At 51.2% G+C, this 461,373-nt stretch carries 416 protein-coding genes, 1 tRNA gene, 2 pseudogenes, 1 riboswitch and 2 other annotated features (1 of these 422 only partly in view); of the genes and pseudogenes, 99 read left to right on the top strand and 320 right to left on the bottom strand.

Annotated features, from left to right (window positions below; genetic code table 11):
• The 17 genes from AC4G46_RS14040 to AC4G46_RS13960 form a co-directional block, all read right to left on the bottom strand.
• On the bottom strand, positions 1-94 hold the 5' portion of the coding sequence (locus tag AC4G46_RS14040; protein ID WP_491128472.1) for a DUF3934 family protein. It extends 77 nt beyond the left edge of the window; only the first 94 of its 171 coding nucleotides appear in the window; the start codon lies at positions 92-94; its stop codon lies beyond the left edge, outside the window.
• Between the two features lie 127 nt (positions 95-221).
• Positions 222-1,307 (bottom strand): aspartate-semialdehyde dehydrogenase, encoded by a 1,086-nt coding sequence (gene asd, locus AC4G46_RS14035; RefSeq protein ID WP_491128471.1) that lies wholly within the window; start codon positions 1,305-1,307, stop codon positions 222-224.
• Positions 1,308-1,611: 304 nt separating this feature from the next.
• Complete coding sequence (locus AC4G46_RS14030) at positions 1,612-2,826, bottom strand: VWA domain-containing protein (RefSeq protein WP_491128470.1); 1,215 nt, start codon at positions 2,824-2,826, stop codon at positions 1,612-1,614.
• Positions 2,827-5,172, bottom strand: a complete 2,346-nt coding sequence (locus AC4G46_RS14025) for a DUF5682 family protein (RefSeq protein ID WP_491128469.1) — start codon at positions 5,170-5,172, stop codon at positions 2,827-2,829. It lies immediately after the preceding gene.
• Entirely contained in the window at positions 5,169-6,272 is a 1,104-nt protein-coding gene (locus AC4G46_RS14020) for an AAA family ATPase (RefSeq protein WP_491128468.1), read from the bottom strand. Before AC4G46_RS14020 ends, AC4G46_RS14025 begins: the two co-directional genes overlap by 4 nt.
• A gap of 251 nt (positions 6,273-6,523) precedes the next feature.
• Positions 6,524-7,729, bottom strand: coding sequence for an IS4 family transposase (locus tag AC4G46_RS14015; RefSeq protein ID WP_491125428.1), 1,206 nt, complete (start codon positions 7,727-7,729; stop codon positions 6,524-6,526).
• A gap of 416 nt (positions 7,730-8,145) precedes the next feature.
• On the bottom strand, positions 8,146-9,996 hold the full coding sequence (locus AC4G46_RS14010) for a HEAT repeat domain-containing protein (RefSeq protein ID WP_491128467.1): 1,851 nt from the start codon (positions 9,994-9,996) through the stop codon (positions 8,146-8,148).
• Positions 9,997-10,054: 58 nt separating this feature from the next.
• Positions 10,055-11,491 carry an SWIM zinc finger family protein gene (locus AC4G46_RS14005; protein WP_491128466.1) on the bottom strand — a complete coding sequence of 479 codons (1,437 nt, stop codon included), beginning with the start codon at positions 11,489-11,491 and terminating at the stop codon, positions 10,055-10,057.
• A 296-nt stretch (positions 11,492-11,787) separates the two neighbouring features.
• Positions 11,788-12,390, bottom strand: a complete 603-nt coding sequence (locus tag AC4G46_RS14000) for a response regulator (protein WP_491128465.1) — start codon at positions 12,388-12,390, stop codon at positions 11,788-11,790.
• Positions 12,387-13,526, bottom strand: coding sequence for a sensor histidine kinase (locus AC4G46_RS13995; RefSeq protein WP_491128874.1), 1,140 nt, complete (start codon positions 13,524-13,526; stop codon positions 12,387-12,389). The genes AC4G46_RS14000 and AC4G46_RS13995 overlap by 4 nt, the downstream gene beginning before the upstream one ends.
• Positions 13,527-13,656: 130 nt before the next feature.
• Positions 13,657-14,724: a Delta(5) desaturase DesA gene (gene desA, locus AC4G46_RS13990; protein ID WP_491128464.1), complete on the bottom strand. Its 1,068-nt coding sequence runs from the start codon at positions 14,722-14,724 to the stop codon at positions 13,657-13,659.
• Positions 14,725-14,979: 255 nt separating this feature from the next.
• Complete coding sequence (locus AC4G46_RS13985) at positions 14,980-16,584, bottom strand: response regulator (RefSeq protein ID WP_491128463.1); 1,605 nt, start codon at positions 16,582-16,584, stop codon at positions 14,980-14,982.
• Positions 16,585-16,602: 18 nt separating this feature from the next.
• Positions 16,603-17,949, bottom strand: a complete 1,347-nt coding sequence (locus AC4G46_RS13980) for an ABC transporter substrate-binding protein (RefSeq protein ID WP_491128462.1) — start codon at positions 17,947-17,949, stop codon at positions 16,603-16,605.
• Positions 17,950-17,984: 35 nt separating this feature from the next.
• Positions 17,985-19,709: a sensor histidine kinase gene (locus tag AC4G46_RS13975; protein WP_491128461.1), complete on the bottom strand. Its 1,725-nt coding sequence runs from the start codon at positions 19,707-19,709 to the stop codon at positions 17,985-17,987.
• Between the two features lie 148 nt (positions 19,710-19,857).
• On the bottom strand, positions 19,858-20,721 hold the full coding sequence (locus AC4G46_RS13970) for a carbohydrate ABC transporter permease (RefSeq protein WP_491128460.1): 864 nt from the start codon (positions 20,719-20,721) through the stop codon (positions 19,858-19,860).
• The gene (locus tag AC4G46_RS13965) at positions 20,718-21,671 is read right to left on the bottom strand and encodes a carbohydrate ABC transporter permease (protein ID WP_068727412.1); all 954 of its coding nucleotides are present in this window, start codon (positions 21,669-21,671) and stop codon (positions 20,718-20,720) included. The genes AC4G46_RS13970 and AC4G46_RS13965 overlap by 4 nt, the downstream gene beginning before the upstream one ends.
• A 118-nt stretch (positions 21,672-21,789) precedes the next feature.
• On the bottom strand, positions 21,790-23,148 hold the full coding sequence (locus tag AC4G46_RS13960; RefSeq protein ID WP_068727413.1) for an ABC transporter substrate-binding protein: 1,359 nt from the start codon (positions 23,146-23,148) through the stop codon (positions 21,790-21,792).
• A 198-nt stretch (positions 23,149-23,346) separates the two neighbouring features.
• On the opposite strand from AC4G46_RS13960, the gene AC4G46_RS13955 reads away from it, so the two are divergent.
• The 3 genes from AC4G46_RS13955 to AC4G46_RS13945 all read left to right on the top strand — a co-directional run bounded on the left by AC4G46_RS13955 (position 23,347) and on the right by AC4G46_RS13945 (position 24,877).
• Positions 23,347-23,559, top strand: coding sequence for a hypothetical protein (locus tag AC4G46_RS13955; protein WP_491128459.1), 213 nt, complete (start codon positions 23,347-23,349; stop codon positions 23,557-23,559).
• 3 nt (positions 23,560-23,562) lie between these two features.
• Complete coding sequence (locus AC4G46_RS13950; RefSeq protein WP_491128458.1) at positions 23,563-23,868, top strand: HNH endonuclease; 306 nt, start codon at positions 23,563-23,565, stop codon at positions 23,866-23,868.
• Between the two features lie 109 nt (positions 23,869-23,977).
• A complete protein-coding gene (locus AC4G46_RS13945) occupies positions 23,978-24,877 on the top strand; it encodes a manganese catalase family protein (RefSeq protein ID WP_491128457.1) in 900 nt (299 codons plus the stop codon).
• Positions 24,878-24,982: 105 nt separating this feature from the next.
• Here AC4G46_RS13945 and AC4G46_RS13940 read toward each other — a convergent pair whose 3' ends face one another.
• Both AC4G46_RS13940 and AC4G46_RS13935 read right to left on the bottom strand, forming a co-directional pair.
• On the bottom strand, positions 24,983-25,141 hold the full coding sequence (locus AC4G46_RS13940) for a hypothetical protein (RefSeq protein ID WP_491128456.1): 159 nt from the start codon (positions 25,139-25,141) through the stop codon (positions 24,983-24,985).
• A gap of 168 nt (positions 25,142-25,309) precedes the next feature.
• A complete protein-coding gene (locus AC4G46_RS13935; protein WP_491128455.1) occupies positions 25,310-26,308 on the bottom strand; it encodes an aldo/keto reductase in 999 nt (332 codons plus the stop codon).
• A gap of 126 nt (positions 26,309-26,434) precedes the next feature.
• Here AC4G46_RS13935 and AC4G46_RS13930 point away from each other — a divergent pair, with 126 nt between their 5' ends.
• The gene (locus AC4G46_RS13930; protein ID WP_491128454.1) at positions 26,435-27,106 is read left to right on the top strand and encodes a tetratricopeptide repeat protein; all 672 of its coding nucleotides are present in this window, start codon (positions 26,435-26,437) and stop codon (positions 27,104-27,106) included.
• Between the two features lie 91 nt (positions 27,107-27,197).
• On the opposite strand, the gene AC4G46_RS13925 is transcribed toward AC4G46_RS13930, so the two are convergent.
• The 8 genes from AC4G46_RS13925 to AC4G46_RS13890 form a co-directional block, all read right to left on the bottom strand.
• Positions 27,198-30,359 (bottom strand): MMPL family transporter, encoded by a 3,162-nt coding sequence (locus AC4G46_RS13925; RefSeq protein WP_491128453.1) that lies wholly within the window; start codon positions 30,357-30,359, stop codon positions 27,198-27,200.
• Positions 30,356-30,808 carry a MarR family winged helix-turn-helix transcriptional regulator gene (locus AC4G46_RS13920; protein ID WP_491128452.1) on the bottom strand — a complete coding sequence of 151 codons (453 nt, stop codon included), beginning with the start codon at positions 30,806-30,808 and terminating at the stop codon, positions 30,356-30,358. The genes AC4G46_RS13925 and AC4G46_RS13920 overlap by 4 nt, the downstream gene beginning before the upstream one ends.
• A gap of 316 nt (positions 30,809-31,124) precedes the next feature.
• Complete coding sequence (locus tag AC4G46_RS13915) at positions 31,125-31,565, bottom strand: GNAT family N-acetyltransferase (protein ID WP_491128451.1); 441 nt, start codon at positions 31,563-31,565, stop codon at positions 31,125-31,127.
• Positions 31,566-31,571: 6 nt separating this feature from the next.
• Complete coding sequence (locus AC4G46_RS13910) at positions 31,572-32,072, bottom strand: VanZ family protein (protein WP_491128450.1); 501 nt, start codon at positions 32,070-32,072, stop codon at positions 31,572-31,574.
• Complete coding sequence (gene rpiA / locus AC4G46_RS13905) at positions 32,056-32,742, bottom strand: ribose-5-phosphate isomerase RpiA (protein WP_491128449.1); 687 nt, start codon at positions 32,740-32,742, stop codon at positions 32,056-32,058. Before rpiA ends, AC4G46_RS13910 begins: the two co-directional genes overlap by 17 nt.
• Before the next feature lie 90 nt (positions 32,743-32,832).
• A complete protein-coding gene (locus AC4G46_RS13900; protein WP_491128448.1) occupies positions 32,833-33,309 on the bottom strand; it encodes a GNAT family N-acetyltransferase in 477 nt (158 codons plus the stop codon).
• 38 nt (positions 33,310-33,347) lie between these two features.
• Positions 33,348-33,881 (bottom strand): macro domain-containing protein, encoded by a 534-nt coding sequence (locus AC4G46_RS13895; protein ID WP_491128873.1) that lies wholly within the window; start codon positions 33,879-33,881, stop codon positions 33,348-33,350.
• A gap of 4 nt (positions 33,882-33,885) precedes the next feature.
• Positions 33,886-34,356: a hypothetical protein gene (locus tag AC4G46_RS13890; RefSeq protein WP_491128447.1), complete on the bottom strand. Its 471-nt coding sequence runs from the start codon at positions 34,354-34,356 to the stop codon at positions 33,886-33,888.
• 225 nt (positions 34,357-34,581) lie between these two features.
• Between AC4G46_RS13890 and fsa the strand changes: the two genes are divergently transcribed.
• The 3 genes from fsa (at position 34,582) to AC4G46_RS13875 (ending at position 37,025) form a co-directional block, all read left to right on the top strand.
• On the top strand, positions 34,582-35,235 hold the full coding sequence (gene fsa, locus AC4G46_RS13885; RefSeq protein ID WP_068727461.1) for a fructose-6-phosphate aldolase: 654 nt from the start codon (positions 34,582-34,584) through the stop codon (positions 35,233-35,235).
• Between the two features lie 128 nt (positions 35,236-35,363).
• On the top strand, positions 35,364-35,804 hold the full coding sequence (locus AC4G46_RS13880) for a MarR family winged helix-turn-helix transcriptional regulator (RefSeq protein ID WP_491128446.1): 441 nt from the start codon (positions 35,364-35,366) through the stop codon (positions 35,802-35,804).
• A 12-nt stretch (positions 35,805-35,816) separates the two neighbouring features.
• Entirely contained in the window at positions 35,817-37,025 is a 1,209-nt protein-coding gene (locus tag AC4G46_RS13875; RefSeq protein ID WP_491128445.1) for an MFS transporter, read from the top strand.
• A gap of 8 nt (positions 37,026-37,033) precedes the next feature.
• Here the strand turns inward: AC4G46_RS13875 and bcbE are convergent, their stop codons facing one another.
• The 3 genes from bcbE to AC4G46_RS13860 all read right to left on the bottom strand — a co-directional run bounded on the left by bcbE (position 37,034) and on the right by AC4G46_RS13860 (position 41,923).
• Positions 37,034-38,299, bottom strand: coding sequence for a bacillibactin exporter BcbE (gene bcbE / locus AC4G46_RS13870; protein ID WP_491128444.1), 1,266 nt, complete (start codon positions 38,297-38,299; stop codon positions 37,034-37,036).
• 192 nt (positions 38,300-38,491) lie between these two features.
• The gene (helD, locus tag AC4G46_RS13865) at positions 38,492-40,846 is read right to left on the bottom strand and encodes an RNA polymerase recycling motor HelD (protein ID WP_491128443.1); all 2,355 of its coding nucleotides are present in this window, start codon (positions 40,844-40,846) and stop codon (positions 38,492-38,494) included.
• A 45-nt stretch (positions 40,847-40,891) separates the two neighbouring features.
• Positions 40,892-41,923: an FUSC family protein gene (locus tag AC4G46_RS13860; RefSeq protein WP_491128442.1), complete on the bottom strand. Its 1,032-nt coding sequence runs from the start codon at positions 41,921-41,923 to the stop codon at positions 40,892-40,894.
• A gap of 345 nt (positions 41,924-42,268) precedes the next feature.
• Here AC4G46_RS13860 and AC4G46_RS13855 point away from each other — a divergent pair, with 345 nt between their 5' ends.
• The gene (locus AC4G46_RS13855) at positions 42,269-42,763 is read left to right on the top strand and encodes a hypothetical protein (RefSeq protein ID WP_491128441.1); all 495 of its coding nucleotides are present in this window, start codon (positions 42,269-42,271) and stop codon (positions 42,761-42,763) included.
• Between the two features lie 66 nt (positions 42,764-42,829).
• On the opposite strand, the gene AC4G46_RS13850 is transcribed toward AC4G46_RS13855, so the two are convergent.
• Positions 42,830-43,474 (bottom strand): phosphatase PAP2 family protein, encoded by a 645-nt coding sequence (locus AC4G46_RS13850; protein WP_491128440.1) that lies wholly within the window; start codon positions 43,472-43,474, stop codon positions 42,830-42,832.
• 110 nt (positions 43,475-43,584) lie between these two features.
• Here AC4G46_RS13850 and hfq point away from each other — a divergent pair, with 110 nt between their 5' ends.
• Positions 43,585-43,806 (top strand): RNA chaperone Hfq, encoded by a 222-nt coding sequence (gene hfq / locus AC4G46_RS13845; protein WP_039872699.1) that lies wholly within the window; start codon positions 43,585-43,587, stop codon positions 43,804-43,806.
• A gap of 171 nt (positions 43,807-43,977) precedes the next feature.
• On the opposite strand, the gene AC4G46_RS13840 is transcribed toward hfq, so the two are convergent.
• Complete coding sequence (locus AC4G46_RS13840) at positions 43,978-45,084, bottom strand: lactonase family protein (RefSeq protein WP_491128439.1); 1,107 nt, start codon at positions 45,082-45,084, stop codon at positions 43,978-43,980.
• A 226-nt stretch (positions 45,085-45,310) separates the two neighbouring features.
• Between AC4G46_RS13840 and AC4G46_RS13835 the strand changes: the two genes are divergently transcribed.
• Together AC4G46_RS13835 and AC4G46_RS13830 are read left to right on the top strand one after the other, a co-directional pair.
• Positions 45,311-45,646, top strand: coding sequence for a hypothetical protein (locus AC4G46_RS13835; protein WP_090716633.1), 336 nt, complete (start codon positions 45,311-45,313; stop codon positions 45,644-45,646).
• A gap of 226 nt (positions 45,647-45,872) precedes the next feature.
• Complete coding sequence (locus AC4G46_RS13830; protein ID WP_491128438.1) at positions 45,873-47,075, top strand: peptidylprolyl isomerase; 1,203 nt, start codon at positions 45,873-45,875, stop codon at positions 47,073-47,075.
• 83 nt (positions 47,076-47,158) lie between these two features.
• Here the strand turns inward: AC4G46_RS13830 and AC4G46_RS13825 are convergent, their stop codons facing one another.
• Positions 47,159-47,353, bottom strand: a complete 195-nt coding sequence (locus tag AC4G46_RS13825) for a DUF2188 domain-containing protein (protein ID WP_491128437.1) — start codon at positions 47,351-47,353, stop codon at positions 47,159-47,161.
• Between the two features lie 75 nt (positions 47,354-47,428).
• On the bottom strand, positions 47,429-48,028 hold the full coding sequence (locus AC4G46_RS13820; RefSeq protein ID WP_491128436.1) for a nitroreductase family protein: 600 nt from the start codon (positions 48,026-48,028) through the stop codon (positions 47,429-47,431).
• 383 nt (positions 48,029-48,411) lie between these two features.
• Here AC4G46_RS13820 and AC4G46_RS13815 point away from each other — a divergent pair, with 383 nt between their 5' ends.
• Both AC4G46_RS13815 and AC4G46_RS13810 read left to right on the top strand, forming a co-directional pair.
• Positions 48,412-49,731, top strand: coding sequence for a metallophosphoesterase (locus AC4G46_RS13815; protein WP_491128435.1), 1,320 nt, complete (start codon positions 48,412-48,414; stop codon positions 49,729-49,731).
• Between the two features lie 28 nt (positions 49,732-49,759).
• Positions 49,760-49,975 (top strand): helix-hairpin-helix domain-containing protein, encoded by a 216-nt coding sequence (locus AC4G46_RS13810; protein ID WP_491128434.1) that lies wholly within the window; start codon positions 49,760-49,762, stop codon positions 49,973-49,975.
• Between the two features lie 76 nt (positions 49,976-50,051).
• On the opposite strand, the gene AC4G46_RS13805 is transcribed toward AC4G46_RS13810, so the two are convergent.
• The 10 genes from AC4G46_RS13805 to AC4G46_RS13760 all read right to left on the bottom strand — a co-directional run bounded on the left by AC4G46_RS13805 (position 50,052) and on the right by AC4G46_RS13760 (position 61,707).
• Positions 50,052-51,566, bottom strand: coding sequence for a copper amine oxidase N-terminal domain-containing protein (locus AC4G46_RS13805; RefSeq protein ID WP_491128433.1), 1,515 nt, complete (start codon positions 51,564-51,566; stop codon positions 50,052-50,054).
• Between the two features lie 101 nt (positions 51,567-51,667).
• Positions 51,668-52,336, bottom strand: coding sequence for a TraX family protein (locus AC4G46_RS13800; protein ID WP_491128432.1), 669 nt, complete (start codon positions 52,334-52,336; stop codon positions 51,668-51,670).
• Positions 52,337-52,504: 168 nt separating this feature from the next.
• Positions 52,505-54,298 carry an LTA synthase family protein gene (locus AC4G46_RS13795; RefSeq protein ID WP_491128431.1) on the bottom strand — a complete coding sequence of 598 codons (1,794 nt, stop codon included), beginning with the start codon at positions 54,296-54,298 and terminating at the stop codon, positions 52,505-52,507.
• Between the two features lie 226 nt (positions 54,299-54,524).
• The gene (locus AC4G46_RS13790) at positions 54,525-55,514 is read right to left on the bottom strand and encodes an aldose 1-epimerase (protein WP_491128430.1); all 990 of its coding nucleotides are present in this window, start codon (positions 55,512-55,514) and stop codon (positions 54,525-54,527) included.
• Positions 55,515-55,598: 84 nt separating this feature from the next.
• On the bottom strand, positions 55,599-56,321 hold the full coding sequence (locus AC4G46_RS13785; protein WP_491128429.1) for an MgtC/SapB family protein: 723 nt from the start codon (positions 56,319-56,321) through the stop codon (positions 55,599-55,601).
• A gap of 215 nt (positions 56,322-56,536) precedes the next feature.
• Positions 56,537-57,328, bottom strand: coding sequence for an SDR family oxidoreductase (locus AC4G46_RS13780; protein ID WP_491128428.1), 792 nt, complete (start codon positions 57,326-57,328; stop codon positions 56,537-56,539).
• A 369-nt stretch (positions 57,329-57,697) separates the two neighbouring features.
• On the bottom strand, positions 57,698-58,582 hold the full coding sequence (locus tag AC4G46_RS13775; protein ID WP_491128427.1) for a GNAT family N-acetyltransferase: 885 nt from the start codon (positions 58,580-58,582) through the stop codon (positions 57,698-57,700).
• 278 nt (positions 58,583-58,860) lie between these two features.
• Positions 58,861-59,655: an ABC transporter ATP-binding protein gene (locus tag AC4G46_RS13770; RefSeq protein ID WP_491128426.1), complete on the bottom strand. Its 795-nt coding sequence runs from the start codon at positions 59,653-59,655 to the stop codon at positions 58,861-58,863.
• Positions 59,642-60,568: an ABC transporter permease gene (locus tag AC4G46_RS13765; protein ID WP_068727508.1), complete on the bottom strand. Its 927-nt coding sequence runs from the start codon at positions 60,566-60,568 to the stop codon at positions 59,642-59,644. Before AC4G46_RS13765 ends, AC4G46_RS13770 begins: the two co-directional genes overlap by 14 nt.
• Positions 60,569-60,636: 68 nt before the next feature.
• Positions 60,637-61,707, bottom strand: a complete 1,071-nt coding sequence (locus AC4G46_RS13760) for an ABC transporter substrate-binding protein (RefSeq protein ID WP_491128425.1) — start codon at positions 61,705-61,707, stop codon at positions 60,637-60,639.
• 332 nt (positions 61,708-62,039) lie between these two features.
• Between AC4G46_RS13760 and AC4G46_RS13755 the strand changes: the two genes are divergently transcribed.
• The 3 genes from AC4G46_RS13755 to AC4G46_RS13745 all read left to right on the top strand — a co-directional run bounded on the left by AC4G46_RS13755 (position 62,040) and on the right by AC4G46_RS13745 (position 64,610).
• Positions 62,040-62,975 carry a C40 family peptidase gene (locus AC4G46_RS13755; protein WP_491128424.1) on the top strand — a complete coding sequence of 312 codons (936 nt, stop codon included), beginning with the start codon at positions 62,040-62,042 and terminating at the stop codon, positions 62,973-62,975.
• Positions 62,976-63,283: 308 nt separating this feature from the next.
• A complete protein-coding gene (locus AC4G46_RS13750) occupies positions 63,284-63,637 on the top strand; it encodes a hypothetical protein (protein WP_491128423.1) in 354 nt (117 codons plus the stop codon).
• Positions 63,638-63,737: 100 nt separating this feature from the next.
• Positions 63,738-64,610, top strand: coding sequence for a YitT family protein (locus AC4G46_RS13745; RefSeq protein WP_491128422.1), 873 nt, complete (start codon positions 63,738-63,740; stop codon positions 64,608-64,610).
• Between the two features lie 99 nt (positions 64,611-64,709).
• On the opposite strand, the gene AC4G46_RS13740 is transcribed toward AC4G46_RS13745, so the two are convergent.
• From AC4G46_RS13740 to AC4G46_RS13725, 4 genes are all read right to left on the bottom strand, one after another.
• Entirely contained in the window at positions 64,710-64,997 is a 288-nt protein-coding gene (locus tag AC4G46_RS13740; protein ID WP_491128421.1) for a stage VI sporulation protein F, read from the bottom strand.
• A 66-nt stretch (positions 64,998-65,063) separates the two neighbouring features.
• A complete protein-coding gene (recG, locus tag AC4G46_RS13735; protein WP_491128420.1) occupies positions 65,064-67,121 on the bottom strand; it encodes an ATP-dependent DNA helicase RecG in 2,058 nt (685 codons plus the stop codon).
• A gap of 7 nt (positions 67,122-67,128) precedes the next feature.
• Positions 67,129-67,989, bottom strand: coding sequence for a DegV family protein (locus AC4G46_RS13730; RefSeq protein WP_491128419.1), 861 nt, complete (start codon positions 67,987-67,989; stop codon positions 67,129-67,131).
• 29 nt (positions 67,990-68,018) lie between these two features.
• Complete coding sequence (locus AC4G46_RS13725) at positions 68,019-69,791, bottom strand: DAK2 domain-containing protein (RefSeq protein WP_491128418.1); 1,773 nt, start codon at positions 69,789-69,791, stop codon at positions 68,019-68,021.
• 191 nt (positions 69,792-69,982) lie between these two features.
• Here AC4G46_RS13725 and rpmB point away from each other — a divergent pair, with 191 nt between their 5' ends.
• The gene (gene rpmB, locus AC4G46_RS13720; RefSeq protein WP_036686205.1) at positions 69,983-70,171 is read left to right on the top strand and encodes a 50S ribosomal protein L28; all 189 of its coding nucleotides are present in this window, start codon (positions 69,983-69,985) and stop codon (positions 70,169-70,171) included.
• Positions 70,172-70,277: 106 nt separating this feature from the next.
• Here the strand turns inward: rpmB and spoVM are convergent, their stop codons facing one another.
• From spoVM to AC4G46_RS13640, 16 genes are all read right to left on the bottom strand, one after another.
• Positions 70,278-70,358 (bottom strand): stage V sporulation protein SpoVM, encoded by an 81-nt coding sequence (spoVM, locus tag AC4G46_RS13715; protein ID WP_020431362.1) that lies wholly within the window; start codon positions 70,356-70,358, stop codon positions 70,278-70,280.
• A gap of 205 nt (positions 70,359-70,563) precedes the next feature.
• Complete coding sequence (gene rpe / locus AC4G46_RS13710) at positions 70,564-71,232, bottom strand: ribulose-phosphate 3-epimerase (RefSeq protein ID WP_491128417.1); 669 nt, start codon at positions 71,230-71,232, stop codon at positions 70,564-70,566.
• A 3-nt stretch (positions 71,233-71,235) separates the two neighbouring features.
• A complete protein-coding gene (gene rsgA, locus AC4G46_RS13705; protein ID WP_491128416.1) occupies positions 71,236-72,141 on the bottom strand; it encodes a ribosome small subunit-dependent GTPase A in 906 nt (301 codons plus the stop codon).
• Between the two features lie 117 nt (positions 72,142-72,258).
• Positions 72,259-74,481: a Stk1 family PASTA domain-containing Ser/Thr kinase gene (gene pknB, locus AC4G46_RS13700; protein WP_491128415.1), complete on the bottom strand. Its 2,223-nt coding sequence runs from the start codon at positions 74,479-74,481 to the stop codon at positions 72,259-72,261.
• Entirely contained in the window at positions 74,478-75,254 is a 777-nt protein-coding gene (locus AC4G46_RS13695) for a Stp1/IreP family PP2C-type Ser/Thr phosphatase (RefSeq protein ID WP_491128414.1), read from the bottom strand. The genes pknB and AC4G46_RS13695 overlap by 4 nt, the downstream gene beginning before the upstream one ends.
• 6 nt (positions 75,255-75,260) lie before the next feature.
• The gene (rlmN, locus tag AC4G46_RS13690) at positions 75,261-76,301 is read right to left on the bottom strand and encodes a dual-specificity RNA methyltransferase RlmN (RefSeq protein ID WP_221799460.1); all 1,041 of its coding nucleotides are present in this window, start codon (positions 76,299-76,301) and stop codon (positions 75,261-75,263) included.
• 165 nt (positions 76,302-76,466) lie between these two features.
• The gene (rsmB, locus tag AC4G46_RS13685; RefSeq protein ID WP_491128413.1) at positions 76,467-77,948 is read right to left on the bottom strand and encodes a 16S rRNA (cytosine(967)-C(5))-methyltransferase RsmB; all 1,482 of its coding nucleotides are present in this window, start codon (positions 77,946-77,948) and stop codon (positions 76,467-76,469) included.
• Positions 77,949-77,956: 8 nt separating this feature from the next.
• The gene (fmt, locus tag AC4G46_RS13680) at positions 77,957-78,895 is read right to left on the bottom strand and encodes a methionyl-tRNA formyltransferase (protein ID WP_491128412.1); all 939 of its coding nucleotides are present in this window, start codon (positions 78,893-78,895) and stop codon (positions 77,957-77,959) included.
• Between the two features lie 5 nt (positions 78,896-78,900).
• Entirely contained in the window at positions 78,901-79,386 is a 486-nt protein-coding gene (gene def, locus AC4G46_RS13675) for a peptide deformylase (protein ID WP_090716579.1), read from the bottom strand.
• A gap of 61 nt (positions 79,387-79,447) precedes the next feature.
• Positions 79,448-81,979, bottom strand: coding sequence for a primosomal protein N' (priA, locus tag AC4G46_RS13670; RefSeq protein ID WP_491128411.1), 2,532 nt, complete (start codon positions 81,977-81,979; stop codon positions 79,448-79,450).
• The gene (gene coaBC / locus AC4G46_RS13665) at positions 81,979-83,214 is read right to left on the bottom strand and encodes a bifunctional phosphopantothenoylcysteine decarboxylase/phosphopantothenate--cysteine ligase CoaBC (RefSeq protein ID WP_491128410.1); all 1,236 of its coding nucleotides are present in this window, start codon (positions 83,212-83,214) and stop codon (positions 81,979-81,981) included. Before coaBC ends, priA begins: the two co-directional genes overlap by 1 nt.
• Before the next feature lie 284 nt (positions 83,215-83,498).
• Positions 83,499-83,699 (bottom strand): DNA-directed RNA polymerase subunit omega, encoded by a 201-nt coding sequence (rpoZ, locus tag AC4G46_RS13660; RefSeq protein ID WP_068727534.1) that lies wholly within the window; start codon positions 83,697-83,699, stop codon positions 83,499-83,501.
• Positions 83,700-83,754: 55 nt separating this feature from the next.
• Positions 83,755-84,324, bottom strand: a complete 570-nt coding sequence (gene gmk / locus AC4G46_RS13655) for a guanylate kinase (RefSeq protein WP_068727536.1) — start codon at positions 84,322-84,324, stop codon at positions 83,755-83,757.
• A gap of 18 nt (positions 84,325-84,342) precedes the next feature.
• The gene (remA, locus tag AC4G46_RS13650; RefSeq protein WP_006209218.1) at positions 84,343-84,603 is read right to left on the bottom strand and encodes an extracellular matrix/biofilm regulator RemA; all 261 of its coding nucleotides are present in this window, start codon (positions 84,601-84,603) and stop codon (positions 84,343-84,345) included.
• Between the two features lie 50 nt (positions 84,604-84,653).
• Positions 84,654-85,550: a YicC/YloC family endoribonuclease gene (locus AC4G46_RS13645; protein WP_491128409.1), complete on the bottom strand. Its 897-nt coding sequence runs from the start codon at positions 85,548-85,550 to the stop codon at positions 84,654-84,656.
• Between the two features lie 38 nt (positions 85,551-85,588).
• A complete protein-coding gene (locus tag AC4G46_RS13640) occupies positions 85,589-87,463 on the bottom strand; it encodes a bifunctional homocysteine S-methyltransferase/methylenetetrahydrofolate reductase (protein ID WP_491128408.1) in 1,875 nt (624 codons plus the stop codon).
• Positions 87,464-87,633: 170 nt separating this feature from the next.
• Between AC4G46_RS13640 and AC4G46_RS13635 the strand changes: the two genes are divergently transcribed.
• Positions 87,634-87,891, top strand: a complete 258-nt coding sequence (locus tag AC4G46_RS13635; RefSeq protein WP_491128407.1) for a hypothetical protein — start codon at positions 87,634-87,636, stop codon at positions 87,889-87,891.
• On the opposite strand, the gene AC4G46_RS13630 is transcribed toward AC4G46_RS13635, so the two are convergent.
• The 5 genes from AC4G46_RS13630 to AC4G46_RS13610 form a co-directional block, all read right to left on the bottom strand.
• Positions 87,864-88,964, bottom strand: a complete 1,101-nt coding sequence (locus AC4G46_RS13630) for a GerAB/ArcD/ProY family transporter (RefSeq protein WP_491128406.1) — start codon at positions 88,962-88,964, stop codon at positions 87,864-87,866. The two genes, AC4G46_RS13635 and AC4G46_RS13630, sit on opposite strands and share 28 nt — an antisense overlap.
• 17 nt (positions 88,965-88,981) lie before the next feature.
• Positions 88,982-90,196 carry a Ger(x)C family spore germination protein gene (locus AC4G46_RS13625; protein ID WP_491128405.1) on the bottom strand — a complete coding sequence of 405 codons (1,215 nt, stop codon included), beginning with the start codon at positions 90,194-90,196 and terminating at the stop codon, positions 88,982-88,984.
• Positions 90,180-91,835, bottom strand: a complete 1,656-nt coding sequence (locus AC4G46_RS13620; RefSeq protein WP_491128404.1) for a spore germination protein — start codon at positions 91,833-91,835, stop codon at positions 90,180-90,182. The genes AC4G46_RS13625 and AC4G46_RS13620 overlap by 17 nt, the downstream gene beginning before the upstream one ends.
• Positions 91,836-92,002: 167 nt before the next feature.
• The gene (gene dapF / locus AC4G46_RS13615; protein ID WP_491128403.1) at positions 92,003-92,839 is read right to left on the bottom strand and encodes a diaminopimelate epimerase; all 837 of its coding nucleotides are present in this window, start codon (positions 92,837-92,839) and stop codon (positions 92,003-92,005) included.
• An 83-nt stretch (positions 92,840-92,922) separates the two neighbouring features.
• Positions 92,923-95,742, bottom strand: a complete 2,820-nt coding sequence (locus AC4G46_RS13610; RefSeq protein ID WP_491128402.1) for a calcium-translocating P-type ATPase, SERCA-type — start codon at positions 95,740-95,742, stop codon at positions 92,923-92,925.
• Positions 95,743-95,934: 192 nt separating this feature from the next.
• Between AC4G46_RS13610 and AC4G46_RS13605 the strand changes: the two genes are divergently transcribed.
• Positions 95,935-97,806 (top strand): Rqc2 family fibronectin-binding protein, encoded by a 1,872-nt coding sequence (locus AC4G46_RS13605; protein WP_491128401.1) that lies wholly within the window; start codon positions 95,935-95,937, stop codon positions 97,804-97,806.
• Positions 97,807-97,950: 144 nt separating this feature from the next.
• Here AC4G46_RS13605 and AC4G46_RS13600 read toward each other — a convergent pair whose 3' ends face one another.
• From AC4G46_RS13600 to AC4G46_RS13545, 12 genes are all read right to left on the bottom strand, one after another.
• A complete protein-coding gene (locus tag AC4G46_RS13600) occupies positions 97,951-98,856 on the bottom strand; it encodes a PHP domain-containing protein (protein WP_491128400.1) in 906 nt (301 codons plus the stop codon).
• Positions 98,837-99,451 carry a GNAT family N-acetyltransferase gene (locus tag AC4G46_RS13595; protein ID WP_491128399.1) on the bottom strand — a complete coding sequence of 205 codons (615 nt, stop codon included), beginning with the start codon at positions 99,449-99,451 and terminating at the stop codon, positions 98,837-98,839. The genes AC4G46_RS13600 and AC4G46_RS13595 overlap by 20 nt, the downstream gene beginning before the upstream one ends.
• Positions 99,452-99,502: 51 nt before the next feature.
• The gene (locus AC4G46_RS13590) at positions 99,503-100,402 is read right to left on the bottom strand and encodes a selenium metabolism-associated LysR family transcriptional regulator (RefSeq protein WP_491128398.1); all 900 of its coding nucleotides are present in this window, start codon (positions 100,400-100,402) and stop codon (positions 99,503-99,505) included.
• Positions 100,403-100,495: 93 nt separating this feature from the next.
• Positions 100,496-100,933, bottom strand: a complete 438-nt coding sequence (locus AC4G46_RS13585) for a hypothetical protein (protein ID WP_491128872.1) — start codon at positions 100,931-100,933, stop codon at positions 100,496-100,498.
• Between the two features lie 118 nt (positions 100,934-101,051).
• The gene (locus tag AC4G46_RS13580) at positions 101,052-102,020 is read right to left on the bottom strand and encodes a GGDEF domain-containing protein (protein ID WP_491128397.1); all 969 of its coding nucleotides are present in this window, start codon (positions 102,018-102,020) and stop codon (positions 101,052-101,054) included.
• Complete coding sequence (locus AC4G46_RS13575; RefSeq protein ID WP_491128396.1) at positions 102,001-102,948, bottom strand: EAL domain-containing protein; 948 nt, start codon at positions 102,946-102,948, stop codon at positions 102,001-102,003. The genes AC4G46_RS13580 and AC4G46_RS13575 overlap by 20 nt, the downstream gene beginning before the upstream one ends.
• A 158-nt stretch (positions 102,949-103,106) precedes the next feature.
• Entirely contained in the window at positions 103,107-103,370 is a 264-nt protein-coding gene (locus AC4G46_RS13570; RefSeq protein ID WP_039872590.1) for a YlbG family protein, read from the bottom strand.
• Positions 103,371-103,412: 42 nt separating this feature from the next.
• Positions 103,413-103,850, bottom strand: a complete 438-nt coding sequence (locus AC4G46_RS13565; RefSeq protein WP_491128395.1) for a YlbF/YmcA family competence regulator — start codon at positions 103,848-103,850, stop codon at positions 103,413-103,415.
• Between the two features lie 73 nt (positions 103,851-103,923).
• Positions 103,924-105,828, bottom strand: coding sequence for a helicase-associated domain-containing protein (locus tag AC4G46_RS13560; protein ID WP_491128394.1), 1,905 nt, complete (start codon positions 105,826-105,828; stop codon positions 103,924-103,926).
• Complete coding sequence (locus tag AC4G46_RS13555; RefSeq protein WP_491128393.1) at positions 105,825-107,522, bottom strand: DNA repair helicase XPB; 1,698 nt, start codon at positions 107,520-107,522, stop codon at positions 105,825-105,827. The genes AC4G46_RS13560 and AC4G46_RS13555 overlap by 4 nt, the downstream gene beginning before the upstream one ends.
• Positions 107,523-107,630: 108 nt before the next feature.
• Positions 107,631-108,062 (bottom strand): CBS domain-containing protein, encoded by a 432-nt coding sequence (locus AC4G46_RS13550; RefSeq protein WP_491128392.1) that lies wholly within the window; start codon positions 108,060-108,062, stop codon positions 107,631-107,633.
• A gap of 78 nt (positions 108,063-108,140) precedes the next feature.
• Positions 108,141-109,310 (bottom strand): M20 family metallopeptidase, encoded by a 1,170-nt coding sequence (locus AC4G46_RS13545; RefSeq protein ID WP_491128391.1) that lies wholly within the window; start codon positions 109,308-109,310, stop codon positions 108,141-108,143.
• 175 nt (positions 109,311-109,485) lie between these two features.
• Here AC4G46_RS13545 and AC4G46_RS13540 point away from each other — a divergent pair, with 175 nt between their 5' ends.
• Both AC4G46_RS13540 and ftsW read left to right on the top strand, forming a co-directional pair.
• Complete coding sequence (locus AC4G46_RS13540; RefSeq protein WP_090718872.1) at positions 109,486-109,833, top strand: YugN family protein; 348 nt, start codon at positions 109,486-109,488, stop codon at positions 109,831-109,833.
• Positions 109,830-111,077: a putative lipid II flippase FtsW gene (gene ftsW / locus AC4G46_RS13535; protein WP_491128390.1), complete on the top strand. Its 1,248-nt coding sequence runs from the start codon at positions 109,830-109,832 to the stop codon at positions 111,075-111,077. Before AC4G46_RS13540 ends, ftsW begins: the two co-directional genes overlap by 4 nt.
• Positions 111,078-111,156: 79 nt before the next feature.
• On the opposite strand, the gene AC4G46_RS13530 is transcribed toward ftsW, so the two are convergent.
• Positions 111,157-111,522: an Asp23/Gls24 family envelope stress response protein gene (locus AC4G46_RS13530; protein ID WP_019911482.1), complete on the bottom strand. Its 366-nt coding sequence runs from the start codon at positions 111,520-111,522 to the stop codon at positions 111,157-111,159.
• Between the two features lie 152 nt (positions 111,523-111,674).
• Here AC4G46_RS13530 and cax point away from each other — a divergent pair, with 152 nt between their 5' ends.
• A complete protein-coding gene (cax, locus tag AC4G46_RS13525) occupies positions 111,675-112,745 on the top strand; it encodes a calcium/proton exchanger (RefSeq protein ID WP_491128389.1) in 1,071 nt (356 codons plus the stop codon).
• A gap of 91 nt (positions 112,746-112,836) precedes the next feature.
• On the opposite strand, the gene AC4G46_RS13520 is transcribed toward cax, so the two are convergent.
• The 5 genes from AC4G46_RS13520 to AC4G46_RS13500 form a co-directional block, all read right to left on the bottom strand.
• Positions 112,837-113,139: an Fpa/YlaN family protein gene (locus AC4G46_RS13520; RefSeq protein WP_068727580.1), complete on the bottom strand. Its 303-nt coding sequence runs from the start codon at positions 113,137-113,139 to the stop codon at positions 112,837-112,839.
• 148 nt (positions 113,140-113,287) lie between these two features.
• A complete protein-coding gene (locus AC4G46_RS13515; protein ID WP_039872573.1) occupies positions 113,288-113,533 on the bottom strand; it encodes an HPr family phosphocarrier protein in 246 nt (81 codons plus the stop codon).
• Between the two features lie 114 nt (positions 113,534-113,647).
• The gene (locus AC4G46_RS13510) at positions 113,648-114,763 is read right to left on the bottom strand and encodes an aminopeptidase (RefSeq protein WP_068727582.1); all 1,116 of its coding nucleotides are present in this window, start codon (positions 114,761-114,763) and stop codon (positions 113,648-113,650) included.
• A gap of 94 nt (positions 114,764-114,857) precedes the next feature.
• Positions 114,858-115,685 (bottom strand): hypothetical protein, encoded by an 828-nt coding sequence (locus AC4G46_RS13505; RefSeq protein ID WP_491128388.1) that lies wholly within the window; start codon positions 115,683-115,685, stop codon positions 114,858-114,860.
• A gap of 176 nt (positions 115,686-115,861) precedes the next feature.
• On the bottom strand, positions 115,862-117,808 hold the full coding sequence (locus AC4G46_RS13500; RefSeq protein WP_491128387.1) for a sensor domain-containing diguanylate cyclase: 1,947 nt from the start codon (positions 117,806-117,808) through the stop codon (positions 115,862-115,864).
• A gap of 449 nt (positions 117,809-118,257) precedes the next feature.
• Here AC4G46_RS13500 and rpsD point away from each other — a divergent pair, with 449 nt between their 5' ends.
• Positions 118,258-118,857 (top strand): 30S ribosomal protein S4, encoded by a 600-nt coding sequence (gene rpsD / locus AC4G46_RS13495; protein ID WP_068727586.1) that lies wholly within the window; start codon positions 118,258-118,260, stop codon positions 118,855-118,857.
• 152 nt (positions 118,858-119,009) lie between these two features.
• Here the strand turns inward: rpsD and tyrS are convergent, their stop codons facing one another.
• A complete protein-coding gene (gene tyrS, locus AC4G46_RS13490) occupies positions 119,010-120,263 on the bottom strand; it encodes a tyrosine--tRNA ligase (protein WP_491128386.1) in 1,254 nt (417 codons plus the stop codon).
• Positions 120,264-120,321: 58 nt separating this feature from the next.
• Positions 120,322-120,577, bottom strand: a binding site (T-box leader).
• Between the two features lie 138 nt (positions 120,578-120,715).
• Here tyrS and AC4G46_RS13485 point away from each other — a divergent pair.
• Positions 120,716-123,649 (top strand): transglycosylase domain-containing protein, encoded by a 2,934-nt coding sequence (locus AC4G46_RS13485; RefSeq protein ID WP_491128385.1) that lies wholly within the window; start codon positions 120,716-120,718, stop codon positions 123,647-123,649.
• Positions 123,650-123,722: 73 nt separating this feature from the next.
• On the opposite strand, the gene acsA is transcribed toward AC4G46_RS13485, so the two are convergent.
• Positions 123,723-125,444 carry an acetate--CoA ligase gene (acsA, locus tag AC4G46_RS13480; protein ID WP_491128384.1) on the bottom strand — a complete coding sequence of 574 codons (1,722 nt, stop codon included), beginning with the start codon at positions 125,442-125,444 and terminating at the stop codon, positions 123,723-123,725.
• 160 nt (positions 125,445-125,604) lie between these two features.
• On the opposite strand from acsA, the gene AC4G46_RS13475 reads away from it, so the two are divergent.
• Positions 125,605-126,237 (top strand): GNAT family N-acetyltransferase, encoded by a 633-nt coding sequence (locus tag AC4G46_RS13475; RefSeq protein ID WP_491128383.1) that lies wholly within the window; start codon positions 125,605-125,607, stop codon positions 126,235-126,237.
• Positions 126,238-126,248: 11 nt separating this feature from the next.
• Here the strand turns inward: AC4G46_RS13475 and AC4G46_RS13470 are convergent, their stop codons facing one another.
• The 3 genes from AC4G46_RS13470 to AC4G46_RS13460 form a co-directional block, all read right to left on the bottom strand.
• Positions 126,249-126,950 (bottom strand): 5'-methylthioadenosine/adenosylhomocysteine nucleosidase, encoded by a 702-nt coding sequence (locus AC4G46_RS13470; RefSeq protein ID WP_491128382.1) that lies wholly within the window; start codon positions 126,948-126,950, stop codon positions 126,249-126,251.
• Between the two features lie 108 nt (positions 126,951-127,058).
• On the bottom strand, positions 127,059-128,069 hold the full coding sequence (gene ccpA, locus AC4G46_RS13465) for a catabolite control protein A (RefSeq protein WP_039872555.1): 1,011 nt from the start codon (positions 128,067-128,069) through the stop codon (positions 127,059-127,061).
• A 274-nt stretch (positions 128,070-128,343) separates the two neighbouring features.
• Positions 128,344-128,748, bottom strand: a complete 405-nt coding sequence (locus AC4G46_RS13460) for a hypothetical protein (protein ID WP_491128381.1) — start codon at positions 128,746-128,748, stop codon at positions 128,344-128,346.
• Positions 128,749-129,004: 256 nt separating this feature from the next.
• On the opposite strand from AC4G46_RS13460, the gene AC4G46_RS13455 reads away from it, so the two are divergent.
• Positions 129,005-129,529, top strand: a complete 525-nt coding sequence (locus tag AC4G46_RS13455; RefSeq protein ID WP_068727594.1) for a type 1 glutamine amidotransferase domain-containing protein — start codon at positions 129,005-129,007, stop codon at positions 129,527-129,529.
• 92 nt (positions 129,530-129,621) lie between these two features.
• Here AC4G46_RS13455 and AC4G46_RS13450 read toward each other — a convergent pair whose 3' ends face one another.
• The 8 genes from AC4G46_RS13450 to aroA form a co-directional block, all read right to left on the bottom strand.
• Complete coding sequence (locus tag AC4G46_RS13450) at positions 129,622-131,028, bottom strand: hypothetical protein (protein ID WP_491128380.1); 1,407 nt, start codon at positions 131,026-131,028, stop codon at positions 129,622-129,624.
• A complete protein-coding gene (locus AC4G46_RS13445; RefSeq protein ID WP_491128379.1) occupies positions 131,015-131,539 on the bottom strand; it encodes a sigma-70 family RNA polymerase sigma factor in 525 nt (174 codons plus the stop codon). The genes AC4G46_RS13450 and AC4G46_RS13445 overlap by 14 nt, the downstream gene beginning before the upstream one ends.
• Positions 131,540-131,729: 190 nt before the next feature.
• Positions 131,730-133,703, bottom strand: a complete 1,974-nt coding sequence (locus AC4G46_RS13440) for a sigma-70 family RNA polymerase sigma factor (protein WP_491128378.1) — start codon at positions 133,701-133,703, stop codon at positions 131,730-131,732.
• Between the two features lie 130 nt (positions 133,704-133,833).
• Positions 133,834-135,603, bottom strand: a complete 1,770-nt coding sequence (gene ptsP / locus AC4G46_RS13435) for a phosphoenolpyruvate--protein phosphotransferase (protein WP_491128377.1) — start codon at positions 135,601-135,603, stop codon at positions 133,834-133,836.
• Positions 135,600-137,483 (bottom strand): glucose PTS transporter subunit IIA, encoded by a 1,884-nt coding sequence (locus AC4G46_RS13430; protein WP_491128376.1) that lies wholly within the window; start codon positions 137,481-137,483, stop codon positions 135,600-135,602. The genes ptsP and AC4G46_RS13430 overlap by 4 nt, the downstream gene beginning before the upstream one ends.
• 476 nt (positions 137,484-137,959) lie before the next feature.
• Positions 137,960-138,628, bottom strand: coding sequence for a hypothetical protein (locus tag AC4G46_RS13425; protein WP_491128375.1), 669 nt, complete (start codon positions 138,626-138,628; stop codon positions 137,960-137,962).
• Between the two features lie 129 nt (positions 138,629-138,757).
• On the bottom strand, positions 138,758-139,192 hold the full coding sequence (locus AC4G46_RS13420; protein WP_068723572.1) for a CoA-binding protein: 435 nt from the start codon (positions 139,190-139,192) through the stop codon (positions 138,758-138,760).
• Positions 139,193-139,551: 359 nt separating this feature from the next.
• Positions 139,552-140,844 carry a 3-phosphoshikimate 1-carboxyvinyltransferase gene (aroA, locus tag AC4G46_RS13415; protein WP_491128374.1) on the bottom strand — a complete coding sequence of 431 codons (1,293 nt, stop codon included), beginning with the start codon at positions 140,842-140,844 and terminating at the stop codon, positions 139,552-139,554.
• A gap of 113 nt (positions 140,845-140,957) precedes the next feature.
• Between aroA and AC4G46_RS13410 the strand changes: the two genes are divergently transcribed.
• Complete coding sequence (locus AC4G46_RS13410) at positions 140,958-141,266, top strand: rhodanese-like domain-containing protein (protein WP_491128373.1); 309 nt, start codon at positions 140,958-140,960, stop codon at positions 141,264-141,266.
• A gap of 28 nt (positions 141,267-141,294) precedes the next feature.
• On the opposite strand, the gene AC4G46_RS13405 is transcribed toward AC4G46_RS13410, so the two are convergent.
• From AC4G46_RS13405 to AC4G46_RS13390, 4 genes are all read right to left on the bottom strand, one after another.
• Positions 141,295-141,840: a shikimate kinase gene (locus tag AC4G46_RS13405; protein WP_491128372.1), complete on the bottom strand. Its 546-nt coding sequence runs from the start codon at positions 141,838-141,840 to the stop codon at positions 141,295-141,297.
• A 180-nt stretch (positions 141,841-142,020) separates the two neighbouring features.
• Positions 142,021-143,433, bottom strand: coding sequence for an NADP-dependent phosphogluconate dehydrogenase (gnd, locus tag AC4G46_RS13400; protein ID WP_491128371.1), 1,413 nt, complete (start codon positions 143,431-143,433; stop codon positions 142,021-142,023).
• Between the two features lie 332 nt (positions 143,434-143,765).
• The gene (locus tag AC4G46_RS13395) at positions 143,766-144,362 is read right to left on the bottom strand and encodes a YkzI domain-containing protein (RefSeq protein ID WP_491128370.1); all 597 of its coding nucleotides are present in this window, start codon (positions 144,360-144,362) and stop codon (positions 143,766-143,768) included.
• Between the two features lie 306 nt (positions 144,363-144,668).
• A complete protein-coding gene (locus AC4G46_RS13390) occupies positions 144,669-145,955 on the bottom strand; it encodes an MFS transporter (RefSeq protein WP_491128369.1) in 1,287 nt (428 codons plus the stop codon).
• 93 nt (positions 145,956-146,048) lie between these two features.
• Between AC4G46_RS13390 and AC4G46_RS13385 the strand changes: the two genes are divergently transcribed.
• Positions 146,049-147,524: an aminotransferase class I/II-fold pyridoxal phosphate-dependent enzyme gene (locus AC4G46_RS13385; RefSeq protein ID WP_491128368.1), complete on the top strand. Its 1,476-nt coding sequence runs from the start codon at positions 146,049-146,051 to the stop codon at positions 147,522-147,524.
• Positions 147,525-147,632: 108 nt separating this feature from the next.
• Here the strand turns inward: AC4G46_RS13385 and AC4G46_RS13380 are convergent, their stop codons facing one another.
• Positions 147,633-147,956, bottom strand: a complete 324-nt coding sequence (locus tag AC4G46_RS13380) for a DUF1292 domain-containing protein (protein ID WP_039872519.1) — start codon at positions 147,954-147,956, stop codon at positions 147,633-147,635.
• A gap of 89 nt (positions 147,957-148,045) precedes the next feature.
• Positions 148,046-148,597 (bottom strand): copper amine oxidase, encoded by a 552-nt coding sequence (locus AC4G46_RS13375; RefSeq protein WP_491128367.1) that lies wholly within the window; start codon positions 148,595-148,597, stop codon positions 148,046-148,048.
• 163 nt (positions 148,598-148,760) lie between these two features.
• Between AC4G46_RS13375 and AC4G46_RS13370 the strand changes: the two genes are divergently transcribed.
• Complete coding sequence (locus tag AC4G46_RS13370) at positions 148,761-149,498, top strand: MBL fold metallo-hydrolase (RefSeq protein ID WP_491128366.1); 738 nt, start codon at positions 148,761-148,763, stop codon at positions 149,496-149,498.
• A 3-nt stretch (positions 149,499-149,501) separates the two neighbouring features.
• Here AC4G46_RS13370 and AC4G46_RS13365 read toward each other — a convergent pair whose 3' ends face one another.
• The 7 genes from AC4G46_RS13365 to AC4G46_RS13335 form a co-directional block, all read right to left on the bottom strand.
• Positions 149,502-150,608 (bottom strand): GerAB/ArcD/ProY family transporter, encoded by a 1,107-nt coding sequence (locus AC4G46_RS13365; protein WP_491128365.1) that lies wholly within the window; start codon positions 150,606-150,608, stop codon positions 149,502-149,504.
• Between the two features lie 22 nt (positions 150,609-150,630).
• The gene (locus AC4G46_RS13360; RefSeq protein WP_491128364.1) at positions 150,631-150,792 is read right to left on the bottom strand and encodes a hypothetical protein; all 162 of its coding nucleotides are present in this window, start codon (positions 150,790-150,792) and stop codon (positions 150,631-150,633) included.
• A gap of 50 nt (positions 150,793-150,842) precedes the next feature.
• Entirely contained in the window at positions 150,843-151,994 is a 1,152-nt protein-coding gene (locus AC4G46_RS13355; protein WP_491128363.1) for a Ger(x)C family spore germination protein, read from the bottom strand.
• The gene (locus AC4G46_RS13350) at positions 151,991-153,544 is read right to left on the bottom strand and encodes a spore germination protein (RefSeq protein WP_491128362.1); all 1,554 of its coding nucleotides are present in this window, start codon (positions 153,542-153,544) and stop codon (positions 151,991-151,993) included. The genes AC4G46_RS13355 and AC4G46_RS13350 overlap by 4 nt, the downstream gene beginning before the upstream one ends.
• 191 nt (positions 153,545-153,735) lie before the next feature.
• Entirely contained in the window at positions 153,736-153,972 is a 237-nt protein-coding gene (locus tag AC4G46_RS13345) for a DUF3892 domain-containing protein (protein WP_068723548.1), read from the bottom strand.
• Positions 153,973-154,086: 114 nt separating this feature from the next.
• Positions 154,087-154,530, bottom strand: coding sequence for a GNAT family N-acetyltransferase (locus AC4G46_RS13340; protein WP_491128361.1), 444 nt, complete (start codon positions 154,528-154,530; stop codon positions 154,087-154,089).
• A gap of 111 nt (positions 154,531-154,641) precedes the next feature.
• Positions 154,642-154,860: a hypothetical protein gene (locus AC4G46_RS13335; RefSeq protein ID WP_491128360.1), complete on the bottom strand. Its 219-nt coding sequence runs from the start codon at positions 154,858-154,860 to the stop codon at positions 154,642-154,644.
• A 118-nt stretch (positions 154,861-154,978) separates the two neighbouring features.
• Positions 154,979-155,244 (top strand) — a binding site (T-box leader).
• A 58-nt stretch (positions 155,245-155,302) separates the two neighbouring features.
• Between AC4G46_RS13335 and metG the strand changes: the two genes are divergently transcribed.
• A complete protein-coding gene (gene metG / locus AC4G46_RS13330; protein WP_491128359.1) occupies positions 155,303-156,970 on the top strand; it encodes a methionine--tRNA ligase in 1,668 nt (555 codons plus the stop codon).
• A 75-nt stretch (positions 156,971-157,045) separates the two neighbouring features.
• Here metG and AC4G46_RS13325 read toward each other — a convergent pair whose 3' ends face one another.
• On the bottom strand, positions 157,046-157,492 hold the full coding sequence (locus AC4G46_RS13325) for an NUDIX hydrolase (protein WP_491128358.1): 447 nt from the start codon (positions 157,490-157,492) through the stop codon (positions 157,046-157,048).
• A 138-nt stretch (positions 157,493-157,630) separates the two neighbouring features.
• The gene (locus AC4G46_RS13320) at positions 157,631-158,017 is read right to left on the bottom strand and encodes a cupin domain-containing protein (RefSeq protein WP_491128871.1); all 387 of its coding nucleotides are present in this window, start codon (positions 158,015-158,017) and stop codon (positions 157,631-157,633) included.
• An 83-nt stretch (positions 158,018-158,100) separates the two neighbouring features.
• On the opposite strand from AC4G46_RS13320, the gene AC4G46_RS13315 reads away from it, so the two are divergent.
• The 3 genes from AC4G46_RS13315 (at position 158,101) to AC4G46_RS13305 (ending at position 159,504) form a co-directional block, all read left to right on the top strand.
• A tRNA-Val gene (locus AC4G46_RS13315) sits at positions 158,101-158,172 on the top strand.
• A 156-nt stretch (positions 158,173-158,328) separates the two neighbouring features.
• Entirely contained in the window at positions 158,329-158,823 is a 495-nt protein-coding gene (locus AC4G46_RS13310) for a ferritin-like domain-containing protein (protein WP_491128357.1), read from the top strand.
• Positions 158,824-158,832: 9 nt separating this feature from the next.
• Positions 158,833-159,504, top strand: coding sequence for a DUF1796 family putative cysteine peptidase (locus tag AC4G46_RS13305; RefSeq protein WP_491128356.1), 672 nt, complete (start codon positions 158,833-158,835; stop codon positions 159,502-159,504).
• A gap of 118 nt (positions 159,505-159,622) precedes the next feature.
• Here the strand turns inward: AC4G46_RS13305 and AC4G46_RS13300 are convergent, their stop codons facing one another.
• A complete protein-coding gene (locus AC4G46_RS13300) occupies positions 159,623-160,372 on the bottom strand; it encodes a hypothetical protein (protein WP_491128355.1) in 750 nt (249 codons plus the stop codon).
• Between the two features lie 363 nt (positions 160,373-160,735).
• Here AC4G46_RS13300 and AC4G46_RS13295 point away from each other — a divergent pair, with 363 nt between their 5' ends.
• Together AC4G46_RS13295 and AC4G46_RS13290 are read left to right on the top strand one after the other, a co-directional pair.
• Complete coding sequence (locus AC4G46_RS13295) at positions 160,736-161,095, top strand: P-II family nitrogen regulator (RefSeq protein WP_491128354.1); 360 nt, start codon at positions 160,736-160,738, stop codon at positions 161,093-161,095.
• A 127-nt stretch (positions 161,096-161,222) separates the two neighbouring features.
• Positions 161,223-162,506 (top strand): ammonium transporter, encoded by a 1,284-nt coding sequence (locus tag AC4G46_RS13290; RefSeq protein WP_491128353.1) that lies wholly within the window; start codon positions 161,223-161,225, stop codon positions 162,504-162,506.
• Between the two features lie 133 nt (positions 162,507-162,639).
• On the opposite strand, the gene AC4G46_RS13285 is transcribed toward AC4G46_RS13290, so the two are convergent.
• The 8 genes from AC4G46_RS13285 to AC4G46_RS13250 form a co-directional block, all read right to left on the bottom strand.
• Positions 162,640-163,404, bottom strand: coding sequence for a LamB/YcsF family protein (locus AC4G46_RS13285; protein WP_491128352.1), 765 nt, complete (start codon positions 163,402-163,404; stop codon positions 162,640-162,642).
• A 35-nt stretch (positions 163,405-163,439) separates the two neighbouring features.
• Positions 163,440-164,507: a 5-oxoprolinase subunit C family protein gene (locus AC4G46_RS13280; RefSeq protein ID WP_491128351.1), complete on the bottom strand. Its 1,068-nt coding sequence runs from the start codon at positions 164,505-164,507 to the stop codon at positions 163,440-163,442.
• On the bottom strand, positions 164,504-165,289 hold the full coding sequence (gene pxpB / locus AC4G46_RS13275) for a 5-oxoprolinase subunit PxpB (RefSeq protein WP_491128350.1): 786 nt from the start codon (positions 165,287-165,289) through the stop codon (positions 164,504-164,506). The genes AC4G46_RS13280 and pxpB overlap by 4 nt, the downstream gene beginning before the upstream one ends.
• An 80-nt stretch (positions 165,290-165,369) precedes the next feature.
• Positions 165,370-166,974 (bottom strand): helix-turn-helix domain-containing protein, encoded by a 1,605-nt coding sequence (locus tag AC4G46_RS13270; RefSeq protein ID WP_491128349.1) that lies wholly within the window; start codon positions 166,972-166,974, stop codon positions 165,370-165,372.
• Between the two features lie 115 nt (positions 166,975-167,089).
• A complete protein-coding gene (locus AC4G46_RS13265; protein WP_491128348.1) occupies positions 167,090-168,121 on the bottom strand; it encodes an ABC transporter substrate-binding protein in 1,032 nt (343 codons plus the stop codon).
• A gap of 210 nt (positions 168,122-168,331) precedes the next feature.
• Positions 168,332-169,042 carry an ABC transporter permease gene (locus tag AC4G46_RS13260; protein WP_491128347.1) on the bottom strand — a complete coding sequence of 237 codons (711 nt, stop codon included), beginning with the start codon at positions 169,040-169,042 and terminating at the stop codon, positions 168,332-168,334.
• The gene (locus AC4G46_RS13255; RefSeq protein WP_491128870.1) at positions 169,039-169,887 is read right to left on the bottom strand and encodes an ABC transporter ATP-binding protein; all 849 of its coding nucleotides are present in this window, start codon (positions 169,885-169,887) and stop codon (positions 169,039-169,041) included. The genes AC4G46_RS13260 and AC4G46_RS13255 overlap by 4 nt, the downstream gene beginning before the upstream one ends.
• Positions 169,888-170,018: 131 nt before the next feature.
• The gene (locus tag AC4G46_RS13250) at positions 170,019-171,095 is read right to left on the bottom strand and encodes a LytTR family transcriptional regulator DNA-binding domain-containing protein (RefSeq protein ID WP_491128346.1); all 1,077 of its coding nucleotides are present in this window, start codon (positions 171,093-171,095) and stop codon (positions 170,019-170,021) included.
• A gap of 311 nt (positions 171,096-171,406) precedes the next feature.
• On the opposite strand from AC4G46_RS13250, the gene AC4G46_RS13245 reads away from it, so the two are divergent.
• Both AC4G46_RS13245 and AC4G46_RS13240 read left to right on the top strand, forming a co-directional pair.
• Positions 171,407-172,510, top strand: a complete 1,104-nt coding sequence (locus AC4G46_RS13245; protein WP_491128345.1) for a LacI family DNA-binding transcriptional regulator — start codon at positions 171,407-171,409, stop codon at positions 172,508-172,510.
• A gap of 105 nt (positions 172,511-172,615) precedes the next feature.
• The gene (locus tag AC4G46_RS13240) at positions 172,616-175,051 is read left to right on the top strand and encodes a glycoside hydrolase family 94 protein (protein ID WP_491128344.1); all 2,436 of its coding nucleotides are present in this window, start codon (positions 172,616-172,618) and stop codon (positions 175,049-175,051) included.
• A 346-nt stretch (positions 175,052-175,397) separates the two neighbouring features.
• On the opposite strand, the gene AC4G46_RS13235 is transcribed toward AC4G46_RS13240, so the two are convergent.
• Both AC4G46_RS13235 and AC4G46_RS13230 read right to left on the bottom strand, forming a co-directional pair.
• Positions 175,398-175,997 (bottom strand): hypothetical protein, encoded by a 600-nt coding sequence (locus AC4G46_RS13235; RefSeq protein WP_491128343.1) that lies wholly within the window; start codon positions 175,995-175,997, stop codon positions 175,398-175,400.
• A gap of 185 nt (positions 175,998-176,182) precedes the next feature.
• Complete coding sequence (locus AC4G46_RS13230) at positions 176,183-178,135, bottom strand: glycoside hydrolase family 127 protein (protein WP_491128342.1); 1,953 nt, start codon at positions 178,133-178,135, stop codon at positions 176,183-176,185.
• A gap of 127 nt (positions 178,136-178,262) precedes the next feature.
• Here AC4G46_RS13230 and AC4G46_RS13225 point away from each other — a divergent pair, with 127 nt between their 5' ends.
• Positions 178,263-179,135, top strand: a complete 873-nt coding sequence (locus AC4G46_RS13225; protein WP_491128341.1) for a helix-turn-helix transcriptional regulator — start codon at positions 178,263-178,265, stop codon at positions 179,133-179,135.
• A 75-nt stretch (positions 179,136-179,210) separates the two neighbouring features.
• Here the strand turns inward: AC4G46_RS13225 and AC4G46_RS13220 are convergent, their stop codons facing one another.
• Complete coding sequence (locus tag AC4G46_RS13220; protein WP_491128340.1) at positions 179,211-179,435, bottom strand: hypothetical protein; 225 nt, start codon at positions 179,433-179,435, stop codon at positions 179,211-179,213.
• Positions 179,436-179,615: 180 nt separating this feature from the next.
• On the opposite strand from AC4G46_RS13220, the gene AC4G46_RS13215 reads away from it, so the two are divergent.
• The 4 genes from AC4G46_RS13215 to AC4G46_RS13200 all read left to right on the top strand — a co-directional run bounded on the left by AC4G46_RS13215 (position 179,616) and on the right by AC4G46_RS13200 (position 182,200).
• On the top strand, positions 179,616-180,137 hold the full coding sequence (locus tag AC4G46_RS13215) for a DUF3231 family protein (protein ID WP_491128339.1): 522 nt from the start codon (positions 179,616-179,618) through the stop codon (positions 180,135-180,137).
• A 116-nt stretch (positions 180,138-180,253) separates the two neighbouring features.
• On the top strand, positions 180,254-180,835 hold the full coding sequence (locus AC4G46_RS13210) for a YitT family protein (RefSeq protein ID WP_491128338.1): 582 nt from the start codon (positions 180,254-180,256) through the stop codon (positions 180,833-180,835).
• A 144-nt stretch (positions 180,836-180,979) separates the two neighbouring features.
• Positions 180,980-181,747: a threonine/serine exporter family protein gene (locus tag AC4G46_RS13205; RefSeq protein WP_491128337.1), complete on the top strand. Its 768-nt coding sequence runs from the start codon at positions 180,980-180,982 to the stop codon at positions 181,745-181,747.
• A gap of 30 nt (positions 181,748-181,777) precedes the next feature.
• Positions 181,778-182,200: a threonine/serine exporter family protein gene (locus AC4G46_RS13200; protein ID WP_090717707.1), complete on the top strand. Its 423-nt coding sequence runs from the start codon at positions 181,778-181,780 to the stop codon at positions 182,198-182,200.
• Between the two features lie 97 nt (positions 182,201-182,297).
• On the opposite strand, the gene AC4G46_RS13195 is transcribed toward AC4G46_RS13200, so the two are convergent.
• The 13 genes from AC4G46_RS13195 to AC4G46_RS13135 form a co-directional block, all read right to left on the bottom strand.
• Positions 182,298-182,828: a GNAT family N-acetyltransferase gene (locus AC4G46_RS13195; protein ID WP_491128336.1), complete on the bottom strand. Its 531-nt coding sequence runs from the start codon at positions 182,826-182,828 to the stop codon at positions 182,298-182,300.
• 2 nt (positions 182,829-182,830) lie between these two features.
• The gene (locus tag AC4G46_RS13190; RefSeq protein WP_491128335.1) at positions 182,831-184,855 is read right to left on the bottom strand and encodes a Na+/H+ antiporter; all 2,025 of its coding nucleotides are present in this window, start codon (positions 184,853-184,855) and stop codon (positions 182,831-182,833) included.
• Between the two features lie 107 nt (positions 184,856-184,962).
• On the bottom strand, positions 184,963-185,598 hold the full coding sequence (locus AC4G46_RS13185; protein WP_491128334.1) for an NAD(P)-dependent oxidoreductase: 636 nt from the start codon (positions 185,596-185,598) through the stop codon (positions 184,963-184,965).
• Between the two features lie 14 nt (positions 185,599-185,612).
• Positions 185,613-186,476: a VOC family protein gene (locus tag AC4G46_RS13180; protein WP_491128333.1), complete on the bottom strand. Its 864-nt coding sequence runs from the start codon at positions 186,474-186,476 to the stop codon at positions 185,613-185,615.
• A gap of 163 nt (positions 186,477-186,639) precedes the next feature.
• Positions 186,640-187,026: a hypothetical protein gene (locus AC4G46_RS13175; RefSeq protein WP_491128332.1), complete on the bottom strand. Its 387-nt coding sequence runs from the start codon at positions 187,024-187,026 to the stop codon at positions 186,640-186,642.
• Positions 187,027-187,485: 459 nt separating this feature from the next.
• Positions 187,486-187,908, bottom strand: a complete 423-nt coding sequence (locus AC4G46_RS13170) for an Rrf2 family transcriptional regulator (RefSeq protein WP_491128331.1) — start codon at positions 187,906-187,908, stop codon at positions 187,486-187,488.
• Between the two features lie 61 nt (positions 187,909-187,969).
• Positions 187,970-188,767 (bottom strand): hypothetical protein, encoded by a 798-nt coding sequence (locus tag AC4G46_RS13165; protein ID WP_491128330.1) that lies wholly within the window; start codon positions 188,765-188,767, stop codon positions 187,970-187,972.
• Positions 188,768-188,784: 17 nt separating this feature from the next.
• Entirely contained in the window at positions 188,785-189,369 is a 585-nt protein-coding gene (locus tag AC4G46_RS13160; RefSeq protein ID WP_491128329.1) for a DJ-1/PfpI family protein, read from the bottom strand.
• 135 nt (positions 189,370-189,504) lie between these two features.
• Positions 189,505-190,251, bottom strand: a complete 747-nt coding sequence (gene map / locus AC4G46_RS13155) for a type I methionyl aminopeptidase (protein WP_491128328.1) — start codon at positions 190,249-190,251, stop codon at positions 189,505-189,507.
• A gap of 27 nt (positions 190,252-190,278) precedes the next feature.
• Positions 190,279-191,280, bottom strand: a complete 1,002-nt coding sequence (locus AC4G46_RS13150) for a YhfM domain-containing protein (protein WP_491128327.1) — start codon at positions 191,278-191,280, stop codon at positions 190,279-190,281.
• 158 nt (positions 191,281-191,438) lie between these two features.
• Positions 191,439-192,068 (bottom strand): SGNH/GDSL hydrolase family protein, encoded by a 630-nt coding sequence (locus AC4G46_RS13145; protein ID WP_491128326.1) that lies wholly within the window; start codon positions 192,066-192,068, stop codon positions 191,439-191,441.
• Between the two features lie 223 nt (positions 192,069-192,291).
• Positions 192,292-193,470 carry an NAD(P)/FAD-dependent oxidoreductase gene (locus AC4G46_RS13140; protein ID WP_491128325.1) on the bottom strand — a complete coding sequence of 393 codons (1,179 nt, stop codon included), beginning with the start codon at positions 193,468-193,470 and terminating at the stop codon, positions 192,292-192,294.
• Between the two features lie 44 nt (positions 193,471-193,514).
• Positions 193,515-193,958 (bottom strand): DUF1641 domain-containing protein, encoded by a 444-nt coding sequence (locus tag AC4G46_RS13135; protein WP_491128324.1) that lies wholly within the window; start codon positions 193,956-193,958, stop codon positions 193,515-193,517.
• A 322-nt stretch (positions 193,959-194,280) separates the two neighbouring features.
• Here AC4G46_RS13135 and AC4G46_RS13130 point away from each other — a divergent pair, with 322 nt between their 5' ends.
• On the top strand, positions 194,281-194,898 hold the full coding sequence (locus AC4G46_RS13130; RefSeq protein ID WP_491128323.1) for a nitroreductase family protein: 618 nt from the start codon (positions 194,281-194,283) through the stop codon (positions 194,896-194,898).
• 74 nt (positions 194,899-194,972) lie between these two features.
• Here AC4G46_RS13130 and AC4G46_RS13125 read toward each other — a convergent pair whose 3' ends face one another.
• Complete coding sequence (locus AC4G46_RS13125; RefSeq protein WP_491128322.1) at positions 194,973-195,818, bottom strand: LysR family transcriptional regulator; 846 nt, start codon at positions 195,816-195,818, stop codon at positions 194,973-194,975.
• A 124-nt stretch (positions 195,819-195,942) separates the two neighbouring features.
• Here AC4G46_RS13125 and AC4G46_RS13120 point away from each other — a divergent pair, with 124 nt between their 5' ends.
• Together AC4G46_RS13120 and AC4G46_RS13115 are read left to right on the top strand one after the other, a co-directional pair.
• The gene (locus AC4G46_RS13120) at positions 195,943-196,683 is read left to right on the top strand and encodes an SDR family NAD(P)-dependent oxidoreductase (RefSeq protein WP_491128321.1); all 741 of its coding nucleotides are present in this window, start codon (positions 195,943-195,945) and stop codon (positions 196,681-196,683) included.
• A gap of 57 nt (positions 196,684-196,740) precedes the next feature.
• On the top strand, positions 196,741-197,193 hold the full coding sequence (locus tag AC4G46_RS13115) for a DUF3888 domain-containing protein (RefSeq protein WP_491128320.1): 453 nt from the start codon (positions 196,741-196,743) through the stop codon (positions 197,191-197,193).
• 97 nt (positions 197,194-197,290) lie between these two features.
• On the opposite strand, the gene AC4G46_RS13110 is transcribed toward AC4G46_RS13115, so the two are convergent.
• A complete protein-coding gene (locus tag AC4G46_RS13110; protein WP_491128319.1) occupies positions 197,291-197,914 on the bottom strand; it encodes a DUF8426 domain-containing protein in 624 nt (207 codons plus the stop codon).
• A 1,226-nt stretch (positions 197,915-199,140) separates the two neighbouring features.
• Between AC4G46_RS13110 and AC4G46_RS13105 the strand changes: the two genes are divergently transcribed.
• Positions 199,141-199,389, top strand: coding sequence for a hypothetical protein (locus tag AC4G46_RS13105; RefSeq protein WP_491128318.1), 249 nt, complete (start codon positions 199,141-199,143; stop codon positions 199,387-199,389).
• A gap of 83 nt (positions 199,390-199,472) precedes the next feature.
• Here the strand turns inward: AC4G46_RS13105 and AC4G46_RS13100 are convergent, their stop codons facing one another.
• Positions 199,473-200,723, bottom strand: coding sequence for a purple acid phosphatase family protein (locus AC4G46_RS13100; RefSeq protein ID WP_491128317.1), 1,251 nt, complete (start codon positions 200,721-200,723; stop codon positions 199,473-199,475).
• Positions 200,724-200,946: 223 nt separating this feature from the next.
• Between AC4G46_RS13100 and AC4G46_RS13095 the strand changes: the two genes are divergently transcribed.
• From AC4G46_RS13095 to AC4G46_RS13085, 3 genes are read left to right on the top strand one after another with little or no spacing between them, the layout of a single operon-like run.
• Entirely contained in the window at positions 200,947-201,660 is a 714-nt protein-coding gene (locus AC4G46_RS13095) for a polyphosphate polymerase domain-containing protein (protein ID WP_491128316.1), read from the top strand.
• 2 nt (positions 201,661-201,662) lie between these two features.
• On the top strand, positions 201,663-202,400 hold the full coding sequence (locus AC4G46_RS13090; protein WP_491128315.1) for a DUF4956 domain-containing protein: 738 nt from the start codon (positions 201,663-201,665) through the stop codon (positions 202,398-202,400).
• Positions 202,401-202,417: 17 nt separating this feature from the next.
• A complete protein-coding gene (locus AC4G46_RS13085) occupies positions 202,418-204,205 on the top strand; it encodes a CotH kinase family protein (RefSeq protein ID WP_491128314.1) in 1,788 nt (595 codons plus the stop codon).
• Between the two features lie 306 nt (positions 204,206-204,511).
• Here the strand turns inward: AC4G46_RS13085 and AC4G46_RS13080 are convergent, their stop codons facing one another.
• Positions 204,512-204,901 (bottom strand): hypothetical protein, encoded by a 390-nt coding sequence (locus AC4G46_RS13080; RefSeq protein ID WP_491128313.1) that lies wholly within the window; start codon positions 204,899-204,901, stop codon positions 204,512-204,514.
• 147 nt (positions 204,902-205,048) lie between these two features.
• Here AC4G46_RS13080 and AC4G46_RS13075 point away from each other — a divergent pair, with 147 nt between their 5' ends.
• Positions 205,049-205,450: an HIT family protein gene (locus tag AC4G46_RS13075; RefSeq protein ID WP_491128312.1), complete on the top strand. Its 402-nt coding sequence runs from the start codon at positions 205,049-205,051 to the stop codon at positions 205,448-205,450.
• Positions 205,451-205,562: 112 nt separating this feature from the next.
• Here the strand turns inward: AC4G46_RS13075 and AC4G46_RS13070 are convergent, their stop codons facing one another.
• Positions 205,563-206,159 (bottom strand): DUF2441 domain-containing protein, encoded by a 597-nt coding sequence (locus AC4G46_RS13070; RefSeq protein ID WP_491128311.1) that lies wholly within the window; start codon positions 206,157-206,159, stop codon positions 205,563-205,565.
• Positions 206,160-206,771: 612 nt separating this feature from the next.
• On the opposite strand from AC4G46_RS13070, the gene AC4G46_RS13065 reads away from it, so the two are divergent.
• Positions 206,772-207,875, top strand: a complete 1,104-nt coding sequence (locus AC4G46_RS13065) for a PRK06851 family protein (RefSeq protein ID WP_491128310.1) — start codon at positions 206,772-206,774, stop codon at positions 207,873-207,875.
• A gap of 519 nt (positions 207,876-208,394) precedes the next feature.
• Here the strand turns inward: AC4G46_RS13065 and AC4G46_RS13060 are convergent.
• The 11 genes from AC4G46_RS13060 to AC4G46_RS13010 all read right to left on the bottom strand — a co-directional run bounded on the left by AC4G46_RS13060 (position 208,395) and on the right by AC4G46_RS13010 (position 214,522).
• Positions 208,395-208,760: a hypothetical protein gene (locus AC4G46_RS13060; RefSeq protein ID WP_491128309.1), complete on the bottom strand. Its 366-nt coding sequence runs from the start codon at positions 208,758-208,760 to the stop codon at positions 208,395-208,397.
• Positions 208,761-208,867: 107 nt separating this feature from the next.
• Positions 208,868-209,278 (bottom strand): hypothetical protein, encoded by a 411-nt coding sequence (locus tag AC4G46_RS13055; RefSeq protein WP_491128308.1) that lies wholly within the window; start codon positions 209,276-209,278, stop codon positions 208,868-208,870.
• Positions 209,279-209,326: 48 nt separating this feature from the next.
• Positions 209,327-209,476, bottom strand: a complete 150-nt coding sequence (locus tag AC4G46_RS13050; RefSeq protein ID WP_491128307.1) for a hypothetical protein — start codon at positions 209,474-209,476, stop codon at positions 209,327-209,329.
• A 32-nt stretch (positions 209,477-209,508) separates the two neighbouring features.
• Positions 209,509-209,667: a hypothetical protein gene (locus AC4G46_RS13045; protein ID WP_491128306.1), complete on the bottom strand. Its 159-nt coding sequence runs from the start codon at positions 209,665-209,667 to the stop codon at positions 209,509-209,511.
• A 288-nt stretch (positions 209,668-209,955) separates the two neighbouring features.
• Positions 209,956-210,171, bottom strand: a complete 216-nt coding sequence (locus AC4G46_RS13040; RefSeq protein ID WP_491128305.1) for a hypothetical protein — start codon at positions 210,169-210,171, stop codon at positions 209,956-209,958.
• A 29-nt stretch (positions 210,172-210,200) separates the two neighbouring features.
• A complete protein-coding gene (locus AC4G46_RS13035) occupies positions 210,201-210,626 on the bottom strand; it encodes a hypothetical protein (RefSeq protein ID WP_491128304.1) in 426 nt (141 codons plus the stop codon).
• 31 nt (positions 210,627-210,657) lie between these two features.
• On the bottom strand, positions 210,658-211,116 hold the full coding sequence (locus AC4G46_RS13030) for a hypothetical protein (protein ID WP_491128303.1): 459 nt from the start codon (positions 211,114-211,116) through the stop codon (positions 210,658-210,660).
• Positions 211,117-211,133: 17 nt separating this feature from the next.
• A complete protein-coding gene (locus tag AC4G46_RS13025) occupies positions 211,134-211,460 on the bottom strand; it encodes a hypothetical protein (protein ID WP_491128302.1) in 327 nt (108 codons plus the stop codon).
• Positions 211,461-212,279: 819 nt separating this feature from the next.
• Positions 212,280-212,936 carry a YcnI family copper-binding membrane protein gene (locus AC4G46_RS13020; protein WP_491128301.1) on the bottom strand — a complete coding sequence of 219 codons (657 nt, stop codon included), beginning with the start codon at positions 212,934-212,936 and terminating at the stop codon, positions 212,280-212,282.
• 43 nt (positions 212,937-212,979) lie between these two features.
• On the bottom strand, positions 212,980-213,645 hold the full coding sequence (locus AC4G46_RS13015; protein ID WP_491128300.1) for a response regulator: 666 nt from the start codon (positions 213,643-213,645) through the stop codon (positions 212,980-212,982).
• A complete protein-coding gene (locus AC4G46_RS13010; RefSeq protein ID WP_491128299.1) occupies positions 213,614-214,522 on the bottom strand; it encodes a sensor histidine kinase in 909 nt (302 codons plus the stop codon). Before AC4G46_RS13010 ends, AC4G46_RS13015 begins: the two co-directional genes overlap by 32 nt.
• Before the next feature lie 250 nt (positions 214,523-214,772).
• Between AC4G46_RS13010 and AC4G46_RS13005 the strand changes: the two genes are divergently transcribed.
• From AC4G46_RS13005 to AC4G46_RS12985, 5 genes are all read left to right on the top strand, one after another.
• A complete protein-coding gene (locus AC4G46_RS13005) occupies positions 214,773-215,468 on the top strand; it encodes a response regulator transcription factor (RefSeq protein ID WP_491128298.1) in 696 nt (231 codons plus the stop codon).
• Positions 215,461-216,555 carry a sensor histidine kinase gene (locus AC4G46_RS13000; RefSeq protein WP_491128297.1) on the top strand — a complete coding sequence of 365 codons (1,095 nt, stop codon included), beginning with the start codon at positions 215,461-215,463 and terminating at the stop codon, positions 216,553-216,555. Before AC4G46_RS13005 ends, AC4G46_RS13000 begins: the two co-directional genes overlap by 8 nt.
• Before the next feature lie 114 nt (positions 216,556-216,669).
• On the top strand, positions 216,670-217,533 hold the full coding sequence (locus AC4G46_RS12995; protein ID WP_491128296.1) for a M15 family metallopeptidase: 864 nt from the start codon (positions 216,670-216,672) through the stop codon (positions 217,531-217,533).
• Positions 217,534-217,582: 49 nt separating this feature from the next.
• Complete coding sequence (locus AC4G46_RS12990) at positions 217,583-218,140, top strand: VanZ family protein (protein WP_491128295.1); 558 nt, start codon at positions 217,583-217,585, stop codon at positions 218,138-218,140.
• 303 nt (positions 218,141-218,443) lie between these two features.
• Complete coding sequence (locus AC4G46_RS12985) at positions 218,444-218,770, top strand: hypothetical protein (RefSeq protein ID WP_491128294.1); 327 nt, start codon at positions 218,444-218,446, stop codon at positions 218,768-218,770.
• Here AC4G46_RS12985 and AC4G46_RS12980 read toward each other — a convergent pair.
• The 8 genes from AC4G46_RS12980 to AC4G46_RS12945 form a co-directional block, all read right to left on the bottom strand.
• Complete coding sequence (locus AC4G46_RS12980; protein ID WP_491128293.1) at positions 218,724-219,743, bottom strand: hypothetical protein; 1,020 nt, start codon at positions 219,741-219,743, stop codon at positions 218,724-218,726. The genes AC4G46_RS12985 and AC4G46_RS12980 overlap by 47 nt on opposite strands.
• Positions 219,744-219,763: 20 nt before the next feature.
• Positions 219,764-220,684 carry a cysteine synthase A gene (gene cysK, locus AC4G46_RS12975; RefSeq protein WP_491128292.1) on the bottom strand — a complete coding sequence of 307 codons (921 nt, stop codon included), beginning with the start codon at positions 220,682-220,684 and terminating at the stop codon, positions 219,764-219,766.
• 119 nt (positions 220,685-220,803) lie between these two features.
• Entirely contained in the window at positions 220,804-221,679 is an 876-nt protein-coding gene (locus AC4G46_RS12970) for a DMT family transporter (protein WP_491128291.1), read from the bottom strand.
• A 177-nt stretch (positions 221,680-221,856) separates the two neighbouring features.
• Positions 221,857-222,798 (bottom strand): AraC family transcriptional regulator, encoded by a 942-nt coding sequence (locus AC4G46_RS12965; RefSeq protein ID WP_491128290.1) that lies wholly within the window; start codon positions 222,796-222,798, stop codon positions 221,857-221,859.
• 129 nt (positions 222,799-222,927) lie between these two features.
• The gene (locus AC4G46_RS12960; protein ID WP_491128289.1) at positions 222,928-226,293 is read right to left on the bottom strand and encodes a CARDB domain-containing protein; all 3,366 of its coding nucleotides are present in this window, start codon (positions 226,291-226,293) and stop codon (positions 222,928-222,930) included.
• Between the two features lie 484 nt (positions 226,294-226,777).
• The gene (locus AC4G46_RS12955; RefSeq protein WP_491128288.1) at positions 226,778-228,475 is read right to left on the bottom strand and encodes a methyl-accepting chemotaxis protein; all 1,698 of its coding nucleotides are present in this window, start codon (positions 228,473-228,475) and stop codon (positions 226,778-226,780) included.
• A 282-nt stretch (positions 228,476-228,757) separates the two neighbouring features.
• The gene (locus tag AC4G46_RS12950; RefSeq protein ID WP_491128287.1) at positions 228,758-229,456 is read right to left on the bottom strand and encodes a Crp/Fnr family transcriptional regulator; all 699 of its coding nucleotides are present in this window, start codon (positions 229,454-229,456) and stop codon (positions 228,758-228,760) included.
• A 118-nt stretch (positions 229,457-229,574) separates the two neighbouring features.
• Entirely contained in the window at positions 229,575-231,086 is a 1,512-nt protein-coding gene (locus tag AC4G46_RS12945) for a DUF4153 domain-containing protein (protein WP_491128286.1), read from the bottom strand.
• 113 nt (positions 231,087-231,199) lie between these two features.
• Between AC4G46_RS12945 and AC4G46_RS12940 the strand changes: the two genes are divergently transcribed.
• A complete protein-coding gene (locus tag AC4G46_RS12940; protein WP_491128285.1) occupies positions 231,200-233,002 on the top strand; it encodes an ABC transporter substrate-binding protein in 1,803 nt (600 codons plus the stop codon).
• A gap of 68 nt (positions 233,003-233,070) precedes the next feature.
• Positions 233,071-233,529, top strand: a complete 459-nt coding sequence (locus AC4G46_RS12935) for a DIP1984 family protein (RefSeq protein WP_491128284.1) — start codon at positions 233,071-233,073, stop codon at positions 233,527-233,529.
• A gap of 593 nt (positions 233,530-234,122) precedes the next feature.
• Here AC4G46_RS12935 and AC4G46_RS12930 read toward each other — a convergent pair.
• Both AC4G46_RS12930 and AC4G46_RS12925 read right to left on the bottom strand, forming a co-directional pair.
• Positions 234,123-236,108, bottom strand: a complete 1,986-nt coding sequence (locus tag AC4G46_RS12930) for a CotH kinase family protein (protein WP_491128869.1) — start codon at positions 236,106-236,108, stop codon at positions 234,123-234,125.
• A 97-nt stretch (positions 236,109-236,205) separates the two neighbouring features.
• Positions 236,206-236,697 carry a DinB family protein gene (locus AC4G46_RS12925; protein WP_491128283.1) on the bottom strand — a complete coding sequence of 164 codons (492 nt, stop codon included), beginning with the start codon at positions 236,695-236,697 and terminating at the stop codon, positions 236,206-236,208.
• A 379-nt stretch (positions 236,698-237,076) separates the two neighbouring features.
• Here AC4G46_RS12925 and AC4G46_RS12920 point away from each other — a divergent pair, with 379 nt between their 5' ends.
• From AC4G46_RS12920 to AC4G46_RS12910, 3 genes are all read left to right on the top strand, one after another.
• The gene (locus tag AC4G46_RS12920; protein ID WP_491128282.1) at positions 237,077-237,892 is read left to right on the top strand and encodes an ABC transporter ATP-binding protein; all 816 of its coding nucleotides are present in this window, start codon (positions 237,077-237,079) and stop codon (positions 237,890-237,892) included.
• Between the two features lie 62 nt (positions 237,893-237,954).
• Positions 237,955-238,785, top strand: coding sequence for an ABC transporter permease (locus tag AC4G46_RS12915; RefSeq protein WP_491128281.1), 831 nt, complete (start codon positions 237,955-237,957; stop codon positions 238,783-238,785).
• A gap of 9 nt (positions 238,786-238,794) precedes the next feature.
• Positions 238,795-239,586, top strand: coding sequence for an ABC transporter permease (locus tag AC4G46_RS12910; protein WP_491128280.1), 792 nt, complete (start codon positions 238,795-238,797; stop codon positions 239,584-239,586).
• A gap of 37 nt (positions 239,587-239,623) precedes the next feature.
• Here AC4G46_RS12910 and AC4G46_RS12905 read toward each other — a convergent pair whose 3' ends face one another.
• The 5 genes from AC4G46_RS12905 to AC4G46_RS12885 all read right to left on the bottom strand — a co-directional run bounded on the left by AC4G46_RS12905 (position 239,624) and on the right by AC4G46_RS12885 (position 242,386).
• Complete coding sequence (locus tag AC4G46_RS12905) at positions 239,624-240,067, bottom strand: GNAT family N-acetyltransferase (RefSeq protein ID WP_491128279.1); 444 nt, start codon at positions 240,065-240,067, stop codon at positions 239,624-239,626.
• A gap of 33 nt (positions 240,068-240,100) precedes the next feature.
• Positions 240,101-240,646, bottom strand: coding sequence for a histidine phosphatase family protein (locus tag AC4G46_RS12900; RefSeq protein WP_491128278.1), 546 nt, complete (start codon positions 240,644-240,646; stop codon positions 240,101-240,103).
• Positions 240,643-241,107: a hypothetical protein gene (locus AC4G46_RS12895; protein ID WP_491128277.1), complete on the bottom strand. Its 465-nt coding sequence runs from the start codon at positions 241,105-241,107 to the stop codon at positions 240,643-240,645. Before AC4G46_RS12895 ends, AC4G46_RS12900 begins: the two co-directional genes overlap by 4 nt.
• A 4-nt stretch (positions 241,108-241,111) precedes the next feature.
• On the bottom strand, positions 241,112-241,657 hold the full coding sequence (locus AC4G46_RS12890; RefSeq protein WP_491128276.1) for an ATP-binding protein: 546 nt from the start codon (positions 241,655-241,657) through the stop codon (positions 241,112-241,114).
• 132 nt (positions 241,658-241,789) lie between these two features.
• Positions 241,790-242,386 (bottom strand): TetR/AcrR family transcriptional regulator, encoded by a 597-nt coding sequence (locus AC4G46_RS12885; protein WP_491128275.1) that lies wholly within the window; start codon positions 242,384-242,386, stop codon positions 241,790-241,792.
• A gap of 139 nt (positions 242,387-242,525) precedes the next feature.
• On the opposite strand from AC4G46_RS12885, the gene AC4G46_RS12880 reads away from it, so the two are divergent.
• A complete protein-coding gene (locus tag AC4G46_RS12880; protein WP_491128274.1) occupies positions 242,526-243,518 on the top strand; it encodes an acrylyl-CoA reductase family protein in 993 nt (330 codons plus the stop codon).
• 335 nt (positions 243,519-243,853) lie between these two features.
• Here AC4G46_RS12880 and AC4G46_RS12875 read toward each other — a convergent pair.
• From AC4G46_RS12875 to AC4G46_RS12845, 7 genes and pseudogenes are all read right to left on the bottom strand, one after another.
• Positions 243,854-244,381, bottom strand: a pseudogene (locus AC4G46_RS12875) (cupin domain-containing protein); the annotation flags it as partial.
• Positions 244,382-244,521: 140 nt separating this feature from the next.
• A complete protein-coding gene (locus AC4G46_RS12870) occupies positions 244,522-246,051 on the bottom strand; it encodes a sensor domain-containing diguanylate cyclase (protein ID WP_491128273.1) in 1,530 nt (509 codons plus the stop codon).
• Between the two features lie 241 nt (positions 246,052-246,292).
• Positions 246,293-246,841, bottom strand: coding sequence for a YfiT family bacillithiol transferase (locus AC4G46_RS12865; protein WP_491128272.1), 549 nt, complete (start codon positions 246,839-246,841; stop codon positions 246,293-246,295).
• A 34-nt stretch (positions 246,842-246,875) separates the two neighbouring features.
• On the bottom strand, positions 246,876-247,550 hold the full coding sequence (locus tag AC4G46_RS12860) for an HAD family hydrolase (protein ID WP_491128868.1): 675 nt from the start codon (positions 247,548-247,550) through the stop codon (positions 246,876-246,878).
• Complete coding sequence (locus tag AC4G46_RS12855) at positions 247,547-250,042, bottom strand: glycoside hydrolase family 9 protein (protein WP_491128271.1); 2,496 nt, start codon at positions 250,040-250,042, stop codon at positions 247,547-247,549. The genes AC4G46_RS12860 and AC4G46_RS12855 overlap by 4 nt, the downstream gene beginning before the upstream one ends.
• 263 nt (positions 250,043-250,305) lie before the next feature.
• Positions 250,306-251,043, bottom strand: coding sequence for a GTP pyrophosphokinase (locus AC4G46_RS12850; RefSeq protein ID WP_491128270.1), 738 nt, complete (start codon positions 251,041-251,043; stop codon positions 250,306-250,308).
• Between the two features lie 169 nt (positions 251,044-251,212).
• Complete coding sequence (locus tag AC4G46_RS12845; RefSeq protein ID WP_491128269.1) at positions 251,213-252,199, bottom strand: HD-GYP domain-containing protein; 987 nt, start codon at positions 252,197-252,199, stop codon at positions 251,213-251,215.
• A gap of 294 nt (positions 252,200-252,493) precedes the next feature.
• On the opposite strand from AC4G46_RS12845, the gene AC4G46_RS12840 reads away from it, so the two are divergent.
• Positions 252,494-252,799, top strand: coding sequence for a Dabb family protein (locus tag AC4G46_RS12840; protein WP_491128268.1), 306 nt, complete (start codon positions 252,494-252,496; stop codon positions 252,797-252,799).
• 30 nt (positions 252,800-252,829) lie between these two features.
• Here AC4G46_RS12840 and lepB read toward each other — a convergent pair whose 3' ends face one another.
• The 8 genes from lepB to AC4G46_RS12800 form a co-directional block, all read right to left on the bottom strand.
• Positions 252,830-253,327, bottom strand: coding sequence for a signal peptidase I (gene lepB, locus AC4G46_RS12835; protein ID WP_491128267.1), 498 nt, complete (start codon positions 253,325-253,327; stop codon positions 252,830-252,832).
• Positions 253,328-253,367: 40 nt separating this feature from the next.
• On the bottom strand, positions 253,368-253,769 hold the full coding sequence (locus tag AC4G46_RS12830) for a DUF4265 domain-containing protein (protein WP_491128266.1): 402 nt from the start codon (positions 253,767-253,769) through the stop codon (positions 253,368-253,370).
• A 124-nt stretch (positions 253,770-253,893) separates the two neighbouring features.
• Positions 253,894-254,652 (bottom strand): ABC transporter permease, encoded by a 759-nt coding sequence (locus AC4G46_RS12825; RefSeq protein ID WP_491128265.1) that lies wholly within the window; start codon positions 254,650-254,652, stop codon positions 253,894-253,896.
• Positions 254,649-255,398 (bottom strand): ABC transporter permease, encoded by a 750-nt coding sequence (locus AC4G46_RS12820; RefSeq protein WP_491128264.1) that lies wholly within the window; start codon positions 255,396-255,398, stop codon positions 254,649-254,651. The genes AC4G46_RS12825 and AC4G46_RS12820 overlap by 4 nt, the downstream gene beginning before the upstream one ends.
• Positions 255,395-256,099 (bottom strand): ABC transporter ATP-binding protein, encoded by a 705-nt coding sequence (locus AC4G46_RS12815; protein ID WP_491128867.1) that lies wholly within the window; start codon positions 256,097-256,099, stop codon positions 255,395-255,397. The genes AC4G46_RS12820 and AC4G46_RS12815 overlap by 4 nt, the downstream gene beginning before the upstream one ends.
• Before the next feature lie 56 nt (positions 256,100-256,155).
• A complete protein-coding gene (locus AC4G46_RS12810; protein ID WP_491128263.1) occupies positions 256,156-257,208 on the bottom strand; it encodes a HAMP domain-containing sensor histidine kinase in 1,053 nt (350 codons plus the stop codon).
• Positions 257,205-257,882 (bottom strand): response regulator transcription factor, encoded by a 678-nt coding sequence (locus tag AC4G46_RS12805; RefSeq protein ID WP_491128262.1) that lies wholly within the window; start codon positions 257,880-257,882, stop codon positions 257,205-257,207. The genes AC4G46_RS12810 and AC4G46_RS12805 overlap by 4 nt, the downstream gene beginning before the upstream one ends.
• Before the next feature lie 37 nt (positions 257,883-257,919).
• Positions 257,920-258,786, bottom strand: a complete 867-nt coding sequence (locus AC4G46_RS12800) for an SDR family oxidoreductase (RefSeq protein ID WP_491128261.1) — start codon at positions 258,784-258,786, stop codon at positions 257,920-257,922.
• 233 nt (positions 258,787-259,019) lie between these two features.
• Between AC4G46_RS12800 and AC4G46_RS12795 the strand changes: the two genes are divergently transcribed.
• Complete coding sequence (locus AC4G46_RS12795) at positions 259,020-259,802, top strand: hypothetical protein (protein ID WP_491128260.1); 783 nt, start codon at positions 259,020-259,022, stop codon at positions 259,800-259,802.
• A 31-nt stretch (positions 259,803-259,833) separates the two neighbouring features.
• On the opposite strand, the gene AC4G46_RS12790 is transcribed toward AC4G46_RS12795, so the two are convergent.
• The 7 genes from AC4G46_RS12790 to AC4G46_RS12760 all read right to left on the bottom strand — a co-directional run bounded on the left by AC4G46_RS12790 (position 259,834) and on the right by AC4G46_RS12760 (position 264,099).
• Positions 259,834-260,628, bottom strand: coding sequence for a lipid II flippase Amj family protein (locus AC4G46_RS12790; protein WP_491128866.1), 795 nt, complete (start codon positions 260,626-260,628; stop codon positions 259,834-259,836).
• Positions 260,629-260,633: 5 nt separating this feature from the next.
• Positions 260,634-261,077, bottom strand: a complete 444-nt coding sequence (locus AC4G46_RS12785) for a ribosomal maturation YjgA family protein (protein WP_491128259.1) — start codon at positions 261,075-261,077, stop codon at positions 260,634-260,636.
• 32 nt (positions 261,078-261,109) lie between these two features.
• Positions 261,110-261,586: an NUDIX domain-containing protein gene (locus tag AC4G46_RS12780; protein WP_491128258.1), complete on the bottom strand. Its 477-nt coding sequence runs from the start codon at positions 261,584-261,586 to the stop codon at positions 261,110-261,112.
• 179 nt (positions 261,587-261,765) lie between these two features.
• The gene (locus AC4G46_RS12775; RefSeq protein WP_491128257.1) at positions 261,766-262,338 is read right to left on the bottom strand and encodes a putative ABC transporter permease; all 573 of its coding nucleotides are present in this window, start codon (positions 262,336-262,338) and stop codon (positions 261,766-261,768) included.
• Between the two features lie 200 nt (positions 262,339-262,538).
• On the bottom strand, positions 262,539-262,724 hold the full coding sequence (locus tag AC4G46_RS12770) for a hypothetical protein (protein WP_068723399.1): 186 nt from the start codon (positions 262,722-262,724) through the stop codon (positions 262,539-262,541).
• 188 nt (positions 262,725-262,912) lie between these two features.
• A complete protein-coding gene (locus AC4G46_RS12765; RefSeq protein ID WP_491128256.1) occupies positions 262,913-263,086 on the bottom strand; it encodes a hypothetical protein in 174 nt (57 codons plus the stop codon).
• A 110-nt stretch (positions 263,087-263,196) separates the two neighbouring features.
• Positions 263,197-264,099, bottom strand: a complete 903-nt coding sequence (locus AC4G46_RS12760) for an ArsR/SmtB family transcription factor (protein ID WP_491128255.1) — start codon at positions 264,097-264,099, stop codon at positions 263,197-263,199.
• A gap of 146 nt (positions 264,100-264,245) precedes the next feature.
• On the opposite strand from AC4G46_RS12760, the gene arfA reads away from it, so the two are divergent.
• Positions 264,246-265,757, top strand: coding sequence for an arabinosylfuranosidase ArfA (gene arfA, locus AC4G46_RS12755; protein WP_491128254.1), 1,512 nt, complete (start codon positions 264,246-264,248; stop codon positions 265,755-265,757).
• Between the two features lie 13 nt (positions 265,758-265,770).
• On the opposite strand, the gene AC4G46_RS12750 is transcribed toward arfA, so the two are convergent.
• From AC4G46_RS12750 to AC4G46_RS12740, 3 genes are all read right to left on the bottom strand, one after another.
• Positions 265,771-266,460: an LrgB family protein gene (locus tag AC4G46_RS12750; RefSeq protein WP_221802911.1), complete on the bottom strand. Its 690-nt coding sequence runs from the start codon at positions 266,458-266,460 to the stop codon at positions 265,771-265,773.
• Positions 266,457-266,873: a CidA/LrgA family protein gene (locus AC4G46_RS12745; RefSeq protein WP_491128253.1), complete on the bottom strand. Its 417-nt coding sequence runs from the start codon at positions 266,871-266,873 to the stop codon at positions 266,457-266,459. The genes AC4G46_RS12750 and AC4G46_RS12745 overlap by 4 nt, the downstream gene beginning before the upstream one ends.
• 195 nt (positions 266,874-267,068) lie before the next feature.
• On the bottom strand, positions 267,069-267,752 hold the full coding sequence (locus AC4G46_RS12740; RefSeq protein ID WP_491128252.1) for an NAD(P)H-dependent oxidoreductase: 684 nt from the start codon (positions 267,750-267,752) through the stop codon (positions 267,069-267,071).
• Between the two features lie 148 nt (positions 267,753-267,900).
• On the opposite strand from AC4G46_RS12740, the gene AC4G46_RS12735 reads away from it, so the two are divergent.
• Positions 267,901-268,308 (top strand): winged helix-turn-helix transcriptional regulator, encoded by a 408-nt coding sequence (locus tag AC4G46_RS12735; RefSeq protein WP_491128251.1) that lies wholly within the window; start codon positions 267,901-267,903, stop codon positions 268,306-268,308.
• Here AC4G46_RS12735 and AC4G46_RS12730 read toward each other — a convergent pair.
• Positions 268,305-268,703 (bottom strand): YkvA family protein, encoded by a 399-nt coding sequence (locus AC4G46_RS12730; RefSeq protein WP_491128250.1) that lies wholly within the window; start codon positions 268,701-268,703, stop codon positions 268,305-268,307. The genes AC4G46_RS12735 and AC4G46_RS12730 overlap by 4 nt on opposite strands.
• A gap of 145 nt (positions 268,704-268,848) precedes the next feature.
• Between AC4G46_RS12730 and AC4G46_RS12725 the strand changes: the two genes are divergently transcribed.
• Positions 268,849-269,661, top strand: coding sequence for a sugar phosphate isomerase/epimerase family protein (locus AC4G46_RS12725; protein ID WP_491128249.1), 813 nt, complete (start codon positions 268,849-268,851; stop codon positions 269,659-269,661).
• A gap of 11 nt (positions 269,662-269,672) precedes the next feature.
• Here the strand turns inward: AC4G46_RS12725 and AC4G46_RS12720 are convergent, their stop codons facing one another.
• Positions 269,673-270,188, bottom strand: coding sequence for a DinB family protein (locus tag AC4G46_RS12720; RefSeq protein ID WP_491128248.1), 516 nt, complete (start codon positions 270,186-270,188; stop codon positions 269,673-269,675).
• A 186-nt stretch (positions 270,189-270,374) separates the two neighbouring features.
• On the opposite strand from AC4G46_RS12720, the gene AC4G46_RS12715 reads away from it, so the two are divergent.
• On the top strand, positions 270,375-271,358 hold the full coding sequence (locus AC4G46_RS12715) for a glycosyltransferase (protein ID WP_491128247.1): 984 nt from the start codon (positions 270,375-270,377) through the stop codon (positions 271,356-271,358).
• An 89-nt stretch (positions 271,359-271,447) separates the two neighbouring features.
• On the opposite strand, the gene AC4G46_RS12710 is transcribed toward AC4G46_RS12715, so the two are convergent.
• Positions 271,448-272,608: a tetratricopeptide repeat-containing glycosyltransferase family 2 protein gene (locus AC4G46_RS12710; protein ID WP_491128246.1), complete on the bottom strand. Its 1,161-nt coding sequence runs from the start codon at positions 272,606-272,608 to the stop codon at positions 271,448-271,450.
• 180 nt (positions 272,609-272,788) lie between these two features.
• Between AC4G46_RS12710 and AC4G46_RS12705 the strand changes: the two genes are divergently transcribed.
• The 3 genes from AC4G46_RS12705 (at position 272,789) to thiD (ending at position 275,702) form a co-directional block, all read left to right on the top strand.
• The gene (locus AC4G46_RS12705; RefSeq protein ID WP_491128245.1) at positions 272,789-273,328 is read left to right on the top strand and encodes an RNA polymerase sigma factor; all 540 of its coding nucleotides are present in this window, start codon (positions 272,789-272,791) and stop codon (positions 273,326-273,328) included.
• Positions 273,321-274,712, top strand: coding sequence for a DUF4850 domain-containing protein (locus AC4G46_RS12700; protein ID WP_491128244.1), 1,392 nt, complete (start codon positions 273,321-273,323; stop codon positions 274,710-274,712). Before AC4G46_RS12705 ends, AC4G46_RS12700 begins: the two co-directional genes overlap by 8 nt.
• A gap of 177 nt (positions 274,713-274,889) precedes the next feature.
• Positions 274,890-275,702, top strand: coding sequence for a bifunctional hydroxymethylpyrimidine kinase/phosphomethylpyrimidine kinase (gene thiD / locus AC4G46_RS12695; RefSeq protein WP_491128243.1), 813 nt, complete (start codon positions 274,890-274,892; stop codon positions 275,700-275,702).
• An 82-nt stretch (positions 275,703-275,784) separates the two neighbouring features.
• Here the strand turns inward: thiD and AC4G46_RS12690 are convergent, their stop codons facing one another.
• Positions 275,785-276,687 (bottom strand): hypothetical protein, encoded by a 903-nt coding sequence (locus tag AC4G46_RS12690; RefSeq protein ID WP_491128242.1) that lies wholly within the window; start codon positions 276,685-276,687, stop codon positions 275,785-275,787.
• Positions 276,688-276,998: 311 nt separating this feature from the next.
• Here AC4G46_RS12690 and AC4G46_RS12685 point away from each other — a divergent pair, with 311 nt between their 5' ends.
• The gene (locus AC4G46_RS12685; protein ID WP_090711524.1) at positions 276,999-277,232 is read left to right on the top strand and encodes a ferredoxin; all 234 of its coding nucleotides are present in this window, start codon (positions 276,999-277,001) and stop codon (positions 277,230-277,232) included.
• Between the two features lie 84 nt (positions 277,233-277,316).
• Here AC4G46_RS12685 and AC4G46_RS12680 read toward each other — a convergent pair whose 3' ends face one another.
• Genes AC4G46_RS12680 through AC4G46_RS12670 form a run of 3 tightly spaced genes read right to left on the bottom strand, consistent with a single transcriptional unit; the run spans position 277,317 to position 280,292 of the window.
• Positions 277,317-277,550, bottom strand: a complete 234-nt coding sequence (locus AC4G46_RS12680) for a hypothetical protein (RefSeq protein WP_491128241.1) — start codon at positions 277,548-277,550, stop codon at positions 277,317-277,319.
• A gap of 7 nt (positions 277,551-277,557) precedes the next feature.
• Positions 277,558-278,781: a Ger(x)C family spore germination protein gene (locus AC4G46_RS12675; protein ID WP_491128240.1), complete on the bottom strand. Its 1,224-nt coding sequence runs from the start codon at positions 278,779-278,781 to the stop codon at positions 277,558-277,560.
• Entirely contained in the window at positions 278,778-280,292 is a 1,515-nt protein-coding gene (locus AC4G46_RS12670) for a spore germination protein (protein ID WP_491128865.1), read from the bottom strand. Before AC4G46_RS12670 ends, AC4G46_RS12675 begins: the two co-directional genes overlap by 4 nt.
• Before the next feature lie 164 nt (positions 280,293-280,456).
• Here AC4G46_RS12670 and AC4G46_RS12665 point away from each other — a divergent pair, with 164 nt between their 5' ends.
• Together AC4G46_RS12665 and AC4G46_RS12660 are read left to right on the top strand one after the other, a co-directional pair.
• Positions 280,457-281,560 (top strand): GerAB/ArcD/ProY family transporter, encoded by a 1,104-nt coding sequence (locus AC4G46_RS12665; RefSeq protein ID WP_491128239.1) that lies wholly within the window; start codon positions 280,457-280,459, stop codon positions 281,558-281,560.
• A gap of 36 nt (positions 281,561-281,596) precedes the next feature.
• Entirely contained in the window at positions 281,597-282,376 is a 780-nt protein-coding gene (locus tag AC4G46_RS12660; RefSeq protein WP_491128238.1) for a helix-turn-helix transcriptional regulator, read from the top strand.
• On the opposite strand, the gene AC4G46_RS12655 is transcribed toward AC4G46_RS12660, so the two are convergent.
• Complete coding sequence (locus AC4G46_RS12655; RefSeq protein WP_491128237.1) at positions 282,342-285,197, bottom strand: glycosyl hydrolase 115 family protein; 2,856 nt, start codon at positions 285,195-285,197, stop codon at positions 282,342-282,344. The genes AC4G46_RS12660 and AC4G46_RS12655 overlap by 35 nt on opposite strands.
• A gap of 274 nt (positions 285,198-285,471) precedes the next feature.
• On the opposite strand from AC4G46_RS12655, the gene AC4G46_RS12650 reads away from it, so the two are divergent.
• Complete coding sequence (locus tag AC4G46_RS12650; protein ID WP_491128236.1) at positions 285,472-287,199, top strand: SGNH/GDSL hydrolase family protein; 1,728 nt, start codon at positions 285,472-285,474, stop codon at positions 287,197-287,199.
• Positions 287,200-287,293: 94 nt separating this feature from the next.
• On the opposite strand, the gene AC4G46_RS12645 is transcribed toward AC4G46_RS12650, so the two are convergent.
• Both AC4G46_RS12645 and AC4G46_RS12640 read right to left on the bottom strand, forming a co-directional pair.
• Positions 287,294-287,518 carry a hypothetical protein gene (locus tag AC4G46_RS12645; RefSeq protein WP_491128235.1) on the bottom strand — a complete coding sequence of 75 codons (225 nt, stop codon included), beginning with the start codon at positions 287,516-287,518 and terminating at the stop codon, positions 287,294-287,296.
• Between the two features lie 72 nt (positions 287,519-287,590).
• On the bottom strand, positions 287,591-288,178 hold the full coding sequence (locus AC4G46_RS12640; protein ID WP_491128234.1) for a TetR/AcrR family transcriptional regulator: 588 nt from the start codon (positions 288,176-288,178) through the stop codon (positions 287,591-287,593).
• Between the two features lie 179 nt (positions 288,179-288,357).
• Between AC4G46_RS12640 and AC4G46_RS12635 the strand changes: the two genes are divergently transcribed.
• Positions 288,358-288,909: a hypothetical protein gene (locus AC4G46_RS12635; protein ID WP_491128233.1), complete on the top strand. Its 552-nt coding sequence runs from the start codon at positions 288,358-288,360 to the stop codon at positions 288,907-288,909.
• 121 nt (positions 288,910-289,030) lie between these two features.
• On the opposite strand, the gene AC4G46_RS12630 is transcribed toward AC4G46_RS12635, so the two are convergent.
• On the bottom strand, positions 289,031-290,269 hold the full coding sequence (locus AC4G46_RS12630) for an RICIN domain-containing protein (protein WP_491128232.1): 1,239 nt from the start codon (positions 290,267-290,269) through the stop codon (positions 289,031-289,033).
• 303 nt (positions 290,270-290,572) lie between these two features.
• Between AC4G46_RS12630 and AC4G46_RS12625 the strand changes: the two genes are divergently transcribed.
• The 3 genes from AC4G46_RS12625 to AC4G46_RS12615 all read left to right on the top strand — a co-directional run bounded on the left by AC4G46_RS12625 (position 290,573) and on the right by AC4G46_RS12615 (position 293,625).
• Positions 290,573-291,424, top strand: coding sequence for a sugar phosphate isomerase/epimerase family protein (locus AC4G46_RS12625; RefSeq protein WP_491128231.1), 852 nt, complete (start codon positions 290,573-290,575; stop codon positions 291,422-291,424).
• An 82-nt stretch (positions 291,425-291,506) separates the two neighbouring features.
• A complete protein-coding gene (locus AC4G46_RS12620) occupies positions 291,507-292,217 on the top strand; it encodes a response regulator transcription factor (protein WP_491128864.1) in 711 nt (236 codons plus the stop codon).
• The gene (locus AC4G46_RS12615; protein ID WP_491128230.1) at positions 292,198-293,625 is read left to right on the top strand and encodes a sensor histidine kinase; all 1,428 of its coding nucleotides are present in this window, start codon (positions 292,198-292,200) and stop codon (positions 293,623-293,625) included. Before AC4G46_RS12620 ends, AC4G46_RS12615 begins: the two co-directional genes overlap by 20 nt.
• 88 nt (positions 293,626-293,713) lie before the next feature.
• Here AC4G46_RS12615 and AC4G46_RS12610 read toward each other — a convergent pair whose 3' ends face one another.
• From AC4G46_RS12610 to AC4G46_RS12600, 3 genes are all read right to left on the bottom strand, one after another.
• Positions 293,714-294,061, bottom strand: a complete 348-nt coding sequence (locus AC4G46_RS12610) for an Asp23/Gls24 family envelope stress response protein (protein WP_491128229.1) — start codon at positions 294,059-294,061, stop codon at positions 293,714-293,716.
• Between the two features lie 28 nt (positions 294,062-294,089).
• Complete coding sequence (locus tag AC4G46_RS12605) at positions 294,090-295,184, bottom strand: AI-2E family transporter (RefSeq protein ID WP_491128228.1); 1,095 nt, start codon at positions 295,182-295,184, stop codon at positions 294,090-294,092.
• Positions 295,185-295,328: 144 nt separating this feature from the next.
• On the bottom strand, positions 295,329-297,278 hold the full coding sequence (locus tag AC4G46_RS12600; protein WP_491128227.1) for an AraC family transcriptional regulator: 1,950 nt from the start codon (positions 297,276-297,278) through the stop codon (positions 295,329-295,331).
• 169 nt (positions 297,279-297,447) lie between these two features.
• On the opposite strand from AC4G46_RS12600, the gene AC4G46_RS12595 reads away from it, so the two are divergent.
• Positions 297,448-299,262 carry a sensor histidine kinase gene (locus tag AC4G46_RS12595; RefSeq protein WP_491128226.1) on the top strand — a complete coding sequence of 605 codons (1,815 nt, stop codon included), beginning with the start codon at positions 297,448-297,450 and terminating at the stop codon, positions 299,260-299,262.
• Positions 299,255-300,862: a response regulator transcription factor gene (locus AC4G46_RS12590; RefSeq protein ID WP_491128225.1), complete on the top strand. Its 1,608-nt coding sequence runs from the start codon at positions 299,255-299,257 to the stop codon at positions 300,860-300,862. The genes AC4G46_RS12595 and AC4G46_RS12590 overlap by 8 nt, the downstream gene beginning before the upstream one ends.
• A gap of 56 nt (positions 300,863-300,918) precedes the next feature.
• Here the strand turns inward: AC4G46_RS12590 and AC4G46_RS12585 are convergent, their stop codons facing one another.
• The 6 genes from AC4G46_RS12585 to AC4G46_RS12560 form a co-directional block, all read right to left on the bottom strand.
• Positions 300,919-301,725 (bottom strand): CPBP family intramembrane glutamic endopeptidase, encoded by an 807-nt coding sequence (locus AC4G46_RS12585; RefSeq protein WP_491128224.1) that lies wholly within the window; start codon positions 301,723-301,725, stop codon positions 300,919-300,921.
• An 803-nt stretch (positions 301,726-302,528) separates the two neighbouring features.
• Positions 302,529-304,181: a glycoside hydrolase family 43 protein gene (locus AC4G46_RS12580; protein WP_491128223.1), complete on the bottom strand. Its 1,653-nt coding sequence runs from the start codon at positions 304,179-304,181 to the stop codon at positions 302,529-302,531.
• Between the two features lie 25 nt (positions 304,182-304,206).
• Positions 304,207-306,210: a beta-galactosidase gene (locus AC4G46_RS12575; protein ID WP_491128222.1), complete on the bottom strand. Its 2,004-nt coding sequence runs from the start codon at positions 306,208-306,210 to the stop codon at positions 304,207-304,209.
• Between the two features lie 42 nt (positions 306,211-306,252).
• The gene (locus tag AC4G46_RS12570; protein WP_491128221.1) at positions 306,253-307,077 is read right to left on the bottom strand and encodes a carbohydrate ABC transporter permease; all 825 of its coding nucleotides are present in this window, start codon (positions 307,075-307,077) and stop codon (positions 306,253-306,255) included.
• Positions 307,078-307,089: 12 nt separating this feature from the next.
• Positions 307,090-307,980 (bottom strand): carbohydrate ABC transporter permease, encoded by an 891-nt coding sequence (locus AC4G46_RS12565; RefSeq protein ID WP_491128220.1) that lies wholly within the window; start codon positions 307,978-307,980, stop codon positions 307,090-307,092.
• Positions 307,981-308,086: 106 nt separating this feature from the next.
• Positions 308,087-309,433: an ABC transporter substrate-binding protein gene (locus tag AC4G46_RS12560; protein WP_491128219.1), complete on the bottom strand. Its 1,347-nt coding sequence runs from the start codon at positions 309,431-309,433 to the stop codon at positions 308,087-308,089.
• A gap of 314 nt (positions 309,434-309,747) precedes the next feature.
• Between AC4G46_RS12560 and AC4G46_RS12555 the strand changes: the two genes are divergently transcribed.
• Positions 309,748-310,281, top strand: coding sequence for a hypothetical protein (locus AC4G46_RS12555; protein WP_491128218.1), 534 nt, complete (start codon positions 309,748-309,750; stop codon positions 310,279-310,281).
• 127 nt (positions 310,282-310,408) lie between these two features.
• On the opposite strand, the gene rhaM is transcribed toward AC4G46_RS12555, so the two are convergent.
• On the bottom strand, positions 310,409-310,723 hold the full coding sequence (rhaM, locus tag AC4G46_RS12550) for an L-rhamnose mutarotase (RefSeq protein ID WP_491128217.1): 315 nt from the start codon (positions 310,721-310,723) through the stop codon (positions 310,409-310,411).
• 334 nt (positions 310,724-311,057) lie between these two features.
• Between rhaM and AC4G46_RS12545 the strand changes: the two genes are divergently transcribed.
• Both AC4G46_RS12545 and AC4G46_RS12540 read left to right on the top strand, forming a co-directional pair.
• The gene (locus AC4G46_RS12545) at positions 311,058-311,456 is read left to right on the top strand and encodes a cytidine deaminase (RefSeq protein ID WP_491128216.1); all 399 of its coding nucleotides are present in this window, start codon (positions 311,058-311,060) and stop codon (positions 311,454-311,456) included.
• Between the two features lie 111 nt (positions 311,457-311,567).
• Positions 311,568-312,368, top strand: a complete 801-nt coding sequence (locus AC4G46_RS12540) for a helix-turn-helix domain-containing protein (protein WP_491128215.1) — start codon at positions 311,568-311,570, stop codon at positions 312,366-312,368.
• On the opposite strand, the gene AC4G46_RS12535 is transcribed toward AC4G46_RS12540, so the two are convergent.
• The 4 genes from AC4G46_RS12535 to AC4G46_RS12520 form a co-directional block, all read right to left on the bottom strand.
• Positions 312,365-312,568, bottom strand: coding sequence for a hypothetical protein (locus AC4G46_RS12535; RefSeq protein WP_491128214.1), 204 nt, complete (start codon positions 312,566-312,568; stop codon positions 312,365-312,367). The genes AC4G46_RS12540 and AC4G46_RS12535 overlap by 4 nt on opposite strands.
• 7 nt (positions 312,569-312,575) lie before the next feature.
• Entirely contained in the window at positions 312,576-313,736 is a 1,161-nt protein-coding gene (locus AC4G46_RS12530) for a glycoside hydrolase family 27 protein (RefSeq protein ID WP_491128213.1), read from the bottom strand.
• Between the two features lie 143 nt (positions 313,737-313,879).
• The gene (locus AC4G46_RS12525) at positions 313,880-315,394 is read right to left on the bottom strand and encodes a glycoside hydrolase family 43 protein (RefSeq protein ID WP_491128212.1); all 1,515 of its coding nucleotides are present in this window, start codon (positions 315,392-315,394) and stop codon (positions 313,880-313,882) included.
• A 27-nt stretch (positions 315,395-315,421) separates the two neighbouring features.
• Positions 315,422-316,846, bottom strand: coding sequence for a glycoside hydrolase family 43 protein (locus AC4G46_RS12520; RefSeq protein ID WP_491128211.1), 1,425 nt, complete (start codon positions 316,844-316,846; stop codon positions 315,422-315,424).
• A gap of 280 nt (positions 316,847-317,126) precedes the next feature.
• Here AC4G46_RS12520 and AC4G46_RS12515 point away from each other — a divergent pair, with 280 nt between their 5' ends.
• Together AC4G46_RS12515 and AC4G46_RS12510 are read left to right on the top strand one after the other, a co-directional pair.
• Positions 317,127-318,272: a family 8 glycosyl hydrolase gene (locus tag AC4G46_RS12515; RefSeq protein ID WP_491128210.1), complete on the top strand. Its 1,146-nt coding sequence runs from the start codon at positions 317,127-317,129 to the stop codon at positions 318,270-318,272.
• Positions 318,273-318,314: 42 nt separating this feature from the next.
• Positions 318,315-319,079, top strand: a complete 765-nt coding sequence (locus tag AC4G46_RS12510) for a helix-turn-helix transcriptional regulator (RefSeq protein WP_491128209.1) — start codon at positions 318,315-318,317, stop codon at positions 319,077-319,079.
• Between the two features lie 82 nt (positions 319,080-319,161).
• Here AC4G46_RS12510 and hflC read toward each other — a convergent pair whose 3' ends face one another.
• The 8 genes from hflC to AC4G46_RS12470 form a co-directional block, all read right to left on the bottom strand.
• Positions 319,162-320,028 (bottom strand): protease modulator HflC, encoded by an 867-nt coding sequence (hflC, locus tag AC4G46_RS12505; protein ID WP_491128208.1) that lies wholly within the window; start codon positions 320,026-320,028, stop codon positions 319,162-319,164.
• Positions 320,025-321,047, bottom strand: a complete 1,023-nt coding sequence (hflK, locus tag AC4G46_RS12500; RefSeq protein WP_491128863.1) for an FtsH protease activity modulator HflK — start codon at positions 321,045-321,047, stop codon at positions 320,025-320,027. Before hflK ends, hflC begins: the two co-directional genes overlap by 4 nt.
• Positions 321,048-321,221: 174 nt before the next feature.
• Complete coding sequence (locus AC4G46_RS12495; RefSeq protein WP_491128207.1) at positions 321,222-322,181, bottom strand: acetylxylan esterase; 960 nt, start codon at positions 322,179-322,181, stop codon at positions 321,222-321,224.
• A gap of 23 nt (positions 322,182-322,204) precedes the next feature.
• Positions 322,205-323,227, bottom strand: coding sequence for a glycoside hydrolase family 130 protein (locus AC4G46_RS12490; RefSeq protein WP_491128206.1), 1,023 nt, complete (start codon positions 323,225-323,227; stop codon positions 322,205-322,207).
• Between the two features lie 41 nt (positions 323,228-323,268).
• Positions 323,269-324,102, bottom strand: a complete 834-nt coding sequence (locus AC4G46_RS12485; RefSeq protein ID WP_491128205.1) for a carbohydrate ABC transporter permease — start codon at positions 324,100-324,102, stop codon at positions 323,269-323,271.
• Between the two features lie 3 nt (positions 324,103-324,105).
• Positions 324,106-324,987 carry a carbohydrate ABC transporter permease gene (locus tag AC4G46_RS12480; RefSeq protein WP_491128204.1) on the bottom strand — a complete coding sequence of 294 codons (882 nt, stop codon included), beginning with the start codon at positions 324,985-324,987 and terminating at the stop codon, positions 324,106-324,108.
• A 147-nt stretch (positions 324,988-325,134) separates the two neighbouring features.
• Positions 325,135-326,505: an ABC transporter substrate-binding protein gene (locus tag AC4G46_RS12475; protein ID WP_491128203.1), complete on the bottom strand. Its 1,371-nt coding sequence runs from the start codon at positions 326,503-326,505 to the stop codon at positions 325,135-325,137.
• 311 nt (positions 326,506-326,816) lie between these two features.
• The gene (locus tag AC4G46_RS12470) at positions 326,817-327,584 is read right to left on the bottom strand and encodes a response regulator transcription factor (RefSeq protein ID WP_491128202.1); all 768 of its coding nucleotides are present in this window, start codon (positions 327,582-327,584) and stop codon (positions 326,817-326,819) included.
• A 261-nt stretch (positions 327,585-327,845) separates the two neighbouring features.
• On the opposite strand from AC4G46_RS12470, the gene AC4G46_RS12465 reads away from it, so the two are divergent.
• A complete protein-coding gene (locus AC4G46_RS12465; RefSeq protein ID WP_491128201.1) occupies positions 327,846-329,018 on the top strand; it encodes a glycoside hydrolase family 130 protein in 1,173 nt (390 codons plus the stop codon).
• Between the two features lie 106 nt (positions 329,019-329,124).
• Here the strand turns inward: AC4G46_RS12465 and AC4G46_RS12460 are convergent, their stop codons facing one another.
• From AC4G46_RS12460 to AC4G46_RS12330, 27 genes are all read right to left on the bottom strand, one after another.
• The gene (locus AC4G46_RS12460; RefSeq protein ID WP_491128200.1) at positions 329,125-330,429 is read right to left on the bottom strand and encodes an ABC transporter substrate-binding protein; all 1,305 of its coding nucleotides are present in this window, start codon (positions 330,427-330,429) and stop codon (positions 329,125-329,127) included.
• Complete coding sequence (locus AC4G46_RS12455; protein ID WP_491128199.1) at positions 330,426-332,276, bottom strand: sensor histidine kinase; 1,851 nt, start codon at positions 332,274-332,276, stop codon at positions 330,426-330,428. Before AC4G46_RS12455 ends, AC4G46_RS12460 begins: the two co-directional genes overlap by 4 nt.
• A gap of 379 nt (positions 332,277-332,655) precedes the next feature.
• Positions 332,656-334,719, bottom strand: a complete 2,064-nt coding sequence (locus tag AC4G46_RS12450) for a beta-galactosidase (RefSeq protein WP_491128198.1) — start codon at positions 334,717-334,719, stop codon at positions 332,656-332,658.
• Between the two features lie 299 nt (positions 334,720-335,018).
• Positions 335,019-336,329, bottom strand: a complete 1,311-nt coding sequence (locus AC4G46_RS12445; RefSeq protein WP_491128197.1) for an alkaline phosphatase family protein — start codon at positions 336,327-336,329, stop codon at positions 335,019-335,021.
• A gap of 1 nt (position 336,330) precedes the next feature.
• Positions 336,331-337,557: an MFS transporter gene (locus AC4G46_RS12440; RefSeq protein WP_491128196.1), complete on the bottom strand. Its 1,227-nt coding sequence runs from the start codon at positions 337,555-337,557 to the stop codon at positions 336,331-336,333.
• Between the two features lie 96 nt (positions 337,558-337,653).
• Positions 337,654-338,118 carry a DUF8821 family protein gene (locus tag AC4G46_RS12435; protein ID WP_491128862.1) on the bottom strand — a complete coding sequence of 155 codons (465 nt, stop codon included), beginning with the start codon at positions 338,116-338,118 and terminating at the stop codon, positions 337,654-337,656.
• Positions 338,119-338,579: 461 nt separating this feature from the next.
• Positions 338,580-339,308, bottom strand: coding sequence for a glutamine amidotransferase (locus AC4G46_RS12430; RefSeq protein ID WP_491128195.1), 729 nt, complete (start codon positions 339,306-339,308; stop codon positions 338,580-338,582).
• Positions 339,309-339,392: 84 nt separating this feature from the next.
• The gene (locus AC4G46_RS12425; protein WP_491128194.1) at positions 339,393-340,703 is read right to left on the bottom strand and encodes an ArgE/DapE family deacylase; all 1,311 of its coding nucleotides are present in this window, start codon (positions 340,701-340,703) and stop codon (positions 339,393-339,395) included.
• A gap of 20 nt (positions 340,704-340,723) precedes the next feature.
• The gene (locus AC4G46_RS12420) at positions 340,724-341,233 is read right to left on the bottom strand and encodes an ureidoglycolate lyase (RefSeq protein ID WP_491128193.1); all 510 of its coding nucleotides are present in this window, start codon (positions 341,231-341,233) and stop codon (positions 340,724-340,726) included.
• Between the two features lie 27 nt (positions 341,234-341,260).
• Positions 341,261-342,304, bottom strand: a complete 1,044-nt coding sequence (locus AC4G46_RS12415; RefSeq protein WP_491128192.1) for an autoinducer 2 ABC transporter substrate-binding protein — start codon at positions 342,302-342,304, stop codon at positions 341,261-341,263.
• Positions 342,305-342,309: 5 nt separating this feature from the next.
• Complete coding sequence (locus tag AC4G46_RS12410; protein WP_491128191.1) at positions 342,310-343,254, bottom strand: ABC transporter permease; 945 nt, start codon at positions 343,252-343,254, stop codon at positions 342,310-342,312.
• On the bottom strand, positions 343,251-344,213 hold the full coding sequence (locus AC4G46_RS12405) for an ABC transporter permease (RefSeq protein WP_491128190.1): 963 nt from the start codon (positions 344,211-344,213) through the stop codon (positions 343,251-343,253). Before AC4G46_RS12405 ends, AC4G46_RS12410 begins: the two co-directional genes overlap by 4 nt.
• A complete protein-coding gene (locus AC4G46_RS12400) occupies positions 344,210-345,721 on the bottom strand; it encodes a sugar ABC transporter ATP-binding protein (protein WP_491128189.1) in 1,512 nt (503 codons plus the stop codon). Before AC4G46_RS12400 ends, AC4G46_RS12405 begins: the two co-directional genes overlap by 4 nt.
• A 184-nt stretch (positions 345,722-345,905) precedes the next feature.
• Positions 345,906-346,823: a ribokinase gene (locus AC4G46_RS12395; RefSeq protein WP_491128188.1), complete on the bottom strand. Its 918-nt coding sequence runs from the start codon at positions 346,821-346,823 to the stop codon at positions 345,906-345,908.
• 18 nt (positions 346,824-346,841) lie between these two features.
• Entirely contained in the window at positions 346,842-347,855 is a 1,014-nt protein-coding gene (locus tag AC4G46_RS12390; protein WP_491128187.1) for a LacI family DNA-binding transcriptional regulator, read from the bottom strand.
• Positions 347,856-348,328: 473 nt separating this feature from the next.
• Complete coding sequence (locus AC4G46_RS12385) at positions 348,329-349,432, bottom strand: GerAB/ArcD/ProY family transporter (RefSeq protein ID WP_491128186.1); 1,104 nt, start codon at positions 349,430-349,432, stop codon at positions 348,329-348,331.
• Positions 349,433-350,692 carry a Ger(x)C family spore germination protein gene (locus AC4G46_RS12380; RefSeq protein ID WP_491128185.1) on the bottom strand — a complete coding sequence of 420 codons (1,260 nt, stop codon included), beginning with the start codon at positions 350,690-350,692 and terminating at the stop codon, positions 349,433-349,435.
• 24 nt (positions 350,693-350,716) lie between these two features.
• A complete protein-coding gene (locus AC4G46_RS12375) occupies positions 350,717-352,228 on the bottom strand; it encodes a spore germination protein (protein ID WP_491128184.1) in 1,512 nt (503 codons plus the stop codon).
• A 131-nt stretch (positions 352,229-352,359) separates the two neighbouring features.
• Complete coding sequence (gene flgB / locus AC4G46_RS12370) at positions 352,360-352,770, bottom strand: flagellar basal body rod protein FlgB (RefSeq protein WP_491128183.1); 411 nt, start codon at positions 352,768-352,770, stop codon at positions 352,360-352,362.
• Between the two features lie 2 nt (positions 352,771-352,772).
• A complete protein-coding gene (locus tag AC4G46_RS12365; RefSeq protein ID WP_491128182.1) occupies positions 352,773-354,176 on the bottom strand; it encodes a HAMP domain-containing sensor histidine kinase in 1,404 nt (467 codons plus the stop codon).
• Between the two features lie 19 nt (positions 354,177-354,195).
• Positions 354,196-354,879, bottom strand: a complete 684-nt coding sequence (locus AC4G46_RS12360; RefSeq protein ID WP_491128181.1) for a response regulator transcription factor — start codon at positions 354,877-354,879, stop codon at positions 354,196-354,198.
• 158 nt (positions 354,880-355,037) lie between these two features.
• Positions 355,038-355,856 carry a DUF2935 domain-containing protein gene (locus AC4G46_RS12355; protein WP_221802977.1) on the bottom strand — a complete coding sequence of 273 codons (819 nt, stop codon included), beginning with the start codon at positions 355,854-355,856 and terminating at the stop codon, positions 355,038-355,040.
• Positions 355,857-356,240: 384 nt separating this feature from the next.
• Complete coding sequence (locus AC4G46_RS12350; RefSeq protein ID WP_491128180.1) at positions 356,241-362,075, bottom strand: S-layer homology domain-containing protein; 5,835 nt, start codon at positions 362,073-362,075, stop codon at positions 356,241-356,243.
• A gap of 412 nt (positions 362,076-362,487) precedes the next feature.
• Positions 362,488-365,784 (bottom strand): chitinase N-terminal domain-containing protein, encoded by a 3,297-nt coding sequence (locus tag AC4G46_RS12345; RefSeq protein ID WP_491128179.1) that lies wholly within the window; start codon positions 365,782-365,784, stop codon positions 362,488-362,490.
• Between the two features lie 344 nt (positions 365,785-366,128).
• Positions 366,129-367,022, bottom strand: coding sequence for a prolipoprotein diacylglyceryl transferase (gene lgt / locus AC4G46_RS12340; RefSeq protein ID WP_491128178.1), 894 nt, complete (start codon positions 367,020-367,022; stop codon positions 366,129-366,131).
• A 39-nt stretch (positions 367,023-367,061) separates the two neighbouring features.
• Positions 367,062-367,595, bottom strand: coding sequence for a chromate transporter (locus AC4G46_RS12335; RefSeq protein WP_491128177.1), 534 nt, complete (start codon positions 367,593-367,595; stop codon positions 367,062-367,064).
• Between the two features lie 13 nt (positions 367,596-367,608).
• Positions 367,609-368,244 (bottom strand): chromate transporter, encoded by a 636-nt coding sequence (locus tag AC4G46_RS12330; RefSeq protein WP_491128176.1) that lies wholly within the window; start codon positions 368,242-368,244, stop codon positions 367,609-367,611.
• A gap of 281 nt (positions 368,245-368,525) precedes the next feature.
• On the opposite strand from AC4G46_RS12330, the gene AC4G46_RS12325 reads away from it, so the two are divergent.
• From AC4G46_RS12325 to AC4G46_RS12315, 3 genes are all read left to right on the top strand, one after another.
• On the top strand, positions 368,526-369,713 hold the full coding sequence (locus tag AC4G46_RS12325) for an ROK family transcriptional regulator (RefSeq protein WP_491128175.1): 1,188 nt from the start codon (positions 368,526-368,528) through the stop codon (positions 369,711-369,713).
• 112 nt (positions 369,714-369,825) lie between these two features.
• On the top strand, positions 369,826-370,140 hold the full coding sequence (locus tag AC4G46_RS12320) for an ArsR/SmtB family transcription factor (protein WP_090711404.1): 315 nt from the start codon (positions 369,826-369,828) through the stop codon (positions 370,138-370,140).
• Entirely contained in the window at positions 370,137-372,602 is a 2,466-nt protein-coding gene (locus AC4G46_RS12315; RefSeq protein ID WP_491128174.1) for an FAD-dependent oxidoreductase, read from the top strand. The genes AC4G46_RS12320 and AC4G46_RS12315 overlap by 4 nt, the downstream gene beginning before the upstream one ends.
• A gap of 63 nt (positions 372,603-372,665) precedes the next feature.
• Here the strand turns inward: AC4G46_RS12315 and AC4G46_RS12310 are convergent, their stop codons facing one another.
• The 8 genes from AC4G46_RS12310 to AC4G46_RS12275 all read right to left on the bottom strand — a co-directional run bounded on the left by AC4G46_RS12310 (position 372,666) and on the right by AC4G46_RS12275 (position 384,046).
• Complete coding sequence (locus tag AC4G46_RS12310) at positions 372,666-373,616, bottom strand: aldose epimerase family protein (RefSeq protein WP_491128173.1); 951 nt, start codon at positions 373,614-373,616, stop codon at positions 372,666-372,668.
• A gap of 9 nt (positions 373,617-373,625) precedes the next feature.
• Positions 373,626-375,233: an extracellular solute-binding protein gene (locus AC4G46_RS12305; protein WP_491128172.1), complete on the bottom strand. Its 1,608-nt coding sequence runs from the start codon at positions 375,231-375,233 to the stop codon at positions 373,626-373,628.
• Positions 375,234-375,299: 66 nt separating this feature from the next.
• Positions 375,300-376,196: a carbohydrate ABC transporter permease gene (locus AC4G46_RS12300; RefSeq protein ID WP_491128171.1), complete on the bottom strand. Its 897-nt coding sequence runs from the start codon at positions 376,194-376,196 to the stop codon at positions 375,300-375,302.
• 34 nt (positions 376,197-376,230) lie between these two features.
• A complete protein-coding gene (locus tag AC4G46_RS12295; protein ID WP_241781899.1) occupies positions 376,231-377,097 on the bottom strand; it encodes an ABC transporter permease in 867 nt (288 codons plus the stop codon).
• A gap of 299 nt (positions 377,098-377,396) precedes the next feature.
• Positions 377,397-378,914: a family 43 glycosylhydrolase gene (locus AC4G46_RS12290; protein WP_491128170.1), complete on the bottom strand. Its 1,518-nt coding sequence runs from the start codon at positions 378,912-378,914 to the stop codon at positions 377,397-377,399.
• Positions 378,915-379,017: 103 nt separating this feature from the next.
• Positions 379,018-380,598: an ABC transporter substrate-binding protein gene (locus tag AC4G46_RS12285; protein WP_491128169.1), complete on the bottom strand. Its 1,581-nt coding sequence runs from the start codon at positions 380,596-380,598 to the stop codon at positions 379,018-379,020.
• 41 nt (positions 380,599-380,639) lie between these two features.
• Entirely contained in the window at positions 380,640-382,445 is a 1,806-nt protein-coding gene (locus AC4G46_RS12280; RefSeq protein WP_491128168.1) for a sensor histidine kinase, read from the bottom strand.
• Positions 382,442-384,046 (bottom strand): response regulator, encoded by a 1,605-nt coding sequence (locus tag AC4G46_RS12275; RefSeq protein WP_491128167.1) that lies wholly within the window; start codon positions 384,044-384,046, stop codon positions 382,442-382,444. The genes AC4G46_RS12280 and AC4G46_RS12275 overlap by 4 nt, the downstream gene beginning before the upstream one ends.
• 362 nt (positions 384,047-384,408) lie before the next feature.
• Here AC4G46_RS12275 and AC4G46_RS12270 point away from each other — a divergent pair, with 362 nt between their 5' ends.
• Both AC4G46_RS12270 and AC4G46_RS12265 read left to right on the top strand, forming a co-directional pair.
• Positions 384,409-384,933 carry a hypothetical protein gene (locus tag AC4G46_RS12270; protein WP_491128166.1) on the top strand — a complete coding sequence of 175 codons (525 nt, stop codon included), beginning with the start codon at positions 384,409-384,411 and terminating at the stop codon, positions 384,931-384,933.
• Positions 384,930-385,346: a hypothetical protein gene (locus AC4G46_RS12265; protein WP_491128165.1), complete on the top strand. Its 417-nt coding sequence runs from the start codon at positions 384,930-384,932 to the stop codon at positions 385,344-385,346. Before AC4G46_RS12270 ends, AC4G46_RS12265 begins: the two co-directional genes overlap by 4 nt.
• Before the next feature lie 98 nt (positions 385,347-385,444).
• Here AC4G46_RS12265 and AC4G46_RS12260 read toward each other — a convergent pair whose 3' ends face one another.
• From AC4G46_RS12260 to AC4G46_RS12215, 10 genes are all read right to left on the bottom strand, one after another.
• A complete protein-coding gene (locus AC4G46_RS12260; protein ID WP_491128164.1) occupies positions 385,445-386,215 on the bottom strand; it encodes an ABC transporter permease in 771 nt (256 codons plus the stop codon).
• On the bottom strand, positions 386,215-386,973 hold the full coding sequence (locus AC4G46_RS12255; protein ID WP_491128163.1) for an ABC transporter ATP-binding protein: 759 nt from the start codon (positions 386,971-386,973) through the stop codon (positions 386,215-386,217). The genes AC4G46_RS12260 and AC4G46_RS12255 overlap by 1 nt, the downstream gene beginning before the upstream one ends.
• Positions 386,974-386,988: 15 nt before the next feature.
• Positions 386,989-387,339, bottom strand: a complete 351-nt coding sequence (locus AC4G46_RS12250) for a DUF1048 domain-containing protein (protein ID WP_491128162.1) — start codon at positions 387,337-387,339, stop codon at positions 386,989-386,991.
• 11 nt (positions 387,340-387,350) lie between these two features.
• On the bottom strand, positions 387,351-387,698 hold the full coding sequence (locus AC4G46_RS12245) for a DUF1048 domain-containing protein (protein ID WP_491128161.1): 348 nt from the start codon (positions 387,696-387,698) through the stop codon (positions 387,351-387,353).
• Complete coding sequence (locus tag AC4G46_RS12240) at positions 387,695-388,003, bottom strand: PadR family transcriptional regulator (RefSeq protein WP_491128861.1); 309 nt, start codon at positions 388,001-388,003, stop codon at positions 387,695-387,697. Before AC4G46_RS12240 ends, AC4G46_RS12245 begins: the two co-directional genes overlap by 4 nt.
• Before the next feature lie 213 nt (positions 388,004-388,216).
• Positions 388,217-388,396, bottom strand: a complete 180-nt coding sequence (locus AC4G46_RS12235) for a hypothetical protein (RefSeq protein WP_491128160.1) — start codon at positions 388,394-388,396, stop codon at positions 388,217-388,219.
• A gap of 91 nt (positions 388,397-388,487) precedes the next feature.
• Entirely contained in the window at positions 388,488-390,239 is a 1,752-nt protein-coding gene (atzF, locus tag AC4G46_RS12230; RefSeq protein ID WP_491128159.1) for an allophanate hydrolase, read from the bottom strand.
• Positions 390,236-393,877 carry an urea carboxylase gene (uca, locus tag AC4G46_RS12225; RefSeq protein ID WP_491128158.1) on the bottom strand — a complete coding sequence of 1,214 codons (3,642 nt, stop codon included), beginning with the start codon at positions 393,875-393,877 and terminating at the stop codon, positions 390,236-390,238. The genes atzF and uca overlap by 4 nt, the downstream gene beginning before the upstream one ends.
• Positions 393,870-394,544: an urea amidolyase associated protein UAAP2 gene (locus AC4G46_RS12220; RefSeq protein ID WP_491128157.1), complete on the bottom strand. Its 675-nt coding sequence runs from the start codon at positions 394,542-394,544 to the stop codon at positions 393,870-393,872. Before AC4G46_RS12220 ends, uca begins: the two co-directional genes overlap by 8 nt.
• Complete coding sequence (locus AC4G46_RS12215) at positions 394,544-395,260, bottom strand: urea amidolyase associated protein UAAP1 (protein ID WP_491128156.1); 717 nt, start codon at positions 395,258-395,260, stop codon at positions 394,544-394,546. The genes AC4G46_RS12220 and AC4G46_RS12215 overlap by 1 nt, the downstream gene beginning before the upstream one ends.
• 69 nt (positions 395,261-395,329) lie before the next feature.
• Positions 395,330-395,436: riboswitch (guanidine-I (ykkC/yxkD leader) on the bottom strand.
• A 239-nt stretch (positions 395,437-395,675) separates the two neighbouring features.
• Here AC4G46_RS12215 and AC4G46_RS12210 point away from each other — a divergent pair.
• Positions 395,676-397,004 (top strand): APC family permease, encoded by a 1,329-nt coding sequence (locus AC4G46_RS12210; RefSeq protein ID WP_491128155.1) that lies wholly within the window; start codon positions 395,676-395,678, stop codon positions 397,002-397,004.
• Between the two features lie 34 nt (positions 397,005-397,038).
• On the opposite strand, the gene AC4G46_RS12205 is transcribed toward AC4G46_RS12210, so the two are convergent.
• The 13 genes from AC4G46_RS12205 to AC4G46_RS12145 all read right to left on the bottom strand — a co-directional run bounded on the left by AC4G46_RS12205 (position 397,039) and on the right by AC4G46_RS12145 (position 418,176).
• Positions 397,039-398,886, bottom strand: a complete 1,848-nt coding sequence (locus AC4G46_RS12205; protein WP_491128860.1) for a DUF2264 domain-containing protein — start codon at positions 398,884-398,886, stop codon at positions 397,039-397,041.
• Positions 398,887-399,080: 194 nt separating this feature from the next.
• Entirely contained in the window at positions 399,081-402,644 is a 3,564-nt protein-coding gene (locus AC4G46_RS12200; RefSeq protein ID WP_491128154.1) for a glycosyl hydrolase 53 family protein, read from the bottom strand.
• Positions 402,645-402,780: 136 nt separating this feature from the next.
• Positions 402,781-404,361, bottom strand: coding sequence for an extracellular solute-binding protein (locus tag AC4G46_RS12195; RefSeq protein WP_491128859.1), 1,581 nt, complete (start codon positions 404,359-404,361; stop codon positions 402,781-402,783).
• Positions 404,362-404,433: 72 nt separating this feature from the next.
• Positions 404,434-405,360, bottom strand: a complete 927-nt coding sequence (locus AC4G46_RS12190; RefSeq protein ID WP_491128153.1) for a carbohydrate ABC transporter permease — start codon at positions 405,358-405,360, stop codon at positions 404,434-404,436.
• Positions 405,361-405,377: 17 nt separating this feature from the next.
• Positions 405,378-406,304 (bottom strand): ABC transporter permease, encoded by a 927-nt coding sequence (locus AC4G46_RS12185; RefSeq protein WP_068728120.1) that lies wholly within the window; start codon positions 406,302-406,304, stop codon positions 405,378-405,380.
• Between the two features lie 185 nt (positions 406,305-406,489).
• Positions 406,490-408,052, bottom strand: a complete 1,563-nt coding sequence (locus AC4G46_RS12180) for a response regulator (protein WP_491128152.1) — start codon at positions 408,050-408,052, stop codon at positions 406,490-406,492.
• A 43-nt stretch (positions 408,053-408,095) separates the two neighbouring features.
• The gene (locus AC4G46_RS12175) at positions 408,096-409,829 is read right to left on the bottom strand and encodes a sensor histidine kinase (protein WP_491128151.1); all 1,734 of its coding nucleotides are present in this window, start codon (positions 409,827-409,829) and stop codon (positions 408,096-408,098) included.
• Between the two features lie 28 nt (positions 409,830-409,857).
• On the bottom strand, positions 409,858-412,245 hold the full coding sequence (gene galA, locus AC4G46_RS12170) for a beta-galactosidase GalA (RefSeq protein WP_491128150.1): 2,388 nt from the start codon (positions 412,243-412,245) through the stop codon (positions 409,858-409,860).
• A 121-nt stretch (positions 412,246-412,366) separates the two neighbouring features.
• Positions 412,367-413,491: a GerAB/ArcD/ProY family transporter gene (locus AC4G46_RS12165; RefSeq protein ID WP_491128149.1), complete on the bottom strand. Its 1,125-nt coding sequence runs from the start codon at positions 413,489-413,491 to the stop codon at positions 412,367-412,369.
• A 12-nt stretch (positions 413,492-413,503) separates the two neighbouring features.
• Entirely contained in the window at positions 413,504-413,746 is a 243-nt protein-coding gene (locus tag AC4G46_RS12160) for a hypothetical protein (RefSeq protein ID WP_491128148.1), read from the bottom strand.
• On the bottom strand, positions 413,743-414,954 hold the full coding sequence (locus tag AC4G46_RS12155) for a Ger(x)C family spore germination protein (protein ID WP_491128147.1): 1,212 nt from the start codon (positions 414,952-414,954) through the stop codon (positions 413,743-413,745). Before AC4G46_RS12155 ends, AC4G46_RS12160 begins: the two co-directional genes overlap by 4 nt.
• Positions 414,948-416,492 carry a spore germination protein gene (locus AC4G46_RS12150; RefSeq protein WP_491128146.1) on the bottom strand — a complete coding sequence of 515 codons (1,545 nt, stop codon included), beginning with the start codon at positions 416,490-416,492 and terminating at the stop codon, positions 414,948-414,950. Before AC4G46_RS12150 ends, AC4G46_RS12155 begins: the two co-directional genes overlap by 7 nt.
• A gap of 148 nt (positions 416,493-416,640) precedes the next feature.
• Complete coding sequence (locus AC4G46_RS12145) at positions 416,641-418,176, bottom strand: glycoside hydrolase family 43 protein (RefSeq protein ID WP_491128145.1); 1,536 nt, start codon at positions 418,174-418,176, stop codon at positions 416,641-416,643.
• Between the two features lie 164 nt (positions 418,177-418,340).
• Here AC4G46_RS12145 and bglX point away from each other — a divergent pair, with 164 nt between their 5' ends.
• The gene (bglX, locus tag AC4G46_RS12140; protein ID WP_491128144.1) at positions 418,341-420,560 is read left to right on the top strand and encodes a beta-glucosidase BglX; all 2,220 of its coding nucleotides are present in this window, start codon (positions 418,341-418,343) and stop codon (positions 420,558-420,560) included.
• Between the two features lie 89 nt (positions 420,561-420,649).
• Entirely contained in the window at positions 420,650-421,675 is a 1,026-nt protein-coding gene (locus AC4G46_RS12135) for an AraC family transcriptional regulator (RefSeq protein ID WP_491128143.1), read from the top strand.
• Positions 421,676-421,724: 49 nt separating this feature from the next.
• Here the strand turns inward: AC4G46_RS12135 and AC4G46_RS12130 are convergent, their stop codons facing one another.
• From AC4G46_RS12130 to AC4G46_RS12095, 8 genes are all read right to left on the bottom strand, one after another.
• Complete coding sequence (locus tag AC4G46_RS12130; RefSeq protein WP_491128142.1) at positions 421,725-422,231, bottom strand: PTS sugar transporter subunit IIA; 507 nt, start codon at positions 422,229-422,231, stop codon at positions 421,725-421,727.
• Positions 422,232-422,255: 24 nt separating this feature from the next.
• The gene (locus AC4G46_RS12125; protein WP_491128141.1) at positions 422,256-422,681 is read right to left on the bottom strand and encodes a VOC family protein; all 426 of its coding nucleotides are present in this window, start codon (positions 422,679-422,681) and stop codon (positions 422,256-422,258) included.
• Positions 422,682-422,718: 37 nt separating this feature from the next.
• Positions 422,719-423,858 (bottom strand): Gfo/Idh/MocA family protein, encoded by a 1,140-nt coding sequence (locus AC4G46_RS12120; protein WP_491128140.1) that lies wholly within the window; start codon positions 423,856-423,858, stop codon positions 422,719-422,721.
• Positions 423,855-424,367: a heme-binding protein gene (locus AC4G46_RS12115; RefSeq protein WP_491128139.1), complete on the bottom strand. Its 513-nt coding sequence runs from the start codon at positions 424,365-424,367 to the stop codon at positions 423,855-423,857. Before AC4G46_RS12115 ends, AC4G46_RS12120 begins: the two co-directional genes overlap by 4 nt.
• A gap of 24 nt (positions 424,368-424,391) precedes the next feature.
• Positions 424,392-425,795, bottom strand: a complete 1,404-nt coding sequence (locus tag AC4G46_RS12110) for a PTS transporter subunit EIIC (RefSeq protein ID WP_491128138.1) — start codon at positions 425,793-425,795, stop codon at positions 424,392-424,394.
• Positions 425,796-426,090: 295 nt separating this feature from the next.
• Complete coding sequence (locus AC4G46_RS12105; RefSeq protein ID WP_491128137.1) at positions 426,091-427,473, bottom strand: MATE family efflux transporter; 1,383 nt, start codon at positions 427,471-427,473, stop codon at positions 426,091-426,093.
• Between the two features lie 13 nt (positions 427,474-427,486).
• Complete coding sequence (locus AC4G46_RS12100) at positions 427,487-428,281, bottom strand: HAD family hydrolase (RefSeq protein WP_491128136.1); 795 nt, start codon at positions 428,279-428,281, stop codon at positions 427,487-427,489.
• Between the two features lie 24 nt (positions 428,282-428,305).
• Positions 428,306-428,926, bottom strand: a complete 621-nt coding sequence (locus tag AC4G46_RS12095) for a DapH/DapD/GlmU-related protein (protein ID WP_491128135.1) — start codon at positions 428,924-428,926, stop codon at positions 428,306-428,308.
• 118 nt (positions 428,927-429,044) lie between these two features.
• Between AC4G46_RS12095 and AC4G46_RS12090 the strand changes: the two genes are divergently transcribed.
• Entirely contained in the window at positions 429,045-429,926 is an 882-nt protein-coding gene (locus AC4G46_RS12090) for an AraC family transcriptional regulator (RefSeq protein ID WP_491128134.1), read from the top strand.
• Positions 429,927-429,979: 53 nt separating this feature from the next.
• Here AC4G46_RS12090 and AC4G46_RS12085 read toward each other — a convergent pair whose 3' ends face one another.
• Together AC4G46_RS12085 and AC4G46_RS12080 are read right to left on the bottom strand one after the other, a co-directional pair.
• Positions 429,980-430,810, bottom strand: coding sequence for a polysaccharide deacetylase family protein (locus AC4G46_RS12085; RefSeq protein ID WP_491128133.1), 831 nt, complete (start codon positions 430,808-430,810; stop codon positions 429,980-429,982).
• 38 nt (positions 430,811-430,848) lie between these two features.
• Positions 430,849-431,223, bottom strand: a complete 375-nt coding sequence (locus AC4G46_RS12080; RefSeq protein WP_491128132.1) for a hypothetical protein — start codon at positions 431,221-431,223, stop codon at positions 430,849-430,851.
• Positions 431,224-431,382: 159 nt separating this feature from the next.
• On the opposite strand from AC4G46_RS12080, the gene AC4G46_RS12075 reads away from it, so the two are divergent.
• A complete protein-coding gene (locus AC4G46_RS12075) occupies positions 431,383-432,555 on the top strand; it encodes an alpha/beta hydrolase family protein (RefSeq protein WP_491128131.1) in 1,173 nt (390 codons plus the stop codon).
• A gap of 128 nt (positions 432,556-432,683) precedes the next feature.
• The gene (locus AC4G46_RS12070) at positions 432,684-433,118 is read left to right on the top strand and encodes a helix-turn-helix domain-containing protein (protein ID WP_491128130.1); all 435 of its coding nucleotides are present in this window, start codon (positions 432,684-432,686) and stop codon (positions 433,116-433,118) included.
• 108 nt (positions 433,119-433,226) lie between these two features.
• On the opposite strand, the gene AC4G46_RS12065 is transcribed toward AC4G46_RS12070, so the two are convergent.
• The 3 genes from AC4G46_RS12065 to AC4G46_RS12055 are packed head-to-tail and all read right to left on the bottom strand — an operon-like array spanning position 433,227 to position 434,892.
• Positions 433,227-433,601 (bottom strand): VOC family protein, encoded by a 375-nt coding sequence (locus AC4G46_RS12065; protein WP_491128129.1) that lies wholly within the window; start codon positions 433,599-433,601, stop codon positions 433,227-433,229.
• Positions 433,602-434,087: a VOC family protein gene (locus AC4G46_RS12060; protein ID WP_491128128.1), complete on the bottom strand. Its 486-nt coding sequence runs from the start codon at positions 434,085-434,087 to the stop codon at positions 433,602-433,604.
• 58 nt (positions 434,088-434,145) lie between these two features.
• Positions 434,146-434,892, bottom strand: coding sequence for a GNAT family N-acetyltransferase (locus AC4G46_RS12055; protein ID WP_491128858.1), 747 nt, complete (start codon positions 434,890-434,892; stop codon positions 434,146-434,148).
• A 331-nt stretch (positions 434,893-435,223) separates the two neighbouring features.
• Here AC4G46_RS12055 and AC4G46_RS12050 point away from each other — a divergent pair, with 331 nt between their 5' ends.
• A complete protein-coding gene (locus tag AC4G46_RS12050; RefSeq protein ID WP_491128127.1) occupies positions 435,224-435,958 on the top strand; it encodes a 4'-phosphopantetheinyl transferase family protein in 735 nt (244 codons plus the stop codon).
• Positions 435,959-436,320: 362 nt separating this feature from the next.
• On the opposite strand, the gene AC4G46_RS12045 is transcribed toward AC4G46_RS12050, so the two are convergent.
• The 20 genes and pseudogenes from AC4G46_RS12045 to AC4G46_RS11950 all read right to left on the bottom strand — a co-directional run.
• Positions 436,321-437,880, bottom strand: a complete 1,560-nt coding sequence (locus AC4G46_RS12045) for a glycoside hydrolase family 43 protein (RefSeq protein ID WP_491128126.1) — start codon at positions 437,878-437,880, stop codon at positions 436,321-436,323.
• Positions 437,881-437,901: 21 nt separating this feature from the next.
• Positions 437,902-438,792 carry a carbohydrate ABC transporter permease gene (locus AC4G46_RS12040; protein ID WP_236334732.1) on the bottom strand — a complete coding sequence of 297 codons (891 nt, stop codon included), beginning with the start codon at positions 438,790-438,792 and terminating at the stop codon, positions 437,902-437,904.
• Between the two features lie 22 nt (positions 438,793-438,814).
• On the bottom strand, positions 438,815-439,744 hold the full coding sequence (locus AC4G46_RS12035) for an ABC transporter permease (RefSeq protein WP_491128125.1): 930 nt from the start codon (positions 439,742-439,744) through the stop codon (positions 438,815-438,817).
• A gap of 86 nt (positions 439,745-439,830) precedes the next feature.
• The gene (locus tag AC4G46_RS12030) at positions 439,831-441,360 is read right to left on the bottom strand and encodes an ABC transporter substrate-binding protein (protein ID WP_491128124.1); all 1,530 of its coding nucleotides are present in this window, start codon (positions 441,358-441,360) and stop codon (positions 439,831-439,833) included.
• A 133-nt stretch (positions 441,361-441,493) separates the two neighbouring features.
• Positions 441,494-443,089, bottom strand: coding sequence for a response regulator transcription factor (locus AC4G46_RS12025; RefSeq protein ID WP_491128123.1), 1,596 nt, complete (start codon positions 443,087-443,089; stop codon positions 441,494-441,496).
• The gene (locus tag AC4G46_RS12020) at positions 443,083-444,870 is read right to left on the bottom strand and encodes a sensor histidine kinase (RefSeq protein ID WP_491128122.1); all 1,788 of its coding nucleotides are present in this window, start codon (positions 444,868-444,870) and stop codon (positions 443,083-443,085) included. The genes AC4G46_RS12025 and AC4G46_RS12020 overlap by 7 nt, the downstream gene beginning before the upstream one ends.
• Before the next feature lie 228 nt (positions 444,871-445,098).
• The gene (locus AC4G46_RS12015) at positions 445,099-445,305 is read right to left on the bottom strand and encodes a hypothetical protein (protein WP_491128121.1); all 207 of its coding nucleotides are present in this window, start codon (positions 445,303-445,305) and stop codon (positions 445,099-445,101) included.
• Positions 445,306-445,329: 24 nt separating this feature from the next.
• Entirely contained in the window at positions 445,330-446,229 is a 900-nt protein-coding gene (locus AC4G46_RS12010) for a diacylglycerol/lipid kinase family protein (RefSeq protein ID WP_491128120.1), read from the bottom strand.
• 197 nt (positions 446,230-446,426) lie between these two features.
• Complete coding sequence (locus AC4G46_RS12005) at positions 446,427-448,286, bottom strand: LTA synthase family protein (protein WP_491128119.1); 1,860 nt, start codon at positions 448,284-448,286, stop codon at positions 446,427-446,429.
• 13 nt (positions 448,287-448,299) lie between these two features.
• On the bottom strand, positions 448,300-450,519 hold the full coding sequence (locus tag AC4G46_RS12000) for an MMPL family transporter (protein WP_491128118.1): 2,220 nt from the start codon (positions 450,517-450,519) through the stop codon (positions 448,300-448,302).
• A 190-nt stretch (positions 450,520-450,709) separates the two neighbouring features.
• Positions 450,710-451,579: a DegV family protein gene (locus AC4G46_RS11995; RefSeq protein ID WP_491128117.1), complete on the bottom strand. Its 870-nt coding sequence runs from the start codon at positions 451,577-451,579 to the stop codon at positions 450,710-450,712.
• 109 nt (positions 451,580-451,688) lie between these two features.
• On the bottom strand, positions 451,689-453,335 hold the full coding sequence (locus AC4G46_RS11990) for an Mbeg1-like protein (protein ID WP_491128116.1): 1,647 nt from the start codon (positions 453,333-453,335) through the stop codon (positions 451,689-451,691).
• Positions 453,336-453,452: 117 nt separating this feature from the next.
• A complete protein-coding gene (locus tag AC4G46_RS11985) occupies positions 453,453-455,666 on the bottom strand; it encodes an MMPL family transporter (protein ID WP_491128115.1) in 2,214 nt (737 codons plus the stop codon).
• Positions 455,667-455,870: 204 nt separating this feature from the next.
• A complete protein-coding gene (locus AC4G46_RS11980) occupies positions 455,871-456,521 on the bottom strand; it encodes a response regulator (RefSeq protein WP_491128114.1) in 651 nt (216 codons plus the stop codon).
• Between the two features lie 2 nt (positions 456,522-456,523).
• Positions 456,524-457,714: a sensor histidine kinase gene (locus AC4G46_RS11975; protein ID WP_491128113.1), complete on the bottom strand. Its 1,191-nt coding sequence runs from the start codon at positions 457,712-457,714 to the stop codon at positions 456,524-456,526.
• 28 nt (positions 457,715-457,742) lie between these two features.
• Complete coding sequence (locus AC4G46_RS11970; protein ID WP_491128112.1) at positions 457,743-459,074, bottom strand: methyl-accepting chemotaxis protein; 1,332 nt, start codon at positions 459,072-459,074, stop codon at positions 457,743-457,745.
• Between the two features lie 104 nt (positions 459,075-459,178).
• Entirely contained in the window at positions 459,179-459,553 is a 375-nt protein-coding gene (locus tag AC4G46_RS11965; protein WP_491128111.1) for a hypothetical protein, read from the bottom strand.
• Between the two features lie 21 nt (positions 459,554-459,574).
• Positions 459,575-460,453 carry a HAMP domain-containing sensor histidine kinase gene (locus tag AC4G46_RS11960; protein WP_491128110.1) on the bottom strand — a complete coding sequence of 293 codons (879 nt, stop codon included), beginning with the start codon at positions 460,451-460,453 and terminating at the stop codon, positions 459,575-459,577.
• Positions 460,454-460,626: 173 nt separating this feature from the next.
• A complete protein-coding gene (locus AC4G46_RS11955; RefSeq protein WP_491128857.1) occupies positions 460,627-460,815 on the bottom strand; it encodes a helix-turn-helix domain-containing protein in 189 nt (62 codons plus the stop codon).
• A 204-nt stretch (positions 460,816-461,019) separates the two neighbouring features.
• Positions 461,020-461,181 (bottom strand): annotated as a pseudogene (locus AC4G46_RS11950) (response regulator); the annotation flags it as partial.
• Between the last annotated feature and the right edge of the window lie 192 nt (positions 461,182-461,373).

Below are 461,373 nucleotides of genomic sequence, written 5' to 3'. Positions count from 1 at the left end.
TTTTCGGTTTCACCGGCTTGGCTGTTTTATTCCAGCGGGTCCAGCCCTTGCTGCCGGTTCCTCTGCCTGTGCCGCCGCCTTTGCTTTTTGCCACAAAATCACTCCGTCTTTTGTTCAATTTCTTTGTAATCCAACCTATCTTACCATTATTAAGCATGGCCTGTCAGGTAAATAGACAAACAGCCTGCCGGACCAGGTCCGGCAGGCTGCACAAAACGATATTATTTCGGCTGGATATAGCCTTCTGCTTTTAGCAGTTCTGCGATCAGCACTGCTCCGCCGGCAGCGCCGCGTACAGTGTTATGGGAGAGGCTGACGAATTTGTAATCATACAGCGAATCTTCACGCAGTCTGCCTGCAGACACGCCCATTCCGTTCTCGATATCGCGGTCAAGCTTGGTCTGAGGACGGTTTTCCTCTTCGAAATAAGTGATGAACTGCTTAGGTGCGCTTGGCAGCTCCAGCTCCTGCGGACGTCCCTTGAAGCTGTTCCAGCGCTCCAGGATTTCTTCCTTGGAAGGCTTCTGTTCAAAGGAAGCAAATACCGCTGCTAGATGGCCATCGGCTACCGGCACACGGATACACTGGCTGGTAATGACAGGCTGTTCGCTTTTAACGATACCTTCTTCTGATACCTCGCCCCAGATCCGCAGCGGCTCCTGCTCGCTCTTCTCTTCTTCACCGCCGATGTACGGAATGACGTTATCGAGCATTTCCGGCCAGTCGGTAAAGGTTTTACCCGCTCCGGAAATAGCCTGATAAGTGGTCACTACAACCTTGGACGGCTTAAATTCCTTGAGGGCGTTCAGTGCCGGCATGTAGCTCTGGATCGAACAGTTCGGCTTAACCGCGATAAAGCCTGTTTCTGTACCCAGACGTTTGCGCTGCTGGGCGATAACCGCCAGATGCTCCGGATTGATCTCAGGAATAACCATCGGAACATCCGGTGTCCAGCGGTGTGCCGAGTTGTTGGAAATGACAGGTGTTCCTGTCTTGGCATAGGCTTCTTCCAGCGCCTTGATCTCTTCTTTTTTCATATCTACAGCACAGAAAATCAGATCGACATCTGCAGCCACTTCTTCTACGTTAGAGGCATCCTGAACCATAATGCCTTTTACTGCTTCAGGCATAGGTGTAGCCAGCTTCCATCTGCCTTTTACCGATTCCTCGTACGTTTTACCGGCCGAATTCCGGCTTGCAGCAATAACCGTTACCTGAAACCATGGATGATTTTCAAGGAGTGCAATAAAACGCTGACCCACCATACCGGTACCGCCAACGATACCCGCTCTTAATTTACTTGACATAAGGGATTCATTTCCTTTCAAGCAGCTCCTATTGTTAGGTGCTTTTTAATAACCGATTATATATGATATACGCAGCTTACACAATATGTGAACGAAAAGTAAGTACTGGTTAAATTCTCCCCCACTCAGCTAACGCTTGAAGTGGCGGATTCTTGCGAACAGCAGAGTAACCCCATCCGAAGAGCGCTCTAACAAGAAAATCCCTCGGATTCTTCAAATCTAAAAAAGACTCCGTCCTTGAGTTAAAGGAGCGGAGCCATTGAGTATATGCTTGAGCTTGAGCTTGATCTTATATTCAGCAGAATTACTGGGCACCCAGCCGTTTGGCCAGCTCCCCAAGATCCTGGCCCTTCAGCGCCCCTTCAACCAGTGCCGGCAGCAGTGCCGGGGTACAGGCAAAGCAAGGTGTTCCATCTCTGGACAGCTGTCTTGCAAGCCGTTCGTCATAAGAGGGCTTGCCGGCATCGGACAAGGCCAGCAGCGTCATTGTGCGCACCCCGGACTCCCTGAGCTCACGCATACGCCGTACCAGCGCAGCCTGGTTGCCGTTCTCATACAGGTCGGAGACGATGATAAACAGCGTTTTTTTGGGTTCCTCGATAAACTGCTCACAGTACTTCACGGATTTGTTAATGTCCGTACCGCCGCCGAGCTGAATGCCAAACAGCATATCAACCGGATCATTGGCACATTGTTCGGTCAGGTCTACCACCTCAGTATCGAATACAACCACACGGGTGTTCAAGGCCGGGATACTGGCAAAAATCGAGCCGATCACCGAAGCCCAGATAACTGAATCCGCCATCGAGCCGCTCTGGTCAATATCAACGATTACCGTCCATTCCTTGCTGCGGCGGGCCCGGTCAAAGTAATAGAAACGTTCAGGAATAATAATCCGCCGCTCCTGGTCGTAATGCTTAAGATTCCGCTGGATTGTCAGCTTCCAGTCCAGGCCGCTGAGCGACGGCAGAGGGGAATGCTGGCGCTTATTCAGCGCTCCGGTGACTGCCCGCCGGATGTCTGTCTCCAGCAGCTTGACGAGATCATCGACCAGCGCTTTGACGAGCATCCGTGCAGTCTCCTTCGTCTTCTCAGGGATTTTGCCCTTCAGCGAGAGCAGGGTTCCCACCAGCTGAATGTCAGGCTTGACCGCCGCCAGCAGTTCAGGCTCAAACAGTAGCTGCTTCCAGCCTTTGCGCTCCATGGCATCGCTCTGGATAATGGAAACTACATCTTCCGGAAAGAAGCTGCGCACGTCGCCCAGCCATTTGGACAGATTCAGGGAGCCGTGCCCGGAGGCTGAACCTCTGCCCTTGTTGCCGCTGGCCGCCGACCCCGAATTCCCGCCGGCGCCCGTCTCATCATAAATGGCAGCCAGGGCAGCATCCATTACCCGTTCTTCTTCCGTCAGCGACAGCTGTCCGCCTTCCCCGTAACCGGACAGCGCCGCATCCGCCTCCTGGCCGAGAATCAGCCTCCAGCGGGTAAGCGTGTGTTCCTCTATATGTTCATTTGTCATTTAAAAATCACCGAAGTCAAAATCATTCAGCTCATCCAGCATTTTGGCTTCCTCCTCCTTCAGCTCACCGGTCAGCACCTCTGCCGCCTGCTCGCTGTTCACACCCCACAGCTCGCCCAGCAGCTCGGAAATCATCGTCTTCTCGCGCGGGGAGAACGTACTGAACGCTCTGCGGAGAAAGACCAGTGCCCGCTTGAATTGGTCGTCATCCAGCGCATTGATGTAATCATTCAGCTGCTCCCACAGGCTCATCCGTGACAGCAGACCGTAATGGCCGCGCATCGACAGGCCTTCGAACCAGCCGGCGCCCAGGTCGGCCGGTATGCCCGGTGACAAGCGCCGCGACACTTCAGCCGCAAGCTCCCCGGCCGATACGCTGCCGCGCTCGAGCAGAATCGCGCAGGCATAGCCGGACAGGCGCGGATTGCGGTCATCGCGTTCCGCGAGCTGCTGCAGCTCCTGCAGCCATTGCCCGTCATCCAGCTTGTCGCCGTGCTCCAGCGAAATCCCGTTCAGTTCGTTCATGGCTGTCAGCATCGCGCCAGCGGCCTCGTCGTTGCAGCCGCTGGCATCGAGCAGGAACAGGCAGCCTCTGTTAAACAGCTCCTCCAGCAGCGGCAGAAGCGGTGCCGTGTCGACTTTGCGGATGTCCCCGAAGCTCAGGATGGTTGACAGCTCACGGGCTGCAGCCGCCATACCGACAACGTCCCGGCTGAGGGCAGCCAGATTCTGCAGCACCCGGGTACCTTCTTCCATCTGGGCCGTCATAGCACACTGGCAGGCAATCCGGATCAGCACGGAGGCTTCGGCAATCGAGCGGCATTCCTGCAGCTTCTCGCGCAGCACATAGGCTGCAGCCACTTCAATGGTCTCACCAAGCAATGTCGATTCAACTACCTGAATCTCCACCTCCGGTGACCACTGGATCACCCAATGCTCCGCCCAGGTCGCACTATCCTGGCCGCTGGGGCGGTTCTTGGCAAAGGCAATACCCAGCAGGCTCAGCCGGTGGAACAGGACTGAACGGTTCAGATCAAGAAAGGCAGCCTGTTCACTGGATACTCTGCGGTTCTCGCGGAGATCAAGCTGCAGGTCGCTGGCGACTGCCGTCTTATATTTCTCCAGCTTATATTGCTTCAGCAGCCGGTTCAAATCGTCCTGAATCGGGGTTTGGCTGACACCTTCAGGCAAATAGCCGATCGCCGTGCCAACATCCACCCGCGCCAGCGGTTCTGCTATGGCAGCCAGATCACCATGGCCTAGCAGTGTCTGGGCCGCATCGCGCAGGTCGCGCAGCGCCGGCCTGCTGCCGCCATGCAGGGCAGCCAGCGATTCCGCCAGCCTGACCGCTTCAATCACTTCAGCGGTAGAGCGGTAGGTTCCGCCGCTGCGCACATGTCCGGCCACCGCAGATAGATAACGGTGCGGCAGCTCTTCCGGCTTGCCGGCGGCCATAGCGTCCCACATCATTTCAAAGTAATGGGGAGCGGCGTTTCCGGCGCCATAACCGGACATGGTGGATAGCTTATAGTAAGAGTAAGGCATCAGCGTCAGCTTGGTACTGCGTGACGGGAGTGCGGCGAGCTCTTCATCACTCATAGGCGGCAGCGCTGCCGCCAGTGCAGAGGCATGATACGCCCCGCAGATGACTACAATTTTATCCGGCTTGTGCCCTGCAGCAACCGCCTGCTGAATCTGACGGCGCATATAGGCTTCACGCAGAGCATTGTAAGCATACTCGGAAGGCTGCTCTCTGAGCTCCTTCTCCTCTCCCAGCTCACGCATGTGCGCCGAAAAAGCATGAATCGCAGCCTGATACGCTCCGCTGCTGCCGTTATGCTCATAATTGCGTTCCCAATACATGTCATAATCATATTCGCCGGCAAGCTGGGCAATCCGGCTGTAAACAGATTCTTCATCCTGGACCTCTGCCTCCTCCGGCTCGCCTGCCTGGTCAGCGGAAGGCACAGCTTCCGGCCCGACTGCTCTGCTCCGGTTCATGGCGCCCTGTAGACCAAGGGTTACGGAAGACGGAAGATCAATAAAAGCGGCCTCCGCCTTATTCTTCCGCGCCCATTTCATCGCCTGATACTCCGGAGAGTAGACAGCGAACGGCCAGAGCACCGTACGGACAGGAACCTGATCGGTGAACGCCAGAATTGCCACCGGGGGCCTGGTTGCTCCCTCGGTCAGATGGCGGATTTCATCCGTTGCATCACTGGGCCCTTCGATCAGCACCGCTGTAGGCTTGTGCTCATCCAGAAAGTCCAGCAGATGCCTGGCCCCGCCGGGTGACAGATGGCGCACCCCGAAGATACGTACCCCAGCTTCAGCAGCCGCAGTCACTCGTTCATCTCCTTACAGGCCTGATACAGGCCGCGCCACTCCGTTCCTTTTTTCTTCATCACATTATCAAGATATTCTTTCCAGACCAGCTTATCCTTATCATCGTCCTTCACTATAGCCCCCTGCAGGCCGGCGGCCAGGTCACTGTCCGTCAGCTCACCGCTCCCGAAGCTTGCAGCGAGCGCCATACTGTTGGTCAGAAGAGAGATGGCCTCCGCGGTCGAAATCACTCCCGCCGGCGTCTTCACTTTCTCCTTCTTGTCCAGTGTCATCCCGCTGCGCAGCTCGCGGAATATCGTAACCACCTTGAGCAGCGCATCATCTGCCGGAACAGCAGCCTGCAGTTCGTAGGAACCTGCGATCTCGGCTACCCGCTTCTTCACAATCGACAGCTCTGTCTCGATATCCGACGGAGCCGGAAGCACAATAATGTTGAACCGCCGTTTGAGGGCTGCGGACATTTCATTGACCCCGCGGTCTCTCGTATTAGCTGTGGCAATAATCGAGAAGCCCTTGCGCGCGCTAGCCTCCTTGCCCAGCTCCGGCACGGAAATGGTCTTCTCCGAGAGGATGGAGATCAACGCATCCTGCACTTCGGAGGCGCAGCGCGAAATTTCCTCGAAACGGGCGATGCCGCCATCCTCCATGGCCCGCATAATCGGGCTTCTGACCAGCGCCTCCGGCGTCGGCCCGTTCGCCAGCAGCATCGCATAGTTCCAGGAGTAGCGCACCTGTTCCTCACTTGTCCCCGCTGTTCCCTGGACAACCAGTCCGGAGTTGCCGTATATCGCCGCCGCCAGATTCTCGGACAGCCACGATTTGGCTGTACCCGGCTCCCCGATCAGCAGCAGCGCCCGGTCCGTCACCAGCGTAGCGACAGCCATTTCAATCAGCCGTGTATTGCCGATATATTTAGGGGTAATAACCTTTTTGCCGGCCTTTCCTCCCGCGATAAAGGTCAGAACCGAACGCGGCGACATCTGCCAGCCGGCCGGGATTTTCCCTTTGTCCTCCTTAATCAGCGCATCAAGCTCCTCACGGTACAATACCTCCGCCGGCAGCCGCATGTAATCCTGAAGCTGCTCTTGTCCAGTTGACATGTACACCTCTCCTTTGTGTAATATCATGTATATTTCCTTGAAAGGCCGGCGATTTCTCAAGCCGTTCCTGCCCTTAGTGTGCTTCATCCAACTAAGTGGATAATCGCCACTAGACATGCATACAAACTTACATGAGAGCTAAATTAAACCGAAAGTAATAATTTTACAGTTAGTTTTATAGACTCAATGAAAAAAGAACAGTGGCGTCTTAAAACGTAGGTTAGTTACCAATAAATGGTATATTATGTTTGTTATCTGAGAATTATCTTTACCGTCGCTCGTTTCTCTTTCGTTTGTTCTGGAGTTTCTGCGGGCTTAGGGATCTTTTGCCGACCTTTAGAACGACGAGTCGGTTCACGATTCAGCGCTTCAATAAATACATCCCAGTCTTTCATGGCGTAATACCTCATCTTTCGCAGCATGCTCCATACACTTAGGGTGGACCGCACTTCTAAATGGATGAGCTGACAAAGTAGCGCCGTAATGATTCCGATGTAACATTGGACCCACACTGCGTGGGGGTGGTGATTGTGGAACGTTACGGTGGCCAGATGCTGCTTGATCCATTTAAAAAACAGCTCAATTTGCCAGCGACAGCGATAAATTTCACCAACGTCTTCGGCTGAAAGATCCTGACGATTTGTGATGACCTCGTAGATTTTTCCATGCTTATCTTGGAATTGTACAAGGCGAACGCAAAACGTTTGGCCCGATTTTTTATCCAGAATCTCAACGTCAGCGTCCCGAGTAATATTGCTGCTGCCCGAAATGGGATGTTCGGTCAGCACGGTGTACTTTGTTTTTGCACGGATCCGGGCTACAAAAAGCACCGTCCCTTCCGACCATTCTCTGAAGTTTCCGTAATGCACATAGCCACGGTCGAAAATGTAGGTGAATTCTCCAGGCACAACCAGATATTTGACCGCTTGTTGATCCGACACACCGATAGTGGAAAGGATAATCTCATCCGGAAAATGACACCCTGCTTCCAGCGAAAGCAGCCGCGTATGGATTTTGACACCCTTGGTCTTATTTTGATAAAACGCCCAATCGCCGAGTATTTTGGGTAGCGAAAGGCTCGTTGAATCGACGGGTGCTAACTTTCCAAGATGCTTGATGCCCTTGGCTTCCGCTTTTCGCAATTTTAATTCCTGAACAAGATCGGTAAACAACCACTCGAGATAAGCAAGAGGGATGGTGCCGAGCTTGCGGTTCAAGGTCGATTCGTGAATGGTCGTGAGTCCGGTAATGTCCTGAAGTTCTGCATTCGTTTCCAAATGGAGCACAATGTCGGAAAGAGTCCGCCTCTGCTGCAACTGAGCTTCTACAAAAAGGGTAATCGCGGACCCAACGGTAAGTTTTTTCGAATAATGATCTGCGAATGGACAACGAAAAGAATGTAACATTAAATGCTGTAAGTACTTGCGTAAAACTGAATTTTGCGATATGTTACCCATGGATTAGCTCCTTTTGTGGAGAGATGTGGGTAACCTGCCTACTCTCTCTACATTAGGGCTTTTTTCATTTTTCACCAGAGTAAACTCATCTTTTTTATCCATAATTAGCTAACTATTTCAAAAAAATTTATGTTAGGTTTGCCGCATGTCTAGTGGATAATCGCCACTTCGTTCTTCTCCGAATAATGCTTATTGAAATACTAGTTGGAAAAATGCCACTTAATTCCCCTTATATCAGCCCCGGAAGACTATTTGGGCCAAATTAGATGCCGTTTTTCCACTTAATGACTTCAAATATTGAAATTATCCGGAATTAAGTTGCGAAAATCCAACTAGGCATTGCACCCGTCCATCAACACCTAACGCATGATGCATAACGCCTGACTCCTAGCTCCTGACTCCCGCCATCCGCCAGCCTATTGCCGGCTTCGCAGGTGACTAACCAGGTACTCCAGCTGGGTTTTGCTCTCGTAGCGGTATTTAGGCAGGACCGCTTCAATCCGTTCAGCATAGCTGGCCGGGAAGCCCAGCATCAGCTCAAGCAGATAAAAGTGAAGCGAATACGGATTTTGAAATCTCTGCTCCGCCACCACAGAGAGCAGCAGCTCCTGCCGCTCCGCTTCAGGCAGCCCCGCACGTTCAAGTCCCTTAAACAAATTGGACACGAAGTCAAAGTCTTTGCGGTGTTTGCCTTCCCGGTTAAGCTTGGCAAGCAGATACTCCTGCACACCGGAATGACCGGGGCGGGCAAGAGCGGATACCAGCTCCGGGGCATCCCGGTCAATCGCCCAGTCCAGCCACCGCGGGTCCCATTCAGCCGCGATCCGTTCCGGAGACAGCATCTCCCACACGTACTGCTGGCGGCTTCCGGCATATTCCCAGGAGAGCTCGTAAGTCACTCTTTCCGCATTCAAGATCTGCTCCTCCAGCGTCTCCTGCAGCACACGGTTACGCGTGGCGGCATCTTTGGCCAGTCTTGCCTTCATTTTGTCGATCATCGATCCGCCGGCGAACTCCTCATAGAGCTCCTTGGCTGTGAGGAGCTGCTGCGCTGCGCGGAAGTAGTAGGACAAATAGCGGACGCTCTTCTTATCCAGCTCACGCAGCAGCTCAAGCCCCTGCTCCGATTGCGCAGTCTCTTCATACCGCGCCGCCCGGTCCAGCAGATGCAGCCAGCCCAGAGCGGCAAACCGGTCATACTCTTCAATAATAAAACGGAATATTTCATCGAGCTGCGGATTACGGATATCAGCAAGGGCTATCAGGTACAGCGAGATGACGCTCCAGAGCGCATCATTTTTTTTGCTGTCTTTATGATCAGCTTCAAGGGCCTCCCTCAGCTCTTCCATAAACTTCACGGACAGCCGTTCACCCAGCGGGGCAGACGGCCATTTTGCCAGCGCATAAGCCGCCAGCTCCCGGTCCTTCTTCCCGGCAAAAGCTTCAAACAGCCGCTCCAGCCCTTCTGCTGAGCCGCCTTCCGCTAGTGCCGTATATGCTGCTTCACGGATCGGCTTCTTCTTGTCCACAGTCCAATCCAGCAGTGCTTGAACATATTCCTGCTGACCGGCCAGGCAGAGAATAGCTGCCGCCCGCACATCATCGCTGCCGTTGCCGGCTGCCTTGAAGATCTCTTCAAGCAGCTCCGGACGGCCTACCGCTTTGATTACGTGCAGCTTGCGGACTTCACTTTTTCCGCCGGCTGGATTGAAATGCAGAGCCAGATAATCAGCTGCAGCCGGACCATAGGATGGCACGATTTTGTTCATGGCAAAGTCGGCAAGCTCCGCATAGGGATCGCCAAGTGCGCCGACGGCCAGCGGGAGCAGCCGCAGATCCTGGAACACGCCATCCTTGAACGCTTCGAGCACCGTCTCATATCTGCCGCTCCCTGTCGTTGTCAACGCCTGGCGGACGGCAGCAATCTTTCTGGAGGAAACCCCGGTTTCCAGTCCAAAAGCACTGCCCTGCAGCTGAGCGGGTTCGCCTCCGGATGGCGAGATGCTGCCCTGTGTATACAGCACCGATTCCAGCAGCAGGGTCAGGTCCTGCAGCTTCACTGCCGAACTCTGCCCTGCAGCAGCTTCTGTTGACATCAGTGCCGAAATCCCCTCACCAAGCCGCTTGAACACAGCCGCCCGTTCTCCCAGCTGCTCGAACTGCGGCAGCAGCCGTTTCAGGCGGAAATCATCCGCAGCCAGATCGCTGCCCGCAATATATAGTCTTCTGACCTCCTGATGAAGCTCTTGCAATAATGCTGTACTCATGCGCGTCCCCCTAACGAGATAGTATGCAAAATGGCTATTTATTCAGACTTGTATTTAGTTAGAGCAGCCTTGTAATCCCTTCAGCATGGATGATGCCAAGCGGCTGGGCAGCAAGTCTGCCCCGGTCCATGTCATGTTCAAACATGACCAGCAGGGTGCAATGTTCAAGGCAGACCGGCGGCAGAAACGGCAGCAGACCGGTTGTGCCCTGGGACAGGGCGGGAACATCCTCAAGCACAAGCTGTCCCCCTGTTTCATCTGAAAGGACATACTCTCCTTGATCGTTCATTCCGATACTTACCGCATGGAGCAGGAGCACCGGCTCCTTATCACTCAGCGGATTCTTCAGCTGGTTCTTCACTTTCTTGACCGCCTCCGCAATGGAGCGGTGGGCATGAGCATGAACCTGATCCAGGTCTGCAGGTGTGACTGTTCTTGCAGTCATCCCTTCATAGCGGACCCGAGGATTCATATCTCCCGGATATTTATACAGCAGCGGAACCTCAGCCACCTCGTAGAAGCTGTCTTCCTCACGCAGCAGCTTGGCTGCCTTGTACGGACGGTAATGCAATGTCTTATAAACGGCACCGGCCGATGTATCCAGCCAGTACCCCTGATCCACGAATTCCTGGCGGGCCTTGTCATCATAGCTGTAAAAAGCCAGCTGAAGCAGCTCCGCATTCTCCGCTGTCAGCCCGTATTCCTTCAGCTCTGACAGCTGCCAGGCATGGCCCAGCCATTCATCAATCGTTGATTCATGGTCAAGCGCCAGCTCGGGGTCCTCGCTTCTCGCAGTCAGATAGCTGCGGCCTTTCTTAATGAAGGCATGCAGCAGGGTCAGCTGCCGGACCGCATATGTATAGCCCTGTTCACGGTCCTCTCCTTTGCCGAGCAGCAGTGCAAACCGGCGCAGCTCAATCTGTGCACCGGACAGATAATAGTTTCCAAGCTGCTTAACATGCTCCTGCACGGTCTTAAGCGTCTTGGCGTCGATTGTCGACAAGCCGCCGCGGACCAGCGAGAGCACCAGCTTCTCCAGTAAATCCAGCCCTTCCAGCTGGGCGGTGATTTTTTTCTTAAGCGCAGATTTATTAACCTTCTTCGGCTTGGCCGGACTGCCTTCCGCAGCCTGCTTTACCTTGTTTTCTTCCCGTTTCTCCGCCTTCTCCCGTTTGGCTGCTATATCCTCCGGAACAGGTGCAGGCGTAAAAGCCTGCCCTTCCACATAGGCGTACAATAATCCAAGGGCATGCTTACAGGGAAACTGGCGGCTAGGGCAGGAGCAGCGGAACACCGGATTCTCCGGAGCAATGAAGTCTACAGAGCATTCGTACGGCGTTTTGCCGCTTCCCGCACATTGTCCGAACAGCAGCTCGCCGTTCTCGGTACGATGAAGCTGGATAAAGCTCTTTTTGCGCACCAGGCCCTGGCCATTCTTGATGGCGGCGGTGTTTGGTGCTAAGGAATCGACATAGGATGATGTAAGTTCAGGCAAAGCAGATACCTCCCGACTTGTAAGCTGAAATATGAGAACAGAACAGTATTGCACTAAATTGGCACATAACCTCAATTACCCACAACAGGCATATAAGATCACATGTTTGCATTTATCTTAACAAAAATAAACTGTGCTTCCAATCTAACAACCCCTGTAATGGTAAAATTGGGCAAAAGGAACTATACAAAACCCCCTCCTCCGGATTTTTGCCCAAAAAAATAGGACGGACCTCCAAGGTCCCTCCTTCTCAGCAGGCAGAGTGCCGCCACCGACATCTCTTGCTTAAGCCATAATTATTTAAACCAGCCCTTTTCCTTGAAGCGTGTTATCGCCTCAATCCGGTTGCCGACATCCAGCTTGTCCAGAATCACCGAAATATAGTTGCGGACGGTACCCGTTGTGATATAGAGCTGGCTGGCGATTTCCTTCGTATTTTTACCGTCGGCGATCAGGCCGAGCACTTCCTTCTCGCGCTGCGTCAGCGGATTGGCCTCACTGCTGTAGGCTTCATCCATCAGCTCTGGGGCATAAATCCGTCTGCCTGCCATCACGCTGCGGATGGAAAGAGCAAGCTCCTCGCTGGGGCTGTCCTTGAGCAGATAGGCGTCCACTCCGGCTTTGACGGCACGCTCAAAATAACCGGTCCGGGCGAACGTAGTCAGGATCATGATTTTACAGCCGGAGCCCTTCAGCGCTTCTGCCGCTTCGAGTCCGGTCATTGCCGGCATTTCAATGTCCATAATGCAGATGTCAGGCTTGTGCTGCCGCACCAGCCTTACCGCTTCTTCACCATTGCCTGCGCGGCCCACAACCTTCATGTCCTCCTCCAGATCAAGCAGTGAAGCCAGTGCGCCGAGCAGCATGCGCTGGTCTTCAGCTATCACGATATGAATCATCCTTCTTTCGCCTCCATTTCCAGTTGCCGGATTACTGTTGGTGCTTTAATGATAATGGTTGTTCCATTAATATGTTGTATTTCCATACATCCGTTGACGAACTCCAGGCGTTCCTTCATCCCCTGAATGCCATGGCCTTTATAATTCATATTAGCCGCGTCAAGCCCTTTGCCGTTATCAGATACTTTGATGACCAGTTCCGTCCGGGAGGGCTCAATCTGAATGGTGCACCGTGAGGCCCCGCTATGCTTGACTAGATTCGTCACCGCTTCTTTTATGCACATACTGAGCACATTTTCCGTAATTAATGAAGTATTTTCAAGCTTCGGGCTGCCCTCCAGCTCAAATTCAATCTCCGCCGCCTGCAAAAGCTGCCTGATCCGCACCAGCTCATCCTCCAGCCGGATCCCCCGCATCTGGGTAATCATCTCCCGGACCTCTTTAAGCGCGCTTCTTGCTGTCTGCCTGACATCGTTAATCTCCACGATCGCCTGCGCCGGATTTTTGTTGATCAGCTTGCCGGCCAGGTCACTCTTGAGCCCTATCAGGGACAGCTTTTGACCCAGTGTATCATGCAGATCCCGAGAAATCCGCTGCCGCTCTTCCATTATGACGAGTTCAGAGATCCGTTTGTTGGCATCCTCCAGCTGGCCCTGCAGCTTATCCTGATTATTGCGGTTGTAGGTTGTCGCCGGCAGCAGCACTACAGCAATGATACTGACCAGCACGAAGGGCAGCTGGGACAAGAACACCGGATTGCGCGTAATCAGCTCATAATTGATCGCCACAATTGTCGTCAGCAGATGAATCGTGTACATGGTGAAAAAGCCCGCCCGGCTCTGGATATTCCCGATAAAAAAGGCCAGAAACAGCGCGAAATACATATAACCGAACATGAGCGTCATTGTAATCGAGACCACAATCTGCACACTCGTCCAGAAGTAGACCAGCCAACCCCGGGACTTGAACGCAAGCACATAACAGGCAAAAAACAAAATAATCATCACAATACCGTACACCCAGCGGTCCACCGAGGATAAGCGGAAGATCGAGTAAAACGGAAGAATATAGAACACTACCCAGACGTAAGGGCTGAGACCTGTGCTTTTATGAAAAATATGATGCCACTTCTGCATATCCGCCATCCTTTTTGCCAGCAAGTTTGTACCCCCATTTTAGCATAATCCGCGGCAAAAAAGAGAAGAAGCGCACCCGCCACCAATCTGCGTGTCTGCTTCCCCTCCTGACTCCAGCTCCGGAAGCCTGTTATTTGGCCTGCAATCCGGGTTTCTGTATCTTCAGCCCTTCCACAGCAGGCAAAGGCTGACGCAAGCGGTCCTTGATTTCCTTAAAGCTGACAAACCCTTTATTCTCCTCATCCCACAGGCGGAACCGGAGCGCCTTCAGGCTTGTGCTGATGGTAATGGTCGTAGCTTTCTGCAGCGGCGGCGTGGCGTTGTGGGCCAGCTCCAGATTATAGTTGGGCACTTTGGGCGCCAGGTGATGCACATGATGAAAGCCGATGTTGCCGGTGATCCACTGCAGCAGCTTGGGCAGCTTGTAATACGAGCTTCCTTCTACGGCAGCCATAACGTAGCTCCACTCTTCTTCATGCTCAAAAAAAGTATCCTCAAACTGATGCTGCACATAGAACAGCCAGATGCCCAGGAAACCTGAGACGAATACGATCGGCAGCTGCACCAGCAAAAACGCCTGCCAGCCTACAAGCCAGATCATTCCCGCATATAGCGCAACAATCAGCGCATTCGTCAGATACGTATTCATCCGCTCCTGGCGTCTGGCGCTTTTTACGTTAAAGCGGTACTGGATCAGAAACACGGCAATCGGGCCTGCACCGAACATAACCAGCGGATTGCGGTAGATCCGGTACCAGAGGCGCTGCAGCGGTTTGGCGGCAATGTACTCATCCACAGTCATGATCCAGATGTCGCCGATGCCCCGTTTATCGAGGTTACTGCTGCCGGCGTGATGGATCGAATGACTTCTTTTCCACTGACGGTAAGGGACAAGGGTCAGCACACCGGTGATCGTTCCGAGAATATCATTCGCTTTACGGCTGCGGAAGAAGGAGCCATGGCAGCAGTCATGAAAAATGATAAAGGTGCGGATCACAAAACCAGCTGCCGGTATGGCAAACAGAAGTGTAAGCCAGTAAGATACGGACAGGCTGAAATAGGCAGCCGCCCATAGCAGGAACAGCGGGCCTAGTGTATTAATCATCTGCTTTATGCTTGTATTGCGGTCATTTTTCTCAAAAGGGGCCACGCTTTTCTTCAGGCTGGAGAGCTGGGATGACGTGCTGCTCTTGGACATCTGTAGGTTCCTCCTTGTATGTGTGCGCTCAAGTCTGCATTTATTTACCTAATTATAGTGAAGGAAGTGTCATGTCCGTAAGACATAAACATCAAGGAGCGGGTATGACATTTATCATATTGCGCGATACCGGCTTAATTGACGTTAAACTAAAAGAAGCCGCAGCTCCCGGATGGTTTACCCTCCAAGACAGCTGCGGCTGCAATAATTGCTCGCTATTCACATTATATTTTGCGCACTCTCCGATTACCTTCCTCAGCCTTCTCCCGTCAGCCTCATCATCTCTTCCCGGTATTCCGTCGGCGTCTTCCCTGTAGCCTTCTTGAACACCTGGGTAAAATATTTCGGATCCTGGTAGCCGACTAGCGGTGCCACCTGGTATACCTTGACACTGCTGTTCTGCAGAATATATTTCGCTTTCTCCATCCGGCAGTGGGTTACAAACTCGAGGAAGGTATAGCCAGATACCTGCTTGAACAGGGTGCAGAAGTGGCTGATGCTCAGGTCCGCCACCTCCGCTACTTCCTCAATGCTCAGATCCTTGTGGTAGTTGTCCTCAATGTATCTTTTGACTTTGTCGACCACGCTGCGGCCGTCATCACGCGCCGCCTGTCTGCTGCCTTCCTGCATCCAGTCCCGGAAATCCTGCTTGAGCACATTGATGACCGCCGTAAGTGTCCCCAGGCCTTGCAGCTTACCCATCAGGCCTTCCAGCGACCATTCCGCCTGCAGGCCCATCTGCTCGAACTGCCTGTACAGGACGACGACCAGTTCAATAATTACCCGCTGGGCCAGCTCCTTGGTCAGCGACTGAGCTTCAATGAAGCAGGCCATCTCATCGAACAGCAGCAGCATCCGCTCCAGATTCAGCGTACGTATGCTCTCGATCAGCGACAGCTCCAGCTCTTTGGGATACTGAACCTCGCGTTCCCCGGCTTCCGGTGTCTCCTCTTCGATGAATACACCGGCCTCACCGGAATAAAAGCGGCGGTACAGCGCTTTGGCAGCGAGCGGATAAACGGTGCTGAGCTGGTCAATGCCCTGTGTACTGCGGCTGATCCCTACCGAGCAGTGCAGCTTGGAGTAACGCTTGATATCCGCGACCAGCCGCTCGCCGAGCTCCTTCCTGACCGTGCCCAGACTTCCGGGGAACAGCAGCACCCATTCGCCGTTGTAGAACGGAAAAATCGATAAGGCGCCGTTCTCCAGTGACCATTCCTCCAGGATGTTGCGGATCGCAAACAGCCACAGATGCTTCTCCTCTGCGCTCCATTTGGCGGTAAGGGAGGCATAGTCGTCCAGCCTCACCACCGCCATAAAATACTCGCGCTCCAGTTCACTGTTCTCCATCCATTTCAAATGCTGCAGCGGCCGGGGATTGCCGAGCGTGAACTCGGCGAACATCCGCTCCCTCGCCAGCATGGACAGCATCTGTACCGAATGCATCAGCTGTTCATTCTCCTTCTGGCGGTCCAGCTTCGCCCGCGCCCGGGTAAGCATATCCGTCAGCTCGTCATGATCAATCGGCTTAAGCAGATAGTCAAAGGCGCCAAGCCGCAGGGCATCCCGGGCATATTCAAATTCCCCGTAGCCGCTGATAAATATAAACAATAGCTTCGGATTCTTCGGAAGCAGCTCCTTCATTAGAGCTATACCGTCAATTACCGGCATCCGGATGTCGCTGATCACGATCTGCGGTGAGGTTTCCTCGATCAGCCGCAGCGCGGCTTCCCCGTTGCGGGCTTCACCGGCAATCGTCAGGCCCAGCTCCTCCCAGGGAATAGCCACCTTTAAACTGCGCAGAATAATCGGCTCATCATCCACCAGAAGCACTTTGTATTGTTCTTGCCGTGCACCCACTTCCAGCACCTCCCAGATTTATTGTACAGCCGAGCTCTGTATAAGATTCCAGTATTGCTCCGACGCGGACTGCAGCTGCCGCAGAGCGTCCCCTGCCGACAATCCGCCGTCAATCATCTCCTCGATGACACTGAGGAAGGTCTTCTTCACTTCAGGCGACAGCAGGTTGTCATAAGGAACAAAGCTCTGGCGGTCCTTGGACATAATCTCCATCACCTGCGCGAACACAGGTCCGGTCTTCTCCGGATCAAAATCAATCCGCATAGAAGGGATTCTGAGCCCCTCGTACACAATCCGCGTCTGGATCTCCTTCGTATAGAAGGCTTTCATCAGCTCCAGCGCCGCTTCGCGCTTCGCCCCCGTCAGACTTGAGGACAAGCCGATGCCAATTGTATAACCTCCGGCTATGGAAGGCTCTGTTCCTTGGGCGAGCGACGGGAACGGGATGACTCCAACCTCATTCTCGAAGCCTTCCGGAGCCGTCTCACCGGTGAACAGGTTAATATCCCAGTTCCCGTTCAGATACATTGCGGCTTCGCCGCTGCTGAACATGCGGACCGCATTTTCAGGGGAAGTATCATTCGAGTCTGCGCTGAATGCCCCTTCGCCGATCCACTTTTCCAGATGACTGAACGCTTCCAGGTACGCCTTGTTCACGAACGCAGCGCCGTCTTTGCCTGTAACCAGCTTCTGAATCAGGTCCGGTCCGGCATAGCGGTCCATCAGATAATGGGCAAAAATACCGGCCGGCCAGCGGTCCTCATTGCCAAGCGCAAACGGGGTAATTCCCGCCTGCTTCAGCTGGCTGATTGCCTTGTCCAGCTCGCCGACCGTTTCCGGCGGCTTGATGCCGAGTTTTTTGAATAAGGTCTTGTTATAATACAGCGGCTCGGCATTCCCTTCGATCGGCAGCCCGTAAATATGCCGGTCAAAGGTCCACAGATGCAGGTCGCTGAACTGGTTGCCCAGCCCGTTATCCTGTACAAAGCCGGTCAGGTCCATCAGCCGGTTGGATCTTGCATAAGGCTCAATCTCTGCGCCGCCGAACAGCACGAACATGTCAGGCGGGGTGCCGGTAACCATTTCGCTTTTGAGCTTTTGCTCGCGGTGAATCGTTTGATCCAGCCCTTCAAAGTTGACCTTCACGTTCGGATGATCCATCTGATACTCCTGAACAACTTCCTCAAAGATGGCCAGCAGCGGCCGGTCATGCTCCTTCATCCAGAAATGGCGGAAGGTAAGTGTTATTTTCTCTGGAGAGTTATCTTCAATCGGCTCCTTATTGCCAAATGAAATAAATAATACCGCTCCGGCCATCAGTGCTATATAGAGCAGAATCCAGCCCCATTTGGTTAACCATCTCACCGCATTACTCCCCGCTTTCATCCCGTTTAGATGCTTCATGGCTTTATGGTCGGAATCCGGATACAGATCGTCGAACCGAATCCCGGGGAAGAACAGACCATAATGCCGTAAGGATGGCCAAACCGGATATTCAGACGCTCATGCACATTCCGCAGCCCGACACCGCTGTCCGCATATTTCTTGGGATTGCTGTGCTCTGTATCCCACAGGCTCATCAAAGTAGAGAGGTCAAAGCCGGGTCCGTTATCTTTTACGATAATAATGATATCCTTGCTGCTGCGCTGTGCGCTGATCGTAATCTCCCCGTGCTCTTCCATCTGTTCAATGGCGTGATAGAGGGCATTCTCTACAATCGGCTGGACAATCAGCTTCTGGGTCATCACCTGCCTGAGCGTATCCGGAAGGTCGATCCGGTAGCTGAATTTATCCTCGAACCGGAACTTCTGGATGTCCAGATAATGCCGGACATGCTCAAGCTCCATCTGCAGCGGGATCAGCTCCTGGTTCTGGCTGATACTGATGCGCAGCAGCTTGCCGAGTGAAACGACCATCTTGCTGATATCGCGGTTGCCCGCCAGCACGGCCATCGAGTTGATCGATTCCAGTGAATTATAGATAAAATGCGGATTGATCTGGGCCATCAGCGCCTGCATTTCCGCTTCCTTCTTGCGCCCCTGTTCGGTCTGCACCTGCTGAATCAGCTCACTGATCTGCGAGCTCATCCGGTTGAAGCCGTCGATCAGCAGATCGCTCTCATCATCTGACCGCAGCGGTGTGGTAATCGGCATAAAAATGCCCTGTTTAACCCGCTTCATCCCGTTGACCGCACTATTGATGCTGCGCACAAGCCTTCTGACGAAGTAGTGATCAAACAAAAAGGCGGACAATAGTGAAACCGTTCCCAGAATAATCGCCAGATTACGGATCGAATCAGACTCCGAGGAGATCAGATTCATCGGGGTAATCGCCGCAAGATACCAGTCTGAATTATGTGAAGGCAGGAAAGTAATCAGAGATTTCTCCCCCTGATAGTTGTCAATGTAATAGTCCTGGCTCTTGGTATAATCCGCCTGCAGAAAAGGAAACTCCGTCCGCTGTCCGATATGCTCTCCGGACTTGTTGAAGACGATATTGCCCTGCTTGTTGACCAGCAGGATATCCCCTTTCTTCAGGGTTGCCGCCTCCCAGAAAATCTGGTCCAGCAGATCCGGTTTAACATAAACAACCAGATAGCCGATATCCTCCAGAGAGTAATAGTCTTTAATAACTCTGGCCTGTACCAGCACCGGATTGCCCGCTGCCTCCGAGCCGTTCTCTCCCGGGCCGGACCAGACCGGGCGGCCTTCGGCCCCTTCCATAGCGCCATACCACACCTGCTTCCGCATATCGGCGAAGGACATCGGCGCATTGTACTGGTACAGCAGTCTGTCTTTGCCGTAAAGGCTGAAGGAGGTGATCATCGGGTGATTGATCAGCAGATTGTTGATCTCCTGCTTGCGGTCATAGGTCAGCACAAAATTCGGCTGCTTCAGCGACTGCTGGATGGCAGGCTGCGTAATGGCCGAATTCGTGATGGATGATATTTCGCTGAGTGCGAATTTTAGTTTACGGTCGGTCTCAAGTAATGAGATCCAGTAAAAGCTGCTCGATTTCTTCTCCATTGCATTTGAAAAGTTCACGTATGTCACAATTCCCATGACAATAACGGGAATGAATACGAGAAGAATAATAGCGAACAGAATTTTGCGTCTTAGCTTCATTGCCGTTACCTTCCCCCTGCTGTCTTCAGCCGGACTCAAGCCAAACGGATGCCGCCCTTGCCTGCAAGGACGGCACTGCCGCTTCTGCCTCCTCTACTATTCTTCACGTATGGTACAGTTTCCTGTTAACCGCTTTGGGTAAAGCGGATTAGCTCTTGATAGCGCCTGAGGTCAGACCGGCGATAACCCAGCGGCTGAACAGCAGGAATACAATCAGCAGCGGAAGTGTCGCCGTAAAGGTAGCGGACATAATCATGCCGTAGTCAAGACCGTCGCGGGTTGTGAAGAGCTGCTGAAGGGCTATCTGGATGGTGTAGTGCTCCTTGTTCTTCAGCACGACGAGCGGCCAGAAGAAGTCATTCCACACCGTCATGAAGTTGAGGATACCGAGTGTCGCCATAGCCGGTGTAATAACCGGCACCGCGATATTCCAGAAAATCCGGAAGTGGCCGCCTCCGTCGATCCGTCCCGCTTCAATCAGCTCGGTCGGCACGGCAGAGGTAATATACTGGCGCATCCAGAAGATCCCGAACGCATTGACCATCGCCGGCACAATCAGCGCCTTGTAGCTGTCAATCCAGTGCAGTTTAGCCATGATAACATAAGTCGGCAGCACGCCAAGCTGCTGCGGAACAATCAGGGTGGCGATAACAAATACGAACAGCGCGTTCTTGAACGGGAATTCATATTTGGCAAAAGCGTAACCGGCCAGTGTACAGAAAAAGACGACCGAAACGGTTACCATCGAGGATACGAACAGAGAATTGCCGAGCGCCTGGAAGAAATCCGCTTTTTCCAGTACACGCTTGAAATTGTCAAAGAACTGGTCGCCGACCGTCAAAAGCGGCGGTACATGGAATACGGCCCCCTTGTCATTGGTGCCGACCACGAACATCCAGTAGAACGGGAATACCGAGACCAGCGCCCCGAGAATAAGCAGGAAATAAAAGCCCAGCTTGCCGAAGAAGCCGAGATCATCCGGTTTTTTTCTGAACATACGCAGTGTACTCATGCTTTCTTGCCTCCAGTGTCTCCGCCTGTGCCTCTGGAAATCAGCATGTTAAGGATGGAGAAGAGAATAGTGACGATGAACAGCATAACCGCTGTTGCCGCCGCTGTACCGAAGAAGCCGTTACGGAAAGCTTCACTGTACAGATAAGTAACCATGGTTATCCCTTCCTGGCGGGTGGAGCCGGTTCCGGCCTGGCCAAGGAATACATAAGGCTCTGTGAACAGCTGCAGGGCGCCGATTGTCGACTGCAGGGATACAAAGATAATGAACGGCTTGAGCAGCGGCAGCGTAATCGAGAACAGCTGCTGTCTGCGGTTGGCGCCGTCAATGCGGGCGGATTCATACAGGTCCATCGGAATACTCTGGAGTCCCGACAGGAAGATAATGGCGTTGTAGCCCGTCCAGCGCCACATAACCATAGTGGAGATAGCGATTTTGACACCCCACCAGCCGGAGTTGAAGGCAACACTTTCAAGCCCGAGGCCGTTCAGCATCCAGTTGATCATCCCGTTATTTCCGAACAGGGTACTGAATACGAGCGTAACGGCCACAATGGACGTAATATTCGGCATGAAATAAAGAATACGGAACGTCTTTTTAAATTTGGTCATTCCCGAGTGCAGCAGTACGGCCAGCAGCAGCGCCAGCATAACCTGCGGGACAGTACCCATCAGGCCCATAATGAGCGTGTTGCTGAAGGAAATCCAGAAGGTCGGGTCACTGGTGACCAGATCATAGTTTTTGAAGCCGACGAATTTCATCGGATTGAGTGCATCCCATTTGAAGAAGGATAAATAGAAGGTAAAAAAGATCGGGTATAGTCCGAATATCGAGAACAGAATAAAGAACGGTGAGATAAAGGTATAGGCCGTAATCCGGCTCCGTCTTTGTTCAGTTAAAAAAGGGCGTTTGCTCTCGGCATGCGGACTCGTAATTACGGGTTCAGCCATGTCACACCTCCAGGATAATTAAGAAAACTCTTTTCCCGAAGAATCCGGATTCCCGGGAGCTGCCTGCTCTCTCAGGAATCCGGATGTCCGGTTCATATCAATCTTGACGATTTAGAGCCTAGCTGCGTTCTGCCAGAGTCTTCGCCTGTTTTACAGCTTCATCCCACTCTTTTGCAGGGTCGGCTTTCTTCTCGATTACGTTCTTGAGCGCATTCTTGAAGAAGGTATCGGTCTGGTCATGCAGCGGTCCGTAGTATACCGGTTTAACGCGGTTAGCCGCTTTACCGAATTCCACAGCAGTCTGCTGTCCGCCGAAGAAATCATCCTTGAAGTCAACGAATGCAGGATCTTCATACAATGCAGGGATTGAAGGCATCAGACCTTTGGTCTTGAAGGATTCCAGCTGATTGTCCTTGTTAACCATCCACTGGATGAAATCATAAGCTTCTTTCGGGTGTTTGCCTTCCTTAGGCAGGGTAATGAACGATCCGCCCCAGTTACCGGCACCTTCAGGCAGCTGGGCAATTTTCCATTTGCCGGCCGAATCCGGCGCATTGCTCTTGATGTTACCAGCCATCCAGGCAGGTCCCATGACTACGGCGAAGGATCCGTCGCTCATGCCTTGGCCCCACTCAGGCGACCACAGCAGGTAGTTGCTGATCCAGCCTTCCTGGATGCCTTTTACTGTGAAATCATAAGCTTTCTTGACCTGCGGATTAGTGTCGCCGATGAACTTCCCGTCAGCCTTGCTGAAGTAGATTTCATCTGCAGACTGGTCGCGCAGAGCGTTGTAGGTCAGGTCAGTCAAGTCGGAGAAGTACTTTCCGGTCTTGTCTTTGTATGCCTTGGCTACAGCAGCAAACTTGTCCCAGGTGTCGATTGCCGCGCTGAAGCCCTCAGGATCGCTAGGCAGTCCGGCTGCTTCAGCCAGGTCTGTGCGGTAGTAGACAACTGTCGGCCCGATATCTGTCGGAAGTCCCAGCTGGAAGCTGCCGTCGATCGAGGAAGCCTGCTTCCATTTCCAGTCCAGATAGTTAGCCTGAATGTCTTTGGCGCCAAGGTCGTTCAGGTTATAGAATTTGTCCTGGGCACTGATGAAACGTTCCATGAAACCGATTTCAAGTTGGAAAATATCAGGTGCGCCGGAGCCTGCGGACAGAGCGGTTGTCAGATTGTTGTGATGGGCAGTCTGGTCACCGGTATTCTGGATTTTAATAGTGACATTCGGATGCTCTTTGGTATACTCGTTCGCCAGCTCTTCGTAGTTGACGTTACCGAGTGTCCAGAAGGACAGCTCCACTTTTTCAGCCGGTTCTGATGTGGCTGCATCTGTAGCAGGTGCATTTGTACTTGCTGCGTTGTTACCTGCATTCTCTTTGCCCGCATTATTCTCTGCATTGTTACCCCCGCATGCTGCCAGTGATCCAACGAGCATAACGGACGCAAGTGCAAGCGCCAGGTTCTTTCCTGTTTTCATTCCTCTGTACCCCTCTCAAAGGTTTCTCTTACAAGACTTAGTGTACCGTAGGTGAACGCTTTTGCAGAGGAGGCAAACTTCCGATTTAGGGTTGAAATACTTACGATTCCGGGCAGCCCGGATTGGATTTATCACTCCACCGCAGGTATACTGGTTGTATTTCCAGTTCATATTCACAGCTAAAAGGAGAATGCTCTTATGCCTATCAACCGCCCGTTATATACCGACAGCGATCTTCATGAAGCGATTGACCGCAAGCTGCCGGTACGGGTCTTTGAAGATGATCATCTGGTGAACTCGGGGGCAACCATTGTCCGTTTCACCGATTCCGATGTCATCATCCAGTCGCGGGTTAGCGACTTAACGTATTACTCGCGCCGCACCTGCCAGTTCTTTGAAGTAAGGGGCTAAATCATGAAGGGACAGCCTTCCGGAACCTGCGAATTGTGCGGCCGTTCTCCCCTGGCAACCACTGTCCACCATCTGGTCCCGCGCGAAAAAGGCGGCGCCCTGCAGCCGACCGCGCTGCTGTGCAAAGCCTGCCACCGGCAGCTCCACGCACTCTATACGAATGATGACCTGGTGACGCTTGGGCTTACTACCCTTACAGCTCTGCAGCGGGATACTCAGATTGCTTCCTATTTAAAATGGATCGTCAAACAGGCTCCGGGATCAGAGCCCAGGCTCCGCAAGTCACAGCGTGTCCGCGGGAAGCGCTAAGCCAATTATCTGTTTCTTAATAAATGTGACTAGAGTACGTACGGCAGGGAGACACTATAGGTCGAGAAGCGGCTGCTCAGCCGAAACCAATCTATAGTGAGGTGCTGTAATGTTCAAACGATTTGACGAAATTGCTATCGAAATTCCTGAGGTAGAGCGTCCGGACCCTAATGCTGCCGCTGCCGTGCAGGAGCTGATGGGCGGGAAATTCGGAGAAATGTCTACCTTGAATAACTATCTGTTCCAGTCGTTTAACTTCCGCGGCAAAAAAAAGCTGAAGCCCTTCTATGATCTCGTTACCAGTATTACTGCGGAAGAGCTCGGACATGTGGAACTTGTTGCACACGCCGTGAACAAGTGCCAGTTCGGCTCTACGGAATATAAAGAGCCCGACCAGACTCCGCTTAATCCGTTCAAAGATATGCGTAACACCTATTTTGCGCTTGCCGGCGCCCAGTCTGCTCTGCCGGTTGATTCAATGGGCCGCCCCTGGAGCGGAGAATATGTATTTAACAGCGGTAATCTGATTTTGGATCTGCTGCACAATTTCTTTCTGGAATGCGGAGCCAGAGCTCATAAGATGAAGGTATACGAATTGACAGATCATCCGGCTGCGCGTGAGGTTGTCGGATATTTGCTGGTGCGCGGCGGCGTGCATGTGGTTGCTTACGCCAAAGCGCTGGAAATGGCTACAGGTGTCGATGTCAGCAAGCTCGTTCCTATTCCTTCTCTGAGCAACAAAGCATTCACAGAAACGCATAAGTATGAATCCAAGGGTCTCCACACGAAGCTCTACACCAACAGCGACAACGATTTTACGGCCATTAAACAAATCTGGAAAGGACCGCATCCCGAGGACGGGAAGCCGCTTGAGGTAGTGGAAGGTTCCCCGAAAGGATACCCGATAGCCGAAGCGCCGGAGGTTCCTGAAGAATTTGCCCCCGGCATTTCCGAGGAGGATTTCCTGGCCATCGCGGCGCGGCTGCAGCAGGCTGCCGGTATTCACTGATTACGGACTTACGCAAAAAAGCCGGATTCTGCTCTTATGCAGAAAGCCGGCTTTTTAATATTCAACAGCGGATTGACTGTGAAAAGTACACTACAATTCTCCACGTTACCGCTTCAACAGGTTCGAGCTATTGAGCTTCTCGTTAAGGATGTCCTGAAAACTCTGTGTTTTATCTTCGCTTCTGGCCTGCTTGTGCTCGGTGACCGGTTGAGGTCTAAAATATTGATGATTGTAAGCCATAAGATTATGTACTGCCATATTCATAATGGTTCAGCCTCCTTCCGAAATCTACACCCTTGCACGGATGCGAATAATCTTATCCTTAATTACCCATCTGCTTCCATTCTCAAACCCTTTTTTGCATATTTTTTGCATAAATAATAAAAAAAATAGCTTCAGGCCCAGAATCAGGCCTAAAGCTATTCATAAAAGCTATTTCAACGCTGCCCATGAAGCATCATCCAGCTGCTGCAGCTCACGGCTGTCCAGTCTGAATCCCATTGCTCCGATATTCTCCCGGGCATGGCGGACTTTGGACGCTCCGGGAATGGCGACAACTGTCTCGCCGTGGAAGTGAATCAGCCAATTCAAGGCAATCTGGCCTTGTGTAACCCCGTATTTCCCGGCAAGTGTCCTAAGCAGGTCAATCAGCGGCCTGCTGCGGGCAAGGCCCTTCTCACCCAGTCCGGACTGCATCCGTCTGATCAGAGACAGCTTGCTGATCTCGGCCGGATCGTTATGGAACCGTCCGGTCAGTACCCCCTGCTGCAGCGGGGAGTACGCAATAATGGAAATACCCAGCTCCTTCGCGGCAGCCATCGTCCCGCTCTGGTCAATACTCCGGTGAAGCAGGTTGTATTTGACCTGATTGGACACCAGCTTCAGCCCGTGCTGCTGCAGAAGCCCGTGTGCTTTGACCATCTGGCTGGCCGAGTAATTGCTGACTCCGACATGACGGATTTTTCCGGCTTTGACCAGCCCGGCCATCGCCTTCATCTCACTTGCAATCGACGACAGCGAAAACGGCTGATGAATCTGGTATAAATCAATCTGCCTTCCGCCCAGGCAGCGGATTCGTTCGTCAATGGTGGCTGATATGGATCCGGCCGTCCGGAACAGCGGCCACCATTTGGTTGCGATCAGCGGCTCCGCATGGCGGCTGCCCTCAAGCCTCAGCTGATCCAATACGGCTGCCAGCGCCTGCTCGGACTTGCCTCCCCCGTATATTTCAGCCGTATCCACCCAGTTCATGCCGCCTTCCAGACTGACACGGACAATCTCAAGGATATCGGCATCCTCTAGATTGCTCCAGTATTTGCCTACAATTCCGCTGCCCCGGCTGAACTGCCAGCAGCCCAGCCCAAGCGGTGACACGGACAGCTCAGATTGTCCCAGCGGACGTAAAGGAATTAAAGGTGTTTCTGTACTCATCGCTCATCCTTCTTTCCAAAAAATTTGGAGTTAGTAAAACTGAATAATATGGTATAATTACCCTGCTCTGCAGGTTAGATGTTAAGTGAACGCTGACCGGAGTTACAACTTATTCGGAGGGACTTCATGTTTAAAATTCTGGGCTTTTTGTTTCTTGCACAATTTTTAGGTAATCCCTTTCTGGCCTTAATTGTTCTGTTATTGATCCTGTATGTTCTGGACCGCCGGTATGTCGGCATCCTGCCAAGCATCGGCAAGCCCTTCCGCCGGAGCCGGCAGATGTCCAGACTGCGGACTACGATTTCCCTTAATCCCAACGATGTCTCCTCCAAATTCGAGCTGGCCCGCCTGCTGATTGAACGCAAGCGTTACAGCGCTGCCAAAGAGCTGCTTCTTAATATTGCAGACCGGTACGAGCAATCCGCCGAATATTGGGTCGAGCTTGGCTATGCGAATCTGAAGCTCGGAATGCTTCCGGAGGGCGAAGCCCAGATGCTGCAGGGGCTGGAGATTAACCGCCGGGCACAATATGGTCAGCCTTTTCTCCGCCTGGCTGAGATATTCCGGGGTGTTGACCAGGACAAAGCGCTGCACTATGTAAGCCAATTTCAGGAAATCCACACCTCTTCCAGCGAAGCTTATTATCTGGCCGGCTCCATGTACAAGGCTCTCGGCAGAAATGACGAGGCCAGACGAGCTTTTGAAGAGTCCATAGCGATTTACCGCTCGCTGCCTAAATATAAGAAACGTCAGGAACGCGGCTGGGCACTGCGCAGTTTTTTGGCAAAAATGCGCTAGGGCAGGCCAGTACATAAACCGATCAAAGCACCTCTGTGCAGGGCTGGGACTCCAGTGATGCACAGAGGTGTTTTTTGTCATGGCTAACTGTTTAAAGGTTCAGATCGTGCTTCGCAGGCTCTCCGCTGTCTTTGGCGCTGAACGGCCACCAGTTCGCCCGCCCGAACATCCGCACCATTACCGGAACGAAGAAAGGCAGGAAGATCAGCGCATACAGGGCAAGACCCGATAACACTACGGTGGCTATCTGCATCATCGACAGCACCCCGGATGGATACATGGAGGCAAAGGTTCCGCCCAGGATAACTACCGCCGACAAGATGACAGTCCCCATGTTGCGCATGGCATGCAGAATCGCTTCGCGCACATCCCAGGTTTTATTCTCATTAAAGCGGGCCATCAGGAAGATACTGTAGTCGACGCCAAGTGCAATCAGCATTACAAAGCTGAAGAATGGTGTAGTCCAGGTAATGCCTGAATAATCCAGCAGATGTACAAATATCGCCTCCGTAATGCCGAGTGCTGTAATATAAGTGACCAGCAGCGAGCCGATCAGGTACAGCGGCATAATCACCGAGCGCAGCAGCAGGACCAGGATAATGAATATACCTGCCAGCATCAGCACAACTGTCCGTGTATAGTCCCCGCCCGAGATCATCTGGAGATCGTTATACGTACTGGTAACACCGCTGATTGCCGTTTCGGCATTTTCCAGCTTGGTTCCTTTCACCGCACGGTCAACCGCGTCCTGAATATCGGGAATGCTGGCAATGGCTTCCGCACTATACGGATTCTCCGCAAAAACAACATCCAGGGTCATTAGCTTGCGGTCATCTGACAGATAGGTGCCGAAGACCTGCTGCATCGCTTCCGCTTCCAGCGCTTCTGAAGGTACAAAGAAGCCGCTCAGCTCATCCTCTTTTGCATCCTGAAGCTGCTGCAGATAATCCTGTGCCGAGCTGAGCCCGGCGGTGATTTGCTGCAGGCCGTCCGCACTGTCGCTGAGTCCGCCGGTCAGCTCGCCGATCTGTCCGGTCAGTTGCCCAAAGCCATCGGCCAGCTGCTGCTGTCCGCCCTGCAGCTGATCCAGTCCACTGCTGATTGACGGAATGTTACCGACAATCTGGCCCTGCCCTTCTGCAGCCTGGTTGAGGCCCGTCTGGAGCCGCCCGATACCTGCTGCCAGCTGTTCAAGCCCCTGCGCCAGGGCGGTCTGGCCGGCTGCAGCTTTGGCATATCCGGCGTTGGCTTCGTTCAGCCCCGTTGAGGCGCTGCCCAGCTGGCCGGCAATCTGTCCGAGTCCTGCCGCCAGCTGGGTTGTTCCCGTTCCGGTCTGAGATACGGTGCCTTTGATGGTCTGGTAATTCATATCCTGTAGGAGCTCAGGATGACTGCTCTCGAGTCCCGTAAAGGACGCATCCAGACCGGTGAGGGCAGAGGCTACACCTTCAAGATTGGTCTGCACATCGTTAAGCCCGCCGCTCAGTGCTGCCAGTCCGGAGCCGATCTGCTTATAGCCTGCCAGTAGCGCGTTGTTCGCATCTGCAAGCTGCTTCGCACTGGCTGCCGCCCGAGCGAGTCCGGCTTTGATTTCGCCCGCTCCGGCAGCACCGCTCCTGATTCCGTCCTCAATCTGCGTAAGTCCGGAACCCAGCGCTGCTATACCCTGCTTTAGCTCGGCTGTGCCTTCTGTGAGCTTTGCACTGCCGGCCGCCGCTTCCTGAAGCTTGGGCTCATTCGCACTCAGCTGCCTGCCTGCTTCGGCAAGTCCGGACTGAATCCGGTTCAGGCCGTCATTGCTCTGACTAAGACCGTCCGACAGTGTTGCCACCTGGACCGGAATCAGAAAATCATTGATTAGCTCTCCGGTTGGCCGCGACAGGCTGCGTACCGCCTTGACGCCGTCTACTTTCTCCAGCTCACGGCTGATTTTTTCGGCGAGTCCCAAATATTCCGGGGTATCCATCCGGTCATCATTTTTAATGACAATCCTGCCAGGCATCGATTCTCCGGGACCAAAGCTTTCGGAAATAATATTGAAACCCTTCACCGAAGCGTAATCCGGCCCGATTTCATCCATGCTGTTGAAGGAAAGCTTGCCGTCATAAGTCGCCAGGAACGGAACGACGACCGCCGCCACAATCAGAAGCGCCGCCCATGGCCGTTTCAGTGAAAAGGAGCCTGCCGCTCCCCAGATCCGGCTTTCATTGTGCTCCATACTGCCGCGTGACGGCCAGAACAGCTTCTTGCCCAGCACGGCCATAAAGAACGGGACCACCGTAACGAGGGCCAGCAGCATGACTGCGATCCCTACTGCTACAGCCACCGCAGAACGGTACAGCATAAACTTGGACAAGCCGATGGCTACGAACCCGACAAATACAGCCAGCCCGGAATAGAAGACAGTCCCGCCTGCCTTGCGGTAAGTAGATATAATGGCACTTTTTGTATCCTCCGCAGATGCCAGCTCCTCCTTGAAACGGCTGATCAGCAGGATACAGTAATCCGTTCCGATTCCGAACATCACGGCCACCATGAAGATTTGTGTAAAGGTTGACAGCGGAAAATCAAACTGGTCCACCAGGAAGGCTACAACCGACTGGGACACGATATAGCTAAGCCCTACGGTCAACAGCGGCACGAACGGTGCCACGAACGAACGGAACACGACGAACAGAATAAGCAGGATAAAGACTACGGTTATGTACTCGGATTTTTTGAGTCCGGCCTCCGAGCTGACGATCGTATCTTCTGTAATCAGCCCTTCACTGGTCAGGTAATGGTCTGCGGTTACATCCGCAAGCAGCTCATTTACCTTTTCCGGCAGCGCCTTTACCGTTTCATCCCCGCCTTTAACCGACAACGCAACCATAATGGTCTGCCCGTCCTTGGCAATCAGCGTATCTTCCAGCTCCGTCTGTGAAAATGGCTCTGTTATCGCATCAAGGCTCAGCGCCTCTTTGTCCGCTGCAAGCATCTGCACTCCTTGTCTGATGCTCTCCCTGTCTCCGGCGCTCAGCCCCTCCGGCTTATTAAATACCAGGGCAACCTGATGCAGAGTTCCACCCCCTTTGGCGGCAGCCACCTCCTTCATAATCTCGGCAGCTCTTGATGACGTATACCCGCCCGGAACCGAGATTTGCCCCTTCTCGCGGACCAGCTCAGACATTGACGGTGCTGTTAAAAACAGCACAACCGCAGCAGCAAGCCAAATCGCCATCACTGCCCATCTGGCTTTCAATATCGTCTTCACTCGTTTCTCCCTCCCGTCTCCTGCATTAAAAAGGCCAGCTTCTCAAACATGGTGATGAACTTCTCGATATCGTCCTCCTCAAAATGAAGCAAATACGGTGAGATTACATCCTTTACCTGCTTTTCCGCCAGCTGATAAACCTCTTCCCCCTGCTCAGTGAGCGACAAATAGACCAGGCGCCGGTCGTTTTCGTCACGGGTCCGCTCAATCATGCCTGCCTCGTCCAGCCGGTTAATGATGGCTGTAATCGAGCTCTTGCCCACGCAGACTGACTCCGCCAGATAGGTGGACGTACACTGCTCCTGTGCCTTAATCAGCCTCAGGATCAAAAACTGGTCGGTTGTTAAACCTTCGGCAATCCGCTCCTTGATCCGTGCACTGATCTGCCTGGTCACTATCAGATAAGCATCTACATACCGGGTTATCCAGCGCTCTGCTTCTTCATTCAAAACTTCGCCCTCCTTAATATCGGACAAATAGTTCATGTGTAGAACTGTTTTACACTAAAACTATATGGTTCGCTGCTCTAAAAGTCAATTACTATAAATGAAGGAAAATATATGATACATTTTAAGAATTAACCCTTTGGCTTGCACAGCAAGAAGAAACGGCTTTGCCGTCCTTTAAGGGACGGTATCCGTTTCTGCGAGAAATAGAAGGATTATTTATGACGTGCAACATATAAATTCTTATATTTCAAAAAAAGCCACCCGGCAACTTACGCCGGATAGCTTATCTTCAGATAACAACAGCTGCTTACAAGCTCTATTCGTCATCCTCATCTGCTTCAACTTCATACACACAACGGAACATTTCGATTCCCGCCGGATTCTCGCCCAGACTGTACACCATAAAGCCCAGGGCGCGGTAAAAGTTGGCGGCAACCTCATCCTCCGTTTCCGCCAGTACATAACGCGGACTCCGCAGGGTCATCAGCTCGAGAATCATACCGCGTGCATAGCCTTTGCCCCTGTTCTCAGGCAGCACCGCGATGTGGCGGATATCAAGTGAACCATCCTCCGTCTCTTCAAAGCCGACGAGGCCGAGCAGCAGCCCTTCCTCTTCCCAGCCGTTAAGCTGCAGGGCGGCATATTTGCCGTATTCGGCCGAAGCGCGCCAGAGCGCATCCGGTTCATCAATGACCGCATAGGCCAGCAGCTCATCTACTTCTGGTGTTCCTATACGCTGCTTCAGATCGATAAGCATAAATGTTCAAGCCTCCCTAAATGTTGATGTTATTCTCAGAAGTAATAATCCCGACCAGACGCCGATAAGGTTAAGCAGCAGGTCATCAACGTCAAAGCTGCCGACCCGCAGTATCATTTGCAGCGTTTCCAGAAGAAGAATACAGAGGATTGCCCACAGTGTCAGTATAAAAGGAGAGCGGAACCGCTCCAGAACCAGCGGCAGCAGCAGACCAAACGGAACAAATACAATGACATTGCCCGCCAGATTCACCAGCCTGCCGGTAAGGGAGACTCCGTTATCCAGATCGAAATACAGCTTCACCGTACGCAGCGGCTCCAGATTATATAACAGCGGCCCCTCTGTACGGACAGTCCTTCCAAACCCGAGAAACATCCAGTATAGCACAGCCCCGCTGTAAAGAAGCAGTACAAGTCCGGCAAAAAAACGTACAGCCGGCCGGGGACGCCTGCGGGAGGAAGAGCGGCGGCCCCGGCGGTCTACCCGCTTCCTAGAGATCGGTTTCACCTTCGATGATCTCGATGCTGCCGTCTTGCTTGCCGATAATTGCCATGCTGGCAATACCGATGAACAGCCCGTGATCCACTACGCCTGAAATGCCCTGGAGCTGTTCCGCCAGCTCAGGGGCTGAAGCAATCGCTCCAAAATGGCAATCGGCAATGTAGTTACCGTTGTCCGTCCGGTAGAGCTCATCCCCGCTGCGGCGCAGCTCCGGTCTGCAGCCGAGCTTCGCCAGCTTGGCTACCGTCCATTCCCAGGCAAACGGAACAATCTCCACAGGCAGCGGAAATTTACCGAGTGTGTCAACCGCTTTGCTCTCATCCGCCACTACGATCATCCGCGTGCTGCCCATCGCCACGATCTTCTCGCGCAGCAGGGCTCCTCCGCCGCCCTTGATCAGCTGAAGCTTGCTGTCCAATTCGTCCGCACCGTCAATGGTCAGATCCAGGCGGTCGATCTCGCTGAAGGCTACCAGCGGAATGCCCAATTCACGTGCCTGATCCTCCGAAGCCTGCGAAGTGGCCACAGCGGTAATGTTAAGGCCCTCCCGTACACGCTCGCCCAGCTTCCGGATGGCCCAATAAGCGGTTGAGCCTGTTCCCAGACCTACCTTCATCCCGTCCTGTACATATTCCACGGCTTTCTCCGCAGCCAGCTGCTTAACATTGACACTCATTTTAATACCCCCATATTTTCCTATATAATGGTCTAGGCTTGACGATATGATCCTGATGCTGGAATGGGTTCTGGATGCGCCATCCGGCATTCAGGACAATATTTTGCCGTAACAGATACTGTCCGGATCTCCAATATACTGGCCGAACAGGTCAATGGGCCGGTAGCCGTGCTTGACATAAAGCGCAATGGCTTCCGGCTGTTTAATTCCGGTCTCCAGCTTGATCTCCACGCATCCGGCGGCAGCAGCCTTTTCCTCCAGATCCACCAGCATTTTACCGGCAATGCCCATCTTGCGGCTGCCGGGATCCACATAGAAACGCTTCAACTCCATCACGCTGCTGTCCTTCTCCAGCGGCCGCAGTCCCCCGCAGCCGACCGGCTGCCCACCCAGATAGGCTACGACGAACGTCATCTCTTTAACCTTGGGGTCAGAGAAATCAACCACATAGATCATTTCATGCGGGTAGCGTGCCTTCAACTCCTCATCCAGACGTTCAATCAGATCCCTCAGATCCCTATTATCGGGCTGGACAGTAACAAATTTCAATTCAGTAACAGATGACATCTCCAGGGCTCCTCCGTCCTTCCGGTTAACCGGTCTCTTTAGATATAGCTTTTAAGCGTTTCCTCGTAGAGCCGGGCATTGTCCGGCTCAAAGCAGATAAATGTGATGGTTTCCAGCGGCAGCTTGTCCGGCCCAGTGCTTTTAACGTAATCAACAACGGTAGAAAGAGCCGTCTCACTGGCCAGTTTTTTCGGGAAATTGTAGATACCCGTGCTGATATTCGGAAAAGCAATACTGCGCGCTCCGCGGGCGCAGGCCAGGTCAAGGCTGCTGATATAGCATCTGGCCAGCGTCGCCTCCTCGCCTGCACCTCCGCCTTTCCAGATCGGTCCGACAGTATGTATGATCCCCAGGTTAGGCAGTCTGCCAGCGGTTGTAAATGCAGCCTCGCCCGGCATGACGCCGCCCTGCTTCTGGCGGATCACCGCACATTCGGCGGCAATCTGCGGGCCGCCGGCACGGTGGATCGCCCCGTCAACTCCGCCTCCGCCGTAAAGTCCGGAATTGGAGGCATTAACGATGATATCGCCTTTCCAGGCTGTGATATCTCCGGCACTCACCGATATAACCACATGATTAATGCGGGCTTGCATATCCGGCTTCCTCCCTCACCGTAGCTTCCAGGGTGATAATCAGCTCTTTTTCCCCTTTGCGCTCCGCTTTACCGGGAAAGGATAAGTGTTCAGTCAGAACACGCTGAATGGATGCAGCGCGGATATGTGTCTGCATCCATTGCCGGGCATCCTCAAGAGTCATTTCTCCGGTACCAGCCGGTACACGGCACAGAGCATAAGTAGTTCCCGTTTCTCCCTCGTGGAGCTGTTCCTCCGGTCCGGAGAGCACGGTATATTGAAATAAGGGTACCGCTTCCGGCCTTTCCTCATCCCCGTGAAATTGCTCAAAAAATACGGAATACATGAGTTTTCCGGTAGGGGCCGCAGCGCTTTCAGCCTCCTGCTGCCTGATCAGCCTGCTGTTCTGATAGGCGATCAGTCCGGCGGCAAGCAGCAGAAACAAGGCGGCACCGGCAATTGCCGTGATCATCATGCTCACCTGCCATTCGCGTTCTTTTATACAACACCGTTACTATATTATCATGGGAAATGATGCCGGGGAATGGCCCTAAGGGGTGTAATTCGGAATATAACAAAAAATCTATAAAGTTAAATTGAAATATTCATATTAACAGTTGAAACTTCGTGCAGCATGATACATAATGAGGTTGTACAAGCTGTTTGTCAATCCATAAGATATCAAGGAGGAATAGCTTCAATGAAATTTTTCTTGGATACCGGTAATATTGAAGAAATCAAACGGATTACCCGGCTCGGATTAGTGGATGGCGTGACGACAAATCCGTCGCTTATCGCCAAAGAAGGCAGATTGTTCAAAGATGTAATCAAAGAAATCGTTGAGATCGTACCCGGTCCTGTAAGCGCCGAGGTTATCGGCCTTACAACTGACGAAATGCTGAGCGAAGCGCTTGAAATTGCAGAATGGGCACCGAACGTAGTCATCAAGCTCCCGATGACTGAAGACGGCCTGGCTGCCTGCTACGAGTTGACCAAACGCGGCATCAAGACCAACGTTACCCTTATTTTCTCCGCCGCACAGGGCCTGATGGCCGCTAAGGCCGGCGCTACTTATATCAGCCCGTTTGTCGGCCGCCTGGATGATATCGGGGTTGACGGAATGAAGCTGATCAAAGATCTGAAGACAATCCTGACCAATTACGGACTGTCCTCCGAGATTATTGCAGCCAGCATCCGCAATATCGCCCATGTGGAAGAAGCGGCAATTGCCGGCGCGCATATCGCGACCATTCCCGGCTCCCTGCTCCCATCCCTGTGGAAGCATCCACTGACCGATAACGGAATTGACCGGTTCCTGAAAGACTGGGAATCGGTACCAAAGGAAGCAAAATAACAGATTCATTTCACAAGTGAAGTACCTCCCTGCGCGGGAGGTGCTTTTTTTTGCCGCTGCATTAGTTGACAGCATTAGTTGTCATAATTATAATTGTCATAACATCTATTTATGAAAGGACGATTCCTATGTCCGGTTCCCCCCAACAATTTCTGGGCTTTCTGCTTGGCTCAACCTACCGGAGAATATCCACCGCTTTCGCACGTGCGCTGAAGCCTTACGACATCACGCCTGAACAATGGTCTGTGCTGCTGATGATTGTGGACCGCAGCGGAATTAACCAGAAGGAGGTTGCAGCCGCAGCCGCCAAAGACCAGCCTACAACCGCAAGAATTGTTGAATTGCTGCTCAAGAAGGGCTTCATCACGAAATCGCTGAACCAGAGTGACCGCCGGGCTTTCCTGCTCTATCCGACTGCCGAGGGCAAGCAGCTGATCGAGAACACTGTCGCCCTCGAACGGCAGGTCATCAGCACAGCTGTAACAGGCCTGACAGATGTGGAGCTTGAACAGCTCCGAGGTATGCTGGAGCATATCTATCACAACACAGAGAATACACAACAAGAATAGGAGCAGAACATATTGAATCATTCATCAGAACGCTTATGGACCAAATCGTTTGTCACTCTTACCATCTGTAACCTGCTTCTGTTTATCGGCCTGCAGATGACCTTGTCGACTTTGCCTGTCTATGCCAAAGACAGCTTATCCGCTACATCAGTGCAGATCAGTCTGGTTACCAGTCTATTTGCACTTAGTGCTATTGCTTCCCGGCTCTTCGCCGGCAAAGCAATGGAAAAAGGCGGCCGCAATCTGCTGATCTTCCTTGGCGTGGCGATTTCCTTAACCGCCGTAGCCGGCTATTACTGGTCAGGGACTATTACGGTCCTGCTGCTGATGCGAATGCTGTTCGGCATCGGCTTCGGCATGGCCAGCACCGCATTCCCGACAATGGCCTCCGATGTCATTCCGATCCGCCGGATGGGTGAAGGCCTGGGCTATTTCGGCCTTTCCACCAGTCTGGCCATGTCAGCCGGACCGCTGATCGGACTCAGCCTGCTGCAGGGTCCAGGCTTCAGCTCTCTGCTGCTGTGCACAGGACTCGCCATTGCTATCATTCTGCCGCTGGGCTACCGCCTGACCCGAAGCCTGCCTGCTCATCACAAAGAGCCTGCGCCGGCTGCAATACCCGGCGGGCCTAAAGGCAATGTGTTCCGTAAGCTGCTGATCCCCGGCCTGCTGAATCTGCTGCTGTCGGTTTCCTATGGCGGACTGCTTGGTTTTCTTGCTCTGTACGGACAAGAGTCATATTTGGATCACATTGCTTACTTTTTCCTGTTTAACGCCGTGGCTATCGTCATTATCCGGCCTGTTTCCGGTAAAATCTATGACCGTTTCGGCCCGGCAGCCCTGCTGATTCCCGGCAGCCTGTTCATTATAGGCGGACTGCTGCTGCTCTCCTTCGCCTCCTCAACCGCTGCGCTGTTTCCGGCAGCACTCTGTTACGGCATCGGTTTCGGTTCCATGCAGCCTGCGCTGCAGACCTGGATGATCCAGTCCGTCGATCCCCGTCAGCGCGGGACAGCCAACGGGATGTTCCTGAACTCTCTGGATTTCGGAGTCGCTGTCGGCACCATGATTCTTGGCTCAGTTGCTCTATATAACTCCTATGCCGTGATGTACCGTTATTCAGCGCTGGCGCCATTGCTTTTGCTGGTCATCTACAGCGTAGTTCTCATCACAAAGCGGCGCAGCCGATCAGCTTCCAGCCCGGTTCAGGTAAGCCGGTAATTTGGCGGTTACCGTGCCCGCTGGCGGATTGCTCGCGGAAGCTGAAGCTGCCTTTCACCTCTTTGACCGCTTCCGGAGCTCTTTTTGCCGGGAGTAACAGCCAGCAGAGTAAGGAGACCTCCTAACGCACTGACTCCAGCCATCGTACCGAACAGCTGCCATTGCCCCCTTGGCATAAGCAGCGAGACAACCGGCGGCCCCAGGGCTACACCGATGAACCTCATGCTGCTGTACAAGGAGGTGATTGTTCCGCGGTTTTTCTGGTCAATGCCTTCGGTAATCAGGGCATCCAGACAAGGCAGTGCAATACCGATTCCCACCCCTCCCACACTAAGCAGCCCTACCAGCCAGTAGAGCCCTGAACCAAACCCTGTGATCATCATAGCCGCAGTTATCAGGAACATACCGCCGCAGCCGATCCATTTCATCCGCGGCTTATTCTGCCCGATGATTTTCCCGCTTCCGTAGGAGGCAAGACACAAGAGCGCAAGCGGAATGGCCAGTACGAGACCTTTAATGACCCCGTGAATCTTATATTTGTCCTCAAGCGTCTCCGATAAATAAAAAAGGACCCCGAAGGTTACAAACATACAAATACCGCCTATGGCAAAAATAGCATACAGCCACCGGCCGTGCTCCCGCAGGATAGCAACAATGCCTGACATAAAATCTTTAAGGCTCTGCTTATCAGCTTCCCGTTCCGGTTCCTTCACCAGAAACAGAACAAGCAAAAAAGAAATGATGCATAAAGCCGGAATGGAGATAAACGGAGCGTACCATAGCAGCAGCCCCAGATAAGCGCCGAGAATCGGACTAAGCACCTTGCCGAAGGTATTGGAGGTTTCAATCAGGCCGAGACTTTTGCTTACCACTTTTTCGTCTTTAAACATATCCCCAACAAAGGGCAGGACAATGGGAAAAGCACCTGCCGCACCGATCCCCTGCAGCACACGCCCCCCCAATATGATCCAGTATGCCGTTATTCCTCTGGTAAACAGGGCAGCAGCGATACATACAGCTCCGCCCGCAGCAGCAATAATCAGGCTTGGCATAATGATTTTTTTGCGCCCGAACCGGTCAGAGAGATAGCCGGCAACCGGAATCATCAGAATAGCCATCAAGCCATACAGTGTAATCAACAGGCTGACCTGAAAGGAACTGATATGTAACACGCGCGATATTTGCGGCAGTACCGGAAGGAGCATGGAGTTGCCAAGGGTCATAATAAGCGGAATGGAGGCTAACGCCATAAGATCCCATTTCTTATCCTTCATGGAGCGACCACCTTTACTGTCATTGACAATCCCCGTTAGTGTGCTTGGTTCTGTGCGCCTGTATGCATACAAAATTAACCCGTAGAGTGAGGCCCTCAAAAGTAGATGAGTGCAACAAAAAATGGCGCAGTACGGTCCCTTATAGGGCCATCCTGCGCCATTTTCCCCTTGTTCAGTTAGAGCTGCCGGCAATTACAGTAATCCCGCTTCCTCCGATCCTGCTGCTGCCGGATCGGGCAGAAACGAGCTGGGCCGGCCCAGGCTGTATATATGCAGCAGATGCATAGCCCGGGTACAGGCGGTATAGAACAGCTTGCGTTCATTTTCCCTGCCGTACTTTTCCTGTGAGCCATCATAAATAATTACAGCATCAAACTCTACACCTTTGGCCAGGTAGGCGGGAAGCACCAGTGTTCCCTTCTGGAAATTCGGGGTTTCCTTGGTTACCAGTCTGACCGGAAGGCTGTTTTGCAGCTTGGCATGCACTCCGGCACTCTCTTCCGCCGTTTTGCAGATAACAGCAACATAATGATAGCCTGCGGCATGCAGCTTCAGCACATCCTGCTCTACTGCAGCCAGCAGCTCGGGTTCACTGTTCACAACGGTAAGGGACGGAGTCTCCCCGCGCCGGTTGAAGGGGACAATCCGTTCTCCGCCGGGAATCATGGCCCGGGTAAATTCCACTATCTCATACGTGGAACGATAACTCCTGGTCAGGGAGATCACCTCAGTGTTCTCCTTGCCGTATATGCTGACCAGGCCCGACAAATCGCCAAGCACTTCACCCTGGGCATAAATGGCCTGGTTGAGGTCCCCCAGCACCGTCATTTTGGCCCGCGGAAAGAGCCGGCGCATAAATTCCAGCTGGAACGGGGAGTAATCCTGTACCTCATCAACAATAACGTGGCGGATGAGTGTATTGGTCCGGAACCCCTGGCTCAGCTCCTTCAGATACAGGAAGGGCGTTGCATCTTCATAGGCCAGCTCACCGGCGGTTATCGTATCCAGTGTAAGCCTGCAGATTTCATCCCAGTGCTCCGGCAGCCCTGCCCCGGAATTCATGCTGTCCATCAGCCTGCGGTCCGTAAACAGCCTGCTGTAGAGCCCTTTGACATCGACGAACCGGCCGCGCTTGGTCCAGCCGCGCAGCGGCTTCAGCTTCTGGCTGACGATATAGCGGGCCAGCATGCTTTTCTCGGTATCAAAATCATCAAAGCTCTCGTTGTGCCCGCCGCCCTTGCGCCGAGTCATCTGGTACGCACGCTGGTAGTCGCTCGTATCCAGCAGCTCCATCTGCTCCTCTACCCACGGGGCACTGCGCTCTTCTATGCTAAAAGCTGCAATTTGCTTGAGGAGCCAGCTTGTCATCAGATCGATCCGGTTCGCAAGCTTGATATTAGGATCGTAAGTGTAGAACTGCCGCTGCATCTCTTCCTTGCTGACGATAGCTTTTCCCTGAAACATCAATGGTTTGAACAGCATGCCCTCATGCTCAAGCAGATTGACATATCTGCGGATGGCATCAAGAAAAGCTACCGACGATTTATAGCCGATTCCGGCGCGGCGGATTTCTGCTGACGGATGATCCGGCGCGGCCAGCAGGCTCTCGGTCTGGCTGAACACATCTTCAAGCTGAAATTCCTGGCCGAGCCTGTGCTCCAGATACATCTGGAAGGTGGTCTGCTGCATGTTTTCTTCACCGAGCTCAGGAAGTACCGTAGATACGTAACTGTTGAACAGCGGATTCGGCGAGAACAGCAGCATCTGGTCTGCCTGCAGGACTGCGCGGTATTTATAGAGCAGATAAGCTACACGCTGGAGCGCTGCTGAGGTTTTGCCGCTGCCCGCCGCTCCCTGGACGACCAGCATCCGGCTCCGGTCATTACGGATAACCGCATTCTGTTCCTTCTGGATTGTAGCTACAATGCTTTTCATCCGGTCATCCGCGCTGTGGCTCAATACCTGCTGCAGCAATTCGTCGCCGATGGTCATCCCGGTGTCAAACATGACCTCAATCAAGCCGCTGTCGATCACGAACTGGCGTTTGAGCTCCATGGTTCCGCTGACCAGGCCTCCAGGCGTCTCATAGGCAGCAGGCCCGGGAGCTCCATCATAATAAAGGCTGGAAATAGGTGCACGCCAGTCGTAAATCAGAAAGGTGCCGTCGTCCTCCATTAATGAGCCGATTCCAAGGTAAATGCGCTCTGCCTCAGCGCCGGGCTGTTCTGAGAAATCAATCCGGCCGAAGTATGGTGATTGAACCAGTTTTCTATATTTCTTGAGCGCCTTGCTCGACTGCAGATGGTGACGCTCCCGTTCATTCAGGATTTGCGCCTGCTGCCTCAGGCTGGTCGAGGTCTCCCCCAGATCATCCGGGCTGCTGAAGTTTACTGTAACCTCTTCCCAGAAATCTTTGCGCATATCGACAACATCGGTACGGTGCAGGCCCAGCTCTTCTGAGAGACGGCGGATATGGGCGGTTAGCAGCCGTGTAATTCCTGTCACCCGTTCCTGTTCTTGTTTCCATTCTTGATCATGTTTCTCCACTGTATTTCATCCCCTTTAAAAGGTTGACGTTCAAGTCTGCTCCGGTTATTCCTTCTCATCACTGTTCACCCGGTTGATCTGATCCGCCAGCCGGTCAAGCCGGTCAAGCTGGTAACCATAATCATAGATCGCCGCCGCTACCACTGACAAGCGCAGCTGTCCCGATTTCTCGGGATTATAGCCCTGGATGGCCGCCTCCAGGAACCTGTCATTGTCTTCGGCAAGCGGCTCCGAATCATTGGAGCCCGGCTTCAGCTTGTCTTCGAACTTGAGCAGAATGTACTCATGATATTTGATCAGCTGTTCCAGGTGCCGGTCAAACAGCTCATCGGTCCGCTCGGTCCGCTCTGCCTGGAAATAATGGCGGTCAATCGCCTCCAGCACCTCAAAACCTTTTTGCAGGGTGTGCAGCAGGTTTTTATATACGACCATTTGCCGGGTCTGGCTGTATTTTGCCCTGCGCAGCTGTTTCTGTTCCTCCTCAAAAAGAGCATATTTATCGGCCAGCGCCTTGATCGAGCCTTCCAGCGCATTTTTTTCATCACGGAACACGCTTTCCTTCATCTCATGCGAGACTGCGGTCCGCAGCAGGAGTGACAGGCTGGTAAACACATTCTCAATCTGCTGGATGTACTGCTTGCGCGGCTTGGGCGGAAATACGCTGATATTTATAAGAAATGCAGAGACAATCCCGGTCAGTGTAAGTAGAAAGCGGGTCAGCGCGAACTCCCACTGCCCGGACGCCTCCATAACGGAAATTACAGTAACCAGAGTCAGGCCGATCGTATCGGCGCGGTTCATTTTCATACTGATCATAATAACCAGAATACATACAAGTCCTACTGCAATCGGTTCATTAGACAGGAGCATCCCGCCCAGCAGCGCAATCACCGCTCCCATGGTGCTCGTCTGGATCTGGTCCAGGAAATACCGCCATGAGCGGTAAATGGACGGCTGCATGGCAAATATTGCTGCAATGGCTGCGCCGACAGGAGAGGAAAACTGCAGGAGTACAGATAAATAAAGGGCAAGTGTAACTGCCATTCCTGTTTTTAATATGCGGGCGCCAAAAGCCAAATCCATCCCTCCTAAAGTTTTGCATAGCATATGCATCCAATGTAGTTCTTCGGCAAAACTTACTTCGGAAGCATACGCTTCGTTTTGCATAGCATATGCATCCAATGTAGTTCTTCGGCAAAACTTACTTCGGTAAAACTCGTTTTCGGAGCGTTCATCTAACTTTATTCACATCTGTTATGTATATCCTGTAAATCTTCCGTCAATCTCTATAGGGTACAAATGTAATTACCCATGAACCAAGCCGGCGAATTTTTAGACCGGCTTAAGCTAAGCTTCATGTTTCTTTCAGCTTACCGGTAATACTGTGTACGGCAGTACCATTCCATCCCAAGAGGTGAACGCATGAGCAACAAGATCAGAAGAATTGCAGCATTTACGGCAGCCATCATGCTCTGCCTGGCTCCGGCCGCTGCTTATGCCGAGACGGGCTCAGGCAGTACGCCTACACCGGCAGCAGACCATACCAGCCCGGACAAAGACCAGCCGTCACATCCGCACCACAGCAAGGGCCTGAAAACAGGCGGGCATTTTATCCTGGGTGAAACCGCAAGGCTTCTGGAAATGGACCGCCGGGAGCTTATGGACAGCCTGAGAAACGGACAAACCCTTTACAGTCTGGCCAAGGAAAAAAAGGGCTGGAGCGAGGACCAGTACATTCAGAAGCTGAGTGAAGCCGCCAGCCTCAAGCTGGATGAGTCCCTCAAGGAAGGCCAGCTGACCAAAGAAGAAGTCAAAAAGCTGAAAGCAGGGCTTCCGGCACTGCTGAAGCTTAGCATCTCTGCAGCCGCCAATCCGCATAAAGGTAATCCTGGAAAGCCGGCAGTACCGGCCCAATAAGCCGGGATACGGACACCATAACCTGTACAGGCTATGGTGTCCGTATTTTATTTATACATAAAGGCTTTATTTCCGCTTTCGGGTATTCTGATAAGCTTCAAAGCAGGCTACCGACAGCATCAGCCAGGCGCCGCTTGCCGCATAACCTCCGATTACATCGCTCGGATAATGGACACCCAGATAGATCCGGCTCCAGCCAATACCAAGGGTCATAAGGACGGTGAACATAATCAGTATAATCCGTTCTCTCTGCCTCCGCGTATGACGCCAGAGCAGATATGCCAAAGCCCCGTATAAGGAGAAGGCAGCCATGGAGTGTCCACTCGGAAAGCTGTAGCCAGCCTGTTCAATCAGACGGTGAATACTCGGGCGCTCCCGGTGAAACCACAGCTTGAGCCAGGTATTCAGCAGCTGGGAGCCTAAGCCCACCCAGAGGAACAGAACGAGCTCCATTCGGTGCTTCAGCACAAAAAAGAGCAGCGCCATGGTAACAAGTGAAATCATAACCGCCAGCTTCGAAGAGCCGACCAGTGACAGGCTTTTAGCCAAAGAGGTCAATCCTGGCGACTCCGCTGATTGTACGGCATGAATGATGGAATTGTCAAAATAAGCCGTCTTGTTCAGTGCCACAAGCAGGGCAATGACGGCAAAACCCAATGCAAACCATAAAGAGAACCGGAATCCTCTGGACCATCTGCGGTAATGAAACATAACAAACCCCTTGTCTGATACGTATTCTGTGAAGACATTGCCTGAGAACCGTCTTGCCGTGATATAATGGGACAGGAAGACAATTCATACAAAGATGGAGTGCTGCCAAAGTGGAAAGTCTAAAGCTGCAGGAGCGTTTGTTGAACCAGTGCATTTCAACAAAGGTCCCCGTAACGATTTTTACAACTAACGGAGTCAAAATGCAGGGACTCGTCACCTCTTATGACGCTTATACAATCACCCTGACAGGACAGGGCGACGGCAAACAGAACGTTTTGTTCAAATCAGCGGTCTCCACGGTTGTACCGCTCAAGCCAGTTTCGCTTAAATAGGCAAGTAGAAACGGCTTCGCCATCCTTAAAAAGGCGGCAACCGTTTCTGCGGGAAATATCAGACCTATATAGATCTGCAAGTTTATACTTTCTGATATTTTTAAAAGGAACACCGGAGCCAGCCCTTCCGGTGTTCCTTTTTTGGTCAATCAGCTATGAAGCCGGCCTTAATCAGGCAGGAAATAATGCCGGCTTGACACAAACCGGCTTGGACGTCTTCGCTTCGTTACCGGTAAAGGTCAACCGTCCGGTATCTGAATCGAGAGAGAATACAACCAGGTTATTGCCGTCACGGTTGGCTACAATCAGATATTTACCATCCGGTGTAACAGTGAAGTGGCGCGGGTGACCTCCATGTGTAGACACATGTTCAACCAGCGTAAGCTCCGCCGTTTCAGCATTCACTGCATAGACCACAATACTGTCATGACCGCGGTTCGAGCCATACAGGAAGCGTCCATCCGCCGAGAAGGCGATTTCGGCACAGCCGTTATTTTTATAGGAATAATCATCCGGCAGCGTAGGCACGGTAACCACTGTCTTCAAGGCTCCTGACTCACTGTCATACAGGAAAGAGGTAACCGTGCTGTTCAGCTCGTTAATGACATAGGCGGATTTGCCGTCCGGATGGAATACAAAATGACGCGGTCCCGCCCCTGCTTCCACCTTGACTTCACCCTGAACCTCCAGTGTGGCAGTATCCCGGTTGACCCGGTAAGTCCGGATCAGGTCCAGGCCGAGATCAGAGACAAACAGGAAACGCTCGTCCGGGCTGAAAACAGCCGAATGCGGATGCGGCTTCTCCTGGCCGGGCACTGTTCCTTTACCCGTATGTACGGCAGTGTCTGTCAGGCGCACCGGCGTTCCGTCAGCATCTGCACTCAGCAAGCCTACAAGGCCGCCATGATAGCTGCATACCACGATAAACTCGCCTGCGGCATCCCTGTTAATATGACAGGTTGTCGTCTGTCCTGCTTCAGAAGCAGGCATAGTGGCAATCCGGTTCAGCTCAGTCAGGCTGCCGGTCTGGGGATCAATAGCCAGGGTAACGACCTCGCCCTCCTTGATCCCGTCCTTGTTAAGCTTCTCGCCAATCGCATACAGCCGGTTCTTCGCAGTATCCACATTAACAAAGGTAGGATTGGCGATGCCCTGTACACTGTCCAGCAGCTTCAGCGTACCCCCGGCCTCCCCGTCAAACGCATACACCTGCACTCCGTTATCCTCAGCACTCGCATAGGAGCCGGCAAACAGCAATAGTCTGGAATTTTCTTTCATCTCGGTTTTCCTCCTCCATAAGTCCATCAAGGTGTTTTACATGCAGCCTGGCTCTCATTCGAACAACAGCCATCTTTATAATTTACAATTTTTCAGCGTCTATGACAAATGCAACGGAAAAAATGACAAAAAACATTTCAAAAATAAGACTTCTCAAAGAAATAAGAATATGCTATAATGAAAGCGCTAACACGCGTCGTTAAAATTGTAAAAAGGGGGAACACGAATGAGCAGCCTGCTGGAAGCCAGAAATGTATATGAGGACTTCGAGGTGGAAACAGACATTCTGTTCTTTAAGGTCGGGGACCATGATCTGGTCATTTTTCACGGCAGAAACTATAACATTAAAAAGAGAATGACTGCCGAGCAATTAAACCGTTTGTTGTCGAATTCCAGTTACTATCATGTTTACGGAGGCTGCTACGTGAATCTGAACAAGATCAGCGCGATTGAAGACGACTGCATCTATTTCGGAGAGAAGGGCCTTTACGCCAAAAATGTCCGTGTTCCCAGACGGAAACAGGAAAGCATACGCCATCTGCTGAAAGGGCTTACTTCTTAAGCAAGTATTTGAATGCAGAAACAGGCTGGACTTATGCAATCTTATGACTTCTGCCAATAAGCCGGAGCGCACGGGAATCCCCTGCCTCCGGTTTTTTCCTTTATCTTAATGAAATCTTAAAAAGCGTTTTTGCTTTTTTATACTTTCTTAAGGTTTGGAATCGGAATTTCTGGTAAAGTTGTAGAAAGACAGGCATCACCTATATCGAAGGGAGTCATTAATTATAATGGACAAAAAAGAATTTGAAACAAATGGGCAATTGAACAACAACGCAACACCCGAAGAGACTGACCCTTCCGCAAACACCAATGAAGCACCAGTGGAAGCCGAAACGGTTCCTGCAGCTGCAGAAGAAGCTGTTCCAGCAGCACAAGAACCGGTTCAACCAACTAATAATGCAGCAGCAGATGTAACACCTGAAGCTGTTCCTGTGATGAGCAAGGTTGGCGGCGGCAATACTCCTCCCTCCTCCCCTAAAGGCGGCAAGGGCTGGATGATCGCATCGATCGTTCTTGCAGCAGCACTGATTATAGTATTGATCAAACCGCCTTTCCAGAAAGATGACAGCAGCGTTGCAGTGGCTACCGTCAATGGTGCTGATATTACCAAAGCGCAGCTGTACGATAAGCTGGTTGAAGCTGGCGGCGAAACAACCCTGCAGAACCTGATTACAACTACACTTGTAGACCAGGAAGCCAAGAAAGCCAACATTACGGTTACCGATGAAGATATCAATGCGGAAATTGAAGACCTGAAAACCCAGTTCGGCGGTGAAGATGCACTGAATGCCGCACTGGCCCAGAGCTCCATGACCCTTGATGATCTGAAGGCGCAAATGCCGCTGCAGGTTGAAATCCGCAAGCTGCTTGAGCCTAAGGTTACCGTTACCGATGAAGACATTACCAAATACTTTAATGACAACAAAGCCACCTTTAACCAGGAGGAAGAAGTACAGGCTTCCCATATCCTCGTTGCTACCAAGGAAGAAGCCGATGCGATTGTCAAGCAGCTTAAAGAGGGCGCTGATTTCGCAACCCTGGCTCAAGAGAAATCCTCCGATACCGGTTCCAAGGAGAAAGGCGGAGATCTTGGCTTCTTTAAAAAGGGAGATATGGTTACAGAGTTCTCTGATGCTGCCTTTGCACTCAAAGTCGGTGAAACCAGCGGTGCTGTGAAGACGGATTACGGTTACCATGTCATCAAAGTAACGGACCGCAAAGATGCTCATGAATACACACTGGAAGAAAAGAAAGAAGAAATTAAAAAGACCCTGATTTCCCAGAAGGTGTCCGAGATGTCCTCCACCTGGCTGCAGGATCTGACTACAAATGCCAAGATTACCAACACACTGACGGATGAGCCGGAAGCCTCTGCATCACCGGAAGCATCTGCTGCACCGGAAGCTACAGAAGCACCTGCTGCTGAATAAGCTGACCTAATAACAAAAGGACCAGACGGTTAATTTAACCGCTGGTCCTTTTTTATGCTGCCCGGTTAGAGCAGACAGCGCTATTATGTGTTTTTCTTGCGGATCTGCTTGTCGTGATTCTCGCCCCACTCTTTGGCCTGGGCCGTGGCGATTGCGATGGCCCGCCCTTCGTCGTAACCGTCCTCCAGCAGCGCATTGGCGATTTCAATTGCCTTGTTGCGCACCGGTGCCATGAAATTCTTCAGGGAGTCCGGATAATCATCCTTGTTCCAAGGCATAACAAAAACCTCCTTATTCAGGTTATAGTACTACTTATCCCGAATAAGGAGGTTTCAAACAAGGATGGCCCCTGCTTATTTAATCACTTTTACACGGTCTTCAATCGGCTGGAATTCTTTCGGTCCCGGTGCGGTAACCGTTTTGCCGAACGGCAGCTGGGCAATCAGCTTCCATTCTGCAGGAATGCCGAAGGTTTCCTTCACTTCATCATCCATCAGCGGGTTGTAATGCTGGAGCGAAGCGCCAAGGCCGGCTTCAGCGAAGGCAGTCCATACTACAAACTGCAGAATACCCGAGGACTGGTTCGACCAAATCGGGAAATTGTCAGCATACAGCGCAAAATTCTCCTGCAGATTCTTCACAACCGCCTGATCCTCAAAGAACAGTACGGAGCCGTAGCCCGCTTTGAACGAAGCCAGCTTCTGGGCTGTGCCTTCGAATTGCTCGGTCGGTACAATTTTGCGGAGTGTTTCAGCAGTGATATCCCACAGCTTATCATGCTGTTCACCCAGCAGAACTACCGCTCTGGAGCTTTGGGAGTTAAATGAAGTCGGGCTATGTAATACGGCCGCTTCAACAATTTCCTTAATTTGATCATCCGAGATCGGGGATTCCTTGCTGATTGCATATACGGACCGTCTTGCTTCTACAGCTTCCAGAAAACTCTTAGACATAAGATAACTACCTCCACTTATTTTAGTAACTAACTTTTGTATATCTTAACACTTATATTCCGATAAAACAACACCTATTTCATATTTTTTTCCTGCTGCTGTGTTTGTATCCACCCTTATTCTCGCTGTAATCCGCTTGTTTATACGCTTTCCACTATTTTCTATAATCACGAGAGCGTGATTCGAAACACCTGCCTGCCCATGCCGATATACAAAACCGCTGTAAATGCGCTACAATGATTCAGCCATATTGCTGAAGGAAGGTCCTGACCATGATATTTTCCGCCAAAAGAAACGGTTTTCCGTTTAAAAAATCACCCTGGTTTGCTTGCACTATACTCCTTGCCGCAGTTTCTATCCTGCCGGGCTGCAAAGACACAAATTTGTCATCAGACGCTCCCGACGAAGGAGCCGTTGCTGCTGTCAGCCCCATGACCTCTACCCAGCCGGTGTCATTCTGGGTTGCAACAGATACCCATTATCTTAACAAGTCTCTGCAGGACGGCAGTCCGGCCTTCCAGAGCTATGTAAACGGCGGTGATGGCAAAATGCTTCCTTATAGCGATGAGCTTATGGAGGCGCTAGTCCATGATACAGAGCTGAAAAAGCCGCAATTTCTGATCCTGAGCGGCGATCTGACCAACAACGGTGAGGCGGAGAGCCATAAGGAGCTTGCCGCCAAGCTGAAGCGTATCGAGAAGCAGGGCACCTCTGTTTATGTCATCCCGGGTAATCATGATCTGTTCAACCCCTGGGCAAGATCTTTTAAGGGAGATAAACAGATTGTGACTGACCATATCACCAGCCAGGATTTCACGGAGCTGTATGCTGACTACGGATATAATGAAGCTATCTCAAGAGATACGGACAGCTTGAGCTACGTTGTGGAGGCTTCACCGGGCTTATGGCTGCTTATGATCGACAGCAGCCAATATGTAAACAACGAGAAATACGGATTCCCGCAGACGGACGGGCGGATTCTTCCGGCGACCTTATCCTGGATAAATGAATGTGTGAAGCTGGCTTCAGCGCAGCATGCTTCCATCGTAACAGTGATGCACCATAATCTGCTCAGTCACACTTCAATGCCCGTATCCGGCTTCAAGCTTAACAACAGTCAGGAGACATTGGCAGCCCTTCGTCAGGACGGCCTTAATCTCGTGTTATCCGGACATATTCACATGCAGGATATCCGCCGTGATCCTGCTGCAGACCAGACAGCAGCTGATTCAAATGCCCTTCCGGTGTACGATATTGCCACCAGTGCCTTTGCCGTCAACCCGCACCAGTATGGTGAGATGACCTTTGATCCCCGGTCCCGGGAGGTCACCTACCATACCGCTTCAGTTGACGTCGAGCAATGGGCGGCAGACAATGGGATTACAGATCCGAACCTGTTAAATTTCAAAGCATATGCCGAGCAGTCTTTTTCTGAAAGCTCCTATAACAAAGCGATGAAGAATCTGAAGGACAGCAGCTTCAGCGAAGCAGACAAGCAAGCTATGGCCAAGATGATGTCGGCGCTGAATGTTAAATATTTTGCCGGCACAGCCGGCACTGATACAGAAGCCATAGAAGCAATGCCGGGTTACCAGCTTTGGCTAAACCAGAGGGACGGCTTTATGTCCGGATACATCAGCAGCATGCTCAAGCCCAAGGAGCAAAGCAACATAACACTGGAAGTGACTCTGACCACGCAGTAGGCAGCAATGCTGCAGAAAGGAGCCTGCAATGACCACCCGAATGGTGCCACCTGCCGGTAGTGACCTACCCGGCAAGCTCTCCCAGCCTGCGCTGCGGGCACTGGACCATGCCGGCTTTACCCGGCTGGAACAGCTCGCCCGGGTCAAGGAAGCCGATCTCCTGAAGCTCCACGGCATGGGGCCGAAGGCGATCGTTATTCTCCGGCAGGCGCTTGCCGCAAAAGGACTTGCTTTTGCCGAATAATATGAATCCGAAGCAAAAAGCCGGAGTCCCGCTTAAGGGAACTCCGGCTTTTTATTAATACAAATACTTGCACTGGTTAAGGACGTTCGATCCAGATGTAGCCATCCTCATCCTTCTCAACCTTCGCATGCAGACCTTCGGCCAGCACACGGAGCGGAACATTGGCATCCCCGTATTCATCCACGAATACCGGAAGCGGCAGCTTCACAGTCTTCCCGCTCACAAGCGCCTGATCGGAACCGATTTTGAATACGACAGCATCCCCGTATACATCATCAGTTACAGTAATGGACTTGTTAGCGCCGTCCCAGGTCACTTCGGCATCCAGATCCTCGGCTACATAACGCAGCGGAACCCAGGTGGTCCCTCCGATCACTACCGGATAATAATAGTCGTCATCCGGGGCAATCATCAGTGTTTTGGATGTTATTTTCAGATCGTCCTTAAGCACATTGTATACAGTAGAGCCCGGCTCAAAATTACGCAGGGTTTCACCCGGAGTCAGCTCGGTGTTCGACAGATCCAGAGCACCGTCCTTGCTGATCAGGTCTGCGGTAACCGGCCCGTTCACATTCCAGGTCTGGCTCTGCGACTGAACCGAAATGCTCTTCAGCGGCAGGTCCTCACTGGCAGGCAGTGCAACGGTCAGATCAAGGTTCTGCTTCCGGATATGGAAGCCGCTGTCTACAAACAGATCCACCTGCAGCTTCGTATCCTTGCTCAGCACAGTAGCCAGTTCAGGTGTTGTCTCGTAAAGATTCTCTAGCTGCTTGTCATAGACAAGCAGGAGTGCATCCACAGCCAGTTTGGCAGCATCATGGGCTACAGTCACAACGCCTTCCTTATCCTCCAGCGGAATATCGCCGAATCCGAGCATATCCAGCTCGTCATCAGCTCCGGCTGCCGTCAGAATCGGATACAGGTAATCATAAAGACCGCCAATCAGGGCTGTAAAGCCTTCAGTATCCTTCGACACGGATTTGAGGAAGCTCTTCACCAGAGCAGGCAGCTCGTCGCCTGTAATTTCGGTATGTAGCTTCGTCAGGTTCAGCTGCTGGCCATACACAGTTTCGCTAACCGAAGTAGCGCTGATTGCAGCCGGATTTGGCAGATTCTTCACCACAAATTGTGTAACAAGCTTGGAAATATCCTGCAGCTTGCTCTCATCCAGCCCTTCTACACCAAGCGATTCATTGTAGCTCTCAAGCGGGAAATAGAACGGCTGCTTCGCTCCCTCTGCATTAAAGACCACCGCCTCCTGATCCATGGACAGGGTAAACGGTACAGTCGCCTGCTTGTAGGTTACAGATCCGGCTGCGGAAACATTACCGTTATCCTGCAGCTTTACATGAGCGATATTAACAGAGAAGGAATTGATAAGTTCAATCATTTCCAGATCCTCGGCACTGATTCCGTCAGCCGGAACAGCCTTCAAGGATAAGGTGGTGCTGGACTCCACTGATTTGACATCAAGATCCCCCAGCAGAGCCTTGTTAACGTCCAGCCCTCCGACTGTTTGGCAACCCGCCAGAATCAGCAGCATTGCCAGTACCGGCAGCAGCCATTTGGTGCCTTTCTTCATTCTCCTCATAGCATGACTCCTTTATCGGTTTTTTGTACATCTATCCATCAACTCATAAGAGGAAGGACTCGCAGTGAAAAGTGCTGTATACCTTGGTTAAAGGAGCTCTCCTAAAGCATAAACAGAGTTTTCCATTGAATATTTACCCAATCCTGGTAAAGGGTAATCTTGATTATGGCCAGTACCGCCAGGTGACCCGGATAAAAGGACCACCATACCCAGCGGGGCAGGCGTTTTTTCTCAAGAAAAGACCATGCAGCCGGAGATACCGCAACAAGAATGGTCGGTACGATACTGAACATCTGAACCAGCCAGCCGCTATAGAACAGATAGAAGCTGTTCAGCACAAAATGGGCCAGAATCAAATAATACGAACGTGCATAACGGAAGATCAGTACGAGGATCAGACCGTAGGCATTATAATCAAGCGGTAGAACATCCATGACATAAACAGCTATCAAAACAACCGGAATGCCCAGCCATAGCGACGGCAGCTTATCCAGTATGAGCAGCACAATAGCCGAGAGCAGCAGCGTAAAGACAACATTCCAGCCCCCGGGGTCAAGCGCCATATTGTAAGGAACCTGGGCAATAACCGCAATGAGCAGCAGCCTCATCAGATACCTTGGTCTCGATTTAGTATGTATATGCCCTTGCACCAGCGCGTAGCAGTAAATCGGAAAGGCGATTCTTCCAATGATTCTCCAGCCCATCTCATACGGGAAGAAGATGTAGCCTATGTGATCAATAAGCATAGTAAGCATTGCAATAATCTGCATTTCCGGCCTCCTGATTTAAGTTCTATGAGTGTTATTATCCAATGCTTTGCCGGACAGTGCAAGCCTGCCTACTATTTCCACAACCTGCAAGCGTTTTCCTTCTATTCAGAAGCTTCTATAAAAAGACAGCCGCCTGCGCATATGCGCAGGCGGCAATAACGGGCAGATTCAAAACAGCAGGCTTGCGGAGTAGCTCCCGCCCTCCAGCAAATCGTACTCGACCAGACGGTAATCCTCCAGAAGCTTCTGCTGCCGGGGAGTAAGTCCGCTAATCAGGCCGGTGCTGCCGAGCAGCACAGCTTTACTCAGCCCGGGAATCTCTGCCTGAACCTGTTCAAGCAGCTTATAATACGGGGGCAGGGACATTCCGGACAACCGGAAGACCTGCGGCCCCAGATAAGCCGGACTGAGCGTCCCAAGCGGGCCCGCTCCGATGTCGAAGTTAGCCAGGATCATCAGCTTTGTCTCATGCTTCAGCCGGGGCTCTCGATCCCAGCCTGCTGCCGTATAAATACCCGAGGACAGTGCCGGCAGATGGTCGCCCCAGAATACAGCAATGGTTGGCCGCTCTATTGTCAGCAGCTCCTGCTGCAGATAAGCCAGCGATTCGTCGGTAAGGCTGGTATTGTGCACATAGGTTTCGATTTCATCTTTATATTCAGCCTCCACCCCGCTGACGCTAATGGTATTAGGCCCGTTCAGCCCTTTGGTGAACGGAAAATGATTCTGCATCGTCACCAGATGGAGAAATAACGGGTCTGCTGCCGATTTAAACCGCCGGACGGCCTCCTGCACGGCAAACTTGTCGGAGATATACCCGTCAGGTGTAATACGGCCGCTGTCGCCCAGATCCTTTTCACTGGTGAACGAATCGAAGCCAAGCACCGGATATACCCGGTTGCGGTTATAGAAGGTTTCATCGAAGGGGTGCAGCGCCTCTGCCCTGTAGCCGCGCTCCTTCAGGATGCTGACGATGGACGGCAGGGAGGACATTTTGACAAGCCGCTGCTGGTATGGAATGGAGCCGTCTTTCAGGAAATACATGGACAGGCCGGTCAGCGCTTCAAATTCCACATTAGCCGTATTTCCGCCAAACTCAGGCGATAGCAGATAGCCGGAAGGCACTGTGGCTTCCGCCGTATGGATAAAGCTAAGCGGGTCTTGACTGAAAGCAAGCCCATCCAGCCGGGTCGGGTCAAAAAAGGCTTCATCCATCATGAACAGAATGTTGGGCTGCTCTCCTGCAGCAGGTACACTCCCGGTATCCGGCAGCTCACTGTACCTGGCAGCAATTTCTTCGATTGCCTGCCGGCTGTACCCTTCCGGCTGCTCCATCAGATTTTGCCGCATATTGCCTGTAAAGGCGTAGAGAAAGCCGTTCTGCGTATAGTTCACCTTCTGGTTCCAAAAGATATTCTGGTATTTCAGAGAGGAAGCAAGCGGACTCTGCCCGCTTACCATAGCGATAAATCCGGTCAGAAAGATAACTGATACAGCGCCCAGCGTTAATCTGAACGGCAGGCGCAGCATCACCTTCGGCAGCCTGCGCAGCAGGAAGACAAGCACAGCAACGAACAGCACTCCTGCGGCCAGCAGCAGCGGCGAGATCATGCCCTTCGTGATGGTCCGCATATCTGCGGCATTTTTGAGCAGCAGCAGATCCCAGGGAAACAGCGGCTCCCCGGTTGTTGACAGCTTTTTATAATTTATAGTTCCGGCCGCGGCACCGGCCAGCAGGATTATTCCCGGCCCGATATACATATTGGGCAGAAGGACTGATGCTGCCAGCAGAAGGAAAAAGAAAAACAGGCTGCCGGATATATATAACAGCGGATATTCACGGATCCAGCCGAATATACGCTGTAGTTCCAGACTGAATGAAGCTGCCTGCAGGCAAAAATTCAGCAGAAATCCGGCAAGCAGCAGGCCGGCTGCCAGCAGCCATGTCTGCCTTGGTAACATTGTGTGGCGCAAAACAATCACTCCTATCTATACTAAACGTGTAGTATACGCCACTTACCTTAAAACTGGATTAAATCCGGTTCATCCCCTAGTACCGTTGCTCCTATTCTTAACCTCCGCCGGCTAGAGGTATACTCTTTTAGACAACCAAAAAGGCGGGAGCAGCACATGGCTGCTTCCCGCCCTCTTTTAACCTTCCAAATATACACTGCATTAGCTGTCCATACTATTTTACATACAGACGGCCGGTCTCTTCCCAGAATTCTCCCGGCGCCAGACTGAACAGCCCGATCTGATCAGCCGGAAGATCAACCTTCGGTGCATTCACGAGGTTTATCTGCGGTTCAGGGCAGAAGAAGCCTTCGGTTGCCCCGTTGTTCCAGATCATCCACTGCTTGTACGATGTTCCTACATCATAAACCAGCGTTACACCAGACTTGCTGTCTGTGAGCTCCATGCGGTTGCGGCCATTCTGGGCCAGGGCGGTATAATGATTGTCCATAGGCGCATAGAACGGGTACAGCCCTTCATCACGCAGGGCAAGCTCGTCGACAGTCAGCTCCTGGAAGGCACCTGTCGGCAGCATGCGCTCGTTAAGCTCCCAGCGTTCGCCGATCGTCAGCTTCACCTTGTAATCCTGCGGTGTACTTCCGGGTGCAAACGGCGCATTAATGGCGGTATGGAAGGCCAGCAGACACGGCATCAGCTCTTCTCCGTCATTGTGCACCTGCAGGTGCTGGGACAATCCGCCTTCACCAAGCGTATAGCGCAGCTTAACGGTATATTTGAAGGGCAGGTATTGATAAGAAGGATGGTTCTCATCTACCTTGATAGCTACTGTAACAAAGCTCTCGCTTTTGCCGGCGCCAAATTCTTCAACTTCCCAGGCAGCCGTATGTAAAAAACCATGCAGATGGTTGCCGGTTGCCGTCTCGTTCACCGGAAGATGATAAGTCTTGCCGTTGAAAGGGAATTCTCCGTCCTCATAACGGTTTGGGGGAAAGAGCACCGGAATACCATGAATCCCCGGGCTTGCTTTGAATGCTTCCATCTCCTCCGCAGCCGGCTCATGCAGGAAACGGTAACCATTCTCGGTATCGCGGAAGCAGATCAGATTGCCCCCGATGTGCGGCAGGATCGCCGCCTCATAACGTCCGGCCTTTAGCCAGACCGCAGCTTCCCCTTCAAATTGTCCTTCATAAGCAGTAATCGACATTGTACATTCTTTCTCCCTTCCATAATCTCAAAATGACTCTCTTAGATAGATTAACACATCTGCGGAAGCGGTAACACGGCATTTTTACAATTGTTCGACTTCGACGCTCATGACATGTTCAATTTTTTTCACATCATAATAGATTTCTGTCGCATAATCATGATCAGGCGCAGACAAAACCATATCGATCAGCTGTCTGCCGTCATCCAGATCCTTGATTTTCATCCGCCGGATGGTCCGGCCCGGTTTACGGGATTTACGCTGTTCCGTCATAGGACGGCCCTCAATTTTCTGGATGACCTCAGTCAGCACGTAGTTGGGCTCCATAATGATTTTGACGGAGATTTCGTGCTTGTTAAGCACCTCAGGGCCGATTGCCTTGATCAGCAGCGGAACTGCGTTAACAGCGAACATAAGCAGCACTACCGCATACCCCGCCTCCAGATAAAAGCCTGCGCCTACTGCAATTCCGATCCCCGAGGCTGTCCAGATAAGCGCCGCTGAGGTCAGGCCCGAAATGGCATCTCCGCCCCTGCGCAAAATCACACCGGCTCCCAGGAAACCAATCCCGCTTACAATCTGTGCAGCCAGACGCATCGGGTCCATCGTAGGATGTTCTGCCCCGCCAAATTTGTCGTAGGCATGAATGGAGACAAGCGTCACAAGACAGCTTGCGATGCTGATGACCATGCTGGTCCGGATTCCCAGCGGTTTCTGCTTTAATTGCCGGTCGATGCCGATGAACAGCCCGAACAGCATGGCCACCAGCAGTTTTACAATTGATTCAGTGTGAAGATCAATACTCATGGCTCCTCCTCAAAAAACAGATAGATTCAGTATACCTTAAAACTGCAGCAAGCCTTATAACAAATTGATAAAAAAGAAGAAACGCATGCCGCTCTGCCGCATACCGCATTAACCCGTTAAAGGCAGCTGCAGCATTGCCGGTGATCGAATCCGTTTCTTCGGAAAGAGGAACTATTCTTTATAAGGTATGACGGTCAATGCCTGTATAGAATGGTCTAGCCATGCAGTAGCGATTCGGCACCATCACAAAAAATCTCTGTACCTGAAATATGATCGGAATCGCTCGAAGCAAGGAACAGCGCAAGCTTGGCCACCTGGTCCGGACGTCCCGGCCCTTCCTCCAGCGGCTGATCGCCCTCAGGGAATTCGACAGGAATCTGTACTTCCTTCAAATCCTCTGACGGATAGGTGTTATCATCAATATTAGTCGTGATGGCTCCGGGACAAATGGCATTGACTCTGATCTTGTATTGTGCCAGCTCAAGCGCTGCCATTTTCATAAATGCAACCTGGCCCGCCTTCGTCGTGCTGTAAGCCGAGAACCCGATATTGGAAAAGACACGGTTTCCGTTAATCGAACTGTTGATCAGAATACTGCCGCCCTTCTCCTTCAGATGCGGTATCGCATACTTTACGGTTGCGAACGTGCCGCGCAAATTGATATGAATGGTCTGATCCCAGTCCTCCATCTCCATCGTTTCAATCGGTGCCATAGCCCCGTTGATTCCGGCATTTGCGAACACAATATCCAGCCGGCCCCATGCGGCCGCCGCCTGATCCATCGCTTCTTTTACCTGCTGCGGCTGTTCAATATCACATTCGATTACAAGGGCCTCTCCGCCCGCTTCTTCTACCTGCCGTTTTACTTTTAAGGCATTATCAGGTGTACGGTCCAGCAAAATGACCTTGGCTCCGTTTCTGGCAAATTCCAGAACAGAAGCTTTACCGATACCTGAACCTCCGCCGGTTACAACGGCTACTTTACCTGCTAATTTTACCTCTGCCATGGTTATGTTCCCTCCTGTTGTTTTTCTTTCCCTAACCTTTACCTCGCATTCACGGAAATGAACCGGGTTCGCTGGATTTTGACTTATGCTATAAATCTGGATAACATTAGAAAGATCAGCAGCAGAATGTAAGCGTAGTCAATTATCTGTTCATGAAGAGGAGAATATAATGATGCTTACGCATAACAAAGACATTCGTGAGCAAATTTGCGAGGCCGTCTCAGGCCTGTCGGGTTGATTTTGTCGGCATTCCATGAGGAGCGCCATTTAGCCCAGCTTAAAGAAGTGCTCGCTGTTGTCTGAGTGAGGCTGTCAAAGAAATGGACCGCGCAGGATACAACCTGCAGCGGTCCGTTGGTGTCCTCGTATTCAGCTCAACCGGCTTAACGGGATCACATAATAATGCGACTCAGCCGTTATTTCAAAACCGGAATTCTCGTATAGCTTCAAGGCCAGGATGTTATCAGTAACTACGCTCAGCCGAACCATCAGTTCTGCCTGCTGTTTAAGAAGATCGACGACTGCAGATAACATTTGCCTGCCGATTCCTTTGCCCTGCTGCGCAGGCAAGACACAAAAATCATGGATAACGGCCAGCGAATGCCCCGGATAATGAATGCGGATCATTCCGGCTGGTTCATAGCCGGATTCAGCAATATAGGTTACCCGGTCCGGAGCTGCGGTATGTGCCAGGTAGCTGCGCGTCCATTCTTCAGAGTCACCAAAAGCCTGCGACAGGCAAGCTGCCATGAATTCCGAATCCTGCGCCTCTTCGCGGCGGATAACCAGATGATCTGCCTGAGGAGCTGACTCACTGGATGGAGGCATCTTCCTGCGGTTGAGCAGCATTGTATACTGGGCAGCTGCAAATACTGCACCTAACTCACGCGCGGCTAGAATCCCCGGCTCAGAGTCGGCGGAAACCCGAATCCGGCAGGTGGCCAGCCCCTGCTTGCGCATATCGCCCGCGGCTTGCTGCAGCAGTCTGCGGAAGATGTCCTGTCGCCGGAAGTCCGGATGAACCATCGCATTAAGATTTGCTTCTATGCCGTCTGAAGTATACCAGCTGAGAAATCCCGTTAGCCGGCCGCCGCTCAGGCTAAGATAGGCTTCATCACCACCGGTTTCCTTCAGGCTTTCTACGCCTACCCGCAGACTGGATCTGTCAGCGGTCTTGCACATTCGCTCCAGACTGCGGACCTGTTCAAGCTGGGTGTCACTGTAATCTGTCATTTTGTAAATATGATGCTGCATAAAGAACAACCTCATCCGAGAGGGAACTATGCAGTTTATGGACGATTAGGCATTATCCCTCTAATTTCTGTCCGGTATGTTAAAGCTTCCATTAGCACCGCCTCCTTCTAAATCATGCCGCTGGGCATTAATCCATTGTATTCCAATATCTGAAACAGTCAACACAGGTTACAAAACTTCATTTAGAACAAAAAGACTTGAGCCACAGTCAAAGGTCATTGCTTAACTGTGTTCAAGTCTTCATCTCCAAATTTCCGAGGATAATCTGTCTGTAATCTTTATCCCAGCATCATGCGGTCATCTGCCAGCTTGTGCCCGCTGATGGTTTCGAATTCACCCAGCAGGCGCTCAACGGTCAAATCCTTCTTGCGTGATTCGTCGATATCCAGAATGATTGAACCTTTGTCCATCATAATCAGCCGGTTACCGAGACGGATGGCCTGCTCCATGTTATGAGTGACCATCAGTGTCGTCAGGTTCATTTCCCGTACAATGGTTTCTGTGAGCTTCGTAATCAGATCAGCACGGGCAGGGTCAAGCGCTGCCGTATGCTCGTCCAGCAGCAGAATCTGCGGCTGTGTAAAGGTCGCCATTAGAAGGCTGAGCGCCTGCCGTTCACCGCCGGACAGCAGCCCTACCTTAGCCCGCAGGCGGTTCTCAAGACCTATGCCCAGACGGCTCAATTGTTCACGGAACACAGTACGTCTGGCCGCATTCACTCCGAAGGCCAGGCCGCGGCTCTGCCCGCGCTTATAGGCCATCGCGAGATTCTCTTCAATCGTCATATGCGGGGCTGTACCGGCCATCGGGTCCTGGAAGACCCGGCCGATCCAGCGGGCCCGCTGGAACTCCGGAAGATGGCTGATGGAGTTCCCTTCGATCCGCGCTTCTCCGAGATCCGGCTTCATCACACCGGAAATGATATTCATCAAGGTTGATTTGCCTGCACCGTTACTGCCGATGATGGTTACGAAATCACCAGCCTGCAGCTCCAGGTCTATTCCGAGCAGGGCAATCTTCTCATCCGGGGTGCCGGGATTGAACAGCTTGGAGACATTATCAAGCTTTAGCATTAGCTGCTCCCCCTTTCTTGCTGCGCAAAGCCTGCTCTGCAAGCTCTGCTGTGCGTTTGCGTGCGGTGCTCTTCGTCTTCAGATACCGCTGGATTGAAGGGAACAACAAGGCAATTATAACGATAATGGCGGTAATCAGCTTCAGATCCGAGGCTTCCAGCCATGGCACCCGGAGCGCAAGTGCTACAACGATACGGTATACAATCGAGCCGAGAACAGCAGCCAGCGTAGCCCGGAAGACGCTTCCGGCCCCAAAGATTGCTTCCCCGATAATAACCGAGGCAAGACCGATAACAATCATACCAATACCCATAGATGAATCGGCAAAAGTAGAATACTGGGCAATCAGTGCACCGGAGAGTGCAACCATGCCGTTCGACAGACTGATGCCGAGAATAGTCGTAGTATCTGTGTTAACACCGAAGCTGCGGATCATCCGCGCGTTGTCACCGGTTGCCCGCAGGGCAAGTCCCAGATCTGTCCGCAGGAACAGGTCCATCAGAATCTTGACCAGAATAACAACAAACGGCATAACGAGCAGCGGATTAATAGAGCTGAATAATGTGTCTTCACCCATCAGTGAGACGTTCGGTTTGCCCAGAATCCGCAGGTTGATTGAATAAAGCGCAATCATCATGAGAATCCCTGACAGCAGACCGTTGATCTTGCCCTTGGTGTGCAGCAGTCCCGTACACATCCCGGCCACCATACCGCCGCCAAGTGCACACAGAGTAGCGAGCCAGGGTGCAGAACCGTTCGTAATCATGACAGCAGCAATTGCCCCGCCGGTTGTAAAGCTTCCATCTACAGTCAGATCCGGGAAATCAAGAATCCGGAACGTAATATATACCCCTAGAGCCATAAACGCGTACAAGAGGCCCATTTCCAGAGCTCCGAGCATTGAATTATACATAGGTGACTTCCTCCTTCAAGCGGCAAGGGGCGTCCCGTCCGGAATCGCCCCATTATAATGTCTGGCTCTTATTGAATAATGTTGTTCGCCTGATCGGCCACTTCAGCCTTCATGGCATCTGTTACTTCAATTCCTTGGGCTGCTGCTGCCTTGAGGTTAAGAATCAGATCCAGCTTCTCCTGCATGGACACCTTCATATCACCAGGGCTTGTGCCGTTCTTCAGTACGTCTGCTGCCATTTCACCAACCTGGTAGCCATGGTCATAGTACTTGAAGCCAACTGTTGCAAAAGCACCCTTCTCAACGGTGTCACGGTCAGCGGAGAAGAACGGCAGCTTGTTGTCGTTTGCCGTCTGGATAATGGCATCCACACCGCTTACAACCGAGTTATCCAGTGTAATGTAGAATGCATCTACACGGCCAACCAGGGATTCTGCGGCCTGCTTCACTTCGGAGGTGTTTGTAATTGCCGCCTTCACCAGTTCGATGCCGTGCATGTCCAGCTCTTCTTTGGCAATACCAGCCATAACTACAGCGTTCGGTTCGCCTTCGTTGATGATCAGCCCGAGCTTCTTGACATCAGGGAACTGGGTAGCGATAAAATTCATCAGCCGTGTAATAGCCTCTGGATTAGTATCCGAAGCACCGGAGACGTTGCCGCCTGGATGCTCCAGATCGCTCACAATCTTGGCATCCAGCGGATCGGTTACAGCTGCGAACAGAATTGGTGTATCCTTCACATTCTGTACAAGCGCCTGGGCGGACGGCGTTGCAATCCCCAGAACAAGATCATTTTTGTCTCCGGCAATCTTCTGGGCAACTGAAAGGTTATTCGCCTGGTCCGCCTGGGCGTTCTGAAGGTCCACTGTCAGGTTCTCACCTTCTACAATTCCAGCGTCCTTCAATGCAGCCAGGAAGCCCTCGCGTGTTGCATCCAGTGACGGATGTTCTACATACTGTGAGATCGCAATTTTGTAAGATTTGGCATCAGCAGTACCCGCATTGGCTGGTGCCTCCGTTGCAGCCGTTGCATTGCCGCTATTCGTTGATCCCGTGTTAACCGCATTGTTGTTTCCGCAGCCTGCTGCAACCAGCATCAGGCACAGGCCCAGACCGGCCCAAAGTTTCGATTTTTTCATCAGATATCCCCTTTTCTGTTTACGGTATCAGCGCGTGTATCAAAGTGAGCGACTCAGCATTATCGCTTTCATCTTTAAAAGCATTAAAGCAATAGCTTACACGAATCTCCCATCAAATACAGCAAATCTATTAAACTTATATTATATGTAGGTTGTTTATACGTCAATCGTTAATCAGCAATCCAGATATTACAAAATGCGCACAATGTCGGCAGATTCCTACGAAATCTGCGTGCCATGCAGGAACAGGAAGCAAATCCATTAAGTTCACTCTTATAAAAGCCTCCGTTTTGCACAAACTGAAGCTACAGTTTGAAGATGGAGCGTGACATATGAAAAGGACAATATACAAAAAATCAGCAGCATCCGCACTTTTAATTGCACTTTCCCTTACAGGCAGTGCATGCGGGTATTATCAGAACGATCAGAAGCCCAAGGCTAACGCAATCACACCTTCCGGCGCTTTTGCCGGCAGCTATTACGAAAAAGCTTATGTTAAGGACGACCAGGGGAAATTCTGGATTCCGCTGAAACCTGCCGCCGCCGCCCTGGGATACCGGATGAAGGATGACACCTCCAGCGGGGGTTTCGCCAAAATCGGCTATACCGATGTAATGTATATGCTGAAGCCAAATTCTGCCCAGGTATTCTCACTTGGCGATAAAGTAACCTTGCCCGATGCCCCGATCCGCCGGGACGGCCAGATCTATATTACGCCGACTTCTTTATCAAAGCTGCTGCAGACTGAAGTTGGCTGGAATCCGACTACGGGCGAGATCAATATTGCCGCTCCGACCGACAAAGATGCCGGAATTATAAATGGCAAAGCATCTGGTCAGGGTACGACTAATACACTGCGGATTCAGAGTGCTTCTAATGTGGATACCGGTGAGCTAGTGGCCTATGCCAAAAAGTTTCTCGGCGTTCCATATGATTTCGGAGCCGGCTCCTATGAGGAGACCAAGAAATTTGACTGCTCCTCTTTTACGCGCCACGTATTTAGAAAATTCGGTGTGGAGCTGCCGCGTCTTGCGCGGGATCAGGATAATCAGGGCCGGCGGGTAAGCCGTGATGACCTTAAAGCCGGAGATCTGATTTTTTTCACTGTTCCAGGACGCTTTGAGAGCGATGCCGTTCCCGGCCATGTAGGCATTTATATCGGTGACGGAAAATTCATTCATACCTGGGGCGAACCCGGTGTACAGATCAGCGAGCTCGATACCGGCTATTGGCATAACGTTATTCTTCATATGCAGCGTGTGCTGTAGGCAGTATTTTATATGCAATGCACTAATGGCAAACCAGCGGATGGACCGTTTAATCGGAGCCACTGCTGGTTTTTTTATGCGGTTCCGAAAAATGGCAAGCCTGTAAATAATCCATCCCGGGTAAATTAAGCGCATCTTTGGCAAAAAATATATTTCAAATTCCCTTTTACTCTCATAATCACTTATTTACTGTTGCTACTTCGTTATTTCGGCACTTTCCGGGCTTTAAAACCCGTCAATCAATTGGTTCTGACATAGAACATATGGTATGCTTAAACTACAAGATACAGCAAGGAGGTGTTTCCAAAATGGCATATTTAGCAGCTAAACCGCTTACAGTCTGGCTCCGCGCAGCACTGGCTCCGCTTCTGCTTCTCATAACACTCACAGCCTCAGCCGGAGCGGTCAGCAATGCCGAGCCTGAGCAATATCCGCATATTGAACGTTATGAGCACAAAATGACACAGCCGGCCCGATTACATGGGCCTTTGCCGAAATCGGTGCCGATTATGCGTAATGCTCATCATGGAAACCCTCTGCCTGTCCCTCAGGACATGGGGCTGCCTGTCTGCTTCGTCCTGCTGTATCCGTTGTTCTACAACCGTTTGAAACAGCTTCTGCTCAGGCCGCTCAAATATACGTCGAATTATGTTAAATGCTAAAGATCATCCAACTGTCATACTGCCTTTATATACTAACCTTACTGCTCTGCCGCTTCGGCGGCATACAATACAGTTTCCCTGCCGAAGGAGGAACCCTTGGATGAATCAACCTTTAGGTCATGGACTTCCGGCCTCTGGCCGGACCAAGCTGATCCGTATCCTTTGTGTGATTTGCGGAGGCCTGCTGGCTGCAGTCGGACTTGAGCTGTTCCTAATGCCGCATAAGCTTGTGCTTGGCGGTATTGCCGGCTTGTCAGCGCTGCTGGCCCATCTTACTGAAATGCGGCTTGGCCTGTTCCTGTTTCTGTTCAATCTGCCGTTTATTCTATTGTCACGCAGGCAGATTAACCTGCGCTTTGCGCTCTATACCTTACTTGGCTTGTTTTGCCTGACAATCGGCTCATTGGCGCTGCACCATTTTCCCGCAGTGTCTGCTGATCCGTTAATTGCTGCTGTTGCCGGAGGACTCTGCCTTGGTCTCGGAATCGGTATCATGATCCGTTCAGGCGGACTTTCCGGGAATGCCAGGGAGCAGGGCTTTCTGTTAACTGACGGAGGCCCCGCCAAATCAGCCGAAGTGGTCATCATGCTGTTTAACTGCTGCATTCTGCTTGCCGGAGGCATGCTGTTCGGCTGGGATCAGGCGATGTACAGTATTATCGCCTATCTGCTCGCCTTTGAGGGTGTGCGCTTCTCCTTGCGCGGCCTGTCCCGCTCCAGGGCTGTCTGGATTACCAGCAGCCGCTGTGAGGACATCCGCAAGGCGCTCCAGCACTCGCTCAAGAGGGATGCCAAGCTGATCCGGCCCGGCAATCAGGATGGCCAGCCCGGCGTACTGTTCTGTCTGGCGAGCAAGCTTGAGGAAGATGCACTTACTTCCATTGTCCGTTCCTTTGACCAGAACAGCAAAATTACCGTGACCAGCAACCAGCCGGACAGCATTACAGATTGGGTGAGACGCAAAATCAGCTAAGTATCCAGCAAGCCGGCTATTATTTGACAAAAAGACGTTCCCGCAGCTCTTTGCGGAAACGTCTTTTTGTTGTTCTTGATACTCCGGCATTCTCCCGGCTCAGCGGAACATCCCCCACAGGCGGATAAGGTGAAAGGTATTATTCGGATCAATTTTCTGGGCGATGACGAACTTTACAATCTGCTCCTCATGCGCTCCGGTCAGCTTCTCGTTAAGTACTGCTGCAGCATTGCGCACAAGCCTGCGAACTACTGCAGTATCCTGCAGCTCCTGCTTGGAAATACCGTTAATCATGTTCTTAATCCGTTCCTTGACCGCCGGATTCTTCATCTTCAGCTTGATGCGCTCCACCAGCTGGGGACTGATTCCATATTGCTGATAACCCAAATGCAGCACCTCCCGTCATATCCAATCATTCACAGTATATGAGGGCTAACCGCCGCATGTGCCTATTTAATCAATGATTTCCCCCTGGAATATCTGCTCGGCCTGCAAATAGCTGCGCAGAGGCGCATAATCAGCCGAGGTCCAGAAGGTGGTGTCTTTGAGAAGCATAGCGGCATCATCACGCGCCTGCTCCAATACTTCGAAATCGGCGGTCATATCCGCCAGTCTGAATTCCGGCAGGCCGCTCTGCTTCGTTCCGAAGAAATCACCCGGCCCGCGCAGCTCCAGGTCGCGGCGGGAGACCTCGAATCCGTCATCGGTATCTGTCATGGCTGTCATCCGTTCCCGGCCGATTTCGGATTTCGGATCTGCCACCAGCACGCAATAGGAAGCATGCTGGCCGCGTCCGACCCGCCCGCGCAGCTGATGCAGCTGCGACAATCCAAACCGGTCAGCATCCATAATAATCATAAGCGTCGCATTAGGGACATCAACGCCAACCTCTACCACTGTAGTGGAGATGAGAAGCTGGATTTCGTTGCTGTAAAAAGCCCGCATCACTTCGTCCTTCTCCGCCGGAGTCATCCGGCCGTGCAGCAGGCCAACCCTGTAATCCGGAAAGGCCTGTGACATCTGGACATGAAGATCAATTGCATTCTGCACATCCAGCTTCTCCGACTCCTCGATCAGCGGACAGATCAGGTATGCCTGTCTGCCCTGATCCACTTCACGGTTCACCAGCTTCAGCACCCGCTCCATCAGATCATGCTTGACCCAGTAAGTAGTAATCGGCACACGCCCTTTGGGACGCTCTGACAATGTGGACACATCCATATCGCCGAACACGGTTATGGCAAGCGTGCGCGGTATGGGTGTTGCCGTCATTGTAAGCACATCAGGATTGTATCCTTTACGCCGGAGGATGCTTCGCTGGTTAACGCCAAACCGGTGCTGCTCGTCCGTCACAACCAAACCCAGCTCACGGAAGAACACATCCTCCTGGATCAATGCATGGGTACCCACGACAATATCAAGCATCCCTATCTGCAAGGAAGCCAGCAAATCCTTGCGCTTGCGTCCGCTGACACTGCCCGTCAGCAGTCCGACCGTAATGCCGAAGGGCTCAAACATCCTTGTGAGGGATCGCATATGCTGCTCTGCGAGTATCTCAGTCGGCACCATCAGCGCCCCTTGAAATCCCGATTTAACGGAAGCATACAGTGCAATGGCAGCCAGTACCGTTTTACCGGAGCCAACATCTCCCTGCAGCAGCCGGTTCATACAGGAAGCGGAGCGCATATCCTGCAGGATCTCCAGTTCTACATGCTTCTGGGCATCTGTCAGCTCAAACGGCAGGCTCCGCACGAACTGGCGAACAGTCGCATTGTCAACCGTATGCCGTACACCATCCATTCTGCCCTGATTCAGCACGCGGAACGCCTGGACCTTAAGCTGGAACAGGAACAGCTCCTCATAGACCATCCGGCGCCGTCCCTGCTGGCCTTCACGTGTATCCTCGGGCTGGTGAATCGTGGCAATAGCCTTTTTGCGCGGCATAAAATCATATTTACGCATGATAACCTGAGGCAGAATCTCCGGTATAAGCTCGCCGTACTGCTGCATTCCCTGATTGATCACCTTGCGCAGCCAAGTTTGGGTGATCTTGCCCCCTACCGAATAAACCGGCTGCAGTGTCCCGGTCTTGCCCTCACCACGGTCCGGGAATTCATAATTCGATACCGTGATCTGGCTGCGCTTCTGATCCCATTTGCCGGAGATGACAATCTCACGGCCTGCAGTCAGCTGTTCGCGGACATAAGGCTGATTAAACCAGGTTGCTGTGAACATCCAGGGCTCAGCCACCATTTTACAGCTGATCCGCGATTTCCCTCCGTACCGCTGCAATACCGGAATGCCGATCACTTTGGCAATCAGGGTTGCTTTATCGCCATGCTTGACCTCACTCAGCGACTTTGGCCGGTAATCCTCGTAGCGGAACGGATAATATTCCAACAGATCCTTAACTGTAAAGACGCCAAAGGCGTGAAGCTCACTTTGCTTTTGTGCGCTCACGCCATTTATTTGTTTAACTTCAATTTGATCAAGTGATAGCAGCTTATTCATCCCCTATTTACGCGGGCCAAATGAACACGGCTAGCGTTCCGTTGCCGACATGGCTGCCTACGACCGGACCAATGTTGGTCAGCACCTTCTCTTCCAGAGTGAAGTGCCCGGCCAGTTCATTCAGAAATTCTTCGCCGTAAGCCGGTTCCGCCGTATGACCCACGGCCACGTTGATTTTGTGTATACCCGGCAGATCGCTCTTGAACAGCTCGATCATCCGGGCTACCGCCTTTTTACGGCCCCTGACCTTTTCCACCGCATAGATAATCCCCTCATCGTCAATGGAAAGGATCGGCTTGATATTCAGCAGGGTGCCGAGAAAAGCAGACGCCTTCCCGATTCTGCCGCCTTTCTGCAAATATTCGAGCGTATCGACCAGAAAGTACAGCTTGCGGGACTGCCGCAGCTTCTCGACAGCCTCCAGTATTTCAGCCGGACCTTTGCCTTCTGCAGCCATCCGGCCTGCAGCTACTACCATGAACCCGAAGCCGTAGGAAGCGGACAGCGAATCCACTACTGTGATATGGTCCCCTTCCTCCTCAAGCATCGACTTGGCAAGCACTGCAGACTGATAGGTTCCGCTTAGCCCGGATGAAATATGAAAGGACAAAACCGGGCTGTCCGGATAGCGCTCCATGATGCTGCGGTACACATTCATGTACTCAACCGGTGAAGGCTGCGAGGTTGTCGGCAGCTGCTGTGAGCGGGGAAGACGCTCATAGAATTGCTCCGGTGTCATATCCAGATTATCCCGGAAAGCCTGTTCGCCAAACATTAGCGTTAGCGGCACGACCTCAATGCCGTATGCCTCCGCCAATGACGGCGGGATATCTGATGTGCTGTCTGTGACAATAACCGTACGATTCATGGATTTCCTCCCCAAACTATAATATCAACCTATGGCTCCACTGAGAAAAGATAGTAGTACAGCGGCTGTCCGCCTTCATGTACTTCCACTTCCACTTGCGGATAAGTTTCCTCCAGCCAGCTGACGAGCGATTCGGTAACATCATCATCAGCTTCAGCGCCGGTTAACACGGTGACAATTTCATCACCATTAATAAGCATTGTAGCAAGCAGCGCCTGGCTAGCCGCCAGCAATTCGTCGGATGCCGCTACAATCTTCGAATTGGAAATCCCGATGAATTGTCCGGATTTAATCTCCAGCTCTTCAATAACAGTATCCCGGACCGCATTGGTAACCTGTCCTGATTTCACTTGGGAAATGGCTTCCAGCATGCTTTCCGTATTGGTCTCAACGGCGTCATCTTCCTGGAAGGCAAACGCTGCGGCAATCCCTTGCGGAATACTCTTGCTTGGAATAACAGTAACCTCACGTTCGCCTTCAAGCAGGTCTTTGGCCTGCTGTGCTGCAAGGACGATATTAGAGTTATTCGGCAGAAGATATACATGCTTGGCAGAGATCGAGGAAATCGCATTGACAAAGTCTTCGGTGCTCGGATTCATCGTCTGCCCGCCGGCCAGCACGACATCGACGCCAAGACTTTTAAAAATCTCGGATATGCCGTCTCCGGATGATACAGCAATGAAGCCGTAAGGAGCGAGATCATCTGCCGGAGGAACCGCAGGTGCCTGCACCGTGCTGTGCTCCTTCGGAATCTCGGCGAACAGCTCAGGCATTGGCGCAATATCCATTCCGGCCGTCAGCAGGTCACGATGCTGCTCACGCATGTTCAGGATATGAATCTGTGTGATTTCCCCGTACAGAAGCGCGAGATTAAGCACATCACCCGGAGTCTTCGAATGCACATGAACCTTAATGGTTTCGTCATCGGAAATGACGATAATCGAGTCGCCATTGACTGATAACGCTTTCCGGAATTTATCTTCATCGAAATTTGCACCAGTACCGCCAAGCTGGCGGTTAATGAAAAACTCCATATCATATAAGAACTCAATATCTTCCGTATGAAGCTGGGATTGGGCAGAGGACTGCACAGATGAAGGTACATTTACCGGCTTGGTCAGCACAGGTGCCGCTGCGGCAGGTGCGGGAGCTTGTCCCTGAACGGTGTGCTGCACAGCCGTGCTTCCGCTGGTCAGATACTGATGGAATCCTTCATAAATGTAGACCAGACCCTGTCCGCCGGAATCCACTACTCCGACCTGCTTCAGAACAGGCAGCAGCTCCGGGGTATTAGCCAGCGCTTCTTTGGCTTTGGCCAGCACTTCCGTCATCAGCTCCGTAATATCGGTAGTACGGCGCGCAAAATAGACGGCATGTCTGGCTGCTTCTTTGGCAACGGTAAGAATGGTGCCTTCTACAGGCTTGACCACTGCTTTGTAGGCTGTATCCACACCGGTCTGCAGCGCTGCTGCGAACTGCTGCGTGTTCAGCTCATCATATTGGGCGGCGTAGCGTCCAAGACCTCTGAACAGCTGTGACAAAATAACGCCGGAGTTCCCCCGTGCGCCCATCAACAGGCCTTTGGAGAGTACTCCTGCACATTGACCGACCGAGGCGGTATTATTCTTTTTCAATTCGTTCGCACCTGCGGTCATCGTCAGATTCATATTTGTTCCTGTATCTCCATCCGGTACCGGAAATACATTCAAGGAATTGACGTGCTCTGCATGCTGCTGCAGCTTCTCCGCGCCGGCAAGTACCATTGCGGTAAAATCTGCTCCGTTTATAGAACGCTTACTCAATGAGAATTCCCCTTCCTAACTTCATGCCTAATCAATTCGATGATTAACTGGACATAATGCACTAATTTATATTGTACTATAAGAGCTAAAAGAAATAAATGTTTTTGAATTGGTTGACGAAGCAAATTTTGCTGTGATATTATATTTAAGTATTGTTTTATGCAGGTGTAAGTAACAAGGAGGTGTAATCTATGTCCCGCAAATGTGCAGTAACTGGCAAGAAGCCGAGCAGCGGTAACCACGTGTCTCACGCTAACAACCGCAACCGTCGTTCTTGGGGAGTTAACGTTCAGAAGGTCCGCATTCTTGTGAACGGCAAACCGAAACGCGTGTACGTCAGCACCCGTGCTTTGAAAGCCGGTAAAGTTGAGCGCGTTTAGTCTTGGAATTTTTCCAGGATCAAGCGATCTTTCATATGAATGAAGCAAAAAGCACCCTTTACATTCGTAAGGTGCTTTTTTTCATGTTTTCTGTTCTGTTATAAACTCAGCTCTTCTGAAACGTGTTCAAGATTGCTTTAACAAAACCTCCCAAAAATCTTGGCAGCTTAAACGTGTAAAATTTCATTATTAACCCTCCCATCAATTGTTGCCGTACGGTAGGAGACTACCCGGATTTCATATTACTCATATAACCCTGACGAGGTGCAGACCTCCCTTGAAGTACAAAAAAAGGCTACATGAGATTTCTGCTCATGTAACCATATTTATGCGGCCATAACTTGGCCTATAACCTTTATCGGTTAATCCCCTTAACGCTTACCTCAGTTGAACTATCGGACTGCAGCCTCTGCAGCCTCCCGGATGGCCTGTATGGCGGCTGCACGGTCAGGACGTCCAAATACGGCATTGCCGGCAACCAGCACATCTGCGCCTGCCTCAGCCACCAGTCCTGCTGTATCCTCTGCTATACCGCCGTCCACCTCGATCCGCAAATTATGGTGGTTGATTTCAGCAGCCCATTCACGGATCTGCCGGATTTTGCGCAGGGTATTCGGAATAAAAGCTTGTCCTCCAAAACCTGGATTTACTGTCATTACCAGTACCATATCCACATCCTCAAGAACTTCACGGACTGCCGAAGCCGGCGTTGCCGGGTTAATGGCTACACCTGCCATCAGGCCCAGCTCTTTGATCTGATGGATCACCCGGTGAAGATGAACACAGGCTTCTGCATGTACAGTTATAACGGAGGCGCCGGCAGCAGCAAAGTCCGCGATATAACGTTCAGGGTGTTCAATCATCAAATGAACATCGAGCGGCAAAGACGTATGTGCCTTTACTGCTTTGACAATCGGAGGGCCGAGTGTAATATTCGGCACAAAATGGCCGTCCATTACATCAACATGTATCCAGTCTCCGCCGCTAGTCTCTGCAACAGCAACCTCAGCACCGAGGGCAGCAAAATCAGCGGATAAAATGGATGGGGCTAGTAAGATCATAAGTTAGTACCTCCGTTTCTTGTCCTTCATCTCATTATAAAACAGCTTGTAATGCTCGTAGCGGCTGTCCGCAATTTCTCCGGCCTGCCAGGCCTCTATGACCTTGCAGCCTGGCTCATGCAGATGGCTGCAGCCGCGAAACTTGCAGCTCTCCGCATAGGAGGCGAACTCCCTGAAGCAGACAGACAGCTCCTCCACTCCCAGTTCCAGAAAATCCAGCTGGCTGAAGCCGGGAGTATCCGCCACGAACCCCCCGCTGCCGATATCGATCAGTTCGACATGACGGGTCGTATGGCGCCCGCGGCCCAGACGCATGCTGATTTCGCCTGTCTCCAGCTCAAGGCTGGGCACAAGCCGGTTCAGCAGCGTTGATTTGCCGACACCCGACTGTCCGGAGAACACACTGATGACCCCGGCCAGTCTCGTTCTCAGCTCCTCGCTGCCTGAGCCGTTAAGAGAACTTGTGACCAGTACCTCATAGCCGATTTTTTCATACAGCTCCTTCACCAGGGCCGTTGCCTGCCCGTCATCCTCTGCCAGATCCTGTTTGGTCAGAACAATCAGCGGCTCAAGGCCGGAGTGCTCGATATGTACCAGAAATTTATCCAGCAGGTTCAGGTTCATATCCGGCTCACGAACCGAGAATAGCAGCACCGCCAGTTTGACATTGGCAACCGGCGGCCGGATCAGCTCGGATTCCCGGGGCAGGATTTCGTCAACCATCCCCTCGCCGTTCTCGGTCAGAATATACATAATGCGGTCGCCTACGAGCGGTGAAGTCCCTTTTTTCTTCAGGATTCCCCGGCCCCTGCACTGAACAGCCTCTTCTTCTGTCACAATGTTTCCGTCATGCAGCGGCTTCACGTAATAATAGCCGCTCAGCGCTTTAATGATTATACCTTCAGGCATACATAATGAGCCTTCCTCTCCTGATTTTGCACAAATGACCCAAGCTTAGTTTCAACCCGGGTCACCCTGCTGCTCCAGCCGGCCCTGTTGTACAGGAATGACTGCAGCTTATCTCTGTTAATGGTTTTTACTCTTGTCTTTATTATTACCGTTCCCGTTGCCTTTACCATTCGAGGCTTGCTTGGCCTGGACCGCTTCATCTGTCAGAAATCCGGTCTGGTCAACCTCACCCGTATTCTCTCCTTCTCCGGAATCCGGCGGCAGAATCTCCGGCTCGATTGTCGGATCTGGCGGTGCCTGGGTCGGCGCAACGGTCGGCTCAGGTGTCTGTGTTGCAGGCGGCTCAGGCTGCTGGACCGTACCATTCTTCGCATCTGAATATCGGACTTCAAAGGCCTCGATATATTCACCGTCCTGATAAATGGAAACCGCCCCGTCCTTATTAGGTGCAAGGACCAGATTCACGGACAGTACCTGGGTCTTAGCAATTGTCCGTGTTCCCCATTCCTGCGGCTCACCGTTATTGCGGGCATCGGAATAGACAATCCGGATTTTGGTCTTTTTACCTTCACTGGATGGCGCCACTGGCACGTTGAATGTATAATTCAGCGCTTCCGGCGGGTATCCGGTACTTAAAGATACAGAGATCTTATCGCCCGGGGATACCAGATCCCCCTGCTCATAAGGCCACTGCTTGGTGATTTTTCCTTTTTCGATAGAATAACTGGTATCCTCGCTGACTTCATCCAGAACCAGTCCCATCTCTTCCAGAATGGCCTTGGCTTCCTTCTGTGTCTTGTTCGTCAAGTCAGGCATCGGCTTGCTCTCCTGGCCTTTGCTGACAAATATGACAAAAGAGGCTGTATCCGGATCATACTCACTACCTTCCGCCGGCTCAGAGCCTATAACCTGGCCTTCAGGGAAGTCTTCACTGAACCGAGGGTCCTGGCTGATCCGGCTTTGGTCCACACCATCCGCTACCAATGCTTTTACTGCATCCTCATAAGTTCCGCCGGTAAGCTTCGGCACATTCGAAGTTGGCTTGGCCGTACTAACCGTAAGAATAATGTGAGTGCCTTCCTTGACCACAGTGCCTTCCTTCTTATTCTGCTCCCAGACGACATTCTCGCCAAAGTTAGGATTGTAGAGCTGCACAACCGGATCTTCCACTATAAGCCCGATTTCATCAAGCATTGCGGTCGCCTCTTCAAGCGTATGGTTAGTTACGTTAGGCACGGTTACTTCTGCAACAACCAGCTGTGACCGCACATACCAGGCCACACTGCCCATTGCAATCAGCAGGAGCAGCGTTAAGCCGATCCATAATGCCGGCATACCCCATTTCCGCTTCCCTTTTGGCTGGGCCGGAATGTCCTCATCATCCTCAATCCGGCGCATCCGTTCCTCTCCGCCTCCGCTGCGGCTGCCCAGTGTATGCTGGATCGGCTTAATTGCCGGAATAATACGGGTCCGTTCTTCATCATCGTCATCATGAAATGATGCCTTGGCCTCACTGCGCCGTTCCGGAAGCAGGCAGGTCTCCAGATCATGGAGCATCTGCTTAGCTGACTGATAGCGCTCGTCCGGATTTTTGCGCATGGAACGAAGGATTACATTCTCAACGCTCTGCGGAATAAGCGGATTCAGCACGCGCGGCTCCTCAAATTCCTCCTGCAGATGCTTGAGCGCTACACTGATCGGACTTTCACCCAAAAAAGGCAGCACACCGGTTAACATCTGGTAGAGTACAATACCGAGTGAATACAGATCGGATTTCTCCCCGGTCGTTACCCCTTTGGCATGCTCCGGTGAAAAATAGTGAACTGAGCCGACTACCGAGCCTGTCTGCGTTATGGTGGTTGAAGTAACCGCACGGGCAATTCCGAAATCTGTTACTTTGACCCTCCCGTTACGGCCGATCAGAATATTATGAGGCTTGATATCCCGGTGGATGATCTGGTTCTGATGGGCATGATCCAGCGCATCGCAGATCTGTGAAGCGATCCTTATGGCTTCATCTACCTGAAGCGGTGCCCGTTCTTTGATAATCTCGTTCAGGTTCTTGCCTTCCACATATTCCATAACAATATAATGCACATCCTCTTCCTGACCTACATCGTAGATGCTGACCACGTTGGGATGCGACAAGGAGGCAGCAGACTGCGCCTCACGCCGGAAGCGGCGGATAAACTCCTCATCATGCACAAACTGGTTTCTCAGTACTTTTATGGCGACGTTCCGGTTAAGCAGGATGTCATGGGCTCTGTAGACAAGCGCCATGCCGCCTCCCCCGATCCGCTCGATGACTTGGTAACGGCCGCCCAATTCGTGACCGATCATCTGTTCCACTCCTTTATCTCGGGCACAGCGGCCTCTCCTTGATGTTCTAACATAGCGACGCTGATATTATCGCCGCCACCGGCAAGCAATGCCAGTTGAAGTAAGCGGTCCGCTCTTTCCTCTAAAGGGATCTCGTGGATACCCGCGACCTTGCCCAGATGTTCCTGGCTGACAAAATTGCTCAGGCCGTCACTGCACAGCAGCAGCAGCTCACCTGGAGCAAGGCTTACAGGAGCCAAATCCGCCTTTACCTCGGCATCCGTTCCCAATGCCCTGAGCAGCACATTGCGGCGCGGATGGCTGCCGAGTTCCTCCAGGCTGATCTGGCCGTTCTTGAACAGCTCATTGACCAGCGTATGATCCTCGGTTAACTGAATTGCGGCACTGTCTTTGATTAGATAAGCTCTGCTGTCCCCGATATGGCCGATATAACCTTCAGCCCCGTTAAGCAAAGCCGCAACGACAGTAGTCCCCATGTTATGGTACTTCTCATCACGGGATGACTCAATAAAGACCGTACGGTTGGCTTCAATGATTGCGGAAGACAATGCTTCACTGAGCTCTCCGCCCGCCTTTTCAGGCGGCAGATCATCCAGCGTGTTCCGCATGGTCTCCAGAGCTAGCTGGCTGGCTGTATCTCCGGCCAGATGTCCCCCCATCCCGTCGGCAATAATACCAAGGGTATAACCGTGGCGCGTGGCGCCTATCCAGACCGAATCCTCATTGACGGTGCGTACCCGTCCGACATCGCTGGCATGAACTGTTCTGATCAAATATCCTCACCCCAACTCCATATGTTTGGCGCGCAGCTGTCCGCATGCGGCCGCAATATCATGGCCCTGCTCACGGCGGATTGTCACGTTCACGCCATGGTCGGCCAGGATACGCTGAAATTCAAAAATATCATTGCGGGAAGTCCGCACGTACTTGCGCTCCGGCACATGGTTGACCGGAATCAGGTTGACGTGGCACAGCATCGTCTTGAGAACACCTGCCAGCTCCTTGGCATGCTCAGGCTGGTCATTAACCCCGCCGATCAGAGCGTATTCGAAGCTGATACGGCGGCCTGTCTTGGCCTGATAGTAACGCAGTGATTCAATTACATCGTCAAACGGGTAACGCCGGTTAACCGGCATCAGCTTGGAGCGCAGCGCATCATTAGGCGCATGGATAGAAATCGCAAGATTGATCTGGGTGTCTTCGTCGGCGAATTTGTAGATGTTCGGTACAATACCGCTTGTAGAGACGGTAATGTGCCGTTGTCCGATATTCAGCCCTTTTTCATGGATCATCAGCCGCAGGAATCTCATGGTAGCATCGTAGTTCTCGAACGGCTCGCCTGTACCCATGATTACAATACTGCTGACACGCTCACCCCGGGCATCCAGGATTTGCTGGGAGCGAACCACCTGTGCAACAATTTCACCGGCAGTCAGGTCCCGCTTCAGCCCGCCCAGCGTGGAGGCGCAGAATGTGCATCCGATCCGGCAGCCTACCTGAGTCGTAACACATACACTGTTACCGTAATTGTGTTTCATAATAACTGTTTCGATTGCATGATCATCATGCAGGCCAAACAGGAATTTCACTGTTCCGTCCTTGGACTCCAGCTTCGTAATTTCAGTCAGGGCGTTGATTCTGAACTGTTCATCCAGCTTTGCACGCAGCGCCTTGGACAGGTTGCTCATCGATTCAAAATCATTAACCCGCTTGACGTAGAGCCAGTCAAAGATCTGTCCCCCGCGGAAAGCCGGTTCTCCGTTGTCCTTTGCCCATTGCTGCAATTCTTCCAAAGTAAAATCATATATTAAAGGTTTCATTATTATTAGCACCTGTTCTTTCATCAAATTATATTCACAAGGATATGCGTATTATTTCTCATTCTTCCTATTTTAACACAAAATTCAGAGACGGTAAAAGAAAAGCCCGCCGCGCACCAGAATCTGCGGGCGGGACCTCTGTTAAAATTCAGCCATTCTGCTAACTTACAAGAGTCGCTGCAGACGGGCGATATAGAATCCGTCGCTGCCGAAATGCTGCGGCAGCAGCTGGATGCCGTCGCCGGCAGCAAGCGCCGTATCCTTGGTCCGCTCCCATACGGGCGAGCTGAAGCTTACCGGTACGAAGTCCGGGTTCTGCTTCAGAAAAGCGGCCACGATTGCACTGTTCTCCGCCTGCTCCGTTGTGCAGGTGCTGTAAACCAGCACCCCTCCGGGCTTCAGCAGTCTGGAGACGGACTGCAGCAGTTCTGCCTGCAGTCCGGAAATGCTGTCCACATCCTCCGGCTGCTTGCGCCATTTGAGATCCGGCTTGCGCCGGATTACCCCCAGCCCGGAGCACGGCGCATCCAGCAGTATCCGGTCGAACGACTCCGCCGGCAGCTCACCGGCAAGCTCAAGCGCATCTGCGCTGCCTGTCGTAATGCAGTCCAGCCCAAGGCGCGCTGCCTGATCGGAGATCAGCTTGGCCTTGTGGGTATGAAGATCGTTGGCATAGATATAGCCGTCGTCCTTCATCAGTTCGCCCATATGGGCACTTTTGCCGCCAGGGGCGGCGCAGCAGTCAAGAACTCTCATGCCGGGCTCCGGAGCGACAGCTTCCGCAACCAGCATGGAGCTTTCATCCTGGACGGACAGATAACCGTCCGAATACCAGGAGGTTAACGCCAGATTGCCGGCTCCCTTAACGACAATGCCGTAAGGGCTTAACCTCGAAGCAGCCGCATTTATTCCCGACTCCTGCATCTCTTCAAGCAGCTTGTCCCGGCTGATCATTGTCGTATTCACCCGGACGCTGACAGCCGGCGGTTCATTATTGGCGGCGCACATCGCTTCTGCAGTTCCGGCTCCATACTCAGCCGCCCAGCGTTCTACCATCCATAAAGGATGGGAGTAGAGGATGGAGATCCGCTCAGCTTCACTGAGGCCCTTCTTCAGTACCGGCAGCTCACCGGCGCGCAGCACGCTGCGCAATACTCCGTTAACCATCCCGGAGATGCCCTGATGACCGCGTTTCTTGGCTATATTAACCGCCTCATTGACGGCAGCATGCGGCGGAATACGGTCCAGATACATGATCTGATACAGGCTCAGCCGCAGCAGATTGCGTACCCAAGGCGTCAGCTTGGCGATCCCCTTGCTTACAAAATCCTCAAGCACGTAATCCAGTGTAATCAAGCGTGACAAAGTGCCATATACGAGCTCTGTAGCCAGCCCGGAATCCTCACGGCTAAGCCCGGATTTCTGCAGGCTGCTGTTCAGCAGCAGGTTACTGTAGGCACCCTCCTGCTCTACCCGGACCAGCACATCAAGCGCCACAGCGCGGGATGAAGCTGCCGGACGGGTTCCCCTGTCCGCACCCTTCCCGGCTGGTCCGCTTCCGCCTTGCACACGGCGGCCCTGCGGCTTGGCGGAATCGCCATTTCGTCCAGTCCGCTGTCCGCTGCCTCCCGCGCCGCTTCCATTCATGCCCGCGCTCAACCCAGCACCGTCCCGGGACTCATAGCCGCACCGCGGCTGAAGTCACCGGCGCTCATCGTTTTTTTGCCTGCCGGCTGCACAGAGGTCAGCAGCAGTGAACCGTCACCGGTGCTCACCTCTACACCGCGCTCATTGACTGCAAGTACTGTGCCTGGTGGTTTGGTAGCTGCAGACTGCTGGTCAGCAGGCTTAGAAGCCGCCCATACCTTGAAGGTTTCACCGTTCCAGAGGGTGAACGCCCCGGAGAACGGGACAAGCCCGCGGATCCGGTTGTAGATTTCACGTGAACCGACATTCCAGTCAATCCGCTCGTCCTCACGGCTCAGGTTAGGCGCATAGGTGGCTTCATTGTCATTCTGCTGCACTGCTTCAACACGGCCCGCTGCCAGCTTCGGCATCTCCGCCTTAAGCAAATCGCGTCCGGCCAGGCTCAAATGTTCAAATAGATCGCCTGCGGTATCCTCATCTCCAATCGGTACTTCGACACGGGAAATCATATCACCGGTATCCAGCCCCTCAGCCATATACATCAAAGTTACACCGGTTACTGTCTCCCCGTTGATGATGCAGCGCTGGATCGGCGCACCCCCGCGGTATTTCGGCAGCAATGAGCCATGGACATTAACGCAGCCGTTGCGTGGCAGATCAAGCACACTTTTAGGCAGAATCTGGCCGTAAGCGGCTGTAACAATCAGATCAGGAGCATAGGCTGCAAGCTCTGCCACCGCTTCCGGCCGGCGCAGCCGTTCCGGCTGCAGCACCGGAAGCCCGAGTGATAGGGCAGCCTCCTTGACCGGAGTAGGCATAAGCGTCTTCTTGCGGCCCTGCGGCCGGTCGGGCTGTGTAATTACAGCCACTACATCATAGCCTTCCTCCACAAGCATTTTCAGGGAAGGCACGGCAAAAGCCGGTGTGCCCATGAATACAATCTTCATTCCGATCACTCCCCGGACTCGCTGTGCTCAGCAGTGTACTCGTAGACCTTCTCGGCAATATCGGTAAACAAGACACCGTTGAGATGGTCAATTTCATGCTGGAATGCGCGGGCCAGAAGACCGCTGCCCGTAATGGTAACCTCATTGCCTTCACGGTCAAGACCGCGTACAGTTACCGTCTCTGCCCGGCGGACATCGCCGTTTAGTCCCGGAATGCTTAGGCAGCCTTCCGGTCCGAACTGTTCGCCTTCTGTACTTATGATCTCCGGATTGATCAGCTTGATCAGGCCGTGCTCCTCATCGGCATCTACAACGATCAGACGCTTCAGAATTCCTACTTGCGGCGCAGCGAGGCCAACCCCTTCCGCATCGTACATCGTATCCGCCATATCATCAAGAAGCTTCTGGACATTCGGGGTTACTTTGGTTACAGCTTTCGCTGTTTTGTGCAATACTTCATCCGGTTCTTTTACAATTAATCTGATTGCCATTACACGTACACCATCCTTGTTCTAACGTTCTATATTCTCTATATTGTATCATGCCATATAACTACATCAACATCTGCGGATCTACGTCGATACTGATCTGCAGATTGTTGTCTCGGACCGAATCTTCCAGCTCCTCGGCAATCTTGCGGGCCAGCCCGATGGCATCAATAGCCCCCCGCCATTTGATAATACACTGGAACCGGTATCTTCCTTTTAACTTCGGCAGCGGTGAAGCTACAGGTCCTAGCAGGTCAAGCGCATCTGCGGACAGCTTGTCCAGGCTGGCGAACCAGCGGAGCTGTCTTGCCCGTCCCTGCAGATTCAGCGCGTAATTCTCCGCCATTTTTAGCAGGAGCGGAAGCTGCTCGTGCGAGAGGGTGACGAGAATCAGCCGGCAGTACGGCGGGTAATGCAGGGCTCTGCGGTGCTTCAGCTCATCGCGGACGAAGGAGTAATAGTCGTGTCCGCTGGCATGCACGATCGAGTAATGCTCGGGCGTGTAGGACTGCACCACAACTTCCCCGGGAAGCTGATGTCTGCCCGCCCGGCCAGCCACTTGGGTAAGCAGCTGGAAGGTCTTCTCCCCTGCCCGGAAGTCCGGCAGATTCAGTGCTGAATCTGCGGTTATGACTCCGACAAGGGTTACATCCGGGAAATCCAGCCCCTTGGCTACCATCTGCGTGCCTAGCAGGACGTCGGCCTTTTTGTCGCGGAACTGGTTCAGCAGCTTCTCATGAGAGCCCTTCTCTGTTGTCGTATCCACATCCATCCGGATAACCCGGATTCCGGGGAAGAGCTTGCCCAGCTCTTCCTCCACACGCTGGGTTCCTGTCCCAAAGAAGCGGATATGCTCGCTGCCGCATTCCGGGCATACCTTTGGCGAGGGCTCTGCGTGACCGCAGTAATGACAGCGCAGATTGTCGCTGCGGCTGTGATAAGTCAGCGAAATATCGCATTCGGGGCAGGTGGCCACATAACCGCAGCTTCGGCACATGACAAAGGTGGAAAAACCTCTGCGGTTCAGGAGCAGTACTGTCTGCTCCCCTTTCTCCAGCCTGCTCTCCAGTGCAGCGTGAAGTCTGCGGCTGAACATCGAGCGGTTCCCTTCCTTCAGCTCCTCCCGCATATCCACCACATGTACCTTAGGCAATGCATTGCCAAGAGCACGGGTAGGCATTTCGAGCAGCACTGGCGAGAAGTGAATGTCACTCTGTGATCTGGCTGCATGATAGCTCTCCAGTGAAGGAGTGGCCGAGCCGAGAATAACCGCTGCCCCGCCCTGCTCTGCCCTGCGGACAGCCACATCGCGGGCATGGTATTTCGGATTCTCCTCCTGCTTATAAGAGGATTCATGCTCTTCATCCATAATAATCAGCCCCAGGTTGGCAAAAGGGGCGAATACCGCCGAACGGGCCCCGACAGCTACCATCGCTTTGCCTTCCCTGATCTTGCGCCATTCGTCATAGCGTTCACCGACAGACAGGCGGCTGTGCATTACAGCTACGCCGCTGCCGAACCGTCCTTTGAAACGTTCCACCATCTGCGGGGTAAGCGCAATTTCCGGCACAAGCACCACAGCCTGTCTGCCCTGATCCATGGCACGCTGTATACACTGAAGATAAATCTCCGTTTTTCCGCTGCCGGTTACCCCGTGCAGCAGAAAGACCTCATGCTGCTGTTCATCAACCGTCCGGGCTATCCGCGTGAAAACCTTCTGCTGCTCAGGTGTAAGCGGCAAAGGTGAGCTCGGCTTAAAGTCGCGGCCCCGGTAAGGATCGCGGTAGACTTCAATTTCACTGATTTCAATATAGCCCTTTTCCTCCAGTGCCTTGACCGTTCCCGCCGTAACCTGCAGAACGGCCAGCAGATCCTTCATCGGCATGGGCAGCATCTGCTCCATTTCAATCAGAAAGGACAGGACATCCTTCTGCCGGGCCGAACGGGCCGGGAAGGTGCTGAGCGATTCGCGGGCTGCCGCCAGCCCGATCGCCAGGTCAACAGCCTTCAATTTTTTCTTGCCCATTTTATCCTTGATGGACTGGCTCTCGGTAAGCACGCCCCGGCGCAGCATAAACTTGACCGTCTCTGCAGCTCCGGGAAAGCTGCGGGTCAGCTGTTTCATGGTCACTTCTCCGGATTTTCTGACGAAATCAATAATTGTCCGCTCCTCCAGATCCTCCTCCAGGAACAGCGGAAACAGTTCATCCGCCGGCTTATCCGCAGCTTCAGCCTCTTCACCCAGAGAGATCAGGCGCTCAGCCTTGCCTTTGAGCGCGGTGGGCAGCATTGCCTGCAGGGCAGAAATCCGCCTGCAGGCATAGCGCTGGCTCATCCAGTCCCCTAATTCAACCAGCTCCGGAGACAGCGGCGGGAGCAGGTCAAGGACCTCCTGGATCGGCTTAAGTCCGGAAGCCGTTCCGGTCTCCCCGGACTCCAGCGAAACGACGAATCCCTGTACAGTACGGTGTCCGAAGGGAACCGCTACACGGCTGCCGACTTCGATCCACAGCCGCAGAGCATCAGGAATAGAGTAATCGAACGGCCGGTCGGTGCTGCGCACAGGAACATCGACAATGACCTTCGCTATCTCCATTATCGTGTTACTCCGGATATCCGTTCAGCTGCAAGCGTCAGCAGACGGCGGGCGACCTCATCTTTCGAGCTGAGCGGAAGATCCAGCACCAGCCCGCCTGCATCGTAAATGGACACAATATTGGTGTCCGTACCGAATCCGGCGCCTTCCCTGGACACATCATTGGCAACGATCAGATCCAGATTTTTGCGGACCAGCTTATCCTTCGCATAATATTCGGCATTGCCTGTCTCGGCTGCAAAGCCGATCAGGAACTGGTTATCCTTCACCTTGCCCAAACTCTCCAGGATGTCGGTTGTTTTAACCAGCTCAAGCGTCAAGGTATCCCCGCCCTTTTTAATTTTGGCATCCGCACTGTGCTTCGGACGGTAGTCGGCTACAGCAGCAGCCTTAATGAGGATATCGCAGCTGTTCCAGCGGCTGACAACCTCATCCAGCATGGACTGTGCCGATTCCACCCGGACCAGGGTAATTTCAGGATCCTGCGGCGGAGCTTCGTCTGTCCGTGCGGCGATAAGGGTTACCTCTGCGCCCATGGCCCGCGCAGCACGGGCGATCGCAAAGCCCATTTTGCCTGAGGAATCATTGGAAATATAACGGACCGGATCAATGCGTTCAACAGTCCCGCCTGCGGTAACCATCACTTTTTTGCCGCTCAAAGGGCCTTTAAGTCTATCAGCCTGAATGTTGAAATATTGCTCGACCACACGGACAATCGACTCCGGCTCCTCCAGTCTGCCTTTGCCTACATAGCCGCAGGCCAGCAGCCCTTCCCCGGGTTCGATAAACTGCACGCCGCGTGAAGCCAGTGTATTCATATTGCTGATCACAGCCGGATGCTGGTACATATGCACATTCATTGCCGGCGCCACCATGACAGGTGCTGTAGTGGCAAGCAGCGTGGTGGACAGCATATCATCAGCCAGGCCGTGTGCCATCTTGGCAATAATATTGGCGGTTGCCGGTGCAATCAGCACCAGGTCGGCGGAACCGGCCAGATCAATATGAGAGATAGAAGCGGGGTCACGCTCCTGAAAGGTATCACTGTATACCCGCTGTTTGGAGAGCGACTGAAAAGTCAGCTCGGTAATAAACTGCTTGGCCGAAGCTGTCATAATCACATGAACCTCGGCCCCCTTCTGGGTCAGCTTGCTGGTCAAGGCTGCCGCCTTATAGGCAGCAATGCCCCCTGTAACGCCAAGGATAATGGTTTTGCCTGTTAAGCTGTTCAACATAATCCCCCCCTGTTTCAAGCCAGGATCAGGCTCCGATGAACCGGATCTGACATTCAATAGCCGGATGATAGCCTGAATCGGCCTATACCGGCAAGAAGAAACGGCTGCGCCGCCTTCGATCAAGGTTGGCACCCGTTTCTAAAAAAATAACAACCTTCCGGTTGTCAGGAACAGCCCGGGTACGGGCTACATATGACATTATACTACATCCTTCCTGGTAACCGGAGCAGAAACAGCTGTTATAGCGAAGCCGTTTCTGCTGCAGGTGTAGCAGGAAGAGAGATCTACTCTTCGCCGCGGGTTACAAGAATGCGGTCTTCATAGATTTCTTCCAGCGCAACGCCCACAAACTTGTGGGATTTCGGAGCTTTGACATCAGTCTTGCCGCCTTCACGGAGCAGTCTTGCCCGGCGGGCTGCAGCGACAACCAGCGAATACTTGCTGTCAACCTTGTTCATCATTTCATCAATAGACGGATATAGCACGTAAGACACCTCTTCATCATTTACTGTAAATATGGTTCAATCCTGGCAGCGCTTATTATCTTACTTTGCAGTGCTCGGCGATAATAATGCTCTCAATACGTTTGCAGGCGAGGTCGATCTCATCATTCACTACGGCGTAGTCATAGTGCCGGATCAGGCCAATCTCATCCTCGGCAACAGACATGCGGTGGCTGATTACATCAGGATGCTCCGTACCGCGTCCGCGGATGCGGTCCTTGAGCTCATCCATCGAAGGAGGCAGCAGGAACACAAAGATTCCTTCAGGAAACTTCTCCTTGACCTTCAGCGCACCCTGAACCTCGATCTCCAGAATGATATCTTTGCCGCTCTCCAGCGTCCGTTCCACAAAATCACGCGGAGTCCCGTAATAGTTCCCTACATATTCTGCATATTCCAGCAGCTGGTCTGCTTCAATCATTGCCGCAAACTCATCTCTGCTCTTGAAAAAATAATTGACTCCGTTCTCTTCGCCTTCCCGCGGATTGCGGGTGGTGGCAGAAACGGAATAGACAAGCTCAGGCATTTTGGGTCTTAGTGCTGTACACACTGTGCCTTTGCCAACGCCGGATGGTCCGGATAAAATAATCAGCAATCCTTTTGACATAGTACACTCCAATTGTTGTTATTCGTCGTTATCGTCATCTTTACTGGACAGACGGTGTGCCACTGTCTCCGGCTGAACTGCCGAGAGGATGACATGGTCGCTGTCCGTGATGATGACGGCCCGCGTCCGGCGGCCATAGGTTGCATCGATCAGCATATGCCGGTCTCTGGCTTCCTGGATGATACGCTTGATCGGTGCAGATTCCGGGCTGACAATGGAAATAATACGGTTGGCCGACACGATATTCCCAAAGCCGATGTTAATTAATTTGATTGCCATGTTCCGGTTGTTCCCCCCATAAGTTACATCATTGCTTGCCGAAAATCCTGTTACTCCATATTCGCCGCCTGCTCACGAATCTTCTCCAGCTCCGCCTTCATCTCGAGCGTGAGATTCACCAGATTCAGATGATTGCATTTCGACCCGATTGTATTCGTCTCCCTGTTCATCTCCTGGATGAGAAAGTCCAGCTTGCGTCCTGCCGGCTCATTTCCATCAAGCAGGGCCCTGCATTGTTCAAAATGACTGTACAGCCGGGTAAGCTCTTCATCAATGTTACAGCGGTCGGCAAAAATAGCAATTTCCATTCCGAATTTATGCTCTTCAAATGGGAACGTTCCGTCATTCAGTTCGCTCAGCCGCTGCCGCAGCTTATCGCGGTATTCACTTACAACTGCCGGGGCAAGGGTTGCCATCGCCGCATGCAGCTCTTCAAGATGGACAAGCCTGCGCGACAGGTCGGCCGTAAGATAGCTTCCTTCCCGGGCACGCATCTGAAGCAGTGACTCCAGGCTCTGCGTTAATCCCCGCTCAAGCATCTCGGACCATTCTTCAGGTGTACCGGCCGAGACAGCCGCCGGCCCCTCCTTCAGTTCCATAACACCGGGCATAGAGAGTATATCACGCAAAGTCAGCTCTCCCGCAAGTCCGAACTCCTTCTTCAGTGCATCTGCCGATTCCAGATAGGACTTAACCGCCTGACGGTTCAGCTCCTGCAAGGCAGCCGCCTCATCCGCGGTCTCCCTGTTAATGATAACATCTACCCGTCCCCGTCTGATATGGTTCTGCACTGTCTTGCGCAGCATATCCTCATAAACCGTCCAATCCCGGGGCATCCGCAGCACAACTTCGCAGTAACGGTTATTCACCGATTTGACTTCGAACGTAATCTTGTAACCGCCGAATTGCAGGGATGATTGACCGTATCCGGTCATGCTAAATGACAACGGAATCACATCCATTACACTATTGTAATTGATTCTTACTAGCGAAACAAGGGGGACAATTTACGCCCCTGCTTGGCCCAAATATACTCCAGCAGCTGTACGCTCATGTCGTAGAACATAAACGGGGTCATCAGGTATATCCCGTTAAAGTGTTCAGTGGCCGCATCCAGCAGCTCCTTGGCGATGGCGACACCCTCTGCCCGGCCGGCTTCGCCTTCCAGTCCCTGCATCCGTCTGCGCACCTCATCCGACAGCTGGATACCGGGCACCTCGTTATGCAGGTATTCGGCATTGCGGCCGCTTGCCAGCGGCATGATTCCAAGGAAGATCGGAATATCGAGATGTCTGGTCGCTGCCGCAATATTCGCAATCAGCTCCGGATCATAGACCGGCTGTGTCATAATATAATCGGCGCCGGAGGCGATTTTTTTCTCCAGCCGCTGCACCGCTTTGTCCAGATGCTTCACGTTCGGGTTAAACGCAGCCCCGATCACAAACTTGGCCTTCTGTTTGAGCGGCTTGCCCGAGAAGGCTATCCCGTCATTGAGCTGCTTGATCATCCGGATAATTTCGAATGAGGTCAAATCGTATATGGAGCTTGAGCCCGGCAGGTCCCCGAACCGCGCCGGATCTCCTGTAACAGCAAGTACATGGTCAATGCCCAGCGCATCAAAGCCCATCAGATGGGACTGGGTCCCGATCAGATTACGGTCCCGGCAGGCAACGTGCACCAGCGGCCTAAGCCCTGTCCGGGCCTGGACCAGCGAGCCGAGCGCCATGTTGCTCATCCGTGTTACGGCAAGGGAGTTGTCAGCCAGTGTCAGGGCATCTGCCCCTGCTCTGCGCAGCGCCTCCGCGCCTTTCATGAACTTCGTAATATCGAGATCACGCGGCGGGTCGAGCTCCACAATGACCGTATGGCGCTCCTTCACCAGATCCACCAGATTCGGCTCACGGCCGTTCCGGCCGCCATCCTCCTCCAGATGCTCATGCACAGTAATGCTGCCTGCACTCTGCTTCACGGCCGGCTCCGGCAGCGGCTGCGGGACATACCCGCGCAGCGCAGCCGAGATTTCAGCGATATGCTGCGGTGTTGTACCGCAGCAGCCGCCGATAATCCGGCTGCCCATATCCGCAAAGACAGGGGCCATCTGCCCGAAATAATCCGGCGTTGCACCGTAGCGGTACTGCCCGTCCACATAATCGGCAATCCCCGCATTCGGATAGACCGACACCGGCAGCGCAAGGCTTCCCTGCAGCGTTGTGAGGGCACGTTTGATGCCGATAGGCCCGGTCCGGCAATTGAAGCCGATAATGTCTGCCCCGTCCTGCTCCAGAATATGAAAAGCCTCCGGCAGCGTTAACCCGTCAAGCGTACGCGCCGTCTCATCCACCGCCAGCTGGCAGATGACCGGAAGGCTGCTTAGCTTGCGGACCGCCTTCAGCGCCAGGTGAAGCTCTTCTACGTCATAGAAGGTCTCCAGCATAATTCCGTCGGGCTGCTCTTCAAGCAGCGCAGCGAACTGCTGGGTATAGAAGCGTTTCAGCTCGGAAGCGGATAAATTTGCCCGTTTGCCGGCACGGATGGAGCCTACGGCGCCGACTACATACCCGGCTTCCCCCGCTGCCTTCCGCGCAATCCGCACACCGGCGCGGTTAATATCCTCCACCTTGCCCTCGAGGCCGAATTTGGCCAGCTTGTCGTAATTGGCGGAGTACGTGTTGCTCTCCAGGAGCATAGCCCCGGCTTCTATATAGCTGCGGTGTACATCTTCAATAACCTCAGGAGAGTTCAAATTTAATTCTTCATAGGAGATGCCGACAGGGAAGCCCTTCTGATATAAAAAGGTTCCCATCGCCCCGTCTCCGACCAACACGTTATTCTTCCATGCAGAGCGCAAATCCGGCTTCACCGCAAGAACCTCCCCTATACTGTCATTAGTTTCATACTAATGTAACATAAAACGGGATGGATGATAAGCATTCAGGAGCCCCAAATATGGACAGGCCGTGCGGAGGTTCTGCATGGCATTACAGAAAATGCCCATACTACTTTTATTAACCAGTAAAGGACTGTTCCGGGGTGAAAAGAAAAACGCGCAGATTGCTGCTCCGCAAGTATGCAGTGATCCTTATTTTATCAGCACTATCCCTTCTGTATTTGTATCTGCTGGATTGGCTGTTCGGCTATGGCTTGGGGAACATAAGTTACATCCTCAATTACCTGCTGTATTCCGCTTCGGAAAAGCTGGCCGCTGCCGTCATGCTGCTAGCGCTGATTGTGCCCGATATTATCTACTGGGTCCGGGGCACTCAGCCGGGACGGGGTTCCGAAAAGTAGCTGCGGACAGCCGTTATAATGATCAGAATAACTGGAATTACAATCATGAACACCGGGTAGACCGTGTACAGCAGCCTGCCGCCTTCATCCAGATGCTCAGTGAAGCTGCGGGCATCCAGCATTGAAGTAAACAGGATGATCAGCGTACAGGGATAGAGCATTCGCCGGTACGGGAGATTGAACAACTCTGAGATCCCAATCAGGGCGGCGCCGAAAAAGACCGACATTTTGAAAAAGACCCCGATGATCAGCACCATTACCACAAAGATATCCACCCGCTGGATAAAATCCGAAATCGAAATCTTGCTGATTGTCGGCATCAGCGGCAGCTGGGAACGCTTTACGATATCCGCCCCCAGCACCGAGATATTAAGCGCGATTGTGGCGCTGAGCAGCAGCGCGGAAACGAACATGGCGGCAGCAATGACCCACGGCCCTTTGCGGACATCGGACAGATAGGGCATGAGCATTGTAAAGACGATCATTTCACCGAACGGAAACATATAATTCTGATGCACCACGGAATTGATCACCGGCCATAAGCCGTCCTCCAGCACGGGCAGCAGATGCTGAAGATTAATGGAGCCTGACAGCATCAGCAGAACCATACTGAATAATCCGATCAATAAAACAATAGTGCTAAACACCAGCGAAGTCCGTGTAAGCACCTCCGTGCCCTTATGCAGCACATAGGAGCTCGACAGAATCATCAGCATGCTCAGAATGAACAGCGGTGTATTGTGCATCGTGGCCATAGCCAGCATCGTACTGCCGTCACGCAGGCCCCGGCCGGAAAGATTCAAGTACAAAATAATGTACAGCAGCGCAACAGGTGTCCCGGCTGTCTTGCCCAGAAGCTTGCGTGTGTAGCCTGTGAATGTGAGTTCCGGATGTTTTCTGTACAGATAGGCATACCCCCAAAACATCAGCAGGCCGGCCAGCGAGCCGACGAGAATCGAAAGCCAGGCATCTCTGCCGGCTGCCATGCCCAGATTGACGACCAGCGAAGTCCCCAGTTCAAACAGCAGTGTAATGCTGAAAAACTGGAGTAATCCAATTTTTACTTTTCCCATACTGTTCCTCCACCACTCTAAGGATTAACCTGAAATGAGTTGCTGCGCATATCGGTATGCCTGATGACTGCATCGGCCTCTATTCGGAATTCACAGGCCGCAAAGATGTCCTCCCAGTGATCCCTTACCTTTTTCCAGCCTTGCGGATTTTTGCGCTCCATTACCTGTCCGAACCCGATATAGTCACTTTTATACTTCTTGGCCGTTTCAATGGCTGCCCTGATTTTTGTAGCGGTATCCTCTGCCAGCTTGGGAGAAAGATTCTGAAGGATTTTAGGGGAAGTCAGATCCAGGCTGTTTGGACTTTCCTTGATTGAAGCCTGCTGGCTTATTTTCACAATAAAAACCGGGTGCTCCGGATCCGCTGCCTTAACCCTGACTTCAAGCTGGGACTGGTATACATTAAAAGCAAGATAGCCTGAGTCCGGATACCGGATAACTGCCGGGTAGCCTTTGATTTTATTGTGCAAAAGCGCTGTCCCCAGCGCAGTATCCCCCTTCAGCCAGCCCATCAGCCTGTCATCCTTGAAAGCCGCGAGCTCCGTTACTTTGATGACTGCATGCGGGGCAATGGTTTTCATATTGTCATTCGTATCCGCACCTTCACGGACACCGTCAATTATGACTCCATTAATGACCGGTCCCCCGCCTCTGAGCTGAATCCCCCTGATTACATCGTCAACTTCCATCCGGTAGTTGTAGCCAAACTGTTTAGAAGTGGTATCAAGCTTCTCTACGAGATCATTAGCCGGAATCTTGCTGAATACGGTCATAGTTGACATGATCTCACGGGCCTGCTGTCCTTTGGCAACGAAAATAAGGCTGGTTAATCGTGTGTCGCTTTCCCGCTCAAGCACATCCATCATATCCTTGATGCCCTCCTGAGCCACCTTCTCGGATATAACCAGTACGCGGACATGGCCGAGGGACAGAAAACGGGCAGTCTGACGGGAAGCGCTCGCCAGCGCCTCGAACATTGTATGCCCCTTGCCTGTATAGAGGGCGACCGGTGAAATGCCTCGCGCATTTTCTCCGGAAATTTCGTCGGCGACAATGACCTGGAAGGACAGGACATATTTTTCGGCCTCCCCCTCACCCCGGTCTATGGCGACACCGGACACGATTGCCCGCCGGTTAAGCTCGACGCTGTCCCAGCATCCCGCCAGCACAAGGGGAATAACCAGCTGGGCCGTAATGAGCAATACCAAAGAGAAGCTACTTTTCTTCTTCATCTCCCCCAACCTCCATGTCCTCCTGCCTGCCGGCAGCATCGTTATTGCGTATAAGCGGCGCCAGGGCAGCTTCATGCCCGGTTGTCACCCGTTTGTAATCCGGCATTTCCTTCCTGAGCTGCGCCGGTGATTTGCCGGGCTTCATGAGCCAAAGCGGCAGCCGGAGAAGGGTGTCCTTCTGCCCTTTTACAGACAACGGCACGAACGGCGATAAATAAGGAATACCGAATGAACGCAAGCTGTTCATATGCGCTACCAGCACGATCAGTCCGAGAGTAATGCCGTAGAAGCCGAACATCCCGCCAAGCAGCAGAAATCCGAAGCGGATGATCCGTCCGGCGATCGCCATGTTATAAGCCGGGATGGCAAAGCTCGCAATACCGGTCAGGGCAATAACGATAACCATAATGGGGGTTATAATGCCGGCCTCCACGACCGCTGAACCGAGAATCAGCGCCCCGACAACGGAAACAGTCTGTCCGATGACACGCGGCATCCGTACACCGGCTTCACGCAGGATTTCAAAAGCCCCCTCCATCAGCAGCGCTTCAACAAAGGCCGGGAACGGCACGGTTTCCCGCTGTGAGAGCAGATTAATAAGCAGGGTTGTAGGAATCATTTCATAATGATAGGTTGTTAAGGCAATATACACTGAGGGGCCGAGCAGCAATACTATAAAACTGACATACCGGACAATCCGCATAAGGATCGCAATGTCAAAGCGTTGCGAATAGTCTTCGGCGGACTGGAAAAACTGGGTGAACACTGCAGGCAGAATCAGCACAAACGGGGTTCCGTCAATAATGATGACCACCCTGCCTTCGAGCAGATTTCCTGCAGCTACATCGGGGCGTTCTGAATTATAAATAGTAGGGAAGGGGGTGAACGTTTTATCCTGGATCAGCTCTTCAATGAATCCCGATTCCAGCACTTCGTCTATCGCGATTTTGTTCAGCCGGCTCCGGACCTCCTCCACCAGATCCTTCCCTGCTATTTCCTTCATATAGAGCATAGCTACATGGGTCTGTGTTTCTGTGCCGACTCTCGTATATTCCAGCCGCAGCTTCGGTGATTTGATCCGCCGGCGGATCAGGGATATGTTGGTGGCCACAGATTCCACGAACCCGTCCTTTGGCCCGCGTACGACCATTTGGGAGGATGACTCCTCTACGGAGCGTGACTCCCCGCCCTTGGTATCACAGAGAACCGCACTCATACAGCCCTCGATAAGAACAGCCGTATCTCCCGACAACACCGCCAGCAGCAGATCATTCCAGCTATCCGTGATCTCGGCATCCCCCAGCTCCAGAATACCGTCAAGCAGCACAGCCTGAATCCGGGCAGGATCTGCTGTATCTTCCGGGAGCTTCTGCGGCTCCGCCAGGAGTGAGCCGATTACAAATTCATTGACGGCAGCCGGGTCCGCCAGCCCGCTGATATGGATTGCCGCCGCCAGGACACGGTGCTCTCCGCCGATCTGGAGTCTGCGCACTTTAAGATCCGGGCTCTCTCCAAGCTCGGTCCGGATATTACGGATCGTCTCGTCCAGATCTTCTGTTAATCCGGAAGTTCTGCCGCTTGTGCCCGTCAGACCGGCCGCCTCCGCCTGGCTGCCCATATTCGCCCGCCTGCTGCTCATCGGACTCCCCCCTTCTGATAATGGTTCCTATTATTCGCGGTTCCTTCTGCCATTATTCGGCTGGCCGATCCTGATGTAGCACAAAAAGGATGTCCGCAAGCCGCGTGGCTTACCGGACATCCTTTTATTGACTGCTGCAGTATAATGTGCGTGCTGATCCTGCCTGATTACACTTCTACAGAACCTGTATAGACCACCTGAGCCGGACCGGTCATATACACGTGATTATCCTGTTCATTCCATTCGATGAACAAATCTCCGCCTTTAAGGCTGATCACCGCACTGCGGTCTGTCAGGCCATTCAGGACAGAGGATACCAGTGTTGCACAGGCTCCAGTACCGCAGGCCAGGGTAGGACCAGCTCCGCGTTCCCAGACACGCATGTCCACATGTCCGCGGTCAAGCACCGTTGCAAATTCTACATTCACTTTTCTCGGGAAAAGCGGATGAACTTCAAGCTTCGGTCCCCAGGTTGCCAGGTCAAAGCTGACAGCATCATCCACGTAGATCACACAGTGGGGATTGCCCATTGAAACGGCGGTAAACTTGAATTCAGCACCATCCGTTTCAATCGGCTGATCCAGCACCGGCTCGGCATCGATAGCTACCGGAATCTGTGTGCCGGACAATACAGGCTCACCCATATCCACCGTTACGGTTTCAACCACACCATCCTTCACTTTCAGCGATACCTTCTGCTCGCCTGCGCCAATGGTTTCGATCACAATCTCCTCCGACTCCACCAGCCCGTGCTCATAGACATACTTGGAGACACAGCGGATAGCGTTGCCGCATTGCTCAGCTTCAGACCCGTCCGAGTTCATAATGCGCATCATATAGTCGCCGCGTTCGGACGGCAGAATGTATACAAGCCCGTCGGCACCGATTCCAAAGAACCGGTTGCACAGCTTCACTGCCAGCTCTGCAGCATTAGCCGGCAGCTCCTGCTCGCCGAATACGATAATAAAGTCATTGCCAAGACCGTGCATTTTTGTAAATTCCATTGAAAGGTCCACTCCTAAAAGGTTTGTTAGTATTCACATGTGAACCAAGCATACCTCAAGGAGCGGGGACAATGCTATTGATTTTATGCTGAAATTTTTGTACTTTTCATCACCGGACGGCCGCCGCTCTTGCTACGGTTCTTTTTGCCGCCCCATACGCTGCCTGCTCCCATCAGGAATGTCGGGATGCCTGCGCTTACGAATACAAGGCACCATTCCCGGAAGTTCAGCGGCACGGTCTTGAAGACCGGCTGCAGCACCGGCAGGTACATGACGAGCAGCATCAGCACCACGGACGACAGGACAGCCAGCACCAGCGCCTTATTCTGCAGCGGGTTGCGGTGGAATACAGAGCGCGAGCTGCGGCAGTCAAACACATGGATCAGCTGGGCCATGACCAGGGTTGCGAAGGCTACAGACTGTGCGCGGATCAGCTGCTCCGCACTGCCAGGAGCGGTACGCAGCGTCAGCCAGAAGGCGCCGAGTGTGCAGAGCCCGATCAGCAGGCCGCGGCTGATAATCTTCCAGCCCAGGCGGCGGGCAAAAATATTTTCCTTGGCTCCGCGCGGCTTGTGCTCCATAAGATCCTTCTCCGGCTGATCTACTCCAAGAGCCATCGCCGGCAAGCCGTCCGTTACAAGGTTAACCCACAGGATCTGGATTGGCACCAGAGGCAGCGGCAGACCGAGCATCATGGCAAAGAACATGGTGAGGATCTCGCCGACATTGGAGGCCAGCAGGTAACGGATAAATTTACGGATATTCTCGTAAATATTCCGCCCTTCCTCAATTGCAGCAACAATTGTTGAGAAATTATCATCGCCGAGTACCAGAGCCGAAGCTTCCTTCGTAACATCGGTGCCGGTAATGCCCATAGAAATGCCGATGTCCGCCGCTTTGATCGCGGGAGCGTCATTGACGCCGTCCCCGGTCATGGCAACCACATGGCCACGCCGCTGCAGCGATTTGACGATCCTTAGCTTATGTTCAGGGGATACACGGGCGTAAACGTTGATATTATCAGCTACTTTATCCAGCTCGTCATCATCCATCCGGCTGAGCTGGGTTCCGGTCAGCACGGTTCCGCCGCGCTGCAGGATGCCGAGTTGGTGGGCAATCGCTTCGGCAGTCGTGCCGTGATCACCGGTAATCATTACTGTCTTGATCCCTGCCCGGCGGGTTACACTGATCGCATCGCGCACTTCGCGCCGCGGTGGGTCGATCATGCCGGCCAGACCGGCAAAGACGAGCTGGCTTTCCGCTTCCTTCTCACTGCCGGCTGTCTCACCGGAGCGAAGATCCCGGTAGGCCATACCAAGCACCCGCAGTGCGCCGGAGGCCATCTCCTCGTTCGCTTCAAGCACCTTCTGCCGCAGCGTCGGCGTGCAAGGCACAACCGCACCTTCCCACAGCATATAAGTACAGCTGTTCAGCAGGACGTCCGGCGCCCCCTTGGTGCAGATCATCCGCCCGCCCGGATGGCTGACGACAACGGACATCAGCTTGCGTTCCGAATCAAACGGGAATTCCTGATCCCTGGTATAGGTTACTGCGAGTGACTGTGCTGTCAGGCCCATTTTGGCAGATAAAGCCACCAGAGCGCCTTCCGTCGGATCACCCTTCAGCTCCCATACCGGCTGGCTGCTAAGAGAATTATCCACAGCTTCGCCCTTTTCCTTACCTTTGCGTTTGCCGCGCAGCTCTGCCGGGAAGGTCTCTACAATTTCGGCATTGCTGCAGAGCGCCCCGATCTGCAGCATACGCCGCAGATTCTGGTCATTTTTCAGATCAACCGGCTTCCCCTTTTGCATAACCTGTCCGGCAGGGGCGTAGCCCTCTCCGGTTACCTCCAGAATCCGTCCGGCGTTCCAAACACGTGTCACTGTCATTTTATTCTGTGTCAGCGTGCCTGTCTTGTCAGAGCAGATCACCGAAGCACAGCCGAGTGTCTCCACAGAAGGCAGCTTGCGGACGATGGCCTTGCGTTTAATCATCCGCTGCACGCCCAGCGCCAGCGCAATCGTGACGATCGCCGGCAGCCCTTCGGGAATAGCAGCTACGGCAAGGCTCACGCCTGCAAGGAACATTGCTGCTGCCGGCTGCCCGTGCAGGATACCGGCAAGCACTACAACTATGGTGAGACCCAGTGAAACATAGATCAGAATTTTGCCCAGCTGCTCCAGACGGTGCTGCAGCGGAGTTTCCTGCGATTCGGTGTTTTGGATCAGATCGGCAATTTTCCCCATCTCTGTATCCATACCGGTGCGGACAACAACAGCCTTACCTGTACCGCGGGTAATCATCGTGCCCATAAAGCCGATATTTTTCTGGTCACCAAGCGGCAGCTCGGCAGCAGAAATGGCATCGGCATGCTTCGATACAGGCAGCGATTCGCCGGTCAGCGCCGATTCTTCCGCATACAGCGCACTGCATTCCAGCCACCGGACATCGGCCGGAACACGGTCGCCGCTCTCCAGCAGGACGATGTCACCGGGAACCAGCAATCTGGCCGGGATAAGCTCCTGCCTGCCCCCGCGCAGCACTTTGGCATTAGGAGCCGACAGCTGCTTCAGCGCCCGCAGCGAACGCTCGGCCCTGAATTCCTGCACAAAGCCAAGAATCCCGTTAAGCAGGATAATGGCGACAATCGTAATGGCATCGAGGTACTCGCCCAGCAGGCCGGATACCAGCGTTGCCCCCATCAGCACCAGCACCATAAAATCCTTGAACTGGTTAAGCAGCAGGGTCAGCGGCGAGATTTTTTTCCCCTCCGACAGTTCGTTGAACCCGCCCTCCTTGCGTCTTTCCTCAGCTGCCTCTGCGCTCAGGCCCGCTCCCGGCTGAACGCCGAACAGCTTCTGCAGCTCCTCTGCACCGAGCCGGTGCCAGCTTTTTTGTTCCATATCGTTTCTTTCCCTCCCGGTCGTTTCTTGACTTCCGGCGGCGCACAGCTTTTCCACCTGTTCATGACCAAGTGTATTCATGGTCGTCCCAAAATATCACTGCCCGTCTGCTTTCCCTTTTGCGCGAATGTGTTAAAGTATGGCATCATAGGGAGTAGCACTTAATCATTTTGCGACAGGAGAGCTTTTATCATGGCATTAGACGGTATTGTTACCAGAGCGATCGTGCACGAGCTTCAGGCCTTTATCGGTGCGCGCGTCGGCAAAATATATCAGCCCAGCACACACGATCTTATCTTCATCCTGCGCGGCGCGGGAGGCGGAGGCAAGCTGCTGCTGTCTGCGAACCCGACCTATCCCCGCCTGCACCTGAGCGAACGCAGCAGCGTCAATCCGGCGGAGGCGCCGATGTTCTGCATGCTGCTGCGCAAGCATTGTGAAGGCGGAACCATTGAGAGCATTGCCCAGGTCGGCATGGAGCGGATCATTCATATCAACATCCGGACCCGTGACGAGCTTGGCGATGTCTCGGCCAAACAGCTGATCATCGAGCTGATGGGCCGCCACAGCAACATCATTCTTACCGATCTTGCCAGCGGCACGATCATTGACGGCATCCATCATGTAACCCCGTCAATCAGCAGCTACCGGGTTGTAATGCCCGGGGCCGCTTACACCGAGCCGCCGCAGCAGCATAAGCTGAATCCGCTTGAGGTCGGCGAAGAGGCATTCATCAAGCTGATGGCAGACGCTGAGGAAGCAGCACTGCTGGCCGAAAGCGAAGAAAAGGCTGAGCCTGAGGACATGATCGAAGGCGATATTGCCGATCTGCTGCGGTCGCTGGAAGGACCGGTGCAGGACGGAAGCGGCGGACCTGCTCCTTCAGCTGACCCTGTGGGCTGGATCGTACATGCTTTCAGCGGGCTAAGCCCTCTGATCGCCGGAGAAATTCTGTACAGGGCAGGTAAGGATTATGTACCGCAGAATCCTGAGGCCCCTGGAAAGCTGTGGTCGGCATTTGAGTCCGTAATGACGCCCGTAAGAGAGTTCCGGTTCGCACCGGTTTCCGGCAATAATGCCAAGGGCAAGCCGGTCTTTTCCGCCATTGCCCTGACTTTACTGGGCGAAGAGGTACGGCACTACAGTACGATTAGCAGCTGCCTGGAGGAATATTACGGGGATAAGGCAGAACGTGACACAGTCAAGCAGAGGGTCGCCGACCTGATCCGCTTCCTCACCAACGAGCGGAGCAAGAATGTGAAAAAGCTGGCCAAGCTGCAAAAGGATTTAGAAGAAGCGGATGACGCGGACCAGTACCGGATCTGGGGAGAGCTGCTCTTTGCCTCCCTGCATGCCGTGTCCAAGGGCGACAAGGAAGCCCGGCTGGTGAACTATTACGATGAAAATCAGGCAGAAATCACGATTCCGCTTGATCCGCTGCTCACGCCGTCGGACAATGCGCAGCGTTATTTCAAGAAATACAACAAGTACAAAAACAGCCTGCTTGTGATTGAAGAACAGCAGGCCAAGACACATGAAGAGATCACCTACATGGAGACGCTGCTGCAGCAGCTTGCCCATGCCTCACTCAACGATATCGAGGAGATCCGCGAGGAGCTGGTCAGCCAGGGCTACCTGCGCGACCGCAGCAAAAAGGGTAAAAAGAAGAAGAAGGCTACCCGGCCGACCGTCCAGGTCTATACCTCTTCTGAGGGAGTAGATATTTATGTCGGCAAAAATAACCTGCAGAACGAATACGTCACAAACCGTCTAGCCTCGCCTAATGACACCTGGCTGCATACCAAGGACATTCCGGGTTCGCATGTCGTGATCCGCAGCGAGACATTCGGGGATGCCACCCTGGAAGAAGCAGCCCAGCTGGCTGCTTATTACAGCCAGGCCAAGCAGTCGAGCAGCGTTCCGGTTGACTGCACCCTGATCCGCCATGTCCGCAAGCCAAGCGGTGCGAAGCCTGGCTTCGTCATTTATGACCGTCAGAAGACGCTGTTTGTGACACCGGATGAAGCACGGATTAAAGGACTGCCGAATGCGCTGAAAAGCTGAGTCAGCATATATCAAAAAAGCCGTACCGCAGGAAGAGTAGACATTCCTGCGGTACGGCTTTTCTATTGGACGCTGCTCCGGTCAATAGAGCAGCTGAAAGTTTCATAGATCAGGAGGCACATCATAAGCGTCCGCCCGGTAAGGTTATCTGCGGATACCTGCAGCATCGCGAAGCTGCTTCAGAACTTCCGCCGGTACGCTTACACTGCCCAGATCGCCATGGAAAATGACACCCTGGCGCGCGCCGTGAAAGTCCGAGCCGCCGGTAACAAACAGCCCGTATTGCTCTGCCATCACCATATAACGTGCAGCATCTTCAGGACTGTGGTCCGAGTGGTACGCTTCGATGCCGCGCAGTCCGCTGCGGGCAATAATGCCCTGCACCAGCGCATCATCGCCGTAGATGCCGGGATGGGCAAGCACAGGCGTCCCGCCTGCTTCAATAATCCATTCACAGGCTTCCTCCGGTGTAATACGCGGAGGAGATACATAAGCTGCTGCACCCTCAGCAAGATATTTGTCAAAGGCATCACGCATGTCGGCAGCGGCCCCGAGCCGCACCAGCTCATCGGCAATATGCGGCCGTCCGACGCTCTCGTCCGGCTTCAAGGCACGGCCGAGATTGGCAACCACCTGCTCCAGTGTAATATCAATACCAAGTTCACGCAGCCTGGCCAGGATCGCTTCGTTCCGGGCAGACCGGGTATCCCGCTGGGCTGCCAGCCTGGAGAGAAACCGCTCCTGTTCAGTGTCTATATAATAGCCCAGAACATGTATCTCCTTGCCTTCAGCACGGGTGCTGATCTCTACTCCCGGCACAACAGTAATGCCGTATTTCCGGCCAGCCTCCAGTGCCTCTGCAACCCCGCTCACCGTATCATGGTCGGTAATGGCTACGGCTGACAGCCCTTTATCAAAGGCGATCCGCACATTCTCCGCCGGCGGCTGCATGCCGTCCGAAGCCTGCGTATGCGTATGCAGGTCCGCATATCCCTGCAGACCGGTCCGGCCGGTTTCTTTTAAGATAATATCATCCTGCTGATTGTCCATCTCTGCCACCCCGTTGTTCAAAAGTAGGTACGCTGTTCATGCTATCCCATTCCTCACGGAGAATTCCCATCTTGATTGCATCGAAATATTTGCCGCGGACAATCCGCGCTTTGCGGATCTGCCCCTCCAGTGCCATACCGCATTTGGCGGCCAGTCCCATCATCCTTACGTTGCCCGACCAGGTGGCGATGCCAAGGCGGACTGTATCAATCGAATTAAACAGATAACCCATCCACATTTTAAATGCCTCGGTTCCGTAGCCGCCTGACCAATAACGTGAATCAAAAATAGTAATCCCGATCTCAAGCCAGTCCGTTTCCTCCGATACCCAGTACCAGTTGACCATGCCTTTGAGCGTTCCGTCTATTTCGATTACCAGCCTAGACCGCGGCTTGTCGGTCCGAGTCACCGCCAGCACTCCACGGCAGCTCTCTGCAAATTCCTCAAAGCTCTCTTCTTCCAGCGGGTAATACGGACCGTTCCACTTCTGAAACTCCTGATCCTCAGCCTCATAGTAGTGATAGTAAATGGTCCGGAGATCCTCTTCAACCAGATCTCGCAAAATCACCCTGTTTCCCTGCAGCCGTACCCCCATATCCTATCCCCCGCTTTATCTGTCTTGTTCCACAAGCCGGGCCCTGCTCTCCTACCGGTCGTCCTTATGCTCACGCAGATAAGTCAGGAAGGTGACTGCCGGGATCGGCAGCAGCGTTGACTTCAGATGAATGGCATAGAACTGCCGCTTGAAGGAGGCATCCGTAATATCGACAACCTTGAGCAGCCCCAGCGCCACTTCATGCTTAACCGAGGACGTAGAGATAATCGTGATGCCCAGGCCGGCTTCTACTGCCGATTTTACCGCACCGGTACTGCCCAGCTCCATGACGATTCTCATGGCTCCAGGATCAAGCCCTTTGTCTAGCAGCTGCTCCTCCATCACAATACGGGTACCCGACCCCTGTTCCCGCAGGACAAACGGGTATTGCAGCGCATCCGCCAGAGTAACCTCCTCCTGATCGGCCAGCGGATGCCCCCACGGTACGATCAGCTTCAGCTCATCCCCCATCACCGGCTCCAGCATCATGGCCGGATGGGCTACCGGCGCTTCAACCAGCCCGAAGTCCAGCTGATGCTTATGGATCTCCTCGATAATCTGTGAAGTATTCATAACCTTCATGTTAATAGAGATATTCGGATAGTCTTTGCCGAACGGCCCAAGCAGGCGCGGCAGCACATATTCGCCGATGGTCAGGCTCGCCCCGAGCTGCAGCCGCCCCTCCAGCATATGCGTGAACGCCGACATGGCCTGATCCGCTTCGCGGATCAGCTGGATGCTCCGCCGTGCATACGGCAGGAGCACCTGTCCCGCTTCCGAGAGTACGATCTTCTTGCTGGAGCGGTCAAACAGCTTGGTGCCGAAATAATCCTCCAGCGACTGCACCTGCATCGTAACCGCAGGCTGTGTCATATGCAGCCGCTGGGCTGCTGCCGAGAAGCTCCCCTGCTCGGATACCGTATAAAAAATATGAAGCTGATGAAAATTCATGTATTCAGGACTCCTTCAATGCTGTATAGATCGATCTTTTTAAAAAAAGGCATGCGGTCCTCGGCCGCATGCCTTTTTGCGTACTGCTGCGCGCTATCTGCGTTTGCGGCGCTTCTTCATCAGCTTCATCCGGCGGGAATTCCGCAGACGCGAGAAGTAGCCCTGCAGATCACGCAGCTGCGGAGTCGCCGAGATCCGCCCCAGAAAGGAAACAATCACCATCACGTGCAGCGGCCGGCCGGACAGGCTGGTGACACCCTCCAGCTCCTTGAACTCTGCAATCACAACGGTATCCTCATCGATCAGATAGGCGTTGTATTTGCTCTGCAGATACGGCTTGATCCGGTTCTGCTTCAGGCATTGCCACAAAAAAGCAGCAGGCTCTGCACCGGCATCTCCTTCCCGGCTGACCCGGTCCGCATAGCGGCTCTGCGCGTGGCTTGTTATCACAATATCAGCGACCCTGTAGTCATTCAGCATGATGTGAAAAGGCTCATATGCCCCCCACCAGTCTATCCCTTTGCCATGCATCATCATCACTCTCCACCGGAAGGGTCTAGGGCATGCTCTTATTGTTGTCAATCTTACCGCATTGACGCAGCTTGTTCAAGCATGCCGCTCCGGTCAGGCCCGTATATCAGGCTTGTAGTCAGTGGCTCACTTTGCTCATTGCAAGGTCAGAATCATCCACATAGCTGCTGCCCTTGATCTTCTTGCATCTTTTTTTGAGCCGTGCCGCCTCCTCGGACAACGCCTCAATCGAAGCAAACTGGCGAAAACGGTTGGTTACAACCGCAACAGAGATCGAGACCAGCGGGATCTTTTCCATGCCGCCTGAACGGCCTTCAGTCAGAACATACTGCTGAGCCAGATGGCCCGGATGATAGAACTCTTTTATAACCTGCTCAAAATCCCTGATAATGGCCCTGCAGCAGTCCTCGAACTGGTAGTCGTTAATAAAAATAATAAAGTCATCCCCACCGATATGCCCCAGGAACCCTTCAAGCTGCAGGGCGCAATGCTTCAATATCTCCGCAGCAGCCTGGATCAGCCGGTCCCCTTCTTTGAATCCGTACGTATCGTTATAAGCCTTGAAATGATCAAGATCTATGTATAATACACTGAATTGCTCCTGCAGCAGCGACTTTACCATCCATTCATTAATGCTCAGATTGCCCGGCAGGCCGGTTAGCGGATTAAGAAAGCTGGCTGCCACCGCCTGAATCTCGGCAAAGTTCAGCAGCAGGTCGCGCACGCTCACCGCACCGAACAAACGCCCCTCATGGGTAACGAGCACATAGTCGTAGAGATTCTCCTCGCTTCTGTCCATCGCCAGCCGGCTGACCTCCGTAATCCGTGTCTTGTAGTCCACCACTAGCGGATTGCGGTCCATGACGAGCTCCACTGCCCTGCCCATATACAGCGTATAGCCATACAGCGTTCCGATCTGCTGATAAAAGCGGATACGCATAATCAGGGCTACGGCTTTCCCGTTTTCCGTAACGGAAACACCTTGCAGCCGGGGATTGCTTTTGAATATCTGATCCACAAATTCACATTTATGATGCGGGGAAATCTCCGGGATTTGCTCCGCAATTTCACCGATTTGAAGAAACATAGCCATAGACTCCCCTTCCAGCAGCTTTGATAGGCTCTACAGGACAGCTGCCCTGTACCGGAAGCTGCCCCGGCCTGCCCAGCGCATAACCTTGTCCGAATTCGATGCCAGCCCTCTGCAGATATACCAGCTCCTCCGCTGTTTCGATGCCTTCCGCAATGACTTTGGTGGCCGAACGGGCCGCATACTCCCGGATCAGCTCCAGCAGCTCCTGCTGTTCCCGGCAGCCGTGGATGCCCCGGATCAGCGACTTGTCCAGTTTAATGAATTCAGGCTTGAGGTATACCAGCGTTTTGAGGCTGTTGTAGCCTGAGCCTGCATCATCAACCGCTATGCGGAAGCCCTGCTCACGGTAATGGGACAGCACCTTTTCAAAGCCGACATAATCCTGTACAGCCTGCCGTTCAGTCAGTTCAAACACGACACGCTCCGGGGACAGCCCAAGCGACTGCAGCAGGGCCAGCGTCTCCCCGCTCTTATGACGGGTATCATTCAGCACCCCCGGATGGACATTGATGAAGACTAACGTGCCGCTGGCACGGTCCTCCAGAGGCAGCCGTTCCATGTATCTCAGCAGTGACATCCTCCGGCAGTTCTGCTCAAAGCGGAACATCTGGTCCGTCCGCCCGGCAAATTCATAGAAGTGCTCAGTGGTCGGAAAATAGGTGGAGGATGGAGGACGGTTTAGCACCTCATGCCCGACTGTACGACCGGTACGCAGCTGCAGAATCGGCTGAAAATACGTATCCAGACGTTCATTGTTCATGATATCCAGCAGGGCGGATAACTGGCCGAGCTCCCGCAGCTCTCCCTTAAGCCTGACATTTAAATGCTGAAGATACCTGGGAATAGATTTTATCTTGTGGGACAGCGCCCGCTCTTTGCTCATTTTGATCACCTGTTTGCCTGTCTTCGTGAATTTTATCACTCTTAGCACAAGCATATACGCAAAGTATTAAGCGGTGATTAAATATCTTGCCAAATATCGACAATAGCCCACTTTATTTCAGGCCTGTTTCAATTCAAAACAAAAAGCAGACGCTTAGAGCGCCTGCTTCCTGATAACAATCCGCCTATGAACTTATCCTACAAGCCGTAATAACGTGACTTGTCCTGTCCGTTGCTGGTATATTCCGTCTTCAGTTCATTGCGGTAGGATCTTTCGATCTTACGTACATATGAGAGTCTGCGGACGTTCTTCATCACTTCTTCCGCACGTTCTGCGTTCACATACATTACCGCATAATGCATCCTCCGGGAGACATAATGCAATGTTCCGTATTTCTCAAGGTTGCGTGCCGCCTTGACATCGCTGACCCATACGATATATCCTGTCCGTTCCGCAAACATAAGCTCATCCGCCCTTTCATTCTCTCCCCTGCATGGGGCAGCTTATCCGCAGGAGCATTTGCCTCCGCTGCCGCATCCGCCCTTTGGCGACGGATCATTGCTTGGCACCTTGATGCTATCCGATACCGAGAATGCGATCGCTTCCGACATTGAGTGTAAAATATCGTCCAGCGTCGCCTCCGCCTGCTTGAAGCGGACGACCTCCTCGAACAGCTCAAGCTCCTTCTCTACTGCTGTCACTTCGTCCTTGGCCATATGGTAATTCGGGTGAAAATGCCCGAAACGTTGCGTCTCCTCGAACAGCTCCTTCTTGCTCTGCAGCCGTCTGACCATGGCCTGGATTTCGGGATTGGCGCTTACGCGCCCCTTCCAGTATAAATAATCCGACACTTCAGCGGATTGATTAATCATATCGCCTAATTCATAGGCGTATGTCAGCACTTCGGCCATATCGACCGTATTCAATTCCGCTACGCTCATGAACGTCAACTCTTTTCTGTACAGATGTTCTACAGCAATGTGTAGACTTTCCTATCATAACATAACCAGTCACCTAAGCAGAAGAAGAATTTCTCAGCTCCTGCGGGAGCAGCAGCTTCATTTCCTTCCAGTCACCCGGCGCCAGCTCCGCTTCTTCGCACTGCCCGGTTCCGGCAGGCATCAGGCCGCCGGCCACCCTCCACGGATGCCCGCGGAGCTGCTCAGGGATGAAATCGCAGATTTCCCCGTCTATTGACAAACGGACCTTGATCCCCCACCGGAAAGCCTGCTCCATCACCTTTTGAGCCGTAGTCGTATGGTACTCTCTCCATTCCCTTACCCACATCTGCGGAATGCTGTCTTCCCCTGGAAGCAAGGGCGCTTCCGCCCCGTCTGATGCTGCCGGCACTGTCCGCAGTACGGCCCTGCTGCCGAGCAGGCCGGAAGTGCCTTCCGGTGAGGGGAGCACATAAGCCGGCCCGGCCCAGGCGGCGTCATCAGGCAGGCACATCGGCTGCGCCTCGTCCCCCTCCCCGGTTCCGCCGATTTGCCGCGGCGGCGCAAGGCCGGCTGCTGCCAGCTCCTTGCGCACCAGTTCCGCACAGCCCTGCTGCACAATGAAATGAAGCGGGCCGATCCGGGTCAGGCTATCCCCAAGCCGGGGATGCGCCGCAATGTCGGCAGCGTCCGCTTCATCCCGGCAGACAAGCAGAATGACCTGTGACCAGGCAGTCCGGCCGATGCTGCGCGACCACAGGGCCAGAGCCTGCCTGACCTGATCAGGCAGCCCGCCGCGGGCACGGGCGGCAAGCCAGCCGGCCGCCTCCTCAGGCGGCAGCCCCCGTTCGGCCGCTCTCTCCAGCCCTTCCCGGCTCAGCCGGAAGCTCCATATCCCGTCGTCCATATTCAGCAGCTCCGCACAGCCGGCGAGCCCCCAGCGCAGCCGGTAGGAGACATCCGGAAGAACCAATACCTCGAAATCCGGCTGGATGATAAAGCTCCCTTCAGCTGCTTCGCTAACGGATAAGGGATGAGCGGATTCGGCGTCCGCTCCGGAAGCCTGCAGCTTCACAGCGGGCAGCACCGGCTTGTGTCCGGTCCACCGGAAACAGGTTTCTCCGCTGCCCGTCATCCCCAGCTCACACCAGCCAAAGCCGGCCAGGCACTGCAGCCAGCTGAGACAGCCTTGCTGCAGCATCCCGGCTTCCTTGCCGGCAGCAAAGCCGGACTGGTACATGAAGTTCAGGATACCGCCAAGCATATACCAGCTGCCCGGCACAAAAGCAGGAGACGGCAAAAGATAGCGGAAATGCTGCAGGGCAGGCTCATCAGAAGCATAACGTTCCAGAATCACACTGTACAAAAGGCTTGTCATTTGTGATTCATCAAGGGCCAGCCAGCTTTGCAACATATCCTGCTCCAGCCTATAGGCTTTATCCCCGGCCCTCACCAGTCCGAGCGTTAACGCAAGATCCAGGAGCACCGTAACAGGAAGCGGCACCGGCTCAGAGGCCGGAGATTCCGGGAATACCCCCTGCAAATGCCTGTCCTGCACAGGCAGCAGGGCAGCCAGCCGGCCGGAATGCTTCTTGTGGATGCCGCCTTTGGCAGTCAGCGGAAGCCCCTCCTGGCCGATGAACACCAGCGTCCGGAACAGCTGCGCCGCCAGTCCCGCCTCAGCGGGCCACTCAACGGCTACCCCTTCACCGGTCATCGGCTCAAGCTTACAGGCGAAATACTCCTGCTGGACCGCCGCCAGCTGCCGAGGCGGAATCTGGAACAGCTGCTCGCCCCAGACCTTCTGGCGCAGCTCAACCAGCCCCGCCCGGCGCAGCTCCAGTATGGCCAGCTGCAGCTCTGCGCGGCAAAGCGTTTCAGGACGCAGCCGCTCGGCCTTCTCCGCTGCGAACGGCCTGTCTGCATAAGCGGCACATATCCTGCCCAGTACTTCCATGGCAGATGGGTTCAGCGTCATCATGACATTGCCTCCTCCGGTGCTCCGGCCGCTTTAACCACATATTCATATCCCTGCTCTATCAGGAACAGGCGGCGCCGCAGTGCAAATTCCTCTTCACGGCTGTCACCGGTAACCAGTGTATAGAAATAAGCCCTGTTCTCGCCCTGCTTGGGACGCAGAATCCGCCCCAGCCGCTGGGCCTCCTCCTGGCGGGAGCCATAGGCACCCGAGACCTCGATTGCAACCGAGGCATCGGGCAGATTAACAGCAAAGTTGGCTACCTTGGATACCACGAGCACCTTGAGCGTCCCCTCATTGAACGCTGCGTACAGCGCGTTGCGTTCGCGCTGCGGCGTTTTCCCGGTTATCAGCGGTGCATTCAGGCAGGCGGCCAGCTCATCAAGCTGATCCAGGTACTGGCCGATAACCAGCACCTTTGAGCCAGCATGGGCTGCAATGATCCGTGCAGCCGCCGCAGCCTTGGACGGATTGCCGGCCGCAAGCCGGAACTGCTCTTTGCTTCCGGCATAGAGATACCGGCTCCGCAGATCCGGATCCATCGGCACAACCAGCTCCACACATTCGACGGAAGCGATCCAGCCCTGCTTCTCCAGTGATCTCCAGGGCAGCTCATAGCAGCGCGGTCCGATCAGCGAGAAGACATCCCCCTCGCGGCCGTCCTCCCTGACCAGCGTTGCGGTCAGTCCCAGACGCCGCGTCGCCTGAATATCGGCGGTAGCCCGGAATACCGGAGCGGGAAGCAGATGGACCTCGTCATAGATAATCAGGCCCCAGTTCCGCTCATTGAACAGGTTCATATGGACAAAATTCTCTCCTTTGGAACGGCGGTGTGTCAGCATCTGATAGGTGGCCAGCGTGACAGGCCGTACTTCCCGGCGTTCACCGGTATACTCTCCGATCTCACTGCCCGTAAGGCTGGTCCGCTGCAGCAGCTCCTCACGCCACTGTTCAACCGAGGTTGTATTGGAAGTCAGGATCAGCGTCTCGCATTGCAGCTTTTCCATCACCGCCAGACCAACGACCGTCTTGCCCGCTCCGCAGGGCAGGACAACGACCCCGCTGCCGCCTGTTCCGTAAAACAGGCGGACCGCTTCCTCCTGATATACCCTGAGCCCGAAGGCAGCCTCCTCTCCAACTGCTGCCTTGGGTCCTTCCTGTTTCCAGGCAAGGCTCAGCTCCTGCCCTTCCCGGTAGCCGGCATAATCCAGCACCGGGTACCCCAGTCTTGTCAGCTCCTGCTTCAGCAGCCCGCGGCAGCCCGCCGGACATACGCATTCCAGCGCACCGCTTCTTTTCAGATGGAGCCCGTCCAGTCCTGAGCGGCCTTCCAGTTCATCCAGAAGCGCCCTGCTGTCGGCACGGAGCAGCACCAGCCGGCTGTCGCCTGCATGGGCATGCAGCGTAAGTCTCCCGTACCGCGTGATCAGCCTGCCGATTTCTTCCTCCAGCCCGGCCGGAATCCCCCATCGTGCCAGGTTCCGCAGACTGGCGATTATCTGCTCCGCCGTCCTTCCTCCGGCTGCAGCGTTCCATAAGGACAACGGGGTAATCCGGTAGGTGTGATAGGCCGGGAGGCTTTTTATAAGCTCCGCATAATCTGCAAGCTCTTTACCCGCGGCTTCGAATCCCGGATGTCCGCATTCCAGCAGCACCGTCTTGTCTTTGCGGGCAATACATGCCCCAGATCCGTTCATAGCATCGCCTCCTGTCTATTGTCACTGTAAGCTGTTCTGGGAACAGGCAGAACAGGAAAAAGCCCATCTCCGCACTGGTGCGGAGATGAGCTCCCCTTAATGCCCTCTTCAATGCAGCTGGCGCTGCGAAATTTCACTCAGCGCTTCTCCCGCTTCGTCGGCAAAGATTCGTTTTACAGCCAGATCGCCAAGCGATACCACACCGATCAGCTTGCCGCCGCGTGTTACCGGCAGGCGGCGGATTTGTTCCGCAGCCATCCGTTCAGCGGCCTCATCCACAGTAGCCGACTCCTCGATGGAGATCACCTTGCTGCTCATCACAGTCTCCACAGAGGAAGAACCCGGGTGCTTCTCCGCGTACCCTCTGAGAACCAGGTCCCGGTCCGTAATAACCCCGATGAGCTTTCCTCCTGCTTCCGAATCCACTACAGGAATAAATCCGGTATCGCAGTCTCTCATTTTGACGGCAACTTCATAGACATTGTCCAGCAGCGTAACCGCTGCAGGCTGCGATGTCATCACTTCCCGGACTGTTTTCACAAAAGAACCTCCTGTCTTCTCCGTAATATACGGAAGTAGGTTCCCCTTATTCAGGCGAATTATGCACTGTCGGAACAATTATTCATTCAGGCAGGAATCAGCAAGTGCCACCAGCAGTCTGGCACCGTGCAGCATCGCATCCTCATCAAAATCAAATTTGCTGTGATGATGCGGATATACGGCATTCTTGTCCGGATTCCCTGCGCCTACAAAGATGAAGCAGCCGGGAATCTCCTTGACATAATAAGCAAAGTCTTCAGCGGGCATGATTTTTTCCATTTGTATAACCTGCACTGTATCTCCAAGCGCTTCAGGAGCAACCCGGAAAAACCGGCTGAACTCCGCTTCATCGTTAACAAGCGGCGGATACCCCATCAGGTAATCCACCTTTGCTTCCGCCCCGTAGACCGCAGCAACTGCAGCCGCCATCTCTTCAATTCTGCTGCGGATCAAATATCTTGTCTCTTCATCAAAAGCCCGGACAGTCCCTGTTATCCGGCAGCGCTCCGCAATGATGTTCTGGGCTGTACCGCCCTGGATCGTTCCGATACTCAGGACAGCCGGCTGCAGCGGATCCACGCTGCGGCTGACAATGGTCTGCAGCTGGGTTACCAGCGCTGCTGCAGCTACAATGCTGTCTACCGTACGGTGGGGCATCCCGCCGTGTCCGCCTTTCCCGGTAATATCAATGAAGAATTCGTCCGCCGAGGCCATCAGCGGGCCCGGTGCACTGCCGACCGTTCCCAGCGGCAGCGGTGTCCACAGATGCAGCCCGTAGACGGCATCCGCTCCTTCGAGCACGCCTTCGGCGATCATGTCCTTTGCCCCGCCCGGACAGATTTCCTCCGCCGGCTGGAACAGGAAGCGCAGCTCACCCTTGAGCTCGTCCCGGCGGGCGCTGTAATAGGCCGCTGCTCCAAGCAGCATCGCCGTATGCCCGTCATGCCCGCAGGCATGCATAACGCCCGGGTTCTGCGAGGCGTATTCGCTTCCGCTCTCCTCTGTGATGTTGAGCGCGTCCATGTCAGCACGCAGCACCACCGTCTTGCCCGGGCTGCCTCCTTTGAGAATTCCGGTCAGTCCGTAACCGGCTTTGCTGCGCCTCACCTCTATGCCAAATGCGGCCAGCCTGTCCGCTACAAATGCCGATGTTTCCTTCTCCTCGTATGACGGCTCCGGATGACGGTGCAGATGACGGCGCCATTCCACCATGTCCGGAAGCAGCTGTTCAATCTCTCTTTTATCCATTAAGGTTCCATTCCCTTCTCCCAAGTGTTTATATTGTAGCAGAATCGCAAAAAACTGTGTATCTGCAGAGCCGGTCTGCCTTGCACAACCCCTGGAAACATACTATCATGAGGAAGAACATCTATAATATTGCTGCGAAATTATCATTATACTTCACAAGGGGGATATGTGCGCTATGATATTTGAGAACACTGGCCTCGTAGGACTGCAAAGCGACCTTCAGTATCTGGATGAAAGTGCGGCCAAAGCCGGATTTATCCGCTGGCAATGGGAATACTACAGGGCCACTTACGATTGCAAGATTGAGGATCACCAGAACGGCGGCGAATATTTCCTGCGGATCAACACACGCGCCGTCGAAGGCAAGCTGGAAAAGCCCGATGCCGTGCTTGCGATTGAAGCCGTTTACCTGGGCAAGGCCACCTTTCCCCATGGCCTGGAGTACGAATCCCCGGTTCCTCAGCCCGTACTGGATACTGCAGCACAGCGCATTCTTGAGCTGAAAGGACTGCTTGAAGCTTGAACACCATAAAAGGAAAAACCAAACAAAAAACCAGCCTGCCCAAAAGAGGCACACCCGATTTCCAGCTGCTCATCCTGACTCTGCTGCTTGTCGGCTTCGGACTCGTCATGGTGTTCAGCTCCAGCTCCAGCCTCACGCTGGCCAGTGAAAAGTTCGGAAACGATCCGCTGTACTTCCTTAAGAATCAGATCCAGTGGGTAGTGGTCGGCAGTGTTGTAATGTTTACTGTAATGAATATCCACTACAGCAAATTCAAGAAATGGTATGCCCCGATCTTTTTGCTTACGCTCATTCTGCTGCTGCTGGTAGCCTTCACTGAGCGCACCAACGGCGCCAAGAGCTGGTTCAACATCGGCGGCCTCGGCATCCAGCCCACGGAACTGGCCAAAATCTCCATTATTCTGTATCTGTCTGCGCTGATAACCAAAAAGGGCGAGCGGCTGCGGGATTTGCGCACAGGCTATATCCCGGTCATGATCATTGTCGGTATTGTCGCAGGTCTTATCATGATGCAGCCGGATTTGGGTTCCTGTCTTATCCTTGTGGCAACCAGCGGACTCGTCATTTACGCTGGCGGCGCCAGTATGAAGCATATTATCGCCTCGATTGCACTGCTCGTGCTCGGCGTGGGTATTGTCATGGGGGCCAAGACTGCCATAGACTCCTTGTCGCCGCAGACAGCCACCGTCGCAGCAGACAAAAATTACAAGATGGACCGCATCGAGGCCTTTCTTGATCCTTTCAAGGATCCGGAAGATGGGGGTTACAATATCCTCCAGTCCCTGACGGCACTGGGAGAAGGAGGTACAGGCGGCGCCGGCTTCGGACAGAGCATCCAGAAGCTGCACTACCTGCCTTATCCTTATACGGACTTTATTTTCGCCGTTATCGGCGAGGAGCTGGGCTTTATCGGCACGGCCATCTTCCTGCTAGTCTATCTGTACTTTATCTGGAGGGGAATCATGATTGCCCTCAGGTGCACCGATCCTTTTGGTACGCTGGTCGGTATCGGGGTCATGGGGCTGATCGCCATTCAGGCCTTTGTCAACATTGGCGGTGTAACCAAGACGATCCCGCTTACCGGGGTCACCCTTCCGTTCATCAGCTACGGCGGATCTTCCCTGGTCGTAACGATGTTCTGCATGGGCATTATGCTGAGCATTTCACGCGAAACCAACCGTCCGGCCAAAGAAGAGGTCACCAAATCGGTAACCACCGTCAGACAGGTACGCGCCAGCCGCTGAATCTGCCGGTTCATGCTTCATAAGATACAAAAAGGCAGTCCGGAAAACCAACTCCGGACTGCCTTTTTGTATTCCAGTCTTACGAGATTTCATCATTCTTAAAGGCTACGCCTTCTACTTTTACATTGACCTCAACAATGTGAAGCCCCGTCATGCTCTCAACCGCTTCACGCACATTCTGCTGCAGCATCCGGCAGACCTCATGAATCGGTGTTTCGTACAATACGATAATACGCAGATCCACTGCAGCTTCAAGCTGTCCGACTTCGACAGTGACGCCCTTCTGCACATTTTTGCCGCTGAGGCGCTTGGCCCAGCCTTCGGATAAGCCGCCTGACATGGCCGCTATCCCCGGAGTCTCCAATGCCGCAAGTCCGGCAATTTTTGAGACGACATCATTGGATATCCGTATGTTTCCCATTTCAAGTTGAAGTTGTTCCGCCATGCCATATCCCCCCTACACTCATTATCAATTATTGTAATTCGAAAACAGGCTAAAAAGCAAATGACTTCTGCAGCACCGTTTACACACTGGTTTAATTTGGGTATATTGAAATATGAATTTAACCTACATACAAAGATCGGGGAGTGTTTCACTTGAAAAAATGGATTTCTCCGGCGCTGCTGATAATCACTTTTATCCTAAGCGCAGTCGGACATTATGCGGACTGGGATCACACGCTGCAATTCGTGTTATCCGCAGTGGCGGTTGTTTTTGTAGCCGGCTTCCTCGGCCGGGCAACCGAAAGCGTAGCCCACTATGCCGGTCAACGGCTGGGGGGCTTTCTTAATGCCACCTTCGGTAATGCCGCAGAGCTGATCATCGCCTTCTTCCTGGTGAAGGAAGGGCTGTTTGACATGGTAAAGGCCAGTCTCACCGGCTCCATTATCGGCAACCTGCTGCTGGTGCTTGGCCTGAGCATTTTTGCCGGGGGGATGAAGTTCAAGGTTCAGAAATTCAACGTTACCCTAGCCGGGCTCAACGGCTCACTGATGATCGTGGCAGTCATCGCCCTTTTTGTACCCGCCATGTTCTTTAACACCCACTCTATTACCGAGCGCGATACAGATGTGCTGAGCCTGGTTGTTGCGGGCCTGCTGATTGCCGCTTATATGGCCTGGCTGATCTTCTCCATGATTACCCACAAGAAATATCTGGCCGATGTAACGGATGACAGCGCTGAGGAGCTGCCTAACGAGCATGCCCCTGCCTGGTCTAAGGGCAGGTCCATCCTGTATCTGATTCTGGCTACTGTAATGGTCGCTTTTGTCAGCGAATGGCTGGTAGGCACGCTGGAGACCCTGACCGAGCGCTTCGGCTTCAGTGAGCTGTTCGTCGGTGCGTTTCTCGTCGCTATTATCGGGAATGCGGCTGAGCACAGTGCGGCGATTATGCTGGCCATGAAGAACAAAATCGGTGCTGCAGTAGAGATTGCTGTCGGCAGCAGCCTGCAGATCGCCCTGTTCGTAGCGCCTGTCCTCATCTTCGCCAGCTACTTTTTGGGCAATACGATGGACATTGTCTTTACCATTATAGAGATTGTAGCCATCGCCGTCTCCGTGTTTATAGCCAAGTCTATTATTCAGGACGGTGCAACCAACTGGTATGAGGGGCTGCTGCTGCTGGCGGTCTATATGATTCTTGGAGTCTCCTTCTACCTCGTATAGGCCCATCTGCATTATTGCTGTAAAACAAAAAACGCACATGAGCGGCGACAAACCCTCATGTGCGTTTTTATGAACAGATGGAAGCTTCAGCCTAATTCCCGCGCTCTTCCGCCTTCTTGTTCAGCGCCTCGTACAGCACAGCCAGATTACGCTCCAGCTCACTAAGTACCTGCTTACCTGTATACTCAGGTACAAGCCCCGCCCTGACCGCAAAATCGACCTCTCTGGAGAAGCCGTACATCTGGGTATCCAGCACTTCCTCATAGAGAGGGCAGTAACGAGTCGCCAGATTCTCCATCTGCACTTCGATGAGCTTCTGAATTTTATCGGCATCTTCTTGTAGAAGAGTAATTGCTTTTAGATTAAGCTGTTCCTGCAAATCCGATGAAGTCATGCATTTTCCCCCCCATGTCCAAAAGTTACAGCTGTTACTGCTATTTAGTTTAATATTAGTCGAAATTGAGATTCAATACAAGAATTCAGTTTCACGACTGCAAAAAAACGCCCTGCCGCATAGGCAGGACGTCTTTAAGGCTGATAGATTACTCAGCAACAACAGTAAAATTCAGACCGTGCTTGGAGAAAACTTCGCTCATTGCTTTCTTTGCTTCTTCGGCATCAGTGCCGTGAACATGAAGTTCGTAGCTTTGACTGGAAACCAGAGTTGTAAACAACCCAAGGATACTCTTAACGTCAATGTACTTGTTGTCCGCCTGAAGGACGATTGATGAGTTGAACTGGCTTGCCGTTTGGGCAATATCCACGATTGCCGCATTGTTACTGGACATAGGAATCCCTCCGCAACTTGATTAGAAAAACTTAGTTCGCTTGTTCATTTGTAACCAATTCCATGATACCTTGAATCCGCTTACTCGCGCAAGGTGTTTTCTGTTGATTACATTTTATTTCAGGTTTTCAGGATTCAGACCATCAAGCTCCGGAATCACGAAAATTCCATCCTTGCGGATCAGCACATCATCAAAATAAATTTCTCCGCCGCCGTACTCGGGACGCTGGATCAGCACAAGATCCCAGTGAATGGAGGAGCGGTTGCCGTTGTCGGTCACATCATAGGCCTGCCCCGGAGTGAAGTGAAGGCTGCCGGCGATTTTCTCATCGAACAGAATGTCCTTCATCGGGTGCAGAATGTACGGATTGAAGCCGATTGCGAATTCACCGATATGGCGAGCGCCGTCGTCGGAATCAAGAATTTCGTTAAGCCGGGCAGTATCATTGCTGGTCGCTTCCACAATTTTTCCGTTCTCGAAGCGGAATTTCACATTTTCAAAAGTGATGCCGTTGTATAGCGTAGCCGCGTTATAGCTGATCGTTCCGTTAACGGAATCGCGGACAGGGGCGCTGTAGACTTCACCGTCAGGGATATTTTTCTGGCCGGAGCATTTCTCCGCACCGATTCCCTTGATCGAGAAGGTGAGCTCTGTTCCGGGACCTGTGATCCGCACCTTGTCTGTCTTCCGCATAAGCTCTGCAAGGGCATCCTGGGCTTTGTCCATCTTGGCATAATCCAGGTTGCATACTTCAAAGTAGAAGTCTTCAAAAGCTTCAGTGGTGGTGTTGGCCAGCTGAGCCATGCTCGCGTTAGGATAACGCAGAACTACCCATTTCGTATGCTTGACACGCTGCTCGCTATGTACCGGATGAGAATACAGGGAATTGTACAGCTTCATATTTTCTTCCGGCACATCAGCCAGATCGTTAACATTCTCACCGGCACGGATACCGATATAACAATCCATCTGCTTCATGCGGTTCAGGTCGATCTCAGCCCAGGTTTTGATCCCTTCCGGAGTTGCATATTTAAGCATGCTGCGCAGGACGGTGCGGTCAGTCAGCTGGACAAAGGCATGGCCTCCGGCTTTGCCGACCTCCTCCACAACAGCTTTGATCAAATCTCTTTCACTGCCGATCATCTCGACCAGCACATTTTCGCCAGGCTGCACGTCTACGGAATATCCCACAAGGTTTGCCGCCAGCTTTTGAATTCTTGGATCCTTCATCCTGCTCTCTTCCTTCCTCTTACATAAAAATGGCATACCGTTCTATTGTAGCACGCCCTCTACTCAGCGCAAGCCTTCTGTACCCGGTAACATTCTATTGATAGCCGTAAAAATCCACCTTGGTCACATACGCTTCCCCGGCTGCGGGTTCTGTCATCCCCGGATAACGGATGGTCCGCGTCCAGGTCAATCTCTTGGGCAGGCTGTGCCTGGTGTCCACCTTCATAAAATAGACGGAGGTCACTTCAGCTTCATCTATCCGCTGCTCAAGCTCCCTGGACTTCTGTGTCCAAAGCGTATTCATCGCTTCCCTGACCTCAGCAGGCTGCCCTGCAGCTTCAGCCTCTGACTCCGCCCGGATTGCCTGCATTTCCCGTTTTAGCTCCTTGGACAGCTGCCGCTTGGCTTCATCAGGACTTAACCTGATCCGCAGCACCCGGGTCCCTCCGGATGAACCGGATTCCTCAGTCACCTGCGTGTCCGGCTTGTGCAGCTCTTCCAGCTGCACAAGCGGGTTAAGTCCGGCAAGCCTGCCGGCTTTACCGGATTGCTGAGGCTGCCACTCCCCGTTCTTCTTCTCCTGCTTTGTATAGAAGGAGGGAGCGGACGCCTTGCCCCGGCCTACCTTTTTCACGCCTTGCACAGATGCCGCCCTGGTCTGCCCCGCCTCATCCGGAAGCAGAGAATACAGGCTGATCCGGGTATGGTCCTGCACTTTGCCTCCATAATACAGGGCAGACTCCGGTACAGGCTTCCCCGCTATCAGCAGAGCCGCCGAACCTTCAAACGTAACGGCATCCTTTCCGTCCATTCCGGCCAGAGCCAGATTCAACTCCTCCGCAGCCGGCTTGCCGCCGGGTACTGTGCAGCCGCTGAGCAGCAGCAGAACCAGAACCGCCGAGAGCCTTTGCTTATGAGACAAGACCGGTATTTTCATGGCACCCATGCCTTTCCTGATCGGTTATCTTTCTAGGTTCTCCTTCTATCACAGGCTTATGCACTATAAACCCAAAGCGGAGTTTAACATGGAGGCTTACTCTGGTACTTTGATGAATCCCTCTCTTACTGTCAAAAAAAAGAACCCTTTTGGCCGGCGGCCTAAGGATTCTTAAGAGTTACATCTGAATTTTTGCTGTCAATGACCACCTGGTTCCGCCCGTTATTCTTTGCCTCATAAAGCGCCATATCCGCCCTGTAAAAGAGTGATTCCACGCTTACCCGCTCATCCGTCCAGCTCCATTCAGCGATTCCGCAGGACACCGTGACCCGCGGCTCCGTCTCGCCCATCACCCGCTTGCGGATCCGTTCAGCCACGAACCGGGCCTGCTGGATGCCAAGCTGCGGCAAATAAACCGCGAGCTCCTCACCGCCCCACCTCGCTGCTATATCACCTTGCCGGATGGAAGATTTGACAATTTCACTGACCTGCTTCAGAATTTTGTCACCCTTCTGGTGACCGTATGTATCGTTCACCATCTTGAACTGGTCGATGTCCACTACAACCAGCGTTCCGCAGAAATCCTTTGTCTGCCGCTCCTTGATCTCCTCATCCAGGTAGTGACGGGCGTACAGGCCGGTCAGGCTGTCACGGTTCGCCAGATAGCGGACCTCAGCATGCAGACGGGCATTGCCGACAGCCAGTCCGATGTGGCCGGCCATCGCTTGCAGCAGACGGAAGCTGTCATAGGAGAAATAATGCGGCTCGCGGTGGGTCAGCATAATCGCGCCGCGGACCTCTCCGCCCACATTCAGCGGAGTTGCAATCACCGACTGCGAATCCGTTGCGGTCATAAGCCGGGAAGAAACACCTGCGGTAGTGCTGTATTCTGATAAAATAAGCGGCTCTCCCAGTGCATATACCTGCCCGCCCAGTCCCTTGCCTGTTTCGATAATCTCTCCGCGCAGCGGCGGAAAGTTGCAGGCAATCGCTTCAAGCCCGCCCTTCTCTTCATTAAGGTGCAGTATACAGCAGTAATCGGCGCCGAACATCTCCAGCAGCTCTTCAAAGGCGTATTGGAAAATATCCCCGAGACGCAGGCTCTGGTTCAGACGCTGGGTCAGCTCATTGCTCATGCGCAGCTCGCGGATCAGCTGGTTCGAGCGCTCATACAGCTTGGCGTTCTCGAAGGCTGTTCCTGCAGTATCGGCAATCATGGTCAGAAAACGGAGATCCACATCCGGGAAGGATGGCTTGTCCAGGATCATATGAAATACGCCGTATATCCCCTGCTTGCCGCCCAGCGGCAGGCCGATCTCTACAGAATTATTATCACGCCCGGCATGCAGAGCCACGCGCCCGTCCTTGAAGGCCTTGGCACAGACATCGTCCTTGCCCCAGCGCAGCGGCAGCGGTTTGACCTGCGGGTGGGTGCTGCGGTGATCCTGCGACATGAACAGCTCCAGCCGCGCCCCCGGATACATCGCAGAAATGCTGTCGATCACCTCGGTCAGCACGGCGTTAACGTCAATGTTGTCATGCATCCGCTGGACAATCTGGAACAGCAGGGAGCGGCGGCTGCTTTCCCGCTCGGCATGCTGGTGGACGCCTGCCAGATCAGAGACAAATACATGCTCGAACCTGCGGTAAAAGCAGGTCTGATAATGCATCGCCATCGCTTCCGCCGTATGCCGTCCGCCTATTTCGTATTGCTCAGCCGGCATTGCACAGCCAAGCAGGGCGAAGATTTCACCCTTACTTCTGGTAAACACAGGGATTACCAGCAGCTGCACCCCGGAACGGTCCGCCGGAATTTCTACGGCGAATGTAACCAGCTCCCGTGAGTCCAAGCTGCCGGCTGCGCCCTTTTCCCACTCTGTTCTCCAGAGCCCGCTCTGCGTACCCGTCCCGTCAGCCGCTTCAATCCATTTTCCTTTATAGTTAAGCACACACCAATCCCACTGCTTCGCAAACGGAGGCACATTCAGCCCCCGCCATTCTCTGAAACTCTCTGCAATCAATTGGCCTGCGTACGGGAAATCATAGGATACTATATCCGTCTCCCTCAGCCACGCGGCGGGATCACCTGGGTCTCCGCTTGATTGCATTGTGTCCTGCAACAGCATACGTGTATCTTTCTGAACGCATGCTTCCTGTTCCGACATAACTAGGATCCCCTTTACATCTCAAATTAAAATATATCCGATAACATCTAATTAACTATATTTTACTCCCTTTCTTCCTGTAATGCATTATATTTTCCTAAAACCCGGGATTTTTTTTAGGACCAAAGAACTAACGACAAAGATAGACAAAATCTTATAAAAGAAGAACTTGACTTTGCCTGTTGATTTCATATAATATTTATTGTTGAACAAGACTGATAAGAAGTCTTACTTGGGCGTAACGTTGTGTCACCCTCACGCATCCCGTTACTGCCAGGGCAGCGGCTGAACTTCCCCGGCAGAGTGAAACCAAATACACGCTTTCACGAAGACGGTTGCGGCACAAATAGGCCCTACCATGAAATTTCAATTATAAAGGAGTCTACTTTAATATGGCACGTTACACCGGACCTAAATTCAAACTCAGCCGCCGTCTGGGCATTTCCCTTAGCGGTACAGGCAAAGACCTGAAACGCCCTTTCCCTCCGGGTCAGCACGGCGCTAACCAACGCAGAAAAGTAAGTAACTACGGAATGCAGCTTTTGGAAAAACAAAAACTCCGTCACATGTACGGTTTGGGCGAGAAGCAATTCCGCACATTGTTCTCCAAAGCTCAGAAGCTTCAGGGTATCGCGGGCGAAAACTTCATGTTCCTGCTCGAAAGCCGTCTGGACAACCTCGTTTACCGTCTTGGCTTTGCTAACTCCCGTGCAGGCGCACGTCAGCTGGTAGCTCATGGCCACGTAACTGTAAACGGCAAAAAGGTTGACATCGCTTCTTACCGTGTAAGCGTGGGCGATGTAATCGGTCTTCGCGAAAGAAGCCGTTCCATGAAGTCCATCAAGGAAGCTCTGGAAAACCGCAATCACCTTCCAGCTTACCTGGAATATGCTGATGCAGCATTCGAAGGCAAATATGTTCGTTTGCCGGAACGCGCTGAGCTGTCCCAGGATATCGATGAAAAGCAAATCGTCGAGTTCTACAACCGTTAAGATTGGTTCGATCAAAGCCTCCGGTTCTCCGGAGGCTTTTTTTGAAATATAAGAATTTATATGTTTTACGCTATCAATCATCCTTATCTTTCTCGCAGAAACGGGTACCGCCTTCTCTGAAGGACGGCATAGCCGTTTCTACTTGTTGTCTTTTACATCAGATTCAGCCTGGCGAACTTGCGCTTCCCTACCTGAATAATATCTCCATCCTGCAAACTGACCTCTACAGCCTGCTCCTCCAGCTTGACTCCGTTCAGCTTCACTGCCCCCTGCCGGATGCTGCGTCTGGCCTCACTATTCGTCTCTGCAAAACCTAGCAGTGTCAGCAGCTTAACCAGCTTGAGACTACCTTTCTCCAGCTCTGCGGCGGCAAGGCTGTAAGTCTCTATCTCCTCCGGCAGCGCACGCTGCTGAAAGACCGTAACAAAATGCTGCTGCGCAGACTCTGCCGCCTCTGCCCCGTGATACATCCGGACCAGCGTATGGGCCAGACGCATCTTCACATCCCGCGGATGGGCAGCTCCTGAATCCAGGCTTCGCTCCAGCGCCGCCAGCTCCTCATTACTGAGATCGGTTGCCATTTCAAAGTATCTCAGCATCAGCTCATCCGGCACAGACATTGTTTTACCGTACATTTCATCCGGTGCTTCATCAATGCCTATGTAGTTGCCCAAGCTCTTGCTCATCTTCCTGACCCCGTCGAGCCCTTCAAGCAGCGGCATGAGCACAACAGCCTGCGGCTCCGCCCCGTATTCCTTTTGCAGGGTACGGCCCATAAGGATATTGAACTTCTGGTCTGTGCCGCCAATCTCGATATCCGTCCTGTTCGCCACCGAATCCATTCCCTGCATAAGGGGGTAGAAGAACTCATGCAGACTGATCGCCTGACCGGCCTGGAACCGCTTGGTGAAATCATCCCTTTCCATCATGCGCGCCACCGTAACTTTTGCAGCCAGATTGACAACCTCCGCAAAGTCCATGGGACTTAGCCAATCCGAATTGAGAAGCAGCCTGGTTTTACCGGGATCAAGAATTTTGAAAATCTGCTGCCTGTATGTAGCCGCATTACGCTGCACTTCCTCCCTGCTGAGCTGTTTACGTGTCTCCGATTTGCCCGTAGGGTCCCCGATCATTCCGGTAAAATCCCCGATAATCAGCTGCACCTGATGACCGGACTGCTGAAACTGGCGCAGCTTGTGCAGAACAACGGTATGCCCGATATGAATATCGGGTGCCGACGGATCAAGCCCCAGCTTAATGTTAAGCGGCACACCTGTCCCCACTGACTTCACCAGCTTGCTTTTCAGTTCCTCCACCGGCACAATTTCCGCTGCACCGCGAACGGCCGTTTCCAGCTGGCGCTCCACCTCCCTCTGCTGCGCAGGGGTCAAATCTTCCCATTTCATACCATGCCCTCCTTCAAATTGTCTCATTTGAGTGCAAAAAGAGCCGTCTGCTCATCCCCAAAGGGACGAGCAGACGGCTCGCGGTACCACCCTAATTAAAGATCCCCGTCATGCAGAGGCAGCAGCAGATCCTTCACTTCATTATCATAACGGGTATGCCCCGGTTCCGGACTACTGGCAGGCCTCCTGTGCACCTGTGTTCCTCCCGACAGCTCCAGACTGTAATTCAAAGGGGCCCGCTGCCGGTTCGCACCATCCACCGGCTCTCTGAAACACATGGCTTGCCTTCTACTGATGTCCTTCAACGCTTTTGTCCGTATCCAATTGAGTAATTTTATACCATGACAGGATTCTAAAAGTCAACAGTGCCTTAAACTTACTTTCCGGCAGAAGCGCATTCAAAACCGGCAAATTGTGCTATAATAGTTCCGTTAAAAGGAGGATTATCGTCGATGGTTGAGGAGAAAAAGAAGAAGACCGCAAAACAGCGTCCCCCGCGCAGATCCTGGCTCCGCAGGTTCGGTTCAGTCGTAAAATGGATGTTTATACTCGGCATCCTGGGCCTTCTGTTTGCCGGCGGTGCCGTGGCAGGCTATGTCACTTCCATTGTGAAGGACGACCCTGTCCGCTCCGAGGAATTGATTCAGCAGCAAGTCAGCCAGAACGCCATCACCGGCTTTGCTTATTTCCGGGACGGCCAGCCGATTGGCCAGCTCCGTACCGAAGAAGACCGCAGGCTTATTGAATTTAATGATATTCCGCAGCTGGTGATCGATGCCGTTCTCGCCATTGAGGACAACAATTTCTACGAGCATGTAGGAATTGATTTCAGCAGCACCCTGCGTGCCGTCAAGCAGAAGCTGCTTAACGAGTCTGTCCAGACCGGGGGCAGCACCCTGACCCAGCAGCTGGCCAGACGTGTATTTCTTAACCTTGACCGCACAGAAGACCGTAAGGTCAAGGAAATTTTGCTGTCACTGCGCCTGGAGCGTTTTTTGTCCAAACAAGAAATCCTTACAGCCTACCTTAACAAGGTTCCCTTCGGAAACGGCTCCAACGGCTATAATGTTTACGGTATCAAGGCAGCAGCCAAAGGAATATTCGGGCTGGATGATCTCGACAAGCTCAATGTCGCTCAAGCCGCTTACCTGGCCGGGCTTCCCCAGCTTCCCTCCAAGTATTCCGCCTTCAACGGTATAGGTGAATTCAACGAGACGGCCTTCGGCCGGGCCATGGAACGCCAGAAGCTGGTGCTGCGCCGAATGCTTGAAGAGAACAAAATCACGACATCACAGTACAATGAAGCGCTGCAGTTTGATATCAAGGCTGCTCTGGCTCCGCATACGAAGAAAGCTTATGCCACCTTCCCTTACCTGATGCTGGAAACTGAGCGCAAGGCAGCAGAAATTCTGCTCTCTCTCAATGAAGACAAGAATGTTACAGAGAGCACGGAGGGTGCTGAAGGTTCAACAGCCTCCGGCAACGACACTGTCCTGCTTGAGGAAGCCCGTCAGCAGCTGATGACCGGCGGTTACCGTGTATACACCACAATTGACAAAAAAGTATACAGCGCCATGCACAGCATTTCGGAAGACAGTGATAATTTTACGAAGGACAGTGAAACAAGAGGCAAGGAACAAACGGCCGGTATGCTGATCGACAATAAGACCGGGGCGATCCTTGGAATGATCGAGGGCCGTGATTTTAATATTGAACAGATGAACTATGCCACACAGATGATCCGTCAGCCGGGTTCAACCATGAAGCCGATCGCAGCCTACCTGCCTGCGCTCGACAGCGGTCTGATCCAGCCGGCCAGCATCCTGGACGATGCCCCGATTATCCTGAAGGACGGCACCAAGGGCTTTCATATTCCAAAGAATGCCAACAACCGCTATCAGGGGCTTGTTACAGCCCGCTACGCGCTTAACAAATCGCTCAATCTGCCGGCTCTGAAGCTGTTTAACGACAAGGTCGGCATTGAAGAATCCTGGGCTTTCACGAAGAAGCTGGGGATAACCACGATTCAGGACAATGATTATCATGCCCAGACCGGGGTTATCGGCGGTCTCCGCTACGGGGTATCCGTTGAGGAATTAACCAACGCCTATTCTTCAATCGGCAACAAAGGCGCTTTTAATGATGCCTACATGATTGAGAAGATCGTTGATTCCCAGGGCAAAATCATTTACCAGCATAAAGTGAATCCGGAGCAGGTATTCTCCGAGCAGACCGCTTATCTGATGACAGACATGCTGCGGACAGTCATTACAGAGGGTACGGCCTCCACTGTAAAAAGCACCTACAAGCACTTCAAGGAAGTGCCGATTGTCGGTAAAACCGGTTCCACCCAAAATTATGGCGATGTCTGGTTTATGGGTTACACGCCTGATGTAACACTCGGCATGTGGGTCGGCTACAAGGAGCAGATCAACACGCTTCAGGGCGATACCCAGAAGCGGCAGGCTCAGACCCTGTGGGCAAAGGTTATGAACGCCGTTATCGACAAGCAGCCGGATCTGTTTGTAACGAAGGCGTTCGCCCAGCCTGAAGGGATTGTCAAGAAGACGGTCTCGGCTTACAGCGGCAAGCTGCCGACTGATCTGACTGACAAGTTCACTACAGACCTGTTTAATGCCAAATATGTGCCGCAGGACAGTGATGACGGCATCTCCAAAGCCAAATACATTACCTACAATGGTGTGAACTACCTGCCGCTCGAAGGTACACCTGACGATTTTCTCAAGGAGAAGATCGTCGTCAAGCGGGAGAAGCCGATTCAGGATCTTATCAAGGAGCTGCAGGCAGCCTTCGAGGGGATGAAGGAGCATGAATCGCTGCAGTATTATCTGCCGGCGGATGCCAAAACTGACTTCCCGACAGAGGTTGACCCGCGTGTCGATGATGGTACGTCTCCGTCACCTCCGGGCAATATCAGTGTCTCCTACAGCACAGGCAAGGCTGTCATTTCATTTACAGCAAGCGGCTCGCCGGATGTTGTAGGCTACCGCCTGTACCGTTCCCTGAACGGAGGCGCCTTCCAGAAGCAGGCGGTCATATCTGCAGGCGAGAGCTCCGTATTCAAACCGGGCACACCGCAGAATGTCAACGCCACCTTCTATGTCACAGCTGTAGACGTAGCAGGGCATGAGACAGCTTCAGGCAGTGTTGCCGGCGGCGCTGCTCCGACACCTGAGCCGACGCCAACCCCCGATATCCTTCCGGGAGCAGAGGCTACACCTGAAGGCGGCCAGCCGTCTGACGGCGCTGTAGAAGATCCAGGTATGATTATCATAGAACCGCCGGGCAGCGAAGAAGTACCTGCAGGCGGCGTTAACAACGCTGGCGGCGGCAACAGTAATGCCGGCTCCGGCAATGCCCAATAAGTTATAGAACACAAAGAACCCCCGGTTCCCGCTGAATGCAGGAACCGGGGGTTCTTTGTGTCTTCCTATCGGGTTAATCCTCAATGGTGGAGAGGTCACCTGCCGGAAGCTGCAGCTCCCAGGCCTTCAGCACACGGCGCATAATTTTGCCGGAACGGGTCTTGGGCAGCTTCTCTTTAAACTCAATTTCACGGGGCGCAGCATGCGCAGACAGCCCTGCTTTGACAAAGGCCGCAATCTCAGCCTTCAGCTCTGCAGTCGCAGTATAACCTTCTCTGAGCGATATAAAAGCCTTTATAATCTCCCCGCGCAGCAAATCGGGCTTCCCGATAACCCCTGCCTCAGCCACGGCAGGGTGCTCTACCAGCTTGCTCTCCACCTCGAAGGGGCCGATGCGTTCCCCTGAGGAATTGATTACATCATCGATCCGGCCCTGGAACCAGAAATATCCTTCCTCGTCCATATAAGCAGAATCACCGGAGATGTACCAGCCGGGTATCCGGAAGTATTCATCGTATTTAGCCGGGTTGTTCCAGATCTTCGCCATCATGGAAGGCCAGGGCGTACGGATCGCCAGATTCCCCATCGAATAAGGCGGCAGCACATTGCCCCTGTCATCGAGAATGGCTGCCTCAATGCCGGGCAGCGGGCGTCCCATGGACCCCGGCTTAATATCCATCCCGGGATAATTGCAGATCAGCTGGGCTCCGGTTTCAGTCATCCACCAAGTATCATGAATACGTTGCCGGTAGACTTTATCGCCCCAGCGCACCACCTCCGGATTGAGCGGCTCTCCTACTGACAGCACATGCCTGAGGCTGCCCAGATCGATTCCGGCAAGGCTGTTCTCCCCTGCACCCATCAGCATGCGGAATGCTGTTGGCGCACTGTACCAGACGGTGACAGCGAAGCGCTCAATCGTTCTGTACCAGTCTCCCGGACTGAAGCGTCCGCCCCGGACCACATTGGCGACACCGTTCAACCAAGGCGCAAAAATCCCGTAAGAGGTGCCTGTGACCCATCCGGGGTCTGCGGTACACCAGTAGATATCATCCGGCCGCAAATCCAGTACAATTTTGCCTGTATAATAATGTTGGATCATCGCTCTCTGAGCATGATAGACCCCTTTGGGCTTGCCGGTAGAACCGGAGGTATAATGCATAATAAGGCCATCTTCCAGGGTAAGCCATTCCGGCTCCAGCTCCACCTTCGCTGCCGCCATCTCAGCCTCATAGCTGATGATTCCCTGCTCCTCTACGGCTCCGCCAACTACTATAATATGCCGGAGTGCGGGCAGCTCTTCCCGTCTCACCCGTTTCAGCAGCTCCGGTGTAGTCACCAGAGCAACCGCACCGCTATCCTCCAGCCGGTCTTTTACAGCTGTCTCCATAAACGCCTCGAACAGCGGTCCTGCTACCGCCCCGACCCTGAGGACACCCAGCAGACTGAAATACAGCTCCGGGCTGCGCGGCATAAAAATAAATACACGTTCACCCTTGCCCACGCCGTATTTCCGCAGAACATTCCCAAAACGGCTGGAGTATTCCTGCAGGTCAGAGAAGGTGTACCGCTCTTCCCTGGACGGATCGCTGTAGATCAGGGCAGTGGCCCCACCCCGTCCTTCCGTGACATGGCGGTCAATCGCTTCATGGGCCATATTCACCTTGCCGGTGTGAAACCAGGAGAAAGTCCGCTCTATATCCTCCCACCGGAATTGCTGCACTGCCAGGGTATAATCGCGCAAATTAGCATGTTCTACTCGGCCCGGCAAAATTTCATTGTGGACTTGCCCCATTACTCTTGCCTCCCCTGCTGGATTGATTTAAGCTTGAAAAGCGGGATTTCATCGCCCGCAAACTGTCAATACAATAATTGTGAATATTTTATGTCGGAATCAGTATAACACAGTAAGCGATTTCATTCCATAATTTAGTTAGACGGAAGGAGCCCGGTACATGGAGCACTGCAAAATCCCAGTCTCACATACCCTCCTGCATAACAATAGCTTAATCACCGTGAGCGGTCCTGTGACTTCAACCTATTTGCGCAGTCTCACTATCCATCCCGATCTTGATGCCTTCCGCAAACCGCATGAACAGCTGGAGGCCCTTATAGAAATCAGCGAATTGTCCGAAGGCCGGGTTATTGCCGCCGTCTGTGACCAGATTCTGGTTGGTTATGTCACTTTTCATTATCCGGATGAGCTGGAGCTGTGGTCACAGGCAAATATGCCCGATCTGATTGAACTGGGGGCAATAGAGGTAGCCAATGGTTACAGGGGAAGCGGGCTTGGCAGGCTGATGCTTGCCGCCGCTTTTGAGAAGGAACAGCTGGAGAATAGTATTGTGTTCACAACAGAGTATTACTGGCACTGGGACCTTAAGGGCAGCGGGCTGGATGTATGGGCATACCGGAACATGATGGAAAAGCTGATGAAATCCGCAGGGATGGTCTGGTATGCCACTGATGATCCGGAGATTTGCTCACATCCGGCCAACTGCCTGATGGTCCGGATCGGCAGCAGGGTGCCGCTGTCCTCCCAGGAGACCTTTGACAGGGTCCGCTTCAGGCAGCGTTTTATGTACTAGCCGATTAATCTTTACAGCTCCGGCGCCTTCAGCATATATTCGAGAATGGCATGGGAGCACCCTGCTGCCGTGACTGTAAATTCATTATAGCTCACATGGGCCGAGCCGTCGGCTTTATCCGACATGGAACGGATGATGACAAACGGAGCCTCATTCATATAACAGACCTGGGCAACAGCCGCCCCCTCCATCTCTGCACAGGCGCCGTTCAGATCCCGGTACAGCGCTTCTACAGCCTCACTGCTGGCGATGAATTGATCCCCTGAAAGCACAATACCTGTTACAAAATGCCGATTCAGCTCTTTACAGGCCTGCTCTGCCAGCTTCACCAGTTTCTCGTCTGCTGTAAAGACAGACACCTCCTGATAGGGAATAACCCCCCTGGAATAGCCGAGCGCCGTCACATCCATATCATGCTGGATACAGGCCGAGGAAATGACAATATCGCCGATATCAAGAAGGGGATGAACCGCACCGGCCACTCCGGTGAAGAGCACCTTAGATACACCAAATGTATCCAGCAGAATTTGCGTGGTGACTGCCGCATTCACTTTGCCGACCCCTGATTTGCAGAGAACCGCCTTTCTGCCGAAAACATCGCCGGAATAGTATGTAACCCCTGCCTTGACTGCAGTCCGCTTGTTGTCCATGCTACTGAGCAGCAGCTCAATTTCTTCATCCATCGCGCCTATTAATCCGATAACCTCACTCAATCGATATTCCTCCGTTACCTCCGCTGCTGCGGGAATTGGAAACCATAATACCCCAGTCAACATAAAAAGCTCCCGAAGGAGCTTTCTACGGACCTCTATAAAAGATTCTTACTTGTTCACGTGATTGACAGAGAGACGGAGAATGGTTTCATGCGGCAGAATAACCCGCGGATTCTCAACGGTCTCCTTCTTCATCAGCTTGGTCAAAAGTCTCATCGCAACCGCACCCAGGTCATACATCGGCTGAGCTACAGTAGTCAGCAGCGGACGAACCATGGAAGCCATGCGGATGTTGTCAACACTGATAATCGAGAAGTCATCCGGAACCTTCAGGCCTTCATCCTGAATGCTGTGGATGGCACCAATCGCCATTTCATCTGTCGCAGCAAAGATGGCTGTCGGCTTCTTCTTAAGTCCGAGGAAGTACTTCATCGCTTCGACACCGGATTCGTAACGGTAATTACCGATGCGCACCAGGTCTTCCTGATACTCAATTCCAGCCGCCTCCAGTGCTTTCTTGTAACCCTGGAACCGGGCATAGCCATTGGCAGGGTCCTGCAGCGTCCCGCTGATCATTGCGATCTCACGGTGTCCGTGACGGATAAGCGTATTCACAGCATCAAACGCTGCAGTCTCGTGGTCGATATCAACCGAAGGATAGGTGCCCTTCTCGTCGCGGGTTGCGCAAAGTACTATCGGAACAGCCGAGGTCTGGAACGCCTGGATATGCTCATCCGTTACCGTACCGCCCATAAAGAGCAGCCCGTCAACCTGCTTCTCCAGAAGCGTATTGATAACCCGGATTTCCTTCTCTTTGCGTTTGTCCGCATTACACAAAATAATGTTGTAATGATACATGTTCGCGATATCCTCAATCCCGCGGGCAATTTCCGCAAATATCGAGTTGGAGATATCGGGAATGACAACCCCTACGGTTGTCGTTTTCTTGCTGGCGAGACCTCTCGCCACGGCATTTGGACGATAGCCCAAACGTTCAATTGCTTCAAATACCTTCTTCCGGGTCTGCGGCTTCACGTTAGGGTTATTATTCACAACCCGTGATACCGTAGCCATAGATACGCCTGCTTCGCGAGCTACATCGTAAATGGTTACCGTCAAATTACTCTCTCCATTGCGATAAATTTTATCGTTCGACTAATTAAAATTATGATACGACACTTTGTACAATTGTGCAATGATAACGCTTCATTTTCCTTTCAAATTTCTTTCAATGTTAAAAAAGTCCTGTGAAAGTATGAAGTTTTTGTCTATAAATCGCAAATTCAGCCCGTTCATCCTGCACAAATAATGAACCTGATACTATGGTAACAAAAAGTCCGTGAAAAATCCAACATTCGTGAAAAATTTTCATCATTTTTGCAGAAAAAACTTTTCATTTCGCGCTTTCTGCCGATTGCACTGCCAATTGCGCCAGTCTGCTTCCGGTTTCTTCCATCCATTTCACATCAGCAAGCTCAACAGCCAGCCGGTAAACATCAAGCAGGACATCGATCCGCGCCTCAGCGGCTTCACGGATGCTCTCCTCCAGTTCACTGAACCCCCCGGGAAATTCGCCTGCACTAAAGACCTCTTTCAGCACACTTGCCCACTCATTCCGTTCAGCAAAAGAAAGGCGCCGCCCCGGAATGACATTCTCCAGCTCTCCGATCAGCCTGCCCAGCTCCCTCTTAATGGATGGCAACGGTTCATAACGGGCGCAAACACCGCATGTATAGACAGGGACGTGAGTGATTTTGATCTTTGCGCTGTAAATCAGGGTGTGCATATGTATGGTCATGGTTCCGCCGCAGTTGCATGACTTTTTAACAACGTTATCTTTTAACATCTCCTACACCTCAGGCTAAAAAAATTGAAAAACACAGAAACCTGCCTTTTCAAAAGCTATATTCGACTTCCGCCATCCAAACTCCTTCCGATTTGCATTAAATGATTTATTTGGCAATAAAGCAAAGTAATGTTTATGCAAAGATGACTTCATATTTCAAATTTGATAGAATGAACAGGATATCGAGATCCGAAGGGAGCTGCTGACAATGAGATTATCAGGTAAAAAAGTGATCGCGCTGGTGGATGATGAATTCGAAGATCTGGAGCTCTGGTATCCGGTATACCGGGTGCGCGAGGAAGGCGCCGAGGTCCATCTAGCCGGACTTGAGAAGGGTAAAACCTATATCGGCAAATACGGTGTACCCGCGACAGCCGAATATTCCTGGGATGATCTGAGCGCAGCCGATTACGACGGCATTCTCGTGCCAGGAGGCTGGGCACCCGATAAAATCCGCCGCTACAGTGCCGTACTGAAGCTGGTTCAGGATTTCAACGCTGCCAAAAAGCCGATCGGCCAGATCTGCCATGCCGGCTGGGTACTGATCTCAGCCAAAATCCTGGACGGAGTAACCGTTACCTCTACGCCCGGCATCCGCGATGACATGGAGAATGCCGGAGCTATCTGGAAGGATGAAGCTGTAGTGACTGACGGACACATCATATCCGCCCGCCGCCCGCCGGACCTTCCTCCATACGGCAAAGCCTTCTGCGATGCGCTGGCCGGAGAATAAGCGGACGTATCGTTTATTTTCAGGCATGACAAACAAGCCCTGCCTCCTCTTCTACTGAGGTCCAGGGCTTGTTCTGTTTCTTTGTCCAGCAGTCAGTCACGGATTTGGAGCGATACCTTCTGGTTAATCGGAGCTGGATAGCTGGCTATAGTAAATGTCAGCGGCTGGGCGTACTTATTGCTGCCTAGTCCCACATAATTCAGCACAGGGACCGACTTCTGGTCGGCTGACGCCTGGTACGGCGGAATATCATACAGATCGGCAGATGTATGAATCTGGCCTTTGGAGTCGGTAAATTCACTGTCCAGTATTAAAGCGTTATAGAATTTTTTCTTCCCCGGTACTGTGTTATGATTCAGAGTCATCGTTGTTCCTCTTTCAGCGGTGTACAGGGACATGGTTAAGTAATTGTCAGGTGCTTTGATGATCTGCTGCTGTTCCGTATCAATAACCAGTTTCAGGGCATCCTTATCCAGCGCCAATATGCCGTCAAGCTGAAATTGAAGCGGCTGGCTGGAGCGGCTGTCATTCCCGAATACCAGAATCTCCTTACTCTCAACTACCACCGTGCGAACAGGACTCATGCTTGAAAAAATATCGTTTCCGCCCAATAAAAACCGCGGATAAATCATGGAAAAAACTTGTTTGCTATTTTTCTGACTGTAAGAGGGCTGCAGGTAAATACCTGTCGCAGCAGTATACACTTCGTCAATACGGATTTCCTGCCCGCCTACAGTAAGCGTTTTGTCTAGGCTAATCATTTCTCCGGCTTTGGCCATCTTCGCTTTATCCAGTGTGATAGGTACAGACAGCGCCGCCAGCGGCTTTTCCCCGGCAGCTTCAGTTACCGGTCTAGTCTTACCCAGCTCCAGTTCAAGTGTAATCTGGTCCGGCAGCGAACGGAACCCTCCAGCCCACTGCAATATTTCGTAATCATATGTCGTTCCGGTTGGCACATCCCTGATATTTAAAGAAAAGCCGTAGGGATAGTTCACCGGTGAATACCCTCTCCCTTCCAGCTGCAGTTTATCCACACGGGCTTTTTGGCCGGTATTATTTTGCAGGGAGTACAAGATCATAATACCCTTGCGGTCTGCGGCAATTCCGTCTACCTTCAGTACAAACCCGTTCTGCTCAGCGGTTACACCGCTTACCCGTTCAATCAAGCCTGCTTCAATGGCTGAGGTAACGGTAGTATCCTTGTTCGCCTTAACAAAATAAGGTGCAAACGCCTCATTTATCTGTGATGGCGCTGATAAGTTCTGTGGTTCCAGCCGCTCCGGCTGCTTACCAATCCAGGGAACTGCAAACAGTGCAGCAGCAGCCAAAATAATTGCTGTACCTACCGAAAACCTCTTAAGTACTGACGTCCGGTTTCGGGCCGGGCCTGATATTCCGCTGCGTATTGCCACATTCATTTTAACATGCGGTAGATCCTCCAGTTCCTTTGATACTCCGTCAAAATACTCCTTCAACAGCCTTTCCTCACTGCCAGCCATTTGCCGCTCCCCCTTTCATTTTGTTACGCAGCTGCTTGAGCCCCTTGTTCAGCCAGGTTTTGACGGTTCCTTCCGGCTTGTCCAGCACTTCGGCAATCTCTGTCAATGTCATGTCCCGATAGTATTTCAGCACGAGCACCTGACGGTATTTCAGCTTTACACTATCCAGCGCCTGCTCCATATCCAGCTTCCGGTCACTGGTCATTACCATGACAACACCGCCGGTTTCTTCTGGCGTTTTAACGGAAATCAGCCGTTTTCTCCGCTTCATCTCATCGTTGCAGCAGTTAATCATTATCCGTGTTATCCATGGTGCAAACCTTCCGGGATCCTTAAGGCTTTTCCGTTTGCTCCAAGCCCGGTACGTTGCCTCCTGCAGCATTTCCAGTGCATCCGCCTCACTGCGGAAATAGCTGTAGGCTATCCCGTAGAGGATTTTCCTCTGGCTTGATACAAGGCCGATAAAAGCCTGCGCCTCCTCTTTAGCCAGCTGTACATGTTCAACCTGCATTAGATTTTCCATCCCTTGTTATCTCTGCCTCCTTTTCATGCAGCATCCTAACTTCTTATGTCCTTCTATGTATACTGACTATCAGAGTCCCCAAACGGTTTTACTTTTTTTCCGTCGCCGGGAGGTGTACTCCTGTAACGCAAAAAGTCCGGCGTTTTGCGCCGGAGCTTCATAGCTTAGACAATATGAACTATCTGATTCTAAGACGGTCGTCTCCAAGAATCAGGCCCGGATAGTATTTGAGCTTGAAGGTCAGAGGCTGCGGAAGGTTCTTAATCCCGGGATTGAAGCCGACAGTGAGGATTACTTTATCGTTTTCACTTCTTTTATTCCAGTCTAACGCTCCGTCCGGTGCTTCCGGGTTTACCAGCCAATGCCAGGTACCTTCGCCATCCATAAAGGTTGAATCCAGTGAAAAGCTTCCGACATCTGCAGAATCTTCACCCTCCTTTACTTGCGTTGTCATATCCAATATGATTGTACCCGGCTCCGCATGATCCATCTGATCAGAAAAAGCCAGCCGTTCATCTGGTGCTTGTATAATCTCACGGGTTTCAGTGTTAATGATAAGATTGAGCTTCGATTTTTCTATCGCGTACAAGCCTTCAATATCTATCCTGACCGGGTCCTGAGGACGCATACTGTCATTATGAAAAATGTAAAATATTTCACTGTCTGATGATGAAAAATCCCCGGCTTTAGGCAGCTCTTTTTCCTGTTTTCCCGTACCCATTACCATGCCAAAGCCATACTCACCGTATACGTCCAGTTCCTCTCCATCATAGCCTGTAGTCATGTAAATCCCTGTAGGTCCGAGATAGAGATCCTTGACATTAAAGGGGTATCCGGCAATAGAAAAACCTTCCTCCAAAGCAATCTCGTTGCCCGCTGAATATTCTGCATTTTCGTCCAGGTCTATAACCGCATCCAGCTTATACATCGTCACTTCACCGCTGTCATCCAGATAAATTCGCTGATCATCGTCCATCGGCAGCAGCGTCAGTGTGGCAAAAACACGATCCGGCAGCTCAGTCTGCAGGTTGCTCCAGGGAATGATCATTACATCACGGACAATTCCTGTCTGCACACCAGGTTTATAATTATGATATCCGCTGTAAAAATAAGAGCCGTCCGCAGTCAAATAGTCTGATGAATGTTCATCTGCTTTAAAATCGAATTTCATATTTAAATACTGCTGATCTGTACTGTTCTCCAGCGTATACAGCAGGATTACTCCCCGTCTGTCGGCGATTACACCATCTATGGTAAATTGAAAACCTCCGACTTCGGGAGACTCAATATTCACATGCTGCACATATCCGGCATCCAGCGCAGAGGTGACCGTCAAATTATCACCGACAGCCTCACGGTATACCTCAAGCCCTTCCCAGCTTTGGGGAGGCAGCGATTCGGGTTCTCTTTGTACCTGCCCGTAGATCCAGGCCACACTTGTAAACAAGATAACAGCTATCACCGCCGCGATCACTGTGTTGTACCTTCTGCGGCGTACAGGCCTGCGGTGTCTGCCCTCTGCGATGCCTTTGTGTATAGCCGTATCCAGCTTTATTTCCGGCACATCCGCCGTCGCTCCGGCTAGCTCCTGAAAATAATCCTTCAGCAGCTTTTCTTCGGCCTCAGCCATGATGATGCTTCCTGTTCCTCCGCATTTATCCCTGATCTGCTGCAGGCCATTGTTCAGCCAGGCTGTGATGGTGGCCTCCGGTTTATCCAGTATTTCGGCAATCTCTGAAAGGGTAAACATTAGATAGTATTTAAGCACTAGCACCTGACGGCAATTGTCTTTCACTCCGTCCAGCACCTGCTCCAAGTCCGGTCTGCAGCCGCTTTTCATTACTTTGATCCGGTCTTCGGAATATTCCGGCTGCAGTCCAGCCTTCCGCCTCCCCCGCTTCAACTCGTCGCTGCAGCAATCAATCATCAGCCGAATCAGCCGGAACTTAAATTTTCCGGTATCGTTAACGCTTTCACGTTTCTGCCATGCCTGGCAGGCCGTTTCCTGCAGCACCTCCAAGGCATCAGCCTCATTATGGAAATAACTGAAGGCTATCCCGTACAGCCTATGCTTCTCCCGGGATACCAGCATATAAAATTGCTCTTTCTCATCCTCTTCCGTTGCAGCTCCATCCCTAACATCCCCCGTCACTTCTCTATTCCCACTCCTGTCCTCTTTTAATAGCCTATTTATAGATGTACTGTGTTAAGCGTCACACGGTTTTACTTTTTTCTTAATCCATTTGGAAAAGGCCCGGCAGTAAGCCGGACCTGATGATATTTCATTGGGCCGAGTAAGGGATCTGCTCAGCCGGTGTTGTCTTTGCCGCACCGCCCAGTCCGGCAAATGCGCCCAGCACCTCTTCCGTCTCCAGGCTTGTCTTAAAGCGGAAGCAGGCCTTCGCCGTCTCTCTGGCCTCGGACGCTAAGGTATTAAGGGTTCGGTGCTTCACACGCAGCAGCGCCTGCGGCGACATGCTGAGATTGCTGATTCCGAGCTCCAGCCAGAGCGGCAGAGAACGTTCATCCGCCGCCAGCTCGCCACAGACGCTGATATCAATACCGGCGCTGCGTGCCGCCTGCACAGTCATCCGGATCATGCGCAGCACTGCCGGATGGTACGGATGGTACATATGGGCAATCTGCTCGTTCATCCGGTCCACAGCCAGGACATATTGCACCAGATCATTGGTGCCGATACTGAAGAAATCGACTTCCTCGGCCAGGAGGTCGGCAATCATAACGGCTGCGGGAACCTCAATCATAATGCCGACCGGAATGTTGGCGTTATAGGGAATGCCCCGCTGATCCAGATCCTGCTTCACCTCGTTCAATACGGCTTTGGCCGCCTGAACCTCTTCTACGGAAGAAATCATCGGGAACATAATTTTGACATTGCCGTAATGGCTGGCCCGCAGAATTGCCGTCAGCTGGGTTTTGAACAAATCCGTCCGGTCGAGACTGATGCGGATGGCGCGGTAGCCAAGGAACGGATTCTGTTCTTCCGGAAGCTGGAAATAATCGAGATGCTTGTCTCCCCCGACGTCCAGCGTGCGGATGACCACCGTGCTGCTGCCAACCTTCTCGGCGACCAGCTTATAAACCTCAAACTGCTCTTCCTCTGTCGGGAAGGAGTGCCGGTCCATGTACAGGAATTCTGTACGGAACAGGCCAACTCCCTCCGCGCCGTACTTCAGCGCCATATCCAGCTCCTTGACGGAGCTGATATTACCGGCCAGATGCAGATTTACGCCGTCCTTCGTAACAGCCTCAACGGTAGCGAGCAGCTCGAGCTGTTCCTTTTTGCGCTGCTGCTTATCGCGTCTTGCGGCATATAACTGTATCGTGGCTTCATCCGGATGCAGCTGTACAATGCCGGTATCCCCGTCCATTGCCAGCATGTCTCCGGTCTGGATCGGATTGCTGATTTTATTCTCAAGGCCAGCCACCAGCGGAATCCCGAGCGCCCGGGCCATGATCGAGGAATGTGAAGTTTTGCCGCCCATCATGGTGACAATCCCCAGCACATACGCCGGATTCAGGTGGGCCAGCTGGGAAGGAGACAGCTCCTTCGCGACCAAAATGTAGGGCTGTGTATCCGAAGGCAAAGTCACCTCCGGAGCACCCAGCAGATGCTTAAGCAGCCGGTTGCCGACATCCTTGATGTCTACCGCCCGCTCCTTCATATATTCATCGTCCAGCAGATCGAACATGGCCACAAAATGATCGATTGCTTCCTTTACGGCCACCTCGGCTGCCTTATACTGGCGTTCAATAATACCGCGGATCTCACTCATAAATACCGGATCATCCAGAATGGCCAGATGGGCATCAAAAATGCTGGATTCCTCCGGCCCAACGACCTCGCGGAATTCTTTTTTGATAAATTCAATCTCATCTTTAGAGGTGCGGATTCCTTCATATAACCGCTCAAATTCCTGGGCCAGATCAACCGGATTCACTTGCGTGTCCGGCAGGCTCCATTCCCAGTTAGGCAGGACAAAGGCCTTCCCGATAGCTACACCTGCTGCAGCGCCTATGCCTTGAATCATGCTTCCACCCCTCCAACACTTTCATGTAATACCACGGACATTACCGATGACTGCCCCTTTTTAACATTTTTGAATGGAGCATAGCTCCACGATTTGACACGGTCAGGATTGGTGATTACCATCGGCGTTGCCAGCGAAGCGGCATGCTCCTGCAGGTAAGCCAGATCGAACCGGACGAGCAGCTGCCCCGGCTCTACGCTGTCACCTTCCTGTACAAGCGCCTCAAACGGCCCCTTGAGCTGGGATGTATCAATTCCGATGTGCATCAGCACCTCAAGCCCCTCTGGCGTAGAAATGCCTATTGCGTGCATTGTAGGGTACACGTGCATCACCTTGCCGAATACGGGCGAGACCAGCTCTCCTTTTTCCGGATAAAAAGCCACCCCGTCGCCAACCAGCTTCGCGGCAAAAATATGGTCCGGCACTTCCTCAATCGGCATCATCTTGCCCTGGATCGGGGCACAGAACAGCACCTGCGGCAGATCGCGCAGCATCAGCTTGTCAATTTCCTCGCGGATCAGCTCCGAGTAGGTTCCGAATACCACCTGCACGTTGCCCCCGCCAAGCTTAATAATGCCCGCAGAGCCAAGACCCTTGAGCGCTGATGTATCTATATATCGGTCGTTGTGCACCGTTAATCTTAGCCTTGTGATGCAGGCCTGCACCTGGACGATGTTTTCTTTGCCGCCCAGCGCCTCCAGAATCAGCGGAGCCTGATAAGGGATATTCCCCGCCCAGTCGCCAAGCTCAGAGCCTTCCTCGCGCCCCGGAGTTGGAATCTGGAAGCGGCGGATCGCCCAGCGGAACAGATTATAATAAACAACCGCGTAGCCTATGCCGATCGGAATAAGCAGCCAGGCACGCTGGGAAAGATGCATATTCAGGAAAAAGTCAATCGCTCCCGCCGAATACGAGAACCCGTGATGGATACCCAGCAGATAGGTCAGCACCATGGCCAGACCCGACATTACCACGTGCACCGCGAACAGATACGGGGACGCAAACAGAAACGCAAATTCGATCTGCTCCGACACCCCGGTCAAAAAGCAGACCAATGCGGCACGCAAAAAAGTCTTCTTGATCTTAGGCTTCAGATCCTCACGCGCCTCCTGGATGATGGCCAGTGCAATTGCCGGGAGCGCAAACATCATAATCGGAAACAGCCCGGCCATAAATAAGCCTGCAGTCGGGTCACCCGCAAAAAAACGCGGCAAATCCCCCTGCACGACTGCACTGCCGTCAGGAGTGGTAAAGCTGCCAAGCTGAAACCAGAACACATTATTCAGGATATGATGGAGCCCGAAGGCTGTAAGCACCCTGTACAGCACCCCGTATACGAACACGCCGTACCCGCCGGCAGACTGTATATCGCGGAACAGATGGTCAAGCACATCCTGTAGCAGCGGTGAAACCCCGAGCATCACCCAGGCAAACAGGGCCGAGAACAGCCCCATGAACAGGAGCACAAAACGCGACCCGCCAAAAAACTGGATCGCCTCCGGAAGCTTGATATTTTTAAATTTGTTATGCGCCACACCGGCGACAATCCCGAGAATAATTCCGATGAGTGTTGCAGGCTGAACCGTTCCGTCGCCCATATTGGAAACAATCCGGTCATAGGTGAACATTCCCGCTAATGCTGCAAGACCGGCCGGCCCGGCCTGATTGGACAGCCCCCAGGCAACTCCCACAGCAAATAAATAAGGCATGAAATAAAATATTCCCTGCCCCGCGTATGTAGTCACTTCAGATACCGAAGAAAGTCCCCATGCAGACCACGGTAAGCTGCCCAGACTCAGCAGAATAGCTGCAGCCGGTAACACCATGGTAGGAAGCATTATGGCTCTGCCCAACTGCTGCAGTGATCCGAGCCAATTCAAGGTGACCCTCTCCTTTCGTTCTATGCTAAATGGTAAGCGCTCCAACAGTTTTTGTCAAAAAGAATACGCAACTCCTAGAATACCACGCGGGGCGGGAGGATGGGAAGTAAATGATTACTGCGAAGGGACAGAGTAAAGACAAATAACTGTAGCCGGAATGCGGTACGCTTGCGTAAAAATCATGCTGACGCACACAACCAGCAAAATTAATCTTAAAACTAACCTGTGATGTATGATAATGCCCAGTCCGTAGGGTATCTATTGCACTTTGTACAACAGATTCACCGGTTTCCCGCAGTAAAGACGATTCTGTTGCATTTCGTGCAATAGATTATTCTGAATTCAGCTTAAACGGACTCGTATCCAATATTCTGTTGTATAAAATGCAATAGAATCACTTTTGAAGTCCTTAAAGACGAAATCAATTGTACAAAATACAACAAATCGCTCAAACCTTCCGGAGATGAAGTGTATTCTCACCAAATCTGGTCCCTGGGCATCGGCTTGAGCTCATAGTTACGTACTCCCCGACCACCCTCGATCGGCATAAGCAAGCCTTTTTCGCTAAGTGTCCTTAATAGCTTCCGTACTGTACGAAAGTTTAGCCCAAACTGGTCTATCACATCCTTCGGACGCAGCGGTCTGCCCAAGCGCCAGGCGAGGCGGAGTACTTCTTTTTCTCCAGAGATCAGATCGGAAGCACTGGCATTTCTCGCCAAATACGGCGCCAGCACCAGCTGCAGCAGCATTCTGCATACTTCAGGACGCTGCTGGATGTCATCGAACGAAAAGTGCAGCATCCGCCAGCCCATGCCGGTGAGGAAATTGTCACGGTTTAGCGCATAGCTGAACCTCTCCCTGTCCATGTCCTTAATATGGCTCTGGAATCCGTCACATTCAATGCCGATCTGCGGCCCATTCGGCGGCAGAAAAGCGAAGTCCAGAAACTGGGACTTACGGTTCCAGTCATAGATCTCGTACTCCGGATGCAAATGCTCCAGCGTTTCAAACAGCGGCCACCATACATTCTGCACGAACAGCTTCTCTGCAAAGTTATGCCCCCGCAAAAGCCTGCCTCTGCGCTCACCGCTACGTTCAGTTGAATGGCCGCCAATCCAAAGTCCATGCGCTTCATCGAATTCCATAAACATTCTCCTCCCGGCAAATAAAAAAGAACGCCCACAGCCCGAAAGTAAACTTTCAGGTAATGGACGTTCTTCGTCTAAAGCCAGTATAACAATGCGCTCGGCCGGTTTCCAGCTTAAATTAGCCGGTTAGCCCCGGCTGCGCCCGTGCATCGTGATTGCTTCCTCAACCTTGATGCAGCGGTCCATAATTGCGGTCATACCATGCTCAGCAGCAATATCTGCTGCCTCCTGGCTGATAATGCCCTGCTGCAGCCACAGCACTTTGGCGCCGATGTCAGCAGCTTCCTGAGCCACTTCAGCGCAATATTCGCTGCGTCGGAACACGTTGACAATATCAACCGGCTCCGGAATTTCAGCCAGGGTGTGGTAGCATTTCTCGCCGAGAATGTCTCCGTCCACGGTAGGATTCACCGGGATGATCCGGTACCCCCGGCTTTGCATGGCGTAAGCCACCATGTATGAGGTGCGGTCTGATTTGTCGGACAAGCCTACAACAGCAATATTGCCTGCAGAAGCAAGAATATCTCCAATTTGTTCACGGCTCGGATTCTCAAAACTCATCGTAATGTTCCTCCCTGTCAATGTTCTTTGTCTTGAAGTCATTTCTATCACTTAAATGCCCTAACACTAAGAATATCACAAAGAATCGCAGCTTTCTGAGTAATAAGACACAAGTGATGGTCGGCTGCATCAGCAAACAACAGCTGTACTCCCCGCATACTGCACAGAGCACCTCTTTATCTACACTGCTACGCTCTTAACCGACTTATTTTGCACTCCTTGTATTCCACAAAACCTTGCTTTGAACCACCCGCTACGTAAGCGGAGTCTGGTTATAGCCGTACCCGCAGAATCCGCGGAGCTTAGCTCAGTACTGTGCTAAGCCAACACCCGACAGAGCGCTCATATCCGCCCTTTTTCTATTTTACCCATTCCACATCGGCCCCAAGCTCACGCAGGTGGTCAAAATACTGCGGATACGACTTGGCGACATGGTGGGCGTCCTTGATCAGCAGCGGCTGGCGTGCGCGCAGGCCGACTACGGTTAACGCCATAATGACACGGTGGTCATAATGAGCGTTGATGGTTACGCCGCCCTCTACACCTTCCGGCATACCGTGTACGATGATCTCGTCGCGGCGCTCTTCCACCTTGGCGCCCGCACGGGTCAGCTCAGCCAGGTAATCTGTAATACGGTCACATTCCTTGTAGCGCAGATTCTCTACATTATAGAACCGCGAGGTTCCTTCCGCGAATACGGCTGCAGCAACCATTGCCAGTACAGCATCAGTCGCTGCATCTCCGTCAAATTCTACGGCCTTCAGGATTCCATTGCCATGAACATGCACTATACCGTTCTCATGGGTCAGCGGCACCTCCATCATCCGCAGCACATCAACAACCGCCCGCTCTCCCTGCTTGCTTTTCTCAGCGAGCCGGTGAATCTTGACGTCGGATTTAGTGACAGCGGCTGCCGCAAGCACAGCTGCCGATCCCGGATAATCCCCTTGTACAGTGTAGGACTTGGCAGCATACGACTGACGGCCCGGCACCTTAAAGGACATGTAGTCATCTGCAGCATGTACAACGATACCCGCCTGCTCCAGCACCTCAAGGGTCTGGCCTACAACGACCTTGGATTTCAGGTCATCCAGCACGATAATCTCACTATCCTCCTCCAGCAGCGGCGTCAGGAACAGCAGCGCGCTGAGATACTGGGAGCTGACTGCACCGGATACAGTAATCCGTCCGCCGGCTGGCTTGCCTCCGCGGATGGTAATTGGCAGTCTGCCATCATTATGCTCAACTTCAACGCCCAGCTGGCCCAGTGCCTTAATCAGATCATCATGCGGACGCTTACCCAGGGAATCAGGATAAGTATTAACAAAAGTAACCTCGGGACTGAGCGCAGCCACAGCCATCAGAAAGCGCAGTACCGCTCCCGCATTGCCAACGTTCAGCTCCTTTACATCACGCGGGTTCTTGCCGAAGCCCTGTACTACGATTTTTTCATCGTCTTCCGTCAGGACAGCACCCAGATCAGCGATACATCTGCGGATGGCATCACTGTCTTCACTGTGGGCAGGATGATAGATGGTGCTGACTCCTTCAGACAGCGCTGCAACCAGCAGGTACCGGGTTGTATAGTTTTTGGAGGACAGTGCTCCAATTTCTCCTTGCAGGGTCGGTGTGGGCCTAACAATAACATCCATTATTTAAACGCTCCTTATTCGTAGTATTAGGGATATGTAGTGCTCGGTTTGACACTGTAGTCCAAAGCTATGGTATCATATCAATATTCTGCAGGTAGAAAGGGGTCTTAACCATGAACGATATTCCACAAGTTACACCAGATGAGCTGCGCCAGCGTCTTGCGGCAGGTGAGGACCTGCTTCTGATCGATGTCCGCGAGGATGACGAGGTTGCAACCGGAATGATTCCAGGTTCCCGGCATATTCCAATGGGACAAATTCCGCAGCGCAGCGAAGAGCTTCCGGCTGATACCGGCATTATCTTCATCTGCCGTTCCGGTGCACGCAGCCAGCGTGTCTGCGAGTACCTGCAGCAATTCGGCATTCAAGCCTCCAACCTGAGCGGCGGGATGCTGGAATGGAACGAAACGCGGGAGGCATAAACAGCCAATTGCAAATACACTTAAAAGCTCAACCGCGGTAATGCATTAAAATATGCTGCGACACTTCTGCCGCACTCAGCTCCGATGTATCGACCGTGCAATGCGCGAACCGGTAGGCCTCACGCCGCTGCTCCATAATGGCGCGGACTCTATCCTGCGCGTTGCCGGCGAGCAGCGGACGGTTCGCATCTCCGCTCACACGGGCAATAATAACATCTTCTGTGGCTGTCAGTGCTACAACAAGCCCCTTAGCAAGCATAATCTCAGCGTTCCCCGGTGCAAGCACCGCGCCGCCTCCTGTTGAAATAATTCTGCGTTCTCCCTCAAGCATCCGCTGCAGGGCAGCCGACTCCGCCTTCCGGAAATACGCCTCACCGTCTGCGGCAAAGATATCCGCAATACTCCGGCCTTCATTTTCGACGATAACATGATCCAGATCAACCAGCTCGTACCCCAGCTCTTCGGCCAGCATCGTACCTACGGTTGACTTTCCTGTGCCCATCATCCCGACCAGAATGATATTTCTTCCCGGTTCAGGCTTATATGAACACTGTTGTTCTCTATCCCCCGACATAACTACCCTCCAACCGCGACATTTGTCATATCATAACACACGCCCAAAAGATTGCACAATCCACTTCCCTCTGCTTCCTGGCCAAGTGATGTTACATTATAACCGCCATGCAAAAAAAGCCCGAATGCTTCCCGCAACCGGGAAACCATTCGGACTTCTTCATGCAAGCATGGTGCAGAACTATTCGTTAATCCAGTTGTGGTGGAAGACGCCTTCCTTATCCACACGTTTGAAGGTGTGGGCACCGAAGTAGTCGCGCTGTGCCTGGAGCAGGTTCGCAGGCAGACGTTCCGTACGGTAGCTGTCATAGTAAGCAAGGGCGCTGGAGAAGCCTGGCACCGGTACGCCTTGTGCAACAGCAGCAGATACCACTTTACGCCATGCAGCCTGGTAAGAGCTCATGATGTCCTTGAAGAACGGATCAAGCAGCAGGTTCTTCAGATCCGGATTGGTTTCGTAGGCATCGGTGATGTTCTGCAGGAAGCGGGAGCGGATAATGCAGCCGCCGCGCCAGATTTTAGCCAGGCTGCCGTATTTCAGATCCCAGCCATATTCGTCGGAAGCTACACGAAGCTGTGCGAAGCCTTGCGCGTAGGATACGATTTTGCTGGCAAACAGCGCTCTGCGCACGTTCTCGATGAATTCTGCCTTGTCGCCCTGGAATGGCTCTACTTCTGGTCCGCTCAGCACTTTGCTGGCTTCCACACGCTCTTCCTTCATGGCAGACAGGAAGCGGGAGAATACGGATTCGGTGATCATGGACAGCGGCACACCCAGGTCGAGTGAGCTCTGGCTTGTCCATTTGCCTGTTCCCTTTTGGCCGGCAGCATCGAGGATAACGTCAACCATCGGTTTGCCGGTCTCTTCATCGTACTGAGCGAAGATATCTGTAGTGATCTCGATCAGGTAGCTGTCCAGCTCACCGCTGTTCCACTCCTTGAAAATGCTGTGCAGTTCCTTGGCATCAAGGCCAAGAACGTCTTTCAGAAGCTGGTAGGCTTCGCAGATCAGCTGCATGTCGCCGTACTCGATACCGTTGTGGACCATTTTGACATAGTGTCCGGCACCGTCCGGTCCAATATATGTACAGCAAGGCTCTCCGTCCACTTTGGCGGAAATTGCCGTAAGAATCGGTTCAACCAGCTTATAGGCGCTTTCCTGTCCGCCCGGCATGATGGAAGGACCTTTGAGCGCACCCTCTTCACCGCCGGACACACCAGTGCCGATGAAGCGGAAGCCTTTGTCTTCAAGCTCTTTACTGCGGCGTACAGTATCAGGGAAGTATGCGTTACCTCCGTCGATAATGATATCGCCCTGGTCCAGATACAGCAGAAGCTGCTCAATGGTAGCGTCCGTTGCTTTACCGGCCTGTACCATGATCAGAATTTTGCGCGGTACTTCAAGGGATTGTACAAACTCTTCAACAGAGAAGGTACCTACCAAGTTTTTGCCTTCAGCTTCGGCGATCAGGTCATTAGTCTTCTCCGGGGAACGGTTATATACCGATACGGAAAAGCCTCTGCTCTCGATGTTAAGAGCCAAATTTTTACCCATTACCGCCAAGCCAATAACGCCGATTTGTTGTTTTGCCATCTGGTTCTCCACCCTTTGCACCCTATATTTTTGTGAAATCCATTTCTCGCAGTATCAGAATACCACCCTTTGTCAGATACAGCAAAGTTCCGCCTGCGAAAGAGAGATCAATTTCATTGACAAAGCCGTTCAATATCAGGAAATTGCTCACTTTGACTATTTTAACGTTTTTGCCGCCAGAAGTGAACCCCTGTCCACAAGTTGAACAGCATATGAAGAAATGCCAGTTTCACACCTGTAACCATGCAGCTTTGGCATTAATTATCCCGGATCATATATCACAGATATCCGCACAGATTAAGAGCACCCCGCCTGCGGGATGCCCTGATCCTTTACCATTCGAGCATATTCAGTTCACGGGACAAACCGGCCAGCTTCACCCTGCATGCCTCCATCAGCGCAGTGTCCCCGTTCTGCATCGCTTCATTCAGCCGGTCAAGCTCCTCATCCACTTCCACCCTGCGCTGCTGGATACGCTCCTCGCCCTCCACTGAATAAAACAGCTTTGTCAGCTCCTGGTCGGTAAGCAGCGGACCCTTCTGGTATAAAACACGCTGCTGGTACCCGGAGATTTCCACCAGCCGTATCACTTCGCCAAACATAATGTTCTCAATAATGATCTGCCGGTCGCGAAAACGTTTGACTACTGCATGACCCCGCATGTCGCCGATCAGCTTCTCCATCCACTCGGATAGCCTTGCATCACGGATCATATAATCCCCGACCAGCTTGTAGCCGTCCTTTATCTGCTGAAAACGCAGCTTAACCAGCTTGCGGCCGGTACGCACCGAGATCAGAAATACAGTTTCATTCTCACTCCAGTACAGGGAATAGCCTTCCTTGATCAAATCCTTGATCAGGTTCTGGATATCCTGCCTGTCAAAGCGCAGCTCCAGGTTGCAGTACTCCACCTCGTCGTTTTTGTTCACGGCACTCCCCCCTAACAGCTTTGTTGAAGCAGTTTCATCTGCATACACAGAGTAAAACCGACGGCCGGACCTCCACTTGAAAGCAATTCCTTTTTTCGTTCGTCTTACTGATATTTTATACTTCATTTTATGTAGCGGTAACTTGGTTTATTGACTATTTTTACCCGTTTTCCGGCATTCCCAAACGGGCACTGTTTTTTACTTAGCCGCACACGCAATCAGGCCCCGTTCTTCCGGAATATAGCATGATCCGGTTGAACGGGGCCGCTTCAATTATTAAAGGCTGTCGTCAAAACTCACACCGGATCAGCCCGCGCTCTGCTTAAGCCTGGTCCGGCGGACGATGAGCAGATGCAGCCCTGCCAGCAGCACCATTACAACAGCGCTTGCCAGGAATGGGGCGCTGTGGCTGACCGAATCCCACAGCCTGCCGGACAGCACGGGGCCGGCAACCATCCCCGAGCCCTGAAGCGTAAGGAACAGGCCCCATACGGTGCCGCGTTCCCCGGCCGGCACCTGCTTGGCCACAAAGGCATTCCAGGCCGGCAGAATCAGCGCATAGCTGATGCCGACAAGTGCTACAGCAACGAAGGCCAGCGGCAGCCAGCGCACCTGTGAGAAAAAGGCCAGTGAAGCGGCCGCAAGCAGAAAGCCGATGTTCAGGAACACGGTCGTTCCGATCCGGTCCACCAGCTTGCCGGCCGGAATGAGCGTAAGCACCGTAATACCGCCTCCGGCGATCAGCAGCAGGCTGAACTGGTTCGGCGTCACATGCAGCTCACTGCGGGCGAACAGCGTCACCACAGGCGTCATCAGGCCGATCGCAAAGGCCTGCAGAAACAGCGCAGGGAACAGCAGCCGGCTGACCTTCAGCGAGGTTCTGACCTGCTGCATCGTACGCTTCAGGCTCTTCAGCGGCTGGAATGGCCGCCGGCCTGCAGCTCCGGGTTCACCGTCCATGCTGCGCACCACACGCGGCGCATGGACGGCAATTCTCGATGGCAGCAGCAGCGCGACCGCAGCAACAGCGGCAGCACAACCCATAAGGACAAGGAACACGGTCCGGTAGCTCTGTCCCCCGTGATCCATCATGAAATTGACGACAATGGGCCCGATGCCCGTTCCCGCCAGTGAAGCCATCTCGACCGCACCCATGGCCGCACCGCTGCTGCCGCTCTCTGTGGAACCGGCAAGCTCGGTTATACCGGTCATGGTACACGGCCACAGCGGGGAAGTACCGATCCCGAGAATCAGGCAGGCAACCGAGAGTGCTGCCGCATTTTTGGCATAGATAATCATACCGACAGCAAGGACAATCAGCAGCAGCGATCCTGTCATCGTCCAGCGGTAACCGATCCGCTCCATGACCCAGCCGAACGGGCTGCGGAACAGATTATCCCCCAGATACTGCAGCGCGAACGAAAAGCCGACCACCGTAACCGACAAGCCGAGAATATTCTCCATGTACACCGGGAGCAGGGCAACGAGCAGGGATCCTTTTACAAACTCGACCAGAAAAATGATTACCCACATTTCCAGAATAAACGGCGAAGCCAGATTAATATGCACACGTCCTGCAACTTTGCCAGTCATTTTATCACATCCTAGTATTATGGTGATTGATTTGTTATACTGGTGCTTGCCTTAAAAAAAATAAATCTTGGCGAAAGGTTGTGACAGCATTAAATGAATCAACACGATACTCCCCTCTTCACCGCTCTCAAAAAGCATGCCGCCGGAAACCCTGTACAATTCCATATTCCCGGGCATAAGAAGGGGCAAGGAACGGATGCCGAATTCCGTGAGTTTATCGGCGATAACGCGCTATCCATAGATTTGATCAACATCGCACCGCTTGATGATCTTCATCAGCCTACGGGCGTGATCCTAGAAGCTCAGAAGCTGGCTGCGCAGGCTTTCGGCGCCGACTACACGTATTTTAGCGTACAAGGCACGAGCAATGCCATCATGACTATGATCCTCTCTGTCTGCTCGGAAGGAGACAAAATAATAGTGCCGCGCAACATTCACAAATCCGTGATGTCGGCCATTATTTTCTCCGGAGCCAAGCCGGTCTTTATCTCACCTGTTCAGGATGAGAATCTTGGGATAGACCACGGTATAACCACCAGCTCGCTGGAAAAGGCATTAAAGCGTCATCCTGACGCCAAGGGCGTCCTGGTCATCAATCCCACCTACTTCGGCGTAGTTGCCGACCTGCGTTCGATTGTGGACCTGGCTCACAGCTACGGAGTACCTGTACTGGTGGATGAGGCGCATGGAGTATTGATTCATTTTCATGAAGATCTGCCGGTATCGGCCATGCAGGCCGGTGCGGATATGGCAGCAACCAGTGTTCACAAGCTGGGTGGCTCCATGACGCAGAGCTCGGTACTGAATCTCAATGCGAAGACCGGCCTGGTCAATCCGCAGCGGGTTCAGACGATCATCAGCATGCTGACAACAACGTCCACTTCCTATATCCTGCTGGCGTCCCTGGATACCTCCAGACGCAATCTGGCCCTCAACGGCCATGAGATGGCTGAACGGACGATCGCGCTGTCCAATTACGCGCGGGAAGCCATTAATAATATCGACGGCTTGTACAGCTTCGGCAAAGAGATTCTCGGAACAGAAGCTACCTTTAATCTCGACCCGACCAAGCTGAACATTCATGTCCGTCACCTTGGCATTACCGGCTACGAGACAGAGAACTGGCTCCGTCAGAAGTATAACATCGAAGTTGAACTTAGCGACATGTATAATATTCTTTGCCTGATTACCCCCGGAGATACCCAGGAAACCGTAGATAAGCTGATTTCCGCGCTGCGCGTGCTTTCTGCCGTACACTACAGCAAGGGTGAAATTTACGAGTTGAAGGTACAGGTACCAGAAATCCCGCAGCTTGCACTGATTCCGCGCGACGCTTTCTATGCTGATACGCAGCTGGTTCCGTTCCGCGAATCCGCCGGCTACATCATCGCTGAATTCATTTATGTCTATCCGCCGGGAATACCAATACTGCTGCCTGGTGAAGTTATTACCCAGGACAACATCGATTATATCATCGACCACGTCGAAATCGGCCTCCCGGTTAAAGGACCGGAAGACCGCAGCATCAACTTTGTCAAAGTTATTGTAGAAGCTGACCCGATCTCCTGACGGGCAGCTTCCAAGGCAAACAAAACCCCGATACTGGACCAGTATCGGGGTTTTGTGCATGGAGCGCTGCTGCCTGTCCGGCAGGCATGCCCTCAGCTGCACTGAAATCTATTCTTGCTGGGCAAGCAGCTCGTTGTAAGCTTCTTCAACAGCTTTCCATTCAGCTTCATCTTCAATGTTGTAAAGAACCATTTCTTCGTTCTCTTCTTCCATACGCAGAATGATACCGTCTGCTTCAGGGTTTTCGCGTTCCAGCAGCAGCGCGTACAATTTCTCGCCTACGTCGAACGTTTCCACCAGTACCATTTCTACATCTTCGCCCTGCTCGTTCGTCAAGGTCAGCACAAACTCCTCGTGCTCATGGTCGTGATCATGTCCGCAACCGCATGCTTCACCATGTTCATGGCCATGCTCATGTTTGTGATCGCTCATTGAAATACCTCACTTTAATTGAATTATCCTGCTAGGGTATCGTAACACGTATGGCAAGTTCAGGTCAATTTGCGTATGGCCCAAAAACCTTAATCCAGCGCCGTAATTACCTTCTCTGCCACAAGAACGTAATCGGAGCCTTTGGACGCCTTGATATAGAAGCCCACACGGTACTTTCCGGATTCCTTGAAGTCATAGGTGAACTCTGAAGTCGGGAACCAGAAATCCTCCTTCTTCGAGCCGCCGAGCTCCTGGGACTGAATATCTTTCGCATTACCCGAAGGGTCAGTAATCGCCACCTTCACAGCTGCGATTTCATCAGTCAGACTGTCCACCTGGGTCAGCACCTTGATCTTGAGCTTGCCCACGTTGACATTGCCAAATACCTTATCACCGTTGAACAATACGATCTGTACATTCGGTTTGAGGATCGTCACTTTGCCTGAGCCGTCCCAGCTGACGACACCTCCGGCCTCCCTGGCGGGAATATAGGCCTTCCCGTCAATCAGATAGCCCCCGTCGGCCATCTCCTTTCCATTGCTCCACACTCTAAGCTTTTGATTTACAGAATCCGCAAATAATAATGAGCCTCCCATCAGGGAAAACACAGCCACGCACAGAGCAATTTTTTTCCATCTCATCGTTGAGACCCTCCAAGTAATTCATGCTGTTAATATATACTACATATACAGCTACAAGTTGCGGAGGAAACAGGTAATAATTTCATTATCCCGGTTAAAATAATACTATATTTAGATAATGCCTTTCTGCCCCGGCAGCAATAAACCATTGGAGGAACTCTGTATGACTGTACAACTGCAAATGCTTGGCACCGGTGATGCCCATGCCACTAACTACTATAATAATAACGGGCTGCTGCTCAGCCCGGGTTATACCTTGATGATTGACTGCGGGACGACGGCACCGCTGGCTTTGGAGGCGGCCGGACGTTCGTTCCGTGAGATCGATGCCGTATTGATTACCCATACCCATAGTGATCATGCCGGCGGTCTTCCTGAGCTCGCGAGGCTCACGCATGCGGGCTCCGGCCGGAAAATGACTCTGCTCGCAGCCGGGCCGTTAATAGAGTCTCTCCGGGAGAGTTACCGGAAAAGCCTCACCGGGAAGTATGGTTCTCCCCGCTCACTGGATGAAGCGTTTGAAGTAAAGCCGCTGGAGCCCGCCACACCTCACACCCTTTCGGCCGAGGTAACGCTGGAATTGATCAGCACACCGCATATCCGCGGAAAAGCAAGCTACTCGCTGCTGCTGAACGGGGATATTTTTTACAGCGCCGATATGATCTTTCAGCCCGAATTACTCCTGAAGCTCGTCCGCAGGCAGGGTGTCCGCAAAATCTTTCATGAATGCCAGCTGACAGGCCGGGGTACAATCCATACATCGCTTGAAGAATTATTGACTTTGCCGCAGGACGTACGCCGTTTGATCAGCCTGATGCACTACAGCGACCAGAAGCCTGAGTTCGAGGGCAAAACGGCCGAGATGACCTTTATGGAGCAGCATGCGGTTTATCCGTTGTAAGTACTAACGGCCTTTCGGTTTCGGCAGAGCTGCATTCTCCCCCCGGATCTTCAGCACCACCCAGTACACTGCCGGGATCAGCTGCATGCAGATGGCATAGGTCGGCCAGTATACTGTCATAAAATGAAGCAGCTCAGCAGTATTGTCGGCAAAATGGATCGAATAGCCCACCACGATCGCCGACACTGAAAACGCAAGCGGCTTGTAGTCATGAAGCGACAGCAGCCGGGCCAGACTGATTACGGCAGCATAGATCAGAAGGCTGATTTTGAGAAGCAGCGCCGGGATGTAAAGGATAGTCAGGAACGGGTCCAGCGTCTCGATGAAATCGGCGATGCGCATGCTTCGTACATATTCCATTACCGGGTAGGTCAACCTTCCGGCCAGCTCCGGCCCGAAGGCCAGCATGCTTGGGACAAGATAAGACAAAATGAGGATTACGGAGAGTACTACGCCCCATAATACCATCCGCCTGATTTTGATCTGATGCTTCAGATGCGGATAAACAAACAGAATTACGAAAGCATCCCCGAACCAGGGGGTCGCCTGCAGCATTCCCGCTGCTGTGCGCTTCAGCTCGAAATTGGTGATGAACGCCCGGAGCATCGGCGCCTGAAGCTCGATGCCAAGCAGGATCGGCGTAAGACTAACAAGCAGAATCAGATTGACAAAGAAGATCACCTCTGCAATTCTTGCAATCGCCTGGATTCCTGCACGCACAGTCAGCGCAACCGCAGCACCCAGGATAATGGCGATGACTGTCTCGGGTGTTGTCGGCAAATGATTGATCATCAGGAAGTCCTCGACATTGCGCATGCTCATGGACGCCCTGTGGAGCAAATATACGATAAGCAGCAGCATCAATGGGATGTGGACCCATTTGCCTACGATATATTTGCCGAACACGGCAAAATACTCGCGATTATTCCTGCGTGCAACCGCCGTACCGATCAGAATAAGGATCATCCCCGTAACACTCCCCAGAATCACCGACAACACGGCATTATAGGAAGCCGTTTTGATGATCGGGGAGATCAAAAAGCCGGCATTCTCTGAATAAAGATAAATCGTCAGCAGCATAACGAACTGCGAGGCAGATACATGCTTCACACTAGACTCTCCTTACTGGCGTTTATTTTCCCAGGACGGCTTCGATAATCAGATTGGGATTCAGCGCTCCGGGCATAAGGGCGGCAGCCAGATTATACACCAGAGAAAGCAGCATCACCCCAAATACTACGACGTAGGTGCGCAGCTTTCTTTGCTTAATCTTTAGGTACAAGACTTCAAACATAAAGATCAGCAGAAACAGCAATGAAACGGCGGCCACATCCATCCCTCCAGCTATTTTTTCTGGGCGCCCAGCAGACGTATTACGGCTTTCGTCTGTATATCCAGCCCGATCCGCTCCTTATAGACACTGCTCCAATCCTCCTTTACCTTCTTCCATTCTGCCGGATAGTTCCAGGCGACATACGCGCCGAGCTGAAAAGCATCGCTGCCCGCTTCGCGGGAAGCCTCAAAGGCCTGACGGATTCTCGATTCTACTTCATCGCCCAGAATCCTTTCAAGCTCCCGTATCGAATCCGGCTCCGTCGTGTCCAGCGAGGAATCGGAGGAATCGATAATACTCTCTACATCAAGCTTAAGGGTATATTTAAATTTACCGTCCTGCAGCTTTAGACTAATCCGCGACTTGGCGCCGATCACCAACAGGCTAATTAGCTTTTTATCTGTCGGGGAAGGAAAAGTAATGATCGCATCTTTGATATTGCCCCGCAGCCACATGGCTCCCCTGGTCTTAAATAAATCCAAACTACTGATCATACGGTTATCCTGGAAAAGCGCCGAACCGAGCACCCTGATCTTATTCCCCTGGGATGTGTCCGGATTTGGACTGACATAAGCCAGAATCATGCCTCTCCCGTATTCGCGGGCAATCATGAAATGCTTCACGCTGCCAACCACAATTTTTTTGCGGGCGACCAGCTCACGGAATATTTCACTCGGAAATTTTTCAATCTGGGTTGGGAATTGCGAGATATCCTCAGCTTTTCCTTTGGCCACCAGGATGTAGGTTTTAAGCGGAATCGACGGTTTACGGTTCACAAAATCCAGCAGCGGCTCAACGCCCGTACGGGCATACCCTTCGCTCATCACAATGACTTTTACCTGTCCCCAGAAAATTTCACGCGAAATATTGGTCTGGATGTTGCGGTAAGCCTCCGAGATATCACGCCCTTCCCCTTTAACAGTGGCATAAGGTGTGGACGAGCTGGGAGACTCCCCTCCTGCCCCGGAGGATATCTGATTTGGCTTGGCGTAGCCCAAAGTGAGCTGTACCTTGCCGTCCACTGGCTCATCTATGAACAGGGCCACTACCAGCAGCCGGTCATTGATTTCGATTCTGGACCAGCAGCCGGTGAGCACGAGGGACTGCATAATAATGAGCAAGAGCAGCGGGAGTATTCTTTTGTGTACCAGAAGACCGCTCAATCCTGTTCATCCCCATTTTCGTATAATTGGCTCTTCAGCCTTCTTGTCGGGTCGATTCCATATACGGAAGGACGGTTTTTCATCAGCTTCCATGGCGCACGGATAAAGGTATCCTTAATATCTTTCCATTTAAAAGGTGCTACCGGAGCCAGATACGGCACTCCGAACGAGGTTAAAACCACCAGGTGAAGCAGCACCAGATACATCCCGATCGACAATCCAAGCAGACCGAAGCTCCCCGAAAGAATCATGATCGGAAAGCGGATCAGCCGCAGCGTCAGGCCCAGACTGTAGCTGGGTACAATAAAGGAGGAAATCCCCGTCAGTGAGACGATAATTACCATAGGCGATGACACGATTCCCGCACGGACGGCCGCCTCCCCGATTACCAGCGTGCCGAGTATGGATACCGCCTGCCCGATTGCCGAAGGGATGCGGATACTGGCTTCCCTGAGCCCTTCGAAAACAATTTCCATGATGAACGCTTCAAACAGAGCCGGGAACGGAACGGGCTCACGTGCCGCAGCAATACTGAACAGCAGACTGGCGGGTACCATCTCCGGATGATAGGTAGTCAGCGCAATATAAAAGGACGGGGCCAGCAGGGAAACAAACATGAACATCGCTCTGATCCAGCGTATCCAGGTGGAGGCGTAGGAGCGCTGGTAATAGTCTTCAGGCGATTGGAAAAAGACAGGAAAGGTAACCGGTGCGATCAGCGCCATTGGGGTTCCGTCGGTCAGGATAATAATCCGTCCTTCCAGCAGGGCAGCAGCAGCCGTATCCGGCCGCTCTGTATTCTGGATCTGCGGGAACGGGGAGAACGGGTGATCCTCAATGAATTCCTCCAGATAGCTGCTCTCAAGCACACCGTCAATTTCAATTTTGGACAGCCGGTGCTGAACCTCCTCCACAAGCTCCGGCCTGCAAATCCCCTCCATATAAATGACAAGCACTTCCGTACGGGTATGCTTCCCTATATAGCTGCTCTGAATCTTAAGCTCCGGACTTCTGATTCGGCGGCGAAGCATCGTAACATTGGTGCGGACCTCCTCGATAAAAGCTTCACGGGAGCCGCGGATCACTACCTCATTCTGTGCTTCCGATATACTGCGTTTCTCAAATTTGGCGTATGGATAACAGATCATGCGCGGTTCACCGGCTATAATCAGGACCGCCGCACCTTCCAGTACATATTGCAGCGCCTCCCCGCACTGCCCGGTAACATTACAAGAGGTAATCAGCAGACGGCTGAAATCAACAGCCTGTCCCTTAGCCTGACTATCCGTTCCGCCTTCTCCAATAATCGGGTTGATCAAATCCTCCTGCAGCAGCTCCAGATCAACAATCCCGCCCAGAAATACCAGGGCGTACTGCTGTCCGCCAGTCCCCGAGAAGGTTCTGAACACTGCATCCACACAGTTGTCCAAGCGTTCCTGGAACCAGCCAAGCCGCTGCTCAAGCGAAGCTCCGGGTTCAGACCGGTCAGCCTGGGCTGTTTTCGGAGACCTGCCGGCGGTTGATTTAGATTTACGGAATAATGAGAACATCTGCAGCCTCCCCCGGCAGTTTTAATAACCACATTATCCGCCATTTCCCATTGAACTATACGACAAGCCCCCCATCAAAGTGAGTCTTTAATTTCGGTGATTACTAAGGTACTTACCGGGAACCCAAAGTAAAAAAGACCGGACACACGCCTGTTAGAGCGCATGTCCAGTCTTCATATACGTTGATGTCTTTAAAATTGCGGCAGCTGATCCAGATTATTCGTAGGATCCCCGTCCGCATCACCGCGGATATACATTTCGCCGTCTTTCCCTTTGAACACGTTCACGCCGGCAATACTGCCGGCCTGAACCTCCTGCAGCGCCTGCTGATAATCTAGTACACGTCCAGAGGAAGTCTGAAACTTCAGCAGATCGCCGTCACCATTTCTCTGCGCCGCTACAAAACGTTCGCGTTCATTGTTGATCACTGCGGATTCTCTCCTTCGCGTTTGGATTCGCCTTATGGCACACAGGTAGATTTCCCTCCGCTGCGAAGAAGTATGTATCTTCAGCTTCTAGAGCTTCTAGAGCTTCTAGAGCTTCTAGAGCTTCTTCTGCATTCTGACATGCAGAATGCCAGCATCATAGAACGGCTCATCCGAGATAACCTCATATCCCTGCTTGGCATAGAAGTCTTCAGCCTGGCACTGCGCATCCAGCACCGAGAACACAAGTCCCAGCTCCCTGGCGCGCTCTTCAAGCGCCATCAGCAGGACACGGCCGTATCCCTTGCTCCGGTATTCCTTATGCACAGCGATCCGCTGCATCTTGGCAGAGCCCGCTTTATAGTAAATCAGCCTGCCGGCAGCTACCGGAACACCGTCATCCACAACCAGCAGATGATGCACCTGATCGCCGATTACATCGTATTCATCGATCTCCTCTTCCGCCGGAACCTGCTGCTCCTCCACGAAAACTTTTTTGCGTATGTCCAGCCCCATCTGAAGCTGTTCCTCAGTTGTTACATGTACGATTTCCGCTGCCATGTTCTCTGCTTCTCCTCTCTATGTCAAACGACAGTTGAATTATTATACAGAATTTTCGAATATCTGTATAGGGAAACTGCTGTCCGCCAAAAGACCGGTTTATCCGCAGGTTTAATCAGCTGAGTACACCTCATCAGGAATGGAACGGTCATACACATCCCGTATTACCGGCGACACCGTTCGATCCAGGGGATCCAGGTTGCCGCCCAGTTCGGTCATACTGTGTACCGGTGCAGCCTTCGGTGCCTGATAAGCAGCCGTACAACCGGTAAGCACCAGCAGCAGCGCCGTACAGAGGCCTGTAATAATATTCTTACTGGCTTTGTGCATATGATTCTCTCCTCCTAATCAGATCTGCTGTTTCCAGCTTTGACGTTTAGTCAGGATATTAAACTTATGCTTGACTTCAGCTGCAGCCGGTATTAATATATCCATTAATTAGGATATAACAAAAGCTAGGAAGAGAAAGAGTACCTTGGCAATTCTCTCACAGAGAGCTCCGTCCGCTGAAAAGGAGTAGAGAAAACCCACGGGAATATGGTCTCTGAGCTGCGCACCGAAACCCTTTGAACGGTTGTAGGCTGCGACGGAACCTGCATCCGTTAACATGCTAGGGTATACCCGTCTGACCGGCGGCGTACCTGAAGAGGTGAATGCCGCAAGGCATTAACGAAGTTGGGTGGTAACACGTGAGCACAGGCTCCCGTCCCTTTTGGGGACAGGAGTCTTTTTTGTTGTTCAAACAATTGAATCAGCAGGAGGAGAAGAACAAATGGCAAACATTTTTATCGGCGGGGCCTGGCCTTACGCCAACGGCTCCCTGCATCTTGGCAGACTGGCAAGCATTCTGCCCGGTGACATTCTGGCCCGGTACCACCGGGCTGCCGGCGACAATGTGCTGTACGTATCCGGCAGTGATTGTCACGGAACACCGGTGGCGGTCCAGGCCGCCAAGGAAGGGGTTTCTCCGGGAGAATTTGCCGGAAGGTACCATCATGAGTTCGTGGAGTGCTTCAGCAGGCTGGGCTTCACGTATGATCTGTATACACGCACAGATCAGCCGGACCATCACCGGGTCGTCCAGGAGCTTTTTCTCCAGCTGCTGGACCAGGGATATCTGTATACCAGGTCCACGCTGCAGTGCTACTGCGAGCAGGACCGGCGTTTTCTCCCGGACCGCTACGTGGAGGGGATCTGTCCGCACTGCGGACAGCCGGCGAGGGGTGATCAATGCGATTATTGCTCAGCTCTGCTTGATCCGGCCGATCTGCTGGAACGGGTCTGCAAAATCTGCGGAAGCCCTCCTGTACTGCGACCTACCGAGCATTATTATCTTGCATTGTCGAAGCTGCAGGATGAGCTGGCTGCTTACGCAGATGCCGGAATCGGCTGGAGGGAGAATGCAGTACGGCTCACTAAGAGGTACCTGGAGGAAGGACTACAGGACCGTGCAGCAACCCGCGATCTGGATTGGGGGGTAGATGTGCCGGTCAGCAGCTTCAGCGGCAAAAAAATCTACGTCTGGATCGAGGCGGTCAGCGGTTATTTGTCCGCCAGCAAACAGTGGGCCCGGCAAACAGGCGGGAGCTGGGAGGACTTCTGGCTGGAAAGCAGCGGTGACAGTACTCCCGGCCGGGACATCCGCGCCTATTATGTGCACGGCAAAGACAATGTGCCGTTCCACAGTCTCATTTGGCCCGCTATTCTTACTGGCGCGGGCGGACTGCATTTGCCGGACCGGCTGTTTGCCTGCGAATACATGACCCTGGAAGGCCAGAAATTCTCCACCAGCCGGAACTGGGCGGTCTGGGTTCCCGATATACTCAGCCGCTATCAGCCGGATTCTCTCCGCTATTTCCTCATAGCGAACGGTCCCGAGAAGCGGGACACTGATTTTTCCTGGAGGGAATTTATTTATAGCCATAACAGTGAGCTGCTCGGAGCCTTCGGAAATTTCGTCAACCGGACCCTGGCCTTCATTAATAAGGCGTTTGCCGGCCGGGTGCCCCAGGGAGAAGCAGATCCGCTATGGAGCGATGCGATTAATGAATCGTATCTGCAAGCCGGAAAGCTTATTCAAGCAGGCCGGTTCAAGGACGCGCTTGAGGGCATTTTCGCAACAGTCCGCCAGGCTAATAAATCCTTCGACGAGCAGAAGCCCTGGGCAACCTTAAAGGAGAATCCCGCAGCCTGCAGCCATACCCTGTATAACAGCGTACAGATTATTGCCAACCTGGCTAACCTGTTAGATCCCTTTATTCCTTTTTCCTGCGGCCGGATCCGCTCCTTCCTCTCTCTTGAGCAGCCCTGCTGGCACAGCATCTCCGTACCTGCGGGACAGACCATTCAGGACCTGACCCTGCTGTTTGAGCGGATTGATCTGGAGCAGATCGAGGAAGAGACAGAGCGGCTTCAAGCGCAAATGACCGGAGCCGGTTAGATGTGCAAAATAAACATCCGGGTATAGCCCTGAGACCCATTCTTATGCCGTCCGGAGCACTTTCCGGTCGAACATTTATACAGCTCCGGTCCTGCCCGGCTGCATCTCCAGCAAAAACCGTTTCACTTCAGCCACAAGCACAGGAACGATATGCGGGTACGTCACTTCTTCCGGAATTTCTGTGAAGCTTTTAATTTCAGCCATTTCATATTGCGGGATCTGCCCGAATCTCCGGACATCCGCCAGATAGAGCTTGCCGAAGCTCTCGGGCACTCCCTGAATAGCTACCGAATACACACAGACCGGAGTCAAGGAAAACTCCTCTGCACCGGTCTCCTCATACAGCTCCCTGCCCGCAGCAGCATCCGCCGGTTCACTCGGCTCAATATGTCCGCCGGCGAACTCCCAAGTAGTCCGTTCACGGTGCCTGGCCATGATCCACCGGCCATCCTGCCTTGCCGCAATCACTACATATTTGAGCAAGGCTTCCTCTATACCTGTTTTATGTATCGTAACTTTCACCGGCCGCCCACCTTTGTCATCATAATGATTATAAACGAATTCCATTATATAACAGCCGGTTTTTAGCTGTCGCGCTCTTTTCTCATACGAAGATACATTGGGTTCCGGCGACATCCGCCGTCTGGTGCTTACAGGACTTTAAGTGTCCTTTCGTTTTAGTTCAGCCAGCCGTTCCCATTGCTCCCGGGTCTTGTCCTCCCCTTTGTAATAATCCACCCGGTCTGCCGACTGGTACAGCTCTTCATAGGGTAAAATATTGATTTTACCCGAATCGGGGTATTCCGCTACATCCAATCCGTTATTGGTACGCAAATCAAAATACCTGCACGGAACCTCCGTATGATTATACAGCTGGTGCGCCCCTTCCGGTCCGGTCTCAAAAAACACAATATCCCCTGCACTCAGCTCCTGGATTCCCTCCGGTGTTCTGAGCATGGCCTTCCCCTCTATCATTACAAAAATCTCTTCTGCATTTCTATGAAAATGAAATGGATAGGAGTACTTTCCGGGATCGAGTGAGCGGATATCAAAAATGAGATGCTAAATTTACATTCAGAAAATAATAGTTGCCATCAGCTGACATGCTGTGGTATTATAAATTTCGTTGCAGGACGGTAGCTCAGCGGGAGAGCACTATCTTGACAGGGTAGGGGTCATGGGTTCGAACCCCATCCGTCCTATACGTGAGAAGCCTTATTTTATAAGGCTTCTTTTTTATTGTACTTCTTCGTCACACGGATGTGTACCTTCTGAAGGCATATACGGTAATCATTCACAGATTAGGCTAATGTGCATAATATTATCGTAAATCCTTTTAATATTGGAGGTTCATACTCATGTATAGCTTTTATCCGGTGCATAACGTTTATCCGGTTCTCCGCAGTTCAACTTTTGTGCCCGTTTGGGCTACCTCAACTCAAGAAGCACTTCGTTTAATGAAAGATTCTGTACAAGGGGAACGAAATGATGAGCTCTTCTATGATCAACTCATCCGGCTTGCCCCCGACCAGGGACAGGTTGATGTGATCATCTCCATCCGGAATGACGAACGGATGCATAATCAAATGTTCCGGCAGATGTACAGAGAAATTACAGGACAAGAAGTGACTGGGGTAAGCAACGAAATTCCTGAGCAGGCCGATTCGTATATTTCCGGGTTACAAAAAGCCTTTCAAGGAGAATTGTCAGCAGTTGAGAAGTACCGGAAGATATGGTTTGGCCTGCCGTATGGTGTCTATAAGGATACTTTGTATGGCATTATTCTTGATGAACAAAAGCATGCAGCCAAGTACAATAATCTGTTAATACAAAATTTAGCTGCTAAACGGTGAATACCATTCATGAATCTTCAGGATATTAAAATAGAATACGACCTCATAGTCAGCCTCGGCTCCTCCTGCGCACCTGCCATTAATTTGAGACGATACGGCCTCCGTAAGTTCTCCATGCCTCTGGACTGGATGATCTCTGCTTCACTGAGCGATGTGACCCGTTTGATAAAAAGCCGCTTTAACCGCTTTATGGCTCTTGAAAATCTGAGCAGGCTGGATGAGACTCATTTTTATCTAAACGACGGAAATCCGGTGTATGACGGCTCTGACGGTCAGAGTCTTTCTAAATCCTATTTGATCAGGGATTCCGAGTATAACATCATATCCGCACATGATTTTCCGATTATCTCGAATGCGGATTGGCGTTCCTTCTATCCGGCCTACAGGCAAAAGCTTGACCGCCGCATCACGCGCTTCTGGGCCAATCTGCTGCTTAGCAGTAACAGTCTGTTTATCCGTTGGTCTGCCAGCTATGAAGAAGTATATGAGCTCCGGCATCTTTTATCCACATTGCTTAAAGGGAGAAGCTATACGATTCTGATTCTTAACCCGGTAGAACATTTAACTCTTACCCGAGAACTGCCGTGGGGTATGGAGCATGTGTGCGCACTCGAGGTTCCGGGGGACATGAACGATTATTCGAACTGGGATTATATACTGAACGGGATAAGACTGAAGTAATAGTTACTCCGCTATTCAATTACCGGCTTACCTTACCGGAATTTGCTCCCGTGTCATAAAAAGCCACTGCAGCAAACAATTGCTGACAGTGGCCTTTTACAATCTGCTCGCCCTCCCCTCACTCCTGCAGCTTATGCTCGAAGAAGTCTTTTAACCCGGCAGATTGGACGGAAAAATGCTTTTGGCTCCGCTTATCCGTTATTGTGGCGTAGATTTCCCGTTTGTCATAATGAACCCGGATCGACCGCTGTACGTTCTTAATCAACCTGATGTCAATTTCAAAAGCCAGTGTGCGTTCAGCATACGGAATTTCATTCACCGCAGACTCAGGAATTGAATTAAGCATAATTCTGACCTGATCCGTCTCCTGTTCATTCAGCTCGATGTAACGGTTCTCACCATTTAGTCCGTCACTGTAGATCCACATCCCTGCCCCGGCAACCTCATCAGCCCCGAGCTGCTCCCAGCCGATTGATGGTTCATTAAGCAAGCGGTCCACCGCGCTGCCGCCTGACCAGATTCCCGCCGCACCTGCGATACATACTGCAGACATGAGGGCGACGGACCCTCTGCTGATTCTGAGATAACCATATAATGTGTATAATAAGGCCGCTGTAACAGAAGGGATGACCAGAAAGGTCAGAAATCCCGATTTCAATGAATAATCAACCACAGCCTCCAGTGTGAATAAGACGTCCGGATCCTTAATATAGGAATACAGAAACGGGATGTACAAGCTGATAATGAAGCAAAACGGCACTATCATCCAATACAATCGCAGACCGCTTTTGTCATGAACGAACCGGAAGATCCTGTATAGTAGTGCCGGATACAGTATAGCCGCTGCTAGCACTAATATTACTTCCACGTTAACCCTCCCATTTTAAACCATATATTAACCAAGAGAACCCTATGGTGTACAGCTACATTCTTCTCTTTAAAATATCCCCATCCAGCACAAAAACAGCCGGCGCACCTTTTTCTTGAGGATTCCACCCCTGCTCTGTAGCTTGAGTAATGAAATACGCGGCATCTTTAGGTCTGACGATTTTCTGATTTTCTTGGTTTGTTATGTTATTTCAGCAGCTAATCTGCTTTAAAATATATTTCGCGGCGACGCCCATCTTTCCTTCTATATTCCTTACTGCTTCCGTTTTTATGAGATACCTGTGAGTGCAAATGTTGTGGTACAATTCACATTGCAGCTACACTGATTTTTTGGAGGAACCATATGAAAAAAGTTGAAGCGATCATCCGTCCTGAAAAGCTTAGGGAAGTCATCGACGCACTCCGCACAATCGAGGTCACCGGATTCACTGTTACACAGGCACAGGGGCGCGGCCAGCAAAAAAACACTACCGGAGTGTACAGAGGCAAATCGTATACCGTCAATCTGCACCACAAAATCAAGCTGGAAATCGTCGTGTCTGACCATAAAGTGGACGAGACGATCAAGACTATTATTGATACGGCCCAGACAGGGGAAATGGGGGACGGGAAGATTTTTGTGCTTCCGCTGCTTGAGATGTACAACATCCGGACCGGCAAAGCTGACGAAACCATTGATGAGTTAAAACAAAGCGATATGTAGAAAAGTACAAACTAACATTGTCTTTTAGCTAAATTTGGTGTAAGTAAACATAACATTTGATGTTGACATTTTCTGCCCTCCCCTTATATCATTACTGTGTTGTATATGTGACAGGGAGGGTAACATCATGAATGCCGGAACGGATATCGCTTTAAATACGGTTTGGGTTGTGCTGGCTGCGGCTATGGTTGTGTTTATGGAGGGCGGCTTCAGCCTGCTCGAGGCGGGTTTTGTGCGGACGAAAAATGCGGTGAATGTCACCATGAAGATTTTTGTGGATCTTACCGTCGGGGTATTGGCTTTTTTTCTGGTTGGCTTCGGAATCATGTTCGGAAAGGACTTTGCCGGCCTGATCAGCTTCGATTTCTGGGGGGCTTCACAGTCTCTGAATATAGATTTAAACCTTCCGTTATCGGCTTATGTTCTGTTTCAGATCGGCTTCGCGATTGCTGCCATCTCTATCATTTCCGGGGCGGTAGCGGAGCGGATGTCTTTTAAAGCCTATATACTTGTTGCTTTATTCGTAGCAGCGGTCCTGTATCCGGTCTCCGGCCACTGGGTCTGGAATCCGGAGGGCTGGCTGGCCCGCCTGGGCATGAAGGACTTCGCCGGATCGGCGGCGATCCATGCGCTCGGCGGTGCCGCAGCCTTTGCCTTTGCCAAGGTGCTTGGACCTCGCAGGGGCAGATTCAATACGGATGGCAGCGTAAACGTATTTGCCCCAAGTAACATTCCGCTTGCTTCAGCGGGCACCTTCATTCTCTGGTTCGGCTGGTTCGGCTTCAATGCCGGAAGCACGCTGAATGCAGCGGATTCCAGCCTTTCTGTTATTGCTCTGAATACGATGCTGGCTGCAGCTGCCGGCGGTACATCGGCCATGATTTTCACCATGTTCCGCTTCGGCAAAGCTGATCCGAGCATGACCATGAACGGCGCGCTGGCCGGTCTGGTCGGCATCACTGCCGGATGTGCTTTTGTCAGCCCCTACTCCGCTATTGTGATCGGCCTGATTGCGGGTGTATTAGTTATTTTGGGTACACTGGCCATCGATAAAATGCAAGTGGACGATCCGGTAGGCGCTGTTGCGGTACACGGAATTAACGGCGCCTTCGGAACAGTGGCTGTCGGTCTCTTTGATACACAGGAAGGTCTGTTTACTACCGGACAGTTTCACCAGCTCGGTGTACAGCTGTTAGGTGTGGTGGTTGTAATGGTATGGGGTTTTGTCATGAGCTATGGCGCGGCCAAACTGATTCAGCGGACTGTCGGACTACGGGTGAGCGCTGCCGAGGAAGAAGAAGGTCTGGACATGGCTATGCACGGCATCCCGGCATACAACGAGCTTGAACGGTTCAGCGATCAGCCCGGAATTGATGAAGCCTTGCTGCTGCGGACCGGCTCGGAGGATTAATCTGAAGTTATAACCGGACCTGTAACAGGAATATTCAAACCTACCAAACAACCCCGCTTCGGAAATGGGCAACGGCTGCCATTTCTGCAAGCGGGGTTTCTTTTTTATCTATCTAAATAGTATACGTGCCGGTTTATCCTCTACGGATGCGTTGCACTGTTATTCCTGCATTCTCTAAGGAGCTGCGGATTGCTGAGGCAAATTCAACGGCATGATGACCATCGCCGTGCAAACAGATGGTTTCCGCGGCTATAGCTACATCTCTTCCGTCCGTCGAGCGGACCTTGCCCTCCTGTACCATTCTCAGTACCTGGTGCAGCGCCTGTTGTTCATCTGTCACCAGTGCATCCGGCCGGCTTCTGGGCGTTAACGCCCCGTCATTCTGATAAGTGCGGTCGGCAAAAACCTCGCTAGCCGTGCGCAGTCCGGCCCTGTTACCGGCCCGGATCAGCTCGCTGCCGGCCAGACCGAACAGAATCAGCGCCGGCTCAATCCGGTACACGGCCTCGGCAATCGCCTCGGCCAGACCGGCGGAAGCTGCAGCCATATTGTATAACGCACCGTGCGGCTTGACATGCTGCAGCACGCCCCCTTCTGCCCGTACAAACCCCCACAAAGCTCCCACCTGGTACACTGTGAGCTCGTAAGCCTCCCGCGGAGTGATTCTCATCTCCCTGCGCCCGAATCCCGCGAGATCCTGCAGGCCGGGATGCGCGCCGACTGCCACTTCATGCTTCAGTGCCAGCAGCACTGTCTGCGACATGGTACCCGGATCACCGGCATGGAAGCCGCAGGCAATGTTCGCTGAGGTTATGAACGGAAGGATCTCTTCCTCCCTTCCAAGCCTGTATGCACCGAAGCCCTCGCCCAGATCACAGTTTAAATCTACAGATTTCATTGGCTGTAGCCTCCAGTATGTATTTTGGCAGACTGTTACACATGCTGCAGCACTAGCCGAAGCCGGCGCAGCTCAAGCTCCCGCCGCAGCAGCTGCTTCTGCGCTTCTCTCAGCGTGACGAGCCGGAAACAGATCCGGCTGCCAGGGGGTGCCTGCGCAAGAAGCGGCAGATCTGCCGTAATCACCTGGGCCAGCTTCGGATAACCCCCGGTTGTCTGCCGGTCCGCCATCAAGATGATCGGGCCACCTTCGGCAGGCACCTGGATCGTCCCAAAGGTGACTGCCGCTGAGAGCAGACTCTGTTCCAGTACCAGTGACAGAGCGCTGCCGGACAGACGGTAGCCCATACGGTCCGATTCGGGGAGGATCGTATACGGTTCAGACAAAAAGCGCCGGCGGCTTTCAGAGCTGAACATTTCGTACTCTTCGCCCTCAATTACCCGGATTACCGGAGCTTTCGGATAATCAGGAATCATCGCCGGCACAGGATACCAGGCAGCGATAGCTGCAGCCTCCGCTCCTGAATTACCGGCAGACTGCCCTTCAAGCTGTCTGTTATTCACACGCTCCCTGACTACCCTCTCGGCACCCCGCCCCCGGGTCAGCCGTTCTGTCCAGGCTGCAGCCCTGCCTGAAGGCGTGCCGACAGGCAGCACATCGCCGGAGCGCAGTGCCCGGCCCTGATGGCCGCCGATTCCGGCTCGCAGGTAGGTTGAGCGGCTGTTCAGCTGAACCGGAACATCGATTCCTCCGGCAACGGCGAGGTAAGCCCTGCATCCTCCGGGCAGGCGCCCGAAATGCAGCCTTGCTCCCTTGGGCACATGGGCTGTCCGCCAGAGCGGCAGCGGCTGCCCGTCCAGCAGCGGCGCTAACCCGCCGCCGCAGACGGCAATAAGTGCAGGAGCGGCAAATGTAATTTCCGGTCCAAGCATCGTCATTTCCAGCCCGGCTGCCTGCTCTTCGTTGCCAACCAGCAGGTTGGCCATTCGCAGAGCATAGCTGTCCATCGCACCGCCGGCAATTACTCCGTATTGCTGATAGCCGTATCTTCCCAGATCCTGGACAGTGGTTAACAGACCCGGCTTCATAATCAGCAGACTCATAGCCTATCATCCTTCCAGGCCGAGAACTCACTGTACGAGACCGGATAGAACCGGACGAGATCGCCGGCCTGAAGCCTTACCGGCGGAACCGCATCCGGCCTGAACAGGGCAACCGGTGTCCGGCCGATCAGCTGCCAACCTCCCGGCGTCTCCAGCGGATAGACGCCGGTCTGATCACCCGCTATCCCGACCGAGCCCGCAGGGATAGCCAGCCGAGGCGAAGGGCGCCGCGGAGTGGAAATCGCCGGAGACAGCCCTCCGAGATACGGAAAGCCCGGGGCAAAACCAAGCAGATACACCAGATAATCAGCCGATGAATGAATATCAATAACCTCCTGTACCGAGAGCCCGTTATGCTGCGCCACAAACTCCAGGTCAGGACCGGTTTCACCTCCATAGCACACAGGAATGCTGACTATTCTTGGAACCGGATCAGCCTGTTCCAGAGCGAGCTTCAACATCTCCTCCAGCAGGACAGCTACTATTGGAAAGGGATAATATTCTTCTCCTTGGGCGATATACTGCGGATAGGCTCTAAGGACAGCCGGGCCATCGTAATATACAGCAACCGAGTAAAAGGAAGGGACAAATTCAATCATCCCTGTAAAGGGAGCGGACACCAGCCTGCTGCAAACCGCCCTGACACGGCGGTGGGTCTGCGGACTGATCGCTGCCTCAAAGATTACTGACACGGCCGAATCACCTAACGGGATAATCCGGGGCAATCCTTCATCCGTATGCTCTTGCAGATGAAATACATGATCTTCCGCCTCGTTTTCCAATGAGAACCTCCCTTTCCGCCCACGTAATAATCCTTATTATACCGGATTATCCTCTATCGAAAAATTATGATGAACCAGCCTTATGCCAGTACCTGCAGCACATCAGCAATTTTACGCTGATGGGACATCACACCGTAATTCATCCAGGCCATAAAATCCATCTCATAGACACAGCCGCTGCGTACAGCAGGAAGCTTCCGCCAGAGCGGGGTTTCAAGCAGCTCACGGCCTTCCCCCATTTGCCGGTCAAAGGTAATAAACAGATGATCTGCCGTCAGCTGCGCCAGTGCCTCATGGGTGAGATTTACCTGCTTCCTTCCCCGGCACAGCTGGCGGACCAGGTGATGCGGCTGCAGTCCAAGATCTCGGTGCAGCACCTCTCCCGTGTAACCCAGCCCCTCGCATCCATACAGCATAATTCCGTCTGAATAAATCCGTAGCACTGCTACAGTCTGTGTGCCTGCGGAACGGCTAAGCAGCTGTCTGGCCGCACGGGCCTTCTGGTCATAGTTGCTGATTACCTCCTGTACACGTCCTGTCAGCCCGAAAATCACAGCCGCCGATCGCAGTGTAGCACGCCAGTTCTCCTGGTGAAACGGAAGCTTGAACAGTGGTGCCACCTGACGGCATTCCTCGAGATGCCAGCGCTGGAAACCGTCGTCGAGCATAATCAGCTCAGGCGTGTAACGGAACAGGTCCTGCCAGTCGCCGGTGGATATATCAAACGCCGGTATATGATGAAGCCCAAGATAATCCTGCTTGCCCCAATCCGCGTGGCAATACTGTGCAACAGGCGTGATACCCAGCGCCAGCAGATAATCCTCCAGAAACGGGGCGAAAATCCGTGTTCCTTCCTGGTATAGGCTCCGATACTTGCCTGGTGTAACCCCGACACTTCCTTTAAAACGCCGGCTGAAATAGTACTCATTACTATAGCCCACCGCCAGAGCAATCTCATGCAGACGGTCTTTACTCATCAGCAGCTGTTGCTGTGCCCGTTCTATTCTCAGTCCGTTAAGGTATTCCAGCGGAATCTGGCCGGTCTGTTCTTTGAACAGTCTGGTAAAGCGGCTGCGCCCCAGACCGGCAATCTCCGCCAGACCGTCTACTGTTACCGTTTCATTGAAATGCTCCTGCATATATTGGATAGATCGCTGAACCGCAGCCTGCTCATCCCCGGGCACGGCGGCACAGGGATTGGCACGCATGAGCAGCAGCAGTAATTCCTGGAACCGGCTATGGGCCGCAAAGCGTTCAATTTCCTCCGCGCTCCGCTGGCTCTGAAGAATCGATTCCAGCAGCAGAATGATTTGCGGGAAGGGACGGCATTGTAATGGACCAGGCTGCAGCAGCCCGTCCTCAGACAAGCTTTGCATAGCAAGCACCCTGTTTTGACCGGCCGCAATAACTTCGAAATGAAGCAGGTAAAAGCTCAAGCCCTGCTCCCCTGCGCTGATCTGGTCCACTGCTCCGCGTTCAAACAGGAATCCGGCCCCCTTGTCCAGCAGGTAACGCTGCCCGTCCGTTTCAATCCAGCCTTGCCCGTCTGTGACTATAATCAGAGCCGGAACCGGAAACAAGCCAGCTTGATTATTGTCTGACAAAGAACGCGTTGCCGTCTCTATACTATTAAGATTGTATAACAGCTTGTAAGGGTACGTATGATCCAATGCCCTTTCTTCCATTGCTCCACCTCCCAACTGAGAATCATTTTCATTACTCCAGTGTAAAACAAAAAAGAAGGCCTATCAACCACGCTGATAGACCTTCTTCAATATATTTTGCCGCCAGGGGCTAACCTTATTTAACTATAGCCTTAAGCAGATCGTCCAGTTTCATGGAATTGGCTGTAATAGCCCCGGACTGCCAGTGTGAACGTTCCATTTTATAGATATTTCCGTTCTTCACTGCCGGAATGTTCTTCCAGAGCGGTCCGTCTAGAATAGTCAGGGCATCCTGATTCTCAGCCGAATCCCAGTTCCCGTTATCCAGGAACACAATAATATGATCTGCGCCCAGCTCCGGAATCACCTCTTCAGAAATAATCGACTGGTATTCCGTCATCTCGGCAGACATATCGACTGGCGTAAGCCCGAACTGGTCATAGATTACACCCGTGTACCGGTTTTTGACGCCGAATAAGGCAAATGACTTATCAGCTACATTAAGCCGGATTACGGCGACCTTTTCCTGGCCGATTGCCTGCTGGAGCTTGGCTTTGCCGTCGGCTACTTTGGCGTCATATTCAGCCAGTACACTCTCCGCTTTTTCCGGAATGCCCAGAGCATCCGCAATTGCAGCAAGCATCAGCCTGGAATCCTGAAGAACCGCCTCAGGCAGCCGGTAAGTCGGTGCTACCTTGGAATAGTTCTCGTAGGCTGTCTTATCTGCACCCCCGTCAAGAATAATTAGATCCGGATTCTGGTCCAGCAAAGCCTCCATACTGCCGGTTATATCAAATTCAGGAACGTCCAGTCCGAGATAATCCTGCTTGCCCCAGCTAGGATGATACCATTGCACCACCGGTGTAACGCCAAGCGCCTTCAGATAATCCTCCACATAAATACCCGCAATCCGCTGCGGATTCGCCGGAATTTCTACATCGCCGAATTCTCCGGTAACAGTACGCGTTACGCCTTCATCACCGCCGGTGCTATCAGTTGCTGTAGGTGTATTACCATCAGGTGTGCTGCTTGCTGCTGCCTCTGCCGCATTCTCTGTCTGCACGGCATTTCCGCTGGCTGCGTTGTCATTTGTTCCGCAGGCTGCCAGAACCACCATCATCATTATGAGCATAGCTGCCCAGATATATTTCCGACCCCGTTGTACCATTGAACTCTCCACTCCCGACATCATTGTAATTGATTATCATTCTCAATAATCATATTCTCAATACTAGCATGCCTGAGCGAAGTTTCAATGCACTTTCTCGGCGGATTTTTTATACAAACTCATTTATTTAAGTATTACTCAGCAATAAAACAGAGACAGCCGTAACCAAAATGCAGGTCACAGACTGCCTCTCTCTTAACCTTATAAGCTCTATTCATCAACCATCCGCTTCTTATAAACATAGGCGGCAACCGCATGAATCACGAGCACCCATGCCAGGATGACCAGCAGATGCAGCAGCGTATCGCCCAGTCCTTCCCCCGTCTCTACACGGTTCGCCAGCTCCAGCAATTGGAGGTTCGGCATATATTCTACTACAGCCAGCACCGGATAGTTCTCAATGAGCGGGATAAGCAGGGAGCCGGAGGTGAAGATAAGCATAACCGGAACGATAACTACCGATGCTTCCATAACCGATCTGGTAAACAATCCGATTAGCGTGCCTAATCCAACATAGAACACGGCGGATAACAAAAGCGCAATAGCAATCACAGCCATATTCCGGGGATTATAGTTACTAAGCATGATTGATCCCGTGACGACTACCACTGTCGCGATGAAGCTCAGCAGGCTTTTTCCGCAAAAAATTTCCATCGTGCTGGCTGGAGACAGCATCAGTCCGCGCAGCGTATTCTTCTCCTTCTCCTCAGCAATCAGCGCGGATTGGACATAGGTAGCGACAAGGATAAAACCCATATTAATAACTATATAATAGGAGCTAATTGTGCCCATCCCCATGCGTCCGAACAAAGCAGCCATCAGTAGCGGCATGAACAAGGTAGTTGTTACATACAGATTGCGCGACAGGTCTTTATAATCCTTTTGCAATATAGCAAATATTCTTCTCGTTGAAAATGTCATGCCAGCTTCCTCCCTGTCACTTCTACAAATATATCGCCTAACGTCGGTTGATTCGAATGCACGGATACAAGCTGGCCCGTGCTCATATAGCGGAACATCTGGTCAGCACCTTCAGGCCCCTTCGGCACAATGACCATACTGCCGTCGGCTAACTCGACCGTCAGAGTGGGCTCCCCCCGCTGCTGGCGCAGCTTTTTGGGGCTGTCCAGCAGCCTGATTTCCCCATTGTTCAGGAACGCAACCCGGTCGCATAACGCCTCGGCCTCGTTCATATCATGCGTAGTCAGGAAAATCGTCGTACCTTTTTCTTTTAAGTGAAGAAGTCCTTCGTGAATATGCTTCGTATTAACCGGATCAAGCGCCGAAGTCGGCTCGTCCAGGAACAGCAGCTCCGGCTCATGCAGAAATGCCCTGGCCAGCGTAATCCGCTGCAGCATACCTTTGGACAGCTTGGAAACTGCCTTCTTCTCTTCACCCGCCAGATTGACCATCTGCAGCACCTCAGCAATCCTTTGATAAGGCACACCGTAAAGATCGCAGTACAGCTTCAGATTATCGTAGACATTCAGCCTGCCGTACAAGGCGGTGTTGTCTGTGATGATTCCGACCTTTTGCCGGTACTTCTCAGACTTTAACTGTTCCGTGCTGACTCCAAAAGCGTATGCGCTTCCGCCTGTCGGCTTGAGCTGGGCAGTCAAGATTTTAATAGTAGTTGTTTTACCGGAGCCGCTGGGGCCAAGGAAGCCGAATATCTCTCCTCTTTTTACATTGAACGTGACATCCTTCAGCGCCCTGGAAGCTCCAAATGCTTTCTGTAATGAAGTGACTTCAATAATGTTCTCCATCGCCTGCTCATCCTCCGCCCTTCTGTTGTCTATGTCCAAATCGTACGGCAAACGCTGCAGCAGCGCATTAAAATCACCGTGAAAGGAGCACAAAAGAGCGTGAATGGAGCATATGTATACCTGAATGGAGCTTATTTCAGCCCCATCATTTCCTTTAATTCGGCCATTTTGGTCTTGGACAAGGGTACCGAGGTCTTCGCTGCATCATCAAGTACAAGACTATAGCTGTTGCGGGTGAATGTGATGACTTCACGGACCTTCTGGAGATTAACAAGATAGGAACGGTGGCAGCGGAAAAATCCGTAGGAATGCAGACGCTCCTCCAGTTCATTAATTTTAAAAGCTGTCGGATAGAGCTCACCGCCAATCGAGAGCCGGGTCTGTCCGTCGCTGCTTTCCACATAGTCTATTTCCGGCGGGTTGAACAGAATGATCTTGTCGTTCATGCGGGTCGGGATTTTTTCAAAACGGAACAGCTGGAGCGTCTGCCCGGCTTCATCCGGTAATTCGTCCTCTGTTAACATTTCAGAATCCGGCTGACTGCCTTCCTCCGGCAATGGTTCTGCTTCATCCGCAGCCTGTCTGTATGTATCCGCATCCTGCTCACTTACAGCTGACCCGGTTGACGATTCCTCCTCAGCTTGTATATCAAAAGCCTGCAGTCCCTTTTCATCCAGCCTGTACACCCGGTTCGTCACACTAAGCGCCGTTTCCATGTTACCGGTTAAAATAAGCACCGCTTTGCCGCTGTCACACAGCTGCTGCACAAGCCGCCGGAATACAAGCTTCGTTTCATTATCGACGTTCTGGTCCGGCTCCTCACAGATCAGCAGCTGCGGGTCCTGGATAATCAGCCGGGCATATTGCACCCGTTTTCGCTCGGAATGGCTCAGCGCGGATAGCCGTACTCCGGCCTTGGTATCGAGCCTGACCATCCGGATTACCTCATCCACCGGCCGGCCGGAGCCATACAGCTTGCTATAAAAGCGCAGGTTCTCTTTTACCGACAATCTCGAATACTGACCTTCCTCCAGCAGCAAAAAACCGGTATCCGGCGCAGCCTTCCTGACGCGTCCTGTATATGTATGACCATTAATGCAGATCTCGCCTCCGGTAACAGGCAATTTGCCTGTAAACATACCCAGGAGCACGATCCTTGCGTTCATGCCTGTGTGAAGCGCGACCGCCTCATGGCGGGTTAATTCCATTGTAAATGCGGGAAATACAACGGAATGTTCGGAATAACTTTCTAATTGTCTGATTGCCAGCACCGTCACTTCATCACCTGACCCGTTTGTTTATAGTTTTGCTGTCAAATCTTTCATTTTCTGAATCTCTTCTATATATAGTAGCGTCTGTTCACTTCTTTTTCAAAAAGAGAATTGCAAATAGAGGATTGATTTCCGGAACATTATATTTTACAATGAACTCATAAACGCGCGTTTACAAGTAAAACAACTACCCCGGCCTTAACCGGTCGGCAGCTGTTTCCGCTTGAAATACGAGGACATTCATCTTAATGGATACATATCAGGTCCTTGTATTCTGGCAAAAAGGGGGCAATATGCGCAGCGAAGATATAGCGAGGCTCGCAGGGGTGTCCCGGAGCACGGTGTCCCGCGTGATCAACAATTACTCCAATGTCCCTGAAGAGACGCGGGCCAAGGTGCTGAAGGTTATTGAGCAGCATCAGTATGAGCCCAACAGCTTTGCCAGGGCTTTGGCCGGCAAGAAGACCGATACGATCGGACTTTTTGCCATCAGCATGAACGAGAAGGAGAACACGACCCGGATCTACCAGAATAACTACTTTGCGCCCTTCGTCGATGCCGTTGTCGACACGGCGAATGCCAGAGGCTGTTATGTGTTGATCCACACCGTCTACTCCCCCGATGATTTCCTGAAGGTCAAGCAGGCTTTTCTGCAGAAACGGATTGACGGCGGCATTATCGTCGGCACCCAGAAGGACATTGATATCGTGCGGGAAATGGTTGGACTGGACTCCCCGCTTGTGCTGATTGACTATGATATTTCGGAGATCATGGCTGAGCACCTGGACCGCAATCATCTGGCTATCGTTAATTCCAAGGATTATGAGGGCACGGTTGAAGCCATTGAGCATCTGATTGGACTTGGCCACAAGGAAATCGGCATGATCTGCGGACGGATGAACACTTATTCCGGCAGGGAACGTTACATGGCCTATGCGGATACGCTGAAGCGCCATGGGTTAACTCCAAATGAGCAGTTTGTTCTTCAGGGCGATTTTTTGAAGGAGAAGGCTTATGAAGAGGTTAAGAGGCTGATTGCTTTAGGCAGTCCGCTGCCGACCGCTTTCTTCTCCTCCAACGACGATATGGCGATTTCCGCTATGGAAGCGTTCGCCGAGCACGGCATTTCCGTGCCTGAGGACATCTCTATTGCCGGATTCGATGACGTGCAGCTTGCTGCCCGCATTCATCCCAAGCTGACCTCTGTGCGCCTGCCGATTTATGAAATGTCCAAGGCTGCCGTCGAGAAGGTCATTGAGCTCTGTGATTCGCAGCAGCCGACCTTCAGCACCATCAGCTTTCCGGCCCGGCTGGTCGAAAGAGATTCCTGTCAGCCGCCGAAGGCAACTTAAAGAGCATATAATATCTGATTTTTCAAGAGAAACTCCCTTTGCCCCAAGGGAATTTTTTCTGACTCCCGTAAACGCGCGTTCACAATCGAAAGGAGACTCTCCTAAATGAAATTCGGAACTTTTGACGACACTCGCAAAGAGTATGTAATCAACACCCCAAAAACACCTTATCCATGGATCAACTACCTCGGTAACGAGCAATTTTTCGGTCTTATTTCCAATACTGCCGGCGGTTACACCTTCTACCGTGATGCACGCATGAGAAGACTTACCCGTTACCGGTATAACAATATTCCGCTGGACAACGGCGGCCGTTACTACTACCTGCATGACGATGGTGATTTCTGGACTCCGGGCTGGATGCCGGTTAAGCGTGACCTCGATTTCTACGAGTGCCGCCACGGTCTTGGCTACACTTCCATTACTGGTGAGCGTAACGGGATTTCCGTTAACCAGCTTGCTTTTGTACCAATGGGCCACAATGCAGAAGTACACCGCCTCATCGTTAAGAACACTGGCGATGTGAAGAAAACCGTTAAGCTGTTCTCCTTTGCCGAGTTCTGTCTGTGGAATGCCCATGATGATATGACCAACTTCCAGCGCAACCTGAGCATTGGTGAAGTCGAAGTCAAGGATTCCGTTATCTATCACAAAACCGAGTACCGTGAGCGCAGAAACCACTACGCGTTCTACTCTGTAAATAAACCGCTGGCCGGCTTCGACACTGACCGTGAATCCTTCCTCGGCATGTTCAACGGACTGGACAATCCTGCTGTGGTCGCTTCCGGACAGGCAAGCAACTCCGTAGCTTCCGGCTGGTCGCCAATCGGCTCCCACGCTTTGGATATTACGCTCGAACCGGGCGAACAGCAGTCCCTTATCTTCGTACTCGGCTATATCGAGAACCCGGAAGATGAGAAATGGGAAGCACTGAATGTTATCAACAAAAAACCGGCACAGGCTGTTATCGATCAGTTCGCCACAGACGAGCAGGTTGACGCTGCACTTGCTGTTCTGGCTGCACACTGGGATAACCTGCTGTCCAAATATCAGATCCAGAGCGGTGACGACAAGCTGAACCGGATGGTTAACATCTGGAATCCGTACCAGTGTATGGTTACGTTCAATATGTCCCGTTCCGCTTCCTACTTCGAATCCGGTATCGGCCGCGGTATGGGCTTCCGCGATTCCAACCAGGACTTGCTCGGCTTCGTTCACCAGATTCCTGAGCGCGCCAGAGAACGTATTCTCGACATCGCTGCTACCCAGTTCCCTGACGGCAGCGCGTATCACCAGTACCAGCCGCTTACCAAAAAGGGCAACAACGAGGTCGGCTCCGGCTTCAATGATGATCCGCTCTGGCTGATCTCGGGAACTGCTGCTTACATCAAGGAAACCGGCGACTATTCGATTCTTGATGAGCAGGTTCCTTTTGACAGCAATCCGGACCATACTGCTACCCTGTTTGAGCACTTGAAGCTGTCCTTTGAGCATGTTACCAACAATCTCGGACCACACGGCCTGCCGCTGATCGGCCGCGCAGACTGGAATGACTGCCTCAACCTGAACTGCTTCTCCACTGTTCCGGGCGAATCGTTCCAGACCACTGAGAATATCGCTGGCGGCACAGCAGAATCCGTGTTCATCGCCGGTCTGTTCGTCTTCGTTGGACCGGACTATGCCGAAATCTGCCGCATGCGCGGACTTGACGATGTAGCTGCAGACGCTGTAGCCAAGATCGAGAACATGCGTCAAATCACGCTGACTCACGGCTTCGACGGAGACTGGTTCCTGCGCGCTTACGACCACTACGGCGATAAGATCGGCAGCAACGAAAATGAAGAAGGCAAAATCTTCATCGAGCCGCAGGGTATCTGCGTTATGGCCGGTATCGGCGTTGAAGGCGGCCAGGCAGCCAAGGCTCTGACCTCTGTAGAGGAGCACCTGGATACTGAATACGGTATCGTATTGCAGCAGCCAGCGTACTCCAAGTACTATCTGAACCTTGGTGAAATTTCCACGTACCCTCCGGGCTACAAGGAAAATGCCGGTATCTTCTGCCACAATAACCCGTGGATCATGATCGCTGAAACGGTGCTTGGACACGGGGACAGAGCGTTCGAAATCTACAAAAAAATCGCTCCGGCCTACCTGGAGGACATCAGCGAAGTACACCGGATGGAGCCTTATGTGTACTCCCAGATGATCGCCGGTAAAGACGCTGTGCGTCACGGTGAAGCGAAGAACTCCTGGCTGACAGGTACAGCTGCATGGAACTATGTAGCGATTACCCAGTCGATCCTTGGTATCCAGGCTGATTTTGCCGGTCTGAAGGTAGATCCTTGTATCCCTTCCGAGTGGGATGGCTTCGAAATCACCCGCGTATTCCGCGGCGACACTTATGTCATCACGATTAAGAACCCGAACCATGTGTCCAAGGGCGTTGCTAGCCTGACTCTCGACGGCGCTGCTGTTGAAGGCAACATCATTACACCAGTGGGCGACGGCGCTGTGCACCAGGTTGTTGTAGAACTTGGTTAATTAGACGCTTAGGCGGATTTAGTATGTAAAATAACCCGGTTACCCGCAGATGCGGTGTAACCGGGTTATTCTTTGTGTGCTGCCTGGGTATTGTGCTATCGGAGGCTTGTGTCCAGTATACGGGCAGCTGCAAATGTTCAATCTATTGTATTTTGTACAACAGATCGCTGAGAATCCGGCTGAATAATCGGATCTGTTGCATTTTGTACAATCATTTTTAAAGAATCAGGCGATTGCGGGCATAAAATTAAAATTCTGTTGCATGAAATACAACCGAAGACCATTTCCCCCGCTTTATTGAGTATTCTATTGCAGAAAGTGCAATCATGGCGCATTCCCCGCCAGGTCAATCAATCGTAACCAATCCCCACTTGCCTTCCTTGCTCTGCATGAACCAGTAGTTCGGGCTGTCGGCCCTCTCTTCACCGTCTGCGGTAATCCAGTTGTAATTCACATTCATCACTACTCTGCCTTCTGGCTGGTTAGAGATGTAATCCACTCCGGTGAAGGTAATTCCGCCCCCGGTCTTGAAGCCGAACTCATTCGCCTTGGCCAGATCGGGCGTTGTAAAGGCACTGTTGAACTGCTCAAGATCCTCATTGACGATCCCCTCAAGTGCGTCCTTAAGGCTCGCCTTAATCTCATCATTTACAATCGGATCAGAGATGGCATCAATGTCAAAGGCAATCTCCCGTTTGTATTCCACTGTGTCCGTCTCCGGCGTTCCTGCCGTTTGCTGTGCGGCAGATGATTCCGGGCTGGTGACTGCTGCAGAAGGAGTTGTTTCTGCCAGCGGAGCGGCAGTCTCAGCAGGCTGCGGAGTCCCTTCCTGCAGCAGCGCTGCTTCTCCGGCCTGTCCGTCCGCGCCGTCCAGCTGCCTGCTGTTTCCACAGCCTGCCAGCAGAAGGGCTGCAAGCACAGGCAGCACTATATAAAAACGTCTCATAAGTATCCTCCTTTAACCCGGATACTTATGAGACGCCCACGCCGTGCAAAAAGTTGCTGTCTAATACATGCAGCTGCAGCTCTGCCTTCCGTCCGCTTCTTGCCCAAAGTAATAATTAGCTGCCTAATCCGCTGCCTGGACAACCGTTGTCCAGCAGGCTCAGCTTATTATCTGCATTATGGGCACTATTCCCGGATCCATACCTTCATCTCTCCGCTGCCGCGGTTGCCCCACAGGTAATATGGAATAGCCGTAATCTCGACAGGCTTGGTCCCGGCCTTAGTACTGCCGTATAATTCACCGTTCCAGCTCGCCTCATCTACTCGGAAGCCTTCTGTCTTCACAATTACAGCTCCGCCAAGCAGCGAAGCATCAAAGCTCTCCGAGAACGCTCCGGCTCCATTCAATGACAGGGAGCTGAGCGTCCCGCCGTTGTCGGATTCCTCCAGACAATAGACCAGCGGTCCCCGCTGAATGGCTGTCTGTCCGGCATCCGCGCGCAGCTTCGGATTGGCATAGATACGGCTTGCCTGCATCGGCACGCTCAGCTCGATGACATCCCCGGCGTTCCATACGCGGCGGATGACAGCATACCCTTGCTCCAGCCCAGCACTGGTATCTACCGCTTCACCGTTCACTGTCAGCTCAAAGCCTTTGCTCCAGGAAGGAATCCGCACCGCAATGCCGAACGCTGCAGCCGCAGCCGGCTCCACCTTTAATTGCACCTTACCCTCCCAAGGGTAATCGCTCTGCTGGCTCACAGAAACCTCCTGTCCGCCAAGTGTAAAGACGGATTCACTGCCGATATAAAGGTTCGTATACAGGGTGTCTCCGTGGACAGTATAAATGTACTGATTCAGTGATGTGAGCAGACGCGCCACATTCGGCGGGCAGCAGGCACAGCCGAACCAGCCCTGGCGTTCTGCCTTGACATGATGCTTACCCGGATTGCAGCTGCACGCCTGCGGCCATACTTCCAGCGGATTGACATAGAAGTAGTGCTTGCCGTCCTGGGCCATGGAGCCTAGCACATTGTTATACAGTGCACGTTCCATAACATCCGCATATTTGGCATCGGGTTCAAGCTCCAGCATCCGCTTTGCAAAAAAGATCAGGCCGATGGAGGCGCAGGTCTCCGCATAAACCGTGTCGTTAGGCAGATCGTAGTCAAAGGTGAACGCTTCACCGTGATGGGTAGAGCCGATCCCGCCGGTAATATACATCTGCTTCTGCGTCATGTTCTGCCACAGCCGTTCGCAGGCCTCGCGCAGCCCGGCGTCACCGGTGAGCGCTGCTAAATCTGCCATTGCAGTATACATATAGACTGCCCGGACCGAATGGCCTACGGCTACACTCTGCTCGCGGACCGGAAGATGCGCCTGGAGATAGGCCAGATCAGTCTTGTCCGTTTTACCGCTCCAGTGGGTAACCTGTCCCCGGTCCTCCCACTCCTTACGCAGGAAGTTAGGCTGCTGTCCGCGCTGGTCAATAAAAAAGCTGCTGAGCTCGAGATATTTCTGCTCGCCGGTAAGCTTGTATAGCTTCACCAGTGCCAGCTCGATTTCCTGATGCCCGTCATATCCTTTAAGCTTGCCCTCTTCAGGTCCAAATACGGAAGCGATGTGATCAACCAGCTTGCGGACAATGTTAAGGAGCCTGTCTTTGCCTGTCGCTTCATAATAAGCAACTGCAGCTTCGATAAAATGGCCTGCACAATACAGCTCATGGCAGTCCTGCAGGTTGGTCCAGCGGTTACCCGGTTCTTTAATAATGAAATAAGTATCCAGATAACCGTCCGGCTGCTGTGCTGCACCGACCAGCTCGATCACCTCATCCGCCCGGCGCTCCAGCTCCGGATCACGTTTAATACTCAGGGAATAACCGACGGCCTCCAGCCATTTGGCCACGTCACTATCCTGGAATACCCAGCCCTTAAATTCACCGGTCCGTCTGCCGGCAGCGATTTCAAAATTGGCAATGGCATGGCTCGGCTCCGCTTCCGGCACACGGTCATGCAGCGCTTCATATTGATACGGGATCACAACATCCTGAACCAGCCTGATATAGCGTCCCCAGAATTCGTCTTTGATTGAGGTTTTGCCCTGCAGCGTATTCTTTGTCTGAGTTATTTTGTTCATTTTATTCTTCCCTCCGTAAAATATTTCTCCTCGCTAATTGCCATTATAGACGGTAAAATGAAACAAAAACAGGATCAGAAGCAACCCTGTTTTTGTACTATTTCACACTAATAAAAGGGGCAGTCCGATGACAACCATACCTTCATATATCCACATGGCGGCGCCGCCCTTCCCTTATTTTCTGGAATGTGACCGGACTGTCTATCAGCGTGGTGACCAGCATCCAAACCGCAGGGCAATGGGCAAATTCGACCTGATTTTTGTCGAGGAAGGGTGTCTGTATCTCGGGGAAGAGCACAAACAATGGGCTGTGCCCGCTGGCCATAGCCTGCTGCTGCTGCCGGACCGTTATCACTATTCGGCCAAACCCTGCGAGGAGCAGACTACATTTTTCTGGGTTCACTTTCATACCGTCGGAGAATGGGCCGAAGCGGAGGGCGAGCCGGTCTATGCTGACCGGGACGCCCATTTCAGCCAGTTCCTTACTCATCCTTATACGATCCGGGTGCCGCAGTTTGGCGCATTGCCGGACCCGTTTGAGCGGAGCGGACAGGCTGAGCTGCTGATCCAGCTGAACCGGGCCAGACGCTCAAGCGCAGTATGGCAGCAGCAGCGGATATTCGAAGAAATGCTGCGGATGCTGGATCTGGCGCAGCAGGATACCGCCGGCAGCCATGCCGTGGAGATCGCAGAGCAGACGGAGGCTTATCTCCGAAATCATTATGCCGAACCGCTGACTAACAATGTCCTGGCAGAGGAGCTTCATTTTCACTACAATTATCTGGCCCGCTGTATGAAGCGTGTATACGGCCTGACGCCGATGGAATATTTGACCGACTACCGGCTGGAGCAGGCCAAGCTGCTCCTTCTGAAGACCGAAATTTCTGTTGCCGGCATCGCTGAGCGGACTGGGTTTGAGAGCACAGCCTACTTCTCGCGGCGCTTTACCCGCAAGGTCGGCATCTCTCCGCTGCGCTACCGCAAGCGGTATTCACGTTAACAGCATAATACCCCCATCGCAGGCATCCGCGTATAGGCAGACACAAGTAATGGGGGTATATAAAAGTTGCAGAGCTTATGATTGTCCTATGTCAGCCGGATAAGCACGGAATTCATACAGCTCCCTGCAGTAAGATAAACCCCCTATTCTTACAGAGTTCGGCGTGTATTCCCTGATCCGGTCACCATCCTCCAGAATATCATCCTCATATTCCTTAACAGCTACTGCAACCGATACTTCTGATAAGGCGGCTGCCAGAAGATCCAGATCGCTCTGCAGCACTTTGTATGTATAATCCATCCGCTGTTCACCTGCTTTACTTAAAATTCAGTTTATTCGTAATCATTACTATTAATATAGTTGTTTTTATGTTTGCCTGCAAGTTTTATTTGTATCGTTTATTATGGTTTCGTATAAAACAAGCTATGCCGGACAACCTAAAGCCACGTTCCTAATTTTATATTATAAGGAGATGTGCATATGTCAGGAGTGCTCAGCGGCAGCCCGAAGGACGAGCCGCTTCATTACGGGGAAATATATGGCCTGTGGCAATTTTCCGCGTCTGCCAAAATGGCATTATCCGCTTTTCAGGCCTTCCATTATCATGCCGGAGACAGAGAGCTGAAAGAAATTATTGATGACTTCATTGATCAGGTGCACCGGGAAATCAAAGCATGTGACAAGCTGCTGAAGGTGAACGGTTTCATGGCGGCTCCGCAGCTGCCTGACCGTCCATCGGCAAGGCTTGAGGACATTCCTGCCGGAGCCAGATTTTCAGATCCGGAAATTGCCGCAGCTTTATCATCCTCTGCTGCTGCCGGACTGGTTGTATGCAGCCAGGCTGCGGGTATGTCAATCCGCGAGGATCTCGGAGCCATGTACATGAAGTTCCATTCACAAATGACCGCACTCGGGCTTGCACTGCTCCATTTGAACAAAAAGAAAGGCTGGCTGGTGCCCCCGCCGCTGCAGCTTAAGTCACGGGAGCCTGTGCCCGTCTGATTATGAACCCTGTCATTTGATAATCCTGCGCAAGCAGGATTTTTTGTATTCCGGCTATTTTTTTCCAGTTTCCCGCATATTCATTAAGACATGCCTTACTTGTGGAGATGTTGAATATGCGTCCATTTTTTCGGTTTGCGGTTATTCTGCTGGGGAGCCTGCTTATTGCAGCCGCAACCAACTTTTTTCTGGTCCCCTACAAAATACTGGATGGCGGAGTAATCGGCATTGCCTTGATTATCAATTACATAAGCGGCATCAAGATCGGACTGGCTGTTATCTGCTGCAGCCTCCCCATATTCCTGCTCGCCTGGCTAAAAGAGCGGGATATTTTTTACAACAGCATAGCCGGCCTCCTGGCTTCCTCCTTTTTAATTGAGCTGCTCGCACCGCTTCAGTATTATTTTCTGTATTATATCGAGATCGGCTCCATCTCCAGCGCAATCATCGGCGGCTTTCTTATGGGCAGCGGTCTCGGGCTGATGCTGCGCTATAAAGCCAGTACAGGCGGGACAGATCTGCTCGCCAAGTTTATGAGACGGTATATTCCGCTTAATGTCGGGGTGCTTATATTTCTGAGTGATATTGTGATTATCGGAGCGGGCGGACTTTTGATTTCCAAAGAAACCTTCTTCCACTCCCTTCTCACCATTATAGCCGGTGGGGTAGCAACAGGATTATGGACTCTGGATAATTGAATGATCGGGTCACTCCAGCAAAATAAATCAAAATTGGTCCGTTAAAATTTATCTTTTTTCTGATGGGGATGATTAAGGGTTGATCTTTTTCGGAATTGCGGCGACAATCGGATATATAACATTCCAGGGGAGGATCTAACGAAGTTGGACAGCACTAGCAACAACAGCAACACTTCCGCGCATGACATCGTCGACCTGTGCCTGCTGGCCGGTAAAATCATGCTGCAAAGCGGAGCGGAAACCTACCGTGTGGAGGATACCATGTCCCGGATGGCTGCAGCCTTGGGATTTCCGGGAGCCCACAGCTATGTGACCCCGACGGTTATCATGTTTACTACAAGCAGGACAGAGCCGGTGAAGCTGTTCCGGATTGCGGAACGGACTACCGATCTGAAGAAAGTATCGGAGGTCAACGATATTTCCCGCCGGCTCAGTGAGCGCCAGCTGACAGCAGCCGAAGCCCGCGAACGCCTGGGGGCCGTGGATGACGCCGCCCATGCCTACCCGGCCTGGATGCAGATCGCAGCTGCTGCCGTAACCGGCTCCTGCTTCACTGTCATGTTCAAGGGCAGCCTCTGGGACGCGCTTCCGGCCCTGCTGGTTTCCGCACTGGGCTTTGCTGCAGCTACCTGGCTGCACCGGCTTGTCCAGATCCGGTTCTTCGCCGAGTTCTCCGCCTCCTTTCTGATCGGCCTGCTGGCTTTCCTTTCGGTCAGAGCCGGAATCGGCCAGGAAATGGACAAGATTATTATCGGCTCGGTCATGCCGCTTGTTCCCGGGCTGCTTATTACAAACGCAGTCCGCGATCTGATGGCAGGCCATCTGGTATCCGGCCTGTCCAAGGGGGCTGACGCCTTCCTGACTGCGTTCGCCATCGGTACCGGCATCGGGCTTGTGCTGTCGCTTTTCTAAAATATACGGGGTGAAAGAGGTCTATCGTTCATGATTCTGCAATTCGTTACCAGCTTTTTCGCAGCTGCCGCCTTCTGCATTCTGTTCAATGCGCCGGCACGGGCGCTGCTGCAGTGCGGGTTCGCCGGAATGATTGGCTGGGTGCTGTATCTGGAGCTGGACAAGCAGCTCGATACGGTGGTCGCCACCTTCCTGGCTACCGTCGTTGTCGGGGTAATCAGCCAGTTCTTTGCCCGCACCTACAAAATGCCGGTCATCATCTTCAGCGTCGGCGGTATCATTCCGCTCGTCCCCGGCGGACTGGCTTATGATGCCATGCGCAAGTTTGTGGAGAACGACAACAATCAGGCGATTCAATACGGTGTACAGGCTCTGCTGCTCTCTGGCGCGATCGCTACCGGTCTGGTGCTCAGCGAAGTGCTGGGCCAGATGTTCCGCCGGAGAAGGATATAGATACAAGCAAATAAGTCCGCCTGCAGGCAGGGAATACCCCCGGCTGCAGGCGGACTTTATTCGGGTTAGCTTTTAAAAGGGCTGGAACTGCTTCCGGTCAGATCGAAGCCTGCCCTATAATCTTCTGATAGCTGGCAATATCCAGCCATCTGCCAAATTTATGGCCGATTTCTCTGAACAGGGCACTCTGCTCATAGCCGTGCCTTGTGAATAAACGGCGGCTGGGCTCATTGTCTGCGCAGACTGTGGCGACAAGCACGTGGAACCGGAGTTCGGCCGCTTTTTGCTCAATAAACTTTAGCGCTTGACCGCCTATGCCCTGTCCGCCGCACCCCGGCTGCAGATAGATGCTGATCTCACCGGATGTATCATAGGCCTGTTTGTTCTTATGTCTGGCAATCAGCACATAACCCGCCAAGCTGCCATCCTGCAGGATGGCATATGATTTATAGCGCGGATCACCGCTTAATACCGACTGTCTCATTTCCTCCAGCGTCTGAGGCTCTGTATGAAACGAAATGGTCGTATTCAGCACATAATAATTATATATATCCAGCACACTTGCCAGATGCTCTTCAGTGATCTCCTCAAAAGCCAGACCACCCGCAGCGATTGCTCTTTCCCCCACAGTTAATCCTCCCAGATTGATGTCTCTAACTGATCTACGAACCGCCGCAGCCTGCCGGCAATCTTGAGATTGATCGCCCCGGTCTGGTACATCTGCTGCACCGTGTCACGCTGCTCCTGGATCGCCTTCAGCTTCAGCTCCAGCTTCTGATCGTCAATAACCCCGTCTTTGCTCCAGCCTTCGCCCTGTTCCAGGCGTGATTCGATTTGCTCATACTTATGAATAACCCGCTGCGCCGCTTCACGGTTCTCTGCGTTGATGCCGCTGCTGACGGCACTGACTGCCGCCTGGCACATGGCGATCTTGGCTTTGCGGGCTTCTTCGGCATTCTGTATGGCCTGCCGCCCGTCTTCACCGCCCAGCCGTCCGGTAAACAAGCCGGAGAACAGCCGCTGGAGCTCAGCAAGTGAAAACTTCACATGCGTGTCAAAACGCTGGCACAGAATGGACTCCGTATGGTCCAGCATTTCCTCCATCTTCACCGCGACGGGTGCCGGAATGGTCCCGTTCTCCGTCATCCGCCGCAGCTCGGTCCGCTCCGCCTCAATTCCGCTGAGCCGGGCTTCAACGCTCATTCGGCGCATTTTCTCGGCTGCCGGATCGTTGTCTGCCCTGAGCGCACAAATGCGGTCAATCTTGTCGGTGAACTCCAGCAGGGCAGGCTGATTCGCACGCTCACCTGTCTCGGTGACCAGACTGCGCAGCATGCTCATCCCGGCATCAATGACTACCGATCTTGCCGCCAGTTCGGCATTCCCCCTGCCCGGTGCCTGGAGAACCGTTGCTTCTTCTTCACCTGCCAGCAGCGGAAGCAGGATGCTGGCAATGACAAGCGACATCAGAATGACGCCTGCTGCCAGCGCGATAATGAGATCTCGTTCCGGAAATGGCGTTCCGTCTCCAAGAGCCAGCGGTATGGAAAAGGCCCCCGCCAGTGTAACGGCTCCCCGTACCCCGGAAATAGAGGTAATCAGCAGGGATTTGAGCGGTGTCCGTTTCTCTTTAAACCTTAGACTTTCAACCAGGGAATAGAGATAGACCCAGACAAAGCGCAGCACGATCAAAAGTGCAGTAATAGCCAAAACATAACCGAACACCTTGAAATTATCAAGCGATTCATCCCGGTAAATGACCTCAATTACATCCGGTACCGACACCCCAAGGATGAGAAAGACCAGACCGTTCAGGACAAACAGAAGCACTGACCAGGTACTGGCCGATACGAGCTGAAGTTTATATTGCGGTGAAGCTGCCCGGTCCTTCTCAATCGCATAGACCACACCGCCGGCGACAACAGCAAGGATACCGGATACCCCAACCTCCTCGCTGATCAGGTAGATGATAAAGGGCGTAAGAATCTGCAGCAGCACATGCATAGTAACGTCCTCCATGCCGAACCGGCGCAGAAAAACGCTCAGACGGATCAGCAGAAAAGACAAAACCGCTCCCAGCAGCAGACCGCCTGCTGCAATCAGCACGAAGCTTAATGCCGCTTTGGGCAGTGAGAACACGCCGGTAACCGCAGCGGCAATCGCAAATTTGAAGGCGACCAGCCCGGAGGCGTCATTCATCAGCGATTCTCCCTCCAGAATCCGGTGGATGCTGCCCGGCAGATGCACCCTTCCGGCCAGCGAACCGACCGCTACCGCATCGGTCGGCGACAGGATGGCCGCCAGCGCAAAGGCTGCCGCCAGCGGAATCGACGGAATCATCCAGTTAATCGCGTATCCCGCCACAATAACGGTTACAAAGACCAGGCCAAGCGCCAGCAGCAGAATCGGCGCCCGCAAATTCCACAGCTCGCCGCGGGGCGTCCGCCTGCCGTCATTGAACAGAAGCGGGGCAATAAACAGCACAAAGAAAAGCTCAGGTTCAAAATGCATATGTATCCCCGTCGGGACCAGTGCCGCAATGACACCAAGCCCGATCTGGATCAGGGGAATCGGCACAAACGGAATGAACCTGTTCACAACATTGGATACTGCAATCAGTCCCAGCAGTAAAAGTACGGCAAGAAAAGTCTCCAAGCTGCATCAGCTCCGATCCCACGATTTTACACCTTATTATATCCCAAAAGGAGGCATAACCGCATCACCCGGCTATGCCTCCTGCAATCTAATTATTTCTTCGCGGATTATGATTCCGATACAACGGTGAACCGTTCGCCAACATGCTCCGGCTGCTCTATCTCATCTACAATGGCGATCGCATAATCGGCATAGCTGACATAGCTTTCGCCCTTGGAGTTGACCAGCAGATGATCCTTACCCTTAACATATGAGCCTGTTCTGGCTCCAACTGCGAAGTTCGCGGACGGGCTGACAAAGGTCCATTTCAGGCCTTCCGTGCCCTGCAGAATCTCCAGATTTTTGCCCTGATTCAGCGCAGTCGGCTTAACAAAGTCAGGGAAGCCGGGAGTCTCTACCACTCTGGTCGTTTGGGCTTCATCAACAAACAGGCTGCCTGCCCCGCCGACAACGATCAACCGTGTTCCCGGTACATCTTTCAGTGCGTTAATCAGAACATTTCCGGCATCCACATGCAGATGCTCCTGGCCAAACGGAGCACCGAAGGCATTTACAACAGCATCAAATCCTTTCAGATCGCCGGCTGTCAGATCAAAAACATCCTTTTCCAATACAGCGGCTCTGCTATCCGTTACCTTCGCGGCACTGCGTACAATGGCTGTTACTTCATGTCCTCTGTGGAGTGCTTCCTTTACAATTTCACTTCCGGCTTTGCCGCCTGCTCCAATAACTGCAATTTTCATAATCGTTCCTCCTGTTAGTTCTGCACAATTAAATGAATTCCGATGTTCCATGGATCTGTCAAAATAGCTCCGTCTGCCGTCTCCGTTACATCATATCCGGCCTCCCGCACCCGCTTCGCTGCAGCTGCAATCTCCTGTCTGTCAGGCAGCTGCAGGGTGAAGTAATCGATCCCCGGGGCACTCTGCGGAGTCGCCGGCGCACCCTGGCCGGCCCAGACATTCAGCCCCATATGGTGATGATACCCGCCGGCCGAGATGAACAGAGCCGAATTCCCGTAACGGGTGGTTGGCTCAAAGCCAAGCGCAGCCACATAGAATTTCTCCGCTTCCGCAAGGCTGCCCACATGAAAATGCACATGCCCGATTACGGTTCCTGCAGGCAGCCCGTTCCACGTTAAGCCCTCCGAAGCGGCCAGCAATCCGTCCACATCGACGGGATCAGTTGTCATAATGTAATCTCCGGCAGCATCACGCTTCCACGTATCACGCGGGCGGTCCCGGTAAAGCTCGATCCCGTTATCGTCAGGGTCCTGAATATAGAGCGCTTCGCTTACCAGATGGTCACCCTGCCCTACCTCTATGTCCGAAGCGATCAGATTGCGAAGCACCAGGCCAAGACTAGGGCGGTCCGGAAGCAGAATGGCGAAGTGATATAACCCTGCCTGCTTGCGTCTTAACAACTGCGGATGTTCAATCTCCCGCAGCACCAGCAGCACCTGCTGCCCGTCCGCTGTCAATTCTGCTTCCCGCCCGCTTTGGCGCAAAACCTGCAATCCAATCACATTCTGATAAAAAGCGAGCGACCGCTCAAGATCGCTTACTCTAATCTGAACCAGACCAATCTGTGTGCCCTCATGCAAAATTGCTGTTGCCGTCATGGTAAACCCCTCCTGAAATAGCCGCTTCCGTTAAATCCGGTATTCTACGGCTTAGTGTTAACCTCAGCTACTATTGCCATGCACTTGTAACTGTCACCGTTACACTTTAACTAACTTTAGTATAGTTGCGCCCCAAAAGTTTGTCAATTACTTTTACGAAATGCTATCTGATCCTTTGGTTTCCCTGATAAATCCGGTTCTCCACAGCCATTTCTTGTACCCACCCCAACAACTCCGTCCTGCTGAAAATAAATTCATTATCGACCCTAAAAAAAGGCAGCCGCTTTCCGATATACACGCCGTTATTGCTGAGAATGGCATTTTCGGCCTTAATAATGTTGGTCACCTGTTCTTCCTGCAGATTCAACAGCTGCGCCGTTTCCTGGAGTGTCAATATCTCTTTGGCTTCCAGCTGTGCCTGTACTGCCGCTGCTTGTGCAGCCTTATCGCTGCTTTCAGCTCTTTCATTGCTGATAATCAGGCATCCTGTAATAAAAGAAAGGCTCAGCATCAGACTCGCACCCAGCATCACAAACGTATTACTTTTCATATGTATCCTATTCTCCTTATCCCATTCTTCCGGCATATTCGGTCAGCAAACCGTTTTTCTGCTTCCCTTGTGCCAGTTTACAGGTTTTGGAATAAAGTGTATACCCTCATGTTTCCGTCAAAAAAAAGGACCCCGCCGGCGCCCGGCAGGGTCAAAGTCTATTATAAGGGGGTCATGTGATTACTATAATGCCCGAAGCTTAAAATCACATGAACCGCAGGTAAAGGTTTGATAAAAAGAATAATCCATCTGTTACAAAACAAATAGACCCTGCCGAGGCACGACAGGATCTAACGGTAATGCATCCACTGGGGGGTGGAGACCTCAACTATACTACCCAAACCTTAAAATCAGATAAAATCCTGCTGAAAGCCAACTTAAATTTAGAAATTGTCACATTTTTGCTACAATTACTTTTAGAGGAATTCCATAAGGACCGGCACATGGTTCCAGCCGCTATCAGACAGCCGGGATCTGGTCCACAATCTGATCGAGCGTAACCTCCTGCAGCACCTTCTCCATTGCCTTCTGGGCCATGGAAAAGACCGGCACAATCGCACCTGCGATATTTTTGCCGACAGTACACTCCGGATTTGGATGATCATGCACGGAGAACAGGCTGTCTTCCTCTACAGCATTAACGGCCCGGTATATATCCAAAAGAGTAATCTCTGCCGCACTGCGCGTAAGCTTGGCACCTGCCACACCTGGCCGGACCTCCACCAGTCCGGCCTTGTTCAGCATGCCGGTAAGCCGCCGGATGACCACCGGATTGGTGTTCACACTGCCGGCAATCCATTCGGATGTGCTCTTGCCTTCCTTATTGCTGTCTATTAACGTCAAAATATGAATAGCAACCGCAAATCGGGTGCTGATGTTCATGGGTATCTCTCCTTTGAAGCCTTCAGACAAAAGCTATAGATGCAACTATAATAGTTACATTTCAGACAGATGTCAATCCCGCCAGCAGCTCTTCCACCTGTGCGGGATACTTTTTGGATAGTCTGGCCTTGGACAGGTTGCTCTTCACAATTCTGATCATCCGTTCATCACCGCTTGCCGCGAGCCTGCCCAGCAGGGCGAAGCCCGCTTCCGGTTCAGCGGCTACGAACAGGCTCAGGCAATACTCCAGCCCCTTGGACAATACCCGGAAGTGTTCGGAATCATATCCGGCTGATCGACCTTTCAGGATTACATCTGTGATTTCCGCGGCCAAATTCAGGCTGTATTGTGCCTGATCCCCTGATTTGAGCAGTGGCGGATGAGCCAGGCCAGCCATAAAGGCACGCTGTTCCAGCATCGTCGCCTCCGGCCGCCAGCTGTCCAGCAGCTCCTGCAGATCAGGGAAATGATACTCGCCAATATACTGCAGTCCAATTGCCGCCGCCTCACGGATCCGCCACCTGGCATCGTTCATTGCCCGTTTAAGCATCTGCTTAATCAGGCCGTGCCGAAGGCTATCCGCAAAGGGATAATGGACAGCACAAGCCTGTACAGCACAAAACGGCAAATATTCACCGGAATCTTCCGCCCATTCCGTCAACAGAATCCATGCCGTGTCCGATATTTCCGCTCCCGCATACCCGCGGGCGAACCGGGCTGCCAGCTCCAGATTGGCCCGCGGTCCGGGCAGGCCGCTGCGGAGCTGCAAGTATTCCTTCAGCAGAGGCCAGCTCTCCCGGTTATGGGTCCACTCCTGTAACGGCACGGTATCTTCCTGCTTATTACGCATATCCATCATCCCTTCACGAAATGTTATCACTGTCTCTGAACAATTCCCTGTGTAACGTAGGGGTAGTCGATCTGCTGCTTCACCGTCAGCATAGCCTCCTCACCGGCCAGAAGTGACAACACATATAATCCAAGATCAATGGATGTCGAGACACCTCCGCCAGTTATGATGTTACCGTCATGAACGATCCGGGCTTTCACAACATTGCTGCAGTAGGGCGCCAGTAATTCATAGGCAGACGGATGTGAGGTTGCACTGCGTCCAGCCAGAAAACCGGCGGCGCCTAACAGCAGCGAACCGGTGCATACAGAAATTTTATAGGGAACCTCCGCTGCGCTCTGAAGCCACTTTATGTAATCAGCGTCATCCCGGAGTTTTCTGGTTCCAAGACCACCCGGTACAAAAATAAGGTCATAACCTGATAAATCAGGCTGCACCCGTCCTACTTTAACTGTTAAACCCAATTCATCCGAAACTTCTTCCCGCATGCCGCAAATATCCCATTCCAGCCCTTGCCCGGCCTCAAACTGCCCCAGCCGGTAAATCACATCATAGAAGCCCGCGAAATCCAGAAACGTTACTCCATCGAAAAGAATAAAAGCCATTTTCACACTGACTCTCCCCTTTCCACGCAGTTATTTTAAGTAAAACAACAAAGGCTGTCCCGGACAGCCCTTAACCTGACTACCGGTACAGCCCCAGATGCATATCTGTAAAACTTAACGCCGCCTTATAGCGTGCAGCTCTTACGCGCTTGTCAAAATAATCGGCTTGCCCTTGGTCACGATAATCGTATGCTCAAACTGGGCAACCCGGCTGCCCCCCTTGACGCTGAGGGTCCATCCGTCACTTTGCTGTTCCGCGAAATCATCCCCGGTACTCAGGAAAGGCTCCACCGTAATGACCTGGCCCTCTTTCAGCACCGTCGTTACACGCGGATTGTAAAACGGCAGAATTTCAAACGGCTTTTCATGCAGCGCTTTGCCGATCCCGTGGCTGCACAGGTTGCGGATGACCTTATAGCCGCGTTTACCGGCTTCCAGCTCCATCACACGGCCGATTTCATTGACCTTCATCCCCGCCCGCAGATGGTTGATCACACTCATCATAGTCTCTTCTGTACTGCGGCACAGGTGAAGCAGCTTCTCATTATAGGGCGGGAGCTGAAAGGAGACTCCGGCATCCGCATAATATCCGTTCAGCACAGCCGAGACATCAATGTTAATCAGGTCACCCGGCTGGATAACCCGCGGGCCGGGAATCCCGTGAGCCACCTCATCGTTAATACTGATACAGGTGCTCCCCGGAAAATCATAGGTTACTTTTGGTGCCGATTTCGCGCCATACCGCTCCAGCAGCGCTGCGCCAATCCCGTCAAGCTCGGCCGTTGTCATACCGGGCACTACCTGCTTCCTCATCTCGGCAATTGTATGTCCGACCACTTTACCTGCTGCCTTAAGTCCTTGCAAATCTTGATCATTATCGCTTGTCATCTGTCCACGTCCTTTAGTTAAATAGCTTCATTGAACCCGTTGAAACACAGCGCCATCCCAGCGGTACGAATAAACCGCCTGCCGGCCGGTTGAATTGTCATAATGGCTTGACGTAAAGCCCTCTGCGGTTTCGGTCAACTTCACGGAATACCTTGCAGGGCTGCTGATAAACAGCTCCGGAGTCCGCTCAACGATCAGCTCCTGAATAGAGTAATCCTTGTTGATCGTAAAAAGCTTATAAACGTTACCATTGCTTGAGCCGTATTGCCCAATCGTAAAATCCGGATTGCCGTCGCCGTTATAATCACCGAATTCAATCTGAAACAAATCATTAAATTCTAATCCTTCATTATATTGATCACTTAATGGAAAAGTGTGCAGAAGCCCTCCATCTTCACCTGTAATGCTCAGGCGGAAATCGCCGCTCCAGCTTCTGCCCGCAAGCGGTGAGAGTGCATTCCAGTCCTCCCGGTACATGCCTCTGATCAGCTCCAGATTCAAGTATCCGGGTATGCCAGCTACCTGAAGCAGCGGATTACGTGATATGGTGAAGGGACTGTCGATGGCAATGTCCGTCTGCAATGGTACAGCTCCAGCAACTGCCTGCGTCCCGCTGCCAAAAATGACCGCCCGCAGCCTGTCGGCATACTTGGCCGGTATGGTATACCCTGTACTGCTCCTGTCTGCTGACAGCAGCAAGCCCGGATTGCCGGCGGCTCCACCAAGCGCCAAAATATAATCCTCGGTATATCCGTCACCATAAGTGAGCTTCATCCGAAAATCAGCATCATAATCCAAGTCTCCCGGTATCCTTTTGCTCTGGTTCATGGCATCAGCAACATCTTTAATAAATACGGTATCGGTAAAGGACCTGGAATCAAACGGGACAGCCGTCTTCTCATGATCCAAAGCATGATAAACAAGCGAAACCTCACTGATCCACCGGGCATTAATATAACCCAAATCATTGGCACAGCCGGATAATACAATAATCAATGACACAGGCACGATAAGCAGAAGCCGTCTCACAGGCTCCACCTCCAAGTCCATATGTATCCTTCCATTATAACAGTCTCCGGCAGCATAATAAAATAAACAGCGTAACCGCCGGGCTGCCAGCCAAAAAAAGACCGGTCCGCAGCGTTAACCTGTCGGATCAGTCTTTTGTCATTCGTAGCTGTATGTGGCTACCGGATAGCTCCAACCGCTTTCAGCCAGGCCTCGGCGATCAGAGCGTGGCCGGCTGGAGAAGGATGAACGCCGTCACCCGCCCAGAAAGCAGGCTCCGCCTTGACTGATGCGGCCGCGAACAAACCGTCCAGCGGGACTAGCACTGCACCGAATTCCCTTGCCAGCGAACGCACCACATGAATTTTCGGGTCCAGATCCGTGCGCCAGCCCTTCCGGTCCTCCGGCACAGGGAGGACGAACGGCTCAACCAGCACCAGCCTGGCATCCGTCGCCGCCTTGGTCCGTTCAATCAGATCCCGGTAAGCGGCTTCAAATTCTGCTGCTGTTGTCTCAAAGCCTGAATCATACCAGCGCCATGTATCATTGATTCCGATATAGACCGATACCCAATCCGGCTTCAGCTCCAGGCAATCCTTGTCCCAGCGGCGCTGCAGATCGGTCACCCGGTTGCCGTTAATCCCGCGGTTATATACCGTCAGCTTCTTCTCCGGATACTGCAGCCCAAGCCGGGCGGCTGCCATCAGAGCGTAACCGCTTCCAAGCGACCCGGCATCATTGTAATCCCGTCCGCAGTCCGTAATGCTGTCGCCGATAAATACGATCACGTCATTGTCTTTGAACCCCATATCTCAAATCCTCCTATACGGAATTAGATTGATATAAACAAGGCTATTATAGCAAAGGGAGAAGAATAGTACAGCGGATATTTTCCATAACCCGGAAATACAATAACAAGCTGACTAAAACACAAAACCCCCTCATATCTCCTGTGCCTGTACTGGCATGCATGCTTCAGGATGATTGAGGGGGCTGTATAGATGCCTTTAAGGATTACAGCGCGGCTAAGAATTAATAAGCCAGACTGAACAGGCCTTTAATGTGAGTCAGGTAACGGATATTGCTGGCTTCCTTCATCATGGTTGCAGGAAGGCCTTTGAGCGGAGTCGAGCTGCCTCCGATAATAGCTACCCCGTCTTTACGGCCAAGGCTGGCAAGCGTCCCCGAGTTGATCGGGCTGAAGGTTTCCAGCGTCTTGTTGTTCAGGGCTGCATACAGATTGTATCCGATCAGCTCACCCATCTGCCATGCGATCTGGGCAGTAGGCGGATATGGACGGCCGTCAGCCGCGAAGTAAACGGCGCTGTCTCCGGCGACGAATACATCCTTGTGCGAGGTGGACTGCAGATAATCATTGACAGTCGCCCGTCCGCGGTTGACCTCAAGCCCGGATTCGCCGACCAGCGGATTACCCTGTACCCCTCCGGTCCAGACGAAAGTATTGGCAACGATCTTTTGTCCATCCTTGAGGTCAATGGTATTGCCTTCAACGTTGGTTACAGCAAGGCCTGTCAGGAACTGTACTCCGCGTGCTTCAAGGCTGGCTGTCGCACGCTCGATCAGGTGATCCGGCAGTACCGGCAGAATCTTAGGACCGGCTTCAACGAGCAGAAGCTTGATTTCCTTAGGATCAACCCCGTACTTTCTGGTCAGCTTAGGCAGTACATCGGCAATTTCACCAACCAGCTCGACACCGGTAAGGCCGCCGCCGCCGATCAGAATGGTTGCATCCGCCGGATTTTTGCTTTTCGCATATTCAGCGATTTTATTTTCAATGTGGGCATGAATGTTCTTGGCATCCTCTGCCGATTTCAAGACCATGCTGTACTGCTCAAGGCCCGGAATTCCGAAATAAGCGGTTATGCTGCCAAGGCCGACAACCAGCGCATCATAAGACAGGGTTGAGCCGTCAGTCAGGCTGATCTGCTTGTTGTCCACAGAGAACGATTTTACCTTGGCGATTTTGAGATCAATATCCTTGCCGGCAAACAGCTTAACGAGCGGCATGGCAATGGCCTTCTCCGCGATGCTGCCGGCAGCCAGGCGGTGAAGCTCCGTAATGATCTGATGGGTCGGGTATTGATTGACCACGGTAACTTTTGCTTCTGCTTTGCTCATATATTTACGTACAGTCAGCGCGCTCAGCAAGCCGCCGTACCCTGCACCCAGAATTACGATATGTTTTGACATTCTATTTCCTCCGTCCATACATGTGTGATAATTTGGTATTCAGGCTATTTCTGCGTGCTGCGTTCGCCGCTGACTTGAAGATAAGCGTTCATGAAACGAAGCATCTTCTGCACTTGAGGGTCCTTGATCATTTTCATCATGCCAAACAGGCTGATGTTTTCCGTACTTGCCTCGGCCCGGTCTTTTGCTTCAATAATGGTAGCTGCCATGTTTTTAACCGACCCTACAACCGGCTCGGCAATTTCTTTAATAGCACCAACTGTATCATTCTTGAGTACCTCATCCGTTGCAACCGCCTGTACAAAATCAAAGGATTTCGATAATACTCCGACCATTTGGGTAAGCTTAGGCAGCTCCTGCACCAGCAGCGTCAGCGATTCCTGAACCTCCGGCTTCAGCAGCTGCTCCAGCAGATCCTCCTTTGGGTTCTTTGCTGCGGCTGCCGCTTGCTCCTGTTCAGGCACTGTTTGCGTAATCGTTTCTGACATTTTAGTCTCTCCTTCACATTGACATAACTGCGTTTTTCTAATCTAACTCACAAAGTCAGTGTGCCTATTATACCACCGTTCTTGTTAAATATGTCACAAAGTTTTTACCCGTTTAACCTTATTTTGTGATAATAATCACTTCTATAATGTCGTTTTCTCGAATTTTCTTCTTTTTATAAAAAAATTTATGAATCCATGCTTAAAAGCATTGACGATCCACACACACCATGCTATCTTTAGCAAGTAACTAAATGTAAGTTTATTATAAAACATCAGCTATTGATTTTTATTAACCAATACATAAGCTAACGGAGGCATAACAATGAGTACTTTTTCAGATTTAGTTCAAGCCCGCAGATCCGCCATGAATTTTGTTGAAGGTGTTACGATTACCAAATCAGAGCTGGAGGAGATGTTCTCCCTTGCCCGCCTGGCTCCTTCCAGCAACAATCTGCAGCACACCCATTACAAGGTGATTACCGATCCGGCCGTCAAGGAGCAGATCCGGAAGGATGCTTATAATCAGTATAAGGTACATACCGCTTCTGCTGTGATTGTCGTGTATGGGGACAAAAATGCCTACCTGCAGGCGCCGGAGATCTACAGCGGTCTGAAGCTGCTCGGCGCCATGAGCCAGGAGGAATACGACAGCACCATCCAGTCTATCAACGATGCTTATGAAGGCAACGAAGCCTTCCAGCGCGATGAAGCAATCCGCAATGCCTCCCTCTCCGCTATGCAGTTCATGCTGATTGCCAAGGACAGAGGCTGGGATACATGCCCGATGATCGGATTTGTACCGGAGGCGGTCAATGCAACACTCCAAGTGCCGGACAATCTTGTTCCCGTCCTGATGATAACAATCGGCAAGGACAACAAGCACAAAATCAGACCGCGCGGCTACCGCAAGCCTGTTAATGAATTCGTGGAATTCATCTGATTCTGCTCCTGCTGTATGAATTGTAGGATATGCCAAAAAGCCCTCCGTCATGACGCGGAAGGCTTTTTTTCTGTTCAGCTCTCCTCTAAAAAACGGATGAACTGCTTTAATGGCCGGGATTGCTTTCTGCCCTGCTTTACTATAAAGCTGACCCTGACCGGATCCGGAAGCTCCTCCATTTGAACGGACTGCAGCTCCTTACGGCTGTAGGCAATGTCTGCCGGAATAACGCTGATCCCCAGTCCGTCATTAACCGCCTGCAGAATTGCTTCCAGGGAGTCAAATTCCATAACTGTCTGGTTGATTGACTCCTTTTTTTTCATATAAACATCCAATAACTTCCTTCTATACACGCAGTTCTGATCACTGTTAATGATCAAATGATGCCCGAGAAGCTCATTACTATGCTCACCAGGTTTGGGGGAAATGACCACGACTCTTTCATCATAAGTATATACCGGTGTAAAGAGAACGTTATTGAATGTACCATTTACAAAAACCCCCTCTACCTCCCCGTACTGGAGCATTTCCTGTAACCGCTCCGCACGATCCGTTTTCATCCTGATATCGATCCTGTTATCCTGCAAAAAGGAAGACAATAACCGGGGAATACGGACAGCAGAGAGCGTCTGCGGAGCACCTATAGCCAGTGTAGTTTTCCATTTTTCCGGGTTGACTGACGATCTGGCCTCCTCCATTAAGCCTAAAATTTGATCGGTGTAGTCCAGCAATCTGCTTCCCTCCTCAGTCAGGGTCACCCCACGGTTATTGCGGCTGAATAAAGGGACACCTAGTTCAACCTCCAGATTTTTTATCCGCTGGCTGATGTTCGACTGGACGTAATCTAATCTATCAGCCGCTTTGGAAATAGACTGCAGCTCCGCAACAGCTTTAAAAATCCTTAAATCCTGGCTTTCCATACAATAGCCGCACCTTTCGCTGATATCATTCAGAATGATACCCGTTTCATTTTTCCGAATTATACCTTACATCCGCGTAAAAGTATAATGTTCCTGAATAAATCTGAAGCGGGGATGATCAGCTATGGAATTAAATAATAAAGTGATTCTCGTTACCGGCGGCGGAACGGGTGTGGGAAGAGCAACGGCATTAAAGCTGGCTGCCAGAGGAGCCATTGTCGCTGTAAATTACAGCCGGTCTGAAAAAGAAGCTCTCGCGGTCGTTCAGGAGATTGAAAGTTCGGGTGGAAGAGGTTTTGCGTATAAAGCGGATGTCGCGTCCGCAAATGAAGTTGATGCCATGGTTGCCTACATTGCCGGGGTTTATGGAACCATTGACGGCCTGGTGAATAACGCCAGTATTACAGCGCAGATTGCGATGGACAACCTGGATGATGTGACGGATGAGGTGTGGGATTCGCTTTTTAATGTCAATGTGAAAGGGATGTTCCATTGTGTAAAGGCAGTAGTCCCTTATATGAAAAAGCAAAAATCCGGCGCCATCGTAAATCTGGGCAGTGTCGCCGGATTTACCGGAATTGGCTCTTCTATCCCGTATGCAGCGACCAAATCAGCCATCCACACGATGACAAAATCGCTGGCCATCGCGCTTGCGCCTTACATCAGAGTGAACAGCATTGCTCCAGGCGCTGTCGATACCAGATGGTGGGCAGGCAACGAGGAACGGATGCACCAGCTTGCCGGAAAATTGCCGCTGCAGAGAATTTCTACGCCAGACGATATTGCCGGGGCTGTTCTTTTTCAGCTGACGCAGGATTCTGTTACCGGGCAGGTGTTTACTGTCGATAACGGGCAGACGTTATGAGGGTAATCTTATGACAAACCGGACACTCTACCTGTAAACCAGGGTGAGGTGTACACGATGATTCTATCAAGATTGTTCATAATTATAGTTGTATCTGCTGCACTGAGCTTGTCGTCTCCAACGCGGTTATTCGCTGAACCTGTTCACAATAAACCGCTAAGTGATTCCGGCGAACTCAGAGTGCAGGATATGCTGATGAATTTTCTAACTCCGCATATCAATGCTGCTGTACAGGATTATTACCGGCAATTATTGCTGGAGCCGCCGCTTGTGTATCCGTATTTTGTTCAAATAACCGGTTCAGAGCGGTTAAACGGTTTTCGCGGCTTCAGGTTGTCCGTAACACTCGACGCTACGCCTGTTGTCGGACCCCATATTCCTGTAGGAGAAGACAGGTTAACGTTTGAAATCTCAGCAGGCCCTGAGGTCAAACTGGTTCATTACACGCACTTAAAAAGCTATCCGCTCCCTCCGCACTGGCAGTACATTGTGAAGAAGCCTGCGCGATAACCGGGCTATCCGGGAAGTTAGTCGAGAATTCAATTGAGGGGTGGCCGCACCTAGCGGCTGCTGCCCCCTGCAGATTTCCTGATCCCTTGCTATTGCCCTATTTTGCGTATTGCAGGATGGCGATAGCCGCCCGCTCACGCCGGTCGGCGTCTTCCGAATGCAGCGCTTCTTTCAGGACAGCCACAGCTTTGAGAACCGTTACCTCATCCACCAGCGCACGTTTTCCTCCAGCAGTTGTTTCGGCCGGGCCCGTCCCTTCAATCCACAGCTCCATTCTGGCCGCCGGCAAGGTGCCGCGGTACCGGGAGATCCGGGCCTCCTCTGCCAGCAGTTCAGCAGCTTCCGGGTTCAGCGCGCTTTGCGGAATGCTCTTCAGCCAGGTTACGCCCCGGCGGTGGCAGCGTCCATCATCTGTTGTATCATAAGTGTCGTCGTAGAAATAATCTCCCAAATCACCAAGATGCACCCACTGCCCGTTGGCAACCAGCACATAATCCCCGTCCTGCATCTCATGCACGAACAGATTCAGATCGGCCACTGCCGTCTCAAGCTCCTGCCCCTGATAAGCCCCGCTCTTCAGCAGCCTGACCAGCATTTCCTCCGGACTGGCCGCTTCCAGATTTCCGGTGCCCGGATACCCGATACAAATATAGTTATTCTCCAGAAACTCCGCAATCCGCTCTATGCCCAGCGGCGATGTTTTCATCTGAAACAGCTTCATTGAAACGCCTCCTCTATTTGCTACATTATACATGATAGATCCCATTAGATATTACCCAGGGTACAAGCCGCGAATGATGAAAAACTAAGAACACAGCAGAATAATAGCGCTTACAAGAGGATGAATTGAAAAATAGTACCATTTTTAAGGATTAGCGCTTTTTACAACCCAGTCCTCCCCGGGTATACTAAAGACATCAACTCAAGGGAACCTTACACCGCTAGAAGGAACGTCTGACGGGCAGCAACATTTTATCCGCAGCAATCCTGAGCAGCTGTAATCCCTGGGCTTGAGACTATATCTTTGATTCTGGCGCTAAAGCTTTCAATCCATCCCCGAACGAAATGGTATGAGCTTCTTAAAGCTCGAATGTTAAACAGCAGTCCACTCGTGGCAGAGGATGAATTAGAGAAGATTTACCGCTCAGGATAGGCAAATTTACTGCCGCCTCGGACGATTTCTACCCGGCTGAGTTCAAAGAGTGTAGGATAAGGAGTCTGAGCATAACATGGGTATAGTGCAAACAATGTAAGCCTCTATTATTGATGCAAATCAATGATAGGGGTTTACTTGTGTTTCAGCCACTATTTTCCCTGCAGACCGGGCAGCTGTCCAGTCACATCCCCTAAGGCATGAATATTCTGGTTATTATGCCTATGTCTGAAACCGGGATAACCATATGCAGGGATGTGATCATGATGAACAGCAGGATCTGGAGACAAAAAAGCACAGTGGTAACGCAGTTATCCGCAGAAACAGAAAATCCACCGGGCAGTTCCAGCTTTAAGAGCAAGTCACTTAGTCAAAAGCGCACTGACAGCAGCCCGAGAGTACCAGGAAAAAGGTTAAAGCCCACAATTGTCAGGTCTTCACGCACTGGCAAACCATTGAAGCGCTCAAGCGGCACTACCCATCGCACCGGAAAACGTCTCAACCGATCAACCAGTCCCTCCTGTAGCCCTGGAAAACACCGTAAACGCTCACCCCAAACGCTCCTTCGTGCCTCAAAACGCCTGAAACGCCCAGCCGGCAGCGCAAAACCCGCAAATTCTTACATTTACCGGGACCCCCGGTATGGCTTCACGCTAAAGCTCCCCCGCTCCTGGAAAATCTATACTACGGTTGAGCGGAGCAACCGGCTGGAGGATGCAGACTACGGCGTATTTTTCCGGTTTAAATACAAGGGGAAATTATATGATGATGTCCTGAGCCTGTTCGTCTTCAAAATGACCCTGAAGCAGTGGCATGACGAAGGATATGACGATTCTCCATACAGCTTCCTGGCCGCCCGGGGCGGAAGAATTTATGCCTACACGGTGCCGGAGGAGCTGCCCGATGAGTTCCTCAACAAATCCGGTGACGACTATGATTATAAGAAATACGGCCGCGAGATCCGCCTGCTGAAGCGCATGGTCAATGACGAAGTTCCGCTGATCGTAAAAACCTTTACCCTAAAACGCCGGCCCGGGCGCTGAACATTATCGCCGTCTGTCACAGAACCACCCTTGCTATACAAAAAGAATGAGGCAGCTGAACCCCTTCAGCCGCCTCTTTGCCGTTAGTGAGTCAGTGTAAATTCATCCAGTCTATTGCCGTCCACATCGTAGGCCTGGTAACTCAGCACCTTGCCGCTGACGGTAATACCCGCGAACATCGCCTTGTTGTTCTGAAAATGCACAGCATGGTAGAACTGGTCCTCTTTTTTCTCATTGAACTTGTTGCCGGAAGCATTCGTAACTACATAGACAGTACCTTTGGCCGCCCCTGCCGTCTTTTGCTTCTCCGTGACAACCTTCCCGCCCAGCAGCGGATAAGACCGCGAATACTCATGGTTATGCCCCTGCAGCACCAGATCAACCCCGTATTTATCAAAAAGCTCTACCCAGTCATCCAGCTTCTTGTAGGTATTGCCTCCATAAGCCGGACGGTGCATCGCAACGATTTTCCAGGCTTTGTCCGTGCCGGCCAGATCCTTCTTCAGCCATTCAGCCTGCTTTTTCAAATTGCTCTCCGTGTTCAGTACGGTAACATGCACCGGACCATAGTCGAAGGAGTACGATGTACCGGCAATTGATCCTTTGGCCCCGTTATCCGGGACGTTGAAATGGGAAGTGAATTCGGCCGCTTGTTCATCCACTTCATCGTGGTTGCCGGTTACAGGCATCAGGGGAATACGGGTAACGAGACTGTCAACATTGCTGAAAAAGCTGTTCCACGCTTCAGAATCCTCTGCTTCCTCCGTAAAATCCCCATTGTGCACAATAAACTGTGCCGCCGGGAAGGTCTGGAACGCCTTGTTCAGTGTCCGCCCCCACACCGCAAAATCCGCTGCCGTTATCCCTTGCGAATCGGTCACATTAATAAAGGCTACCTCGTCAGTCTCCGCTTCCGACGTGGTGAAGCTGGCTGCAGCACTCCACTCCCCCTCCTCTCCTGAGCCTGCCCTGTAGGTGTACACCGTACCCGGCTCAAGCCCGCTGACTTCCGCTTTATGTACGCCTCTTTTTCCAGCATCTGTCTTAATCGTTGTATCTTCCGCCTGCACCCTGATTACTGAAGTACCGTCAAAAGAGGCATTCTCCCCCCTTACAACCTCCACCCGCCCGGAAGCGGCAGCATCCTCTGTGTACCACGTAAAAGCACGGCTCGTTCCCGCATCCCCCTTAAACGTAGTTACCAGATTAAACGGGGTTCCCGGTAACCGCCCGGCTTCTGCCCGCTCCGCCTTCAGTCTTTCGAACGCTACTGCTGCCACTATTAACACTAAAAGAATAATTCCGATGATGAGCAACATTTTCAAATCCTTCACTCGGGTCCCTCCTGAAAGCTACTTTACTGTGTTTACAAAGATAGCCTCCATTAAGCCTCAAAGTCAACTTCACCATAATAATTGTGTTCAGAATTCACGACTTTTGTTAACGCAGTGTAAAAACTTTCAGCTAACGTTCAGCCGGATTTAAGACAATCATAAGGTCTGTCCCGTACGATGGGTTCAGTTCATGATCTTTATTTAGAGAGAAACGAGGTGTGAAATGAGTAAAAAGCTGCAATTCCGGCATGAGCTGAAATTTTTTATCAACCATCATCAATATCTGATCCTGCGCCAGCGCCTGCACAGCCTGATGGATGCGGACCAGAATGCGGATGAAGGCGGGGAGTATCATATCCGGAGCCTTTATTTTGATGATATGCACAATACAGCACTGGCTGAGAAGCTCGGGGGTCTCAGGGAACGCGCCAAATACCGGATCCGCATCTATAACGTTCAGGATCATGTCATCCACTTCGAGAAAAAAATCAAAAGGGACGATTACATCGCCAAAATCAAAGAGCCGCTCACCCGCGAAATGTACGACCAGATTATGGCCGGCAATTACGAGGTGCTGAATGTTCCCGGCAGTCCGCTGTTCATGGAGCTGTACAACGAAATGCGTCATAACCTGCTGCGTCCGAAGGTAATCGTCGATTACGTGCGCGAGCCTTACGTCTGCAATAACGGCAATGTGCGGATTACGTTTGACAAGGAGCTGCGGACCGGGCTGCATGCTACGGATATTTTTGATCAGGAGCTGCGGCCTGTCCGGGCGCTGGATGAGAACTTTATCATCTTTGAGGTCAAATTTGACGAGTACATTCCGGAATACATCCGGATTGCGCTGCAGTTGGAAGGCTTGAACCGGCAGTCGGCTTCGAAGTATGTGATTTGCCGTAAATTTTTGAAGACCAACACTTGGGAGGATTATTAATAATGAGCTTTGTATCTACTCTGGCTGCTGCAGGAACAACGGCGGCACAAGCCAACGACACAGCAACAACCTTTTCGGATATGATCAAAAATTCGGTGCTGGACAATTTTGTATCCGATATCAGCATCTCCAAAATCCTGATCACACTCGGAGTTGCTTTTCTGATCGGCTTCTTTATTTACCTGCTGTATAAGCGGGTGTTCAGCGGAGTGCTCTACTCCAAAAGCTTCAACGTTTCGCTCATGGGCATGACCCTGATCACTGCTACCGTCATTATCGCGATTAACTCCAACCTGGTGCTGTCACTCGGGATGGTCGGTGCCCTGTCCATTGTCCGGTTCAGAACGCCGATCAAAGATCCGACGGATCTGATCTTTCTGTTCTGGGCGGCGGTTGCAGGAATTGTGACCGGGGCGGGCTTTTTCACGCTGGCTATCGTCGGGTCGGTCATTATCGGCCTGATTCTGTTCCTGTTCATCAAACGTTCGTCCGTGGAAACACCTTACCTGCTGGTTATTAACTGCGAAGGTGATGACAGCGAACGCGAGGTGCATAGCCACCTGAATAAATCCGTGAAACGCTACAATGTGAAGCAAAAAACCGTCACCAAAGGCAATATCGAGCTGACACTGGAGCTTCGGCTGAACGACAAGGAAGGCGGCTTCGTTAATACCGTCTCTGATATTACCGGTGTCAGAAATGCCCTGCTGATCAGCTACAGCGGCGACTACGTATCCTAAGGAAAGGCGGTGCCGAAATGAAAGCAAGAGGTAAGCCGTTCCTCCTCATGGTGTGCTGCCTGCTGCTGGCTGCCGCATTGGCCGGGTGTCAGCCGGATAATAACGATGCGGATGGAAATGCGCAGGACCGGGTGGTCTCGAATAAGGAGCAGAGTCTGGATGCTGAGGTGTTTCCTAAGGACAAGGTTGTTGATGTACGGATCACGATTGACCCGGACGATTTCCAGGATATGCTGGACAATGCCAGCGCCGAGGAATACAAAGCAGCATCGGTTGAATACAACGGGATCAAAATGGACAATGTCGGCATCCGGACTAAAGGCAACTTAAGTCTGCGCAGTGTTGTGCAGATGAGCGATTCGGACCGATACAGCTTCAAGATTTCTTTTGACGAATATGTAAATCAGAACCTGTTCGGGATTACCAAAATCAACCTTAACAACAACTACAGTGATGCCTCTTATATGCGCGAGTTTCTCACCTATGAGCTTGCCGGGACCATGGGCCTGCCGACGCCAAAATACTCCTTCGTTAACATCTATGTCAACGATGAGCTGAAGGGCTTCTACCTAGCGGTGGAACAGATCGGCGATGCTTATCTGGAGCGCAACTTCGGCAACTCCTACGGCGCGTTGTATAAGGGTGTAATGACCGGTCAAGGCAGCGACCTGACCTGGCTTGGAGATGATTCCTCCCTCTATACAGGCCTCGAGATGAAGTCAGAGAAATCGAACGATGATATTCTGCTGGACATGCTGGATGAGCTGAACAACGGCACCGACTATGAAAAATACATCAACGTCGATAACGCGCTCGGCTACATCGCGCTGAATGCCGTGACCGGCAATATGGACAGCTATCTCGGCAGCAACAAGCAGAACTATTATCTGTACGAGGATGACGGCGTCTTCTCGATTCTGCCATGGGACTACAACATGGCCTTTGGCGGTATGGGCGGCTCCGACGTCCTGATCGACGAGCCGACCCAAGGCGCACTCGCCGAGCGTCCGCTGATAGCGAAGCTGCTGGCGAATGACGAGTACAAGGCAAAGTATCATGCGATTATCCGGCAGATGATCGATGGATACCTGCAGGACGACACCTTCCAGGCCCGGATGGATGAGCTCGATCAGATGATCTCCAGCCACGTGAAGGCTGATCCTTCCGCCTTCTATACGTTTGAGCAATATGAGAGCGGCGTCCAATCCGTGAAGACCTTCATGTCCACAATGGCCGCCAGCGTCTCCGGCCAGCTCGACGGCACTATCGCCTCTAGCGGCGACGGCTCCGGCAGCGGCGGAGGCATGGGCGGCTTTGGCGGCGGCGGTATGGGTGGCGGCGCAGGTATGGGCGGCGGCGGGTTTGGTGCCGCGCCGGGCGGTGGCGCTGGGGCGCAGGGCCTGGCGCCGGCGCAGGGCGATGGCGGCACGGCGCAGAGCGGTGCCGCGCAGCAAGGGCAGGCGCCGGCGCAAGGGCAGAGCTGGCCGGACGGCCAGTATGGCGGCCCGGGCGGCGTGCCGGGCGCCATGGGCGGACCGGCCATCCCCGAGGGCGGCAACGGCCCCGGCGGGGACATGGCCGGTGGCGGCATGGGCGGCGGCATGGGCGGTGGCTTCGGCGGCGGCATGGGCGGTGGCTTCGGCGGCGGCATGGGCGGCGGTTTTGGTGGCGGCGACTTCGGCGGCGCACCAGGCAGCGCCCAGCAGCAAGGCAGCACCAGTGAAGCCATTACAACTGGCGTAGCGATTATTGTTCTCCTTCTCGCCGCGGCGTTCATTACGTTTTATAAACGGAAACGGCTCTAGATTCGCCAGTTTGCATGGTAACACTAGATAAAAAAGAATACACCTCGGACGATTTCCCGTCTGAGGTGTATTTATGTTTTTCCAAGCGCATGCACATTTAGTTGGATTTTCGTCACCTAATTTTATAATTTCCTATAATTTCTAAGATTTAGGTGGAAAATCATCACTTATTTTTGCCCCAAAGACCCTTTTGCCGCGAAAACAGTGAAATTAAGTGTCCTTTTTCCATCTAATGTTCTCTCACCTGCAGTTTAATAAGAATTAGATGGCGAATTTCCACTTAGTATTAATCTGCCGATCTGCATACTATAATTCAGCTTCATCAACCGGCACTATTATCTTTGAATTTGGAAAAATCCGTACAGCGTACTGTTTACCAGTGTGTACCTCAACGTATCCCGGAGCTAATTTATATGTACTAATCACACTATTATCATCAACCAAAACTTTGTCCATGGATCGGTACTCTGACTGACGGCTTAATACAGCAACATTTGCTTCCTGATATCCTGAGATAATATCCTTTGTTAACAGATATGTGTTCTGAGCTGAAATAATGATCAATAAAACGGCAAACGATGCTACAAGAAAAAGCACAGCTTTTTTCCATGCCTTAGTTATTACTTGTTTAAAGCGAATGATGGATAACGGTAATTCAACAGTCAGCGCATATAGGACAAACAATCCTCCAAACATCTCAAACAGTAATATCCGTCTTTCGAATGAAGCGTATTTAACTAATGAGCACAGGTGCCTTTTATTCTTTGGCTGTTTCTTGAAAAATGTTGCTACAAAGAGTGGAAAATGTAAAAATGATACTAAAACATTAAGGTGGTTGCCTGAATGAAGGAATGTCCTTTTTGCAATCTTGATTTAGTAGAACAACAACAAGTGATAATTCAGAATGAACATTGTCTTTTCCTACAAACTCCACAAGAAGTTTTAATTGGTTCAGGACTAATTGTTCCAATTAAACATCGAGAAACAGTTTTCGACTTAACGGAAGAAGAGTGGTCTGCAACATATTCTTTATTACAAGAAGTAAAATCTATCTTGGATGAAAAACATCAAGCAGATGGGTATAACATTGGATGGAACTGTAATGCTGTTGGTGGTCAGCACATCGTGCATTCACACCTGCATGTTATCCCTCGATTTAGTGATGAACCCTATGCTGGAAAAGGGATTAGACACTGGCTAAAAAGTGTAGATAACAAGCGAAATACATCATCCCGATTTAAATGACAATATCGTGTTGAAATTTGGTTTTTGGCACGATGCCAATAGAATTGCATTTGCAACTGTCTTTTCATCCTGGTTTTTATTCAGTTCACCATTCACTCCTAAATAAATGTTATTAAGAATAAGAAAATTCATCAATAATTTCTAACACTTCGATTCTTCCATTAATCAGCAACTCGGGAAGTTCGTTGTTTTTATTGCCTTTCCAATATTCTCTGGCCTGTTCGATTTTTTGGGAGAATGGAGCACCGTCCTCCTTTGGTAAAAGACTGCCGTCACCTTCAAATACAGTCCCGACAACCCGAAGTTTCACTATCTGCAAAACCCTTCGATGGTAAGAACCAAATAGTTCTTTCCATTTCAGAGCGTCTTGGTAGCTTTTCGCAGCGTATAAGCAAGACAACCGCGAAGGAAAATCAGGATATTCTTGCAGTCTTACCATTTCAACAATTACTTCTCTAATAGCCCGAATAGTTTGTCCTACATACTTAACAGCGACATCAGCATCTTCTTTATCCAGCTTTAATCCATGATTAGTAATTTGACTTTCCAAGATATGAAGAAAATCTTCACCCTTAGAATTCAGCTGTTCTTTCTCAAAAAAGAAATGATACAACGTATTTTTTTGATTATTGTCAAAGCAAATGATTTGACCCAAGTCCATTCTTTTCCTAGTTACAAGGTGATAAGCATACAATTCTCTTTCTTGCATTAACCTGCCCCCTAAATGTTTAGATAGGTAGATTCGGCATATGCCTTCCTGCTTTAGCTTAATCATACCTAGAAACGGTAGCTCGTTTTATCTATTCTTCATCCGATCTATTACTGATTGACAGCTGCTATTATGACATTTATTTTCATTTTAGTTTGCCAAGATAATGCGTATAGTTCCATTCTTTGGGACGCTCTTAAAAAGGCCACCAATCGCAGGATCTCTCCATTATTTTTGTTTCCCCCTCCCCTCTTTATTTCATTGTGAATTAATAAATTTGTGGCATTCATTGTTATCCTGCATGCTGGAGTGTTACTAGTTCTTTTCAAAGCAGGAATTCAACTTACGAATCGCTCATTTATATTAACACATTTTGGAATTTTTCAACTCGTTAAATTAGGAGGCTGATCTCGGTGGAGGCATGCAGAAATTACGCCAGTTAATAGTCAAATGTCTGTATGAGGTATTAAAAATCCAGACAGCTGCTCACTAACACTGGACAAACTCCAGAAGAGAGTTCTACCACCGCTCCGCCTCTAGGCACCTCACAAATACCTGACGCATACTGTAGGGTATAGCCTACCGGGCGACAACGTGAAAGGAAGTGGATGTGTGGCTGCACGGACTTTAAGATATTTTGCAGGCGGCAATACGGCTCTTGGTTTCTATAATTTGTTCGAATCGAATCTCCAGGGACTCCAGCGGATCTATATTTTGAAAGGCGGTCCCGGCACCGGAAAGTCATCTTTGATGAAAACAATCGGCTCGGAGTGGGCGGAGCGTGGTTACGATATAGAGCTGATCCATTGTTCATCCGATAAGGATTCGATTGATGCGGTCATTATCCCGGCGCTTAGTGTAGGCATTGTTGACGGCACTGCGCCTCATGTCATTGAACCTAAAGCTCCGGGAGCTGTTGAAGAATATGTGAACCTGGGCGAGGCCTGGGACTCGGCAGCACTCATCAGTCAAAGAGAGATCATCGGCGAGATTAATCAGAGGGTTGCGGATTCCTATAAAGCAGCGTACAGCGGGTTTGCAGAAGCCTTAAAAATTCATGATGAGTGGGAGAAAATTTATTTTGAGCATATGGATTTTGACAAAGCGAATCAATTAACAGCCGGGATACTTAAGCAGCTTTTTGGCGAAACCAGTATTCCTAAGAGTGCTATCGTTAAGCACCGGTTTCTGGGAGCAGCGACACCTGCCGGGGCGGTTGATTTTGTGCCTAATTTGACCGAAGGGCTGTCCAGACGGTTCTTCATTAAAGGCCGGGCAGGTACAGGTAAATCCACTATGCTCAAAAAGATCGCAGCCGAAGCGGAGCAACGTAGCCTGGATACAGAAATCTATCATTGCGGATTTGATCCCCATAGTCTGGATATGGTTATTGTGCGTGAGCTTGGTTTTGCGATCTTCGACAGCACCAGTCCGCACGAATATTTTCCGGACCGGGAAGGAGACGTGATCATCGATACGTATGAAACCGTTGTCGCAGAAGGAACGGATGAGCGTTATGCCGGACAGCTAGCTGAAGTGAGCACCCAATATAAAGCCAAAATGAAGGAGGCCATAGCCGCTCTGGCCGAGGCGAAGGTGCACCGGGATCAGTTAGAGAAGATTTATGTCACCGCCATGGATTTCCGCGTGGTGGATGCGCTGACGAACCGTGTACGTACTGAGCTGTTGGAGTGGTCTGCAAGTCGGGAAGGATGAATTGTTGATAACAGTACTTGAACAAAAAGTCTTTAACGGATACCACTTTAGGTTTAGAGGATACGAAGTTAATGAAGATTCAACTACATTCCTATAAATGCTGAAATATCAATTGAGAATTGTTGTAATGTTTCTTGTAAAACTGCAAATATAAATAAAAGTAAAACAGAAAACAATATGTATTTCAGGGATCTAAATGAGGCTAGGTATAACGGCTGTTTTTCCTCAGCTAAATAATAAATCCCGTTGCCACCGATTAACATTAAGCAAAAAGAAATTAACTTTATGGGAATCAAATAATACCAATGTGGAATACCAGTCCCATTTAATGAAATTATGTACCCAACAAGGTAAAGCGGTATGTAATATCTCCACCTTTTATTAATTTGATTCCCTTCTTTCTTTTTAAAACTTATCTCGTTAAACCTAATTCGACCGCTTGAACTCTATTATTTTATCAAAATGATATTATACCCTTTACATGATTATGTGTAATCCCATTTGTTTTACTGAACAATGTTACATCGGCTCCTGGCCTATGATTTCAAATGCGATCTGGCTGCAAAATAAGCTAAAAATATTATCATCATATTCAACAACAACTTTGAATCTTATATCCTCCAGCTGGTCTTTAGAAATATCCGTGATATCAAAGTATAACCAGCATATTAATCCCGGTAGCCTTCCTACTTCCAGATCCTTCACCCCTGTAAATGTTATCGATAATTGTTCATCGTAATCAAAAGTTGACTGGGCTAGGGTAATTTGCAAAGTCACTTGGAATTCATCTATTTCTGTACCACGTGATAAATTAAATGAAGTTAAATAACCGAAGTTTCTTTGCGCTTGATCAAAATCGGATATGAGAGCTTTGTATTTGTTCACTGCACATATTCTCCTTTAATTATTCGCAGTAAGAACAGATCAGGGACCTTGATAGATTATAATTTCACGCTGATTTTCTCATACTACCTCCTGACCATCTCAATACATCAGCGGACTATCACGGCCCTACGTTTAAATAGATTAATGAACAGATTCACGAATAGTCCGAGAAGCACACCTATAGTCATATCGTTAATAAAAACCATCTTAATCATAAATCCAAACTCAATAGTCTCACCCATGATCCAAGGAATTACAGTGACTATAAGCCAAAAAACAACATTCCCTAAAAATACTATTAAACAATGACGAATCAGGTTTTCTCTATGAAGAATAGTAATTGGAATCGATAATAATATAATCAATAGAAAATCCAGACTAAAATATCCATAATCAACAACTCGCCCTAACGTTTTGTAATCGTGGTTATATGCATACATAGATAATTCCATATACAACATAAAAGCAACAGGATAGAGCACCGCTGTAATTATTGAAGTATAGATCGGCTTTTTCATTTATTTGCTCCTTAATTGCCTTGGGTACGATGATTTCAGCTTTTTGTTTTAAATATGAATCCCGTATTTCAAATACTGTGCTTTAATCATGTCATTATTCATTTCCTCTGTCCGCACCTTGACTCCCTGATCCAGAAACGGCTTTAAGCTTGTCCCCAGTAGCTCCTGAAAATCCCCCTCAATGTTCTCAGTAACCATTAATTCAATAGTCTCAGGGCTTTCAACTACACTTATTCAATATCATTTGAATACTGCGGATCAGATTCATGAAGATCATATTCCAAATATAAAAACTCATCCCTGCCTGCAAAAGCAAACACAAGATCCATCAAAAAACTCGAACTATCTTCTGACGCCGGAATAATATTACTCAGATAATGAACGTTCATTATCCCTTTATCCTTCGTACTAATATTTCACATATAATCAAGTGCCAATGCTTGGCACGCAAAACCTAACCGACTGATACATTCAATCAGTTCAATAATAAAATAATCAGTAGCAATCTGACTGTTTCTGAAGGTTAGCGCGTATCCATATTTTTCACGGGAATAATCAACCACTCCTTGTTCATACAGAAATTCAGCTAATAAACCTCCTGTTGTTCCAAGCAAAAATAATGTTAAATCCTCTTCACTTGGACGGGCCTTATATGTATGTATAAATTTTAAAATGGCTTAAAAACAGTTTGATCTATAGCTCTTATCATCAATAATTTGATTTAATTTCTCATTAGAGATGCACCACGGATCGCCTAATACTTGTTCTGCATTCAGTTTATTTGGTTCGATATTGATTTCCTTTGACGGTCTATTCGCAAAAAAAGTGTTCTTCTCGTCCGCTATCTTATACTTTGGAAGTTCACTCTCAAATTCGATGTCATGGATATTCATTCACAACTCTCCTTGGTTACTCCTACATATCAGTAGATTAATACCTTAACGCCCTGTTCCAGAAACGGTTTGAGCTTTGTTTTGAGCAGCTTCTGAAAGCTACCCTCTCCATACTCGGTAACCATTAATTCAATGGATTCCATGCTTTCCACTACCAGAAGTCTGTACTTGCATGATTCCATGTCTCTATCTCTTTCCAGTACGATACAATTAATCATAAAATTATTACCGATAATTGATTTTGCTTCTTCTTTATTTTTGGGATAATAACAGATTCGGTTAACCGTGTCTTCGAAGTTCTCAACGTCCTTATAAGGAAATGAATTTATGTACGAATAACCATACTCGAAATACAACTTGTCCCCTTCTTCAAGAAAGCCGTATACAACATTCACCAGGAAATCCATACCGTTACTACGCCCCGTAAAAATATTATCCAGATAATATTTTGGCATTCGGCTCTCCTCTCTCACCAATCGCAAGTTCTTAGTCCAATTGTTCACACTGTACCCGCTCAACCCGCAATCCTGCATGTTTAAAGACCGGCAATATTCTTTCCAGGTACCAGCTAAAATCAGTAATATCAATATCACCGTGAGCTTGAATATTTTTTCTGGCTATCGACAGATTGAATCCGATCTGATTCGTGTTAAAGATCAGCATATCGCATCCAATTTCCGAATCCCTTCGTAACAGCTGGATACCCACGATTTCTTGTTGTGCCTGTTTCATTTCAATGATATTCATGATATGGGCGCTATCCACTGCTTCACTCAGCCAATTAAAATTGTCTCCATCACCTAAAGGCAGAAATGTGACTTCCCCGTTACGGCCTGTGTAATTCCAGCCTTCTTTTGCAAGTTGCCGGATTAAGTCCGTGGCTGATAAATTGGCGCTACTGTGTTCACTTAAATAAATATCAATCCATGCAGATATGGACATCATCCATCCTCCACCCCAATTTATCGTCCAAAATACTCACTTAGCTCACTATCACTAACAGGTTTTATTTTCTCAAAGTACTTTCGACGGTATAGATTTTCTATTACAAATACTATCTCCTCTTTATTCACTTCACTAACCAGGATCAAATTTGGATCTATTGAATAGAAACCGTAATTCTCAACTTCCGATTCAAAATCCTGTTGAAGACGCACACTATCATAGACCACTACATTAAAAAGCCCATCCGCTAATTTTACATAGACATCATTTCGGAATCCCTTGTTCACAGCCTCATACTCTGCAAGTTCCGTATCCTCTAAAAAATATACTTTAACCTCGCTCATACCTAGTCCCCTGTCTTAGTCCCTTCTCCTGTATCATATCCAGAACATACCTCGACTTTAATTTCCTTACAGAGATGTAATCTGTATTAAGAAAATCTAATATATCCTGAAGCACTAATCGGATCTCATCGGTCTCAGTATTTTTCTTATTAAGAATAAATTTTGTGTATATACTATATTCTTCACAAGTAAAACTGGATTGTATAAACGGTCTTACATATCGGCGTTTAAAAGGATACGTCCAGCTTGCCGAGAAAAACTGTTCTATAATACTATTATTTATCTCTCCTATCGGCTGATCGAAAGTTAGGGTAATTGCAATTTGATCTCCTTTTTGGATAACCGTCCCCGGTGGGGAATAAAGCTTATCGATGTCATCAATATGATGTCCCTCATTTTTCCACCTCTACTTTTTGCTACAATAACGCCCATCAAAAACCCTTACCCTCAATTGCACAATATACAATAGATTTCAATAAAACCACTATGATAAAACGGTTCTGTTGCATTTTATACATCAGAATCTTGCATTATTGGCTTTTTCGCCACGTTCCTATGTAATCAATTGTATGAAATACAATAGAATGAGATTTAAGTCCACACTGAGCTGATTCTGTTGTACAAAATACAATCACAACTCCCAAGCCTTTCTGCCATGCCCCACATATTACCAATGTATCCAATCCCCGATCTTTACACAACAAAAAACTGCGGACACTCCATCCTGTTACAGGATAAAGCCATCCGCAGTTACTTATCTTTTCACCGTTATTCCGTTGTTTTCCCAACAGCCCGTCTATCCGGTATTCTGAAACCGCCTTACTCCTTCTTCCCCCGCAGCAGCGCAATCGCCGACAGCAGGAAGGCCAGCAAGGAAATCCCCAGCGTAATATACACCATTGGCGAGGTGCTTCCTGACTGTTCTGCGTTCTCCATGATTGCCTCATGCTCATCCATCGTCATGGAGCCGGAGTGTGCCGAACCTGTTCCCCCGTGGGAATGGCTGTCGCCGCCGGCTGCGGCCTGGACGATCGCAGTAACGGAGTGCGGACTTTCGCTGCCTTCTTCACCGGACCACTGGACCAGACTGCCGTCAGCATAATGCTGGTAGGCATCCCAGGCGATATCACCGGCGGTATCCGGGTTCTTGGCTGTGAAGGTGAAGCGCTGGAACTGGCCGGCCAGAATGCCGTCCCCGGAAGCGATCCAGCTGATTTTGTTACCATCGACGGTTACGGTCCAGCCGGGCACAGCTTCATATTGCTTGAACTCGGCGCCTTCCGGCATGCGCAGGTCGATTTGTGTGGTGGCAATGTCTTTTTCCGATGGTACCTTGAGCGTGTAGGTCTCCCAAGCACCTGTGGTGGATTCGGCCGGTGATACAGTTACATGAGCGCTGGCTACCGCGGCGAATAGGGATAGTGCAGCTGCCATCGGGGTAGCGAGTGTCAGTAGTTTACGAAGCAGTTTATTCAAGTTGGTTCCCCCTCAATGGATGTTCTTTATCTTCTGTTATGATTTATCTTTTGCGCGGAAAATCCCGCTCCCTCGGGGTAAGTCCCTGCTCCAGGGCATAACGGGTCAGCTGTGTACGGTTCTGGAGCTGCAGCTTCTGCAAAATATTCTTAAGATGGTTTTTGACCGTGTGCTCGGAGATCCCGAGAGTGGCTGCAATCTCCTTATTTGTGGAGCCTGAGGATACACAGCCCAGTATTTCCTTCTCGCGCGCCGTTAATGCTTCCCGCTCCTCTTTGACCGAGGTTACCGCAAACTCCTTCAGAATCTGAAAAGCCAGCTCCCGGCTCAGCGGAACCTCCTCGCTGACAATCGCCAGCAAATATTCGATCCAGGTTGACGGGGCCAGATTCTTCAGCAAGTATCCCTGTGCGCCCTGCTTCAGCGCTTCGAACAGATAAGAGATTTCATCCGAGACGGTAACGATGACGATCCGGACATACGGATATTCCAGCTTGATGCGCCTCGTCGTCTCCAGCCCGTCCATTCCCGGCATTTCAATGTCGATCAGGATCAGGTCCGGCATCCACTGCCCGGTCATAACGATGGCCTCAGCTCCGCTGCCCACTGCCCCGATTACTTCAAAACGTTCATCCAGCGATACGATTTCTGTCATGGCTTCACGCGCATGTGCATGGTCATCGACGATCATCACCCGGCAGCGGTTCATCCGCCAGCCCTCCCTTCGCAATTTCCACTGTCGTTCCGTCAGGGCCGGACATCAGACCGAGACGCCAGCCCATACTTTCCGCCCGCTCCCGCATAATCTGCAGACCATAGCTGCCGGCCACCTTAAAAGGGTCTTCATGCTCTATTCCGGCACCGTCATCGGCTACGCTTACCTTCCAGCTATGCTTATCGCCTGAACTGGCAACTACAACCCGGCCGGCACGCGTATGCTTGCGCACATTGATAATGGCTTCGCGGATGCAGGACAGCAGCTCGGCCTGTTCCTTACTGTTCAGCGCATCCTCCAGCAGATGCCAGTCCAGCGAGACTTCAATCATCACCTCTGCGGCGATTCTGCCCAGCTGCTCCTGCACGGACCGTTCCAGTGAAAAATCCGCACTGCCTGAGACCGGCACCTTCAGGCTGGCGATCGCCTGGCGCACATAGCGGTTGACCTCATGCACTGTTTTTTTAATCTGATCCACGTTCTCTGAGCTGACTGTGCCGTTCTTATGATTCTGCTCCAGCCGGTCAATCCGGACGGACAACAGAAACAAAGACTGCGCCATCCCGTCATGCAGCTCCTTCGCCAGCCCCTCCCGAGCCTCCATTGCCGAGGTAGCCGCCCGCTTCTGCTCCAGCTCCAGCTGATTGCGCTCCATAATCCGGAACAGCGGCAGCAGCAAAACAATGCTGAACACAAATACAAGCACCGGCGTTAAATAATTCCCCATATCCATGGAAATGTACGGCATCAGAAACTGGTGGCGCACGAACTCCCAGATTCCGACCATTAACGTGGGTATCAGCAGAATCAGCAGCTTAATTCTTGTATACGTTGCCGTCCCCTCCTCAAAACCTGTTTCTAACAGTATCACGGTCTGCCCGTCCCCGGCATGACTCTTTCGGGCTATACCTTAACATTAAATGTTACAAAATTAAGTATTTTAAAAATGGTCTGACATACTCCGCAGATCGCCTGGCCGCCTGCAGCTAAGGTGTTTTTCATACACACCCATTCTATTATTCACGATTCCTGTTCGCGAAACAACTTCCGATAAGGTACACTAGGAGCAAAGCGCTATAATAGCGCGTACCCAAGTTCATTTGTACAGGAGCGAACACAAAATGAAACGGATAACCATCCTTATCGCCGATGACGATGCGGAAATTGCCGGACTGGTAGCTCTGCATCTGGAAAAAGAGGGCTATCACACGGTTAAGGTGACCGATGGCAAAGCCGCAGTCCAAGCCGTGCAGTCCCGCCACATTGATCTGGCGGTTCTTGATATCATGATGCCCGGGCTGGACGGGCATGAGGTGACCCGGCAGATCCGGGAGCAGCATCAGCTGCCGATTATTTTTCTGAGCGCGAAGACCTCGGACCTCGACAAAATCACCGGCCTGGTCATCGGAGCTGACGATTATATGACCAAGCCGTTTAACCCGATGGAGCTGGTCGCCCGGGTGAACGCGCAGCTGCGCCGCTTCATGCAGCTTAACCAGCCGCAGGCAGAGCGCAAGCCGGTGCTGGAATCCGGCGGGCTGGTCATTGACCCGGACCGCCGGACGGTAGAGCTGTTCGGGAACAATGTGGAGCTGACACCCAAGGAATTTGATATCCTGTACCTTCTGGCCAGCTACCCCAAGAAGGTGTTCAGCGCGGAGAATCTGTTTCAGCAGGTGTGGGGCGAGGCTTATTTTGAGAGCGGGAATACGGTTATGGTTCATATCCGCACCTTGCGTAAAAAGCTTGGCGAAGAGCAGGACAAGAATAAACTGATCAAAACCATATGGGGAGTAGGTTATACATTCAATGGCTAGACGGTTTCGCAGCTTCCGCTTTCAGATGATTTTCCTGCTCACACTGAGCATGCTCTGCTCCGGCATTCTGACCTATGCGCTGTACAAGATGCTGCAGCAGTACTATACAGCTAACGTGTTGGCCGAGGACCCGCTGGCCCGGTTCCGGTATTTTATCGGTAACATCGGGGACCTGAATTTTTTTCTGATCTTTTTTGTCCCGCTGGCCCTTGTCTTCTTCTATCTGTTTACACAGCCTTACGCCCGCTATTTCCGGGAAATCTCGCAGCAGATCCGCCAGCTGGCCGAAGGTAATTTCAGCAGCCGGATCATCATCCCCTCGAAGGATGAGTTCGGGGATATTGCCGCCGACCTGAATCTGGCCAGCGGCAAGCTGCAGCAGGCCGTGGAGCGCGGGGATTTCGCCGAGAACAGCAAGGACCAGCTGGTGCTCAATCTGGCGCATGACCTGCGCACCCCGCTGACCTCAGTGCTGGGCTATCTCGATTATGTGCTGAAGGATGAGGAATTAAGTGCCGAGCAGGTCCGGCATTATACCTCGATTGCCTATACCAAATCACGGCGGCTGGAGCGGCTGATCGACGAGCTGTTTGAGCTTACCCGGATGAACTACGGCATGCTGAAGGTGGACAGCAGTCCGCTCGATTTGAGTGAGCTGCTCGTCCAGCTGCATGAAGAGCTGTACCCGCTGCTGGACAACAACGGGCTGACCGCCCGGCTGGAGCTTGCTCCGGCAATGGAGATTCAAGGCGACGGGGAGCTGCTGGCCCGCGTCTTTGAGAATCTGCTGACCAATGCAGTCCGGTACGGCAAAGACGGCCAGTTCGTGGATATCAGCTGTAATGCTGAAGACGGACAAGCCGTCGTCAGGGTGACTAATTACGGAGGCAGTATCCTGCCTGCGGATTTGCCTTATGTCTTTGATATGTTTTATACCGGTGACCGTGCGCGCAGCCATCAGGAGGGCAGCACCGGGCTCGGCCTTTTTATCGCCAAAAACATAGTTGAGCAGCATAAAGGCACCATTACCGTACACAGCGATCCTGTGCGTACAAGCTTTGAGGTAAAGCTGCCGCTTGGCGTGTAAGCAGAAATCAGCCTGTTCCTTAGCCCTGTTTTTAAGAAAAAGTTTATTTTTACCCCGCTTCTTTTTAAACGGTCAGCTCTATTCTTGAGTTATCAGGATTAGGAGGATGCCGGAATGAAGAAACGGTTTTTTTGTGCGGTTATAATTGCATTGCTGGGATGGGAGGCCTTACATCAGCCTAAAGGTGATCAAAGTCCGGCAGACGGACTGCAGATGGTGCAGGTCATGAACGGGGAAGGTAAAAGCTCGGATCTGACCGCTATTTCCGCAAGCCGGATCTATCAGGGCAATCTTCTGCTGGTGAACAAGGATTATGCGGTGCACCCAGAGGGGATAACGTCTGACATCATTAGCCTGGCAGAGCACGGGGAGTTGACTGCCGGTTACGCGCTGCTTGATAACAGCACCCAATTATCCAAAACAGTAGCCACGCAGTTCTCCAGGATGGTTGAAGCAGCAGGCGGGGACGGGGTCAGCCAGTTTCTGATCAGCAGCGGCTACCGTGATACGGACAAACAGAAACAGCTCTATGAGGAAAAAGGCCAAGGTTACGCCCTCCCTCCCGGCCACAGCGAGCATAACCTTGGCCTGTCCCTGGACATCGGGTCCTCGCAGATGGAGATGAGCCGCGCACCTGAAGGACGCTGGCTTGAGGCCAACGCCTGGGATTATGGCTTCATCCTCCGTTATCCCAAGGACAAGTCGGACATCACCGGCATCCAGTATGAGCCCTGGCATTTCCGCTATGTCGGCTTGCCCCATAGCATTATTATGCGCGACAAGCATTACACCCTTGAGGAGTACCTTGATTATCTGAAAGAGCAGCAATCGGTTACGCTGAAAGTGAAGGGGATCATCTACCACATCTCCTATTATCCTGTTACCGGCAGCAGCACCTTTATCCCCATACCTGCCGGGCAGCAATATGATATATCCGGCAACAACATGGATGGAGTAATCGTAACGGCGCATCCATAATATTCCTTAGCTCAGCAGCAACCCTCATCTCAGAAAGGAGCATTATCCCATGAATCAGACCAGAGTTATGCATGAAAAAAAGACTGCCCCTGTGAAAAGCACAGCGCAGACTTCTTCTGCCTCTTTTGCCAAACTCCGTTCAGCCGGACTGCAGGCCTTATTTGCCGTCTATATTTATGTGCTCTTCAAAATCATATTGTTCAAGTTCAGTCCGATCGATTTCCGGTTTTTGTGGCACCAGCTGCAGCGCAGCCCGGACACCATAGTGCGTCAGCTGCGGCTGGGTAATTTCACTCCGCTGGAGACGGTCTACAATACGTTTGATCCGGTTACTGTAACCAAGCTGGTGAACCTGACCGGGAATATCGCGTTGTTTATCCCGTTCGGCATTTTTATGGCCCTGCTGTCCTCCAACCGGCAAATCACCTGGTTCGGGGTAATGTTACGCTCCTTCGGGCTCAGCGCTGTGCTTGAATGCGCACAGGGGCTGTTTTCAATCGGAACATTCGATGTCGATGATCTGCTCCTGAATACTTTGGGCGGCGTGCTCGGCTATTGCCTGTTCAGGCTAGGGAAGGCAGGCCGAAAAGCCCGTCCGTCACAGTAGAGTAACGGCGGGCAAGTAACTAATGTCGGCTGTCAGCGCCGGTGTATGTGCCCATGGGCTTTGGGCTATTGCTCGAGTAATGATACAGGGAGTCGCTGAACAAGTTTGTTGATGAACTAACCTAATTTGCAAGCTGCCGCTGATCTGACTAAGTGGAAATTCGGCACCTAATTCTCGAGAAAACGTTGGAACGGAACGCTTAGTTGGAAAAAAGACACTTAATTGCACTCCTCCTGAACTAAAACCGGGTTTGAGGCTGAAATAAGTGGCGTTTTTCCACCTAACGGACGAGAAAGATGAGAAATGTTGAATTTAGGTGCCGAAAATCCAACTAATACTTGGGGCGTCTGGTGGGCAGTTGCTGGTGTTGGTGTTACTTGTGCCGGTGTTGCTGGTGTTGGTGTTGCGAGTACTGCTGGTGTTGCTAATTTTACTGGTTTTACTGGTTTTACTGGTTTAGCAAGTAATGATGGTGTTACAGGTGTTTCGAGTATTGCTGTTTTTACTGATTTTGTTGGTAGTACTAGTACTACTGGTTTTGCCAGGGCTGCGGTTGATACTGGAGCCCGCCTGTACCCTCCATCTACATCGGTGAGGTATAGCGGCTGTATTGAATATCCAGCTCCTTGAAGCTTTCTCCGCTCTGCGCCAGAAAGGAGCTGTTGATTCCTTCCGCCCCGAGCCAGTTGATGCCAAGCAGCAGTCCGTCTGCTGTCCTGGCCGCAAACAGCAGCGAGAACATCTGCGGAATGACTTCACCGCCGTCATCGACACGCCAGACAGAATACTCGTTGTCGGTAATCTCGGCCGGATAATCCATGAAGCTGAGCTTACCGTCCTCCTCCAACACCAGACTGAACAGCATATCCTGGTTCTGTCTGACGAACTGGACGAGATACAGCTCCCGGCCCGGCGGCAAGGAGGCCAGCTTCCAGGCAGACATGATCTCTCTTTGCTTGGCTTCTGCAATGCTCTTGCGAACCGCATCAGCTTCAGGCAGCTGTTCAGCCTCTGCTGGTGCAGGCTCCACTGTTACCAGAGCAGCTTGATCAAAGGCTGAGGAATCAGCCAGATAATAGGTTTCATCCGGCTTTGCCGCTCCGCCCACCACCTTGAACACATAGCCGGACAAGTTGGGCAGATTAACTGCCAGCTCCCGGCCGTTGCTCTGGTCATTCCCCTCCTGCCACTGCTCGAACCTTACCGTGAGTACTTGGCCGCCGCTGCCGATGGCGGTATTCAGAGCCTGCATCTGCTCTTCCCGGTCATTGTTCTCCCGGGTTACCAGAATTTGCTTGCCGGCTTCCCCGGCAAAACCGAATACCGGCTGCAGCGCAGCCGGATCAAGCACCGCCGCAAGGACGGGCGTTGCCGCTGGGCCGGGCGTTTGCGTTGCCGTAGAGGCTCCGGCACTTGCAGCAGCAGTTGCTGACGCAACCGGACTCCCATCTCCCTGATTAGCGTTCCGGTCTTGCCCAGATCCAGTGCAGCCCGCCAGGCTCAGCGAAACAGCCAAGACAAACGGCAATACAGCAGCCTGCCTCAATCTAAGGGACCTGCTGAATATCTCGATGCGACGGTATGCTCTCATATACTGCTTCATTCCTTTCCCTCCTCAGAGAGTTAGAATATGCCCATACTCAGATAGCGTTCCCCCGTATCCGGCGCAATACACAGCACCCGCTTGCCGGGGCCGAGCCGGCGGGCTTCCTGCAGTGCGGTCCAGACCGCTGCGCCGCCGGAAGGACCGATCAGGATCCCTTCCCTGCTTGCCAGCAGCCGGACCGTTTCCAGTGCAGCATCATCCTCTACCTGAACAATCTCGTCATATACGCCAGTATTAAGAATGGCCGGGATGAAGCCGGGGCTTGTGCCGACCAGCTTATGCGGTCCGGGCTGGCCGCCGGACAGCACGGGCGAGCCGTGCGGCTCCACTACGACAATCCGGATGCCGGGCAGCTCCCGGCGCAGGACCTCGCCGGTTCCGGTAATCGTCCCTCCCGTTCCCGAGGTGGCGACAAACACATCAAGCCGCCCCTCCATCTGCTCCAGTATTTCAGGAGCGGTCGTCGTGCGGTGAATATCCGGGTTCGCAGCATTCTCGAACTGCTGCGGGATGAAGCTGCCCGGAATGGCTGCCCCCAGCTCCAGCGCCTTGGCAATTGCGCCCGGCATCCGCTCTGCTGCCGGTGTCAGCACCACTTCGGCGCCGTAAGCCTTAAGGATATTGATCCGTTCCTTCGTCATGTTATCCGGCATGACCAGAATCGCTTTATAGCCTTTTGCAGCGGCATTCATCGCAAGGCCAATGCCGGTATTGCCGCTGGTCGGCTCGATGATCGTTCCGCCGGGCTGCAGCCGTCCGTCCAGCTCCGCCTGCAGAATCAGATTATAGGCCGCACGGTCTTTTACACTGCCGCTGGGGTTGAACATCTCCAGCTTTACATATACCTCGGCATCCTCCGGACCGGTCAGCCGGTTCAGCCGCACAGCAGGTGTGTCCCCGATCAATTCGGCGATATTGTTTACTACTTTTGTTGTCATACTTGCGTCCTCCCCTTATCCTTCCTGATATACATTATACAATGAACGGCGGCCAAGGACCTGTAATCAACAAGTCCTTGACCGCCGCCGTTTGTTTAAGCGCTACACTTCCGGTTTGCTCATTTCTCCCGGACAACCAATAATACGCCTATAAAAATGAATGCAGTGCCTGTCCAAAAAGACAAACCGATCTGTTCACCAAGCAGCAGCCATCCCAGCAGTGTGCCGACGATCGGCTGCAGAAAGAAAAACAATCCGCCGCTTGAAGCATTCAGCATCTGCAGTCCGCGGTTCCACAGCAGAAAGCCGCAGGCTGTCGAAATAATCCCCAGATACAGGAGGCCGCCCCAGATCGACGGGTGCAGCATTGCCTGGATATCAAGCCTTGGGAGCCGGCTTACCGTAAACGGAGTAAGCACAACAACGGCAACGAGGATGCTGTAGAACGTAACAACAATCTGTGAATACTGTCCCGGCACTTTTTTAATCAGAACAGACATGAGCGCCCAGGTTAACGCCGCAACAAGCAGGGATATACCCCCAAGCTGCAGCGACGGGTCAATGCTACCTGTCCCTACGATAACGCCTACGCCGGCGGTTGCCAGCACGATTGATAATGCTTTTTTGAGCGTAATCCGCTCTTTGAGAATGATCCTGGCAAACAGCACCATAAACGCCGGTGTTGTCGAAGTAATGATGGCACCCATCTGTGCAGTAGACAGCATCGTGCCCGCTTCCTGGGTCAGGATGGAGACCGTGTTGCCGATCAGCCCGATCAGAACAATCAGCAGCAGATCCCGCTTCTCAATACGCCATGACTGCTTTGTCACAGTACCGATAATCAGCAGTGCTGCAATCGCAATCATATAGCGGATCCACACGATTTCGAGCGGCGGCACAACGTCCACCACATGCTTTACAACAACATACATTCCGCCCCAGATGCTGGCAGCCAGCGATAAATATAAGGATGCAAATAACTTCGTCTTATTCATTTGTGTACCCTCCGTTTGTTAGACAAGCTCTTGTTTGTCCTTAACGGAGTTGCAGTTTTCTGCCGTTAAGGAAGAAGAACTGCTGGTACATCATGCTCAAACCGTGGTGCAGCCATCATACGTATCAACTCGCTTTCCAAAGAATAATTTCATTACATTTTACAGGAAAGCTATGAATTAAGATAGGGTCCGTTTTATCGGGATATACAGGTCAACCTTGGCCTTGCCCTCCGGGTCTGAGCAGGGATCATTCATACAAAATTCAAGTGCATGGCGGTCATCAGGCTCATAGGTGCTTGAAGGCAGCCACTGTCCGTACACGCTATGGTAAGCTATAGCCAGCTTGTCGATAGTGTCATAGAACTTGTATAGTGCATACAACCCGCCGGGCAAGATTCTGTACGCAATGTTTGCATCCTCCGCTTCCGGAAACCCTTCCGGTACCGTTATGCAGGCATCATATCTGCAGGAGTTCTCGTCGGTTACAGCAGGATCATCCAGCGATATGCCGATAAATGTTTCCGTTGGCGGCAGACCGCTGTCCCGCACCCACGCGCCAAGAGTTTCCCACGACTTATACGTTTCAAGATAGCTGCCGACATGTCTTACATAAGCCACCTTATAGCCTGGAAGTTCCTTTAGCTCAATATTCATATCCCATACTCTCCTTATAAAATTATTGCTGGTTCTATTCAAATCATACTGTTTAGGAGGGGATAACGCTGCCGGTTTATTGCCGGAGACTAACGGAATGTTGCTGTGTTCCTGCACAGATTTTCGCATTGCGCTTGGGGTGGTGTCATAAGCCTTTTTAAAAGCGGCATTAAAGCTGGAGAGCGAGCTAAACCCGCACAGGGAGGAAATATCCAGCATTGTTTTGTTCGTTGTACTTAAATATGTAACGGCATGATGCAAACGTCTTTCTGTCAGATAATGCATTGGACTCTTATGTATAATAGCGGTAAATACTCTGGAAAAATGATATTTGGAAAAGTTAGACACCTCTGCGAGCATGTCCAGCTTGATATCCGCACCGATATTTTCTTCAATAAATTGCAGGACTGCCTCAATCCGATGCTTGTAATCGTTGATCACCTGGTATTCCCCACTTTCTGTCATCTATTTTCCAGCATAGCAAGGAACTTCCGGTTTATGCAATAAACGAATCAACCTTTCAGTCCCGTAACCCTGCATATAAAAAAACCGCTCCCCGGAAGACCGGGAAACGGAAAAGTATAGTACAGCAGCTTACGGATTGACCGTGATTGTAAACGTGGACGTGTTATTTTTGATCGGAGTCACGGTATTGGTAATCTTCAAATTATTGAATACAACGGAGCCGACCGCCGGACCCTGGCCGGGCTCTGCCGATTCGTTGGCCCAAATGCCGACCCCCGATTTGGCATCAAAGGCATCGCCGCTTTTTTGGGCACCAGAGATGGTGATGTTGGTGAAGATGGTGTCCGCTACCGGGAACTGCGGCGCTGAGCCGGCATAGTTGGTCTGGAACATGATGCCATGATAGGTCGGATCAATGATATCCACATCACTGACGCGGATGCCCTGGAATACCTTGGATGCCGAGAAGACCCATATCGCCGGGAAAGTCTGCGAACCCCAGAAGTGCCCGCCCGCCCGGACAATGGAGATATTCTGCAGGTTAGTCGTCGGCGAAGCGCCAAAACCGTTCATCGGGTAGCCGAAGTCCAGCGAGCTGATCGTAATGCCTGAGTAGCACAGTGTATCAGCGATATAGATATTACGGAAGGTATTCGCATAACCTCCGTATACCGCAACACCGGCTGCACGCCAGGTCAGAATGGAAGTCAGATTCTCATACACATTGTCCTTCATATCCGAGCCGCCGGCATCAATAGCTGAAAAGAGCGCAAAGCTGTCATCCCCGGTTGCCCGGGCTTCGTTATTGGATACAAGATTATTGGTGCTGCCGTTGGTCATGTTGATGCCGTCGGCAAAGGTGTTGCGGATCCGGGAGTTGCGGATGGTCATGTAATCGGTATTTGCCCCCCAGTACATGCACACCATATGCTCGGTCCAGATGTTGTCGATCGTTATATTAGCGACGTTAGCAAAGTCGAATACTTTGCCCGGACCGTCGATCCGCGAGGTGTAGTTCCCAAAGTAGGCGAAGCCGGAGAAGGTTGAACCATTGGCCGAGTCCGTCGCCCGGAAGCCGACATCCGTATTGGACTGGCTGGACGGTGCATAAAACCGGGTATACCATGGGCCGGCACCGACTACCTTAACAGCTTTGCCATACACCTGGAATTTATTAGATGTCTCATAATTGCCAGCAGGCAGATACACCCCTTCCAGTTTGCCGGTTGTATCCATCCGTACTTTGTCCAGGGCATTTTGTACATCCTGGTGCGTGAAGCCTGCCGGTACTGCATATTTGGCCGGATCAGGATTGGCTATCTGGGCTACCTGCTCCAGACTGATGAAGTCGATGGCATACTGTGAGGTATTGGCAGCATCCTTTTGCAGACGGATGGTGCTACCGGCCGGGATCGTGCTGTCAAACATGATATTGGCCTCATCGTAAATATGGCGCGGAGAGCCTGCACTTGGCGAGTTGCCCGGACTGGTCTCGGAGCCGTACAGCCAGGCATATTTGGAGGTCAGGTTAATCGACTTGGTAAAGACTCCGTTAACATAAATATTTAAGGTTGTATTGATACCGTCACCGCTGGCCGAATCCGGAATCGAGAACCGGGTTACCAGTGTGTTGGTGCTTGCTCTGGTTGTAAATTCTACATAGCTGCCGGTTGTATTGAGCGTCACCGCTCTTCTTCCGGATGCTTCACCGGCCAGATCGCCAATATTACGGTTTGCCGCCAGCTTGACTGCTCCGCCGCCGGTGACACCGTCCTCCGCTTCATACATGTCATACGGCATATTGGCTCCGCGGCCGATAAACAGCGGGCGTGTCTCGGTGTTATTGGCCTGCTTGACCGCAAGCTCATTTCCGTCTATGGCAATCTGCGTTTTCACGTTGTATTTCCCGTTCACCGCTGTCCATGTGCCCAGGGTAACCGGTGCTGTGGTGACGCCGCTGCTGATAATACCGCTATAGGAGCCGGTTAATGTCTTAATGACTGCATTCGTCTCCGCATCTGTAAGGGTCAGCGTAATATTGTGGGCGCCGTCCGCCGATGCGGCTGTTCCCTGATTTTTAATCGCCGCGGTGAAGGTCACGATATTGCCGCCTGCCGGATTTCCCGGTGACCAGCTGACCGCTCCGGCAACCAGATCGGAGCTGGAGACTGGTACAACAGTCAGTGAAGACGGACTTGTATAGCTGTTATTCGCTTCGTTGAGCTCGATTACTGAGTTGCCTTCGTCAACCTTGGCGCTTACTGCATATGTTCCTGCATCCTTCACCCCGATGTTCAGCGATACTGTGCTTGAAGCACCGGAAGCAAGCGTACCCACCTGAGCAGTGCCCGCAAGCGCTGTTCCCAAATAGAAGTTCACATTCGTCGCGGCAGATGCCGCAGTACCTGTGTTTTTGACAACAGCGCTCAGTGTAATATTATCCGTTTCAACCGGAGCTGCCGGATTCCAGGACAGTGCTGTTACTGTCAGATCCGGATTGGGAGCCGGTGTTCCGAAGATCTGAAACTCGGCCACCTGGCCGGCGCTTGAACCGGTATTGGCCGTAAACTTCAGCTGCAGCTCGCTGGCTGTAGAAGTAACCGGTATGGTCACTGAATTGCCACTGGCAGGATTGAAGGTATAGGTTCCTGATGGAACAAGTGTGGAGAATGACGCATTGTTCTGGTTACGGCCCAGTACCTCTATTGTTTGTGTGCGGGTTGCCCAGGCAGAGGCCGGATTCAGCTTCACAACAACTGAGGTGATATTGGCGTTCGCGCCAAGGTTCACGCTGAGTGTATTCGGATAGCTTCCGCCTGCTCCTTCCCAGTAAGTGGCCACATCTCCGTCATTGGCATTGGCCGGAACAAAGGTAAACACAGACGATGAGGCGTTCACAGCTTTTCCTATGGCCAGATTTGAAGAGGGGCCTGCAGTCGGTGAAGCTGTCGGTGACGGAGTAACGGTTGCAGTAGGTGTAGGTGTAGGCGCTACTGTCGGTGACGGCGTTGGGGCAGCTGTTGGTGCCACAGTAGGAACCGGCGTTGGAGCAATTGTAGGCGCCACTGTAGGACTTGCCGTTGGATTAGTTGAGGCTGTAAGCACCAGCTGGTCCAGATTCACATTTCCGCTGTCTGACGGATCATATTTGTAGGTAATCGTGTTCGTCCCGGCATTCAGTGTCAATGTCTCGTTTTTGACTCCCCAGGTATCCCAGTTCGCCAGATTAGGGAGCACCGTCTGTCTGATTTTTGTTCCATTGACGTAAATGCTGAGGGTCTTGGCACTCCCCGTGGCGTTAGCATACCTCAGTGCAGCATCCACATTCCCTGCTCCCGCTGCAGTTACTGTAAAGGCGGTTGCCGCTCCCTGTGCCAGATTGCCCGCAGCCGCGCTTACCGCCGGAAATATCCCCATTTGTCCCGTAATCAGCAGAACAATCAGGATATACATCCGCATTGACCTTTTAGCATACGCCTTGGTTCCGGTAGACATATTCAGCCACCTCCTGTAGATTTATCAATCTATCCCGCCTAAGTATGCGCTTACAAGTTTTTCTTTACCTATCGCCTCCTGGGTCAGCTGTAAGTCCATTGCCTTGTCCGCTGCTTCTATCATCTGAATAGGTTTTTTATGCTCCCGGCCTAAGCAGGCACACAACAAAAAGAACGGCCCGTCCCTTGCGTATCAATGCAGAACTAAAAACGCAATCGCAGGATCGGCAGACCGAACTTATCATGAGACTATCAGCTGACTAATTATGGTAATAATATAAGTTATAGAGAAGCAGTGGTCGATGACCGATTCTATGCGGAGTATGTGCAAATTAACGTACCTGAGAGGAATTCATTCGTTTCTCTGTTATTGACCGGCATCTTTTTTACCATCGGCCTGATTAAAGACCTGAAGTTCCTTCGTGCTGCAAAAGAGCAGAAATAGAAGGGACCCTGCCTATCGGCAGAGCCCCTCCGGTGCTGTATCAGGCGACATTGAACCGGGCCACCAGCCCCTGCAGCGCCTGGGCCATTGTGCTGAGCGTGCCGGCAGAGGAAGCAATCTGTTCCACGGATGCCATCTGCTCCTGGGAAGCGGCGGAGACATGCTGTGTGCTGGAGGCGGTAGTCTCCGAGATTTGTGTCACCTTGCGGATGGACTCGACAATCTCATCCGTTGCGGCTGTAATCTCCTCGACAGCGCCGGAGACCTCCTGCACCTGTCCGGCCAGTGAGTCAACGGAAATCCGGATCTCTCCAAAAGCATGTCCGGCGTTCCCGATAATGCCCGTGCCCTCCCTCACTTCACTCATGCTGAGCTTCATGGTTGTAACTGCACTGGACGCATCTTTTTGGATGCCCGCCGCCATCTCGGCAATCAGATTAGCGGATTCCCCCGACTGCTCGGCGAGCCTGCGGACCTGGTCGGCGACTACCGCGAACCCCCTGCCCTGCTCCCCGGCCCGTGCCGCTTCAATCGTTGCATTGAGGGCAAGCATGTTCGTCTGTGAGGCAATTCCTTTAATGACACCCACCAGACTTCCGATCTCCTGCGAACGGTTCACGAATCCCATCACCTGCTTGGAAAGCGAATCAATGGAAGCATTAATAGAGTCCATCTGGCGGGCCGCCGCCTGCAGCGACTCATCCCCGCTCTGCGCATATTCGGCTGACCGGACCGATGCATCCGAAATATCCTGCACACTCGCCGCAATCTGCTGGATTGCAGCGGACATTTCCAGTATCGTGGTCATATTGGTCTGCAGATCCGTCATTTGCTTGTCTGTTCCCGAGGCTACGCTGCCCATGATTCCGGCGATCTTTTCGGTTACATCCGCCGTCATTCCGCTGTCCGCAGTCAGCCTGGAGGAGGATGCCGCCAGACTGTCCGCAGACTGGCTCACCTGGCTGATGATGCTGCCCAGATTTCCTGTCATCTGATTGAAGGTATGCGCCAGCTGTCCGATCTCATCCTTGCTGCGGACAGTCAGCTTACGGGTCAGGTCTGCCCTGCCTTCGGCTATTTCCTGCAGCTGATTATTCACATCACGGATCGGCTTCAGAATGCGTCCGGACAGCAGCAGTGCAATCAGGGCGGCCAGCAGTACCGACAAGCCGGTTACCCCCAGGCTGATGCCCATAGCTGAACCGCGGTGTGAAGCTGCCTGGCTCTGAGCGGCCGTTATTTCTTTGTGCAGTACATCCTCAAATACAAGCTGTGAATCAATGATGGTATCCAGTGAGAGATTCGTGAACTCTTTTTGCGCACCGGGAAAATTCCCTTCCTTAGCCATTGCGAAAGCATTCTTAAGCACCGTCAGATAATTGCTCCATTCACTCTCCAGATTGTTGATTCCGGACAGCTCCGCTTCGTTCAGGCCTGCGTTCTTCAGCTCAGTAATTGAAGCCGTGATTTCCGGTATTTTAGCCTCATACGCCGACAGATATTTGGTACGCTCATCGTCGGTGTTGCTCATCACATATCTTGCCGCAAGCCCGTCAGCTGTGCGGATTTGATCGGTCAGCTCCTGTACCAGCGTCAGCTTGCTGTAGTTGCGGTTAATCTGGTCTGTCTGCATTGTAGCCTTGCCCTGAAACAGCGTATTGCCGGCGATTGCCAGGATAAAGACGAGTATGACGGCAGCGAACCCCATGAGGATTCTTGCCCGGATTCCTTTTACCATAAAATGTTGCCTCCCGGTTATGTATTGTCTGTTACTGATCATTCTTTTTTAATCCCTATGTACGCTCACGTTCTGCCCCAGTGCATGTCCTCCTGTCATTCATTTTGTGTCATATTCCTTATATCCATCATCCTACGCTGACAGCCTTAAATGAGCCTTAAATCAGCCTGAGCCGGAACTGAACGTTAGCTGAAAGTATAAAGCGCCTGTCCGGCCTCACCGCACAAAAAAGACCGCTGCCCGGTCAATTACCGGAACAGCGGCCTTTCTCACATACATCCATTATTCATATAAATTCCCGTTAGCCAGCTGGGCCAGCCGGGTCTGATCCAGCACGCTCAGCCTGCCCCGTTTACGCTCGATAATCCCTTCATCTATGAAGCGCCGGACAATCCGGTTGAGGTGCCGGTAGCTTGTGCCGAGCAGATCAGCTGTCTCCGTCAGGCTGGAGGTGCGGATCTCCTCAACCCGCTGGCCCCCGACGGTCTCCTCGAACAGGGACATCAGATAGCTGGCAAACCGGTTCTCCACCGGGTAGAGCAGGTTCAGCGCCGAGGTCTGGCCGAGGGTATACATTTTGTGGCTCAGCTCCCCCATCAGAAAACGCAGCAGGGCCGTATTCTCTTCCAGCTCTCTTAGCAGCATCTTGCGTGAGGCTACGAGCAGCAGGCTGCTGCCTACGGCAACCACCTCATTTTTGACCGGATACTGCCTTAGCAGCTCTACATCCCCGATCACGGACATCGGCCTGGCGAAGCGCACCAGCATCGATTTGCCGTTAGGCAGCAGCGTGTGGATTTTCAGCTTGCCCTCCATCAGAATGAACATGCTCTCCAGCCGGTCGCCGACCGAGCAGATCACATCACCGTCCCCGTAACGCCGCAGCTCCATCGCGGCAATGTCAGCTCGGCTGAACATTTTATCCAGGCCGTTACTCTCCGCCAGCCGCCGGACCGCTTCAGGGTCCATTATTGACTGCATTGTATTTCCTCCTTGAGACCTGCGTATGTACAAGGTTAAGCTCCGCATAGAAGCACCCGCATGATGCTCTAACTGTAACATAACCGGATACAATTCTGAAAGAATGAGGGTCTCAGGACTATTTTGCCGTATTCACATATTCCTGCAGCGCCTGCTGTCCGCGGTATTGCGCTACATTAAAGGAAGGCCATTCCTGCTGCCCCTCCCCCCGCCGGTTAGACCATTTGTCGCTAAGCTCCTGCTTGAGCAGATCATTATTCTGTTTACTGAAGTCAATCAGCAGCGGAACCGTTTCCCAGGACAATCCGCTCAAATAAGGGGCATCGATGTCTCCGCTGGACTCATACCGGGCGATGTTCTGGGAGGCGATAATCCGGTCCATGCCGATGTAATTCATGAAGACATAGGAGAGCAGGCCAAGCACCACATACCATTTTATAAGCGGAAATTCTCTCTTGCTTATCCGTACAGCAGCGAGAATCAGCAGCAGTCCCAGAAAAATCATAAAGGCGTGTACCAGAAACCGTATCTCTGTATAGCCGTAAGCCTCCTCATATAAAGCAAGCCGGGAATAGGCCGAATACAGCATGACTACCGAACACAGCACCAGAATATACAGCAGTGTGCGGATGACGGCCAGCAGTCTTGCTTTGGCCCGGGGCAGGGCAAGCAGCGACAGCAGCAGCAGGCCGAAGTTAATCGACGTAACCATAATCAGCTCAAAAAAACCGCTCCGTGCATAATCGGCATACGTGCTCCCCTGCGGCAAAGCTCCTTCCCAGGCACCGAACAGGTAGGAGAACTGTACACTTACAAACAGCACATACACTGTATTGACCGCCATCAGGACCGTTGTAGCAATGACCGGGTCAACCGTGAGCTCGAAGGGTTCCATCCGCGGCTCTCCCTCTTTGGGTACGATAACCTGCCGCTCGATTCGTTTAAATGCAACAAACCCCCATAAATAGCTGAACAGCCCGATTCCCAGCACCACACTCCACAGCGTCCGTCCGAACCCTTCACTGAAGGAAATCCGCTCCAGCAGCTCCGGGAATTTGTTAAGAATCTGGTTGAATACGCCGTCTGCCGAAGAGAGCAGCGACACAACGATCAGCAGCAGCGGAAAGGACAGCAGCAGACCGGCGAGCACTTTAAGGTATACCTGCTTACGTTCGTTCTTTAGTCCTTCTCCGCCTGTTCTTCGGATAACTGTGAACACCGTAGGCCAGTGCCGCGGACCCTGGGCAAAAAAATGCTCCAGCGCAGCGCCGATCAGCTGAATTCCGCTCCATGAAGGCCGGCGGTAGCTTAGCAGGTAGGTCATATGTAAGAGAATCAGTACCGGAAGCACCAGCAGGTTAAGCCCGAAGAAAAACCAGCTTGTGAACAGCACAAAGGTCATGGCGAGCAAAAATATCGCAGCCAGCCATACATAGTCAAACCACTTCAGCGGGCGCAGCTGGTCCTTCGCATAATACAGCATGAAACAATAGAATAGGACGACAAAGATGGGATAAGAGACTCCGGGCTTATGGCCAAAAAACAAGTACTGGTGCACGATTGCCAGCAGCAAGGCCGCAGCCAGTGCGGAAAGCGCAGACCTCGGAATAACGGGGACTTTCTCTTCCATGGGAATTCCCTCCAGTTTTTCACTTTCTTAACCTGATTCTAGCTGATAAAATAAGAAGAAAAAGAGAAAAAATATTTAACTCATTTCCTATTTTATTGAAAGGAGCTGCCGATATGAAGCTTCACAGCCAGTTTCTGAGGCTGCATTCCATGCACGGAGGAGCAGAAGAAGCTTCCGTTACCCTGGATGAGCTGGCCCATACCCTGGGCTGTACCCACCGTAACACGCTGCATGTCATTAAGAAGCTGGCCGAGCAGGGCTGGGTCTGCTGGACCCCCAGCCGGGGACGCGGCCGGCGCTCCTCTCTTAGGTTCCTCGCGGATGCCGAGGAAATTGCGCTTAGCTCCATGATGCAGGCCATCAGCAGCAGCGAAATCCGCAGCGCCATCGACGGGATCCGCGGACATGCCCGCTCCTCCTCCCTGCAGGATACCCTCCAGGGCTGGCTGCTGGCCTATTTCGGCTATCATTCCGAGCTGCGCAGCGACAAACGGATTGATACGCTGCGTCTTCCGGTCCGGCAGCAGCTGCACAACCTGGACCCGCTGTATATGAATCTGCTGGCTGAATCCTTCGTATCCAGCCATGTCTTTGACGGTCTGGTTGCGCGCAGCGGCGGGCAGGACCGAATTATTCCCGCTCTTGCCCATACCTGGGATACCAGTGAGCAGCGCACCGTCTGGACCTTCCATCTGCGCAAGGATGTACTGTTTCATCACGGAAAGGTGCTTGCTGCCGAAGATGTCGTTTACTCCTTCAAGCGGATGATGGATTCTTCACAGCGGCTGCTGTACAGCAACATTTTCAGGGATATCCGGGAAGTGAAGGCGCTTAATCCGGGAACGGTGCGCTTTTTGCTGAAGCAGCCGAATGAACTGTTTCTCCCTTTTCTGTGCACCAGCCGCGCTGCGATCGTTCCGCGTGATCTGGAGACAGCCTTTGCCGGCAGCTTTGGGCGCAGACCCGCCGGCACCGGACCGTTCAAGCTGGTGGAAATGAATGAGGATCTGTGCACACTGGAGGTGTTCCCTTATTATTTTCAGGGCCGGGCACATCTGGACCGGGTGGAGATTCTGCATGTTCCGTGGGATATTTCGGCAGCCGAACCTGAGACCGGCTCAGCCTTCCATATTGTTCATAATCCATCCGCCGGCGGTTCGGCTGCCTGGAGCCGGATTCATTCGGAGTATTCGGTACGCAAATTCGTGACCTGCAACACGAAGAAAAAAGGTCCGCTCAGCGATCCGCTGGTCCGTGCAGAGGTACTGTCCTGCCTTAGCGGAGGCATTACATCTGCCGGGGGTAGGGCGGCCGAAAGACAGCAGATTGAAGCGGCTGTGGTGGTTGAGTCTGAGAGTGCCGGTGCTGCCGATGATGCGGTTCGCCCGGATGGCGTGGATGATAGAGCAGAATTGGAAACAGCAGCTAAAGCAATGGCAGCTGCGGCCGCACCAGCGCTGCAAATTGCAACGATCCCGCAGTATGCCGGAGATGCTGAAGCGGTAGCCGCGAAGCTGACCGGCTGCGGGTATGCCTGCCATGTATTATCTGTGTCTCCGGAAGAATTCAAAGGTCCGGTCCGGCTGCAGGCAGATCTGATTCTCTTCTCGCTGCTGCGCGATCAGGATGAGCAGCTGCGGCTGTCCGATCTTTACTCTACGATGGTGCAGCACCTGGAGCCGCAGATCCGTGCCGATATTGAAGGAAGGCTGCAGATCATCGCCCGGGAGCCGGATAGCAAGGCAAGGACAGCCGGATTTCAGCAGATTGAAGACAGCCTGCGGCAGAAGCATCAGCTGCATATCCTCTACGAAAAGCCGGCCGAAACCGCCTACCTCCCCTCTGTCCGGGGGGTTACTTTTAACAGCCAGGGCTGGGTGGATCTGCGGCATCTGTGGTTTCCGCCGGAGCTATGATTATGTTCCCTATGCCAAATTGGTAAATATATCTCCGGTTTGGTATATTATAGCGGAGGGGGATTTGAATGAGACTAGCAGAAGCACTTGTGCTGCGGGCAGACTGCCAGCGGAAGGTGGCGCAGCTGAAGCAGCGCCTCGGAAGAGTCATTAAGGTTCAGGAGGGAGATCAGCCATCTGAGCCGCCTGCTGAGCTGCTTCATGAATTGAAGCGGACGCTGGATGAGCTGGCCGTCTGGGTCAAGAGGATCAACAAAACGAACTCCTTGAGTCCGTTTAATGCGGACCTTACCCTATCGGAGGCGCTGGCTGAACGGGAGCGGATCATGCAGCACCGTAATATTTTGAATGAGCTGCTGAACGAGGCTTCAATCAAGCAGGAGCGTTACGGCCGGCAGGAAGTCAAATTCTATACAACGATAGAAGTCACTGCCCTGCAGAAGGAAGTAGACGAGCTGTCCAAGCAATACCGTGAGCTGGATTTCCGGATTCAGGAGAAGAACTGGAGCACGGATCTGATAGAGTAATGGATGAAAGCAAGTTGGTAGCCGGACATACAGGTGAGCACAACCCGCCAACAGGGTTAGTTGGACAAACTGGTGTAGATGCTGGGCCATGTCTGCAAAATTTATTGCTTAGCCCAATATTGTTACAAGAGTGCGCGGAGCATGTAACCAGGCTGAATTTTTATAACTGTTAACTACCATGTGCTGATGTATGCTTCCGGTGAGGGCGGGTTCGGGGACTTGTCAGGTTTAATTGGCGTAAAAAAAGCGGCAGCCGGGAAGTGTTACCTCCGGCTGCCGTTTTTATGTTAGGTTGAGCGTCACTGTCCAGGATTTAGTTGGATTTTCGCTACTTAGATTCTTCATTTCCGCTCACTTCTAATGATTAGGTGGAAAATCGCTACTTATTTTCGGCTAAATTACCCAATTTGAGCGAAAGCGGTAAAATTAAGTGACGTTATTCCAACTAGATTCCTCCTCCCGGCATTTTGCCCGGAAATAGATGACGAATTTCCACTTAGTTCCTATCGCCACACTGTTCAGCACCTTCTGATTGATTAAGCAACCAGCATAGCAAGGTAACTCGCGTACTCTACACGTCAACCGAAATACGGCTATTCCGCAGCCTTATCCGTTGCTGTAACCGTCTGAGCCGCAGCGTCCCACTTCACATCCATATTCAGGCCCTCGGAGATAAACCGCACCGGCACCATCGTCCGGTTATTAATGATCTGCGCCGGGACGTCAAGCGTAACGGCTGTTCCATTTACATAAGCGGTTGCGCTGCCGATGGTCATCGTGATGGTAGTGCTGCCTTTAACGGCAGTGATCATCTTCGTTGTCTGATTCCAGGTCACGTCAGCGCCCAGTGCACTAAAGATCGCATTGACCGGCACCAGCACCCGGCCGCCCTTATTCAGCGGAAGCTGATCCTGGAAGCTTACGGCGGTCCCGTTCAGCATTACTGTAATCGGCTTACTGCCGGATGAAGCTGCCGCCGATCCGGCTGTACCCGCCGTTCCAGCCGCTGCCGTGCTGCCCTTCGTTGGAACCACCTCCGGCAGCGGTGTAACCTCAAGCCCCAGCTGGGCCTGCAGATTGGCCAGCCGGTTCAGGGCGAAGGTCATCAGCGAGCCCGCGGCCATCGTACCCATGCCCTGTCCGCCAGCTGCGCCGGCTTGTCCGGCCGCAGCAGCATCAGGCCGCGCCGGCGGTGTGCCCTCCGTGCCGGATGGAGGCGTCATATTGACTCCGCCGCCGATCATGCCGCCGCTGCCCCCGGTATCGGCTGTATAAGCTACATTGTTTTCAAACTGATCCATCGTGTAGAACTTGGTCGGATCAGCCTGAACGTAGGGTCTGATCAGCGAGGCAAGCCCGGTAATCCGGTCCTGAATCCCCTCCAGGTAGGTCACCAGCTCGGAGACATAACCTAAATATCTGGTTTTATATTCCGGTACTTCGAGCAGGTTGGCAATCAGCGGCACCTGATCCACATCAATGCCGAGTGTCGGCGTATCAATGGAAGCGGTCACGGCATTGGTTGCCGATCCTATTGCAGCAGTGTCAGATGAGCCGGTTGTTGCACTTACTGCTGCAGTTCCTGCTGATGTACCGTCAGCAGCCGTTCCAGCCATATCCTGTCCTCTTCCTCCGCCGCCACCGGAATACCCGTTGAAGCTCATATTCATATCCCACGGTATGACGGTATATTTACCATTTGCATCCCCGTACAGCAGATAGTTATGGCCTTTATCGCCGTTATAGCTGTCATAGTTGCCCAGCACGGCATTAGCGGCAATATATTTCAGTGCGGAATCCACGTCCAGCACACTTTCAATATCGCCTTTTTCCCCGTCAGGCATGGCGTTCAGCACGCTGATGAAATTTTTGAGCGATGCCTTGTCATCCTCGGTACCGGTGTCATACGTCAGTGTTTCATAATCGCTGCCTTCTTCATACTTCAGATAGCTGTTCTCTTCTGTATCATACAGTACGCCGCTGTCCGCATTTGCACCAAAATTACGCTCCAGATAGCTGTCGTCCACGGACTCAACACCAATATAGAATCCGTATAGCTCTCCGTTGATATAGAGATTCGTGAACACAGTCAGCGGCACATCCTCGCCGATCGCCCGCAGTGCCTCATAATGCAGATATTCCCGCAGGAACGACGGGTCCGAATAACTGTTGTTCAGCACCATTTTATCCAGGCCCATCAGCGTCTGTGTCTTGTCATACTTGTCGAACTTCAGCCGGAAGCTGTAGCGGTCGGAATCCGTCATCGCCGCCACTGATTTCAAGGTCAGATTCCCCTTGGTTGAAAAGCCCACATTCTCCAGCACCGTCCCGTCCACATCTACCGTCACACTCTTATATTCCTTTTCCAGGGGATTGGCCAGAATGCTCTCCCAGTCCTCATCGTCGATCGTCACTTTTACATTGATCACTTTATCCGGTGTGAACAGGGATTCGTAGGCCTGGCTTACTCCTGCTTCAGCGGCAAAAGCCTTGGATGTGCTGCCCGCAACTCCACCTGCCGATGCCACCACCGCGAGCGATAATGTCGTCAGCAGCATTTTTTTGAACATACGCTTCATTCGCACGATGTATATTCCTCCTCTTATGCAGATTCATATTTTGTTAAGCCTGTGTAAAAGCTTAAAAGATGAACCTGAAAAAAGGCTGAATCCCTGATTATTCCTTGCCCGGCAGCGTTTCCCGCAGCCCGCGGCCAATCAGGTTGGCCGACACCGGCTTATGCCCCAGCTCCCGCGCCCAGACCGACAGCTGTCCGATATGGTGGATCTCGTGAGCAATGATATGACGCATAATCTCCCCCCAGGCATCGGTAACCTTTTCTCCTTCATAACGCTTATCCACAAAAATATTCCGCTCCAGCCCCTCATGCCAGCCCAGCACAAACGGCTCTACCTGCTGACGGAAGCGGGCATCCAGTACTTTTACCTTTTCCAAGGTGCTGTATTCCGCAAAATCCTCTTCAAAATCAGGCTTGCCCTGCATTGCCATAATCCAGCTCCACTCCACGTCCGCAATATGGAACAGCGTCTTCAGAATGCCGCCTGCCCCGCCGGTTCTCGGCCGCAGCAGCTCCTCCTCACTCAGCGTCTCACACCAGTTATACCACTCTTCACGAACCTTCCAGTTGTAACGGAACAATGTCTGCATAAATCCCTCCGGAATTTTAAATTTAAATAAGATCTTTGCATTCAGTGTATCACAGCAGGTATTCGTGTCCGAGGGAAAAAATGAATATAACGCTGCAGCTCTTACCATCTCCGGACAACGCAAAAATACCGGCAACCAAGGTTACCGGTACGAAAATTCAATATGTATATGATACAAAAAAACATCTAGTTTTCCTGCGTTAACTATAAAATTAATATAGCATGGAAATGTCAACATAGCAAGCATTTTTATGGAATACGGAGAAAATAAAACCTTTATCCCCCCACTCCCGGCACTTAAGGAAGTACAGAGTGTAAAGCGCCGCTGTCTCGTTCATCTATATAATGGTATGATGTTTTGCGCGAAGGAGGCGAACAGGATGCAAATCAGACTCAGAGAGATCAAAAAAAGCTTTAAAGTGTACAAACGCCCGGAAGGCAAATGGGGGCTGTTGAAGGGAGCTTTTATGCGGAATGTGACGGAGGTGGAGGCGCTTGGCGGGATTGGCTTTGATATAGCTGAAGGTGAGCTTGTGGGATACATCGGCCCTAACGGGGCAGGCAAATCCACTTCCGTCAAGGTGATGAGCGGAATTTTGACACCGGACAGCGGCGAGTGCACCATTCTCGGCAAAATCCCCTGGAAAAACCGTGTGGGGCATGTGTCAAAGATCGGTGTCGTGTTCGGGCAGCGCTCGCAGCTGTGGTGGGATGTGCCAGTGACAGATTCTTTTGACGTACTGAAGGATATTTATGCGATCCCGCCCGGAGATTACAAAATCAGGCTGGCCGAGCTAACGGCAACTCTCGGTGTGGAGGCGCTATTACGAACCCCGGTCCGCCAGCTCTCGCTGGGACAGCGGATGCGCTGTGAGCTGGTGGCAGCGCTGCTGCACCGGCCGAAGATTCTGTTTCTGGATGAGCCGACGATCGGACTCGATGCGGTATCGAAGCTGGCGCTGCGCAATTTTTTGAAGGAAGAAAACCGTAAGCACGGAGTCACTATGCTGCTGACTACCCACGATATGGATGATATTGAGGCGCTGTGCGAGCGGGTGATGGTAATCGGGCACGGAAAGCTGCTCTATGACGGCAAGCTGGCCGGACTGCAGGAGAAATATGCACCTGAGGTTGTGATGAAGGTCAATACCGATGCGATGATCGCCGCCATGTACAACGATCTGGCACTGACCTGACCTGGCGGGCAGCCTCAATAGGGTACCTGCACTTTATTTTTTTCTGGAGGTGTGCAATCGCAATGGATTTCAAAAATACCTGCCGGGCCTCACTCTCCCTCTTCCGCATCCGGATGGCTGAAGGCCTGCAGTACCGGGTCTCCGCCATTTCGGGAACGGTGGTCGGCGTGTTCTGGGCGCTGCTGGAATGTGTGCTGTTTACTGTTTTTTATACATATAGCGAGCATGGTTCGTGGAACAACAACGGCATGAGCCTGCCGCAGGCGATTTCTTATGTGTGGATCGCGCAAGGACTGTTTGTTCTGCAAACGATGAGCATTGACGGAGAAATCATGGGCAAAATCAACAACGGCGATGTCGGGATCGAGCTGTGCCGGCCGATGAATCTGTACACCCACTGGTTCGTCAAAAGCTCGGCCGGCAAGCTCGGCACCTCCTGGATCCGCAGTGCCGCTACCGTCCTGGTTGGCCTGCTTATGCCCGCCGCTTATGCGCTGGGTGCTCCTGCGTCTTTTGCGGGGCTGCTCTGCTTTCTGCTCTCGGTCATTATGGCCTTTGTCCTCTGCTCGTCATTCGCCATGCTTGTGACAACGGTCCGGCTGAATGTTACCTGGGGAGACGGCCCGAGCCATATGCTTCTGCTGCTGAGCGGAATTCTGTCCGGCACCTACCTGCCGCTTCGGCTATGGCCAGACTTCATGCAGACTTTTCTATACCTTCAGCCGTTCGGCGGCTTCGCCGACATTCCGGCCCAGCTCTACATCGGCACCATGCCGCCGGCAGCAGCTCTGCCTGCAATTGGACTGCAGTGTATCTGGAGCTCTCTCTTTATCGCAGCCGGCCGGCTGATCATGAACCGTAAGCTGAAAAATATTATCGTCCAGGGAGGGTGAGCACGCAGCATGATTGCCGAGAGTAAAATCTATTTCAAATATTTACGGATGCATCTGCTGTCCGGAATGGAGTATAAAGGCTGGTGGCTGATGCTGATCCAGGTGCTGGTTGTCGTTGTCTCCGACCCGGTTGCTACCGTCCTGCTGTTCTCACGCTTCGGCAATATCGGGGAATGGAGCGTCGCCCACATCATTCTGGTATACTCGCTGGCAGTGGCCTCGTTTGGTCTTGCGGAGAGCTTTTGCCGGGGCTTTGATTATTTCCCTTGGCATTTGCTGCGTTCCGGTGATTTTGACCGGCTGCTGCTGCGGCCGCGCTCCCTGTTCGTTCAAGTTGCCGCTTCCCGGTTCCATCTGCACCGGCTTGTCCGTCCAATCACAGGAATCTGCGCCGCAGGCTGGGCCTTGAGTGAACTTGGAGTGCAGCTGACTCCCGGTAAAACGGGAATTCTCATAATGGCGCTCGCGGGCGGCTGCATCATGTATTGCGGGGTGTTCGTGCTGACCTCGGGGCTTGCTTTTTTCACGATCAAAGGGCTCGACTGGATTTACCTGCTGACTAATGCAAGTTACCAGGTTACCCGCTGTCCGGAGCCGTATATGCCGAGAGTACTGAAAAATGTCTTCAGCTTTATGCTGCCGATGCTGTTCATCAGCTTCTATCCGGCTGCTACCGTATGCGGCTGGGATTATCCCGCGTGGCTGGGCTATCTTTCGCTTCCCGCCGGGGCTGCCTTCCTCGGGGTCTCTCTGCTGGTCTGGCGTATCGGCGTTAGGCATTACAAAAGCACAGGAAGCTGACTCCCCGTTAGGGTGATCAGCTTCACTGTTTCTCTGGTTAATGAGAGCTCAGATGCTTGCGGTACCCTTCCACTTTCTCCTCCCGGTAGCCCATCTTCTCATAGAAGACATGGGCTTCCTTGCGTTTCTCTCCGGAGACGAGAATGATGTAATAGCAATCGCGCTCGTGGGCGATCTTTTCGATATCCGTCATCAGCTGTCTGGCGAGGCCCTGGCGGCGGGCACGGGCGGAGACGACGACATTTTCGATAACCATGAACGGCCGGCAGTCCCCGATCAGATCCTGGCAGAGGATACCCATCAGCGAGCCGAGCAATTCCCCGTCCACATAAGCGCCTAACAGGATATACCTGCTGTCCGCCTTAATTACTGCAAAAGTATCCGCAAATTTGCCCGGCTCTGCCGGTGCGCCGGTCAGCTCCCGGTACAGCTCATTCAATTCCGCGAGTGAATCCGCCTCAATTTCTTTGATCGTTACCATGGTATGTACAACTCTCCTTATGACCGTAAATGTTTATTTCTCATATATATAGAGCTTTCCATTTCGCGGGTGGTTCATCCGTTGGCCGTAATAGGCTCTGCGCCGGAGCTCCCGTTCGAGCAGTTTCATAAGCGCGCCATGCGTTACAAGCAATACGATAGTATTCGGGGGTCCGGTCTCAATTTCATCCAGGACTGCTTTAATACGCAGCCTAGTTTCCTGCCTGCTCTCCGGCTGTGAGGCATGACCGACTAACCACAATAAACGGCCAAGCACCATCCAGCAGACGGCCGGCAGCCTGAAGCCCCGTAGGCTTCCCCAAGCAGCTGCTACACCAATCTCTCTTAGCTGCGGATTATATGTAACAGCACCAGAATAGATGCGGCTGGCAGTATGCACTGCCCTGGGCAGATCGCTGCAAATGCAGCAGTCCCAGCTATGCCCCTGGCGTGAAACGTTTGCAGGCTGGACGGCAGCCTCATCATATTTCTTAACCCAGTGGGTGAACTGCTCCCCGGTTACCCAGCCCCGCAGCGGCGGATGCTCCACCTTGAAATGCCTGACCAGCCCGATTCTCACTCCGCCTCCTCCCCGTCCAGCTGCAGCTCAAACTGCTCCTGATGCCCGTCCCACTCAACATTCACCTTGATAGGCGCCTGTCCGCGATTCAGCGAGCCGCCGCTTGAGCCGTACATGTGCAATGACTCTACTTTTACAGGTCCTACCATCGATTGGCTTGAGCCATGGCCGAGCGCCTCGAAACCATACGTAAACTGCTTAATCCCCTTAAGATCTTTGCCTTCTCCTTTATAGGCCAGTTGGAAGTTGTAGTCTCCAGAAGGCTGATAATACGTTGCTTTCCCTTCTGAAATAATCGGCTTCTCTGTTACCGTCTCACTGTAGATTGCCGACCAATGCTCGCCCTCACCAGAAAAAGTGTACGTATGATGAAGTGTACCGCTGCTGCAGGCATTAAGGAGCGTAAGTACCGCTATAAACCCGTTTAGTAAAAGGATTCGTACCGCCGCATTCCCTCTCATAGGCTCAGCCCTCTTTTCCACAGGATAAGTAGTTCAGAACAGCTTCTACACGCTCCTCTACCGACAAGTCCCCCTCCAGCCGTAAAACAGGACAGTCCAGCTCCCGCATCCATGCCTCATGCAGACTAAGGCTCCGCACCTCCGGGCCAGCGGTATCGTACAGGCTCGCCCAATCCAGAAAGGCCTGCACGTCCTCGTACCTGCTCCCGCCAGGCAGACTCTCCGCCCCGTAACGAACATATTCTCTCGCTTTTAGCCGTTCAAGCCTGATTGACGGGGGAATCCATAGAAAGATTACCAGGTCAAAATAGGACCGCAGGCTATCCCCCCAGCCGCACACCGCACCGGATAAAATCCAGGGCACCCGCTGCTCCAGATCATGCCTGATTCGGCGAAGGCGCTCTGTCAGTTCTCGCTGCTTCGAGAATTTCTGCTCCCAGAAGTAATCGTCACTATCCAGATGAGCATGCGGAAGCCGGCCGGCAAGCGCCTGCCCGAGTGTGCTGGTTCCGGCTCCTGAGGCCCCCATGATATGAATTCTGTGTTTCATTTGCACCTCCTGAGTACCTCTCACCTGAGGATCTAGCTGCAGCCAGTACTCTAATCTGTCACCCAATGACAATATCTATCCATAATTTAACATACTACAGGTGAGCAAATTCTGCAAAAATGTAACCATTAGTTATACGCTCAGCAGCTTCATAATTGCTGTGCGGCAGGATTCCTTAAAAAAGGTATGCAGCTCATCCTGATCAGCCATCAGCCACTGGATCAGGCAGCCGTCAATAATCGCCCGGATGACCGGGGCTGCCCTGTCCGGCGTCAGTTCTTTATTGAATATCCCCTCTTGCTGCCCCAGCAGCAGCACCTCCGTACTGATCCCCGCACAGCTGTCATAGAACCGCTGGTTAATCTCCCGGTAGACCGGACTGCGGCTCGCCCTTGACAGGAAATCGAGATAGACCCGGTAGAACGACCGGTTCTGCACAGGACCGGCAAATGCAGAATCTATATAGGCGCGAAGCTTACCTTCCGCCGTATGCTGCTCCGCTACCGCCGCCCGCTCCCTTGCGGATATTTTGCCGGTCAGCCACTCCAGCAGCTCCACCAGCACGGCTTCCTTGCTCGTAAAATAATAGTGGACTACCCCTTTGCTAACCTCTGCGTAATCCGCAATCGTCTGCAGGGTAACCGCATCATAACCATGCTCTGACAGAGCGCGGAATGCGGCTGAAAGAATCTGTTTGCGTTTTTCTTCGGATTTCTTGTACTTTACCATACGACCTCCGCCATGCAGTGTAACTGCCCGCTTAGTTTGTTTAATGTGTAGTATATCATAGTCATAAAAAAGTTGACCGGTCAGAATAAATATTATATAACTGACCTGCATACAGTTAACGGATAGGAGCGGATTTAGAATGTCTGAAATATTTCAAGCTTTGGTTGTAGATAAGAACGACACCTTCTCAGTGGGGGTCAAGCAGATTACCCGGGAGGAGCTGCCTGCCGGTGAAGTCTTGATCAAGGTTGCTTACTCCAGTGTAAATTACAAAGACGGGCTAGCCAGCATCCCGAACGGCAACATCGTACGCCAATATCCGTTTATTCCCGGCATCGACCTGTCCGGAACAGTCGTCTCCTCGGAGGACAGCCGTTTTCAGCCGGGCCAGCCGGTCATTGCCACCAGCTATAGCATCGGCGTATCTCACTATGGCGGATTCAGCGAATATGCGCGGATTCCGGCCGAATGGGTGATTCCGTTGCCTGAAGGGCTCAGCCTGCGGGAAGCGATGATATACGGAACAGCCGGCTTCACTGCTGCACTGTCCATTCAGGCGCTTGAGGATCACGGAGCGGCCCCGGATAATGGCAAGGTGCTGGTAACCGGTGCAACCGGCGGCGTTGGCGGCACTGCCGTTGCCATGCTGGCCAAGCTGGGTTACAAGGTAACAGCCAGCACCGGCAGAACGGACGAAGCCGGCTATCTGCAGCAGTTAGGCGCAGCCGAGGTTATCTCCCGTGAAGAGGTTGGCGGCGAGGCCGTGAAGCCGCTGGACAAACAGCTCTGGCAGGCTGCGGTGGACTCCGTCGGCGGAAGTCCGCTTGCAGCCGTGCTGAGCAAGATCACCTACGGCGGAGCGGTTGCGGCCAGCGGATTAACCGCAGGAACCGCGGTACCGACAACGGTAATGCCCTTTATCCTGCGCGGGGTAAGCCTGCTGGGCATTGATTCTGTCTCCTGCCCTGCCGGCAAGCGTCAGCTCATCTGGGCACGGATGGCAAATGATCTCAAGCCGGACAATCTGGATGTGCTTGTGGACAGGGAGATCATATTAACCGAACTTCCCGCTGCTCTGGAAGATATCCTTAAATCCAATACAAGAGGCCGGGTGCTTGTCCGCCTGTCCTAGAAGCAGTCCCCCGGGTCTTTTAACCCGGGGGACTTTTTTACAGGTGTCGCCTATAATTCGTTGTCTGTTGCCGCATTCGGGTAAGCCGGGTTACCTTGCGTGTACGGCAGCTGGCGGTAAGGCTGCTGTACATAAGGCTGGCCATAGTAGGCATGCACACTCATCGGCTGATACCCGAAACCCTGCGAAGCCGGCTGGGGCATATAATATGGCATGTTGGATGCTGCCATAACTGGAGCCACATTTGGAGCCATATTTGGAGCCATGATTGGAGCCATATTTGGAGCCATATTGGCAGCCTGCATGTTTTCGGCAGCTGCCTTTACAGGTTCACAACAGTCCGCAGGCGGGCCGATGAAGGTTTTTGGCTTCACCGGAGCCAGCGTTTCCTTCACCATTGCCTCATTCAAACAGTAAGTATGAGCCAGTACATTGGCCGGTGTTTTACTTAAAATATCCGATCCCAGAATAACCTCGGGAGTAGGCGCGTCAAAAATCGCCAGCAGATGTGTACAATCCGCTGTTGCGATCTCATAATGCCACCAGCCCTGCGGTACATTAGCTACCTGGCCTGGGGTAATCGGGAAGTGCAGCAGCTCGTTAGTGAACGGGTTGATCAGCGAAACCACTGCTGAACCGGAAATACAATATACCAGCTCAGCAGCATTCTGATGGTAATGCGGCTCAACCACATTGGATTTGCTGAGAAAAATATCAAGCAGTGATGTATTTTCCAGCGTGTTCAGCTGCTTGATCCCGAGAACATTGATATAATTGCAGTCATCCTTTTTAAACAGCGTATTGCAGTTCAGATCTGCCGAGAATTGTGTCGCCGGGGATGTATAATCCATGTATGAAGTCATGAAACGTCTTCCTTTCTTTGAAGCCCAAATTTTATCGTTCTGGGGTAGAATATGTATCTGCCTACGCCCAGGTGACGATTTCTTTGCCTCACCACACAACAAAAAAAGCATCTTTCCCCGGGAAAAGATGCTCCTTTGCCTTACTCACTATATATAACCGTCCGGTTCCTTCCGGTATGCTTAGCCGTATACAATGCCTCATCCGCCTTTCCCAGCAGCTCCTCCCGGGTTCTTCCATGAGTAGGGTAATGGGCAATGCCCAGAGAGGAGGTAACCGTCATCGGCAGGGGAACCTCCGTCACCTCCAGTGTCTTACGGATCCGTTCAGCCACAATGTAAGCATTCTCCGCCTTGGTCCGGGGCAGCAGCAGTACAAACTCCTCACCGCCGTAACGGGCACAGATATCGCCGGGCCGGATATTGGACACGAGAATATCTGCAACCCGCCGCAGCACCTCATCTCCGGCCAGATGGCCGTACGTATCATTCACAAATTTGAACTTATCCACATCAAGCACAATGACCGAAAACGGCACCCTTGCGGTAATCCACTGGCTGATGCTGTTATCCAGCGCCCTGCGGTTCGTCAGGCCGGTCAGCAGATCGGTCCTCGCTTCCTGGGTCAGCTGGTCTGTCTGCTTCTGGATGTCCTTCCAGGCCAGCACCACCGCTGTGGTTAGCAGATCAACCTCACGGTTCCAATGGGGCTTCAGCTCGGGCAGCTCGACCTTTTCTTTGCCGATTCTATTGACCAGGTCAGCAAGAACCACAAACGGTTTGGCCAGCTGGTGTGCAAGGACAAATACACAGAACAGCAAAACCACGAACGGAATAAGGGTGTACGCCAGTATTTTGTTCAAATGCACCCGCAGCTGCTGCTGGATAACATCTGCAGGTGATACAACGACAACGCCCCAGCCATTGGAGGGAACGGACGAATAACCGGCAAGCATGGATACCCCTTGTGTATTTACCGCCTGCATGCTTCCGCTCTGACCCTGCATTAACTGCTCGACAACCCTGTTACTGGTCACATCATCATTCAGTCTGCTGATATCCGGGTGATAAAGTAAACGCCCTTCCCTGCTGACAATGTAGTAATAAGACCCTGTCTCATCTATCTCATTATTACCGAAAATCATATTCAGAATATTGTAATCCTGGAGATAGACCGTGCCGACAAGCTGCCCCTGATAATATCTGTCTTTGTTATATAACGGCTCACTCATCAAGAACAGCATTCTGCCGGTCGACGGGGCAATAAAAGGCGCCGAAAGATAAGAATTTTTTAATCTGAGCATTTCTTTTATCTCGGGAGAAGAAAGATGCCTGCCTGCCATACCCAGATTTGAAGGTGAATTATTCAAAACATTGCCGCCCGAATCCATCAGCACAATCGAGTTAAAGTAATTGCTGCTGTTGCGCGTAAGCTCAAGATAAGCATCTATACTGGCCGGCGGTACGGCTCCCAGATTGGCAATCTGATCCGCACTGAAGAGCAGGCTGCTGCGCATCGAAAGGAACAGCGAGTCCACCGTCTTGCTCATTCTTTCCGCATTAGTGTAATTCAGATTAAGCGTTGTCTCTATAAGAGATTTCTTTTTAGACTGGTAGGAACCAATCAGCAGAATGGTTGTGGTTAACAGGAACACCAAAGTCACCAGTGCCATGAGCAGCAACGTGAGGCTAAGTTTCTTTCTGGGTCTGGGTTCTGCTCTTGCTGGTCCGGGCATTGCTCTCAACCCCCTATTCGGCCGGGCTTATTTGCTTTAATTATATACGATTGGAATGGAGAATCTAGCTCCAGATTTCTTTTCCAGTTCTATTGCCCACTGCACATTGTTGAGACGGCAGACAAATCAAAGAGCAGGTGCCAGGGGAAGCTGCTGGCAGCCTGCTCTTTGGTATGATTCACCATCCGCTGCGCTGGATAAGCGAGATAATCTGGGCAGTATGGTGATTGCTGTGCCAGATATATCTTTGCAGTGCAGCATCAAGGGTCAGCGTTCCCAGACCGGCACTCACAAAGCTCCGTTCGAAATCAGCCTCCTGCAAAGAATTCAGCAGGGTCACGAACCGGCGGTTAAGACTGTCGATCAGCTGCAGCGAGGATTCCACAGGTTCACCTGTATAATCACTTTGCTCAGCCCACAGATCCTGCCGGTAAGACGGAATTTGAGGCAGTTCCTCCGTCAGCCCTTTTTTGAAGCGGAGATAGGCGTACATCCCGGTGTCAGCCAGGTGATGAACGACTTGCCTTACGGTCCAGCCCCCTTCACGATAGGGAGTATTCAACTGTTCAGGAGTAAGCGGACGCACTGCATCCTTTAATTCTGCCGCCAGCCGGCTGGTCTTCTGAATGTCCTGATTTCGTTCCTCCGCATTCAGATAGATCCTCGCCTCAAATCTTCCTACTGGATAACTCAGAAGTTCAAGCTCATCCGGTGTATATTCACTCATATAGTACTCCTCTCTAAAATGGGGCTAATGCAAGCTATAAGAGAGAATAGCATTCATCCAGCGAAGCCACTGTATAATCCGGCTTCACCGTATGCTCCCAGCACGCTCCGGTCCGGTTAATCCAGCATGAAGTAATCCCTGCCCTGGCTGCCCCCAAAACATCTGACGGTGTATCTCCGATATGAATAATCTGCTCCGGTGCGGCCCCGTAATGGGTAATAACCTCTTGGAACATAAGATTGCGGCTGTCGTTTTTGTAGGATTTGTACTTTTCAGAAGTAAATAGGGTGACAGGATAGTTCAGGTAGAATTCCGGAAGCATCAAGGTATCTGTATCACTGACAATGCACACCTGATATTCCTGGCATACCTTTTCCATAAACGGTTCCGTATCCTCATACAAAGCAGACAGCCGATGCTGTGCAAACAGGATATCTACAGCCTGCATGTCATCGAAATCCACCCCATGCTGCCCGAAAACCTGCCGGAAGCCGCGGGAGTATATCTCTTTACTGGTCCAAAAGCTGCCCTTCTCCCTAACCTCTGCCGCCGTTTCATAATAGCTTCGCAGCAGCAGGCTGCCAAGCTCCAAAGCCCGTTCTTCACTGTAATCGTGATTCAGAATAGGCCTCCACACATGCTCTCTCCGGCCCTCGATATTGACCAGCGTCTGAAACATATCCAGGCTGACCACGCTATAGCGGCTCATCCCTGCCAAGACCCGCTATTAAACCTCGCTGCAACAAATACAGCCGGAGAGTTCCAATAGATTGTAACCTCATTCGTTGAGTAGCTGAGGTCATGATCGGCAAAGCACTGCGCGGCAGGCTTGCCCTGGAGATGCTCTCTGACATATTCATCATGCAGACCGCGGTCCGGACCGCCGGACACAAGCCCCGGAACCGGCTCCTCCACCCCGTCTCCCACTGACGGGCGGTGATGCGGATGGCGGACCGGATGGTCACCGTATCCGGTCACGTAGCTGATGTCCAGTACATTCCGGCCAAGCAGATAATGCAGATGATCCAGTGCACATTTTCCATAGGATGCCTCACCGCTGAAGCGCTCTGCTGCCAGCAGCAGCATCGCATTATTCATCACCAGCATATTGCTTCCCCAAATGTAATCCTCTTCCCGCAAGGAGATGCGGTATCCGTCTTGTTCACTGACTGCGGCCAGCCGGTCTGCCTCAGCCAGGAGACCTTCCTCAAGTGTCCGGAATAATACGTTATCTGTCCGCTCTTTGCCGGTAAGCAGATAAGCAAATGCACCGTAGCCGCCCATATCCGCCCAGCCCAGGGCGAATTTCGGAAAGGGCAGCCGGGCCAGCGCCTGAACAGCTTCGTGGTACATCTCTTGGCCCGTTGTCCGGTAGAGCTCAGCCGCAGCCCAGAAGCGTTCATCATGATCCTCTTCATCCCCGTATTCACCGGTGGATATTCCCGGGGGATTGGTGAAGCCCGGTTCCTCCGGATGCTGCTCCAGCCATTGCCAGGCTGCCTCTGCCGCCGACAGGCAGCGTCCCGCAAAGCCCTCATCCCAAGGCTTATAGATTCTTGCAGCCATTGCCATCACACCGGCAAAATCTCCGGTGGCCGCCGCCGATACCGGCGAGAAAAACAGCTCGTCCGTATCATCCTCCGGCATCACGTCAAGCCCGGGAAAGCTTGCGGTAGTCAGCTTGTGATATACGCCGCCGCCGGCCTCCTGCATTTTGAACAGCCATTCCAGCTCGACCTTGCATTCCAGCAGTACATCTGGCGTTTTGCCGTCGGTTTCCGGCAATGTGAAGCTACCCGTAAATGCAGCAGGATACCATTCAAAGGCAAGCAGCAGGTCGGCAACAGCCTTGGCCCCCGGACCGGAATACTTGCCGTAATCCCCTGCATCATGCCAGCCTCCGCTGCTGTCCAGCTTCAGGCCGGTCCGGCCGATTACAGAACCCTCAGCCAGATGGCAGGCTGCGTGCCCCCAAGGTCCGGCATACTCTCCGCCCAGCTCCACACCGCAGCGGTAGAAATAAAAGGCTTTCAATAATCCTTGCTGCAGCTCTTCATAAGGAAGCTCTCCAATAATAAACTCAGCAGAAACGGTCCCGTCCTCTGCTTCAATGAGATAGCTGCCGGAATCCGTAACCGCAGAAAAATCTCCTGTGTGCACACTGGCACCGCTGGTATTGTCCCAAGCTGCTGCAGATGTCACTCCGCTGTACACGGCCGTACGTGTTATGGCATCCAGCACCCGGAACTGATGCTCCCCGCCCGTAAACAGGGCAATCTTGCTCCCTTTTGCCGGATATCCAATCTGATTCACTGTAATTGCGCGGATAATGTGTTCACTCACCTGATACACGCTCCTTTTTAATTTCAGTGTCTGTTCCAGATATGCTGCTACACCCTCTTCATTATTGGAGGCAATGACATCATGTGCGAGCGCCTTGAGCTCCGGCTGGGCATTCTGCACGGCTATTCCCCGGCCGGCTGCCGAGAACAGCCCAAAATCATTAAGATGATCACCGAATACAGTGATATTGCCTGTCTCAACGCCCACATGCCGTGCCCACAACTTCAGCCCCTCACTCTTGTTGCCCATTGGATGGCTGAATTCAAGAAAGTAATGATCCTCTATGTATATGTCCTTCATGAAATGGACCTGCAGCTGATTCCCGAACCGCTCCTGCACCGCCTGGCGGATCGGCTGAAGTTCCTCAAGCAAACCGATATAGCTGATAATTAGCGTCCTGAAGCCGTCCGGATATTCCAGCTTGTTCACTTCCCGGAACCGCTTGTCCCCGGGCCGGCTGTTAAAGAACTGTACCTCACCGCTTCTAGTCAGCGGTTCATGCAGCACACGTTCACAGTCCGCTTCATCCAGCGAGAAATAAAACGGCGAAATGCCGCCCAGCTCCCGTCCGAGAGCGATAATTTCACCGGAGATAACGGGGTCCAGCCAATATCCGTCGATCACCTTGCCGTTGATTCCGTCATAGATCAGTGCCCCGTTATACAGGATCAGCGGATATTTCCAGGGTATCTGCGAAACTGCACGGGCTGCGCTGACATACCCTCTGGCCGTTGCATAACTGATTATAGCGCCCTGATCAAGCGCTTCTGTAATTACCTGCACTGTATAGTCTGTAAGCTTCTGTTCCGAGTTGAGCAATGTTCCATCCAGATCCGTAATATAGGCCTCTGTTATCATACATCCTCCTCAAAGTTTTGATAGCATTTGCTACACTGGAATTTCACCGCAAAACTGCTCCGGAAGCATTCACTTCGTTTTGATAGCATTTGCTACACTGGAATTTCACCGCAAAACTGCTCCGGAAGCATTCACTTCGTTTTGATAGCATTTGCTACACTGGAATTTCACCGCAAAACTGCTCCGGAAGCATTCACTTCGTTTTGATAGCATTTGCTGCATATACAAAACATGCTATACGATGAGGCTCACTGCCGCTGTGATTATTCGCCCAGCAGTTTCATAAAGCCGGCAGGCAGATTGAACTGCTGGTTATTAATCATGATCCGCTGGAACTCAATGGAATCATCATCCGCCTGGGCATCTTTGATTTCCTGAATCTCCCGGTGCAGGCGTTCCATCTGCAGATCCAGCTCGTTTGCTTTTATGGCCGCATTCTTCAGCTCACGGGTCAAGTGTTCAGGAACAGACTGGCTATATTTGTAGAAAATTTTATGCTCGAGGCTGGCCCAGAAGTCCATGGCTATCGTACGGATCTGAACCTCTACACATACCAGCTCTGTACAGTCTGACAGGAACACCGGCACTTCCACCAGCAGGTGAAGACTCTGGTAACCGTTCGGCTTCGGGTTCTTAATATAATCCTTTACCTGCAGCACTTTCAGGTCATCCTGCTTCTGCAGCATTTCGCTGACCTGGTAAATATCCGAAATGAATGAACATGTGATCCGGAGTCCCGCAATATCCTTGATGCTTGATCTAACTGCATCCAGGGAGAACGGTTTGTTTTTGCGCAGCATTTTGTTCATAATGCTCTCCGGGGATTTGATACGGGACTTGGTATGTTCAATCGGGCTATAGTCATGGAGCATCTGGAATTCCTGCTTCAGGATTTCTATCTTGGTCTCAATTTCCTCCAGGGCGAACTTGTAAATCATCATAAACCGGGTCAGCTCATACTTGATCTGCTTAAAATTCTCAATCTGGTTGCCTGCGTTCATCTTCATTTCTCCTCTTTCTGCTGCCAATAGGATTGGCAGTTTCTCTATTAATCATAGCCAGTAAGCCGGAGGAATTCAAATTTGCCCAAAATGTAAAAAAAGCCGCCCAAGTCCCGTACTGGGCCTGAAGGGTGACTTTATTTGAGTATAGCTGCAAGGTTAACCGGACTTATACCAGAACCTCATCAACAGTCAGAGTGCGTTCCCGGGACAAGTCCCTGTAACTCTCATTCACTTTAATCAGCGGCTTAAAAATATCCAGGGCATTGTTCATTACAATAGTGCCGGTCTCCCCGTTACTAAGCTGTACAGTCTTTCCTACAAAGCCCGGCAGGAGATGGCCGGTTAACGCCTGGACCACATTGCCGTTCAGTCTGCCGAAGCCCCATTCATGCACCTGGCGCAACACACTTACCAGTCCCTGCTTGGGCCGGCTGAGTCTGGAGGTGGTCAGCTTCATATAAATATCGGCGACTGTAACAATCTCCGTATACGGATGCAGCTCGTTCTTGAGGTTACCTGCAGAATGAGCGGGGTTGCTCTCATAGTCATGATGCTGCAGCGCAACCAGCGCTGTGGCTTCATCCTGCATCGAACTGCGGATGATATCGTAGCCGTAGGCGGTATGGCGTTTCAGTTCTTCTATTTCCTCAGCCGACAGCAGGCCGGGATTGTTCAGGATGGACAAGGATATCTGGCTCTTGCCGATATCATGCAGATAGCCGGCACGGCTGATCCGGTAACTCTCCTCTTTGGAGTACCCCAGCCATTTGGCAATATAGTAAGACAGCAGGCCCACCTGAAGCGAGTGCTGGTATGTATCAATATCTTCGCGGTCAAGCAGAAGCAGCAGAGAGACTACATCCTTTTGCTTATCCAGAGTCTCCAGCAGCGGCTGCAGCGTAGTATCCACCAGAGCCGGGGTGAAGCACCCTTGGGATAATGCCTCCAGAAAAGTCGCCTCATAGTTCATAATGACCTGGTCGAATTCATTATACAGCCCATGACCAGGCTCCTCAGCAATTCCGTACAGTTCGCGGACCTGAATCGACACGTACTCGACCCTGTGTCTGATCAGCAGGGAAATTTCTTCACGCGTGACGACAGTCCCGCCCGGCAGTATATGCAAGCCTACACGATTGAAAGTGTCAGTCATGAGGCGGTCACCTGGTTTAAGATCTGTGACATGAACCTTCAAGTTGCAGCACTCCTTTAAATTACAAATAATTAAACCTTATCTTCTTTGATCATAGCCAAATGCCCTCCTGGTAACAATATGGTTAAAGTCACATTCATTGGTCCGGCCTAGTTCTAATGTAACCCTACTTTAGCCGCGCTTTATTTCGGAGTCGTTATAGTGTTGTTAAGTGAAGTCTTTTCACATTTCTATCTTTATTGCAGTAATCAATAGTATAATCAATTCCAGTTCTTTCAGTTGAGGAGGTTCATTATGTTCGAGCATTTGGTTGTATTTAAGTTTAACAGCAGCTTTAACCCCGGACAGGAGCAGCAGCTGGTACAGGCGCTTCTGGGTCTGAAGGATCAGATTCCGGGAATTACCGCATTAACGGCAGGCGTGAATGTAACCGAGGAGACGGAGAATATCCATGGCTATACGCTTGGGCTCCGCGTGACCTTTACAGATCAGGAAGCCCTGCGTGCATACGGGCCGCATCCGGCCCACCAGCAATTTGTAGCCATGCTTGAAGGGATAATTGAGAGTGTTGTTGTAGTGGATTATCCTGTGCATGTCTGATCCCGGGCAGACCGGGGGGCAGCAGCGTTTCTAAAAGATATCGTTCACATCGGCAAGCACCTTGCCGACCAGCTGATCCTTGGCGACAAAGGGAGTCGGCCACAAATGGGCATCATAGCTGACGTTCCGGTTGTCGCCAAGGAAGAAATAATGCTCATCCGGCACGGTAACCGGCCCAAAGGTATACGTCATGCTTTCTTTCAGATAAGGCTCATCTACCTTACTGCCGTTACGGTATAGCGCTCCCTCTTTGATTTCAATCGTATCTCCCGGCAGTCCGATCAGCCGTTTCACATAACGTTTGTCTTCCTCGCCCGGTACCGGCGGATAGAACACGACGATATCCCCATGCTCCAGCGCGGTAAGCCAGAGCAGCTTTTCCACAAACAGCCTGTCATTCACCTCAATTGTCGGGACCATTGAATCCGTCGGGACTCTCATCGCTTCAGCAACGTACGACCGGATAAATAAGGACAGGATTACGCCCAGCGCGATACTGGGCAGCCACTGCTTCAGAAATTTTTTCATACTGGCCCTCCGCTTGTCCGATTTAGATATAATGTTGGAATTACAGTTCAAACCTGGCTAATATCCGTGACATTTCAGCCTCGACATCAACTGCAGTGTCCTTCCGGATATGTATGACGAGAAAGCCTCCAAAAATTTGTTCATAACGCCCGCCATTTTCCTTGACCGTCTGCTTAAGCGCAGAAATCTCTCTTGAACCCGCCGCTTCCTTGCTGAGCAGCCAGGCATACCGCTTATAGGCTGACTTTTGCACGGTCTCCACATAATATGAAATCCCCTGCTTCTCCTTGACCCGGATAATATCTCCGAGCGCAATGCCCGGGTTAAAAATCGGCGTCTCTTCAATTCTGTATTTATCATGCGCTACTGGAGTCACATCAAGCACTTCTATCTCACGCCCCGACTCGTCAAAACAGATATGCAGCCCTACTGTATCCGGCATCGTACACCTCAATTCTTAACAAAATCCGTGAACCTTCATTGTATTCAAACTTTTATAGTTTGGCAATGAGAGTGATCAACAGATCCTCAGTATACAAGCCGGCCAGCATATAGACAGCCTGAGCTCAGGCATCCCGTCTACGGTAAAATACGATAGCTGCTGCTATAAACATCAGTGTCCATGACATGGTTATGCCTGTGCCTTGCACAGGTGTAAGGAAATCAGCTTCGGTAAAAGCAGGCGGCGTATACATATAATAACCTGCTCTATCAGGGAAATAATGACTGAAATCAGGCAGAAGGCCCGTTGTTAATGGACTGATTATGAAATAATAACCCAGCAGTATTGCCATTGCAGGAGTACTTCGTCTTAATAAACTGCTTATAGCCGCACTGAGGAGTGTGGTTAGTGTCAGATAGCCTGCTGCACCTGTTAATGACCTTATCGCTGTGTTTATTTCAATCCCTGCTGCCGTGTCTTTCATCATAATACAACAATATAGAATTCCTGATGCCGCAATGATATAAGCCGCCGGAAGGGTTATAATGGCCAGTGCCAAAAGCTTGGCGGATAATTGAAGCCCGCGCCAGGGCATCACCAACAAGGTAGTTCGGATCTGTCCGCCAGTGTACTCTGAACAAGCAGCCAAGACACCAAGAATGATGAACCCTGCCTGAAGATATCCCATAGAAGCAAGGCCTGTATTCAATATAGCTTGCGTTCCTCCAGTCCTCTGCAGACCGGCAGAAGTAAAGGCCGCAGCCAAAGCTAAATTAAGCATGAAGGCAGCAATGAGCAGGAAGCGGATCAAGGGTAAGGTAGCCAGCTTTTCCAGCTCAGCACCAAGGATCTGTGGAAGCCTTCTACTGAATGAGACCTTCATGATGCAACATCCCGCTTACAGATTACAACCATTGCTGAAGTGAAAAGAACGGCTACCCAGGCAAACATGACCAAACCGCCTGTGAACGGGCTGAGAATGCTTTCGCTTAAAGACATAAACATATCAATGCCCGCCCGGTCCGGCAGATATAACGCCAGCTTTGTAACCTTGGAGAGCAGAAAGCTGAAGGATACAAAGGAGGAGTTGATTATGAGCACAGCGAGGGGGACTATACCATTCTTTGTTAAAACAGTTATACCAAATGCTAAAAGAGCCGTGAATGCCCAGTAACATACTGCACCGATCAGCTTAGGCCATTCAAACCCAGGGGCATATTCACCCAGAATAAGATGCGTTGCCGGTACAACAGCCGTAATCGCGACAATGCACTGCAGTATGCTGATTAATGTCACTGCGCCTGCTTTTGCCAATAAAAAATGAACTCTGGAGGAAACAACCGTCAGGCTTGCTGCAATTTGCTGCCCTCCGCCGGATTCACTGCTCTCGGTCAAATACTCACTGCTGACCGCAAGCACACCGAGAATAATGACTCCCTGCACACCTACGGCTAATCCGATGTAACCAGCTTCCGGCAGCCGTGTGCTGATTCCTGCTATAATATCCTCTTTTTGCGCTATACTGTCCAATGCGGCAATGACCGCCGGGGCAAATGCCCCGATGCAGCAGGCAAGCCAAATGCCCGGCAGGGAGAACAATTTAGACAGCTCTGCATGAAACGCCCTCATACATTCTCACCGGCAATTTCAGTGGTCATTGCAAAATAAGCTTCCTCCAGCGTAGGATGTTTCCCTATTACTTCTGCCAATGTCCCGTCTGCAACAATTTGGCCTTGCTTAATAATCACCACATCATCGACCGTCTCGGCAAGCTCTCCCATTAAATGGCTGGATAGCAGCACCGTGTTGCCAGACTCCGCACGTTTACGCAGAAATGTCCGGATCCAGCGGATTCCCTCCGGGTCGAGCCCGTTTACAGGCTCATCTAAAACCAATATTCCGGGATCGCCAAGCAGAGCTGCTGCCATTCCAAGTCTTTTTCCCATACCAAGGGAATAACTCCCTACTCTTTTACCGGCTGCATTAGTCAGTCCCGTTATCTCCAGAACCTCCTCGACCCGTGCGCGGGGCAATCCTGCGGCGCGGGCAATCCAGCGTAAATGTGCCCGGCCTGTCCGCATCCGGTGAGCCCCGGCTCCATCCAGTACGGCACCCACTGTTGCCAGAGGATGATGTAATGCTGTGAACGGCTTGCCATTAATTAGTGCACTCCCTGAAGTGGCACGGTCAAGTCCAAGCAGAATACGCAGTGTAGAGCTTTTACCCGCCCCGTTCGGACCTAAAAAACCGGTTACTCTGCCCGGCCTGGCTATAAAACTGATGCCCGATATGACTTCTTGCTTCCCGCGGTGTTTGACCAGGCTATTCACTGTAATCAACCATAACACTTCCTTTCCGTTATGGTTCCCATTATAAAGAAGCAAGGTTACATCCCGGGTATCCGCCCGTTTAATTCCGGGTTACTTTTAGGTAAAGCTTTGCCAATCGTTACACTTGTGCCGTTTTCATCCGATGTAAAATCAGCCTTCAGCCTCATTTTTGCCAGCATATAGCTCACTGCCGATAGACCGATTCCCGCTCCGTGCTCATAGGATGAGTTATCCATACCCGGCCCTTTGTCCGCAACAGTAATAACTTCTTTTTCTATATCAATCATGATGGTTATGTATTTTCCTTCAGCAGCATGCCGGACAATATTCTGAAATAAATTATCCAGAATCCGTGTCAGCCATTTAGGATCCGCTTCCCAATAAAAAGTTTTATCTGCAGGTAAATCTATATTAATCTCTAGGTCCTGTTCTTCAAAAACCGGATACCACGCAGCAACAGCAGCCCTCACCAGACGCCCGATATCTGTCGAAGCAGGCTCAAAAGGAAGCTTCCCTGAGGTAAGCAGGGTATAGGAAAACAAATCATCCATCAGCTCGCCCGCCCTTGTGATCGTAAGGTCCATCTCTGTTATTGAGCTCTGCCCTTCTGAACTTATGGATTCTCTATTCAGCCTTGTGATATGTCCTCTCAAGATGGTAAGTGGTGTCCGTAAATCATGCGATAAATTAGCAATGAGCCTGTGGCGTAGCCTTTCCTCCTCAAGCTCCCTAGCACGGCTGTCCTCCAGCTGTTGAATCATCCAGTTAAAAGAGCGGCCTAACTGATCTATTTCGTCCATACGGTCACTTTGAACAGGTACGGGCTGCGGGAACGAGTTATGCTCAGCTGAGAATGACATGGCTTCCTGTAAGCTGGTGAGACGTTTGCGGAGCTTCAGGAAAAACAGCCAGGATATCAGAATAAACGCAACAATAATAAAACCAAACACAAACAGTGCTGCGTAAAATTGATTTAGCGTATTCAGCGTTACTTCATTGACAGAAACCCCGACAAAGACAGATAGAATAATAAGCACCAGGGGAGGAAAAAAGATAAACATAAAATGGACCTTCAGATAACGGCGGAATAACGGCCTGCCCTGTTTCATAGCTTCACCCGGTAGCCGATTCCCTTCAGCGTCTCAATAATTTCCGGTGAATCCGGATTACGCTCCAGCTTTTGGCGCAGCCTGCGGATGTGTACCATCAATGTTTTATCACCCGTGATATAAGCCTCTTCCCAAACGGCTTCATATATTTGCTCTTTCGGCAAGACCTGGTTAGGATGGCGTAAAAAATACATTAAAATCTGATGCTGCTTCCCAGTTAGAATAATCTCTTCACCATTGCGTTTGTCAAAAATCAGCTGGAGCTGCGGATCAACTTCAATATGTTCACCTAATAAAATCCGCCCTGAACTTGTTCCGCCGCTGCGGCGCATTAATACTTCTAATCTTGCAGCCAGTTCATCCGTGTGGAACGGTTTCGTTAAATAGTCATCCGCGAATTGCAGGCCCTCTACCTTATCATCAATTGATGTACGGGCAGTTAACAGCAAGATAGGAACGTCAGGAGCTGCCCTTTTCAGGCGTCTGCCCACAGTGAATCCGTCCAAACCGGGCAGCATAATGTCCAAAATAACAATTTCATGCTGCTGTACTTCTTGTTCAGCGCCTTCGCCTGAAAGCAGCCAATGGACTGAATATCCCCGCTGCTCCAATTCTTCCTTTACCCAGCCGCCAATCTTCTCGTTATCTTCAATATATAAAATATTTCTTTTCAAGTCATACCCTTCTCTCTATATGGAGGATGTTCACAGCCTATTTCACCCCCGCTAGGGATTTGGTAATGAAGCGTTCGAGCGTTTTCCAGGGGAGCAGGATTTTGCCGATAATCAGGCTGTGAATGCCCTTGCCGATCGGATAGCGCAGCTTAGGAGAACGCTTCCGGACAAGCCTTGCGATCAGTTCTGCTACCTGTGCGGGATCCGGCGCAGTTTCTGCAGTCCTCCGCGAGTAGCTCAGCACCTGCTCCAGCTGCTTCTTGTAAGGAGAAGTGTCACTGGTGCGGATGCTCTCCATCCCTTTGCCCCAGATCGGGGTGCGGAAGGAGCCGGGTTCGACCAGAATGACCTTGATCCCGAAAGGCAGCAGCTCCTGGCGCAGACTTTCGCTGAAGCCCTCCACGGCAAACTTGGATGCGGCATACGGCGCATAGCCGGGAAAGCCGAACAGGCCGCTCACACTGCTGACATTGATAATACAGCCTTCACGCTGTTCCCGCATAACAGGCAAAACAGCCTTGGTTACCTCCACCAGACCGAAAAAATTCGTATCCATCTGGCGCCGCCACTCCTCCATGCTGACTTCTTCCGTGAAGCCGCCAACAGCGAAGCCAGCATTATTCACCAGCACATCTATGGCTCCGAAGCGCCCGGTAACCGTTGATACGGCCGCTTCAATGGAGTCTGATCGCGTAACATCCATCGTCACCAGATGAATTCTCTTCGTTACACCGGCCGCATCCGCCTGGCGGAGCAGCTCGTCCTTGCGCTGCAGATCGCGCATACATGCAACCACCTGATAACCCAGGCCAGCCAGCCTGACTGCCGTCAGCAGTCCGAAACCGCTCGAGGTTCCTGTAATCAGCGCGATTTGATCACGGGCTTCTTCTTGTATTTGATTCATATAAGCCTCCTGTGCTGTGACTGATCACTTCAATGCTGTATTGTAAATTCTATATTCGCACAATGGCGAACTGGCGTTCTTTCATTTCTTGACTTCCCAATAAATTCAAGCTATAGTGTGTATAAAATATACATGTTGAGCGGGCGAAGCACCTCGCAGGACAGGCATTTATGCCTTTCTTGGGGGTGCTTTTTTGCGTTCGCTGATAACATGCAGAAATGGAGATGATCTAAATGAACAGCCCTTCAATCACAAGCAGAATCCGCAGCCTTACTGTCCTGCTGGTCATTCTGGCGGTCTTGTCCGGGAACTCCTCCCGGGCTGCCGCAGCCTCAGACTGGGATGCGGCGCTTGACCAGATTAATGAACTGTACAGCAGCTACATCGGCCTGCAGGCCTCTGTTAAGGCCGAGAGCAAACGCAATCAGGAGCTGCGCAAGCAGAACACAGCCGGTCTCGCTGCCGTTAATGCAAGGCTTCAGGCAACCGACAAGAGTCTGCTGAGCCGGCTCAAGTCAGAGGCTGAGGCCACCAGGAAGAAACACGCTGCGCTGCTGGAGCAATATGCTTCACTGGGCAAACAGGCTGCTGCTGCACGCAAGGCGGGCAATCTCAAGAGCGCTACTTCATTCGATCTTAAGCGCAATAAATTGAAGGCTGCAGCGACGGCAGCGCGGGTTGAGATTAAGACGAAGAATACGGCACTTGCCGAAGCTACAAGTGCTGCTGCTGCGAAGAACAAGCCGGCCAAGGATGCTTTGTCGCCTGTATCCGGCATCAGAAAGCAAATCACCGGCGGGAACAAGCAGATCAGCGAAGCTCAGGCTCTCCGCTCAGATGCGGACAAACAATACAAGGCTGCCGTAAAGGCGGGAGACGCCGTTACTGCTGCAGCCGGAATGAAGCTTTCCTGTGACCGGATGACGGAAATCCGTACTTATCTGCAGCAGGTCTATGTACTTGAGCAGAAGATTACTGCGGCCATCCGGCTTGCCGAATCCAGGCTTCCGGAATGAATATCTCTGCGGGTGAAGCCAACGGGCTTTGTCAGATCAGCTGAACCATCCAGCTGATGAAATAAGCTGCCGGCTCAAATACAAGCTGGCCGAGCAATGTTCCGAGAACTCTGGAGAACATTAGCAGAACATAGATTTTACCGAGCTGGTCACGGTACTCCACGCTCTCTGTAGCCTTATGGGTGATAATTCCCAGCTGCGGATCAATAAAGATCGTCAGCAGAATCGTAGCCAGACCGTTGATCAGCCCTGAAGCGTTGGAGGCGGTGGCAAGCAGCTGGGGAGACAGATGGCCTGCATACAGTGAAGACAATACACCGACCGTATAGAATCCCGTGACGAAGATGTTCATAATAATGAACCGCTTGGGGATGCCGAGATACCGGAAGCTGGGCAGCTGCAGGCCGGGCCGTTTGAAATACTTGCGGGTGTTCTTGAGCTGCTCCACTGTCACGCTGCTGAGCAGCTTGGGAATGGAGCCCTCTATCTCCAGCTTGGAAATCACCCTGCTGAACAGGCCGACAAAGGTCGGGAACAGCGCAATGGCAATCAGTGTACCCAGGGTGGAAGCGAGCATAATGATCCGCAGATAATTGCCGAGCGGAAAGCTTGGATCTTCATTGTTGGAGTAGTCCACAAATTTGGCTGTCAGCGGGGCCTGAATCATATTGGCTGTTCTTGAGATCAGCACGATAATGCCGGTCAGGGATAAGGCAATCGCAATCTTGTTCAGCTTCACACCGGCAAAACGGACCGAATAGGATAACGTTTCCGCCGTATTGATGATCAGAGTCAGCAGGCATACGACGATTAAGCTGTTGGTCATGGTCATTAGGGAATCTCATCTCCATCAAGCTTATTTATCACGGGTGAAGCTCTGTTCAGGCACAAGCAGTCCAGTATACAGGCTCCGCAGATTCCTGCTGTATAACGCACCAGGTCGATCCAGAGGAACCCTTTGCCGAGAATCAGCCCGCCGGCCAGTGTAGCCCTTGCTTCGTTAATCCATGATGCCTGGTACAGCTGACTGAACTCGATGCTAAAGCTGAACAGCATGCTCAGCCCCAGTGCAACTGCCATTGGACTCCGGCTGAGCAGCAGGCGGAATCCGAAATACACCATCGCCGCCCATAATGCGTCTCCCAGATGGGCTGCGGCAAATTCAGGCAGATACTCCGCATACGCTCTGGAACACAATCCTGACACAATAGTAAGGATTACGGCACAGCAGTATATAATTCTGATACGGCTGTGGTTCACTTCATTTTTTTGCACACTGTTATCTCCTGACTTTGCAAAACAAGGATCTACTCAAATATTGCCGGCTGAGCTTCACCTGACGGTCTACGGAACAGCTCAGGCGGATACGGAATGGCAATCTGCGGAAGCTCTTCTTCGCTGAAGAATCTGAGCTCCTCACACTCTCCATCCATATTTCTTGGAGTACCCTTAACGATAGTACACTCAAATACAGTAACAGAGTACTCGACACGGTCACCATTACTGTACTCATATGCATATTTTGCACCGCCGAATACGCCGCTGACTCTCAACGGTGTTACCATTAGCCCAGTCTCCTCGAACACCTCACGGCGCACAGCCCTGGACGGACTCTCCCCCGGCTCAACCGCACCGGCCGGCAGACCCCACAGCTGTTCTCCGCTTTTGCGGACGAAGAGAATCTCATGCGCATCATTACGAATGACTGCAGCTACAGACGGCATCATCAGCAGGCTTGTACCAATCCGGCTGCGCAGCTCACGGTAATAATCAGATATCGGCATGATAACGCCCCCCCTATTTTGTACTAATGTATGATAATAAAGGTTCAGGAAGTACAGCACCCTCTATCTATATTAGACATCCTATACCCCGGTTCCTTGCGGGCATGCCAAATAAGGACCTCCCTTTGCCGTATGGTCAAAGAAAGGTCCTTAATTTTAACATGTCCTTATGACTAGTATTAGCCTTCACCATGCTCCAGTTCAGTCAGGCTGCGCCGGCGTATCCGGAAGGTCCAGAGCATATCGGTCAGGAACATCACAGCAACCAGCGGCAGAGCAGGTAACCACACAGGCTCCATTAAATGGTACAGCAGCTGGATCAGCGGGTGAAGCGCATAGATGCATCCGGCAGACAACACCCACCAGTAAAGTGAGAATTTAAGGCAGATATGACCGTGGAGCTGGCGGGGCATGTCTGAATAATCCCACCATTGCTTGCGGAAAAAGGTCTTTAGCAGCCAGCCGCTGACGTATTCGACCAGCGACGGAATAATCAGCGCCAGCAGCAGGAACAAGGGAAGCGGCAGCTCCAGCTTCTGAAACGACAGCAGCAGCAGCGGAGCAAAACCATACATTGGTTTAACTGGCCCCTTTAGAAAACCTTCTTTGCGGAAGCTTCCCCGGCTGTAGAGATTATATGTCCCTTCAAGGACCCAGCCCAAGAAGGAGTAGACTGCAAAGTAAAAGAAATACTGGCCTGCCGCCGCAAAAGCAGAATCGCTGCCGGGCGACAACAGCAGAATAAGATTCACAGGCATTTCCTCCCTCACTGTAAGTTTCGTTTTTTACAGATGGTTCCGGGAGGTAGTATGCCATAGCTCTTTTCATCTTATACAGGAGAGATTCATATTAGGGCTAACAAAAAAGATGTCCCCGCAGCCGTTAAATAACAGCTTCATGGGACATCTCCTTGTCATCCTTAACCTTGTCTGAAAACTGAACACTATTGGGTTCACTCCTTCTGCTGCTGTTCCTTTGCAAGCTGTGCTGTTAAAGGACTGTCATGCTGCTTTCTCAGGGCCTCCAGCGAAACTTCACTGCGCACGCCAAAGTCCGAGCCGTACTTTTTCTCAAAATTGCCTGCCAGGGCCTCTCCACGCTTTTGCCTGTACCTGCCGTTATCGTTCCGACTACGCATTTCTTTACCTCCCTCAAGTTCGATTGCCTGAGTCCCGGGAAATCTGCGCTGCTGTGCTGAATGATGAAGACTAGTGGCTGTACTTGACCTGAGTATACAACAGGCACCAAGCAATACTCAATACACCATGTGCCGTGTACACAGAGACAGGCTGTCCCTATAGGACAGCCTGTCTTGATTGCATATCTTTAGTTTTTGGGGAGCGGGTCCGGATGGGCGGATTCCGCAGGTTTGGCTATCCAGTCGTCAGCCTCCGGCTCAATGTCCACGCCGTTCTCCATCTTCTTGCGTTCTGCCAGCGAGTCACCGTCTTTATTTTCTTTATTGCGGATATCCGCTTCGTTCTGAATGTGATCCGTCATGTGAATTCCTCCTCAGGCTTAACAGTTTTTTGTTCACTTAGTTATAGTTACCCGTAAGACTGTTTTGCAAACATTAATTCTGAGTAAGGAGGTTCTTCCACCGTTTCACTTTATTCGTAATAAACCCTGAACACGATATCCTGCTCGTAATTGCCGAAGCCCCGTCCGTACAGCGTCAGCCCGCCCCGCCTTCGGGTTGAGTCTTCTGCCGTCAGCCTGAACGTCCACTGGTCCTTCTGCCAGCATACATCATCCAGGGTTACCGATGAAATCTGCTGCCCGTCTATATAGGTTCCTCCGCGGTTCACCCGCAGCACCTTCAGCAGCCCGTACTGGTTCACATCGGAATTCCACCAGGAAGGGGTAAGACGTCCGCGCATCACCCCGAAGTCACCGGGACTTGTCCATTTGCCCAGATCATGCCCATTTAGCGCAAACAGAATCTCCGAAGGCCATTTCTCATTAACATTCGGCGCTTCTGAACCCAGCTCCAGGGATATTTCAATTTCCTGCACCTTCTGGTCCATAAACAGATAATTAGGCACTTTATATTCGGCATAACCTTTAGCAAACCACAGAATGCCCGCATCGACCCGTTCAGGATCAAGAAAATAACGCGGATCATCATAGTATCCGATCAGCTTGTCGGTCGTGGCAATTCCGCAGGTCGGGAAGGCCTGCAAATCTGTATAGTGTCCCACCGGAACGGATACCTCAACCACCTTACGGGCAATGCCCTTCGCCCCCGACAATTTGATCTGCAGAAAATTAGCCGACAGGGAGCAGTATTTATAGGTTCCGCCGTCGATCCTTTTCATCTGTGAGCTGACAATTCCGGCCTTCTGCAGCTTGGAGACATGGGAGCTAACGATGGCGCTGCTGAGGTACAGCCTCTCCGCCAGCTCTTTAATGTGCATCTCTTCTGTACCCAGCAGATCAATGATCCGGAGCCTGACCTCACTGGCCAGCGCTTCATACACTTTTAGCGATTCTGAATCAGTAGTTAAGTACATCCTTATCCTCTACCCCTCTTGGATTAGTAATTATGTTAATCCTAAAGATTTATATTGCCTATTTTAACGCATAATTCGTATTATGTAATCATATAAAGATTAATTAATTAACAAAATCATTAATCCATATCAAAGGAGCTGCACTGATGACAATAAAATCGACAATGATCGTTGACAAGGATTTCAGACTGGGTGAAGTTGATCCGAGAGTTTACGGTTCCTTCATTGAACATCTTGGCCGGGCTGTGTACGGCGGTATTTATGAACCCGGACATCCGACTGCCGATGAGGACGGCTTCCGCGGAGACGCCCTGCAGGCTATACGTTCGCTGAACGTTCCGATTATCCGCTATCCGGGCGGCAACTTCGTCTCCGGCTATAACTGGGAAGACGGTGTCGGACCCAAGGAAGAACGTAAGCGCTCTCTTGAATTGGCCTGGTGGGTTACGGAAACCAATCAGGTTGGCACCAATGAATTCGCCAAGTGGGCGAAGCTGGTCGGCTCCGAAGTAATGATGGCGGTAAACCTGGGCACACGCGGCATCGACGCAGCCCGGAATCTGGTGGAGTACTGCAACCATCCGTCAGGATCGTACTATAGTGATCTGCGGATTTCCCACGGAGTTAAAGACCCGCACAACTTCAAGACCTGGTGTCTTGGGAATGAGATGGACGGCCCGTGGCAGATCGGCGCCAAAACAGCGGTTGAATACGGCAGACTTGCCAACGAAACGGCCAAGGCAATGCGCTGGGTTGACCCCAACCTGGAGCTCGTCGCCTGCGGCAGCTCGGGCAGAAGCATGTCTACCTTTGCCGAATGGGAAGCCACTGTGCTTGATCTCAGCTATGACAATGTAGACTTCCTGTCCCTGCATACTTATTACAATAACAATGAAGGCGATACTCCGAATTTCCTGGCCAGCTCACTGGATCTGGATCAGTTCATCGACAGTGTAGCCGCTGTGTGCGACTATATCAAGGCCAAAAAGAAAAGCAAGAAGAAAATTTACCTCTCGCTTGATGAATGGAATGTATGGAAGTCCCAGGGGTCCAGCCGCGCCGAAACGTACTGGCAGGTAGCTCCGCCGGAATTCGAGGATGTATATAATATGGAAGATGCGCTTGTCGTGGGTTGCTGCCTGATCAGTCTCCTCAAGCATGCTGACCGGGTAAAAATGGCCTGCATCGCCCAGCTGATCAATGTTATTGCACCAATCATGACGGAAAACGGCGGGCCGCTGTGGCTGCAGACTACATTCTACCCTTACATGCATGCTTCTCAGTACGGCCGGGGAACCGTCCTGCACCCGCTGATTACCAGTCCGAAATATGATTCCAAGGACTTCACTGATGTTCCTTACCTCGAAGCAGTCAGCGTATACAATGAAGAACTGGGCGAAGTTACTGTATTCGCAGTAAACCGTCATCTGACAGAAGGCATGGAATTCTCTGTTGACCTGCGCAGCTTCGGTGAAGCCTCCGTTATCCAGCATACGGTGCTTGAGCATGAGGATCTGTACGCAGCCAACACACGCCAGAATCCGGGCAATGTACTGCCGCATGACCGCGGAAATGCGGCTGCAGACGGCGGGCGCATTTCCGCGGTGCTGCCGAAGGCTTCCTGGAACGTAATCCGCCTGAAGGTTAAGGCTGAATAGCAGACGGCGATAGCTAGTGATACATGATCCAGACGACGAGCGGCGAAACAATGGAGCCGACAATGGCACAGACAGTCATCGCAACAGAGCTCATAGAGACGGACTGCTCACCATATTCCAGCGCTTTGGCAGTGCCGAGCGCATGGGATGCGGTGCCCAGTCCGATGCCGATGCCCGACTCGCTGCGGATTCTGAACAGCTTGATGATGTAGGGTCCGCCAATTGCCCCGGTGAAGCCGGCAATCATCACGAATACAGAGGTCAGTGAAGAATCACCGCCCAGACTGCCGGAAATTTGAATCGCAACGGCCGTCGTAATGGATTTGGGCAGAATCGACAGCACATATATTTTGGAGAAGCCCAGACCGGCTGCCAGCAGCAGGCCGCTCAGCATGCCGACCAGCAGGCCGGTCACGGTTCCTCCCAGCACCGCCGGCAGATTCTCCCGCAGCACATGCCGCTGTTTATACAGCGGGTAAGCCAGGGAGACGACCGCAGGCCCGAGCAGCCGGTTGATCCATTCGCCGCCGATCATGTATGTATCATAAGAAATATCAAACCCGAGCAGCAATACTACCACCGTAAAGGTGGCCGTCAGCGCGGGTAAAAGGACAGGCAGACGGTACCGTTTGTACAGCATAGCCATGAACAGATAAATGGCAACATTAAACAGGATGAATCCTGCGGCAAGCAGCAGTCTCATGCGCCCTTCCTCTTTTCACTCAGGGACTCAGCAGGTAGGCTTTGTCTTGCAGCACGGCTTGCGCTAAAGCCGGCGATCCACTCGCTGGTATGGGCAGTCACAACCATGGTGATCACACTGCTGACAACAAGAACCGCAATGAGCAGCAGGCCGCGGCCGCTGAAAATATCCAGATGGTTCATAATCCCGGCGGTTGCCGGAATGAAGAACATGGGCAGGTAGGCCAGAATAAACGACGAGCCGTTTTCGATCAGCTTAACAGGTACAATTTTTAACAATAAGAGTACAAAGAGCAACAACAGGCCGACGATGCTGCCGGGAACGGGCAGATGCAGCAGCTTCTGCAGAACATCGCCTGCCAGATAGAACACATAAAGTACTCCGACCTCGGCAATGACACGGATTATTTTCATGTTGCAGGAATCCCTTCAGTCTAAATTAAGTAATTCACCGGTAACTGTTACCTTCTTAGACTAGCGGCCTTTCAGCAAATTTTCAATCGTTTTTCGCACCTTCTCAATATTTTCACAAATAAGAAAAACCTCTCTGCAAGGCCGGCACACGCAGCACCGGCTTCTGCAAAGAGGTTTTTTTGTCATGCTATAGCCTTATACCCACTCAATGACCTGTTCGGAAGTCTGTCTTGTTTTGGCGCGGGGTTCTGCTTTCCGGTATCCGAAGGCGACCATGCAGGCGAGACCGAAATGTTCGCGGTCCAGAATGCCCTCCGCTTCCAGCGTCTTCTCAATCAGCTCCTTGTTGAAGCCTTCAATCGGGCAGGAATCGATGCCGATCATGGCCGCGGCGGTCATCATGTTCCCGAGTGCCAGATAGGTCTGGCGTGCCCCCCACTCAAATTTGGCCCGGTCATTGCCTCTTAATCCGAAATCCTCGTTCAGAAAGGCATCAAAAGCCTTGGCTTTACCTGCAGCCACTTCCTGCGGCAGCTGCTGCACATCATGCATCATTCCGCCGATAAAGGCCGAATCTGCTGCAAGATCCGCCGGCTGTCTTGACAGAATCAGCAGAAAATGACTGGCTGTAGGCAGCTGCTTCTGCGCCCCCCAGGCATTCACCCGCAGCTTCTCACGCAGCTCCGGATTCTGGACGACGACAAATTTCCAGGGCTCAAATCCGAAGGAGCTCGGTGACAGTCGTGCCGTTTCCAGAATAAAACCGAAATCCTCACTGCTGATTTTGCGGCTGCTGTCAAATTCCTTGGTGGCATGCCTGAAAGTGTAGGCTTCCAGAATATCCTCTTTTAACGCTTTGTTCTTTTCCAAAGTTCCCATATTAGTAACACCCTTTCCAAGTCCATTTAAAATATTGTTTTGACGTTATCCTGTTCACATGCTTAATATTAAGATATATATGATGAAGTTTGAAGTACGCACATTTTTGTTATGTAGTATACAAAATGATACTGTGAGGTGACCAGACATGCGTGACAGAAAAGGCGGTTTCGGAGAATACCCGGCGGAGGGCGGAATGGCCTGCCCCGTTGAGTTTACCCTTGATGTAATCGGAGGAAAATGGAAGGGCGTGCTGCTGTACCATCTGATGGACGGAACCAAACGCTTTAATGAATTCCGGAGAATCTGCCCGGGCATTACCCAGCGTATGCTTACGCTGCAGCTGCGCGAGCTGGAGGAAGACGGTGTAGTCCACCGTGAGGTTTATCAGCAGGTTCCGCCAAAGGTTGAATACTCGCTGACTGAATTTGGCCGGACACTTGTTCCGATCATCCATTTAATGAGGGATTGGGGCGAGGCCTACCAGACCAATCAGCTTTCCGGTGAAAAGAAAAGCAGCAGCCGGCAGGAATCTGGTGCAGGGGGGCAGGCTTAACGCCGTGCCCCTTCTGTTTTTGGTTCATCATCAAAAAACTGCTCGGACTTCTCCCGGTGCTCCTCGGTCACCTGACCGGCAATTGCCCGGACACCGGCGGCAATGATTGCAGCATCATCGGTCAGGCCGAGTCCGATAAACGCATCCGGAATAGCATCAATAGGAGCGATGAAGTAAGCCAGTGCACCGAAAGCTATGCCCTTGGCCCAGAGCGGCGTCTTGGCATCAATGGCACAGTAATACATGGCAACCGCATCCTTCGTAAAGGGGATTTTTCCGGCAAATTTTTTCATTTTGCGCCAGAAATCCTTTTTGACGATCTGCTCATTTTCCTTGCTGTACTTAAATTCCTCGGCCTTCAGCACTGCCGGCAGCTTATCATTATCCAGTTCCATATCAATCCCTCCTACTGTCATTTACCCTGATCTGCACTATTTTGTCGCGGGTTAGAAGTTGCAAGTATATGAAAGCGTAATTATTATTAGTAGGTATACGCATTAATTATAATAAAAGGAGATGTTACCCATTCGTTTCGGAACTTTGGCCCATACGGCAGGTTGCCTGCCCCTAGACACACTGGTTTCCACTCTGCAGGCACATGACATTGACTTCGTACAGCTCGCCCTAACCAAAGCTATACAGGATATTGATCTTTCTCCGGGCAAGTTCAGCCCCGCGCTGGCTAATTATATCGGTGAAAAATTCGACAAGGCGGGCATCCGCATCGGTGTGCTCGGCTGCTACATTGACCCGATTAACCCGGACCCGGCAATACGCAGGGCTGAGATTAACCGATTCAAGGAGCATCTGCGCTTCGCCAAGCAGTTCGGAGCACCCATGGTAGCCACCGAAAGCGGAGGCTTAACCACCTATCAGTCGGCTGATCCGGAACGCTATGAGGAAATCGGCTGGCAGACCTTCAGATCCACTCTGGAGGAACTGGCCGAGGAAGCGGAAAAATGGGGGGTATTCGTCGGTATCGAAGGCGTAAGCACGCACACCCTTGCTTCCCCGCAGCATATGCGCCGCATTCTGGACGAGGTGCCTTCCAGCAACATCGGCGTCGTATTCGACCCATGCAATCTGATTGGACAGGATGTCAGCCGTCAGGATGAGATTGTGGACAGCTCCCTCGACCTGTTCGGTGACCGGATCATTCTCGCCCATCTCAAGGACATTTATGCGGATAGCGAGGGATACCGCCATGGCGTTCCGGGCGGCGGGCTGTTCCACACGGCTGACTTCTTCAGGAAGCTTCAGGCACGCAAGCCGATGCTTGATGTGTCACTGGAAGAGATCACACTGCCGGTATTTAACGAAACGGTTGCCCTGCTGCACAGCTTGCGCAGCTAGCGCTACAAGCTTCAAGTGTAGTGCTTCCAGGCCAGCAGGTGTTCATCTTCATCCTGCAGCCATCTTGAGGCGTACACAATCTGACCGGTGTGGTAGGCGTAATGCTCTGCCGCACCGATCAGGATTTTCTGAATACTCCAGCTGTACCCTTCCATTCCCGAGTCCTCCGGATAAGTGACGGTTACAATCCGTTCAAGATCACCGGCTGTTAGCTTTAGGGCCACCGACCGGCTCTCCCGTCTCACATTCCTCAGCAAGGCAAGCAGCTCCTCCCTGCTGTATCCGCCTGATTGCAGCAGCTCGCCCGGCCTGTCTCTAAGGGTGGGCAACCCTCCTATTGCACTGACTAAATGCTGGTGCTCACTTCCCGCAATATGCAGACAGAGATTACCAACCGCATTCATTTTCGGCCGCGGACGCAGCCACAGCTGGTCTTCTGTAAGCCTTCCAAGCGCCGTCTCCACATATCCGAGAGATTGATCCAGCCTTCGGATGCACTCCGTTATCACTTCATTCGCTTCACTCAAATCTGACGCCCCCTGTCCTTCTGTTCCATTTAGACACATGACCAAATAACGTACTTTTCCCTGCCTGCTGAATAAAATGCTATAACATAGCATTAATGCCAATGCAGCGCTACACAGGAAGGGAAGAGATCAGTGATGAGGTTCACATTCCCCATTCTTACCTTATGCCATGGCGGAGCGCAACGGATGCTGGTGGAACTCACCAATGGTCTGACTGCGCTGGGCCACCAGGTTGTTATTGTCATGCCTATCCACGGTGATGTTTCTTACGAGATTCATTCGGCCCTGCACCGCACCGATCATACTGTACTCCGGGAATCCGACTTCCCCTTCAGCGATGTTATCGTATCCAACTTTTATACTACGGTACCGGTCTCCGAGGCGGCAAGCCAGAGCGGAAAAGGGCTTCATGTCCGCCTGTCGTTATGCTATGAACCTCTGTTTCTGCCTGAAAATCATGTCTCATTTCCCAGTTATAATACCACGCCAAGGCTGATTGTGCTGTCGAAATGGCAGAGGGATGTTATTGCCCTTAATCACGGGATAACAGCCAGCATGGTTCCGGTCGGCATCAGTACTATTTTCAGAAATCAGCATATCCGCCACAATCTGCAGGAGCCCATGAATATTACAGCCATTCTCCGCAAGGTCGAAAACGGATTTTCCTGGCACCGTGAGCAGGATTACCTTATTGAGCAAATAGATATCGTCAAACAGAATCTGCCGTATGTTACTATCAATTTCATCTGCCCGCCGGATGAATTCTACACCTCGGAGTCCCTGCAGCAGCTGAAAGCCGGCGGCAAATACCGCTTCTTCACCCCGCTGAACGATGTAGAGCTGAATTATCATTATAACGGTGCGGATATTTTTGTCAGCTCCAGCATATTTGACAGCGGCTCCCTGCCGGGCCTGGAAGCAATGCGGTGCGGTGCGGCGCTGGCAACCGTATATTCCGGAGGGAATATGGAGTATGCCAGACATGAACAAAACTGCCTGCTCTCCTTCCGCTATGAAAACCGGCTGGCCGGGGATGTGATCCGGCTGGTGCAGGATCATGTGCTTAGAGTCAGGCTGGCCTCCCAGGGCGAGGCAGACTCAAACAGCTGGACCTGGGCGAACAGCGTCCGGAAGCTGGAACAGACCATTTTGAATTACATGGCACAATAAAAGGACAGCAGCACATCGGAAACCGCGGTGTGCTGCTGTCCTTTTATTGTGTATTCGGCAGGTTATTCTGGTAAACCTGTTTGTCGGTCTTACGGCGATACAGGATCATCTTCTGCTGCTTCCGGGGATTGAAGCCGGATGTACCTGTCCCCGAGCAGGTTCTGAAAATAATTGCGGTTATACAGCATGCTGGGATGTGTCGGATGGAACAACAGAGCGGTTTCATTATATTGGCTGGCTTTTTCATGCTGCCCCAGCCGGTCATAACACAAGGCCAGCTGGAGATGGGGCAGCCAGGTCGAATAGGCTTCATTCCTGATGGCCATGGATTCCCTGTTCCGTGGCAGCAGAACCGCCAGCTCATACCAGTAAGCCGCCGTTTGCAGCTGGCCTTTATCCAGATGCCAGGCACCAAGCCTGCAGCAGAACTCCGCACGCGGCTGGTCATACTGCAGCGTCCTGCAGAGTGCGGCGAAGGCGGCTCCCTGCTCCCCTAACCGTTCCCGGCATTCTGCCAGCTTCAGGCAGGCCTGAATATTATCCTCTACCCAGCCTCTCCCCCCGTCCAGAAACTGCTCATAATAGCCGGAGGCCTCTTCAAACATTCCATGGTCACGCAGCTCATTAGCAAAATAGTACTGGTCGCGCGGGGAGAACTGTTCTCCGGCTTCCGCCCGTTTCTGGTAAATCCGCAGATTGCGGTCGGTGTATGCTTTGTCTTTTTCATGCGTAATACAGACATCACTGCTGAGCGATGGCCCGTACACCTCCAGATACTCATGCACCGGTCCGATCCATCTGAAATTGCAGCTTCGGCGGACCAGACGGTTGCGGCGCAGCGAAGCGGTCACATTCCCGGCAGCATCAAAGCCCAGATTATATTGCATATTTACGCTGTCTATCCCCTCCGGCATATTGTTCTTCAGCCCATTAAACCGCTGCTGATCCTCCTCTTTAAGATAATCGTCGGCATCGAGCCAGAGGATGTACTCTTTGGTAGCTTTGCTGAAGGCAAAATTACGTGCAGCGGAGAAATCATCAATCCAGGTAAAATCATAAAGGACCGCCCCGAAAGCCAAAGCGGCAGCCTTTGTACTGTCGGTAGAGCCTGTATCCACTATAATGATCTCGTCGGCAATCGCGGAGACTGTAGAAAGGCAGCGGGGCAGGCTGTTTTCTTCATTGCGGACAATCATGCATAAACTGATTTCTATCATCATGTCCTCCTGACCGGTTGTACTGTCAACCACATTTGTGCTCCTATATGAATATGCAGCCCTGCCGGTTTGCAACCCTGTTCCTACCTATGCTGCTGCCGGATTCCGCCGGTATCCTCTACTGAATGGGCCGGGCAAAAAAAGTTTCCTTCAAAAAAAAGAAACTTTTCCTGATGTAGCAGGGTCAATGTTATTGAGACTGGGGGGCAAGGCATGTCAATGGATCGGAATAACGTAGCCACGATGAGCGCCGGCGCATTACAGACACTGATGGAAACCTATGGTGAGGATGTATGGAATTACGCCTTCTTCCTGTCGCGCAGCAGCAGTGCTGCCGACGATATCGCCCAGGAGACCTTCATCCGGGCATATAAATATATGCACGCCTTCCGCGGGGAGGCATCCGTCAAAACATGGCTGCTGCGGATCACCCGCAACCGCTGGTATACCTACCGCAGCACCAGTTTTATGAAAAGGGTAACCCTGCAGGCAGCCCCGGACAGCATACGTACAGAACAATCGGCTGAAAATGCTTATATGGATGAATCACTCAGCAGTGAAATCTGGCAGCTGGTATTACGGCTGCCCCGGAAATACCGGGAGATTCTGATGCTGCATGCACACTATGAAATGACAATGGAAGAGCTGGCCCATACGCTGAATATCAGCCTGTCGGCTGCCAAATCGAGGCTGCACCGGGCACGGCAGAAGGCAAGCGAATACTGGGAAAAGGAGCTGAACGGGAATGGCTAGATTACCGCACGACTGGGAAAAGCGGCTGCAGGAATCGCCGTTTGCAGACAGGCATTTCACTGAAAAGCTGCAGCGGAACGTGAACGGGCGGCTAAACAATCCGCCGCAGCGGAAGCACCGCCGCTGGACTTATGCTGCAGCCATGCTGCCTTTAGTGGCGCTGGTACTGGTGATCGGCTACAGCAGCGGCGGATTCAGCAGCCTCACCGGCCGGCCGGATCACGGTGTAGTTTCCAACGGGGAAAACTCTCCGGATCCCGGAGCAGACGGCACACAGGCGCCTGCACTCTCCTTCCCTTCGGCAGATCCTTCCGGCGGAGAGGTGCAGCTGCCGCTTGTTACTGTGCTTGCCGTCCCCAGTGTGGATGACGGATACCCGGCAGTCAGAAATCCGGTTCCGGCCTTGCCGGAAATGACTTTTCCGCTCTCCGCTGGAATGGCAGACCAGCTGCAGGCGACACTGGTCTACGGAGCTGACGGCAAAAACAGCTACCTGCTGCTCTCGCCTGCCGGCTGGGAGGCCTCTGCGGTTATCGGCGCCAACGGCTCCTATGGCATAACCTTTACGGACCCGGCCAATCCTGCACAAACACTGTCCTATACGGACACCAACTGGAGCTGCCAGGGCTGTGCAATCAGCGATATTGGTCTGTATTTTCCGGAGAAAGCAGACTGGGCGGAGGAAAGCGGCTTTCCTGTATACGTGCCGCTTCATTTCAAAAGCCGGGCTATGCTCGGTACCGGAGGGGCTGAAGAACGTACTGTCCGCTATGCCCTGCAGCCGGACAAGGACGGCCTGCTGGCAGACGGGGCGGCTTATTATGAGGAGGGAAGCTGGGGTTATCTGATCCGCAGAATAGAGCTGCGTCATGCCTCCGGTATTCCGGAGAATGCAGCAATGGAGAGCATACTGGGCTTTTTCGCTGCCAGTCACGGGGCGCTGCTTCTTCCTGAGCCGGGGCTGGAATCAGAAGAAGCAAATCCTGCCCCATATTCGACCAGTGACCTGTTATCCGCTCTCGAGCAGCAGGGCCTCCGGCTGACTTCTATCGGCTCCGGAGATGAGCATATGTTCAATAAAGAGCTGGCCGGCGTGTGGCCGGATGAACAGCTTATCGACTATGAGGGTCCGCTGAGTATTCCGGACCGACTGTCCATCTATACTTATGATAGTGCGGAAGCCTGTGCTGAAGGGCTCGAAGCGCTGAAGCTTGAGATTAATCGCACCACCTATGACGGAGGGGCCCGGACGTATCCTCACGCCTTCAGAGGCGGCAACTTCCTGGTTGTGTATTGGATGGGCCCGGGCGGGGAAGGCGGCTTCAAATACGACAAAGCCATAAAAACCGCCTTAGCCGGATTCAACAGCGTGAATAATCAATAACAGGCAGCGCAGTACAGAAAAATAGTGCTGCGCTTTTTTGACGACGATAGCGGCGTTTTTTGTTATAATATCGTAGTGCAAGCAGAAACGGCTCTGCCGCCGTTTCTGCGGGAAATATACAATGATTCCACCAGAATCAGTGCTTCAGAACTTTATATACAGAAGGAGACGTTCGCCTTGTCAAAAATCGTTAAAACCCTAACTATAGCCGGTAGTGATTCCAGCGGTGGCGCAGGCATCCAGGCTGACCTCAAAACCTTTGAGGAATATGGTACTTACGGCTTCAGCGCATTAACCACTATCGTTACAATGGACCCGGATAACGGATGGCACCACAACGTTTACCCGGTCGACGCTGCAATCGTAGCCGAGCAGCTCAAGACGGTCTTTGCTGGCGGTCCGGTCGATGCTATGAAGACAGGCATGCTGGGCAGTGTCGAAATCGTCCACGTCGCTGAAAAAGCGATTAAAGACAATTTGCAGACAAATGTAGTCATTGACCCTGTTATGGTCTGCAAAGGCGAAGATGAAGTATTGAATCCTGAAAGCGCCAATGCAATCCGCGATCTGCTGCTGCCGCTGGCAACAGTAGCTACGCCCAACCTGTTCGAAGCCGGGGTGCTGTCCGGACTGGGCAAGCTCACTACCCTTGAGGATATGAAGGAAGCAGCACGCCTGATCCACAAACTGGGAACCAGGAATGTCGTTGTAAAAGGCGGCAAGGCGCTCGGCGGCGATCTGGCGATCGATGTCTTCTTCGACGGCTCGGAGTATACCGTCCTGGAAACCGCGAAGATTGAGCCGGCTTACAACCACGGTGCCGGCTGCACATTTGCTGCGGCCATCACAGGCGGACTGGCCAACGGTCTGACGGTACATGAAGCTGTGGCCAAGGCTAAAGACTTCGTCTCTGCCGCAATCCGTAACGGCTATGCCTTCAACCAGTATGTCGGACCTGTATTCCACGGCGGTTACCGTCTGGAGAAATAGGACAAGCCCTGACTGGAACAGCCATTGATTGTCTGCTAAAAAACCGTGTACCCCATAGTGGGCACACGGTTTTTTTTGAATCTTATTTTCCGCCGGCAATATGCTCAATGAACGGAATGGCTTTATCCTTGGCTTCATCCACTCCCAGGACTCCAATGATCATATTCTCGTCATCGGCCTTGTTAACCGGCAATGCTGCTACAAAGGCTGAATCCGTAATATCCACGCCATACAGCTCTTCCTTCCCGCTCTCCGGATTAGTTCCCCATTTCAGGCGGGGATCATCCTTGTCCACGCTCCCGCTTTCTACAATGGCACTCAGATCCTGGAAGCCGTCCTGCCCGCCGATCCATTCCAGGGTCGCTTCATCAAGGATGATAATATCCGGATGGTTCGCTGCCAGCTCTACAACAGCTTTTTGCATATAGTTCATATCGAAGGAGTCTGCGCCTTCACCGGTTCTAGGCAGATAGATCATGTTGCTCTCGACCCTCTTCCATTCCGGGTACTGGGCGATAATCGCCGCATCCAGATCAGCCGTCTGGCCGTCGGGATCCTGTACGCCGAAATTGCCCAGGAACATGATCTTGGCATCCAGCGGCGGCAGGGAAGCCAGGTACTTCCGGTGCTGCCAGTTGTTATAAATGGCATTACCGGCAACGGCAAGCACAATGACCGCGATCACCGATACGATGACATGGGTCCGGTACAGACGGAAGAACCGTTCCCACTTGCTGGCCGTACCTGAGAATTTGCCGTATTTGGCCAGCCGCTGCTGCTCGGCTTCATCAATCTCCTGCTTGTCCAGAGTGTCCAGAATAAACTTGAACGCCTGAAAATCATCCTCCGGCGCGGAACGCTCCTCATCCTTAGCTTTCGATTTGCGCCGTTTGAGCAGCAGGTCGAAGCGTTTATTGATCTCTTCCCTGGATACGTTTTCAGATAAACCTAACCGTTCATAGGCCTGCTTCAGCTTCTCGTTCACATTCATTTCTCCTTTAAATATGTATAATGCCAACTTCATTAATGCAGATATCCCTATTCTAGCAGACATTGGCCCCAATACTCCAGTTTACCTCCGGATTGGTATCTTCTCTAATAAACTTCCCTCGGTATACACGAAAAAAGAAGCCCATAGCGGGCTGCCCTTCACATTCCGTCAACAAAGACGTCACATAAGAAACGCCACCACAGCGGGTTCCCGGCATATCCAGGCATATAAAGCGCTTTATTACATATACATCCCACTAAGCAAAACATTATTTGTCTTTACAAGTCATAAGGAGGCTTGAGAAAATGTTCACATTTGCCAGTGTCAATCAGGAGGAATGCATCGCCTGCGGTGCCTGTAATTCGGCGGCTCCGGATATTTTTGATCTGGATGACAGCGGAATTGCTTCAGTCATTTTTGCAGGGGACAACAACCGAGGTGTTACCGCTATCGCCGAGGAGCTGCAGGAGGAGCTGCAGGACGCAATAGACAGCTGTCCGACTCAGTGCATCCAGCTTTCGGATGCCCCTTTCGCATAAGAGAATGCCCTGTACCCGTCTTCTAATAAACAGCAGCAGGGTAGCTCCCCGTTAAACCGGATTCTGCCCTGCTCTGCCTTCTACTTATTGAACCCATGCAGAAACGATATCGTTGAACGGTTTATAGATCATAATGAGAAGCAGCAGCGGACTCGGAAGGTTCACCCGCAGCAGCGCACATACGGACGAGGCGATTCCAGCCGCCCAGAACAGCATATACACAACCTGATCCCGGCGTTTGCGCCTGCCTTTAAGCAAAGGCAGATCGGCGGCAATACAGGGTACGGCGATGACCAGACACATAAGCACAAGCAGCATCTCTGTTTCACTCCCCTATCTGATCTACGAATGAGTTGTCGATCGCTCCGATCCGGTTAATGATGACTCTAGCCTTGTAATGAACGGGCAGGCTCTTCAGGTAGTCACCGCCGCTCTGCTCCTGCAGCCTCGCCCAGGCTTTGGGGTTTGCCTCAAAAATAGATTTTCCGAAGCCGAATATATCGACATTGAAGCGTTCATTAATTTGCTCAACAGACTGCTCCATCCTCCTGACGATCCGCTCCTCGGCCTTTCTTTCCAGCTTCAGAATATCCTGTTCTGCATCCAGCTGTTCAATACCCGTCACCTCCTCGACATTGCAAACGGCATCAATATCAAGATAAATATGCGGTTGTCCATTAATAATCCTGACTTTTCTCCGGGTTGTGGACCTTAGGGCTTCTATCACAACAAAACTGTCTTCATTCCCTTTAACATGCCCCGTATTCTTTTTCACATTATTCGTAATGTAGTTGTATCCAGCCACCTCCGCGTCACTCAGCCAGCCGAGCATCTTGTCTTTTTTAAATACGGCAACGCTCTCGTACCGCAATTTGGTTTTTGGATTGGTACGCTCCGTATTGCCTTTGGCACCGCCTGCTTCAGGATCACCTATAACCTCTACCCCGGTCAATACGGGATTCTTCCCCTGATAGAGCAGATCTTCTATGAATCTGTCCAGTGTAACCGCAACCGTCCTGGCTGATATTTTGTAGGACTTGTCCAAGGCATTGAACAGTTTATTGGCCGGAACCTTATCCAGTGCACTCAGGACATTCAGCGCTTCCTCTGCGGTTCCCCCTTTTGCCACCATGACGTAGAAATCCATCCGCGGCTCCCGGCTGCGCTTAAGCACATCCAGCGTCGGTCCAACCCCTTCACGGGCAAGCGGTTCACCAATAACCAGCACCCGGATATGGCCCATATAGGCTGAGCGTGAGACGGTCATATTAAATTTGCGCAGTGCTTCATATATAGTTGATGCGGTAAAGCTATAAGAAGCTACAGGGACTCCGCTGCTGCCCGCCCCCCCGCCGCTCTGGGATGAGATCGCTGAGGGAATCACGACCTGCATTGTTATTTTGAATCCGTCATCTGCCTTATCTATCCCCAGAGCAAGAACAAATGCCAGCTCATTCAGCTCCTTCCTCTCCCAGCATCCGCTCAGCAGCATGGACATCAGCAGCAATGGAAGCAGCGCATTAACGGTTCTGCGGACAGCCCGGTTCATGATTCATCCTTCCTTTGCCCCGCCGGTCCCTGACGGTAGAAATTTTTGGTTATATTCTCCTTGGGCCTGGTCCGGAGGTACGGCCATGGAAACCGGAAGATTGAATCCTTTACATCCGCTGCCCGGTACGGACCGAGAGGGCTCATATACGGTACTCCGAAGGAACGCAGGCTTGCTAAATGCAGCACAATCACGAATACCCCGCACAGAACGCCGTATAAGCCGATAAATCCGGCCAGTCCGATCAGGGCAAACCGGATGATCCGTGCAGCAATAGACATTCCAGCCTCCGGGATAACAAAGCTTGAGATTGCAGTTATGGATACGATAATGACCATCGCAGCAGAGATAAAGCCTGCCGCAACCGCCGCCTGCCCGATTACCAGCGTTCCGACAATTGAAATGGCCTGGCCGATATTCTTGGGAATTCTCACTCCGGCCTCACGCAGGATTTCATAAGTCAGCTCCATCAGCAGCGCCTCGATAAAGGCGGGAAACGGGACATTCTCCCGCTGGGCAGCAAGGCTGATGATCAGATTGGTCGGAATCATCTCCTGATGGTAGGTTGTAATCGCCACGTAAAAGGCCGGAGCCAGAAGGGTCAGAAAAAACGCCAGGAAGCGGATAAACCGCAGCAATGTAGAGATATCAGCCCGCTGGTAATAATCCTCAGCCGATTGAAAAAAAGAGACAAACGTTGTCGGGGCGAGCAGCACAAAAGGGGTTCCATCAATCAGTATGGCGACCTTCCCTTCAAGAATGCCCGCGGCGATCGTATCCGGCCGGTCACTGTTGTACAACGTAGGAAAAGGGGTTTTTGCCGTATCCTGTATGAATTCTTCTATATAACCGCTCTCCAGTATGCTATCGGTGTCTATCTTGTCCAGACGCCGCTTTACCTCCTGTACCAGCTCGTCATTGGCAATATTGTTTAAATACATGAGGGATACGCTGGTCTGCGTTACCCTGCCGATCTGCAGGGTCTCCAGCCACAAATGACTGTCCTTGATTTTGCGGCGGAGCAGTGCCGTGTTGGTCCGCAGGTTCTCGGTGAAGCCCTCCATCGGACCGCGTACCACCGTTTGTGAGCTCGGCTCACTTACGGCCCTGTCCTCCCAGCCGGGAAGGCCGATCCGCAGCGCATTGGCGGTGCCGTCTACCATCAGCATGACACTGCCGGACATCAGATCATGGACAAATTGGCCCCGTTGATTAACGACCGTCAGATCGCCGGCCATCAGAATACGTTGTCTCAGCAGCTCAACAGTTTTATCCGGATCTAGACCCGTCAGCATATCCGGCACTCTGTTTCCCTGAAGGGAGTACAGAATCGAATTATGCAGCAGCCCTGTATCCACCAGTCCGTCTATATAAAATATAAAGATGCGCGTATTCTCTCCAAGCAGCAGCTCTTTGCTTACCAGATCCGTGCTTGATCCAAGCAGCTCCCTAAGCTGCTGGCGGTTGTCATCCAGGCGGCTGGATAAGGCCTCCTCGTGCTTCTCTCTCATCATGCTGCCTCCCTCTTCACCCGTCTGCCGTATAGTTTAATTCAGTTCTTGATAATTATTCCTTAGCAGAAAACCTCCTGAGCTAACATAAAATGGGCTGAAAAAGCCATACTAAGCCAAAATCGACAAGGATATCCGTTTGGAGCGGAGGCAGGGGAGACATTATGACGCTTGAAAAAGACAGGATCAGCTCTTCACAGATGATAGTACTTGGTCTGTTTGCTTTTATCGGGGATATGGCGCTGGTCTACCCTGCCGTTATGGCTTCCACTGCTCGCCAGGATGCCTGGATCACCGGGCTGATCAGTCTGCCGCTGGGGATCGGAACCATTTTTCTGATGATATCCTTATCCAATATCAATCAGAATAAAACGATTATCGAGCTCAGCCAGCAGGTTCTGGGCAAATGGATTGGCGGAGCTGTCGGACTTTACTATCTGTTTTTTTATCTGCTGGCCGGCTCTACCTACATCCGTGAAATTGAAGATTTCCTCTGCACACAGATCTATGAGGGGACTCCCGGCGGAGTAATCAGAATTATGGGGATCTTCGTGCTGGTGTACGGACTGCGTCTGGGACTGGAAACGCTCGGGAGGGCATCCCAAATTTTTTTCCCGCTGTTTGTCTTTTTCCTGATCTGCCTGATCATCCTGCTGCTTCCGCAGATTCGTCTTGAGCGACTACAGCCCGTACTGAATACACCGGTTCCCGATATGGTTCATTCGGTAATGTTCGGTGTATTTTACCCGTTCGGGGAGATGTGTGTATTTCTGATGATCAACCCCTTTATCCAAAAATCGGACAAATTTAACCGGGACATCTTCTTCTCCATCTTTGCGGGAGCGGTCGCCCTTAACCTTATTCTGATTCTTTCACTCACTGTATTGGGCGTTTATTTCTCCGAGCATGACTTCTATGCGGCCTATATTCTGGCCCGGAAAATCAACATTGCAAACTTCCTGCAGCGGATCGAAGCTATTATGGCTACCGCCTGGATCATCAGCACCTATTTCAAAACCGTATTGTTTTTTTACGCCTTTGTCCTGGGGACTGCCCAATTCTTGAAGCTTAAGAGCTACCGTCCGCTCATCTTTCCTACAGCCTTTCTGCTCTACGGTCTCTCCCAGTTCATTTCCAAAAATATTATCTTCTATGTAAAAGAAATTCCAGCCTACTGGGTAGACTGGAATTTCACCTATGCCTTCGTCCTCCCGGTCATCATGCTTAGCGTCAACAAGGTGAGGAAACGCTTGTCCCGGGGTTCATGAGGAGCTATGATTGAACCGGAGGAGGCTCAGTCTAGCATGGAAATCAATCAATATGAGCAGCTGGTTCCGGATGTTTTTCTGTTTGTTGACCGGAAGTGCTTTGAAGGCTGGGGAATCGGCCGCAGCACCATCGACTTTCATGATCTCACTTTTATCGTTGAAGGCAGGGCCGACTATTATATCAACGGGGACAAATTCACCGTAGAGGCCGGTGATCTGCTGTATGCTCCTGCGGGCAGCATCCGTGAAGCCCATACCTTCAAAGAAGCGCCAATGCATTCCTATGCGTTTAACTTCTTCTGGCTGGGCGGGCACAATGAAGTGCCGCTCCCCTTTCAGACGGTGACCCGCAACTGGCGGACCAAGGAGGTTCTGGAGGACATCCGCGAGTTCTCCCATGTGTGGATGGGCAAGCAGCCTCTCTACCGGATGAAGGCCAGGGCCGTCTTTCAGCATATTATCTACCGTCTGCTTAGCATCGCCCACCATCAGCTTGCCCCGCTGGTGGATCCCCGGATTCAAAAAGCTGCCGCCTACATCATGGATCACTATGCGGAAGAAATTACGATCGGCGAGCTTGCCGCACCGGCCGGACTGAACCCAGAATATATGGGCAAGCTGTTCAAGAGAAACACCGGAGTGGCCTTGAAGGAATACATCAACCGGGTACGGATCAATAATGCCGAGATGCTGCTGTCGGCCGGCGGCTTCAATGTCTCCGAGGTTGCCGCCCATTGCGGCTACCGGGATGCCGCATACTTCAGCAATGTATTCAAACAGATCAAAGGCTATCCTCCGTCAGCTCTGCTGAAGTAATGTAGCTTACCTCCGGGCCCAGATAGGAATACGGCAGGGGCCTTGCAGACAAAACCAGCTTTTGCAGCACAAGCCCGGCATCCAGTCCATAGAAACGCAGAGTATGGACACCTTTGGATAAGGTGTGGGGAGTGGCCGTAACATGGATATTATCCATTACCGCCCGGCACCAGGGCAGGTTATCATGATTTCCGCCCTCAAAGCCTGGAGGCAGAGCATCAGCGATGACAGGGTTATGACCGTCAAAGCCTGCTGCATACTTCAGCCCGCTGACCGGGGAGAGGTGATTCGTCGATGCAATATATGCAGTCAGGCTGTATTCGCCGTCCTGCCGGATGAATACCCTGTACTCCAGGTAAGGCGATCGCGCGTGTTCCCTGAAGGATACAGTGTCCGGGTACATTTTGACAGAGGATAAGGTTCTTCCGTAGCTGCTGATTGTCTTCCATTCCACCCCTTCTGCCGAACTGCGATTGGCGGTATGCTCTGCCTCAATGGACACAACCTCATGCGTCTCAACAAAAGTCATAGGCGGCACCCCGCTAAGGCTGATCCAGTCAATCTCTGCATGGACAGTCACTGCTCCTCCAGCTCCACTGATGACAATATCCCCGCAGCACGCCCCCTGCACCTTATCCCAGTCAACCGATACAGTAATTGTCTCTCCTGTCTCCGTCCAGCCGCTGCTCCGCTCCAGTCTGATCCAATTTGCTATGGTGGCTGCCTCATAGGCAAACCCCGTGTCCCCGCCATTGCTGACCGTGACGGTATAAGTCTCCCTCTGCAGATTCGTAAAAACCGGCAGGTCCGCTGTTCCTGAAGTATACCCTTGCTCCGTGCCCTGCACATCGACGATCATAAGCGGTCCTTTTACCGGTACCACGGCTGCCGCCTGCGGATAACTCCACCCTTCCGCATCCCAGTTGACATAACCGACATGCGCCGAACTCATCATGCCCCGCCATTTTCCGCCGGAAAGCTCATTATTATACGTGTGCTCCAGCTGTTTATCCCGTTCAATCGCTGCTGCTGTAAGCCCGGCATACGTGTTGGCAAGTACACTGCCGCGTTCTGCATACAGCCTGCTGAAGCCTGCGTACACTTGCATTTGCAGAACATTAGCCGAAGCTGCAGCGGGAAAATAAACAAGCTGAAAATAAGCATCCTGCAGCTGTTCCGGGATATGTCTTCTATAGTGCTCAGCAGTCTCCACAAGCTTGCCTGCCTGCTTCAGCACCTGCTGCGCCTCATTGTAATGCACGGGACTGAAGGTTTCCGGCCGGATAATTTCCGGCTTGCGCCGCCCGTTCATCCTTGTATAATCTTCCAGTATCCCGGCAATTCCGCACACAGCCGCCTCATCCGCTGCATAACCAAACTGCTGCCGCACCCAACGTTTTGTATATTCTGTTGTCTTGTTCATCGCTGTCGTTCCCCAGGCTTCGAAATCATAAGCCAAATCCAGAAAGTAAGATACGGGCAGCTCCATCGGCTTCAAATCCCCGACATTAACAATCCACACATCCCTGATGCCGTAGTCATAAGCCATACTCATCTGCTCCCAGACCTTCTCCATCGGCGTCGTATTCACCCATTCGTAGGAATGCGGACCGCCGTGATAATCCAGATGATAGTACATCCCCCAGCCGGCGCTGCGCTTTTGCTCCTGTCCCGCCGGGATTTTGCGGAGATTGCCGAAATTATCATCAGAGAGGAGAATCGTCACATCGGCCAGAACCTCCCAGTCCTTCAGCCCCTCCGTTTCAGCCGTACCGTACCAGTATTTCTCCACCTCTTTATAGACGGCGAGAACCTGCGGCGCCTGCTCAAGCCCATACCGCTTAAGCAGTTCTTTTTGCGTGAGGATGATCTCCTTCAGCAGTTCAATATTATCCCGGTCGCTGCCTCCCAGCGCCGAATCACTTTCACCCCGCATCCCCAGCGTGATCAGGTTCGGAAAATCTTTATTCCGCTTGATGCCGTCCTCCCAAAAAGCGGTGATCGCCTCCCGGTTCCGGGCAAAATCCCACAGATTGCTTGTCCCGTAATCCTTATACACTCTCTGCCATTCGCTGCCGGCCCGAAACAGGGGCTCATGATGGGAGGTGCCCATGATGATGCCGTATTCCTTGGCAAGCTCTGCATTCGCAAGCGGATGGCTCTTGCCGTTCACACTGAATTCAGCGCTCCACATCGCCGGCCAGAGATAATTGCCTTTCAGCCTGAGAATCAGCTCAAAGATCTTTTCATAGAACGCTTCATTGAAATTCCCGAACGCCCCGGTTACCCAGGAACCGAGAGAAGGCCAGTCATCATTCAGAAAAAAACCCCGGTATTTGACTGAAGGCTCTTTGGAGCAGATATCCAGCTTAGGGTCCGGCAGGTCTAGCAGCGTTCTTCGCTCAGGCATGACATCGGCAAAATAAACCCAAGGGCTCACTCCCATCATTTCAGAGACAGCATAGGTCCCGAAGATGGTCCCCCGTTTGTCGCTGCCCGCGATAACCAGTGCCTGCCGCACCCCGTCACCCGGATGCTCTATCCGCTGAATTCTGTAACATTCCCTTTTTCCCTGAATGGCGGGTACATCCACCTTTCCGGTAGCAATCCACTCATCGATCAGCCGGCTTCTGCCAGCGGTTCCTATAACTATAGCGGTACTGCCCAGCTGCCTTGGTTCAGTGACTATTTCCGGCCTTGTGCCGGTTACCAATGCTATATCTGCGGCAAAAGATTCTGCGACCCGGCGCAAGCCGTCATAATCAGCTGCTTCCGGATCAAGACAGATCTTTGCTGCTACCCCTTGCTCCACTAATATCATTGCATCTGCTTCCTTCCGTATCGGTTTTTGGGCTATTCAGGCACATTATATAAGGTAAGCGGTTACATCAGCCATGTATAAACCAGATACTTCTTGTAATTAACCGATATGATTTTTGTAAAAGGGCTCAAACGGGGCAGGAATGCATTTCAGGGAGGAGCAAATTCTGATAGAGTGTAGGCATTGTATGGCGCACGTGCTCCCTTACACCCGCCATAAATAGTAAGCGCCTTCAAAATATCAGCTAAAAGGATGATCCTCTATGTCAGATCCAATGAGCTCACTAGATAGCATCACCGCCGGCAGCGGCCCCAAAGCACCTGAAGACCCTGCTGAGCGCAGAAACGGATTCTTTGTGCTGTTTGAAACCCAAATTGAAGCAACGGCGCGGGCCGCAGGTAATCCTTCACAGGAGGTGTATCTGGAAGGTAGCTATCTGATTGATAAGGCCCGATATATTGGCGGGGTAGAGGACGAGCACATGCTGGCCCTGCTGGGAAACTGCGCGGGATTCCGCAAGCTCGTCCATAGCATCGGTATATCGGTAAAAGCAGAGGATAACCGGGGCGGGGTCTCATTTCTGCTGCAGAACTGGGGAAAAACAGATAAATATACATCCGGTACCTGCGTCCGGGTCTCCTGTCCGGCGGACGGGACTGAACTTACTTTGCAGCTGGATCAGATAGAATGGTCGGCAGACGATGACGTCCCCGGCAAATTTGCCTTTGAGTTTGAAGAGGCGGGCAGGCTGGCAGCGGCGAGCCTGACTTTTTATCTGAATGACGGGTATACGGCACCTGAACTGACGCCGGAAACGCCGGTAGCCTTCGGTTCGGAGCAGTACCGGGAGATGGTGGCGCGCTCCCTGATGCATCCGGGGAACAATCTGCGGCTGAAAGCCGCCATAGACAAAGCCTCCCGCGGAGAAGAGGTTACGATTGCCTATATCGGAGGCTCCATTACACAGGGTGCGGGAGCCAAACCGATCCATAGTGAATGTTATGCCTATCAGTCTTATCTGGGATTCAAAGCACTGTTCGGTAAAGACGGAGGCGGGAATGTTCATTTTATCAAAGCCGGGGTTGGCGGAACTCCGTCCGAGCTTGGAATCATACGCTATGAACGCGATGTGCTCAGGGACGGTGCTGTCCAGCCGGATATCGTTATTGTCGAATTTGCCGTCAACGACGCAGGGGATGAAACCAGGGGCAACTGCTATGAAAGCCTGTGTCTAAAGATTCTGTCTGCCGGTAACCGGCCTGCGGTCGTGCTGCTGTTCAGTGTTTTTGTGAATGACTGGAACCTTCAGGAGCGGCTCTCTCCTGTCGGACTCCGCTACAACCTCCCTATGGTCAGTATAAAAGATGCTGTGACAGAGCAGTTCAAGCTGACCAAGGCCAGTGGAAATACGATCTCCAAGCGACAGTTTTTCTACGATATCTATCATCCAACCGGTGACGGGCACCGGGTCATGGCGGATTGCCTGCTCCATCTGTTCACCCGGGCCGCTGAATCGCCGGAAGATGCTGAAGACATTGATCTTAACGTGCCGCCGGCCATCGGGAATGACTTCACGGGAATACGCCTGCTGGACCGCTCTCATACCTTAAGTAACGTGCGGATCGAACCGGGCTGCTTCACAGAATCTGACAGGGACCTGCAGATGGTAGAGCTGGATGACAATCCGCACGGAACGCCGGAGTTCCCTTATAACTGGATGCGTCCGGAGGGAGCCGGACCTGAGCCTTTTAAGCTGACAATAAACAGTAGAATCCTCATACTGGTGTTCAAGGATTCCGGCAGTGCAAACTTCGGCAAAGCGGAAATCCGCGTGGACGGCAAGCCTGTGCTCACCGCCGACCCGCACGAGAACAACTGGACCCACTGCAATGCAGTCATTGTCTACCATCAGGAGACGAGTGGTGAGCATACGGTGGAAATCACCATGGCCAGTGATGATCAGGACAAGTGCTTTACTATACTTGGATTTGGGTATTGCTGACGACGGCGGGGGGACTGTCAAGGGCGGCAGGGTGCGGGCATCCCGGTAGGGATTAAACCAGGTGAGGGCACTGCGTAGTTGCAGGGTGAGAGAGTTAGTTGACGAAATATACGGCTCCGCCTTCCCTTGCCCGAAACAACGGGATTTTTACCGTTGTTTCAGCCACTCCGCCTTCCCTTGGCCCAAACAACGGGATTTTTACCGTTGTTTCGGACATTCTCCCTTCCCTTGGCCGAAATAACGGGATTTTTACCGTTGTTTCGGACATTTCGCCTTCCCTTAGCCCGAACAACGGGATTTTTACCGTTGTTTCGGACATTCCGCCTTCCCTAAGCCCAAACAAAAGGATTTTTCCCTTTGCCTGCTGACCTCTCCCGCCGCATCGGCTCCCCTACTCCCTGCAAATCGAATCCATGTGGCCGTGCAGCACGCGAAGGATCCGCGCTCTGTCAAGGCGCTTGGGCTCCAGCAGCGCGTGCAGAGCCAATCCGTCAAGCAGCGCGTACAGGCGCTCTGCTTCGATGTCCATATCCAGCTCCTCGCGCAGCAGGCCCTCCTTCTCCAGATGGCCGAGCAGATTGACAATCCCCGGGTAAATGCCATCGTTCAGACCGCCAAAATCCTCCCCCGCATACTTAAGGTGAAACACAAACGCAAACCAGACCTCCATTTCCGCCATTGAATTTTCATCTAAAGGAAGCAGCTCCATAAGCACCCTGGTTACCAGCTCTTTTGGCGGCAGTCCGAGTGCAATAACACCTTTGATCCGGGCATTGGCCCGGTCACTGACAAGCTTCATGGCAAAAGCAAGCAGCTCATGCTGTGTGGTGAAATAATGACGCAGGGCACCAAGCGATACGCCGGCCTCCTGCGCGATTTTGCGTACCGTAGCCCCCTTCATGCCCTCTTTCAGGATGACACGCCAGGTAGCTTCGGCAATATGCGATTTCCGCTCTGAATGATCGACTAATTTGGGCATGTCCGTATTGTAGCATACTGTAACTTTCCACTGCAATTTAAATAATACAGTTGTATTATTTAAATCCTGCTGCTATAATCTCCTTAATTCATCCTGTTCTACATTTGCTGCTATAATCTCCTTAATTCATCCTGTTCTACATTTATATCCATAATCTATCTGCGTATGTGAGGTGCAAAATGAATGTTGTAGCATGGGCCATTGTTGCCTGTGAAATCCTGTTTTGGGTTGTTATTGTTACCGGTCTGAGCGTACGTTACCTCTTTAAACGCAAGAGGCTGGGGTTCTTCTTTCTTGCGCTGACCCCGCTGCTTGATCTTGTTCTGCTGGTTATTGCAGGAGTTGACCTGTCTAATGGTGCAACGGCTACCGTTGCCCACGCACTCGCGGCTGTCTATATTTCCGTTTCTATTGTTTTTGGCAAAAGCATGATCCGCTGGGCAGACGAACGCTTTCGTTACTATGTCACCAAGCAGGGCCCGCCCCCGCTCAAACGTACCGGCCGTGACCATGCGCTGCATTACTTCAAAAGCTGGCTGATGCATCTGTTAGCTTTTTTGCTGGGAGCCGGGCTCCTTTACGGTCTGATTGCCTGGATTGATGATCCGTCCCGTACAGAAGCATTGCAGAGTATTCTCGGCATCTGGACAATCGTTGTCAGCATTGATCTGCTGATCGCAGGCTCCTATTTCCTCTGGCCGCGCAAAGAAAAAACGAAAATATCCGCTTAACAGTCAGCCGTATAAACAGCGAAAAACACACCGGACGGTGTGTTTTTTTCGTAAACAGGCCTTCTGCTGCTAAATCGGGCGAAACTTTTCAACCAACCCGTACCCTTTTCCCTAAACTGCGTCAGTTTACCTTGGTCAATGCCCATTTCTGCGCATCCGTTCCGTTATCGGTCCACTGCTGCACCGCCGCACCGTCAGCCGTAGAGGAGCCGGATACATCCACCGCCAGGCCGTTCACCTTGGAAATCAGCTTATAGTAGCCTCCGCCAGCATCAACAATCCGCCATCTTTGCGCATCCGTCCCGTTATCGGTCCATTGCTGCAGCTGAACGCCCGTCGCTGTGGAAGAGTTCGGAACATCAAGCACCTTGCCGCTGTGTACCGCTGTAAGCTTGTAGTATCCGTCACCAGTGCTGTCTACCCGGAACTGCTGGTTAGCAGCAGTATAATTGGTCCATTGGTGGATTTTGGCGCCGGCTGCCGTGGATACGTCCACCACATCCATTACCTTACCGCTTGCCTTGGAGGCAAAGGTGTACACGCCCCCGCTGACTAGGCTGGCCGATGAACCCGCCTGATAGACACGCACATAATCTACCAGCATCTGAGCCGGGAAGGCAGTCGAGGCATTCGGGCTGCCCGGCCAGTTGCCGCCCACCGCCAGGTTCAGCAGCAGGAAGAACGGCTTCTGGAATTCCTCTGTGTTACCGGTGTTGTTTTCAATATAAAACTCATTAAATAGGCTGCCGTCCACGAACCATCTGATGTATTTGGCATCCCACTCCACGCTGTACACATGGTACTGGGAGAAATCAAGATTGCCGGACACCTTGCCGTACTCGGCGTGGCCGTTTGCATCCCAATGAACGGTACCGTTAACATAGGCGTTATTATTCACCCGCTCCATAATATCCAGCTCACCGTTTTTCGGCCAGCCTACCGTGTCAATATTGGAGCCGAGCATCCAGAAGGCCGGCCATATGCCCTGGCCTGAGGGCAGCTTCATCCGGGCTTCGATTTTACCGTAAGTGAAGCTCTTCTTGCCCTGCGTTTTGATCCGGGCGGAGGTGTAGCTGCTGCCGTTATACGATTCCTTCTGCGCTGTAATGACCAGATTGCCGCCCGTTACCTGCAGGTTCTGCGAACGGTTCGTATAATACTGCAGCTCATTGTTGCCCCAGCCGCTGCTGCCGGTACCGATCTCGGCAGTCCAGTCCGCCGTATACAGCGAGGTTCCGTTAAATTCATCGCTCCACACCAGGTTCCAGCTTGCTGCGGCATCGGCCGCTTTTCCTGCCGGAAATAACGTAATCAGAAGTGCAAGAGTCATAAACAGCGCTGCCCATTTCCTTCTACGCATCATATTCCTCCTAAAATTTTCGGATAGCTGCTTATTCCAATACACGCCGCGCGTAACGTGCCTTTGAAATCGTTGTAACAGCAGGATCCCCATTAACGAAACCGCTTTATTATCACCCCTTTGCATTGTATATCCTTTCCGGCAACAATATGACAGGAATCCGGTCAAGGCTGTCCACCCGGCTTGTTGACAACACTATGGCAGGAGCATAGATTTAAGAAGATCAGCGAAGATCCTGCTCACACAAATTATGAAAGCGATTTAACCGCACCAAACATTCCCTGTATACAAGGAGAAATAGCGATGAAACTATCTGTATTTTACGAACATATCCGTGATGCTGCAGGACAAAGCGGCTTGAGCCTGGAGGAAATCTGCATACTTGTCCATAGCTTCGGCATTGACGCGCTGGAGATGGACGCAGACCGCTTTAAGGCAGAGGAAGACTCCATTCTGACACTGCTTACGAAGACCGGGCTGAAGGTTAGCTGCATGTACGGCTTTTTTGACTTTGGGCACATCACCAGCAGTGCAGTAAGAGAGGAGCAGATCACCTCCTTTCTGTCTATGGCCAGCCGGGCCGGGGCTTCGCGTGTGCTGGTTATTCCGGGCTTTCTCAGGGAGCATGAACAGAACCCGGCTTCCGGGGAATATCAGCAATGTGTCCGGTTGATGAAGGACGCTGTAGCCGCCATGTGCGCATCTGCCAAGCCTCTCGGTATTACCGTTGGGATGGAAGATTTCGATGATTCCAGGGCACCGTTTGCCACAACAGCGCAGCTGCTGTCTTTTGTAGAGGAAATACCGGAGCTGTCCTGCTTCTTTGATACCGGGAATTTTCTGTACAGCGGAGAAGATGCTTTAGACGCCTACAAATGCTGCAGACCTCATATCGGCTATGTCCACTGTAAGGACCGGACGTTTGAGGTTCACCCGGGTGAGGAGCCCAAGCTGACGGTTGACGGCCGGGCCATGTATGCGATCCCTGCGGGAGGCGGCTGTATCCCGATGAGAGAGCTTGTAACGGAGCTGCTGAACAGCGGTTATGATGATACCTTCGTCATCGAGCATTTCGGTGCGCAGGATCAGCTGGCGTACATGAAACAATCGGCAGAATGGCTGTTGAACCTGAGAAAAGAGGTGCTCGGCGGATAGCCGCGGCCAAAACTTTATCCAAACCTTAGATTTGGTTTAGAATAGATTAAGATTAGACCGCTATACTGGCCAGGGGTGATGGATTATATATACGATACTGATTGCTGATGACGAGCCTGAAATTGTAGAATTACTGCAGCTTTATCTTGAAAAAGACTACCATATTCTGAGCGCTTCATCCGGTGTGGAGGCCCAGCAAAAAATCAGGGAGCAGACTGTCGATCTGGCGATACTCGATATTATGATGCCGGGGATGGACGGGCTGCAGCTGCTGAAGAGCATCCGCGGATCGTACCACTTTCCTGTTCTGTTCTTATCGGCCAAAAGCCAGGATCATGACAAAATACTGGGGCTTGAACTTGGTGCTGACGACTACATCGCCAAGCCCTTCAATCCGCTGGAGGTTGCCGCAAGAGTGAATGCCCTGCTGCGCCGGGTCCATCATTTTGATGTGCCTGCACTTCCGCCGGAGCCTGAAGCCAAGCAGCTGGTACTGGGTGCGCTTACTCTGGATCTGAAGGAGTGTGTGCTGTATGTGTCCGGCGAACCGGTGATGCTGACCTCTACGGAATACAAAATTCTCAAGCTCATGATGGAAGAGCCGGGCCGGGTCTTTACCCGCAAGCGGATTTATGAAGCGGTGTGGGAGGATTTCTACATGTACGAGGATAACAGCATTATGGTGCATATCAGCAACATCCGCGAGAAAATTGAACGTGATTCCAAAAAGCCGGAATATCTGAAAACGATCCGCGGACTGGGGTACAAAATCAATGCGCCTGCGGAAAACTAGACAGCAGCGGCCGCTGCAGGCATCGCTGGCGATTGATTTCCTGCGGTTTCTGCTCATAGTACTGTTTACAGTAATGATAATTGTATTCGGCACGTATGCCTTCATGCAGCTGGATGTGGCACAGAAGCTGCAGGATTACCAGCTTGCAGACCCGGATCTGAAGACGCAGGCCAGCCGGTATCTGGACAATCCGCAAAGCGGGCCTGAAACGGCCAAGCTGCTGCGCAGCGAAGGCTGGCTGGAAGTGCTGGACAGCAGCAAGACGGTTCGCGAGGTGATCGGCAGTAAACAGGATGAACCGCAGCGTTATACGGAAGAGCAGCTGTACGAGCTGCTTGAGAATGATCCGGATCAGCCTTACTACGTGTCACTCGCAGATTATCAGCAGGACGGCGCCGCAGGCTGGCTGCTGCTGAAGATTCCCCGGGACCGGATTGATATTACCATTAACAGCTATCCGTTCATGTCTTATTTCAACCAGTCCGTAACCTTCTATATTATGCTTGGCGCCATGCTGCTCCTGATGCTGGTTGTTACTTACAGTTACTCTGTGGCCCGCCGTATTCTGAAACCGCTGAAGACGATTATTCAAGGACTCAAGGAAATGATCCAGGGGAATTACAGCACCCGCCTCACCGTCCATGCCGAGAAAGAATTTGAGCAGATGGCCGAGACCTTCAATTACATGGCAGACATGATTGAGCGGACCACCATGGCCAAGCAGAGAGCCGAGGACAGTAAACAGCGGATGATTATGGATCTGTCCCATGACCTCAAGACTCCGATTACCAGTATTCAGGGCTATGCGCAGGCTTTATATGAAGGCCGTGTGGAGGATGCCGAGCGGCAGCGGAAATATTTATCCTACATTTACAACAAATCTTTCCAGGTCACCAGGCTGATCCAGAATATGATGGAGCTGCTCAAGACGGACTCTCCTGATTTTCTGCTGAAAATGGGCCGTCATGAGCTCGGTGATTTCCTGCGGGAGATTATTGCCGGCGCCTACGGGGAAATCGAACAGAAGCAGTTCACCCTGCGGCTTGAAGTACCCGATGACGATGTCTTCGCCCAGTTCGATCCCGAGCTGCTGTCACGGGTTGTCCAGAACCTCATCGACAATGCGCTTGAGTACAATCCGCCGGGTACGACGCTGCGGGTCGGACTGACTTCAAGGACGGACGCTGTAGTCATAGAAATCGCCGATAATGGTGTCGGCATCCCTAAAGAGCTGAGGTCGACCATTTTTGATCCGTTCGTGCGGGGCGATGAAGCAAGAACCGCCTCCGGCGGGACTGGCCTGGGACTCGCAATCGCCAGGAAAAATACGGAGCGGATGGGCGGAACCCTTGTCCTGACCAGCTCCAAGCAGGAAGCGACTGTGTTTACCATCACTATTTCCGAATAAAACCGGGCAGGTACAGCAAAAGCGGCAGCCAAGGAGATTACATCATCCTTGGACTGCCGCTTTTGCTTCTGCTTCATAACCAGTGCCATTACTGTGCTGCCACAACACCGACCACCGTTACATTCACATCGGTCACCTGCAGCCCGGTCAGCCTTTCAATCCGGCTCTTGATACTCTGCTGCAGAAGCTGGGCCAGCTGGTGCAGCGGTGTGCCCAGGGTGATAATCGGGAAGAGCTGGACCGACAGCTCGCTGCCGCTTATTTTGACCTTAATCGCTTTGTAGAACTCCTCCCGCTTCTTGCGTTTGGTACTGCCTTCCACAAGGGCCTGAACCGCCTCCGCCTCCTGGACAGCCATACCGGCAATCTTCGATATAACCTGCTGTGACACCGTCAGCTTTCCTGCACAAGTTAAGTCCTTTTCCGGTTGATTCATTCTGCTTCCTCCTTCAGCTTACTAATGCCTACAGTCCCTCCCACTTCTCCTTGAGAAACAGCTGGTATGTATGCCTGGATATAATCTTGATTACCATGTACACAGGGATAATAATCAGCATACCGATAATGCCGAAGAAATTCCCCACGCCCAGCACAAGCACCGTTGTTGTAATCGGATGAATATCGAGGCTTTTGCCAAATACCAGCGGTGAGATAATATTATCCTGAATCTGCTGGGCAAGTAAAATGATGATGAGTGACCATAAGCCGACCATAGGCGAAACGGTCAGACCGATGATTACTATCGGAACAGAGGATATGATCGCTCCGAAAAAAGGAATAAAGTTCATAATGAAGGCAATCAGAGTCAGCACAAGGGCATAAGGCAGCCCAATCATCAAGAAGCCAAGATACATCAGCACGCCCAGTGCCAGATTGACGATGACTCTGCTTACAATATAGTTGCTCAGTGCGCCGTCAATTTCACCTGTAATCATGCCTGCCCGCTCCCGGAAACGCCTGGGTACCATTTTGACAAAGGTTTTGCCGAACTTGTCCCCTTCCTTAAGCATATAGAACAGCAGGATCGGAAAGGTGAACAGAATGATCGCCAGATTGGACATCGCCGAGAACAAGCCGGTGACATAGCTGGTAAGCAGCGTAAAGCCCTGGCTCAAATAATCGTTCAACTGGGACAGCAGGCTGAAATCCTCGGGAAACAGCTTGGCGAAAAAGCCCGACTGCTGCAGCTCGGTTATTTTTTCATTTACGGCGTCGAACAGCTGCGGGGCGTTCTGCACCAGTGTCATAAGCTGCGACTTCAGCGGAGGCCAAACCCCGCCAAAAAATCCGATCAGCAGCACGCCAAGAACCAGATAGATCAGCAGAATAGCCTGTGTCCGCTTCAGATTCCAGCGCTTGATTTTCCAGCGTTCCATCAGCGGCAGCAGCGGCCGCAATAAATAATAGAAAAACACCGCCAGCAGCACCGGAATAAGAATTACGCCGGTCAATGATTTAAACGGTTCAAAGATAAAATCGACCAATGACCCGACATATACAATGAGCAGAACTAGCAGTATTGCCTTACCTATAGTTAAAAATTTGTTCAGCTGCTTCATCTGCCTCCTCCTGCTCCGTTTACAACCCGGCAGCCGGAGCCCGCCGATTGCTGGTTTTGTTACAACTGTACCCCAGCAATCTTAATGCTGTCTAAGCTGAACCTAAAGATTAGCTAAATAATATGCGCGAAGGCAGCAGACTGGCTACTCAGGCTGAACCAGCGCAGCTTCAACCAGCTCAAGCGATTTGCTTTTGATATTCGGATAGTCTCCGAACACCCATTGCGGCATGATATGCAGATTGCCCTTTTGAATGGCGCTGATCTTCTGCCACACTGCCGTCTGCTGCATCTCGGCCAGCAGCTTCTCGGCATCCTCATCCTGGCTGACGGTAGATTTGCCGACAGTTATGAAGATATGGTCAGGGTTCAGCTCCGGCAACACCTCAAGGGATAATGCCGCGTAGCTCTCCTCCTGCTTCTCCAGCCCGGATACATAGGTCAAGCCCAGGTCCCTGGTTAGTGTTGCCGCCAGATGAACATTCGGGCTTGCTGCCTGCATATCTTTTTGCAGCCGGATGAACAGGAACGTTTCCCCCGGCTCCACGTATTCGGCAATCCGCTGCTTCACCTCAGCCGCTTTACTGTCATATTCCGCAAGCCACTCTGCCGCCTCGGCTTCCCTGCCGACCACGCTGCCGATTTCCTGCAGCTCATCGCGCCAGTCCCCGTCTCCGCGGTAGACCAGAACCGGAGCTACCTTGCTTAGCTGCTCGTACACGTCCGGCTCAATGTGACGGGCTATGATCAGATCCGGCTCTGTCTCCACCGCTGCTTCCAGATTTATTTTATCCCCGAGCGGCACGATGGCTTCGTTCTGTTCCTGCTTGTCCATATACGGAAGCTCCACCGATCCGCCGTATGTAGTCGTTGCGTACGGCTGGATGCCGAGCGCATATAACGTATCCAGAATGCGGTAGTCGGCCGCAGCGATTCTGTCCGGAATGCCGCTCACCTCGGTAACGCCCATAGCATGCTCAATCTGCACACGCTGCGGGGATGCCGATGAGGACGGCTCTGAGCCGCAGGCACTGAGCAAAATCATCATGCACAGCAGCAGGGCTACCGCCAGCGGCGTTTTGTGTTCTTTTGACATCGTTAAATCTCCTCTCTCCACCCGTAAGTTGTCAGGTTTCATCCGGGTTTTAGTATAACGGAGAGACGGCAGACTCCACATGGACGATTTGAGCCTTTTAGATGGAACATCCGGCACCTGCTGCAGCTGCACTGCCAGCTTGCGGAATTGTCCGGGGACGGCGCCGGTATGCTTTTTGAACCTTTTGATAAAATAAAACAAATCGCTGTATCCGACACTTTCAGCAATATGCTGAACGGGATGATCCGTTTCCTGCAGAAGACGGGCTGCCTTTTCCATACGGATATGGATGTGGTAATCAATCGGGCTGCGTCCGGTCTTCGCTTTGAACTTCCGGGACAAATACCGGACACTGTAATTCAGCTCCTGCGCGATTTCGCCCAGCGTTACCGGCTCCTGCAGGTGCTCCTCAATGTAGCGGACCGCCTGATCCACGACATCTGCCGCTTCAGCCTCCGCCGGCATTTTGTCCAGCTGGCTCATCACCTCGTGCATGAACAGGTAAAAGACGGTTTTGGCTTTAAACCGGGACAGCTCTCCTCCGCTAAGCCAGGTGTCGTAAATATCACGGGCATGCTGGTGAAGCAGCGCCGGGAACTCTGGAACGAAACGGAACGGCTCTGCCGGAAGAGCCGGCGCGTGAATGAGTGTGTGCTGTGCTCCGGGCTCGCTTTTATATAGAATCAGATAAAATTCCAGCTGCTCCAGGCTCTCAATCTGCAGCTCCAGCCCTTTACCGCCATGCAGCAGGCAGTTGCGCGACAGCGTAAACGGACGGCCGCCGATCCATGCAGTCCCCTGACCGCGGCACAGCAATACAAAGGCATCCGCCGGAAGCGGATAAGCCGGCATAGCTTCACCGGGCATCAGCACAACATGACGGATATCGAATAAATGGAAGGATGCACCGGCCCAATACTGGATAAGACTGTGATATTTCATGTACGCCTCCTGAGCCCGCTTGGCAAAGATATAGGCTTCATTATAGTTGATAATCATTCTCAATACAATGGAAATGCAGCTGCTTCTCCGCCCTGCTGCGTACTCCGCCATGCTCTGTCAGTAGAGAAAAAGTGCATAAAGTTGAAGATTGTCGAATGTTAACCGGGGATGATTGTCCTACATATTACGGAACGATATACTGGAATGAAGATAGAGGGGGCATAGCATGGTTGACACTTTTTTTAACACCAGCCTGAAGACAAAAATCGTCCTTGTCTTTATCGTGATGATTACTCTGATTACCTCGGCTCTCGGGCTGTACTCGTTTCAAACCTCCAAAAAACAAATCGTTAACAAGGTCAGTACAACCAATCTGTCGGTAATCCGGCTGATCGATAACAATATTGTTGAGATGCAAAAGAGCATTAAGGACTGGGTGACGGTGTTCAGCCTCTCCCCGGTTGTCCAGGACGCGCTGCAGAATGAACCGGATAGCAACGTCGATCTGGAATCGCAGATTTATTCAGGCACGATGTCGGCGATTATGAATCAGATGCTGGTTACCGGAAATTTTGACTACCTCTCCCTATATGGACAGGATGAGCTGCCGCTCTATCAGGTGGCCACTGATGACAGCAGCGGTCCGGGCAGCTACAGCCGGATAGCAGCTAGTGATGTTTATAAGCAGACGCTGGAATTTAACGGAGCCTCCTACTGGTATCCGCTTAACAGCACCAATAATGTCTTTATCGATGTGAACCGCAATGAGAAAATCGCCATGAGCCGGATTGTCCGCAGCACGCTGAACGGCCGGAATATCGGGCTGATCTTCGTCGGCATCAACACCGAAACGATCCGCAAGCGGTATCTGAAGGATCTGTATGACGCCTCCCACGGAATCGTAATTCTTGATCAGAACGGCGTACCTTTTCTTACTGCCGGCAAGTCTTTTTATAATGAACAGGAGCCGTTGCAGCTGCCCAAAGCGGGGAACGGCAATGAAGACGGCTCACAGATCATCAATCTGAACGGTGAAGAGCTGCTGTTAACTTATACACAGAGCAACGCCGGCTGGCAGATCCTCTATGCGGTTCCGCTCGATACGCTGACCAAGGAGCTCAACTCCATCAAGCTGTTTGTCATGATTACTATTCTGGTGAGTCTGCTGCTGAGTGTCCCGCTGATGCTGGTGCTGTCCAACTTCCTGACCGCGCCGATCAAGAAGCTGCTGTATTCCATGCGGCGGTTCCAGAACGGGCATTTTGACGAAAAGGTGGAGGTCCGCTACCGCGATGAAATCGGCCTGTTAAGCCGCGGCTACAATACGATGGTCGGCAATATCAAGACACTGGTGGATGAAGTGTACGTCCTGAAGCTCAAGGAACAGGAAGCCGAGCTCAAGGCGCTGCAGTCGCAGATTAATCCGCATTTTCTCTATAACATGCTGGATACGATTTTTTGGGAGGCGGAAAGCGCCGGCCAGGATAAAATCAGCGAAATGGTCATCAACTTGTCCCGGCTGTTCCGGCTTAGTCTGAACCGCGGCAAAAGCTTCACCAGTGTAGCCAAGGAAAAAGAGCTGATCCAGCTCTACCTGTCCCTGCAGCAGATGCGCTTCCGCGACAAGCTCAGCTACTCCATCGACATTCCGGACACCCTTGACAGCTGTGTGATTTTGAAGCTGAGTCTGCAGCCTTTTATCGAGAATGCACTGGTGCACGGTATTGAACGCAAACGTGAAGGCGGGACAGTCAGCATAACCGGGGTACAGGACGGCGGGTATCTGCATTTTGTTATAGAAGATAACGGAATCGGCATGGATGAAGCGACAATCGCGAAGATTACGGATGTTCAGGAGGACGGCGATATTCATACGGAAGCGAATACCGGCGGCTATGCGGTAACCAATGTGATCCAGCGGTTCCGCCTCTATTACAAGGATCAGTTCAGGATTCAGTATTCAAGCGAGCCCGGAGCAGGCACCCGGGTAGAGCTTATCATCCCAGTCACATCAGAAGCATTGGAGGAGAACCATGATTAATTTAATGATCGTCGATGATGAAGAGCGGGCCAGAACCGGGATCAGAACGCTGATCGACTGGGCCAGCCATGATGTGAAGATTATTGCCGAGGCGGGAGACGGAGCGGAAGCCCTTGAGCTGATGAGCCGCCACCATGTGGACATTCTGCTGGCCGATATCCGGATGCCGGTAATGGACGGTTTAGCCTTGATTGAACAGGTAAAGCGCGATTTTCCACATGTGAAATCCGTTATTATGAGCGGCTACAACGACTTTTCTTATGTCAAAAAAGCCATCGCCCTCGGGGCATCCGACTATCTGCTGAAGCCGAGCAGACGCCAGGAGATCACGGATACGATCGTCAATGTGGTGGGTGAGATTCTGGAGGAAAAGCGGCAGACCGCGCATCTGAAGCGGTTAACCGAAGGCTTCCGCGAGAGCCTGCCGCTGCTGAAGGAGCGTACGCTCAGCCAGCTGGTGCTGTCCGAGGAGGTATCCTACGACAAAATCCGGGACAGCCTGGAGCTTAACGGTATTTATTTTCCCTATGACTATTTCGCCGTCTTTGTTATGCAGCTGGATAATCTTCATACCCTGCAGAAAAGCTACACAGCGTTTGAGCTGGAGCTGCTGAAATACGGGCTCAAAAATATCAGCGAGGAGACGATCCGCCCGCCGAATATCGGCCTCAGCTTCGAGCATCAGGATGATATTATCGCTATCCTTAACATGCCTGTTGAGCTGGGCAGCACCGAACTGGCAGCGCTGGCCGGGGAGTTTCAGTCCAATGCCAAAAATTATCTCAAGCTCGGCATCTCTGTCGGCATCGGCGTCACCGGCACCCAGCTGGCCAGCCTGAACCTTTCCTACAGCACGGCCATAGGGGCGCTCGACGATCACTACGCCCTCGGACCGGGTAAAATTGTGAATGCCCAGGATAACCGGGCGGCTGAGCATGAGAGCTGGTCTTACCCCATTATGCAGGAGAAAACCGTCCTGCTGAGTGTAATGAACGGCGACGCGGACAGCATCCGGGAGAGTCTCGCCACGTTTATGTCGTCCCTCCCTCCTTCCAAGGAACAGATTGTCAGCTGCTCGCTGGCGCTTTATTTTGCCCTGTATAAGCTGTATATCGAGAAAAATGCCGGCGGGATGGATGATTTCGGACTGACTCTGCAGGACAACATCCAGAGCATCTCCAGGGAAGACCCGGAAGGTATCAAGAGTGATCTGTTTACCGCCGCTGTAAAGGTCAATGAGCTGCTGAATGCCAAAAAGAACAAAAACAAGCTGTTTGAGTCCATCCTTGCCTACATTGAAGAAAATTACTATAAGGACATCAGCCGGGAGACGGTTGCGAATGAAGTGTTTATTACACCGGGCTATCTGAGCCTGCTGTTCAAGCAGCAGATCAAGACCAATTTTCTCGACTATCTGCACAAAATCCGGATCGACCAGGCCTGCCTCCTGCTAAAGGACCGCAGCCGCAAAATCGGCGACATCGCGATGAAGGTCGGCTACAACGATGAGAAATACTTTTTTCAGGTATTCAAGAAATACACCGGCTTCACGCCAAACCAGTACCGCAATAATCTGGATGAGACGGGATCAAACTTATAATCCTCCTATTCCAGGGCTCCGTCGCTATTCCCTTAAGCTATGTATTCAAGTGTGATCTATGTAGCTTTTATATAACGGGCAGCAGTCCTCTTCAGCACTAGCACACCGATCATTAGTGCTGTGTTGATGATAAGGACGACAACGCTGCCCTCTATGGCATAGCCGCCGCCTGACAGCAGGGCTGCTCCGTGATAGCTGCTGTTATAGAGCTTCGGATAATCTCCTGCTAATGAGACTCCGCCCAAAATGACCGCCCCTGCTGTGTTCCAGACAAAATGGGCCAGGACCGGCGCTACTAATGTACCTGTGTATTCAAGCAGCAATGTCATAAATAAGCTCATCGTTACCACATTCAGCACCGGGATAATCCCCGCTTCAAAAGCTCCGCCATGCATTAAAACAAACAATAGTGTGGTTACCGCGGCGGCCGCCACCCTGTTGCTGCTGCGTTTCCATAGCTGATACAAATAACCTCTCACCAGCAGCTCCTGCATAGCCACATTTAACAGTGACGCTAATATCCAGATCCCTATGTAATCCACTTTATTCCGGCTATGTATTTCCATCGTATCTGTCAGCAGGAGGACGGCCACTACGCTCCCCAGCCATATAGTACCTGCCGTTATCCCTATTAATGTGTTCCTGAAGAAACGTTGTGCTAATGGAACCCTTACCCTCCCCCGCTCAATGAATTTTACAAAAAGTACAGTAAATAATACGGCTGCCGCCAAAGGCGCGAACTCCCACCACAGCCGCCGGATTGCAGGATTGCTAAAGGGGCCATCGGGTGTAAAGGAAATGACTGCCGCCCATCCGGCGAAAAAAAGGACGGTTTTTACAATTGTGCTCACAGGCTTGTTCATGCTTGGCTCCTCTTTCTCTTTAGGATCTAGTAGGTTGCCCGGTTGGTCCCGGGGCATCCTAACTTTAGACGCAGGTGAGGGCGGATTACACTGCAGCCGGCCGGGGAGTGTTGGCTGGGTGTTAGGATTTGATCCAGGCCGCCGGATCGGCAGATTGGCGGAGTGGTGGATCAGCAGAGCTGCAGAACTGCGTTAAGTGATTGCACTTGATTGCAACTGATTGCAACTGATTGCATCTGATTGCACTTTGTGCAATAGAATTCTTACTAAATGGCCGGAAAATCCATTCTATTGTATTTCGTACAATTGATTGCCGGAAAAAGAGGGGAAATGGCCTGAAACCCGAGAATCTGTTGTACAAAGTACAATAGATTCAATTTCCGGGCTGATTTAACCTTAATCTGTTGTACAAAGTACAATAGAACGCTGTATTTATCGTTATGAGGATTCCGGAGGAGCGAGTGTGAGAGTAAAGTGTGGCGTAATGCGAGGGGGCATGTGAGGCTGAGGGCGATGGATCGATACAGATGTATTTTGTGCAACTAAAAGTAGCTAAATTGAGCCGCAGCGCCGTATAACTGCATTCTGTACAACTAAAGTTGCCTAAATCAGCTGCAATTAGCTAATTGCAGTATTTTAGTTGCATGGAATGCAGTTAAGACGCTGTCAGGCGTAAAAACAGGCGTTTTAGTTGTACAAAGTGCAGTTAAGTGTGATTGGTGCGGCGAATATAGCATATTGGCCGCATAGCTTGCTATACAAGAAGACCAGCCTGGTGATACGGCTGGTCTTTTACTCTGGTGCTAATTAGTCTCCCGATACTCGAAATAATCGAAATCGGCTGTGATCTGCCTGCGGTAGGAATCCTGGCAGTTGATGCCGACGAAGGCGCCGGTGAAATGTCCGGAGGTGGAGTACTCATCCGAGCATTTCGTGCCGTCCAGCTCCGGACCGACCTGCTGCCACTGCGCTCCGTCCGGGGAAGCTGAGAAGGTTAGCATCCCCTGGCGCAGCTCGGCACGGAGATAGATTCTCTCCCAGTCCGCGACGGGCAAACGGGACTCCGTAAGCTCCACCTTGGCACCGTTGTCGGCATACAGTATGCCCAGACACTTCCCTCCAAGGCTCTCACTATAGTAAATCCGCAGATAGTAGAACATACTCTGATCATAAAATAGCGTAAGTCCGGCTGACTGATGATAGTTCTCCGGCGCGAACTCGACACAGGTCTCCACTGTTGCATTAACAGACTGCAGGCGGCGCGCCACCAGGCTTTGCTCATGCAGCGAGAATAGCGATTGCCGCCCGCGCAGCCGCAGGTAGCCCGGCCGGGCCGTCAGGGACGCCCAATCCTCATCAATGGGAACGCGCAGGGAGTTCAAATGAATGTTCCACTTCCCGCTGTCAAAGTTCTCTCTGGCCGGCTCCGGTGCGAACGGATGCGGCGTGAGCTTAGGAGCGGGAGCTTCAACCAAAGCCGACTGCCCGCCGCCGATCATGCGCAGCCAGCCGTCTTCCGTCCATTCACATGCCTGAATGGCCGTTTCTCTGCCCAGCATGCTGCGGATTTCAGGCAGCACAGGCCGGGCACATAGATGCGCGATGTACCACTCCCCGTTCAGTGTTTCCACCAGTGAGCCGTGCCCGCTTTTTTGCAGCAGGGAATCCGGGTTATATTGGTACGGCTTCAGGTAATCATCGACATTCCGCCGGTCCAGATTGACCAGCCTGGCGGATGTAATAATCGGGTTGCACGGGTCAGACTCGTAAGGGCCGAACAGTTCGCGCGATCTGGCCATCGTGACACCGTGCCCGAAGCCGGTTCCGCCCTCAGCGGTCATCATGTAATAATAGCCGTCCCGCTTGTAGATATGAGGTGCCTCCATGCAGCCCATATCCGTTGCCCCGCGGAAAATGCTGCGCGCTGTACCCACCAGCTCCTGCCGCGCCGGGTCATACTCCTGAATGACGATGGAGCCGGGGTGCTCGTACCCTTTGCGTGTCTCCCATTCCAGGTTAACCAGCCACTTGCGTCCGTCATCATCATGGAACAATGAAGGGTCGAAGCCGGAGCTGTTCAGATAGATGCGTTCTGACCAGGGGCCAAGAATGCTCTTGGCTGTTACCACGTAATTGTCCAGATCAAACGCATTGCCGTTTGTGCTTCTCATAATCGTGTAGATCAGATAAAAGGTCTGCTCCTGCTCATCATAGGACAGACAAGGTGCCCATACTCCCCCGGATGCCTCGATCCCCTTCATGTCCAGCTGATCCGGCCGGTCCAGCGCATAGCTGAGCGTCTGCCAGTTCACCAAATCCCTGGAATGATGAATCTGCACACCGGGGAACCATTCGAAGGTGGATGTCGCCATATAATAATCGTCACCGACGCGGAGAATCGACGGATCGGGATTGAAGCCCTTCAGTACCGGATTTTGAATCTTTATGGTAGTCAATGTTTCTTTTCCTCCTCTCCAGCAGCTATTCCTGCTCCAAAATAATCTGCACACCCCAAGGCGCAAGCTTAAGCTCACCGTCAGCAGACACTATTCTGCCTGAGAGCAGCTCCGTTCCGCCCTTGACCGGACGCACTCCTGCCACCTGCTTGCCGGAGTAGTTATAATAGAATCTCACCGGAGCTCCTTCACGGGTAACTGCCGATTTCACGATCAGCGGGAAAGCATACTCCTGCTGTTCCGCCCACAACCCGGCTGTCTGCAGCGTATCGCGTACAATACCTGCCAGATCGGCAGCATCCATCATGCAACCGACATAAGTTGCTGTCCCCTCACCAAAGCTGTTCCGCGTAGCGGCCGCATAATTGCCCCGATCCGGATGGTCATAGGAAGCGAGAACTTCAGCGGTTTCCGGAACCAGCAGCTCCATCCAGCTGTTCACTGTGCCGGCTCCGCCTTCAGGGAACAGTCCGCCGGTAAGTCCGGTCTCTGCATCCGGCGTTACGAACATGCTGTACCCGATCCCGCAGGCTTCGCTGATGATGCCCGGCTGCTGCACGGTGCGCACCTTGACCTGCTCATCAGCAAAGCCGCTTTTGAAGGAATACAGGACATGTCCGCCGCCCTTCACATACTCATTAAGCGCCAGTAATGCTTCATCCGATACCGCATACAGTGCCGGCACCACAATCAGGGAATATTCATGCAGATACGGGCTGGAAGGCTGAATGAAATCACATTCCGCATTCACACGATAGAACGAATCATATAACCACCGCACCACATCATTGTAGTTCTTGCCGTCCGGCAGCTTGAACCATTCCATTGCCGACAGCGCCTCGTTGCTGATCATGAAGGCGATTTTGTTCTTCTTCACGAGTCCTGTCAGCTGCGGGCTGAGCCGCGCGAAATCTGCTCCAACCGTACAGGCTTCCTTATAAACCGGGTTAGGCAGGAAATCATGGCTGAGCAGCCCCTTCCAATACGTTTCAAAGGAATTGTGGATCGAGTGCCAATGCCAGTAAGCCACCATATTGGCTCCTGATCCGATGTGGCTGAATGCCAGCAGCCGAAGCTGCCCCGGGTAAGGTGTCCACTGCGGAAATGCCTGGGCCTGTGTCTCCAATACCAGATAATTGCTGCGCTTCACCGAGCGTGAAATGTCTCCGCCAAAAGCGATCTCAGCTCCGGTCAGCTCGGACTGTGACGGATGATAAATATCCACACCGGCAATATCGAAAGGCTCAGCCGCTGCAAAATGATCCACAGACGGCTGAACGCCGAAGGAATGCCCTCTCCACTCATAGTCGAAATTCTGGGTCACGAACTGCCCCGGCTGCTTGTATTCATTGACAATCGAAACCTGCCAGGCCAGAAAATCATTCACCAGCCCGCGCTGGAAACGGGCAAACTCTGCACCCAGACTGCCGTTGATCGTACCGGCTACGGACGGGAAGTCTTCCCAGCTGTCAATCCGGTTGCTCCAGTAGTCGAGCCCGAATTGATGGTTAATCTTTTCCAGAGTTCCATAGGTATTCCGCATATATTTCACGAACCTCAGCTGGACATTATCGCCCGCTGTCTCGTAATGCTTGGTTTCATTATCGGTCTGGTAACCGATGACTGCCGGATGCTTATGGACCCGCTCCAGCAGCTTGCGGATGATCCGCTCGGCATAGAACAGGTAGACCGGATGTGTGATGTCCATGATCTGCCGGGCACCGTATTTACCGCGTCCTGCCGCAGTAACCGCCAGCACATCCGGGTGCTCCCTGACCATCCAGGCAGGAATGGCATAGGTCGGCGTTCCGACAATGACATGGATGCCGGCCTCGTGCATAGCGTCCAGTACACGGTCCACGGATGAAAAGTCGAACACCCCATTTTGCGGCTCATGGGTACTCCAGGTGGATTCCGCGATCCGGACGGTATTGATACCTGCTTCCTTCATCATGCGGATATCTTCAGCAAGCCTTTCATAAGGCATGTATTCATCGTAATAGGCAACACCGTATAGCAGCTTATCCATTGCTTCATTCTCCTTTTGACGAAAAGTAGCTTATCCTAATCCCTAGCCCTTTACCGCGCCTGCAGTAACCCCTTTGGTAATCTGCTCGTTGAAGATGGCGTAAATAATGATCGCCGGCACCGAGGTCAGCACCATAACCGCAAACTGTGAACCGTAATCCGAGGAATATTGGCCGGTAAAGTTCATGACCGAGAACGGCAAGGTTTTAAGCGAATCTTTACTCAGGAAAGTTGAGGCCATAATGAATTCGTTCCAGCAGTTCAGGAATGTCGTTACTACAATGGTTACCAGTGCCGGAGCCGTCAGCGGGGCAATAATCCCGAATACGATCCGGTAAATGTTCGCGCCGTCAATGACAGCGGATTCTTCCATCGCCTTCGGAATTGAGCGCAGAAAGCCTGTCAGCATAAAGGTACCGAGCGGAACAGAGACTGCAGTGTAAGGAAGAATTAGTCCGAGATAGGAATTCGTTAAGCCCAGCGATTTAAAAATAGCAAAGTTAGGCAGCAGCGTGGCATGAATCGGAATCATAATCCCGAGCAGAATCACGGTAAAGAACAGGGAGCGCAGCTTCCACTGCATCCGAGTAAATGCATAGCCCAGCGTCAGGGAGAGAACAACTGTCAGTACAATCGTAACCGCCGTGACAAAAAAGCTGTTGAAGAAATACCGGGCAAACTTGCCGTCCACCCAGGCATTAACATAGTTCTGCCATTGCGGAACATCCGGCCATTTCAGAATGCTGGAGGAATAGAACTCACTGCTGCTTGTAAAAGAGAAGTTCACCAGCCAGATGAACGGGAACAGCTGAACTGCGGCGATGATCAGGAAGAACAGCCAGAGCATGATTTTTGTGTTTTTCTTCATGGTGCTTCCCCCTTAGTATTCGGTAGCATCGCTGCGGGTCAGCTTGTTGCTCAGGTAAGTGAACAGCAGACACACGGCAATGAACAGGATGGATATGGCATTGGCATAGCCGTACTGGCTGGCCGAAAAAGCTTTGTTATACAGATAGACCGCAAGGAACTGGGTAGAGTCGCCCGGACCGCCGTTGGTAGTCAGGAACACCATCTCCATTTGCTTAAGCGCAGTGATCATTGCCAGTGTTATCTGAACTGTAATGACCGGCATAAGCAGCGGAACAGTGATGCGCAGGTGCAGTTTGAAGCCGGAGGCGCCATCCAGGGATGCCGCTTCATACAGATCTTCCGGGATACCCTTAACCCCTGCATAGTAGAACAAGAGACCCCAGCCGAAGCCGGCCCAGATCAGAATGACCAGCATGGAGACCAGCGCAGTGCTGCTGTCGCCCAGCCAGGCATGTTTTAGTGCACCAAGGCCTACAGAATCGAGCAGTTTATTGAGCACGCCGAAGGTCGGATCAAGCAGTGAAAGCCACATTTTTGAAATAACCACGACGGAGATGACACTGGGAATGAAGAAAATGGTCCGGAACCACTTCTCGGCTTTGCCGCCGATCCGGTCCAGCATAACAGCGAAGAAGATGGCGATCGGATGCTGGATGATGATAAAGCCCAGACCCAGCAGAACGGCATTGCGTAAGGAAAGCCAGAACCGGCTGTCATGAAACAGCAGCTCCGTATAGTTAGCCAGTCCAATAAAAGTTGAATTCGTTCCAGGTGCAAGTGTATCGCGGAATGAGTAGTAACCGCTCAGAACAATCGGGGTCAGAAAGGTCAGTGCGAAAAGTAAAATGCCGGGAAAAACAAACAGAAAGATGGCAAGCTTGTTGTTGAGCACTTTATGCATGGGCGTTTCCTCCATCCTCCGGGCGGACAAAGGGCAGGGAGTTCACTGAAGTTGTCCCTGCCCTTATCCGTTCCGTTATCTTTATATTTGTGCTAAAAGAGTCAGTTTACTGGGAAGCCGCCGCAGCCTGCAGATCGCTCAGCAGCTGCTCCGGTGTGGAGCCGCCGGCGAAGAACTTACCGAAAGCATTCTGGGAATCATCCTTGAATTTCGGTGTTCCATAGTCGAGGCCCAGCGAGCCCGCAGTAGTAGTCGCGCCAGTAAGCACTTCTGTCAGTTCCTTTTGAAGGCTGCTTTCATTGCCGTTCAGCTGATAGCTCTGGGCAGGAACCGCTGCGCCGATATCCCATACCGTTTTAGCCCATTGGTTCGCGCTCATCAGATAATCGAAGAATTTCTTGGCTTCTTCCGGATGCTTCGAGCTGTTCACCAGGGAATAGCCGCCGCCGTTCCACGCCAGGAGGTCCGTGTTTTTGCCTTTGCCGCCGTCCACTACCGGGAACTTGAGTACAGCTACATTATCGCGGAAGGTCTGCGGCAGATTTTCGTTAGTTGCCATCCCTGCTTCCCATGAGCCCATGTACCACATTGCTGCCCGCTCCTGAGTGAACAGGTTCTGGGATGCACCGTAGTCGGAGGTCATGTAGGAGGCCTGGAACAGTCCGCTGTCTCTCGCTTCGCCCAGCAGCTCAGCTGCCTGCTTAAAGGTTTCGTCTGTGGTGAAGTCTTTTTTCTTGGCTACGGCATCCAGCATCAGATTCTGGTCTCCGCCGACCCGGATCACAAGATCCTGGAAGAATGCGCCGAAGCTCCAGAGATCCTTACCGTTGATCGACATCGGCTCAATGCCCTTTTCCCGGAACTGCTTGCCTGCTTCGATCAGCTCGGCGTAAGTAGTAGGTACTTTGATGTTATTTTCTTCAAACAACCGTTTGTTGTAGTAGATCACTTCATAGTCACTGTTGCGCGGAAGGCCGTACAGCTTATCGTTGAACGTGAAGGAGGTGTATACGCCCGGCAGGAAGCTGAATGCTTCGCCTTCATACTCTGCAGGATCGAGCTCTTTTACATAACCAGCTTGTACCAGTGTGTTCAGCTCGGCGCCGCCGTGTACCATCGTGACATCAATCGGCTCGTTGGAGGCCATGTAGGCTTTCAGCTTGTTTTTGAACGGCTCCTCGGCCAGCGTTTCGAGCTCGATTTTGACATTTGGATTCTCTTTCGTGTAATTGTCGATAACCATCTGCTCTGCTAACCCCTGGCCCGATTTACGGTCCGGCAGGTTGGAGAATACGCGCAGCGTTACCTGCTCCCCGCCTGCTGCCGGTGCATTATTTCCTTCGGACGCCGCCTGATTGCTGCTGTTATTGTTGCCGCATGCGCTGAGTACAGCTGTGGCTGCAAGTGCCCCGGCCAAAAGTGCGTTTCTGCCTGAGAGTAAACCTTTGTTCATGATAAATCCCCCTCAAAGATCGGTATGTTTGGTTTGCTTAGCTAAGTGGTGTTCGTTTCTTTCTGACCTCATATTATCAGAGCAGTCCCCCGGCGGCAGTAGAGAAAAAGTGAGGAAGGTTGAAATTTATCGAGACCGTTCAAATTTGCAGCAAAGTTATACTGTACTATATTTTAGATAGAATTAGCGTTTTTTCTGTTATAGCTTCCCCTTTATCCGGGCTCATTAGAACGCCGTAACTTTCATGCGGGCTACATGCGGACGTAACAGGATTTTTCCACACTATGCTGCTAGTATTGACCACCTGCTCGAAAATGAAAGGCATTTTTGCCTCTCATTTCGCCAATTTTGCCTCATGCGCTGAATTTAAAGGCATTTTTGCCTCTCATTTCGCCAATTTTGCGCCATACGCTGGAATCAAAGGCATTTTTGCCTCTCATTTCGCCAGTTTTGCCTCATGCGCTGAAATCAAAGGCATTTTTGCCTCTCATTTCGCTAATTTTGCGCCATACGCTGGAATCAAAGGCATTTTTGCCTCTCATTTCGCCAATTTTGCGCCATACGCTGGAATCAAAGGCATTTTTGCCTCTCATTTCGCCAGTTTTGCCTCATGCGCTGAAATCAAAGGCATTTTTGCCTCTCATTTCGCTAATTTTGCGCCATACGCTGGAATCAAAGGCATTTTTGCCTCTCATTTCGCCAGTTTTGCCTCATGCGCTGAAATCAAAGGCATTTTTGCCTCTCGTTCCACACAACTCATCTTATCCCCCTCCGCCTGCTGCAGCACCGCCGTCCCGCTCACCCCCAACGTAAATAAGCCAGCCGAATTGTTTCAGCTGACCGGTTAACACTAAGACTTATTACCTGACAAGGTCTTCTAATGTAATAACATTCAAAGCTATACAAAACATAAATAGAAGGCATAAACACAAAAAATGCCCCAAACTCTCGTCTAGGGCATTCCGGTTTAACCTGCTATTTCAGGTAGAAAACTTCCTTCAGGCTCTTGGACACCGGGCTGTTATCCGGATTGGTCTCCATCAGCGGCTCCATGTAGACCCACCATTTCCGGCAAATCTCGGTCTGGGACATCTGATCCCACTTGGCTTCGTCCTCGATCTCCACGTAGGCAAACAGATTGCCGGTTTCTTCGTCAAGAAAAATAGAATAGTTGTGTGAGCCGTGGTTTCTCAGCTCTTCAGCCATCTCCGGCCACAGCTCATCATGGCGGCGCTTGTATTCCTCATAACAATCCGGGTAAACACGCATAATACTCGCTTTTCTAATCACTGTTCAGCACTCCAGACCTGTGTAGTTTATTAAAAATACATAAATGAACTATATTGAACATTATAGTAGATAAATGAACTTTTTTGAAGACAAATAAACGAAAATAAACAATGCTGCCGCTAAGCTCCCTCGAAATTAGATGACGAATATCTACTTAGATTGGATTAGATGCCACCCGTATGCCCTCACGTCCAAACACCCGGATACATCTATAAGCAGGTCCACATTGACAAATGACCAGCCTGACTATAATATTAGAAGTCCTGCCAGCTGTATGCTGGCGATAAGGGGACCTGGCCTCACCGGTTCATTCTTATTGAAAAGGGTGGTTTGTATGGATAAAGAGCAACTGATGGAAAGCGCACGCAAGGTTAAAAAGGCGGCGTACATCCCCTACTCCAAATTTCCGGTCGGTGCAGCACTGCTGCTGAAAGACGGAACTGTAATTAACGGGGTTAACGTAGAAAATGTATCCTTTGGCGCGACGAATTGTGCTGAGCGGACTGCTTTTTTCACAGCGATTACTAACGGCTATTCCAAAGGTGATTTCAGTGCTATCGCTATAGCTGGTGATACAGAGGATTTCCTGCCGCCCTGCAGTATCTGCAGACAGGTAATGGCCGAATTCTGCTCGCCCGAAATGCCCGTTTACTTAACCAACGACAAGCAGGATATACTGGAACTTAAGCTGAGAGATTTACTCCCCTATGCGTTTACTGATCTGGATATGTAATATAGCAACTTGTAAACAGCAAGAAGCTGCGCATCTTTGCGCAGCTTCTTTTGGCATAGTACAATTATGGATAAATTGAACGGATAACTTGATAGGATGCAGGTGCTGACTATGAAGACTATGTATTACAGCTTCACGGAAGGTTCAATCAGTAAAGGTAACGGATATAAACCGGCTAATTTACATAAATGGGGACCTGGTGTCCGTGATGTATATGCCCTGCATTATATTGTCAGCGGCAAAGGCTATTTAAAGACGGGTCAGGCTACCTATCCATTAAAAGCTGGCGAGAGCTTTATCATTTTCCCGCACAAGGAAGTGTATTATTATCCTGATCACCAGGACCCGTGGGAGTATTACTGGATTGAGTTTAGCGGGCCGGAAGCCTCCCGTCTGCTGTCGATGATCAGCATTGCCCCGGACCATCCGGTGGCGGAGGCTTCCCCGCAGGATTTCGAGGCATTATTTCAGCTGTTTAAAACAACCGGAACAGAGCCGTTTGAACGGGAGCGTGCGGATGCAGGTCTGCAGCTTCTTTTGTCCTATTACATGGAATACTATCCGAGTGCCCAGGCTTTGCTCAAAAAAGATTACGCATTGTCAGCAAGGGAATACATTGAGAGCAACTATTGGAAATCTTCCTTATCCGTTCTTGATGTAGTCGATTACGTGAAGATTGAGCGCAGCTATCTGTTCAGGCTCTTTAAGGAAGTTAACGGCTTGTCCGTATCCGCCTACCTGACGGCCTTCCGGATTCAGCGTGCCTGTGAGCTGTTAATTCATTCTGAATTATCCGTCAAGTCGTTAGCATATTCCGTCGGCTATCAGGACCCGTTGTATTTCTCCAAGGTATTCAAAAAAGCAACCGCGCACACTCCATCGGAGTATAGATCAGTTCACCGGGCCCCTTAACGGAACAGCACACATTTTCCGGATTCGCGGAAGTACTTGATCAGCTGCTCAATAGGGGCCCGTCCGCATTTCAACTGCTCGCCCAGACAGTCTATACACAGGAAGTCCTTGGCGTTTCGTGTAACAAGCTTCAGATAAATGGCCACATCATCCGTCAGTAGCGGAACCCCGCAAGTCCGGCATGTCCGGTTAATATTCATGCTGCCCTCACACCAGTTTAGCCCGTACAATCAGACAGTCATGGGCTGCAACTACCGGAGCATATCTTTCTTTGAATACGCCGATTTCTTTGTGTTCCCAGCAGTCATATAACGACAATGATTTACCAGATGCATAAGGAAGCCCGACATCCCAGAACTGTAATGAAATCTCCCTTTGACCGTCACTCAGATTGAAGAAGCCGATCGCGAGATCCCCGTCCGTTAATACTTTTACCAGCATAAACACATCATCTGTATGGAACCACTGCGGCTCGGGTTTGATACGGTAGGCACCGCGGCTCTCCGCATCCTGGTTAATGGCGAGCAGCTCCCGGTTCAATAGGATATCCTTGGTGACCTGATTGGCTGAACGGATATCGCTGCCGATCATCAACGGAGACCCCATCATGCACCATAGCGAAAAATGGGTCTTGTACTCAGCATCGCTGCAGCCGCCGATCTGATTCCCGATAAAGCTGCTGTTGCTGCCGCCGTACATGCCGACCACCAGCATATCCAGATCATTATGACAATACGAGCCTGTAGTGCCCGCTTTATCCAGCTGGGACAATGTAAGCTTCTTGATCGATTCCCAGCTGTCCTGAATATCTTCTGTAGACCGGTACATGTGCGCCCCTGATTCCCGGATCCAGTGATAGACATTATCCTCGCCCCAATTGCATGCCGAGAACAGGATATCTCTGCCACAGTTTTTAAGCGCAAGGCTCATGCGTTTGTACAGCAGCTCCCCTGAAATATGTCTTGGCTTGAAGCAATAGTCATATTTCAGGAAATCCACGCCCCACGCTGCCAGTAATGCCGCATCCTGAAACTCATGCTCGAAGCTGCCGGGATACCCCGCGCAGGTATGGGTGCCTACACAGGAATACATTCCGAATTTGAGCCCTTTGGAATGGATATAATCTGCAAGCGCCTTCATTCCACTCGGAAATTTCTCGGGATCGGCGACTAGATTGCCCTCGGCGTCTCTTTCTTTCAGGCTCCAGCAGTCATCAATCACAATGTACTCATAGCCGGCATCCTTGTATCCCTCAGCAACAAAGGTATCGGCGGCCTCCCGGATCAGCTGCTCATTAATGTCCCAGGTAAAGGTGTTCCAGGAGTTCCAGCCTAAAGGGGGCTTCAGGCCAAGCTGTTGTATATTCATATGAAATGCGCTTCCTTTCTTTAGTTCAAATATCGATTCTTAGTGTATTTAATCATATCCGGATGCATTGGAACTATAGTCTGGCGTTGCTTTCATATGGACGTTTGTTGCTTCATACAAAAAGAATTCCCGGCTCTGAACAACTACTGCTGCCTGCTATAATGGAAATAATCGAAATCTGCATAACCGCCGGACTGACGGGTCGCATAATGAAACAGCCCGGTTCTATAGCCCATAAAATGATCCAGTGTGTACTTCATATGCAGTGTCCGGCCGATCGGGGTCCATGCTGTCCCATCCTCCGAATAGAAGAAGGCTGCCTCATCCAGGCTATCTTCAAAATTGAAATCAATCCTGAGATAAATCCGTTCACCCGTGAAGTTAACACTTTCCACCTGCTCTTCGCTGCCGTCGCCGCCGTTAACACACATGTCGACAGTGAACTGTCCCCGCTCTCCGGCCGCGATCCCAACAGTGCCGAATTGATTTTGCAGGGCTGCCATACCCGCCCGGTCACCGGGCTGCATGCCTGAAATCTCGACCACCGTTTCGGCGCGGCAAGCCGGACCTTCCGTCCGTTGTGTCAATGTATTGCGCGCCGTCAGGATGCTGTCTGCCTGCTGACCGGTGCGGAGGCGCAGATAGCCCGGCCGCTCGGTAACAGACCACAACGCGTTGTCAGGATTATGATTCCACTGCCAGTTCAAGGCCAGCTTATTCGTCTTATAGTCAAATTCATCGCTGATGACAAGCGGCTTAGCTTCTGCAGCAGGAAGCTTTGTCTCAAACCGTTGAGGTGCCGTACCATCATCCCCGATGACCGGCCAATCCTTATCCCAGCGCACAGGAAGCACACAGGGAATCCGCCCGACAGCATCATGATCCTGGAACAACACTGCATACCAGTCGTTATCCGGAGTATCTACGATTCCGCCCTGCGCCACACCGTTATTATGGTAGCCCAGATCATCGTCCAGAATGATTCTGTGCTCGTAAGGACCGAGAAGTTCGCGGGAACGGTAGCAGACCTGACGTCTTCGTTTATTTCCGGTTTTTGGCCATTCTATAAAGAATAAATAATAGTAACCGTTAAGCTTGTAGGCATGACAGCCTTCGATCCGCAGTCCCATATCTGTCCGTTCGCCCTCAAGCAGCAGCTGATCGGCTCCGCCCGGCTCCACAGCTGTAAGATCTCCCGTCAGTTCCTTGATGCGGATATCACCATTACCATAGATCACATAATTGCGGCCATCGTCGTCCAGCAGCAGGGCGGGATCGTGGTGCAGCCCCGGGATGACTGAACGTTCCCATATGCCTTGTTCAATATCATCTGTGCGGTAAATATAGAACTGATCCATATCATTGGATGAGAAACAGACGTAGAACACCCCGTCTTTGTATTTAAGCGAAGCTGCCCAGGATCCCTTGCCGTAGATGCCCTTACCATCCAGCAGCCGGTGGGCATCATTATCCTCAAAGGTCTCATAAACGTAATTTACAATCTCCCAATCTCTGAGATTAACCGATTTCATAATCGGACAACCCGGCATGGAGTGCATACTGGTACTGACCATATAGAAAAAAGCTCCGGCCCGGATAACGTCAACATCCGGTACATCAGCCCACATGATAGGATTCGTTATAGTGGCGGTATTCACTTATGTGCCTCCTTAAGATGTATAGAGTTATTCGGTAAATTGCCAGGATACAAGCTCGAACAATTCTGCATCATCTGTACCCGTAAACACCAGATAGAGATCATGGACCCCTTCTGCTCCGCTAACAGCTGTCTTCCACTCTCTCTGTATCTCCGGCCCGTCTGCAGCGGGAACGGACAGCTCACCAATCAATAGACCCGCCGGATCATCCAGATGAAGCTTAATCGAACCGCCCTCCAGGCTTACAACAGCGGCAATGAATGCTGCTGCACCCTTTTCCCCAAAATCAACTCCGGACAATCCGATCCAATCGCCATTGCCGATACCGGTTACCCGCCGTTCTTCTGTATCTGCCTTTCGTTCTGTCACTATGCCAGCGCTCCACCCTATCGTTACGGCCTGGACGCGCTGGTACGGGTTCAAGCATCGGAGCTGCTGCACGCCTTTATAGTCAGCTTCAACATTGCGGATGGAACCATCCCCGTTATGGAACAGCAGGTTGAGATGCGTAGAACGGTAGCCGTTGGCAATTCCTTGTGCCTTGGACAAGGTTTGTGCATGATAAGCGATATACCAATCATCATGAAATTGGAAAATCGCATGGTGGTTATTGCCTGACACTCCGAAAAAATGTCCCGGATTACGCAGAATCGTTCCTTGATATGTCCAGGGACCCATCGGATGGCTGCTGGTCATATACGCAATCTCTCCGGCTGGAGGACTGCCTTCCGGGCGTTCACCGTCATAGAAATTTGAACAGTAGGTAAAATAATAGACTCCACCGTGTTTATGTATCCCGGCATCCTCGAACATGAACGGTGCAGGTATAACCTCAGCTGTGCCGGTAACGCTGATCATGTCCTCTCCCAGCCTCATCATCCGTGCCGTGCCGGGCTCCGCGTATTCTCCTTCCGGCACCCCGCCTCCGAAATAAATGTAACCATTGCCGTCATCATCTACCAGTACCGCCGGATCGAACAGCCAGGTTACCTCCTCGACCCCCGGAGTCGAACGCAGGATGAGGGCTTCTCCGATAGGATCAATCCAGGGTCCCACCGGACTGTCACTCGACAGAACGCCAATACCGCTGGCATTATTTGCGAAATACAAAAAGAATTTATCCTTGCCGCCGATTACCTTATGCACCGCTGCAGGCGCCCAGGACTGGGTTGCCCACTTGGCTTCGCCGTGCGGTCCTGCCACGTTAATCTCGCCGTGGTCAGTCCAATTGACCAGATCACTGGAGGAAATAACGGCTATCTTATTGATGCTGCTGTAAGTATTTTCTTTTACCGTACCGTTCTCATCGTATTCCAGTGCGTCATTAGTCATGTAGAGATAGACCCGGTCACCGAACACAAGGGCATATGGATCAGCCCCATATCTGTGTGCAACCAGCGGATTACCATTAGGAGGAACCTTTCCGGATGCTTGATTCAACTGAACTCTCATTTTATCTCCTCCAAGTTATGAATAGACAGCGTCCATTCTGCCTGAGGCCTATGCCTGGCCCGGTTCATATTGATTATAGTCAGACGTTTTTCAGGAAGTCCATGACAGATAGACACTCAGAATTGATCTATTCTCATATCATAGCAGCCATAATTCGATATCCAATGCGTGAATACCGGAGGGCGTATATTCCCTATAATTTTTAAAGAAAACGCTTTAATTTCTTCACCTCCGCTTATGCTATACTTTGTGGCAAATACAGATTTACTGGAGGGCGGTTATGAAAATAGTCCAAGAGGGTTCCTTTTATACAGGGGAATATAGAAGCTTGTTCAGAGAAACGGGAGTACCGGAGGAGGTCATCCGAAAGAGGCTTGAGGACACCTGGAACGAACTGTTTTATGGTGCACCCGATGTCCGGATCTATCATCCGATGGGTGAAGATAAGGGATACATCGTCGATACCGGCAATAATGATGTGCGGACTGAAGGCATGTCCTACGGAATGATGATGGCTGTTCAAATGGACAAAAAAGAGGAATTTGACCGGCTCTGGAAATTCGCCAAGGTGCATATGCAGCATAAGGAGGGCCGTTACAAGGATTATTTCGCCTGGCATTGCACACTGGACGGAACACAGCTGTCGCCGGGTCCTGCTCCGGACGGGGAAGAGTTTTTTGCCATGGCCCTGTTCTTTGCCTCTAACCGCTGGGGAGACAGTGCCGAACCGTTCAATTATTCCGAGCAGGCACGGATTATTCTCAGAGCTTGCGTCCACAAGGGAGAAGATGGTGAAGGCGATCCGATGTGGGATCCGGCGACCAGGCTGATTAAATTCGTTCCCGAAAGTCCCTTCAGCGATCCTTCCTATCATCTGCCTCATTTCTATGAATTATTTGCCCTGCAGGCGGATGAACAGGACAGGGATTTCTGGAAGGAAGCTGCGGACAGAAGCAGAGCTTATCTGCACAAGGCCTGTCACCCGGAAACCGGCCTGTCTCCCGAATATGCCAATTATGACGGAACCCCGGCTGAACCGCAGCCGCATGGGGACTTCCGCCATTTCTTCAGCGATGCTTACCGGGTAGCGGCCAATATCGGGCTGGATTATGAATGGTTCCGCAGCGACCCTTGGCAGGTGGAGCAATCCAACCGGATTCAGACCTTCTTCCGGAACATTGAAGTTGCCGATTACCGGCGTTACACGATAGACGGCCAGCCTTTTGAAGAGCTGTCCCTTCATCCGGTCGGCCTTCTGGCAACACTGGCTATGGCTTCGCTCGCTGCCGACGGACCTGATGCCGGACATTTCGTCAAGCTGTTCTGGGATACACCGCTGCGCACCGGAGTCCGCCGGTATTACGACAACTGCCTGTACTTTTTCAGCCTGCTGGCTCTCAGCGGAAACTACCGTATTTATTCTTAATGATTGCAAGAATGACACCATGACTGGTCAGGAGGGAAAAAGATGGCCCATATTCACTTTGTTGAGTGCAATACCGCGCACACGGGCAATTTCGCTATTGATGTTCCGGCGGGCCATCACTGGCTCCTTGTGATCACCAAGACACCGGCGCAATTCTGGGTAAACGGCGGACTCAAGGAATACCCTGCCCACAGTGTAGTCCTCTATCGCCCGCAGCAGAAAGTATATTACCGGTCGTGCACCGGTGGTTTCGTCAATGACTGGATCCGCTTTGAATCCGATGAAGCTTATATTACGGAATCTCCGCTGCCGTTCGGCATTCCTTTTGCCCTCAGTGACCCGCAATACTGCCAGAAGCTGATAGAGCTGCTTGTCATTGAACGCAGCTTCAACCTGGACTGCAAAGAATCCTCCACCGATCACCTGCTCCGGACACTGTTCAACAAGCTCTGGGAATCGTACTTTCAGGATAAGATTACACCTCAACACTACAACTTACTGAAGTTGCGGACCGCTATCCAGAGTAATCCCGGCGATTACTGGACTGTGTCCAGAATGGCTGATTTTCTCCGCATCAGTCCGGGCTATCTCCAGAACATTTACAAAAAGACATTTGGGATTTCGTGTATGGATGACGTCATCAACTGCCGGATCCGTATGGCAAAAGAATATTTGATTCACAATGCGCAGAGCATCGCTGAAGTGGCTTCCCGGTGCGGATATCAGAATGTGGAGCATTTCTGCAGGCAGTTCAAGCAAATAACCGGACGCACACCGGGAAATTTCCAAAAGTATGCAAAAAATTAAAATCCCCTCCTGCCGACCAGCGTCAAGGACATCTTGCAGATGTCCTTGTACGCAGTATGCATGAGGGGTTTTCTTTTAGGGGCTATTGCCCCAGCAGTATTTTGGCATAAGGCGAATCAATCGGGATCATGATCACCGGTTCATTCTGCAGCGTGGTCACATAACTTTCCAGGGTACGGTAGAAGCTGTAGAACTCCGGAGATTTTCCGTAAGCCTGATTGTAGATTCTGGCCGCTTCCCCTTCGCCTTCAGCGATTATTTTTTTGGAATCGGCTTCGGCCTGGGCCATCAGCTCTGTGGAGGTACGGTCGGCTCTGGAGGTTATTTTCTTGGACTCCTCGTCGCCCTCGGACAGGTAACGTGCAGCAATGGATTGACGGTCTGAAATCATCCGGTTATACACGCTCTGTTTGTTCTCTTCCGGCAGATCGGTACGTTTGATCCGTACATCAATTACTTCAATCCCGTAATTATCACGGGTTAAGGCGGAAATGACGTCTTTAGTGATCTCATCGTTAATATTGCCCCGGCCGGTGTCCTCACTGATAATATTTTCGTAATTAATCTCTGACAGCTTGCGGCGTACCGAGTTATATACTGCTTCATCAATACGCTGAATTCCGCCGCCTACCGTTTGTACGGTTCGCAGGAACTGCGAGGCGTTGGTAATTCTCCAGACGGTATAGTTATCGACCACAATCGGCTTCTGGTCTTTCGTCAGAATGTTGGTAGGCGAGCTTTCGTACGTCATCTGATATTTAGGAAGTGCCGAGACATTTTCGATAAAAGGAAGCTTAAGCTTCAGTCCGGGCTCCTCGACGGTGCGCATCGCTTCACCGAAACGGAGGACCACCTTGTATTCGCCTTCCTTCACTACATACATCGAGCCGGCCAGCAGTATTACTAGTACTACAGCTGATATTAGTGTGATGATCTGGTTTCTTTTCACTGGGCATCTCCTCCTTGCGGCGCTGCTGAAGCGGACGGGCTGGCCGTAGTACTGCGCATCAATTCATTCAGCGGCAGATAATTGACTGTATCACTATTCGAGTTGGTGATGAAGATTTTGGCGTTTGGCAGGATCGTCTCCAGCGTCTCCAGAATCAGCCGGCTTTCGGTTACACTCTTATTGTTGATATATTCGGTATAAATGGCATTAAACTGGGCCACATCACCTTGCGCATTCAGGATACGCGACTTCTTCTCCCCTTCGGCTCTCTCGAGCAGCGCCTGTGCTTCACCGCGTGCTTTGGGTATGATATCGTTCTCATATTTCTTGGCGTTGTTAATCTTCGTGTTCTTCTCTTCCCGGGCATTCGTTACCTCGCGGAAAGCTTCCTCTACCTGGCCGCTCGGCGGCTCAATATCCTGGAATTTGATATCAATGATCTGGATGCCGGTGTTGTATTTCTTCTGCAGATCGACCAGCAGCTCACGGACCTTATCCTGGATCACTGTCTTTCCGTCCGTAATTGCATAATCCAGCTTCTCAGATCCAATGACAGCACGAATCGATGAGCTTGCCGAGTTGCGCAGGAATTGTTCCGCGTCGTCAATGTTATACAGATAATCATGGATATTGCTGATCTTCCACTGGACTACAGCGTCGGCTGATACAATATTCTCATCACCGGTAATCATCATCGCTTCATCTTCAACGGGTACAGCTCCATCGGCCTCCTGGCGGTACCCGATATGTATTCTCTGGGTCAGCTCCGCAGGCACTGTAATGACTTCCTGTATGGGATAAGGCCATTTGAAATGAAGTCCTGCTGAGGATTCATTGGTATATTTGCCGAATGTCAGGATAGCTGCACGCTCCTGCTCCTGCACCGTATAAAAGGATGTTGAGCCCAAATAAATCAACACCACAGCAGCAGCTCCCCATAGTCCAACCTTCTTGAAATTCCCCGGTTTCAACCCCGGCAGCTTACGCCCCGGCACCGGATTTCCGCCATCCCCATTCATGAAATTCAAGATGCATCGCTCCTTTTTTGCGTATTTAAGTCTCTATAGAGATACATATACGTAAATAAAACAAAAAAGTCGCAAATTTCGCGACTTTTTTCATTCTTGCTGTATTTTGCTGCATTTCTCTCATAATAAAGCTCACCGCGGCCAGGAAGAAGGGCTAGGTTTTGCTTACAGAGTCAAAAAGCTTTGCAGAGCCCGGTCTGCGAGATAAGGCAGATACTCATGGCCGTATTCGTGATAGACTAATAATTCTTTGGGCGCCGTAATCTTGTTATATGCGGCAAATTGTGTCGATGGCGGACAAACCGGGTCCATCAGTCCGGTGACCCATAATACTTTCCCTTTTATGCGGCCTGCCAGATTTTGAATATCGATGTAACCGAGCCGGTTAAAAATGTCCTGTTCACGCAGATGATGCGGGTCAAAGAAGCGGAAATAATAGTTAAGCTCCTCATAGGCGGACACGGTTATGTTTGCTTCCCATGCCCGCTTATAGTCGGAGAGAAACGGATAGACCGGCACCGCTATTTTGATCCGGGGCTCCAGCGATGCACAGGCAACTGTAAGGCCGCCGCCCTGGGACAGTCCGAACGCACCGACGCGTTCCGGGTCCACCTCCGGCATGGCCATCAAAATACGCGCCGCCATGGCTGTATCCAGAAATACATTCCGGTAGTACAGGTTATCCGGGTCAGGATCATCTATTCCGCGAATGATATGACCGCGGATCGTCGTACCCTGAACCGTAAGGTTATCCTCGGACATTCCGCCCTGGCCGCGGCAATCCATAGCCAGTACACTGATGCCGTGCGCCGCATATCCTACCTTCTCCATCCAGTCGCCGCTGTCGCAGGCATAGCCGTGGAACATGACAACACCCGGTCCTTTTCCGGCGGACGGCAGCTTCGGTCTTACATATTTACAGTGTATTCTGGCTCCGCCTACACCGGTAAAATACAGATGAAAGCATTCCGCAAGTAGACTGGTAAATGCTGCAGGCACCAGCTCATAATCGAGAGGCTGGGCATCCAATTCATTTAAAGCGCGCTCCCAGTACCGGTCAAAATCTTCCGGCTTCGGGCTGATCCCTTCATAAGCCTGCAATTGGGACAAAGATCGTTCATTCATGGATATTTCTCCTTATGTCCGGCTCAGATTTTGCCCAGCCCGGCATCGTCACCGACTTCTTCATGGGTATCAATGACATAGCTGACGATTTCCTGAACAGTGGTATAGGCTACGCCTACATAAGTATCTGCAGCCCCATAGTAAATGGCGATCCGGCCCGTTTCCGCATCGGTAAGGGCTGCGCAAGGGAACAGCACGTTATTAACAAAGCCTCTCTCCTCATACCATTCTTCGGGTGTAAGGACGAAGTTTCTGGAGCGGTATTTGACTCTGGATGGCTCGTCCTTATCCAGGATTACTGCCCCCATGCTGTAGACAAGGCCGTTGCAGGTTGTAGTTACGCCATGATAGAACATCAGCCAGCCTTCACTCGTCTCAATCGGCGCCGGGCCGCCGCCGATTTTGGTGCTCTGCCACCAGCCTTGTCCGCCCTTGGTCATGACATGACGATGCTTACCCCAATAGACAAAGTCCGGGCTTTCGCTCAGGAACACATCACCGAACGGTGTGTGGCCGCTGTCACTCGGACGGGACAGCATTACAAAATTACCGTTAATTTTTTTGGGGAACAGTACCCCGTTGCGGTTAAACGGCAGGAACGGATTTTCCAGGCTGACGAAGGTTTTAAAGTCTTGTGTCCGGGCTACCCCGATCGCCGCTCCGTAAAAATCGGTACACCAGATGATATAATACGTATCTTCCACTTTAACCAGACGCGGGTCATAAGCATAACGCGGTGCGTACGGGTTGCCTGCTTCGTCAATGAACAGAATCGGCTCATCCGCGATCTTCCAGTCCAGGCCGTCGGCACTATGCCCCATCCGGAGATGAGGGCGGGTCGTGTTATCCTCTACACGGAACACGCCGAGGAAGCTGCCTTCGTAAGCAATCACGGCACTGTTAAAAATCCGCGCAACCCCTTTGGCCGGATTCCGTTTGATAACCGGGTTATCATTATGTCTCCACACCGGATTGTCATTGCCGGCAGGTCTGTCCTGCCAGGGGATATTCGGCAGACTATTTCCAATCAGTTCTACTTGTTTCATCTTTTTTTCTCCTCTCAAATCTGGTTCTGCTTAAACATGCCTTATTTAACCGAGCCTTGGGCAAACCCGTTGTAGATATATTTTTGCAGGGAAATGAAGGCAATCAGCGTAGGGATAATGGCAATCATAATCGCCGCACAGATAACCTCCCATTGTGAGCCGTAAGGACCCTTGAATTTAAAAAGCGCGGTGGAGACAACCTGGAGGCTGCTTTTTGGCATATACAGAAAAGGGGTATAGAAGTCGTTATAGATGTTGACCCCCTTCACAATGATGACCGTAACAATGGCAGGACTCAGCAGCGGCAGAATAATTCTCCAGTAGATCGTCCAGTATGAGGCACCGTCGAGCATTGCTGATTCATCCAGCGACTCGGAGATCGAGTCCAGGAACTGCATGAAAATATAAACTGCTATAATGTCCGTCCCCAGGTACATCAGGATCGGCGCCCAGCGTGTATTAAACAAATCGAGCGAGTTAATGATCTGAAAGGTGGCGACCTGTGTCGTTACTCCCGGAATCAGGGTAGCCAGCAGAAAAGCGCCCATCAGCAGCTTGCTGCCTTTGAACTTGAAGCGGGCCAGAATGTAGGCCATCATCGATCCGGTCAATGTTGCTCCTGCAATAGAGATCAGCACGATAATGATGGTATTCATGAAGCCCAGCAGCATGTTGCCGTCAACAAAAGCCTTGGTGTAATTGCTGAAATTAAGCCAGTTCTCCGGCAAAGTAAGCGGACCGGTATTGGCGTATTCGGCATTCGTTTTGAGTGAAGCGAAAAAGACCACAATAATGGGTATAAGGGCGGCAAGAGCTCCAAAAACCAAAGTAAGATATTTAAAGAAGGAGGCTGCGCTGTATTTAAGGGTATGCATCTCTTACTTCTCCTCCTTTATCAGAACACGCTGCAAAATAGTTACGATGATAACAATACCCAGCAGAACCACTGCCATTGCCGAAGCAAGACCCAGCTTGCTGTATTTAAAGGCCACATCGACGGTCTGAATGACAAAGGTACTGCTGCCGTTGGAACCGCCGGTCATGACGTAAGGAATTTCAAATACGCCGATCGCTCCGCTTACCGCTAAGATCAGATTGAGCTGCAGAATTCGCTTGATGCTAGGCAGAATAATATGTCTGAACTGGTGCCAGCGGTTGGCGCCGTCAATCTCCGAAGCTTCATAAATATCGCTGCCGATGGATGAAATGGCCCCCAGGAAAATGATAAAGTTCATCCCCATGTATCTCCACACCGATGCAAACGCAAGTGAAATGTTAATCAAATGCGGATTCAGCAGCCACTTCTGCTGCCAGGCCCCGAGGCCTGCCAGATCGAGCAGCGTGTTCAGGGTCCCTTCCGGCTTGAAGAAGAACAGGAAGATAAAGCCGATGGCCACACCGTTAAGCAATGTAGGAAAGAACAAAATGCCTTTGAACCAGTTCTTCAATCTGACGTTAAAGCTCAGAATAGTCGCAAAATAGAGCGCCAGCCCCATCTGCACAAATGTAGCAAAGAAGTAATACAGACTGACTTTAAATACGGCAAAATACTCCGGTCTCGTAAAAATCGTCTTATAGTTGTCGAACCCGACGTACTCCATGTTTTTGCTGAAGCCGTCCCAGCTTGTGAAGCTGTATTGGAACATTTTAAATACAGGCAGATATGAGAATGTTAACAGCAGGACAACCGGAACTAGCGAGAATAAAAAAATAATTAAAATACGCTGATTTTTATAACTTAAGTTGGACACTCTCTCCACACCTCCCAGGAACAAACAGATGCTACTAACTCCAGATCCTCACAAACACGGCAAAAGTGAAGGGGAAAATGCGCCAGGCGCATCCCCCCGATCTCTTGACTCTGTCTTCACTCCTGCGTTAATGAATTTCAGCTTCTATTCCGGTATTTATTGGGCAGCTGTAACTTTCGCTCTTGCCGCTTTCCATTTGTCGTTCAGATCCTTCATGATGTCATCATAGGAATCTTTGCGGTTGCCGATTGCTGCTTCAATAATGACTTTCTTGAAGTCAGGCTGCCAAAGCCCGATTTCAGCTTCCTTGTCAATCGCATCCACCCAGCCTTCTTCACCCTCTTTGGCAGGGGTAAGGGTATCAAAGGTAACCTCTGTACCTTCAAATTGCTTCAGAATTTCCGGAAGCTCGGCGCCTTTAACAGGACTCATGCCGCCGCCTTCAGTTGTCGGATAGCCGGATTCATTAATGAACCAGTCAACCCATGCTCTGGCTGCCTCTTTGTTTTTACTGTGGATACTGATGCCGAGGTTATAATCGTCAGCCAGAGGGACAAGAACCTTCTCTGCATTGGTAGGGAACGGCATGAAGCCCACATCATCAGGATTGGTGGCTAAGCCCATAACCTGGCCAATCGCCCATGAGCCGAGTACCATTGTTCCGATTTTACCGTTGGCCAGGTCAGCCTTGGAGGATTCCCAGTCGGTAGTTGTCGGGTCTTCTTCAATTAGGCCATTTTTGGCAGCATCATACATTACCTTGTACAAATCATAGTGAGGCTGTCCCTGCACAAAGTTATCATCTGTAGCGACCTGAGCAATATTTACATAGTCGCGGTTGCCGGCAACCGTCGCCAGAACGGCTTCCCACTGGGTCAGCGTCCAGCCTGCTGCGTAATTGGTATACAGCGGAACAGCATCCGTTTTGTCTTTGATACTCTGCAGTGCGGTCATGAACTGATCAATCGTTCTTGGAACCTCAGTGATGCCTGCATCTTTAAATACCTGTTTGTTATAGATAATCCCCGAAAAGTTAACAGTAATTGGAATACCGTAGGAAATCCCGTCCACTGTACGTTCCTCTAGACCCGTGTATTGCTGCTCAAGATCAGCCTTTTTGCCCAGCGGTTCGAAGAAATCCGGAAGGTCCTTGATGGCCACACTTGTCGGCAGCAGAAGCACATCACCGTAATCATCTGTACTCATACGGATCTTGATCTGGTCCTCGTAAGTGGAGAGCGCTTCAAAGTTCACTTTGACATCCGGATATTTCTCATTAAATTTAGCTGCGTAATCTTTGAATACGGTATCAACAATGTCTGTTCTTTGCGTAATTACGGTGATATCACCTTTAATATCCTTTGCCCCATCTCCTTCGGGAGCTGCCGTTGCTGCCGTACCGGCCCCATTATTTCCGGCATTGGTTGCTGCAGCATTATCTGCATTATTGTTCGATGAACAGCCTGCGAATAAGCCTGCCATCAGTGTCAACGCTGCTAAACCGGTAATCGCTTTTGTTTTTTTCATTGTTAAAACCCCTCTCTCCATTCAAACATCATAATAACAAAATAATAACTTTTTAATGACAAACAACAAGCAACCAACAGTCATAAAAGGATCATAAATGCTTGTCCATCCTTTGAAAGCGTGTTGTTATCGCTTACAAACACATTATAAAACGTAAAAAGCTCGAAAACGATGGTTTGAATTGTTTTTTCTGGTCTTCTATTTGTTATTTTTGTTTTTGTTATTAGTACTTTTTATGCAAATAAAATAGAAAAAGAGGGCTGTCCGCCCTCTGGTGATAGCTTTCCCTATTCTGTTCCGGCTTCAGAAGCCTAAACTCTAGGATTCCTGCAGCCGCTTTTATAATCCTTTGGCGTCACACCGCATATTTTCTTGAACAGCTTGTTGAAATATACCGGATCACTGTAGCCGACCTTTTCGGCAATCTCGTAATTTTTGAGATCAGGCTGGCTGATCAGCAGTTCTTTGGCTTTGGCAATCCGTATGCCGATCAGATAATCTGTAATCGTCTGACCTGTCTTATATTTAAACAGTCGGCTAAGATAACTGGCATTCATCCCGACTGTCTCTGCCAGACGCTCAAGCTCAAAGATATGTCCGTATTCCTTTTCAAGAATAGCTTTGGCCTGCTCGACTACATAATGTTCTCCGCCTTCGGAAGTCTGGGCTGCCGGCTGCTGCAGTTCGGTTAAGTTAGTTTGTTTATTCTCCTCCACCCGCTTCAGCAGTTCATACAGCTGTGCTTTTTCTATCGGCTTAAGCAAATAATCCAGCACGCCAAAACGTATCGCCCGCCGGGCATAGTCAAAATCACTAAAACCGCTCAGCACCGCAATCGGCAAATCCTTCATCCAGCCTCTGGCCTTTTCAATCAGCATAAAGCCGTCCATCCGGGGCATCTTGATATCCGTAATCAGCAGATCAATGTCCTCCGCTGTTATAGTCGAAAGCTGGTTCCATGCTTCCATGCCATTGCCGTGCGAACCGATAACCTCTACTTCCAAATCCATTCTGGAAGTAATTTTCTCAAGCCCGCGGCGGATCACTTCCTCATCATCCGCAATCATGATTCTGATCACTTAGAAAATCGCCTCCGGTTGTTTTACATGCGCAAAATGATGGCGCTGCCATTTTAATTATAGGCCTGTTGTCTTCAATATAAAATGTGTTGTATAGCACTTTTATAGTCTTGTCTTTACCTTACATATTCGCCTCTTGTAATCCGGCATAAAAACCGTTATAACTTAATTGTGTTTTGTTATCGCTAACATAACATTTTATCAATAACTTTGCTATTCTGTTATTTGTTATCTTGCAGAGTGAGAAAAGGAGACAGTGTAATGACAACAGTATTCGAGGAGCGCAAAGCCCTGTTAACCGGACGTTACGAGGCACTGATTGCCCGCAAAAATGAGAAGCTGCCTTTCGGCAACGGGATCTATGACCGTTATCAATATCCGCTGCTGACCGCAGAGCATGCACCATTACTCTGGCGTTATGATTTTAATCCTGAGACCAATCCATATTTCGCCGAGAGAATCGGTGTGAACGGTGTGTTCAATCCGGGTGCGATTGAACTGGACGGCAAATTCTACATAGTAGCCCGTGTGGAAGGCAACGACCGCAAGTCCTTCTTTGCTGTGGCTGAGAGCAGCAGCGGGGTAGACGGCTTCCGCTTCTGGGATCACCCGGTTGTCCTGCCTGAGACCGAAATTCCCGATACCAACGTCTATGATATGCGTCTGGTCAAACACGCCGACGGCTGGATCTACGGGCTGTTCTGTACTGAACGCAAAGACCCGGAAGCTGCACACGGCGACCTGTCCAGTGCTGTAGCCCAGTGCGGCATCACCCGCACCAAGGATCTCAAGACCTGGGAACGGCTGCCCGATCTTAAGACCGGCTCTGCCCAGCAGCGCAATGTTGTCCTGCACCCTGAATTCGTCGAGGGTAAATATGCCTTCTACACCCGCCCTCAGGACGGCTTCATTGACGCAGGCTCCGGCGGCGGTATCGGCTGGGGCCTGTCTGACACCATCGAGAATGCTGTCATCACCAGCGAAACAATCATGGATCAGCGCTACTATCATACAATCAAGGAAGTAAAGAACGGACAAGGTCCGGCTCCGATCAAGACGGCCCGCGGCTGGCTCCACATTGCTCATGGCGTGCGCAACACAGCCGCCGGTCTGCGTTACGTGCTCTACGCCTTCCTGTCCGATCTGGAGCAGCCTAACAAGGTTACCCATACACCCGGCGGCCATTTCATCGCCCCTGACGGCGAAGAACGTGTCGGAGATGTATCGAATGTAGTGTTCTGTAACGGTGTTATTGCCCGCGACAATGGAGAGATTTATATCTATTACGCTTCTTCGGATACCCGCATACATGTCGCTACCACCACAGTAGACCAGATGCTGGATTATGTGCTGAATACCCCGGAAGACCCGCTCCGCTCTTATGCCTGCGTTCAGCAGCGCATTGAGCTGATAGACCGTAATCTGCAGCAGTAATCTGTAACCTATGAGCATCCACAAAGACGGCCCCGGCAGAATTATCCTTCTGTCCGGGGCCGCTTTTTGGGCTCAATGGCCTTTTTTGGTTTAACCGCTGCACCGTTTAAGGCTGAAAGGAAGCGGGTTGCCCTTCACGGGCTTCCTTCCATCTTTCATTAAGCTCATCAAAGGATTTCTGCAGATCCGGTGCGGCAATCAGCTCCTGAATGTAGTCCCCGGTCGCAAAAGAAAGCTTCGAGCGGTTAGCCATATCAATAAATGCGTCTGTCTGTACCACTGCTTCCACCAGCTCAGGATGATAAGCATTAAATTCTGAATACTGTTGCATAGAAGGCTCTGATGAACCGTCTACCGGAAGAAAGCTCTCTGCAGTATAAGCCGTTTCCTTCACCAGAAAGTTCACCCAGGCCATCGACAGCTCCTTATTTTTACTGAATTTGCTGACACCTATAAACCAGTCGGGATTCAGCGGGGCATAGTGTGTCTGGCCGTTATCATAAGGAAACGGGAAAAAACCGATATCCTCCGAAGCAGCCCCGGCATCAAGCACCTGGCGGATCGTCCAGTTCCCGCTCAGGTACATCCCGGCTTCCCCCTTGGCCAGCCTGGTTTTGGAAACCTCCCAGTTGTTCGAGAACAGCTCATCCTCCACATATCCCCTGGCAACCAGTGTCCGGGCGATACCGAGCGAGCGCCCCCATTCGTTATCGGTCTGCCAGGGATTGTTGGTATGAACCATTTCATTCAGATATTCTGGATCACCGGTCATATAGTTGACCATATTATTGCCCCATTCCCGGAGCGGCCAGACCGCGCCATAATTCATGTACAGCGGTATAATGCCAGCCTGTTTCAGTTGGGCACAGATTGCGTAGAAATCATCCAGAGTCTGCGGAATTTCCGTGATGCCCGCCTGTTCAAACGCCTTCTTATTGTAGATGATCCCGCTTGTAGTTGTTCCGGTAGACAAACCATACCGCTTACCGTCAAATGCGGCAAAGCTTTTGAACCTCTCATCGGCGGACATCTCTGTACTCATGGGTTCAAAAAAATAGCTCAGCTCCTTCGCAGGCAGATTAACCGGCAGCAGCAGCACATCCCCGGCATCCTTAGTGGACAGCCGGACCATAATATCTGTAGCATAGTTGGATAACCCTTCAAACTCCACACTAGCCCCGGGGTATTTCCTTTTAAACTGGTCGGCGTAACCCTGCATCGTGCCATTCTCTATCAGGTCAATCCGGTTTGTTAGCATAAGAATGCTGCCGGACAGGCTTGCCTGTTCATGATCTGCAGCTGGTGCAGCCGGGATTGCCTGTTTACTGCCCGTTTTGTAACATCCCGCGGAGAATAGGATAAGGAGAAGCAGCACGGTATGCAGCGGCCAATGCCCTCTAGCCTTCTTCAATCCTGATCGCCTCCTTCTGTATCTGATATGCTTTCTTTGCGGTACAAGGGAAGCGGCAGTGAGAGGATTACATCCGTTCCCTCCCCTTGCTTACTAAACAGCTCAATACCATAAGCTGCACCGTAGTTAAGCTGCACCCGCTGATGAACATTTTTCATGCCGATTCCGCCGTTAATGCTCTTCTTGTGAGGGGTCTCCCGCTTCAAATCATCTTTCAGCTTATCCAGGGTCTGCTGATCCATTCCACAGCCGTCATCGCGGATATGGAACAGCAGTTTATGTGCTGTGAATTCACATCTGATGCTGATATGCATGTGCTCCTTGCTGTCATCCAGTCCGTGATAGGCGGCATTCTCTATGATCGGCTGGAACACCAGCTTGATAATGTTGTAATCATTTAATTCTTCAGGAACATCAATCTGCAGCACAAATCTTCCGGGATAACGGCAGTTTAACAGCTCCACATAGTTGCGGACATACAAAAGCTCCTGCTTCATTGTTGTTTGCCCGGTTAATTCGCCTGTGCTGTAACGCAGCAACTTGCCCAGAATCGAAATCATATCGGCCGCTTCCACATCATCGTTAATTTCCGCCGTCATCCGTATGGATTCCAATGTGTTATAAATGAAATGCGGGTTAATCTGGCTCTGTAGGGCATGAAGCTCCGCCTCTTTCTTTTGCTCCTCAATCCGGTAAATATCCTGAATCAGCTCCCTGATGCGGGCGAGCATCCGGTTAAACTGATGACCCAGCAGCCCGATCTCGTCCCGCCGCTTCACAAGAAAGTTTACATCAAGATCCCCGTTCTGGACCCTCTTCATCAGCTGGATCATTTGCTTCAGCGGTTTAGTGAGTGCGAAGGACAGCACAATAGAAATAATTAACGCCACGACAATAATAATCAAGGTAGCCAGCAAGGTTGCATTGCGGGTCAGCTTGACATCACGGGTCAGCTCATCGACAGGAATAGAAATAATCACCTTCCAATTGGTCTTGGCCGAACTGGAATAGATATTAAGCCGCTGCTTGCCTGACACTGTATCATAAAAGCTCCCGGCCGCTCCCTGAGCATTCCGGAACAGCATAGTTTGCGAAATATCCATCGTCAGCAGCTTCTGGTCACTGTCATAAACGACTTTACCGTCCTGATCCACGATCAGGGATTTCCCCCGGGTTACTTTGTCCAGTTCAGCTACCTGGGTCTCCATATTGCTTATATTAGCCTCTACCGCAATCAGCCCGATAGGATTCCAGAGACCGTCAACAATTTTCCGGACTACAGTATAGGCATATCGTGTACTCTGAAGGTTAGTAGTATAGGCCTGGGTGCCAAAAAGCAAAGCTTCACCACTGGAATCCCTCGCCTGCCGGCTCCAGAATTTGTAGCTCTGATCCAGATCCAGCCGGACTCCGCCGTCTTTGGCAGAATAATAGCCGTTTCCATATGCGTCAAAAATATAGACCGAGTTCGTACCCCGTTTAATATTGTTGATAAAAGAGATATTGCCTTCAATCCCACGCTGGATGGACAACAGCAGGTCAAAGTCTCCCGGTGCAACGGTCCTGCCGCCCGTGTCGCCTACAACCCCGCTGTTCTGTTCATGATAGCGGTTGGAGGCTATCAGATTTTGCTTGATCTCGTTCACATAAGCGGGCATGGAAGAAATCCGTTTCATATCTTCTATGTAGTCGTCGATCCCGTCCATCATTTGATCAATCAGCTTCTCTGAATAAGCAACGGTATTGGCTTCAATCGACTCGGAATAGCTCTTATAACTGATTATGCCGATAATGGAAAGCGGCAGTGTAACAATAACCAGGAAGACCAGCAGCAGTTTGCGTTCCATGCTCATGTCTCCAATAAAGGGCCACCCGTTGAATTTGCCTTGTTCCTTCATTAGTCTTCCCCTTCTTGGCTACATACTGATTGAGTATAATCATAGTAACATTAAATGCCCTTTCATTTCTCACGGAGGAGTGAAAGGGCATTATGGTTCACTAATGTAAGCGATTTAATTATTATCATAACAGTTCGTTTTTCACAGAAACAGGGGCTGTGTTTACATTTCTAGTGCTCTATTTGTATTTTGAAAGTAGACACAAATGCAAAACAGCGACTCCCGGTAGCGGGAAAATCGCTGCTCTGCTTAAAGCCGCAAATTTTGCGGCTTTTTATGATTTTGGTTTTTACTGCATTTCTCACTTTTTCAATTTGCCCTTAATCCTTTAAAATTCTCTGTAAAAATCATTCCGCATTTCCGATACTGCAAGGTAACACTCTTTCCCCTCCAGCAGATTTGCCGGAACCCTCCAGGCTTCTCCGTAATAGTAGCTGTCCGCCACTAATTCTCCATCCGCATAGATCTGTGCAGTATCACCGTAATAATCAAGGTTTACGAAGCCTTGGGAGCCTGTAACCTTTATTTTCTGCCAGGTGATCTTGCGCTCCCCGCCGATATGCAGCTCCTCTGCGTACTTAGGATCAAAAGGAGCATGCTCCACAGGTTCGAGTGTGATCGCAGGTTCAGTATAAGGCTTCTCGGCCTTATGATATTCAAAGCTCCCGCCGTTCCAGTGCCAATACCCGAAACTACCTTCGGCAGCGGATCTGATTTCGCCGTCAGCCTTGTACAGATCGCTCTCCTCGCCTACAAATACTTCTCCATCCAGTTTGCGCAAATATTTCGCCTGTTCCCAAGTGAGCGTAACTACGGTAATGCCGTTCACCTGGAATCCGGATGCGAGTCCTGCTTCAGGCGTGAACCTCTGACCATTCTCAAACTCATATTCCGCAGCAATACCCGGAATCTGCACAAAGAAATAGCTATCGCCTTGTCTGCACAGCGGCTGGGCTGTCGCATACTTCAGGATATTGCCTGACAGCTCCATCTTGAACGGCATAAAGAAGCTGACATCACCGATAACATCAATCGGCGGGAAGGTGACGGTTCCTGTATCAATGACCGCTCCCCGGACATCTTCAAGCTGCGACAGCCGCTGGTAATGGTTAATAAAAACAAAGCCGCTTGTACCATCTGTACGCATCACATACCGCAAGGAAGCTGTATCATCCCGTTTCACCGTTTGCTCGGCCTCTACCCTGGTCATAGGCGCCAAGGTCTGGTCCCATTCCTGCACAAACAGATGCAGCAGATTCAGCAGCCGGTACTGCCCGCGCACCTCGCCATATTCGGAGAGAGCCGTCTGAAAATCATAGGACAGGATCGGATAATCGTTCGGATACCCCGTTGCCTTCGACTCCTGGAACGTAGACAGCTTGCCGATCTGATTCGTCCCGCCGTGATACATGTAATACCCGATCAGGTTGTTGCCGTCACCAAGCTTCACAAGGGAAATGGCGTAGATATCCATCTCGCGGATAATCGGTCTGCGGTGATGGGTTACCTGCAGGCCTCCGCCGAGCTCACAGGTTGCAAAAGGATAACGCTCGTACGGCAGCTGCCATTCGCCGTCTTCTTCGCTGCCCCGGGGAAGGAGATCTGCTCCGATGCCTGTATCATTACGCATACCGGTAAAGAAGTAATGAGGTGACGGCGGAAGCGGATTCATATGTTCTTCCCATGGAGCTTCACAGTAGCCCCCGAATACAGGAACCACTTCGTCTACAGGAATCTTGGCACCGGAGACTGCATTCCAGCCCGTTACCGTATAAAGAGGGGCAATCATCCCACACGCTATGGCCAGCTCTTTCAGTTTAGCCAGATGTTCGGCATCATTCGTCAGCTCGTTCTCTAACTGGACGGCAATGATATTCCCCCCATCCTTATAAAAGAGCCCTTCCACCTGCTCGGCGATCTTCTCATACAGAATCGTTACCTTCTCCAGGTATTGCGGATTATTCTCGCGCAGCTTGAACGGCTTCGCAAGCAGCCAATCCGGATATCCGCCGTTTCTGCATTCGCCATGCGCCCAGGGACCGATCCGCAGGACAACTTCCAGGCCTGCCTTCTGGCACTCCAGTATAAAAGCACGCAGATCATTGTCGCCGGAGAAGTCGAATACACCCTCAATCTCCTCATGGTAAATCCAGAACACATACGTAGATACAAGTGTTATACCGCCTGCTTTCATTTTGCACAGCTCATCATACCAGTCTTCTCTGGCACATCTGGAATAATGGAATTCACCTGTTACCGGAATGATCGGCTTGCCGTCCCGGGTAATATATAAACTCGTTACATCGATTGTCTCTCCAGCCGGGTTATCTCCTCCAAGCTTTAAATGATTGCGGAGGATTTCAGGCTGCTTGTAGTTTTTAAATGTATACACTTGTAATCTCCCTCTCTGTAGCTTCCCATCAAAGATAACCCTAATGTAACGCAGGCCTGCGAACAAGCCAATCGATCATCTTCGGCTAAGCATGGATTATATTCTTACGTATCTGTCTCTTCCTGGAGCCCTCTTGGCTACATTGCCATTGTAACGCAGAGGATAACGGGGCTGTTAGGATTATAAGACTTAAAAACTAGTATAGAATGAACATTTCCGGTAAGGGCGTATGTAAAAATCAGCTGCACTCTGCACAAAAACAGCCCGCCGGCAAAATCCCGTCAGGCCTATTCTGCTCCTTATTCCGCTTCCGTAAAAATCTCCTCCAGCACTCTTCCGTCGCCGTGAGAAAACGCAACACCCAGAATCCGGCCCATTGTCGGCGCGATGTCAACCATCTCCAGCTCCCCAAAGGCATAGTCCTGCCTGATCTGCCTGCCGGAGACGACGATGTTGCAGCGATAGCCGCTTTTATCGGGCGAATAGCCATGGGTGGCATAACGGATGCCGTGTGCCTCCAGATCAACAACCAGCGGTTCATCCAGGCTTTCGTCGAAGCTATAGCCCTTCCTGGCCTCCAGCATGATATTGGCAGCGTGACTGGCATGCAGCGAGTCCAGCTTATCTCTCGTATACACCTCTTCAACGCCTGACGCAGCATCCTCCATATACTCTTTTACCGCTTCAAGGGCCAGCCGCTCCGCCTCAGCATCCCCCGGCCGTATATGCAGGTAGGCCGAGCCGCCGCCGCACTGGAAGTATGCGCGCCATTTCCTGTCGCCGTTCTCTTCATAGATCAGGCCCTTGTCCTGCAAAAGCTTGTTCAAATGCACCTTGTACCGCACATTGAACTGGCCGTGATCCCCGAGCACCATAATCACCGTATCGTCCTTGATCCCGGCATCCTCGACAGCCTGCATAATCTCGCCCAGCCTGTTGTCCATCCGCAGGATAACCTGATTCACTTCCTCGCTGTCAGTTCCGTACTGGTGTTTGGCATCATCGAGATCGATCAGATGCAGCATCAGCAGGTTCGGCTTCCGGCGCCTGATCGAATCCGCGGCACACTTGGCGGTGAAATCATCCAGATAAGGCTGCTCTATCCCCTGCCTGATCTTTCCGTGCCTCAGCTCCATCTGAATGCAGAATAACGGGCTGCCGCTGCGGAGCACCTTAAGCGCCTGATTCTCCCCCTTCAAGGCTTTGATCTCCGGGATATTATATTGAATGGATGACTTGCCGGACACCGGCCAGAGTATCCCTGCCGTGCTCATCCCGGCCTTCCGCACAGCATCATAAATCGTCGGAGCCTTGATCGCCTCGCGGAACCAGAACCAGTGCTGATCCTCCTCCGGGACGAACGGCTGCAGCGGATTGTTATGATGAATCCCGTGCCTGGCCGGATAAACTCCGGTAGCTGTAGTGGTATGAACGACATAGGTTAGCGTCGGATATACGCTGCGGAGCCGGTTGCTGTAAGCACCGCTCTTCATTAATTTAGCCAGATTAGGCTGACGGCTCGCCAGCTCCCAGTTGTCCTCCGAAAAGGCATCGTAGGAGATGACGATCAGATGCTTCGCTTTTGGCGTAAGCGCCGTGTTCGGTTCCATATTAGTTCCCCTTAGGCAATGTGATAAAGATAAAGAATCCGATCAGAAACAGCGGGATAATCGACAATATGCTGTAGCTGGCGTTGCCCGTCAACGTAGTGGTCAAAGCCATCAGGGCAGGCCCGAGGATCGCGGCGAATTTTCCGAAAATATTGTAAAAGCCGAAGAACTCATTGGAGTTCTCCTTAGGAATGATTTTGGCGAAATAGGACCGGCTGAGTGCCTGAATCCCTCCCTGGGCAGAACCGATCAGCGCCCCCAGAACAAAGATATGCCACACGGACGAAATAAAGAAAGCTGCAATACAGGAGATGATATATGTAAAAATACCGGCGATGATCATCGTACGCGCGGAGTATTTTTTGGCCAGGTTACCGTAAAGAATCGCACACGGAAAAGCAATAATCTGAATGACGAGCAGAATCCCCAGCAGCGTAAAGGTGTCCATGGCGTCGGCCCCAAGCACGGAGGTTGCATACGGCACTACCATCTTGATAATCGTATCGACTCCGTCTATATAGAAGAAATAGGCAAGCAGGAACACGAACACGATTTTGTGCTGGCGGATGTTAGCGAAGGTAACGGCTAAGCGTTTAAAGCTTTTGGCAACAGGCTTCGGCTCCGGTTCAATGTAATATTTCTGCTTCACATCCCGGATCATCGGTACCGTCAGCAGTCCCCACCAAAGCGCCGTAATGATGAACCCGATCTGGTAGCCGATGGCCTTATCCATCCCCAGGACAAAAATCAGCAGCAGACTGATTCCGAACGGTATTACGCTAAAAATATATCCGAACGCAAACCCTCTCGTTGACACCTTGTCCATCCGCTCATCCGTAGCAACATCCACCAGGAAGGAGTCATAGAAAATATTGGCCCCGGCGAACCCGATCGCTGACAGGATGTAAAAAGCAACCAGCAGCTGCCACTGCCCGCTGTCCGGTGAGACGAACGCCAATGAAGCCGTAGCCAGGATCCCTAACGCCGCGAAAAACATAAAAAAGCGCTTCTTCCGGTCCTTGTAGTCGGCTATCGTGCCCAGGATCGGGCTGAGTACGGCCACCAGTATACTGGCGATGGAATTGAAGTAGCCCAAGTCCATGCTGCTGTCCACACCCTTGAACATGCCGAACACGATCGGCAGCAGCGCCGTCGTCACCGCCATCGAATACGCCGAATTGCCGCAGTCATACAGAATCCATGATTTCTCCTCTTTGCTCAGCTTCATCTGATCTTCTCCTCTTTATAACCGAATGTTTCTGTTATATCACGTGAAGATATGGAGCATGTTAAGCCGGTGTAAAATCGTGGAAGCTGCCTTGTTTCAGTACTCCCCTTTGATCACAAAAAAAGACCCGCGGATCGTTCCGGCCAGCTTCGATTTCTGCCGCGCAAATTTGAACTTCTCCTCCAGCTCCTTAGGCACTTCCATCCCCTCGGACAGCTTGAAGCCGACCGCCCGTTTCTTCGGATCATCCACAGTATACATTACATTAATAGCAAGGCCGTCCTCGTAGAAGACATAGGTGAACCGGATATTTTCCACCTGAAAGCTTGAGGTTTCCAGCGGCTTGGCGGCAAATTCAATATTTCGCTCCTCCTTCAAAATCCGGTTCACATAATCAAGATTTGCCTGGCTCTCAGATGCCGGTACAGTTGCGAATTCATGCTTGTACTTGTTCATAAAATAACGAGCTTCGTTCGCCCGCAAGCCGGCCAGCGCCTCCGCCACAGGGGATGACTCCAGCCCCACTGCAGACACCTCTTTAAAATCAACGGTATACGGCATGTCCATTCCTCGCTTTTCTCAAATGTGTATTCGTTTTCAATCAAATTTGATATTTACTATGATACCAGAAACTTGAATTTAAGAGTTAGTATTTACGCCTTTCTCAGCGCATAAACAACAAGCCAACACCCGGAGAAACGACCACATTTACATTGAAACTAATGGCTTGGTCATCTGGTTGGATTATCGTCACTTATTTAGTCCAAAATCGCCCTCCGTACGCGAAAACCGCAGAATTAAGTGTCTTTTATCCAACTAGCATCCGTCCTCCGGGTAGATAGTTACTAATTAGATAGCAAATTTCCACTTAGTGTAACCTGTCACACACCCTCTATGCTATAAGACGGCTACTGCCAGCGCACTTTCTCCACTCTCGCTTTCGCGTATCCCAACAAAAAGAACGCTCTCCATTCGGAGAACGTCCTACTCTAACTCCCTCTCTCTTCTCTAACTAGTACATTCTATTGCAGCGACTTTACCAGATTGGACCAGAATGCAGAGTAATGCTGCCAGTCCATGAACTCTGTTGAGCCCCAGTGCGGGGAACAGTCGCTGGCAAAAGCGGCGGTTTTGCCCTGACCGTATGTGCCTACGGTCAGGATAGCGTCGCCGTTATAGCTCAGCAGCTCAGCGGCATCCGGCTTCGCAGCCAGCTTGTTGTAGCCAAGCAGCCGCGGCCATTCGCCGTAGCCCACCAGCGGGTGCTCCTGCACCACTACCGGCGAGAAGCCGGCCGGCATTTCCACCCGGTCATCGCCCTGCTGCATCACTACCGGCAGCACCTCGGCCAGAACGGTGTTTACATAGTTCGCTTTACCCTCAATGCCCATAAAGGTCAGGTACCCGCCGACCATCAGCAGCCCGCCGCCTTCGGCCACATACTGCTTAATGTTGTCCAGCGCATTCGGGATAATCTGCATCTGGTAAAAGGTCGGGTTCTGCAGCAGGAACGTATTCGCACCCACATCACTGATCACGATGGCATCATAGGCTTTTAACTCTTCAAGCGACTGGGGGAAGCGGACCTGCACCTCATGAGCCGGCATATAAGTTACATCAATCCCTTCTGCCCGCAGACAGGACAGCAGATAAGTTGCCCCTTCCTCATATTTCGTTGAGGTGAAGCTGTCATATCCTTTGGTATGGATCATATGAACCACCCAGGATTCGCCGACAAATAGAATTTTCATGTTGTTATGGCACCTCCGTGTATGTTATAAAGGCCGTTGCAGCCGATTAATATCTGTCTTTAGGTCTTTTCACTAAGCCTTCCGTTATGCCTCTTCCGCACCGCACCAGTCGAGAATCGTCTTTGCCATCATTTTAACCGCCTGAATGACTTCAACAGTTGGCGTGAACTCATCACTGTGATGAGCGAGACTCGGGTCGCCGGGACCGAAGTTGATCGTCGGGATGCCGACATTGACCGGCCAGCCCATATCGGTATGGAAGCCGAGGCCTTCGATTGTTCCTTCCTCGCCAATCGCCTGCAGCGACTGGACACAGGTCTGCACGAACGGGTGAGCCACATCGGTTTCAGCACAGTCAGCATCGACCATCCACTCGATTTCGGGCAGATGCTCACTCAGCCACGGGTCCTGTTCAGCTGCTGCGCGCAGGAAGTCGGTCAGCTCCTTCTTCACATGGCCGCCGACCAGCTTCTCATCCCGCTCCGACGGCAGGTACTGGGCATTAAAGACGATCTCCGCTTCATTGGCAAAAGAGGTCGGGTACTCTCCCGCATTCAATTGTGCTACATGCACCTGGCAGGGAATAGACAGGTAGGGATGGGTCTTGCTTACAGCCCACTTTTCATTCAGCCGGTCGAACGCATCCAGGATGTACCGCGCTTTCTTGATAGCATCCACTGCTCCGCCATCCTTCCAGTCTGCCTGCGGCATTTCAATATGCCCGCTGCGGCCCTGGATTTTGATCTTGCCCCACAGAATCCCTCTGCATAACGGCGCGATGGTCAGTGAGGTCGGTTCAGTCAGGATGCAGGCATCCGCCCGGTAGCCGTGATGGATGAAATCCAGCGCCCCCATGCCTCCGGCCTCCTCATCGACGACAGTGCCCACGACAACCGGGCCTTTCAGCTTCAGGCCGCTGCGGAGCACAGCCTCGACCGCCATAATCATCGCAGCCACGCCGCCCTTCATATCGACAGTGCCGCGGCCGTACATTTTGCCGTCAATGATCTGGCCCTCAAACGGGTCTACTGTCCACTTCGAGCCTGCCATAACGACATCGATATGGCCGAACAGCAGGAGCGACTTGCCGTCTGTACCTTTCCCAAAGGTAGCTGCCAGATTCGGTCTGCCGCTAAAATCCCGTCCCGGATAATACCCGGCCATCCCCTCGTACTGCTTCAGGTCATCCGCAACCGGCTCCCACATTTCAATCTCGGCACCCAGACCTTCAAGCTTACGGGAGATAAACTCCTGCACATCCTTCTCTTTGGATGGACCCGGCTCATCGAAGAACCAGGGATTCACGCTGGGAATCTGAATCAGCTGCTGCAAAAAGGTGAGAATGTCGTCCTGATGTTCATCGATCCATTTCATTACCTGCTGTTCCTGTGCCATCGCGTATGCTCCTTTATGTTTTATCCGAACTTAACAGTATCACCGCCGGCAAAATCCACCCACGGATTAATCATCTCATCGCCGAACTTATCCTTCTTTTTCTCAATCGCAAACAGGTACCTTGCATCCTCAGCCGCCGGATAAGCAGGGCTGTGCCAGACGCCGCGGCCGATCACGATGGCCTGTCCCGGCCTGATCCTGAATGCCTTCACTGTAGCAGGATCAGGCTGCTCCTCCGGGTCGTCAATATCCAGACACCGGGCAACCGGCTGGATAATCTCCTTATCAAAGGTGAGCAGCAGCTCCTCGCGGCTGACATGCCGCTCCATTGCTGTCACTGTGAACCCGCGCTGCTTCGTGTCCACCAGGCCGAAGCCGATCGGCTCCGACACGTCGAGCATCTGGATATAGCTCCAGCAGTCCCAGCCGTCGCCGCTCTTGGACGGCTCCCCCGCAGGAATATCCACCACTTTTCCGTAAGGGGCAAAGCTTTCAGCCGTCAAATCTTCAATCATTATTGTATGTTCCATGCAAGCTGCCTCCTATAACAGCTCTGACTAGAAGTCAAAGCTGCCCACATTTTCGCTGGTCACTTCAAGTGTGCCGATGAATACGTTCTGGCCGTCTACCTTGACTGCCCCCACGTTCGGGATTTCCATACCGTCCGTAATTTCCTTGCCCTGAGCCAGCTGATCCAGAATGTATACAGTAGTGTAAGCCAGCTTGCCCGGATCCCAGATGATGTCGGTCTTGATCGTACCGCTCTCAATGTAGCTCTTCACAACGCTCGGCACAGCAATACCGGTAATGGCAATCTGTCCCTGCTCAATCGTGCCTGCCTTGACCGCCTGTTCAACTACCTCAGCAGCTGCCGGCGGTTCGCCGCCCGCAAAGCCGATGATCCCTCTAAGATCCGGATAAGTCTGGATCAGGTTCTGGGCATTGGCGTAAGCCTTTTGCTGATCATCGTCACTGGCTACCGTTGTTACCAGCTCAATGCCCGGATAGTTGGACTCGAAGTAAGCTTTTGCCGCATCCGATTTGGCAATCTGGTTCTGGGAACCCAGTCCCGCTACCATGAACGCGACCTGTCCTTCGCCGCCGATTTCCTCGCCGATCGTCTTGGCCAGCAGCTCGCACACTTCCTCATCAGTAGCAGGAGCTACATAATATTGGCGGTCCGTCTCGGGAGCATCGCTGTCCCAGGTCACGATCTGCACATCCTGCTCGGCTGCTTTTTTGAACACCGGACCCACCGCCTTGGCATCATTCGGCGATACCCCGATACCGCTCACCTTGCGGGTAAGCATATCCTGAATCATGTTGATCTGCTTGGAAGAATCCGCTTCAGTCGGTGCATTGAAGATCACCTCAACCCCCATATCCTCGCCTGCCTGGATAGCGCCTTTTTCCGCAGCCGCCCAATAAGCGGGCCCGATTGATTTCGGATTGATGAAGTAGGTTCTGGTGCCGGAAGCAGCCGCCCCGTCATTGCTTGAGGCCCCGGCATTATTAGCCGGAGAATTACCCGAATTCGCGCCGCAAGCAGTCAAGGTCAAAGCAAGTACGCCAGTCAATACAGCCAATGTCATTTTTTTCATAGGTTTCACTCTCCGCTAATTTTTTTATTGGCCACTGCGAGCAGCAGCAGCGCCCCCAGAATAACCGCCTGATACAGCACAGAAACACCCAGCAAATTCAGACCATTGCGCAAGAACACGATAATCAGCAGCCCGACAAAGGTGCCGGTAAGGCTCCCCCTTCCTCCAAAAATATGAGTACCGCCTATCAAAGTAGCTGTGATAACATCCAGCTCTATATTGGTACCCGATGTCGCTTCGGCGCTTGCCAGCCGTGACACCAGGAATACACCCGCCAGTGCAGAGAACAATCCGCTAAGCATGAAGAGAATAAACCGGACGCGGACTACTGAAATTCCGGAGAACCGGACAACCTCCTCGTTATTGCCGATCCCGTAAATGTAGGTGCCGAACCTTGTCTTTTTCATAAAAAAGTTGGCAATCAGGAACATAATGACCAGGATGATCGCATTAAAGGGAATTCCGGCAATGTACTCCTGTCCCAGAAAGTAAAAGGAATCCGGGAAGCCGCTGATCGGCCTGCCTTCATTGACGACATAGACCAGCCCGCGGAGCATGACCAGCATCCCGATCGTGACCACAATCGCCTGCATCCGGTGCCTGGCAATCAGATAACCGTTAATCGCACCGCACATCAGACCGGCCAGCAGTCCGAAGATCACACAGACCCAGATGTTATATCCCCGTTCAAAAGCAACCCCCATCGACACCGCAGAGAAAGCCAGTATCGAGCCTACAGACAGGTCCATCGCACCGGATATAATAATCATGGTCATCGGAATGGCGATCAGCCCGACCTCGACCATCTGGTTCAGCACATTCATGAAGTTGGTTACAGACAGGAAGTAAGGTGACAGGAAGCTGAATAGAATCAGAATGAACAGCAGCAGAATCAGCTGAACGAACAGCGTACCCGATTTGAACGGCAGACGGCTTGTCCAGGTTGTCATACCAGATCCCCTTCTTTCCCTTTATTTTGGCGGGCCCGCTGCAGCGTGTTGATCACGATGGCGAGGATAATCAAAAAACCGGTGGTTGCGTCCACCCAGAATGGAGAGACCTTTGCGATAATCAGCCCGTTTTTGACAATGCCCATAAACAGTACGCCGAGCATGGTTCCGGCAATCGTCCCTACCCCGCCGAAGATACTGCCGCCGCCGATCAGCACAGCTGCCATGACTTCAAAGGACAGGCTGTTGCCTGCTGTTGAGGCCTGGACACTGCCGACCTTGGCTGCAAAAATCACGGAGGCGATCCCGACCAGCAGTCCGGTTAACACATAGACCATAAACTTGGTCTTGGGGACGCTGATCCCGGCCAGCTTGGCTGCGGAGCTGTTGCCCCCGACCGAATAGATTCTCCGGCCAGCCCGGGTAAATTTCAGCAAATAAATGAAGACAGCAATCAGCAGGATGGCTACAAGGAGCGGAAACGAAATACTTGCTACCGTCCCTTGTCCGAAAAAGCGGAAGCCTTCGGGAAAATTGTTCATCCAGGTCCCGCCGCTGATGCCGACCGCCACGCCCCGGAAAATATACATCGTAGCCAGGGTGACAATAATGTCAGGAATTCGGCGGACAGCGATGAAATAGCCGTTAACCATGCCGCACAGGACGCCGATTACAATGCCGAGCAAAGCCGCTACAACAGGAGAAATCCCCTTGCTGAGAAACAGTCCGACCGAGGTAGCTGTTACCGCCAGGACGGAGCCTACAGACAGGTCCATTCCCCCGAGCAGAATAACCATCGTCATACCGATTGCCACAATGAACATGGTGATATTCTGGTCCAGAATCAGCTTGAAATTAGCAATTGCGAAAAAATCGGGTGAAATTAGCGAGAACAGTACGATTACGAGTATCGTGAAAATCATGATCGGTGCTTCATGCACATTTAAAATACGCTTCATATGGCAGCTCCTTCCGTCCGGGGATGGGAGGCCCGCTGCAGCAGCTGCTCCTGATCGGCTTCACCACGGGCAAATTCATGAACAATCTCCCCTTTGTACATCACGAGCACCCGGTCGCTTAAGCCCAGCAACTCCGGCATTTCGGAGGAAATCAGCAGAATGCTCAGCCCCTCCTGAGCCAGCCCGTGAATGATGCTGTATATCTCCGCTTTGGCGCCGACATCCACACCCCGGGTAGGCTCTTCCAGAATCAGAATGTCAGGCTTCGCAGCAAGCCATTTGGCGATGACCACCTTCTGCTGGTTGCCTCCGCTGAGGAAGTCCACACTCTGTCCGTCTCCCGGTGCCTTGATCCGCAGCTTCTCCATGTACTCTGCACTCACTTCACGGATAGCTTCACCGTCCAGCACCAGCCCCTTGGACAAACCGGGCAGTGTCGGAAAAGAGATGTTCTGCCTGATCGACATCGGCTTAATAATGCCCTGGCGGTGCCGGTCCGGCGGGACATAGGCTAACTTTTTAGCTTTGGCATCGCCGGGGCTGGCAATTTTGGCCGGCTTCCCGTTGATTTCAAGCCCGCCGCTTCCCCGTTTGAGGCCGAACAGCCGCTCGGCAACGGTATGCGACCCCGACCCCGGTATGCCGAACAATCCCAGAATTTCGCCTTTGTGCAGCTCAAACGAAATCTTGTGGCTGGCATCAAGCGATAGTTCATTCACCTTCAGCACCACTTCTGTGCCATGCGGCTGTTCCCGGACAGGGTACAGCTGCTGGACCTCCTTGCCGACCATCATCTGGATCAGGCTCTGCTCCGTCACTTCCCCAATCGGACGGGTATCAATTTTACGGCCGTCCCGCAGCACTGTGACCTTATCTGCAATCTCGAAGATTTCCTTCATCCGGTGGGAGACGTATACAATGGCTACCCCCTGTGACCGCAGCTTCCGCACCACTTCAAACATCTTTTTCACTTCATTCTCAGGGAGTGCGGCTGACGGCTCATCCATAATCAGCACATCTGCTTTGAAAGATAAGGCTTTGGCAATCTCGACCACCTGCTGGCTATGTACACCCAGATGCCGGACCTCCCGGCGGACATCAATCTCTCCGCCTCCGATGGAATCTACCAGCATCTGTGCCGCTTCAACCATTTTCGACCACTTGATCCGGCCGAATCTGCCAGCCATTTCGGGACGGTCAATGAAAATATTCTCCGCGGCAGACAGGTTGGTGAACAGATTGAACTCCTGGTGGATAATGGACACGCCCTGCAGCTGAGCATCCAGCGGATTGCCGAGGACCGCTTCTTTGCCTTTCAGCCTGATTACTCCGTTGGTCGGCGAATAGACACCGGACAGAATTTTCATCAGCGTCGATTTGCCGGCGCCATTCTCTCCCATCAGGGCGTGCACCTCGCCGGGATAGAGCTCAAAGTCGACATCCGTTAAAGCTTTGACACCCGGGAACTCTTTGCTGATCCCTTGCATGGACAGTACTGGCTTGCTCATGGTCTTGACCCCCTTCTTCATTCACAGTGCTGAAACCGGGTTTGCAGGTTGCTTTATCGAGATTAAGCGTTAATTCATAAAAGCGCATGGATACAGAACGGTAACGCCGCCGGTAAAAGCGGATTGAATAAGGAATTTAATTGTTTTAGGATTGCCTGTGGCTCCAGAGAATAGAGGGACACCGTCAGGCCTCAGCCCGTCCAAGAAAAGCATCCACCTGCTCTTTCACCGGTATGGAGCTCTGGGCTCCGGCAGCCGATACGGCAAGCGCTGCTGCTGCAGACGCATAATGCAGACTGGCCTTCAGCTCCATGCCACCGTAATAGGCAGCGGCGAATGCCCCGATAAAAGTGTCCCCGGCCGCTGTAGTATCCACAGTGTTAACCGGATAAGACGGAGTCTCTATTACCGTTCCGTCTGCATCCATAAATAGTGAGCCTTTGCTGCCCAGTGTAATGATCAGCTGCGGGATGCCTTCCCCCATCAGATGGTTTCCGGCTGAGCGGGCCTCCCCGAAGCTTTCAACCGGGAGTCCGCTTAAGGCCTCCGCTTCAGTTTCGTTCACAATCAGCAGCCTGATCCGGCTAAGCCGGCCGGGCTCAAACCCGTTTACCGGAGCAGGATTCATACAGACTGGAACCCCTGCCTCCTCCGCCCTTATAAGCACCTCTTCATTCACAGAGCCCTGTATTTCATTCTGCAGCAGAATCACATCATAGCCGGTAAAATCAAGAGCGCCCAGATCTTCAGAACAGTAGCTGTAGTTCGCGCCGGGTGAGAGAATGATGCTGTTCTCACCCGATGCTTCAGTTGTTATCAGAGCGATCCCGCTCGTTTCCGGCTTTAAGGCAATTGCTGAGGTGTCAATTCCCTCTGCCTCAAGCTGACTATACAGCTGCCGGCCAAACGCGTCCGAACCGAGACCGCCTGCCATCGTTACGGCCGCTCCCGAACGGGAGGCGGCACAGGCCTGGTTCGCTCCTTTACCGCCGGCGTGAAAGCCGGTTCCTAGACCCTGTATCGTCTCTCCCGGAACAGGAAGACACTGGACCCGGGTAACAATATCCATATTCATGCTGCCTACGACAAGTATGTTGGCCATATGTCCTCCTTCGGGCTGCTAGTTCAGCTTTTTAACCGACCCGCGCTTGATCAGCTCCACATCCAGCACGATCCTTTTCAGCTTCGCCTGCTCACCCGGCGGTGTCTTGATCTTCTGGATGAGCATTTCTGTTGCTTGTATCCCCATCTCCCTCATCGGTCTGCCAACGACAGTGACCCGGGGCTGGACAAACTGGGCAAGCTCATTCTCGTCGAAGCCGATCAGGGAAATATCTTCTCCGATCCGGAGATTCAGATCCCGTATAGCCTTGATGGCCCCTGTACAGATTACGTTATTGGTGGCAAAGATAGCCGTCGGCGGCTCAGCGGACTGCATCAGCTCCATTGTGAACCTGTATCCGTCCTCCTCTAGCCACTTCCCCTGCTTATGATAGCCGGGCTCAGGTACTATGCCATGCTCATGTAAAGCCTGATGATACCCCCAGTACCGGTCTTTACCGTCATTAAAATCATGGGCCCCGTCAATAATGGCAATCCGCTCATGGCCGTATTCCACAAAATGCTTGGCCGCCTCGTACGCACCGCGGAAGTTATCAATCAGCACCCCGTCATGTCCGCAATCATTGATGTACCGGTCTACCAGTATGGTTGGCTTGCGGATATTCCGGTAAAAGCCAGCCTCTTTATGAGTACCGATCAGAATGATGCCGTCTACGTTCCGTCCCAGAAAGCCTTCAAAAAATTCCTCTTCCTCCGCCTCGTCGTTATAAGTAGACACAACCAGGGTGGAAAAGCCCTCCTTCTTGGCCGCCTCAACCGTTCCGCCGATAACGGCTGTGTAGAACGGGTTCTGAATTTCCGGAACAACGACCGCGAGCATATGCGTTTTTTTGTTCACCATGGATGCAGCCATCGTATTGGGCACGAAATTCAGCTCTTCGATAATCCGCTGAATTTTTTTGCGGGTGGCATCACTTACGCGGTCCCTGCCGTTCATCACCCGTGAGACGGTAGCCACGGAGACTCCGGCCAGCCTGGCTACATCTTTGATCGTTATTTCTTTCTCCGCCATATTTTTCCTCTCTGTCATAACGTTTACGCAACCTATTTCTTATTTGCAGCAGTGTTATGATCGGTAAAGTATCCTCAACTTTGCAAAAACGTTTACGCAATTTCTAGGTTCATTTTAGTATAGGCTTTTCAGGATTACAATCCCTTTTTACAAAAAAATTAAAATAAAAACGGTTTCAAAACAAATATATGACGCAATGGTGTTATGTATCGTGGTTCGATTTTCCATTTTAAATATTTTTTTCAGTTTTTGATGATATATTATCTAACATCAAGTGCTGTTGGATAAACTGTTTTCCTATAGAATCGAATTTCCGTTTACTGGTTATGCAGCTTCTTTTTCTCAATTGCAAGTACATATATTTTGCGGAAAATTGGTGTAAAAACGTTTTCGCAAATGTGGTGTATTGCACGTAAAAGACACGGCAGCATAGTCGGCATGCTTCCGTGTCTTTTGCAGAAAAGTATAGCTGTTTAACGCCGCTTATGCCGGAAAAAGGAAACCGCCAGCAGAAATACGGGAATTGCGATCATATTGAGCGGCAGCACATAACGGACCCATATGCCCTTCAGCAAGAGTCCGGCCGGCGGATTCAGCTTAATGACCAGCATGGTGAGGATAAAGGTGACAGGAGCCACAACCCAGGTTATTTTTTTCCAGCTGCGCGTTTTTCCTATCCACTGTGCGACTCCGTAGCTGGTAATGAACATGTAGATCGACAGCTTGACGAAGATGCAGACCAGCCATACCGCCATCACAAAAATATCCATATTCTGAATAAATTCCATCAGATAGACCAGCTTGACCATCTCAAAAAAGGGAAATTGCAGCCGTCCGCCAACGGCCGGGCCAAAGGTCATGATGACCCACAGAACACCTAAAAGCAGCAGAACTGCCGAAAAGCCGACTGCCAGCAGCAGCGCCTTACGGGTCTCTTTGCCGGGATGATCCGTAAAGGGAAAGAGCATCATGAGCAGCACAGCTTCTCCCAGCAGTGACACCGGGGCCAGCGCCCCTCCGGCAATCGTCCACAGTCCGGTATCCGCATATACAGGCAGCAGCATGGGCCAGTTCAGATTATTAAAAGTCAGGCCAAAGGTAAGCACGAGGATGATCATCAGAATCGGCCCCCACAGCTCACTGACTCTGCCGATCGCCTCTATCCCGCCATGATATACAGTGTATAACACCACCCCGATCATCGTCCCGATCACAATCCAGTCCGGTGTTTTATAGAGGACACTCAGCCGGATGAACAGATACTCGTCGCGCAGAATCAGACTCATAACCCAGAACCACTGGAGGATATAAGGAATAACGATCAGCCTGCCGGCCCATTTTCCAAGTATAGCAGCACTGAACTCTATTAAAGTCTGCTGCGGATACCGGGAACTGAGCCGGGCCGCAGTATAAGTAATGACCAGCGCCATCATTCCGGCCAAAATATAAGAAATCCAGGCATCCTGTTTGGCGCTCCGGATCGTAGCCGTCATCGTAATAAGCAGATTAATGCCAATTTCCATCATCATAATCATCCAGAACAGCTGCCGGTTGCTGATCTTCATCTTCATCTTCATCTACTTCTCACCGCCCTCTCTGGTAGGCAGCAGAGATTCTCCCGTAATTCCTGTTCCGGTGACATTAAGCTTAACCTTGATATCCAGCTCAATGCCGGGAAAGACCCTTTCCCAGTCGGCGGCAAGCGTCTTCCAGCGGTAAGGGTGACGCTGGTGAATCGTATCTCCTAACCCGAATACGTCTGTTTTGAACTCCTTTTGCACCTTATTGACAACCTTTTTAACCCGTGCCTCAAGGTAATCGTTCATCCGGGCTTCGACCTTATTCACATTCTCTTCCTTAGACAGATTCAGCGGCGAATTATTCTCCTCTATGTAGCCTTTGCCCTCAAGCAGAATCCTGAACTTTGGCAATCCGCCGTCTAACAAAGGTGTAATATGGCTTTTAAAGGTATCCACATTAACCGTTACCGTCTTCCCGCTGCTTGCCCCCGAAAGGGCATCTTCAGCTGAACCTCCCGGTTGATCCGCATCTATAGAATTGATAATCGTAGTAAAACTGCGGGCAGTCAGCTGATTTGCAATCCAGAGTCTGACCCAGAATTCATCGTAATTCAGATAGCCTGCCAGCTTCAGCTGACTGTTAAAAATAGCCGCACCGGATAAACCGAGCGTTGTCTGCGGCGGGCTGTCGTTTTTGGTTTTTTTATCCGTCTGAACCTCCGGCTGCAGAATCGAAAGCGCAGGCACGATCCCGCAGCCGGTGCCATTAGCCATAATATAGAAGTCCAGCAGGGAGCGGCTGATCGGCGCCCCGTCCTTCTCCTGGATTTTCTGCACAGCGATCGCCGGGTTGGTCTCAAGCTGATAAGCCAGACTCATCGCCTCCTGTGCCGTCCCCCCTCTGACGACGAAAATATTCGTCCGCGGCCGGACCATCGGACTGCGGCCATACTCATCCAGGATGGAGAAGAGCCCGTGCTCCGCCAGCTTCTCCCCGATAAAGATATTCCGCCGGTGTCCCGGAAACAGCACCCGTGACAGCTTTCTTTGCATATTCTGCTCGGCGTCCCTGTTATTTTTCCCGTACGCGCTTTCCGTCATGAAGCCGGACCGTCCCCCCTGTTCCCCGCCCTGCTGTCCCCCTGATTTGGAGGCAAGCGGCAGCACCAGATTGGCAGTTGCCAGGTATCCTCCGTCCTCCGCCAGATCCATCCCCCAGCCCAGCACAATCGCCTGGTCGTTCAGCTCCTGCCTGTCCCAACATCCGGTCAGCAGCAGCGGTGCGATTAGGAAGAAGATTGTCATTTTCCTGTACATAAGCCAGCTTCCCTTTCCTGCCTGTTATTTGTTGCGTTTGGGGAAACGCGCGGTCCTGCCCCGCGCCAGCCAGGGCTGCAGCCAGCGCATTTTGGGTTTGGGCGCCCGGACAAGCACATCACTCAGATTACGGATTGACATGGGCGCATAAGGCGCCATATAAGGAACCCCAAAAGGCTTCAGCGTTACCATATGCACGGACAGGGCGATGAGAAATAATACAATTCCGTAGAAGCCCAATACGCCTGCGGCGACCAGCAGCGGAAAACGCAGCATCCGGTAGGCTGTTCCCAGGTTATAGACCGGAAATGCGAAGGAAGCGATCCCCGTCAGTGAAACGATGATGACCATCGGTGTAGAGATGATTCCTGCAGCTACTACCGCCTGCCCGATTACAAGGGCTCCCGCTATACTGACCGCCGGACCCACCTGCTGTGGCAGCCTGATGCCGGCCTCACGCAGGCCCTCGAAGATAAATTCCATAATAAGCGCTTCTATTACAGCTGGAAGCGGCACACCTTCACGGGCTGAGGCAATGCTGACGACAAGCGGTGTCGGAATGACCTGCAGATGGTAAGTGGTCAATGCCACATACAGTGACGGCAGCAGTAGTGAAATGTGGACAAACGTATAGCGGATCCAGCGCACAAACGTAGCGTAGATATACCTGTCCGTATAATCATCGACGGCCTGCAGCCCGGACCAGTACGTCATCGGCAAAATCAGCACGAAGGGCGTATTGTCCGTGATGATAACAACTTTACCTTCCAGCAGGCTGGAGACCGCTACATCCGGCCGCTCTGTATTCTGGATTTGCGGAAAGGGCGAGAACACATTATCCTCGATATATTCTTCGATATTGCTGGAATGGATAATGCCGTCAAGCTCGATTTTTTGCAGACGGCTTCTCACCTCTTTAACCAGGTCTTCCTTGACAATGCCCTCCATGTAGGCGATCACGACTTCCGTTTCAGTCAGCCTGCCCAGTGTCATGCATTCCAGCTTCAGACTGGAGGAGCGGATCCGCCGCCGCAGCAGGGAGGTGTTGGTCCGGATCGCCTCCATAAATGCATCCCGCGGTCCGCGGACGACCTTTTCCGAAGTGGCTTCCTCGATCGCGCGCTTCTCCATCTTGACCAGATCGGCCAGCAGCACAAAGGCGTTTCCCTCCGTAAAAACAGCGGTTTCCCCGCGCAGGACCGCCTGGATAACCTGCTGTGTCTCATACGCCATGCTGATTTTGAGCGATGGAATAAAGATCTCCTTCAGCTCCGCCTTCCGGGACTCATCCACCCTGGAGCTGCTGCGGAAATGCTCAAACAGCGGCTGGAGCACAAACTCATCCACGGCCAGGACATCGCACATCCCATCCACATAGATCAGCGTGGCCCGGTCCAGTCCGCCGATGCTGCAGTTGCGGTACATAATATCCGAGCAATTCAGGAATTCCAGCTTCATCCGCTCTATATTGAATGACAGGTCCGGAGACAGCATTTCCGGCTCCTCGCGCTTACTGAATGTTGTCTGTTGTTTCATGTGCCATCCCCCCATGGTTGGTATTTGCAGGGAATGGGGGAATTATGCGCCCAGACAGGCATTTTCAGCCAACCCAAATAAAAAAAGAGCGCAGCCGCATCCCGCGGTCTGCACTCTTTCAGACATCACAACTACTTCAAATTTTGCAGCATATCCCTTATCTTCGTATAGTGACCACTGACCTTATCGGCCATATAGTTATACATCAGCTGATTCTCCGCCAGATTTGCCATTTCCAGATCCATGTCCACATTGTTGCCGTTATTGTTCATCGCTGTATCCGTGCTGCGGACAATTTGATAAGGGATCAGGGAAGCATTGTTATCTTTAATTCCAAAGTGCCTGGAATGGGTCTGCCTGATTTCCAGGTCATCCCTTGACCCGCTGCTGATTGCCCGTCTGAGCTCGTCTTCGAACACCACCGTTTTCTTCTTATAATGGGGCGTGTCTGCATTGGCAATGTTCTCGGCGATCGTCTGGTGCCGTACGTTGAGTATCTGTAAAAAGGATTCATTAAGTCTGGAAGAATTGCTCTCGATCAAGGTTACACCTCCTTTCCGCTGCCGGCTGCCGGCTCATTTTTGCGGGGAAACCTCAGCGTTACCCTCGTCCATTCCCCGTACACACTTTCGATCTGAAGCTCTCCGGCGTAGCCTTCCATTAACCGTTTGGCAATAGCCAGTCCGAGCCCGTTGCCTCCATGCTTGCGGCTGCGTGCCTTATCCACTCTGTAGAAACGGTTGGTGACCAGCTTCAGTTCATCTTCCGGTATGCCCATACCGTAATCCATGACCGAAATGGCTAAGCAGCCGGATTCCGCCGACGCAGTGACCCGGATCTCCTTCTGTTCTCTGGTGTACTTCATCGCGTTGTCCAAAATAATAATCATCATCTGCTGGAAATGGTTCTTTTGCACAGGCAGCACACAATCATCGTTAATCTCCAGCCTGGTGAGCATCCTGAATTCGGGGTTCACAAACTTGAAATTTTCAATGATTTCCCCGATAACCTGCTTCACCCGGATATTCTCAGGAGAATACTCTGCAATGGCAGCGGAATGGTTGGCCCGGGTCAAAATCAGCAGCTCGGAGACCATCTGAATCAGCCGGTTCGTTTCATTCAGGCTCAGTTGAATCGATCTGTTCAGAACCTCCGGATCATCCTTGCCCCAGCGTTTGATCATCGAAAGATGTCCATGGATAATGGAGAGCGGTGTCTTTAATTCATGCGAAGCATCTTCAATAAACTGCTGCTGCTGACGGAAGGATTGCTCCAGGCTGTCCATCAGCTCGTTGAACATCAGGGAGAGCTCTGTCATCTCATCCTGCTGGTTGCTGATCTGAACGCGTTCCTTCAGCCCGTTTTCCCTGATCCTCCGCATCGTCCGGATCATGGAATTGATCGGATTCAGCAGCTGGAACGAGATCAGGCGGCCCCCGATCAGACTGAGTATAATAGCTACAAAGCCTGTAATGATGAACAGCGTAGTGATCAGATTAATCAGGCTTTCGAAATTTTCAAGATTGCGTACAATTTCTACGGAACCGCGGAATCCGCTGATTTCCAGAGGCTGTCTGTAGATTAGCAGCGTATCTCCGCCCGGCGAGATTTCCAGCAGCTCCTCGGACGTAACATATTCGGGCTGCACCCAGTGCTCCGGAACTTTATCCGATATGGTGAGAATGGGAGAATCATTTCCGTCAACAATGCGGATGAGCTGATAGCGCTCGTTCAGTATTTTCAGATAATCCCCGCTGTCCGTAAGATCGCGCCCCGGTTCAAAATCCTGCAGATAAGCAACGACCTCGTGCATATTATTGCGGATAATTTCTTTTTCGTGATTGTTGACCCAGTTTTGGATCACAGTAAATTGCAGCAGATTATAGGAGAGAAACAGAAGCAGCATCAGAACAGCCGCCCACAGGGTCAGCTTCCACTTGATATTCATATTTCTGAGTGAGAGTCTTTTAACTTTTATCATCCCGTATTAAATATCCTATTCCTCTGACCGTTTGTATATATTCTTCCTTATTGGCGGTGTCCAGCTTGTTGCGCAGATGCCTGATATAGACATCAACCACATTGGTTTCGATCCCGACATCGTAGTCCCAGACCTGTCCGACCAGCATTTCCCTGGTTAACACCCGGTTGATATTTTTCAGCAAAATAAACAGCAGCTCGTATTCCTTCTTGGTCAGCTCAATCCACCGGTCGCCCTTTTTCAGCATTCTGGACTCGATATGCAGCTCCAGATCCTTGAACGTAAGCACCATCGGCGGCTGACTGCCCAGCTTCTCTGCCCTTCTGGCAATCACCCTGATCCTGGCCAGCAGCTCTTCAATGGCAAACGGTTTCGGAATATAATCATCAGCGCCTGTATCAAGTCCCATGACCCGGTCCATCACGCTGTCTCTTGCCGTAATCATGATAATCGGGATATCCTTCACTGCCTTCACACGCCGGCAAATTTCGATTCCGTTCAGATTCGGCAGCATAAGGTCAAGCAGAATGATGTCCCAGTCCTCGCTCAGGGCCAGCTCCAGCCCCTCTCTTCCATCATAGGCCGGCTGCGCCTCATAACCTTCATGCTTCAGTTCCAGTATGATAAAATCGGACAACCCTTCCTCATCTTCAATAACCAGGATGCGCATCCTTAGGCCTCCAATACCGACATCACTTACTCACCTCATTATAACCTGTTAAAATAACGCGGCGCTTAATGGTAAATGAAATTTTTTTCATAATCCGCAATTAATAAAAAAAGACAGACCTCCCGTTACGGACAGATCTGCCTTCCTGACGGGCCCCGTCAGAACAAAATTTCCCGCTTATTGATCTTGGCTCCCGTTAACGATTTCTCGAACATATCCAGGATGAACAGGAAATGCTCCGCCTCCCGGTACACATGATCAGCCAGCAGCGGATGAATAATGCTCTTGATCCGGCATTCCGCAATCAGATCGCGGGCTGTTTTTTTGAAGTCGCGCAGGGATTCAACCGACACCTTATTCTCATCGACAAACTGGCTGAGCAGAGGCACTGTCTGAGACTGCGGCCGCATTGAGCTCAGATCGATCGCCTGGAACATCAGGGTATCAAAATCATGGCTGAACTCCCTGGCCTGCTCAACCAGCTTGCGCTCGGAAGGATCCAGCAGGTGGCTGATAAACTTGGCGTGATCGGCCATAATTCTCAGGAAAAACACATTCTCATCAATGATTGCATCATGCAGCGGTTCAAGTGTGCCGTTATTGAGCTCCTCCAGCCGGTTGCGGAAATAATTGGCTTCCCTGCTCACATGATCGACCAGCAGCGGAAAATTGTTCTGGCCGGGGAGCTTGCACTGCAGGATGAGTCCGAGCACCTTTCTTTTGAATACCCAAATATGGCTTACCGCCGTATGAACTTCAACATTGAATGCCCTGATCGTCTGCGGATCTGTGTCTGCAGTAAACGTATAAGCCTTCCGCTCGATTTCCTCAAAGATGGCTTGAAACTGACTGGCCTCATTGATTAACTGTGTGTCTTCACACCGGAATCCCAGCCGCAGGAACAGTGAATGCTCCTTCATGATACGCGACCAAAACCGCGTCTCTTCCAGTGATCGGACTACAAAAGGATCGGACAATTGAATCCCTCCTGTATATTTCCCGGATTTAAGCTACCTAGAAAATATACGGGAGCCGGCTTGGCTATATGTATAGCAGACCAGCAGGTTTCCAAAACTATTTTGTTATGTTCGTCCGTCTGACCAGCTGTTCGCTTCTAATCAAACTAAGTGGAAAATCGCCTACTATTTCTTTGAATAGTTACAGGGGAGGGGATTCTAGTTGGAAAAAGGACTCTTAATTGCTCTGTTTATGCGTCTACAGGGGGTTTCGGGCTGATTTAAGTAGCAATTTTCCACTTAATGATATGAAACACAGGAAAACCCTTTAAATAAGTGGCAAAAATCCAACTAAATAGAAAAAGCAGACCGGAACCCTTCCGGTCTGCTTCAAAACCTGTAATCCTACAGCTGCATAAAGCTGTACAACAGCTTAGCCATTTCCGCACGCGTAACCCCGGCCTGCGGGTCAAAGCGGTTATCGGCTTTGCCGCTGAGCAGGCCCTTCGCTTGCAGCTCGCCGACTGCCTGCGCTGCCCATGCAGCAATGTCAGCTGCATCCTTGAAGCTTGGTGCAGCAGAAGCCACTGCTTGAGCTCCGTCTTTATATTCCAGCATTCTGCTAAGAATAACAGCTGCCTCCTCGCGAGTAATCTCATCCTGCGGCCGGAACTTGCCGCCTGCACCCTGGATGAAGCCGAGCTCAGCCGCTTTAGCAACAGATGCTGCGTAATAAGCATTGGCAGCTACATCCGTAAAGGTGCCTGCTCCCGCTGCTTCCAGGCCCAGTGCGCGAACGGCCAGCACTGCAAAGTCCGCTCTCGTTAATCCGGCCTGCGGCTGGTAATGCGTAGCATCGACGCCTGTCGCGACATGCTTGGCAGCCAGCCTGGAGATGTAGCTCTCAGCCCAATGGCCTGCAGTATCACTGAACTGCTTGTGATACTCCGCGACAGCAAAGGTGGAGAAGTGGCTGGTTGTAAATTCAAAACCGCCAGCTTTCAGCTCGCCGCCCATGTACTCCAGCTGGCCATTGTTCAAGTAGTACACGCCGGCATAGTCGGAATCGATGGCACTGCGCTGCTGCTCAGACAGCGGAATCGTTACCGTTACTTTGCCCTTCAGCTGATGAACCGCTGTTGGAGTACCATTGCTAACGGTACTCAATTCCAGTGTGATCACTGCCTGCGGCTCCTTGAATTCGCTTGTGCTGCCGCCTGCGGACCGAACCGTCTGCTTCAGGGCATCTGTCAAAGAGGAATCCACGTTAAGCAGAACGGACTGTGTACCGTCTGTCAGTTCAGGCAATGAGCCCGCCGGGATAGACAGCTCCATGCCGGCAGCTGAAATGTGCAGCGCAACCTGCTTGCTTACAGCCAGCTTAAGCGCAGAAGCATCCAGCTGCAGCTTCGCTTGTCCCTGTGCACCGCTGAGCTCAAGGTTAATTTCGCCGTTTGCGGAGGACTCATTAACCAGTTTGCTCAGCGCAGCCTGATCTGCCGTATAAACACCTTCGCTGTCCTTCTCCAGCGTCAGGCTTCCCTGAACGGCGGGAGCCGGTGTTGCCGTCGGCGAAGGCGTTGCCGGTGTGGTCACACCGCCCGGTGCCGGTGTTGCTTCCGGAGCCGGTGTCACCTCAGGTGTCGGCGTCACTTCCGGTTTTGGCGTTTCTGCCGGAACCTCCTGCTTGCCGGTATTGAAGCCCCAAATATCAGACAACACCATGCCGGAATGCTGATCTTCCGCTTTTACATACCATTGATAGTAGCTGTCCGGATTGAGAGATTTCCATACTGCTGTAACTTCAGAACCGCTGGCTACATCCTTTTGTGCAGCAATTTCCTGACCGGTGTACACTTTTACCCCGATGTAGTCAGTCGCTACGCGCTTGGTCACCGGCTGGAGATCCAGATCCAGTGTGAACTCGTCCTTGCCCGGATATTCCGGCTCATCGTAGTAATTGTAGTCGTCAAGGTACGGCGAATAAGTCTTCACATGCAGCTTGTTGCCTGCAGTATCGAACTGCAGTAGACGAATGTACCCGAGACCGCCTTCCGGCGCACCCTGGTAATCGGCCAGCATCTGATACACGTTGCGGTCAGGCACGCCGTCACCGTTATCGTCCAGCTGATCTACCTTCAGCTCGGCATCATGGTAGTGGCCGGACAACGCCGCAATGACGTTTTTGTTCGGCTTAACCACTTTTTCAAAGATTTGATCAGCAATCGGTGCGCGGTTATTGGAAACCAGCAGATATTCATGCAATGCCAGAATCGCTTTGCGCTCCGGATAGCGGGCGACGATCTCGTTCATCCAGTCGATCTCTTCATCTCCCAGACCCCAGCCCATATACACGATTACATAGTCGTTACCGCCTGCAGACACCAGGTCATAGTGCCCCATATTATTGTTGTAGGTACCGCCATAGCTAGGGAGATTCTTAAATCGCCACTCGCCAAAATACTTCCAGAACTCCGTATAATCCCCCGTCTGGTGACCGACATCATGATTCCCGGCCAGGACGCCGTATGGGATGCCCGCATCCTCCAGAACAGCCATGTTTTTGTCGGCTTCCAGCCACTGGTATTCCTGATACGACTTGTCCACCAGGTCACCGGTGTGGATAACATACTTCACATTGAGATTGTCCTTGTTGTCGGCGATCCACTGTACATTTTTCTCATAGATGTAAGGATAGCTCTGCGAATAGTACTGGGTATCCGACATCCATACAAAGGTATAATCGTAGGTATCTTCAGTCACCGTAGCAGGAGTGTCTGTCTTGGCAATCTCATCCTGCACCATAACAGAAACGCTGTTCTTTTGGTTGTAATCGCCTGCCAGCACCGTTGCGCCCAGGGTAAAATCAGTATCCCCGGCAATCTTGTAGTCCAGCAGCTTCCAGCTTCCCGCTTCAGGACTCCAGGCATACAGGCTGACCTTACGGCCCGGCAAAGAGTTGCCCTTCCATTCCACATCCACACGGTCTGTATCGGACACAGACTCATCCAGCTTTATTTCGTAACGCTGATAAGGAAACTGCTCTACAGAATCGTTGATGAGGTATTGCCCGTCCACCGAGCTGATCGCTGAATATTCTTCGCTCGTGAAGGCTGCTTCTCCAGCAGGCACCTGCTGCTTGGGCGGCTCGGTATCGGAAGCATTTTTGTAGCCGCTGAAGCCCTGCTCCGCGCGCTCTCCGTCATACTTGAAGCCCTTATAATAGGTTACGTCCATCCGGTCACCGGCAGGATCCTCCACCTTCACCTTCAGCTCAGGGCTTGTTCCTGCAGCCGTTGCATCCTGAGCGGGGGAGATCAGCTGCGGAGCAAGCGGATTCTCGTCCGGCACCTTGAACTGCACGGCTTTTTCCGCCTTGTTGCCGGCGTAGTCCACAGCAGTGATCTGCAGGGTATGCGCGCCTGCGGACAGCTGGCCGGAGCTCGTCTGATACGGCAGCGTGATCGCCTTACCGTCCAGCTTGACAATAACCTCGCTTACTCCGGCGTACTGATCCTTAATATCAGCTTTCATTTCAAACTGGCCGCGGTACGTCTCTCCGTCTTTAATGTTCGGCTGGATCACCGGTGCTGTATTGTCTACGATTACAGATGACTCAATCTTTTCTCCGCCCTGTAAGAGCGACAAGCTATGAGGCCCGTCCGCCCAGGCAGTAGTATCCCAATCATAAGACTTAGATTCCAGAAGCTCCTGGTTCAGGTTGAACTGGAACCCGATGGATTCGTGTTTGCCGGCGCTGTCGCCCATTTTGATTTCTTTGTCGCGTTCAGCGTAGGCAGGGTCCAGGATTTCTGTACCGTCCGCCAGCAGAAGACGCACATTTTTAATCTCAAAATCATCCTTGTTCTCCTCCGGACGCGGATCAAACGGCGATGACTTGGAGCCTGCACGGATGTAAATGGTATTGTCCGGGCCCGACTTCAGGGCAGCCGCTTTAATCGGGAAAGACAGTGTAGTGTACGAAGTAATCGGGTCCATGAAGGTATACAGGATACTGGCATCACCCAGCTCCTCCGGTCCCATCGTAATTCCGTTTTTAAAATAATAATCTACATTTTTGGCATCGAAGACGAAATAAGCATCATTTTCTAATGAGACATAAGTGTCTTCAGCAGCCACTGCCTTACTGTCAATTTGCAGGGCCAGCTCTTCAGGCTTAACTGTCGCAGAGGTTCCCTTCACAGTAACTTTGCCGCTGACCAGGCTGTCCTCCTTAAGATTCAGACGGAGGGCCGACCGGTCGGGGCCGCCGGTGATTTTTACGGTATAGACTGGAGACTTTGTGATATTGGTGCCGTCAGAAACTGTGTAATAATAACGGACCTCTGTTCTGCCGATCAGATCAGCCGAGGACAGCTTGTGGTGGTACAGCGTATCGTTATAGTCCTGGGACAGGTTATAGGAGACGTATTCCGGCTTCTTGTCGCTAGCAATGTGGACTTCTACAGATTTAATATCCTTGTCATCATCGGCAAAAGCTTTCAGCTCAAGTCCCTTGGACTGGTCGATCTCAGTAACATCCGTCAGATCGTTAACCGTAGGAGGCACAGTATCAGGCTCAACATGCACCGGGGTTGCCGGTACCTGGAAGGCATCGGCCTTACCGGGAGTCGGGGCAGCAGCCCCAGAGCTGATCTTCAGCATTTTTTCTGCGCCGTTCACCGGATATTTATACAGAAGCGCTTTGTTCTCCTTCGTCTCATCGCCTTTCGTGCCGCCGTTGTAAAGCGTGTCAGCATCGTAATAAGCGGAGGAGATGTCCTTTTCGGTATTGCTCTTGATCACGATAGCCCGGCGGCCGGAGTTGGCCATGCCATCGCTTTTGATCTGGAACAGATTGGTGCCGAGCGCAAGATTCGTCTGGAATGCCGCATTAAAATCATCGGCCGTGTAAGAAGTGTTCGCACTGTTAATGATCCAGAATACCACGGACTGCTGTGCTGGAATGATCAGGCTCTCTTCGGTAGACGGCCACTTCACATCAGCTGCCGTTCCTTTATCGGGGTAGCGGTAATACACCTTGTAATTTTTAAAATCGACCGGCTGATCCGTGTTATTGTATACCTCGATAAATTCAAACGCATCGGTGCTTGTCCCGGCGACATTGCTGGAATTCGGCAGCAGCTCGGTAATCAGCAGAGGCGGTACAGTGTCGTTGTTGTACTCCGGCAGATTCACGTGAACTGAATAGCTTTCAGATACGTCCTTGACGCGGATGCTATAGTGCAGCTCCGGTTCTTCCATGGCCGCAGCCGGTATTACTGCCTTATATACATCGCCGCTCTCTTTGGTCATGGTTACGACCGTTTCCCGCTGCTGCGATTCCGTGCGGTATAAGAGTTCAACCGCGGGTGCAGCCGCATCGCCATCTGTCTGCAGATTGCTGACCGTTGCCTGAACCGCAAGATCGGAGGGATCAGTGCTTGTTACCGGAACATGCTTGATTACCGGCTTCTGCTCTTCTCCGGGCACATTTTTATCGGGAAGCTGGCCAGAGATAACCGTACCCGGTGTAGCATCAATAGTGCCGGATTCCGGCAGAAGGGTCATATCCGTTCCGCCCGCTGCCGGGTAGGCAAAAATAATGCCCTTGTTCTCTTTTACCTGCTCTTTCTGATATGTAGCGGAAATGATCGTTTTATCATTCGCTCTGGAACGGATCTGCAGATTGCGTGCAGCCGTGTTGGCCATTCCGCCTCCGCCGTTAATCCGGAACAGATTTACGCCTTCCTGCAGCGCCACATTAAAATTAGTGTTGAACTGATCCGCAGTCAGCTCTTCGTTCGTACCGTTCATCACCCAAAAGACAATGCTGCCATGGGCGGGAATTACAGCGTCCTGGTCGTACTTCCAATTGTCTTTGTTATTATAGAAGAAATAATAATCCTTGAAATTCACTGCGCTGTCGGTATTGTTGTACACTTCAACAAATTCATAGGCATCCGCCTTGTTGAAGTTGGCTGTATCCGGCACCAGCTCGGTAATCAGCAGGCCGCCCGCCTGTACGGGATCTGCATACACTGCTGCAGTGACAGATGCTTGTGCTTCCGGCTCTTGCGCAGCAGGTTCTGCACTGATCGTATCAAGAATACTGGCCGTCTGCTGATCCTGCAGCTCCTCCAGCCCGGCAGCAAAACTGCCCGGGGTTACTGCCCCCATCATCAGCGTACCGGCAATTACGCCTGAGAATAACCGTTTACCTCTTGGTTGACTTTTCAAAGATGCTCACTCCCCGTTATCGTCTATTAAATCCCGTAATTCCAATTTTCGACACTTTCAAAAGTATACGAGGCGTTTATTAAGCGGGGATCAGAGTTATGTAAAATTTTAGTTATCGTTTTTAACAAACTACATAGATTGAATTAAAGATCTTTATGTTTTGGGATTGGCCGTGACTCCAGAGAATGTTTGGACTTCCGGCCGCTGTTGTCTGCAGATTTCTTCAATTGTACCGCTACTCGCGGTTGAAATCCGCAGACAAAGGCGGTCGCTACTGCTCCTCCAGTTCCAAAATTCCCCTCCGCCACTTTTCCCATAACTTAAATTTTCAAGTTCAATCTATGTAAGAGGGGGCCGCCAAAAAAGAGCAGCCGGCGATCCGGCTGCTCCTCCTCTAACACCACCCAGCATATTACTTGCTGACGGTTACCTTAATAATGTCACTTACGGTCTCGCCCGCTGCGTTAACCAGCTCTGCCCGGTATTCATACTCCCCGGGAGCGCGGCCGCTGACGGAAGTGACAGCGCTTTGAGCTGCAGGCGTGTTAGCATTCAGCGCCTGCGTGTCGATCAGCTTACCATTCTCATACAGACGATACTCTGTAGCGTTAGTGCCCCACCACAGATTCATCGTTACCTTATAAGAACCGTCTCCGTCCCAGTTGTCATGGGCCAATACCGGCTTGCCCGGAGCAGCATCACGGATCGTTACCGTGAGCGGCTGGCTCTGGGTGGTGCCGAATTTGTTGGTCAGCTCTGCTGTGTATACATAGGTGCCGTTTGCTTTGCCTTGAACGGCTGTGCTGGCCGTCTGGGCAGACGGGGAGGCATCCTTCAGCTGCTTGGAGTCAATCAGTGTGCCATTTTCGTAAAGCTTGTAGCTGACAGCGTTATTGCCCCACCACAGATTCATCGTTACGGTAAAGTTACCGTCACTCAGCCCGCTGCTGTGGCCGCTGTTCGAAGACAGCACAGCCTGTCCAGGCTTGTCTGTTGCGAGAACCGCTCCGCCGGTAATCTGGAAGGTGTAGCTCTTCTCGGCAATGTTGCCCGCAGCATCTGTCACAATGTACTTTACTGCGTGGGGCCCTGCACCCAGTGCCGCTGCACTCAAGGTCTGCCCTTCAGCAACAGGCTGTCCATCCAGCAGTAGCTGCTTAGAGGCAACACCTGAGAGCTTGTCTTCAGCAGCCAGCTCAAATTTCAGCTGCGCTTCCTCTGTCACATCGCCGACGGGATGGCCGGACTCCGTCAGCTCCGCTGTTGGCAGTGCGGTATCAATGTTAAGGCTCAATGTCTTCGCAACTTCTCCCTTGCCTTTGGCTGAAACCGCATGGTAAACCACCGTATGCCGTCCGTCTTCACTCACGGCCACAGGTGTGCTGTACAAGGCTTCTGCGCCGCTGTTCAGCGAGTAATAAATTTGGGCTGTATCGGAATCCGCCTTGAGGCTCACTTCAACGGACTTGTTCAGCCAGCCGGCAGCGTTCGGCTCTGCGGACAGCTTCGCTGTTGTTACCGGAGCGGCTTCCTCTAGCGCGGCGCTGAAGTCTCCGAGGCTTCTCGGCTTGAGCTGGAAGACGCCCTTAAAAATCGCGGCAACGCCTGTAATATCAAGTTTCTGTCCTTCCGTATAAGGGAAGCTCTCCTGCGTAATGCCTGTGCGGACATCCACCCGGATATGATTGCTTGTCCCGTCACCGGCAATAGCATCAAATTCGAAGGAACCGCTTGGAGCAGCAGAGATTATGTTCGTTACTTCCACATTACCAAGCTTGATCAGCTGACCCTGATTGCTGTCGCTTACCGCCGATGCGGTGACCGGCTGAGGCAGCACTGCTGTGCCAATCTTTTCAATCTTTACAACCTCAGTCAGCTCCAGCTCCGTATTGTACAGCGCTGTAGATGCCGTTACCTTAACCGTGTCACCGGCATGAAAGCCGCTTTGGCTCTGGTAGACATACAGTCCGCCGGTCTCATCCTGCAGGTAAAAGGCCTGGCCGCCGAAGATACCCGGTTCGGTCGTTACAACACCCTCTATCGTCACCAGGGTGCCGGCTGCTTGTGTCCGTGCTTCAGAGATGGTTACAGCCGCCGGAATCGGATCTTCCTCGGACGGCAGCGGCTCTGCCGGTACGTTGCCGAGCGTTACCGCCTGGGTGATCAGGTTCGTGCCGTTCTGGCGCAGCCGCAGATTGGAGGCCACTGTAGTGCCCGGCTTGATCTGCACAGTCAGGTCCTTATAGGCATGGCCGTTCAGGTCTGCCGTCAGGCTGAAATTCGAGCTATAGCCGTAGCTTGCGGGCCAGGTGCCGTCACTGTTCTGGATCTTGGCAATCTGGGCCCCGCCGCTCACCTGGTAGATGCCCAGCTGAAAGCCGGATACACTGGTACCGGCAGGAATGTTATCCGCACTGACACGGATCTGGAAGTTCTGCGCATTCGGCAGCACCGCCTGATGCGTCAATTTGTACGCCGCATTGGCAGCGGACGCCGGACCGCCGTAAGAACCGGCCTTAAAGGTGCTGCGGTCATACCATTTGTAGCCGGCATTCGGCGCAGCCCATGGCTCCGGCTGCGGCTCGGTGGACAGCGCCGGCTCTTCGAACGGCAGCAGCTGGGTCGGCTGATCGAGCGTCAGACCGCTGACTTGGGTGAAATCCGTATAGCTCTCCTGCTCTGCAAGCCAGTTAACGGTGTTCACCAGAAGCTCAGCATCGTCAGCCTCTTTGAAGCCGTCGTATGTTGTTTTTTTGGCACCGGTATCCTCACGCAGATATTTCGGTGTTATATCCTCAACCGGTGAGGAATCGCCGATAAAGGCAGCTTTACCCGCGCCTTTTTTGGCAACAGCCACGTAAGGCCCTTCAGCTACGCCGCCGCCGTTGTAAACGCCCTGGTCTACAGCATTGCCCCAGGCAGCATTCGTTTTCGGCAGATAAACGATACCCTTCGCCCGGGCCGGGTCGAGGATCGCCAGTGTGGAGCCGGCATGCATAGCTACTCCAGAAACGCCTGTTGTAATGCCAAATGCCTGTTCTGGAGCCACGATATTGTTCGCGGTAATATCGCCGAGCGCGTTGTAACGGAACCGCACACCGAACTCGTCCGCCAGCCAGTCTGAGCTGACTACGCCCTGCATTGCAGCGGAACCGGCTTCTTCGGTGCTCATGCCCTTGGACGGGTTGTCCCAGGCCCCGCGGCGGTAGCCGTTGAAGGACTCATTGCCGTCCCAGCGGTTCTTGTTACGGTCCGCATTGTAGTGGTCGCCGATGAAAAAGATGCTGCCGCCATTCTCCACATATTCCGCCATCGCCGCCTGCTCACTGGCTTTGTATGGAATATTGGCTTCGGCCACGATGAAGACATCATAGCCGGAAAGATCACTGGACGTGATCGGAGTCGTCTTGCGAAGCTCCTTGACGTAATAACCTTCCTGGGCCAGCGCATTGCCAAAGTCGGAAAAAGCACCGTCGATCACCCAATCAGCCGCCCCGGCTGTCTGGGCGTGGGTATTGTCGAACAGAATTTTCTGGCCGGCGTGCTCATTGACTACTTTCGCTTCAATGAACGGTGCGGGATCGGCCGGCCCATCAGCGTATGCTGCCTGTCCGGCACCGAATGCGAACAACTGCAGCGGCACAGCAACCGCTGCAGCCAGCGTGCCGTTAAGCAGCTTCTTTTTCCAACCTGAATGCTTCTCCTTCATGTCCTGCCTCCTTAGGATATAAATCGGCGTCCTTTTCCATAATTGTCCACCGTTTGTCGTCTTATATGCTAGCATGCAAGAATCAAGAAAAACCCAGAAATATGTAAAGTGCTGCAAAATTATACTTTTGGCCTAGACTGTGGCAGAGAACCGGGTCGAATCTTGTAATAGAATTATGAAAAAAGTCACAGTATCACGCGAACTAGTGCCTGTTATATCCTAAACATTTCAATAACAAATACAGCAGCCGGCAATGAATGTCCGGCTGCTGTATGAACTGCGTATGAATTTGTGTTAACACAAAACATGATCTGCGGGAAACCTCACTCGGCAATGCCTTTAGTTCATTTCTTTCGCTCAATATCCGAGCTATACGGCACCGCTGTTTTCCGGATTCGTCTAACGATAATAAAAGCTGCTGCGGCCAAAAAAATAAGAACAGCCAGCAGCTGGGAGGTCCGGATATTTTCTCCGGCCTGCATTGTGCCCCAGCCCAGAAACTCCGCCGGGCTCCATAAGGCTTTTAACAGAGCTGCAAGCCAATCGGGTCCGGTAAAGGACAGGCTGTCTGTACGCACTCCTTCCACATAAAAGCGTCCGAGGGAGTACCATATAAAGTAGCCCATAAAGAGTTCAGCAGATTTCAGGAATTTTCTCCGCCTCAGAATTAACAGCAGAATAAGTCCGGTCAAGCTCCATACAGATTCATATAAGAAAGTCGGATGGTAATACTGGCCGTCTATGTACATCTGCTTCACAATGAAAGAAGGAAGCTTCAGCGTGCTGCTCAGAAATTCCTGTGATACGGGGCCGCCATGGGCCTCCTGATTCACAAAGTTCCCCCAGCGGCCGATCATTTGTCCCGTTATTAATCCTGGTGCGCAAATATCGGCAATCCGCCAGAAAGGATATCCCTTTGCTCTTGTATAGATAACCGCTGCAATTACCGCTCCTATCAATGCCCCGTAGATGGCGATACCACCGTTCCAGATCATGAAAACTTCGGCAATGTTATTCTTATAGCTGTCCCATTCAAAAGCCACATAATAGATTCTCGCGCCGACTATAGCAGATGGAAAGCCAATAAGCACCAGATCGTAGAAAAATTCCTTTTCGATCCCAAACCGCCTACCCTCACGGATAACAAGCATTAAGCCTATAAGAGCGCCTACCCCAATAATGATACCGTACCAGTGGACAGGAACCGGCCCAACGGAAAAGGCAACCGGATTCAGCATGCCGCTGTCACCTCCTAATGATGTTTGTCTGAGGATGAGTTAAAATAAAACAATTCCGCCCACCGCCGACAAGAGAATCACCGCAAATGGATGGATTTTATACCGGATTACCGCAATAAGACTCGCCGCACAAATCAGCAGCATCCCGAAGCTCTGCCAGCTCAGCCAGGACGCCTCTGCGCTCCCCAGGCCAAAATGAATAGCGGCATATACAATAAGCCCCGTAATGATGGGACGTAAGCCATAGAAAGAGGAACGCACCCATTTCTTGCTCTGCATCCTAAGAAAAAAGGCTGTAAACAAAATGACAATGAGCAGTGAAGGCAGGATAATGCCAATCGTAGAAACGATCCCGCCTATAATCCCCATTTGTGAATAGCCGATCAGGGTGGCTGTATTGGTCGCTATGGAGCCCGGAGCCATTCCTGCCAAGGAAACAAGCTCCTGGAATTGCCCTGCGGTAATCCATCCTTTGTCTGCTATTTCGCGTTGAATCAGCGTAATTACGGCATAGCCGCCGCCAAATGAGATCAGTCCAACCTTAAGGAATAAAATAAATAATTCCCACAACATGCTACCAGCACCTTCAGATGTAATATTCAAGATAATTCAAATCCGCCTGCTGGTCCTTGACCTGCTTTTCTGTTTGGGCTGAAAGACCAAGCACCTTTTTGACGGTAATAATAGCGACTCCTGCCACAGGTCCTCCCAGAATAAGATATAAGGAATGCAGCGGGGTGAACAGCAGCAGCAGCACACTGATACAGGCAATCAGCATCGTAGGGATATCCATGATCGACGCCTTGCCTATTTTATAAGCGGCCACAATAATCAACGCGACAACCGCAGCATGAACGCCTTTAAGTGCTGCCTGCACTTTGGGCACATCCTGGAACAGCATACCTAAAATGCTCAGAATGAGCACAACCAGAAAGGTCGGCAGCGTAATGGCGAATACAGCAACGACAGCTCCCAGGACACCGGCCAGTTTATATCCTACAAAAGCAGCCGAGTTTACCGCTACCCCTCCCGGCGCTGAACCTGCAACCGAAACCATATCCCCGATCTCTCCCGGCTTCAGCCAGGCCTTCTTATTCACAATTTCCCGCTCGATAGCTGTAATCATGGCATACCCGCCCCCGAAGGTCGAAGGCCCCAGCTTAAAAAAAAGTGTAAATAACTGCAGCAGAACTTTAATCTCTTTCTTTTTCCGTACTTCCATTGCAAACCTCCGTACCCATATTGCCCCGTTTACCCGTTCAGACTTTAAAAGTATACCACGTTAATTCCATTTTGGTAAAAAGTATGCTCATATCATTGTGTATTTCTTGTTAACGTTCTGATTTCCGGCATACTCTTGATTATTCTCTGTGAAACTCTACCAACTTTCATCCAAAATGAAATTAACTTCATTATTCCTATATCAATAACTGGATAAAACTCCTTTTATCCGATATACTGGGCATATCCCGACCTATCCACTTGGAAATGGAGCAGATGTTGATGCCTAACCCTTCCCTTTTTTCAATCAAAAAGCAAATCTATAACCGGATCGCCTATCTGGGAACCGTCTCCAAAGCCGATTTACTCGAGCATTTCTCCATTACAAGCAGCAGTATGACCCGGATTATCGAAGAGCTGCTCGCGCAGGGGCTGATTCTTGTTTCGGGACTGGGTACATCAACCGGCGGCCGCAAGCCTATTCTTTTTCAGGCCAACCCTTCATACCGATTTCTTCTGGGACTTGATATCTCGCGGATCAGTTCCTCCCTTGGCTTGTTCGATCTTCAGCTTAACTGTTTATCCTCCGTGCGCTGGGAGATGGGTCCTGAGCTTTCACCTGAACGTCTCATTGAACTTGTAAGACAAGAAACGGATGCCATGCTGCAAAAGCATAATATACAATATGAACAATTACTCGGTTTGGGAATCGGGGCAGTCGGCCCGCTGGATGCGCAAACGGGGGTTATTCTGAAGCCGGAATACTTTTTGTCAGATGCCTGGAGCAATGTTCCTATATGCAGACTCTTAGAAGAACAGCTGCGGATTCCGGTCAAGCTGGATAACGGGGCTAATACAGCGCTGCTGGCCGAGCATTGGGCTCTGCGGGATGAGGCCTGCAAGAATATGCTCTATGTACATGCAGGCGTTAACATACGGTCTTCCATTATGTCCGGAGGACAGATTATCCGGGGGACTGCTGATACGGAGGGAGCCATCGGCCAGATGATCATCAGGACAGGCGGACGGAGACTCGGGGATAAAGGGAATTATGGTGCCCTGGAAGCTTACGTATCTCTTCCTTCACTCGAGGAACGCGTCCAGTCCCAGCTTAGGATCGGCCGCGAAAGCTCCCTGCCGTCTGTTCTGCCTGAACACATCACCTTTTCTACCCTGCTGGAGGCTCTGGAACGTAAGGACACTTTTGTACGGGAGATGTTCCTTGAAACAGCTTCCTATCTGGGAGTCGGCCTGGCCAATATGATCAATACGGTTCTTCCCCAGTATGTGATTGTCGGCGGGGCACTTGTTAATGCTGATCCCGTAGTCTATGAAACGGCGGTTAACGTGGCTCGGAAAAATATATATGACTCTTCAAGCTACAAGCCGGTATTTACCCCAGGTATTCTTAGAGAAGAAAGCGTTATGACCGGCGCGGCACTCCAGCTTCTTCAGGATTTGGAGATCTGATTAACCGTCAGCTGTTGGTTAGGACAAAGTCTAATTTTCAAAAGAGTTTGACTTTGTGCTAACTATATCGTATTATTCGAATATAAGGATATAACCTTCCGGGAGGAATACCATGAATAATACCGCTTTTCATAATAGTGATTCCAAGCAATATAACGAACTGGCTGAATTATTAAAAGCCTTGTCTCACCCTGTCCGGCTGTGCATTGTACGCGGCCTGATGCGCAAGAAGAAATGCAATGTATCCTATATGCAGGAGTGCCTGGACCTTCCGCAGTCGACAGTTTCCCAGCATCTGCAGAAGCTGCGCAGTGCCGGCATTGTTGCGACTGAGCGCAATGGCCTGGAAGTGAACTATGTTCTTGCTGATCAGCGGATTGAACAAATGATACCTATTTTATTCGGAGAGGAAGATTGTGAATCATGAGCAAGAAAGTATTGATTGTGGGCGGAGTTGCCGGGGGTGCCTCCGCAGCAGCCCGCCTGCGCCGTCTGGACGAGCATGCCGACATTATTCTTTTTGAAAAAGGCCCTTATATCTCATTTGCCAATTGCGGCTTACCTTATTATATTGGCGGTACAATTACGGACCGCGAACGTCTGCTGGTCCAGACCCCTAAGGGCATGGCAGACCGTTTCCGGATTGATGTGCGGATTCAGAGCGAAGTCATAGGTATTGACCCTGTCAAACGTACGGTCCAGGTCCGGAGCGAGGAACGGGGACAATATGAGGAAAGCTATGATGAACTGATTCTGTCACCGGGTGCCCGGCCCATCATTCCCGATCTGCCCGGAAAGGACCATCCGCTCATTCATACCGTCCGGAACATTCCGGATATTGACCGTATAAAAGAGCTAGTTACTTCTCATAACAACCAAACTTCAATTATAATCGGCGGCGGATTTATCGGAGTTGAAATGGCCGAAAATTTAAAGGAAGCCGGCTTAGCAGTGACGCTCGTTGAAGGAAACGGGCAGCTGCTGGCGCCTTTTGATCCCGAGCTGGCAGCACCCATTGCCCGGGAAATGGAACAGCATGGCATAAATCTGCTGTTCTCGGAGCGGGTCCAGGGCTTCCGTTCCCTTGACCAAGGTATTGGCGTGGATCTTGCCAGCGGCCGTATGCTGACTGCAGATTTGGTCATTCTGGCAATCGGAGTTACTCCGGATACGGCTTTTCTGCGGGACAGCGGGGTCGCACTGGGATCACGCGGACATATTCTTGTGGATGAAACGCTGGAAACCAATATCCCGCATATCTATGCTGCAGGCGATGCCATTGAGGTTACAGATTATGTTCATGGCACCAAGACCGCCGTTCCGCTTGCCGGCCCTGCCAACAAACAAGGCCGAATCATCGCAGACCGGATCGCCGGACTTCCTTCCGTTTATAAAGGAACGCAAGGCTCATCCATTATTAAGGTTTTCGGATTGACCGGAGCTTCCACAGGAAGTAACGAGAAGACTTTGAAGCGTCTTGGCGTCAGCTATCAGACGGTCATCGTCCATCCCGGGTCCCATGCGTCCTACTATCCCGGTGCAAGTCCGATTACACTCAAACTGCTGTATACGCCGGAAGGTAAAATTCTCGGGGCACAGGCAGTCGGCTATGACGGGGTTGACAAGCGGATTGATTCGATAGCCACAGCCATTCATTTTGGCGGCCATGTCAGTGACCTGACAGAGCTTGAGCTGTGTTATGCCCCTCCTTATTCTTCTGCAAAAGACCCCGTTAACATGGCGGGTTACGCAGCAGATAATCATACAGCCGGCCGTGTACAGCTGTTCACCTATGATCAGCTTGATTCGCGTAAGCCGGATCAAACAATTCTTCTGGATGTGCGCAGTGCCCTGGAGCATCAGAACGGGCATATTCCGGATTCATTGTCCATACCGGTAGATGAGCTCCGGGAACGGTTGCATGAGCTGGATCCTTCCAAAGAAATCTGGATCTATTGCCAGGTTGGCCTGCGCGGATATACAGCTGCCCAAATTCTGCGTCAGCATGGTTATCAGGTGAAAAATCTCAGCGGCGGATACAAAACCTACCGGGAGTCGCAGTTTAAGCCTGTTCCCTCCTCCGGAGCGGGCGGCGGCAGCGGAACAGAGAAGAAGAACGATGAGCATGCTTCTGCTGAAAGCAAGCCTGCCCTTCAGATAGACAACGATTTAAACGTATGCGGATTAAGCTGTCCCGGTCCGTTAATGCAAGTCAAACAGGCCATCGATCAGCTTCCTGAAGGCGGGACGCTCCGTGTAAAGGCATCCGATCCGGGATTCTACGAGGACGTGAAGGCATGGGCGGCCATGTCCGGCTCTCAGCTGCTTCAGCTGGACCGCGGAAAAGGCGGCATCATCGAGGCCGTAATTGCCAAACAAAAGCCCTCTGCTCTACGTTCTTCAGACGCTGCTGCCGTTACACCTGCAAGTACCATGGTTGTCTTCAGCGGTGATCTGGATAAAGCCATCGCCTCTTTTATCATCGCCAACGGCGCTGCGGCCAGCGGCCGCAAAGTAACGATGTTCTTCACCTTCTGGGGGCTAAGCGTTATTCGCAAGCCTCAGACACAGAAGGTGCCGAAAACAATGCTCGGCAGAATGTTTGACCTGATGCTTCCGGGAAGCAGCCGCAAGCTCGGCTTATCCAAAATGAATATGCTCGGTGCGGGTCCGAAGCTGATCCGCAGCATCATGTCGGGCAACAATGTTGCCTCCCTGGAAGAGCTCATTCAGAGCGCAGCTGCACAGGGCGTAGAAATGGTGGCTTGCCAGATGTCCATGGATGTTATGGGCATCCGGCAGGAGGAGCTCATGGACGGGATCAAAATCGGCGGAGTCGGTTACTATTTGGGTGAGGCCGCTTCAGCGAACCATAATCTGTTTATCTAAAAGCTGTATAATACAAAAAGTCCCCGGTCAGCACAATTTGACCGGGGACTTTTTTCCGTTTTATTAATAGAGCTTCATCAGATTGTCCATCCCGTTTCCCAAAGTCAGCTCCATATGCCAGGAAAAGAATGAATGCGGCGGAATCAGCCGGGCTGTCCCGTTGCTGATTGCCGTGTCCAGGGAATCATAGTAGCCGATGCCCGGCTCAAGCGCACAGGTAACCCGGTCGTTGAACATGCCCTCATCCAACCAAACGCCAAGGTAAGGAACTTTGTCCGGCGGTACCCTGAGACACAGGAAATCACCGCTGTGCTCACCGTATAAACCGGAGCAGCCTTGCTCCACTTTGTCCGGGTAATACAGCTTTCTGCCATCCCCGGTTACAGCGGGATTAATCAGCGACAGCTGATCCCAATCGTAAAGCTTACCGGTGTTAAGGCTATGGCCTCCGTACACACACAGCATCTCTTTCATCGTCTGAGGAATAATAACCCTCGTTGGCTCTGTAATGGCGAACTGCGGGTGAGGCACCCATAGAAACGGCATAGGGCGGTCACTCCGGTTCTCAACCTGGTAATCAAACCGGACCCGGTCAGCCGAAGGACAGGAGATGGCCCTGGTGAACAGGAACGGAAAGCGCGGACTGCGGACCGAGCTGACAACGGAACCTGCGCTGATCCTGCAATCCCACGGCAGCGGCCATATCTCCCCGTGATCGGATAGTTCAGCTGTACCGTCTTCATCCCAGTGACAGCTGTTAATCGTCGGAAAACACTCGTCCCAGCCGCTCATATCCCACTCGCCGAAGGAAGTGCGGTACTCCGGCTTACGCAACTCGCGCAAGCCGGAATCAAGCAGCCATTCCTTTCCTGCCGGTTTGTAGATGAGCGAGACCAGCTTTCCGCCGATCTCCGGCACCGTTTCCATCCTGATCTGAGCGCTTTCGATGACAACTGATTCGAAGCCTTTGTAGGTAGCCTCAGTTATGGTAACCGGGTTTGCGGGTGTCATCATCCTGTTCCCTTACTTGGCAAGGAATGCCTTCGTCTGGGCTTCCACTTCTGCCCTCACCTTCTCTATGCCCGCTGCTTTTAGCTTGTCATTCAGCGTGGCGAACGCTTTATCCACGTCCTTTACAGAGCCGATTGTAATCGGCAGGTAATACTGGGAGGATACATTTTTCAGGTTGGCGATTTCCGATTTCACCTTCTCCGAATTAAAGGAGAAGCCCAGATAGGTCGCCGGTGCAAGCATGTCTTTAATCTTGTTGTTTAGCTCGATGTAGGAATCCGTCCACGAGACGCTTGGTTTAAAATAATCCTTGTTGACGAACCAGAACCCGGCCGCATCCGCAGGATAGGTATTTGTTTCCGGTGTAATGCCTTCCGGCAAAGTAAGCTTGCCGTCAGCGGTTACGGCGTAGTTTTTGCCTTCGATTCCGTAGTAAGTCAAGTACACATAGGCTTCGTCCTGCATAATCAGATCCAGCGCCTGCAGGGCACGCTCCGGATTGGCCGAGTTGGCAGCGATGGCAACACCGTTGTTCAGCCAGCTGCTGGTAGGGGCATGGCCTGTCGGGGAGAGCACAGGCATGACATAGGTTTCAATGCCTTTATCTGCTGCGGCGGCAAGGGTAGCCTGGATATCAATAGAGTTACCGAAAGCAACACCTGCTTTACCCTCAATAAAATTATCCTTGGAACGCACCTTGTTCGAGTACGGATTCTTGTTCACATAACCGGCGTCGTACCATTGCTTCATGGTATCCGCAGCATATTTGAAAGCACCTTTCACAGGCTCGTCTGTAATGCTGAGAATTTTACCTTCAGGGTCCTCGTTGTCCGTAAACAATCCGACGGATGAAGGATCACCGGAATCAATCGGCGCACCCGGATAAGCGAACTTCTCGCTTGCCAAAGCACCGAACGGCGTCGGCAGGTCATACTGGGAATCCAGGTTAAGCGGAATCATATCGGGATAATTCTGCTTCACCGCTTCGAAATACGGGGTCAGCTCGGAGATCCGGGAAGGATTCGTCAGTCCGGCTTTATCCATAATATCCTTGCGCAGCACAATCACATTTACCTTGCGGTCCGGCGTTGTGGTCGGAATCATATACTGCTTGCCGTTGACCTGTGCCGCTTTATAGGCAGCCGGGTCCTGATTGGCATGGTACTTGGGCATATTAGTCTTGATCATCTCTTCATTCAGCTCAAGAAAAGAGCCTTTGTTCGCTTCTGACACATAGAAGTTCCAGTCTGCCGCGAATACAAAGTCTACATCCTGGCCCGAAGCAAGGATCAGCGGATATTTGGAGGCTACGTCCCCCCAGCCGATATAGCTGATCTCCAGAGTAGCATTGATGTCCTTCTTCAGCTTTTCATTAACAGCCTTCATTACCTCCGGCATGCCTTTGGGCGCTTCGCCGAGCAGATAGCCCGTAAGCTTCACTTCCTTGGAATTGTCCGGCTTGCCGCTCTCTGCCGCCGGTGACGCAGTAGCCGCTTCCGCCGGAGCATTGGTTGCTGCATTCTGCGGGCTGTTATTGTTTCCGCCGCAACCTGCAAGAACTGTAGTCAATAGCATTGCCGCACTTAATACCACAAGATTTCTTTTCTTGAAACCCATCATAAATCTGGCCTCCCTTGTATCTGATGACTAAATCTATATACATTCCGCCTCCAGGCGGAACCTATATCAGCCCTTGACGGCACCAATGGTGATACCGCTTACGAAATACTTCTGTACAAACGGAAAGATCAGCACAATCGGACCGGTAGCAATCACTGTCATTGCCAGCTTGAAGGTTTCCTTCGGCATATCCAGGTTGGACACATGCTGGGACATCGCAGCCGACAGGTTGATGGACGACAACATCTTGTACAGCAGATACTGCAGCGGAATCAAATGGTCTTTGTTCGTGAACATCATCGCGGTCCACCAGTCATTCCAGTAAGCCAGCGCTGTAAAAACACCGATAGAAGCAAGCGCCGGCTTCGTCAGCGGCAGCACAATCTTCAGGAAGATCCGGAAGTCCCCGGCCCCGTCAATCTTGGCCGATTCTACCAGCGGCTCCGGTACGGATCCGCGGATAAAGCTGCGCAGAATCAGGATGTACATCACATTGAACATCGGCGCCAGAATCAGCACAGCATACGTATTGGTTAAATGAAGATTACGGCTGAGCCAGATGTAATACGGGGCTAATCCCCCGTTGAACAACGTGGTAAAGAACAGGAAGAAAGACAATGCGTTGCGGTGCTTCAGGTCTTTGCGGGACAGGACATAGGCGGCCATCATGGAGATGAACAGGGAGAGTGCGGTTCCAACCACCGTAACGATGATTGAGACTTTGTAACCGTTTAATAGGTCCTCAGGATAGCGGAATATATACGTGAACGCTTCTAGCGAGAAGTCACGCGGCCAGAACCAGTAGCCTTCCTTGAGAATCGCGCTTTCGGATGAAAATGCCCCCGAGACCAGCACGATAAACGGCAGTACACAGATTAATGCGATGAGTGCAACAATGATGTACGCAATGACAGTGTATAGCGGCGCAGAATTCAGCTTCGGGTTAACGGTGTTGCTGTCCATAGTTATCACCTGCTTTTTATTAATAATGTAAGGATTAGAACAAGGCCTGATCTTTGTCGTATCTTCGTACCATCCAGTTGGCGCCAAGGATAATGATCAGCGTCAGCACGGACTGGTAGAACCCGACAGAGGAAGCCATTCCGAAATCGGCAGTACCCATCAGTGAGCGGAACGCCAGTGTATCAATAATATCTGTCGCATCCATCAGCAGCCCGTTGTTTCCGATTAACTGATAGAACATATCGAACTCCCCGCGCATGATCCGGCCCAGTCCGAGCAGCAGCAGAATAATCATGGTCGGCTTCAGGAGCGGCAGGGTAATTCTTGTTATTTTCTGAAATTTCGTAGCCCCGTCAATAGTAGCTGCTTCATAGATTTCCTGATCAATTCCGACGATGGCCGCCAGATACAGCACACTGCCATAGCCAACCCATTTCCATACATACAGGAACGGCAGAATGAGATACCAGTACCAGGTCGTCGAATAAATATCAATAGCTTCCAGATGGAAGGAGGCGAAGATCCGGTTGACAATGCCGTATTCATAATTCAGGAAATTGTAGACAAAGGCCGATACGGTCACCCACGAAATAAAGTACGGCAGAAACATGAATGTCTGGGACAGCTTCTTGAACCATTTCAGCCGGATTTCCGAGATGACGACCGCAGCCAGTATCGAGAAAAACGTATAGCAGGTTAAAAAGGCAAGATTGTAAATGATCGTGTTACGCGTGACAAGCCAGGCTTTGCCGGACTGGAAAAAGTAGCTGAAGTTGTCCAGCCCAACCCACGGACTGCCAAAGATTCCGCCCTTTACGGTATAGGACTGGAATGCCATTACAATGCCGGCCATGGGAATATAGGCAAAGATAATAAAATATACCGCAATGGGGGCAAACATCAGATACAGCACCCAATGGGAGCGTATATCCTTGAACCAGCCCCCTTTCGGTAAGCTCGCCGGCTTTGGCGCCGCCAGTGTTCCCGCACCTGTTTTGGGCCGGGTTTTCATATTCATATTGATCACCTTCCGTCTAGTTTCTGTTAGCCTCTCTCCTCTTTTATTGTAAGAGAGCAGCACCCCTGCCAGTAACGAGCCAAAGCTACGATAACCTTCGAAAACTTAAGGTGATAAAGCATTCCGCACGCAAAAAAGCAGCCTGCGGTAACATGCCCCGCCGGCTGCTTCACCTGGAGTATTCAGTTTTTCGTTAAAGACCAGTCATCCACACGCAGCCAGTTGCCTGCATTCGCAACACTGTATATGCCGACTTGCGCGCTGCCGTTGGTTACTGCAATATCGGGAATCGTAATCTCGGTCCAGTTGTTCATCGCCGTATTAACCGCCGCATTTTTCTCGGCACCGCCATAGTTTTTGACGAAAATCTGGGCCACCTGCTGCCCTCCGCCGCTCTTGACCCAGGCTTTCAAGGTATAGGTGCCGTTAGGCAGTCCTGATATATTCTGATACATGCTGGCACTGTAAGCGGTATCACTATACTGTGTCATTGAATAACGTCCGGTACGTCCGGGTGAAATGTTGGAGTTGGGATCAGCCGTGGTATTTTTCCAGTTGGACCAGCCGGTTAATGTGTTAAGCGTAATCCGGTCGGCCTCGTAGCTCGGATTCATAATGTAATTGTTCCCTGCGGCAACACTCCAGGTACCGGCTGCGGCGTCCAGATTGAATTTGCTCAGAGAGTTCAGTACAGGTTCTGTACCGTTAAAGGACAACGGCATCCACTGGTTATAACCAAGCCCGTTGCCGGCAAAGTCACTCCAGCGGTCACCGGCAAACAGGATGGTCGTCCCGGCACTTCCCTGTACATGGACGAAAAAGCCGGTCTGCGACACATGCGAATAGTCCTTTTCCGAATTGGTCATGATCGATTCCGCCGAATACGGTCCGGTTATACTGGCAGACGAAATGACATACGCGTGAGAGGCGTTCCAGCCATGCAGATCTGAGGAGGCGATGTAATATCTGCCGTTGTACTTGAACATTGCATTGCCTTCGCGTCCACCTGAGGTGCTCTGAAACACCTGGGTTGCCGGTTCAATATTCAGATAGTCGGAAGCCCGCAGCTCTGACACATAGGTCCGCGATCGCCCGTTGGCATTACTGAAGACCAGGTACGCTTTTCCATTATCATCCACAAAGGTGGACTGGTCTCCGGGAAGATTGTTAACTACATTGGTAATGGAAGTCTGGACATGGTGGAAGGCAAACGTTCCGGTAGGGGTACTGCTGGTGGCAAAAGCTACACCGCTGCCCTCAGGTCCGGCATACTGGGTAATTAACACATACTTTTGGGTATTGGTGTTATATACAACACCCAGCCGGCCCAGCCAGTCGGGGTCCCAGGTTGTCCCCTCTGCACCGGCTGTAATGACATTGCCTCGGAAGGTCCAGTTTACCAGATCGGTGGAGGAGTAGCAGGTCACTGCAGCAAAGCTGGTATCACTATTTTTGCCGCTCGGATTGTTATAGTAAGTCACTGCCCCATTGTATTTCACGCCGTACCAGTAATACGTATTGCCTACCTTGAGTATGTTGCCTCCCTGCGAATAAATCGGATTTCCGGCCGTATCCTTCCAGAATACGTCGTTGGTAATCGTTCCAGCTGCAGCCTTGGCCGGAAGCGGCCCGAAGGCTAATACGGTAATCAGAACAACCAAAGCCCATTGAAACATGATGAACAGCCTGCCCTTTTTCATTTACATACACCCTTCCTCAAATGGATTATGCTGATTCGCACCCATTATATAAGGAAGCCTTTTCCAGGATGTAGTAAGTAAAGCTATGATTTTCTTTTAAAACCTACTGTTTACCCTGCAGAAACGCCGCTGCCTGCTTTTCCACCTCAGCTTTCACTTTGTCGATGCCTGCAGCTTTCAACTGACCGGCAAGCCTGGCAAAGGCGGCATCCACATCCTCCACCGCTCCGATGTAGATCGGCTGGGCATACTGTGTGGAGACACTTTTCAGGTTGGCAACTTCGGTTTTGACGTTTCCCGAATTAAACAAAAAACCCAGATAAGTTGTAGGTTTCAGGTAACCGTCGATCCGCTCCTTCATCTCCGCATAGCTGTCCGTCCATACAGCCATCGGAGGGAATAACTGCTTATTCACGAACCAGAAGCCTGAGGCATCGGGCGGATAGGCGTTACTCTCGGCGCTCACGCCCTCCGGCAGACCAATTCTGCCGTCACTCTGCATCGTATAGTTCAGCCCTTCAATTCCGTAGTACGCCAGATAAGCGTAAGATGGCTCCTGCATAATGAGATCAAGAGCCTGCAGCGCCCGCTCGGGATGCCTGGAGTTTGCGCTGATGGCTACCCCGTTATTCAGCCAGGAGGATTGGCTCGTGGTGCCGGACGGATACAGCATGGGGAATGGATACACCTCAATCCCTTTTTCCCTGCAAAGCGCAAAGACCTGCACCAGATCGTTAGAATTACCGAAGGCTATACCTGATTTACCGTAGCAGAAGTTCTGCTTGGATCTTATCTGATTGGCAAATGGATTCCTGTTCACATACCCCTTGTCGTACCAGTCCTTCATGATGCGCGCCGCCTTTTTCTGGACACTGAGCATCGGCTCCTCGACCATGGACCACAGTTCACCTGAGGTACGGTCCATATCGCCGACTATGCCTTGCGCTGACGGATCTCCGGAATCAAATGGAGCACCAGGCCAGCCTATCTGCTCCGCCATTAAATAGCCGTAAGGGGTTGACAGGTCAAATTGTGAATCCAGGTTAAGGGGGATCATGTCCGGATAGCTTTTTTTGATTTCCGCCAGATAAGGTTCAATCTCCGAAAAAGCAGTAATTTCCGAAAGTCCCGCCTTTGCCATTATATCCTTGCGGAACAAAGCCAGATTAATTTTGCGCTCCTGTACAGCCGTGGGGATCATATAGGACTGCCCGTTCACCAGAGTGGCCTGCCACGCTTCCTCCGGCATTAGCGCCGTATGACGGGGCATGTAGCTGCGCAGCATCTCCTTGCTGAGCGGCATAAATGCTCCTCTAGACGCTTCGGCGGTGTAAAAGGACCAGTCGGCAGCGAAGATAAAATCGATATTCTCTCCGGATTCAAGCAGCAGGGAATACCTGGAGGCAAGCTGGTCCCAGGCGATATAATTCAGCTCAAGCGTGGCATTGATATCCTGCTTCAGCTTGTCATTGAGCGCACGAAGCACCTCCGGCAATCCCGGCGGCGCTTCGCCGATCAGATAGCCGGTCAGCTTCACTTCATTTCTGTACGGATTGTCCGAAGCGGATTCCGGCGCAATTCCCCCTGCCGGCAAATCCCTGTGCCTGAATGCACCGCTCAGCCAGACCAGCAGAACGGCTGCCAGCATCAGTACAGATATGCTGCCGAATAAAAGCCTCCTCAAATGTGTACCCTCCCATGCTGAAATTACCCTGTCGTTATATGCTACGCGGAATAGGAGCCCGTGCCGGTTCTGCGGTCAGGCACCCGCATGGACACACGGGTCCCGCTTCCCGGAGTGCTCGCAAATGTAATCCCGTACAGTGCCCCATAAGACAGTTTAAGCCGTTCTTCAATATTGCGTACTCCGTAACCTCCGCCTTTGCTCCCGCCTCCGCTTTTCTCCCGGAAAATGGCTGACAATGCTGCTGCATCCATACCTACACCATCATCTGTGACTTCAATGAATATATCGCCTTTATCGGCTGACGCAGTGATTCTGATTGTACCTGCTTCGTCCTCCTTTTCCATAATACCGTGAAGAATAGCATTCTCCACCAGCGGCTGGAGGACGATCTTGGGCAGCTCGCAGTCATACAGGTCACGCGGTACCTCAAGCTCCAGGGCAATCCCGTTTCCAAAGCGCATGTTCTGAATCCGTACATATGCCTCTATATGCTGTAGTTCATTCTCCAGCGTCACATACTCTTTTCCGTTACTCAGGCTCAGTTTATAGAACACGGCAAGCTCGTCAACGACGCGCTTGATCTCCCGTGAACCTGACTCGATGGCCATTACATTGATCAGATCGAGCGTATTGTACAGAAAATGCGGATTAATCTGCGCCTGCAGCGCAGTGAGTTCCTTGTTCTTCACTTCCCTGCCGAGTGAATACGTCTCTTCTATCAGACCTGTCATGTTATTGACCATCATATTAAAGTTATGGGTAAGCTCGCCGATTTCATCTTCACTGGCCGGAAGCGGAGCGAGCTGAAACTTACCGTTTTTGACCTTGCGGACATGCAGAATCAGCTGCCTGATCCGTTTGGTCGCCGATGCCGACACAAAAAAGGAAAGCGGTAGCATCAGCGGAATGACCAGGAGAAAGATGGATATGATCCGGTTGCGTGCTTTGGTGCTCGACTCCAGAATATCCGTGTAGGGAACGATCAGCGCAACCGTCATCGACGTATTCGGAATGTGCTGCACGCCCAGAATATGGCGTTGTCCGTTAAGAGAGTAATTCTCGTCGTAATGGCTGGTCTCCTTCCCGGCTGACAGCAGATTATTGATCTCCTGGACCGGATACACCAGATTCCGGCCGGAATCAGACCGGCTGATCAGCTGACCCTGTTCATTGAACAAAAGCGCCGAAGTCCCCGGGGTTAGAATCGCATGATCCAGAACAGACTGCATCGCATCTCCATGCACCCGGGCCCGGACAATGCCGTCAAACGCTCTGATATTATTGGCATTGGGGATTTTGCGCAGGATGGACAGCTCGCCACTGCCTGACTCCGGGTCGATTTCAGCAGAGGGCACCCACATAAAGGCGGCATTTGCAGCCGTGAAGCGCTGCAGCCAGGATGTCTGCATATATTTTCTCATATTCAGGAAATCCGTATTTTCTGTAGCACCGGCCAGTCCGTCCTTCATATAGACCTGGATGGATATAATGTCCTTATTATAACGGAACTGATTGACGAGCCGGGATAGCTGCAGCGCCTCCATATGCCAAAGGTTCACATCTTCAAACTGCCGGGAGTCGGCGGAGACACTTGTCTGCAGCAGCGAATTGAAGGAGATAAAATTGAGCACCTCGGTAATCGCCTGTGACTTGTATTCCAGGTAGGATTTTGTTTCATCAAGCATTTTACGTGAGGAGTACACTGCCGCTTCTTTGTTCTCTTGCTGGGTAAGATTTAAATGTATGAACAGAAGCAGCAGAAACGGAATCGCAATAACAAGCAGATAGGTCGCAAACAGCTTGTAACGGATACTGAGATTGGCGAACCGGATTCTCTTCTTCATTTCATGGCACGCTCCCTGTATTCACTCGGCGTACAGCCCTCACAGCGCTTGAAAAAGGTGGTAAAGTAATTGGCGTCAGTAAATCCGAGGTCCAGCGCAATCTCAAGCAGCTTCACGTTTGGCTCCCGCAGCCGTTCTTTAGCTTTATTCATTTTGGTCTCGGTGATGAATTCCTTGACCGTCTGACCGCGCTGCTTCTTGAAGAAGGCGCACAAATACGTTTCACTCAGCTGGACATGCTCGGCGATATCCCTGATTGTAAACCCCTTTTCATGAAAATGGGAATGGATAAACCGGATAATCTCCCGCATTTTCCCGGCCCCCGCCGCATGCTCCCCGTCAGGCTGCTCCTGCAGCAGTTCCAGAAAAGTAAGCACATATACCTCCAGTCCCTTAAGGCTCGAAATGCGGTCAAGCTCCTTCCACATATATCTGCGCTCAGCATCTTCAGACAACTCCGCAACACCCAGCTGGGCGGCACATTCCAGAACAGTGAGCAGAAATTGAAAATACGTATCCTTTAACCGCAGAATATCAAGATCCATCCTTGAGCCAGCATATTCTGTCCACTGGCGCAGGATGCTCTTCGCCGCCTCAACCTCTCCCTTCTGCAAATGCCCGCGCATCCGGCGGACTTCATCCCGATTCATATCCAACGGCTCATGACGGCCTATCGCATCCGCAAAGACAAGCTTGGTCTGGTTGTAATAATAGTGCAGCGAGCAAGCATCTGCAGCAAGCCTGTAGGAAGTGGGAATGTCTAATAATGAAACAGTGGGCTCGCCGACGCCAATCTTCAGTTCAATGGCCGGTCCGACAAGCCGCAGCAGCACATCCGCCAGATTCTCGGCTGTTTCCCGCCCCTCACGGTAAGAACTGCGGTATTCGCCCGGGGTAATAAGCACCAGGCGGTTAGCATAATCGAAGCCTGCTATCGCACGCCAAGCCAGAATCTGCGGCTCGCGGTTAAGGGCATCCAGCAGTGAATCCTGAACGGGAAGCGGATCCTCCGGAAGGTCAGCAGGATTCCAGTACAGCTCTGCAGCCAGCACCGTATAAGGTCCATGGAGCGGTAACAGGAAGGTTTCACGGCTGCCGAGTGCCGGTCCTACATGAGGGGAGTCAGGGCGGGTAATCAGTTTGCGCACCATCTCCTGCCTGAGAAAGGGCAGACTCCTGTCCACCTCAACCTGCAGCTGAAGCTCTTCTGCCTGTTTCCGGTTCTCTTCTATACACAGCTTGACGGCTGATTCAACAGCCGCCTGCACCTCTTCGAGGATGATTGGCTTTTCCAGATATGTTAACGCTTTCAAGAAAATAGCCGATTTTAAGTATTCCTTATCCGAGAATCCGCTCAAAAAAATGATCTTGCAGCGCGGATTACTCTCCCTGTAGCGCTTACTGAATTCAATGCCGTTAAGCTTGGGCATCCGCACATCACAAATAATAATATCCGGCGTCCACCCCGCCGTCAGTTCAAGTGCGGCAAGGCCGTTGCGTGCTGTCTGGACCTCGCCGATCCCCAGCTCCTCCCAGGGTATATAATTCCGCAGCAGCTCCCTGGTTCTGTTTTCATCCTCTACAATTAACAGCCTGATCATATAAACCTCCCTGAGCACACACCAAACTATGAGCTAGGCTAGTATTATATTACATTTATGGCCCTGTGGATACTTAGAAAATCTGCGATTTCCTTTGATTTTAATAAGCCGCTTGCTCCGCCTTCATCTTCATCATTAAAGAAGCATTAAGATTCATTTAGCCCTGTTCAGATTGCATTAAAAATCCAGAAATAACGCGATAACTCAAGACAATCAGCGCTAACACATTCGTTGTTTAACTAGAAGAAGATTTTTGGCCATTTAAGCCTTATTTTCGAACCCTATCCTCTTTTCAGTATTTTACAAACCGAAAGACCCGGCGTATGATTCCTTTCAAACCATTGCTGTAAGGGGTAGGGAAAATGACAGAAGATAGAACCTATTATTTCGGAATTCATCCTGATGTGCTGGAGCCGGCGAGCCTTGCGCACTCCAGCTTCGGTGCATTCTGGTATGTGGAGAATAATCAGAGATACATTGTCGGCTACGGCTTTGGTGCAGCGCAGCTTGCTGTGCTTGCTCAATTCAGGGCGTTTTCCGCGCATCTTACTTGTTCGGATAAACAGATCCTATATGATATTTATAGAAGCATCAGAAAGAAACAGCAGGAGCAGGATTGGGGGACCCGCAAGAGATTGCCGGTTATGACCGCCTTTAAAAGACCCTGGAAAAACACACCTGCGGGCTGGTACGTGCTGCGATCGCGCGAAACCTTTCCATTGCACTTGTCCATTGTTCAAAAAACGAAATATTCCGTTTGGCTGGAGCACTCGGCTGTTTGTGAGAATGAAGCGGAATTAACCGCATGTATAACCAGAGCGGAGCAAACCCATAATCTGCAGCGGAGGTTCAAAAGGCTTGACTCATCCGGAGGCATACAATCATGATGAACCACAGGCTGTCACGTATTGAGCTTTTCGCCTTCAGCAGCCGCCCGTCCTTTATGCATCACTCAGAACCCTATGGCTGCTGGTACGGAGTATTAAAGCTCACCTGCGGACAACAGATTTGCTACAGCGATTGTGTGCTCTGCGCGGGTGATCACGGGGTGGATTTGATAAAATGGGGTTCTTTTCTGAAGGGGATCTGTCACTGTACGGTAGAGGAAGCTGAGGATTACGTACGATCGCATGGCCGGGAATGGAATGCTGATCAGCTTAGTTTGCTTAAGACTGCTCTTGACCATATGTTCATATCAGCCGGACAAATTCCTATGAAGTCAGGAAACGGAGCGGACTGTTATCTGAATCCGGCCGCTTTAATTGCGGAATCCGTTTCCTATTATTCGCTGCTTTCCTGATAAAAGTCTTCTGGGGTATTTATATAAAAGCAAGGAAGCGGCATCTAAGTACTCCGTTTCCTTGCTTTTTTTGGTTTACAAAAGCAGGTTAAAAATCATTAAACCGCATTCCGTCTATACACACGTACCGCAAACAGATAGGCAACAATCAGGATGCCGGTACACCACGCCAGAGCGGCCCATATGTCAGTGCCTACCGGCTGGTCTGACAGCAGGTTGCGGATAGCTTCAACGATCGGGGTCACCGGCTGATTTTCGGCAAAGACACGCACAGCTTTGGGCATCGAGCCTGTCGGCACAAAGGCCGAGCTAATGAAGGGCAGGAAGATTAGCGGATAGGAAAAGGCGCTTGCGCCTTCCAAAGTTTTGGCGGATAATCCGGCGATGGCTGCGACCCAGGTCAAGGCCAGCGTAAACAGCACAAGTATACCTGCTACAGCCAGCCAGGCCAAAATTCCTGCCGGAGAGCGGAAGCCCATAAGCAGGGCAACGAGGATGATGACAGCAACAGAGAGGATGTTGGATACCACTGAGGTCAGCACATGCCCCCACAGCACGGCGGAACGGGCAATCGGCATAGAGTTGAACCGTTCGATAATGCCGCGCTGCTTATCTATGAACAGCCGGTAAGCCACGTATGCCACACCGCTGGCAATCGCCATAAGCAGGATGCCGGGCAGCAGGTAGTTAACATAATTATCGGCACCTGTTTCTATAGCACCGCCAAATACATAGACGAACAGCAGCATCATGGCAATCGGAGTAATACAAACGGTGAGAATAGTGTCCATACTGCGGACAATATGGCGCATCGAACGGCCAAGCATCACACTCATGTCGCTGAAAAAATAGTTTTTTGCCGTTTCCATCAGATAGCCTCCTTGTTACCGGTAATTGCGAGGAAGATTTCCTCTAAGGTCGGCTGCTTCTCAACATATTCTACCTTGGCAGCCGGAAAACGTTTTTTCAGTTCAGCCAGTGTACCGCCCGCGATAATCCGCCCCTCATGCAAAATGGAGATTTTGCCGGCAAGCTGCTCTGCTTCTTCAAGATATTGGGTAGTCAGGAACACCGTTGTCCCGCCGGCAGCAAGCTCTCTTACGATCTTCCAGACCTCCATTCGGGCCTCGGGGTCAAGACCGGTGGTTGGTTCATCCAGAAAAATGATCTGCGGTTTCCCCACCAGGCTGAGTGCAATATCCAGCCTGCGGCGCATGCCGCCCGAATAGGCAGACGGCTTGCGGTCTGCAGCGTCCGTTAAGCCGAAACGTTTCAGCAAATCCTCCGCCGCTTGTCGCGGCTGCTCCAGATGCCGCAGCTTGGCAATCATGATCAGATTTTCCCGGCCGGTCAGCATCTCGTCTACGGCGGCAAATTGCCCGGTCAGACTGATCGCCTGCCGCACCTTCCCGGGATTTGACATAACATCGAAGCCGTTAACGGATGCCGTGCCCTCATCTTGTCTGATCAGCGTTGAGAGAATTCTGACTATCGTCGTCTTGCCTGCGCCGTTACTGCCAAGCAGGGCAAAAATCTCCCCCCGCTCCACTTCAAAATCGACTCCTTTTAACACCTCGTTATTCTTAAAGGATTTACGCAGACCCTGCACTTGAATTGCTTTTCCCATCCTGTTAACCACCCTTCACTTTAGTTTATCCGTTGCCTTGTTCATGGCCTTGGCTGTCTTTTGGTCAACCGCCTCCTGATAAAGATCAGTGTAGGTTTTAGAATCCTTGATCAGCTCGTCACAGAATGCCGCAACATCTTTGCCGGTCACTTCAAGCACGCCTTTTCCCAGAGAAGCACCTTCTTCAAACAGATCAACAATTCCCGAGAGCAGCTCTGTTCCCTCACCCATGTCCACCGGACCGACTTTAAAAAGATATTTTTGCATCTCTTTATATACAATCTGGTAATCCTGCGGAAGTGCCTTAACACGCGCAACATGTGCCTTCCACTCTTTTCTGCCCTCGATCATATCCCGTATACTCATGTGAACCCCTCCTATTTGCCTAATTTTTTGGCTACATTATTGTTAAGCTGCTCGCGCCACTTGTCGCGGTAAGACTTTGCCCCTTCTTCGCCGGCCAGCGCTGAGCAGAAGCCCTTGATGTCATCACCCAAAACCTCACCGATGCTCTGGCCGTCAGCCGCCGATGTTTCCAGCAGGCCAAGCACACCGTCAAAGACCGGCATGAGATTACGGCCGGTGAAATCGGAGTGTGCCCATAGATGCTCCTTGATGGCTGCCCAGGCCGCCTGGTAATCCGCAGGGAGCTCATTTACCCGTAATTCAAAGGCCTTGAATTCTTTAGTTATATCCCTGCCGGTCATCTTTTCCCACAAATTCATTCTGCTCTCTCCTTTAACTCGCTCATTTTTGATGATACAAAGGCCCATTTGTCCCAGAACCTCCGCAGCTCCTCGCGGCCAGCATCATTAATAGCGAAAAACTTCCGCGGCGGCCCCAGCTCGGAGGGCTTCTTGGCGGTCTCCACCAGTTTGTTCTTTTCAAGCCGGACCAGGATTGTGTATACCGTTCCCTCCACAACATCTGCGAAGCCGAGGGCATTCAGCTGCCGTGTGATTTCGTAGCCATAGGTATCCTTGCGGCTTATAATTTCCAGGACACAGCCCTCAAGCACGCCTTTGAGCATTTCTGTCAGGTTATCCAATGCAATCATCCTTTACTATTCTGTATGACTGGTATGCAGTATTACTTAGTACTACTATAAAGTATCACTAAGTAGTGCGGATGTCAATATCCATCTCCCTAATAAAAAGAAAACCCGCGCTATGCGCGGGTTCTTAAGGAACTATGTTCATATCCTATGACATTCTTGGTTATGCGGAAGCCGCTCAAAAAAAGACTAGTCGCTCTGGCTCGGTTTCTTGCGGATGCTTGTAAGTTCAAAAGCCTCTCTGGGAATCCCCAGCTCCTGTGCCCTCTTCTTTTTGATCACCATGGCTTGTTGCAGGCTGGTAGCCTGAAATTCAATGGTGGTGCCGCGCGGATCCTCAAATGCATAGTAACTTTTTTTATTGGACATTCACTCCGGGCCTCCTGATCCATACACGAATCATTTTTGGTAAATCACCCTGATAGTGTGTGCCTCTACCTGAGGAACTATGCGTATATCTTCAGCAAAGAGCTTGAGCATTTGAGGCTGCTATTGCTGCCCTCCAGCCCCCGCTTGCCGTTATGTCCACCGCCTGTTCAATGGCATACGCTTCGCACAGAAATCCGGATACGTGCCGTCCATCCGCCAGCTCAATCTTGCCGATGCCCAGCGGAGCCGGTATCATAGCTGTGAATAATCCAAAGGATGCTGCGGGCATACTCCACAGCTCCAATGCTATCGGAGCTCCGGCTTGAGGCACCCGGATAAGGCCAGGCTTGGCGGGTGTAGTCGGAAGCATAAACAACTGGTATAACGGTGCGGTTTGTGCTTCCTCCAGAAACTCGGCTCCCAGGCCAAGCATTTGCCGTTCCAGCGGCATGCCTCGCATATGAAGCCCGCAGACTGCGACTGTGATGTCATCCGGCTGACTAGAGAACAGACGGGCCGCCGCTCCAAGATTCGCTTCCTCCTCAGGTACTGTAAACAGTGTTAAGCCGAAAGGCAGCTTCTCCTCCGCCTCACCTGCCGGAACCGAAACGGCACTCAGATCAAGCAGATTGCAATGATTAGTGTAGAGTCCCATCTTGCTGTTGGTTATAACCGGATCAGCAGTCACCTGCTCGCGTGTCCAGGTTCCGCCCGCTGTCGGCAGCACCAGCACCGCACCTTTAAGCATGCCGTGGACCAGACTGCGGATCGCGGCAATCCGGTGCTGTGAGCGGAACAGTGAAGCTGCGGTAAAGTCCGGCTTCGCGCCGGAGCGGAGAATGCTCTCTGTGACAGGCAGGGCAGCACCTGGATGAGTATCAACAAAAGCCTCTAAATCGGCCCACCGCTCAGCGACCCACGGCCCTTCATACAGCTGTGCTGCGGCTTTCTGCAGCAGACTGACATCCGTTTCCTGTACATTAACTCCCGATTCCAGCAGCTTCTGCTTAGCAAGCTCCCAGGCTTGCTGGTATGAAGCAGCATAGGGCCCAAAGAACTCCAGCGGCCCGGACGGAATCAGCCATACCTCAGGTGTTACCGCACGCCCAAGCGGACGTTCAGCAGAGTATGGGTCTGACAGAAGGTGGCCGCGCACTTGCCGGTCAACAGCCTCTGCATCTTCTATCGAGTGAGCGAACACGGTGACGCAATCCAGACTGCGGCAGGCCGGAATAACACCTGCAGAAGGCCAGGCTCCGACAGCCGGCTTATATCCGACCAGTCCGTTCAGTGCAGCCGGAACTCTGCCTGATCCGGCTGTATCGGTGCCAAGCGCGAACGCAGCCTGACCAAGCGCAACAGCCACGGCCGAGCCTGAGCTGGAGCCGCCGCTGATCAGCTCAGGCCGCAGCGCATTATGTGTGGCTCCGTAAGGGCTTCTCGTCCCGACTAGCCCTGTGGCAAACTGGTCCAGATTGGTTTTCCCTACCGGTATGGCTCCCGCCGCAACAAGCCGTTCAACGACTGCCGCATGTTGTTCCGGCTCATAGGCATAATCCGGGCATCCGGCCGTCACCGGCCAGCCCGCTACTTCAATATTATCCTTAACCGCGAAAGGAATTCCCCATAAAGGGAATTGCTGCGGGTCCAGCTCCTGCAGACGATCCAGATACGGCTGGAGCCGCTCCAGCGAAGGCGGCAAGATCCAGACTGCTTTATCCTCATCTCTTTTTGAGCGTTCAACTATTACGGACATAACCTCTGATAAAGAGAAACGGCCGCTCCGGTAACCCTTTCGCAAGGCTCCGATGGTAAGCTGTGCCGGTACATTCGTTATGCTCATGATGCCGCCTCCTCATGTTCCGGATAGATGGCCGCGATAAGATCTCCTGCACGGACCTGGTCCCCCGGCGATACAAATACATTTGCAATAATACCGGCAAACGGAGCTGTCTGAGGGAACTCCATTTTCATACTTTCTTCTATTATAATAGTCTCGCCCTTCTGCACCCGCTGGCCAGGCTCGGCGATTACCTTCCACACACTTCCCGGCATCAGACTGTTAATACCCGCACTGCCTTCTGGAAGCACATTAACATCCGAACCGGCCGCCGCTTCAGCTTCAGCCAGGTGCTCTGCAATCCCCAGCTTCTTCCACAGCTCCCGCTCCTCCTGGAAAGCAGACTGCTGTGAGCTGCGGAATTCCGCCGCTTCCTGTTCAAAGGAATCAAGCCAGGTGAGGTATTGGCCCAGATTAAAAGTAGTCTCTTCCACTTCAACCGTGTACGCTCCGCGCGGGAAGTCTTCCCTCATCTGCAGAAGCTCAGCCTCTGACACGGGATAGAAGGTAATCTGATCGAAGAAGCGCAGCAGCCAGGGCTTGCCGGGCTCGAAATTCGCGGTTTCCCTGAACTTGTTCCACATTTGGACCGTCCGTCCGACGAACTGATAGCCGCCCGGCCCTTCCATGCCGTATACACAGAGATAAGCGCCGCCGATCCCGACCGCGTTCTCGGGAGTCCATGTTCGGGCAGGGTTGTATTTGGTTGTGACCAGACGATGACGCGGGTCAAGCGGCACAGCTACGGGCGCACCCAGGTATACATCTCCGAGGCCCATAACGAGATAAGAGGCATTGAACACAACCTCCGCAACCTCGTCGATGGATTCGAGGCCGTTCATCCGGCGGATGAATTCCAGATTGCTCGGGCACCAGGGAGCGTCCGGTCTGACGTTCTGCTGGTAACGTTCAATCGCCTGCCGTGTAGCCGGATCATCCCAGGACAAAGGCAGCTTCACTTTACGTGAGGGCACCTCGATCGTATCCAGCGGCGGCAAATCGAGGTCGATATCAAGCACAATCGCCGCTGCTTCCTTCACTGTGATCTGCGTCCGGTCCAGATGAATCTGCAGGGAACGGATGCCCGGCGTCATCTCGATATACGGAATTCTTCCATTGTCCTTGACAGCCTGCATCAGAACGTAGACCTGGAACCGGTACAGCAAATCCAGCTCCCGGTCACCGTATTCCACGAGGATATTCTCGTCCCCGGAGCAGCGAATGGCAATTTTGAAGCGGCGGCCCTGTTCCTCATAAGCAAGCAGGGGCATATATTGCCCGCTTGACTGTTCAGGCAGTGCTGGAATCTTAAGCGCCTCTGCCCCGCTGTGTTCTTCACTGATCTCATTTAAAAAGAGCTCCTGTGCCAGCCTAAGCTGCTCAGCCTCCTCTACAGTGATCAGCTTGAACCGGACTTTATCTCCCGGACGCAGCTGGCCGATCTTCCACAGCTCTGCGGAAGCCGTGGTCACCGGGCAGACAAAGCCGCCCAGACTCGGGCCGTCGGGACCGAGCAATATCGGCATATCGCCGGTTAAATCCAGCGCCCCGATTGCATAAGCGTTGTCGTGGATGTTGGAGGGATGCAGCCCCGCGTCCCCTCCGTCCTCCCGGGCCCAGAGCGGAGCCGGGCCGATGAGCCTTACGCCCGTGCGGGAGCTGTTGAAATGCACCTCCCAGTCGGTTCCCGTCAGCTGCTCCAGGTAGGCGGGCAGCAAATACTCCTCCGTGCAATGCGGTCCGGGGATGACGCCGATAGCCCATTCCCGGCAAATATCCGGCTGCGACACTTCAGGAAGCGGCCGCACCTGTTCCGGGCGGTTCAGCGGAGCGCCGGGATTGACCCGGAGCACGCTGCCCGGGCGCAGCGCCCCGCCGCCGTAACCGCCGAAGCCGCCCAGCGTAAAGGTCGAGGCGCTGCCGAGCGTCAGCGGCAGATCGAAGCCGCCGGCGACGAGCAGGTAGCAGCGCATACCGAGTGCAGACTCACCGAGTGTCAGCACAGCTCCGGCTGAGGCTTGAACCGGCGTGTAGGGTTCAACCGGCGTGCCGTCCAGCCGGGCATCCATATCCGCACCGGCCAGGACAAACCGGATGTCACCGCGGAACCGGTAGCTTCCGCCGCGGAGCGTCATCTCAAGCCCGGCTGCCTGCTCACTGTTCCCGAGCAGCCGGTTCCCCATCCGGAACGCCAGCGTATCCATCGGGCCGGACGGCGGGACTCCGATGTCCCAGTAGCCGGTTCGTCCGGGATAATCCTGCACCGTGGTCTGAACGCCGCCGTCCAGAACCTCTATCGCCCGTTCAGCAGGCGTGTAGCCGACCAGCATATTCGTAAATACCTGTCCTGCACAGAAATCGTCCGTTGCCAGGAACGCTGCAATGTAGGACTGGTTGGTTGTAATTCCGTACACACGCAGCTGCTCCAGGCTGGCAATCATCGCTTGAATGGCTTCACCGCGGGTATCCGCATGCACGATCAGCTTCGCCAGCATCGGATCATACAGGGTGGTTACCTGCAGCCCGGGCTGAATCCAGGTCTCTACCCGTGTGCCCTCCGGCCATACAACTCCGTCGATCCGGCCGTCACTTGGCCTGAAATCATGATAGCAGTCCTCCGCATACAGCCGCACCTGCAGGCTGTGCCCCTGCGGCTTGTTCACTCTTTCCTGCAGCTGCCCAATCCCGCCAGCAGCCTCAAGCACCATCCATTCCACAAGGTCCGCTCCGAATACCTCTTCAGTTATCCCGTGCTCCACCTGAAGCCGGGTATTGACCTCGAGGAAATAATACTGGCCTGTTGCGGAATCATAGAGAAACTCAACGGTTCCGGCGTTTCGGTAATTGGCTTCAGCTGCCAGCTTTCTGGCACTCTCATGCATCGAACGGCGGGTCTCCTCTGCCAGCAGCGGGGCAGGCGTCTCTTCAATAATCTTCTGGTTCCGGCGCTGGACGGAGCAATCCCGTTCACCGAGTGCGACCGCATTGCCGGCGCCGTCACCGAAAATCTGCACCTCGATATGCCGGGCCCGGGCGATGTATTTTTCCAGGAAAACACCGCCGTCGTTGAAATTGGCCGCTGCCAGCCTGGTCACGGAATCAAAGGCTTTTACTAATGCCTCTTCACCGGAACAGATCCGCATCCCGATTCCGCCCCCGCCGGCCGTGCTCTTCAGCATAACCGGATAGCCGATCTCAGAGGCCCTTCCTACAGCTTCCTCCAGATTGCTGATCAATCCGGTTCCGGGAAGCAGCGGGACACCCGCCTGCTCTGCGATCGCTCTGGCCGTATGCTTCAAGCCGAACAGCCTGATGTTCTCCGGGTCAGGGCCGATAAAGGCAATCCCGTTCTCTCTGCACGCTTCGGCAAATGCAACATTCTCACTGAGGAAGCCGTAACCGGGATGAATCGCATCGGCGCCAGCTTCTATCGCCTTGCTTAGAATAAGCTCCGCATTCAGATAGCTTGTTTTTGCCGGACCTTCACCAATAAGCAGGGCTTCATCTGCCTGCTCCACATGCAGGCTGTCGCGGTCCGTCTCTGAATAGACAGCTACAGAAGCGATACCCATCTTCTTCAGCGTCCGGATGATCCGTACGGCAATGACACCGCGGTTAGCAATCAGCACTTTTTTAAACATGGTCTTCTCCTCCTTGGCCATCCCAGATCAGCACCTGTGCCGGGGTCGGATTGTAGGCATTGCACGGATTGTTAAGCTGGGGACAATTGCTGATCAGTACCGTAACCGGAGCCAGAGCGGTCAGCTCCACATATCGTCCCGGGCCGGAAATGCCGTCGGCAAAAGTCAGCTCCCCCTCCGGGGTTACCGGCACGTTCATGAAGAAGTTCACGTTCGGAGCCAGATCACGCTTGGAATATCCGCTGCGGCTCGACAGCATAAGCATGAATGTATCCCGGCAGTTATGCATCGGCAGCGTATCATGCGAATAACGTACCGTGTTGCTCTGGGCGGAGCAGGCTCCTCCGATCGTATCGTGGCGGCCGCATGTATCTGCCGTAATTTTCATAAGCCCGCGTCCCGATTCCGTCAGTAAGACGGAACCTGTCGTCAGGTAGAGATTCTGCTGATTGGCAATGGTCCGGATCGCGCTGTAATGGTCGCCCGGATCTTCTGCGGAGTAAAACAGGGTGTCCACAGCCTGATTGCCCTCCAGATCCACAATCCGCAAAATCTGGCCCGGCAGCAGGTCATGCAGCCAGCCTTCACCTGCAGGAATCGTCTTGTTATACACAGCATCGTCTGGATTAAGTACGCTTATCGCCGGTTCGAATGAATAGGTTGTCATTACAGATTCGCTCCCTTCAGCAAGGTATGTACATTCCACGTGTTCTCAAAGGCTCTCCGGTTCTCGGAACAATGTGTAACACAGATATCATCCTCCGTAACGGCTTCCGAATCTGTTACCTCTACGAGGATGGACGAAACCGGATAGTCAGAACCCGGGTCCAGCGGGTTAGGCGTATTGGAGCATACCAGCAGGATATCCGTTTCTGTACGGAGCGTCACTGACCGGCCAGCCGCCGGCTGCTCGACATAATGCATGGAGCCGTCAAGCTCACAGACCACCTTTGAAAAAAAGTTAACCGGCGGCATTAAGTCGCGCGGCAGCAATTGGTTCCGGTAGAGCTCGACGATCAAATTTTCCTCGCCGCTGCGGTACCAGTCATTCCGCTGCTTCTGATAGCTGGTCAGTCCGTATTTCCCGTCAGTAGCCTGCCTGGTCGAATACCCGCCTAAAGGATCATGCCAGCCCACCGAATCCCGGATTATGGAGGCAAGCACCTTCCCCTGATCACTCATCAGCACATTGCCTGCTGTCAAAAAAGCGGTATGCTGCGCCTTGAGCGTATCCGGCATGTTATAGCGTTCCGCAGGCTGCCACGCATCGAACAAAAGTGTGGACAGATTGACACGGTCACTGCTTGCAGTCAGCGTGATTGATTTCCCTTTGGCAATACGACCGGACCACTTCCCCCCGGCTTGAATGATGAATGTAAGCATGACGACTCCTCCTTGAATATGAAAATAAAAAAAAGCCCGGGAGAAGCTTCAAAGCAATCGCTTTGAAAGTTCTCCCGGGCTTTTATCCCGCCGTGGACACCGGCCGTGCAGGCTCCGGTGCGTCTTCTCTCGGACCAGCCGGATGTGAACATCCCGGAACCCTAGAAGACATTTTGTATTCGGTTTTGATGTTACAAACTCTAACACAAGAAAAAGCTCAAGGCAACAGAAAAATTAAAAATTGTAGTTTTTTTTGCAATTTACTTATTGTAGATGTCAGGTTTGTATTTAAATCGGAACATAAGTTCCTATTTACAGCACTAAAAAAAGCTTGTTATAGTCATCTCATTCTAAACGGTGTCAGATGTCGTGACATTTGGTATACATTCGGGAACAAGAGGGAGCTGGAGAGTATATGAAAGATACAATAACGCTTAAGAGAGATTTATCCCTGTCACATGTCGTTACTATGGGACTTGCGTGGATGTCACCGATGATTTTTTTCACCAGCTTCGGGGTGCTCCATGATAGTTCAGGAGGCATGCTCCTTGCAGCCTACGCTCTGGCCTTTATCGCCATTCTGTTCACGGCTGCCAGCTACGGCCAGATGGCCCGGGCTTTTCCGGTATCAGGCTCGGCCTACACGTACGTCTCCAAGGCAATGAATCCGTTTCTCGGGTTCCTGGTCGGCTGGGCGATCCTGCTCGATTATTTATTTTCCTGCATCGTTGCTGTCCTTATGTTCGGAGTCAACCTGAATGCCCAATTCCCGTCCGTTCCTTCTTCGGTTTGGATCATACTGCTGACGTTAATAGTGATGATTATTAATATAATCGGCATTAAGCCGCTGGCAAATATCAGCAAGCTTTTCGTATTTATGCAAATCCTGTTTATCGCCGGCTTTTGTGCACTGCTTGTCTACAAAGCGCTGGAAGGCGGTGTTACTGCAGATTTAAATCCTCTGGCTGCCCAGGAAGGCGTCTCCTTCTCCGCCATTTTGGCCGGAGCCTCACTCGTATGCTTTTCATTTCTCGGCTTTGATTCTATTACGACCATGGCAGAGGAAACAAAAGACCCGAGGAAAACAATCCCCCGGGCCATCCTGTTAATTGTCCTGTCTGCTGGCGTGATGTATTTTGTTACAGCCTACCTGATCCAGCTTACCGCTCCCGGCTTCTCCTACGTGAATGTGGACTCTGCCGGATATGAGCTGATGCAGAATCTCGGAGGCAGCCTGCTGGCAGGTATATTCACCTTTGTTATTATTTTCTCCATCCTGTCGCAAGGGCTCTCATCCATGACTACCGTCACGCGGCTGCTGTTCGTCATGGGCCGGACCTCGCTGCTGCCGCAAAGGTTCGCCTCCGTCCACCCCAAATTCCGCACACCTGTTTTTAACATCGTGCTTATGAGCATCGTGTCCTTATCAGCGCTCTTTATCAGCCTGGAGACCGCCATCAAGTTTGTCAGCTTCGGCGCTCTGACAGCGTTCCTGTTCGTCAACTTGTCCGTCATTGCCCATTACATGATCCGCCAGAAGCAGCGCTCGCCCCGGGATATCCTCTTCCGGTTTATCTGCCCGCTGTCCGGTGCAGGCTTTGTGCTCTATCTGATTGCCCTGCTGGATTCCGCTTCGTTAATACTCGGAGCCGGCTGGTTAGCTGCGGGTCTTGTATATTATGGAATCCGTAAATTCGTCTCCAGCAGCAAACAAAGTCCGTCTCATGTTGTAACGGAGAGTTAAGCTGCGGATAACAGGATTTCATCCGTATATCATTTTATAAATCTACAGTAACATCCGTCAGACCTTCGCGGGAGATGGTGACCCCCTGTGCCGTCAGTGAGATACCAAGGCTGTCCAAAGCTTCTTCCAGCGGAGGAACAGCACGGCTCCCCGCAGGGGCTCCGCAGACCGCAGAGATCAGCAGATGGCTCCCCGGATCCAGATCTGCCAGCAGCGACGGCAATGACGTGCGGGGATATAACACATTGGTATTCACATTTGAATAGACCAGCTGTGCTTTGGTATATCCCTTCAGGCTGTAAACACCGCTTTCGCCAAAGGTATTCTTGACCGACAAGCCCGGATTTCCGGCCTTCTCGATGTGCTGATCCTGTTTCGCAGCCAGTGAATATCCGCCTTCGGCGGCAGTCAGCGGCCGGCCTGTCTCAATCCTGTGATTGCGGACATGCCAAGGGAGTCCCGCTACGATCCAGGTCCGGACCTCCACATCACTCCACGGGCGCCATTTGGCGTACAGCACGTTGTCGGAAATCCAGGTTTCCTCATTGACCCGCCGTACCCGGAACAGCTGATCCTGCTCGCTTAGTGCCAGCATGGAGTCTGCCGATGCCTGCTCAAGCCCCCACTCCGCTCTGGGCACGCTGAAGCCAAACCGGGTGGAGTAGACGAATTTTTCGTATTTGGCCGGAGTGTGCGTATGGGCATTGGTTCCAGGATGTCCGCTGTTGAACGCTGCCACATGACCTGAATCAAGATCCCTGCACACGACAAGGTGCGGCTCAGTTTGTACAGACAGGGCTGGCCCCTGCGGGATATCCTCTTCTGCTGCCGTCCAGAACCCGGAATCCTCTCCAAGTGCCAACACAAGAAAGGTTTTGAAGGCCCAATACGGCGAGCCTCGTGCATTATAATTTTCGGCCATTACCAGATTGGGATAGGCATAACCCACAGTGAGTACCCCCGCACTGTCAAAAATGGGCTGCCTGAACCACCAGCGGAGATTGCGCAGAATAAGCCCCTTCACTACACCTGGGGTCAGCGTTTCAGAACTCAAACCGGCGTAAGCAAAAGCGCTCCAAAATGCCGACTGTGCAAAACGGTATGACAGGCTTCTACCATAGGGCAGCGCAGAGCCGTCAGAATCAAACCAGTTCACAAAATCACCGGCGAACAGCAGGGCCCGTTCCCTGTATTGAATGCAGCGCTCCGGATCTTCGTTTCCCATCAGCTTCAGGTAAATCAGTGAGTAAAAGTGAATGGCAAACGGACCGTAATAATCACTGTGTCCGCCAATGCCGTCACTGTACCAGCCGTTTCCGAGATAGAACTCGTCGATGCGCTGTAAATTCCGCTCCATCTGCTCCGCATCGTAGGGCTCACCGATCTGCCGGAAGCCGAGATTAACCATCGCCTGAAAGAACAGCCAGTTGCAATCGTGACAAGGATGTACATTAATCTGATTAAGCCAATTGTACAGATTGCGGCGCTGCCTTGCATTTAACGGCTCCCAGACTCTCTCCGGTATAAGGCACAACGCCAGACCCATCGCTGCCATTTCCACAAGGCGCTGATCGTAGTCACCCACCTCGCCCCAGTATTCTTCATGCTCAGGGTCCGTCCCGTTGATCAGTCCCCGCTGATAAATCGCCGTCAGCTCCGCCTCTTCTCCGCCGCCTGCCAGATACGGAACCAGTCCCCACAATATACGGGAAAATCCCTCCATATCGGCGATTTCTTCTGTATGTCCGGCGCCGGCCCCCCTGATTTCAAGACGGGCCCCTCCGGTGCTGTACCTCTCTTTCAGCGGATTCGTCAATTGCCTGAACGCTGTCAGCACATCTTCCTTTGTTCTTAATGCATTGCTGCTTACCGGCTGCTTCATAACCACTGCAGTTCCCCCTGTATCTTGTGTTATTGATAATCCCGTTATATAGATTGTACCGGACGCGCATGACAGGAACCTTAAATATCCTACGATGTTTTGTTGAAATATTACACAGAAAAGAACCACCCGGCCTGAAAAGACCGGATGGCTAATAATAGGGTTAAAGGTTATTGCGGCTCAAACCTGCCGGTTTACTTTATAGCATTGTATATAACCTGTACCGCCTGAGCACGGGTAGTATTGGCAGCAGGAGCCAGCTTGTTCCCGTCTCCGGTAATCACTCCGGCTTCCACTAATGCTCTCATGGATTCTGCTGCATAACCTGATACAGCAGCTGTATCGGCAAAATTATCATAGCTCTGGCCGTTCTTGCCGGATGGCAGTTCACCCAGATGCTTCAGGATATTATAGAAAATAACGGACATGTCCTGCCGGCTGATTACGGCTTCCGGCTTGAACTGGTTATCCCCTGTACCGGAAACCAATCCTAATTTCTTGGCCGTGCCCACATATCCCGAGTAGTATTTGTTCCCTGCATCGGCGAAATTGCCGGCAACTGCGGAATCTGCATCAATTCCGTAAGCGTTCATAATCATCATCAGGAAATCAGCCCGCGTCACTTTGCTCTCAGGGGCAAAGACATTTCCGCCTGTGCCGTTAGCGATCCCTCTGGCCGCCATATAACCGACTGCATCACTGTACCAGTGACCGGAGCTGACATCACTGAATTTCACTTCGTTATATCCCGCTGCATATTGCGACAAATGGGTGGTCTGAAGATTTACCCTCCCGGTTGAAGCATCATAACCTCCCCTGACGGGCTTGAGGCTGCCAGCCGGGTCAATGTAGTAGGCGACAATTGCATTCGTCTGCTCACCTGTATGCGGAGTATAAGGCAGACTGATCTTTACCTTTCCGCCGTTAAATTGTGTAATTTCAGCATTGCCTGCTTTTACGGTAAAATCATACACCGCCCTGTCGCCGATCACACTCCGGACATTCTCCGGCAGTCCTGATGCAGCAAGCTTGGTAATGCTGATTTCGCTGTCCGCCGCTGCACTGCCCATGGCCGTTACCGATTTATGGTCAAAGGTGATCGCGGCAAGTCCTGCATCCACCTTTAAATCCGCTGTAGTGCTGTCAGCCAGCAGCTTGAGCGCTTCCTTCGGAACGGATAATTGGACAGCCTGTTCATTTGATGCGCTATCCAGCCTGATTTCAACTGCTGCTCTTTGTCCAGCTGCTTCAGACTGCTTCACTTTTTGCAGCAGACCGACCATCACGCTTGTATCAAGCTTGGCTGCAGATCCCCCTTTACCTGCATCTGCTGTCGTCTTGATAATGACACTGTAGACCATAGTGTTGTCAATAACAGAAGTAGTAGGCTCAGCTGCCGGAGTATTGCTTACTGCCGGAGTACTGCTGTCCCCCGGAATGCTTCCCGGAGAAGGATTAACCGGCTCTGTCGGCGGAACCTGCGTTCCTGGATCTGTTCCCGGATTTGTAGGTGGAACCTCTGTGCCCGGATCTGTACCTGGCTCTGTAGGTGGAACTTCTGTACCCGGCTGCTCAGTGCCCGGCTCATCACTGTTTTTAATCAGAACGAAATCGTCATAAGAGCCCCAATTCCCGGCTTTTGCATCCAGGGAAACGCCTATTTTCAGTGTTCCGCCCGTGATCTTGATGTTTTCTACCACTGCCTGATTCCATTTATTCCAGCCCTTATTCGCAAAGCTGGCCGTAAATGGTGCTTGATCGCCGCTCACAGCGTATAACTGATTCTTCACTTCATCTCCGGCGCCCTGCGACCAGGCCGACAACGTGTAGGTTCCATCCGTTAAACCTGTAAGCTCCTGATAGGCTTCAAAGGTGAACGCGCTATCCTTCCAGAATCCAAGTGACTTTTCACCGGTATAACCGGTCCCGGCCGTTAACGGAGTGGTATCCGGAATGGTCCAGCCTTCAGGGGTGCCGTCTTCCTTAACATTCTCAAAGCCGGGATTAATCACTGTAATATACTCAGTGTTATCCTTCTCTTTCAGCTCAAAATGGTCAAGGTTACCCCATTGTCCGTCGGAAAGCTTATAATGTGCTCCGACCGTCAGCGTTCCATCTGTAACTTCAATGTCATTAATAACAGGCTTACTCCATTCTTTCCAGCCTGTATTGGTAAAGCTCTGCACTGCATCGCCGGCAAAAATCTCCGAAATCTCTTCACCGCCGCCGCCGGAGACCCAGGCTGACAAAGTATACGTTCCATTGGCCAGTCCTGTAATCGTCTGGGAAACCTTGAACTCAGCCGGTGCCGGGCTATAGTAATGTAATGCTGATGAGCCTGAATACACATCGTTTTCGATCGTTACTGCACTTTCATCCCCTGTAAGGGTCCACGAAGTCAATCCGTCCTCAAAACCGGGGTTCTGAACCAGGCTTGTGCTCGGGATAACCGTAACTTCGCTGGTGGCTGTAAATCCGCCGTCATAGGTAACAGCTGTTACCGTTGCCGTTCCGGGAGAGATTCCGGAGAGCGTTCCTTTGTAAAGATCCACTTTGACAATATCAGGCTTGGAGCTGGTAAATTTCACGCCCTTGTAAGTAGCATTCTCAGGGCTGAGGATTGCCGATAATTTACCATTTCCACCGACTTCAATCACCGTTTCAGGCTGATCTAGCGTAATGGATTGGACCGGATAACGGTTAATTTCCACCGCACCGTCGATAAAAGCATCCATGGCAATGGTTGGGCTTCCGTCTTTATTCCATGCAGATAACGGATAGTCAAACATAATCCCTGTCGGTTCCCAATAGAATATACCGGTTCCTTTCTGGTTTGGAACCGCATGCAGTTTATTCTGCGCCGCTACAAGCATATTGTGAACGCTGTCAACATCTTCGGAGACATTGCCGCCGACTTCGACAATCATAACTTCCTTGCCGTAATTCTGCTCCAGTTTATTCATATTCTCGCTTAATTCATCAATGGAAGTGGTAAAGGTAGCTTCAGGATAATAAGATAACCCGATGATATCGTAATCGCTATCCTTAAGACCGGCTGCTACCAGACCGGCGTAAAAAGGATCTACGCCCGCCTCTGCTCCATTTGCCCTATGAATAATCACTTTGATGTCCGGAAAAACGGCTTTGGATGCACTTGACCCTGCCTGAATCAGCTGGACCAGGTTGGAAACATTACTGTAGCTCCCCAGCGGATGCAGCATACCGTTATTAATCTCATTGCCGATTTGCACCCACTCCGGGGTAACCCCCGCCTCTTGCAGCGCTTTCATAACATCGGTAGTATATTCCGATACATGCGCTTTTAACTGCTCCAGATCCGCGTCAGCCCATGCTGCAGGCGTGATCTGTTTTCCCGGGTCCGCCCAGCTGTCGCTGTAGTGGAAATCAATCATCACCCGGAAACCGAGAGCGCTTACACGTGAAGCCAGAGCAACAACTTCCTCTGTACTGTTATGACCGTTTGAAGGATCGTCAGAAGGATTAACCCAGGCTCTGATCCGGATGGAATCAATTCCATGATCCTTTAGAATGTACAGAAGATCCTGTTCTTCCCCGTTATCATTATAGAATTTATACCCAAGCGCTTCTAATTGCGGCAGCCAGCTGATATCTGCGCCTTTGGCGAATGATCCGGGTGCAGCAGAAGCTTCTGCTTTTCCGGGTAAACCGGTAAATACCGTTGACAGCATCATTGAAATGAAGAGAATGATTGCCAGAACTCTTTTTCTGTTTTTCACGTAACAACCTCCCCGAATGTGGTAATGCCTGCAGCATACGGATAACGCTCACATATGTACGATAGCGACCCGGTTCTGCTTGTATATAAAAGGCTGCGCCAAAGCCGAACTTTGGCGCAGCCCCGAAGCACTGATCTTACTTTGCTTGAGCTGCCAGGAAGGCATCTACCTGAGCCTGCATTTCAGCCTGAACCTTATCAATGCCAGCCGATTTCAGCTGTTTGATCAGATCTGCCTGACCTTTGGCAAGGTCATCAATCAAACCGTATTCCAGCGGAATGGCATAACGCAGCATTACATTACCGATGTTCGCTACTTCATTTTTCACTTTTGCGGTGTCAAATACGAATGTTTCAAGCGGGAAATGGTAGACATTTGCCTGCCATGCATTGAACATGTCGTCAGCTTCCTTAGGATAAGCGGCATCCTGACGGTTCAGCGGGGAATTCCAGCCCCAGTTCGAGAACCCGGTGTAGTTGGCAGCTGCAGGACCTGCAGAGAACTTATCGTCGCCTTCCGGATTGTAGTGGGTTCCGGCAATTCCGTACATGGTCAGGTCGTGAATTTCTTTGTCATTCTGCAGCAGATCGATCAGCATCAGGGCACGTTCCGGATTCTCCGAGGTTGCATGGATGGACATACCGTTCTGTGTGGCGATTGCAGCAATTTTCTTTTTATCCGGTGTCAGGTCAGCGATTCCCAGCTCCACATCGGGTTTATCGCGGCGCATTTCAGACAGGTTGGCACCAACAGTACCCAGGTTGTGGGCATAGGAGGAAACCTTGCCTGCTTTGATATCCTGCCATACATCGTTTTTGTTGCTGACTACGTTCTTCGACCATGCGCCGTTGTCGGCCAGATCTTTATAGTATTCAAGCAGGGAAGTAAACTCAGGCGTATCGTAGATGTTGAAGATTTGGCCTGTAGCATCATCCAGCTTGTAAGCCAGCGGCAGCAGGTTGGCATCTACCAGGTTGAAATTGTTGTTCTGCTCCAGCAGGATCTGATCCAGCTCATGGAACTTCCAGCCGTCAGCAGGCTTTGCTCCGAAAGCTGTAACACCCTGCTCATCCTTAGCAACCGTTTTCAAATAATTGGCGTAGCTTTCAGGACTGTTGATTTCCGGAAGATTGTATTTCTTGCGCAGATCTTCACGGTATAATACCACTTTGTCTGTTACTTCCACGTTATTGTTCGGAACCATAAAGATCTTGCCGTCTACCTTGGCCTGATCCCAGTTTACCTTCGGCATAGCTGCCCAGGTCTGCGGCATATACTTGGAAAGCATATCTTCCGTTAACTCCATGAATCCGCCCTTGAGCGCCTGGTCGTTATAGAAGGCCCAGTTCGCTGTGTATACCAGGTCGAAATCCTCATTGGCCGCGAATTTCAGCGGATACTTCTGTGTCCAGTCCGACCAGTCCAGAAATTCTGTTTCTACAGTAGCATTGATCTTCTCTTTCAATTTGGTATTCAGCTCGCCGAATACCTTATCATAGTCGCCAGGCTGTCCGCCGACCAGGATCATCTTCAGCTTAACCTCTTTGGAAGTATCAGGAGCGCCGGAATCGGTCGCTGTATTGGCAGCATTCGCTCCGCTGTTCGTTGCTTCTGCACCAGTGTTGGCGGCATTATTGCCGCCTCCGCATGCACTGAGGATTGTCCCCAGTGTCATCATTGTTGCCAGTGTAACAGTAAGTTTCTTTTTCTTGTTCATCATGACAGGAATTCCCCCTAATGAAGTAGTGAATGAAATGAGATTTATATTGATAACCGGGATAGCCCGGGGTTATCCTTTGACAGCACCGATGGTCAGGCCTTGTACAAAATATTTCTGAATGAACGGATAGGCCAGCAAAATCGGGCCGGTAGCTACAATGGTCATCGCCATTTTCAAGCTTTCCGTCGGCAGATCAGAGTTCACAACCGCTCCTGAGGCCATCATGGCTTTGCGCATTCCGTCCATATTGCCCAGCATTTTATACAGATAATACTGGAGCGGCATCAGATCGGACTTGGAGATATAGAGCAGCGCGTTATACCAGTCGTTCCAGTAAGCCAGGGCGATAAACAGGCCAATGGTAGCAAGAGCTGGCTTGGACAATGGAACAATCAGCTGCATGAAGATCCGGAAGTCACCTGCGCCGTCAATCTTGGCGGATTCGGTGATCGCATCAGGGATACTGCTCATGAACGATTTCATGACGATGATATAGAACACATTCATCAGCATCGGCAGAATCAATACCAGAAGCGTATCTTTAAGCTGCAGAAAATTAATGATCAGCAAGTAAGAAGGCACTAAGCCGCCGCTGAACAGGGTTGTGAAGAAGAAGTAGAACGAGAAGCGGCTGCGCCATTCAAAGTCTCTGCGGGACAGCACGTAGGCAGTCATAGAAGTCAGGAACAATCCGACAATAGTACCAATTACAGTAACAGTAATCGTTACTCCGTAAGCCCGGAGCATTTCAGCCGGGTATTCGAACAGCAGCCTGTAGGCTTCAGTCGAGAAGGTCGACGGAATAATCTGGAATCCATTCTGGATAATAGAGCTTTCCTCACTCAAGGAAGCAGAGATAACCAGCAGGAAAGGCACGATACAAAAAATTGCGAGAATGGTCAGAGTTACATATCCTATAATGGACAAGGTCAATTTGTCAACATTGGTACGCTTGCGTACTTTTTGAATATCTGCGTTTACAGTAGTAGAACTCATTAAGCTGCCTCCTTTGTTTAGAATAGAGCACGATCTTTATCGTATTTGCGCACGGCATAGTTCGCGAGCATAATCGTCGCAAAGCCAAGCAGGGATTGGTAGAATCCGGCCGCTGCAGACATCCCAATTTCATTGGAAGTGGTCAGTGAGCGGAATACGAAAGTATCGATAACATCCGTGTTTGAGAACAGGAGACCATTATTACCAACCATGTTATAGAACATACCGAAATCTCCGCGGAAGATATTACCTATGGCCAGCAGCACCAGAATAATTACGGTAGGAATCAGGTTCGGAACGGTAATTTTCATAATGCGCTGGAAAATGTTCGCTCCGTCAATCTCGGCTGCTTCATACATTTCAGTATCAATACTGGTAATTGCCGCAAGATACATGATCGTGCCGTAGCCCAGAGCCTTCCAGGCAGATACCAGTACAAGAATAACGGGCCAATAGGATGCAGTGTTGTAAATATCAATCGGCTGCATTCCCAGTCCCTTAAGCAATACGTTCAGAGTACCCACATCAAAGTTAAACAAGTTGTAGGCAATGGCTCCAACGACTACCCAGGAAATGAAGTACGGCAGGAACAGGATGGTTTGTGTAATCTTCCGGAACCATTTGCCCGCAACCTCAAACAATAGAATGCCCGCAAAGATCTGCAGCACATTATTAACGATGATAAAAGCAATATTATACAGCGCGGTGTTCCGGGTTACACGCCAGGCGTCGCCGGAGCCGAAGAAAAATCTGAAGTTATCAAGCCCGTTCCACGGACTGTGCAGGATACCTCCGCTGTAGTTGTACTGCTTGAATGCCAGTACAATCCCGGCCATAGGCACGTATGCAAATACCAGGAAGAATAAAACTGCCGGAGTCAGCATAAGCAGCAAGGTTCTATTCTTTTTTACTTTGTGCCAGAATCCGTATTTGTTCTGTTTCATCTCGAATCCCCTTTCCACTCCTCAATATCTCTATATATGTATTATAAAAAAGCGTTTCACTCCTGTGGATTGAGCGCGCCAACAAATACTAGTACTTTTCCAACGATAATTTATTTTATGTATACTTAACTTCATATAAAAACGCTGCCCCGGGCGATAATCGGCCCATGGCAGCGTTTATTTGGCTATACTTTATTTTTTTTGCGGTACTCTCCCGGTGTCATACCGGTCATTTGCTTAAATTGCCTGTTAAAATAAATCAGATTCTTGTAACCCATCCGTTCGGCAATCTCATAAATCATCAGGGTTGGGTCCTTCAGCAGCTCTAATACCCGGCTCATTTTGCGTTCTTTGACGTAGTCAATAAACGGAATCCCGTAGTCTTCCTTGAACAGATAACCCAGATAATTCGGGGTGAAGTTAAACTGGACCGCGACTTCCTTCAGTGTAATCTTTGATTCCAGATTTTCCTCCACGTAATGTATGATTTCATCAATCAGCTTACGCTTCTGGCGCTGGCGTTTGACATACAGCAGTTCGGACAATTCGAAGAATCTCCGTCTCATCCAGGATACAATGTCATGTATCGTCTCAAACTGGAACAGAATTTCCGGCTGATGGGATTCCCACTGCAGCAGCTCGTACAGATTCTCGTTCTGCTGCTGCAGATCCGCATGCAGCTTGGAGGTGATCCGGATAATCAGATCATAGACATCCTTCTTGCCGGCATTCATCAGCAGCTTCAATAAATGATCATCAATTGCCACCAGATCATACTGGATGATCGCCTCAAGAAGCTGGTCTAACGTCTGGTCAATGTCGGTGCCCGGCGTCCCGCGCAGCACAGGCTCCATGTTATCACGGATCAGCCGGTTTTTGCCAAGCAGCCATTTCGCACTGAGTGCAGCCTGCGCCTGTTTGTACGAGGCATGCAGCTCAGCCTCCATCCGTGCATAACGGCCGACCCCGATCGTTACTGTACACAGCGAGGACTCTGCGGTTTTCCGGATCAGCTCCTCCATGATTTGCAGAAACTCCTCCTGCGGCAGGCTGCACAGGATAATGAATCTCTGGCGGGACCCTATAATCATCGTTCCGCTCTTGTTCTCCTCAAGCAGGGATCGAATCAATTGCTGGGTTTGCCGTATCATCATGCGCGCATTTTCTTCGGAGACATCCTGCATTTTCCATTCCAGATCATCAATTTCTAAGATTGCTGCCGTTGCCCCGTTAACTAACAGCGGAAGCAGGGCGGCATGCAGCTGCAGCTCAACAGGTTCAGGTGAAGCCTCATCGAACCAGCGTAAGATAAGCTCTTTGTTTATAAGGGACAGGGCTTCAGTTAAAGACCGGTTCTGCTCCCGCTCCTGTTCGATGGAATGGCATAGATTCCCGAGCATATCGTACAGGTCCTTATCCTTGACAGGCTTCAGCAAATACCCCGAGGCACTGATCTGAATAGCTTCCTTGGCATAGCTGAAATCCTCGTGGCCGCTGATAAATACGATTTTCACTTTTGGATTGATGGTTTTGGCTCTTCTGGCAAATTCCGTTCCGGTCATAATCGGCATCCGGATATCAGACAGAATGATGTCTACACGCTCCTGCTCCAGCATTTCGAGCGCATCAAAGCCGTTATTTGCTGTTCCCGCTACTTCTATATCAAATCCGCTGGACAACACTCTGCGCCGCAGCCATTCCAGATCAACGGCTTCATCGTCAACGAGCAGTACACTGATTGTCCTCACTATGCGTTCCTCCTGTTGCTTCTGATGCACCACACTTTTTTCTTCACCGGGACTGCTCCTCAATCTCCCTGCGGCCCGTAACCCCGGCCGGCAGCAGGAGCCGGACAGTTGTTCCCGCCCCGTAAATGCTTGCAATGGTCACACCGTATTCGTCCCCGTACCTGAGCTTAATGCGCTCATTCACATTCTTTACCCCGTAACCGCCTGACTGGCTTTGACTGTTCAGCATACTCGTGATCTCTTCCCGCCGCATGCCCACGCCATTATCAATGACCTTAAGCTCAATATTATCGCCGACCCTCCGGCCTGTCAGACGGATCGAGATGGATTTTCCAAACCAGGCATGCTTGAATACATTTTCCACAAAAGGCTGCAATACCAGCTTGATTACCTGCATATGCATAATGTCCTCATCCACATCGACATACAGCGTAAATGCATCGGCATATTTGACCCGCTGGATTTCAAGGTACGTCTGAACCTGCTCCATTTCCTTCTCCAGCTCAATGTACACATTGCCTTGATTCAGAGTCAGACGGTAGAAATGGGACAATCCTTCCACCATCTGTGTAACCTTCCCGATTTCACCCAGATTAGCCAGACTGCCTATGGTCGAGAGTGTATTATACAGGAAATGCGGATTAATCTGCGCCTGCAGGGCTTCCAGCTCGGCTTGCTTTTTTGAAACCTCCTGCACATAAACCCTGTTTATAAGCTCCTGGATGTTAGCAGCCATATCATTAAACGAATCAGCAATCTGTACAAATTCATCATTTCCCGAGAACCGGATCCGTTTCTGAAAATTACCTTCCTGGAATGAACGGACCAGTCCAACGATCCGGCTCATCTTGCGCCCTGAAATACGTGCCACTACAAATCCGATCAGGGTCATGACCAAAAAGCTGAGCGTACAGGCAGCCAGAATCACCATACGCAGCCTGCCGGCATCCTGAGTCAGATATTTTTGAGGAACAAGGGTTTCAATGACCAGATCACTACCCGGAATCTGCTCATGCAGGCTCAGAAATTTCTCGTGTCCGGCATCATAATCGGCTGTTCCGCGTTGAAACATAGCGGTTCCTGCAGCCCTGTCCACCAGACGCAGCGTAATTCCCTCCTCGACAGGGAATGTCTCAAAGCCGCCGAACAAATCCTCCAGCGGAACGGTGATCCGGATGAAACCAACCATTGTTTTGTTATCACTGAAGCTGATCAGCCTGCGGACATGTGAGATATTATTAAGCTTCTGATCGGTATCAATCTGCAGCCATATATTATCCCGCTTGGAGTCCTGAAGAGACTGAAACCACTCCTGTCCGGTAATCTCCTCCAGAGGAAGGATGTAGTAGTCACTGTCTTCTATAGGCTCATTCAGGTTATCTCCGGGAATCACATTATGAATATTGTCCGGCGTATAGAGCATGAAGCGGATCTTGTTCCCGAACAGCTGCAATGGCGCTGTCAGCTGGGGAAGAATATCATCAATCAGGGTCAGGTAGTTCTCGAACGGCGTCCCTTTCAATTCAATCGCCCGCTGAAAAGGCTGGCTTGAGAACAGGTTGTCGGACATCCTCTGGATTTCATCCATCTGATACCTTATATTGTTTCTGGCCTGCTCCATCCCGGTCCGGATATTGGTCTCTGCCATCTCTGTGCGGGAATCCGTCAGCATGGAGTAGGAGATATAACCAATGAAGACATCTGTAAGCAGTACCAGAAGCAAATAGGGTATCATCATCTTGTAGGTGAAAGGCATGTATGTCGTAAGCCTGCGCATTGTTCAAGCCATCCTCTGTTCGAAATTTTTATATTTGTGTATCATCTCCGGATACAGCCTGCAAATTCAGCTCAGCAGCCGCAAGTCCCTCTGATACAGCTCGTAATTGAATGGAACCGCTATGGGAGGATGCCTGAACCAGGGCCAGACACCAGCCGTTAAAGGCGCGGCGCAGGGAAGACTTGTCCGGCTCATGGCTGCTCGGATTTCCGTTGCCTACACCCAGCAAGGAGCCGGCGCCGGTAACCTCAAAGCGGATCTCGTTATCGGCTGTCGGCACAATATTGCCATCCTTGTCCAGGACAGCAACGCGGACCGGGATCGTATCATTTCCATCCGCCCGTGCTTCGTCCCGGTCAGGGATTAATTGAATCTGATGAGGCTGGCCGGCTGTAACAACAGATTTGCGGACAACCTCCTGTCCGCCGTGTTTACCGACAGCTTCCAGCTGTCCCGGCTCGTAGATTACGTTCCAGGTCAGATATCCGTTTCTGTCCACCTGCTGTTCACCCAGGCTTATCCCGTTCAGATACAGCTCCACAGTGCCGGTATTGGAGAACACACGAACCTCGACAGGCTTGCCCTCCGAGCCCGGCCAATTCCAGTGCGGCAGCAGATGGACCATCGGCTCTTCCGTCCACACAGCCTTCATATAATAATAGCTGTCTTTCGGGAATCCGCAAGTATCCATCAGACCGAAATGGGAATTGATACACGGCCACAGATACGGTGTCGGCTCTCCACGGTAATCAAATCCTGTCCACATAAAGACCCCGGTCAGGAAGCGGTTATTCACCAGATCTGTCCAGGCCTGCTGCGGAGTGCAGCCCCATGAAGGAATGTTCGTTCCGTATTCGGAGCAGTAGCCTCTTACCGGATCATCTTCATAAATCCCTCTGGTAGCGGTGTAGCTTGCACATTCGCTTCCAATCATCAGACGTCCGGGATATTGCTCATGATCACGGATATCAAGATGATCCCGGTGTCCATAGTTGTAGCCGGTGATCTCTACAACATCGTTATAGCCATTTTCATTCCAGCCGTGGTTCATAGCCGCACAGGTCGGACGTGTCGGATCTATACGGCGTGTCGTATCCGCTAACGTTTTAAGGATCCGTGCCCCTGTTACGGTGCCTTCCAGTACCTCTTCATTCTCCATGCTCCAGATTATCACGCTTGGATGGTTGCGGTCACGGTAGAGCAGACGTTCCAGCTGGCTTAAGCCATTCGGACTGCTGTCCAGCTTGCGGTTCTCATCCATGACCAGCATTCCGATCCGGTCGCAGATATCCAGCAGCTCTGGGGTTGGCGGATGATGTGCACTGCGGTAGGCATTGGAGCCCATCTCCTGCAGAAGCTTAAGTTTATATTCTATCAGACTATCAGGCAAGGCCACGCCAACGCCGGCAAAATCCTGATGGTTGCATGTCCCTTTGATCAGCAGCGGCTCACCGTTCAGGAAGAATCCCTCCTGTGCATCAAAACGGATACTGCGGATGCCGAACACTGTCTCATACCGGTCCAGCTCTTGTCCTTCATGGAGAACTATTGATACTGCCTTATACAAATACGGCGAATCAGGGCCCCAGAGCATAGGCTGCTCCACCTGGAAGCTTTGCTCAAGCTCCGTCTCGGTGAACCACTCGGCATAGGTATCTGCGGACTTGGCACAGACCTGAAGCCCGGCACCGTCATAAATCACGGTCTGCAGAGCCACCTGAAGCCCTTCCGTGTAGTTATTGCGGATGCGTGTGCGGATATTTACCGTTGCCTGTTCTTTGGCAACTTCGGGTGTCGTGATGTACGTACCATATTCCGCCACATGCAGCAGATCCATATTTTCCAGCCAGACATGCCGGTAAATGCCGCAGCCTTCGTACCACCAGCCCTCACATTCCGTTGCATCCACTTTAACCACGATAACATTTCTGCCTTCATCCCCGTAACGGAGCACATCCGACAAATCATAACTGAACCCTATATATCCGCCCTGATGGCTGCCGATCAAATGCCCGTTGACCCACACCGTGCTGGTGCCGGACACCCCGTCAAAACGGATCAGACATTTCCTTCCCGCCGCTTCGGCCGGCAGCTCAAACACCTTGCGGTAAAAACCGATCCCGCCCGGCAAATAACCATGGCTCCCGTCTCTGGCTCCCAGATGCTCATCCTGGACATACTGCTGCTCCACACACCAGTCATGGGGCAGGCTGACAGAGGACCAGTCCAGCTGCTGCTCCCCCATTCCTTTATCGTTAAACGCGATATCCAGCCATTCCCCGTCCTTGCGGATGCTTGCATCAGTAATCCCGCCTGTCATTCCGGCCTTTACGGCATAAGGAATCCGGATATCCCCTTTATGAAAGCTCCACTTATCATCAAATATTTCTTTGCTTCTTCCTTTTCCAATTCTCACTATGCTAGAACCCCCTGGTTGAATTAATAAACCTAATTGTAGAGTAGATTCATAGAATAGAGTTAGTAAAAAAATTCATTTTTGATAGTACAAAATGAACATTACGAAGATTGTATACATTTTAAGGAGTATTATCCCTGCGGGGCGTTCCGTTCTTCTTTTGTCTTAATGTCCATGCAGGCAGGAGGAGCAGCAGTAGAGGGAATATCAGACCGTTGGTCAAATCCCAAAGCGTCCAGGCTGGAATAAAGGTGCTCATATAATATTCCAGATTCGGTGCAACAATCATACTCAGCCCAAAGAGAAGGAGCGCCGATATCCAGATCAGGGAACGATAGCTTTTGAGCTTGAACAATTGGGCAGTTCCCAGAATGGAAATATAGAAATTAAGCACCGTTTTAAAAAAGGTTGAGAGTACCCAGGCGGTGGTTAATAAGGCTTCAACCCTTTGCAGAAACTTCCCGATACTGATTTTTTTGGCAAGAAAAAAAGTCGGATACAGTGTGCTTTCAGACAAAAAAGGACCGATTACCATTAGGGAAATCAGCACTATGACGGTTAGCAGCCCCCCTCCTGCCGCTGCTGCGAGCAGAACATCCCGGTTCATATGCGATTGTCTGTTCACCAGCGGGAATAGCATACTAAACACCATGCTTTGCCCGTAGGGATAAGTGATGACAATGATGGCGGCGTGGATAATGGACAAGGGTTTATTTTCAAGCACCGGCTTCAGCTGAATGATCTCAAATTGAGGCATCAGGGAGAAGAACAGAAAGGCAAAGACCAGCAGCAGAACGGGGAGCATGATTTCGGCACTGCGCGCAATGGATTCAATACCGGCATAGAGACCATAAACCAGAATAAGAATGAACAAGATAGTGATAACTCTCAGCGGAGTGCTGTTGAAGTATTGGGTCGTCAGGAAATCACCGATTTGTCTGATATATAGCGTTGTGCTCATATAAAAAAAATACAGGTACCACAGTGCAAGCAAGCCGCCGAGCCATTTTCCCAAAACAGTCTGACAGATTTGGATAAAGCTCTGTTTCGGGTATTTCTGATGCAACCTCAAAAGAACCCAGACCAGAAGCACTCCGCACGGAACACCGATTAGGGCCGCAATCCAGGCATCCTGTCCGGCAACAGAGACAAGCACAGTCGGATAGATGATGATACTCTCACCCAGCAGAAATAAAAACATAAGTACTGTAATCTGCCGGGTGCTGATGCGGCCCTTTTCGATCATAGTATCACCTCCTCAGCTTGGAAACAGGTACTGCAGCATCCGGTTAACAGGGGTATATATCACTTCTATGAACAACAGGGGACTGGGCACCTGTTCAGAATCGGCTCCCAGAATACTGATCCACACCCCGATTATGAGCATACCTGAGTACAACAGCAGCTCCTTGATTTTCCTTTTGCGCAGTACAGGTGGAATGACCCGCAAGGCAATGGCCAGACCAATCATAATGACCAGTGATGAAGTCTTAAGATTCATGATTCCTTCTCCCTCATTTTTTTCTGATAGGTATCTCCCAGCTGTCCAACTCTTTTCACCTGAACCTCTCCTGAAAAATCGATTTGCAGCTCACTGAAGGTCTGGTCCCAGTTATGCTTCAGCTTTTTCCATGCCTTGGGATCCGATTGATGAACCAGCTCACCAAAACCAAATATATCCACTTTGAATTTGTGGCGAACAGTATCACAGACTTCCTGTAAGATCTGAACCAGAAATTCGGCGCTCTTGTCTTGAATGAGCTGTATGTCCTCTTGTTTATGTAGTGACAAATCAGTCTCCCCTATCTCAACGAGTGTGGCAATGTTGCTGACCTTCACCTGTATCTGCGGCTCCCCGTCAACTATTTTGACTTTTTTTTCGGTGCTGCTGCGCAGAACCCGCAGGCCCACCAGTCCATTCTCCAAAGCGATATGTCCAAAGGTCTGATCCACCTTATCACGGATATAGTTGTAGCCCTTGCTTTCCCGCTCATTTAGCCAGCCGATCAGGCGGTCTTTCTTAAACACGGCCAGGGAGGACACACGGAGCTCATTCTTGGGCTTGATTCCAATCAGATTTTCTTCCCCGTTGTCCTGCCCGGACGGTTCATTGTGAACAATCTGAATCCCCGTCAATACGGGATGAATGCCGTCGCTGACCAGCTCCGTCATCAGCTGATCGATCGTCACCGTTGTGGCAGGCGCCCATGTTTTTGAGGAGGCCAGCAGGGAAGAGAACAACTGGCTAGCCGGAATCCTGTCCAGCGGAGTGGCGACTTCGAGGATCTCCCTTGCCTGATGGCCTTTGGCTACGATTACGAAGTAATCAGTACGGGCAAACACATCACGCATTAGTGTCTCGACCATGTTGCTTATTCCTCTGCGGGCATATGCCTCTCCCAGGACGACAACGCGCAGCTGGGGAATATAGAGTACGCGGGGACTTGTTTCGACCAGCTCTCTGACCGCTTCAATTAAAGTAGGAGCCGTTGCCTCATACAGTGTCACGGTATTGCCGCCTTTGCCGGACTTTGAAGCCACTTCAGTGGGCAACACAACCTGGGCAGACACCTGATACAAATCCCCCTGTATATCGATACCCAAAGCCAGTGCGATACCCAGCTCGTCCAATTCATCCTTATCCCAGCAGCCGGTCAGGGACATCAGCAATCCAAGCACCAGCATCAAGCGTACAAACGTTTTTACCACTGTGACCTCCTTTTGTTCTGCCTGAACGAACGGGATTTGCTCTTCTGCCTGCTCTCAGGGCTAAGTGAGCCGGGCCTTCTCCGCATCCGGGGCCAGCTGATCCGGAATAAGCTATCCTTCAGATCGCTGGCCACATAAGGACCGAACGGGCTCATGTACGATATCCCGAAGGAGCGCAGAGTTGTCAGATGCAGGGTCATTGCAATCAGCCCGAGCAAAATGCCGTATAATCCCAAGGTAGCAGCCGTTATCATAAACAGGAACCGCAGCATACGTACCGCAATTGACATGCCATACTCAGGTATGACATAGCTGGAGATCGCCGTAATGGATACGATGATAACCATCGCTGCCGAGACGACACCTGCTTCTACTGCAGCCTGCCCGATGACCAGAGTACCTACAATGGACACAGCCTGACCGACGGTCCTTGGCATACGCACACCGGCCTCCCGCAGGATTTCATAAGTGATCTCCATCAACAATGCCTCTATAAATGCCGGAAAGGGTACCCCTTCGCGCTGCGAAGCCAAACTGATCAGCAGGTTGGTGGGCAGCATCTCCTGATGAAATGTGGTAATCGCTATGTAAAGAGCGGGGGCCAGCAGTGCAATAAAGAAGGACAAAAAGCGTAAAAGCCGGAGTAGTGTACTTATATCTGCCCGTTGATAATAATCTTCCGCGGACTGAAAAAACTGTATGAATAATGCGGGAACAAGCAGCACAAACGGACTGCCGTCAACAAAAACGGCAACTCTCCCTTCCAAGATGCCTGCGGCAACCGTATCAGGCCGTTCACTATTAAAAATTGTAGGGAACGGTGTAACAGATTCATCCTGTATTTCCTCTTCAATATATCCGCTATCCAGAACCGCATCGATATCGATACTCTCCAGGCGGCGCCGCAATTCGGCGAGCACCTTCTCATCAGCGTGATGCTTCAGGTACATGATGGCCACCTCGGTATGAGTCACCCTGCCGATCTTCATGGATTCGAGCCACAGGGACTGGTCACGGATTCTTTTCCGTACCAGTGAGGTATTCATGCTGATGCTTTCATTAAAACCTTCCATAGGGCCTTTCACCACAGATTGTGAGGTCGGCTCGCCGATACTCCGGCCCTCCCACCCGGCAGCCTCCACCCAGATGCCATGCCCGCTGCCCTGAATGAGCACGACAATATGGCCGGAGAGTATCCGTTGAAGCAGCTCCTCATGCGAAGTAAATATACCCGTGCATGCTGCAATCAGAATTTGCTTTTGAATGAACATCATTTGATCCATAGGAGCATGCGCAAGTATCTGCTGGGCATCTGCACCCATTAATGAGGGCAGGATGGAGTCTTGCATCGTTTGATTATCGATAAGGCCATCTATATAGATCAGCAGCATACTTACAGCGCCGCCACAGCTGATTTCTTTATAAGTGAGATCGCTGCTGTCGCCCATTTGGCTCCGGATCAGCAAAATATTATCTGCAAGCTCTGGTGAAAGACCGCTAACCCCACCGCTGTTATTGTGCATCAAGCCGTTCACCATAGAGTATCACCATCCTTGTACTGTAAGTCTGCGCCTTTTCCTGAAGAATATTCTAATTCTGTACCCGCCAAAGAAACCCGGGAGGCTCCCTCCCGGGTTTCTTGTGTCACTGGACGCTTGAGCGCCCGATCAGTCTGGTTAAACAACCTCATTCAACCGCAGGAGTCTGATAATGAAACCAATCAAAATAGGCAGGACTGCCAGCCTTATTCCCGTTGCCTGTTGCATAAAGGCCGATATACACACCTGTAAAGCCTCCGGCTACTTCTGTAGCTAACAGGCTGCACTCTGCGCGCCCAAGCAGGATAGAGTCAGCATGCTCAGGGCTGCGGTAGTAAAAGGCGTATTCCCTGGCATTGGCGATGATTTCAAGAACAATGCAATTCTCATGATAAGGCTGCTGTTCAGCAATCATCCAGACAGAGCCTGCTCTTTTGCGCAAAATAACCGAGCGCTGTCCATCCACATTGGTAAGGGCTATTTCGTAATGGTGCAGTTCATTCATATATACAGTGAGACCTGCTTCATCCTTGTGGCCAGGCTCGAATTCCAGCCATGCAGAAGCACTGCAATTAAAATGCTGCTGGCGGCGGGCTACAAATGCAGGGGAATCGGCATCATCCAGGGTAACTGCTGAACCGTGTAATGTCAGCCAGCCTGGACGGTCCTGAAGCGACCAATCCTCCGACCGCGGATTACGGGCAAAATTCCAAATATCTTTTAACTCCGCTGCATTAAAATGATCCAGTCCGTCCTCGTACGGCAAGGCCCCTGTAAAAAAGGACGGCCCTTCCATTTCAAGGTGCAGGCGGCCATTGTCGCCAATGACCGGCCAGCCATCTTCCGACCATTCAACCTTAGACAAGTAAGTCTCCCTCCCCAGATGATGCCTTCTCGAAAAGGGGCGGATGCCCAGCATAACTGCCCACCAGCTTCCATCATGGGCCTGAACGAGATCGGCATGCCCGGCGGCCTGGATGGGATGGCCTGTACTGCGTTGGCTTAAGATCGGATTGTCAGGTGCGCCTTCAAAAGGGCCATAGGGAGAACTGCTGCGCGCAATGGTAACCATATGTCCGTATTCGGTACCGCCTTCGGCTATCAGCAGATAATAGAGTCCGTTAATCCGGTACAAATGCGGGCCTTCCGGGGCTTTCCCTCCTGTACCGGTCCAGATCAATTGACGCTCCGATAACAGCCTCCCTGTCTCTATATCCAGTTCCGCCTGATATATGCCTGCTTCACGGCTCGATAACGCATTGGTGCCCGTTATGTATACGGAGCCATCTTCATCAAAGAACAGCGACGGGTCAATGCCCGGCCAATCCAGATACACGGGATCAGACCAGGGCCCTGCCGGATCGCTTGCACGAACATAAAAGTTTTTGATTTCAGCGTCCGTCCTGCCTGTAATGACGGTTGTAATCATATAAAAATATCCGTTATGGTATCGGATGGTCGGAGCAAATATCCCCATGGAGCTCCCGACCCTGGGAATGGATAGCTGCTCAGGACGCGTTAAGCAATGTCCAATCTGCCGCCAGTTCACCAAATCCTGACTATGGAATATAGGAACCCCGGGAAAATAATGAAACGAGCTGGTTACCAGATAATAGTCTGCCCCCACTCTGCAAATGCTGGGATCCGGATAAAAACCTGAAATAATAGGGTTTTTAAAATTCATATGTTACTCTCCTTGAATATTTTCAACTAGAATAACGTAATTTGCTGAAAAATAAAACTGTGAAACGGTCAATCAATTGATACGATTTGGTTATTATGATAACGCAATCATAGAAGTTAAAATCTAACTATGTCCATAAAAACTAAAGATACGAGGTAAGTAGTATGGAAGAGAAGCAATTATTACACTTACTAGAGTCGCTTTCTACCCGGGAAAAGATCGGGCAGCTCGTTCAGCTTTCCGGTGAATTTTTCAACACCGGGGCAATGGCTGTCGGGCCTATGCAGAAGCTTGGAATCGACGAAACCATGGTGCAGTATACGGGATCGGTCTTAAATGTGCTTGGCGCAGAAAAGGTCATTCAAATTCAAAGCAGCTATCTTGAAAAGAGCAGACATAAAATCCCACTCTTGTTTATGGCGGATATCGTATATGGATACAAAACGGTGTATCCGATTCCGTTGGCGCTGGGAAGCAGCTGGAATCCGGAGATGGTGAAGCGCTGTAATCAGCTGACGGCGGAGGAGTCGTGTGCAGCAGGGGCACATGTTACCTTTGCACCCATGGTGGATTTGGTCCGCGATCCGCGGTGGGGACGTTGTATGGAATCTACAGGTGAAGATACTTATTTGAACAGCGTCTTTGCCAAAGCAATGGTAGAAGGCTTCCAGGGTGATTTTACACCGGGCGCAAGCCTTGCTTCTTGCGTGAAGCACTATGCGGCATATAGCGCTCCTGAAGGCGGGCGAGATTATAATACGGTTGATATGTCGGAACGAAGACTGCGCGAAGACTATCTTCCCCCTTACAAAGCCGCTATAGATGCGGGCTGTGAGCTGGTTATGACAGCTTTTAATACAGTAGACGGAGTTCCTGCAACGGCAAACCAGTGGTTAATGGATGATGTGCTGCGCAAGGAATGGGGCTTTAAGGGTGTACTCATTACGGATTATGCAGCCATTTCAGAGCTGATTGCCCATGGTGTAGCAGAGGATGACAAGGAAGCGGCGAGGCTTTCTATGGAAGCAAGTGTCGATATCGACATGAAAACCGCATGCTACTCCAATCAGCTTAAGCCTTTACTTGAAGAAGGCCGCTTAAGCATGAAGAAGCTCGACGATGCCGTACTCCGGGTATTGAGGCTGAAGAATAAACTGGGCTTGTTTGAAGATCCGTACCGGGGTGCAAGTATTGCCAGGGAAGAGGAGCTAAGCCAAACCCCTGAGCGAAAGGCGCATGCCCGCAATGCAGCCATCCAGTCTTTAGTTTTACTGCAAAATCATAAGTCAGCTTTGCCGTTATCAAAAAACAGGAAAATTGCACTCCTTGGACCCTATGCGGACAGTCAGGATTTGAGTGGACTTTGGGCCGTATATGGCGATAAAAGTCAGGTGGTTACGTTAAAGGCTGCCTTTGAGGAGGTTCTTCCACCTGAACAGTTCCAAATGACGCAGGGCTGCAACCTGCTGGACAGCCATGAAGGCTTGGGGGATTTCGGATTCTTTAAGCTGGATGAATCTGCACTGACAACGCAGCAAGCCAAGGACCAGGCGCTTCAGCAGGCGATTGAGCTTGCGAAATGGGCAGACACTGTTATCTTCGCCATGGGGGAGCATACGCTGCAGAGCGGAGAGGCGGGCAGCCGAAGCGATCTGAATCTGCCTTCCAATCAGACTGACTTTATGGATCAGGTGCTGCCATATGTGAAGTCATCCGTACTCTTACTATTTAATGGCCGCCCTTTAGTGCTTACAGACATCAAGGATAAGGTCGATGCCATCCTGGAATGCTGGTATCCCGGCACAGAAGGCGGACATGCCATTGCAGACCTGTTGCTGGGTGACGCCAATCCATCGGGCAGATTAACGATGAGTTTTCCCTATGCCGTAGGCCAGATTCCCGTGTATTATAACCATTTCAATACCGGGCGGCCGTCAAGGACCTCTACCCATAGCATGCGGTTCACCTCACGTTACTTGGATATTCCGAATGAGCCCTTATATCCATTTGGTTTTGGCCTATCCTATCATAAGACGGAATACGCTAATCTGCTGTTAAGCAGTTCTGTTCTGCAGCCGGGACAGCACCTGGAGGCAGAAGTCGAGGTTCATAACAGGAGTGACCGAAGCGGTTATGAGGTTATTCAGCTCTACATTCGTGACCTTGCCGGCAGTGTAGTTAGACCTGTGAAGGAATTGCGCGGGTTTCAAAAAATCCATTTGCAGGCAGGTGAACGCAGAAAGGTATACTTTACAATTACAGAGGACATGCTAAAATTCTATACCAGGGACATGACCTATGAAGCAGAGGAAGGCCGTTTTGAGGTATACATCGGAAGGCATTCCGAAGATGTGCTGACTGTCCCATTCACTTTCATGAAGTAATATTAGAACGGTACGGCTGGTCAACAGTCGTATTTTTTTATTGAGTCTGCTCTACTACCGTGATATTTCTCACTTTGTTTCATGATATAATGAAGAACGTTAAATCTGCTGAAAGGAGCCTGGCAGACATGAACCCGAAGCAGTTGGACAAGAAGCTGCGTGCCATAACAAAGCATGAAGAATTGTACCGGCAAGGAATTCCTTCTCCTAATCCGCCTGAATTCATTTATATGTTTAAGGAGAGAAAGCGGGTCGGCAAGTTACTGTTTAAACAATTTTCCGATCTGTTCACAAGCTCTCCCAACATTTTAGTCAAAAAGCATTCCCGCTTTCAATCCTATCCGCTGCATATTCACGACTGGATCGAAATTAATTATATGTACGATGGCTCCTGCACCCAAATTATCAATAATAATACGTATTCCCTGCAGAAGGGACAGGTTCTGCTTGTCGATTCAGACACTGTGCATACCATCGAGCCGCTCGGCGAATCGGATATTCTCATTAATATCATTATCACCAAGGAGTATTTTAACAGCAACTTTTTTAACCGGCTTGCATCAGACAGTCCGCTCTCAAGCTTCTTCATCAACTCTATTACCGAAGGGAACGACCATGACAGCTTTATCCGGATCCGTTCCGAAAACAGCCGGAGACTGCCGCTGTTCATGAATGAGTTCTTCTGTGAATGGTTTGACCCTTCTTCGCGTTCTGCGGACATGCTGGACTCCATGTTTTCCCTAATTATGATGGAGCTTATCCATGTGTATGAGAGTGACACGATCATGGAAAGCAAGCAATTCAAACAAAATCCGATTATTCCCATCCTTCGGTATATCGAGGATCATTACCAGACCTGTACCTTGAACTCTACCGCTGCTCACTTTAATATTAATGCCAGCTATCTGTCCTCACAGTTAAAAAAATATACAGGGATGTCCTTCATTACTCTGCTCCATCAGCAGAAAATACGCTTTGCCAAAACATTGCTCTTAAACAGCAAGATGACTGTCATTGAGGTCGCCAATTATGTGGGCTATGAGAATGTCAGCTTCTTCTACAAAAAGTTCAACGCCATCTGCGGCTGCTCACCTAAAGAGTACCGGAGCAGTTAATAAAAGCCGGACCGCGTAAGGATCATTCCTTATGCGGTCCGGCTTTTTTCTAGGTATTCAGCTTGATAACAAACACTTCATTCTTAAGCCCTGTCTGCTGATCGTTCTCTGCAACAATGTCTACTTGTTGTACCAAATCTTGTCCAACAGGAACTACGACAGGTGTCACGACCGGATAACCCTCTTGCTCAATCAGCTGTATATCAAACTGAATCAAGAGCTGGCCTTGTTTAATTGTGTCACCAGTAGCTACATGAAGGTTGAAGCCCTTCCCTTTTAAAGAGACCGTGTTCATACCGACATGAATCAAAACCTGGGCACCACTCTTATGTTCCAATACGATGGCATGCTTGCTCTTTTCCATTATATAAGCTACCGTACCGTCAAATGGCGCGAATACTTTACCTTCTTCCGGCAGAATCGCTATACCTTCCCCCATAGACCTGCTGGAGAACGCTTCGTCATCTACTTGCTCTAGTGGAACAACCTTCCCCTTAAGCGGTGCAGCAACAACGACTTCATCTATTGTTTCTTTCTTCTTGCGTCCAAAAAACATACTACTTCTCCCTTATTGTAAACTTTATTTTCCAACCAGCTGGAACGACTTCCCGGTATATTGCATAATCTCAATCTCATTACCGTCAGGATCAACAATCCATAGCTGCCAGGTATGATCAGGTCCCAATACCAGATCGGTTTTCATAGGAATGCCTTTTTCTTTAAATTGTGCGGCTGCCTCATGAATATCGTCAACGACCAGTGCAATATGATACAGAGAGTAATATTCCTTTAGATTAGGATGCTCTTTTCTTTCTTCGTAGCTATAGAACAATTCAACAAACTGCTGATCTCCAAACTCAAGGTATTCGATCCAGGGCAGCTGATCCGCTTCATCCCTGTAGAGCGTAAATTTCCGTTTAAAGCCTAAACCGTCACAATAAAAGGCTAACGATTTGTCCATATCCTTCACTTTCATACCCGCATGCGCAATGCTTAATACTTTCATATATGATCCATCCCTCCATCATTTAGTTAAGTAATGATTACAAGATAAGAGCGCCCTCTTGACTCTTTCCAAAATAATGATCGATGTAGCCTTCCGGCAATGCAGGCAGAACCTCAAACTCTGTTTCCATCGTCTGTACGGCGCCTGTTTCCGTGGATTTAACGACACCGTTCAGAATTTCAACAGCATGACAGGCCATCTCAATGCTTGCGCGGTGCGGTCTGCCTTTTCTCATTGCCCAGGCCATTTCTGCAACACCAAGCCCTCTTGAATTCTCACCGTACCCGAAGCTATTCGGTACTTCTATCGATTCTGCCATTCCTTTTTTCTGTAAAAGGACTTTACCGCCGAAACGGTCCGGATCAGCCAATTGCAGAATGCCTTCTGTACCATAGATCGTTAACATTGGTACCTGCGGCCAGATGCTGTTCGCATTAAAATTCATCGTTCCATAAACGCCATTTTTATACTTCATGCTTGCTACCATCACATTTTCATTTTCAACCGAAAAGGTTTGGCCAAAGTGCGGCGATGACGGATTTTCAACCGTATATTGAGGAGCTGTATTGTCAGCGAATCCGCTAATCTTTTCAATAGGACCGAGAATGCTAAGCAGAGCTGTAATATAGTAGATTCCTACATCAAAGCCAATACCGCCGCCTACTTTTGTCTGGAACGTCCCTGGTGCATACAGGAAGCCCATATCCCGATTTACGGCCGCATGAGTCGAAACCACTTTCCCGATTCCGCCGCTGTCAACTACCTTGCGGGCAGTCTGAATAGCAGCTCCGAGGAAGGTATCCGGCGCACAGCCAAGCCGCAAATGTTGTTTTTGGGCAAGCTCTTTTAATTCAAGTGCTTCATTTAAATGAGGGGTTACAATCTTCTCGGTGTATACATGCTTTCCTGCTTCTAAAGACTGCTTGATAACGGAATAATGAGCTGCTGCAGGTGTCAGGTTCACAACCAGTTCGATTTCGGGATCCTTCAACAGCTCTTCCACAGAGATTCCTCTGATTCCAAATTCCTGCGCTCTTGCCTGAGCCCTTGCCGCATCAATTTCACCGCAAGCCACGACATCCAGAATCTCGAACTTATTGATCATATTCTCCAAATAGATTCCGCTTATCTTTCCGCAGCCGATAACGGCTGTTTTTACTTTATTTAAAGATGTCATTCCCCTGCCTCCTTTGTTATAGATGACGATCTGGATTGAAAGAATTTGTCGAGGGCCTGAACTAATACGTTGTGATCATCATCATCCCTAAGTCCGGATGCACATATGGAGCCTACAAGCAATCCATTCTTTAATTTCAAAGGAAACCCGCCGCCGCTTAGCGCAAATTTGCCCGGATCCAGGGCTGCGAACGTATGGGCTGGAGTGAGCCCTTTGTCCAGCATTTTGAGCATCATATGCTTGCTGCTTAATCCGAAGGCCATTACCGTATTTCTCTTTCCGGCAATCCAGGCTTCCTCATGGATTCCTCTTCCCTCCGGGTAAAACCGGAATACAACAAAATTGCCCAAAGCCGCCTCAATCGCTACCGGCCTGTCTAATTGAAGGCTGATTTCCTTCAAGTACTCACCCAGCTGGCAAATATCCTGTTGCAAAATTTCATCAAACTTATATTTTTCCTCTTGTTCTTTACACCTTAGCAATAACGCACTCTGGGAATCATCGAGCATGCATGTCCCTCCTAGGAATCGTGATTATTCCTTTACCATCGAATCGTTAAATCCGAACAGATAAGTTAAGATCAGGCCTAAGCCGAAAGCGATTACGGCGTTTAACAAAACAGCTACTCCACCAATAGCATAAAGGGCTGGCAGTGTCAGAATATTAATACTCATAATGGAAGGCCACATGACCGATCCAAATGCCATGGCGATACCGCTTATACCGGTAGCCAGACAAGAGATAACGAAGGGTCTCTTATATTTCAGCGCAATCCCATAGATCGCCGGTTCTGTAACGCCGCCTACCAGTGCTGTAACGAAAGCCGGACCAGCCAGCTGTTTAATGGAAGGTTTTTTCGTTTTGATCCATACGGCTAAGACTGCCCCTGCCATCGAGAAGGTCGCCCCGGTAACCAGCGGTAAAAGCACATCTCCGCCATAGATCGAAATGTTGTTCATAACGATAGGCAGAAGCCCCCAATGCAATCCAAACATAATCATTACCTGCCACAAGGTTCCGAATACAAAGGCGGTCAGCGCCGGTGATATCTCAATTAATCCCACTAACCCTTTAGCAATGATGTTACTGATCTCGCTCGTAATAGGTCCAATTACAATCAAAGATAGCGGTACTACAATGGCTAAAGTAAAGAACGGATTAAGGAAAAACTGAACAGACTTTGGTATAAATTTCTTTAATAGTGCTTCTAACTTACTCTGTCCGTATACAGCCACCAGAATAGGGAGAACAGACGATGAATAGTTAATCATGACAACCGGAATCCCGAAAAAGTCTACATCTCCGCCTTGAAGGGCCATGATCGACGGAAACAGCATGGTTCCAGCAATGATACCGGCTACATATTTATTGGCTTTGAATTTCTCCGCTGCCGAGGTGGCAAGGAAGAATGGCAGGAAGTAGAAGAACGCCTCTCCGATGGCATGCAAAATGGTGTACGTTGTAGTTTCTGTAGACAGCCAGCCAAAGGTAGTAGCCATAATGACAAATGCTTTCAGCAGTGCAGCGCCTGCCAGCGCACCCATTATGGGCATGAATATGCTTGAAACTACATCAATGTAGAGATTAACGGCTCTCGTAAATACATTTTTCTTTTTCTGCTCAGGAGGGGGTGATGCTTCCACCCGGTCAGTGCCTTCCTCCGGCTCTTCATCGTCCTTGAAGACTCGGCCTGTCACTTGCTCGAAGGATTTCATCACTTCCCCGACATGCGGGCCAATGACAACCTGATGCTGATTGCTGGCAATCAGCACTTTGATAACGCCCTCCGTTTGTTCTAAGCCGGATTTATCAAATTTGGTGCTATCGTGCAATTTGAAGCGCAGCCGGGTCATGCAATGCACCAGGCTCTCAACGTTGTCGGCCCCCCCAACCTTTTCTTCAATTTGCTTCGCTAATGATGTGTAATCTTTTCCCATAACTCCCCCGCCTTCCTTTACTCAAGCCTTGATGAATAACCTCGCCTATCATAGGGCATTTTGTTAATTGAAGCCCTTTCATAATGTTTACAAGCTAAGATTATCACCATTAATCGTTCAAAATAAGATCAAAAACACAGTATTTTATTGACCAAATCGTTGTTTTTATTGTGTACAGAAGTACTCTTGTATATGATAATTCACAAAAAAGCAGTCTCAGAATTGAGACTGCTTAAGGGTCGTTATAACGGCAGGTAAGTAGAATAGTATAGACAAGGCAAAGTATTCTCCTAAATCACAATGTCCGGGACAGCCCCCTCGTGATATTGTTCAGCCATTTATATCTGAAATAGCGCACTATCGCAACAGGGGCCTTAATGACTTCATCCAGATTGATGACAAAATAAATCATGAGCGGCGGGAGCTGCCATACAAATGCGCTCAAAAATCCCAGCGGCAATATGATTCCCCACATCACAATGGTGTCACACCACAATCCAAACCTGGAGTCTCCCCCGGCAACAAAGATGCCGCCGATTGTCGTAGAGTTGATGGATTTCGGGATGCAGTAATAAGCGCAGATCAGCAGCATCCCGCTGAGGTACTGCTCGGCCTGCTCATTCAGATTCACCACCCGGAGTACTGCAGGCATAAGCAACAGTGTAGTCAGCCCCGCCAGGATACCAAACAAAACAGCGTATACCTTCAGCCTTTTGCCGGCAGCTTTAGCCTGCAGGATTTCCCCGTTGCCCAGGTATTTACCGACTAATACCGCACCCCCGCTTGCTATCCCCCCGCATAGTACAATCGCCAGATTTTTAACCACCGAAGCAACAGAATTTGCAGCTACCATATCCGCATTGACATGCCCGATAATGGCTGACGTTGCCGTTAAAGCTCCGCCCCAGACGATATAATTGCCCTGGACTGGCAAGGTGTACTTTAGAAAATCACCCAGCAAATGACGCTGAACCGTATCATGTAACGGGTACTTGAACTTTATATTTCCTTTTAGGGAATGAAGTATACAGCAGATTAGTTCAACAAACCGCGCAAGTACCGTCGATAAAGCAACAGCCATTACAGCTTTTTCAGCATCCTCCGGATAAAGCGCATATATGCTTACGGCATTAAGCAGGATATTTAACAAAAGGCAGGAGGAGCTGATCCAGGCGCTTGCCCTTGCATTCTCCATGCTCCGGATTACACTGAAGTACATCTGAGAAAGGCCTCCGGCCAGATAGGAGAAGGAGACGGTCTGCAGAAGCTTGGCCCCGTACCTGATCAGTTCATCATCATTTGTAAACAGACTCATCAGCTGCTCCGGCATTAACAGCGACAGGATAAAAAAGACAGCAGAGATAATCAGTGTAAACACACATCCGATACTCAGTACCCGCTCAATGGTCATGAGGTCTTTTTTTCCCCAGTACTGTGCAGCAAGAATTCCAACTCCCGCAGCCATCCCCATGTAAAACAAGGTTAGCACGAAGGTGATTTGCCCGGCCAAGGATACCGAGGACATCGCCGACTGGCTGATAAATCCCAGCATAATCACATCTACGGTTACCGCCAGCGCTGAAATGAGATTCTGAAAGGCAATCGGGATAACCAGCTGAAGCAGCTGCCGGTTAAAATGCTTATCCTTAACAGCTGAGATTACAAAATTGCTAAGCATCACATCCCTCTTTTCAATCCTTCTGCAGGGACAGCAGTTGAATGATCGTTTTCATTACGGCATCCTCGTCATTGGAGCCTGTAATATATCTTGCAGCGTCCTTAAGCTCAGGGAAGGCATTGCGTACAGCAAAGCTGAAATCAGCACGGACAAGCAGCTCCAGATCGTTGTACCCGTCGCCAAACGCCATTGTTTCTTCCGGTGTTACATCCAATAACTGCTGTAAATGTTCTACAGTCGTGCCTTTATGGACATTGACATTGGCAATATCGATCCAGGCAGCTTCAGACGCTACAATATAGGCGGATTCAAAAAAACGCGATAACCTTTCCCGTGTTTCAAAGCATTGCAGCGCCGCATCATAAACGGTTATTTTAACAAAATCGTCTGTAATTTCCCTGAAATCAGCAACCTGTCTGACTTGGGCGTAGGATCTTCTCACAAGATCGGCAGGGACAGTATTCTTTATCACTGCACCGCTTCTTGTACAGGCGATGATTACATGATCCAGGCTGATTTCTTCAAGCAGCTGTATAATCTCAAGACCAAGCTTATTGCTCAGCAGGCTTTCATATACAAATTCCCCGTTATGCTTAATCCGGGTGGCGCTGTCCCCCAGAATCCAGAGATCCTTGGCATCATCGCCAAACAGTTCTTCAACCCTCTCACACTGCTTGCCGGTAACCGGGGCGAAAATAACGCCCTGCTCCTGCATGATCTTTTTTGCTTCTTTAAATAACATTCTATTAAAATCACCGCTGCTGTTCAAAAAGGTACCATCCATATCAGTGAGTATTAACTTAATCATGTGTATGCTCCTTCATCTGTTGGTTTATCTCCATCCGGCTTCTTCATCCAGATCCGCTTGTGTAATTTCCCTGTCTTTGTAGTAATATTTCCGGTCATGCCCATCAATCGTGCGCATCACCCGGCATGGATTGCCAACGGCAACGGAGTTAGCCGGAATATCTCGGGTCACTACACTTCCGGCACCAATAACCGAATTTTCACCGATGGTGACCCCGGGACAGATCGTTACACCCGCACCAATCCAGCAATTGTCGCGGATGGTTACAGGGTCCGCATACATGTATTCCCGATAGTCCGGGTGAAGCGGATGTCCTACGGTAGCGATCGTTACAGCTGGTCCGAACATTACCTTTTTGCCAATGATAATCTTAGTATCGTCAACAAAATTACAATTAAAATTAAGGTAAGAGCCTTCCCCGATTTCAATGTTTGTCCCGTAGCAGAAATAGAACGGCGGTTCAATCCACGCTTTTGTTTCTTTTCCGAAGATTTCAGTCATTAGGCTGGCCCGCTGATCCAGGGCATCCGGTGCTGACGAGTTGAAAGCATGCATTCTTTTTTTGGCCTGCAGTCTGTCCTCGGGCAACCCTTCACAGTAGTCCGTAAATAACTTTCCGGAAGCAATCCGCTCTCGCATTGTCATCTTTTTCTCTCCTTAAGCTTTCTTTGAAGTTATCAAAATTGTATTATTATATTAACGTTTGATCTATCCAAATTGGATGTGATTTTATCAAAACCGTATTTTTCAAGGAGAGTCAACGATGATGGCCAAGCTGGAGGTATTCTCCGACCTGTCGGAACAATTACATTATAATCTCCCTGATTTCCCGCTCTACGCCAGAAAGGGATTGCTGAACCAATTCGATAAATACGCTGCGGCGTGCCACTGGCATCCGGACCTGGAATTTATACTTGTGCTGGAAGGCGAGATGGAATACTTTGTGAATGGCGAAATTGTAAATATGGGACAAGGGAATGGTATTTTTGTTAACAGCCGGCGCCTGCACTATGGTTTTTCTTCCAAGCATCTGGATTGTTCATTTATCGTCCTTGCCATTCATCCCTCATTGTTCGGAGACGCCAGTCATTTGGACAAAGCCTATTTTGATGAGACTTTCGGTTCTAACACGGAAGACTATCTTTTAATTACGCAGCAAAGCGGCTGGGAAAAAGACATTCTGCGGGCTATAGAGCAAACCTACACGGAAATGAACAGCCCTTCCTTTAAACCGCTGCGGCTTCTTGCATTGGCTGCCGGACTTTGTGCGGATATCAGCGATCATCTGCAGCAGGTTCCCGGGCAGGTTAACGATGACCAGTCCTGGTTGATTCTCCGGAATATGACCGGATTCATTCATCATCAATATGATGCTAAAATTACGCTCGATGAAATTGCTGCCGCCGGCTCTGTCTGCCGGAGCAAATGCTGCGAATTATTCGATAAATATACCGGGATAAGTCCTAACTCGTATCTGGTGCGTCACCGCATTCAGAAGAGCTGTGAGCTGCTGACTGAAACGAACAGATCCATCAGTGAAATTGCCATGCGGTGCGGATTTCAAAGCCCGAGTTACTTTTCTTACGTTTTTCGCAACGAGATCGGCCTGACACCGCTTGGCTACAGAAAAAAGATCAGAAATTAAAAACAACCGGCGGAGAACCAGCCGGTTGTTTGGATGATGGTATGTTGCTTGTTCTACAGTAAGTGCAGTGTCTTCCCGGGCAGAACCTCTACTGCTTCATCGTTAACAGCAATCCATACGGATAATGCACCCGGATTGTATACCATGGTACAGTCTGTCGAATATTTCAGCTTGCCGTGTGCTTCTATGTAACGGATGATTTCAATATTGGTTGCATACCAGACTTCTTCACGGCTGCTGATCTTTTGACTGAATGCCTCAATCAGCTCCCAGTTATCCTGCACGTCAAACTCATAGCTGTGTCCCCATACATAGAACAAAGACAGCGGCCCGAAACGGTCTGCAAGGAAGGCTTCGGCCAGATTCATCAGCTCCGGATGGTTATGATGACACGTCGGATGCCATTCATAGGGATTCTCCGGCAGATTAAACTTCAAATGCGAGTTAACCGTTCTGGCATACTCCAGCCCGCATGCTTTCAGCGCCTCGATAACCGCAGCATTATAAGCTCCGTAGGGATAAGCCATCCCTGTCACCAGGTAACCGAATTGCCGCTCCAGATTCCGTTTGTCGTCCAGCAGCTCAGTCAGCACAAGCTCACGCGGAAGATCAGGCAGTACAGGATGGGTCAGGCTGTGAACGGCAATTTCGTGGCCTTTATACAAGTCCTCCAGCCCCTCCGGGTTCATCCGTCTGATTGTAATCCCTTTATCCACCCAGAAGCTGCCTTCATGCTGAATCCCGGAGTTCAAGTTAAATGTTGCTTTGAGATTGTACTTGTTAAAAATATCGATCAGCCTTCTGTCCTGCTCCACACCGTCGTCATAGCTTAATGTAAAGGCTTTCGTTTTACCGCCGGGCCATAGCTTGGTTATTCGTTTCATTGGAGTCTCCTTTTATAATTTTTGATAATAAAGTACGTTTACCAAAGTGCAATTCCAACCTTATCCTTTTCTCTAAGCGCAATCTTGATCATCTCCAGTGCATTTCCAGCTCTAAATTCGATATAGTCTCTATCAAAACCTGTATGTTGCATAATAATATCTAAATGATCCATCATCATTATAAACTCATTTCTGAGTTTTTCTATGTCTTTATCAAATACATAAACGTTTGTTTCTTTTAACGAAGATATTAATTCACACCCAAGCTCTTTAATTACGTCACTTCCCCATAAAGTTCTTCTACAGGATTCAACACCAAACAAATCATTATGCGGTTCAGGTACCTGCGCTTCTAAATCCTCCGTATCAACCTCTACATCTCTCTTTGCAATTATACTTACAATCAGACTCATAACATCCCCCTCCCTTGTGCAATTTTAAGCGAACCATTCAATTAACAATATTATCCTTATCACTAAAATGCTGCACCACATATCTTTCTTTAGCAAGAATTCAGGCCCTGATTCAGGTATAATGAAAGCGTATACCTACATAAGGAGGGTAATTTTGAGATGCACACAAACATTACAGAGCATGAGTTCAGCTGTACCCGGGACGGGTTAACGATTCGCGGAAGAGCATTTATACCGGCAGGGGATCACCTTCCGGCCATTATTGTCAGCCATGGATTCGGCGGCAATTCTAAGGATCTCTATACATACTGCCAGACCTTGGCTTCTTGGGGCTATGCGGCGTTTTGTTTTGATTTTTGCGGCGGCAGTGCTCCCGGACTAGGTACAAGTGACGGAGCAACCACAGAGATGACCGTGCTGACCGAATGCGAGGATCTGATGGCCGTTATGGATTATGTTAAAGGTCTGGATGCTGTTGATGCTGATAAAATAACGCTTATGGGCTTCAGCCAGGGCGGGTTCGTCTCAGCACTGGCCGCAGCCAAGCGCCCGGATGAGATCGAAGCGCTAATACTCATTTACCCTGCGCTCTGTATACCGGATCATGCCCGCCAGGGTGCTCTGGCCGGCGCCTCCTATGATGTCAATGATGTCCCTGAAGTAATCGACTGCGGACATATACAGATCAGTAAAAGGTTCCATGACGCTGTAGTGGAGATGGACCCGTTTGAAGCAATCATCTCCTACAAAGGCCCAGTCTTGCTGATGCACGGAACGGCTGATCAGGTTGTACCTTATACTTACGCTGTTAAAGCCCAGGAAGCCTATGCGCCGGAGCAATGTCACCTGCAGCTGATCCAGGAGGCAGGGCATTCCTTTACCGAAACACAGAGTGCCAGTGCCTTGGTATCGATACAGCAGTTTTTGCTCGGTAAAAAAGAGATTTTAACCATCAGGGTCCAGATTACAGGCTCGGAGGGCCGCAAGGAGGAAGGTTCGCACAAGCAGATTGCGGTTCTTTTTACGGGAAACAGTGACAGCCCCTATTTCAAAGGTGCTATTTTACCAGGGGCTGAGGATGTGCAGGAATATGCCGATGATCAATTAGTGAGCATGAGGGCCGACTACACTCTGGAAGGAACGGATTATACGGGTGAGGAGTGCCGGATACATATTATCAACCAGAACGTGAACGGCGAATGGAAGCCCGCTATTAAAACTGACGGCAAGGCATTGGCTTTTCTGAATCAGGAGGATTTAACGGCAGTGCTGGAAGGATATACAGACGGGCTTACTGTACGGATCTATTCGGCAGTGCCTGAGATAGGGTAAGGCTGCTTATATTTATTAAAATCCCGATGCAGGATAACTCCTGGTCGGGATTTTTGGTGTGTAAATCATAATTTTCATATGCCTGACTGTCGACACCAAATTGATTTCAATAGAGACGGAGAACAAACATGAAGAACTATTGGACAGTCGAGGAACTTGCAAAAGAATTACAAGTGACCACTAGAACAATAAGTAATTATTTAAAATCTGGTGAACTAACAGGTACTAAAATCGGCGGTCAATGGCGGTTTACCTTAGAAGATATTCGAAAGTTGACTGGAGAGGCAAGTCTTAATAATCCAATAACTGAATTCATCGAACCTTTCAATACCCCGGAAACATTCCAACAATCCTTGTTAGCACTAAATATCCCTATAAAGAGCCAAGAAGAACTCGAAACCATCAGAGACCAGATCATTGAGCAATACAATCAAGTGTATTCAGGCGGGAACCGGAGGTTTCATTATGAACTGCTCTCTCCAGATTATTTTAGAGTGATATTGTCAGGGCCGATAAAGTATACTTTGAATTTTGGAGCGTGGCTTGAACAAAAATTTATATAGAATGTGTTAAAGGGCCCCCATTGGCAGGCCCTTACGGACGGCCTGCTGGGAGATCGCTTGTTCTGTACTCGAGACTTACGATTATTTGGCCCTTGATTTCAGGCTTTCCTAACTCTTTTGTACTTCAATATGACTGACTTTCCCTCCAAACCCCAATTCGTTTCCATCCAAATCTCTAATGGTAAATTTACGTGTTCCCCATGGGGTATCAAACAATGATTCAACAATCTCAACCTTGTCCTTTAACGTTCCCCAAAGTTCATCAACATTATCAACCTCAAAATTAATTCTGCCATATGACTTCTTCTCTTTTACTTCCAGTATTGCAAACTTGGCACCTTCTTCTGATTTAAAATCATAATATGTAGGATTTTCAAGAGGCCAGCCGCCATCATTCTCAAATCCCAGAATCTCTTCATACCATTTCAATGCCCTGCTTATATTGGATACATTCACTCTTACATGATTAAGATGTGTTTTCATTTAGTTCTCCTCTCCAATAGTGCCGTTTGTTACTATATTCTTCACATGATCTTCAGGGTAACCCGTTTTATTGGCAATCGCTGATTCCGACATTCCTGACTTATACATGTTAACTAGAACCGTATCCATATCCTCCGCGATCTCAATGATATGGTTATCATAATCATAGAAACGTACAACCATCTGTCCCCACGGCTGTTCCCTAATATCATGTACAAGCTCGAACCCACCGGCGATTATCTTATCTCTTAACGAATTGATATCATCGAATTCAAAGTATACAGCTACATTCTGTGCTTTTGATACAATATCATTACTATTAATCAATTCTGCAAAAAGCGATTTTTTATAAAGTGCAAGACCACCCTCAAAGCCAACATTGTATATGCCAAAATCTGAATTCACTTTGCATCCAAGCAATTCTTCATACACCTTTCTTGATTCAACCACATCTTCAACTACTAAAATAGTTGATTTGAATCCCACAACCATACCTCCCAAAACTGTTTTTGGACAATCATAAAACCATGAGGCTCTCAGAACCTCACCTTTCAGTCCATGTAGTCCTAATATATCCGATCTTCATTCCGATTCGTTCCATGTTTCTATGGCTCTGGGATAAGTAACTGCATTGCCCTACTACAAGTCTGCATTTACTATGTTTCGCTTCCTCAATTCTTCTTTTTAACAGTAATTGGTGCAATCCATTCCCCCTAAAAGGCGGTAACGTTGCAGCGAATGTAAGTGATGCTATGCCATCATTTATACTCATCACAGCTGCAGCTGCCGGCTCATTATGAACATAAGCAATAAAGAACTTCCATCCTGGACGGTGAAACAGAACTTTATTATTTGCTGCGACAGCTGCGATACCATTATCAGGCAGTCCGGTGCCCCTGCAATGAATCATGGCATACATTTCGAATTGATCTTCATTCAGTTCTTTAATGTGAATAGAGTCCGGGTGTTGCTCGTTAAATAACTTAGGCTCCATATAGGTTGATGTATGAAATCCGGATGCATAGAAGCCATGATCAGACAAACATTTTAGAAAGTTAGCGTTTACAGACGACGGGACAATTTCGAATTGTATCTTTCGTTCTCTTGCTCTGTAGAAATTGATGATTGAATCCAAGAATTCCAGTTCTGCATCTGTAATGCCCTTAACGGTATTAAAAGATCCCCAGGGCATTGTCTTACTGTATAAGCAAAGCTCATTTCCAAATCGTTTAATTTCGATTCCTTCTGGATTTCCCGCCCTGTTCTGAATTGCAATCATCCGTTCTTGCATATAATCTATTTCCGATTGTTCAATGATTTTTACCAATTCTCCTGTTGTAATGAGTGATTCTATAACACATCTCCTCCGTTCTTATCCTTTATATCTGCACTTAAGGAATTCGTATAACGTTCCCTTATTCACATAGCTTAAAACAGGAATGCATGTTATTTATCCTTATTTTACCAAACAAATGCCGAAAATCAACCGTTCTCATTGGCTACACATCTTGCCTATCTTTAAACATTTCATTGCCATATTAATGTCGATTTCAAAGGATAATGGGCTTTTATGAAGAATATTAAAATACAATAAGTAAATATAAAAAATGAAAGGTAATCATATGGAAATATTAGCAGCATGTTTGAAATTTAATAAAGAACAGGAAACAAAGATTAATATTGAAGAGTTTCTAAAAAAATGTAGTCCGGATATCCAGCAGAAAATCCATAAATTCCATTGTCACGAAGATAAGCTAAGGTCTCTTTGTGGAGAAATGCTGCTGCAAATATTTTGTTTTAATAGTTGGAATCTCCCCCCCAAAAGCATATTAAGAGAAATAAACAGCTATGGAAAACCTGGATTCACTAATTACCCTGATTATCATTATAATATTTCTCATTCAGGAGATTGGGTGGTTGCAGCCTTTGATAATCTCCCGGTCGGAATTGATATTGAAAAATTAGCTCCTATTAATCTAGAAGTTGCAGAGCGGTTTTTTTCTACTTCTGAAATTAATATGATCCAGGCGAAATGCAACAAAGATGAGCAGATTAAGCTATTTTACCAATTATGGACATTGAAAGAGAGTTATTTGAAAGCAATTGGTACAGGGTTATCCGTCCCTTTAGATTCTTTTACTATTGACATCTCCATTCAAGATACATATATTTTACACCCGCCCCAAAAAAATCCTTCAATCTGGAATTTTATGCAATACCATTTTAATGCCGAATATGCGCTGTCCGTTTGTAGTCAAACTACAAATTTTCCAAAGCAAATAAAATTACTGGATTGGGAAGAGTTAAGTTTGAGTTTCAATACTATTTATAATACAAGTTTTAACAACCGCTACTGATACTCTTCCTTTCAGTCCTTGTTATCGATAATCCCCTGGCAGCCGATCCGGTCAAGATATTCCTGGTTTTTGGTGACGCCATACCCGACAACGAGCGGCATCAAGGTTGCGCTGGTAAATCTCCAGCCGATCTGGTTTTTATGATTAAAATACCCAACCTACAAATTCTTAAATATCTGCTGCAATTCCTCCATTTCAAACAGTTTAATCTTCTTCACCTACACGGAACTAAGGTTCGTTAGAATGCCATTTGACAAACTCTTCACAACTGAATTTTCTTTTGTATTTTGATTCCGGTATGGCTTCAGTCAATTATTAAAACAAAAACAACTCATCAGACAGATGAGTTGTTTCGTTTTAGGCTATATCATTTCTTTCTGAATATAATCGAAATAGTCAAAATGCGCAGGCGACTGGCTGATCTTGCCGTTTCCAGTTGCATACATCCCGAGGTATACCCCGGTGAACCCCCCGGCTACCTCGGTGGCCACATAGGAGCATTCCCCGCTGCCGATCCTCACCGCCTCTTGTCCGGCTAAAGAATAGCTGAAGACATACTGCAGGGAATCTGCCAGGATGCTCAGTATCACCTCGCTTGCCTCCAGCTCCGTCTCCCTCTCCACCTTCCACAGGGAACCGATACGCCGGCGCAGAAACAGCGTCCTGAGGCCGTTAGCTTTTCTCAGCCCGATCTCGTAATGGGCTCTTTCGTTCATATAGACGGTCAATCCGGCTTCTTCACCGTCATTAACCGGATCAAACAGCAGCAGAGCTGAGACCGCGCAATCGAAATCCTGCTGCCTGCGGCCGACAAAGGCCAGCTGCTGTGAGTCGTCCAGCGTATATTCTGTTCCATATAGCGTAAGACAGCTTTTCCGGTCAGAAAGCGAGTAGCTCTGTTCAGGCGGATTCTTAAAAAAGTTCCACTGCAGGCCCAGTGCCCCGCCATCGAAGCCGTCCCTGCCAAAGCGGGATACCCCCGCGTCATAGCCTCCAAAAAACCCTGGACCTTCCATCTCCAATCCGATTCGTCCGTTTTCACCAATCAGCGGCCAGCCGTCCTTGGTCCAGGTTACAGGTGCAAGATACGTTTCCCTGCCCAGATGGTGGTGAAAGGGATACCCGACCGGCCTGATGCCGAGTAGTACGGTCCACCATGTGCCGTCATGGGCCTGAACGAAATCAGCATGTCCGGTAGCCTGGACCGGATGGCTGATACTTCTGTGAGTCAAAACGGGATTGTATGGGCAGGTCTCAAAAGGCCCGTAAGGCTGGCGGCTTCTGGCAACCGTCACCATATGGCCGTACTCCGTGCCGCCTTCCGCTATAAGCAAATAATAGAGGTCATTTATCCGGTACAAATGCGGCCCTTCCGGAAAGCTGCCGCCGGTCCCTTCCCAGATCAGCTGCCGTTCTGTCAGAATGTCACCAGTAGAGAGATCCATTTCCGCCTGATAAACCCCCGGAACAGCATCCTTGTAGCTGCCTGTTCCTGTAATATATACTTTTCCGTCTTCATCAAATAATAGTGAAGGATCAATTCCTCCCCATTGGTCCAGATAAAGCGGCTCAGACCAGGGGCCCTCCGGCTTTTCCGCCTGGATGATAAAGTTCCGCCCGCCAACCGTATTGGTGGTCACAATGTAGAACTGTCCGTTATGAAAACGGATTGTCGGCGCATAAATGCCCATATAGCTGAACAACGGGCCTCCATCTGCCCCCTCGCTGCTGAGCAAGGGCACCTGGCTCTCCCTTGTTAAGCCGTGGCCGATCTGCCGCCAGTTAATCAGATCCTTGCTGTGGAAAATAGGCAGCCCGGGGAAATAACCAAACGAGCTGTTAACCAGGTAATAGTCGTCATCCACCCGGCAGATGCTCGGGTCCGGATAGGCTCCGCTGACAATCGGATTGCTGAATTTCATCTCCATGCTCCTTCTCTCTTTTTATTTGACAGCGCCAATGGTGATGCCTTTTACAAAATATTTCTGGAAAAACGGATACGCGATCAGGATCGGCAGGACCCCGATAGCCGCAATGGCCATCCGGACGGAAGTGCTTGGGAGCTCCGCTATCGCTGCTCCGGCGTTCACGCCAGCAGCATTGCTGTTGCTTGTCAGGAACTGGATGTCCATCACCATCTTGGTGAGAATCGTCTGTATCCCGAACATTCGGGTGTCGGTAATATAGATCAGGCCGTTAAACCAGTCATTCCAGTAAGCGATAGCCTGAAACAGTCCGATCGTTGCCATAATAGGCATGGATAACGGAAGGATGATCCGGTAGAAAATTTTGATCTCCCCCGCCCCGTCTATACTTGCCGCATCAATCAGTGCAGGCGGAATTGAGGTCAGGAAGAACGTCCGGACCAGCAGGATATTAAAGCCGTTCATCAGCAGGCCTGGCAGGAGCAGGCCGAAGAGTGTATTTTTGATATCAAAAAGCTGTGTATACACCAGATAAGTCGGCACCAGACCGCCGTTAAAGAGCATGGTGAAAAAGACGATGAAGGTCCAGAACCTGTTCAGCGGCATATCCCGGCGGGACAACGGATAAGCCAGCATCGAGGTGATAGCCAGACTTACTGCAGTTCCTACCGTTGTTATAAGAATTGTAATGCCATATGCCCGGCCCAGCTCCAGCTGATGCTGCCAGAGGTACTCATAGGCCTTCAGGCTGAACGCCTCCGGGAAGAACGTATAGCCCTGCCGGACGATACTTTCTTCACTGCTGAACGACGCAATTATCAGCAGAGCAAAGGGAACAAGGCACGCCGCGGCAAATAGCCCCAAGACCATATTAGATATCCATTTCATTGCTTTACTCTCATTAATCATAATCCGCTCACCCCGAATCTGTTTAGAATAACGCATTATCTTTGCTGAACCTGCGGACAAGCAGATTCGCCCCGAGCACCAGGATGAAGCCGACGATGGACTGATAGACACCGGCCGCCGATGCCATCCCCATATCCCCTGATACCATCAGTCCCTTATAGACATAAGTATCAATTACGCTCGTCGTATCCGAAATAAATCCTGCATTCATTGGTACCTGATAGAACAGCCCGAAATCGGAGTAAAAGATCCGGCCGATACCCAGCAGTGTCAGCATGACAATAACCGGCGTAATCAGCGGAATCGTTATGGAGCGGATCTGCGCCCACTTGGAGGCTCCGTCCAGCGTTGCAGCTTCATAGTATTCCGTATCAATACTAATAATTGAAGCCAGAAAGATTATGCAGCTGAAGCCGATAGATTTCCATAGATGAATAATCGTCAGGATAAACGGCCAGTACTTCGGCTCGGTGTACCACGAAATCGGCTCAATCCCCAGGAGCGGCAGGACGGTTTTGTTCATAAAACCTGTCTCCAGGCTCAATCCGGCATAGGCCAGATAACCGACAACCACGAATGAAATCAGATGGGGCAGGACAATAACACTCTGATAGAACCGGGACAGCACCTTCTTCTTGATCTCATTGAGCAGAATGGCAAAGGCGATCGCAAATAGCGTTCCCAGCACGATGAACACCGCATTATATAAGATCGTATTTCGCGTGATGATATAAGCGTCACTTGTCTGGAACAAATATTTGAAATTCTGAAAGCCGATCCATTCGCTCCCGAATATACCTTTGGTGAAATTGATATTTTTAAAAGCAATGAATATCCCCAGCATCGGCAGATAATTGTTGATCAGCAGATAGACGATTCCCGGAATCATCAGCAAGTATAAGGGGGCATACTTAAGCTTCTTGCTGCCTTGCTTTAAGCTCAGCTGCTTCATTTGGACTGCACTTCCTTTCCTTTGGCAAAATAGCATTTTAAAAATACGATCCAACCAGCCTTCTGCTGATTGGATCGTAAGCCTTCCTATTTGGACGCGTTGCCGGCAGCCCATTCATCCAGCTGCTTCTGCTTTTCGGTGATGATGGTATTAATACCGGCATCATCGAGCTTCTTCAGGAATTCGGGAAGCGCTTTGTCCAGCTCAAGCACGCCGCTCTCGATAGCCCGGCGGTATTGGTCAAGCACCGCATTGCAGGCGGCAATTTCAGCCTTTACAGAATCGCCGTTAAAGGTAAAGCCGAGGGCTTTGGATTTGGCCGCAGACTGGTTGAACTCGTTCATCTTCACATACACTTCAGGATCATCGCCCTCGAAGACATAGGAGAGGAACTGGTTGCCGTGCATCCAGCCGTCACTCTTGTATCCGACATTGTCACCTGTGACCCCATCCGGGTATTTGATCACATTATCCGCACCTTGAACTTTTACATAATGCTTGCCTTCAATGCCCCAGTCGATCAGGTTTACAATGTCCTTGTCGGTGTACATCAGGTTCAGAAACTGCAATGCTTTTTCCGGCTGCTCTGAAGTGGCTGCAACACCGATAGCTACGTTAGTCACCGTATCGGTCATGGCCACTGGCTTCTGCGTACGTGCAGCAGTCATTTCCACCCCGACATTGCGGCTTTCCTGCGTTTCAAAGCCCGGCTTCATCGCGGATAACCAGCTGGCTGCCTTGCCGGATTTCACCATCACATTGTTTAATTCCGGGCTGGTTGCAGCATCCTTGACCAGGTAGCCTGCCAGATACCACTCGCGGATCTTGGTTACAATCTGTTTATACTCCTCAGAAGCGAACAGGTTCACGACCTTCAGATCATCAAGCCCATGATTCAGCAGGACACCCAGGTTGTTCCCGAGCGGATCCTGGATTCCGTAAGTACTGAGAATCGAACCGTTCGTCAGGTTGGTAGCACCGGCCATTCCCGGCTCATTTTCTTTTACTGCCTTAAAGATTAACTCGAAATCATCAAAGGTTTTCACATCATCAAGGTTGATGTTATATTTGTCCACAATATCCTTGCGGACTACGATACCGAAATCCTGCGCTAAATCGCGGAGACTCGGTACACCATAGCTGACGCCGCCAACCTTGGTGGCGTTATAGTAATCGACCCCAAGGGCATCGATTGTCCCTTGCGCATTGGCTTCCATGATATTGCCAATCGGGTACAAGGCTCCTTTGGCTACCTGATTGCTGTAGGTGCTGAGCATGGCGAACATATCGAGCTTTTCCCCGCTTGATAGCATCAGGTTGATCTGGTTGGTGAAAGCGCTGTTACTTATCGGCAGAAGCTTGACCTTTACATTGATTTTGTCCACCGAAATCTTGTTGATGGCCTCCTGTACCTCCTGTATGTCTGCCGGGACATTGGAGAACGCCGGATAAGCGTACACCACTTCATAAGGCTCTTCTTTACTCCCGGACGGATCGGCACTGCCTGCTTCTTTGTTCCCTCCGCCTGTATTGTTACCCCCGGCATTTCCTGAACAAGCGGTTACTGCAAGCATAAATACCAGTATGAGACTCAACCAGCCAAGCTTTTTTTTCATTCTTCATCCCCCTGTACCGTGTGTGAGTTGGAATCGAATTTGCATCGAATCTGTTTATAATGTTACAGCGGGCCACATTTCCTCACTACTCTGTTTTCGACCTCAGATTTGCATAATTTCGACCTGTATGCCTCTACTGCTTATGCTTGTTCCGGTAGTCCTTGGGGCTCATCCCAACCACCTGCTTGAATCTCCGGGAGAAATGGGCCAGGTTGGTGTAACCTGCGCGGGAGGCAATGGAGCTGACAGACTGATGGGTTGCCGTCAGCAAATCGCGGGCCAGCAGCATCCTTCTGGATACAATAAACTCCGTGACGGACTGGCCGGATTCCTTCTTAAAGAGCCTGTCCAGGTAATCCGGGTTCAGGAAGACATGGCTGGCTACAGCCTCGCGGGTCAAATCCTCCGATTCCAGCTCCTGCAGGATGAACTGCTCCGCATCCTTCATAATCGGCTGTGATTGCTGAACCGTTCCTACATAACCTGTCGCCTTGGAGAGGGTATGCTTCATCCACTCCTTCATATCCGTCAGGGAGCGGACAGCCCGCTGGAACAGCGCGGAGGAGGTTTCATCGTTGAACAGGAGCTGGGCCTCAATGCCGCTTAGCTTCAGGACATAATAGACCATCTGCAGAAAGTTATGGTGAAACCGGTATAAGCTGTCTGCATCTATGGTCTCTGCACCGCTTAGGCCATGAAGGAACTTCTCCGCCTCTTCCAGCACCCTGTCCCCGTGTCCCTCCTTCAGCAGCACAGACCAGGTACTCATATCCGGCAGAACTATATTCTGCTGGCCATAGGGTTTATTCCGCCACAGCAGCACTCTATTACCGTGGGCTACATTGTTCAGGTCCCATTCCGCCAGCCGGCCTACCATATCCGTCAGCTCGTGGCCAAGAACCTCATTGCCGATGTAGACAGATATGTCGCAATAGAAATAGGTGCTTGCTGTATCTATAAAAGCACGCCCGCGTGCCTGCAGCGTCTCCTGGATCTCAAGTGCATTCCGCTCCACAGGAATCAGTGCCAGCAGCTTGCGCTCCGGCAAGCCGAACAGCAGGCCGCTGCCCTGAATGCCCAGCAGCTCGGCGCCGGAGTTAATCAGGGCATATTCGATGATTTTTTCGTCCCGGGGTGTAAAGGATTTGTTGTAGCGTTGGATGGATATAAGGGCAGGCAGCAGCCTCATGTCCGTATCATACGGAATGTTGCGTACTTCTGCTTCCCTGCGGATCAGCTCCGGATTGGACGGAATCGTATGGTTAAGGATGTCCAGCCAGAAGCGCTCCGCCAGAAGCGGCTGGTGTTTGGCCCAGAACTCCCCGAACCGGCTGTACTGCTTGGTCTCCTTGTCTTTATTGATTTTTTCCGCTGCCCTGCGGGCGACATCACGCAGCTCTTCCTCAGCAACCGGTTTCAATAAATAATCAAAGCTCCCAAGCTGCACCGCCCGCTGCGCATACCGGAAATCAGCATGGCAGGTCATGAACACAGATTCGGTGCGCGGATAATGCTCTCTTACCCAGGCCAGCAGCTCGAGTCCGCTTCCTTGCGGCATCTCAATATCGCATAGCATGAAATCCACCTGAGCGCTCTCATAGATTTCTTTGGCCTGGCGGGAATTATAAGCCGTATAGACGGGACCTATCCCAAGGGAGGCCCATTCTATTTCACTCGTCAGCGAATCCGCAAACAGCTTTTCATCATCTACAATCAGCATGGTTAACATGGTGCAGTACCTCCAGGGCTATGGTTTGTATGGTTGTCAGGAGCAAACGGAAGTGTAATTCCAACGCTTGCCCCGTGCGGAACAGCATTGCAGAGGGTGACTTCTCCCAGCCCGTGATAGAGAAGCCGGAGCCTCTGTTTCAGGTTCCGTATGCCGATATGCTCGCCATCTTCATCAACGATACGCTCCTCCTGATTAATCTTGCGGATGATCTCATCCTGAAAGCCCGGCCCGGTATCCCGGATCTGGATCTGGATTCCCGCCTGCGGCTGTTCACTCATCTCAAGCTCGATATACAGATACACCGGATCATCCAGGGTAATGGCATGCTTGACTGCGTTCTCCACAAAGGTCTGAATGACCAGCGGAGGCACTGGCGTATTCAGCAGAAATTCGGGAGCCTTGATCTCGGGAATCAGCTGACCGGGAAACCGCAGCTCCTGAATGCGCAAATAATTTCTCACATGCTGCAGCTCGTCCCTGAGCGTGACAAAGCTTAGATTACTCTGAAACATATAACGGAAATAACGGATCAGATACAGCGACAGCTCCTCCAGCAGCTTCACTTCCCTGGTCCGGGCCAGGGTATGCAGCAGGTTTAAGGTGTTGATATAAAAATGGGGCTTGATCTGCAGCTGCAAATGCTGGAGCTCTGCCTTCTGCTTGTTCAGCTGCTCTTCGTAGACGTTAATGCGCAGGTTCTTGATCTGCTCCATCATATTGTTGAACGTATCGTTAACCGCCCTGAACTCAATGGAAGTAGGAAATTGCTTAATCTGGGTATCCAGGTTGCCCTGCTGAATCCGGTTCATTGCTTTTAACAGGCGGTTCAGCGGAAGAAGCAGTGTTTTGCGAAGCAGCATCAACCCTAGCAGCAGAATGAGTATGGAGGCAAAGGGCAGGATAAACGAGATTGCCCGCAACGTCGGCAGCTGCTGCAATATTTTTTCCTCCGGTATAAACGCATACAGGCTGAAATCTCCTTCGTGGGAACGTTCCCCAACCGTCAGATAACGCTCCTTAGCCCCCGTCAAATAATAGGACCTCTCGTTCAGCTTGATCTCGGCACCTGTATCACGGATAAAGCTTTGGTTAACCAGCGCATTTCCCCGGTCGTCCACGAGCAGAGCTGCTCCTTTATCGCCGATCCCCAGAAGCTCCAGCGGGGTTTTAAAGGCATTCATATTGATCCATGCGCCTACAACCGATTGATTCGGCATTACAAAAAAGCGCATCAGGTACGTCTGGTCCCCGCTGCGCTGAACATACCAGCTCTTCATATGCTGGCGCTGCAGGCTTTCGCTTTTGCTAACATCATTGACAATATAATCCTTCATGTACGTTCTGTCGATATAGGTGGATCTGGTCTGAAAGGAGTACAAAAAAGCATCATCCGAAGCCAGGTACACAAATAATCCGTCCAGCACAGAGTAACGCAGAATAGAATTTGAAAGATTGTTGTTAATTCGCTGTTTTACAAAGAGACGTTCATCCGGCGCGGTGTAAAAATCAAAATCCGACAGCTCCGGCTCAAGCATCAGGCCGTTGAGATAGTTGTCGGCTTCCTGCAGCCGGGCATCAACCTGGCTTCTGTACAGTGACAGAAGATCCTTGCTCGATTCCGCGACCTGGGTTCTTACCGTATGAATAGCATACACATTGGAATAGATCAGAAATGCAATGAGCGGAGTGACAATCAGAAATAAGCCGGCCAGCATTTTCACACGGATGGACTTCCAGGTTAAAAAAGGATTGTGCCGGATACGGAATGTACGGAGCATGGTGATCTTCCTCTCTGTGCTGAGAATACGATATCTATTCTGACAGAACGATAATACATCACTAAGCCGGTATTGGCGATATGTATCTTTGGTTTTGGGAAAGGATACTTACATAAGGTGAGCAGGGGCGGGGATGAAAAAACGATGCTCTAGGATAAAAAAACAGGCTACTCCCATAGGAAATAGCCTTGTTTCTAGACAGTGCAGCTATTCCGTGAGGCGGGTTTATCAAATGATATAAAAGTAATCCGTTTTTGAGTTACGTTGGGTGACCGAAATGTTCAGGTTTATCATGGATAATAAAAAACCAATATCAAAAAATGTCTCTGCATTCCATTCGAGCTCGCTCGACTCTGCTGTCACACTGGCTTCGTCTTTATCCTTTTCCACAGTTGCCGCTGAAAGAATTCCAAAGTAATGTAATAAACTCTGCATATCTAATCCCCTCCTTTTATATTCTTAAGCGATCTTTTTTGATGGAACGACAATCGTAAGTCCCTGCGGAACAATCTCGATATTCTCCATTGAGCTTTTACGCATCTCACCGTCAATACCGATATGGGCTGCATTTGCATCAAATTGAGTTATGCTTACCTTTTTAGTTTTGAAATACAGAACATCCGGGTGTTCAATATGCGTACCCCTTTTTATATCCAATAGAAGTTGCATCGTGTTTAAAAACGAACTTTTCTTTATAACGAGCACATGAAGATATCCGTCATCCATTTTTGCATCCGGAACGATTCCTTCCCGTCCGCCTACCACAGAAGAATTAGTTATCAGGTACAGCAGTGCTTCTTGCTCGTTACTCAGTTCACCGCTCTCGATCTTAATATGAGTACCTTGAAATATCTTGGCAAGCTTAGGAACAGCCGATAGATAGTATGCTTTCTCACCGAACATATTTTTCAAGTATTGATTTGTAGTGTAGCTTATTGTATTTATTGCCCCTCCTGCCAGAACATAATGAAAATACTCACCTCCGGCTAAGCCAAGATCAATTTTTTTGGTATGCATCTTTTCCAGCATCCCGCAGAATGCCTCCGCTGTGTACGGCAAACTCAAGCAGTGTCCAAAATCATTTACCGTCCCTGTAGGGAGATAGGCAATGGGTTTGTCGATCCCGAGGCGCTTAATAGCGTTAACAGCGTAATGAAGTGTTCCGTCACCACCTGCTACTACAATAACATCGCAATGATCGAAAAATGCTTTTTCAAGCGGCTTACTCGTCAGGGAGGTATAGAAAATATCTTCCAGGCCTAACGCATGCTCTCTTTTCAAACGGTTAGTTACTTCCGCAACGACACTCCGCGCCTTAACATGTCCCGATACAGGGTTTATAATCATTTTTAGTCTCATATATTATCGAAGCTCCCTTCACCCTTTGATTGATTTATCTCAACAAATGTTATGTGTATCTTTGTTATATTTTCATCTTACAATAATGATAGCTGGTCAACATCGTCCGAAAGGGCGGCTGCTGTCTGCCCTTTCGGGCAGCCCTTGGACAAAATGAAAAGCCCTGCACTGCAGGACTTTTCCAATTACATATTCGTTTAATTGACTTCATCCGGTAATTGCAGAAGGTAGCTGTTCGACATTTCCAGCAAGCGCTGTGCTGCCTCAAACTGCTTCACTGTTGACCCGCCCGGTCTACTTTCATTATCCTCTAAGCTGTAATTGTCTCCATCCGCATAACCATTGCCAGTGATATAAATACTCTGATCATTAACGAACGAGCCTGTCGGTAAGAAATGTCTGATCGGGAGCACATTGCTGTCCTGGTTAAACAAATCCTGTCCGAAATGAAGCTGACTCTCTGCAGATACACCCAACAGATTGGCCACTGTAGGAAGAATATCTACCTGCCCTCCGGTGCCGCTCATGAGCGGAGGCAGCTCCCCTCCAGGGGAATGCACAATGAAAGGAATATTGAACATATCGGTATACCCGTATTCATGCCCGATCAATGCACTTAGCTGCTGCTTCTCTTCTATACTGAGCGTATACATCGGAATTCCCTGATGATCCCCATAGAATACGATCAGACTATCCTCCCACAGTCTACTGGACTGTAAGTCTTCTAAAAATAAACCCAGAGCATAGTCCGCATAATTTTGCGCTCTGACATAGTCCCCGAGCAGGGTATCTTCATAGTTTCGGGGGAGCTCCATCTTATATTTTTCCTCCGGGATATGAAAAGGATGATGGGCGCTCATGGAAATGACCATCGCATAGAATGGCTGCTCCTCGGCATCAAGCCTGTACAGCTCCTCTGCTGTCTTAGCGAACAAAACCTCGTCAGAGGCTCCGAAGGCAATATGATCCTCGTCACCATAAAAAGATTGGTCATAATAGTGTGTGAAGCCGAGCGCTTCATACAAAGCGCTCCGATTCCAGAATTCCACACTGTTCGTATGAAAAGTTGCGGTGAAGTAGCCGTTGTCACCCAACAGACGCGGCAGACTGGGCAACCTCTTATTCATATAATCAGAAGAAGTTGCCGGTTTGTTCTCAGGCGCATAAAAGGATGTGTTGACAACGAACTCGGCGTCAGAGGTCGTACCTTGCCCGGCGTTTGTATAAAAGTTGTTAAAGTAGGTATTCTCCTTTACCAGTTTGTTCAGATTGGGCGTTACCTCCTGGCCGTTAATGGTCAATCCGATCAGAAAATTCTGAAACGATTCCATTTGAACAACAATAAGATTATCCTCCTTGTTCATTCCCCAATATTTCGGATTATCCAGGATTTCTACGCCCTTTATCTTGTTCACAGCCTGTTGTTTTATTTCATCAGAGTCGATTAACACTTCCTTCTCAGTTGTATCTGCAATAACCGTGTACAGCTCATAGCCGAGAATGCCCATACTTTCTGCCTTTTTGTGCTCATTCATACTGGCATGGTGAGGCCAGATATTGAAGGTGCAGATTCCGAGAGAGATTGCTGTCAAAGTTATTAAGACCTTACGGTTCATGCGGACCGATGTGTTCGACATCCAACCCTTAATATACTTTGGACGAATGACAAGGAGCAGAAAGAACACAAGGTCCACAAATACAAACAAATAATAAGGTGCAATCAGTGAATAGGTGCTTTCGCCCACATTTGCCACCTTCTTCACCTGTCTCAGGGCATGATAGGTAGCAATGACACCATAATATTTGTAGTACATCAGGACGGCAAAATAGATCAGTGTGATCGAGAGATTAGCTATCATATAGTAAAGCACCTTACGTTTTCCCGCAAACCACTCAATTAGACTGAAGACGATAATAAAAATAGGAACCTCTGTAAGAACCATACTCCAATTGAGACCATCATCAAACACGACATACCAGGCTACTGCACTCTTGAGGAGCAGGATAAAGCTGAATAACAAAATAGGCTTGTTTTTTAATTTCCTTAACTCGTTCATATTACCAGTTCCTCTACAATACGTTGCGGTATAACCCGGATGAACCAAGAGCCTCCGTTTCCTCCCCCTTCTTGGAGTACTCTTTCATGATGGTCTCCCCTTCAATATCGAAGTTAGGCAGGATTTTATCAAGCCATTTAGGGAAGTACCAAGCGGACTTGCCCATCAATGTCATTACAGCAGGCACAATAGCCAATCGAACGACAAAGGCATCAAATAAAACACCCACGGCTAATGCCAGCCCCATTTGCTTGATGGTTGGATCATGGGAGAAGATAAATCCGGAAAATACCGATATCATGATTAATCCTGCCGCTGTTACGACAGCCCCATTCTCCTTCAACCCTGCATGAATGGCTTTCTTGGCATCACCGGTATGCGCAAATTCTTCACGCATTCTGCTGACAAGGAATACTTCGTAATCCATGGAAAGACCAAACAGAATACCTATGCATAAGACTGGCAACAAAAATAAGATTGCACTTGAACCAGGGAAGCCGAACACATCAAGGAAGTTGCCGTCCTGGACAATAAATACGGTAAAACCTAAGGTTGCTCCAATCGATAGCACGAATCCGAGCACAGCCTTTAACGGCACGAGAATGGATCTAAAGACAACCATCATCAGGACAAAGGCAAACGCCACGATTAGAATAGCAAAGGTTGGCATGGCACTCATGATTTGATCAGAGATATCAATATTGACGGCTGTAGCTCCTGTCACCAGAAGTTCCATATTTCCGCTGTCTGAAAGATCCCTGATTTCGTTTACCAGATCTTTAGTTTCCGGTGCATTCGGTCCGTCCTCCGGTGTGACACTCATTAGAAACATATCATTTGTCTGGTTCGGCATTGCAGGGCTGGCGCTTTGCACATGATCCAATCCGTTTATGGTTTCCGATAAAGCTTTCAGGTTATCTGCAGATGCCGCTTCCTGATTAACAGGTTCGGCAATAACGACCAACGTAGAATGGAACCCTGCCCCATAAGCATCCGATAACATATCGAACCCTTGTCTTTCAGACGTTTCATATTGTTTATTTCCATCGTCCGGAAGACCAAGATTTAAATGAAAGAATGGAGTAGCTATTACCGCTAATAAAGCTATGCCGACTACAGCAACAATCAATGGATTTTTCGTTACAAATCTGCTCCAGGCATTTGTATCAGATTCTTTTTTCTTGTTAGCCCGTGTCAGCATGGCTATAAAACGGTTGCTTTTCTCGGGTCTAATACGATGTCCCATGATTCCCAGAACGGCGGGTACAACCACTACAGCTACTATGATCGACATCAAAACGACTACAGCAGTCGCAATTCCCATGGTGGTCATAAAGGGAATGTCCACAACCATGAGTCCCAGAAGCGCAATGATTACTGTTAATCCGGCAAAGATTACCGCGTTACCGGCCGTACCGTTTGCGATCGCAATCGATTCTTGAACGGAAAATCCTTTTTTCAGTTGTTGTTTGAACCGTGAGAAAATAAACAATGAGTAATCAATTCCGACGGCAATTCCGAGCATTCCAGCTAAAGTAAGTGAGATCGAAGAGATATCGAAAAAGTTAGTTCCCAGCAGGATTAACAACACCCCGATACCGACACCAATCAGCGCCATAAGAATCGGCATTCCTGCAACAAGCAAGGAAGCAAAGGTAATGGCTAAAATAACATAAGCTAATATGACGCCCATAATCTCGCCCGGGCCTCCACCCGCTTCCGTCTGTTCAAACTTTACAGTCCCGCTAAGTCCGGTCTCAATGCCTTTATCTCGTGTTATCGCCAAACTATCTTCCACTTTATCCTTGGATTCTTGAGAAACACTGTCTGCAGGAGAATTATACGTTACCACTGCATACCCGATTTGTTTATCCGGATTGATGTTTGCAAGCTCGTATGGAGACGCAACGGAGGTTACAGCTTCATCTCCTTGAATCTTTGAAAGCAAATCACTAATGACTGTTTTATTATCTTCTGAGTCTAAGGCTTCGTTTTCGGGAGCCTTAAACACGATTTTAACTTGCCCGTCCTGTTCACCGCCTGTGAATTTCTCCGCTAAAATTTTCATGGCTTTTTCTGACTCCGTACCAGGGATGGATACATCCTCTTTGAACGCTGTGCCCATACTAAGGATCAGCCCGCCCAATATAGCCATAAGCAAAATAAACGCCACTATCACCTTTTTACTGTTGGTGCCTGCAAAGCGCCCTAACCTGAATAACATTTTTGCCATTTTGTTCACTCCTCCAATATTCTCTCTGAGTAAGGTCGTAGACTTTTCATTTATTTGTCATGTCCTTATCGTACAGCTTGAAAGATATTGGCACATCGTCCGAATGGGCAGCCGCTACTTGCCCTTTCGGGCAAAAAAGGGCTTAAACAGCACTATATGCCGTTTGAGCCCTTTATATCGTAGTATACCGTTATGCCCTCTCAGGCAGTTTTTTCTGATTTACGAAATAGCTGAAACCTACGCTTCTCGGAGCTCTACGGCTGAGTAAGCCGGCAAGACAGGAAGACAAATAGACTTGCTTAAATCCATAGCGCTCTGTTAGCTTTATCTTTGTGTATTCCCCATGATCAGCTGCCATCGTTTGCGAGACCAGAGTCATTTCGCGTTGTAATTCACCAGCAGCACTACTGGAATGAACTTGCATATCTTTCAGAATACAAATATCCTGATCCGTTTGGCTACGGTTAAAGGATTTAAATCGTATCTGCATCTGCCGTTTTAGCTTTAGCGGACTAATGATTCGATTATTTAAGCCATATACTTCTCCTGCCGTGTTTGCAAGCTTTATCTTGTCCAAAATAAGCTCTTCATTTAAGTTCTTTCTGCTGTTATTAAGTACCTGAAGTAAAGCTTTCATTGATCCTGCTTTTGGGACACTGACAGCAGCCTTGACTACCATCAAGCCCGTTCCACTTGAAAAGGCATACGAATCCATTACTGTAACATCTCCGTTAGAAAAAAATAATGCCGCCTGCATTGCATTCTTGTAGGATTTAGATATTTCAGCAGACATACTAATAAACAAAACCTTCTCTTGCTGCTCAATAACGGATTTAAAAAGATCATAAAAATCTTTAACCGAAGGAGCTGCAATGCCAGGCATCATACCTCTTTCCAGGACATGGCGGTAAATATCTTCAGTCAGAATATCTTCATTGTGCTTGTAAATATTGTTATTGCCAAAGACGACATAAACAGGAATAACTCGGATACCTAATCGTTTTTTCAGTTCTTCAGGAAGCGTGGTCATACTATCCGTAAATACACGCACATTTTTCATAAGATGCCTCCTCCTTCTATTCCGTTAGTAAGCATCCTAAAATTCTATGAAAACAACTTTAAAAAGTCCGATATATTTGGTATTGTCCGCGGTCGTGAAGAATAAGCATTCATCGCGACGTTTGTTTTAGCTCCAATCGGAGTCTGCTCTGAGCGTTATCCATCATTGAAATAATCATTTCGGCAGTGCCTGAAAGAATCAAATAACCTGACATAAAGAAGATATACGTAGCTTCAAGATTATTGGCTGTCACCCACGAAACAATTCCGAGCAGAAATGACAAAATAGAGTTAGGCAACAGTATCCAGTTCTTCCTCTTTATGTTCACCGATTTCAGATAATGATTAAAGTTCAGATACGCATTGAATACAAACCCTAAGCTGAGCAGGAGATGTGTAGATACAGAAAAGGCATCCCCCTTCAATAAAATCATTGATGACAGTCCCAATAGAGCAAAATAAAGTTTAGAAGTATGCTTCCAGACAGGCATGTGATTTTTAATTTTTTTAAGATGACGGATATATTTGTACACAGAGAATGAAAAAATAGAAAAAAAGAATAAGGATCCGAGTATTCTAAAAGCAAATTCGGGTTTCTGCATAAAAAACATTCCAAGAAGCGTGGTACAAGCCCCTTTTATCATTGAACTTGTTCTTAGCAGAGCAATATAATCAATTTTGCGGCAGCCTGTAATCACAGATTTGAAAAATGTTGATATAGCTTCCTTCGTCTTCACATCTGACCTGCCTAATGCCAGCAATATCGCTTCAAAACCGTCGACACCGCCGCTTGTCAGATCTACCACTAAACTTGCACCGCCTGCTCCCAGGGCATCAAACAAGTCATTGGTAAACGTCTTTCTTTGCTCAAAGCCAACATTTTCGATCCAGTTATCAACCATCTCATTAATCAGTTTGCAGCGTGGAGTCAAATCATCCTTTCGTACAAAGGCGCTGCCCTCCACCTCCCAGGTCATGGGATGATGTTGCATTAATCCTGTTGCCGAGCTTTCAATGATACATCGAGGAGTGTCGGTTGACGTAAACAGCATTCCTATCACACTGAACTCCGGTATAATTTGAAGCGTTCGGTCTTGTATTTTTTTCATATTTTCTGCCCAGGGAAGATCCTCGCAGAAGCCTGGACCATCATTATTATAGATTTCAAGAATCTGCTCCCTAGCGGATTCTCCGCACATCATTGAGGCGTACATCGCGAGATTTCCGCCTTTGGAATGCCCGCCTACCCTATACCTTTTCACATCAGGGACAATAACGGATTCAAGATAAGCCAGCGCTGATTGCTGGGCGGACACTGTTTGAAAGCTTATCGTAAAGTCCTCTCTCCATCCCAGGATAGAATTGTCTGTACCGCGATATGCAATATAATTCGTATCATCTTCCAGTTCAATTAACACTGCAGAAAACTGCATCATTCTCGCATCATCCATAATATCAATGAAATTGGATAGCCTTGCATTTTTGAACCGCTCCGATTGTGCCATTTCTTTAAGCAGCGCGTGGTCTATAATCGACAGGCGCTTCAAACGTTCAGCATTTTTCTCATGCTGCTGATTGAAATATAATTCAGCAGCTTCCTTTACCGTTATAGACTTACATTGACCTAATTCCGGTACAATTCCCTCCAGATCAAAGTAGGATAATGCAGACAATATTAAATTATCCACTTCATTAAAAGGCCGCTCATTCAAACTTAGATCCCCGCGCCACTTTAAATAAGACAGGATATTCCCCATAAATGCACCTCAAGATTTTGAGCTTATTATGAAAGTGATGAACTCTACGACCTGGCATCAGTAATAACGGCTGCAGGCTATCTGCGCATGCAACCGTTATCTGATCATCCTTGTATATTATTGAATGGCTTTATAGAAATCCGTAACAGATTGAGTATTTTGCTGGTGTTTTTTCTCCACTTCCTTCATCACTTCCTCTCCTTCAACATCCAGGTTCGGCAGCAGGCGGTCCAGCCACTTCGGCAGGTACCAGGCTGATTTGCCCAGCAGTGTCATCACTCCTGGGACAATAAGCAGACGGACGATAAAGGCGTCAAACAATACCCCGAATAGAAGCGCAAAACTCATAACTTTAATACTTGGATCGGTTGTCATCATAAATCCGGCAAATACCGAGATCATAATCAGACCTGCCGCCGTAACGACACCGCCACTGTGACGGATTCCGGCAAGCACTGATTTTTTGGCATCCCCGTTCTTTTTGAAGTCTTCACGCATCCGGCTGACCAGGAAGACCTCATAGTCCATTGCCAGGCCAAATAGGATACCTACGACCATTATAGGGAGAAAGTTGAGTACAAGTGATTCTCCGCTGAAACCGAACAGATTCTGAAAATGACCGTCCTGCACAACATAAGTTATGAATCCCAATGTAGCACCCAGAGAGAGAACAAAACCAAGAACCGCTTTGATCGGAACCAAAATCGAACGAAACACCATTACTAACAGAACAAACGCCAGACCTACTATGATTAGGCAAAATTCAGGCAATGCCTCATTAAGCTTCTGGGAAATGTCTATATTAATGGCTGTGCTACCGGTGACACTAAGCTCCACATGGTTCTGTTGTGCAATTTCAGCTGTATGACTGCGGATCGTCTTGACCAAATCCACCGTTTCAATATCTGCATGTCCGGTAGCCGGGATAACATTAATCAACGAGACATCTCCCGAGGCTCCTGTTACAGCAGGAGTAACAGTGCCGATGTTCGGATAAGTTTTGAGCTGCTCTACCGTCTTGGCCAGATTAGCTTCAGCTTCGGGACTACCGTCTGTCTTGGCAAGAATCATTAGCGGATTATGATAACCGATACCGTAAGCTTCTGACATCAGATCATATGCCCGGCGCTCGGTCATAGTTGTCGACTTTAGCCCATCGTCCATAGTCCCAGTCTCCATATGCATAAATGGAACGGATAAGGTTGCGAGCAGAGCTGTACCCAAGAGAACAGTCAACCAAGGACGTGCCGTAACCAATCTTCCCCATTTATCTCCGCGATTCTTCTTTTTGAGATGAGTAACGCTTCTTTCAGAACGCTTAGCCCGCTTGGCTTTGATTAATCCTCCCATAGCGGAGAGAACCGCAGGCACTGTGATAATAGCAATTAAGACAGCTACCAGAATACATAGTGCAGCGGCCAGCCCCATTGCCGTAAGGAACGGAATGCCCACAACACTCATCCCGGCAAGACCGATAATCACTGTAACTCCGGCAAATACGACTGCGCTCCCTGCTGTGCCGTTGGCAATAGCAATGGCTTCTCTCCGCTCAAAGCCCTGAGCCAGTTGCTGACGGTATCTGGAAATAATGAACAGCGCGTAATCTATGCCCACTGCCAGACCAATCATGCTGGCAAGCGATAAGGCGAACGAAGGGGTCTCTAAGAAGTTGGAGCCCATTATGATCAGCATAACACCTGTTCCCAGACCAATGACCGCTGTCAGAATTGGAATAATCCCTGTCAGGAATGATCCGAAGGCAAAGGTGAGAATAACAAGAGCTATCAGAACGCCGATACCTTCAGTAGCTCCACCGATCTCCATTGATACATAACCTGTTCCGGTTACTTCCGCCTGCAGGCCGGCATTCCGTAAGCCTTCAGCCGCTTCCAGCACATATTCCTTCGAGACCTCTGTAACCTCAACACCTGGACGATAAGTAATCGTTGCATAACCGATAGTGCCGTCGGCATTCAATGATTGATTATCATAAGGACTAATAACTGATGAGACCTCAGGATCCATCGCCACTTCCTTAAGCTCGGCGGAAATCAGCTTCTTGTTTGCCTCTGATGATAAGGTTTCATTATCCTTCGCTTTCATTACCAGCTGAGTCTCCTTGCCTTGGCCGATCATGGAAGGGAATTCCTGATACATTCGTCCCATCGTCTGGATGGATTCCAGACCAGGAATCGTCGTTTCTTCATTAAGCTTCGGCCCCATGGACATCGCCACTATTGAAGAAATCAGCATGACCGCTATCGTTCCCAGAATTACCTTGATTCGATTCTTGGCTGACCAGAAGCCCAGCCGGTATAACAATTTAGCCATAACAGTATCGTCTCCTCTTATCTGTATCTTTGATCTTCTCTTAGGATACAGCAGCCATAAGTGGACAACATCGTCCGAAAGGGCAGCAGCAATCTGCCCTTTCGGGCTGCCCTAATACAGTTGAGGCTTGAAATAATACATTTATTCCATATCAAACATAAAAAAGCATGCAGGATATGCATCCCACATGCCGGCAAACTGAAATTATGGATGTAACAGTCCCCGCTCCAATGCAGCAGCAACGGCCTGTGACCGGGAGTCTACCCCCAGCTTATTATAAATACTGGTCAAATGGGCTTTGACCGTACGTTCTCCAATAGCCAGATCATAAGCAATTTCTTTACTCTTGAAGCCCTTTGCCACACACTGCAGAATATACGTTTCTTTGTCGCTCAGCAGAGCTGCTTCCGCTTTCTGCGGGAGCTCGGGCGGCTGCGCTCTGGCAGCAATGACACGCTCCATAATTTCTGCCGACAACAGCGTATCCCCGCGCACAGCAGACTCAATGCTCCGGAACAGATTGTCGCGGTTTGTGTCCTTCAGCAGATAACCCTTGGCGCCCAAAGCTAATCCTTTGATCATAAGCTCATCCTCATTGTAGGTTGTCAGGATAATGACCGGGATTGTAATGCCTTCACTCTTCAGCACCTGCATTGCATCCAGACCGCCCATCACCGGCATATTCAGATCCATCAGGATAACATCAGGCTGAAGCGTCTTGAGCAGCTGGAGCGCCTGCTGGCCGTTCTCAGCTTCACCAATCACTTGAAACTGCTCACTTGTCTCCAGAATGAGCTTTAGTCCTTCGCGGACTACAAAATGGTCATCGACAAGCATGATTTGACAAGTGTTCATCGCTAAGCCCCTTCATTATATGGTATGGATAATGTTACCGTCGTACCTTGCGGACCGCTGGATATCTCCATCTCTCCGCCGATTAGCCTAGCCCGCTCCTGGATACCAAGCAGTCCGTAATGGCCCGGCTCCTTCCCGATGGCTTCTGTGTCAAAGCCCTTTCCGTTATCACTAAGCTTGATCTGCAGCCTGTCCTCATCGCCATACACCTTGATCTTCACCATGCTCGCACGGGCATGACGGGCAATATTAGTGAGACTCTCTTTAATAATATGGATACTGTGTTCCATTACGACCCGTGACAGCCGCTTGTTCCAGTCAATATCAGTGATCATCTGGATACCGGTCGCTTCCCTGAAATGCTGCGCCTCATCCTCTATGCTCTCTTTGAAATCCAGCTCGGGTGCCGATTTCAGCCGCAGATTATCAATGGCCGTGCGGGCTTCCGCAAGTGTTCGGCGGGCCTGCTGCATGGATAGCCTGATTATCTCCTGCGAACGTTCTGTATTGCCCTTTGTTAAATGTGCGTCTGCAGCTTCGAGCTGCATAATCAGTCCGGCGACGCCCTGTGCCAGAGTGTCGTGCAAATCACGGGCCATTCTCTGGCGCTCATTTGAAAGTGTAAGCTCCTCTACCTTCCGGTGAGCCTCCTGAAGGTCACTCAAGAAGCTTTGTACTCTAAGCCTTTCCTGCACTTGACGAAAGAACGTAATCGCATAGGCAATTACAATAATTAGCATCAATACAAAGATAGGCAGGAAAATCAGCAGTTCACCTGTATCGTCAACAGTCAGCGCAGAATCAAAAAAGATGATAATGCTGATGATGGAGACAAAAACCACTCTCCTGAAGCGAAAAGAAAAACCTAAGCTTTGGGCAATGAGCACCGGAAGCAGTCCAATCAGTACCGCCTGATACCCGCCCGGCAAAAGGATGGCACACAAGTAAATCAGAGCTCCCTGGACAGAAAAATAAATCCAGAATTGTCTCGGCGTTACCCGGTACGATACCCAATGGAGCAGAGTATGTATCGTGAATAATAAAGTAAATATAACACCCGGCAGCACTAATGGGTCCTCTAAAAACTGCAGGACAATACTTCCGGCGTATACAAGCGTTAACCAGATCAGTACGGGTACTCTCGTGGAAAACATCTCATTAATGACCTCAAGCCCATCCTTCTTCTCCCTCAACAGAATATCCCTCTCTTATTATAGATTATTACAATTTGAACCTGTCAATAGAACCTCTCAGCTGCTGTGAAAGCATGGCTTGCTCTTTGGTTGTATGTGCTGCTTTATGCATAACCTGATTAATCTCAGCCAAGCTGCTATTGATTGTCTGTGTATAGTCTGAAGTTAAAACTGAATGGTCTTTTACACTCAGGATAACTCCACCAATCTCCTCAACAGCAGTACCCATAATGACAGTGGCTGAATTCACTTCATCCGATAATGAATAGATCGTTTCAGCATCTGTTTGATATTGCCTTCCGGTATTAATCAGCAACTCATAATCTGCCTTTACATCTTTATCAATATAATTGAGAATATCCCGGGAGCTAAGCTCCAATTGCTGAAATGCTTCTTTTACTTGTAGAACTATCCCTTCTACATGAGCTATAGCCGCTGCAGACTTCCCGGCCAGCGTCCTCACTTCTTCTGCAACAATTTCAAATCCTTTACCATGCTCGCCTGCACGGGCGGCTTCTATGGATGCATTAAGTGCGAGCAAATTCGTTTGTGATGAGATTTCTTTAATACTATCGGAAATGTTGCTGATTTCATCTACAACTCTTCCCGCCTGGATCGCCTTTTGCAGGTTTTCCTGTTTCTCCAGATAAGTACGGTTAGCCTGTTCCAATGATTGAGCTGCCTCCAGCTCCATTTGCGCCGCTCTGATTTTCATTGCACTGGAGGTGGATAAAGAATGCTCCACTTTACTGCTAAGTACATGGTTGGTCTGATGAAGATGATCAATCGTTAACTCTGCATGATAAGCTGATTCTGTTAATTTGGTTGCACCCTGGGCAAGAAAAGAGGAGGTAGCGTGAATATTTTCCACACTTGAGGCTGAACTCTCGGTTGCCTCCATTAGCTGCGCACTTGAAGTATACAGCTTCTCCGATGCAGTGTTGATTTCCTGAACCAAATGCTTGATATGATTTGAACTTGTATCCAGAGCCTGGCCTAACCGGCTTACATCATCGTTACCGCTGAAGTTCAGCACCTCCGTTAAATCTCCTTCTCCCAGATTCCTCGTGTAACCGGATACTCTTTGCAGCCTTCTGAGAATAAGCCGGTCATATAAAGCTACAATAATATATACAGATATAAGTATGCTTAACCCGGATGATACATAGAAACCCGTATTCCCGTCTATGTACTGCGTATTAATGCCAGCCTCGGATATAACCTCTTTCCCTTTGTCGAAAAACATGTTCACTACCTGCCCAATATTTGCACTGAAAATTTGGACTAATACAACCGGCAGAACAAGCTTAAACTTGATTGAATCCATTGTCCATTTGCTTATTTTCTCTTTAATCATCATAAGCTGCTCCTTTATCCTGAATCATTATCCTCATTCTATACGGCACAGCTCCTATTCCGCATCGTCCAAAGGGGCATTATCCATTGCCCTTTCGGGCAATGGATTCAGCTATGCGACAACTCATCGATTAGTTTCATTATTTCCGGTGCCCGTTTTTTGCGCTCCTTTTGGGTTCGGATCAAAAACACAGGATAAGCTAGCGCCACACCGATAAGCCCAATAACGCCGATTATAATCCCGGAAATAAAGAAATCTTTCCAGCTCAAAATACATGCTAAGCCCAGGCCAAGGAGCATAGCCCCGGTTACACCGACGATAATAGAAAGCATGGTTCCTGACCTTTCTGCACGTTTATCCAATCTGCGGAGCTGCTCCATCTTATCCGCTTCGCGCGGAAGGTATTTTTGGCGTATGCTTCTAATCTCCTCCTGCTGCTTGGCGGAATACGTGAAGCTGAATGCTTCATTATTATTTTCCATTTCAAGCCCCTCCTGCTATTATTAGAATAGAGTCACGGTAAACACACTTCCCTGACCATAGATACTCTCCACCTTAATATCTGCACCTACAATATCGACTACACGTTTCACGAGAGCAAGCCCCAAGCCGTTCCCCTCTGTAGCATGCGCCTTATCACCCTGATAGAACTTCTCGAAGACGTGCCGTCCTACCTCCGGGCTCATGCCGCAGCCGGTATCGGCAATTTGTACGATCGCTCCACCGTTTGACTTCTGTAGACTGACGGTGATTTGACCACCCGGTTCAGTAAATTTAATGGCGTTAGAGATGAGGTTATTCCACACAAGGGTCAGGAGCTCCGCGTCTGCTTTTATATCCGTGTCGTCAATCTGAGTAACCAGCGTCAACCCTTTATTCTCCCAGGCATCTTCAAAACCAAGTAGACACTCTCTAAGCTGTTCTCCCAAGGGGTACTCCCTCGCCTCCGGGAAAATCTGCTGGTTCTCCAGCTTGTTTAGCCTTAATATATTGGTAATCAGCTCTGAAAGCCTCCGTGAAGCTTGTGTGATCGTTCTTGCGTATTCTGTGTGCTTCTCCTTGGGCAGCGCCGGATTTTGCAGTAACGTCGCATAATTCTGTATCACCGCGAGCGGCGTCTTCAGCTCATGCGATACATTCGCAATAAAATCTGACCGCAAGGTCTCGATACTGGACAGCTCTGCAGCCATGCGATTAAAATCCCCAATGATCACATCAAACTCATTCATCCTGCCCAAATTATGAAACGGTTCAATCCGGGCTTCAAACTCCCCTTTAGTCAACCTGTGTGTAGCGTTCAAAATCCGCTTTACCGGACGTTCGACTGTATATTTTCTGCGGAACCCGTCAATGACACTGCATAGAAAACTTAGTACTAGCACGTTACCAAATGTAAGAAGCGCATTTCCCCTCACATCTCTAAAGTTTATATCCATATTGTGCCAGAACAATAAAAAAGAACAGGATACCAGGGATGAAACCAACAGAAAAAAGAAAATGTAGCTGCGCAAATTGAACAAGCTGCGGTTTACCCTTTTATCTAATTTTATATCCTTCATTTCACTACCGCTTTGTAGCCGAGACCGTGTACCGTGACAATTTCAAAATCAGTGCAAGCCGCAAACTTTTCCCGTAGCTTGGTAATATAGACATCTACTGCACGCGGACCGGAGCCACTTTCGGCATCCCAGAACTCATCCATCAGCTGGGAGCGGGTAAAGGTTTTCTTTGGATAAGACAGCATTTTAAAAAGAAGATTAAACTCACGGACCGTCAGGGGGATATCTTCTCCATTCAGGCTGGCTGAGCGTTCTTCCGCATTGATGACCAGCCCGCCTATAGTCAGCTGTTTACTGTTGGCAATTCCTGCGCGGCGCAGCAGTGCCTTGATTCGCAGAATAAGTTCATCCAGCTCTATTGGCTTGACCATATAATCATCAATGCCCGCGCGAAATCCCTTCTGCTTGGAGGTCAGGTCGTCCCGTGCTGTCACAAAAAGGATGGGAATCTCTTGATTTAAACGCCTTACAGTTTCGGCAAATTCGAATCCGTCAATCTTTGGCATCATAATATCGGATATAATCAGGTCAAATGCCCCTGCATACATCGCATTGTAGGCTTCATTAGCATCAAGACAGCCTACCGCTTCATATCCGCTCTGTTTGAGAAATAAACAAACCCATAGTTAATTTCCTTGTCATCTTCCACAACCAGTATCTTAAACATCAGCAGCGCTCCCGTGCGTTATTTTCTTATAAGAATATCATAAGGTTGTTAGAGTTTTGTTTGGATTCCGGCGATT

The organism is Paenibacillus sp. fava2, from assembly GCF_058313675.1.
The sequence above is the reverse complement of the archived record's forward strand: the minus strand, read 5'-3'. Positions and strand labels throughout refer to the sequence as shown.

What these genes read in the sequence shown, in the direction of transcription:
- arfA (WP_491128254.1), top strand. Translation starts at nt 264,246, where the DNA reads ATGACAATAAAATCGACAATGATCGTTGACAAGGATTTCAGACTGGGT.
- AC4G46_RS13285 (WP_491128352.1), bottom strand. Translation starts at nt 163,404, where the DNA reads ATGAAATCTGTAGATTTAAACTGTGATCTGGGCGAGGGCTTCGGTGCA.
- AC4G46_RS12475 (WP_491128203.1), bottom strand. Translation starts at nt 326,505, where the DNA reads ATGAAAAAAACAAAAGCGATTACCGGTTTAGCAGCGTTGACACTGATG.
- AC4G46_RS12920 (WP_491128282.1), top strand. Translation starts at nt 237,077, where the DNA reads ATGCAAATCAGACTCAGAGAGATCAAAAAAAGCTTTAAAGTGTACAAA.
- AC4G46_RS12210 (WP_491128155.1), top strand. Translation starts at nt 395,676, where the DNA reads ATGAAAGATACAATAACGCTTAAGAGAGATTTATCCCTGTCACATGTC.
- AC4G46_RS12185 (WP_068728120.1), bottom strand. Translation starts at nt 406,304, where the DNA reads ATGAAACAGAACAAATACGGATTCTGGCACAAAGTAAAAAAGAATAGA.
- AC4G46_RS13565 (WP_491128395.1), bottom strand. Translation starts at nt 103,850, where the DNA reads ATGAGCGTAGCGGAATTGAATACGGTCGATATGGCCGAAGTGCTGACA.
- AC4G46_RS12530 (WP_491128213.1), bottom strand. Translation starts at nt 313,736, where the DNA reads ATGAATATACAACAGCTTGGCCTGAAGCCCCCTTTAGGCTGGAACTCC.
- AC4G46_RS12645 (WP_491128235.1), bottom strand. Translation starts at nt 287,518, where the DNA reads ATGTCCGAAACAACGGTAAAAATCCCGTTGTTCGGGCTAAGGGAAGGC.
- AC4G46_RS13800 (WP_491128432.1), bottom strand. Translation starts at nt 52,336, where the DNA reads ATGCAGATTATTGCAATGCTTACTATGCTTATTGATCACATAGGCTAC.
- AC4G46_RS12660 (WP_491128238.1), top strand. Translation starts at nt 281,597, where the DNA reads ATGGAAATCAATCAATATGAGCAGCTGGTTCCGGATGTTTTTCTGTTT.
- AC4G46_RS12000 (WP_491128118.1), bottom strand. Translation starts at nt 450,519, where the DNA reads ATGGCAAAAATGTTATTCAGGTTAGGGCGCTTTGCAGGCACCAACAGT.
- AC4G46_RS12435 (WP_491128862.1), bottom strand. Translation starts at nt 338,118, where the DNA reads ATGCCGTATACCGTTGATTTTAAAGAGGTGTCTGCAGTGGGGCTGGAG.
- AC4G46_RS12670 (WP_491128865.1), bottom strand. Translation starts at nt 280,292, where the DNA reads ATGAGAGAGAAGCACGAGGAGGCCTTATCCAGCCGCCTGGATGACAAC.
- AC4G46_RS13380 (WP_039872519.1), bottom strand. Translation starts at nt 147,956, where the DNA reads ATGAGCGATCACAAACATGAGCATGGCCATGAACATGGTGAAGCATGC.
- AC4G46_RS12490 (WP_491128206.1), bottom strand. Translation starts at nt 323,227, where the DNA reads ATGAAACAAGTAGAACTGATTGGAAATAGTCTGCCGAATATCCCCTGG.
- AC4G46_RS12275 (WP_491128167.1), bottom strand. Translation starts at nt 384,046, where the DNA reads ATGATCAGGCTGTTAATTGTAGAGGATGAAAACAGAACCAGGGAGCTG.
- AC4G46_RS13795 (WP_491128431.1), bottom strand. Translation starts at nt 54,298, where the DNA reads ATGTTACCAAGGCAGACATGGCTGCTGGCAGCCGGCCTGCTGCTTGCC.
- rpmB (WP_036686205.1), top strand. Translation starts at nt 69,983, where the DNA reads ATGTCCCGCAAATGTGCAGTAACTGGCAAGAAGCCGAGCAGCGGTAAC.
- AC4G46_RS13830 (WP_491128438.1), top strand. Translation starts at nt 45,873, where the DNA reads ATGGACAAAAAAGAATTTGAAACAAATGGGCAATTGAACAACAACGCA.
- AC4G46_RS13900 (WP_491128448.1), bottom strand. Translation starts at nt 33,309, where the DNA reads ATGTCATCTGTTACTGAATTGAAATTTGTTACTGTCCAGCCCGATAAT.
- AC4G46_RS13340 (WP_491128361.1), bottom strand. Translation starts at nt 154,530, where the DNA reads ATGGCAGCGGAAATCGTACATGTAACAACTGAGGAACAGCTTCAGATG.
- coaBC (WP_491128410.1), bottom strand. Translation starts at nt 83,214, where the DNA reads ATGTTGAACAGCTTAACAGGCAAAACCATTATCCTTGGCGTTACAGGG.
- AC4G46_RS13600 (WP_491128400.1), bottom strand. Translation starts at nt 98,856, where the DNA reads ATGGACAATCAGCAGGATGATATTATCTTAAAAGAAACCGGCCGGACC.
- metG (WP_491128359.1), top strand. Translation starts at nt 155,303, where the DNA reads ATGGCAAACATTTTTATCGGCGGGGCCTGGCCTTACGCCAACGGCTCC.
- rpe (WP_491128417.1), bottom strand. Translation starts at nt 71,232, where the DNA reads ATGATCTTACTAGCCCCATCCATTTTATCCGCTGATTTTGCTGCCCTC.
- AC4G46_RS12290 (WP_491128170.1), bottom strand. Translation starts at nt 378,914, where the DNA reads ATGAAAAAGGGCAGGCTGTTCATCATGTTTCAATGGGCTTTGGTTGTT.
- AC4G46_RS13840 (WP_491128439.1), bottom strand. Translation starts at nt 45,084, where the DNA reads ATGAAAGAAAATTCCAGACTATTGCTGTTTGCCGGCTCCTATGCGAGT.
- AC4G46_RS11955 (WP_491128857.1), bottom strand. Translation starts at nt 460,815, where the DNA reads ATGCTGTCTTATCCAAAGAAAACCTTTACCCGCTCCCAGCTGATGGAT.
- AC4G46_RS13165 (WP_491128330.1), bottom strand. Translation starts at nt 188,767, where the DNA reads ATGATGGATATGCGTAATAAGCAGGAAGATACCGTGCCGTTACAGGAG.
- AC4G46_RS12260 (WP_491128164.1), bottom strand. Translation starts at nt 386,215, where the DNA reads ATGGAAACGGCAAAAAACTATTTTTTCAGCGACATGAGTGTGATGCTT.
- AC4G46_RS13370 (WP_491128366.1), top strand. Translation starts at nt 148,761, where the DNA reads ATGACTGTACAACTGCAAATGCTTGGCACCGGTGATGCCCATGCCACT.
- AC4G46_RS12870 (WP_491128273.1), bottom strand. Translation starts at nt 246,051, where the DNA reads ATGGCACTGGTGACTTTGGTGTTCCTGTTAACCACAACCATTCTGCTG.
- AC4G46_RS13855 (WP_491128441.1), top strand. Translation starts at nt 42,269, where the DNA reads ATGAGCAACAAGATCAGAAGAATTGCAGCATTTACGGCAGCCATCATG.
- AC4G46_RS13230 (WP_491128342.1), bottom strand. Translation starts at nt 178,135, where the DNA reads ATGAACAAAATAACTCAGACAAAGAATACGCTGCAGGGCAAAACCTCA.
- AC4G46_RS13805 (WP_491128433.1), bottom strand. Translation starts at nt 51,566, where the DNA reads ATGAGGAGAATGAAGAAAGGCACCAAATGGCTGCTGCCGGTACTGGCA.
- AC4G46_RS12315 (WP_491128174.1), top strand. Translation starts at nt 370,137, where the DNA reads ATGAGCAAGAAAGTATTGATTGTGGGCGGAGTTGCCGGGGGTGCCTCC.
- hflK (WP_491128863.1), bottom strand. Translation starts at nt 321,047, where the DNA reads ATGAATGGGGATGGCGGAAATCCGGTGCCGGGGCGTAAGCTGCCGGGG.
- AC4G46_RS12105 (WP_491128137.1), bottom strand. Translation starts at nt 427,473, where the DNA reads ATGCTTAGCAATTTTGTAATCTCAGCTGTTAAGGATAAGCATTTTAAC.
- AC4G46_RS12980 (WP_491128293.1), bottom strand. Translation starts at nt 219,743, where the DNA reads ATGAAGCAGTATATGAGAGCATACCGTCGCATCGAGATATTCAGCAGG.
- AC4G46_RS12665 (WP_491128239.1), top strand. Translation starts at nt 280,457, where the DNA reads ATGACGCTTGAAAAAGACAGGATCAGCTCTTCACAGATGATAGTACTT.
- AC4G46_RS13570 (WP_039872590.1), bottom strand. Translation starts at nt 103,370, where the DNA reads ATGTTTGCGGAACGGACAGGATATATCGTATGGGTCAGCGATGTCAAG.
- AC4G46_RS12700 (WP_491128244.1), top strand. Translation starts at nt 273,321, where the DNA reads ATGGCTAGATTACCGCACGACTGGGAAAAGCGGCTGCAGGAATCGCCG.
- AC4G46_RS12440 (WP_491128196.1), bottom strand. Translation starts at nt 337,557, where the DNA reads ATGAAGCTGAGCAAAGAGGAGAAATCATGGATTCTGTATGACTGCGGC.
- AC4G46_RS13820 (WP_491128436.1), bottom strand. Translation starts at nt 48,028, where the DNA reads ATGTCTAAGAGTTTTCTGGAAGCTGTAGAAGCAAGACGGTCCGTATAT.
- AC4G46_RS12095 (WP_491128135.1), bottom strand. Translation starts at nt 428,926, where the DNA reads ATGACAATGCGAGAGCGGATTGCTTCCGGAAAGTTATTTACGGACTAC.
- AC4G46_RS12455 (WP_491128199.1), bottom strand. Translation starts at nt 332,276, where the DNA reads ATGGAACGCAAACTGCTGCTGGTCTTCCTGGTTATTGTTACACTGCCG.
- AC4G46_RS12800 (WP_491128261.1), bottom strand. Translation starts at nt 258,786, where the DNA reads ATGAATCAAATACAAGAAGAAGCCCGTGATCAAATCGCGCTGATTACA.
- AC4G46_RS14015 (WP_491125428.1), bottom strand. Translation starts at nt 7,729, where the DNA reads ATGGGTAACATATCGCAAAATTCAGTTTTACGCAAGTACTTACAGCAT.
- AC4G46_RS12750 (WP_221802911.1), bottom strand. Translation starts at nt 266,460, where the DNA reads ATGAGACTGCTGCTTGCCGCAGGATTCATCCTGTTTAATGTTGCCATT.
- AC4G46_RS12015 (WP_491128121.1), bottom strand. Translation starts at nt 445,305, where the DNA reads ATGCAGAGTTTATTACATTACTTTGGAATTCTTTCAGCGGCAACTGTG.
- AC4G46_RS12650 (WP_491128236.1), top strand. Translation starts at nt 285,472, where the DNA reads ATGAGCTCACTAGATAGCATCACCGCCGGCAGCGGCCCCAAAGCACCT.
- AC4G46_RS13290 (WP_491128353.1), top strand. Translation starts at nt 161,223, where the DNA reads ATGAATGCCGGAACGGATATCGCTTTAAATACGGTTTGGGTTGTGCTG.
- AC4G46_RS13110 (WP_491128319.1), bottom strand. Translation starts at nt 197,914, where the DNA reads ATGAAGCTGTTTCAGATGAAAACATCGCCGCTGGGCATAGAGCGGATT.
- AC4G46_RS12270 (WP_491128166.1), top strand. Translation starts at nt 384,409, where the DNA reads ATGACAGAAGATAGAACCTATTATTTCGGAATTCATCCTGATGTGCTG.
- AC4G46_RS12025 (WP_491128123.1), bottom strand. Translation starts at nt 443,089, where the DNA reads ATGTTAACCATGCTGATTGTAGATGATGAAAAGCTGTTTGCGGATTCG.
- AC4G46_RS13760 (WP_491128425.1), bottom strand. Translation starts at nt 61,707, where the DNA reads ATGAAAAAATCGAAACTTTGGGCCGGTCTGGGCCTGTGCCTGATGCTG.
- AC4G46_RS12220 (WP_491128157.1), bottom strand. Translation starts at nt 394,544, where the DNA reads ATGACAACCTATTCATTCGAACCGGCGATAAGCGTACTTAATCCAGAC.
- AC4G46_RS13745 (WP_491128422.1), top strand. Translation starts at nt 63,738, where the DNA reads ATGAATCAACCTTTAGGTCATGGACTTCCGGCCTCTGGCCGGACCAAG.
- AC4G46_RS12250 (WP_491128162.1), bottom strand. Translation starts at nt 387,339, where the DNA reads ATGAGTATACGGGATATGATCGAGGGCAGAAAAGAGTGGAAGGCACAT.
- AC4G46_RS12810 (WP_491128263.1), bottom strand. Translation starts at nt 257,208, where the DNA reads ATGAAACAGGGCAGGCCGTTATTCCGCCGTTATCTGAAGGTCCATTTT.
- AC4G46_RS14020 (WP_491128468.1), bottom strand. Translation starts at nt 6,272, where the DNA reads ATGTCAACTGGACAAGAGCAGCTTCAGGATTACATGCGGCTGCCGGCG.
- AC4G46_RS13810 (WP_491128434.1), top strand. Translation starts at nt 49,760, where the DNA reads ATGACCACCCGAATGGTGCCACCTGCCGGTAGTGACCTACCCGGCAAG.
- AC4G46_RS13775 (WP_491128427.1), bottom strand. Translation starts at nt 58,582, where the DNA reads ATGCAGCATCATATTTACAAAATGACAGATTACAGTGACACCCAGCTT.
- AC4G46_RS13075 (WP_491128312.1), top strand. Translation starts at nt 205,049, where the DNA reads ATGAAGGAATGTCCTTTTTGCAATCTTGATTTAGTAGAACAACAACAA.
- AC4G46_RS13530 (WP_019911482.1), bottom strand. Translation starts at nt 111,522, where the DNA reads ATGGCGGAACAACTTCAACTTGAAATGGGAAACATACGGATATCCAAT.
- AC4G46_RS13200 (WP_090717707.1), top strand. Translation starts at nt 181,778, where the DNA reads ATGATTCTGCAATTCGTTACCAGCTTTTTCGCAGCTGCCGCCTTCTGC.
- AC4G46_RS12675 (WP_491128240.1), bottom strand. Translation starts at nt 278,781, where the DNA reads ATGAACCGGGCTGTCCGCAGAACCGTTAATGCGCTGCTTCCATTGCTG.
- AC4G46_RS13950 (WP_491128458.1), top strand. Translation starts at nt 23,563, where the DNA reads ATGAAGGGACAGCCTTCCGGAACCTGCGAATTGTGCGGCCGTTCTCCC.
- AC4G46_RS12115 (WP_491128139.1), bottom strand. Translation starts at nt 424,367, where the DNA reads ATGCTCGATGATTCCCAGAGTGCGTTATTGCTAAGGTGTAAAGAACAA.
- AC4G46_RS12465 (WP_491128201.1), top strand. Translation starts at nt 327,846, where the DNA reads ATGACAACAGTATTCGAGGAGCGCAAAGCCCTGTTAACCGGACGTTAC.
- AC4G46_RS12175 (WP_491128151.1), bottom strand. Translation starts at nt 409,829, where the DNA reads ATGCGCAGGCTTACGACATACATGCCTTTCACCTACAAGATGATGATA.
- AC4G46_RS12130 (WP_491128142.1), bottom strand. Translation starts at nt 422,231, where the DNA reads ATGTTTTTTGGACGCAAGAAGAAAGAAACAATAGATGAAGTCGTTGTT.
- AC4G46_RS12925 (WP_491128283.1), bottom strand. Translation starts at nt 236,697, where the DNA reads ATGCAGACATTGTTCCGTTACAACTGGAAGGTTCGTGAAGAGTGGTAT.
- AC4G46_RS13410 (WP_491128373.1), top strand. Translation starts at nt 140,958, where the DNA reads ATGAACGATATTCCACAAGTTACACCAGATGAGCTGCGCCAGCGTCTT.
- AC4G46_RS13135 (WP_491128324.1), bottom strand. Translation starts at nt 193,958, where the DNA reads ATGTCAGAAACGATTACGCAAACAGTGCCTGAACAGGAGCAAGCGGCA.
- AC4G46_RS12425 (WP_491128194.1), bottom strand. Translation starts at nt 340,703, where the DNA reads ATGGCACAGGAACAGCAGGTAATGAAATGGATCGATGAACATCAGGAC.
- AC4G46_RS12405 (WP_491128190.1), bottom strand. Translation starts at nt 344,213, where the DNA reads ATGAAGCGTATTTTAAATGTGCATGAAGCACCGATCATGATTTTCACG.
- AC4G46_RS12255 (WP_491128163.1), bottom strand. Translation starts at nt 386,973, where the DNA reads ATGGGAAAAGCAATTCAAGTGCAGGGTCTGCGTAAATCCTTTAAGAAT.
- AC4G46_RS12560 (WP_491128219.1), bottom strand. Translation starts at nt 309,433, where the DNA reads ATGAACAAAGGTTTACTCTCAGGCAGAAACGCACTTTTGGCCGGGGCA.
- AC4G46_RS12850 (WP_491128270.1), bottom strand. Translation starts at nt 251,043, where the DNA reads ATGAACGCAGGCAACCAGATTGAGAATTTTAAGCAGATCAAGTATGAG.
- AC4G46_RS13005 (WP_491128298.1), top strand. Translation starts at nt 214,773, where the DNA reads ATGAAACGGATAACCATCCTTATCGCCGATGACGATGCGGAAATTGCC.
- AC4G46_RS12030 (WP_491128124.1), bottom strand. Translation starts at nt 441,360, where the DNA reads ATGAAAAAAAAGCTTGGCTGGTTGAGTCTCATACTGGTATTTATGCTT.
- AC4G46_RS13555 (WP_491128393.1), bottom strand. Translation starts at nt 107,522, where the DNA reads ATGAACGGATCTGGGGCATGTATTGCCCGCAAAGACAAGACGGTGCTG.
- AC4G46_RS13425 (WP_491128375.1), bottom strand. Translation starts at nt 138,628, where the DNA reads ATGGAATTCGATGAAGCGCATGGACTTTGGATTGGCGGCCATTCAACT.
- AC4G46_RS12820 (WP_491128264.1), bottom strand. Translation starts at nt 255,398, where the DNA reads ATGAGGGCGTTTCATGCAGAGCTGTCTAAATTGTTCTCCCTGCCGGGC.
- AC4G46_RS12565 (WP_491128220.1), bottom strand. Translation starts at nt 307,980, where the DNA reads ATGCATAAAGTGCTCAACAACAAGCTTGCCATCTTTCTGTTTGTTTTT.
- AC4G46_RS13460 (WP_491128381.1), bottom strand. Translation starts at nt 128,748, where the DNA reads ATGACCATACATATGCACACCCTGATTTACAGCGCAAAGATCAAAATC.
- AC4G46_RS13105 (WP_491128318.1), top strand. Translation starts at nt 199,141, where the DNA reads ATGACCCTGAAGCAGTGGCATGACGAAGGATATGACGATTCTCCATAC.
- lepB (WP_491128267.1), bottom strand. Translation starts at nt 253,327, where the DNA reads ATGAAAAAATTTCTGAAGCAGTGGCTGCCCAGTATCGCGCTGGGCGTA.
- AC4G46_RS12600 (WP_491128227.1), bottom strand. Translation starts at nt 297,278, where the DNA reads ATGATTATCAACTATAATGAAGCCTATATCTTTGCCAAGCGGGCTCAG.
- AC4G46_RS13185 (WP_491128334.1), bottom strand. Translation starts at nt 185,598, where the DNA reads ATGAAAATTGCAGTTATTGGAGCAGGCGGCAAAGCCGGAAGTGAAATT.
- AC4G46_RS13485 (WP_491128385.1), top strand. Translation starts at nt 120,716, where the DNA reads ATGGTTGAGGAGAAAAAGAAGAAGACCGCAAAACAGCGTCCCCCGCGC.
- AC4G46_RS12430 (WP_491128195.1), bottom strand. Translation starts at nt 339,308, where the DNA reads ATGAAAATTCTATTTGTCGGCGAATCCTGGGTGGTTCATATGATCCAT.
- AC4G46_RS12830 (WP_491128266.1), bottom strand. Translation starts at nt 253,769, where the DNA reads ATGCCGGATACAGTAGGGCTGCATATCTGTTTTGACGAGTCGGGGCGT.
- AC4G46_RS12540 (WP_491128215.1), top strand. Translation starts at nt 311,568, where the DNA reads ATGAAGACTATGTATTACAGCTTCACGGAAGGTTCAATCAGTAAAGGT.
- AC4G46_RS12905 (WP_491128279.1), bottom strand. Translation starts at nt 240,067, where the DNA reads ATGGTAACGATCAAAGAAATTGAGGCGGATTCACTCGCGGAATTGAAT.
- AC4G46_RS12575 (WP_491128222.1), bottom strand. Translation starts at nt 306,210, where the DNA reads ATGGATAAGCTGCTATACGGTGTTGCCTATTACGATGAATACATGCCT.
- def (WP_090716579.1), bottom strand. Translation starts at nt 79,386, where the DNA reads ATGGCAATCAGATTAATTGTAAAAGAACCGGATGAAGTATTGCACAAA.
- AC4G46_RS12205 (WP_491128860.1), bottom strand. Translation starts at nt 398,886, where the DNA reads ATGAAGCAGCCGGTAAGCAGCAATGCATTAAGAACAAAGGAAGATGTG.
- AC4G46_RS12310 (WP_491128173.1), bottom strand. Translation starts at nt 373,616, where the DNA reads ATGATGACACCCGCAAACCCGGTTACCATAACTGAGGCTACCTACAAA.
- AC4G46_RS12380 (WP_491128185.1), bottom strand. Translation starts at nt 350,692, where the DNA reads ATGTACAGGAAAATGACAATCTTCTTCCTAATCGCACCGCTGCTGCTG.
- tyrS (WP_491128386.1), bottom strand. Translation starts at nt 120,263, where the DNA reads ATGAAATGGGAAGATTTGACCCCTGCGCAGCAGAGGGAGGTGGAGCGC.
- AC4G46_RS12825 (WP_491128265.1), bottom strand. Translation starts at nt 254,652, where the DNA reads ATGAAGGTCTCATTCAGTAGAAGGCTTCCACAGATCCTTGGTGCTGAG.
- AC4G46_RS12610 (WP_491128229.1), bottom strand. Translation starts at nt 294,061, where the DNA reads ATGAATCAACCGGAAAAGGACTTAACTTGTGCAGGAAAGCTGACGGTG.
- AC4G46_RS13235 (WP_491128343.1), bottom strand. Translation starts at nt 175,997, where the DNA reads ATGAGACGTTTTTATATAGTGCTGCCTGTGCTTGCAGCCCTTCTGCTG.
- AC4G46_RS12745 (WP_491128253.1), bottom strand. Translation starts at nt 266,873, where the DNA reads ATGAAAATAATCCGTGTCATTGCCGAGGTCGGAGTACTTTATGTGTTC.
- AC4G46_RS13915 (WP_491128451.1), bottom strand. Translation starts at nt 31,565, where the DNA reads ATGCTTATCGATCTGAAGCAGCGTATAGGAACACCAGAAGTAGATGAG.
- AC4G46_RS13825 (WP_491128437.1), bottom strand. Translation starts at nt 47,353, where the DNA reads ATGCCTTGGAACAAGGATGATTATCCGGACTCCCTGAAGAATTTCATG.
- AC4G46_RS12385 (WP_491128186.1), bottom strand. Translation starts at nt 349,432, where the DNA reads ATGAAGATGAAGATGAAGATCAGCAACCGGCAGCTGTTCTGGATGATT.
- AC4G46_RS12880 (WP_491128274.1), top strand. Translation starts at nt 242,526, where the DNA reads ATGTCTGAAATATTTCAAGCTTTGGTTGTAGATAAGAACGACACCTTC.
- AC4G46_RS12300 (WP_491128171.1), bottom strand. Translation starts at nt 376,196, where the DNA reads ATGGACAGCAACACCGTTAACCCGAAGCTGAATTCTGCGCCGCTATAC.
- AC4G46_RS13510 (WP_068727582.1), bottom strand. Translation starts at nt 114,763, where the DNA reads ATGAAGGATCCAAGAATTCAAAAGCTGGCGGCAAACCTTGTGGGATAT.
- AC4G46_RS12045 (WP_491128126.1), bottom strand. Translation starts at nt 437,880, where the DNA reads ATGAAATTCAGCAATCCGATTGTCAGCGGAGCCTATCCGGACCCGAGC.
- AC4G46_RS12640 (WP_491128234.1), bottom strand. Translation starts at nt 288,178, where the DNA reads ATGCCCAAATTAGTCGATCATTCAGAGCGGAAATCGCATATTGCCGAA.
- AC4G46_RS12680 (WP_491128241.1), bottom strand. Translation starts at nt 277,550, where the DNA reads ATGCTGCTTGTGCTTATGTGTCTGGTCATCGCCGTACCCTGTATTGCC.
- AC4G46_RS12360 (WP_491128181.1), bottom strand. Translation starts at nt 354,879, where the DNA reads ATGCGCATCCTGGTTATTGAAGATGAGGAAGGGTTGTCCGATTTTATC.
- AC4G46_RS12280 (WP_491128168.1), bottom strand. Translation starts at nt 382,445, where the DNA reads ATGAAGAAGAGAATCCGGTTCGCCAATCTCAGTATCCGTTACAAGCTG.
- AC4G46_RS13145 (WP_491128326.1), bottom strand. Translation starts at nt 192,068, where the DNA reads ATGGGGTTCAAAGACAATGACGTGATCGTATTTATCGGCGACAGCATT.
- AC4G46_RS12005 (WP_491128119.1), bottom strand. Translation starts at nt 448,286, where the DNA reads ATGAACGAGTTAAGGAAATTAAAAAACAAGCCTATTTTGTTATTCAGC.
- AC4G46_RS12400 (WP_491128189.1), bottom strand. Translation starts at nt 345,721, where the DNA reads ATGAGCAAGCCAGTACTGTCCATGCAAGGGATCAGCAAAGAGTTCCCG.
- AC4G46_RS12940 (WP_491128285.1), top strand. Translation starts at nt 231,200, where the DNA reads ATGAAGCTTCACAGCCAGTTTCTGAGGCTGCATTCCATGCACGGAGGA.
- AC4G46_RS12375 (WP_491128184.1), bottom strand. Translation starts at nt 352,228, where the DNA reads ATGAAACAACAGACAACATTCAGTAAGCGCGAGGAGCCGGAAATGCTG.
- AC4G46_RS12160 (WP_491128148.1), bottom strand. Translation starts at nt 413,746, where the DNA reads ATGAATCTTAAGACTTCATCACTGGTCATTATGATTGGTCTGGCCATT.
- AC4G46_RS13115 (WP_491128320.1), top strand. Translation starts at nt 196,741, where the DNA reads ATGATTCTATCAAGATTGTTCATAATTATAGTTGTATCTGCTGCACTG.
- AC4G46_RS13625 (WP_491128405.1), bottom strand. Translation starts at nt 90,196, where the DNA reads ATGAAGAAGAAAAGTAGCTTCTCTTTGGTATTGCTCATTACGGCCCAG.
- AC4G46_RS13140 (WP_491128325.1), bottom strand. Translation starts at nt 193,470, where the DNA reads ATGTCAAAACATATCGTAATTCTGGGTGCAGGGTACGGCGGCTTGCTG.
- AC4G46_RS12485 (WP_491128205.1), bottom strand. Translation starts at nt 324,102, where the DNA reads ATGCATACCCTTAAATACAGCGCAGCCTCCTTCTTTAAATATCTTACT.
- AC4G46_RS13620 (WP_491128404.1), bottom strand. Translation starts at nt 91,835, where the DNA reads ATGAGCAGCAGGCGGGCGAATATGGGCAGCCAGGCGGAGGCGGCCGGT.
- AC4G46_RS13375 (WP_491128367.1), bottom strand. Translation starts at nt 148,597, where the DNA reads ATGAGATGGAAAAAAATTGCTCTGTGCGTGGCTGTGTTTTCCCTGATG.
- AC4G46_RS11980 (WP_491128114.1), bottom strand. Translation starts at nt 456,521, where the DNA reads ATGAACACTTGTCAAATCATGCTTGTCGATGACCATTTTGTAGTCCGC.
- AC4G46_RS12855 (WP_491128271.1), bottom strand. Translation starts at nt 250,042, where the DNA reads ATGATAACAGAGGCCTATATTACGGATCTGGATGGAACATTGCTCAAC.
- AC4G46_RS12020 (WP_491128122.1), bottom strand. Translation starts at nt 444,870, where the DNA reads ATGCTCCGTACATTCCGTATCCGGCACAATCCTTTTTTAACCTGGAAG.
- AC4G46_RS13210 (WP_491128338.1), top strand. Translation starts at nt 180,254, where the DNA reads ATGCGTCCATTTTTTCGGTTTGCGGTTATTCTGCTGGGGAGCCTGCTT.
- AC4G46_RS12605 (WP_491128228.1), bottom strand. Translation starts at nt 295,184, where the DNA reads ATGAAGCAGCTGAACAAATTTTTAACTATAGGTAAGGCAATACTGCTA.
- AC4G46_RS12930 (WP_491128869.1), bottom strand. Translation starts at nt 236,108, where the DNA reads ATGAAGCGTATGTTCAAAAAAATGCTGCTGACGACATTATCGCTCGCG.
- AC4G46_RS13245 (WP_491128345.1), top strand. Translation starts at nt 171,407, where the DNA reads ATGGATACATATCAGGTCCTTGTATTCTGGCAAAAAGGGGGCAATATG.
- AC4G46_RS13090 (WP_491128315.1), top strand. Translation starts at nt 201,663, where the DNA reads ATGAGCTTTGTATCTACTCTGGCTGCTGCAGGAACAACGGCGGCACAA.
- AC4G46_RS12190 (WP_491128153.1), bottom strand. Translation starts at nt 405,360, where the DNA reads ATGAGTTCTACTACTGTAAACGCAGATATTCAAAAAGTACGCAAGCGT.
- AC4G46_RS13945 (WP_491128457.1), top strand. Translation starts at nt 23,978, where the DNA reads ATGTTCAAACGATTTGACGAAATTGCTATCGAAATTCCTGAGGTAGAG.
- AC4G46_RS13890 (WP_491128447.1), bottom strand. Translation starts at nt 34,356, where the DNA reads ATGATGATCACGGCAATTGCCGGTGCCGCCTTGTTTCTGCTGCTTGCC.
- AC4G46_RS13765 (WP_068727508.1), bottom strand. Translation starts at nt 60,568, where the DNA reads ATGTATAATTCAATGCTCGGAGCTCTGGAAATGGGCCTCTTGTACGCG.
- AC4G46_RS12135 (WP_491128143.1), top strand. Translation starts at nt 420,650, where the DNA reads ATGAAGAACGTTAAATCTGCTGAAAGGAGCCTGGCAGACATGAACCCG.
- AC4G46_RS13350 (WP_491128362.1), bottom strand. Translation starts at nt 153,544, where the DNA reads ATGTTCTCATTATTCCGTAAATCTAAATCAACCGCCGGCAGGTCTCCG.
- AC4G46_RS13360 (WP_491128364.1), bottom strand. Translation starts at nt 150,792, where the DNA reads ATGTTTGAAGTCTTGTACCTAAAGATTAAGCAAAGAAAGCTGCGCACC.
- AC4G46_RS12110 (WP_491128138.1), bottom strand. Translation starts at nt 425,795, where the DNA reads ATGGGAAAAGATTACACATCATTAGCGAAGCAAATTGAAGAAAAGGTT.
- AC4G46_RS12420 (WP_491128193.1), bottom strand. Translation starts at nt 341,233, where the DNA reads ATGGAACATACAATAATGATTGAAGATTTGACGGCTGAAAGCTTTGCC.
- AC4G46_RS13785 (WP_491128429.1), bottom strand. Translation starts at nt 56,321, where the DNA reads ATGAGTATTGATCTTCACACTGAATCAATTGTAAAACTGCTGGTGGCC.
- AC4G46_RS13000 (WP_491128297.1), top strand. Translation starts at nt 215,461, where the DNA reads ATGGCTAGACGGTTTCGCAGCTTCCGCTTTCAGATGATTTTCCTGCTC.
- AC4G46_RS13030 (WP_491128303.1), bottom strand. Translation starts at nt 211,116, where the DNA reads ATGATGTCCATATCTGCATGGATTGATATTTATTTAAGTGAACACAGT.
- AC4G46_RS12145 (WP_491128145.1), bottom strand. Translation starts at nt 418,176, where the DNA reads ATGAATTTTAAAAACCCTATTATTTCAGGTTTTTATCCGGATCCCAGC.
- rlmN (WP_221799460.1), bottom strand. Translation starts at nt 76,301, where the DNA reads ATGAAACCTTTAATATATGATTTTACTTTGGAAGAATTGCAGCAATGG.
- AC4G46_RS13755 (WP_491128424.1), top strand. Translation starts at nt 62,040, where the DNA reads ATGAAAAGGACAATATACAAAAAATCAGCAGCATCCGCACTTTTAATT.
- AC4G46_RS13850 (WP_491128440.1), bottom strand. Translation starts at nt 43,474, where the DNA reads ATGTTTCATTACCGCAGATGGTCCAGAGGATTCCGGTTCTCTTTATGG.
- AC4G46_RS13520 (WP_068727580.1), bottom strand. Translation starts at nt 113,139, where the DNA reads ATGACTTCATCGGATTTGCAGGAACAGCTTAATCTAAAAGCAATTACT.
- cysK (WP_491128292.1), bottom strand. Translation starts at nt 220,684, where the DNA reads ATGACAACAAAAGTAGTAAACAATATCGCCGAATTGATCGGGGACACA.
- AC4G46_RS13260 (WP_491128347.1), bottom strand. Translation starts at nt 169,042, where the DNA reads ATGACATTTTCAACGAGAAGAATATTTGCTATATTGCAAAAGGATTAT.
- AC4G46_RS13445 (WP_491128379.1), bottom strand. Translation starts at nt 131,539, where the DNA reads ATGCAGGTTGAACATGTACAGCTGGCTAAAGAGGAGGCGCAGGCTTTT.
- atzF (WP_491128159.1), bottom strand. Translation starts at nt 390,239, where the DNA reads ATGAGCATAACGAATGTACCGGCACAGCTTACCATCGGAGCCTTGCGA.
- AC4G46_RS12125 (WP_491128141.1), bottom strand. Translation starts at nt 422,681, where the DNA reads ATGAAAGTATTAAGCATTGCGCATGCGGGTATGAAAGTGAAGGATATG.
- ptsP (WP_491128377.1), bottom strand. Translation starts at nt 135,603, where the DNA reads ATGATTCAAGGCATAGGCGCTGCAGCAGGTGTAGCTATCGGGAAGGCC.
- bcbE (WP_491128444.1), bottom strand. Translation starts at nt 38,299, where the DNA reads ATGAAGGATAAGAAATGGGATCTTATGGCGTTAGCCTCCATTCCGCTT.
- AC4G46_RS12555 (WP_491128218.1), top strand. Translation starts at nt 309,748, where the DNA reads ATGAAAGGCATTTTTGCCTCTCATTTCGCCAATTTTGCCTCATGCGCT.
- AC4G46_RS13965 (WP_068727412.1), bottom strand. Translation starts at nt 21,671, where the DNA reads ATGGCTGAACCCGTAATTACGAGTCCGCATGCCGAGAGCAAACGCCCT.
- AC4G46_RS11985 (WP_491128115.1), bottom strand. Translation starts at nt 455,666, where the DNA reads ATGGCTAAATTGTTATACCGGCTGGGCTTCTGGTCAGCCAAGAATCGA.
- rpiA (WP_491128449.1), bottom strand. Translation starts at nt 32,742, where the DNA reads ATGAGTGTCAATGTTAAGCAGCTGGCTGCGGAGAAAGCCGTGGAATAT.
- AC4G46_RS12735 (WP_491128251.1), top strand. Translation starts at nt 267,901, where the DNA reads ATGCGTGACAGAAAAGGCGGTTTCGGAGAATACCCGGCGGAGGGCGGA.
- AC4G46_RS13770 (WP_491128426.1), bottom strand. Translation starts at nt 59,655, where the DNA reads ATGCTAAAGCTTGATAATGTCTCCAAGCTGTTCAATCCCGGCACCCCG.
- lgt (WP_491128178.1), bottom strand. Translation starts at nt 367,022, where the DNA reads ATGCTGAATCCGGTTGCCTTTTCCGTTGGGCCGGTTCCTGTCCACTGG.
- AC4G46_RS13960 (WP_068727413.1), bottom strand. Translation starts at nt 23,148, where the DNA reads ATGAAAACAGGAAAGAACCTGGCGCTTGCACTTGCGTCCGTTATGCTC.
- AC4G46_RS12795 (WP_491128260.1), top strand. Translation starts at nt 259,020, where the DNA reads ATGAACAGCCCTTCAATCACAAGCAGAATCCGCAGCCTTACTGTCCTG.
- AC4G46_RS13180 (WP_491128333.1), bottom strand. Translation starts at nt 186,476, where the DNA reads ATGACGGCAACAGCAATTTTGCATGAGGGCACACAGATTGGTCTGGTT.
- AC4G46_RS14010 (WP_491128467.1), bottom strand. Translation starts at nt 9,996, where the DNA reads ATGAGTACAGCATTATTGCAAGAGCTTCATCAGGAGGTCAGAAGACTA.
- AC4G46_RS13385 (WP_491128368.1), top strand. Translation starts at nt 146,049, where the DNA reads ATGAATCAACACGATACTCCCCTCTTCACCGCTCTCAAAAAGCATGCC.
- AC4G46_RS13035 (WP_491128304.1), bottom strand. Translation starts at nt 210,626, where the DNA reads ATGCCAAAATATTATCTGGATAATATTTTTACGGGGCGTAGTAACGGT.
- AC4G46_RS13500 (WP_491128387.1), bottom strand. Translation starts at nt 117,808, where the DNA reads ATGCAATCAAGCGGAGACCCAGGTGATCCCGCCGCGTGGCTGAGGGAG.
- bglX (WP_491128144.1), top strand. Translation starts at nt 418,341, where the DNA reads ATGGAAGAGAAGCAATTATTACACTTACTAGAGTCGCTTTCTACCCGG.
- AC4G46_RS12515 (WP_491128210.1), top strand. Translation starts at nt 317,127, where the DNA reads ATGAAAATAGTCCAAGAGGGTTCCTTTTATACAGGGGAATATAGAAGC.
- AC4G46_RS11995 (WP_491128117.1), bottom strand. Translation starts at nt 451,579, where the DNA reads ATGAAAAATGTGCGTGTATTTACGGATAGTATGACCACGCTTCCTGAA.
- rpsD (WP_068727586.1), top strand. Translation starts at nt 118,258, where the DNA reads ATGGCACGTTACACCGGACCTAAATTCAAACTCAGCCGCCGTCTGGGC.
- AC4G46_RS12165 (WP_491128149.1), bottom strand. Translation starts at nt 413,491, where the DNA reads ATGATCGAAAAGGGCCGCATCAGCACCCGGCAGATTACAGTACTTATG.
- AC4G46_RS12070 (WP_491128130.1), top strand. Translation starts at nt 432,684, where the DNA reads ATGAAGAACTATTGGACAGTCGAGGAACTTGCAAAAGAATTACAAGTG.
- AC4G46_RS13610 (WP_491128402.1), bottom strand. Translation starts at nt 95,742, where the DNA reads ATGGAACAAAAAAGCTGGCACCGGCTCGGTGCAGAGGAGCTGCAGAAG.
- AC4G46_RS12740 (WP_491128252.1), bottom strand. Translation starts at nt 267,752, where the DNA reads ATGGGAACTTTGGAAAAGAACAAAGCGTTAAAAGAGGATATTCTGGAA.
- pknB (WP_491128415.1), bottom strand. Translation starts at nt 74,481, where the DNA reads ATGATCGGTCACGAATTGGGCGGCCGTTACCAAGTCATCGAGCGGATC.
- AC4G46_RS13930 (WP_491128454.1), top strand. Translation starts at nt 26,435, where the DNA reads ATGTTTAAAATTCTGGGCTTTTTGTTTCTTGCACAATTTTTAGGTAAT.
- AC4G46_RS12955 (WP_491128288.1), bottom strand. Translation starts at nt 228,475, where the DNA reads ATGGTAAAAGGAATCCGGGCAAGAATCCTCATGGGGTTCGCTGCCGTC.
- AC4G46_RS13265 (WP_491128348.1), bottom strand. Translation starts at nt 168,121, where the DNA reads ATGGTACAACGGGGTCGGAAATATATCTGGGCAGCTATGCTCATAATG.
- AC4G46_RS12635 (WP_491128233.1), top strand. Translation starts at nt 288,358, where the DNA reads ATGAATGTTGTAGCATGGGCCATTGTTGCCTGTGAAATCCTGTTTTGG.
- AC4G46_RS13560 (WP_491128394.1), bottom strand. Translation starts at nt 105,828, where the DNA reads ATGATGACGCTGAACCCATCTGCCATGGAAGTACTGGGCAGGATATGT.
- AC4G46_RS13055 (WP_491128308.1), bottom strand. Translation starts at nt 209,278, where the DNA reads ATGAAAAAGCCGATCTATACTTCAATAATTACAGCGGTGCTCTATCCT.
- AC4G46_RS12780 (WP_491128258.1), bottom strand. Translation starts at nt 261,586, where the DNA reads ATGCCGATATCTGATTATTACCGTGAGCTGCGCAGCCGGATTGGTACA.
- AC4G46_RS12330 (WP_491128176.1), bottom strand. Translation starts at nt 368,244, where the DNA reads ATGGAAGTACGGAAAAAGAAAGAGATTAAAGTTCTGCTGCAGTTATTT.
- AC4G46_RS12445 (WP_491128197.1), bottom strand. Translation starts at nt 336,329, where the DNA reads ATGGAACCGAACACGGCGCTTACGCCAAAAGCGAAGCATCTGATCGTC.
- AC4G46_RS12265 (WP_491128165.1), top strand. Translation starts at nt 384,930, where the DNA reads ATGATGAACCACAGGCTGTCACGTATTGAGCTTTTCGCCTTCAGCAGC.
- AC4G46_RS13585 (WP_491128872.1), bottom strand. Translation starts at nt 100,933, where the DNA reads ATGCATGGCAAAGGGATAGACTGGTGGGGGGCATATGAGCCTTTTCAC.
- AC4G46_RS13255 (WP_491128870.1), bottom strand. Translation starts at nt 169,887, where the DNA reads ATGGAGAACATTATTGAAGTCACTTCATTACAGAAAGCATTTGGAGCT.
- spoVM (WP_020431362.1), bottom strand. Translation starts at nt 70,358, where the DNA reads ATGAAATTTTACACGTTTAAGCTGCCAAGATTTTTGGGAGGTTTTGTT.
- AC4G46_RS12770 (WP_068723399.1), bottom strand. Translation starts at nt 262,724, where the DNA reads ATGCGTAGTCGGAACGATAACGGCAGGTACAGGCAAAAGCGTGGAGAG.
- AC4G46_RS12010 (WP_491128120.1), bottom strand. Translation starts at nt 446,229, where the DNA reads ATGAGACTAAAAATGATTATAAACCCTGTATCGGGACATGTTAAGGCG.
- AC4G46_RS12415 (WP_491128192.1), bottom strand. Translation starts at nt 342,304, where the DNA reads ATGAAAAAAATGACATTGGCTGTATTGACTGGCGTACTTGCTTTGACC.
- AC4G46_RS12965 (WP_491128290.1), bottom strand. Translation starts at nt 222,798, where the DNA reads ATGACAGAAAGTGGGGAATACCAGGTGATCAACGATTACAAGCATCGG.
- AC4G46_RS13390 (WP_491128369.1), bottom strand. Translation starts at nt 145,955, where the DNA reads ATGACTGGCAAAGTTGCAGGACGTGTGCATATTAATCTGGCTTCGCCG.
- AC4G46_RS13220 (WP_491128340.1), bottom strand. Translation starts at nt 179,435, where the DNA reads ATGGATTATACATACAAAGTGCTGCAGAGCGATCTGGATCTTCTGGCA.
- map (WP_491128328.1), bottom strand. Translation starts at nt 190,251, where the DNA reads ATGACAAGCGATAATGATCAAGATTTGCAAGGACTTAAGGCAGCAGGT.
- AC4G46_RS13540 (WP_090718872.1), top strand. Translation starts at nt 109,486, where the DNA reads ATGATATTTGAGAACACTGGCCTCGTAGGACTGCAAAGCGACCTTCAG.
- dapF (WP_491128403.1), bottom strand. Translation starts at nt 92,839, where the DNA reads ATGGAATTTACAAAAATGCACGGTCTTGGCAATGACTTTATTATCGTA.
- AC4G46_RS13970 (WP_491128460.1), bottom strand. Translation starts at nt 20,721, where the DNA reads ATGAGTACACTGCGTATGTTCAGAAAAAAACCGGATGATCTCGGCTTC.
- AC4G46_RS13975 (WP_491128461.1), bottom strand. Translation starts at nt 19,709, where the DNA reads ATGAAGCTAAGACGCAAAATTCTGTTCGCTATTATTCTTCTCGTATTC.
- fmt (WP_491128412.1), bottom strand. Translation starts at nt 78,895, where the DNA reads ATGAAGATTGTATTCATGGGCACACCGGCTTTTGCCGTGCCTTCCCTG.
- AC4G46_RS13780 (WP_491128428.1), bottom strand. Translation starts at nt 57,328, where the DNA reads ATGGCAGAGGTAAAATTAGCAGGTAAAGTAGCCGTTGTAACCGGCGGA.
- AC4G46_RS12545 (WP_491128216.1), top strand. Translation starts at nt 311,058, where the DNA reads ATGGATAAAGAGCAACTGATGGAAAGCGCACGCAAGGTTAAAAAGGCG.
- AC4G46_RS12985 (WP_491128294.1), top strand. Translation starts at nt 218,444, where the DNA reads ATGTTGAATTTAGGTGCCGAAAATCCAACTAATACTTGGGGCGTCTGG.
- uca (WP_491128158.1), bottom strand. Translation starts at nt 393,877, where the DNA reads ATGTTTAAAAAAGTGCTGATTGCTAACCGCGGTGTCATTGCCGTACGG.
- AC4G46_RS11965 (WP_491128111.1), bottom strand. Translation starts at nt 459,553, where the DNA reads ATGGAAAATAATAATGAAGCATTCAGCTTCACGTATTCCGCCAAGCAG.
- AC4G46_RS12090 (WP_491128134.1), top strand. Translation starts at nt 429,045, where the DNA reads ATGATGGCCAAGCTGGAGGTATTCTCCGACCTGTCGGAACAATTACAT.
- AC4G46_RS12100 (WP_491128136.1), bottom strand. Translation starts at nt 428,281, where the DNA reads ATGATTAAGTTAATACTCACTGATATGGATGGTACCTTTTTGAACAGC.
- AC4G46_RS12150 (WP_491128146.1), bottom strand. Translation starts at nt 416,492, where the DNA reads ATGGTGAACGGCTTGATGCACAATAACAGCGGTGGGGTTAGCGGTCTT.
- AC4G46_RS12075 (WP_491128131.1), top strand. Translation starts at nt 431,383, where the DNA reads ATGCACACAAACATTACAGAGCATGAGTTCAGCTGTACCCGGGACGGG.
- AC4G46_RS12325 (WP_491128175.1), top strand. Translation starts at nt 368,526, where the DNA reads ATGCCTAACCCTTCCCTTTTTTCAATCAAAAAGCAAATCTATAACCGG.
- AC4G46_RS13215 (WP_491128339.1), top strand. Translation starts at nt 179,616, where the DNA reads ATGTCAGGAGTGCTCAGCGGCAGCCCGAAGGACGAGCCGCTTCATTAC.
- AC4G46_RS12865 (WP_491128272.1), bottom strand. Translation starts at nt 246,841, where the DNA reads ATGAGTGAATATACACCGGATGAGCTTGAACTTCTGAGTTATCCAGTA.
- AC4G46_RS13515 (WP_039872573.1), bottom strand. Translation starts at nt 113,533, where the DNA reads ATGTCCAGTAACAATGCGGCAATCGTGGATATTGCCCAAACGGCAAGC.
- desA (WP_491128464.1), bottom strand. Translation starts at nt 14,724, where the DNA reads ATGTCCAAGAGCAGCACGTCATCCCAGCTCTCCAGCCTGAAGAAAAGC.
- AC4G46_RS12320 (WP_090711404.1), top strand. Translation starts at nt 369,826, where the DNA reads ATGAATAATACCGCTTTTCATAATAGTGATTCCAAGCAATATAACGAA.
- AC4G46_RS12345 (WP_491128179.1), bottom strand. Translation starts at nt 365,784, where the DNA reads ATGAAGGAGAAGCATTCAGGTTGGAAAAAGAAGCTGCTTAACGGCACG.
- AC4G46_RS13270 (WP_491128349.1), bottom strand. Translation starts at nt 166,974, where the DNA reads ATGGAAGAAAGGGCATTGGATCATACGTACCCTTACAAGCTGTTATAC.
- AC4G46_RS13455 (WP_068727594.1), top strand. Translation starts at nt 129,005, where the DNA reads ATGAGATTATCAGGTAAAAAAGTGATCGCGCTGGTGGATGATGAATTC.
- AC4G46_RS12890 (WP_491128276.1), bottom strand. Translation starts at nt 241,657, where the DNA reads ATGAAACACAGAATTCATATCATGGGGGCCTCAGGAGCCGGAACCAGC.
- AC4G46_RS13935 (WP_491128455.1), bottom strand. Translation starts at nt 26,308, where the DNA reads ATGAGTACAGAAACACCTTTAATTCCTTTACGTCCGCTGGGACAATCT.
- AC4G46_RS12085 (WP_491128133.1), bottom strand. Translation starts at nt 430,810, where the DNA reads ATGAAACGAATAACCAAGCTATGGCCCGGCGGTAAAACGAAAGCCTTT.
- AC4G46_RS13280 (WP_491128351.1), bottom strand. Translation starts at nt 164,507, where the DNA reads ATGAGTCTGCTGATTATGAAGCCGGGTCTGTTAACCACTGTCCAGGAT.
- rsgA (WP_491128416.1), bottom strand. Translation starts at nt 72,141, where the DNA reads ATGCCTGAAGGTATAATCATTAAAGCGCTGAGCGGCTATTATTACGTG.
- AC4G46_RS13175 (WP_491128332.1), bottom strand. Translation starts at nt 187,026, where the DNA reads ATGAAAAGTAATACGTTTGTGATGCTGGGTGCGAGTCTGATGCTGAGC.
- fsa (WP_068727461.1), top strand. Translation starts at nt 34,582, where the DNA reads ATGAAATTTTTCTTGGATACCGGTAATATTGAAGAAATCAAACGGATT.
- AC4G46_RS12055 (WP_491128858.1), bottom strand. Translation starts at nt 434,892, where the DNA reads ATGCAAGAACGGATGATTGCAATTCAGAACAGGGCGGGAAATCCAGAA.
- AC4G46_RS13955 (WP_491128459.1), top strand. Translation starts at nt 23,347, where the DNA reads ATGCCTATCAACCGCCCGTTATATACCGACAGCGATCTTCATGAAGCG.
- AC4G46_RS12395 (WP_491128188.1), bottom strand. Translation starts at nt 346,823, where the DNA reads ATGGCCAACATACTTGTCGTAGGCAGCATGAATATGGATATTGTTACC.
- AC4G46_RS13025 (WP_491128302.1), bottom strand. Translation starts at nt 211,460, where the DNA reads ATGAGCGAGGTTAAAGTATATTTTTTAGAGGATACGGAACTTGCAGAG.
- AC4G46_RS13170 (WP_491128331.1), bottom strand. Translation starts at nt 187,908, where the DNA reads ATGAACATCAGCACCCGATTTGCGGTTGCTATTCATATTTTGACGTTA.
- remA (WP_006209218.1), bottom strand. Translation starts at nt 84,603, where the DNA reads ATGGCAATCAAATTAATTAACATCGGCTTTGGGAATATCGTGTCGGCC.
- AC4G46_RS12910 (WP_491128280.1), top strand. Translation starts at nt 238,795, where the DNA reads ATGATTGCCGAGAGTAAAATCTATTTCAAATATTTACGGATGCATCTG.
- AC4G46_RS12615 (WP_491128230.1), top strand. Translation starts at nt 292,198, where the DNA reads ATGCGCCTGCGGAAAACTAGACAGCAGCGGCCGCTGCAGGCATCGCTG.
- AC4G46_RS12630 (WP_491128232.1), bottom strand. Translation starts at nt 290,269, where the DNA reads ATGCGTAGAAGGAAATGGGCAGCGCTGTTTATGACTCTTGCACTTCTG.
- AC4G46_RS12970 (WP_491128291.1), bottom strand. Translation starts at nt 221,679, where the DNA reads ATGAATAAGACGAAGTTATTTGCATCCTTATATTTATCGCTGGCTGCC.
- AC4G46_RS13040 (WP_491128305.1), bottom strand. Translation starts at nt 210,171, where the DNA reads ATGAATATCCATGACATCGAATTTGAGAGTGAACTTCCAAAGTATAAG.
- AC4G46_RS12065 (WP_491128129.1), bottom strand. Translation starts at nt 433,601, where the DNA reads ATGAAAACACATCTTAATCATGTAAGAGTGAATGTATCCAATATAAGC.
- AC4G46_RS12885 (WP_491128275.1), bottom strand. Translation starts at nt 242,386, where the DNA reads ATGGTAAAGTACAAGAAATCCGAAGAAAAACGCAAACAGATTCTTTCA.
- AC4G46_RS13475 (WP_491128383.1), top strand. Translation starts at nt 125,605, where the DNA reads ATGGAGCACTGCAAAATCCCAGTCTCACATACCCTCCTGCATAACAAT.
- AC4G46_RS12950 (WP_491128287.1), bottom strand. Translation starts at nt 229,456, where the DNA reads ATGCAGTCAATAATGGACCCTGAAGCGGTCCGGCGGCTGGCGGAGAGT.
- AC4G46_RS12080 (WP_491128132.1), bottom strand. Translation starts at nt 431,223, where the DNA reads ATGAGTCTGATTGTAAGTATAATTGCAAAGAGAGATGTAGAGGTTGAT.
- AC4G46_RS12520 (WP_491128211.1), bottom strand. Translation starts at nt 316,846, where the DNA reads ATGAGAGTTCAGTTGAATCAAGCATCCGGAAAGGTTCCTCCTAATGGT.
- AC4G46_RS12570 (WP_491128221.1), bottom strand. Translation starts at nt 307,077, where the DNA reads ATGAAGAAAAACACAAAAATCATGCTCTGGCTGTTCTTCCTGATCATC.
- AC4G46_RS12510 (WP_491128209.1), top strand. Translation starts at nt 318,315, where the DNA reads ATGGCCCATATTCACTTTGTTGAGTGCAATACCGCGCACACGGGCAAT.
- AC4G46_RS12240 (WP_491128861.1), bottom strand. Translation starts at nt 388,003, where the DNA reads ATGCTCAAAGGCGTGCTTGAGGGCTGTGTCCTGGAAATTATAAGCCGC.
- AC4G46_RS12840 (WP_491128268.1), top strand. Translation starts at nt 252,494, where the DNA reads ATGTTCGAGCATTTGGTTGTATTTAAGTTTAACAGCAGCTTTAACCCC.
- AC4G46_RS13120 (WP_491128321.1), top strand. Translation starts at nt 195,943, where the DNA reads ATGGAATTAAATAATAAAGTGATTCTCGTTACCGGCGGCGGAACGGGT.
- AC4G46_RS12335 (WP_491128177.1), bottom strand. Translation starts at nt 367,595, where the DNA reads ATGTTGTGGGAATTATTTATTTTATTCCTTAAGGTTGGACTGATCTCA.
- AC4G46_RS12730 (WP_491128250.1), bottom strand. Translation starts at nt 268,703, where the DNA reads ATGGAACTGGATAATGATAAGCTGCCGGCAGTGCTGAAGGCCGAGGAA.
- AC4G46_RS12705 (WP_491128245.1), top strand. Translation starts at nt 272,789, where the DNA reads ATGTCAATGGATCGGAATAACGTAGCCACGATGAGCGCCGGCGCATTA.
- AC4G46_RS13015 (WP_491128300.1), bottom strand. Translation starts at nt 213,645, where the DNA reads ATGAACCGCTGCCGGGTGATGATCGTCGATGACCATGCACATGCGCGT.
- AC4G46_RS13225 (WP_491128341.1), top strand. Translation starts at nt 178,263, where the DNA reads ATGACAACCATACCTTCATATATCCACATGGCGGCGCCGCCCTTCCCT.
- AC4G46_RS11970 (WP_491128112.1), bottom strand. Translation starts at nt 459,074, where the DNA reads ATGATGATTAAAGAGAAAATAAGCAAATGGACAATGGATTCAATCAAG.
- gmk (WP_068727536.1), bottom strand. Translation starts at nt 84,324, where the DNA reads ATGTCAAAAGGATTGCTGATTATTTTATCCGGACCATCCGGCGTTGGC.
- AC4G46_RS13085 (WP_491128314.1), top strand. Translation starts at nt 202,418, where the DNA reads ATGAAAGCAAGAGGTAAGCCGTTCCTCCTCATGGTGTGCTGCCTGCTG.
- AC4G46_RS12050 (WP_491128127.1), top strand. Translation starts at nt 435,224, where the DNA reads ATGGAAATATTAGCAGCATGTTTGAAATTTAATAAAGAACAGGAAACA.
- gnd (WP_491128371.1), bottom strand. Translation starts at nt 143,433, where the DNA reads ATGGCAAAACAACAAATCGGCGTTATTGGCTTGGCGGTAATGGGTAAA.
- acsA (WP_491128384.1), bottom strand. Translation starts at nt 125,444, where the DNA reads ATGGGGCAAGTCCACAATGAAATTTTGCCGGGCCGAGTAGAACATGCT.
- AC4G46_RS12305 (WP_491128172.1), bottom strand. Translation starts at nt 375,233, where the DNA reads ATGATGGGTTTCAAGAAAAGAAATCTTGTGGTATTAAGTGCGGCAATG.
- AC4G46_RS12535 (WP_491128214.1), bottom strand. Translation starts at nt 312,568, where the DNA reads ATGAATATTAACCGGACATGCCGGACTTGCGGGGTTCCGCTACTGACG.
- AC4G46_RS12585 (WP_491128224.1), bottom strand. Translation starts at nt 301,725, where the DNA reads ATGAACAAGCCTGTGAGCACAATTGTAAAAACCGTCCTTTTTTTCGCC.
- AC4G46_RS12765 (WP_491128256.1), bottom strand. Translation starts at nt 263,086, where the DNA reads ATGACGGATCACATTCAGAACGAAGCGGATATCCGCAATAAAGAAAAT.
- AC4G46_RS13295 (WP_491128354.1), top strand. Translation starts at nt 160,736, where the DNA reads ATGAAAAAAGTTGAAGCGATCATCCGTCCTGAAAAGCTTAGGGAAGTC.
- aroA (WP_491128374.1), bottom strand. Translation starts at nt 140,844, where the DNA reads ATGGATGTTATTGTTAGGCCCACACCGACCCTGCAAGGAGAAATTGGA.
- AC4G46_RS12895 (WP_491128277.1), bottom strand. Translation starts at nt 241,107, where the DNA reads ATGAGAGGGAATGCGGCGGTACGAATCCTTTTACTAAACGGGTTTATA.
- AC4G46_RS12945 (WP_491128286.1), bottom strand. Translation starts at nt 231,086, where the DNA reads ATGGAAGAGAAAGTCCCCGTTATTCCGAGGTCTGCGCTTTCCGCACTG.
- AC4G46_RS13070 (WP_491128311.1), bottom strand. Translation starts at nt 206,159, where the DNA reads ATGCAAGAAAGAGAATTGTATGCTTATCACCTTGTAACTAGGAAAAGA.
- AC4G46_RS13995 (WP_491128874.1), bottom strand. Translation starts at nt 13,526, where the DNA reads ATGCAGAAGTGGCATCATATTTTTCATAAAAGCACAGGTCTCAGCCCT.
- AC4G46_RS13125 (WP_491128322.1), bottom strand. Translation starts at nt 195,818, where the DNA reads ATGGAAAGCCAGGATTTAAGGATTTTTAAAGCTGTTGCGGAGCTGCAG.
- AC4G46_RS13450 (WP_491128380.1), bottom strand. Translation starts at nt 131,028, where the DNA reads ATGGCTGGCAGTGAGGAAAGGCTGTTGAAGGAGTATTTTGACGGAGTA.
- AC4G46_RS12410 (WP_491128191.1), bottom strand. Translation starts at nt 343,254, where the DNA reads ATGACAACCTGGACAAGCCGTCTGCCGTTCAAATCGGGTACGCTGTTC.
- AC4G46_RS13730 (WP_491128419.1), bottom strand. Translation starts at nt 67,989, where the DNA reads ATGAATCGTACGGTTATTGTCACAGACAGCACATCAGATATCCCGCCG.
- AC4G46_RS13590 (WP_491128398.1), bottom strand. Translation starts at nt 100,402, where the DNA reads ATGAATTTTCATCAGCTTCATATTTTTTATACGGTATCCGAGCAGGGG.
- AC4G46_RS12390 (WP_491128187.1), bottom strand. Translation starts at nt 347,855, where the DNA reads ATGGCGGAGAAAGAAATAACGATCAAAGATGTAGCCAGGCTGGCCGGA.
- AC4G46_RS13080 (WP_491128313.1), bottom strand. Translation starts at nt 204,901, where the DNA reads ATGTTTGGAGGATTGTTTGTCCTATATGCGCTGACTGTTGAATTACCG.
- AC4G46_RS12990 (WP_491128295.1), top strand. Translation starts at nt 217,583, where the DNA reads ATGAATCAGACCAGAGTTATGCATGAAAAAAAGACTGCCCCTGTGAAA.
- AC4G46_RS12845 (WP_491128269.1), bottom strand. Translation starts at nt 252,199, where the DNA reads ATGACTGACACTTTCAATCGTGTAGGCTTGCATATACTGCCGGGCGGG.
- rsmB (WP_491128413.1), bottom strand. Translation starts at nt 77,948, where the DNA reads ATGAATGGAAGCGGCGCGGGAGGCAGCGGACAGCGGACTGGACGAAAT.
- AC4G46_RS13750 (WP_491128423.1), top strand. Translation starts at nt 63,284, where the DNA reads ATGGCATATTTAGCAGCTAAACCGCTTACAGTCTGGCTCCGCGCAGCA.
- AC4G46_RS12790 (WP_491128866.1), bottom strand. Translation starts at nt 260,628, where the DNA reads ATGACCAACAGCTTAATCGTCGTATGCCTGCTGACTCTGATCATCAAT.
- AC4G46_RS13605 (WP_491128401.1), top strand. Translation starts at nt 95,935, where the DNA reads ATGGCATTAGACGGTATTGTTACCAGAGCGATCGTGCACGAGCTTCAG.
- AC4G46_RS12215 (WP_491128156.1), bottom strand. Translation starts at nt 395,260, where the DNA reads ATGCTTACATTCATCATTCAAGCCGGGGGGAAGTGGTCCGGTCGTATT.
- AC4G46_RS12590 (WP_491128225.1), top strand. Translation starts at nt 299,255, where the DNA reads ATGATTAATTTAATGATCGTCGATGATGAAGAGCGGGCCAGAACCGGG.
- AC4G46_RS13095 (WP_491128316.1), top strand. Translation starts at nt 200,947, where the DNA reads ATGAGTAAAAAGCTGCAATTCCGGCATGAGCTGAAATTTTTTATCAAC.
- AC4G46_RS12935 (WP_491128284.1), top strand. Translation starts at nt 233,071, where the DNA reads ATGAGACTAGCAGAAGCACTTGTGCTGCGGGCAGACTGCCAGCGGAAG.
- AC4G46_RS12685 (WP_090711524.1), top strand. Translation starts at nt 276,999, where the DNA reads ATGTTCACATTTGCCAGTGTCAATCAGGAGGAATGCATCGCCTGCGGT.
- AC4G46_RS12960 (WP_491128289.1), bottom strand. Translation starts at nt 226,293, where the DNA reads ATGTCTACCGGAACCAAGGCGTATGCTAAAAGGTCAATGCGGATGTAT.
- AC4G46_RS11990 (WP_491128116.1), bottom strand. Translation starts at nt 453,335, where the DNA reads ATGGGGAATATCCTGTCTTATTTAAAGTGGCGCGGGGATCTAAGTTTG.
- AC4G46_RS13240 (WP_491128344.1), top strand. Translation starts at nt 172,616, where the DNA reads ATGAAATTCGGAACTTTTGACGACACTCGCAAAGAGTATGTAATCAAC.
- AC4G46_RS12995 (WP_491128296.1), top strand. Translation starts at nt 216,670, where the DNA reads ATGAAGAAACGGTTTTTTTGTGCGGTTATAATTGCATTGCTGGGATGG.
- AC4G46_RS13880 (WP_491128446.1), top strand. Translation starts at nt 35,364, where the DNA reads ATGTCCGGTTCCCCCCAACAATTTCTGGGCTTTCTGCTTGGCTCAACC.
- AC4G46_RS13595 (WP_491128399.1), bottom strand. Translation starts at nt 99,451, where the DNA reads ATGGGGGTACGGCTGCAGGGAAACAGGGTGATTTTGCGAGATCTGGTT.
- AC4G46_RS12915 (WP_491128281.1), top strand. Translation starts at nt 237,955, where the DNA reads ATGGATTTCAAAAATACCTGCCGGGCCTCACTCTCCCTCTTCCGCATC.
- AC4G46_RS12295 (WP_241781899.1), bottom strand. Translation starts at nt 377,097, where the DNA reads ATGTTTGCCCCCATTGCGGTATATTTTATTATCTTTGCCTATATTCCC.
- AC4G46_RS12245 (WP_491128161.1), bottom strand. Translation starts at nt 387,698, where the DNA reads ATGAATTTGTGGGAAAAGATGACCGGCAGGGATATAACTAAAGAATTC.
- AC4G46_RS13305 (WP_491128356.1), top strand. Translation starts at nt 158,833, where the DNA reads ATGAATCTTCAGGATATTAAAATAGAATACGACCTCATAGTCAGCCTC.
- AC4G46_RS12365 (WP_491128182.1), bottom strand. Translation starts at nt 354,176, where the DNA reads ATGAATATCAAGTGGAAGCTGACCCTGTGGGCGGCTGTTCTGATGCTG.
- AC4G46_RS12655 (WP_491128237.1), bottom strand. Translation starts at nt 285,197, where the DNA reads ATGATATTAGTGGAGCAAGGGGTAGCAGCAAAGATCTGTCTTGATCCG.
- AC4G46_RS13835 (WP_090716633.1), top strand. Translation starts at nt 45,311, where the DNA reads ATGAGCAGCCTGCTGGAAGCCAGAAATGTATATGAGGACTTCGAGGTG.
- AC4G46_RS13310 (WP_491128357.1), top strand. Translation starts at nt 158,329, where the DNA reads ATGTATAGCTTTTATCCGGTGCATAACGTTTATCCGGTTCTCCGCAGT.
- AC4G46_RS13250 (WP_491128346.1), bottom strand. Translation starts at nt 171,095, where the DNA reads ATGGAATTAACCCGCCATGAGGCGGTCGCGCTTCACACAGGCATGAAC.
- asd (WP_491128471.1), bottom strand. Translation starts at nt 1,307, where the DNA reads ATGTCAAGTAAATTAAGAGCGGGTATCGTTGGCGGTACCGGTATGGTG.
- AC4G46_RS13050 (WP_491128307.1), bottom strand. Translation starts at nt 209,476, where the DNA reads ATGGTTACTGAGAACATTGAGGGGGATTTTCAGGAGCTACTGGGGACA.
- AC4G46_RS14030 (WP_491128470.1), bottom strand. Translation starts at nt 2,826, where the DNA reads ATGACAAATGAACATATAGAGGAACACACGCTTACCCGCTGGAGGCTG.
- AC4G46_RS13405 (WP_491128372.1), bottom strand. Translation starts at nt 141,840, where the DNA reads ATGTCGGGGGATAGAGAACAACAGTGTTCATATAAGCCTGAACCGGGA.
- AC4G46_RS12595 (WP_491128226.1), top strand. Translation starts at nt 297,448, where the DNA reads ATGGTTGACACTTTTTTTAACACCAGCCTGAAGACAAAAATCGTCCTT.
- AC4G46_RS12760 (WP_491128255.1), bottom strand. Translation starts at nt 264,099, where the DNA reads ATGTACTTAACTACTGATTCAGAATCGCTAAAAGTGTATGAAGCGCTG.
- priA (WP_491128411.1), bottom strand. Translation starts at nt 81,979, where the DNA reads ATGGAGATAGCGAAGGTCATTGTCGATGTTCCTGTGCGCAGCACCGAC.
- AC4G46_RS12120 (WP_491128140.1), bottom strand. Translation starts at nt 423,858, where the DNA reads ATGACATCTTTAAATAAAGTAAAAACAGCCGTTATCGGCTGCGGAAAG.
- recG (WP_491128420.1), bottom strand. Translation starts at nt 67,121, where the DNA reads ATGAATAAGCTGCTATCACTTGATCAAATTGAAGTTAAACAAATAAAT.
- AC4G46_RS13420 (WP_068723572.1), bottom strand. Translation starts at nt 139,192, where the DNA reads ATGAGTTTTGAGAATCCGAGCCGTGAACAAATTGGAGATATTCTTGCT.
- AC4G46_RS12235 (WP_491128160.1), bottom strand. Translation starts at nt 388,396, where the DNA reads ATGTCCAATAAAAAAAGTTACTATGCATTTGAGGATCCGCGCGGCACC.
- AC4G46_RS13545 (WP_491128391.1), bottom strand. Translation starts at nt 109,310, where the DNA reads ATGGATAAAAGAGAGATTGAACAGCTGCTTCCGGACATGGTGGAATGG.
- AC4G46_RS12035 (WP_491128125.1), bottom strand. Translation starts at nt 439,744, where the DNA reads ATGAAGCAGCTGAGCTTAAAGCAAGGCAGCAAGAAGCTTAAGTATGCC.
- AC4G46_RS13335 (WP_491128360.1), bottom strand. Translation starts at nt 154,860, where the DNA reads ATGCACAAAGCCAGTAAGAATATTATTACAGGCCTCTGTACGGCGCTG.
- AC4G46_RS12040 (WP_236334732.1), bottom strand. Translation starts at nt 438,792, where the DNA reads ATGATTAATGAGAGTAAAGCAATGAAATGGATATCTAATATGGTCTTG.
- AC4G46_RS12860 (WP_491128868.1), bottom strand. Translation starts at nt 247,550, where the DNA reads ATGAGCCGCTATAGCGTGGTCAGCCTGGATATGTTTCAGACGCTGGTC.
- AC4G46_RS12495 (WP_491128207.1), bottom strand. Translation starts at nt 322,181, where the DNA reads ATGAATGAACGATCTTTGTCCCAATTGCAGGCTTATGAAGGGATCAGC.
- AC4G46_RS13130 (WP_491128323.1), top strand. Translation starts at nt 194,281, where the DNA reads ATGAGTACTTTTTCAGATTTAGTTCAAGCCCGCAGATCCGCCATGAAT.
- AC4G46_RS12195 (WP_491128859.1), bottom strand. Translation starts at nt 404,361, where the DNA reads ATGAACAAGAAAAAGAAACTTACTGTTACACTGGCAACAATGATGACA.
- AC4G46_RS14000 (WP_491128465.1), bottom strand. Translation starts at nt 12,390, where the DNA reads ATGATTCATATCGTGATAGCTGAAGACCAGCGCATGCTGCTCGGCGCA.
- AC4G46_RS13580 (WP_491128397.1), bottom strand. Translation starts at nt 102,020, where the DNA reads ATGTTTCTTCAAATCGGTGAAATTGCGGAGCAAATCCCGGAGATTTCC.
- AC4G46_RS13630 (WP_491128406.1), bottom strand. Translation starts at nt 88,964, where the DNA reads ATGGGAAAAGTAAAAATTGGATTACTCCAGTTTTTCAGCATTACACTG.
- AC4G46_RS12625 (WP_491128231.1), top strand. Translation starts at nt 290,573, where the DNA reads ATGAAACTATCTGTATTTTACGAACATATCCGTGATGCTGCAGGACAA.
- AC4G46_RS13940 (WP_491128456.1), bottom strand. Translation starts at nt 25,141, where the DNA reads ATGAATATGGCAGTACATAATCTTATGGCTTACAATCATCAATATTTT.
- AC4G46_RS12715 (WP_491128247.1), top strand. Translation starts at nt 270,375, where the DNA reads ATGCTGGTGGAACTCACCAATGGTCTGACTGCGCTGGGCCACCAGGTT.
- AC4G46_RS13045 (WP_491128306.1), bottom strand. Translation starts at nt 209,667, where the DNA reads ATGAACGTTCATTATCTGAGTAATATTATTCCGGCGTCAGAAGATAGT.
- AC4G46_RS13790 (WP_491128430.1), bottom strand. Translation starts at nt 55,514, where the DNA reads ATGTCGATTACTGCTTATGAAGGACAATTTGAAGGGGAAGCTGCGGTC.